This is a genomic window from Citricoccus sp. K5, from assembly GCF_902506195.1.
Taxonomy (GTDB): domain Bacteria; phylum Actinomycetota; class Actinomycetes; order Actinomycetales; family Micrococcaceae; genus Citricoccus.
Genome location: NZ_LR732817.1, coordinates 2,493,425 through 2,948,733 on the forward strand (window position 1 = coordinate 2,493,425; position 455,309 = coordinate 2,948,733).

Sequence of the window (455,309 nt, forward strand, 5' to 3'; positions counted from 1 at the left end):
GGCGATAGCGTTGACCCAAGACCATTCGACCCGAGAGTCCCGCAGGAAGGGCCCGCCATGAACGAGCAGCATCCCGAACACCCCGAGCAGCCTGACGAGCCCCAGCAGCCACGTCAGCCGGGTCAGCCGGACCAGCCGGACCAGCCCCGGGACGATCGCCCCCAGTACGGCATCCGCCTGACGCCGGAACAGCAGGCCGAGCACCACGCCCGGCTGAGTCAGGCCCAGCAGGAACGGCAGGGCCAGCAGGGCCAGCAGGGCCAGCAGGGCCAGCAGGGCCAGCATCCGGCCCCGCCATACGGTCAACCGACGCAGGGCCAGTCCCCCTACGGTCAGCCGCCGCAGGGGCAGAACGCCTACGGCCAAGCTCCCTACGGTCAGTCGCCCTACGGACAGCACCCTCAGGGCTACTCCCCCTACGGGCAGCCGCCGGCCGACCAACCCGGCCCGGGGTACGGCTTCCCGGGTCAGGGCGACCCGCAGCAGCTCGGTCCGATCACCAGGCCGAGCACGATCGACCGGTCCTACTGGCTGATCCTCACGGCCGGCCTCGCGTTCCTGGTCATCGAGCTGCTCTCCCTGTTCTCGCCGAACATGGGGCTGACGCCGGAGATGCTGGACCTCTACCAGGAGCAGATGGATGCGGCCGGCCTGGCGATCGAGATGGAGTCGTTCCTGGCCTCGGTGCGCATCTTCGCCGTGGTCTTCACGGCGCTCCTGGTGGTGCTGTACTGGCTGATCGCCACCGGCATCCGCCGCGGTTCCAACGTGGCCCGGATCTTCGGCACGATCTTCGCCGTCCTCTCCCTGACCTCCGCCTTCGGCCCCGGCCTCATCTATGTGGCCCTGGGCGTCGCCGGAATCGTCTTCGCCTACCTGCGCCCCTCCAGTGAGTACCTCCGCGCCAAGGCGTGGGAGAAGGCCATGCGCCGCTAAGCCCTCCGCGACTCCGGCACCTCCCGATCAACCGCCCCGGCCGGCGCCGCTACTGCCGCAACTCGGCCTGGTGGAAGGCCAGGATCTGCAGTTCGGTGGACAGGTCCACGGCACGCACCGTCACTTCGCGGGGCACCACCAGGTCCACGGGGGCGAAGTTCAGCAGTCCCCGGATACCCGCCGCCACCAGACGGTCGGCCACGGTCTGCGCGACGCCGGCCGGCACCGCCATGATCGCCAGCCTCGCCTCGGACTCGGCGACGCTGCCCTCCAGCTCCTCGAGCGGACGGACCACCACGGAACCGCGCCGTTGCCCGATCAGGCGGGGGTCGGCGTCGAGCACGGCGCACAGGCGCATCCCGCGCTCTCCGAAACCGGCATATCCGGCCAGTGCCGAGCCGAGGTGCCCGGCACCCACCAGGATCACGGGTTGGTCCTCCACGAGGCCCAGGGCGCGGCTGATGGCCTGCTGGAGCGCGGCCACGGGATAGCCGACCCCGCGGCGGCCCAGTTGGCCCAGGCTGGACAGGTCCCGGCGCAGCACCGCCGGACTGACCCCGGTGTGCCGGGCCAGGTCGGTGGAGGACACCCGGACGGTTCCGGCCCGGGCCAGCGTGGCCAGGGCGCGCAGGTAGCCCGGCAACCGGGCCACGGTGGGCCGGGAGAGGCCGGACCCCGGCCCGCGGCGGTGACCGGCACCGTCGCTGCTCATGGCCGGTCCGCGGTCAGCATCCGCTCCAGGCGGACCGGGTCGATCCGCCAGAAGTCCCGCTGCACGCCGTCCACCATCAGGACGGGGATCTCCTCGGCATGCCGCTCGGCCAGATACGGACGCCCCGCGATGTCCACAGCCTGCCAGTCCACACCGAGCCGGCCACAGACCTCCCCCACCACGGCCAGGGCATCCGCGCAGAGGTGACAGCCGTCCTTGACGAGGAGCTCGACGGCGGGAACGGGGCTGGCGGCGGACGAAGGTGCCGGCGGAGGCTGCATGTCAGTCATCGGCTCCATCGTAGGCCCGGCGGAGGTTCAACGGCCCCGAGTGGCTTAAACAGCTCCGGGGCCGTCCTGCCTTGCGGCGGGACGGCCCCGGATGCAGCGAAGCCTCGCGGTGAAGCGCCTACTTCTTGTTGCGGCGCTGGTGACGAGTCTTGCGCAGTTGCTTGCGGTGCTTCTTCTTGGACATCCGCTTGCGGCGCTTCTTGATCACTGAACCCATAGGGAAACCTCTTGTGTGGTTGGTGAATCCGCAACAGACGCCTGTTGAAGATCCGTACATCTTTGGTCAAAAACGTTCCCTAACACCTTACCCTGCACTCGGGTGTGGCAACGAACCGGGAACATCGGCCGGCGTCAGGACCGGCCAGAATGCCGGCACAGGGGCCGGCAGACATCACGTGTGGCACGCGAGGTCAGGCGTGCCGGTCATCCGTCCCGGTGGCCCGGTGGTCCGTGGCGCCGGTCTGCAGGATCTGCTCGACGGCGGACTCGGGCACCCGGTAGGAACGGCCGAAACGCACAGCGGGGAGCTCGCCGGCATGGATCATCCGGTACACGGTCATACGGGACACGCGCATCATCTCGGCCACTTCTGTGACCGTCATGAAGCGCGTGTCGGCGAAGTTACCGGCATCAACCACTTGCGTTCCCCATTTCCACTGCCTTGCTTCGAACTGTCTCGATCTGGCGGCACAGTACATCTGCCGCGCCAGGCGTGGCATTCTCAGACATCATATCGAACACACGGTGCACTTGTGTCACCACAGGCACACCCACAGAGCATACAACGGCGTGTCAGTCGAACCAGGGATCCAGCCCATGATAGGGAAAGATCTCCTTCCGGGTCGCCATGATGGTCTGGTCGACGGGGTCTGAGGGATCGTAGCCGACCTCCCAGGAGCGCCACCAGACATCCACTCCGTCCGACATGGTGTCCGGGATCCCCGCCATCTCCTCACCCGGTCCCAGCCCGGCAGCCCGTGCGGCGTAGTCGCGCCAGGCCTGCGGGATGACCGTACTGGTCCGGAGCGGCTGTCCGGTGGCCGCGGCCACCAGATGCGTCCAGGTCCGCGGGACCACGGAGAAGGGACTGTAGCCGCCGCCCCCGGTGGCCAGCCATCGGTCCCCGGCGAAGTCGCGGGCCCAGTCGGAGGCGTCCAGTGCCAGCTGGCGCTGGCCCTCCACGGACATCCGCAGATTCGTCAGGGGATCCTCCCCGTGGCCGTCGCAACCATGCTGGGTGACCAGTACCTGCGGGTCGAAGGCACGGAGCAGCTGCGGGACCACGGCGTGCGCGGCCCGCAGGTAGCCCGCGTCACCGGTTCCCGGCGGGAGCGCCACATTGACGGCGGTGCCGAGCGCCTCGGGCCCGCCGGAGTCGTTCGCGAAGCCGCTCCCCGGGAACAGGGAGATGCCGGTCTCGTGGATGGAGATGGTCAGCACTCGCGGGTCGTTCCAGAAGATGGACTCGACGCCGTCACCGTGATGGGCGTCCAGATCCACATAGGCGACCCGCTGAGCTCCTCGATCGAGCAGCCGCTGGATGGCCGCGGCGCAGTCGTTGTAGATGCAGAATCCACTGGCCTTGCCACGGCCGGCGTGATGGAGCCCGCCGGCGAAGTTGACGGCGTGCAGGAACTCCCCCGTCCAGATGGCCTCGGCCGCCGCCACGGAGCCGCCCAGGATCCGGGCCGAGGCCTCGTGGATGTGGGGGAACACCGGATTGTCATCAGTGCCCAGCCCCCGTTCCAGGTCCTCGGCCACCTCACCCGTGCTGACGGCACGGACGGCACGGACGTACTCGGGATCGTGCACGGAGGCCAAGACCTCGTCAGAGGCCACCTCGGGCTTGATGAGTCCCACTCCGGGCCGATCGAGCACGCCGAGTGCCTGGGACAGCCGGTGAGTCAGGTCAAGGCGCACCGGCGCCATGGGGTGGGCGGTGCTGAACTTGTAGCCCAGCAGCGCCTCGTCCCAGACCACGGCCGTGGCCGTCGAGGGACGGCCGTCGGGCGCCGGGACGGGTGCGGCCACGGGGGCGGGATTGGACACGGCGCTCGGATCGATACCGGGTACGGTTCCGGACGCGTCGTTCGGTGTGTTGGTCATCACCACACAGACTATGCTTCCGGCGTCACCACCGGCAGGTGATGACGTCATGGACCGGATCTCACACCGGATGGTGGATGATGGGATCGTTCGTGACCAGGGACGGAACAGGCGGAACAGAAGGGACGTGATCACCGGCGCATGACCCGGCACCAGCGCATCCCCCGCCCTCGCTCCCTGCCCCGGCCCCAGACCCGCCGAAGGACCGGAGGCCGCATCCCGACGCCGTCGGGCGGCCGCGCGGCTCGCCCGCCCTCCGCCCTGAGCAGGGCCATGTCCCCCCGGGTCGGGCCCCCTGCCGGTGGTCCGGACCGCTCCGGGCTCCGCGAGGTGCTCGAGCGCCTCCGGCTGTTCGTCTCCACGGTGGCCGGAGCGTCACCGTCACGGGCCGCCCTGCTGGCCTTCGCCGTCGTGATCCTGGTGTTCACCGCCCTGCTGTCCCTGCCGTTCGCCTCGAGGTCGGGGCGCATCACCGCCTTCCACGACGCTCTGTTCGTGGCGACGTCCGCGGTCTCCGTCACGGGGTTGACACCGGTGAACACGGCGGAACACTGGAGCTTCGCCGGACAGCTGGTCATCCTCGTGGCCATGCAGATCGGCGGACTGGGGATCCTCTCCATGGCGGCACTGCTGACGCTGGCCGTGTCCAAGCGGCTGGGCGTGCGGTCCAAGCTGATCACACAGGAGGGCATGACCACCGGCAGGATCGGTGAGGTCGGGGCCCTGCTACGCGTGGTGGTCGGCACCACGTTCTTCTTCGAGGCGGTTCTGGCGGTGGTGCTCGTCCCCCGGTTCATGGTGCACACCGGTTCCTGGGGTGACGGCCTGTGGAACGGGATCTTCTACGCGATCTCCGCCTTCAACAACGCCGGCTTCACCCTCCACACGGACGGGCTCGAATCCTTCATGCACGACCCGTGGATCATCTGGACCCTCATGGCCGGGGTCTTCGCCGGTGCCCTGGGCTTCCCGGTGGTCATGGTGCTGATGCAGCAGCGCTGGCGGTGGTCCCGGTGGAACCTGCACACGAAGCTGACCGTCACCACCACCACCGCCCTGGTGCTCGGCGGAGCCCTGCTGATCGGGATCTTCGAGTGGTCCAACCAGGCCACGCTCGGCCAGTTCGGGGTGGCCGAGCGTCTCCAATACTCGTTGTTCGGCTCGGTGATGTCCCGGTCCGGGGGTTTCTCCGTCTATGACATCAACGAGCAGTCGCCGGAGACCCTGCTGCTGACGGACGCCCTGATGTTCGTGGGGGGCGGTTCGGCGTCCACTGCCGGCGGCATCAAGGTCACCACCCTGGCGGTGATGTTCCTGGCGATCGTGGCCGAGGCCCGCGGTGACCGGGAGGTCACCGCACACGGCCGCACCATCACCCCGGACTCGGTCCGCGTGGCCATCTCCGTCCTCGCCTTGGGCGCCACCCTCATCCTGGTCGGCACCATGGCCCTGGTGGCCATCAGCGACGAGTCCCTGCAGCGCCCCCTGTTCGAAGTGCTCAGCGCATTCGGCACCTGCGGGCTGACCACCGGACTGACGGCTGAGCTGCCGCCGGCAGGTAAGTACGTGCTGACGGTCCTGATGTTCGCCGGCCGTGTTGGTACGATCACCTTCGCGTCCGCGCTGGCCCTGCGTCAGCGCCGCATCCTGTTCCGGTACCCCGAGGAAAGGCCGATCATTGGCTGAGAACCGTCCGGATCCCCATGCCCCGGTGCTGCTGATCGGCCTGGGCCGCTTCGGTTCCGCCGTGGGCGAGCAGCTGGTGAACCAGGGCCGCGAGGTCATGGCGATCGAACGCGACGCAGCCCTGGTGCAGAAGTTCGCGGGCACGCTGACGCACGTGGTCGAGGCGGACGCCACCGACCTGCAGGCGTTGCGCCAGCTCGGCGCCCAGGAGTTCGCCACCGCCGTGGTGGGCGTGGGCACCTCGATCGAGTCCTCCGTGCTCATCACCGTGAACCTGGTGGATCTGGGCGTGGAGCACATCTGGGTCAAGGCCATCACCCCGGCCCACGGCAAGATCCTGCGCCGGATCGGCGCGCACCACGTGATCTTCCCGGAGCACGACGCCGGCGTTCGGGCCGCACATCTGGTGGGCGGGCGCATGCTGGACTTCATCGAATTCGACGACGACTTCGCGATCGTCAAGATGTACCCGCCGGCGGAGGCCGTGGGCTTCACCCTGGCCGAGTCGGACATCCGCGCCAAGTACGGGGTCACGATCGTGGGTGTGAAGACGCCAGGCGAGGACTTCACCTACGCGCAACCGGACACCAAGGTCGGGCCGCGGGACACGCTCATCGTGTCCGGGCACACCGACCTGCTGGAACGCTTCGCCTCCCGGCCCTGAGGGTCAGGACCCGTAGTCGCGGCTCATCTCCTGGCCGCGGGCGGCGGAGGCCTGCATGCCCCGGGCGATCAGGTCGGCGAGCCCGGAGTCCAGGAACGAGTTGACCGCGGCCTCCGTGGTGCCGTTGGGGCTGGTCACCGCCCGGCGCAGCGCCGCCGGGTCCACCTCCGGCTCCGCGAGCATCCGGCCGGCGCCGGCAACGGTGGCCCGGGCCAGGTCCTTCGCCAGGTCCTCGTCCAGGCCCATGCCCGCTCCGCCGGCTGCCATCAGCTCGGCCAGCAGGAAGGCATAGGCGGGCCCGGAACCAGAGACGGCGGCCACGGCGTCGAGCTGGGACTCCTCGACCTGGTATACCGAACCGGAGCCACGGAAGAGACCGGCGGCCAGGTCCACATGGTGCTCGGTCACGGCGGTCCCGCCGGCCAGCCCGACCACGCCCATGCCCACCGTCAGGGGCGTGTTCGGCATGGTCCGCACCACCGGCTGCCCCTCGGGCAGGTTCGCCTCCATCGCCGCCAGCGGGATCCCGGCGGCCACCGACACCACCACGGTGCCGGGGCGCAGGGCGCCGTCGATCTCCCGGCACAGGGCCAGGATGTCCTTCGGCTTGACCCCCAGGACCACGAGGTCCGCCCACGCGGCCGCGGTGCGGTTCGCCTCGGGATCGGACTCGGTGGCGGTCACGGTGATCCCGTAGCGCTCCTGGTTCTCCCGGGCCCGCTCAGCGGAGTGGCCGGTGGCGCGCACCGCGGCGGTGTCCGTTCCGGCCGCGAGCATCCCGGCCAGGATGGCGCCGTTCATGTTCCCGAGTCCGAGCAGGGCGATCTTCATGGAAGGGGGGACCTTTCGACGGTGTCTTGATCTTGATCCGGCCCGGAGGCGGAGCGGGCCGCCCCGGCGGTGAGGTGGTGGCGGGCGAACTCGAGTGAGTAGATCAGCATCTCCTCGCGCTCCCCGGCGTATTTCGTCTTGCGGGTGCCGACCTCCACGCACACGGCGCCGTCCCAGCCGGTTTCCCCGAGGTATTCGATGCACTCGGCCACGGGCTGATCCCCGTCACCGGGGAGCATGTGCTCGTCCTTGCCGTTGGCGGTGCCGTCCGTGAGGTGGACATGGCGCAGCCGGTCGCCGAGGGTGCGGAACGCGTCGAGCGAGTTCTCCTGGGCGATGGCGGCGTGGGAGAAGTCCCAGATGACGTAGTCGTAGTCCTCCGGCACCGGGTCCCAGTGCGGCAGGTACATCTTGGCCTCGCGGCCACCGGCGCGCCAGGGGTACATGTTCTCCACACAGATCAGCACTCCGGTGGCGTCCATGATCTGCCGGATGCCCTCGGCGAAGCCCGAGGCGTAGTTGCCCTGCCACCGGAACGGCGGGTGGGCCACCACCACCTCGGCTCCCACCTCACGGGCGAGGTCCGCGCTCTTGGCCAGCTTGTTCCAGGCCGAACCCCACACCTGCTGGGTGAACAGCAGCGTCGGGGCGTGGATCGAGTGGATCGGCATGCCGTGTTTCTCGGACAGCCGGTTCAGTTTCACGGGGTCCTGGGACCACGCGTTGTGCGTGACCATGACCTCCACCCCGTCATAGCCGAGGTCCTCGGCCATCGCGAACACGTCCTGCGTGCCCAACGGGAACACGGACGACGAGGACAGGGTCACCGGGATCTCAGCCGTTCCAGTCACTGGTCACCCCCACGGAGAAGCCAGGCAGCATCGGGTCCGGGTTGAGGTAGACGTTCCCGACGCCCGGGGTGGTCTCCCGTCCCAGGATGCCCTCTTGGACCAGGGCGTCCAGCCGGCGCATGATGAGTCCCTCGCGCAGGGCCCAGGGGCAGAGCTCCACCTGGGTGACGCCGAACGTGTCCATCGCCGCCTCCGCCACCATGCCGCCGGCGAGCATCTGGGCGGCCCTGATCTCGGATACCCCGGGCAGCCCGGCCCGTTCCTTGGCCGTCATCGCGGCCATCCGGTTGACCCACAGCGTGAGGTCCTCCAGCCGCAGGTGGCGTTTGACGAACGGTCCGGCGGCCAGGGGCGCCGCGCCGGTGATGCGGGCGAGGGAGCGGAACGTCTTCGAGGTGCCGGTCACCAGTACGGGCGCCGTCATCAGCGGGAATCCCTCGGCCGCCTCGGCAATGGTGGCCTTGATGTGTTTGCGCAGCTTCTTGGTGGACTTCGGCGTGGGCGGGTCCGCTGGCAGCCAGTCTCTGGTCAGCCGCCCGGCGCCGAGCGGGATGGACACGGCGTAGCTGGGCAGCTCATCCGTGCCGTAGGCGATCTCGAAGGATCCGCCGCCGATGTCGAAGTTCAGGATCGAGCCGACATCCCAGCCCTGCCAGCGGCGCACCGCGAAATACGTCATCGCGGCCTCCTGATCACCGGAGAGCTCGGTGAGGTGCACCGAGGTCTCCCGGGTGACCCGCTCCAGCACGGCCGCGCCGTTGCCGGATTCCCGGATGGCAGAGGTGCAGAACGCGATCATGTCCTCGGCACCGTTCGCCACGGCGAAGGCGACCGCCTCGCGGATGAAGGTCACCAGCGAATCCTGGCCGGATTCCTTGATGCGTCCGTCCTCGTCCTGGTGGTCGAGCAGGGACAGGGACCGTTTGTGGTCGGCGAACGCCGAGGGACGCGCGCCGGGGTGCGCGTCCACCAGCAACAGGTGGACGGTGTTCGAACCGATGTCCAGCACACCCAGGCGCATGGTGTCTGCCTTCTTCTTCCGCTACTTCTTGCCAGACTTGGCTGCACCGGACGTGGACTTCGAGCGAGCGGCCGGCTTGCGGGCCGGTTTCTTCGCCGGCCCCTTGGCACGCTTGTCCGCCAGCAGCTCGTAGGCCTGCTCGGCCGTCAGCGACTCCGGGTCCATGTCCCGCGGCACGGTGATGTTCGTCTCGCCGTCCGTGACATAGGGACCGAAGCGGCCGTCCTTGACCACCACCTTCTTGCCCGACGTCGGATCCTCGCCGAATTCGGCCAGCGGCGGCTTCGCTGCCCCGCGCCCGCGCTGCTTGGGCTGGGCGTAGATGGCCAGGGCCTCCTCCAACGTAATCGTGAAGATCTGATCCTCGGATTCGAGGGAACGCGAGTCCGTGCCCTTCTTCAGGTACGGACCGAAGCGGCCGTTCTGCACCGTGATGTCCACGCCCTCAGCGTCCTGGCCGAGCACGCGGGGCAGGCTCATCAGCTTCAGTGCGTCCTCGAGGGTGACGGTCTCGATGGACATCGACTTGAACAGGGAGCCGGTGCGCGGCTTCTCCTTGGCCGGTTTCTTCTTCGGCTTGGGCTTGCCGTTCTTGTAGTACTCGGTGGGCTGGGCCTCCATCCAGGCCGCCAGCTCCTCCTCGGTCATCTCGTGGATGACCTCGGTGACGTAGGGGCCGAAGCGGCCGTCCCGGGCCATGATGGTGCGCCCGGTCTCCGGGTCGGTCCCGAGTTCACGCTCGGACGGGCCGGCGGTCGCGAAGAGCTCCTCGGCCTTCTCTGCGGTCAGCTCGTCCGGGGGCAGGTCCTCGGGGACATTGGCGCGTTCCGGATCGGTACCCTCCGGGGAACCCGCCGGGACGTCCTTCTCCAGGTAGGGGCCGAACTTGCCCACCCGCAATGTGATGCCCTCGGCCACCGGGATGGAGTTCACGGCGCGGGCATCGATGTCACCGAGGTTGTCCACCACGGCCTTGAGGCCCTCGGCACTGGACTCGGCCCCGAAGTAGAAGTGCTGCAGCCAGGCCTCACGCTGAAGCTCGCCGGCGGCGATCCGGTCCAGGTCGTCCTCCATGCGGGCGGTGAAGTCGTAGTCGACGTATTTGCCGAAGTGCTCCTCGAGCAGCCGGATCACGCTGAAGGCCGTCCAGGACGGGACCAGGGCGCTGCCGCGCTTGGTGACATACCCACGGTCCATGATCGTGGAGATCGTCGGGGCGAAGGTCGAGGGACGGCCGATCTCCCGTTTCTCCAGCTCGGCCACGATCGAGGCCTCCGTGTACCGCGGCGGCGGGGAGGTCTCATGGCCGGAGGCGATGACGTCCTTCCCGGTGAGGGACTCGCCCGAGGCCACCTCGGGCAGGCGCTTGTCCTTGCCGTCCTTACCGTCGCCGCCGGTGCCGCCAGCGCCACCGGAGGCGCCCTCGGCGGGTTCGGAGCCGGCGTCGCGCCCCTCCTCGTATGCGGCGAGGAAACCGGGGAAGGTGATGACGGTGCCCGAGGCGCTGAATCCGGCGAGCTGGCCGGCCATCTCGCCCGAGGCGGCGGTCTCCAGCGCGGTGCCGGTGAGCCTGATAGTGGCGGTGTAGCCCTTGGCGTCGGCCATCTGGGAGGCGATGGTGCGCTTCCAGATCAGCTCGTAGAGGCGGAACTCGTCCCCCCGAAGGGCACCGGAGACCTGCCCGGGGGTGCGGAAGGAGTCACCGGCGGGGCGGATGGCCTCGTGGGCCTCCTGCGCCGAATCGTTCTTCGCCTTGTAGACCCGTTTGGCCTGCGGGATGGAGTCCGGGCCGTAGAGCTCGGTGGCCTGCCGGCGGGCCGCGGTGATGGCCTCGTCCGAGAGCATCACCGAGTCGGTACGCATATAGGTGATGTAGCCGTTCTCGTACAGCCGCTGCGCCACCTGCATGGTCACTCGCGAGGAGAACCGCAACTTGCGGGAGGCCTCCTGCTGGAGCGTGGAGGTGGTGAACGGGGCGGCCGGCCGGCGCGTGTAGGGCTTGTCCTCGACCGAGTCGACGGTGAAGGTGGCTCCCTGCAGCCCGGCGGCCAGTGCGGTGGCCGTGGACTCGGTGAGGGTGGCGACCTTGCCGGCGGCGGACTTCTTGAGCTGGCCGCGGTCGTCGAAGTCGCGTCCGGTGGCCACGCGCTGGCCGTCCACCGAGTTCAGTCGGGCGGTGAAGGACTCGCCGGCGCCCTTGCCCTCGTCGGCAGTGAAGGTGCCGTCCAGGTCCCAGTACGACGCCGGCACGAACGCCATGCGCTCGCGCTCGCGCTCGACGACGAGGCGAGTGGCGACGGACTGCACGCGGCCGGCGGACAGGCCCTGGCGGACCTTGCGCCACAGCACCGGGGAGATCTCGTAGCCGAAGAGCCTGTCGAGGATGCGCCGGGTCTCCTGGGCGTCCACCAGGTCCGCATCGATCTCGCGGACGTTCTCGAGACCGCGGGCGATGCCCTCCTTGGTGATCTCGGTGAAGGCCATCCGGTACACGGGGACCTTCGGCTTGAGCTCCTGCAGCAGGTGCCACGCGATGGCCTCGCCCTCGCGGTCGGCGTCCGTGGCGAGGTAGAGGGCGGAGGCGTCCTTGAGCAGCCGCTTGAGGTCGGCCACGCGCTTCCGCTTGTCCGGGTAGACCACGTAGTACGGGTCGAAGCCGTTGGTGGTGTCCACGGCGAACTTGCCGTAGGGGCCCTTCTTCATGTCCGCGGGTAGGTCCGACGGCTGCGGAAGATCCCGGATATGACCCGCCGATGCGTCCACCACCCATCCTTCGCCGAGGTACTTGGCGATGGACTTGGACTTGGCGGGGGACTCCACGATGACCAGCTTCGTTCCGTCACCGGAGGAGGTGGTCTTCTTGGACGTCTTCTCAGACACTCGGGCTCCTTTTCGTCGCCGGGCGGGGAACAGGTCCACTGGGCCCGGCTGGCCCAGTGGATGGCCGCCTGTGACTTCCAGGCGGACCGCCCGGTGCCCTACTAATGTAACGGCACCACGCCCTCGGTCCTCGACCGTCGGCGCGCCCCGGGCTCCCGATCAGGCGTGACCGGGGGTTTCCGGGGCCGAGTCTGCCAGAACGGAGACAAGGTAATACACGCGTTCGGCGTCCACCGAGCGCTCGGAGGCGGGATTGAGCTCCTCGAACTCGTCGATCAGCTCGGCGAGGCGGCGCTGGAACTCGGCGCGTTGCTCGGCGTTGACGAACACCATGCCGGTGGACAGCACCGGGGGCCGGCGCCGGCCGGGCTCGGGGACGCCGATGCCCCGTCCGTCCAGGGGCGCGTTGGCGTCCCGAGCGGTGGCCACGGCCTCCTCCGCCGCCTGGCGCAGGAGCTTGTCCTCGGACTCGCGGCGGGCCACCTCCTTCATGATCCGGTCCCGGAAGGTGTTCAGCTGGACGTCGATGAACGCCTGCTTGGACGCCGGGGTGTGGTTCAGGGAGTCGACGAGCAGCGAGTAGCCGGCCGCCTTCCAACGCCGCTCACGGCCGTCCCCCTCCGAGGGGGAGCGCTCCACGAAGCCGTATTTCTCCAGGGCTCGCAGATGGTAGCTCATGGCCGAGGGAGTCAGTCCGCACCGGGACGCCAGTTCGGTCGCGGTCCGGGTGGACTGCGAGGCGTAGAGCTCCTCCAGCGCCTCCAGCCGCGCCTCGTGGGCCAGGGCCCGGATGGCCTGGGGATCGGAGATGACCACCGGCCGTCGGGCGGCCGGCACCGTTCCGCTCCCGGGGGTCGGAGCGGTGTCTAGTTCAGTCATGGACCAAGATTCTAGGCAGTTCTTTCAGATTTAGCGTGTCCTCGTTCACATTCCGGACGGTATCGGTGCGGTAACGGTCAGGAATCCGTCCGTGAGCAACTCGGCCACGGCGGTCACCAGGGCCCGCTCCCCCGCCTCGTCCAGGTCCAGCAGTCCTGCCACCGCACCGGTCAGCTGCCCCACTGCGAACTCGCCGTCCGCGGCGGACAGGAACCCGGCGGTGGCGGTGTCCACGTGCGCCGTCCGCCGGAAACCGCCGCCCTGGCGCGCCAGGATGATCTCCGGGTGGTCGGAGCCGAAGCGCTGGTGGCGTTCCTCGGTGACATCGCCGGGGACCGTGACGTACAGCTCCCGCAGTGCGCTCAGGTCTCCGGTGTCTGCTGTGCCTGCCGTGTCTGCCGTGTCCGCTGTATCTCCGGCGACCAGGTCCCAGCGGTCCACCGCCTCTGCCCAGGCCGGCCCCAACGGCTGCTGCAGCTCGGACTCGAGGACCTCGGTGCGGATCCGGCCGGCCCGCGGTACGGCCGGGCGGCGCAACCACACGTACCCGAACCCGACGGCGGCCACGCCCCGTTCTCCGAAGTCCTCCAGGTAGCGCCGGTACCCCGCCGTGTACCTCGCGGTGTCGAACTGCTCGGAGGAGTCCTGTAACCAGGTCTCGGCGTAGCCGGCCGGGTCCAGGAGGTCACGCTGGATGAACCAGGCATCGACGCCGGAGGGCACCCAGGAGCGCGGGCGCACCTCCCAGCCGGGCAGTTGGGGGCTGGCGGCCCCGGCCACTCGGTCCGGTGCGCCCTCCCTGACGCTGCCCGTGGCGCTGTCCGGGAGTCCGTGGATCTCCCAGTTGCCGAGCATCTGCGCCATGCCGCCGGGCTCGAGGTGCTCCGGCAGAGTGGCGACGAGCTCAGCCAGCAACCGGTCCCCGGAGCGGCCGCCGTCCCGGTACGTGTTGATCCCGTCCTCGACCTCCCCGGTGAACCGGTCCGGCTCCGACCCCGAGCGTGGGGTGATGACGTACGGCGGGTTGGAGACGACCAGGTCGAAGCGGCGGCCGGCCACCGGCTCCAGCAGGTCCCCCTGCAGCAGGGTCACGCGCCCGCCGAGCGTGAGGGGGAAACCGCCGCGGGGACTCTGCGGTTGAGCGTCCCGCTCCTGCGCTTCTGTTAGGTCCAGGCCGAGCGCCTCGGCGTTGAGGGCCAGGTTGAAGGCCGTGAACTCGAGCGCCCGGTGGGAGAGGTCCGTGGCGGTGACGTGGTCGGCGTGGGCCAGCAAGTGCAGGGTCTGGATGCCGCAGCCTGTGCCGAGGTCCAGGGCCCGGGCCACGGGGCGACGGATCACATTGCCCGCCAGGGTCATCGACGCCCGGCCGATGCCGAGCACGTGCCAGGAAGGCAAGGTGGTCCGGGTCTGCAGGGCGGTCTGATCGCTGGCCACCCACACCTCCCCGAGGTCATCGGTCGAGTAGGGCGAGAGGTCTACCACCGGGTGAAAGGCCCCCTCCCGGATCCAGCCCAGGTTGATCTCAGCGGCACCGGCGGCCGTCAGCGTGGGCAGGGCGGCGTCCAGCACGGCGGTCGGCACCGAGTCGCCGAGCATCCAGCAGGAGACGGCGGCGGCGAGCGCGCGCTGGGAGCCGGGCGCGCCGGCGTCGTGCATCACCTGGGCGAGGCGGCGGCGAGCCGGTTCGGCCTGCTCACGCTCCAGCGCTGCGGCGGCCATGGCCCCCAGCAGATCCCCGACGGCGTCCGTGGTGTAGGGCAGGGCGCGCAGATCGGCGGCCAGATCGGCGACGGCGGCGATGGCGGCGGCGGACGAGGGGCCCCGATCCCACCGCGGCGGGTCGATCATCGCGTGGTTGAAGGGCTGCTCGATGCTGGGAGTACTGGCGGCGCTGGGAGTACTGGCGGTACTGGCGGTATTCGGACGCGGATCGGTCATGACTCCATTGTGGTGCGTGGCCGGCACCGCACCCGCATCGCCGCAGACCCGTCTCACGGTGCTGCCGCGAGGAGTCCCTGCCGGAGTTTCTCGACCTGACGGTCGAATGCCTCCACCACGGTGTCCGGGTCCACCAGGATGCCGCTGACCATGACGTGGTGATGGCCCACGGTCTCCACGGCGATGGTCACGCTGGCGTCCCCGAGCAACTCGTCTCCGCGGCTGTGTGCCACCACCCCGTCCCGGCCCCCAGGCAGGGGTGCCACGGTGACAGTGGCCTCGCCCTGGCGCAGTTCGGCACCCTCGCAGTCCCGGCCCACCGCGGTGTAGAGCGGGCCCGGCTCCGGCCCGTCGCCGTCCTCACGGGCGAACAGTGCGGCGGACATGACGGGAGGCAGATAGGCGTCTTCGTAGCCCTCCACCACGCTGACGGCCTCGGCCGCACTGGCGGTGGTCTCGAACGAGGCGGACTGCAGGGCCTGCAGCGCGTCGGCACAGGCGCCCTCAGCCTGGGAGGGGTCGTCGACGACGGTCGCGATCAGGCTCGGGTCGATCTGCTCCCCCGGGCCGCTGGCTCCCTCCAGCCCGTACTCGTCCATCTCCAGGAGCAGCGCCCGGAGCTGCTCTTCGGACTGGGGCGGAGTGTCCGCCGGGTCGGGTGCTCCGCAGCCGGTGAGCAGTAGCCCCGCGAGGACCACCCCGGCAGCCCCGCGTCTCACCGGCACACCGCGCAAATGCGGTCCGGGACGGCCAGAGTGCAGGCATCGCAGACGGTGTCCAGGGTCTGGCAGGACGGATCGGAGCAGTTCCTCAGCTCCGAGGTGGGACCCGCACAGAGGGTGCACTCGCCGATCGTCGCGGACTGGTCAGAGAACTGGACCCGCATGCGTTGGTCGAAGACGGCCAGGGATCCCTCCCACAGGCCGGAGTCGCCATAGGCCTCCCCATACTTCACGATCCCGCCGTCCAGTTGGTAGACCTCCCCGAAGCCGCGGTGGTGCATCAACGCCGTCAGCACCTCACAGCGGACCCCGCCCGTGCAGTAGGTGACCACGGGCTGGTCCTTGAGGTGGTCATAGACGCCCGAGTCCAGTTCGGAGATGAAGTCCCGGGTGGTGACGGTGTCCGGCACCACGGCCCCGGCGAATCGACCGATCTTGGCCTCCACGGCGTTGCGCCCGTCGAAGAACACCACGGGGGTCCCGGCGGACTCCTTCTCCTCCACCAGCCGGTGCAGGTCCTCGGGGGTCAGGTGCACGCCGGTGTCCTGCACGCCGTCCTCGGTCACGACGATCTCGTCCGGGGCGTCGAAGGCCACCAGCTCGGGCCGCACCTTGACAGACAACCGCGGGAAGTCCTCGGCCGAACCGTCGGACCACTTGACCTCCAGCCCGGCGAAGGGGCCGTAGGTCCGGGTGGTCTTGACGTATTGTTTCACCGCCGCCAAAGGTCCACCCACGGTGCCGTTGATCCCGTGCGGGGACACGATGATGCGCCCGGTCAACCCCCATCGCGAGGCCAAGGCATGCTGCCAGAGGCGCACGGCCTCCGGATCGGCCAACGGGGCGAAGCGGTAATACAGGGCGATCTTGGACTGGCTCACCGCATCAAGGGTAGTCCGGGACCTCGCACCCCACGAGGTGCGTCCGGAGACGGCATCGCTGACGGGGACCGCAGCATACCGGCACGTGACGATTTGACCTGGATCTTGATCCGACGGGTGCGGGCAGCCTGCGGCTCGGGCTAGTCTCGTCCCATGACTTCTGCCTTGAATGACGCGCTGGTCAGCACCTGGGTGACCGGTTGGTCCCGCTGCCGGAACTACGACGTGCAACATGACGGCGTGGTCCACGCATCCCTGCGCAGTGGTGTCCAGGCCGGTGACGGACAGGACTGGGAGTACGTCCTGGCCCACCCGGACGAGACCGCGCTCAAGGCGGTGTCCACCGAGGTCCAGAACCACCCCGGAAGGCTGCTGACCGTGGTCGGCCCGCCGCCCACCGTGCCGGCCGGTGTCCCCCTCAAGGCGCTCTCCACCGGAGAGAAGCTCATGGTGGTGAACATGGGAGGCCAGGACGTCGAGGCCCCCATCGTGCCCGAGGAGTTCGAGGCCACCGTGGAGCGCAAGGACCCGGACTGGTTCCTCGTGACCATCACCAGCACGGAGGAGCACCCCCAGGGTGAGGGCGCAGTGGCGGCCCGCGGCCGAGTGGCCGCCGTGGACGGATACGCCGTGTTCGACCGGATCTGGACCTCCCCCGAATTCCGCCGGCAGGGCCTCGGTTCGCTGGTGATGCGCTACCTCGCCTCGCTGGCCCTGGAGCACGACGTCGAGGAAGGCCTCCTCGTGGCCAGCGCTGATGGGCAGGCCCTCTACGGCCACCTCGGCTGGACCGAGCTCGCCGACGTCACCGTCTACGGCGCCCTGGAAGGCGACACCGGGAACCCGTCCCACTCGGACGCCGGCTGAGTGGACCCCCGCGGGGCACACCCCCGGAACGGCACCGGAGACGGGCCTGGAGACGCGCCCGAGCAGCCAGCCGGTGGACCGCGCACGGATGACCCCCGGGACGCCGAGGCCCTGAGCCGGACTCTCGGCCGCCGTTCCATCCCGCCGCAACTGCTCCATGTCCGGCACCTGCCCGAACGGCAGGCCATCACGGTGCCCTGGCCGGCGGGCACTCCGGATGGTCTCATCCACGCCCTCGGTGGCTCCGGGGCCCTGAACCCCTGGAAGCACCAGGCCGAGGCGGCCGGCCTCGCGGCCGCCGGGACCAATGTGGTGTTGGCGACGGGGACGGCGTCGGGCAAGTCCCTCGCCTACCAACTCGCCGCCGGCACCGCCTTGCACGACGATCCCACCGGGACCGTGCTCTACCTGTCCCCCACGAAGGCGCTCGCGGCCGACCAACTCAGCGCCTGGCGCGCCCTGGCCCGGGACGGCGCCACCTGGCTGCGGCCGGCCCCCTATGACGGGGACACGGACATCGCCGACCGCAAGTGGGCTCGCGAACACGCGAATGTGTTGCTGACGAACCCGGACATGCTGCACGTCGGAATCCTGCCGCACCACGAACGCTGGTCCCGGTTCTTCCGGCGGCTGCGCTTCGTGGTGGTGGACGAGGCCCACGTGTACCGGGGGGTCTTCGGCTCCCACGTGGCCGTGCTGCTGCGCCGGCTGGCCCGCGTCTGCGCGCATTATCGGTCTGGACGGCGTGACGGGGCCGAGATCCCGGGCACATCGGGCCCGGTGTTCATCGGGGCCTCGGCCACCAGTGCGGACCCCGCCGGGTCCTTCTCGCGCCTGATCGGGGCGGACGCGGTGGCCGTGACCGAGGACGCCTCCCCACACGGTGCCGTCACGGTCGGCTTCTGGGAACCGGAGCTCACGGACCGGCGCGGCGAGAACGGAGCACCCGTGCGCCGTTCCGCCACGGCCGAGGGCGCCGGGATGATGGCCGACCTGGCCGTCACCGGCACCCGGACGATTGCCTTCATCCGCTCCCGCCGCGGAGCCGAGGCGATGGCCTCCGCCGCCAAACGTGAGCTCGCCGAGGTGGACCCCTCCTTGCCACCCCGAGTGGCGGCCTACCGGGCCGGATACCTGCCCGAGGAGCGCCGCGAGGTGGAGACGGCTCTGCGTACCGGCCGGTTGCTGGGCGTCGCCTCCACGCCGGCGCTGGAGCTCGGCATCGACATCGCCGGACTCGACGCCGTACTGGTGGCCGGCTGGCCGGGCACCCGCGCGTCGTTCTTCCAGCAGGTGGGACGCGCCGGGCGATCGGGGCAGGAATCGGTGGCGCTCTACGTGGCCGGGGATGATCCCCTGGACACCTACGTGGTCCACCATCCGGAGGCCGTCTTCGAACTGGCCGTGGAGGACTCGGTCACGGACCCGACCAACCCGCACATCCTCGCCCCACACCTGTGCGCCGCGGCCGCCGAGTTTCCCCTGGTCCCGGACGGGCTCGGTGACTTCGGGGACCCGGACGAGGTCCGTGGACTGGTGGAACAGCTCGTCGAGGAGGGCTACCTGAGGCGCCGTCCGGCCGGCTGGTTCTGGACGCATCCCGAACATGCCGCCGGGTTGGTGTCCCTGCGGGACGACGGCGGCGGACCGGTGGACATCATCGACACCGAGACCGGCGCCCTGCTGGGCTCCATGGGTTCCCCGCAGACCCACTACCAGGCCCACCCCGGTGCCGTGTACGTCCACCAGGACCGGACATACCTGGTGGAGGACCTCGACGAGGACGCCCACGCCGTCCTGGTCACGCGGGCCTGGCCGGACTTCTTCACGCAGGCCCGTGACATCACCGAGATCGAGATCCTGGACACCGTCCACCGCGTGGACGCGGGAGACCTGCAATGGTGCACGGGACCGGTGAAGGTCACCACCCAGGTGGTGTCCTACCAGCGCAAGGCCCTGGTCTCCGGCGAGGTCCTCGGCGAGGAGCCCCTGGAGTTGCCCGCCCGGGACCTCTTCACCACGGCCGTCTGGTTCCACTGCCCCTCGGAGGTGCTCGTGGCCGCCGGACTGACGATGGACCGGCTGCCCGGGTCCCTGCACGCGGCCGAACACGCGATGATCGGGCTGTTGCCCATCGTGGCCTCGAACGACCGCTGGGACATCGGCGGGGTGTCCATGGCCCTGCACCCGGACACCGGCCAGCCCTCCGTGTTCGTCTACGACGGTCACCCGGGCGGTGCCGGCTTCGCCGAGCGGGGCTTCGCGGAGGCGGCGACCTGGCTGCAGGCCACACTGGACACGGTGCTCTCCTGCAGTTGCTCCTCGGGCTGCCCGTCCTGTGTGCAGTCCCCGAAGTGCGGCAACCGCAACAACCCGCTGGACAAGGACGGGGCCGCAACCCTGCTGACGTTCGTGTTGCAGGGCGTCCGGATCGCCGAGGCACGGTCGCTGCGGGCGGCCGCTCACCGCGGCACCGTTGACGCCGGCGGTCCGGCCCGGGCCACCCCTTCGGAGGGCCACGGCAGCGGCGACTCATAACGGGTGCGCACCAGCACGGTGCCGTCTGAGGCGGCAGCGCACTCGATGACCGTGGCCCCGTGACGATCAGCCGTCTGGGCAGCCAGGGCGCAGGGCTCGGCCAGCGCCAGTCCACGGGCGGCGTCGGCAGCGGCGAGTGCGGCGAGGTCCGCGGCTCCGGAGGCTCGTGCCGCCGCCGTGGCCGCGGTGCCCAACGCCGCGGTGGCCCCCAGCAGCGCCAGGGTCAGGAACACCGTGGCCAACACGGTGACACTGCCGGCGCCCTGATCGCCTGGCCGGCGTGTGCTCGTCCGGTTCATGGTGCGCCCGTGGGAGGCACGGCCCACTGGTCCGGCGCGTGGGCCGTGGCCTCCAGTTCCCACCCGTCCCACCACGCCAGGGGCCCTGGAGGGGCGTGGGCCACGGTCACGGCGACCCAGCCAGTGCTCCTGCCGCTGCTGAGTTCCGTGGCCTCACCGGCCATGCGCCGAGCGGTGGAGAGGACGTCGGCCTCGCTCTCTCCCCGGGCCAGCTCGCGGACCGAGGCCGCTGCGGCTTCCTCCAGCCGGACCTGCTGCAGGGTCGCGGCACCGGCGAGCAGGGCGCCCACCAATACCAGGGCCGCGGCCGGCAGCATGACCGCGTATTCCGCGGTGACCGATCCCCGTTCGGTACCGGTGGCACCGGCGGGCCCGGAGGGGCGCTCGGACCGCAGGGCGTGCTTGGAGCGCAGGGGACGGCCGGAATCGGCAGGAGGGCCGAGAGGGCCAGGAGGGTCAGGATCGGCGGAACGGCCGCGCCCCGTGGATCCGGTCAAGGGTGGATGTTCGGTCAGAGGGCGGCGGTCCATGGCTTCCTCGAGTCTTCGGGTGTCGCCCGGGCAGGACGGGTGCTGTGCGGATGGGTGGCAGGATTCGGCCGTAGCCGGCCATGCCTGATCGGCCGGGATCTGCAACGGGTACCGGGCCCCGCCGGGAGGGGTAGCGGCGGGGCCCGGGGGCCGGTCGAGGGTTCTCAGCCGAAGCTGAGGGCGTTCTTGACGATGTCCAGCAGCAGTCCCTGCACGTCGGTCCCCGCGAGGACGACGGCCAGGACACCGGCAAACCCGACGGCGGCGAGCGTGACGATGCCGTACTCGGCGGTCTGCGCACCGGTCTCATCACCCCAGTCAGGGGTCGAGGCCGGGCGGCCCTGCACGGGGCGGGCGGAGTCGGCGGTAAAGGCGGTGCTGACGGTAGCAGGCCGGCTGACTCCGCTGGCCGTGCGCTGGGCGTGGTGTTCGTGCTGCAGTGTGGCGGTCATGGTGTCTCCTCTGGTGTGATGGCGGCCGGTATGGTCGCCTGTTTCCAGCCTGCGTCGGTGTTCTCCCCCGTGGGGTGCGGAGGCTCGCAGATCTGGATGGCTGGGGCATTTCGGACCGGTGTGGAGGACTGCGCCGGGTTCCCGACGGTGCTCCCGCCTCCCCCAAATGAACTCGCGCATGCAGGCAACAGGGCGGGTGTCAGGGCAGACATCAGGACGGATGTCAGGGCAGCAGGGCCAGGACGAGAGGGACCACACCCAGGCAGAGGAACGAGGGCAACTGGCAGAGCCCCAAGGGCAGGACCAACCGGGTGCCCAGTTCCGCGGCCCGTTGTTCGGCCCGGCGTTTCCGGTGGCGGCGGAGCGTCGATGCCGTGGACCGCAGCAGGGCAGCCGTGGGTGCTCCGGTGAGGTGGGCGAAGCGGAGTTCACCGGCCAGCTCCTGCAGGTCAGGGTCGCTGGCTTCAGGCTCATGGGCCGACCAGGCATCATCCCAGTCGACACCGGTCCGCAGCAGGGCGGCCACCCGCCGGACCGGCGCCGCCCCGGGAACATGGGTGCCCAGCAGGTCGAGACCGGAGACGAGACTCTGCCCCGTCTCCAGCAGTCCCGCCACCAGGTCCATCGCCAAGGCGGCGTCCAGGGTGTCCGGTGCTGCCGAGGCACCGGGCCGGACGGGCGTGCTCGTGGTCATGTGGTCTCCTCCGACCGGCGGATCAGCGCGCGGGTCCAGAGATGGCCGATCACAGCCAGTCCCACCCCGGTGCCGATCACGAGCCAGCCGAGTGGGCCGGCCAGCAACTCGGTGGGCGGCCCCCCGACCAGGGCCGTCATCGCGATCCCGGCGAGGGGCAGGAAGCCCAACAGCTGTGCCGTGGAGCGCGGGCCGGCGGCGGCCGAGTCCCGCGCCTGCTGCGCGTCCTGGCCCTCCTCCAGGGCGTCGGCCAGACGCTCGAGCAGCCCGGCCAGCGGAATCCCGGCGTGGTGGGAGACCGCCAGGCATCCATCCAGCTGGCGCCAGTGACGGCCCTGCCCCGGTGCCTCCACGGCGGCGAACGGCTCGCCGCCGAGCATGATCTCCAGGTCAGCCGCGACGAGAACGTGGTGCAGGCAGCATCCCGCCCGACTGGCGGGCCCCCGTGGCCCGCCTGACCCGTCTGGTCCGCCCGGGCACGGTTCGTAGAGCCCCGAGAGTTCCATCCAGACGCCCTCCGGACGACGGCCGGCCTGCAACAGGGCGGACGCCCGGCGGAGCAAGGCGACAAATTCCTCGGTCTCGCGCTCACGCCGTCGCCGCACCTGCCCCGGGAGCCACCGCAGCCACCGCGACCACCGCCGCCGCCTGCCTCGTCGTTCAGGCCCCGATCGCATGCCGGCCCCTACTCCGCCGCAACCCGGTGTCCCGGTGCATGTCGGCTGCGGACAGACCGTCCAGCACGCCCTGGCCGGGTCCCGCGGTCAAGGCGGTTCCGACCAGGGAGAGCGCCGGGAGGACGCGCAGGGTACCGGTCCGGCTGGTGTCCCGGTCCACGACGGCCAGCTCCACGGGGTGCCGCCCGGCATCGGTCCGTTCCAGGTGGAGGACCGCATCCACCGCACTGGAGGCCTGCAGCGCGAGTGCTTCCGACCCCAGGCCGGCCAATGCGCCCATCGCCTGCAGCCGGGCCGGGACGTCTGAGGCGGAGTTGGCGTGCAGTGTTCCGGCAGCGCCTCGGTGGCCGGTGTTCATGGCGGCCAGGAAGTCCGCGACCTCCGCCCCGCGGCACTCTCCCACGACGAGCCGGTCGGGCCGCATCCGCAGCGCCTGCCGGACGAGTTCGGACAACTCGACGGTGCCGGCGCCCTCGGAGTTGCCGGAACGCGCCTGCAGCGAGACCACATGGCCGTGGCGCGGGCGCAGCTCACGGGTGTCCTCCACGGTGATGATCCGTTCGTCCGCGGGGACCTCCGAGAGCACCGCGGAGAGCAGGGTGGTCTTCCCGGAACCGGTGGCCCCGCTGATGAGCAGGTTGGCGCGGGTGCGCAGCAGTTGCCGCAGTGCGGCCAGCCACTGCGTCCCGTGGGGCCAGCGCCGGGCCAGGTCCTCCAGACGCGGTGGCTCCGGTGCGGCCAACCGGACACTGATCTGGGTTCCGCCCGAGGCCAGCGGCGGCAGGATGGCGTGCACCCGGGCACCGGTGACCTGGGCGTCACCGAACGGCTGACACTCGTCGAGCCGACGGCCGCCCTGGGCCAGCAGGCGGACGGCCAGACGGCGGGCGTCGTCGGCAGGAAGGCACTGGCCCGTGTCCCGGAGACCGTCCAGACCGTCTGTCCAGATAGTTCCGGACCCGTCCACCAGGACGTCCGTGACGCCGGGGCCTCGGGCCGGGGCCGCCAGTGGTCCCAGACCGATGAGATCGTCCGTCAGCGCCGTCATCTGGGTGGACGCCTCCTGCGGGGTGGTCACCGGCAGGTGCCGCCGGACGGCCTCGGCCGCCAGCTCTGGCGGCGCGGTCGCGGGCCGGGCCGGAGCACCACGGTCCTGGTGACGGGCGGGGTCTGCGAGGCGACCGGCGAGCCATCTGCGGGCCCGTTGCCGTCCCGCCGGGGTTCCTGTGGCGGGGCGCCGACCCGCCCCGGGCGGTGGTTCCGGCGACCATCCGCGGCTCATCGCAGGGCCCTTCCGGCCACGGGCCAGCCGGGTTCCACGGTCCCGGCTCCGTCCAGCCGCAGTTCGATCTCCGCGGCCAGCCTTCGGGCGGACCCGCGCTGACTCGACCGATTCCAGGAGGCCAGCGACGTACCGTCCCAATCCTGCGCGTCGACCCGCACAGAGCCGGCGGATTGCCTCGGCAGGGCTGGTCCTCGACGGATGTCCCGGTGCCGTGCTGCGTGCGACGGCCGCTGACGTGGCGTGACCTGCAGCAGCACGTCGGCCGGAAGCTGCCGTCCGGCCGATAGTCCGCGATCGGTGCACACCAGCAGCGCCATTCCCCGTTCCGCCCAGTCGCGCGCCCGGTCCTGGTCCTTGCCGACGTCGACGACCGTCCAGGGGAACGTCTCCACGGCGACCTGGACCCAGTCATCGTCCAACCAGGAGCGGGCCGCGGATTTCGATGAGGTCCAGCCCCACCACCGCACGCCGCCGGCCCCGGGCAGGTGTGAGGCCAGGGCGGGCCCGGGAACCGGCAGGTCCTGGATCCCGTTCCAGCTCACGCAGCGATCCGCAGGTGGGGCCAGGGCGCGCAGCCGGGTACTCAGACTCCCCTGGGGGCCTTGGGCATCCACGAGCAGGCCGCGCCCGGGGCCGCCCAGCAGCAGTGTCAGCGCCCAGGACAGCCCGGGCCAGTGCTCATCCCCATCGGCGCCCGGGCCATCGTGGACCACCACCGCAGCGCGCCCCCGAACGGGTGGCTCAGAATTGGCAGGACGAGTCCGCGCCAGGATCCGGCAGAGCTGCTGAGACCGAGAGGGCAGGCAGAGGGCACCGGGAGGCGCGGAGGTCCCGTCCAGGGTGACGGCCACTATCGGCGGTTCCGGCTGATCCTGTCCGCGGTCCATCCCCGGTTCCGGGTCGGCCGTCTCCCCCGGGGCGAGCCCCCAGAGGATGAGGGCTGGGGGCGCCGGGGCAGCCCGGCGGGCCTGGGCCGCGGCCGACCACTCGCGGCGCGGCACGACGCGCAGTCGGTGTCCGACCGCGGCGGCGCAGGCAGCCACCTCGGTGCACAGCAGTTCGGACAGGAGTGGGGAGCTGCCCACCAGTCCCCGCGGGACCGGCCCATCCCGATCCGGTGGAGCGACGAACAGAATGGTCAACGGTGAGGATGCTCGGACGGACATGCTCCCAGCCTGTCCGCCCGGCCCCCGGCCTGCTGCTCGCGGGCCGGCAACTGTGGAGGACCGGCCCGGCTTCCGCTGCCTGTGGAGGAACCGGCGGCCTACAGGTCAGTGCGGGGCACCGGCATGGACGCGTCCCAATCGGTGATGTCCACGATCCGGCCGTGGTCCCAGTCCTGGGTCCACCCCAGCAGATCGAGGATCCGGTCGATCAGGATGGCCGTGAAGCCCCACACGAGGGTGCCGGAGACCAGGAACGCCGGGCTCCTGAACCGCCGGGTGACGCCCGCCGCTTCCCGGGACAGGGACGTGGTGATGCGATTGGCGGGGTCCACCAGGTCGGCCACGGGGACCCGGAACACCCGGGCTGCCTCCCCCTCGTCCACCACGAAGACGTCGGAGGGCCGGTCCCACCACCCCAGCACGGGGTGCACCCGGAAGTTCGAGACCGTCAGCGGGGCCGGCGGCAGGGTTCCGATGACGCGCACACCGTTCCGGTCCAGGCCCGTCTCCTCCTCGGCCTCCCGCAGGGCGCAATCACTGAAGTCCACGTCCCCGGGGTCCCGGCGGCCTCCCGGGAAGGCGACCTGGCCGGGATGGTGGCGCAGGGCGAAGGACCGCTGGGTGAGCAGCAGGTCCAGGTCCTCCGGCACGGCGGTGCCGTGGAAGTGCGCCGGCTGGCCGTCCAGCGCCCCGAACAGCACCAGCACGGCGGAGTCCGAGGGTTCCTCGGCCGAGGCCGGGGGCACCACGGTGAGGCCGAAGTCCCAGCCCCGGACGTCGTCGGGAATCCGGGACGGGGCCGGGGCAGACGGTCGCCTCGCCGCCAGGTCCGGGTCAAGGGTCCCGTAGCGCTCCACGAGGGACCGTAGGTCCGCGAGCGCCCCGTCGATCTGCATCATGCCCCCAGACCGTAGCCCTCGGCCCGCAGCTCGGCGCGGGTGGAACCGGCGAGCATCTTGGCCAGCAGTTCCTCCCGGCCCGGCGCCAGCTCGTACTTCAGCAACGACGCCGCCGCGTCCGGATTCGTTTCCCCGATCCCGAAGGAGGGGCACCAGCGGGCGACGGGGCAGGCCCCGCAGGCGGGGCGCTTGGCGTGGCAGACGCGGCGACCGTGGAAGACCAGGCGATGGGAGAGCATGGTCCAGTCGCGCGGCTCGAAGAGCTCGGCGACCTCGTACTCGACCTTGACCGGGTCCTGCTGCGCGGTGAATCCGAGCCGCCGGGCCAGGCGCCCGAAGTGGGTGTCCACGGTGAGCCCGGGGACCCCGAAGGCATTGCCCAGGACCACGAAGGCCGTCTTGCGGCCGACCCCGGGCAGTTTCACCAGTTCGTCCACCGTGCCGGGAACGTCCCCGCCGTGGCGTTCGACCAGGGCCCGGGAGAGGCCCTGGATGGCGGTGGCCTTGTTCCGGTAGAAGCCCAGGGGCCGAACGATCTCCTGCAGCTCTCGCTCGTCCGCCAGGGCCATGGCCTCGGCATCAGGGAATCGTGCGAACAGCCCCGGAGTGGTCGCATTGACCCGCACATCCGTGGTCTGGGCCGAGAGCACGGTGGCCACGAGCAGCTCGAAGGCGTTGGTGAAATCGAGTTCGGCGACCGCGTAGGGATAGGCGTCGGCCAGCACCCGGTTGACCTTCCGGGCACGGCGTTTCAGGGCGAGGGTGCTCTCCCCGGCGCTGGCGACGCCGGCCGGCGCGGACTTCCTGCCCGTCACGCGCGCTCGATGTCCGTGAGGTCCTCCAGCACGCCGGTGCGCCCGTCCGTGTTCTGCACGAAGAACTCGTGGCCACGGTCCTCGAGGGCCAGGATCCAGCCGCCGGGCTCGAGCGCGAAGGCCGGGCTGCCGTCCTCGGGGTTCACGGCCGTCCGGCGCGTTCCCACGGCGAACCAGAACGCCTCGTACTCGGCCGGTTCAGTGCCCCTCGGTGCCGGCGGCGCGGATTCCAGCGGATCGATCGGTTCCGTGTGCTGAACGTCGGGTACCGATGACGAAGGAGACTGCTCGACAGGTTCTGACGGTTCAGCAGTTGCCGGTGCTCCGAACGCGGCGGTTGCCGAGGCCGCGGCCTCGTCCGTGGACCGCGGGCGCACGCGCGTCATCCCGAGTTCGTCCTCGATATCGGCCGCAGACCGCTCAGCATCGTCCGAGCCGGGAGCGAGGGATCCAGCAGGCTCCGGCGAGGACCGGTATTCCTCGTGGGCCTCCTGCGAGGCCGCCTGACCGTAGGCCGGGGACTCCCCGAACTCCGCGCCCCGGTCCCCCGCGGTCTCGGTTCCGGCCCACGGACCGCTGGCACCGGCACCACCGGCGGCAGGTGAGGCGGCCGGCGTCGACCACGGGCCCCCGGTACCGGCCCGGAAGGTGCCGTGCTGGGCGGCGGATCCGGCGAAGAGCGGGGCCATGAGGGATCTCATCGGGGAGGTGACCAGCAGGCCGAAGGCGCCGGCCAGACCGATGAGCAGGACGGCGTCCAGGGTGGTGACGAACGTGATGAAGAAGTAGGACAGCGCCAGCCAGGCCGTGACGTGCGCGAACTGTTCGGTGCTGAGTGAGCCGAGGCGGGGGCCGGCGTCGCCGGTGGGCTTCCCCGAGGAGGCCGCTCGGGCCAGGATGAAGCCGGCCGCGGCGAGGGGCATCAGGATCCCGATGCCGAGGAAGAAGAGGTTGGTGCTGCCCCACAGGTTCAGGCCCCACCGCGAGGTACTCAGGGGGACGATGGAACCGGCGAGGACCACGAGGCCCGAGGCGAGGAAGCCGACGTCCCAACTGGACAGCCTCAGCCCCGAGCTGGGACCACCGGCTGGTGCGGTAGCGGGTGAATCCGGTGCGATGGTCATGTGGTTCCTCCTGTGCCACCCGGAACGGGCGACTCCCCAGCGATTGATCCAGACCGGACGGTGCTCGCCGGTTCCCCTATGGATGCTCTCTGCACCATTCAACCAGCCATGCCCGGCCCTGTCCCCCCAGTTTGACGTGCGCGGCTTCACACCGTCGGCCGTGGCGTTAGGCTAAAGACGAAGCCACCTGTGACGCCAGTTACACCCCGGCGTCATCACGGTGGTCCTCGTCGACCGCGCCACCAAGGAGTACGCATGAGCACACCAGCGTCCAACGAATCGGCCCCCTCCTCCGCATCCGCCGACGGCGGCGGCACCATGGACACCCTCTCCCACGAGCACCGCAGCTTCCCGCCCTCGGCGAAGTTCGCCGCACAGGCCGTGGCCGGGGCGGACCGCTATGAGGAGGCCGCAGCGGACCGGCTGGGCTACTGGGCTCATCGGGCGCGTGAGGTGCTGGACTGGGACCAGGACTTCACCGAGGTGCTGGACTGGTCCGATGCCCCCTTCGCGAAGTGGTTCGTCGGCGGCACCACCAACGCCGCCTACAACGCCCTGGACCGCCACGTGGAGGCCGGGTTGGGCGACCGCGTGGCCATCCACTTCGAGGGTGAACCCGGAGACTCCCGTTCCTGGACCTACGCAGAGCTCGCCGCCGAGGTCCGGCGGGCCGCCAACGCCTTCGAGTCGCTCGGGGTCACCAAGGGCGACCGCGTGGCGGTCTACATGCCGATGATCACCGAGACCGTCGTCACCATGCTGGCCTGCGCCCGGATCGGCGCTGTCCATTCCGTGGTCTTCGGCGGCTTCTCCGCCGATGCCCTGCGCTCGCGCATCGACGATGCCGAGGCCAAGCTCGTGGTCACCGCGGACGGCTCCTGGCGGCGCGGAAAGCCCGCCATGCTCAAGCCGGCGGTGGATGCCGCCCTGGCCGAGCCCGGCCATTCCGTGGCCCATGTCCTCGTGGTCCGCCGCAACGAGCAGGACGTGGAGTGGACGGCGGACCGGGACCTGTGGTGGCACGACGTGCTGGGTGAGCAGTCGGACGAGCACGAGCTGGTCTGGCACGACTCCGAGCACCCGCTGTACATCCTCTACACCTCCGGCACCACCGGGAAGCCGAAGGGCATCCTGCACACCACGGGCGGCTACCTGGTGCAGACCGCCGTCACCCACCGGGACACCTTCGATCTCCATCCCGAGACGGACGTGTACTGGTGCACCGCCGACGTCGGCTGGGTCACCGGGCACTCCTACGTCACCTACGCGCCCCTTATCAACGGCGCCACCCAGGTGATCTACGAGGGCACCCCCGACTTCCCGCACACCGGCCGCTGGTGGGAGATCGTGGCCAAGTACGGCATCACCATCATGTACACCGCCCCCACCGCGATCCGCACCTGCATGAAGTGGGGCCGGCAGGTGCCGGACGCCTTCGACCTGTCCTCGATCCGTGTGCTCGGATCCGTCGGCGAGGCCATCAACCCCGAGGCCTGGATGTGGTACCGGGAGGTCATCGGCGGCAACGCCGGCGCCGGGACGAAGAACGACGACGGCTCCATCACCCCGGGTGCCCGCAAGGAGTACCCCGCCCCGATCGTGGACACCTGGTGGCAGACCGAGACCGGTGCCCACATGATCTCGCCCCTGCCCGGTGTCACGGCCACCAAGCCCGGTTCGGCCCAGACCCCCGTCCCGGGGATCACCGTGGACGTGGTGGACGAGGCCGGCCGGTCCTTCGACGGTGCCGGTGCCGGTTTCCTGGTGATCCGGGATCCATGGCCGGCCATGCTGCGCGGCATCTGGGGCGACCCGGAGCGCTTCAAGGAGACCTACTGGTCCCGGTTCGAGGGCATCTACTTCGCCGGGGACGGCGCCCGCCGGGACGAGGACGGGGACGTCTGGGTCACCGGTCGTGTGGATGACGTCATGAACATCTCCGGCCACCGCCTCTCCACCTCGGAGATCGAGTCCGCCCTGGTCTCCCACCCGATCGTGGCGGAGTCCGCCGTGGTCGGCGCCACCGATGCCACCACCGGCCAGGCCGTGGTGGCGTTCGTGATCCTCACCGAGGAATCCCAGGCGGACGGAGCGGTCGATCCGGTCCAGACCGAGGCCGACCTGCGGGCCCACGTGGCCTCCGAGATCGGGGCCATCGCGAAGCCCAAGCACATCCTGGTGGTGCCGGAGCTGCCCAAGACCCGCTCCGGCAAGATCATGCGCCGTCTGCTCAAGGACGTGGCCGAAGGCCGTGATCCGGGCGATGCATCCACCCTGTCCGATCCCACGATCATGCAGCAGATCGCGGAGTCGCTGCGCAAGTAGACACGTAGACAAGTAGAGAACAGTTCCGGACACAGCAATGGTGCCGGGCCACAGTGATGATCACTGTGGCCCGGCACCATTGCTGTAACCAGCCGTCCCGGTCTGCGGCAGATTGTCGCAGACCGCGGACCTGGCTGACCGGACTAACTCCGGTCGACCGCAGCCTCTTCGCCGGAGAGGTGGTCCGGGTTCTTCAGCAGGTGGATGAGCGAAGCGGCCATGCCGCCCCACACCACCACGATCGCGATGATCAGGAACACGATGGCAATCGGGTCCATGTCAGACTCCCTTCTCGGGGTGCTCAGGATGGGACGGGTTGCGTGGTGGAGACGACGGAGTGTCGACGTGACGGCCGTGGCCGGTCGGCGCGCCTCGCGCTCCCGGAACCGCTCCGGCCAACTCCTCTTCCCCCGTGACGGACTCCGGGCCGAGGTTGTCATTCAGCTCGCTGTGCAGTGCCGATCTCTGCGACCAGGGCAGCAGGGCCAGAAGGATCGCCACCACGATCAGGGCGATCGACATGCCCCAGCCGAAGGTATTCACGAACCATGCGGGGAAGTCACCGTAGCCCTCCGTGGCCTTGAGGACCACATCGGACACCCACATGTAGGCGAGCACGATCGGCAGGATCACGGCCACGAGGACCTTGTAGATCCGGCCCACGCGGAACGAGGACACGGCGTTCAGGTGGCTGACCATGCCGTCCAGCCGCCGCAACAGCCACGACACCACGACCACCGCGACGAGCGCCGCGCCGACGATGCCGAAGTTGTTGGCCCAGGCATCCGTCACGTCCAGGACGTTGATGCCGGTGGTGGTGCTGAACAGCAGCAGGGAGACGATCCCGGAGAAGCCGACCACCACGGAGACCGTGGTCCACCGGCTCCAACCGAGCTTGTCCTTCACCGCCGAGACGACGACCTCGAGGATGGACACCAGTGAGGTGAAGCCGGCGAACACCAGTGAGGCGAAGAACAGCACACCGATCAGCACGCCCAGCGGGGCCTCGGAGATGATCGTCGGGAAGGCGATGAACGCCAGGCCGATGCCATTGCTGACCACATCTGCCACCTGCACTCCGTTGGCCTGGGCCATGAAGCCGAGGGCCGAGAAGACGCCGATGCCGCAGAGGATCTCGAAGCTGGAGTTGGTGAAGCCGACCATGAGGCCGGACCCGGTCAGGTTGGTGCGGCGCTTCAGGTAGGAGGCGTAGGTGATCATGATGCCGAATCCCACAGACAGCGAGAAGAAGATCTGACCGTAGGCCGCGATCCACACCTGTGGGTCGGAGAGCACCGACCAGTTCGGGGTGAACAGGGCATTGAGGCCGTCCATCGCGCCCGGCAGCGTCAACGCCACGATGACCAGGGCGATGAACATGATGAAGAGGACCGGGATGCCGATCAGGGACGCCATGGCGATGCCACGTTGGACGCCGGCGCCGAGGACCACGAGCAGGATCACCCAGACCACCAGCATGGGCCAGAAGACCGCGGGGACGAACTCCAGGGTCGGGGCGACTCTCTCCGGGACCTGCAGGTACTCCCCGAAGAAGAACGCCTCCGGGTCGTCTCCCCAGCGCTCCCCGAAGGAGAACCAGGTGTACATGGCGGCATAGGCGATGATGGCCGCGTAGTAGACGCCGATCACGAAGCAGATCAGCACCTGCCACCAGCCGATGGACTCGGCCCACTTGCTCAGGCGCCTGAAGGCCAGGGGCGGCGAGCCCTTGAACCGGTGGCCGATCGCGTAGTCGAAGAACAGCAGCGGGATGCCGGCGGTCAGCAGGGCGACCAGATACGGGACGATGAAGGCGCCGCCGCCGTTCTCGTAGGCGACATAGGGAAAGCGCCAGATGTTGCCGAGGCCCACGGCGGAGCCGATGGCGGCGAAGATGAAGGCCCAGCGGCCGGCGAATTGCTCGCGGCGGCTCAAGTCTCCTGGTTGTAGTGCGGTCTGCGTTGACACGGAGGTCCTCCCGGTCAGTAACCCAGCCCGCTCGGTCCGGCGCCGTTCTGAGGGTGACGCGGCGGCGGGCCGGCGGTGCGGTGCGAAAATGTGATGGCGACCACGTTAGACCAGTCAAGCCGTTCATGCACGATGTGGACCCCGGTAGATACTAGTCAGCCGGAGGTTCCCGGGCACAGTCCGGCTCAGTTCCCCTGGATGCACTGGCCCGTGGACACGGTGTCCACCATCTCCTCGGCCTCCGTCAGGGCCTCTTCGGCTTCTTCGCCGGTGATGGCGTAGCCCACCTCGATGTCCCCGGTGGCGCGGGCGAAGACGATGCCGGCCACGTCACCGTCCGCGGTCAGCAGTGGACCACCGGAGCTGCCCAGCTGGACGTCGGCCTCCAGCTGGTAGATGTCCAGTAGGCCAGGGTCGGCGCCGTAGACGTTGTTGACGGTCACCTCACCGCGGGCCTGGACCAGTGCCGGATCCATCTGGAAGGGCCCGCCCGAGGGGTAGCCCATGATGTAGCCGGCCTCCTGGTCCGCCAATTCGGCACCCACGTCCAGCGCCGGCAGGTCTGCCCCGTCCACGGCGATGACGGCCACGTCCCGTGCCGCGTCGAAGTGCACCACCCGACCGGCGTGCACGGCACCACCCGCGGACTCGACCGAGGGCTCGGTCAGCCCGGACACCACGTGGGCGTTGGTGATCACTCGATCAGGGGCCACAGCGAAGCCGGACCCGGTCTGGTTCTGCCCGCAGACCAGGGCGGTTCCGGAGATGCGCACCACGGAGGCACGCGCCTCCTGCAGCGCCTGTCCCGGTGCGGGGGTGGAAGCCGCGGCCGCCGGGGTCTCCGTGGTCACGGGCTCGGGCAGCACCGGCACCACGTCGGTCCCGGCGACAGCGGCACGCACCCGGGCGACCAGCGACTTGGCCGATTCGGGTGCCGCGTCGTTGATCGTGGTGATGACCCGGGATTCGGAGATCGCCGAGGTCACCGGCGCCATGCCCATGGAGGACGCGGAGAAGGCCACGAGGGAGATCAGCACCGCGGCCACGGCGGTGTTGGCCACGGCACCGCCCAGCCGGTCCACCGTCCGCAGCGCCGGCAGGGCCATGCGGAGACGGATGGCGCGCCCCAGGGCGGCACCGATCCCCTGCCCCAGCAACACCAGGACCAGCGCAGCGGCCACGATGGCGAGGATGCGCCAACCGGGCTCGGTGATCCAGGCGGAGACCAGCGGGATGGAGAAGAACGCGGCGATGGCCCCGGCCGCCAGTCCGACCATGGTCCCGAGGGTCACCAGGAACCCGCGGCGGTAGCCGGCCATCAGGAACACGAACAGGACGACGATCAGGACCCAGTCCAGCAGGGTCAGTCCCAAAAACAAGGAGTCTCTCTTCCTGCGTCCGCCCCCGTATACGCGTAGCCTCCCACTTTACCGTTACCATTGCCGCAGATGGGGCAGAATGGATCACACACACTCCCCGCATGTCGCAGATGTCCGGCATGCCAGTCGACAGTGAGGACGAAGGACACATGGATCTCGAGGTACTGCGCAAGGCCCCGCTGTTCACCAACTTGGATGACGAGGTCTTTTCTGCACTGACCTCCGAGCTGACCGAGGTAGAGCTCTCCCGCGGAGCCTCTGCCTTCCATGAGGGCGACCAGGGCGATCAGCTGTATGTCATCATGTCCGGCAAGATCAAGCTGGGCCGCACCGCCCCGGACGGCCGGGAGAACCTCTTGGCCATCCTCGGCCCGGGTGAGGTCTTCGGCGAGATGGCGCTGTTCAACCCCGCCCCGCGCACGGCCACGGCCACGGCCGTCTCCGCCGCCCGCCTGGCCGGGTTGCGCCATGACAACCTGCGGAAGGTCATCCAGTCCACTCCCGAGGTCTCCATGCAGCTGCTGCGGGCCCTGGCCCAGCGACTGTCCAAGACCAACGAGTCCCTGGCCGACCTGGTCTTCTCGGACGTGCCCGGCCGGGTGGCCAAGGCCCTGCTGGACCTGGCGGACCGCTTCGGCCGCCCGGCCAACGACGGCCTGCTCGTGGCCCACGACCTCACCCAGGAAGAGCTGGCCCAGCTGGTCGGCGCCTCCCGCGAGACCGTCAACAAGGCCCTCGCCGAATTCGTCCAGCGCGGTTGGATCCGCCTGGAGAACCGTGCGGTCGTGGTGCTGGACCTGCAGCGTCTGCGCCAGCGCTCACGCTAGTCACTCCAACCGGACCCGAACTCCGGCTGAAACACTGCTGAACGACTGACCTCGAGGGGCCGCCATCGCGGCCCCTCGAGTCGTTTCTGATGCACAGAGCACCGCAGCTGCACTCCAGCGGCACGCGAGCGGTCCTCCAGCCACGCTCAGGCGCGGGCCCACCGGCCGCCGGGCAGGTCGACGGACAGGCTGAACCCGCCGCCGTCGGCGTCTTCTCCCTCCGCCCCCGGCGCCCCCGGCGCCACTGATTCCTCCAGGCTGCCGTGCAGTTCCGGCGTGAACTCGGGCACGCCGCCGCGGATGGTGAGGTCCATGAGGAACTCCACCGTGGATCCCGCCTCGGCCATCCGCTCGAGCAGCAGTTCCACCGCCGGCACCGTCAGGCGCCCCAACGGTCGGCCCACGGTCTCCTCCTGGCCGATCGCATCGCCCAGCACGGTGCTGTCCCGCCCGGCCACCAGCCACCGGGCCGGCACCCACGCCGACCAGACGCCCTTGCCCTCCATCAGGGAGGTGTCCTGTCCGTGCGGGACGGCCACCGCGAAGTACTGGGTATCGAAGCGGCGGTGGGAGAAGTACGGGCTGTGCCACCGCCCGACGGCGCGCAGCAGGTCCGTGCGCAGACCGAAGCCGCGGCGGTTCACCAGGTCTGGGAGGGAGAGTTCCTGACGGTCGAGCGCCACACGGGACTGCATCCACTCTCCACCGCCGGGATTCGTGACCACGCCGTGGGCGTCCGGCCCGGCCAACAGGATGCCCGTCTCCTCGAACAGTTCACGGATCGCCCCGGTCAGGTGCCGGCGGGCCAGGCGGTGGTCGTCCACCCCAAGCACTCGGGACCACTGGGCCGGGGTCGGGCCGAACCACGGGCAGTCGTCCTCATCAGCGGCGTCGAGGGAGCCGCCCGGGAACGCCACCGAGCCCAGGGGGGTGGGCCCGGGACGGTAGCGCAGCAGGGTCTCCACCCCGTTCAGACCGTCCCGGACCACAGCCACGGAGGAGGCACGACGCGCGGCCCGCGGCCGCCGCTCCCCGTGCACCCACCAGCTGCGAGCGGCCACGTACTGGTCCTCCGGCAATGCGAAGAGCCGGGGCACCAGGGCGCGTTCGGCGCGGCGCACCGGGCCATGGCCGACGGCCAGCCCGGTCCGCGGAGCCGTCCGCGCAGAACTCGGTACAGACGTCGGCGCAGTGGTCGGTATAGAAGTCGGCGCCGAAGGGAACCGGGCCGGTGGCTGGGACGCCGACGACCGTTCCGGCTGTGGCCGGGGCTCGGAGGGTGAGGGGACCATGGTGGGGCGCGGGGCCGGAGCGGTCAGCGGAACCGGACGGTCATCTCGACCTCGACCGGCGAGTCCAGCGGCAGCACGGCCACCCCGACGGCGGAGCGGGCGTGGACGCCTGCGTCACCGAAGACGCGGCCCAGTAGCTCCGAGGCGCCGTTGATGACCTGGGGTTGGGCGGTGAAGGACGGATCGGAGGAGACGAAGCCGACGACCTTGACGACCTGTTCGATGCGGTCGAGGTCCCCGATGACAGACTTGACGGCCGCGAGGGCGTTGACGGCGCAGAGGGCGGCCAGCTCGGCCGCCTCCTCCAGCTCCACCTCGGCGCCGACCTTGCCGGTGGCCGGCAACTGGCCGCCCTGGAACGGCAACTGGCCGGAGGTGTGCACCAGGTTTCCCTCGATGACGGCCGGGACGTAGGCGGCCACGGGGGCGGCGACCGGCGGAAGGGTCAGGCCGAGCTCGGCCAGACGCGCCTCGACGGTCCCGGCCGTGCCGGCGTCGGTGGAGTCCGGCCCGTTCACTGCTTCGGCCGCTTCAGGTAGGCCACGGACCCGCCCTCGGGACCGGTGACGATGGAGACCAATTCCCACCCCTCGGAACCATGCATGTCCAGCACCTGCTTGGGCGTGTGGAGGGGCAGCGGCGTGATGAGGTATTCCCAGGTTGTCATGGAACCAGCCTAGCCGCAGGAATGTCCGTTCCTTCAGGTCCGTCACGGAGGGTGATCCGGCCGGTAGAATCGAACCCATGGCCAATCGCAAGTCCCCCTTCTTCGACACTGCCACCACGCTGGGCAAGATCGTCGCCTTCCTCGGTGTCAGTGCGCTGTGCGGCGTGCTTGCGGCCGGCCTGATGCTGCCGATGGCCGCCGTGGGTGGGGCCACGGCCACCGCCGGCGGGGAGATGCTGGATCAGCTGCCCGCCGAGTTGAAGGAGGAGCCGCTCTCGGTGCCCTCCCGCATCCTGGACAAGGACGGCAACGTGCTGGCCACCTTCTACGCCGAGAACCGCGTCCCGGTGGAACTGGACCAGATCTCCCAGAACATGCAGGACGCCATCATCTCGATCGAGGACGAGCGTTTCTACGAGCACGGCGGCGTGGATGCCCGCGGCCTGACCCGCGCCCTGATCAACAACGCCACCTCTGACTCGACCCAGGGCGCCTCCACCATCACGCAGCAGTACGTGAACAACGTGCTGGTCAACGCGCAGTACCTGAACAACGAGCGCACCACGATCTCCGGCACCAAGACCGTGGCGGACAAGCTGCGCGAGATGAAGCTGGCCGTGGCCGTGGAGAAGGAGATGTCCAAGGATGAGATCCTCGAGGGCTACCTCAACATCGTGCTCTTCTCCGGCCGCGTGTACGGCGTTGAGGCCGCCGCACGCTACTTCTTCAACAAGAGCGCCGCGGAACTGACCGTGCCGGAGTCGGCCATGCTCGCCGGCATGGTGCAGTCCCCCAACGGCTACAACCCGGTCAACAACCCGGAGGGCGCCACCGAGCGCCGCAACACCGTGCTCGGGGCCATGCTCGGCAACGAGGCCATCACCCAGGCGGAGTACGACGAGGCCGTGGCCTCTGACCTCGGCCTGGACGTCACCCCCCTGGCCTCCGGCTGCATGTCCGCCGACTACGGCAACTACTTCTGCGACTACGTCCAGCGCACCGTCCTGACGTCCGAGGCCTTCGGCCCGGACGCCGAATCGCGCCAGCGCCTGCTGGACCGCGGCGGCCTGCAGATCACCACCACCCTGGACTCCAACCTGCAGCAGGAGGCGGAGCGCGCCGCGCGGGAGAACGCCCCGTACACCGAGTTCGGCGAGAACGACGCCGTGGGCGCCTCCCTCGTCACGGTGGAGCCGGGCACGGGCAACGTCCGGGCGATGGCCCAGAACACCACCTACGATCCGGCAGCGGAAGGCGACGCCAACACCACCCTGAACTTCAGCGTGGACCGGCCCATGGGCGGCGGCGCGGGCTTCCAGGCCGGCTCCACGATGAAGCCCTTCACCTTCCTGTCCTGGATCGAGTCCGGCAACTCGATGACGGACACGCTCGACGCCCGGACCAACACCTACCCGAACCGGACCCAGTTCCAGGGCTCCTGCGGCCAGTCCGGGACCATTCCCCTGCTGCTGGACCGCCCGGCCTGGACCGTCCGCAACGCCATCGCTGACATGAACAAGCCGATGCGCGCCGACTACGGGCTGTACTGGTCCATCAACACGGCCACGGTGGCCGCCGCCTACGCACAGGACCTCTGCGGCATCACGGACCTGATGGGCCGCGTGGGCATCCAGAACGCCGGTACCGGCGAGACCATCAACCCGCTGAACCCGTCCTTCGTCCTGGGTTCGGAAGAGGTCTCGCCCCTGATGATGGCCGCCGCCTACGCGACCTTCGCGGACGACGGCAACTACTGTGAGCCCCGCGTCATCTCAGAGGTGACGGACACCCGCGGCAACTCCTATCAGGTGCCCCCGGTGGCCTGCGAGAAGGTCGCGGACACCCAGCACGTCGCGGAGCTGAACAACACGCTCAAGGCCATTGCCTCGGAGCGCATCGCCCAGGACATCACCTTCCCGATCGCCGGCAAGACCGGTACGAACAACTCCTCATCCTCCACCTGGTTCATCGGCACCACCACCGGTTTGACCACGGCCTCCTGGGTCGGCAACTTCCGGGACCTGGATTCGCTGGAGGGCGAAACCATCGGCGGCGTGGAGTACGAGGATGTCTGGGGCTCCATCATCGCCGGACCGATGTGGGCCGACTACATGGGGAACGTGGCCGAGACCTACCCCACGGACGAGTTCACGGCCTATGACGGCCCGGCCTCCGATCCCCGGACCATGGGCTCCCGCGAGGGCGGAGAGACCATCCGGGTGGACGGACGCCCCGGCCCCCAGCCGTACTACGATCCGAACGCCGTCGTCTCGACCGAGGACTGAGGCCGTCATGGGAAAGGCACCGGTGAGGGCCGCGCGCCAGGCCGCCGGCCGGCGTCGGGCACGGTTGATCTCGGCCGCGAAGGCGGCGGCGGTGGCCACCGGTGCCGTGGCCGCCACCGGTGGCGGCATGGTGGCCTGGGGTGCGCTCGTGGAGGCCCGCAACTTCGCGGTGCGCACCGAACAGCTGCGCATCCTGCCGCCGGGCGCGCGCCCGTTCCGGATCCTGCACCTCTCGGACATCCACCTCATCCCGTCCCAGCAGGACAAGCTCGACTGGCTCTCCGGCCTGGCCGACCTGAATCCGGACCTGGTGGTCAACACCGGGGACAACATCGGCGCGGCCGGGTCCGTGGCGCCGCTGCTCCGGGCCCTGGATCCACTGCTGGACGTGCCCGGGGTCTTCGTCCCAGGCTCCAACGACTACTACGCGCCGAAGCCGGCCAATCCGCTGCGCTACTTCGCCGGGCCGTCCCGGCAGGACCCGAACCGGACCGAGCTGCCGTGGGAGGACCTGTTCGACGCCTTCGAGGCCCGCGGCTGGCTCAACCTGTCCAACCAGCATTTCTCCCGGGTACTCCACGGGATCCGCCTGGACTTCGCCGGCACCGACGACCCGCACCTGGGCCTGGACGCGTGGCCCGGCTTTCCCGGGGCGGGCCCCGGACCCGCCCGCTCCCTGCGGATCGGCGTCACCCACGCGCCCTACCGCCGGGTGCTGGATGCCATGACCGACGGCGGCGCTGACGTGATCCTGGCCGGCCACACCCACGGGGGCCAGATCTGCGTGCCCGGGTACGGCGCGCTCGTCACCAATTGCGACCTGCCGACCTGGCAGGCCTCCGGTCTGACCGAGTGGTCCTCGGGCGGAAGGACCGTACCGCTCGAGGTGTCCGCCGGCATCGGCACCTCGCCCAAGGCCCCCGTCCGCTTCGCGTGCCGCCCCGAGGCCGTCGTGCTGGACGTAGTCTCCCCCGCCTGACCCGCGCCGGCGGTCCCGAGCCTTCAAAGGGATCTTTCAGAACGTCCGCCGCGACCGTAGGATGGTGGATCGCCGCATCCCTTGATGCCGGCCATGTGTCCTTGTCTGGAGGGGTTGCCTTGTCCACGCCTGCCCGCACCGATTCACCGCGTGGCAAGCCGGGCCGGGGCCACACGGATGGACACGGCCAGGGTGGTGGCCAGAATGACCATGGCCCGGGCACCCGGGAGCGGTCCATCCTCGAGGCCATCCGCCGCCTCTCCCCCTACCTGGACGGCATCCGCTGGCGCTGGGCCGCCGGGCTCGTCTCGGCCATGCTGGCCGGGCTGGTCGCCCTGTCCATCCCTCAGGTCATCCAGCAACTGGTGAACTCCGTGCTGCATCCCGGCGGGTCCCCGGCGGACGTGTGGGGTGCCGTCTGGCTCATGGCCGGGCTGGGCATCGCCGAGGGACTGCTGATCTTCGGCCGCCGCTTCTTCATCCTGCCGCCCGCCGCCGGGGTGGAGAACCGAGCCCGCGTCGCCCTGTTCACCCGGCTGCAGCGGCTGCCGGTCTCCTTCCACGACTCCTGGCCCTCCGGGCAGCTGCTCTCCCGCTCCGTCGGCGACCTGTCCCTGCTGCGCCGCTGGATCGCCTTCGGCACGGTGATGTTCGTGGTCTCGATCGTCACGATCGTGGTCGGCATCATCCTGCTGCTCAACTCCTCCTGGATCCTCGGGCTGATCTACCTGGCCGGCGCCGTACCGATCATGTGGCGCTCCTTCTACTTCCGCAACGACTTCCGGAGCGCGTCCCGCCTCTCCCAGGACCAGGCCGGTGACCTCGCCACCACCGTGGAGGAGTCCGTCCACGGCATCCGTGTGCTCAAGGCCTTCGGGCGGGGCGGGGAGGCCCTGGAGGGATTCCGCGACCAGGCGGACACCTTGCGCGGCACGGAGGTCCGCAAGGCCACGGTGCTCTCCCAGTTCATCGCCCTGATCGTCGCCCTGCCGGAGACCGTCATCGGCATCTCGCTGGCCACCGGCGTCTACCTCGTCGCCACCGGGGAGCTCACCGTGGGCGCCCTCGCCGGCTTCTTCGCCACGACGGCGGTGCTCGCCGGCCCGGTCGAATCCGTCGGTCAGCTCATGGGCATGTCCCTGTCCGCGAAGACCGCCATCGACCGCCACTTCGAGGTCATGGACACCGCAGTTGATATTGCCGACCCCATCGCGGATCCGGCCGCTGGCTCCGGTCCAAACTCCGGTGCTGGATCTGGATCAGAATCTGGGTCCGGTTCAAGCCTCGCCTTCGAGGGCGTCGGCTTCCGTTATCCGGATGCCACCGCTGAGGCGGAGCCGATCCTGCGGGACGTGACCCTGCACCTCGAGCCCGGCGAGACGATGGCCCTGGTCGGACTGACCGGGTCCGGCAAGTCGACCCTCGTCCAGATGGTCCCCCGGCTCTACGACGCCACCTCCGGGCGCGTGCTCGTGGACGGGGTGGACGTCCGGGACCACGCGCTGCTGGACCTGCGGCGCACGGTGTCCATCGCCTTCGAGGACGCGACCCTGTTCTCCGACTCGATCCGCAACAACGTGCTGCTGGGAGCCCCGGCGGAGATCGCCGGCCCGGACGCTGCCGATCCGCAGGCCGCCCAGGACCTGCTGGAGCTGGCCCTGGACACCGCCCAGGCCCAGTTCGCCTACGCCATGCCGGAGGGCGTGGACACCCAGATCGGCGAGGAGGGGCTGAGCCTGTCCGGCGGGCAGCGCCAGCGCATCGCCCTGGCCCGCGCCATCGCCGCTCAGCCGGCGATCCTCGTCCTGGACGACCCGCTGTCCGCGCTGGACGTCAGCACCGAGGAGGTGGTCACGCAGCGGTTGCGCACCGTCCTGGCCGGGACCACCACCCTGATCGTGGCCCACCGGCCCTCCACCGTGGCCCTCGCCGACCGCGTGGCAGTCCTCCGCGACGGAGCGATCCAGGACGTCGGCACGCACGCCGAGCTGCTGGGCCGGTCGGCGGGATACCGCTTCATCATCTCCAGCTTCGAGGAGGACAAGTCCATTGAGTCCGTCATGGATTCCGGGGTGATCACCGGGATGACGCCGGTGGTGGCCGTGGACGAAGCGTCCGATCGTGGCAGTGGCAGTGGCACTGCCGCTGGCCATGGCCGTGAAGGAGACCGACCATGAGCCGCGCGGACCGGACCCAGCGCCGCGGCCGTCAGGCCGTCAACGCCTCCGCCCCCGGCGAGGCCCAGCGGCCCGACCCGACGCTGCTGGGCACCCAGGGCGAGGAGCGTCTGGACCTCAGCGTCCAGGAACGGAAGTACGTCAGAGCACGATCCTGGGCCCTGCTCAAGGACCTGGCCCGGCCGGTGAAGTGGAAGCTCATCCTGACGGCCTTGCTGGTGGTGATCTCGAATGCCGCCCGCGCGTCGTTCCCGCTGATCATCGCGTGGGGCATCGACTGGGGGCTGCCGCAGGTCGTCTCCACGCTGGAGGCCGGTGGCTCCGCGGCACCGGTGGTGGCCGCCGTCGGGGGCACCTATGTGGGAGCCGCGCTGACCGCGGGGCTGCTGCTGGGCACCTACACGTGGATGACGGCGCGGCTGAGCCAGGCCATGTTGCTGGACCTGCGCGTGTGGGTGTTCCGGCACACGCAACGGCTCAGCCTCGAGTTCCACGAGAAGTACACCTCCGGGCGGGTCATCTCCCGGCAGACCTCGGACCTGGACTCGTTGCGCGAGCTGCTGGACCAGGGCGTGTCCTCCCTCGTGTCCGGCCTGATGTTCATGCTGTTCACGGGCATCTCGATCGTCGTCCTCGACTGGCGTTCGGCGTTGATCCTGCTGGTGGCGTTCATCCCGGTGGCGATCGCGGTGCGCTGGTACCAGGTACGTTCAGAGGCGGTCTACCGGGAGTCGCGCGTGTCCTCCGCCCGGATGATCGTGAACTTCGTGGAGACCATGACCGGCATCCGCGCCGTGCAGGCCTTCCGCAAGGAACGCGCCAATGACCGGACGTACGAGACGCTGGCCGGCAAGTACCGGGACGACATGCTGAAGTCCCTGAACCTCTTCGGCATCCTGCAGCCGACCCTGGTGATCACCGGGAACCTGACCGTGGTGGCCATGCTGCTCTTCGGCGGGTTCCGGGTGCTGGACGGCACCCTGGCCGTGGGTGTGCTCGTGGCACTGCTGCTGGCCGGCAAGCGTGTGTTCCAGCCGATGGAGCAGGTCGCCATGTTCTACTCCTCCTTCCAGTCCGCCTCAGCAGCGCTGGAGAAGGTGTCCGGGCTGCTGGAGGAGGCGCCCACCGTGCGGGAGGCCGAGCAGCCGGTACCCCTGCCTGAGGCCGCCGGACGGATCGATTTCAAGGATGCCGAGTTCGGATATGGGGACGGCCAGGTCATCCTGCCGCGCTTCGACCTGACCATCCCCGCGGGCCAGACGGTGGCCGTCGTCGGCCAGACCGGGGCCGGCAAGTCCACGCTGGTGAAGCTGATCGCCCGGTTCTACGACCTCTCCTCCGGGTCCCTGACGCTGGACAGGGTGGACCTGGACCAGCTCTCCGCGAGCGATCTGCGGCGCAACGTGGTCATGGTGACGCAGGAGGCGTTCCTGTTCTCCGGCTCCGTGGCCGAGAACATCGCCCTGGGCCGGCCGGATGCCTCGGATGCCGAAATCCAGGCCGCGGCGAAGGCCGTGGGAGCCCACGAGTTCATCCTGTCCCTGCCCGAAGGCTACGAGACCGACGTGACCAAGCGCGGCGGACGGCTCTCCGCCGGCCAACGCCAGCTCGTCTCCTTCGCCCGCGCCTTCCTCGCCGACCCGGCCGTGCTCATCCTGGATGAGGCCACGAGTTCGTTGGATCTGCCGAGTGAGCGGCTCGTGCAGCAGGGGCTGACCCGGTTGCTGGGTGACCGCACCGCGCTGATCATCGCGCACCGGCTGTCCACCGTGGAGATCGCCGACCGCGTGCTCGTGGTGCATGACGGGCGGGTCGTGGAGGACGGCTCCCCCGCCGAGCTGATCGAGGCCGGCGGCCGCTTCGCCGAGCTCCATGCGGCCTGGAAGGACTCCCTGGTCGGCTGAGGACTTCCCGGTGCCGGGCCACTAGCCTGAAGGCATGGCCACGTTGACGCTCCACGACCTGCTGTCCCTGGAACACCGGGGGTGGGATGCGCTGTGTTCGGCCCGGGGTGGAACGTTCTACGGGGAGTTGATGACCGACGACGCCGTCATGGTGCTCGTCAACGGCATGGTCCTGGACCGGGACACCGTGGCATCAACTCTGGACCACGCTCCACCGTGGTCCGAGTACCACCTGGATGACCCCCGGCTGGTCCTCACGGGAACAGACGCCGCGGCCCTCGTGTACACGGCCACGGCCTCCCGGCCCGGCGATCCGGAGCCCTTCACCGCCCTGATGTCCAGCCATTACCGGCTGCTCGGTGGCCGCATCCGCATGTCGCTCTACCAGCAGACGACCATCACCCACTAGACCCCTCGCAGCCGGAGGTCGCTCCCGGCCCTCGCACCTGACGTGGTTTCAGAGGATTTCAGGCGGTGAAGGTCTGGCCCGTCAGGGTCTCGTAGGCCTCGATGTAGCGGGCGCGGGTCTTGGCGACGACGTCGGCCGGCAGGGCCGGCGGTGCCTCACCTGAGTGCCGGTCCCAACCGGAGTCCGGGCCGGTCAGCCAGTCGCGGACGAACTGCTTGTCGAAGGAGGGCTGGGCGTGGCCGGGCTCGTACTGGGCGGCATCCCAGAACCGGGAGGAGTCCGGGGTCAGGACCTCGTCCCCCAGCACGATCCGCCCGGTGGCATCCAGTCCGAACTCCACCTTGGTGTCCGCCAGGATGATCCCGCGTTCCCGGGCGATCGACTCGGCCAGGCGGTACACGTCCAGGGTCAGCTCACGCAGCCTCTGGGCGGGGGTGTCCCCGATCAGCCGGGCCATCTGCTCGAACGAGATGTTCTCGTCGTGCTCACCCACGTCAGCCTTGGCGGACGGGGTGAAGATCGCCGGGTCCAGCTTCGAGCCGTCCACCAGTCCCGCCGGCAGCTCGATCCCGGTGACCGTGCCGGACTCCCGGTACTCGGCCAGCCCGGACCCGGTCAGGTAGCCGCGCGCGATGCACTCGACCTCGTACATGTCCAGCCGCTGGCACACCATGGCCCGCCCCGCCACGGCCTCCGGCACGTCCAGGGACACCACGTGGTGCGGCACCTGCAGCTGCTCGAACCACCACAGGGACAGCTGGGTCAGCACCGCGCCCTTGTCCGGGATCTCGGTCTCCAGCACGAAGTCGTAGGCGCTGATCCGGTCCGAGGCGACCACCAGCAGCGTCTCGGATTCCCCCGGCGCGGAGTCGGCCGGCTCATAGAGGTCCCGGACCTTGCCCGAATAGGCGTGCCGCCAGCCCGGCAGCTCCACGGCCTGGGCGTCGAACCCTTGCGAGAATCCGGTCATCAGCGCGTCTTTCCTTCCGGGAGCGTGATCTCGCCGCGCTCGGCCTTGAGCCCGATGTCGGTGCGGTGCTGCGATCCCTCCAGGGAGATCAGGTCCACCCCCGCGTAGGCGCGGGCCCGCGCTGCGGCCAGGTCTTCCCCGAGCCCGACGACGGCCAGCACCCGGCCGCCGGAGGCGACCAGTCCGCCGTCGTGCGCCGTGGAGGTGCCCGCATGCAGGACCGAGACGTTCTCCAGTGCGTCCGCCTCCGCGACGCCAGCCAGCGCCCCGCCCTTGAGGGGGGACTCCGGGTAGCCGGCGGCGGCCACCACCACGTCCACGGCGTAGCCGTCCGACCAGTCCAGCTCCTGCAACCCGGCGAGGCAGCCCGTGGCGGCGTCCATCAGGAAGCGGCCGAACGGGGTCCGCAGCCGGGCCAGCACGGCCTGGGTCTCCGGGTCGCCGAAGCGCACGTTGAACTCGATGACGCGCAGGCCGCGGCTCGTCAGGGCCAGGCCGCAGTACAGCACGCCGGCGAAGGGGGTGCCGCGGTCCGCCATGGTGGCGATGACGGGGCGGGCCACGGCCTCCATGACCTCGTCCACGAAGCCCTCGGGCAGCCAGTCGAGCGGGGTGTAGGCGCCCATGCCGCCGGTGTTCGGGCCGGCGTCACCGTCGCCGATGCGCTTGAAGTCCTGCGCCGGGACCAGGGGGACCGCGTTGGTGCCGTCGGAGATGACGAAGAGGGAGACCTCGGGGCCGTCCAGGAACTCCTCGATGACCACGGTGCCGTTGACGTCGAAGCAGGACCGGGCGTGCTCGAGGGCCTCGGCACGGTCCGAGGTGACCACCACGCCCTTGCCGGCGGCCAGCCCGTCGTCCTTGACCACGTAGGGGGCGCCGAACGCGTCCAAGGCGGCCTCGGCCTCCGCGACCGTGGAGCAGGTGTGGGCGGCGGCGGTGGGGACGCCGGCCTGAGCCATGACGTCCTTCGCGAAGGACTTGGAGGCCTCCAGCTCGGCGGCGGCCTTGGAGGGGCCGAATACGGTGAACCCGGCCTGCCGCAGGGCATCGGAGACGCCGGCCGCCAGCGGGGCCTCGGGTCCCACGACCACCAGGTCCGCGTTGAGCTCGCCGGCCAGGACGGTGACCCCGGTGGCGTCGGTGGCATCCACGGCATGCACCGGGACATCGAGGGCGATGCCAGCGTTGCCCGGGGCCGCATGGACCTCCTGGACATCAGGGTCCAGTTGCAGGGCACGGATGATGGCGTGTTCGCGGCCGCCGGAGCCGAGGACGAGGATCTTCACGGTGCCCAAGCCTAGACCGTCCGGGCCGTCCCGGCGCGCGTGTGTGCGCCCGGTCCAGCCGTACCGGTCCGTACGATGGGTTCCATGACGTCCAACTACCCCGGGCCCGACGACGGCCGGCACCTCCCGGAGCACGGTGCCCGACCCGAGGGACAGGACCCGTCCGGCCAGGAGTACGGGCAGCAGCAGTACGGCCACCCGTACGGCCGCGCGCCCCGCCTCGCCGGCTCTGGCGGTTCCGGGGGTTCGGGCCTCCTGCGCACCATCTACACCTTCGTGATCGTCTGGCTGACCTGCGCCGTGATCATGTGGTTCGGGACCCGGATGCTCGGCTTCGAACGCGGTGACCTGGGCGCTGCCGTGGTCTCCCTGATCGCCTCGCTGGCCGCAGCCGCTGCAGTGACCGTCTGGGCCACCCGCCGCGGCCGCTGAGGCGGCGCCCCGCAGGCCCCCTGGTCCGCCCTTTCTCCGTCAGTTTCCCGGCAGATTCCCGCCAGCTTCCCGCCAGCTTCCCGCCAGGGTTCTCAGCGTTAGCTCATGCGCCCCTCATCTGGGGCTCATGCTCATCGAACACGATGAGCGCATGGCCTTCACGAACAGCATGACCACCGTGCCCGGCGCGTCCGGTACCACGCCCGGCATCTTCGCCCAGCAGGACGCCGCAGAGCTGGTCTACCTGACCCGCAACGGGCAGGTGGAGTCCCGTCACAGTGGCGCCGCCGTGGTCACCGGTCCGGACGGCGGCGTGCTGGCCACAGTGGGTCCGGCCGACGCCGTGGTGTTCGGCCGCTCGGCCCTCAAGCCACTGCAGGCCATCGCCTCCCTGCGCCTCGGTGCCCCGCTGGAGAGCCGCCACATCGCCATCGCCTCGGGCTCCCACCGCGGCTCCTCCCGCCACCGCGCCCTGGTCCGGGAGATCCTGGCCGCTGCAGGCCTGGACAAGACGGCGCTGCAGTGCCCGCGCGCCTGGCCCAAGGACCGCCGCGAGCTGCTGAAGATGGCCGCCCGCACCCGCCGCCCTGACGGCCCCCGCCCGAACCGTTTGGCCTTCAACTGCTCCGGCAAGCACGCCGCCTGGCTGTCCGCCTGCGTGGCCGCCGGCCTGGAGACCGAGAGCTACCTGGAACCGGACCATCCACTGCAGCAGGAGGTGCTCCGGGTGATCGAGGACTACTGCGGCACCGAACCGGTGGAGGTCGGCGTGGACGGCTGCGGCGGCCCGGCCCCACGGTTGGCCCTGGCCGGGCTGGCGCGCGGATTCGGCCGGGTCGCCTCCGCCCCCGAACGGGCTGCCCAGGGACTGCCGATCGACGACCATGCCGTCCAGGTGGCCGTGTCCATGCTCCGCCACCCCTGGGCCGTCCAGGGCAGGAACAGCTCGAACACCCGGATCATGCGTGAACTCGGCGTGCTGGCCAAGTCCGGGGCGGACGGCATCCTGGTGGTGGCGGCCCCGGACGGCACCGCCGTGGCGGTCAAGACCCTGGACGGAGCCTCCCGGGCCAACAACCTCGTGGCACTCAACCTCCTGGCCCGCTTCGCCCCGGACCAGGTGGAGCTGCCGGCGCTGCGGATCGTCCTCGACGCCGTGACACCGACGGTCCTCGGCCGCGGCCAGCCGGTCGGCCGCGCCGAACTCGCGGATCCGGTGCTTGAGGTGCTCACCGCCTGAAGTAGTGACAAGCTAGTGACCATGCCCGCACCGCATCAGCATCCCGACCTGCACGAGTCCCGCCAGCCCACCCGGAGCCCCTCGGCCACCTTCACGGTCGGCGAGGCCGTGGAACTGGTCCACGTGGTCCGCAACGGGTTCGTCGAGTCCCGCACCATCGGTTCGGCCGTGGTGACGGCGCCGGACGGCTCGATGCTCGCCTCCCTCGGCAGCCCGGCTGCGCTGGTCTACCCGCGCTCCACGCTCAAGCCGCTGCAGGCCATCGCGTCCCTGCGGCACGGGGCCCGGATGGTCGAGGAACAGATCGCCCTGGCATGCGGGTCGCACCGCGGGACGGCCCGCCATCGCCAGACGGCCGCCACGGTCCTGTCCTACGCCGGCATGGACGAGTCCTTCCTGCAGTGCCCGCCCGCCTGGCCCGCGGATCCGGCCGGGATCATCGAGATGGCCGGGGACGCCGGCCCCGGCGGCCCCCTCCAGACCCCGCTGGCCTACAACTGCTCCGGCAAGCACGCCGGTTTCCTCTCCGCCGCCAAGCACGGCGGGCACGACGTGAGCACCTACCTGGACCTCGACCACCCCATCCAGCGTGAGGTGGCCGCCGTCCTGGAGGAGTATTGCGGCGAACCGGTGGCCCACTGGGGCGTGGACGGCTGCGGTGCACCCGCCCCCGTGTTGTCCCTCACCGGTCTGGCCCGCGGCATCGGCAGGGTCGCCGCGGCTCCGCACCGCCGCGACTCCGAGGTGCATGCCGCCTCCGTGGCCACGGCCATGCTGGAGCACCCGTGGGCGGTGCACGGCGAGACCAACACGAACACCGTGGTGATCCGCGAGCTCGGCGTGCTCGCCAAGCTCGGCGCGGACGGCGTCATGGTCATGGCCGCGCAGGACGGCACGGCGGTGGCCGTCAAGGCGCTCGACGGCGGCACGCGCGCCGGCAACCTCGTCGCCCTGGTTCTGCTGGCCCAGTTCGCCCCCTCACAGATCGACCTCGAGGCCCTGCCGGGCGTTCTGGACACCGTGGCCCCGAAGATCCTCGGCCGCGGCAAGCCCGTCGGCCGGGTCCAGCTGGCCCGCCCCGTCCTGGACCTGCTGGACTGAACGGCACGGCAACAGTCATGTCCATCAAGCGCCGCATCTCTGACGACGACGGCCGCGCCGCCCTCGAGTCCTGGTCCCGCGCCCGCTCGGCCGGAGCGAACGGGGCGGACGGGGCGGACGGGGCGGAGGGTGCTGCCGCCCTGCCCCGCAGCACCCGGGCCACCGCAGTCCGCTACACCCTGGAGGAGCTCGCCACCCGGGCCCCGGGGAACTCCGTGGAGGTCCGGGTCCCCCCGTTCGGGGTCTGCCAGTGCGTAGAGGGCCCGCGCCACACGCGCGGCACTCCCCCGAACGTCATCGAGATGGATCCGGCGACGTGGCTGGAACTGGCCACGGGGCTCACGGACTGGGAGGCCGCCGTCGGGACGGGGAAGGTACTCGCCTCCGGATCCCGCGCCGACCTGTCCGAATGGATGCCGCTGCGGCGCTGACCGGCTGCGGTTCGGCCGCTGACCACCATGCACCCGGCGTGACGCCTGTCACGGGTGTGTGCCTGGCTCAGCGGGGTGCGATGCGAACGGATGCTGCCTTGGGGCCCTCGCCCTGCATGATGGGGATCGCGAAGGCGTCGGTGGCGTTGCTGTACTTCGCCTCGTAGGCGGTGTCGATGAGGACTTCGTTCTCGGTGTCGGCGTCTTCGAAGGTGACGTCGTAGTAGAGGCCTCCGACGCGGACTCGTCCTGCCTTCTGGCTGATGGCGGCCTGGTACCAGCGCGATGCCTTCCCGTTGGCTGCGCGTACGTAGACGTTCCCATCGATGACCAGGGCCCACGTTTCGGTGGGGGTGCCATATGTGGAGCCGTCTTCACGGTACGGGGAGACATAGAAGGCCTCGTGCGCCTCGATGGCCTTGAGTTGATCGGTGGTCCAAGCAGTCATGGTGTTGTTCCTTCGGTTAGCGGTATAGGAAGGGCACGGCGGTCGTGCCGTTCCCTGTTGGGTGGGTGGGATATGGAACGGCGCAAGGCTCCGGGGAGCCCGCCCCGTGGCCGGTGGGAGTGATGCCCAGCGCTCGGGCTGGCCTTCGGCACCCGACCTGGCCGTGCTTTTCTCGCGGACTGTCCCGTTCGGTTCAGCGGTCGATCGAGGCCATGTTGGCCTCGTCGTGGCGTTCGCCCGCGGCGGGCCGGAGTGAGTCCAACCGCACCAACTGGTCTGTGGTGAGTTCGATGCCGTCGGCAGCGGTGTTCTCCTCGACACGAGAGACCCGGCGTGTGCCGGGGATCGGGGCGATGTCGGTCCCGCGGGTGAGCAACCACGCGAGGGCGGTCTGGGCGGGAGTCGCGCCGATCTCGGCGCCGATGGCCGTCACCTCGTCGACGATCGCGAGGTTGCGGCGGAAATTCTCACCCGTGAACCGGGGGTTGGTCTTGCGCCAGTCGTTGTCAGCGAAGTCCTCGACGGCGCGAATCCGCCCGGTCAGGAGGCCGTGCCCGAGCGGGGAGTAGGGGACGAACCCGATGCCGAGTTCGCGCAGCAGGGGGAGAATCTCGGCCTCCACGTCGCGGGTCCACAGCGAGTACTCGGTTTGCAGGGCGGTGATCGGTTGCACGGCGTGTGCCCGGCGGACGGTTTCCGGGGAGGCCTCGGAGAGCCCGAAATGAAGCACCTTGCCTTCGGCGATCAGGTCCGCGACGGCGTCGGCAGTCTCCTCGATCGGCGTGTTCGGGTCGACCCGGTGCTGGTAGTACAGGTCTATGTGGTCGGTGCCGAGGCGTCTGAGGGAGCCTTCGACGGCGGCCTTAATGTTCGCCGCGCTGCTGTCGAGGACGCCGGGGCCCCCACCGGTATGGGAGACGAGGCCGAACTTCGTGGCGATCCTGACCTGGTCGCGGCGGCCCGTGACGGCCCGACCGACGATCTCCTCGCTGAGGAAGGGTCCGTAGATCTCAGCGGTGTCGATGTGGGTGACCCCGAGTTCGAGCGCGCGGTGGATCGTGCGGGTCGATTCGGTGTGGTCCAGGGCGCCTTCGCTGGTGTACGTGCCGGCCATGGTCATGGCACCGAGTCCGATGCGGGAGACCTCAAGGCCTCCGAGGCGTGCTTCCTTCATGTGGTGCTTCCTGTCGGTGTGATTCTCAGGCCTGGGATGTGGGCATGGCCCACAGTTCGGCGATGGAGGATCGGCGCGGACGAGTCACCATGAAGGCGATGCTCTCGGCGATGTCCGCGGACTGCAGCGGTTCGGGGATCGCATCCGAGGAGGCCAGCTCCTCGCGGATGTTCTCGTTGTTGTGCGAGATCAGCTCGGTGTCGACCGCGCCGGGCTCGAGCACGCCGACGCGGACGTGCTTCTGGGTGACCTCTTGACGCAGGGCCTCGGTGAACCCGTTCACCCCGAACTTGGTCATGTTGTAGACGCCGAAGTTCGCCGAGGCCTCGCGGCCGGCCTGGGAGGAGATATTCACGATGTCGGCCACCTCCCGCGGCCCATCCGTTGCCGCCTTGAGCAGATGCGGCAGGGCCGCGTGCGTCATGTAGAGCAGGCCGTTCTGGTTGATGGCGATCATCCGCTCCCATTCCCCGACGTCCGCGTCCAAGACGGGGCCGAGGAGCATGAGTCCTGCGTTGTTGACCAGAATGTCGAGGTGGCCGAAGCGTTCAACGACCTCGGCGACCGCCCGCTCGGCCTGGGTGCGGTCGGCGATGTCGGCGACGACGGCGTGGGCGGTGCCGCCGGCGGCCTCTATTTCGGCCACAAGCGTGGCGAGGCGGTCCCGGCGACGGGCCACGACGGCCACGAAGGCCCCGTGCTCGGCGAGAGCGCGGGCGGTAGCGTGACCGATGCCACTACTGGCACCGGTCACGATGGCAACGGTTCCTGCGAGTTTCGACGTCAAGTGTTGGCCTTTCTTCGGTGGAATCTCTGGTGAGAAGGGGCCCCGGCCGGTTCATCGCCGGCCGGGGCCCGAGCGCCGGTCAGGCGTGGTCGATGTCCATGGAGGAGGACAGTCCGCGGTGCGCGTCGACCTGGTCCAGGAGCAAACGCGCCTTCTGCTCGACCCCGGCCACCACGTCGGCACCGGCGACGAAGCGCAGCGGCGGGGTCTCGAGCCCGGCGAGGGTGACCAGGGCGGCTCCGAGCTTGGCGGGGTCCCCGCCCTGCTGACCGTTCATGGACTTCCACGCAGTGATGGTCTGTTCCGTGCGCGGGGCGTAGTCCTCGATGGAGAGCTCGGGCCAGATGGAGGACGCGCCCTCGACGAGCAGCTCGGTACGGAAGAATCCGGGCTCGACGATGGTGGTGTGAATCCCGAAGGGATCCAGGTCGTACCGGAGAGACTCCATCCAGCCCTCAAGGGCGAACTTGGAGGCCGCGTAGGCAGCGCAGAACTCCTGGCCGATGATGCCGGCCGCGGAAGTGATGGTGATGACGTGGCCGCTGCGCTGGGCGCGCATGAACGGCAGGATCGCGCGGGAGACGTTCAGCGGGCCGAAGAAGTTGGTCTCCATCTGCCGGCGGAACTGCTCGTCGCTGATCTCCTCGAAATATCCGGCGTAGAAGTTCCCCGCGTTGTTCACCAGGACGTCGATGCTGCCGAAGTGTTCCACGGCCGCCTCGGCAGCGGAGAGCGCGGCGGAGGCGTCGGTGACGTCCAGCGAGAGGGCGAGGAGTTTCTCGTGCTCCCCGAGAGCCTGGGCGACCTTGGCGGCGTCACGTGCGGTGGCGACGACCGAGTGGCCGGCATCGAGGGCGGCCTTGGCCAAGTCGACGCCCATGCCGCGGGCTGCTCCGGTGATGAACCAGACGTTGTTGCTCATGAGGTGGGTACCTTTCCAGTAGCGATGCCGGCCCGTTTCGGCCGGCGACTGCAACCAGTCAACCCGGCTACGCCGGGGGTAGGGAGACCCTGTCTAGAGGGTCACTGAGAGGGCCCCTTTGGGTGGTTTTCGGCGGCGTACATTGTTGGGCATGGACAGCAGTAACGACATCCGCGAATTCCTCATCTCGCGCAGGGCCAAGCTCACGCCGCAGGAAGCCGGCTTGCCTGACTACGGCGGGCGCCGACGTGTGCCTGGACTACGCCGCGAGGAGGTCGCATTGATGGCCGGCATGAGCTCCGAGTACTACAAGCGCCTTGAACGCGGAATCGCGACCGGCGTCTCGGACTCGGTGCTCGACGGGATCAGCCGGGCACTGCAACTGGACGAGGCCGAACGCACACACCTGTACGACCTCGTGCGCGCCGCCAACGAAGGAGCCCGCGCCCGCGCCAAGCGCCCCATGGCCAGGAAGCTGCAGGTACGCCCGAGCCTGCAACAGACCATCGACGCGATGTCAACCGTGCCGGTCTTTGTGCAGAACGGCCGCCTCGACGCCGTCTCGACCAACCGGCTCGGGCGCGCCCTGTTCTCCGAAATGTTCACCGAGGACCACCGCCCCGTCAACGCCGCACGCTTCGTCTTCCTCGATCCACGGGCACAGACGTTCTACCAGGATTGGAAGGCCAATGCCGGCCAGATCGTGGCCCTCCTTCGCGCGGAGGCCGGCCGCTCCCCCTACGACAAGGCCTTGAGCAACCTCGTCGGGGAGCTCTCCACGCAAAACGAACTCTTCCGCAAGCTCTGGGCCTCCCACGACGTCCGGGCACACACCACCGGAATCAAGAACATCCATCACCCCGTCGTGGGAGACCTCGACCTCACCTACGAAGCCATGGACCTAACCCCGCACGGACTCCAGATGCTCATGTACTCCGCCGAACCCGGATCACCCACACACGACGGCCTGCAACTCCTCTCGAACTGGGCCGCCACCGCAGACAGCCCACCCGCCCCCGACCGCCCTCCTCTGGGCGCAGACGCCAAGGACGACCACCTGTGATGTTGGCGAAGCCTGCGTCAGTAGGGGATCGGCTATCGGAACATGAGTATCGCTGCCTTTGCCTCCTCAGCCGCGTCATCGGAGTCCGCGAACAGGACACGTACTGACCCGATCCCACGGTGCACCCTCGGGATACGGTGGGACCACGCATCCTGAGGGGGAACGACCGTGAAGACCGCGAGACACCTGGCCCTGCCCGCCGCCGTCGCCCTGCACACCATGGGCTCCGTCCTGGTCTCGCTCGCGACCTGGGCGGTGATCGCCACCAGCGCGTCACCCGGGGCGCTGAACGGTGGGCTCTGGGTTCTGAGCTACACCCTCGCCGCCGCCGTCGGGCTCTTGGGCATCCTCGGACTGGCCCTGGCCCTCCGTGACCGGCGGGCGGGCCCGGGCGGCCAGGAGGCCCAGACCCTAGCATCCGTGGCCCTGGCCACCGCCCTGATCCTGTTGGCCGTCCGGACTTTCATACCCCTCGGCGTGGTCGACCGCGCGATCGGCTTCGAGGGTTTCAACGCCGTACTACAGACCCTCTCCATGGCCGGACTGCTACTGGCGGCCACCGCCGTGGTGGCCGGCGCCGTGGCCGCGCGCCGTGCCCCGCGGGGGCCCGGCACCGTGGCACGCGTTCTGTCGGCCATCGCCCCGCCGGCAGCGCTGGTGGCCTGGGGAGGGATCCCGCTGCTGGCACCCACCCCCTCGGGGCTCACCATCGCCTCCGCCCTGGGCTCGGTGCTGGCCCTCGTCGGCCTGGGGGCCGCCGTCGTACTCCTGCGCCGTTCCCCGGGCACGGAGCGGGCGCACCACGAAGGTGTCGGCAGAGAAGCCGGCGGAGCACTCGGGCCCGACGACGGCCCGGTCGGCAAGGCCGCCGACGCTGCGGCCGCGATGGAGCGCACCGGCCGGCGGTTCCTGCGCCATCTGGCCACCCCCCTGGGTCTGGCCTGCCTGGCGCTCATCCTGCCGCTGCTGGACGTCGTCCAGTCCGGCCAGGGCGCCTGGCTGCCGCTGGTCTTCGCCGTGGTCCTGGCCATCGCCGCCGTGGCCGGGGCCGTGCTGGACTACCGCGCGCTCGGCGGGACGGAGGTGCCGCGGGCGGGACGCCTGGTCGGCGAGCTGGGCGTTCCAGCCTCGATCCTCGTGATCCCGGTGGCTCTCCTGCTCGGCGGGCTGGCCGGTGGCGGCTGGGCGATGCTCGGCGCCCTGGTCATCGGCTTGATGGTGGCCGCCCTCGTGGCGCTCATCGGCCTGATCGGGGTGCTGTTCTCCGCCGCATCCGGGCGCTACGCCTCCAGAGCGGCACGGTCCTCAGTCATCGCCACCGCCCTGGTGTTCGTGGCGGCCGCGACCTTCATCCCGTTCCAGTCCACCGGAGCAGCCCTGGTCAGCGTGATGGCAACGGCCCTCCTGCTGCTCGTGGCACTGGGGTCCGGGCTGGTCGCCGTACTCTCGTCCCGGCCCACCCTGCGGCTGCCCGAGCGGACGGAGCCGTTGCTCACAGAGACCACCGACGCTGACGTCAACGCCGTCCGCAACCCCTACCTGTAGCCACACCTTCGCAGCCGCGAGCATGCCCGACCCGGGGCGGGGAGAGTCCTTTCCGCCCCGTACCATGGAAGGCATGACTTTTCCCCCCGACGGTTCCGCGGACACCCCCGCGGGCACCCCGGCAGACGAACCCACCACGCCGGGCCTGAGCCGGCCCGAGACGGTCCGGCCCACTCCGGATTCGAGCCGGCTCGGCACGGGCTCCCCGGGGCCGGATACCCTGGACCACCGCACCCTGGTGGTCCGCCGGGCCCCGAAGGTGCAGGTGTTCCTGATCGGGGGCGCCCTGCTCGGCGTCATCGTCGCGCTGCTGGTGACCGCCTTCGGCGAGGCCAACCCCGAGTTCACCTTCGGTTCCACCTTCGGGTACTTCCTGGTGATCTTCGGCATCCTCGGTGTGGGGGTCGGAGCGATCGTCTGGCTGGTGCTGGACCGCCGGTCGAAGAAGCGCACCTATACCGTGACAGCCCAGTCGGTGGAGAGCTACGAGGACGCCGATTACGCCGTCCAGGACCACGACCTGCAGCAGTGGACGGACAAGTGGGAGAATGGGGAGCGTGACCAAGATGCGCGGTGACGGCCTGCTGACACATGACCTCGACCCCCATGAGAAGGGTCCCCAGGACGAATGCGGGGTGTTCGGCGTCTGGGCCCCCGGTGAAGAGGTCTCCAAACTCGCCTACTACGGCCTGTACGCCTTGCAGCACCGGGGACAGGAGTCCGCGGGCATCGCCACCTCGGACGGCAAACGGATCTCCGTGTACAAGGACCTGGGCCTCGTCTCCCAGGTCTTCGACGAGGCGACCCTGAACACCCTGACCGGGCACATCGCCGTCGGGCACTGCCGGTACTCGACCACCGGTGGCAACAACTGGGAGAACGCCCAGCCGACCCTCGGCGCCACCGCGGGCGGCACCGTGGCCCTGGGCCACAACGGCAACCTGGTGAACTCGGCCGAGCTGTACCGGATGGTGCAGGGCCGTTACGGCAAGCAGACCCGGGGCGAGATGGCCCAGGGCAACACCACGGATACCGCCCTCGTCACGGCCCTGCTGCAGGGCGAGGAGGGCTCCACCCTCGAGCAGACGGCCACCGAACTGCTCCCGCTGATCCGCGGCGCCTTCTCCTTCGTCTTCATGAACGAGCACACCCTCTACGCCGCACGGGACCCGCAGGGCGTGCGGCCGCTGGTACTCGGCCGGCTCGAGCGCGGCTGGGTGGTGGCTTCCGAGCAGTCCGCCCTGGCCACGGTGGGCGCCTCGTTCATCCGTGAGGTCGCTCCCGGCGAGCTCATCGCCATCGACGAGGACGGCATCCGCTCCACCCGGTTCGCCGAATCCAAGCCGGCGCACTGCGTCTTCGAGTACGTCTACCTCGCCCGCCCGGACGCCACCATCAGCGGCCGCTCCGTCTACGAGTCGCGCGGGGCCATGGGGCGTGCCCTGGCCCGGGAGAACCCGGTGGAGGCCGATGTCGTCATCCCGGTCCCCGAGTCCGGCACGCCCGCCGCGGTGGGCTACGCCGAGGAATCCGGCATCCCGTTCGGCCAGGGCTTCGTCAAGAACTCCTATGTGGGCCGCACCTTCATCCAGCCCTCGCAGACCCTGCGCCAGCTCGGAATCCGACTCAAGCTCAACGTCCAGCCCGCCGTGGTGTCCGGCAAGCGCGTGGTGGTGGTGGACGATTCGATCGTGCGCGGCAACACCCAGCGCGCGGTGGTCCGGATGCTCAAGGAGGCCGGTGCCGCCGAGGTGCACGTGCGGATCTCCTCGCCGCCCATCAAGTGGCCGTGCTTCTACGGGATCGACTTCGCCTCACGAGCCGAACTGATCGCCAACGGCGCCGGCGTCGCGGAGATCGCCGCCTCGATCGGGGCCGATTCCCTGGAGTACATCTCCGCGGAGGGCATGATCGAGGCCACCGAGCAGCCCCGCCGCTCGCTGTGCACCGCCTGCTTCACCGGCGACTACCCGATCCCGCTGCCCAGCGAGGACGAACGGGGCAAGCACCTGCTGGAGCAGCCGGTCGCCGCCACAGCGTCCGACCCCGTCGCCGATCCGGAGTCAACGGTGAACCCTGACGAGCGTCCCGGCGCCGTCGGCTGCGACCCGGGACCCGACGCGCCCTACGAAGACCTGCTGACCGCAACCGACAGGACCCCGCTGTGACCGCTTCCGAGCACCCCCACGATCCGGCCGGCGCAGTGCCCGGCGCTGCCGATACCGCACCCGGGACCACCTACGCCTCCGCCGGCGTGGACGTGGAGGCCGGTGATCTCGCCGTCGAGTTGATGAAGGACGCGCTGAAGGCCACCCACAACGACTCCGTCATCGGCGGCGTGGGCGGATTCGCGGGACTCTACGACGTCTCGGCGCTGCTGAAGTACTCCAAGCCGCTGTTGGCGACCTCCACGGACGGCGTCGGCACGAAGGTCGCGATCGCGCAGGCGCTGGACAAGCACGACACGATCGGCTTCGACCTGGTCGGCATGGTCGTGGACGACATCGTGGTGGTCGGCGCCGAGCCGCTGTTCATGACCGACTACATCGCCTGCGGCAAGGTGGTTCCCGAGCGCATCGCGGACATCGTCCGCGGCATCGCCCTGGGGTGCCAGGCTGCCGGCACCGCCCTGGTGGGCGGAGAGACCGCCGAGCACCCCGGCCTGCTGGGCGTGGACGAATACGACGTCGCCGGCGCCGCCACCGGTGTGGTCGAGGCCTCCGCCCTGCTCGGCCCCGAACGCGTCCGTGAGGGCGACGTGGTCATCGCCATGGCCTCCTCCGGCATCCACTCCAACGGCTACTCCCTGGTCCGCCGCGTCATCAACGACGCCGGCTGGTCCCTGGACCGTGAGGTCACCGACCTGGGCCGCACGCTCGGCGAGGAGCTGCTGGAACCGACGCGCATCTACACGGCCGACTGCCTCGACGTGATGCGCCACCTCAACGGAGACCCCGTCTCCGGTGCCGCGGGCGCGGTGACCACCGCCTCCGGCGAGCCCGCCCTGCACGGCTTCTCCCACGTCACCGGCGGCGGGCTCGCGGCCAACCTGGCCCGCGTACTCCCCCGCGGCCTGATGGCCACCGTGGATCGCGGGACCTGGTCACTGCCGGCCGTGTTCTCCCTCGTCGGCCAGCTCGGGCGCGTCCCGCTGGAGGACCTGGAGCGCACCCTGAACCTCGGCGTCGGCATGGTCGCCGTGGTGGATCCCGCCGCCGCCGATGAGGCCCTGGCCCGGCTCAACGCCCGCGGCCTGACGTCCTGGGTCGCCGGAACCGTGGGCCGCGTGACGGACGAGGCCCGGAACGCCGGCACCGACTTCATGCAGGGCGCCAAGGGCGTTGACGGCGGAGCGGTCCTGCTGACCGGGGACTACGCCACAGCCTGACGCGCTACGACGGTGCGCGGGAAGGGTCAGAGCAGGGCGTCCAGCCACTCCAGCGCCGGAGCCAGGCGGGTACGCCAGCGGAAGGCGGCCTTCGTGTCGGCGCGCGTGGGGCCGCCGTTGAGGACCGCCACCGGCTTGCCCGCCTTCTCCGCGTCCAGCACGAACTTGAAACCGCTCATGACGGCCAGTGACGTGCCGATCGCCAGGACGGAGCCGGCCCGCTCGAACGCCTGGCGAGCGGCGGCCTTCCGCTCGGCCGGCACGCTCTCACCGAAGTAGACCACGTCCGGCTTCAGCTCCACCGAACCGCACACCAGGCAGCCGACCAGGTGGAACCGGTCCACCCACTCCTGTCCCAGCGTCACATCCCCGTCCGGGTTGACCATCAGCGGGTCCACCTGGACCGCCTCGAGGTAACCGGGATTCGCCTCGACCAGGCGGGCGTCGAAGGACCGGCGGTCCTCCAGGGCCCCGCAGTTCAGGCAGCTGACCCGGTCCAGGTCCCCGTGCAGGGCCACCAGCCCCGGGGTGCCCGCCGCGGCGTGCAGTCCGTCCACGTTCTGGGTCACGACGCCGGCCAGGATCCCGGCGCGCTGCCAGCCCGCCAGGATGTGGTGGGCCGGGTTCGGAAAGGCGGCGTCCATCTGCCGCCAGCCCACGAAGGACCGCGCCCAATAGCGGTGCCGAGCGCCGTCGTCGTGCCGGAACTCCTGGTAGGTCATCGGCCGGTGCCGCCGCAGCGATCCCTGCGGTCCGCGGTAGTCGGGGATGCCGGAGTCCGTGGAGATGCCCGCGCCGGTGATCACCAGCGGCCGGTGCTCCCGCAACAGGGCCAGGATGCCCGCTCGCGCGATGGCGGGATCCTGCGGCGGGGCCGCGTCCTCCACGATGCGCGCGATCGAGCGCAGGGCGGCCCGGTGACCGTTGGCGGCCGGATGGCCCGGGAGCAGGGTGGTGCCCGGAAAACCATCTGTCGTCTCCACCGAATCGGCGGTCTCAGCCGTCGCCGGCGTGCCCCGAGGAGGCTCGGCGGATGGTGGCTCAGTCGACATGGCGACGATCAACCCTGCGTGCGGGGATCGTCATCCTCCTCGGATTCCTTCACATAGTCCGCGTACTTGTCCGCGTAGTCGATGTACTGGTCATCGTCATGGCTGGAACCGCTGTTGCCGGCCAGCTCACGCTCCAGTGCCGACAAATCAGTGGCCGGGGAGAAATACTTCATGTCCCGGGCCTGCTTGGTTGCTTTTGCCTTTTGACGGCCGCGCCCCATGAGCGTGACCCCCTTTGTTGTCCGTCCCCGTGCTGTCAGCCCCTAGGCAGGGCTGGTCCGGAGTATGCACTGATCATGATGGTTCGTGGACACTAGGTTAACATGTTTCAGCACCCCTTGGAGCCGCCTGCCTGCGTGACGGCACCGAAAGGACCATGACCATGGACACACGCCCGGACGGGTCAGGCGACGAGTCAACCCCTGACGCCCCCGAACCCACCGACACAGCAGGGACCCCGGAATCACCGGAGGCCTCTGAGACCGCCGAAGCCGCCGGCTCGGGCGACCGCTACGTCCCCTACCTGCCGCCCCGCCAGCCGGATACGGCCCCGGCGCCACGGCCCCGGCGGCAGCGCGGCTGGTGGATCGCCATCGGCGCCCTGGTGGTGGTGGCCCTGGCCGTATTCGTCCTCTGGCCGCTGTTGAGCTCTGCGCAGAACGGCCCGTCCGGTGAGACCCTCGACCCCGGGCCGACAGTGTCCCGCGACGCCGAACCCGGGCTGGACGGGATCGTGGCCCGCGAGGTGCCCCCCGCCCAGATCGTGCCCGGCGACTGCCTGACGGACTTCGAGTCCGTGGGCGAGCCCTCCACCGTGGTGGAGTGCAACCGCGACCACGAGGCCCAGCTGGTCGGCCGCAAACTCTGGCCCACCGGCCGCGCCTTCCCCGAGGACATGCAGGCGGCCGCCGAGCGGTTCTGCGCCACGATCGAACTGGACAGCGCTGCGAACGCCCAGGTCATCGTCGAGATCTCCCACCCCACCCAGGGCACGTGGGACGAGGGCGACCGCCGCGTGGACTGCCTCGCCGTGGCCCATGACGGCACCTTGGACGCCTCCCTCGTGGCGGAGCCAGTCCTGGAGGACTGGACAGACCACGTGGACGGTTAGCTGACGTCAGTCGGCCTTCCGGGTCACGGAGAGGCGGTCCTGCTCGTCGGCTTCGTCCCCCTCGCCCGTGGCGCGGTCCACCAGGACCGTGTCCCCATCGGCGATGGTGCCGGAGAGCAGGGCCCGGGCGAGCTGATCACCGATCTCGCGTTGCACCAGGCGGCGCAGCGGCCGGGCGCCGTAGGCCGGATCGAATCCGGTCAGGGCCAGCCACTCCCGCGCGGCGTCGGTGACCTCCAGGGACAGCCGGCGTGAGGCCAGGCGGCCGGCGAGCGCGTCGACCTGCAGGTCCACGATCCGGGTGAGGTCCTCGATGGACAGCGGATCGAACATGATGATGTCGTCCAGCCGGTTGAGGAACTCCGGTTTGAAGGAGGAGTTGACCACCCTCATGACCGCGTCCCTCTTGGCCGCGTCATCGAGGCCCTGGTCCACCAGGAACTGCGAGCCCAGATTGGACGTCATGATCAGGATGACGTTGCGGAAGTCCACGGTGCGCCCCTGGCCGTCCGTGAGGCGGCCGTCGTCGAGCACCTGCAGCAGGATGTCGAAGACCTCGGGGTGAGCCTTCTCCACCTCGTCCAGCAGGATCACCGAGTAGGGACGGCGCCGCACGAGTTCGGTCAGCTGGCCGCCCTCCTCATGGCCCACGTACCCCGGAGGGGCACCGACGAGCCGGGACACCGTGTGCTTCTCCGAGTACTCGGACATGTCGATGCGGACCATCGCGTGATCGTCATCGAACAGGAACGCCGCGAGCGACTTCGCCAGCTCGGTCTTGCCCACGCCCGTGGGGCCGAGGAACAGGAACGAGCCCGTGGGGCGGTCCGGGTCCGAGATTCCGGCGCGAGAGCGCCGGACGGCGTCGGACACCGATGACACCGCCTTCCGCTGGCCGATCAACCGCTCACCGAGGTGGTCCTCCATGGACAGCAGCTTGTCCTGCTCGGACTGGAGCATGCGCCCGGCCGGGATGCCGGTCCAGGCCGAGATGACCTCCGCGATGTCGTCCGCGGTGACCTCCTCGGACACCATGGACGGCCCGGTGTGCTGCTGGCCTCCCGACCTGCCGCCGGAGCCGGACTCGGCCTCCACGGCAGCCTGGAGCTGCTTCTCCAGCGCGGGGATCTCCCCGTAGAGGATCCGCGAGGCCCCGGCCAAGTCACCGTCCCGCTGGGCCTTGTCCGCCGCGGAGCGCAACTCGTCCAGCGTCACGCGCAGGTCACCGGCCTGGTTGAGGTTGGCCTTCTCGGACTCCCACTGGGCGTTGAGCGCGGCGAGCTCCTCCTTCTGGTTGGCCATCTCCTCGCGCAGGGCGGCCAGCCGCTCCACGGAGGCCGGGTCGGTCTCGTCCGCGAGCGCGAGCTCCTCCATGGTCAGCCGGTCCACGGAGCGGCGAAGCTGGTCGATCTCCTCGGGAGCGGAGTCGATCTCCATGCGCAGCCGGGACGCGGACTCGTCCACCAGGTCGATGGCCTTGTCCGGCAGCCGGCGGCCGGAGATGTACCGGTCCGAGAGGTTGGCGGCGGCCACGAGGGCGGAGTCGGCGATGGCCACCTTGTGGTGGGCCTCGTAGCGTTCCTTGAGCCCGCGCAGGATGGCGATGGTGTCATCCACGGTGGGCTCGCCCACGTAGACCTGCTGGAACCGGCGTTCCAGGGCCGGGTCCTTCTCGATGTTCTCCCGGTACTCGTCCAGGGTGGTGGCGCCGATCAGGCGCAGCTCGCCGCGGGCCAGCATGGGCTTGAGCATGTTGCCGGCGTCCATGGCGCCCTCGGAGGCTCCGGCACCGACCACGGTGTGGATCTCGTCGATGAAGGTGACGATCTGACCGTCGGAGGCTTTGATCTCCTCCAGCACGGACTTCAGACGCTCCTCGAACTCTCCGCGGTACTTGGCCCCGGCGATCATGGATCCCAGGTCGAGGGAGATCAGGCTCTTGCCGCGCAGGGATTCCGGGACGTCCCCGGCCACCATGCGCTGGGCCAGACCCTCCACCACCGCGGTCTTGCCGACGCCGGGCTCACCGATGAGCACCGGGTTGTTCTTGGTGCGGCGGGAGAGCACCTGCACCACGCGGCGGATCTCCGAATCGCGGCCGATGACCGGGTCGAGCTTGCCGGCGCGGGCGATCTCCGTGAGATCGGTGCCGTACTTCTCCAGGGCCTGGAAGGTGTTCTCCGGGTCCGGCGTGGTCACGCGGCTGTCCCCGCGGACCTCCTTGACGGCGGCGGAGAGCGCCTCGACGCTGGCATCGGCATCGCGCAGCGCGGTGCCGGCCTTGCCGGCGTCCGCGGCGAGGCCGAGCAGGAGGTGCTCGGTCGAGACGTAGTCATCCCCCAGGGCCTCGGCCTGCTGCTGTGCTGCCTGGACCACCAGCAGCGCCTGGCGGGACAGCTGGGCCTGCGCCACGGAGGATCCCGAGCTGGCCGGCAGCTCCTTGATGGCGGTGGAGGCGGCGGTGGAGACCACATCAGGGTCTACGCCGGCGGCCTTGAGGACCGCGACGGCCACGGAACCGCGCTGGTCCATCAGCGCCTTGAGCAGGTGCGCGGGTTCGATCTGCGGATTGCCGAGGGTGGAGGCGTTCATCGCCGCTCCGGACAGCACCTCTTGGCTCTTCGTGGTGAATTTGGCGTCCATGCTGGTCCTTTCTGCCGCCGCTCCTGACACGCGGGGCGTCTGCCGGTGAAACGGGTCTGTGAATCGGGTCGGTACTCAAAGTTGAGTGTACTTAACTCAACCTGGTTCTGATACCCGCTATTCCCCTCTTTCGCCCCGCGTCATGCCTCCCGGCCCATCGCCGGCTCAAGCCGCCTCAGACGGTGTCGCCGGAGTCCTGCAGCACGGCTTCCACGTGGTCCACCTGCGCCTGCAGGATGGCCTCGGCATTCCCTCGAGACACACCGCTGAGCACACCGTAGACGTGGTGATCACCCAGGGAGCGGCCGCCGGCCACCAGCGTCGACTCCCCGCCCTGACCGTCCGAGATCGTGAGGTACGTGGCGTCCAGACCGCCCAGTTGCTCGAAGGTGGCCGTGGCCCCGGCCTGCTCGTCGCTCTCCAGGGTTCCGCACCCTGCAGGCAGTTCGGAGTAGATGTCCATGATCTCCATCGGCTCGGCAGTCTGCGCCACCAGCAGCTGGACGCTCGGCGCTGCCGAACCGGCGCTGTCGACCGCCTCCAGGTCAGCCTCGTAGACGGCGGTGGCCCCTTGGACCGCTTGGGTCTCGAAGGCGTTAATCCCGTCCAGGAGCACCGCGCAGCCGCCCTCGGGGGTGAACCCGGTCAGGTTGAGGTTCATGGTGAACGGGGCTCCGGCCACCAAGGACTCCTCCTTCGAGAGGACGGTCCCCACGGGAAAGTCCTGCTCGGGGAGGGTCAGCGCCCCGAAGCCATCGTCCGCGGCCCCGGCAGCGTCTCCGGCGTCTCCGGTGCCTCCGGTGACGCCAGCGCCGTCGGTCGCCGGCTCGGCTGCCGCATTCTCCGACGACGTGGGCGAGTCGGCGCTGGAGGCGGAGCCGGACGAGGCAGGGGACTCGGAGGCCTTGCCGTCCACATTGATGGAGACGCAACCGGTCAGCACCAGCGCGGATGCCGCCAGCAGCCCGGCGGCCCGCAGGGGCAGGCCGGTATTCACGGTGCGGACGGGGCCTCCGGCAGTAGTCGGCGTGGAGGTTCTCGGTCGGCGTCGGTGCAGGTCAGTGCTCATGTTTTCCCTCGGTGGTGCGATGTGCGGCGATGTCTCCATCTTCCCAACGTGCGCTCCCGGGCCCGGGGCGGCTGCGGACGGCCGTGGCCTGCCGCCCGGGGGTACCCTCTGAAGCATGCCCCGCCGCCTGCTCCGCCGTCCGGCACCGGCCCATACCTACGTGCGGCCGCGGTTGACGCTGTTCCATGTGCTCCGCCGGACCATCATGAAACTCGTGGGCATGCAGGTGTGGGACGTGGCGGGCGGGATGACCTTCTACACGCTGCTGTCCGTGGTCCCCGGAGCGATCGCCATCGTCTCCATCGTCTCCATGCTGGGGCTGGAGGACGAGACCGTGGTGACGGCCGCGGGGCTGGTCAACGAATTGCTGCCCGAGATCAATCCGGACGTCCTTGCCTCCACGCTGCTGTCCCTGACCAACAGCTCCACCGGCGTGCTGGGCCTCGTCCTCGGTCTCATCGGCTCGATCATCGCCGCCTCCAATGCGCTGGCCTCCTTCCACCGGGCCATGCACCGCATCTACGACACCCGGGAGGGTCGGCAGTTCCTGTGGTTCCGCACCGTGATCTTCCTCGAGACCCTGGTGTTGATGGTCGCCCTGATCGTTGTTCTGCTGCTGGTGTTGATCGGCGGGGATCTCTCCACCCGGATCGGAGACCTGCTGGGCCTCACCGCAGCCACGGTGACCCTCTGGAACATCCTGAAGTGGCCGGCCATCCTGACCGTGCTCGTCTTCGTCGTCTCCGTGGCCTACCACCGCGGCGCGAACGTGGTGCAACCCCGCTTCCGGTGGTTGTCCTGGGGCGGGCTGTCCGCCGTGCTCGTCCTGTTCGCCATGACCCTGCTCCTCGGATGGCTGGCCAGCTACGCCGGGGCACTGGATTGGATCCTCGGCACCCTGAGCAGCCTCGGCGTGGCCATGATGGTCACGTGGGTCAGCTTCATCGTGCTGGTGGCCGGCGCCGCATTCGACGCCGAACTTCTCCGCGGTCGCCAGTTGGCCGCCGGCCTACCTGCCTGGGACACCCTGCAGCTGCGGACGCGGCACACCGGCACTCTGGAGTTCCTGGACGAGGACGCTGCCCAAGCCCGCACGACCGCCCACGCCGTGGCCACGTCGGTGCGCACAGGCGAGCCCGTCACCGTGGCCAGGAGCCCGTGGATCGCCGAGGCGGACACGTTCTGGTCCATCGACTCCTCTGACCTGCCCGTCTCCACCGGCAAGCCCTACCAGGCGCCCCCGCAGGAACCTCCTCAGGAGTCCCGGTCGGGCTAGATCCAGCCCTGCTCCCAGGCCATCTGGGAGGCCTCCCGCCGGGTCCCCACGCCGAGCTTGCCCATGGCCGAGGACAGGTAGTTGCGCACCGTGCCCGGCGCCAGGTGCAACCGCTCGGCGATCTGCTGCACGGTGGCCGCATCCCGCCCGGCCCGCAGTACGTCGAGCTCCCGGTCCGTCAGGGGGCTCCGCTCCCCGCCGAGGGCCGTGGCAGCGATGTCCGGGTCCACGTACCGCTTGCCGGCGGACACGTCCCGGATCACCCTGGCCAGCTCCTCGGCCGGAGTGGACTTCGGTACGAAGCCGGACACCTTCTCGCTCAGCGCCCGCCGCAGCACCCCGGGTCGGGCGTGCCGGGTCACGATGATGACCTTCGTGGCCACCTGCCGCAGGATCTGCCCGGCAGCCTCCACGCCGTCCATCTCCGGCATCTCCAGGTCCAGCAGGCAGACGTCCGGCATCAGCTCCCGGGCGGCGGCCACCGCCTGGAGCCCGTTGTCCACGCCGGCCACCACCTCGAAGTCCTCCTCCAGGCCCAGCAGGGTCTCGAGCGCGCCGCGGATCAGCACCTCGTCATCGGCGATCAGCAAGCGGATCATGGGGTCGGCTCCTTCGGATGGACGGTGGAGGATTGAGAGTGGCCCCGGCCCGGCACTGCGGGCAACCGGGCCTCGAGGACGAAGGCGCCGTCGTCGTACCGGCCGGTCACCGATCCCCCGGAGGAGGCGAACCGGCGGTTCAGACCGGACAACCCCGTGCCCGACGCCGGCCCGCCCACCCCGCGTACCCCGGGGCCGTCGGGTGCCCCGGCTCCATCGTTGACGTCGTTGCCGTCGTGACCAGCGGGCGCCTCGACGCCGTCGTTCACCATGGCCAACCGCAGGCCGTCGTCGATGGCCTCCAGGGTGATGGACACCTTCGTGGCAGCGGCGGCATGGCGCAGGATGTTGGTGGCGCCTTCACGGACGGCCAGGCCGAGCAGGGTGCGCACGGCAGGGTCCTCGACCAGGACGCCCCGAATGGTGACAGTGGCACCCGACGCCTCAAGGACGTCCTTGGCATTGGCGATCTCCTCCTCGAGGGAGACCTCGCGCAGGTTGCGCACCAACGAGCGCGTCTCCTCCAGGGCGGTGCGCGCGATCGTCCGGACCTCGTGGATGTTCGCCGCCGCGGCATCGGGTTGTCCCGCACCCATCAGTCGCTCCGCCAGTTCGGCCTTGAGGGCGATCACCTGCAGGTGGTGGCCCTGGATGTCATGCAGATCCGAGGCGAATCGCAGCCGTTCCCTGGCCACCGCCAGTTGAGCGGCGTCCCGGCGGGCTACGTCCAGCTCGACCACGATGTTCCACCACCATGCGGAGAAGAGGAAGACCGCCGGGACGAAGATGATGAAGAAGACGAGCGGGGGCATCTGCTGTGCGGCTGCCTCGCTGGGGACGACCACGCCCGTGATGAGTTGCCCGGCCCACCAGTGCACCGCGATCAGGGCGATCCCGACGGCGATGACCAGCCGGCGGGTCACGCCGTGGACCAGGATGGCCAGGATGTTCGCGGCGATCCACAGGGAGATCCCCCCGGGGAAGGCCCCTCCCGGCAGCCACAGGGTCAGCACCCACGCGAGGCCCGCGGGTGCCAGCAGAAGCACGGTGGCCCACGGGCGCGGCCATCCTGCTCCCATACCGTTCCTGACCAGCCAGCTGCAGATGGACTGGGTCAGCCCTCCGATGGCGACCAGCACGGCGGCAACGACTAACGGCCACCCGGGCCGGCCGCCAGCTTCGAGATGGAAGAACAGCAGCATGGTCGCCGTGATGAAGGCCATGAACACGGCGAACAAGACCATCGAGATGTACGTGTACCACCAGGTGACCTGCACGCCGCGAACGGGCCGGCCGGGCGCCGTCGAGGGCAATTGCCCCGATGGTCGGCTCACGGACGGTTCTGGCTGGCTCACGCTTCCCAGGGTAGGCCGATGACAACTGTCACGGCCGCGCGGTGACTCTCACCCGTGAAGAGGTGACAGCCGGACACTGCCGCTGCCCCGGCCTCCCGACGAGGCTGGAAGCACACCAACCGCAGTACAGCGGACCACCCGCATCTGGGCCGTCACACCGGCCGCGGCACCGAAAGGCACCACCATGGACCTCCTCTCCAACATCCAGTCCTTCACCGAGTCCCTGCCGAGCGCCCTGCGATTCCTCGGAGTCGTGCTCGCCGCCTTCATCCCCTATATCGAGGGCGAGGGCGCCGCCATCGTGGGCATCATCGCCGGCATGGAGCCCTGGGTCGCCATCCCGGTGGCCATCCTCGCCAACGTGGCGATCGTGGTGGTGATCGTCCTGTCCTTCGAGAAGATCCGCGCCGCGATCATCAACCGCCGGATCGCCGCCGGCAAGACCCCGAAGCCGGCCTCGGAGAAGCAGCAGAAGGTCCGCCGCGCGCTGGACAAGTACGGCGTCCCCGGCGTCTCCCTGCTCGGACCCTTCCTGCTGCCGACCCACTTCACCGCCGCCGCGTTGACCTCCTTCGGTATCACCAAGGGCCGGGTCATCACCTGGCAGGCCGTGGCCATCGTCCTCTACTCCACCGTGTTCGGAATGCTGTTCTACGGCGTGCTCTCCGTGGTGGCCTGAGCCGGCGCGGGCTACGGTGACACCATGACCTACTCGCCGGGACCCCACGACCTGACAGCGCTGACCCGCACCACGCTCGAAGCCGCCCTGGACAACCCGCACGGCCGGCACGGTGACCTGCTGCTGCGGGACGGCCACCTACGGCAGTCGATCATCGCCCTGAAGTCCGGGGCGCAACTGGCCGATCACAACGCCCCACCCGCCGCCACGTTGCAGGTGCTGCTCGGCGCGGTGGACGTCACCGCCGGCTCCGGAGCGGATCTGCACCTGGAGCAGGGCCACCTCGTCCAGCTCACGAAGGAACGCCACGGCGTGACGGCCCGGGAGGACAGCGTCTTCCTGCTGACCACCGTGACCGGGGTGGACGAGGGCAGCCACGGGGACTGACCCCCGTGGCGCATGGCACCCACCACCCCGGCAGGCCGCCCGCCGGCCCCTCCCCGCTTCCCGGTAGACTGTCCGTCTCGACGCCTTGCACTGCAGCAGGGCCCCCGCACCGGAAGACCCTTCATGACCCCCTCCCGCACCCGACTCGCCCTGGTGGCTGTCTTGGGAGCCGGCTCGCTGGCCCTGAGCGGATGTGCCGTGCTCGGCCCCCAGCTCGGCGGCTCCGAGGCCGGCGAATCCTCGCCCCTGGTCGACAGCCTCGATCTGGTCAACCCCGGCCAGCTCACCGTCTGTTCCGATATCCCGTACCCGCCCTTCGAGTTCATGCAGGGCAGCGACCTGGTCGGGTATGACATCGACATCGTCCAGCGGATCGCCGACGACCTCGGAGTCCCCCTCTCCGTGGTGGACTCCTCCTTCGAGGCCATCGAGTCCGGGTCCTCGCTGACCGGCTGCGACATCAACGCCTCCTCGATCTCCATCACCGAGGCCCGCCAGCAGATCATGGCGTTCTCCGTCCCCTACCTGGACGACGACCTGGTGCTCGTGGCTGAACAAGGCTCCGGCATCACCGACCTGGAATCGGCCCAGGGCAAGCGCGTGGGTGTCCAGGCCGCCACCACCGGCGAGGCCTTCGCCGAGGAGAACGGATTGGCCCCGATCCAGTTCGAGGACGGTGGCATGCAGATGGAGGCCCTGCGGGCCGGCACCGTGGAGGCCGTGCTCGGCAACCAGTCCGTGGTGCTCTACAACGTCAAGGACGACCCCCAGTACGAGGTGGTCGCGGAGCTGCCCACCGGTGAGCAGCTCGGCGTGGCCGTGGCCCCGGACAAGGCGAAACTGCTGTCCGCCGTGAACGCGTCACTGCAGGGCATGGAAGAGGACGGCACCCTCGACGAGTCCCGCGCGCGCTGGTTCGGCGAGGAAGCAATGGAGGGCGACCAGTGAGCACCGTCAACACCACCGGTCCGGCATCGGACCCCAACCCCTCTCCGGGCAGCAGCCCGGAGAAGCGCCGCACGATGAGCAACCGGCGCCGCCGGCAGCTCTCACTCGGCCTGCAGGCCGGCGTCTTCGTGCTGGCCATCGTGATCCTCGTGGCCGTCATGGACTGGCCGACCCTGGGCCAGTCCGTCTTCAACTTCGCGGAGATCGGCCCCCTCTTCCCGGACATCATCCTGGTGGGCCTGGGCAACACCTTGCTGTACACGGCGTCCTCGTTCGTGGTCGGCTTGCTGGGCGGCACGCTCTTGGCCCTGATGCGGCTCTCCTCGTTCCCGCCGTACCGCTGGCTGGCCACCGCCTACATCGAGTTGTTCCGCGGCCTGCCCGCCCTGCTTGTCTTCATCGCCTTCGGCTACGGCGTGCCCTTCGCCTTCGGCGTCCAGTGGCCCATCCCCCTCGTGGTGATGGTCTCCCTGGGCATGGTCTCCTCGGCCTACATCGCCGAGACCCTGCGCGCCGGCCTGCAGGCCGTGCCGAAGGGTCAGGCGGAGGCCGCCCGTTCACTGGGCATGCCGGCCTGGCGTGCCATGGTCACGATCGTCATCCCCCAGGCCTTCCGCCTGGTGCTGCCACCCCTGACCAACGAGGTCATCCTGCTGACCAAGGACTCCTCCCTCGTCTACGTCCTGGGACTGGCCGCCCACGAGTATGAGCTCACCAAGTTCGGCCGGGACGGCATCACCGCCCTGGACGCCGGCCTCACCCCGGTGCTCGTGGCCGGTGTCATGTACCTGATCATCACCGTTCCCCTGTCCCTGCTGGCGCGGAAGTTCGAATCGCGCACCAACCGCACGCGCGTCTGAGAGGCCACGATGACCGAGACCACCAGCCACGCCAGCGCCATCCGCGCCGGCGGCGTCGCCATCACCGGCCTGCACAAGGCCTACGGCTCCAATGAGGTCCTCAAGGGCATCGACCTGACCGTGGCCCCTGGCGAGGTGGTGTGCCTGATCGGCCCCTCCGGCTCGGGCAAGTCCACCCTGCTGCGCTGCGTGAACCTGCTGGAGACCCCCAACCAGGGCACCGTGGCCGTGTCCGGCTTCGACGCCACCGACCCGGAGGTGGACCTCAATGCCATGCGCCGCCACGTCGGCATGGTGTTCCAGCAGTTCAACCTGTTCCCCCACCTTTCCGTGCTGGAGAACTGCACGGTGGCCCAGGTCAAGGTGCTGCGCCGCGCCAAGGGCGAGGCGGCCGGCGTCGCGCGCGAGAACCTGCGCCGCGTAGGGCTGGACGGCTTCGAGGACCGGTATCCGGACCAGCTCTCCGGCGGTCAGCAGCAGCGCGTGGCCATTGCCCGCGCGCTGTCCATGGACCCGCAACTGATGCTCTTCGACGAGCCGACCTCCGCCCTGGACCCGGAGACCGTGGGCGAGGTGCTCTCCGTGATGCGCGTCCTGGCCGGCGCCGGGATGACCATGCTCGTGGTCACCCACGAGATGGGCTTCGCGCGCGAGGTCGCGGACCGCGTGGTGTTCATGGACGGCGGCGTGGTCGTCGAGGAGGGTCCCGCCGAGCAGGTCATCGGCTCCCCCACCCAGCCGCGTACCCAGGACTTCCTGCGCCGGGTCCTGAACCCGACCGACGTCGAGCTCTAGGCCGTCACCCCGGCCTCCGGGCTGTAGTGCGCCTTCTGGGCGGGGTAGTAGTCAGCGAAGTCCACCGCGTCCACGTCTCCGCCGTCCAGGGCCACGGTGAGCCGGTCCAGGTAGTACTCCCAGCCCGGGCCGATGTCGCCGGCCTCGTCCTTCGACCCGGCCAGCGGCTGGCGGAAGACCAGGTCCGTGTCCGCCCCCGCCGCGGCCCGGTCCAGGGACACCCGGAGCCGCCAGGGGTTGCCATTCGGATCGGCCAGCGTCACCTGCAGGCGCGAGGGCCGTTCGCAGACCTCGATCACGCACTCGCCCGGGTGGTCCGGCGCCTCCACCATGGCCAGCTGGACGCTGCCGCTGGCCGGATCCCCCGTGTAGGTGCCGTACCAACGCAACAGCTCCGGGTCTGCCAGGTAGCTCCAGACGTCCTCGGGCGGGTGCCCGAGGGTGCGCTGGATCTGGATGGTGGGGCCCTCCGGGCCGTCGACGACCGACCCGGTGGGTTCACGGTGTTCTTCGTGGCGTGGCATGCGCCCATTGTGGACCCTCTGGCAGGCTGGGTCCATGCTGCCTGACCCAGACCGGACCCCGGCCACTGCCTCCGCTGACCCTGCCACTGCCTCCCCGTCCCCGTTCTTCCCGGACGGCCGGTCCATGTACGAGAGGATGGTTGCCGGTGATGCCTACCTCGCCGACGACCCACGGCTGGAGGAGCTCTCCACGGCGGCCGCCCTGCTGACGGAGCAGTACAACGCCACCTCCGTCACCGAGACGGCCCTCCGCCGGCGGCTGTTGTCCCGGCTGCTGGGTTCTCTCGGCGAGGAGGTGGTGATCCGCCCGCCGTTCCACGTGGACTACGGGAAGTTCATCAGCATCGGTGACCGCACCTTCGCGAACTTCGGCCTGATGGTGCTGGACGTGGCCCCGGTGCGGATCGGTGCGGACGTGCAGATCGGCACGAACGTCCAGCTCCTCACCCCGACCCACCCGCTGGAGCCGGGCCCGCGCCGGGACAAGTGGGAGGGAGCCGAGCCCATCACCATCGCGGACAACGTGTGGCTCGGCGGCGGCGTGATCGTGGGCCCCGGCGTGACGATCGGCGAGAACACGGTGGTGGGCGCCGGCGCCGTGGTCACCCGGGACCTGCCGGCGAACGTGGTCGCGCTGGGGGTGCCCGCCCGGCCGGTCAAGGACCTTCCCGCAGATCCCGACGGCGGGTGGTCCCGGATGGCGGTCGAGGGCTAGCCGGCCAGTCCCGCGGAGGCCGGGCCGGCCGATCCGGCCTCATAGTCCTGCAACGGCACCTGCCCGGAGGCGTAGGCCGCGGCGATCTGGGCCAGGATGCGCCAGCCCTCCTCGGCGCCGTCACCACGGACGGTGAAGGCCGTCTTGGCCTCGAGCACCCAGCGCAGCACCGAGCCGTAGGCGGTCAGTCCCGGCTCGGGCAACTCCGTGGACAGCACCGTGCGGGTCATGCCCCGGGAGTCGAACGGGCCGCCCGCGTTGAGCTGCAGGTCGATCCGTTCGTCCTCGAAGCCGACCCGCAGCACGTCCGGGGGCTGCGGGCCTGACGAGGGGAACTGCTCGTAGACGTGTGGCGGGCGGCGGAAGACCACGGCGATCTCCTGCCGGGGCGATCCGATGGCCTTGCCCGTCCGCAGCACCACCGGCACGCCGTTCCAGCGCCACGAGTCCACCTCGACGACCACCTGGGCGAAGGTCTCGGTCTCGCGCGCCGGGTCCACACCCTCCTCGTCCACATAGGACGGCATGGCCCGGCCGTCCACGGTGCCGGCGGTGTACCGGCCGCGCACCACGGGCGGCGTCCCCTCTCCCGTCGCGTCCCCGGACCACAACCGGGCCGCCCGCAGGACGTGGGCGGTGTTGGCGGGGATCTCCACGCCGTCGAACCGGGTCGGCGGGTCCATCATCACCAGCGCCATGACCTGCAGCAGGTGGGACTGGATCATGTCCCTCGCCGCCCCGGTGGCCTCGTAGAACCCGGCACGGCCCTCCAGCCCGAGCACCTCGTCGAACACGATCTCGATCCGCTCGATGTGGTCCCGGTTCCACAGCGGTTCCAGGATGCGGTTCGCGAAGCGCAGGCCCACGAAGCCGAGCACGCCGGGCAGGCCGAGGAAGTGGTCCACGCGGAAGATCCGCTCCTCGGGGACGAAGCCGGCCAGCAGGGAGTTGAGGTCCCGAGCGGAGTCCAGGTCGGTGCCGAACGGCTTCTCGAGCACGAGCACGGTGTCCTGCGGCAGCCGCCCCGAGTCATGCACCCGCGAGAGCGCCTCACAGGAGGCCATGGTCACCGAGGGCGGGAGTGCGAAGTACAGGCCGCAAGGGCCCTCCACCTGGTCCAGGAGTGCGGCGAGGTGTTCGGGATCGGTGGCGTCCGCGGTGATCCACCGCGCCGAATCAAGCGTGTTGCGCACCGCCGGCAGGGCCAGCTGATCCTCGCTGAGTTCAGCGGCGAACGCCTCCCGCACCACGGCCGCGAAGTCCTCCCGTTCGTCCAGGCCGGAGCCGACCAGCATGATGCCCCGTTCCGGCACCCCGGCCGCCAGGCAGGTGGCCAGCCCCGGCAACAGCAGGCGCCGGGTCAGATCCCCCGCGGCACCGAAGATGACCAGCGTGCGCAGTTCGCTCATGAGCCCACCGTATCGGCCCGGGCCTATGCCGAGAACGGTTCATTCGGTAGACAGGGGACATGACGGACCAGACACCCTCCGCTCGCCCGCAGTCCCTCCATCCCGCCGGGGCCACCCCGCTTGAGGACTACGCCCTGCTGTCCGATCTGAGCACCGGACCGCTGGTGTCCCGGCGCGGGTCCATCGACTGGCTGTGCCTGCCGCGCTTCGACTCCCCTGCCCTGTTCGCCGCCCTGCTCGGCGGGCCCGACGACGGCCGGTGGAAACTATGGGCCGTGGACGGGGAGGTCGTGGATCGCCGCTACGTGCCGTACACCTTCGTCCTCGAGACCGTCTGGCGCACCTCGACCGGCACCGTGAGGATCACCGACTTCCTGCCGCCGGCCGAGGCACAGGATGACCTGTACCGCCGGGTGGAGTGCCTGACCGGCGAGGTGGTGGTGGAGCACGACCTGCGGATCCGCTTCGACTATGCCCGCTCGCTGCCCTGGTTCCGCCGCACCGAGGGCGCCCAGGGCACCGAGGACACCGAGCCGGCGCTGCTGTGCACGGCCGGGCCGGACGGGGTGCTGGTGACCGGCCCGCTGCTCTACGCCACCACCCGGCCGACCGCGGATGACGAGCGATCCGGGGAGGCAGCCGGCGGCGGCCAGGGCGGGGCCGGCGTCGGGAATCCCGTCAGCGGGGCCACCGAGCACGGGCGCGAGATCGGCGGCGAGGACCGGCCCGCGGGTTCCCCGGACTCCGGCGGCCTCCCGGCCCCCCGGCTGGCCGGCCGGTTCCGGTTGCGCGCCGGCGAGCGGCTGGACTGGGTGTTGACCTGGTTCCCCTCCTGGGAACAGCCTCCGGTCCCGGTGGACCCGGCGGCGGCTCAGCGCCGGACGCAGGCGTTCTGGACCGACTGGGCGTCCCGGCTGGAGGTCGATTCGCCGGAGGAACACCTCGTGGCCCGGTCCCTGTTGGTGCTGCGGGCGCTCACCAACCTGAAGACGGGCGGGATCGTCGCGGCGCCCACCACCTCGCTGCCGGAGGAGTTCGGTGGCTCCCGGAACTGGGACTACCGCTACACCTGGCTGCGGGATGCGGCCCTGACGATCGAGGTCCTCGTCTCCCACGGGTTCACGGAGGGCGCCCTGCACTGGCGGGACTGGCTGCTGCGGGCCGTGGCCGGGGACCCGGAGAAGCTGCGGATCATGTACGGCCTCGCCGGCGAACGGGAGCTGGACGAGAAGGAGTTGGACCACCTGGCCGGGTATGCCGACTCCCGCCCCGTCCGGATCGGCAACGGCGCGGCGGACCAGTACCAGGCCGATGTGGTCGGCGAGGTGATGCTCGCCCTCGCCGAACTCCGGGCCGCCGGCGTCAAAGAGGACGAGTACTCGTGGCGGCTGCAGAAGTCCCTGCTGTCCTTCTGCGTCCGCAACATCGACCGCAAGGACCATGGGATCTGGGAGATGCGCGGGGCACCGCACTTCTTCACCCATGGCCGGGTGATGATGTGGGCGGCGTTCAACGAGGGCATCCGGGCGGTCACCGAGCATGGGCTGGACGGGGACGTGGCGTCCTGGACCCGGCACCGCGACGCCCTGCGTGCGGAGATCCTGGAGCGTGGGTTCAGCACCGAACTGGACTCGTTCACCCAGACCTACGGCGGCAGTGAGGTGGACGCCTCCCTGCTGCAGTTGCCGCACACCGGCTTCCTGGCCGCCGACGATCCGATGATGCTCGGCACCGTGGCCGCCATCGAGCGGGACCTGATGGGCACGCGCGGGCTGGTCCACCGCTACCGCACCGGTTCCGACCTCGATGGCCTGGAAGGGCACGAGTACGCGTTCCTGATCTGCTCGTTCTGGCTGGTGGAGCAGTACGCCTCGTCCGGCCGGCTGGACGACGCCGAAGAGACCATGGCGCTGTTGTGTTCTTGCGCCACGGATCTGGGCCTGCTGGCCGAGGAGTACGACGCCGGCTCCGGCCGCCTGGCGGGCAACTTCCCGCAGGCGTTCTCCCACCTCGCGCTCATCCGGGCCGCCGACGCCATCCAGAAGGCCCGCCGCCACCACGGCTGAGGGCCTGCTGGCCTCTGACGGCCGGGATGCCCTTCGGCCGGGGCCCAACGCACGATGGCCCGCCCCCGGGTCACCGAGGACGGGCCATCATGACGCTCCGCTGACATCAGCGGTGCGAGATCAGATCTTCTTGCGGGCCTGCTGCATCTCCTTGCGGGCGGTGCGCAGCGCCTCGGTCTGCTCCACGCGAGCCTTGTTGATGGCCTCGGCCTTCTCCGCGGCGGCAGCACGGATGGTCTCCGCCTGCTCCTCCTTGGCTGCCTCGATCGCGGAGACCTTGGCCTCCTTGGCAATCTCCAGCTTGTGGGCCCGCTTGGACGCCGCGGCGTTCTTGCGGCCGGTGCGGTTCACGGCACCGTCCACCATCAGGGCGGTGCCGATGCCGAAGAGGAACACGTCCTTGGCCACGGCGGTGCCCTGCTCGGAGGGGCGGATGCCGTCCGACTCGGTCATGAAGTCGGTGTTCTTGTACATCGCCAGCAGGCCGCCGGAGAAGGCGGTCAGGGCGGCACCGGCCAGCCAGCCCGGCACGAACGGCAACAGGCAGGCGGCGCCGATGCCGATCTCGGAGGCGCTGATGAACTGCTTGAACTGCTTCGGGGTCAGGTCCTTGAGGAATGGAAGGCCGTTGGCTCCCAGGTCCCTCATCTGTTCAGCCTGCTCCTCCGTGAGCTTGGTCTTGTTGATGCCCGAGTTCAGGATGAAGGCTCCGGCGGTCAGCCGAAGCGGGAGCTGCGCGATGCTCATGGGTTTTCCTTCCGAAGGTCTTCTCTGGTTCCAAGGTCAGCCTATAGGCACATGGGGCCCTCGGGGAGACCGATCGGTAACCTCGGTCCATCGTGGCCGGGCCAACCCAGATCAACCCGGGCGGACGTGGGCAGCCAGGGGCGATACTGGGGTGATGGATGAGAACGCGAGCCAGAACCTCTGGGCCACCATGGTGGCCAACGATCCCGAGCACTCCCGCCGCTATGCCGAGCGCTGGCGCCGCCTCGCCTCCGAGGGTATGGACCTGGACGGAGAGGCCCGGCTCATCGATGCGATGGCCTCCCGCGGCTCCCGGATCCTCGATGCCGGCTGCGGCACCGGCCGCGTGGGCGGTTACCTGGCGCGGAGCGGCCATCAGGTGACGGGCGTGGACTTGGACGAGCACCTCATCGAGGTCGCGAACGAGGACCATCCCGAGGCCGACTGGTACGTGGTGGATCTCGAGTCACTGGACGCGGAGGCCCTGGCCGCCCTGGGCGAGTCCGAGCCGTTCGACCTCGTCTTCTCCGCCGGCAACGTCTTCGGCTTCCTCTCCCCGGCCTCACGCGGGGACGTAATGCGCCACCTGCGTGGCCTGCTGCGGGACGGCGGCCGTGCGGTGATCGGCTTCGGAGCCGGGCGCGGCTATGACTTCGCCGATTTCGTGGACGACGCCGGCCGGGCCGGCTTCCACTGCCAAGGCCGGTTCTCCTCGTGGCAGCTCGACCCCTTCACCGACGACGCCGACTTCCTCGTCGCGGTCCTCTCCCGCTGATCCCCACTGCGGCCCGACTGCGGACCACTGCGGCCCGGCATTCAGGCGCCGGCTATTCCTCCTCGGCTCCGTAGGCGTCCTTGGCCGCATCCATCAGGCCCTCGATGCTGAACTTCGTCATGCCCATCATGGTGCTCTGCACCCGAGCCGCCGCGTCCTGGTCCTCGCCGGCCAGCAACTCGAACAGCACCTGCGGGACCACCTGCCACCGCACCCCGTAGCGGTCAGTGACCCACCCGCAGGCCACCTCCTGCCCGCCTCCTGCCGTCAGGGCCGTCCAGAAGTGGTCGATCTCCTGCTGGTTCGCACACAGGACCTGGAAGGAGACGGCGTCCGTGTAGGGCACCGGTTCGGTCGAGCCGTTGAGCGACACGAAACGCTGGCCGTCCAGCGTGAAGTCCACCGTCAGCACCTCGCCGCGCTCCAGCACGGTCTCCCCCTGCGGTGCCACGTCGATGTTGCTGCGGTGGACAGCGCCCATGTGGGTGTCCGGACGGTATCCGGCGAAGGCCTCCACATAGAACCGGGCGGCCTCCTCCGCCTGCCCGGTGAACCACAGGCAGGTGACGAGCTGGTGTGCGGTGGCGGTGGTCGGGCGTGGCGCGCTCATACGTCCAGTGTCCGCCTCCCAGCCGAGGCGGGTCCACCGTTCGCCGTCAGCCAGACACCGGCAGACCCAGGCAGATTCGAACGGGCTCAGGCGTAGTTCGGAACGATCGTCCGGCGGATCGCCTGGGCGATGGTCGAGTAGTCCGTCAGCGGGTCCTGGCCCAGGACGGCGGCCCAGTACTGGAGCATGTCCTCCACGTAGCGGTGACCGTGGCCGCCGGGCACGGCCACGGACTGCGGCATGTCCGAGGCCACCTGCCAGAACGTCACCCAGGGCTGCCACTGCAGGCTGCGGGAGACATCCGAGCCGGCCTTTTCCTTGGCCCAGTCGGGCTTGCGCCACAGCAGCTCCGGGCTCCACCACACCACAGGGTCGGAGGCGTGCTGGGCCACCACGATGCGGGGACTGTCCCACGCGCCGTAGGGGACACCGGTGACATCGGTGACCAGGTCTTCCGGCCGCGTCGCGAAACGGACGTGCCGGCCGTCGTCGATCACGGGTGCGATCTCCGGGGTACCCCGCCGGCGGAACGGCACGAGGGACTCCCAGAACTCGGCGAACCGCGGCAGGCCGGACCAGACGGCACCGTCCACGCGGCCGATCATGTCCTCAAGGCTCTCGAAGGCCTTGGTGCCTCCGAGCGCGCCCAGCGATTCTCCGCCGACCAGCAGCTTCGGCCGGCGCTCCGGGGGTCGTTGTTCCAGCTCCTCCTCGATCGCGCCGAGCAGGGTGCTGGCGGCCAGCACGGGTGAGATCCGGTCGGCGACGAAGGCCACGCCGGAGGGCAGGTAGGTGTACTGCATGGACGCCAGTGCGCAATTGCCGCCGGTGAGGAACTCCACGGAGGAGGCGGACCATTCCTGCAGCCAGCCGGTCCCCGTGGTGGTCAGCACCAGGAGCACGTCGCGGTCGAAACCCCCGGTGCGGTGCAGTTCGGCGACGACGGCGGCCGCGGTCTGCTGCAGGTCCCGCCCCTCACGCCACCCGGCATAGGCCCGGATGGGTGTCAGGGCCGGCTTGCCGGTGGCCTCTTCGATGTCCACGGCGCGGGGGCCGTCCGAGACGACGGCCTGCCCCTTGGCGCCCAGGGTGCTCCAGTCCTCGAAGGAGGCGGCGGAGCCGGAGCGTTCGGGTTCCACCGGGGGGACCCGGCCCGGCAGCAGCTTGGCGTTGGTCTCCTGGGCGGTCTTGGACAGCCACTCCAGGAGCCGGCGGTAGACCACCTTGTCCAGCACGAATGCCGTCCCCGTGGCCGTGGCCCCCGCGCCGATGGCGGCGGCGACCGGGGCGGGCATCACCGGCTTGAGCGCCGAGGAGAGGTTGGTGGCGATCGCGTTGATGCCCCGGCCGACCGAGACGAGTCCGGCGGTCAGGGCCAAGCCGCCGACCACGCCCACCACGTGCTCTCGGCTGCGGATGGGGCGGGCTTCCATCAGGCCGGCGATCTCGGTCTGGGCCCTGAGGTTGCGCAGCCAGGACAGCCCGCTGACGCCGAACATGAGCCACGGCAGGATCTCGGTGGCGGGCCGGGCCTTCTCCTCGTCGATCCTGATCTCGATCCCGAGCTGCCGGCCGACGGCCCGGGCCGCTGCCGTCCCGGCGGCGCCGACCACATAGCCGAACGTCTGGGATATCCCGGTGTTCAAAGCCGTCATCCACCACGTGCGCGGAATGAAACTGGGGGACAGTGAGACCCAACTCATGACGTGGGCTCCGACCAGCCCGGCCGCGTCGGGTTTGAAACGCATGCCTCCCATTATGCCCGCCCTCCTCGGCCCGTCGGTTCGGTGTTCGGCCCTGTGGTCCGGGACAATGGTGCGCATGACGCTTTCGATCGCCACCGCATCAGCCGCCGGGTCCGCCACCGGGTCCACGGGCGAGGCCTCCTACGGCTGGCTCGGTGACATCGTCGTCTCGATCATGGAGACCATCGGCCCGATCGGTGTGGCGCTCGCGGTCTTCGCCGAGAACCTCTTCCCGCCGATCCCCTCGGAGCTGATCCTGCCCCTGGCCGGCTTCACCGCGGCCGGCGGTTCCTTCAGCCCGTGGGAGGCCCTGATCTGGGCCACCGTGGGTTCCGTGCTGGGCGCCCTCATGCTCTACGGGCTCGGCGCGTGGCTGGGCCGCCGGCGGCTGTACAGGATCGCCGACTGGCTGCCGCTCGTGGACATCGAGGACGTCGAGAAGACCGAGCGCTGGTTCAACCGCCACGGCTACTGGACCGTGCTGCTGGGCCGCATGGTCCCGATCTTCCGTTCGCTGATCTCCATCCCCGCCGGCATCGAGCGCATGAACCTGTGGCTGTTCACCCTCTTCACGCTGATCGGCTCCGGCATCTGGAACACCATCTTCGTCTGGGCGGGCTTCCAGCTCGGGGACAACTGGCACCTGGTGTCCGACTACGCGGACGTCTTCTCCAACCTCGTGCTGGTCGCCGTGATCGTCTTCATCGCCTGGTGGGTGACCGCCCGCATCCTGCGCAACCGCCGGCGCGCCAAGGACCCGAACTATGTGCCGCCCTCGGCAGACGAGGCCGTGGCCCGCATGGAGGCGCTCCTCGCCGATTCCCAGCACGGCCGCAAGTAGCGCTCCGGCGGGTTACCGGTAGCCGGCCTGGGCGGCCGGGAGGTACTGCGGCAGTGAGCGTGCCTCACCGGAGTCCATGACCTTCTTGCCCAGGGGCAGGAGCGAGACCGGGATCATGCGCAGGTTGGCGATGCCCAACGGGATGCCGATGATCGAGATGAACATGGGGATGGCGGTCAGCACGTGGCCGATGGCGATCCAGACGCCGGCCACGATGAACCAGATGATGTTCCCCAGGCCGGTGAAGACGCCCATGCCCGGCTGCGTGTCCACCACCACGCGGCCGAAGGGCCACAGGGCGTACCCGGCGATCCGGAACGAGGCGATGCCGAAGGGGATGGTGACAATGAGGATGCAGCAGACGAGTCCGGCCAGGAAGTAGCCCACGGCCAGCCACAGGCCGCCGAAGACCAGCCAGATGATGTTGAGGATGAGATTCAGGGGACGATTCATGTGCCCATGCTCCCAGCAGGTCCGGGTCAGCGGCTACTCTGGCGGGAGCCTTGTCAGGAGATTTCATGCAGAACCACCAGTCAGCGGGCCGTTCCCGTCCTCTCCAGCCGTCCAGCCGGGCTGCCCGTCCTCACGGTTCCGCCCGCTTCGGCCGTCCCGCGGCGGTGCTGGGCTTCTCCGCCGTCATGGTGCTGACAGCCACCGGTTGCTTCGGTGACTCCCGCCCCGCCCCACAGGAGACCGCCACCGCCCTGGCCGGCGCGATCTCTGCGGGCGACTACTCCACCGTGTCCCTGACACCGGAGTCCGAGGACGTCCCCGAGCAGCTCACCGAGGCGCTGGCGGACCTGGAGGACGTGGACCGCACGGTCACCGTGGCCTCTGCTGAGGTGGACGGCGAGGACAACGACCGTGCCACCGCCACCCTGACCGTCGACTGGCAGCTCGATGGCGACGATGCTGATGAAGATGCCGAGGCCAGCACCGGCGAGGGCCCCGGTGCCAGCGGCGAAGCCAGCAGCAGTCCCGAAGCCAGCGCAGGCACTGGATCGGAGCGGACCTGGTCCTATGAGACCACCGCCGAGATGCGGTGGGACGAGGAGGCCCAGGAATGGCTCGTGGAGTTGGCCCCGGAGACGGTCGTGCCGCAACTGGCCGAGGGCGGCACCGTCAACCTCACGACCGTCCCCGCCGAGCGTGGCAGCATCCTCGACGCCGCGGGAGAGGAACTCATGATGGAACGGGATGTGGCCATCCTTGGACTGGACAAGTCCCACCTTGAAGCGGATGACCCCGATGCCCTGGCCGATGCCGCCCGCCAGGTGGCCGAGGTCGCCGGCGTGGACGAGGACGCGTTCGTGGCGCAAGCTGAGGCCGCCGGGGAGAAGGCCTTCGTGCAGGCCATCACCGTGCGCAACAACGGGGACACCGAGATCCCGGCAGACCGGTTGCTGGCCATCCCGGGCGGCCGGATCCTCGAGGACACCGCCGTACTGGCTCCCACCCGCGCCTTCGCGCGGGACGTGCTGGGCACCTACGGTGAACCCGACGCCGAGCAGGTCGAGGCCTCCGAGGGCGAGTTGGAGGCCGGAGTCGAGGTCGGCCTGTCCGGCCTGCAGGCCACGTGGGAGGACCACCTGGCCGGCACCCCCGGGGTGCAGATCACCATCGACAACCCGGACCAGCCGGACACCGGTGCGTCCGGGACGGGCAGCTCCAACTCCCCCAGCACTACAGCGGCCGCCTCGCCGACGGCACCGGAAGGGCCGGTCTTCAGCACCGATCCGGCCCCGGGCCAGGACCTGACATCCACGCTGAACCGGCGCGTGCAGGAGGAGGCCGAGGCCGTCGTCGCCGCCTCGGACGTGCCGGCCGGCCTGGTGGCCCTACGGCCCTCGGACGGGCAGGTGCTCGCCGCGGCCTCCAGTCCTGAGGGGTGGCCCGTGGCCGTGTCCGGATCCTACGCACCGGGCTCCACGTTCAAGGTCGTCACCGCCCTGGCCATGCTGCGGTCCGGAATCGCCCCCGGGGACACGGTGCAGTGCCCCGAGACGCTCAATGTGGGCGGCATGGTGGTGGGCAACTATGACGGTTACCCTGATGCGTCCGTGGGCGAGATCCCGTTCTCCGAGGCCTTCGCCGAGTCTTGCAACACCGTCTTCGTGGGCGCTCACGAGGAGGTCAGCGCCGCCGACGAGGCCGAGGCCGCCGAGGCCCTGGGGCTGACTGCCGAGCCGGTGACCGGGCTCGATTCCGCCTTCCTCGGTTCCATCCCGGACGACTCCACCGGAACCGAGCACGCCGCCAATCTCTTCGGCCAGGGCGTCGTGGAGGCCTCGCCGCTGGGCATGGCCACCGTGGCCGCCTCAGTGGCCGCCGGGCACACGGTCCGCCCCCTCTTCGTGACCGATCCGGCCGTGGAGGCGCCCGCTGCCCCGGAGTCAGGGGTCACCGCCGAGGAGGCCGAGCAGCTGCAGGCACTGATGGCCGGGGTGGTGGAGACCGGCACCGCCGAGATGCTGCAGGACGTCCCGGGTGCCCCCGTGCTGGCCAAGACCGGCACGGCCCAGTTCGTCGCCGATGGTGAGGACCTGGCCCACACCTGGCTGGTCGCGGTCCACGGTGACCTGGCGGTGGCCCTGTTCTTCAACGAGGGGCTCGGCGGCGGCCATGACAACGGTCCGGTGGTCCGGGACTTCCTGACCGCCGTGGAGGAGATCATCCCCTCAGAGGGGTGAACCGCTGACCAGCTCCCCCCACTGATCTCCCGGTACCCTTGAAGTCCTCATGACCAGCGAACATCCAGCCCCCGCGCAGCACGCCCACGGGCACAACAATCGACCCGATCCGGAGCTCTACCGCACCGAGCCGGTGTCCTTCGTGCGCCGCGGCGAGCGGTTGAACCCGCGCCGCCAGAAGACGTGGGATCGTTCCCACGGCAAGTTCATCGTGGAGGTGCCCCGGGACCGCGCCACCACGTCCGTGGCCGAGGGCACGGACATCCACTGGGACCAGGTCTTCGGCCGCACCGCCCCGCTCGTGGTGGACATCGGCTCCGGCCTCGGGGAGTCCACGGCCCAGGGGGCGATCGACCACCCGGAGTGGGACTTCATCTCGGTGGAGGTCTACACCCCCGGTCTCGCCGCCCTGCTCGTGCGCGTGGAGGACGAGGGTCTGGAGAACGTCCGCGGTGTCCAGGCGAACGCCCCCGAGGTCCTGGACCGTCTGCTACCAGCCGGCTCGGTGCAGGAGATCTGGGTGTTCTTCCCGGATCCGTGGCACAAGACCCGCCACCACAAGCGCCGCCTCGTCAGCCCCGCCTTCGCCGACCGCGTGGCCCGGGTCCTGGCCCCGGGCGGCGTGCTGCGCCTGGCTACGGACTGGTCCAGTTACGCCGTGCACATGCGCGCGGCCATGGAGGCCCACCCGCAGTTGGCCAACGCCCATCCGGGCCGCGCCACCGGCGAGGACTCACCGTTGACCAGGGTCCGGCTGGAGGGCAGGGAACTGGAGGTCGGGGCACAACCCCTCGCACCCCGCACCGGCTCGGCTCGTGCCGGGGTCAGCGAGGCGAGTACAGGGGCCGGCCTGGAAGACCCCGTGGACCACGAGGGTGGCTGGGCGCCCCGGTTCGAGGGCCGCCCGCTGACCAGTTTCGAGAACAAGGCACTGCGCGCGGGACGGCTCGTGTTCGATCTCACGTACCTCCGTCTCTAGCCGCCTGCCCGCACCGGAGTAGAGCCTTCGGCAGATCGCTCCGAGGCACCGCTCCGGCGCCCCCGCTTTTGCGCCAGAACCATCGGACAGGGATACTGGGAGGCCGAATCATCCACCGGCCTCCCCCAGGGCGCCAGCGAAGCGCCCGGCAGGTCCGGTCTGCGCGTTACCCTGGGCGGGTCACAATCGAAGGGACCCCGGTGCCCGACACCACCCCCTCCTCTGCCACACCCGGTCTGCCGAAGAGTCCGCTGGAGACGTCCGGCGCCGTCGGGATGTACCCGCACGACATCCACCCCGGCCTGGTGCCAGGCATCGGCGTGGACGAGCAGCGCAACCGCTTCGGCCTGGACAAGGTCGTCTTCGGTGTCACGGGACTGCTGATCGTCGCGTTCGTGGCGTGGGGCGTGATGGCGCCGGAGTCCGTGTCCGAGGTCTCCACGGCGGCCTTCGGCTGGTCCATGACCAATGCCGGCTGGCTGCTGAACATCACCGCGATCGTATCCCTCGGCGCCATGCTCTACATCGGCTTCAGCCGTTTCGGCAAGATCCGGTTGGGCCGTGATGACGAGGAACCCGAGTTCTCGCGGTTCTCGTGGGTGGCCATGATGTTCGGCGCGGGGATCGGCGTCGGGATCTTCTTCTTCGGCCCGTCCGAGCCCCTGTCCCACTACCTCGCGCCTCCGCCGGACACCGTGGCCGCCGGCACGGACTCCGCCCTACACCAGGCCATGGCACAGTCGCACTTCCACTGGGGCCTGCACGCCTGGGCCATGTACGCCCTGGTGGGCGGCGCCATCGCCTACGCCTCCTACCGCCGCGGCCGCGTGCCGCTGATCAGCTCGGTGTTCCGCACCCTGTTCGGCGCCCGCCACACAGACGGCCTCGCGGGCAAGGTGGTGGACATCTTCGCCATCATCGCCACCCTGTTCGGCACCGCGGCCACACTCGGCCTGGCCGCCATCCAGATCGGCGAGGGCGTCCAGATCGTCGCCGGCGCCGGCGCGCTGGGCAACAACGGGCTCATCATCATCATCGGGATCCTGACGATGGCCTTCATCGTCAGCGCCGTGTCCGGCGTGGCCCGTGGCATCCGCTACCTGTCCAACATCAACATCCTGATGACCCTGGGCCTGATCCTGTTCGTGTTCATCGCCGGGCCCACCCTGTTCCTACTGAACCTGCTGCCCTCCGGGGTGATGGAGTACGCGGACGAGATGTTCTCCATGATGGGCAAGTCGCTGTCCTGGGGCGCGGACACCGTGGAGTTCCAGTCCTTCTGGACGGCGTTCTACTGGGCCTGGTGGATCGCCTGGACCCCGTTCGTGGGTGTGTTCATCGCCCGCATCTCCCGCGGGCGCACCCTGCGCGAGTTCGTGGTGGTGGTGATGGGCGTGCCGACCTCCATCCTGGTGTTTGCCTTCACCGTCTTCGGCGGGGCCGCCATCTGGATGAACCGCAACGGGGTGGAGGGGATGGACGGCGAGGCCTCCGCGGAGTCGCTGCTGTTCTCCCTGTTCGCCCAGTTGCCGCTGGCCCAGATCACCCCGGTCGTCGTGATCGTGGTGCTGGCCATCTTCTTCATCACCTCGGCGGACTCGGCGTCCGTGGTGATGGGCACCATGTCCTCCCGCGGCAATCCGGAGCCCAACAAGCTCGTGGTCATCTTCTGGGGCCTGTGCATGATGGGCATCGCCGTGGTCATGCTGCTGGCCGGCGGCGAGACCGTGCTGACAGCGCTGCAGAACCTGACCATCCTGATCGCCCTGCCGTTCTCCGTCATCCTGTTGCTGATGGTCGTGGCGTTCCTGCGGGACCTGTCCACGGACCCCGAGGCCATCCGCCGCGACTACGCCAAGACGGCCATCAACAATGCCGTGCGCCGCGGCATCGAGGAGCACGGCGACGACTTCGAGCTCTCCGTGCGCGAGGCCCCCGAGGGCCGCGGCGCCGGTGCCGACTTCGACTCCACCTCAGATCAGGTCACCGAGTGGTACCAGCGCACCGACGAGGAGGGTCAGCCGGTCGACTACGACTATGAGACCGGCACCTACGCCGACGGCTGGACGCCGGAAGGCACCGAGCACCTCGCCACCACGGCCAGCACCACCGCTGACGCCAGCGCTGACGAGGTATCCAGCCAGGACCAGGCCCCGGACCCCGGTGCCCAGGGCCGCCGGCCGGGCCAGGGAACGTCCACCAGCTGACACCGGCACTGCCCTGCCCTGACTGCCACTGAGACAGTCAGCCAGTGCGAAGCGCCCCGTTCTCCGCCGGCTACCGGCGGAGAACGGGGCGTTCTTGTCTTCCGGTAGCACCCGGACGAGTCGAGACTCAGTCGAGGGGCAGACCCGCCGTCGCACGGGCGATGCGGTACAGCGACGTGGTTCCCACGTCCCGGTAGCCGAAGCCGCGGTGAAGCGGACCGGAATCAGGCCGATGCCGCGATGTGTTGTGCCCGATCACGCCGGCGAGACCACGCGAGTCATCTGCCCCGACCTGGAGCGGCGTGAACCGGGTCCAGGGTGGCCTCCGCGAGAGCAGCCGCCCTAGCCGGGACAGGTAATCGGTCTCCGCCAGGGCGAGGTAGATGTGCTCGGCCGTCAGCCCCAGCTTCCCCGGGTCCCCCGCCAGATCACGGGGCAGGCCCACCACGCCGGACACCACCAGCGCGTCCAGCCTGCGCGGCGGCTCGCGGCGCTGCAGGATCTGCAGGGCCCGCGCGGCCACCACGCTCCCGTAGGAATGGGCTTCCACGGCAGTGTGCGGGAGCGCCGACGACCCGGTCTCAACGGCGGGGGCGGAGCCCGAAGCGAGCCGCTCGCGGTAGTCGAACCAGCCGTCCAGGTGACGTGCCAGCCGGGCGCCGCCGCGCAGGGCGGACTGTCCGGACAGCACGCCCCAGGGGCCGGGCGGGTGATAGCCGAGCCAGGCCACCACGCACGGCCGTGGTGCCCCTGCCTCCCGCTGGGCGGCCCACAATTGGCCGGCCTCCCGGACGGCCCCCCACATGGCGGTGTGCACGAAGATCCCCATGCCGGAGACCTGCCAGGTCAGATGGCTGGCGGTGGACGGCTCCCCCACGGCGATGGCGGCGGCGGCCGGTCGCAGGGTGGTGCCGAGGTCATAGGCCAGCAGATGCCGCTCGGGGTAGGAGCGGTCCATGGAGCCCGGTTTCAGGGCGTGCACCAGACCGTCCAGGGCGGATCTCTGGCGCGGGCCCAGGCTCTGGCGGCGGCGCATGTCCGCCCGGAGGCGGGCCCGAGTGGCATCCCGCTCGGCGGCGTCCCAGATGTCCCGGCGAGCAACCGGCGCGACCTGTTTGTCAGGCGTGTGCGGCTTGTCAGGCGTGACCGGCCCGTCAGGCGCGACCGGCTCAGCAGGCTCCGCCGGTTGCTCCGGCCTCAGCCCTGGCGTTTCCATATCCGCACCGTGGACGTCGTGCCAGGACGCGGTTCCGATCCCTCGGCGGGGTAGTCCCGGTTCCCGGCGGTGATCCCAGAGGCGGGGCCGGAGCCGGCGGTGATCTCGAAGATGCCGGGAGCGGCGGACAGAGCCGCGGCCGGACGGCGCCATCGGGCGGCCCGGCGGGCGCGCTCGATGGTGGCCGCCGTCTCCTTGTCCCGGGCTCGGGAGGCGTGCCGCGATCCCTCCGAGCCGGCGTCGAAGGTACTGGTCACGTCCCCGGTGGCTCCGGCGGTGAACACGCGGGGGTAGCGGGCGTAGGCGTGGAACGCCTGGATCTGCCCGGCGAGCTCCGCCACGGTGTTCTGCAACTGCTCGACCTCGCCCTGCAACTCCACGATCCGGCGGATGCCCTCCAGGGAGACGCCGTCCCGGCTGAGCTGCTGGATGGTGCGGAGGCGGTCCACGTCCTGACGCGAATAGCGGCGCTGCCGGCCACCCTGGCGCCGCGGGACCACCAGTCCGATCCGGTCATACTGGCGCAGGGTCTGCGGATGCATGTCCGCCAGCTCGGCTGCCACCGAGATGACGTAGATCGGCTCCTCCCAGAACGTGGTCACAGCCGGGCCTTGTCCGCCAGCCCCGTCCTCGGATGGTGTCCCGTGGTCGCGGCGGCGAAGGCCTCCACGGCGGCACGGGCGTCATCGGACAGAGCGGTGGGCACCTCGACCTGGAGCTCGACCAGGAGGTCTCCGGCCGGCGTCGAGCCCTTGGCGGACTTCACGCCGCGGCCCTTGACGCGCAGCACGCGCCCAGAGGATGAGCCGGCGGGAACCTTGACCTTCACGGAGCCGTCCAGCGTAGGCACCTCGATCGTGGCGCCGAGGGCAGCCTCGTTGAAGGAGATGGGCACCTGAACGCGCAGGTTGTTCCCGTCGCGGTGGAAGAACGGGTGGTCCTTCACGCTGACAGTGACGATCAGGTCACCGGCGCCAGCGGCCCCGGGCGAGCCCTTGCCACGCGAGCGGACCTTCTGGCCGTCCTTGATGCCGGCGGGAATCCGGACGTCGATGACCTCGCCGTCCGCCGCACGCAGGGAGATGGTGGTGCCACGCATGGCGCCGGCGAAGGAGATGCTCGTACTGGCGGTGCGATCCGCGCCCTTGGTCGGAGGGCCGCCGAAGCCACCGAACAGATCGGCGAACTCAGGCGGGATGTCCCCGGTGGTCGGCCCGGAACGTCCGCGGCCGGCGCCGGGGTTGAACAGTCCGCCGAACATATCCTCGAAACCGCCGCCGGCAGGGCCGCCCGCGCCGGAACCGGGCGCGGAGAACCGCGCCCCGGACCCCATCGCCCGGATCGCGTCATACTGCTGACGCTCCTCCGGGTCGGAGAGCACGGAGTTGGCCTCCGTGACCTCCTTGAACTTCTTCTCGGCGGCATCGTCACCGGGATTCTGGTCCGGATGGTACTTGCGGGCCAGCTTCCGGTAGGCCTTCTTGATGTCCGCTTCCGAGGCGTCCTTGGAGACACCGAGGACGGCGTAGAAGTCCTTGTCCACCCAATCCTGTGAGGCCATGGTGCCTCCTTTCCTGTCTGACGGAGGTCTGGTCAGCCTTCGCCGGCGGAGACCATCACCTGGGCCGCGCGCAGGACGCGCTCACCGCGGAGGTAGCCGTTGCGGAAGACCTGGACGACGTGCTCCTCCGGGATCTCCTGGCTCGGCTGACGCAGCATGGCCTCATGGCGGGTCGGATCGAACGGCTGGCCGACCAGGGATTCCTGGTCCTGCCGCTCCAGCCCGAAGCCGGTGAGCACCGTGCTGAACTTGGTGGCGATCGCGGCGAACGGGCCCTCGGTGAGGTCCCCCGCGGCGCGCGCCGCGTCCAGGTCGTCCAGCACGGGCAGCAGGGCCGTCAGGACGGACTGGATGGCGTTGTCCTTGGACACGTCCCGGTCCCGGTCCACGCGGCGCTTGTAGTTCACGAACTCGGCCTGGACGCGCAACAGGTCGTTGCGCAGCTCCTCCTCGCGGGCCGTCGCGCCGGCCAGCTCCGGGTCCTGGGCGCCGGTGACACCTTCGTCCGAGGCGTCAGCGACGCTGTTGAGGATCTGCTCGGCCTGGGAGAGCGCGTCTCCGTCCGCATCCGCCGCACCGGAGCCGGCGTCCTGGTCAGTGTTGGTTCGTTCTTCAGCGGCGTCGGCGGGCTGGCCCGCCGGTTCGCGGACCTTCCCGGTCATCGGGTCGATCCGGCGCTTGTCCTGGAAGCTCACCGGCTCCTCGCGCTCGCGGTCTTCTTCATTACCGTGGTTCGGCATGGTCTGGGTCCTTTCCTCCGGTAGCCCCGGGGCCGGCCGGCCCTGCCCTGACGGTGCAGGGACAGGGGCCGACCGGCCCGGGTCCGGTGGCCCGCCGTCGGACGACGGGCCGGTATCAGCTAGGGATCAACGACGTTGGACGGGCCTTACTTGGACTCGCCGTCCTTCGGCTCCTCCTCGTCCACGACCTCGGCGTCGACGATGTCCTCGTCCTCGCCGGCCGTGCCGGAGTCGGCACCGGAGGCACCCTCGGCCCCGGCAGCGCCGGCTTCTGAGGCCTGGGAGGCGTACAGAGCCTCACCGATCTTGGTCTGGGACGCCTGCAGCTTCTCGTAGGCGGCCTTCACCTCATCGTCGCTCTCTCCACCGGCCGGCTTCTCCAGGGCGGCCTTGAGGGCGTCGACGTCGGCCTGGACCTCGGTCTTGATGTCCTCGGGCAGCTTGTCCCCGTTGTCCGCGAGCAGCTTGTCCACGGAGTACGCGGTCTGCTCGGCCTGGTTGCGGCGGTCGGCGGCCTCGCGGCGCTCCTTGTCCTCCGCGGCGTGGGCCTCGGCGTCCTTCACCATGCGGTCGATGTCGTCATCGGACAGCGAGGTGCCGCCGGTGATGGTCATGGACTGCTCGGTGCCGGTGCCCTTGTCCTTCGCGGAGACGTGGACGATGCCGTTGGCGTCGATGTCGAAGGTGACCTCGACCTGCGGCATGCCACGCGGGGCCGGGGCGATCCCGGTCAGCTCGAAGGTGCCCAGCGGCTTGTTGTCCCGGGTGAACTCGCGCTCGCCCTGGAAGACCTGGATGGACACGGAGGGCTGGTTGTCCTCGGCGGTCGTGAAGGTCTCCGACCGCTTGGTCGGGATCGCGGTGTTGCGCTCGATGAGCTTGGTCATCACGCCACCCTTGGTCTCGATGCCCAGAGACAGCGGGGTGACGTCGATCAGCAGCACGTCCTTGCGCTCACCGGCGAGCACACCGGCCTGCAGGGCAGCGCCCACGGCCACGACCTCGTCCGGGTTGACGCCCTTGTTCGGCTCCTGACCGCCGGTCATCTCGGTGACGAGCTCCGCCACGGCCGGCATACGGGTGGAACCGCCGACGAGGACCACGTGGTCGATGTCCTTGACGGACACGCCGGCTTCCTTGATGACGTCCTCGAACGGCTTGCGGGTGCGCTCGAGCAGGTCCTTGGTCAGGTCCTGGAACTTGGCACGGGACAGGTGCTCGTCCAGGTGCACCGGCCCGTCCGCGGTCACGGACAGGTACTGCAGCGAGATGTTGGTGGAAGTGGCGGAGGACAGTTCCTTCTTGGCCTGCTCCGCCGCTTCCTTCAGACGCTGCAGGGCGATCTTGTCCTTGGACAGGTCGGCACCCTTGGACTTGGCCTGGGTCAGCAGCCAGTCGACGACCCGCTGATCCCAGTCGTCGCCGCCGAGGCGGTTGTCACCGGAGGTGGAGCGGACCTGGATGGTGGAGAAGTCATCCTCATCCTTGCCCACCTCGAGCAGGGAGACATCGAAGGTGCCGCCGCCGAGGTCGAAGACCAGGATGAGCTCATCCTCCTTGCCCTTCTCCAGGCCGTAGGCCAGCGCGGCAGCCGTCGGCTCGTTGATGATGCGGGAGACCTTGAGTCCGGCGATCTCGCCGGCCTCCTTGGTGGCCTGACGCTCAGCGTCGTTGAAGTAGGCCGGCACGGTGATGACCGCGTCGGTGACCTTCTCGCCCAGGTAGTCCTCGGCGTCGTGCTTGAGCTTCATCAGGGTGCGCGCGGAGATCTCCTGCGCGGTGTACTTCTTGCCATCCATCTCGGTGCTCCAGTCAGTGCCCATGTGGCGCTTGACGGAGGCGAGGGTGCGCTCGGGGTTGTTCACGGCCTGGCGCTTGGCGATCTCACCGACGAGGACCTCGCCGGACTTCGAGAAGGCGACGACGGACGGGGTGGTCCGGGAGCCTTCGGCATTGGCGATGACGACGGGGTCGCCACCCTCCAGGACGGAGACGACAGAGTTGGTGGTGCCGAGGTCGATTCCCACTGCACGGGACATGGGCGGTTCCTTTCCTTGACGGACGATTCGAGGGCTGCAAGAGCCGGACGCCGCATGGTGCCGGACTGACGGCCGGGGCCTGCGGGCTTCCCCGCCATCCAGTCACCTGAGCGTTCAAGACTCAAGGTTTCATGCCCAGGAGGTCTCTGTCAATCTGCCTTGAGTCACCCTGACTCAACTTTGCCTTCGATGTGGACAACCACAGGTTTCCGGCTTTCATTCCCGGCGGGCCCACGGAGGCCCTTCGCCCACACCCGGCGGTGGCATTTGAGGAGCGTCACGGCTGACCCCGGGCCTGTTTTGAGTAAGTCACATTAACGAAGGTGAGGCTTCGTTGCCTTGCGGGCAAGTTAACGGGGTGTTTGAGTGAGGGCATCGACACAGCGGCGCAATGCAGTACCGACAGTCGGCGCCGCACGAAAGGAGTCACGATGGCAGCGAAAAACAGCAAGGCCAAGGACGCCCAGGCCAAGTACACCGTGCCCGGTCTGGAGATCGAGGACGGGCACCGCGTCGCCGAAATCCTCCAGATGCGTCTCCATGCCCTCAACGACCTTCAGCTGACGCTCAAGCACGCCCATTGGAACGTGGTCGGTCCGAACTTCATCGGCGTCCACGAGATGCTCGACCCCCAGATCGACGAGGTCCGCGCCGCCGTCGACGTCATCGCCGAGCGCATCGCCACGCTCGGGGTATCCCCCGGGGGCACCCCTGGCGCGCTGGTGGCTGAGCGGACCTGGGATGACTACTCCCTGGGCCGGGCGGACACCATTGAGCACATCGCCGCGCTGGACCAGGTCTACGACGGCGTGATCGCCGACCACCGCAACGCCATCGACGAGACCGGCAAGCTGGACCCGATCACCGAGGACATCCTCATCGGACAGACCGGGGACCTGGAGCAGTTCCAGTGGTTCCTGCGCTCCTTCCTCACCAACGCCGCCGGCGAGCTGAGCACGGCGGGCGCCACCACGGAGAAGAGTGCGGCCAAGCAGGGTGCTGCCAAGAAGTCCTGATCACCGCGTGGCACAGAGACCGCGTGGGACATAGCAGGGCCCCGTCATCATGATGACGGGGCCCTGCTGTTTCACCTGGTCCTGGCCAGCTTGGAGGGCCACCAGACCTTCGGCCCGATGTCATACGTGAGCGCCGGAACCACGAGTGAGCGGACCAGGAAGGTGTCCAGCAGGACGCCGAAGGCCACGATGAACGCCAGTTGCACCATGAACATCAGCGGGATGACCACGAGCGCTGCGAAGGTGGCCGCCAGCACGACCCCGGCCGAGGTGATGACGCCACCGGTCACCGTCAGGGCCTTGAGCACCCCGGCCCGGGTGCCGAGGGAGAACGCCTCCTCCCGGGCCCTGGTCATGAGGAAGATCGTGTAGTCCACGCCGAGCGCCACGAGGAACACGAAACCGTAGAGCGGCACGGTGGGATCTGCTCCCGAGAAGCCCAGCACGTGGTTGAACACCAGCGCCGAGACGCCGATGGCGGTACCGAAGCTGAGCACGGTGGCCAGCACCAGCAGGACCGGCGCGATGACGGAGCGCAACAGCACCATGAGGATGACCAGCACCACGATCAGCACGAGCGGGATGATGGTCCGCACGTCGGCCTGCGCCGTGGTGTTGGTGTCCAGGTTGGTGGCGGTGGTCCCGCCCACCAGGATTCCCGGGTCCACGGCGTGCAGGCCCTCCCGGAGCGCGACGACGGTCTGCTCGGCCTCCATGGAGTCCGCGGCATCCGCGAGGGTCGCCTGCAGGTAGACGCGGCCGTCGACCTCGAGCGGCTCGGCCGGCGGACCGCCCTGTCCGGCCCCCTCCGGGGCGCCTGCGGTTTCGCCTGCAGGTCCTGCCGGGCCGCCGCCTTCGGCGGTGAGGTAGGCGGAGGCGACGCCGTCCGTGGTCTGGACGTCCTCGAGGACCTCGTCCGCACGGTCTGCGGGGGCGATGATCGTGGCCGGGGCACCGGTGCCGGCGTCGAAGTGGTCTTCGAGCACCACCTGCCCGGCCTTGCCGTCACTCTCGCCCAGCAGGACTTCGGTCTGCGGGACGCCACTGGCCTGGAGCTGGGTGATGCCCGCCGCTCCGACCAGCAGCACCGCGGCGGTGACCATCCACACGGCGCGGGGACGGCGGGCCACCAGGGCGCCGATCCTGGTCCACACCCCGTGGTTGGACTCCAGTCCGCGGATCGGCGTGCCGGCGGCATCGACGGGCTGGCGGAATCGGGCGTCCTTGCGGGACACGGTGCCCGGCCGGGGAATTGAGGGCCAGAAGGCCGCACGTCCCACGAGGTAGAGCACCGCCGGCAGGAAGGACAGTGATGCCGCCCAGGCCAGGACGATGCCCGAGGCCGCGATCGGGCCGAGGGACCGGTTCGAGTTGAGGTCCGAGAAGAGCAGGCACAACAGGGCAATCGCCACCGTGGCCGCCGAGGCGGTGATGGGCTCGAAGGAACCCTTCCAGGCGTTCCGCACCGCCGTGGCCACCTTCGTCCGGACGCGCAGCTCCTCCCGGTAGCGGGCCACCATCAGCAGGGAGTAGTCCGTGGCGGCGCCGATCACGAGGATCGAGAGAATCCCCTGCGACTGGCCGTTCAAAGCGATCCACCCCTCAGCGGCCATCCAGTAGATCGCGAGGATGGCCACGCACAGGGCCGCCACGGAGTTGAACAGCACCAGCAGGGGCAGCAGTACGGAGCGGTAGACCAGCACCAGGATCACGAACACCACGCTGAGGGCCACGGCCAGCAGGATCCCGTCAATGCCGGCGAACGCACCAGCCAGGTCGGCAGCAAGTCCGGCGGGCCCGGCCACGTGGATCTCGGCTCCGTCCAGACCCCCATTGCCGGCACCGGTCAGGTCCGCCTGGGAGTTGGCGGCCACGGCCCGCAAGTCCTCGACCACCGCATCCGACTCGGCCGACTCCGTGTTGACCAGGGCGATGTACTGCACGGCCTCCCGATCCTCCGAGGGCACCGGGCCGATGACCTGGTCCACGCCCTCCACCGCGCCGAGTTCCTCACCGAATCCGGCCAGCGCCTGCATCTCACCGGCAGACTCGGCACCTTCGGCGAGCGCCTGCCCGTCCGGCAGCCCGAGGACCACGAGGGCGGGGATCTGCTCACTGTCCGTGAACCGGGAGACCCATTCCCCGGCCTGCGTGGATTCGGCGGAGGCCGGCAGGAACGTGGACTGGTCATTGGAGGAGACCTCCCCGAGCTTGCCGAAGGTCGGTCCACCCAGGCCGGTGCCGGCCAACCAGGCCAGGACCAGGACGGACGCGGCCACCACCCGGATCCACACCGTGCCCCAGGGACGCTTCTTCTCCTGACCCGAACGGCGGTCCGGCCGGTTCTCTGGCCGGGTCTCGGCGCGGTGATCAGGCCGACGATCTGACTGGAGGTCTGACTGATGGCCCGGCTGGATGTCGGCGGCTTCGGGCTCGGCCCGATGTCGGGGGTTCTCTGGCATGGGCACTACGCTACCTCATTCACTCGATGATCGAGATACCTGCTCTCGAGTTATCTCCTGGTCACTGCCGCTCAGTAGACTGGAGCGTCAGACACCGGCGGAAGGAGGGCCCATGTCGCAGTCCGGCCAGGAGTCCGCCGAGCTCTTTCAGTTGATCCATGCCTTGCGCCGGTATGCCGAGGTGGCGGACCGGACCGTCGATGCCGCCGGCCACCGCAGCGGCCTGCACCGCACCGACCTGCGCGCCCTGACCATCCTCATGCAACGGCAGGCGGCCGGCCTGAACACCAGCCCCACCGATCTCGGGCGGATGCTGAGCCTCACCTCGGCCTCCACCACGGCCCTCGTGGACCGCCTGGTCGCCAACGGCCACGCCCAGCGCACCCCCTCCACCACGGACCGGCGCCGGGTCAGCATCTCCCACACGGACACCGCCGCCGTGGACGGCCGGAAGATCTTCATGCCGATGGCCCGCACCATGACCGACCGCCTGTCCGGATTCACACCGGAGCAGATGCAGACCGCCATCGAAGTCCTGGCGGCGGCCACCGAGGCCCTCGACTCCTTCGAGGCCCAGGCGGCCCCTCCACCTCCCCACGTCCAGTCATGACATCCACCGCTGGTTCCGAACCCCGCACGGAGGCCGCGGGAGGACGCCTGCGAGCTCCCCTCCTGCTGGCGATCGATGGCCGCTCCGGCGCAGGCAAGACCTCCCTCGCCGTGGAGACGGCAGCCGTGTTGCGGCCCCACCTGGAGGTGGCCGTCTTCCACCTGGACTCCATCTATCCCGGTTGGGACGGCCTCGCCGACTCCCTGGACACCTACGTCCACGAGGTCGTCGCCCCGCTAGCCCAGGGCCGCACCGCGCAGTGGACCTGGTGGGACTGGACAGCCGATGCGCCGGGACGCGCGGATGTCACTCCGCCGGCCGACGTCGTGATCCTCGAAGGCGTGGGGGCGGGGAACCGGAACGCCCGTCCGCACCTGGATGCCGTGGCCTGGGTGGCCATGGATGACGGCGAGCGCCAGCGGCGCGCGCTGCGGCGTGACGGCGAGACCTTCGCCGCACACTGGGAGCGGTGGGCCGCGCAGGAGGACGCCTACCTGGCCGGGGACGAGGTGGCGGAGGCGGCCTGGCTGACCCTCAACGGCCACGGACCCACGCCGCGGGCCGCGGCCGACCTGGTGGAGGGCCTGCGCTCCCTGCCCGGCTGGGAGGCAGCGCTCGCCCTCGTGCCGGCGCCCGGCCCGCCCCAGTGGGAACGCCGCACCCTGGCCACCGCCGCCGAGCCGAGGGCGCTCTTCGCCGCCATGGGCGGCCCGGACGCCGCGACCGCCCTGCTGCTGGAGAGTTCGGACCGGGACGTGACGCCCGCACCGGAGCGCAGCCGGCACTCCCTCATCGGCCTGGCCACCGATTCCTCGACCGTCGCGACCCACACGAGCGGCGTCACCACCGTCTCCTCCGGCCTGCTCACCCTGCGGCGCCCCGGTGCGTTCTTCCCGTGGCTGGCCACCGTCTGGCCTGGCGGCCCCAGCACCGGGCACCCCGCGGCAGGGCACGACGCCGGCCCGGCAGGCCTGGGAGCGCCCGGCACCCCCGGCCGTGCGGGTGGTGTAGGCCATCCGGGCGACTCCGGTCCTGCGGACAGTCCTTTCCAGCCCGGCTGGATGGGCTGGATCGGCTACGGCATCAAGCGCGAGGCCGGTTCCCCGGACGGGGCGGCAACGCTGGCCGCGGCCGCCGACGAGGCGGCGCCGGCCGTACCCGAGGCACTGCTGTTCCACCCGGAGCGGGGCGCCAGCGTGGACCACATGGCCGGCACCACCACCCTCTTCTGGTCTGCCGACGATCCGGGCGGGCCCGAGTGGGCGGACCGGGTGACGGATGGATTGCGCGAGGGGCTGTCGCAGGGGCTCCCGGACGGGCTGTCGGCTGAGCGTTCGGAGGGGGAGCCGGCCGACCGCGCGGAGGGCCGGGCCGCCGCAGCACCCGCCACTCCCCCGGTCTTCACCGTGCGGGACACCCGTGAGGAATACCTCACCAAGATCCGGGCGGCCCAGCAGCAGATCCACGAGGGGAACACCTACGAGGTCTGCCTGACCACGGCCCTGGAGTCCACGGTGGACGCCTTCGACGGCTGGTCCACCTACCGGCGGCTCGCCGAGGCGAACCGGGCCCCGTTCACCCTGTACCTGCGCGCCCAGGTGGCCAGGGCCGGCGTCGGGCGCGGAGCCGAGACGGGCAGCGGGACTCAGACCGGGGGCGGGCCGGTACAGATCCTCTCCACCAGCCCCGAGCGGTTCCTCTCGGTCTCCTCGAGTGCGGCGGGAGGCTGGCTGGTGACGGAGCCGATCAAGGGAACGCGCCCGCGCGGGGCCACGCCGGACAAGGACCGCGCGCTGGCCGAGGAGCTGGCCTCCTCCCCCAAGGACCGGGCCGAGAACATCATGATCACGGACCTGGCCCGTAACGACCTCTCGCGGTTCGCCCGGCCGGGGACACTGGCGACCACGCGGGTGTGCGCGATCGAGTCGTACCCGACGGTGCACCAGATGGTCTCCACGGTGACCGCCCAGCTGCAGCCCGGAGTGCCGCGGGCCGATGCGCTCGCCGCGGCCTTCCCGCCCGGGTCGATGACGGGCGCCCCGAAGATCTCCACCATGGACATCCTCGAGGACCTCGAGGCGGGGCCGCGCGGGGTGTACTCCGGGGTGGCCGGCTATCTCTCCGCCGATGGCGCGGCCGACCTGAACGTACTGATCCGCACGCTGGTCGCGGTGCCGGCGCCGTCTGCAGCGGGGGAACCGGTGGAGTCGGCAGGGCCGGCGTCGGCCGTGCGGGACACCGGGCGCACGCACCTCTCGCTTGGCGTGGGCGGGGCGATCACCTCGGACTCCGTACCGGAGGAGGAATGGGACGAGGTGCGCACCAAGGCCCACGGCGTGCTCCGGGTGCTCGGCTCGGCCTTCCCGGACGCCTGACCGGGACGGGTCACTGCAGGGCGGAGGTCAGGCGGAACACGTTGTCCACCCAACGCTGGGCCCGCGGCCGGGCCTGCCATTCCGCCAGGGTCAGCTCCTCGGACACGGCCCGGTAGTCCTCGATCACGGGTTGCAGCGCCTCCACCGTCTCGGAGCCCACGGTCAGCACCGAGACCTCCATGTTCAGGGAGAAGGAGCGCATGTCCATGTTGGAGGAGCCGAAGACCGCCACGTCGTTGTCCACGGTGAACAGCTTGGCGTGCAGCACATTGGGGTCCGGATAGCGGAAGATCCGGATGCCGGCCTTCAACAGGGCGTCGTAGTAGGACTGCTGGGCGTGGTGGACCATGAACTGGTCCGCCTTGCGGCAGACGAACAGCTCCACGTCCACCCCGCGCTGGGCCGCGGTGGTCAGGGCGTAGAGCATCGAGTCGTCCGGCACCAGGTACGGCGAGACCACCACGAGGCGATCCCGGGCGGAGTAGAACAGATGGTTGAACACGCGCAGGTTGTTCTCATTGGAGAATCCGGGGCCGGAGGGGATGACCTGGGCGATGCTGCCGTCGTCCACCTCCAGCTCAGCCGGGTCGGGTTCGCGGAATCGACCTTCGAGCTCGTCTCCGGTCTCGGCGAACCAGTCGGTCACGAACACCACGTCGAGTGAGGCGACCACGGGGCCGGTGATGCGGCTCATCAGGTCCACCCATTCCCGGCCTATGGCATGGGACGAGGCCCGCTTGTAGCCGGGCTCCACGAGGTTCTGCGAGCCGGTGTAGCCCACCAGCCCGTCCACGATGAGGATCTTGCGGTGATTGCGCAGGTCCGGGCGTTGGTACTTGCCACGCCAGGGCAGCACGGGCATCGCCAGCTGGTATTCGAGCCCCGCCGCATCCAACCGGCGCCGCAGCTGCCGGTAGCCCTTGACCCGCATCGAGCCGATGTGGTCGAAGAGGATCCGCACCGTCACGCCCCGGGCATGGGCCCGCTCCAGGGCCTCGAGCACCACGGAGGCGTACCCCTGCCGGTCCTTCGGGTCGTCCGCGAGGATGTAGAAGATCAGGTGGACGTAGTCCTGGGCCCGGTCGATGTCCGCGGCCATCCTCTGCATGGACGCCCGGTAGTCGGTGAGGTACTCGAACTCGTTGCCGTCCAGCATCGGGAAGCTCGTCAGGTTCCGGGTCAACCGCGCCGCCGACACCACATACCGCGGTGCCATGCCGGCGTCATTGGGCAGCTGCAGGTGGGCGGTGGCCTGGCCGAGCGCCTCGTTGACCGCCTTCTGGCGGGATCGGCGCTGGCCCCCGAGCCGGAAGGAGCCCAACAGCAGGAACAGGATGAGGCCGGGCAGTGGCAGGAAGAAGATGATGAGCAGCCACGCCATCGCCACCGCGGGGCGGCGGCCACCCGGGACGATGCCGAGCAGCAGGATGCGGATGCCGACGTCGACGATCCAGAAGATGACTGTCAGCCAGTCGGGGAAGATGCCGAACTCGGCGGTGGGCCAGAGCATCACCCCAGCCTACGGTGAGTCAGGTCTCCCAGCCGGGACCACGAGGTCCAACAGCTGGTCGATCCACTCGGTGGTCAGGGGCCGGGAGAACATCAGGCGCAGCAGCAGACTCGCTCCCACCGTCTCGGCGAGGAACTGCGGCGGCGCGGCCAGTACCCCCGGATGATTCCGGTCGTGCTCCTGGAACCGGGCGTCCAGCCCGGCCATGATCGGCTGCACCAAGGCCGAGTGCATGGCGGCGGAGGTCTCCCCGGCGGAGGTCAGGGCGGACATGATCGTCTGGATGAGGCGGGAGACCTCCGGCTCCTCGATCTCGGATTTGAGCGCCGCGAGCCAGGCGCCCAGGTCGCCGCGCAGATCACCGGTGTCCTGGGGCACCCCGAGGGGCATCTCCAGGAAACCCTCGGCCAGGGCCTCGACGACCACGCCGGCCTTGGAGCCCCACCAGCGGTAGATGGTCTGCTTGCCGACTCCCGCCGCGGCGGCGATCCCCTCGACCGTGAGTTCCTGGAAACCGCAGCCGACCATCAGGTCCGCCGCCGCTTCCAGCACGGCTACGCGCGACTTCTCGCTGCGCGGCCGGCCCCGGTGCTCCACCGGCTTCTCCGCCCCGACGCTCAATGACGTCCTCCTGCTCTGGTGACCTGTCCGCCAAACTGATGTGTTCGCCAGCCTATGACCTGCCGTTCGTGGCCCATCTCACATCGGTCATTTCGATACGAGACGTTGCGTCTATTATAGTCGTTGCCGGACGTGTTGGGTGGCGGCAGGCCGCCGCATGACCCGCCCGCCGATTCTCCTGGCCGCCCTTTCTTCTCCTCAAGGAGTGACGCCTCATGGCTGAACTGCTCTACCGACTCGGCTTCGGGTCGTCCAAGCGCCCGTGGACCGTGATCAGCAGCTGGCTGGTGGTACTGGCGCTGGCCGTGGGCGGCTTCCTCGCCTTCGGCGGAACCCTGACCTCCTCCATCACCATTCCGGGCACCCCCACCAGCCAGGTCACCGACCGGCTGACCGAGGAATTCCCCGAGGCGGCCAACGGCGCCGGGTCCGTGGTGTTCCGCACCGCGGACGGCTCCGAGTTCACGGCGGAGCAGGAACAGCAGATCACCGATCTGATGGCCGAGGTCGGGGACACCGAGGGCGTCGACTCCACCCTGGACCCCTTCACCACCGAACAGCAGAAGGCGGACGGCCAGCGGGACCTGGAGGACGGCCGCGCCGAACTCGAGGCCGGCAGTCAGCAGCTTGAGGACGGCCAGTCCCAACTGGATGACGCCGTGGCCCAGCTGGACGCGGCTCAGACCGAACTGGACTCCGGGCAGGAACAGCTCGATGCCGGCCAGGCCCAGTTGGACGAGGCACGCGCCCAGGCCGAGGCGGCCGGCGCCCCGGCCGCGACGATGGCCCAGCTCCAGCAGCAGCAGGCCGCCCTGGACGCCCAGCAGGAGGAGCTGGATGCCGCCCGCGCCCAGCTCGACGAGGGCCGCGGTGAGATCGAGACGAACCAGGCCACTCTGGACGAGTCCGCCCAGGAACTGGCGGACGGCGAGACCGAGCTGGCCCAGGGTGAGCAGATGCTGGCCCTGACACAGGACTACCGGACCGTGTCCGAGGACGGCACGGCCGCCGTCGGGACCGTGTCCTTCACCCTCCCGGCCATGGAGGTTGAGCAGGCCATCAAGGACGAGGTGGTCTCCGCCCTGACCGAGGCTGACATCGCCGGCGTCGAGGTGCTGCCCGCGAACGACCTCTCCCAGGCCATCCCGCAGATCGCCGGACCGGCCGAGGTCATCGGGCTGGTGATCGCCGGCATCGTGCTGTTCATCATGCTCGGCACCCTCGTGGCCGCCGGCCTGCCGATCCTGACCGCCCTCATCGGCGTGGCCATCGGCGCCGCCGGCACACTGGCGTTCTCCGGGATGATCGACATGCTGTCCGTGACGCCGGTGCTGGGCCTGATGCTCGGCCTGGCCGTGGGCATCGACTACGCCCTGTTCATCATCAACCGCCACCGGCGCCAGCTCAAGGACGGCGTCCCGCTGCACGAGTCCATCGGCCTGGCCACGGGCACCTCCGGCAACGCCGTGGTGTTCGCCGGCCTGACCGTGGTCATCGCCCTGGCCGCCCTGAACGTCACCGGCATCCCGTTCCTGGGCCTGATGGGCACCGTGGGTGCCGTCTGCGTGGCCCTCGCCGTGCTGATCGCCATCAGCATGATGCCGGCCCTGCTGGGCCTGGCGAAGTACCGGGTGCTGTCCAAGAAGGAGCGGGCTGCCGCGGACGCCACAGTGGCGGCAGCCACCAGAACGGCCAGCACCGGCAAGCACACCGCCGATGCGGAGCACGCCTCCTCCACCGGCCGGGCACCCCGGCCGATGTCCACGGTGCGCGCGGTGCTCACCGCCGTCGGGTCCGTGGTGCTGCTGGCCGTCATCGCCATCCCGTTCTTCTCCATGCGCCTGGGCCTGCCGGATGGCGCCTCGGAGCCGCCGGAGTCGGCCAGCTACCAGGCCTACGAGACCCTGGGCGAGAAGTTCGGCGAAGGCCGCAACGGTCCCCTCGTGGTGACCGCGGACCTGCCGGAGGGTCTGACGGACACCGAGATCGTGGACGAGCAGCTGGCCGTCGCCGAGCAGCTCCAGGGCATCGAGAGCGTGACCTCCGTGGTCCCGGCCGCCGTGTCCGAGGACAACGGCATGGCGATGTTCCAGGTCATCCCGGAGGGCGGCCCGAACGCGGTCACCACCGAGGAACTGGTGCACACGCTGCGAGCCACGGAGCCGGAGTCAGAGTCCACCAACCTGGCCGTGGCCGGCACCACCAGCGGATTCGTGGACGTGGCGGAGAAGCTCGCCGACGCGCTGCCGCTGTACCTGGGCGTCGTCGTCGGGCTGTCCCTGATCATCATGATCGTGGTGTTCCGCTCGCTGCTGGTGCCGCTGATCGCCACCGGCGGGTTCATCCTCTCCGCCTTCGCCGCGATGGGTGGCGTGGTGGCCATCTACCAGTGGGGCTGGCTGGCCTCGGTCTTCCAGGTCCATAACCCGGCCCCGATCCTGGCCTTCCTGCCGACGATCATGGTGGGCGTGCTGTTCGGCCTGGCGATGGACTATCAGCTGTTCATCTCCACCGGCATGCGAGAGGCCTACGCCCACGGCTCCTCGGCCCGCGTGGCGGTCCAGCAGGGGCTGAAGGCCGGCCGCTCCGTGGTGATCGCCGCGGCCATCATCATGATCAGCGTGTTCGGCGGCTTCGTGTTCTCCGAATCCGCCATGATCCGCCCGATCGGCTTCGGCCTGGCGTTCGGCGTGCTCGTGGACGCCTTCGTGGTCCGGCTGCTGCTGATCCCGGCCCTGATGCACCTGTTCGGCGACGCCGCCTGGTGGCTGCCGAAGTGGCTGGACCGGATCCTGCCGAACGTGGACGTCGAGGGTGCCTCGCTGGAGCGCAGCCACGGCTACTCGGATCCGGAGCTGGCTGGCGCTGACGGAGCCGGCGGCGGCAACGGCGGAGGGCCCCACGGCGACGGTGGGGACGGCGGGGGCCGCGACGACGACCCCGCACTGACCCGGGTCTGACACCGCATCACCACCGCAGGAGGGCGGGGCGCATCCGTGATGCGCCCCGCCCTCCTGCGTAGGCTGTGGCCTATGACAGAGTCGCCCCAGCCAGCTGCACCGTTCGTCCCGGGTCCCGGGGAATCCGTGGTCGTCTATCTCGAGCCCGACGCCGGCCCGGCCGGTTCCACGGGCAGCTCCGGTTCCGCTGCCCCTGCTGATTCCGCGACCGCAGCCCCCTCCGGCGTGAGCCTGCGCGTGGACGATCCGCGCCGACCGGCCATCCTGGTGACGGACCAGGGCCTGACCCGGGGGGACGGGGTGTTCGAGACCATGACCGCCGTGGCGGCCGAGGGTTCCGGCTCGAGCCCGGGCTCGGGAGCACCTTTGCGGGTCCGCAAGGAGGACTCCCACCTAGCTCGGCTGGCCACCTCGGCCGAGGCACTGGAGATGACCCTCCCGCCGGCAGACGACTGGCGGCGGGCCGCCGCGGCCGGGCTGGAGGCGTTCGCCGCCGGCAACCCGGGCATGAACGCCGTGGTGAAGCTGGTGGCCACCCGAGGTCCCGAGGGCGCGCCCGGCGGAGGGCACTACGTCAGGGGCGGGGCCGGCGTCGAGCGTCTGACCGGGACGTATTGGGTGCTGGTCTCCCCCGTGTCCCCGGGACTGGCCGCAGCCCGTGAGCGCGGCCTGAAGGTGCTGCTGCTGGACCGCGGCATGGACTCCGGGGTGGCGGAGCGCGCGCCGTGGCTGCTGATGGGCACCAAGTCGCTGAGCTATGCCGTGAACATGGCCGCCCTGCGTTACGCCATGTCCCACGGGGCGGACGATGTCATCTTCACGTCATCGGACGGCCAGGTGCTGGAGGGGCCGACCTCGACCGTGCTGATGGCCCGACGGGTCCCGCAGCAGGACGGCAGCACCGGGATTGAGCTGGTCACGCCCCTGCGCAGCTCCGGGATCCTGCCCGGCACCTCCCAGGGCACCATCTTTGCCGCCGCCCAGGCCGCCGGCTGGCAGCTGGGCTATGGACCGCTGGAGCCTTCGGACCTGGTGGATGCCGATGGGGTCTGGCTGGTGTCCTCCGTGCGTCTGGTCGCCCCCGTGACCCACCTGGACGGCGAGGAGATCCCGCAGGACGCCGAGCTCACCGAGCTGCTGAACGGCTTTCTGGCCGAGGACCGGGAACCCGGCGAGCACGGGCCGAACGGGCGCAGCGATCACGCTTAGGCTTCATGCCGAGAAGCCCTTCCGAGGGGACCCGGTGTTTGGGTGGGCTGTGATGATGACAAGGCTCAGGGTCCTCTGTCAGGGTCATGGTGTGACCGTTGCCTATTCTTCTCGGCTGACTTGTCGGCTGACTTGTCGAGGTCAGCTCGGACTCTCTCGAGGACGGCGCGCTGTGCTGAGGTGAGGTAGTTCGTGGTGTGTTGCTGAAAAGTCTGCTCAGGCGGCTCCGAAAAATCCGGAAAATCTTCTGTCAGTGCCGCAAGTTCATCGATGACAGGCAGGAACAGGTCGGTGAGCTGATGGGAGAGCTTTACGATCTCGTCAGAGGTGCTCTCACCGTCAAGGCTCGCCCACGCCGTCATTGCGGCCGCCACAGACGAGGCTCGGTGCGGGTGGCTGAGCAGTTCATAGATCACTCGCAGATAATCTTGTCCTTCTGCGCCAATGAGGTGCAGCAGGAGCAGAGTGTGGTCTCGGTCGGTCGCTGCCGCGCTGTCGGGCAGACCAGATTGTCGCAAGACGCTGTGGAACGGGGCGATTTCCGGAGGAAGGTCGGGCAAGGCCTCATATCGTCTGAGGTGAGACAACAGTTCGCGCTGCCGAGTTAGGTGCTTGATCTGTGCCGCGTATTCCACGTCCAGGGCGTCCAACATTGTGCCTGGTGGCGGCTCATTGCCATCGAGCATGGTCGCGATCTGAGGCAGCGAGAAGCCGAGGGTGACCAGGCGTCGGATCCGCAGGACCTTGACCAGCGCGTGAGTGTCGTAGTCGCGGTAACCATTGCTGGACCGCGCCGACTCCTCCAGGAGGCCGATCTGGTGATAGTGACGCAGCGTACGCACGGTGATGCCGGCGCGGTCAGCAAGATCGCGGCTACGCATCATGCATCGCCTCCAGCTCTTTGGCAGTGGGGACCGGTTGATCCAGGTTACGCATCGACCGGGCGCACAACGCCACCAGGAGACCAACAGACCACAGGGTAGCGAGCACCACCAGTGCAGTATGGAGTCCCAGGACTTCTGTCATGGCACCGGCCAGAAAGATGCCCAGGGGCGAGGCTGCTGTGACGAACGTGTTCTGGGTGCCTAGCACTCGGCCGCGTTTGTCCTCCGGTATGCGCTCGATGGAAAGCACCCCGACCAGGGCCCCGAAGAGACCAACCGAGAGTCCAAGGACGAACGCGCCGAGGAACAGTATCCACACGGACATCAACGACGCCACGATGGCAAGGCCGAGCATGCTGCCCAGAGAACCCGTGACAAACCAACCGCGGCGTGATCCTCGAGTTCCAGCGACAGCGTAGATCCCTCCACCGACCAGCGATCCGGCGGCGATGGCACTCAGGACCAATCCGAGGAGGCCTGGGCGGTCAATCTCGGTGAAGTAGAGCGGCAGGATGATGCCTTGGAGCCCGCCGATGGCGATGACCGCAAATGTGGTCAGGATGGTGGTGACCAGAACGAACTGGTTGTGAATCATCTCGGTCCACCCTTCTCGCAACTGACCCCAAACTCGGCGTACCGGGGCCCCGCTGACGGGGGCGGTGCCTTCGAGTGTTCCTACATGGTGCGGAATCAACAGGGTCAGCAACGCAGCGGCCAGGGAGGTGCCAGCCGTGACCCAGAGGGCAGCGGTGCCGCCCAAGGCAGTGAGCATGAATCCTGCGGCGGCAGGACCGACGAGCACGGCCACCGCACCGAGTGCCTCCCGGGTGCCGGTGATTCGTTCAGCGGAGACCCTGCCGTGCCGGATGATGGCGGGGAGCAGAGCTTCGCGTGCGGTGATTCCGGGGACGTCTCCGATGGCGCCGATGATTCCGAAGAGGATGAACCAGCCAACAGAGAGCCCTGTGATCATGTCGACGATGGGCAGGGCCGCCATCGCGAGAGCGGAGACGAGGTCCGTGAGCACTGATGAGGTCCGTCGATTGATCCTGTCGATCACGACGCCCATGAAGATCCCGGCCAGGACGGCGGGCACGATGGTAGCTGCCGCTACGGTGCCCGCTGCTAACGCGCTGCCGGTGGTTTGGAGCACCAGCAGAGGCAGCACGATGGCCGCGATCGAGTTCCCCAAAGCCGAAAGGGTGTAAGAAGCCAGGTACGTTGCGGGAAGAAGTCTCATGGGATGAGCTAAAACTACGACGTCGCGTCGCAGTCAACTGGGTCGGACACACGCGGAGGACTCGCGTCGTCATCCCTGAGCTCCTCCAGGCTCAATCCAACCCGCCGGTGGCCTTCACCTTCAAAACCTGCCCTGGTGCGTCGTGCTTTCAGCCCGGCTGATTCCTCATGGGGAGTGTCCGAGAACAGGAGCCGCGTCCATTCCGGGTGAGGTCGGCGGGGGCTTCGTCATGTCGCCGACGACGCGTGCGGAGGCCCCGGACTGCTCTCCCCCAGCTCTTGTTCCAGCCAGCTCCACAGACGGAGCTCGCGCCCGAGGTCATAGGACTCGGAAGACGATGCCGCGATCTTTTCTCGGTGGACGTAGCTGCCACTCGTGGCGACAGTGGCCCCGAGAGCGACATCGGCGAGTTTTTGCCCCGCGGGCATCGGAGTGTCCACGAGGGGCGTCAAAGCCAGTACTGGAATCACCCTCCTCATGAGAAAGGGGAAGGCCCCGCCAGTTTCACGAGCAAGACCGGTGCCCACCACGAGACTGGGGTTATAGGCCACGATGTCGATTCCCTCAGGCAGTCGACGGGACCATTCGTGAACCAGGTGCACACCACCAAGTTTGCTGGTGACGTATGCACGGCGGCCGGACCGCACTTTTTCTGGAGAGTCGAATGCTCCGGGCCGAGAGAGGATCTCAGGGTCGGACCATCGAGGAGGTGGCATAGTCCCTGCGGTGTGCCGAAGATCCCCGAAATGGGCATCACTGACCGTGACCACTACGCGACTGGGCGATGTCAAATGCGGGTGGAGTTGACGGAGCAGTTGATGGGTCGACATGACGTTCACAGCGAAGGTCCTCTCGTAGCCGTCAACAGTGGATTCCAACGCGCTAGAGAGGTGGACGCCGGCGTTGAAGATGAGTCCACTCAGCGGCGGTAAAGCCCCCGAATTCAAGTGATCCTCCACCTGCGCAATTGCTGCTGTGACGCTAGCCATGCTGGCTAGGTCAATGTCGATGGTCGAGACGTGAGGCGAAATCTCTCGCAGGCTCGGCATGACTTCACCGGCGGACGCGCTTCGGCCCAGGATCACGAGGTGGGTCCCTGGGGCCCTCCGGAGGATCTCCCGTGCTGCTTCACGGCCAATGCCTCGCGTCGCGCCGGTCAGAATTATCGTTCGGACGGCAATATTCATCGGGTGTTCCTCAAGAGTCGGTGGCGCTGATCCATCGCGAAGCGGCTGGCAACTTCATCGTGAAGCAGTTGGAGAGATTGAGGAACGCCCCTCTGAGACTGGTACCGGCAGGACCACGCAGCCTTGGTGGGATGCTCCTCGCCAAGGCAGAATGTATCCATGGCACACAACGCTCGCCCAAATCTGGGAGAGTTCCTCCGGCACCGAAGAGCGCTGATGAAGCCCCCAGGTCAGCAAGAACGGTCGCGGCTCTCTGCTCGTCGAGTGCCAGGGCTTCGCCGGCATGAACTGTCCGATATCGCAGGAATATCCAGTGAGTACTACACCCGCCTCGAACAGGGGCGCGCGCTTCGCCCCTCACGCGAGATCCTCAGTGCGTTGGGAGCAGCCCTGCAGCTCTCCACCATTGAGGCAGAGCATTTGTTCCGACTTGCCGGTGAGCTGCCGCCGGAGCCACTTGCGCCGTCCACAACGATCAGCCCTGGGGTCCGGCAGTTGCTTGCCAGCCTGGAGGGCTCCACGCCGGTGACGGTCCACGACGGTCGGCTGGACATGCTGTCGATCAACGCCACTGCCACAGAACTGTTCGCACCACTCTTCGATGACGGCCCCTACGGCCGAAATATTGTCCACCAGGCTTTCACCGCGAAAGGGCTCTCCACGGTACTTGGGTGTACAGGCGCTAGACAGCTACGCCTGCTGGCCGCCGCGGAGTTCCGCCGCGCTCTGAGTCGGTACCCCGAGGATGAACGCCTTCAGGGCTTACTCAACGAGTTGCTGGGGCGGGGGTCAGAATTCGCCGACATCTGGGCGCTTGGCGAGGTAGGGACGCGGAGAACGGCGATGAAGAATGTTCACCATCCCACCAAGGGGGCTCTGTCCTTCGAGAGTCAGATGCTCCACGACCCAGAACGTGATCACTGGGTCATGCTCTTCGCTCCGGTTCGCTCTTGATGGAGGTCATCCGTGTCCATGAGTGCAGAGATCCAAGGGGTGCGTTCGAACGCGGAGCCCGGCTGGAGCAGGAAACGCCTGCCCACGGCCAGGACAAGGCGTGGTTCAGGGCGCTTCTGACGGCACCAGGAGAGTCCAGGATCTTAGGAGCAGTCCCACACAGCGCGCCGTGTCACGCCCACACGAGGTTGAAGGCCCCGGTGGCCACGGACAGGCCTACGGCGAGCGCGGACAGCCCGAGGCCTCCCAGAACCACCCAGGCGTCCACCGCGCCGAACCGGGACTGCCGCGCCCAGGTGCGGTCGCCGGTTCCGAAGCCCCGGGCCTCCATCGTGATGGCAAGCTTGGTGGCCCGGCGGATGGCCTGCACCATGAGCCCGAAGACCTGACCGAGCCAGGAGCCCAGCCGGCGGAGTGGATTGCCTCCCGTTCCGACGCCGCGGGCCCGCCGGGCCTGGCCGAGGGTCCGCCATTCCTCCGTCAGCACGCCCAGCAGCCGGAAGGCCGCGAGGGATCCGAGGACGAAGCGGGCGGGCAGCCGCAGCCGCTGGGACAGGGCGTCGGCCAGGTCCGTGGGGTCGGTGGTGATGAAGACCATCACGCCGGGCAGCGCCACCGCGAGGATGCGCAGCCCGGTGGCCAGCCCGGCCAGGACTGAGCCCTCGGAGATGCTCACCGGCCCCGCCTCGAACAGCAGGGGTCCGGAGTCCTCGCCGACCAGGGCGGTGCCCCACGCGGACACCAGCGCGGCCGCCACCAGCACCCAGGCCCGGCGGAAGAACGCGCCGACCCGGATCCCGGACCACGGCAAGAGGGCCACGGCGGCCACCAGCACGATCCCGGAGGACACCCAGTCCATCGTCGCCACCAGCACCGCCGTCACCGGCAGCAGTGCCGCGAGCTTGGCCAGCGGGTTGGCACGCTCGAAAACCGAGCCGGCCGCCGGGCGGGACGGAGCGGAGAGGGCGGCGACGGGCACCGTCACGCGGCCACCTCCAGCTCGATCGTCCGGGCGTCGAGCGCCGCGGCGAAGTCGGCGTCGTGGGTCACGGCCAGCACCGAGCGGCCCTCGGCCACCAATCCGCGCAGCAAGCCCGTGAGCACGGCCCACGTGTTGGCGTCCTGGCCGAAGGTCGGCTCGTCGAGGAACACCACCTCGGGCCCGGCCGCCAGTACCGTGGCCACGGACAGCCGCCTCTTCTCCCCGCCGGAGAGCGTGAACGGGTTGACCTCTGCCAGCGATTCCAGGTTCAGCGCTGCCAACAGCCCGTCCGCCCGTTGGGCTGCCTCCACGTCGGTGAACAGCCGCCGCCCGCTCTCGGGGTCGCGGGCATGGCGGGGCCCGAACAGCAATTCTTCCCGCACGGTGGTGGCGACGAACTGGTGCTCGGGCTCCTGGAAGACGGTGCCGATCCGGCTGACCAGGTCAGCGGCTTTCCACCGGTGCGGGTCGTCCGGCAGGTGGCCGGCCCGCTCCCCCTTGAGCGCGGCGCCCGCCGTCAGCGTGCCAGCGTGGGAGGGGATCAGGCCGGCCAGGGTCAGCAGCAGCGTGGACTTCCCGCTGCCGTTGGCCCCGGTCACGACGACGGCTTCGCCGGCCCCCAGCTCCAGGTCCAGGTCCGCCTGGACCGGCGTCGGGGTGGGGCCGAAGCGCCGACGCCATCCCGGTGTCACCGGCTCCTTCGAGACGGCCAGACCGCGCGCGGTCAACAGCGCACCGGGGGGTGCCGGCGTCGGGCGGGTCTCCGTCACTGTCGGAACGCGGCCGGGCACCCAGACGCCCGCCGCGGCCAGCTCGTCCCGGACGCGGCCCGGGGCCAGGAGTTCGCCCGGGGAACCGTCGTGACTGATGCCGCCGCCGGGTTCCAGGACGAGCATGCGGTCCACGTGGTCGGCCCAGATCGCCAACCGGTGCTCGACCACGAGCAGAGTCGCCCCAGTCCGCTCGACGACGGCGAGCACGGCGTCGCGGACCTCCAGCACCCCGGCCGGATCCAGGTTGGCGGTCGGCTCGTCCAACAGGATCAACGGCGGGCGCATCGCCAGGATCCCGGCCAGGGCGAGGCGTTGTTTCTGCCCGCCGGAGAGTCGCGAGGTGTCCCGGGCCAGGGAGATCCCCTGATCCTCGCCCAGCCCCACGGCGTCCAGGGCGTCCCGGACACGGTCCCAGATCTGGTCCCTGGGCACCTGCAGGTTCTCGGCGCCGAACGCGGCATCATCGCCGACGCGGGACAGGATCACCTGGGTCTCGGGGTCCTGCTGGACCAGACCGGCGTGGCCGCGCAGCTGGCGGGACACGGTGCCGTCCACCCGCAGGGATCCGGTCTCCTCGGACTCGTCGGCGGGGTCCAGCACCCCGGCGAGGGCGTAGAGCAGGGTGGACTTGCCGGCACCGGAGGGCCCGGCCAGCAGGACCTTCTGCCCCGCCGGCACCTCTAGGTCCAGATCCGCGACGGCGGGCACCGGCCGGCCGGCGTGGCGCCAGCCCCAGCCCGCCGCGGTGATGCGTGCTCCCGGCACCGCTCAGGCCACCGGCTCCTGGTGGGCACGGCGGGAGGCCAGGGCGGACAGGGCGCCCGTGGCCGCGAGCCCGCGCGTGGCCAGCCAGGACAGCAGGCCGGCGATCACCACCCCGGACACGCCCACCAGTCCCACGTAGATCAGCTTCCAATCCAGGGTGTACTCGGGGAACCAGTTGAAGATGAACGCGTCATTGATGCCGCCGAAGAGGCCCGTGAGCAGGCCGGCGAGCAGGGCTACCGGCAGGGTGAAGCGGCGGTAGAGGAAGGCCAGCAGGATCAGTTCGGCGCCGAGGCCCTGGATCACGCCGGAGGCGAGCACGGTCAGGCCGAACTGGGAGCCGAGCAACGCGGAGACGGTCGCTGCGACCAGTTCGGTGAACAGCGCGGCACCGGGCCTGCGGATGATGAGCCCGCCGAGCACGGCCGGGAAGAGCCACATCCCGGCCACCAGGGCGGAGGACGGCGGGAAGGCCGCGAAGGCGGGGCTCAGTCCGGCATAGGCCAGGTTCCAGGCCCAGAAGATGACGCCGGAGGCCACCGCGATGACGGCGGCCACGACGATGTCCACCACCCGCCAGGAGCGCCGGTTCGGGGCGTTGCGGGACGCCCGCCCGGCGCCGGTGGTGGTGGTTCCGGTGCCTGTGGACGGCGCGTGGCCGGCGTCGGGCTCGGGGGTGGTGCCGGGGTGGTGCGGGGTGTTGCCGGTCTTCATGGAGACCATGTGGTGTTCCTCCTCAGGGATACAAGGAGGGGGACGGAACGGAACGGTACGCCACGGACACCCGCACGCGGATGCTGCCGGACGGTTCCTGACGTTCCATCAGAGAACTCGACTTCCTTCGCCGGTGCTAGCCGGAGCAGGTTCGAGGGTCTGCGCTGAGCGCACTCTCAGCACCCGAAGGTGCTCCCCTGTCGTTCACAGTGTCCGTCCATCATAGTCCACCCGGGGCGCGTCCGGCCCGGTGACCCGTTAGGCTGACCCTGAACGCGCAATGACCACCGTCAACGTCCTGGAGGAACCCGTGAACACCCTCGTGGAAAAGCTCATCGCCACCGGAATCACCATCGGCGGTGGCATCATCGGCACCAAGGTCGTGGAGTTCGCCTGGAGGAAGATCACCGGCCATGACGCTCCGAAGGACCTGGACGACACCGAGGCCAACATGTGGAGCGCCATCACCTTCGCCACCATCTCCGCGGGCATCTCCGCGATCATCCGCGTCTCGTCCAAGCGCGGCGCGAATTCCGCCGTGAAGGCCATCCAGTCCCGCTCGAAGTCCAAGGCCGGGACCGCCGAGGTCTGAGGTCCGACGCCGGCCGGACTCGGACCGGTTCAGCTCACCGGCGGCGACGGTCGCGCCAAGCGAGAGACGCCCGGACTCAGCCGGCCCAGCGGGGCGGGTTCAGTCGCGGCCCTGCTGGTCCGTCGGGTCGTCCTTCGGGACGGTCCGCTGGTCGTGGGCCGTGGCGGCCGGCTTGCCCGCGTCGTCCTGACGGGCGACCACGTCCGCGAGTTCGTCCACGTAGTGGAATTCCGGCTTGAGGTGCTTGGTGCGGTAGCCCGCCCGGCCCACGAGGTGGGCGGAGACCGGCGCGGTGAGCATCTGCAGCACCCACGCCAGCACCAGTATCGGCACCCACACCCACGCCCGCCAGGCGAAGGCCAGGGCCATCAGCATTAGCAGCAGCCCGAGCACCTGGGGCTTCGTGCCGGCGTGCATGCGGGAGAGCTGGTCCGGGAACCGGAACAGGCCGATCCCGGCCACGGTGGACATCAGGGCACCGAGGACCAACAGCACGGCGGCGATGCCGTCGGAGATCTGGATCCAGTCCAGGTCAGGCACGTTCACTGGGCTCCTTCCTGGCCTCGGCCACGAACCGGGACAGCGTCACCGATCCCACGAATCCGATCACGGAGGCCACCACCACGAACACGATGTTGTCCGTGTGGTGGTTGACGGCCATCTCCACGCACAGCGCGGACGAGATGACGATCAACAGCACGTCCGTGGCGATGGCCCGATCCAGGATCGAGGGCCCGCGGACGATCCGGTAGATCGCCGCCAGGGCACCCACGCCCAGCAGGATCAGGCAGATGATCCCTGCCCCTTCCAGCATCGTCATCCGAGCCTCCTCCCCGCCGTGGCGTCGGCGCGACGCGCCTCGTCCTCCCGCACCAGGGCCAGGTCCGCCTTGGTGCCGATGGCCCGGATGATCGCGGCCTCGGTGCTCAGGGCCTCGGCCCGGAAGCCCTCGACCGCCTCCGCATTGTCCACGTTCAGGCAGTGCAGGTACAGGGTCGAGCTGGGCCGGTCCACGTCGATGACCAGGGAGCCGGGCACCAAGGCTAACGCATGGCCCGTGAGCGTGACGATCAGGTCATCGTGGCTGCGCAGCGGGACCGCCACCACGGAGTTGACGATCTTGGGCCCCTGCGTGATAGCGTCCCAGGCCACCGAGATGGAGGCGGTCACCACGTGCCAGAGGAACCGGAACGTGAAGACCAGGGCATACCAGAGGTTGAAGCGGTCCGAGAAGTTCACCCGTGGCAGCCGGTAGAAGCTCAACGTCAGCATCGAGAACACGACGCCGGCCAGTAGCACCCCCGGCGAGAAGTCCTCCCAGAGGGCGCCCCACGTGAGGGTCAGCCCCAGGAGGATCGGCCATTGGCTCCAGAAGGAGCGGCCACCGTCCTGGTCGTCCGGGCCGGTGCTCATGGCTGCCCCCCTTCCGTGCTGTCGCCGACATCATGCCCCTCGGAATCCCCGGGGATGGAATCCAGCACGCCCGGTCCGCTGTTGTCCTGGTCCGGGACATGGATGCCCCGTTCCTCCAGTCCACCCAGGTCCCGCTCCGCCTGGGCGGCGGCCTCCGGGCCGAGGACGGCCTCGATATAGGGCGTGCGCAGGAGCATGTCCGTGGCGGCCCGGTCAGAGAACGCGTAGAGCGGTCCGGCGAACACGGTGAAGGCCAGGCCGAAGGCCACGAGCCCGATCGTCGGATAGACCATGCCGCGGGCCGGTCCCTTGGCGATCTTGGTCGGGGTCTTGATCTGGGTCTTGGTCTGGGTCTTAGTCAGGACCTTGGTACCGGCGTGCGTTGCGGTCTTGGTCTGCGTCTCGACCGCGACAGCCCTGGCGCTCCGGCCGGCGCGCCGGGCCTCCGTCTCCTCCAACGCCAGGACCAGTTTGGCCGGCGGGTGCTCGACGTCCTCCACCCGGCGCCAGAACGAGCGGGTCCACACGCGGACCATCACCAGCAGCGTCAACAGCGAGGTCACCACCGAGGCGGCCACAAGCGCCCACGCCATGCCGTGATCCGCGCCCACGCCTGCCTGGATCAGTCCGATCTTGGCGAGGAAGCCGGAGAACGGCGGGATGCCGCCCAGGTTCATGGCCGGGATGAAGAACAGGATCGCGATCAGCGGTGAGATCTTCGCCATCCCGCCGAGACGGTCGATGTTGGCGGACCCGGCCCGCTGCTCGATCAGTCCGGTGACGAGGAACAGACCGGTCTGCACCGTGATGTGGTGCACCACGTAGAACACCGTGGCCCCCAGCCCGAGCACACTGGCCATGGCCACGCCGAAGATCATGAAGCCGATGTGGGAGACGAGCGTGAAGGACAGGACACGCTTGATGTCGTTCTGAGCGAGGGCGCCGAGGATGCCGACGATCATCGTCAGCAGGGCCACCCAGAGCAGCAGCGAGTTCACCCGGTCTCCCGGGAACAGCAGCGTTTCGGTCCGGATGATCGCGTAGACGCCGACCTTGGTGAGCAAGCCCGCGAACACGGCGGTCACGGGGGCAGGGGCCGTCGGGTAGGAGTCGGGCAGCCAGAAGGACAGCGGGAACACGGCGGCCTTGATGCCGAAGCCGACGAGCAGCATCACGTGCAGCACCATCTGGACGTCCGGATCCAGTTCCGCGATCTTGACGGCCACGTCGGCCATGTTGATGGTGCCCGTGGCGCCGTAGATCATGGCGATGGCGATCAGGAAGAGCACCGAGGAGATCACCGAGACCACCACGTAGGTCACACCCGCTCGGATACGCGGTCCGGTGCCTCCCAGGGTCAGCAGCACATATGAAGCTGTCAAGAGGATCTCGAACCCGACGTAGAGGTTGAAGAGGTCACCGGCGAGGAAGGCGTTGGACACGCCCGCCACCAGGATCAGGAACGTGGGGTGGAAGATCGAGACCGGACCGCCCTGGTCCTGGTCCGTGATGCCCTGCGCGGAGGCGTAGATCAGCACCGCTAGCACGATCGCCGAGGACACCACCAGCATCAGGGCCGAGAACCGGTCCACCACCATCGTGATGCCCCACGGGGCCTCCCAGCCGCCGAGGAAGACGGCCACGGCACCCGTGTCCCACGTGGCGGCCAGCAGGAGGCACTCGAGGAGCAGTGTCAGGGTGATGGTGGTGACGGTGGTGGCGATCTGCGCCTTGGGGCGGCGGACCAACACGAAGGCCAGGGCTGCGCCGAGGATCGGCAGCAGGACCGCGAGGGGTGCGAGGGAGACGATGTCCAGGTCCATCACTCACCGTCCTTCGGTTCGCGGCCCCGTGGTCGGGACCGGGGGCTGCCGGAGCGTTCGTCTTCATCCGGGAGGTGGTCGTCGTGGCCGAGCGATCCGACGGGGTGTTCGCCCTCCTCCGGTTCGTGCCGCGATGGGCGGCCGCCACCCGGCCGGTGCCGGTTGGCGTCCGTCTTCACCTTCACCGTGCCGTCGGCACGGTGGCGGACCGCCAGGGCACCAGTGGAGGGGTTGATGGCCGTGGCGTGCTCGTAGTCCGCGTTCGGGTCCTCGTTCTCCTCGAGGAACTCCGACGGCTCCTCCAGCAGCTCCGCATCCTCCTCCGCGTCGAAGGAGGACTGCTCGGCGACCTTGACGTCCTCGGCGTCCACCAGGACCTCGTCCCGCCGGCCCAGCTTCCAGGACCGGTAGATCATGCCGAGCATGAAGGCCGTAATGGCGAAAGAGATGACGATCGAGGTCAGGGTCATGGCCTGGGGCAACGGATCCGTGTAGGCGCTGGGGTCCACGCCGTCCTCCACGAGCGGGGCCTGGCCGGGGGCACCGGCCATGGTGAGGATCAGCAGGTTCGTGGCGTTGGTGATCAGGATCATGCCCAGCAGCACGCGGGTCAGGGTCCGCTCCAGCAGCAGGTAGATGCTCACGGCGTACATCACGCCCATGACCAGCAGCAGCACAATATTCACGCTCATGGCGTCACCGTCCCGGTTCCCGTGGTCCCCGCAGCACCGGTGGACCCGGTGGTGGACGTGGTGGTCGTGCCAGCCGGTGAGCCGGAGGCGGAGGTCGAGGCGGTGTCGGAGGTGGCTGCTGCGAGGCCGGCACGGGCCTCACGGCGACGCTTCTCAGCCTCCACGAGGGCCGTGGTCTCTACCTCGTGGCGGCGGTCCACCTCCGAGCCGAGGGAACGTAGGACGTCGATGACCAGGCCGACCACCACGAGATAGACACCGATGTCGAAGATCGTGGCCGTGACGAACTTGACATGCCCCAGCACCGGCAGGGTGAAGTCGATGATGGCCGATTGGAAAACCTGGCCGCCGAAGAACAGCGGAACCATGCCGGTGACGGCAGCCAGGGCGAGCCCCGAGCCCAGCAGGACACCGGCGGGGATGGGCATCGCCTGTTCGAGCTCGTAGCGGCCGCCGGCCAGGTAGCGGATGGTCAGGGCGAGGCCGGCGATCAGTCCGCCGGCGAACCCGCCGCCCGGCGTGTTGTGGCCGGCCAGCAGGAGATAGATGGAAAGCAGGATGATCACGTGGAACACGAGCCGGGTGACCACCTCGAAGATAATGGAACGTCGCTCCGGGGCCACGGTGCGCCCGGCAACGAGCCACTGGTCCTCGTCCACGATGGCGAACTTGCGCAGGGCGGCCAACTGCCGGGACTCAGCGGGTCCCTTGGGGCTGTAGCGGCCCACCGAGCCGGAGGCCACCTTGTCCAGGTCGCCGGTGCGGCGGTCCCGGTGCTGGATGAAGACCAGCGAGGCCACCCCGGTGGCGGCCGCGGCCAGCACGGTGAGCTCGCCGAAGGTGTCCCAGGCGCGGATGTCCACGAGCAGCACGTTGACGATGTTGGCTCCGCCGCCATCCTCATAGGCCAGTTGCGGCATCTCCAGGGAGATGGGGTCGGCGGTCCGGGAGGCCATGACGGTGATCGCCACCCAGATCATGACCAGGCCGAACAGGATGCCGAGCACTGCGTGGGCCCAGCGGATATTGGTGCGGTCCCGCGTGTACCAGCCGGCGGGCAGCACGCGCAGGCCGAGCACCATGGCCACCAGGACGATGGACTCCACCAGCAGCTGCGTCAGGGCCAGGTCCGGGGCACCCTGCAGAGCGAAGATGGCTGCCAGCCCGTAGCCGCACACGGAGACGAGCAGCACCGCCATGAACCGCTTTCGGGCCCGGATCGCGGCGATGGCGCCGGTGATGATGGCCGCCCCGACGAGGATCTGGGCGACGGAATCGCCCCACGTCCACTTCGCGGAACTGAAGATGGACACGGCCATGCCCGCGCCGCCGTCGTGCTCGTGGGGGAACAGCAGCGCCAGCAGGGGTGCGATGAAGGCGACCGCCAGGATGATGAAGAGGTAGAAGCTCAGGGAACCGCGCTGGGTGCGGCCGGTGACCCAGACGGCCACGTCATCCAGTCCCCGCAGCGTGGCGCGGTAGAGGCGCTGCGCGTCCACCCAGGACGGCACGGCCTCCTGGAAGCGGGCCACGCCGTCCTTGACGGCGTAGAGGGCAAGGCCGAGCAGGACGATGCCCACGGAGATGGCCAGGATCGGCGTGAAGCCGTGCCACAGGGCCAGGTAGGCGGGCTCGGCACCGGGTTCGAGTGCCGCCATCGATCCGCCGAAGGCCACCGGGAGGGCGTCCATGACGGTGGGGATGAAGGCGCCGACCACGCACGCCAGGGCCAGCAGTGCGGACGGGCCGAGGGCGCCGAACGTGACGGGGCCGTGGAAGCGCGTGTCCGTGACGGTCTTCAGCTCACCGTCCGTGCGGAGCTTCTTGGTGGCGAACGCACCCCACACGAAGCGGGCCGAGTAGGCCACCGTCAGGACTGAGCCGAGCGCGACGACCACGAGCGGTGTCCAGGCCCAGACGTCGGCCCAGAGTCCGCCGCCGGAACCGGCCTCGGCCCAGTGCAGGAGTGCCTCGAGGACGGACTCCTTGGCGACGAAGCCGAAGAGCGGCGGGATGCCGGCCATGGAGGCGGCGCAGATGACGGCGGTGGCGGTCAGCCAGGGGTGGTTCCGGCCGATCCCGGAGAGCTTGGCGAGATCACGTGTGCCTGCCTCGTGGTCGATGATGCCGACGACCATGAACAAGGGCGCCTTGAACAGGGCGTGGGCCACCAGCATGGCCAGGCCTGCCATGGCGGCGTCCTGGTTGCCGAGCCCGTTGGCGACCATGAGGAAGCCGAGCTGGGACACGGTTCCGTAGGCCAGGACCAGCTTGATGTCCGTCTGGCGCAGGGCCCGCCAGCCGCCGACGATCATGGTCCAGAGACCGACGCCCAGCACGAGCGCCTGCCACCAGCCGGACTCCGCGAACGCCGGGGCGAGGCGGGCGACGAGGTAGACGCCGGCCTTGACCATGGCGGCGGCGTGGAGGTAGGCGGAGACCGGGGTCGGGGCGGCCATGGCTGCCGGGAGCCAGAAGTGGAAGGGAGCCTGCGCGGACTTGGAGAGGGCACCCACGAGGACGAGCACGATGGCCCACTCCATGAATGCGCCGCCGTAGGGACCGGCCATCAGGTCCTGACCGCGGGCCACGATCTCGGAGAGGCGGTAGGTGCCGGCGGCCTGACCGAGCATCACCAGTCCGACCAGCATCGCCAGACCGCCGAAGGTGGTGACGATCAGGGCCTGGATAGCGGACCGGCGCGCGAAGATGCGGTGGGCGGAGTAGCCGATCAGCAGGAACGAGAGGACGGAGGTCAGTTCCCAGAACGTGTAGAGCACCATCAGGTCGTCCGTGGTGACCAGTCCGAACATGGCGCCGGCGAAAGCGATCAGCTGGGCGCCGAAGGCCGCATTGCGCGGCTCGTTGACCGTGAAGTACCGGGCACAGTACGCGAGCACGAGAGCGCCGACGCCAAGGACGATCAACCCCATGAACGCGGCGAGGGCGTCCATCCGGAAGGACAGATTGATACCGAGGTCGGGGATCCACTCGTAGGTCTGGACGAGTCCGCCGGGAGCGGCGGCGGGCGGGGAGGCCCCCGAGTTGACGGCCTCCTGAGCCTCGAGGACGGCGGGCAACTGGAACAGGAGCCAGACGAAACCTGCGGCCGGGACGGCGGCGAGGATGTAGAACCCGTTGCGATCCGCGACCCGGAAGACCAAGGGTGCCACGAGTGCCATTGCAAAGAGAGCAATGAGCACAGTCAGCACGGGGCGGCCTCCATCTTCGGGTGGGGGGTCGGATACATCCTACCGGGCGCACGGCGACGGAATTTCCTGATTATTCTCATGGCGTCAAGGGAATACCGACGGTTTGCCCAGTGTTTACGCAGGGATCAAAAGGTGTCCTCGGTCTTCGGATCCCGCACCCTGACCAGCAGGGCCATGCCGGCGATCAGCACCAGCAGGATGGCAGGGACCATATACCGCGAGTCGCCGGTCAGGGCGATCCCCACGGAGATCAGGGCCGGGGTCAGGAAGGACACCGCCCGTCCGGTGGTGGCATAGAGGCCGTAGATCTCCCCCGCCCGCGCTTCGGAGGTCAGCCTGCCGAGGAAGGACCGGGACGAGGACTGGACGGGGCCTACAAAGAAGCACAGGAGCAATCCGAAGATCCAGAAGGCCGTGGTCCCGTTGAGGAAGAAGATGACCCCGGCGGCGACGATCAGCCCGACCAGCGACCCCATGATGACGCGCTTCGGCCCGATCCGGTCATCGATCCAGCCCCCGGCGAAGGAGCCGGCGGCGGCGACCACGTTGGCGGCGATGCCGAAGATGAGGATGTCGGCCGGATCCACGCAGTAGACCGTGGTGCCGAGGATGGCACCATAGGCGAAGACCGCGCTGACGCCGTCACGGAAGACGGCCGAGGACGCCAGGAACCAGAAGGTGTTGCGCTGATGCCGCCACAATCCCACGATGGTCCGCCAGAGACGGCGGTAGGACTCGAGCAGGCTGACCTTCTCTTCCTCGCCGGAGCCCCGGTGTTCAGGGGTGCTGAAGAACAGCGGCAGGGCGAAGGCAACGAACCACAGGGCTGAGAAGAGGGCCACCACACGGATGTTCATCGCGTCGTCATTGGTCACCCCGAGCCAGTGCGTGTCCCCCGAGATGAAGCCCACGTAGAGGATGAGCAGCAGGAAGATCCCGCCCACATAACCCGCACCCCAGCCGATGCCGGAGACCTTGCCGATGGTCTTCGGGGTGGCCACCTGCAGCAGCATGGCGTTGTAGTTCACCCCGGCGAACTCGAAGGCCACATTGGCGGCGGCGATCAGGACCACACCGAGCAACAGGTACGCCTCGTCCGGGCGGACGAAGAAGCACAGGGCCGTGAGCAGGATGACCACACCGGTGTTGATGCCCAGCCACAGCTTGCGCCGGCCGCCCCGGTCCGAGCGCTGGCCCATCACGGGAGCGGTGAGTGCCACCACGATTCCGCCGATCGCGTTGGCCGCGGTGAGCCACTGCGTGCCCCGGTCATCCGGCCCGAATGAATCCGAGGCCAGATAGGTGGCGAACACGAACGTCACCATCACCGCGTTGAAGGAGGCGGAGCCCCAGTCCCACAGCGCCCACGCGGTGACGTGTCTCCGGTTCAGGGGGCGGTCGATCGGACCGGCGTCCGCCATGGCCGTGGGCGACGCCGGCGCGTTGGGTGTGCTCATGCGGGCATGCTACTTGGCTGCCGGGTCCGGACCGTGAACGGCCGGCGACGACGCGACGGCATTCCCTCCGCGTGGCCCGACCGCAGTTGTCCACAGGTTGTCCGGCCCGGGCCCGCAAGACCCTCCACCGGACCACGATGGCTTCATGGTCCATCGACGCGCACTGCCGGAACCGCTGCAGCACACGCCCTTCACCCGCGCTGAGGCACGTCGCCATGGCGTCAGCAGGAAGCGTCTCGAGGCACGGGACATCGTTCGCCTCGGACAGGACGATCCATCTGACGTGGTGTGGTGGGACTGGCGCGGCCCAGCGCAAGGGCATCACGGGCCATCGCTCACCGGTGCCAGAAGAGGATCGGGTGCGGTTCCGGCGGCTGCCACTGACCAGCCCGGCGAGAACCTGGGTGGACATGGCCAGTCTCCTGGACCTCACCGACCTCATCATCCTGGGGGATCCCAGCGACCGCTTGGCCCCAACGGCAGACCTGGGTTACCGAGATCAGAAGATTGCCATCCAGTACGACGGAAGACACCATCGCACGGCATCACAGCAGGCCTCCGATGCCTACCGAGACGCGTGGTTCCAGGAACGCGGATGGCTCGTGATCCGCCTGACGTCGCTCGCCCTCGGCCAGGGTTTCAGTCGCTTGATCCAAGTGGTTCGCCGCCGGTTCGAGGCTCATGGCAACTCAGCCACGGCGTAGGGCACCGCTTGATCATCAGTTGCTGGATTCGACCCCCGTCACCGGGTCAAACACCGGGCACGGATTCAGCATCTGATCCGTAGAGCTGGCAAGGCGACCCCGTCAACGTTCGATGACGGTCCGGTGGAAGTTCTGGTGCGAGCGGGACGCCGTGGGGCCGCGCTGTCCCTGGTAGCGGTTCAGGTAGGGGCCGGAGCCGTAGGAGTGCTCGGCCGGCGAGGACAGCCGGAAGAAGCAGAGCTGGCCGATCTTCGAGCCGGGCCACAGCTTGATCGGCAGGGTCGCCATATTGGACAGCTCGAGCGTCACATGCCCGGAGAAGCCGGGGTCGATGAAGCCGGCGGTCGAGTGCGTCAGCAGGCCCAGGCGGCCCAGCGAGCTCTTGCCCTCCAGGCGCGCGGCGACGTCATCCGGCAGGGTGACCTGCTCATAGGTGGAACCCAGCACGAACTCCCCCGGGTGCAGGATGAACGGTTCCTCGGGATCCACCTCGACCAGCCGGGTCAGTTCTTCCTGCGGTTCGGCCGGGTCGATGTGCGCGTACTTGTGGTTGTCGAAGAGCCGGAAGAACCGGTCAAGGCGGACGTCCACGCTGGAGGGCTGGACCATGTCAAGCACCAAGGGGTCCAGCTGGATGCGTCCGGCGCCGAGTTCGGCCCTGATATCGCGATCTGAGAGAAGCACGTACCCAAGGTAGCGCAGGGCCCACCAAGGTACAGAAGCAGTGCAGAGGCGGACACCGCCTGGACTCCGTGTCCGGCAGTGACCTGCGGGGGAATCCGTGTAAGCTGGACTGCGCGTGACAGGCCGACCAGGCTGTGTCCTGCGGGCGTAGCTCAATGGTAGAGCGCTTGCTTCCCAAGCAAGATACGCGGGTTCGATTCCCGTCGCCCGCTCTCTTTCTGCCCGGGGTGCGCCCGATCCGGCCGGATCCAGCCTCAGGAGCGGAACCGCAGAGGAAGGGGATGCCGGTGCTGGAGGTCATCTCCGGATTCACGGTCGTCTGGGTGATCATCCTGGTCGGCTACGTCACCGGCCGTTCGAAGGTCCTCGGTGACCATGGTCAGCCGGTCCTGTCACGTCTCGCCTTCTTCGTGGCCAGCCCCGCACTGCTCTTCGACACGCTCTCCACCGCTGACGTGCAGTCCGTGCTGGGCCCGCAGCTGCTGGTCGCAGGCATCTCCGCCTTCGCCGCCGCTGGCCTCTACCTCCTGCTGGCACGGTTCATCCTGCCGAAGCGTGACGGCTCGGAGACCGTCATCGGCGCCCTGAGCGCCTCGATGGTCAACTCCGCCAACCTCGGCATCCCCATCGCCGCCTATGTCCTCGGCGATGCCGCCCTCGCCGCCCCGGTGCTGATCTTCCAGCTCGCCATCTACACCCCCATCTACGTGGCGTCGCTGGACTCGACCACCCTGGCCGAGGCCCGCCGCCGCGCGGATGCGGAAGGCCCATCAGGGCACGACGCCGGCCGCTCGCCCGGTCCGAAGCGGCCGCCCAACCGGTGGGTCGCCTTCTGGCGGCAGGTCGGCCACATCGCGGTGAATCCGATGATCATCGGATCGGTGCTCGGACTGGTCTTCTCAGCAACCGGGTGGGTCCTGCCGGAGCCGATCGCCGAATCCATCAGTTTGATCGCCGGGGCGTCCATCCCGGCCATGCTGGTGGCGTTCGGCATGTCCCTGGTAGGTTCCAAGCCCTTCGAGAAGGCTGCCGGCCGCCGGCCGGACGTGGCACTGGCCTCCGCCATCAAGCTGCTGATCCATCCGCTGCTCGCGTGGGTCGTGGCCGGGCCGCTGTTCGGGATGGAGGGCAACGAGCTGCTGATCGCGGTCGTCCTGGGCTCCCTGCCCACGGCGCAGAACGTGTTCGTCTCGGCCTCCCGCTATGAGACCGGCATGGTGGCCTCGAAGGACACGATCCTCATCACCACCATCGTGGCGATCCCGGCCATGATCGCCGTCGCACTGATCTTCGCCTGAGCGCTGCCCGCCACAGCCGAACGAGCCAGGACGCCACGAACGCCACGACGTACGCCGGGTCTCCGCAGGCCACCAGCACCAGGATCACCACGAGGGCGCGTAGCGCTGCGACGAGTACAGGCGGCCCATCCTAGGATGGCAGTCATGCCAAAGGTCAGAGACGCCACCGGGACCGACGGTCGGCCGGCGCAGGACGGACCCGGAGGACGAGACGCCGCCGCAGCGGGGAACCGCCGCAGGCGAACACTGGGCCCGGCCTGGGCCTGGTGGGGCGGAGGCGCCGCGTTGTCGCTGGTGGCCGGGGGCATCGCGATCACCACGGTGAACACCACGGTCTACTCCCCCGAATCCCAGGTCGAGGACTACCTGGCAGCGCTGACAGCAGGCGAGGGCGGGACCGCTGTGGCCCTGGCCTCCGGCGACGGTTCCGCTGGTTCGCCAGCCGAACTGGCGCCCGGCACAGCCACAGACCTGCTGCAGGGCGAACCGTTGATCTCCGGCATGGCGGCCCTCGGAGACCTCACCGTCTCCCGCGGTGAGGACACGCCGGACGGCCGGTCAACAGAGGTCCTGGTCGGTTACACCGTGGACGGCGAGGAGCACAGCACCACCTTCACGGTGGAGAGGACCGGCCGCGACTGGCTCTTCTTCGACCGGTGGCGGATGGCGGAGGTTCCCGTGCAGTCGGTCCAGGTGGTGCCGACTCCGTTGCCGCCCGAAGCCGCGTCCGGTCCGCTGACCGCCTCAGTGAACGGCGTCCAGGCGCCCCTGGTGGCCGAGCAGGAGGAGACGCCCGGACGGACCTTCGCGGTACTGCCCCCGATGGTGGTGGAGGCCAGCTTCGAGAGCGCCTACCTGCAGGCCGAGCCAGCCCGGCTGGTCGTGGACCACACCGCAGCCGGGGGCACAGACGCTGAGGCCAGCACCACCGACCCGTCGGCAGATTCCCTCACGCTGGACCTGGCGCTGCAGTACACGGACGCCGTCTCCGCCGAGGTCAACGAGCAGCTGGACCGCTTCCTCTCCGGATGCACGGAGCAGAAGGTCCTCAACCCCGCGGGCTGCCCCATGGGTTATGACACGGTGAATCGGATTCCGCCGGAGTCGATCACCTGGTCCATGGCCGGCGACCCCCAGGCCAGCGTGCACGAGCTGCCTGCCCAGGGCGACGATCCCACGGCGGTGGCACCAGTGGAGGCAGAGGCCATCCTGTCCCTGAGCGAGATCGACCTGGTGACCGGGGAACAGCACACGGTCGAGCACCGCGAACCGTTCACGCTGGAAGCCGACCTCACCGTCACCCCGGACTCGGTGCGCTACACGCCGAACGTTCCCTGAGGCCGTCGGGCACACCGACGGGACAGCACCTCTTCCCCGGGACTTTCGCCGCCGCTACGGTGGTCGCACCAGATGCGCATGACGGAACGGTGTTCATGATGCGCAACGTCTGGCGAGGCGGTCCGGCCGTCGCCGCGGCAGCCTCCCCGCCGCCCACAGCGCCCAGAGGATGACCCCCATGCAGAACACCCACCCCAACGTCCCCTCGATCGATCAACGTGACCGCACCGTCCCGATCAATCTCCGGCAGTCCGGTCCGACCCCGGTCCAGATGCTGATCGACACCCGCGTCCGCAAATCGCCCTATTGGCACCTGTCCATGGAGGCCGGCTGCTGGCGGGCCTCGGTCTACAACCGCATGTACCACCCGCGCGGCTACGTCCGGCCGGAGGAGGGCGGGATGATGGCCGAGTACGACTCGCTCGTGAACCACGTGACGATGTGGAACGTGGCAGTGGAGCGGCAGATCCGGGTCCAGGGCCCCGGTGCCGAGGACTTCGTGAACTTCGTCATCACCCGTGACGCCACCAAGATCCCCGTCATGCATGCCCGCTACGTCATCCTCTGCAACGAGGACGGCGGGATCCTCAACGATCCGGTCCTGCTGCGCGTGGCCCAGGACGAGTTCTGGTTCAGCCTTTCGGACTCTGACCTGATGTTCTGGCTTCAGGGCGTCAACGTCGGCCGCCGGTTCGAGGTGGACATCCGCGAGATCGACGTCTCGCCGGTGCAGATCCAGGGCCCGAAGTCGGTGGACCTGATGGCGGACCTGTTCGGCCCGGCCGTGGCCGAGCTGCCGTCCTACGGCCTGCTGGCCGGTGATGTGGGCGGCTGCCCCGTCATCGTCTCCCAGACCGGCTTCAGCGGGGAGAAGGGCTACGAGATCTACCTGACGGACTCCACGCTGCACGCAGAGACCCTGTGGAACACGGTCCTGGAGGCCGGCAGGCCCCACCAGCTGGCCGTCGTCGCCCCGGCGCACCACCGCCGGATCGCGGCCGGGATCCTGTCCTGGGGCCAGGACATGGACCAGGAGACCCTGCCCTTCCAGGCCAACCTCGGCTATCAGGTCCCCCGGCAGAAGTCCGCGGACTACATCGGCAAGGCTGCCCTGGAGGAGGCTCGGCGCCAGCTCGAAGCCGGCACCCCGCCCTACACCCACCAGCTGGTGGGCCTGCGGCTGGGTGGCAAGCCCATCGAGGACTATGCGCCGGACTTCTGGCTCATCAGCCCCACGCACGACGGCGGCGCGGGCGAGCCGGTCGGCTACGTCACCTCCCCCTGGTTCTCACCAGAGCTCGGCCAGAACATCGCCATGGGCTACGTGCCGGTGGACTTCACCGGGATGGGGACCCAGCTGTGGGTCCAGCTGCCGGACGAGTACTCCGATGTCCCGGGCAGCCCCGTGGCCGCCGAGGTGGTCGAGGTCCCCTTCCGGCCCTCCGTCAACCCGAACCAGCGCGAGATCCTCCGCCAGCGGGGGTTGGATGCCGCCGTTTGAGGATGAGGGCGGTGTCCGGCCCGGGCCGTACACCGCCAATGCCGCCGTCAACGGTGGTGTCGCCTCCGGGGTGCAGTCAGTGGACCGGGCCGCCACCGTCCTGCAGATCCTCGCCCGGGAAGGCCGGGCCGGGGTCAGCGAGATCGCCGCGGAGATGGGGATCCACAAGTCCACGGTGTCCCGCCTGCTCGGCGCCCTGGTGTCACGGGAACTGGTGCAGCAGGACCATGACCGCGGCAAGTACCAGCTGGGGTTCGGCGTCCTGCGCCTGGCCGCCGCCATCCCGGGGCGGTTGAACCTGGTGCAGGAGGCCGGCCCCCTGCTGCAGGATCTCGCCACCGCGGTGAAGGAGACCGTGAACCTGGCCGTGCTCCGCTCGGGCTACGCCGTCAACGTGGACCAGGCCCTCGGCCCGTCCACGCTGGCCACCCAGGACTGGATCGGCAGCCTGACGCCATTGCATGCCACAGCCTCAGGCAAGGTGCTGCTGGCGGCCCTGTCCACGGAGGACCGCCGGCAACTGCTGCAGGGGACCCGCCTGCCGCGGTTCACCGCCCGGACGATCACGTCACGGGCCCGGCTCGAGGAGGAGTTGCTGCAGGCGGCGCACGCCGGGCACGCCGTGACCCGGGAGGAGTACGAGATCGGGCTGTCCTCGGTGGCCGTCCCGGTCCACGACCACCGGGGCGCGGTGATCGCGAGCATCAGCGTGTCCGGCCCGGCCTTCCGTTTCTCCCCCGACGGCGATTCCTCGGTGCTGGAGGCCCTGCACCGGACCGGCCTGGCCGCCAGCCGGCGGATGGGGTATTCGGCCGGCTGACCCGGCCTCACCCGCGGAGCCGGGCCCCCTCCGGGTCCACCAGCGGCTCGGCGGTCTCGAGGCCGCCGACCGGGTTGAACGCTGATTCCCCGGTACGGGGGTGGATCAGCGAGGCGAGATTGGACTGTGTGTAGGCGGCCAACCGGGTCATGGCCCGGGAGGGGTTGGTCTGGAAGACGAGACCGGGGGGGACTTCGAGAGTGTGTTCATGTTCCGCATCCCTCAACGGCGTTCACGTCCTGCAACCGTGGACCCCGGTGAGGGATGCGTCAAGGAATCCCGGCACCCCCGAACTACCGGAGGTCGAGAATCAGTGGGCGCCGCGGTCGGACAGCGACTTGCCCCAGGCCTCGATGGCTTCCCAGTTGCGGAAGTCACCGTACTGGCCCTTGACCAGCTTGATGCTCAGCTTGTCCAGGAAGCCGAGCTTCTCCTCCGTCAGGGCGCCGCGCAGGTAGGCGGTGTCCCGGGGCCCGTAGGAATCGATGGTGGCCTGCAGCCGCGGGTTGATCGAGGGCGCGGCGCCGGAGGCGAGGATGAACAGGGACTTGTCCGCCAGCTCGGCGCGGTGGGTGTCCAGGAACGCCTTGCCGGTCTTGTCCAGTGCATCACGGTAGATCGGCAGGGCCACCACCACGGCGTCGACCGTCGCGAGCCACTTCGGGGCGTCCTTCGGGTGCTCCACCACGGTGGTCACGCCCTTGTTCACGCGCAGGACCTTGGCGATCCGTTCGGCGATCTCTCGGGTGGAACCGTGCTGTGAGGAGGCTACAACCAGGGTGGTCATGGGACATCTGCCGCCTTCGGGTGTCGGGTGCGGTGCTGGCGCTTGTCAGTGTATCCCGCGCAGGTCCAGGTCCAGACGGGTCTCCGGCAATGTCGCCGCCTCGGTCGCGGCTTCGGTCACACCGGTTCCGGAGTGCACGGTCACCGGGATGCCCCAGTCCTGCTGGTAGAGGTGGCAGGCGGCGTGGTCCGGGATCGGCTGGCCCTTCTCGCCGTCGCAGGAGGCGGCGCGTGCGGTGATGTGCAGGACCCCCTCGGCCACGTCCGGGTTGATCCGCAGGGTGCGGTGCAGTCCGGTGGAGGTGCCGTCGCCACCCAGGAGCAGGTTCTCCGGGGAGGACGAGATCTTCAGCTGCGTGGGGTCGCCCCAGCGGTCGTCCAGTTTCTGCCCGGTCGGTGCCTTGAACGCCACGGCCAGCTCCACGTCCCCGGCGGCGATGGCGGTCCGGGGACGCTGGGTCTGCAGCGCGCCCTCGTCCACCTGCAGGTACTCGTCCGGCACGGACAGCCGCACCAGGTGGTGGGCGTTGGTCTCCACCACCACGATCGAGGCGGGGTTCCCGTCGGCGTCCGGTTCGACCAGGATGTCCGAGGGCTCCTTCAGGCCGCGGGCCACGGTGGACACCTCGGCCTCGGTGGCGCGGCCATCAGCGGCCACCCCGGCCGGGGCATACCGGCGGATGGCCCCGTTGTAGGTGTCCGCTACCAGCACGGACCCATCCGGCAGTGCGGCCACGCCCAGCGGGTGCTGGAAGCGTGCCTGCTCGGCGGCCCCGTCCCGGAAGCCGAAATCGAACAGGCCGGTCCCGACGGCGGAGCTCACCTGGCGCTCCCGAGCTTCCGCGCCGATGGCCGGGGTGATCGAGCGCAGGGCGGAGGACTCGGAGTCCGCCAGCCACAGGGTGCCGTCGGCCGACTCGGCCAGCCCGGAGGTCTGGGCGAACCAGGCCACGTCCGGGGCTCCGTCCTCCAGGCCCTCCAGTCCGGTCCCGGCGTAGACGGCGAGCTCCGCTGTGCGGGGGTCGAAGCTGAAGATCTGGTGGGTGCCGGCCATGGCCACGATGAGGGTGTCCTCGGCGGTGGACCAGAGAACGTCCCACGGGCTGGACAGGGAGGTCTGCAGCGGGTCGGTGCCGAACGGCTCGAGGGAGACCGTCTCCTCCGGGTTCTCCGGGTCCGCGGCCACGCGCGCCCGCTCCGGGTCGATCAGCCGCTGGACGCCATTGCCGGCCAGCGTCCGGACGGAACCGTCCGCCAGGCTCACCCCCCGCAGACGGTGGTTGACGGTGTCCGCCACCACCACGTCATAACCCACCGCGGTGGCGACGCCCTCGGGCAGCAGCGCCAGCCCCTGGGGCTCGTTGAAGCGCACGGTCTCCGGGCCGCCGTCGTCGGTCCCCTTGGACCCGGCGCCCTCGGCGACCGCACCGCCGATGGTGCGCACCACCGTGGTGAGGTCCCCGGCCAGCTCCACGAGACGGTGGTGGCCGGTGTCCGCCACCAGGAAGGTGCCGGGCTGCGAGCCTCGGGCTCCCAGGGCGATGGCCTTGCCGGGGAACTTCAGGTCACGGGCCACCGGTTCTGGCGGGACGTAGGGGCCGTTGCCACGGTGCAGTGTGCCCTTGGCCTCGTGCTCGGCCACCAGCTCGTCGACGAGCGAGGTCAGTCCGGCCACGTGACCCTCACCGGAGAGGTGCGCGGCGATATAGCCCTCGGGGTCCACCACCACCAGGGTCGGCCAGGCGCGGGCCGAGTAGGCCTGCCACGTGGTGAGGGTCGGATCGTCCAGCACGGGATGCTGGACGTCGTAGCGTTCCACGGCGGCGGCGAGCGCGTCCGGGTCCGCCTCGTGGTCGAACTTGGGCGAGTGCACACCTACGGTCACGAGCACGTCATGGAACTCCGCCTCCAGGGGCCGCAGTTCGTCGAGTACGTGCAGGCAGTTGACACAGCAGAAGGACCAGAAGTCCAGGATGACGATCTTGCCGCGCAGCGACTCCAGGTCCAGCGCCGTGCCGCCGGTGTTCAGCCAGTTGCGGCCGACGAGCTCCGAGGCGCGGACGCGGGACGTGGCCCGCAGCCCGGCGGCACCGGACGCGGCATCTTCGGGGGCTGCTGTGGTGACCGGCTGGTCGGCTGGAGTGCTCATGAAATCCATTCTCGTCTGCGGGCGTCGGGCGATGCCACTTGGTGGCGTCATACAAGGACAACGACGCCGGGCGCCGTCACCATTCCCCGGCCCGTTGCGCGTCCATCTAATGAATGCATCAATGCATGCAAGATGTACGCTGAGTTCGTGACCGAACGCATCCTGCTCCCCTGGCACGACCCCTTGCCCCGCTCTGTGGCCCTCCGCATGGCCGCCTTGACCGCCCAACGCATCGTGGAGGGCCGGCACGAGCCCGGCGAGTTGCTCACGGAAGCCCACTTGGCCGAGGCTGCCGGCGCCAGCCGGACGCCGGCCCGGGAAGCCATGCTGCACCTGCAGTCGTGGGGACTGGTGCGGCTCGCCCCGAAGAAGGGCGGCATCGTCACGGCAGTATCGGGAGGCGAGCGTCGCGATCTGCTGGACCTCCGCGCCATGTGGGAGGTCCGCAGCGTTGAGCTGCTCGCACCGTCTGCCTCCGCGCGCTCCGAACTGGTGGCCGCCTTGCGAGCCAGCCTGGATGACCAGCGGACCGCCCTCGACGCCGGTGACGTCCTGCTCTTCGCCGAGGCGGACTTCGGTTTCCACCTGCGGATCATCGAGTCCGGCGGCAACCGTGTGGTCGCCGAGCTGGCGGCCGCCCTGGGGCCGCGTTTCGCTCGGCTGACCTACCAGGCCGCCAGCGGGGATCTCGATGCCGCCCGCCGATACCACGGCGAACACGAGGACCTGCTCCGACCCATCGAGGCCGGTGATCCCACCGCCTTCGAAGCAGCCGTGCGCCGCCACATCCGCGCCGCCCACTTCCCGGAGGCCCACCGGTGAGCCGGGCGCCCTACGCCGTGACGGAACCCCGCCACCGGGCTCCATGGCTCCGGGTGGCACCGGCGGTGTTCCTGCTGGCCTGGGGAGGCAACCACTTCACGCCCCTGCTGCACCTCTACGAGGAGCTCGGCAACTACTCGCCGTGGCAGGCGAATCTCCTGCTGGGCATGTATGTCTTCGGCCTGGTCCCAGGGCTGCTCGTGGCCGCCGCCCTGTCCGACCGGCACGGCCGGCGCCGCGTGATGCTGGCCGGGGTGGCCGCCGGCACCGCTGGCAGCGTCCTCCTGGGCCTGGGGCTCCACTCGATGACCCTGCTGTGCCTCGGCCGGGCCCTCGCCGGCATCGGCGTGGGCGTGGCCATGTCCGTCGGCGCCTCCTGGATCAAGGAACTGTCCGCACCGCCGCATGACGCCCAGGCCCCGGACGGAGCGGGGTCGCGCCGTCCCTCACTCACCCTGACGCTGGGATTCGCGCTCGGGGCGGGCGTCACCGGTTCATTGGCGCAATGGGCCCCGGCCCCGGCACAACTGCCCTATGCCGTCCACCTGGCACTCATGGCCGGATCCGTTCTCCCGCTGCTGTCGGCACCGGAGACGGTCGGCCGCCGGCAGCAGGCCACCCGGCCGTGGTGGCAGGACCTTCGCGTTCCCTCGGTCGGTCACCACCGGTTCACCCGGCTCGTCCTGCCGGCGGCGCCCTGGGTCTTCGCGGCCGCGGGGGTGGCCTATGCGATCATGCCGGCCATGGTGGGGCCCGGCCTCGGCGACTGGGCGATTCTGTATGCCACGGTGATGACCGTCCTCACGCTCGGTTCCGGCGCCGCCGTCCAGCCCTTCGTGGCCCGCATCGACCGGCGCACTCGCGGCCGCGCCCTGTCCCTCGGGCTCGCCCTCATGGTCCTGGGGATGGTGCTGGCCGTGGTGGCAGGGCTGCTCCGCGACCCGGTCTTCGCCCTGGCCGTGGCCGTGGTGCTCGGCGTGGCCTACGGCACCACCGTGGTCGCCGGGCTGGCCCACGTCCAGGCCATCGCCACGCCGCAAGACCTCGCCGGCCTGACCGGCATCTTCTACGCCCTGGCCTATTCGGGTTTCCTGCTGCCGACCCTGTTGGCCGCGTTGCTGCCGGTTTCTCCCTACCCCGTGTCCCTGGCCGCGGTGGCGGTCCTCTGCATCGCCTGCCTGGCGCTCGTGTCCACGGGGCCGTGGCACGTGGACAGGCGGTCCGCCCCGGAGCCGTCCGGCACGTAGCCCGCCGCGCTACTCCTCGTGACCCTGGTCCCGGCTCATCTGGCCGTCGGCAGGCGGCGTCTCCCCCGGCGGCACGCTTCCACCGCGGTCCAGACCGGTGACGTTCTCCTCCTCCGGGTCCGGGTTCGCGGACTCTGCCTGCTCCTCGGAGTATGTGTCCGCGTCCTCCTCTGCCGGCTTCCCCGGCTGGTTGGCAGCACCGCTCACGCCTTGCTGGGGCTGGTAGGTCCCCCGCTCATCGAGCTCGTTGGTCTCCGTGTCCCGAAAGCTGTCATCGGGTTGTGGCTGGGTCTCGCTCACGGTGTGCTCCTTCGGATTGCTGGTGAGTCGCTGCCTGCGGCCATCCTGGCAGCACCCCCGGCCCGACGTGAACCCCTGTGCACCCCTGTGCACCCCGCCTGAACCCCGCTGAACCCGTGTGAACCTCCGTGAGGTTCAGAGCGCCCCCTCGGCGGCGGCCAGGATCTGCTCGGCGATGGCGGTGAACTCCTCGCCTGCCACCTCCGAGTCGCCGATAAAGGAGACCATGACCACGTGCCCGGCCGTCTGTCCGATCAGCACGTGGGCCGTGGTCTCCGCGCCCCCGCCTGCCGGGGTGCGGGTCCACACCAGGCCGGAATCCACTCCTTCTCCCTCCGATGCGGAGGTCCGGGCGGTGAAGTCGAACGTGGACTGCTGGAGGTTGGAGTCCGTGACGGTCATCGTCAGCTCAGGACAGTCCGCCACGAGCCGCTCGACGTTGGCCAGGTGGTCCTCCACCACGCCGGCGTCCTCGAGGGAGGCGACCTCCACGGTGCCCGTCCCGGCGAACGTCTCAGAACCGAAGTCCAGGCGGGAGGCGTCCGCCCCGGGCATCAGGATGGGCGACCAGTCCACCGCCGTCAGGGGGGACTTGCAGCTGGCCGGCTCCACCGTGGTGCCGGAGGAGTTCGTCTGCCGCAATCGCGCGTCCTCGCGCGTGGCGGCGATCTCGGTGTCCGTGGCGGAGACCTGGTTGGTGAAGCCGAAGCTGGCGGCCCGCTCGGCGGCGGCCCCCACCGCGGCCTGGTCGGCCCGCGCGTCGGCGGCCTCGGTCTCCGAAGGGTCGGTGGAAGCCGTGCCCGACGTCGGCGACCCACCGTCCGCGCCAGCCCCGCCTTCCGCTCCATCTCCGTTCTGGGCGTCGGCACCAGCGGTGGGCATGGCGCTACCGGACGGATTCTCCGAGGTGATCCCGTGCGGGTTGGCGGGGACGCCGGCGTCGTTCCCCTCCTGGTCACTGACACCGCCCGAACAACCGGCGAGGACGAGCATCCCGGCCAGGCCCAGGGCGGCTATCCGAGCACCCGGGCGGTGCAGCCGGCGGGAGCCGAGGATGGGCCGGATGACCGGGGTCTGGCGGGGGGAACGCGTGGTCATCGGCGGGGCTCCTCGTTGTCGGCAAGTTCTTGGTACATGCGGTTCCAGGCCTTGAGTTCGGCCTCGTCGTTGAGGTCGGCCTTGCGGTCCAGCCGCTTGGTCTCCTTGGCGTCCGTGCGAGACCACATCACGGCCACCGCCACGGCCATGAGCACCGTGGGCACCTCGCCGATCCCCCACATCACGGCGCCGCCGATCTGCTGGTCGGCGATGGCGGAGGGCCCCCAGTCGCGTCCCGTGGAACCGAACCATGAGGCCTGGAGGAGGGATTCGGAGGAGGTCATGGCCACGCCGATGAACGCGTGGAACGCCATGGTGGCCAGCAGGATCACCAAGCGGAGCGGGTAGAGCGCCTTGCGCGGCAACGGATCGATCCCGATCATCACCGAGGCGAAGATGTAACCGGTCAGCAGGAAGTGCACGTTCATGAACTCGTGCCCGAGGTGCTCCTGGAGCGAGAAGCCGAAGAACGGCGTGTAGTAGAACACCAGGATCGAACCGGCGAAGTTCACGGCGGCCACCACCGGGTTGGTGATGAACCGGCCGAAGGGCGAGTGCACGATCCACAGGATCCACTCGCGAGGACCGCGGGTGCCGTCCGTGCGGCTGGGCAGGGAGCGCAGGGCCAGGGTGACGGGGGCACCGAGCACCAGGAACATCGGCGAGATCATGGTCAGCGTCATGTGGGCCACCATGTGGGCACTGAACAGCACCTGGCCGTAGATCGCCGGGGAGCCGGAGGTCACCCAGAACAGGATGGTCAGGCCGGCCACGAAGGAGATCGTGCGCAGTACGGGCCAGCGGTCACCGCGGCGGTGCAGCCGGATGGTGGCGCGTACGTACCAGAGCACCAGGAACGCGATGATGGCGACCCACAGCCAGTCGAAGCGCCACTGCGTGAACCAGGTCTGGAAGGTCAGTTCCGGGGGCAGGTCGTAGCCCGTGAGGATGCGGGCCGGAGAGGCATCCGGGGCGATCTCCTCGGGGACAGGCGGAGAAGTGCGGGAGAGGACGGTGGCGAGTCCCATGATCGCCGCCATGATGGCCGCCTCCACCGCGATCAGCTGCCAGAGCAGGCGCTTGGCGGCCGGCGGCGGGGCGGTGGTGCCGGTGGCCAGCCGCGGGATGACCCACAGCCGGTGCATCAGGCCGATCAGGCCGAGCAGCACGGAGCCCACGAGCTTGGCCAGCACCAGCACGCCATAGGGACTGGCGAGCTGCTCCAGCGTGTTCATGCGGATGGCGGCGTTGACCACTCCGGACAGGACCACGGTGGCCAGTCCCAACCCGGCCAGGAGCGAGTAGCGGCTGACCACGGTGTAGATCAGCGGTTCAGGGCCCTGCCGGTGGGCGGAGGGCTTGCCGCTGGCGCCGTCCGGACCGTGCAGCTTCGGGGAGACCAGGGCCAGGACGATCAGCCCGCCGATCCAGACGACCACCCCGAGCAGGTGCAGACCGATCGAGTTGACGGCCCCGTTGTGGTCATCCCCGGAGGCCGAGTGGCCGATCAGGGCCAGGGGCACGATGCCGACCAGGCCGAGCAGGGCGGTCCAGGCCAGGCCGACCGTGGAGCGGACGGCCAGGGTCAGCGAGGTGATGACGGCGGCCAGGACCGTCACCACGGTCCAAGCCTGGCCCACCGAGATGTCCTGCAGGTAGCCGACGAGGCCGGAGGTGAACGACGCGCTGGGGTCCAGCGGCATGCCGGCGAGGTCCGAGTAGGACAACACGAGAACGGCGAGGGCGGACAGCGTCCAGACCACGGAGGCCGCGGTGGCCACCTGCATCAGCCGGGTGAAGGCCGGATGTTCGCCGCCCTGCCCACTGTGGGCGCGCTGGCCCCGGGTGGGCGGCATGATGGCACAGGCGAAGATCAGCGCGCCGACCGCGGTGGGCATGGCCAGGTTGTTGACCATCTCGGCCACCGGCAGTCCCCAACGGGTCAGGGCCCCGGGGTCGGAGAGCTGGTCCACGGCCAGGATGCCCGTCCAGGCGGCGGCCAGCACCAGGCTGACCGCGCCGACGACTCCGGCCACGGGCCATAGCCACACCGGTGCGGAGGTGCCCCGCTCAACGGTTGGGGAAGATTTCACAGTATCCATTCTCTCGCAGGTGGTTCCTGCCGGTGGGGGCCCGGGGCGGAGGTGCCCCGGGCCCCCCGGTGCGGTGCCGTGACAGATCAGCGGTCGCTGGCCCCCGAGTCGTTCGATCCTCCGTCAGGACCGTTGGTACCGTCCTCGCCATCGATACCGTCGGTTCCGTCGGTGCCGTTGCCGGTACCGCCTTGACGGCCCGCGGAGCCGGTGCCGATGGCCCTGGCCTTGCGGAACACCATCAGCATGGCGACCACGACGACGAGGACGCCACCGATGGCCGCAGGCCAGACCCAGCCCGCAACGGGGCCGGAGGGTGCCTGGCTGTCCTCGGCGGTGGCCTCGCCGGACGCCGGGTCGGTGGCCGCGGTGCCGGGTTCGGCGGTGGCCGCCGTGGTCGCCGTGGCTGCCGTGGTCGCGGAACCCGTAGCATCCGCGCCGGTGCCGGTGCCGGCATCACCCGGCGTGGTCTCTGATGAGGCCGGTGCGTCCGGGTTCGGCACCCCGCAGTCCTCCGGGGCGGCCGCTTCGGGGGCGGAGGGGTCCTCGAGGGTGAACTCGTACCCCTTCTCCTCGGAGTGGCCGTCTGAATACACGACGCGGTAGTCCACCGTGTATTCGCCGTTGGGCAGGCCCTCGCACAGGGCAGCGGTGAGGCTCGGGCCAGTGACCTGGGCTTCTCCGTCCTGCCACTGGTGGCCGTCCTCGTCCGTGACCGTCACGAGGTTCTGGATGCCCTGGCCAGTGGTCAGGTTCCCGGAGAATTCCAGGCCGATCTCGGCCGGGGCCTCGAGGACGGCGGTGCCGGCCTCCGGGGTGGCGGACAGCAGCTGGTCATGCGCTGCCGCCGGGGTGGCCGTGGCCAAGGCGAGCAGCGCGGCGGCCGAGAGGGCCGCCGTGCCGGCGCCGATGCCGCGGGCGCGCCAGGTACGCAGGGGTCGTGCAGGGGTGGTGGTTCTGTGAGTGCTCATGGTGTCCTTCACAGCCCGGGCCGGGCACGGCACCGGGCAGGGGTCTGCCGGATGGAGGGTGGAGCTTCCCCGGCCGGCGGATCAGTGGGCGATCAGGCGGCCAGGGCGAACTCCGGCGGACCGCGCAGCCGTTGTGTCGCCAGCAGCACCTCATCAGGCCGACGCGACCCCCGGACTGCGCGGACGGCCACCCGGCGGACGGGGACGGTCGGGACCCACCGAGCCAGCCGGGCGCCTGGGGACCGCAGGACGAGCCCGACGGCGAGTTCCGCCATCCGCGCCGCGAGCAGTTCCCCGCGGCGCAGGACCAGCACGGTCCCGACGGCGGCCAGCACGTGGGCGAGCACCATCCCCGCGGAGGGCGTGCTGAGGGCATCGTCGGCGGCAGCAGGGCTCGAGAGACCGGCCAGGGAGCCAGAGCCGAGATGGCCGGCATGGGTTGCCGAGCCGAGATGGCCTGCAGCCGATCTCAGCTCGCCGAGGGCACCGGCGTCGGCGGGCACGGCGGCGATGGAGTAGAGCCAATGGAAGAGCAGTTGGCTGGCACTCACCCCGGAGGCCAGGCGCCACCAGGACAGCCGGCGCCCGGCCAGGGCCGTACAGAGGGGGCCGGCCAGCGCGAGGGTGAGGATCCAGACGATCGGTGCCGGCCCGGCGTCGTGCAGGTGGTCTGCGACGTGGCCGTGTGCGGGCAGATCAGCCGAGCGTGAGGCGACGGACGCAAGGGTGTGCGATCCTGCGGCCCAGAGGGTGGCGACGACGGCGGCCGCCCAGCCGCGCAGCAACCGGGCGGGGCCACGCACGGGGGCGGGGTTGGGCACAGGGTAGCGAGCAGGGTGTGTGGCCACCGTGCACCTCCCTGGCGTCGAGCGCTTGGACCGACCTCTATGCTACGCGGATTCTACTGGGTGTAGAAAACCGCGAGGCCGGGATGCAGGCCGGCCACGCGGGGTCGAGGGGTTAACCGACGAAGGCGCCCCACTGTGTGGAGCGCCTTCGTCGATGGCCGGTCGCGGGACCCGTGAGGGCCACGTCCGCGGCCGTACTGGATCACTTGCCGGTGGCTGCAGCCTTCAGCTTGGAGCCAGCGGAGATCTTGACCGAGTGGCCGGCCGGGATCTGGATGGTCTCGCCGGTCTGCGGGTTGCGGCCGGTGCGGGCAGCGCGGTCGGTGCGCTCGACGGCGAGCCAGCCGGGGATGGTGACCTTCTCGCCCTTGGAGACCTGGGCGGAGAAGATCTCGAAGACGGCATCCAGCACGCCGTTCACGGCGGCCTGGGAGTTGCCGGTCTTCTCGGCGGCGGCGGCGACAAGTTCACTGCGGTTCATAGCCATGTGTCCTCCTGGACTTCGATGGTGGTTTCCGTTGGCCCGAACCGGTCAGATCCGGGCACGTGCTTCGAAAGCTACCACCCGGAAGCGCGGAAACACGCCATGGAAGCCTGCAAACACGCGGATTCTGGGGGAATTCCCACAAATTTCCGCCTCCAGGGCCCCTCCCGGCGGCAAAGGACCCTCTCCGCAGAGGAGAGGGCCCTTCGTCTTGTGGGGCATGACCAGCGCGGCTCGGAGCCTCCGGGGGTGGTCCCTGCTGGTCAGGAGGCGCGGTTCTGCAAAGCGAGGGCGAAAACGGCCGAAGGGGTGGCAGACCTCACGGTCTGCCACCCCTTCGGATGGTGTGTTTGGCGCCGGAAGGCACCGTCACCGGGCCAGAGGCCGGCGGGCTGTCACCGGATCGACGTCACCAGGACGACTTGGTGATGCCCGGCAGCTCGCCACGGTGGGCCATGTCGCGGAAGCGGACACGGGAGATGCCGAACTTCTGGAAGGTACCGCGCGGGCGGCCGTCGATGGCATCGCGGTTGCGGACACGCACCGGGGAGGCGTTGCGGGGAAGCTTCTGCAGGCCCACGCGGGCGGCCTCGCGCGCGTCATCGGAAGCGTTCGGGTCGACCAGGGTCTTCTTCAGCTCCAGGCGCTTCTCGGCATAGCGGGCAACGATGACCTTACGCTGCTCATTCTTGGCAATCATGGATTTCTTGGCCATGCCTCAGCGCTCCTCTCGAAATTCGACGTGCTGGCGTGCAACCGGATCGTACTTCTTGAGCACGATGCGGTCCGGGGTGTTGCGGCGGTTCTTGCGGGTCACATAGGTGTACCCGGTGCCGGCGGTGGACTTCAGCTTGATGATGGGACGTACGTCCTTGTCCTTGGCCATGTCAGAGCTTCACTCCCTTGGCGAGCAGATCGGCGATGACGGCGTCGATACCGCGCACGTCAATGGTCTTGATGCCCTTGGCGGACAGGGTCAGCGTCACGTTGCGGCGCAGGGACGGAACCCAGTAGGTCTTCTTCTGGATGTTCGGGTCGAACCGGCGCTTGGTGCGACGGTGCGAGTGGGAAATGCTGTGGCCGAAACCTGGCCCAGCCCCGGTTACCTGGCAGTTTGCTGCCATGATCACTCCTCGTTGCAAGTAGTAGTAAAAGAACGGGCGGAACCCGTTGTGAAGCATCCGGACGAACCGGGCGCTCCACGAGTCCCGCCACCAGTTGTGACACCGCGCTCTTACTGCGACTTTCCGAAGGGGTAACCAGGCTGGGTGAGATCCAACCGAAGTGCCCTATATCGCGGGGGAAGACGGTGAGTCCCCAGCGGCGCCGGTGAAGGCTGGCCGGGGATCCGGTTACGGGAAGCACGTTGTTTTCCGATGTCCTGGCGACCCCTGCGGAACACGGGCACACCACAACTCAACGCGGCTTAACGCCGTTCCATCTTAGGGCACAGTCCCGCATCGTTCAAACCGGCCAACAAAAAAACAACTGACGCCGGTCAGCCGGGCAGGCGCTGGTCAGCCGCATCGAGGCAGTCAGGCGGGTCGAGACCGGTCAGGCGGGCCGGGGCTTGTCATTCACCAGCGCCGGATCCCGGAAGACCCAGTGCTCCGGGTCCAGATGCGCGAGGATCTTGGAGCCGATCCGGCCCAGGTCCGCCAGGTCGCGGTCATCCAGGCTGTCCAGCAACCGCGCGCGCACGCTGGCCACGTGGTGGGGGGCCAGGCGGACGATCTCGGCCATCCCCTCGTCCGTGATGACGGCCATCGTGACGCGCGCATCCTCGCTCGAGGGGCTGCGCCGCATCAGGCCACGGCCTTCAAGCTTGCGGGCCACATGGGACAACCGTGACAGGGAGGAGTTCGTGCGGGCGGCCAGCTCACTCATCGGCAACGCCTCGCCGCTCTCCGAGAGCATGGCCAGCACCTGGTACTCGAAGAAGCTGACAGTGCCCTCCACCTGCAGGTCTGCCTCCAGGGTCGGCATGAGCTGCATGTGGGTGGCCACGAGGGTGAGCCAGGCCCGGCGTTCCGCGGCGGACAGCCAACGGACGCCGTCGAGGCCGGTCTCTGCGGAGGACTCCGTGTCCCGGGCCGCCTGAACAGAATCTCTCACGGGGTCCATGATGCCATGGTGCCATTCCGCGGGCCGAGCCCTGCGCGCATCACGCCACGTGAACCGGGCATCTGTACGAACTGGTCCGCACTGGTCCGCCCTGGTCCGCACGTGGTCGCATTGGCCCGCGCACGCCCGCCGCCGCGGTGGATCAGGCATGCTGGTGGACAGGAGTGTCCCCTGACACATCAGGATTGCCACACCATGTGCCACACCACGATGCCCGCCGGCCCGTACCAGGAGAGTCGATGACCATTCAGCCCGTGTCCCCTGACCCGACCATCAGCGAAGACCTGCTGGCCGCCGGCCGCAAGGCCTACGACCTCGACCGCGAGCATGTGTTCCACTCGTGGAGCGCCCAGCGGTCCATCACGCCCATGACGATCGTCAAGACCGAGGGCCCCTATGTCTGGGACGGGCAGGGCCACCGTCTCATCGACTTCTCCTGCCAGCTGATCAACACGAACATCGGCCACTCCCACCCGAAGGTCGTGGCCGCCATCCAGGAGCAGGCCGCGGACATCGCCACCATCAACCCTGCCCACGTCAACGCCGCCCGGTCCGAGGCGGCCCGGCTCGTGGCGGACCTGACACCCGGGGACCTGAACCACGTGTTCTTCACGAACGCAGGAGCGGACGCCGTGGAGCACGCCGTGCGGATGGCCCGGGTCCACACGGGCCGGCCCAAGGTACTGTCCGCCTACCGCGCGTACCACGGAGGCACGGACCTGGCCTTCGCCCTGACCGCCGACCCCCGGCGGAATCCCGTCGACAAGGCGACGGCCGGCGTCGCCCATTTCATGCCCGCCTATCCGTACCGCAGTTATTTCCATGCGACCACCGAGCAGGAGGAGTCCGAGCGCGCACTGGCGCATCTGGAGCAGACCATCCTGCTCGAGGGGCCGCAGTCGATCGCGGCGGTGATCCTTGAGTCCGTCCCCGGCACGGCTGGGATCTACGTGCCGCCGGCAGGATATCTGCAGGGGGTGCGGGAGCTGACCCGCAAGTACGGCATCCTGTTCATCGCGGACGAGGTCATGGTGGGCTTCGGCCGCACCGGCGAATGGTTCGCGGTCAACCACTGGGGTGTGGAGCCGGACCTGCTGGCCTTCGCCAAGGGCGTGAACTCCGGCTACGTGCCACTCGGCGGGGTCGCCCTCTCGGACGCGGTCTACGAGACCTTCGCCGAGACGCCCTACCCGGGCGGGCTGACGTACTCCGGCCACCCGTTGGCGTGTGCCGCGGCCGTGGCCACGTTGAACGCGATGCAGGACGAGGGCATGGTGGCCAACGTGGCCCGGCTGGGCGAGGAGATCATCGGGCCGCGCCTGCGGGAGATCCTCGAAGCGCACCCCTCCGTGGGAGATGTCCGTGGCCTGGGCGCCTTCTGGGCCGTGGAGCTGGTGAAGAACCGTGAGACCAAGGAGCCCATGGCCGCCTATGGCGGTTCCTCCCCCGAGATGAACGAGCTCGTGGCCGAGTGCAAGAGGCTGGGGCTCCTGCCGTTCCAGAACATGAACCGCATCCACGTGGCCCCGCCCCTGAACGCCCCGGACGAGGTGGTGCGCCACGGACTGGACATCCTGGACCAGGCCCTGGCGGTCACCGACCGGTACGTCACCGGCTGAGCACGCGAGGTTCCCGGCTCAGTCATCAGTTCGGGATTCTGGAGGCGTCCCGGGGCGCAGCAGCGGCGGGAGCACCCCCATCAGCACCGCGATCACGAGGGCGGTGGCACCGGTGATCCACCAGGCCACGTCCGTGGCCACCAGGACGTGGGCGATGAACGCCACGCAGCCGGCCAGCAGCAGCCCCATCCCGGCCAGGCAGATCCGCACCACGCGGTCTCCGAGCGCCACGGTGCGGTCCTTGACGAGCCGGCCGAAGAAGCGTCGGTGGATCACCACGGGCAGCAGCATCAGGACGGTCAACAGCACCGCCGTCACCAGCAGCGCCAGGTACCACCCCTGGAGATGGCTGGCCACCTCGGCGAACCGGGCCTGGAACGGCAACGTCATCAGGAACGCCGTGACGATCTGCGTCCCGGTCTGCATCACCCGCAGCTCCTGGAGCAGGTCGCTCCAGTTGCGGTCCAGCTTCTCCGCCGGCGTCTCATGCCGGAGGGCCGCCTCCGGGGATGCGCCCTCACCGGCCGGCGCCGGGGAGTGCCGCTCGCCGGCCGGCTCGGGGCCGTGCGCCGCGCGGCTCACGGGATCTCCCAGCGCACCTCGTCAGGGGACTTGTCCTCACGCCAGCCCCGCCACGAGGCCTGACGGACCCGGCCGGAACGGGTCCGTCCAGCCAGGGACACCTCGCCCACCAGTGATGGAGTGACCCACCAGGCATCGGAACGGTCCTCGGCGGGCACGTCCGGCACCGGCGGGGTCTTGCGGTGCAGGCGCCGCAACCGGGATTCGGCATCCGCCAGCTGGGCCGCCGAGAATCCGGTGCCCACCCGCCCCGCGTACCGCAGGTCACCCGCCTCGTCCGGCACGGCCACCAGCAGGGAGCCGATCCCGCCCGAGCGGCCACCCTTGCCCTCCCGGGCCCCGATGACCACGACCTCCTGGTGCTGTTGCAGCTTCAGCTTGATCCACGCGGAGCCGCGCCGCCCCGGCAGATACACGGAGTCCGTCCTCTTGGCGACCACGCCCTCGAGCCCGAGATCGCGGCTGGCCTGCTGGGCGCGGGCAAGGGTCCCGCGGTATCCCGGGGGCACGGACACCACGTCCCCGTTCCCGACGCCGGCCTCCAGCACCTCTCGACGCTCACCATAGGGGGTGCGCAGGAGGGAGCGGATCTGCCGCCCCGAGGCGCCCGGCGGCCCGAGCTGGAGGATGTCGAACACCAGATACCGCAACTCGATCCCCTCCGAATCGGCGGCGGACCGGTCGGTATGACCAGTCGGGGCGGTCCGGCCGGATCTGCCCCCACGCCGCGTTCCCCGGCTGGTGCGGCCGCTCACCTCCTGGAGCAGTCCGAAGTCCGGCCGGCCCTGGCCGTCCAGGGCCACGAGCTCCCCGTCGAGCACCGCCCCGCCACACTCCTCCGCCGGTCCAGTGAGCAGCTCGGTGAGTTCCCGCAGGGAGGGATAGTCGGCCGTCAGGTCCTTGCCGTTGCGGCTGGCCAGGACGACCTGCTCCGGCGTCACCCCGGCCAGGAGGCGGTAGCCGTCCCACTTCATCTCGTAGGACCAGTCCTCATCCGCGGTGAGGTCGGCGGGCTGACCGGAGGTGGCCAGCATCGGAGAAGGCAGGTCTGCCACCGTGAACGCGGAGTCCTCCGAACCCTTCGCGGCACGTTTCGCGGTGGGTTTCTCGGCACGTTTCCCGGTGGGTTCAGCGGTGGTCTTCGAATCGGGTTGTGCGGTGTCCGCCTCCGGCTGGTCCTGCATGAGGTGGAGCAGCCAGTTGTCCTCCCCACCCATGCCGGGGGCGTTGATCAGGGCGTAGCGCCGCGGCACCCCGCCGAGGCCGCCGTCCGGCCGCCCGGACAGCACGGCGATGACCTCCTTGCCCTCACGCCACTTCTCGATCTCGATGGTCCCGGCGTCCCAGATGGTGACCTCCCCGGCGCCATACTCGCCCTTCGCGATGGTGCCCTCGAAGGTGCCGTATTCCAGGGGGTGGTCCTCGGTCTGGACGGCCAGTCGGTTGGTCTCGGTGTCCAGGGGTGGCCCCTTGGGCACCGCCCAGGACACGAGCACTCCGGAGTGCTCGAGCCGGAAGTCCCAGTGCAGGCGCCGGGCGTGGTGTTCCTGGATGACGAAGGTCGGCCGATCGCCCTCACCGGGCTGCCGTTCCACGGGCGCCTCCGCCGGCACTGGTTCGGCCGTCTTGTTCGCATCCCGCATGGACCGGTACTTCGCGAGGCGGTCGTTCGCGGCGCCGGTGCCCGGACCCTTGCTGCGGCCGCGTGCACCCGGCGAGCGGCCGGCGTCGCCCTCGTCCGGACCGCCGGAGCTGCCTGGGCCGTCCGGCACCCAGCCGAGGGGCGCCAGCGGGTCTTGGCCGTCGGCGACCCGCTCCAGCACCTCGCCCAGCTCCAGATGCTTCAGGTCCGGGTCCTCCAGTTCCGCCCAGGTGCGCGGCGCGGCCACCGAGGGACGGTCCCGTCCACGCAGCGAGTAGGGAGCCACCGTGGTCTTGGACCCGTTGTTCTGGCTCCAGTCCACGAACACCTTGCCGGCGCGGCTGGCCTTGCGCATGCTGGAGATGACCTCGCCCGGATGATCTGCCTCCAGCGCCTTGGCCAGCTCGTGGGCCACGGCGCTGATGTCGTCCGCATTGTGCTGGCCGTCCAGCGCGGCGTAGAGGTGGATGCCCTTGGACCCCGAGGTCACGGGGAAGGACTCCATGCCCATGTCCGCCAGGATGTCCCGGCACCAGCGCGCCACCTCGGCACAGTCTGCCAACCCCACTCCCTCCCCTGGATCCAGATCCAGCACCAGGCGGTCCGGGTTGCGTGGCTGCCCGTTCCGCCCGAAACGCCACTGGGGCGTGTGCAGCTCCAGGGCCGCGACCTGGGCGAACCACGCCAGCACGGCCGGATCATTGGCCAGCGGATAGGTGTTGGTGTGGTCGGAGTGCGCGATCCTGCCGGTCGGGATCCAGGACGGCGCCGAGTCCTCGAGGTCCTTGCGGAAGAACACCTGTCCGGGCTTCTCCGCCGTACCCACGCCGTCCACCCACCGCTTGCGCGTGAGGGGGCGCTGGGCCACCTGCGGTATGAGCACGTCCGCCACCGCGAGGAAGTACTGCATGACCTCGGCCTTGGTGGTGCCGGTGGCCGGGTAGAGCACCTTGTCGAGGCTGGAGACGGAGAGTTGGTGGTCCCCGACGGTGTAGGTCTGCCGCGCGGAACGTGCCATGCCACCCCTCCCCCTGCCTGCCGGCAAGGGCCTATGCTGACGCCCATGAGAGCCATCTGGTCTGGATCTATCACCTTCGGCCTGGTGAACGTCCCTGTCAAGGCGTACTCGGCGGCGAAGAAGCATGACATCAGCTTCCACCAGGTCCACGACGCCGACGGCGGCCGGATCCGGTACCAGCGCCGCTGCGAGGTGTGCGGGAAGAAGATCGACTATGAGCACATCGACAAGGCCTACGAGGACGGCGAGCAGACCGTGGTCCTCACCGAAGAGGACTTCGCCTCGCTGCCGGAAGCGCAGAACGACGAGATCGAGGTGGTGCAGTTCGTCCCCTCGGACCAGATCGACCCCATCATGTTCGGCAAGAGCTACTTCTTGGAACCTCAGGGCAAGTCCCCGAAGTCCTACCTGTTGCTGCGGCAGGCACTGGGGGACACCGACCGCACCGCCGTGGTGACGTTCGCGCTGCGCCAGAAGACCCGGCTGGGCGCATTGCGTGTCCAGGACGACGTCCTGGTGCTCCAGGCCATGTACTGGGCGGACGAGGTCCGGGAGGTCGATTTTCCCGCGACCCGGTCCCGGGCCAAGATCGGCGCCAAGGAGAAGAAGCTGGCAGCGGCTCTGGTGGACCAGTTCGCCTCGGATTTCACGCCCGGGGAGTTCGAGGACACCTATCAGGTGGAGTTGCACAAGCTCGTCGACGCCAAACTCGAGCAGGGCGAGTCCCTGGACACCGCCGCCACGTTCGGCGACGTCACGGAGGAGTCTGAGGGCGAGGATGCCGAGGTCATCGACCTGATGCAGGCCTTGAAGGCCTCCCTGGACAAGAAGCGGGGTGGTCACAGGACCGGTGCCAAGAAGTCTGGCTCGTCCGGTGGGTCCGATGCCTCCGGCAAGTCTGGCCAGAAGCCGGCCAAGCCGGCCAAGCCGGCCAAGTCCGCCAAGTCAGCGAAGTCCGGCAAGAAGCCGGCCACGTCGGCGAAGTCCAGCGCGACGTCCGGAGAGAAGTCCGGTTCCCGCCGCCGCAAGAGCGCCTGAGATGGCCCGGCTGCGGAGGTCGACGCCGGGCACCGGGGGCTACACCCGGCACCGGGCGGGCACGGGGTTCAGCTACCGGGGCGCCAACGGACGCCGCATCACCAACGCCACCACCCTCGAACGTCTCCGTGGCCTGGTCGTCCCGCCCGCGTGGACGGACGTCTGGATCGCCGCGGACGCCCAGGCACATATCCAGGCCACGGGCGTGGACGACGCCGGCCGGACCCAGTACATCTACCATCCCCAGTGGCGTGCGCGGCGGGACGCCGAGAAGTACGAGCGCGCCCTGTCCTTCGCCGAGGCTCTGCCCGCGCTTCGCCGCCAGGTGAGCCGGGATCTGCGCCCCGCCGGCACGGCCGGAACCACCGCGAGAGGGAGGGCGAACGGGGACGCGGCGGGCCGGCGTCGGACACTGGCCGCCGCCGTGCGACTGATGGACCGGGCGGCCCTGCGGATCGGCGGCTCCGAGCACACGGGGCAGTTGGAGGCCTTCGGGGCGACCACCCTGCAGCGCCGGCATGTGGACGTCCATGCCCCGCACGTGCACCTGGTGTTCCGCGGCAAATCCGGCAGCGAGTGGGACGTGACGGTGAAGGACCCGGACCTGGCGGACTTCTTCGGCGGCATCCCGGCCACCCCGCGCACCGCACCGGCGGTGGCGTACCCGATCATGTCCGGCCGGCGCCGGGAGTGGAAGGGCGTGACGGCAGCGGATGTGAACGACTATCTCACCGACCTGGCGGGGTTGGAGTTCACCGCGAAGGACTTCCGGACCTGGCAGGGAACGGTGGCGGCGGCGCGGTCCCTGGCCCGCTCGCACCGTGCTGGAGTCACGTCCCCGGAGGCCGTGAAGATCGCCGTGCAGGCCGCGGCGGACCTGCTCCACAACACGCCCACCGTGGCCCGGGAGTCATACGTGGACCCCCGGGTGGTGGACCTGTTCGAGCGGGGACGGGTGATGGACCTGGACCGTCAGCCGGACCGTGCGCTGCTGCACCTGCTCACCGGAACGGACCAGCCGGATCGGAACTAGTGGTTGCGCAGCTTCTCGATCAGTTCCTCCTTGCGGAGATCGGAGTAGCCGGAGAGGTCCAGCTCCTTGGCCCGGTCCTTCAACTCCTCGACGGTCCAGTCCTCATAGGAACCGGACTCGCCGCCGCGCTCACCCACCTCGGAGCGGCTGTCTCGGGCGGCGGCATTCGAGATCCGGGCCGCCTTCTCCTTGCTGGCCCCGTCCTCGCGGAGGGCTTCGTACATCTCCTCGTCCTTGATCTGCGGGGCGTCGGATTCGTTGGATGCATTCTTCTTGGCCATGCGGCCAGTCTGTTCCCGCGGAGCGGTCCGTTTCAACAGCCGCCCCACGCTGACCCGCCCGATTCTCCTCCCGGGGGCCCCTCCGGTCGTCGGTGATCCACGGATCGCCCGCCGGTGATTCTCGCTGATTGTTGAACAATGCATTGTCATGATTGTTGAACAACCTGTAGTGTTCCCACAGATTCGATCGGTGACCCGCATCACGCGCCCCTGGAAGGACCCCATGAAGGAACCCATGCAGGACCCTGCCCTCGCGAACGCCCCGACCGCTCGGAAACGGCGTCCGAGGAACGCCCAGCGCACGGCCCTGCTCGGTGCCATGTTCCTCATGGCGACCAGCGCCATCGGTCCGGGCTTCATCACCCAGACCACCACGTTCACCGTCCAGCTCGGCGCCGCCTTCGCGTTCGCCATCCTGATCTCGATCCTCGTGGACATCGCCGTCCAGCTCAACGTCTGGCGCATCATCGGCATCTCCGGACTGCGTGCCCAGGAACTCGGCAACAAGGTCTTGCCGGGCATCGGCTGGGTGCTCGCGGCCCTGGTCTTCGCCGGCGGCCTGGTCTTCAACATCGGCAACATCGCCGGTACCGGCCTCGGGGCCAATGCCATGCTCGGCTTGGACCCGAAGATCGGCGGCCTGGTCTCCGCGGTGGTCGCCATCTTGATCTTCCTGTCCAAGCGGGCCGGCATGGCCCTGGACCGGATCGTCGTGATGCTCGGTGCCGTGATGATCCTGCTCATGCTCTACGTGGCCGTCGTCGCCGCGCCACCCGTCGGAGAGGCCCTGAAGAACACGGTCCTGCCGGAGACCGTGGACATCCTGGTCATCACCACCCTGGTGGGCGGCACCGTGGGCGGCTACATCACCTACGCCGGTGCCCACCGCATGATCGATTCGGGCATCCGCGGCCCGGGGGCCGTGAAGGAGATCACCCGCACCTCCATCCTCGGCATCGTCGTCACCGGTGTCATGCGCGTGCTGCTGTTCCTGGCGATCCTCGGCGTGGTGGCCGGCGGCGTGGCCCTGACCAGTGACAACCAGGCGGCCGAGGCCTTCCAGCACGCTGCCGGCGAGATCGGGCTGCGGATGTTCGGTGTGATCCTGTGGGCCGCCTCGGTCACCTCGGTGATCGGCGCGTCCTACACCTCGGTCTCCTTCATCACCAGGTCGGACGGCAACCCCCGCCGCCGCAACCTGCTCACCGTGGCCTTCATCGCCGTCTGCGCCGTGATCTACGCCTTCCTGGGCCAGGCACCCCAGACCCTGCTCGTCTTCGCGGGGGCGTTCAACGGTCTGATCCTGCCCATCGGCTTCGCCGTGCTGCTGTGGGTCGCCCTGCGCCGGCGGGACCTGCTGGGCGGCTACAAGTACCCCGTGTGGCTCATCGTCATCGGGGTGATGGCCTGGCTGGTGACCGTGTTCCTGGCCGTCTACTCCTTCGCCCCCGCCATCGACCTGCTGACCGGAGCCTGAACCGTATGAGCGAGAACCTGTCCACCCTCTCCCCCGCCGAGGCCCGGGCGCGCTTCCGCGCCGGGCTGGTGCGGCCGACGTCGGGCATCTCCGCCGGGTATGCCCAGGCCAACCTGATCATCGTTCCGGCGTCCCACGCCTTCGACCTGCTGCTGTTCGCCCAACGCAACCCCAAGCCCATGCCCCTGCTCGGCGTGCTCGACGCCGGCCAGGTCACCTCGGACCTGCTGACCGGCGGCGACATCCGCACGGACGTTCCGCGGTACGTGGTCTACGAGGACGGGGTCCCGGTGGCCGAGCCGACCGAGATCACCGACTGGTGGCGGGACGACCTCGTGACGTTCATCGTCGGCTGCTCCTTCACCTTCGAGGCGGCACTGGTGGCCGGCGGGGTGCCCGTGGCCCACCAGCAGCAGGGGGTGAACGTGCCGATGTACCGCACCTCGACCCGCTGCACCCCGGCCGGGAACCTGGCCGGACCGCTGGTCGTCTCGATGCGGCCGGTCCCCGCGTCCCAGGTGGCTGACGCCGTCCGGATCACCTCCCGCTACCCCGCGGTCCATGGGGCGCCCGTACACGTGGGGTCACCGCACGAACTCGGGATCACGGACCTGTCCCGCCCGGACTTCGGAGACCCGGTGGAGATCCCGGCCGAGCACATCCCGGTCTTCTGGGCCTGCGGCGTGACCCCGCAGGCGGCCGTCATGGAGTCGCGGCCCCCGCTGGCGATCGGTCACGCGCCCGGCCACATGCTCATCACCGACGCGCGGGACTCCGACTACCTGGTGCCCTGACCCGGGCCCTCAGAGCCCCCGGCGGTCCAGGTGGTCCAACAGTTCCGCCTCGGCGGTGTCCAGATACGTCCGCAGGGCGACGGCGGCCTCCTCGCGGCGGCCATCCCGCAGCATCCGAACCAGGTCACGGTTGTGCTCGGCGTACCCGGAGTGGAAATCGGGGGCATCGGACATCCGGTAGAACACCAGCCGCATCCGGGCCAGCGTCCGGTCCATGACCGTGGACAGGGTCGGCGAGCCGGCCATCGCCACGATCACCCCGTGCAGCTGCTGGTTCGCGTCCGCCATGCCGGGGACGTCATCGGCCGCGAGGGCGGCGAGCGCGCGCCCGACGATCTCGTCCAGCTCGGCCAGCGCAGGTGCGGTCAGGTCCCCCCAGAGCAGGGCGGCCGGCTCGATCATGCGGCGGATCCGATAAATCTCCCGGATGTCCTCCGCATCCGGCTTGGCGACGAAGACCCCCCGATTGGGCAGCCGTTCGACGATCAGTTCGTCGGCCAACGTCCCGAAGGCCTCGCGCAGGGTGTTCCGGGAGACGGCCAGGTCGGCGGCGAGCCCCTGCTCCGCCAGCTTCGCCCCGGGCAACAACTCACCGCGGGAGATCCTGGCTCGCAGGACCTGCGCCGCCCACGCCCCCGTGTGCGCGTGCGCGGCACGCGCCGTGTGTGCTGGGGTTGAGGCTGGCACTGAGGGCTCAGTCAAGGCGACCCAGCTCCTGTCCCCGTTCCACCGGGTCGCCCGGGCCGAGTCCGGCGCGGGAGAAGACACCGGCCGACGGCGCCGGCACGGCGGTCTCCATCTTCATCGCCTCCAGCACCACCAGGTCTTCCCCGGGGCTCACCTCGGCCCCGTCGTCCACGAGCCACGTCACCACGGTGCCATTCATCGGGGCGGGGACGACGCCGGCCCGCTCCCCTGACGAGGCGCGTCCCGGTCCACCGTCCGTCCCGGCGGTGTCCCCGCTGCCTCCGCTGTTACCGCTGTTGCCGCCGCTGCGCAGGGCACGCACCAGTTCGGCGGGCAGGCCGAGACTGACGGCCCTGCCGTCCACGGTGACGGTCATCCCGGTGCGTTCGGCCCCGGGTGTGGCGGCGGCCAGGTAGGGAGAGGCCTCCAGGTCGGCGGCGAAGTCCGACTCGATCCAGGTCGTGTGGACGCCGAGACCGTCTTGCGACGTGAAGTCAGGGTGGTCCAGGACGGCCTGGTGGAACGGGACCACGGTCGGCAGGCCGCGGATGGCCAGTTCGTCCAAGGCGGTCCGTGCCCGCCGGAGGGCCTGCTGGCGGTCCTCCCCCCAGACGATGAGCTTGGCCAGCAGCGAGTCGTACTCGGCCGGAACGGTGGATCCCGAGCGCACACCGGTGTCCACGCGGATCCCTGCGCCGGTGGGAGCCTCGAAGGCCTCGACCGTTCCCGGGGAGGGCAGGAAGCCCAGGGCCGGGTCCTCGGCGTTGAGCCGGAACTCGAGGGCATGTCCGCGCGGGGCCGGATCCTCGCTCAGGGAGAGCCGCTCCCCCGCGGCGATCCGGAACTGCTCACGGACCAGGTCCACTCCGGTGGTCTCCTCGGTGACGGGGTGCTCGACCTGCAGACGGGTGTTGACCTCGAGGAAGGAGATCAGCCCGTCCGGGGCGACCAGGTACTCGACCGTGCCGGCGCCGGTGTAGCCGGCCTCGCGGCAGATGGCCTTCGCCGAGGCATGGATGCGGTCGAGCTGCGCTGACGTCAGGAACGGGGCGGGGGCCTCCTCCACGAGCTTCTGGTTCCGGCGTTGCAGGGAGCAGTCCCGGGTGCCGACCACCACCACGGTGCCGTGGGTATCCGCCAGCACCTGTGCCTCCACGTGCCGCGGTTTCTCCAGGAACCGTTCCACGAAGCACTCACCACGGCCGAAGGCCGCCACGGCCTCCCGCACGGCGGAGTCGAAGGCGGACTCCACGTCCTCCATCCGGTGCACGATCTTCATGCCGCGGCCGCCACCGCCGAAGGCGGCCTTGATGGCCACGGGCAGGCCGTGCTCCTCGGCGAAGGCCCGCACCTGGGCGGCGTCCTCCGCCGGTCCATCGGTTCCCGGGACCAGGGGCGCCCCGGCGTTGACGGCGATCCTCCGGGCGGAGACCTTGTCCCCGAGGGCACGGATCGCTGCCGGGGATGGGCCGATCCAGGTCAGTCCGGCCTCGATCACGGCCTCGGCGAAGTCCGCGTTCTCGGACAGGAAGCCGTAGCCCGGGTGCACGGCATCGGCCCTGGAGCGCCGGGCGATCTCCAACAGCCTGCCGATGTCCAGGTAGGTCTCTGCGGCGGAGGTGCCGTCCAGTGCGTAGGCCTCGTCCGCGCGGTGCACGTGCATCGCGTCCGCATCCGGATCCGAGTACACGGCCACGGACGCGAGTCCGGCATCCGTGCAGGCGCGGGCCACGCGCACGGCGATCTCCCCGCGGTTGGCGATCAGGACCTTGGTCAGGGTTCGGTGGGGGCTCATGGATCGGTCCTCTCGGGGACGGTCTCGGAGAAGATGGTCGCGGACGGGGTGGTCTCAGGCGGAGTGGTCGCGGACGGGGTGGTCGCGGAAAGGGTGGTCAGCACGAAGCGGACACGCGCCCCGGGGGGCAGCTGCGCGGCCAGGGTCAGGTCCTCCGGGACCACGACCCCGACCACGGGATAGCCGCCGGTGACGGGATGATCGGCCAGGAACAGCACGGGCAGTCCGGACGGCGGCACCTGCAGTGCGCCGGCCACGGCTCCCTCACTGGCCAATTCACCCTCCTGGATCCGCTCCAGGGGCTTGTCGGCCTCCGGTGTCCTGCCCGGGGACACTGCGAGCCGTACGCCGATGCGGTTGGACTGGTCGGTCACGTGCCAGTCCTGGCCGGCCAGCCGGTCCAGCCCGGCCGGGCCGAACCAGTCGTCGCGGGGTCCGGGAACCACACGCAACTCGGTCGTCGCCCCGGACCGCGGCATGCGGCGCAACGGCGGTTCATCGCTCCCGACGGCGGCATACCCAGCTCTCGCGCCCACCGGAACCTCGGTGCCGGCGACCAGGGGTGCGGGCCCGAGTCCGGACATGGTGTCCGTCGAGCGACTGCCCAGCACCACGTTGGCCTCCAGTCCTCCGCGCACAGCCACGTAGGTGCGCAGACCGGCCGTGGGCTCACCGATCTCAAGGACCTCCCCGTCATAGAGGGCGAAGGGTGTCCGACGGGCCACGACCCGGTCGGCCGGCAGTCCTCCGGCGACGGCCGTGATGACCGCTGGAGCTTCGGCGCCGGCGAGCGCCAGGACCTGGTGTCCGCGTGCGCGCAGCCGCAGTCCGCCGAGCAGCGTCTCGATCACGGCCGCCCCCGGTGCGTTGCCCACGATCCGGTTGGCCTGCCGGGCCGAGCCCGCGTCTGCGGCACCGGCGGCGGAGACCCCGAGGTCGCCCTGCCCCGGTCGGCCCAGGTCCTGGATGAGCGACTGCAGTCCGGGGTGTTCGATGACCACCGCGGGACCGGTGCCGGTTGCCGCGGTGCCGGCCGGCGTCGTACCAGGGTCCGTGTTTCCTCCCGCACTGATGCGCGCCTGGTCGCGGACGGCACGGTAGCGGACGCGGTCCCCCGGGGCCACCAGCGCGGGCGCGGACCGGTTCAGGTCCCACAGGGTGGCGTTGGTGCGGCCGATCAACTGCCAGCCGCCCGGTGAGGACCGGGGGTAGACGGCGGAGAAGCGTCCGGCCAGGGCGACCGAACCGGCCGGGACCGTGGTGCGGGGGCTGTCGCGGCGGGGGATGTCCAGGGTGCGGCCATCCCCCGGGTGGTCCGCCGAGTTGTCCGCTGGGTTGTCCGCTGGGTTGTCCGCTGGCACCAGGTAGGTGAAGCCGGGGGCGAAGCCACCGAAAGCCCCGATCCAGGCGGTCTCGGTGTGCCAGCGGATGAGCCCGTCCCGGCCCAGACCGGTCAGTTCGCCGACCTCGTCCAGGTCCTCGCCGTCGTAGACGACCTCGATCTCCACCAGACCTCCCGCCTGGACGTGACCCTCCACAGGCCCCCACGCGCGCAGGACCTCCGCGGCGGACTGGGCTGCCCCGCGATGAGTGAAGGACAGCGCCAGGGTCTCGGCGGCGGCCAGCGCCTCGACCTGCCCTGGCAGCGGTTCGGAGGTGAGGCGGGCGTGCATCGCCACGACGTCGGCCAGGGACCGGCACTCGAGGAGGAAGGCCCGGGTGCCGGACCATCGGATGCCGCGCGGGCTGGTTCCCGGCTCCGCGAGGTGGCCACCGGGTGCGGTGCCGCTCACGCGAAGGAGCCGATCCGCACCCCGGCCCCCTCGAGACCGGCCCGGACGGCAGCCGCCATCGCCACTGCCCCGGGGGTGTCACTGTGGACGCAGATGCTGGCCGCCTCCACCCGGATCTCGGTGCCGTCCACCGCCGTCAGCGTTCCCTCGGTGGCGAGCCGGACCATGCGCTCGGCGACCAGCTCCTCGTCATGGAGGACGGCGCCGGGCTCACGGCGGGAGACCAGGGTTCCCTCCGGGGTGTAGGCGCGGTCGGCGAAGGCCTCCGTCACCACGCGCATCCCCTCGGCCGAGGCGATCTCGGCGGCCACCGCCCCGGGCAGCAGGAGGAGCGGCAGCTCGGGATCGTAGGCCTTGACGGCATCCACCACGGCCCGGGCATGCACGCTGTGGTGGACGATCGTGTTGTAGAGGGCGCCATGCGGCTTGACGTACCGGACAGCGGTCCCGGCCGCATGGGCCATCGCCTCCAGGGCGCCGATCTGGTACAGGACGTCGTCGGCCAGTTCAGTGGGCGAGCAGTCCAGGAACCGGCGGCCGAAGCCGGCCAGATCCCGGTACGCCACGTGCGCCCCGACCGTGATCCCCGCCGCCGCGGCGTCCCGGCAGGTCTGCGCGATGACCGACGGGTCGCCGCCGTGGAAGCCGCAGGCGACGTTCGCGGAGGACACCGAGCGGAAGATCGCGGCGTCGTCGCCCAGGGTGTACGAGCCGAAGGACTCGCCGACGTCACTGTTCAGGTCCATCTGTGCGGTGCTGCCCTGTGCGTTCACGGTGGTGACCTCCGTCTCTCTTCTTGGTCACCCCAGCATGCCCCACCGACACCGATTGTTCAACAATCTTCCGTGGGAGGTGTGGAGCCGTCCGGGTCGAGCGATCAGTTGCGGGGTTCCACCCCAGTGGCCCGAGCCCGGACCGGGTCGGAATCCCGCAACTGATCACCAGGGGCGTCAGGAATGCGGCACGACGACGGCGCGGCCGGAGATCTTCCCGTCCACCAGGGCCTGGTAGGCCTCGAGGGCCCGGTCCATGGGGTACGTCGTGTACATCGGCTTCACCTGCCCGGCCTTGAACAGGTCGACCACCTCGTACAGCTCCTCGATGGTTCCCCAGTAGGTGCTGGTCAGCTCCACCTCATAGGGGGCCGTGAAGAAGGACCAGTCATAGGACCCTCCGGCGATCCCGACAATCGTGCAGCGGCCCTGACGTGCCGTGGAGCCCATGGCGGTCTTCACGGTCGGCCCGACGCCTACGAAATCGAATGCGGCATCCACGCCCTTCCCGCCGGTGACCTCACGGATGCGCTCGATCTGGCCCTCACCGCCCGCCACGGTGACTGCCCCCAGCTTCTCCGCCTCGGCCATGGCCTCCGGCTTCATGTCCGTGGCGATGATGGTGGCACCTGTGAGGGCCTTGAGGATCTGCACACCGAGCAGGCCGAGGCCCCCCAATCCGATGACCAGGGCGTACTTGCCGCCACCGTTGAGGTGCGGCAGAGCCAGCTTGATCGCGTGGTAAGGGGTCAGCGCGGCGTCGGAGAGGGAGGCCGCCGCGACCGGATCGGCGTCACCCAGTGGAACCAGGTTGCGGGCCGGCACGCGCACATACTCAGCCATCCCGCCGTCACGCCCGAGCCCCACCCCCATGTAAGGCATGGTGGCGGCGTTCTCGCAGTAGGTGTCCTGGCCACGCGAGCAGGCCCGGCAGTGCTGGCACCCGATGGGCCCGTAGACGAGGTAGGCATCCCCCTTGTTCAGGCCTTCCACACCGGGGCCGAGTTCCTCGATCCAGCCGGAGTTCTCATGACCCAGGGTGAAGGCCGGGGGAACGGCCCCCGGGGCCCCCTCGGTGAAGTCCTGGAAGATCGCGACGTCGGAGTGACAGGCTCCCGCTCCGGCCACCTTGAGCAGGACCTCGCCGGGGCCGGGAACCGGCTTCTCGACGTCCTTGAGCTCGGGGAAGGTCTGGTAGTTCTCAAACACGACGGCACGCACGGGTCCTCCTGAAAAGCGGGCTTGGCATGGTCCGGTGACCACTCTGCGAGTCCTACACGCCGTCCACAGCACGGCGCAAGGGCTCTTCTCACCACGCGATACCAGCCGTGGAGACCGTGCCCGTCAGAGCCAGGGGGCGCGGACCCGGCCCTCGCGCCGCAGGTCCGCCACCGTGGCCGCCCCCATGAGCATCATCGCCACCCGGGTCTCCTCGGCGAGCAGCTCGACGGCCCGTTCCACGCCCTGCCGCCCACCGGCCATGAGGCCATACAGGTAGGCGCGGCCGATGAGGGTGAAGTCTGCCCCCAACGCCAGCGCCGCCACGATGTCCGATCCGGTGAGGATGCCGGAGTCCAGGATGATCTCCACGTCCGGGCCGGCCTCGGCGCGCACCTCGGCCAGGGCCTTGAGGGACACGGGAGCCCGGTCCAGCTGACGGCCGCCGTGGTTGGAGACCACGAGCCCATCGGCTCCGGCATCCAGCGAGCGCCGGGTGTCCTCCGCGGTCAGCACGCCCTTGACGAACAGCCGGCCGGGCCACACGCTGCGGATCCACTCCAGGTCCTGGATGGACAGGGTGGGGTCGAACATGCTGCTGATGATGGTCGGCAGGTCTTCCGCCGAGGAGCTGAGCGAGGCGAAGGACAGCGGGTCGGTGGTCAGGAAGTTGAACCACCACTCGGGCCGGTGGCTGGCATCCAGCACCGTCTTGAGGCTCAGCCGGGGTGGGATGGTCATGCCGTTGCGCACGTCCCGCAGCCGGTTCCCCGCCACCGGGGTGTCCACCGTGACCAGCAGCGTTCCGAAACCGGCCGACGTAGCGCGTTCGATCAGGTCCAGCGACCGCTGCCGATCCTTCCAGAGGTACAGCTGGAACCACCGGGTGCCCGGGGTCCCGTGCAGTTGGGTCCCCACGGCGTCGCTCACCTCGGCGACCTGCTCCAGTGAGCGGGTACCCATGGTGGAGAGGGTGAAGGGGATCCCCGCGGCAGCCGCCGCGGCCGCCCCGCCGTCCTCACCCTCAGCGTGCATGAACCGGGTGAAGCCCGTCGGGGCGATGCCGAAGGGCAGCGCCGAGGTGCCGCCGGCGATCGGCGTGCTCAGGTCAGCGGCGGCGGTGCCGTGCAGGATCCGTGGCAGCAGCTCCGTGGCCGCGAAGGCCTCCCGCGTGCGCCGGGCCGTCAGCTCCTGGCCGGCGGCACCGTCCACGTAGTCGAAGGCGGGGCGTGGGGTGCGCCGCTGCGCGATGGTCCGCAGATCGTCGATGTCCGCGGCGCTGGCCAGCCGGGCGGCCCGGCGGTCCAGGCTGGGGCGGCCGAACTGCATCAAGGGCCGCAACTCGGAGATCCGGGGGAACTGCCGTCTCATCGGGTCCTTCCGCTCAGGCTGGGCATTCAGGCCGGGTAGAGGGGATTGTGGCCGGCATCCACTCGTTCGGACTCGCGCACCGGGTCCGGCGCGGTCCCCGCTCCGAACGGCGAGCCGCCGAGCTCCTCGCGTCCGTGCTCGGTGAGCCAGCCGCTCAGGTCCGGGCCCTGCGGCACGATCCCGGTCGGGTTGATGTCCCGGTGAACCTGGTAGTAATGGCTCTTGATCTGCGTGAAGTCGATCGTGTCCCCGAAGCCGGGCGTCTGGAACAGGTCCCGGGCGTATCCCCACAGCGCGGGCATCTCGTCCAGCTTGTTGCGGTTGCACTTGAAGTGCCCGTGGTAGACAGGGTCGAAACGGGCGAGTGTGGTGAAGAGCCGCACGTCGGCCTCCGTGATGGTGTCCCCCATGAGGTATCGCCGGTCCGTGAGGCGCTCCTCGAGCCAGTCCAGGGCGGTCCAGAGACGGTCATAGGCGGAGTCGTAGGCCTCCTGGGAGCCGGCGAAGCCGCAGCGGTACACGCCGTTGTTGACCTCGGTGAAGATACGCGTGACCACTTCCCGCATCTCCGGCAGCTTCTCCTTCGGAAGCAGGTCCGGTGCGCCCTCACGGTGGTACATCTTCCACTGGGTGGAGAAGTCGAGGGTCATCTGCGGGTAGTCGTTGGTCACCACGGCGCCGGTGGGGATGTCCACGATCGCTGGGACGGTGATGCCACGCGGGTAGCCGGGGAAGCGCTGGAAGTAGTTCTCCTGGAGGCGTTCGGTGCCCAGGACGGGGTCCTTGCCGCCCGGATCCAGGTCGAAGGTCCAGGACCGCTCGTCATGGGTGGGGCCCGGGGTGCCGAGGGAGAGGACGTCCTCCAGCCCCAGGAGCCGGCGAACGATGATGGCGCGGTTGGCCCAGGGGCAGGCCCGGGCGGCCACCAGGCGGTAGCGGCCGGGCTCCACCGGCCAGGCCTCAGCGCCTTCGGTGAGGCCGCCCTGCGCGCGGCCGATCTTGTCTCCGGCGACCCGCGGCGCAGCCAGCGCGGCAGCCGGGTCAGCGACGATCCGGTCCTGGATGTAATTGGTGTCCCGGGTGAATTCCTGCCCGGCCATCACGTAACTGCCCTGTCGGTTCTCGTTCTGGTCCATACACTGAGCCTATGGCCTCCACCGCACCCGCCCCAGAGCCACAGCCGGAACAGCCGCCGGTCCCTTCATCCACATCGCAGGCTGACTCGCACCTGACCGCCTCCGTACTGGCGGACAACCCCTCGGGCATGACGCTGGAGGGCACCAACACCTATCTGATCGGAGACCCTGAGGCCGAGACCGTGGTCGTGGTGGACCCGGGTCCGGTGGAGGGTGCCGAGCAGCACCTGGAGGCCGTGCTCGAGGCCGCACGGGGCCGCCGGATCGAGTTGATCCTCGTGACCCATCACCATGGAGACCACACCGGCGCCGTGGACCTCTTCGCCGCGCGGACCGGGGCTCCAGTCCGCGGCGGCTCCCCCGACTGGTCGCGCGGCGGGGAACCCCTGGTTCCGGGCGAGCGGATCCCGGCGGCCGGCGTCGTGATCACCGCCTGGCACACGCCCGGCCACACCTCGGATTCCTTCTCCTTCGCCCTGCCCGACGACGGCGCGGCCGGCTCGGTGCTGACGGGGGACACGGTGCTGGGCCGGGGGACGACCGTGATCGATCACCCGGATGGCACGCTCGCGGACTACCTTCGTTCGCTGGAGACCCTGATCGCCCTCGGCGACGCCACGGTGCTGCCGGCCCACGGCCCCGTCCTGCCGTCCATGGCGCAGGTCGGGGCGATCTACCGCAACCACCGTCAGCAACGCCTGGATCAGGCCCGCCAGGCGCTGGCGGGCCTGGAGGAGGGGCAGCGGAACACCTCCTCGATCGACGAGCTCGCCCGACTGCTCTCCCACACCGTGTACCCGGACATCGACGAACGCGTGCGACCCGCCGCCGTCAAGTCCCTGTCCGCCCAGCTGGCCTACCTGGAGAACGAGTCTGACCAGGGCTGACGTCGCCTGCTGCCGAGAGTGTCCAGACTGTGATCTCCCGCGCCGCCGATCTGCCGCCATTCGGGGAGTACGCGCGAATATCATGGGACGCGGAGACCCCACCTCCACCACCCCCACCTCCCGAGTACTTTTCGGCAGTCGGACGACAGTCATGAAGCAAGGCGGACCACGTGGCAGAACAAATCGATGAACGCGCACTCCAGCAGGACGAACTCGTCCCGCCCGGGACCTCGTCCCGGGGCACCGGACAGACGATCCTGATCACCGGAGCCACCGCCGGGCTGGGTGCGGAATTCGCCCGGCAACTCGCCGGGCAGGGCCACCACCTTGTGATCACGTCCCGCAACCCCCTCCAGCTGGTAGCCAAGGCCCAGGGCCTCGAGGCCCAGTACGGCATCAGCGTGGAGACCCTCACCACGGACCTGTCCACCGCCGAGGGTGTTGACGTGGTGGCCGCCCGGTTGCGCCAGCGAGAACAGCCCATCACCATGCTCGTGAACAATGCCGGTTCAGGCCTGGCCACCGAGTTCCACGAGAGTGAGTCGGAGGACGAACTGGCGATGCTCAAGCTGCTCGTCGAGGCACCGATGCTGCTCTCCCACGCCGCCATCCAGGCGTTCCTGGCCCGCGGCGGCGGCCGGATCATCAACGTGTCCTCCGTGGCCGGATTCATCCCCGAGGGCAGCTACGGCGCCGCGAAGGCCTGGTCCATCAGTTTCAGCCGCTGGGCCAATACCCGGTACAAGCCTGACGGGGTCACCATCACAGCCCTGTGCCCGGGGCCGGTGCGGACCGAGTTCCACACCCGGGCCGGGATCGACACCTCCAAGAAGCCCAAGTGGGCGTGGATGGATGCCGAGGACGTGGTCCGCGAGGGCCTGACCGCTGCCGCCGAGGGCCGGAGTGTATGCATCCCCTCCCGCCGGTATCGTTCCCTCATGGCCGCCGCCCGGTTCAGCCCGGATGCCGTGGTGGAACGGTTCAGCCGGATCGAGCCCAAGGCCAGATAGCCCCTGACGACGAGAGGAGTACCGACCGTGACCATCCTCGTCGGTTACACGGCCAGCAAGGAATCGAAGGCGGCGCTCGAAGAGGCCATCCGCATCGCCCGGTCCACCCATGAGGGCCTGCTCGTGGTCAACGCGGGACCCGGCGGAGAGCACAAGCACGACTCCATGGTCACCGAGGACCAGCAGCTGGAATTGCAGACCCTCCTGGACTCCACCGGCCTGTCCGCCGAATTCCGCCAATACGCCCGTGGCCGCTCGACGGTGGACGAGATCAAGGACGTGGCGGACGAGGTCCAGCCCTCCGTCGTGGTGATCGGCCTCAAGCGCCGTGGCACCTTCGGTCGATTCGTCATGGGCTCCGTCTCGGACGGGCTGCTCAAGGAACTCGACCAGCCCGTGCTATGCGTCAAGGAGAATCCCGCCAAACCCTCCGGCGTGGTCCGCGATGCGCCCTCCCAGGACATCGCCGCCGCCCCGGAGCCGCGGGCCCTCGCGGAGGCCCCGGACATCACCGATGCCCCGGACGGCACTGCCACCGCCAGGACGGACACCGGCCCGCGCCGTTAGCCACTCGGGCCGGCACGTCACGCCCCCGGCTGCAGAACCTCGGGCTCTCGGGCCGACACCATGGTCAGCGGCGAGGGATTGCCGCGGGTGGCGGTCAGGGTGAAGCTCGCAGTGCCCGGCAGATACCTGTCATCCGAGGCCTCGACCGGTGCGCCCGTGCGGGTGAAGGCCCGGCGGCGCACCCGGAGCAGCGGCGTCCCCACCGGGACCTGCAGCAGGTCTGCGTCATCCGGGTCAGCACCGATGGCGTCGATGGTGCGGGTGGCATGGTGGATGTCCACCCCGGATTCGATCAGCCGCTGGTAGATGGACCCGGAGTCCGTGTCGAAAGACAGGACATGCTGCCCCACGTCGAGGGGGTAATTGAGGCGCTCGACCATGGCCGGTGCCCCGTCCAGGAGACGCAGCCGGAACACCGAGACCACCGGCGCGCCGGCGTCCAGGTCCAGCGAGGCGGCCAGAGCGGGCCACGCCGGGCCTCGGGTGACGGTCTGCGTGGCCTGCCCCGGCTCGAAGCCCGATTGACGGCACCACTCGGAGTAGGAGATCACCCCGTCGAAGGATTGGGTGGGAACATCGTCCAGAACTGTCGACCTCCGTCCTCGGCCTGAGGTGATCAGCCCCTCGGTGCGCAGGGTGGCCATGGCCTGGCGGACCGGCCCGCGGGAGGAGGTGAACCGTTCGCAGAGCTCGGATTCCGAGGGCAGCGGGTCGCCCGGGACGAACTCCTTGCGGTGGATGGCGCTCCGGAGATACGCGGCGATCTCCTCATGTTGCTGACGTGCGGCAGTAGTCATCGTCGCCTCGGGCTCCCCTCGAGCTCAGCAGGGCCAGGCGATGATGCCGGCGGCCCCGGGTGCGGTGGTCACGTGGGTTCCCCGAGTGGCGTTGTCCCGCCGTCCAGGAAGCTGTCCCACGAATGAAGCCTATCTATACATCATCGAGACGGGCCATAGGGCGATCATAGACGGATCGTCGAGCGATCCCCGGCAGGGTCGAAATGAGACTCAGACCAGGGCTTTCTCGGGAATGTCCATCCGGTGAACAGTCGTCAAACTTGTCTATATATGGCCTTTTCGGCACCGCCGCGTCCCTACGATCATTTGTATGGACAACTCTTCCGACCTCCTCGTGATCGGCTCCGGAATCATCGGGCTCGCCACGGCATACCGCGCCCACCGACAGGGCCGGACCGTCCGTGTGATCGACAGCAACGACCGCCCCGTCGGCGCCTCCATCCAGAACTTCGGCCATGCCTGCTTCACCGGCCAGGGCGACGTTATCCAGCCCGTCGCCGAGCGAGCGCGGTCCGGCTGGCTCGAGGCCGCACGCGAGGTCGGGTTCTGGGCCGCTGAATCCGGCACCCACGTCCCGGCCATGACGGAGCTCGAGCATCAGGTGCTCCGCGAGTTCGCCGAGCACCGCGGCCCGGAGCAGGTCCGTCTCCTCGCGCGTGACGACGTGGCCGGACGCATCGGACACCCTGGCCTTCCCGCGATCGGGGGCGCCCACCTCCCCCTGGACCTGCGGGTGAATCCTCGCGAGGCGGCTCCTGCCTTGGCCCGCTGGCTGTCCGCCCGGGGGGTCGACTTCGTCTGGGGCACCCGGGTCACCGCCCTCTCGGACGGGAGCGTGCAGACCAGCCGCGGCGACTTCACGGCCCGGCAGGTCGTGGCGTGCCCCGGAGACCAACTCGGGCAGCTCTTCCCCGAGACGGCAGCACGCCATGGAGTACGGGTGTGTACCCTCGTCATGTCCCTCATCGAGCGGCCCACGGCCGTTCCGGCGGACCTGGCGTTGCTCACGGGCACCTCGCTGGCCCGGTACGACGGCTTCGGCGCCATGCCCTCGATCGGGGCGCTGCGCCGTGAACTCGCCGAGCGGGAGCCCGAACTCGTGGGGTGCATTGCCAACCTCATGGTCACCGGCATCCCGGACGGCCTCCTCATCGGGGACAGCCACGCCTATGCGCACAGCCCGGAGCCCTTCATCGACGAGGACCTGGGCCGACTTCTCCTCGACCGCGCCAGCGCGATCCTGGGCATCGGGACGCCGGTGGTCCGGCAGCGGTGGCTCGGACGGTATGCCGACAGCGCCTCGACCAACCTCATCCTGGAGCGCCCCGACGATCGCACCACGGTTGCCGTGGTGACGTCCGGCATCGGCATGACCCTCTCCTTCGGCATTGCCGACCTCGTTCTCTCCGGCGAGTCCGTCCTCGGGTACTGACCGTCCCCTCCCCCTGATTTCCGACCCCGAAAGGCACCCCGTGAAGAACGTCCGCCGCACCTCCCCCACCCTCCGCACCGCCGTGATCGCCGCGACGGCGGCAGCCGCCATTCCCGTTCTCGCCGCCTGTGGCTCATCAGGGTCCGCCGACACCCTGACCTTCGCCGCCATCCCGGCCGAATCCTCCGCCTCGCTGGAGAGCGACTACTCCAACATCGCCCAACTGATCGAACAGGAGACCGGGATCAACGTCGAGTTCCAGAACGCCTCCGACTACGCGGCCGTCATCGAGGGCCAGCGCGCGGGCCAGATCGACATCGCCTCCTATGGCCCCTTCTCCTACGTGATCGCCAAGGATTCCGGCGTGAACCTCGACCCTGTCGCCGCCCCCACCAGTGACCAGGACCAGGCACCGGCCTACACCTCGCTGGCCTACGTGGCCGCGGACTCAGACATCCAGGATCTGGCGGACCTGCAGGGCAAGAAGGTCTGCTTCGTGGACGTCGCCTCCACCTCGGGGTATCTGGTGCCCATGAAGGGGCTGCTGGACGAGGGCATCGACCTCGACGCAGATCTCGAAGCCGTCCTGGCCGGCGGACACGACGCCTCCCTGCTGTCCTTGGACTCCGGTGCCTGCGACGCCGCCTTCGCCCACGACACCATGCTGAACACGCTGGTCACCTCCGGTCAGATCGAGGAGGGCGCCGTGCGCCCCGTGTGGGAGTCGGAGCCGATCATCGAGGATCCGATCGCCCTGAACCTGGACACGATCGAACCCGACGTGGCCGAGCAGATCACCACCGCCCTCCGCGAGAAGGGCAACAAGCCCGCACTGGTGGAGGCCGGCATCTGCACCTCGGAAGAGGAGTGCGAGCTGCCAGAGGAGATCGGGTACGGCTACCTGCCCGTCGATGATTCCGATTTCGAACCCATTCGCGAGATCTGCGCCGCCACCGACGCAGACGCCTGCCACAGCATCAACTGACAGGACCCAGACCATGTCTGCCCAGAACACCACCCTGGACCGCCCCGCCCGCCATCTCGACTCGGCCCCGAGCACCGCCGTCCGCCTGCGGGACGTCACCAAGGACTTCGGCGGCGGAGTGCTCGGTCTCGACGGTGTCTCCCTCGAGTTCAACACCGGCGCCATCACCGCATTGCTGGGCCTGTCCGGTTCCGGCAAGTCCACCCTGCTCCGGCATCTCAATGGACTGCAGCGGCCTTCCGCCGGCACCGTCTCCGTCCTCGGCCAGGATGTGGCCTCCCTGCGCGGTGACTCCCTGCGGTCGCTCCGCCGGGAGGTCGGGGTGATCTTCCAGCACTTCAACCTCATCGGGCCCATGTCCGTGCTGGAGAACGTGTGCACCGGGCGTCTGGGGTCCCTGAAGGGCCCCCGGCTGTCCCTGATGATGTACCCCAAGGCGGTGCGTCAGGAGGCCCTGGACAAGCTGGATCGTGTGGGCCTGGCCGATCGCGCCTTCCAGCGTGCCGACACCTTGTCCGGCGGGCAGCAACAACGCGTGGCCATCGCCCGGGCACTGATGCAGCACCCCCGGATCCTCCTCGCCGACGAGCCGGTGGCCTCGCTGGATCCGGTTTCGGCCCGCGAGGTCATGTCCCTGCTCCAGGAGATCTCGGCCGAGAACCGCCTGACGGTCATCACCTCACTGCACCAGGTCCAGCTCGCCATCGATTTCGCCGAGCGCATCGTCGGGCTGCGCAGCGGCAGGGTCGTGCTGGATCAGTCCACCGACGGGTTGGACGCCGCCGAGGCCTCGAAGATCTACACCAGCGTGTCCGGCGTCGGGCCGAACGGCCTGGGCAGTTCAAGCAGTCCGGGCGGTCAGGACGGTCAGGACGACGGCGACCCCAGGCACGCGCACGGAGGCCACGCATGAACACGGTGACCGCCCCGGCGCCTCCCGCAGACCTTTCCCGCCGGCCCGCACCGAAGCCGAGGAACATTGCCCCCGCCGTGGTCCTGATAGCCCTGCTGGCAGCCGGGGTCTGGTCGGTGGACGCGGTGGGCATCAACGTCCAGGCCATCGCCAGCTCCCTGGACAATGCCGTGGCCTTCACTCAACGGATGTTCCCGCTGGACTTTCCTCCGCTGCCGGAGACCGTGGGGATGGTCCTGGAGACCCTCGCCATCGTGTTCCTGGCGACCTTTCTCTCCGTCGTCCTGTCCGTTCCGTTGGCCCTGGCCGCGGCCCGGGCCACTGCCATGGGACGCCTCTCCCAGGGGGCCGCGCGCACGCTGATCGTCCTGGCCCGGGCCGTCCCGGACCTGGTGTTGGCGATCGTGTTCCTGCGCCTGTTCGGCCTGGGCGCCACCGCAGGAATCCTCGCCATGGGCATCCATTCGGTGGGCATGGTCGCCAAGTTGTACGCGGACGCCATCGAGGAGCTCGACGACGGCCCGCGGGAATCGATCGAAGCTGCCGGCGGGCATCGGCGCCAGCAGATCGCCGCAGCCATCCCGCAGGTGCTCCTGCCGCAGATGGTGGCCACGGCCTTGCACCGGTTCGACATCAACCTGCGAACCTCCGTGCTGCTCGGCTACGTCGGCGTGGGCGGCATCGGCCTCGCCATCGCGGATGCGCTGCGGACCCTGGACTACCAGCGCGGCATGGCGCTGGCCTTGCTCGTGCTCGGCCTGTGCATCGCCATCGAACTGCTCTCCGGTGCCATCCGGGCCGCGATCATGAAACGATCCGGTGGCGCGGTGCGTGGGGGGACCTGGACTGACAAACTCTTCGCCGCCGGTGTCACCGGTGCTGACCGTGCGGCCGGCGCGGGTCCCACGGTGCGGCTGACTCCCCCGTGGACGGCCGCACGCGCCCAGCGGTTCCTCTCCAGTGCCCTCATCCTCGTTCTGTTGGCCGCCTCGCTCTGGCGAGTCGACAACTCACCGGAGGCCCTGTGGCAGGGACTGCTGTCCCTGCCCGAGACCCTCGGCCTGTTCCTGCCACCCTCCGCCGGTGGCACGTGGGACAGCGTGATGGAGCAGTTGCTGCTCACCGTCCAGATCGCGTTGGCCTCCACTCTGATCGGTGCGGTGCTGGCCGTGCCGATCGGCATCCTGGCCGCCAACAACGTGGTCGCCAACCGGGCCGTCAGGACCTTCTTCCGCGTCCTGATCGTGGTGGTGAGGGGCATCCCGGAGCTGATCCTGGCCATCATCTTCGTGGTCATCTCCGGGCTGGGCGGAGTGGCTGGCACCCTGGCCCTGGCCGTGGGTGCGGTGGGTCTGCTCTCCAAGCTCGTGGCCGACTCCCTGGAGGAGACCGATACCGAGGTCCAGGACGCCATGCGCACCGCCGGCGCCTCGGAGGCGCAGGTCTTCTTCGCTGCGACGCTCCGGCAGGCCGCTCCCGCGTTCATCGCCCACACGATGTACCTGCTGGACTCCAATATCCGCGCCGCCACCCTCCTCGGTGTCGTCGGCGCCGGCGGCATCGGCTTCCTGCTCCTGAATGCCTCCCGCGTGAACCAGTTCGACGTGGTGACCCTGATCCTGATCCTCATGGTCGTCGTGGTCCTGGCGGTCGAGGCCCTGTCCATGTGGCTGCGCCGGGCCGTCCGCTGATGCCCGCTGCAGGCACCCGATTCCACCCCCACCAGAAAGTGAGAACACCATGATTGAACTCGCCATCTTCGATATGGCCGGCACCACCGTCAATGACCGAGACGAGGTCTATCGCGTCCTGCGCGCATCCACCGAGCGATTCGGTGCGCAGTTCTCGGATGAGGAATTCCAGCAGTGGATGGGCACCGAGAAACGCTGGGCCATCACGAACCTGTTGCAGATCGGCGGGGTGGAGGCCGACGAGGCGCTCATCGAGGAGGCCTGGACCTGGTTCCGCACGGAACTGCGCCGGACCTACACCGAGCACCCCCCGGTGCCGCTGGCCGGCGTCGAACAGGCCTTGCGAGACCTCAAGGCGCGCGGCGTCAGGATCGGCCTGACCACCGGCTTCTCCCGCGAGATCACCGATCTGATCCTGGACGCGATCGGCTGGAGCGGGTCCGATCTCATCGATCTCTCCGTCGCCGGTGACGAGGTCCCGGCCGGCCGCCCCGAGCCGTTCCTGATCCAGGCCGTGATGGAACGCCTCGAGGTGTCCGAGGCAGCGGCCGTGATCAGCGCCGGCGACACCGCCGCGGACGTGGAATCAGCCCGACGCGCGGGCGTCACCTCCGTCGGCGTGCTCACCGGGCACCTGTCGCGCGCCGACTTCGAAGCGCTGGAAGCCGACCTCATCCTCGCCTCCGTGGCGGATCTGCCCGCGCATGTCGTGATGTCCGGAGCCTCCCGGTGAGGGAGACGGCCACGGCCGTCCTCTGGCGCGGCGGCGCGGAATTCCAGTCCGTCCAGGTGCCCCTGCCCCAACCTGGACCCGGCGAGACCCTGGTGCGGCTCACGGCTGCCACCGTCTGCGGCTCGGACCGGCACACCGTCAGCGGACGCCGCTCCTCGGCCTGCCCCTCCGTGCTGGGGCACGAGGGCGTGGGAGTGGTCCTGTCCACTCGAGGCGGTCACACCGTTCAGGGCCTACCCCTCCATGAGGGTGACCGTGTGGTCTTCGGCGTCACGAGTTCCTGCGGGCAGTGCGCCCCGTGCCTCCGTGGCCTCACGGCCAAGTGCACCACCGTGCAGAAGGCCGGTCATGAGCCGTTCGAGGGCGAGTGGCCCTTGTCCGGGACCTATTCCAGCCACATCCTCCTGCGCAGCGGCCAGGCCGTGGCCCAGGCACCCGCGGTCCTCCAGGACGGAGTGGCTGCGACCGCGGGGTGCGCGGTAGCCACCGTGATGGCCGTCCTCGAGCGTGCTGGTGAGTTGCGCGGCCGCCGGGTCCTGGTCAACGGAGTCGGCATGCTGGGTCTGGTGGCTGTCGCAGCGGCCCTCGACCGCGGTGCCTCCGAGGTCATGGCCGTGGACCCGAACGCGGACCGCCGCCGGCTGGCCGAGGGACTCGGTGCCGCGACCCGGCCTCCCGGGCGCGGGTCTGAGCCCGGGAGTCGAGGCACCGTGGACGTGTCCCTCGAGCTCTCGGGGGCGCGTGCCGGCATCCAGACCTGCATCGAGGCCTTGGGCATCGGCGGCACCGCCGTACTCGCCGGAAGTGTTGCCCCCGTGGACGCCGTCGAGGTGGATCCTGAATGGATGGTGCGTGGGTGGCGCACCATCACCGGAGTCCACAACTACGAGCCACGGCACCTGCAGGAGGCGGTCGACTTTCTGGGAACGGCGGGGCGAGCGCTGCCGTGGGATCACATCCTGGACGGGCCCATTGCCGCAGACCAGCTGGCCGCGGAGTTCCGCAGGACTGACGTGCAGCGGCTGCGCACCGTGGTAGCCCTATAGCCGCGGAGTCTCATGGTCACGTTCCACAGCCTCGGCGTCAGTCGTCTCGGGATCCACGCCCTCGGAGTCAGCGGCCTCGGCGGCCTTCTCCTTCCGTTCGGCGAAGGCCGCCTCGCCCGGGCCGGCGAACTCGCGGTTGCGTTCCACCGCGGTGATGGATCCGGTGAACACCGTGGAGTCGTCGCTGGACCGGGTCAGGGGCGTGGAGCCCGTGACGGCTGCGGTGGTCCCGGTGGTCGGCTGTTGACCCGTGACGGGATTGACCTGCGGTAGGGGGCTGGTGGGGGTCCGCGGTGGAAGCGCGGCAGCACCGGACGCCACGCCACCGGACGCGCCGCCGTCGTGATCCTGTCCCGCCGGCACCCCCGTGCCGGGCGCGGCTGCACCGGGGCTGACTGCGCCGGTCTCGGCGCCGAGGGGCGCCAGGGAAGGCGCCTGCACCGGCGTCTCGGCGAAGCGCTGCGCGTAGATCGCCTCGGGGTGCTCGCTGCGCAGGAAGTTGACGAGGTCCTCCCGCACGAGGCAACGCAGGTCCCACAGATCACCGGCGTTGCGGGCGGAGACCGCCACCCAGAGCTTCACCGTGCCTCCCAATGCCTCACTCACCTGGATGGTGCTGTCCTTGCCGTCCCAGAGCTCGGTGGAGGCGAGCAAGGCCTTGAGGCGTTCGCGGGTGGCGTCTACCGGAACCCGCCAGTCCACGTCGATCTCCACGGTCCCGGACAAGGCAGACCCGGTGCGGGTCCAGTTCTCGAACGGGGTGGTGGTGAAGTGGCTGGAGGGGTAGATCACGCGGCGCCCGTCCCAGATCTTGACCACCACGTAGGAGAGGGTGATGTCCTCGATGGTGCCGTAGACCCCGTCCGCGGTGACCACGTCTCCCACGCGGATCGCATCGGTGAATGCCAGCTGGATGCCGGCGAACACGTTGGTCAGGGTGGACTGCACGGCGAGGCCGGCCACCACGGAGATCACGCCGGCCGAGGCCAGCAGGCCGGCGCCCACCGCGCGGACCTGGGGAATGGTCAGCAGGACGATGGACACGGCGATGACGATGACGGCGGCCTGGATCACGCGCCGCAGCAGCACGGTCTGGGTGCGGATCTTGCGGTCACGGCGGTCGTCCACCCCTTCAGAGGCGTACTTGCCGAGCAACCGCTCTTCGACGACCCGCACGACGCGCAGCGCCAACCAGGCGAGGGAGCCGATGATGCCGGCCATCAGCAGGAAGCTCACGCCGTTGAACCAGGCATAGGCGGAGGCGGTCAGTCCGAGGGCGATCCGCACCGCCAGCAGCACCGCCGCGACCGCCACCGGTACCCGGCACCGGGCGACCTGGTTGCGCAGCTGTGGCTTGCGGCGCAGCAGGGCGTTGACCAGCAGCCAGGCGACCACCAGCACGGCCAGCGCGAACGCCACGGAGATCGCCACCGTGGAGAGCATCCCCCAGAACGGTCCGAGCGAGTCGACGGCGCCTTCGGCCCCCTCGCGGACGCTGTCCTGCATGTTCTCCGGGGACCCGCTCGGTTCCGCCGTCGGCTCGGAGTCCAGTCCCGCCCCGGACGCGAGGACGGTGGTGGTGGGCGGAGCGGTGAACAGATCGGTGAAGAAGGACAAACTCGGCATGGCCCCAGTCTGTCATCTGGTTCTCGGACGTTCCTGAACGGGGGGAGAATGGACGCTGGACCACCGGAACCAGCCGATCCCTCGGAATCACAGGAGCCATCCCATGCTTGCCACCACGGACCTGCGCGGCCGCACCTACGATCCCGCCACGGTGCTCCCACGCGCCGAGGTCGATGTGGCCGCCGCCGTGCCAAAGGTGATGCCGATCCTGGACCGGGTGCGTACCGAGGGGGCTCGCGCCGTGCTGGATCTCGGCGAGCAGTTCGATGGGATCCGGCCGCCGTCTTTGGCCGTGCCGGCCGAGAAGCTCGCCGAGGCGCTCGAGTCGCTGGACCCGGAGGTCCGCTCCGCCCTCGAGGAGGCCATCGACCGCGCCCGCAAGGTGCACGCCGCCCAGGTCCCCGCGGGGTCGGAGGTGGAGCTCGGGGAGGGGGCCGTCGTCGAGAACCGCTGGGTCCCGGTGAACCGCGTGGGCCTCTACGTTCCGGGCGGCCGTGCCGTCTACCCCTCCTCCGTGGTGATGAACGTGGTCCCGGCCCAGGCCGCCGGCGTCACCTCGCTCGCGGTCGCCTCCCCGCCGCAGAAGGACTTCGGCGGCCTGCCGCACCCCGTCATCCTCGCGGCCTGCGCCCTGCTCGGCGTGGACGAGGTCTACGCCGCGGGCGGCGCCCAGGCGGTGGCCATGTTCGCCTACGGGGTGGCGGACGACGACGGCGCCCGAGTGTGTGCCCCCGTGGACATGGTCACGGGGCCGGGCAACATCTACGTGGCAGCCGCCAAGCGCGCCCTGCTCGGCACCATCGGCATCGATGCGGAGGCCGGACCGACCGAGATCGCCGTACTGGCCGACGGCACCGCCGACGCCCGGTGGGTGGCCGCCGACCTCATCAGCCAGGCCGAGCACGATCCCATGGCCGGCTCCGTGCTCATCACCACCTCGCCCGAGCTGGCCCGGGATGTGGCGGCCGAGATTGAGAGTCAGGTGCCGGGAAGTCTCCACGAGGAGCAGATCCGCCAGGCCCTGGGCGGCCCGCAGTCGGGGATCCTGCTCGTGGGGACCCTGGACGAGGCGCTGGCCGTGGCCGACGCCTACGCGGCCGAGCACCTCGAGGTCCACACCGTGAACCCCCTGCAGACGGCCCGCCGGGTGTCCAACGCCGGCGCCGTGTTCGTGGGCCCGCATTCGCCCGTGCCGCTGGGGGACTATTCCGCCGGATCCAACCACGTGCTGCCCACCGGTGGCTCCGCCCGCTACTCCTCCGGGCTGAACACGGTGAGCTTCCTGCGCCTGCAGCAGCTCATCCGCTACACGGAGACGGGGCTGAAGGAACTGGACACCAAGATCTCCTCCCTGTCCACGGCGGAGGGGTTGCCGGCCCACGGCGAGGCTGTCTCCCTGCGATTCCGCTGACCCGCTGCCTGATCCTCAGCGGCTGCTTCGCCCCATTGGCATGCCGGGGCGAAGGTCACGGGGGTTCACAGTCCGAGAAACCCTTTGACCGCTCCGGAAGTCCGTCGTTAGTGTGGACCCAGAATCATGAGTTCCCGCTGTTACAGCCCTGGCTTGCGGGACGGCAACCCTCTTCACGCAGTAGTGGGGTGCTCCAGGTGAGGATTCGGCCTACCGGATGCCCCGGCAGGCAAGTACCGCGTTTCTGCTGGTGCCGATCGGGACGTTCCCGTGGCGTGCCGCCGTGCAGATTCGCCTTCGGACGGAGGACCCACCATGACCGCCCTGGCTACCCACGACCTGCAGCAGGCCCCCGGCCTCGACACTGACCTCAACCGAGATCTGTCCACGCCGACTCTTCGCTCGGCCTTCTCCCACTTCCCCTCCGGCGTGGCGGCGCTCGCCGGTGTCGCCAACGGTTCGAAGGAGGGACTCGTGGCCTCGTCCTTCACCGTCGGGGTCTCCCTCGAGCCGGCGCTGGTCTCCTTCGCCGTACAGAACACCTCCCGCACCTGGCCCCGGCTGAAGCAGGCCGAGCGGATCGGGATCTCCATCCTCGGCGAGGACCACACCGACGTCTGCCGTCAGCTCGCGTCCAAGGAGGGGGACCGATTCGCCGGCCTGGACATCCGGTCCACGGACGAGGGCGCGATCTTCCTGGACGGCGCCGCCCTGTGGCTGGACACCACCGTCTACTCCGAGCTGCCCGCCGGTGACCACACCATGGTCCTGCTCGAGGTGCACGGCGTGCACGATCACTCCGCAGAGCACGAGCCGATCGTGTTCCACCGCTCGGCCTTCCGCAATCTGCGCACCGCCGAGGGAAACCAGTAGCCTCACGTCCTTCCTCCCAGCGCCCCTCGGGGGCAGGCGTCCGGTCCGGAGGTAGGATGTCCGGCATGCCTTCCGCCACCCCGTCCGCGCGGCGTCCAGGTTCGGCCGCAGGCGCGGGCACCGCGGCGGCCGGCTCGGTCCGCTTGGATGCCTGGCTCTGGGGCGTGCGCATGTACAAGACCCGTTCGGCCGCCACCACGGCGTGCCGGGCCGGCCACGTCCGCCTCAACGGGCAGCCGGCCAAGGCCGCCCAACCGGTCAAGCCGGGCGACACCATCCGGTTGCGGCTGCCCGGACGCGAGCGGATCCTCGAGGTCACCGGCCTGGTGGCCAAGCGGGTCGGCGCTCCGGAGGCTGTCCGGCACTACCTCGACCACTCCCCGGAACCCGTGCCCCGGGAACTGCTGGCCGTGCCCCGCCGAGACCGGGGTGCAGGCCGGCCCACCAAGCGAGACCGGCGCCAGCTGGACCGGCTCCGCGGCCGTGCCGCTCCTGAGTCTGACGCAGAGCCCGATCTCGATCTCAGCATCGATCGCGGCCTCGATCGCCAGTGAGCTGCTGGACCGATGATGGGCTCAGATGAACACCGGGAAAAGAATGCCCACAGTGGAAATTGAGGGCTTCAGTTCCGCGGTTTCTCCCGTATTATGTGACACAGAAGTAGTAGTAGCAGTAAGTCCGTCACCACTGCGGACCGGTTGGCCCTCGGGCCGTTCGGGGCGTTGTAGGAAGCGGTTTCGCACACGCCGCTTCGCCCCCGTCGGAAGACCGACGGGTTTACAACCTCAGGAAAGGGCCCATCATGGCTACCGGTACCGTCAAGTGGTTCAACGCAGAGAAGGGCTACGGCTTCATCTCTCCGGACGACCAGTCCGCTGACATCTTCGTTCACTTCTCCGCCATCGAGGGCAATGGCTTCCGCGAACTGCAGGAAGACCAGAAGGTCGAGTTCGAGTCCCAGCAGGGCCCCAAGGGCATGCAGGCTGCTGCAGTCCGCCCGCTCTGATCGAGCTCGCCTGAACCCTTCAGGCTCCAGAACGGCCACTCTCCCCTCGGGGACGGTGGCCGTTCTGCTGTGACCAACGCGCCATGTCAGCGCACCACTGAAACGGAATCCGGTCTAGGGTACAACCATGAAATTTCGTTACCTGGGCCACAGCGGGCTCAAGATCTCAGAGATCATCTACGGCAACTGGCTCACCCACGGCTCCCAGGTGGAGAACGAGACGGCCCATGCCTGCGTGAAGGAGGCCCTGGCACAGGGCATCACCAGTTTCGACACGGCGGACACCTATGCGAACACCAAGGCGGAGAGCGTCCTGGGTGAGGCCCTGAAGAACGAACGCCGGGAGTCCCTCGAGGTGTTCACCAAGGTCTACTGGCCCACCGGTCCCAAGGGCCACAATGACACCGGCCTCTCCCGCAAGCACATCATGGAGTCCATCAACGGATCCCTTCAGCGTCTGGACATGGACTACGTGGACCTCTACCAGGCCCACCGCTTCGACGTGGAGACCCCGCTGGAGGAGACGATGCAGGCATTCGCAGACATCGTCCGCGCCGGCAAGGCCCTCTATATCGGCGTCTCCGAATGGCCGGCGGACAAGATCCGGGAGGCCCACGCCATGGCCGCCCAGCTCGGGTTCCAGCTCATCTCCAGCCAGCCCCAGTACTCCATGCTGTGGCGCGTCATCGAATCCGAGGTCATCCCAGCCTGTGAGGACCTCGGACTGTCCCAGATCGTCTGGTCCCCCATGGCCGGCGGCATCCTCACCGGCAAGTACCTGCCCGGACAGCAGGCTCCGGAAGGATCCCGAGGTGCGGATGAGAAGGGCGGAGCGCGTTCGATGGCCAGCAAGATGACGGACGAGGTCCTCACTGCCGTCCAGAAGCTGCGCCCCATCGCGGACGGGCTCGGCGCCACCATGGGTCAGCTGGCCATCGCCTGGGTCCTGTCCAACCCCAACGTGGCCGGCGCCCTGGTCGGAGCCTCCCGCCCCGAGCAGATCGCCGAGAACGTCAAGGCACTGGACCTCACCTTGGATGAGGCGACGATCGGTGCCATCGACGCGGCCATCGGCCATGTCGTCACGGATGACCCCTTACTCGTGTCCGTCCCGGAGGGCCGCGCCGCCTGACCCCTCCATGACGCTCATCACTCCCCTGCCTGTGACGCTTCCGTGATGTGGACATCCGGATAGATCACGGTATGATCACAGTTAGCCGGTGTTGCCCGTTCTGCTCGACGGGGCGGGCAACACGGGGTCAAGTCCCAACCGACGGGGGGCGGAGCATGACCACCAAGGCAGGATGTTCTCCTGGCCACGCCTCCCAGAGCCGAGCTTTCCCGCTCCTGGGACGCTCCGTGGCCACCACAGCCGGCACCCTCATGTTGCTGACCGGACTGGTCGGAACCGCCCAGGCCACCCCGATGCCCTCGCCCAGCGATCCCATGGGCCCCACGCAGTCGGCGACCCCGGCCCCCTCGCCGCCAGAGACCTCTTCCTCACCCTCCCCCGAGGGCAATCAGCCTCCGGAGATCGACTGTCCCGGCCTCCTCACCCAGGCTGGAGACACCGAGTCCGTGCGAATCTATGTCCTCGACCCGGACGGGGACACCGTCACTCTGAGCGCGGGGACGTCCTGGCTCGGCGGCGAGGCCACTGTTGAGGGACACGTGGTGACGTACACGGCACCCGCAGATGCCCAGGGGGGTGACGGCCTCACCGTCACCGCGGACGATGGACGTGGCGGTACCTCCGAGTGCGAGATCTCGATCTCGGTGCAGTCCGGGCCGAGCCCCACGCCGACCCCCACCCCCACTCCGACGCCCACCCCGACGAGTCCGAGCCCCACACCGAGTCCCACGAGTTCCGCTCCGGAACCTGGCCCCGAGCCGACCAGCGGGTCGGGCACCCCGACCCAGGCTCCGACGTCGGCCCCCACCGCCGGACCGACCAGGAATCCGACCACACCAGGCGGCTCGAGCCCGACCACCGGTGGGTCCACCGAAGTCCCCAGCAACGGAGACGGCGGCAACGGCACCAGCCCGAGCGGCCCAGCTCCTGGAGATGCGGGCAACGGCTCGGGTGGGGACGGCTCGGGCGGCAGCGGTGGTCCGGACGGTCAGACACCGGACAGCACCGAATCACCTTCCGCACCGGCGGCCGAGACTCCGAGCGCGCAGAAGCTCAGCAACATCATCAGGGACACCGCCATCGCCTGCCCGGTCCGGGCCGTGGCGGATGCCGAGAAGCTCATCGCGGGCATCTCCGCCGGCATGACGTCACGTCCCGGCGGCGGGAACTTCCCCGGCGGGGGCGGAGGCACCGGCAGTGCTGCTGACGGCACTGACGCCGCCGAGGGCACCGGCAGCGCGGAGCCCGTGGCGGCCGCCGACCGGACCGCACAGACCGGGTCCACCCTGTGGCTGTTCGCTGGAGTGGGCTCCATGATGATCGCCCTGATCGCCCTGGCCCTGGCGGCCCTGCCCCGCGGCGGCCGACGGCACTAGACTGACCGGACGATGCGGCCGTTCGGACGGATTGTCCGCCGGAGGGCCGCCCGAGATTCAGGAGGTTCGAGTTGGCCCGCTACGAAGACGATCTGGAACAGCAATTCATCGAAGAGCCCGAGAACGACCTGGAGCAGCCGGCTGACGGCCGCGATGGGACCACGGATCACGGTTCCTCCGATGACCCGGATTCATTGGATGCGATCGACCCGTTGCGCCGGGACACCTTCCTGCTGGACGGGGACGAGGACTACAACGGCGTCCCGGACTACCAGGAGGGCAGTTCGGATGATTCCGGCGGCGCTGCCGACCCGGATGAGGACTCCGAGTGGGCCGGCCGGGACGAGGATGAGGACGAGGAAGGCCCAGTCGTCCCGGCCTAGAACCGGTCAACCTCTGCTCGCGTTCAGGTCCTGCTAACGCTTCCGGCCGGAGACCAGTCGCTCCGTGCCGGAAGCGGCCAGGATCAGGCAGGCGCACCAGATGCCACCGGCAGGCCCGAGGGGCGCGGCAGCCAAGCCTGCCACCACCGGCATCGCCACCTGCCCCACCCGGTTGCCGACTAGCCGGAACGCCAGGGCGGGCCCACGCCAGGTCGTGGGCACCGCCTGCGTCACCAAGGACATGGTCAGTGGCTGCCCGATGCCGAGAGCGAAGCCACCGACGGCCATGAGCACCACCGCCAGCCAGATGGCGTGCCACCCTTCCAGGGCCGGCGGCACGAATCCCAGGGCCACGGCGGAAGCCAACAGGGAGACGAGCACGAGGTGGTGCCGCTCCCACCGGCCGGACATCCAGGGCAATACGATCCTGGACAGGAACGAGGCTCCCCCGCGGACGGCCAGCAGGATGCCCACCCAGAACGGTGAGACGCCGGCCGCTTCACCGACCAGCGGCATGAATGCCGTGAGGATGTCCAGCATCGCCAGCAGTGCCAGGGACGCCATCATGTGCGAGGGGATCCCGGGGACCCGCCAGATGGCCAGCATCGTGGGCTTACCCGGCACCGCCGTGCCCTCGTCACCCGCACCCACGGAGGTCTCGGTGTGCGACGCCGGCCCCGCCGGCCCGCTGTTCTTGTCCCCCAAGCCATGGGCCCGGTCCCCCGGCTCCTCCGTGGGCTCCGCGGGCAGTCGCCGGGAGCGGCGGCCGCCGTCAGCACGCATGAGGTACATCACCGGCACGGCAAGTAGGGAGCAGACCGCACCGAGCCATAACGCCCCATCGATGCGGCCGGCGAACTCCGTGCTGTGCGTGGCCTCGCTGAGCGTGGCGTTGCCGAGGATCAGCCCGGAGATCAACGGTCCGGACATCTGTCCCACGGAGAAGGCTGCGGTGAACCACCCGAACGCCGCGTCCATGTTCTCCGGGGCGGAACGCCGGCCGATCACGGTCTGGCCCGCAATGGTGAACAGCAGATGGCCCATGCCGAGCACGGCCGAGGACACCATCAGCACGGCGACGTTGGAACCGAAGGCCAGGCCAACACCGCCCAGTCCCAGCACCAGCGCCCCCAGGGCGATCATGCCGCGCAGGGTGGGCAGCCGGCTGCTGAGCCGTCCCAGGGACATCGCGAACACCAACGGGAGGATGGCATACGCAGCGGTGGCCAGGCCGACCGTCGTCTCCCCGGCTCCCAAGGCCAACAGCTTGTAGCTCGTGACGGGCCGCAACAGGTTCAGGGCGGTCTGCGTGAGGACGGCTGCGGCGATCATGACCCAGAGCCAGGTCAGGTTTCCGCGGTTTGCCATGATCTCCAGAGTAGTCCTCGCACGCCCCCGCCTCCGTCCTGCGCTCCTGCGCTCCCGTCTCTCCACGCCGTTCTCGACTGCCGGCTGGGGCCCGCGGACTAGAATCGCCACGGCCCTGCCGTCGCCGGGACCTTCACCCCGTTCTCTCCGCAGCCCAGAAAGCCGGTCCCTTCGTGCCCTCTGAATCCAGCACCCCGCAGCCTCCGCAGCGGCTGTGGAGCCGGAACTTCATCCTCACCTTCACGACCAACCTGTTCCTGTCCCTGGTGTTCTACCTGCTGGTGACGGCCATGGCGCTCTACGCGGTGAACGAGTTCCAAGCCTCCGAGGTCATGTCCGGATTGGCCGTCAGCGCGTTCGTGCTGGGCGCCGTGGTGGCGCGGTTGTTCTCCGGCCAGGCCATGGAGTTCATCGGACGCAAGCGACTCCTGATCTGCGCCCTGGCCCTCTTCCTGGTTGCATCAGCCCTGTACCTTGCGGCCGACAGCCTCGGCCTGCTGGTCGCCGTCCGGCTCGTCCACGGCCTGGGGTTCGGGGCGGCGAGCACGGTGCTGGCCACCGCGGTCCAGGGCATGATCCCGCCCCACCGACGCGGCGAGGGCACCGGCTGGTTCGGCACGTCCATGAACTTCGGCGCCGCCATCGGTCCGATGCTGGCCTTCCAGCTGACCGATCGCTTCGGCTTCGACTCCCTGTTCATCGTGTGCACCGGTTTCGCCGTCATCGGCCTGCTGGCAGGCTTCCTCGTGCAGCTGCCGGCCGTCCAGCGCCACGGCAACGGATCCCGCCACCGGTTCTCCCTGCGCAGTCTGATCTCCGTGCCGGTCCTGCCCGTCGCCTTGGTCATGCTCATGGCCGGCCTGGCCTACTCCGGCATCCTGGCCTTCCTCAACGGTTACGCCCAGGAACAGGGCATCGGTCCTACCGTCACAAGCCTCTTCTTCGTGGTCTACGCGGCGGTGCTGCTGGCGTCCCGGTTCATCGTGGGTCCGGCCCAGGACCGGTACGGGGACAATGCCGTGGTCTTCCCGCTGCTGGTGCTCTTCGTGGCCGGACTGGCCGTGCTGGCCCTCTGGCCGACCACTGTCGGCATCCTGCTCTCGGCGGGCCTGTGTGCCCTCGGCTTCGGCTCCACGCTCACGTCCCTGCAGACCGTGGCGGCCACTTTGGTGCCGCCCTTCCAGATCGGCGTGGCCACCTCCACCTTCTTCCTCCTCTTGGACGTCGGTACCGGTTTGGGCCCTGTGCTGCTGGGGGCCCTGTTGCCGGCCACGGGGTTCTCCGGGATGTACCTGCTGTTGTCCGGCTTCGTCGCGTTGGCCCTGGTCGCCTACTGGTTCGCCCACGGACGCCGGGCCGGTGAGCGGGCCGGCTAGCGGACCTGCTCCGGGGTGTTGACGGCCCGGACGCGTCGGTGCATGTGCCGGCTCAACCCCGGCGGGTGGTGCGGACCATGGCCACGGCCAGACCCAGCAGGACCGCATAGGCGACGCCGACCAGCACCCAGCCGAGGACGAATCCGCCGGTCAACTCCACGATCGCGCCCATCCCCACGGGACCGACGGCGAAGCCCGCGTACATGCCCATGGTGGTGGTGCCGCTGGCCGCGCCGATCCGGGCGGCATCCACGGCCTGCATGGTCCCCGCATTGACGACCACATTGGTGCCCAGCACGGTCAATCCGTGCAGGACGACCCCGGCCCAGAACAGGGCGGGCAGGTCCCAGAGTGATGAGGTGGCCATGCAGGCCATGCCGAGTAGGGCGCCGGAGGAGATCAGCAGCAGCAGGGTGCCCGGCCGGCGCCCGGCACCCAGGGCACGGCCCCAGTAGATGCGGCTGGCCACTCCCACCACTCCGGAGAGTCCGGCCGCGAGGCCGCCGATGAGCAGGCTGTAGCCGTGGTCCCGCACGGCGAAGAGTGGCAGGTAGACGTTGGTGGCCTGGGTGCCCATGCCCGAGAAGAAGGCGACGGCGGTGAACAGCCAGACCTGGACCGGCAGGGAGGCCGTCGAGCCAGGACGCCGACGCCGGAACCGGTCCGCGAGGACCCTGCGGACGGCCGACCAGTCCGTGGGGTCCTCCGGAGGGATGTGGCGCAGCGACCACCACAGCAGCACCAGCACCCCCACGGCAGCGGCCAGCGCTGCACCGGACCAACCGGCCCAGAGGGCCGCGGCCGGGAAGAGCAGGCCGGCCACCAGCTGGCTGGCCTGGACCCCGGACTGCTTGACGCCGATCCAGCCGGACCTCTTGACGGCGGGCACGGACGAGTAGATGACGCGGTTGGTGGTCGGGTTGGCGATCACCTGCGCCGGCCCGACGAGGACGCAGGCCACGATCAGGGTCCAGTACTGAGGGCCGAGGGCCGAGACCAGCAGCGCCAGCACGGTGCCGCCGTAGTTGAAGACCAGTTGGCTGCGGATGCTCAGGACGTCGGCGAGCCGCCCGATCACCATGGAGGAGACGGCGGCGCTGACGAACAGCACCGTCACGAGGAGGCCGAACTGGCCGGCCGAGACACCGAGTTCCTGGATCAACAGGTCCGAGGTCGCCGAGAGCCCGTAGTTGAGCAGCGGGCCCACGCCCATGGCGATGAGCAGCACGGTCAGCAGCGCCGCGCCGGCCTTCGGCACCTCGGGTTGTGGTGCCGGCGTTGCCTGACTCAATCCATTCCTCGATTCCCCAATGCCTTAGAAAACGCCTCGGCAGCCTGCTGGAGCTGGTCGATGAGGACCGACAGCCCTGCATCCGGCAGCCGCTCTGTGGGGGCCACGACGGCCAAGCCGGCCACGGTGCGGCCGGTGACGTCCCTCAGTGGCACCGCGACGGCGGAGATCCCCTCTGTGCTCTCGCCGCGGGACACCGCGTAGCCGGCCTGTCGGATTCTAGCCAGCATCCCCGTCAGGTCCGGCACAGTGTCCACGGTGTGGTCCGTCAGCTTTTTCAGACCACCACCGAACATTCCGGCGACGTCGGCCGGGGCCAGATCTGCCAGCATCACCCGGCCTCCGGCCGTGCCGTACGCCGGCATCCGGGCGCCGATGCGAGGAGAAGCACGGAGAACGTGGGCGGACTCGATACCGTCGACGAACTCGACCTCGGAGCGGACCAGTACGGACAGGGAGACCGACTCCCCCGTGGCCGCGGCCAGGGACTCCATGGGGCGGTGCGCAGCCCGCCGGATCTCCCGGTTCTCCATCCCGCCACCGGCCAGGGAGAGCAGGGCGGCACCCGGCCGGTAGACGCGGCTGTAGGGATCCTGGACCACATAGTCCCGCGAGGCCAGCGTGCCTAGGAGGCGGTGTGCGCTGGACGGGGCGATGCCGAGGTCCTCGGCGATCTCCCGCACGCGGACGCCCCCCTCCGCCATGACGCGGTCCACCACTGTCAGTGCGTGGACCACGGACCTGATCTCCGTCATGGCATCCTCCTCGTCCGACCCCGCGGACTCACTTGTTCCGTAGAACAGAACAATAACTTCAATCGTTCCGCCTGATGCTCTCGCATCCTACGCTTCTGGGAACACCGGAGTCACCATTCACCGCATCCGGGACAGCCACACCAGCACGAGCAAGGAGCCCCGATGAGAACCACCGCGAGGACATGGACGAGCACCCGGCGCCGCAGCCGCTGGCTGGCACCACTGCTGGCAGCACCCTTGCTGTTGACCGCCTGCGGCGATGGCGGCATCTCAAACCAGGAATCCGGCGCTGGAACAGGGTCGCCCGCCGAGGGCACCGCTACCGGAACCGGCGGGGCGGAGGGCACCACGGAGGTCCGGGTGGCGGACACCGCCGGCATGCCCTCAGCCTTCCTCCAGTACGGGGTGAACGAGGGCTACTTCGAGGCGGAGGGCCTGGACGTCACGGTGGACGTCAGCATCGGCGGTGCCGCAGCCGTGCCGGCCGTGGTCAACGGAGAGACCCAGTTCGCCGGCTCGAACACCGTCAGCGCCATCCTGGCCGCCAGTAAGGGCCTTCCCATCACCATCGTTGCCGCTGGCACCCGCACCATGGAGGATCCCGAGGACGATTTCGCCCGCATCATGGCCTCCACGTCCAGCGGGGTCGAGGAGGTCGAAGACCTGGAAGGCGCCACCATTGCAGTCAACACACTGGAGAACATCAACGACGTGGTCATCATGACGCTGATGGAGGACGCGGGCGCCGACCGCACCCAGGTCAAGTTCGCCGAGATGGGCTTCTCGGACATGCTCCCGGCCCTGGCCAACGGACAGGTCGACGCAGCCCTGCTGATCGAGCCGTTCGTCACCATGGCCGTGGACCAGGGTGCCACGGAGGTCGCCAGCCCCTACGCCGAGTCCCGCCCGAACATGATGGTGGGCACCTACATGACCTCGGAGGAGTACGCCGCCGAGAATCCGGAGACGGTGGAGGCGTTCCAACGGGGCATCAGCGCCACCGGACAGGCCATCGCCGAGGATCCCGCTGCCTTCCGCGAGGCGCTGCCCGAAGTCACCACGATCGAGCCCGACCTCGCCGGCCAGATCCACCTGCCCGCCTGGGACGCCTCGGTGGACCTGGAGACCCTGCAGTTCCTCAACGAGCGCATGGTCCGGTACGGACTGATCGACGAGGAGATCAGCGTTGAGGACATCGTCACCGCGCCCACCGACTGAGCCGTCCCATCCACCCCACTCGAGAGACCCGAGGACACCCCCACATGACCAGTGACAAGACCACCAGCCCAGCGCCCCGCCCCTACCGGCGCATCGCCACGGAGGAGGCCTGGGCCCCGCCGGAGATGTTCGATATGTTCCGCGGAATCCTCGGCGACCACCCGGAGGACGACCCGGGTTTCATGAGCCTGATGGGCTACTACGTCCTCAACGACGGAGAACGTCCTCGATTCATCCGCGAGCGCATGGCGGACACCGAGGGGGTGCGCCTGCAGGAGATGGACGCGGCCGGCGTCGACCATCAGATCCTGTCCCTGACCGCCCCGGGCACCAATCCGCTACCGGCGGTGCAGGCGACCGAGCTGGCGCGGCTGGCCAATGACCAGCTCGGCGAGATCGTACGGAAGCGGCCGGACCGCTTCTCCGGGCTGGCCGCCGTGCCCTTCACCGCGCCCGACGCCGGCGCCGCGGAGCTCGAGCGTGCCGTCACGCAGCTGGGCCTGAAGGGCGCCATCCTGAACTCCCACGTGCGGGACCGCTACACGGACACGGACGAGTTCCTGCCCTTCTATGAGGCGGCGGAGGCGCTCGGGGTGCCGGTCTACCTGCACCCCAACGCCCCCTCCGCCAGCCTGTTCAAGCCGCTGCATGACCGCGGCCTGGACGGCTCGATGTACGGGTTCGGGGTGGAGACCGGCCTGCATCTGATGCGACTGGTGGTCTCCGGGGTGTTCGAACGCTTCCCGAACCTGACGATGGTGGTCGGCCACCTCGGTGAGGCCGTCCCGTTCTGGCTGAACCGCATCGACTACATGTACGGCAAGCAGGTGGCCACGGGCCGCTACCCGCACGTGAAGCCGTTGCCGATGAAGCCCTCCGAGTACATCCGCCGCAACGTCTGGATCACCACCAGCGGCATGCCCTGGCAGGACGAGATCATGTTCGTGCGGCAGATGATGGGCGCCGACCGCGTGATGTACGCGATGGACTACCCGTACCAGTACGAGCCATCCGAGGTGGACCTGCAGGACAACCTGCCGGTCTCAGCGGAGGAGAAGTTCGAGTTCTTCGAGGGCATCGCCACCCGGGTGTTCAACCTGGAGCTCTGACCCCAGGTTCTGGGTCAGGAGGCGAGTTTCGAGCGCAGGGCGGCGAGCGCCGCCGTCGCGCCGGTCCAGAGGGTGGGCTGCGGCACGGGGACGAAGCGGGGCGAGTGGTTGACCGGCATGGTGCCGGACTCCACGGTGGCCGCGTCGAAGCCGCCGAAGAACCAGAACACGGAGGGTACGCCGAGCGCCCCGGGCAGGGTGCCGAAGTCCTCGGAGCCCATTCGGGGTTCGCCGTCCAGCACGTTCTCGGCACCCAGGGCGCCGCGCAGCACCTCGGCGAGCGCCGCCGTCGCGTCCGGGTCGTTGAGGTTCCGCGGGAATCGGTACAGCTCCTCGATCTCCGGCTCGGGGGCGCCGGAGGCGGCCGCCTCCGCGGAGATGATGCGGCGGATCGCGGCCAGGACGCTCTCGCGGACATCGTCCTCCATGGTGCGCACGTTCAGCGTGAACTCGGCGGTGGCCGGGATGATGTTCTCCTTCAGGCCGGCGTGGAAGGTGCCCACGGTCACGACGGCGGCCTGGCGGGGCCCGATCTCCCGCGAGACGATGCCCTGCAGCCGGGTGACGATGTGCGCGCCGAGCACGATGGGGTCGATGGAGTCCTGGGGCTGGGAGCCGTGGGACTGCTCGCCGCGCAGCGTCACCTTCCAGGAGTCCGCGTAGGCCATGGCCGGCCCGGAGACCACCTCGACCGTCCCGGCCAGGCCGGGCATGACGTGCTGACCGTAGATGATCTCGGGCTGCGGGGCCTTCTCCCACAGGCCGTCCTCCACCATGGCCTGCGCCCCGGCGGCGGTCTCCTCCCCGGGCTGGAAGAGGAGCACCAGGGTGCCGGACCAGCTGTCCCGGTCCCCGGCCAGGACCTCTGCGGCCGTCATCAGGGCGGCCACGTGGGTGTCATGGCCGCAGCCGTGCATCACCGGCACCTCGGTGCCGTCGGCCAGGGCGCCACGGGCGGTGCTGCGGTAGTCGACCGTGGAGTCCTCCTGGATCGGCAATCCGTCCGTGTCCGCCCGGAACCCGACGACGGGCCCCTCACCATTGCGCAGCACGCCCACCACGCCGGTGCCGCCGCAGCGGAAGTGCTCGATGCCCAGCGTGTCCAGGTGCGCTTCGATGAACGCCGCCGTGGCGTGCTCCTGCATGGACAGCTCCGGGTTGGCGTGCAGGTGCCGGTAGAAGGCGAACATGCGCTCCCGCAGCTCGGCGGGGATCTCCGGATACTCGGTGATGTCGGTCATGGGTGAATCTCTCCTTCGGTGGTGGCGGACTCGAACGGCTCGCGTTTGCGCACGTACCAGCCGATCACGAGGGTGACGATCACGGAAATCGCCGTGGCGGCCATGCCCAGGGCGGGCACCAGGGGAACCAGGGGAACCAGGACGAACTGCACCAGGGCGGCCACGACCGCGGCCACCGCGGTGGCGCGGACCTGCTTCAGGGAGACGATGGCCTGGATGATGACCGCGCCCAGCACGGCGGGCAGGACGTACACCCGGACCACGTCCGTGACGGATTCCGGGATCACGCTGATGAGCCAGGTTCCGAGGATCCCCACGAAGACGAGCAGGGAGAGCAGGTGCACGAAGGCCGCACCGCAGATGGCCATGACGGCGGCGAGCCCGCCGCGGTGCGTGCCCGGCTTGGCGCCGATCCGCGCCTGGGCGATGAGGGCGGAGGGCAGCAGCTTGTTGGAGATGTTGCCGATCATGAACGCCTGGTACATCGAGGCCGGGCCCAGGATCGGGAAATAGGTGATCGGCTCGATGATCCAGATGACGAAGAAGGTGCCGGCGACGGCGGCGAAGGCCGTGAAGAGGGCGGTGGCGGTCACGCCGAGGTCGGCGAAGAAGACCAGGTAGAGCGGGCCGGCCAGCGAGAAGACCAGCCCGGCCAGCATGGTCAGCCGGCCCCACCGCGAGGTGGTGGCGTCGAATTCGGCCATGCTGCCCGGCGACGCGGCGGTTGTGGAGGTGGCGGCGGTGGCACTGGATGTGGTGGCGGATGGTGCGGTCATCGGGACTCCTGGCGATGGAGGGAGGTCAAGGGGTGTGCGGGGCGGCCGGGCTCAGGCGACGGGCTCAAGCGACGGGCGCGAGCCCGGCGGACTGGGCGAGGTAGGCGGCGGCGAGGCCGAGCAGGATGGCGATGCCGAGTCCCCACTCGCGCAGCCACCGCATCCCCGGCAGGCGAGCGAGCAGCAGGCATGCCCCCATCACGAGCGCTGAGGCGGCCAGGGTGATCACGTGCACGGAGCTCTTGGGCACCTCGGCGAAACCGAGAGACAGGAAGGCACCGAGCAGGGCGGCCGCCGGGACCACGGTCATGAGGGCCGGGTTGACCTTGGCCATGCGGTGTTCGCCCTTCTTCAGCAGGGGCGTGAGGATCAGGGTGGAGAGCATCCACATGGCCCCGCCCAGGCTCATGGCGAAGAACATGATGGCGAACGCCTGCTGGTCATAGGAGGGACCGCCCAGCTCTGCGCCGACCGTCCCGGCGGCGATGCTGGCCGCGGCCGTCTCATACTGCACCGATCCGATCAGGCCGATGCGGACCAGGGTGGCCGGGGTGCCGAACAGGGCGAGCAGGGCGACGGCGACGAGGACCACAGCCAGCGAGGGGCCGATCGCCGCAATGGCCCCGGTCCGGAACGTGGTCTTCAGCTCCTGTTGGCTCAGGCCGGCGGCCGGCGCAGCCTTGCGGGCGGCCATCATGTAGATCACCGATTGGACGGCGATGACCAGGAAGACGCCGAGCGCACAGATCCAGAGGACGGGCATGTTGGCCAGCGCCAACACGCCGTTCGGATCCGAGCTCGGGTCGGCGGCCGGGCCAGCGGCCGCGCTTGCTGCTGAGATCATGGCGGTCCTTCGATTCGTGAGTTCGGTTCCAGGTCGGTACCCGGAAACAGATTGATGCAGTTGGTCGCTACCATTGTGGTGTGCGCTACATCACTTCACGGACAATCGCAGGAAATTCACACTCTCCAGGCGCTTTGGTCAGATCATGAACAATGACCCCCGACTCCTGGATGAAGGCGATCTCCAACTGGTCCATGCCCTCCAGATCGGACCACGCTTGCCCTGGACGGCCTTGGGCGAGATCCTCGACCAGCATCCGACCTCGCTGGCCGCCCGGTGGCGCCGGCTCGAGCGCAGCGGCTCCGCTTGGATCACCGCCCATCCTCTGGGGCACCCGGACCAAATGGCCCTGTCCTTCCATGATGTCCGGTGCCAACCCGGCCACCGGCGGCACGTCGCCGAGGCCATCGGCAGGATTCCGGAGGTGTTCTCGGTGGAGGAATGTCACCGGGACCGGGACTTCATGCTGACCGTCATCTCCCCCGATCCAACCCAGCTCACGGAGATCGTCTATCCGCAGCTCGAGGACATTCCCCACCTGTCCGGCTACGAGTCCACCTTCTGCACCCGCCTGCACCGCACCGCGGCCAACTGGGAACTCGATGCCCTGAATTCCGCTCAGCGGCGCGCACTCCGTGCGGCCGCCGGTCCGCCGCCGGCACCCGAGGCGCACCCGGGGCCCCCGCCGCCGTCCTTCGGCCCCATACTGCGCGTCCTCGGCCGCGATGGCCGGGCCTCCGCGGCACAGGTCGCCGAGGCCACCGGCCTGCACCCGGCCACGGCACGACGCCGGCTCCAGCGGGTGCTGGACTCGGGCACCTTGAGCTTTCGCTGCGACGTGTCCCACCGGGCCACGGGCTATCCCGTGATGTGCCAATGGTTCGCCCGCCTCCCGGCCGCCGACCACGATGCGGCAGCCGCCGAACTGGCAGGGCTCGGCGCCCTGCGCCTGTGCGCCTCGACGACGGGCCGCTCCAACTTCATGTTCATGATGTGGCACCGATCGCCCACGGACATCATGGCCCTGGAGCGGCGGGCGTCAGAGAGGCTGCCCCGCCTGGAGATCCGCGAGACCGTCATCATCTCGAACATCCCCAAACGTGCCGGGTGGCACCTGGACACCGACGGTCGGCGCCAGGAGGACTTCGTCGAGGTGGGCCACTGGGATTGATGTAACCGGTCAGCAGACCGTCCAGAGATCGATGATGACCTGGCTGGGTTCGCGGCGGCCGGAGCCGATGACCACGGTGGACTCCAGCCAGGACCAGGTCTCGCCGGCCACCTCGAAGCGGGGCGCGCAGCGGAAGTAGATCCGTTCGGCGGGCACCCGTTCACCGCGGGCCAGGGCGGAGATGTCCTCGGCCGAGCCCGTGCGGTAGGCGGCGTTCATGACGTAGAGCCGGTCGCCGTCGTCGGTCTCGATGACGTACCGGGCATCCAGGTCCGAGGCCGTGTCCGAGTGGATGAGCTGGAAGTCCGCCCCGCCGGGCAGGATGCGACCGTTCAGTCCGGGCCCGGTGACAGTGCCGCCGGTGATCGGGATGACGCGGCGCAGCCCCCGGTGGGTCCGCCCGACCTCCACGGGCTCGGCCACGTCCACCGCCACGGTGGCAAGGAACTCGAGTCGGGGTGGGGTAGGGCCGGTTGCACCGTCGGGGTGTCCGGAGATGGAGACAGAGGCCGGCGCCGCGGAGGCGGGGGTGGAGATCTGGGACATGAGCACCACGCTAGGGCCGGCTCCCCGCGGACGCCATGCACATCCTCCGTGCAACCGATGCACAGCGAATTCCGTTGAGATCACCAACGATCAGGGGCACCATGAGGTGTTATGGATCACAGCACCGTTTCCCAGCCCCGCGCCTCGGGTGGCCCTTCTCCGGACCCCACAGCCGTCTCATCGCCCGGTCCCCATACGGCCACTACCGCCGGCGCCTCGCCGCGCGCCGGCCGGCCCCGTGACCTCGTCGCCGTCAACATCGGCAATGCCCTGGAGTGGTTCGACTGGAACATCTACGCGATCTTCGCACCGTTCTTTGCTGCCCAGTTCTTCCGCGCCGAGGACCCGGTCTCCAGCCTGCTGTCCACGCTGGCCGTCTTCGCGGTCGGTTTCCTCATGCGTCCGGTGGGCGGGTGGCTGTTTGGCCGGCTGGCGGATGACAAGGGGAGGAAGTTCAGTCTGACCCTGGCCATCTTGCTGGCCTCCTTCGGTTCCCTGCTGATCGCCGTCGCCCCGACCTTTGACGCGATCGGCGTGTGGGCCGGCGTCGTCCTCTTGGTGGCCCGCCTCATCCAGGGCCTGTCGCATGGCGGGGAGACCGGCAGCGCGTTCACCTATCTGGCGGAGATCGCCCCGCAGGACAAGCGCGGCTTCTGGGCCTCTACCCCGTGGCTCGGCGTGGGGGTGGGCACCATGCTCGCCACCGGCGTCGGCGTGCTGCTGACCGCACTGCTCTCCGAGGCACAGATGGCCGAGTTCGGCTGGCGCATCCCCTTCGCCGTCGCCGCCGTCCTTGGGGTCTACGCCCTCTACATCCGCAAGACCATGAACGAGTCCGAGGTGCACACCGAGCGCAAGGAGCGTGACGAGCGCGAGGGTGTGGACTCCCAGTCCCTGCGCGAGGTCTTCTCTGAGCTGGGCCGCGAGTGGAAGCCGCTGCTGCAGATCGTCGGCCTGACGATCTCTGGCGTTGTGGCCTTCTACACCTGGTTCATCTTCGCCCCCGGCTACGCCTCCCGCGAGTTCGGCATGGACCCGAACGCCTCCCTGGTGGCCGGGTTGTGCGGACAGGCCGTGTTCCTGGTGGCCATCCCCGTGATGGGCAGACTCTCCGACCGCTTCGGGCGCAAGCCGGTGCTGATGGTCTTCGCCGCCGGCTTCGCACTCGTGGCCTTTCCCCTGGAGTGGATGCTCGGCTCGAGCCCGTTCATGCTCTTCCTGGCCATGGCCGCGGGCTCCCTGCTGCTCGCCGCGAACTGCGCCCCGCTCGGCGCCGTCTTCGCCGAACTGGTCCCGACGAAGCTGCGGGCCACGCTGATCGGCGTCGGTTATGCCACCTCCGGAGCGATCTTCGGCGGCACGGCGCCCTACCTGAACACCTGGCTGTCCAGCATCGGGATGCACGGGTTGTTCGTGGGCTACATGATCCTGCTCTGCCTGGTTAGCGTGGTGGTCATCATCAAGATGCCGGAGACCGCCCGCCGCGACCTCCGCTGAATCCGCCGGCACCGGTCCGGCAGGAAGACAGGGACGGGTGCGACTGACACTGCGCCAACTCGAACATTTCTGCGCTGTGGCCCGGACCGGCAGCATCAGCGCTGCGGCCGCCCAACTGAGGGTGTCCAGGACCTCCGTCACGGAGGCCTTGGACACCCTCGAGCGCATCTCCGGCACCGTGCTGTGCCGCCGCAGCAAGGCCGAGGGCGTAGTGCTCACCGCCTCCGGAGAGGACTTCTTCATCCGGGCGCGCTCGGTGCTGGACCAGGCCTTTGACCTCGAGGTGCCCGACGGCGACCGGCAACTCGGCGGGACCCTCGCCATCGGCTGTTTCCGGTCCCTCGCCCCGACTGTCCTGCCCGCGCTCTGGTCCGAGTTCGCCTCCCGGCACCCCGGCGTCACCGTCTCCGTGACCACCGGGAACCGGGCCGAACTCGTGGAACAGCTCTCCCTCGGCATCCTGGATGTGGTTCTGGCGTACAACCTCCATGCCCTGCCCGGATTGAGCTCCGCGCGCCTCTACGACACGACGATGTACGCACTGTTGCCGGCCGATCACCGCTTCGCCGAACAGGGACGGGCGCCCCTGGCCGAACTGGCGGCGGAGCCCCTGCTGCTCATGGACGCCTCCCCCAGTTCAGACGACATCCTCTCGTATTTCGCCCACCACGGCGCGGCCCCGAACGTGCGGATGAAGTCCCCGGACTTCGAGCTCATCCGGTCCCTGGTGGCCCGCGGGCTGGGCTATTCGATCTTCATCCAGCGGCCCCGGCAGGATGTCTCCTACGAGGGCCTGCCCGTGGCCTGCGTTCCCCTGGACCCCGTGCCCCACCTGGAACGGGCGTCCATTGCCTGGTCGGAACGGAGGAGGCTGCCCGCGCCGGGCCGGAGCTTCGTGGACCTGGCCATCGCCCTGGGTCCGCAGGTCTCACCGGCGCCGTGAAGGCGGTCGCCGTCAGGACCCCAGCCGGCCCTCCGGCCGGGGCTCGTTGCTGACCACGGGCGTGGAGCCAGTGTCCGAACTGGATCGCCGCGGCCGGGCGCCGTCGAGGTCCTTCTCCTCGGCGTTCCGCTCGGGCGGGCGGCCTTCGGAACGCGGTTCGCCCTCACCCTCGCTCTGTCCCTCGCCGGTGCGGTCGCCGGCCGAGTCCGAGCCCGAGCCGGCGGTCGCGCCTGTCACCCGATTCTCCGCAGGACCCCCGCCACGCCCTGCACTCACGGCGGCATGGGCACCTGCGGAACCGGCCGGCGTCGGGACCGGCTGTTGCGCTTCACCAGTGCGCAGGGAGGCGCGCAGGTCCCCGAGGGACATCGCGGAGGTCTGCACGTCCAGTTCGTCACGCCACTGCGGATCCGGCTCGGTCAGGTAGCCGACGGGAGCGTGCTCGCCGAAGTGGTCCGCGTCCGCCTCACGCCAGTCGGCGGCCCAGCCTCGCGGCGGCTCGTTGAGCAATTCGTCCTCCCGCAGCCAGTGGTAGATCGAGGCGTAGGAGCGGGTGTTGAGGTGGTCCACCCGGCGGCGCAGCATGCGGGTGTTCAACTGAGACGGATGGTTCAGGCCCATGGACGCCATGATCTGCACGGCCTCACGGACGGTGAGCTTCTGGTAGTTGTGCACGCGCTTGGACTTGTCCTCCACGTCCAGCGCCCGGGTGAGCCGTGGGTCCTGCGTGGCCACACCCACGGGGCAGTGGTTCGTGTGGCACTTCTGGGCCTGGATGCAGCCGGTGGCCATCATCATGGCGCGGGCGGACATGGTGAAGTCGGCCCCCTGGATCAGTCGTTTGACGATGTCCGATCCGGTAGCGACCTTGCCCGCGGCGCCCAGCTTGATCATGTGCCGCAGGCCTGTGCCGACCAGGGCGTTGTGCACCAGCATGAGGCCCTCGGTCAGCGGAGTGCCGACGTGGTCGGAGTACTCCAGCGGAGCCGCACCGGTGCCACCCTCGGAACCGTCCACGATGATGTAGTCGGGGGCGGTCCGCTCCTCCCAGATGGCCTTGCACATGGCCAGCACGTCCGTGCGGGAACCGACGCAGAACTTGATGCCGATCGGTTTCCCATCGGAAAGTTGGCGCAGGTGGCCGATGAACCGGACCATCTCCCGGGGTGTGGTGAAGGCCGAATGGGAGGCCGGGGAGATGCAGTCGACGCCGACCGGCACCTCGCGCGCCTCCGCGATCTCCGGGGTGACCTTGGGGCCGGGCAGCACCCCGCCGAGCCCGGGCTTGGCCCCCTGGGAGAGTTTGATGGTGATGCCCTTGACCTCCGGCAGGGCGGCCTTCTCCGCGAAGCTCTCCGGGTTGAACCGGCCGTCCTCGGTGCGGCAGCCGAAGTAGCCCGAGCCGATCTCCCAGAACAGGTCCGCCCCGTTGCCGCGGTGGTACTTCGTCAGCCCGCCCTCGCCGGTCTCGTGGATGAACCCGCCCAGGGCGGCCCCCTTGTTCATGGCCACCACCGCGTTCTTGGACAGCGAGCCGAAGGACATGGAGGAGATGTTCATCAGGGACAGGTCATAGGGCTGGCGGCAGTCAGGCCCGCCGATCCGCACGGTGGGGATCCTCTCCGGCGGCGCCACGGGGGCCGTGGAATGCAGGAGGAATTCGTAGCCGATCCGCCCCGTATCCCGCTCCGTGCCGAAGGCCTTGTGGTCATCCGCGCCCTTGGACCGCGAGTACACAATCGAGCGGGTGTCCCGGTCGAAGGGCTTGCCGTCGAAGTTCCGCTCGATGAAGTACTGCTGGATCTCCGGACGGATCGACTCCAGCAGGTACCGCATGTGCCCGATCACCGGGAAGTTCCGCAGGATCGCATGCCGCTTCTGGGTCACGTCCCAGATGGCCAGCCCCACGAGCAGCAGTGCGACCAGGCCGAGGAAGATCCACGCCCAGAACCCGACCAGGTAGGCGATGACCAGGATGAGGACGAGCGTGGTGAGCCCGCCGATGATGAGGAGGCGGTTGTTCATGCCTCCCATCCTGCACCCACGTGACGCAGAACGCACGACGGCGGCGCGCAGCCTCCTGCGTCAGGTCACCAGAGGTGCGGGGCCGGCTTCCGGGAGCCGGGCAGGGCGACGTTGGTGCGCCACTCGTGCAGCCACTCGGGCAACTCGAGCTCGGGCGGCTTCGGCTGACCGAGTTCCTCGGCGACCGCCGTCAGGATCTCCTCGTTGGACACCGGGCCATCCGCACCAAGGAGCCGGGTGGCCACATGGGCCCTGACGTAGACCTCGCCGTCCACCACGAAGCGCTGCTCGAACCAGATGGACTTGTCATCCAGGCCGGCGATCCGGGTCTCCAAGGTGTAGCGCTGCCACAGGTTCACCGACTTCCGGAAGGCGATCTGCTCGGCCTGCACCACCGGCGACCACTTCTTCCTCCGCATCAGGTCCCAGACACCGGCACGGACCATCAGGTCGAAGCGGCCCAGGTCCATGAGGGAGAAGTACATCCCGTTGTTGACGTGCACCGCGATGTCCACGTCGGTCGGCAGGGCCCTCAGCGGCAGCGAGGAGCCATCCCAGATGCTCAGCTTGGAGCGGCGCCGCGAGGTGATGAGCAACAGCAGGGTACGGAAGATCAGGTGCATGTGCACCATGCTGTCACGAGAAGTTACTCATGGGTAGCGCGCGACTCAAGACCCAGGACCCCGGGCCAGGCGCCGAGACACCTCACGAGCGGCGCCGACCACGAGGGGGCCCACGGCCATCCGGCGCTCCTCCGTCAGGCGACTGGTCGGACCAGACACGGAGAGGGCTCCCACCGGCCGTCCATCGGCGCCCACCAGGGGTGCGCCGACTGAGGAGATATCTCCCACCAGCCCTCCGTTGTTGAGGGAGTAACCCCGAGTACGCACCTCTCGCACGGCACCGCCGATGACCTCGGGGTCGGTCAGCGTTCGCTCGGTCTTCCGCTCCAGCACTCCTCGGAGCAGCCCCTCGACCTCCACATCCGGCAGGGCCGACAGGTAGGCAAGCCCGGAGGCCGAGGCATGGAACGGCAACTGTGTTCCCAGGGCGAAAAAGGCACGCAGCTCATGCGGTGAATCGAGCCGCTCAATGAGCACCAGGTGGTCCAGCTGCACGGCGGTGAGGTGCACCGTCTCCGTGGTCTCCAATTGCAGCCGGTTCATGCTGTCCAGGGCGATTTCCCGAAGAGAGGTATCCATGGAGACCTGCCGCCCCAGCCACGCGAATTGCTGGGACAGGTTCCAAGCCAAGGACGGCTCCGGCTCCTGCCGAACCCACCCCCTGGCCTCCAGGGTCTTGAGCAGCCTCAGGGCCGTGGCCTTGGACAACTCGAGGCGACGAGCCATCTCAGAGAGGCCCAGCGCGCCATCCTCCGCCAGGATTTCGACGATCGACAAGGCCGTGTCCACACTTCGGGTGGTCATGGCGACCCCTTTCAATCCTCCGGGGCCTTCTGCTGCCCCGGGCACGCGTCATCGGCCCCGCCAGCGCCGGTCACCCTTGACCGACCATCTGATGTGACCTAGGTTACTTGGACGAGCAAATGAACCGATGGTTCATCTAGTGAACCATAAACGAGGGGTTGATGGTGGGACTACAGATCCTGGCAATCGTGATCTTCGTGGCAGTCTTCACACTGGCCACCCTGCGCAAGGTCCATTTGGGGGTCATCATGCTCGCGGCTGCAGCCGGCGTCGGCATCTGGCTCGCAGACATGGAGATGGATGACATCATCGGAGGGTTCCCCGTCTCCCTCCTCATCCTCCTCGCCGGCGTGACCTATTTCTTCGCCATTGCCCAGCAGAACGGCACTGTTGACCGCATCATCAACGTGGTGATCACCCGGATCGGCGATCGGGCCATGCTGTTGCCCTTCGCCATGTTCGGGCTGACCACGGGCATCGCAGCCATGGGCGCCCCCTTGGCCGGGCTGGTGATGATGCCCATCGCCATGCCGCTGGCCAAGAAGTACGGAATCAACCGGACCCTGATGGGGATCGCCGTCGGCAGCGGCATCAGCGGTGGCGGCTTCGCCCCCACCAGCCTCTTCGGCATCGTCACCTATGGGACCGCCCACTCGGTCGGCATCGATCTGAACCCGCTACTGCTGTTCGTCATCGCCCTGGCCTTCAACGTGGTGCTCTTACTGACGGCGTTCATCCTCTTCGGCGGGCTGAAGTTGCTGAAGTCCCCCGAACGCTTCGATCGGGACACCACCCCACGTCCGGGCTTCGCCACGAAGGATCCGTTGCCCTCACACCCCTTCGAGCGAGAGGGCTACACCACCCGCTCCCGGGCGGTGGCCACCACCGTCCTGGAGCGTGCCTCCGAGGCTCCACCTGCCTCCACCCCGATGACACTCGCTCAGAAGTGCACTGTGGTCTGCATGGCCGGCCTCGTCCTGTCCGTGGTGGCCGTCGCCATGGTCGGCCTCGACCCGGACATCGGCATCCTCTGCTTCGTCTTCGCCACGGTGATGACCCTCGTGGACCCGTCCACCGGGCGGGCCGCCGTCGCCAAGATCGACTGGTCCACCATCCTCATGGTGGGCGGCATCATCACCTACGTGGGGGTGCTGCAGACCATGGGCGCCGTGGACATGCTCGGCGAGGCCGCCAGCAGTGTGGGCACGCCGCTGCTCGCCGCCTTCATCATCTGCCTGATCGGCGGCCTGGTATCCGCCTTCGCCTCCACCACTGGCATGCTGGCTGCGCTCGTGCCCCTGGCCATCCCCCTGGTCTCCGGCGGCGACATCGCCGGCTGGGCTGTGATCGCCGCCCTGGGGGTCTGCTCCTCGATCGTGGACGTCTCTCCATTCTCGACCGTGGGGGCCACCGCCGTGGCCACCGTGGACGAGGACGAGCGTCCACGTGTCACCGCGAACCTGACCCGCTGGGGCCTGTCCATGGTGGTCGTGGGACCGCTTGCCATGGTCGGCGCCCTGGTGCTGCCCACCATGCTCTGACCGGAGTAGTGCCCCCGTCCGCCCCCACCCTCGCTCGGATGCCCGCAAGAAATCTCCATCGAGGGCCGCACCGCTGGCCCCTCCGGGCCCGGACCGCTTTGAAAGGACCACCATGTCACCGCTTCCCGAACCGCAGGCCCTGCCCATCTCGAAAGCCCACGACCAGGACACCCCGGCTCCCCTTCCGCTCGACGGCGTCACCGTCGTCGATCTGAGCCGGGCCCTGGCCGGACCGTATTGCACTGCCTTGTTGGCAGATCTCGGAGCCCGCGTGGTGAAGGTGGAGTCCGGCACCGGGGACCCGTCCCGTCAGTGGCCACCGTTCGACGGCGAGGACAGTCTGTACTTCGACTCGACTAATCGCAACAAGGAGTCGATCTGGATCGACCTCTACTCCAAGGACGGCAAGGAGGTGTTCCGGACCCTGCTCAGTTCCGCCGACGTCCTGGTGGAGAACTTCAAACTGGGCACCCTGGGGAAGATGGGCTACAGCACGGAGGACCTCCACAACCTCAACCCGGACTTGGTCCATGTCAGCGTCAACGCTTACGGACAGAAGGGTCCCCTACGGGACCTGCCCGGGCTCGACCAGGTCATTCAGGGCATCACCGGCATCACCTCGGTGACCGGTCCGGCCGATGGGGACGGCTACCGGGTGGGACTGCCCATCGTGGACATCGCCTCGGGCATGGTGGCCGCCTTCACCGCCGTATCACTGCTCTTCGGACGGGAACGCGGCAATCCCACCCGCACCGGGGCCACCTCCCTCTACGAGACCGCCGTGGCCATGTCCGTCTTCCAGGGCCAGAAGGCCCTGAGCACGGGGACAACACCCCACCGCCAGGGCAACAGCCACCCCAGCATCACCCCGTACGGCTCCTACCCCACGGCCACCGTTCCGATCGTTCTGGCCGTCTCCACCCAGCGGCACTGGACCGACTTCTGCACACTGATCGGCCGCACCGACCTGCTTGAGGACCCTCGCTTCGTCAACGGCCAAGAGCGGACGGAACATCGGGACGCGCTGGACCGGGAGATCGCCGCCTCTCTGCGGTCCCACCCGGCCGAGAAGTGGATCGAGGACATCCGCGGCCTCGGTATCCCGGCCGGCCCGATCCGCGACTATGGGCAGGTCATGGAGGACGAGCACACCCGGGCCCTCGACATGATCCAGCGCACCCGCCGTCCGGACGGACGCGAGCTGGAGGTCCTCCGCGGGCCCGTCAGCCTGGACGGCCGCCCGACGCCCGTCCGTTCCGCCCCGCCGGGACTCTCGGCAGATGCCCGGAGCATCCTCGCCGGCCTGGGGATTCCCGAGGCCGACACCGACCGCCTCGTGGCGGCTGGCGTCGTCAAGGCTCAGCCCGCTTCATCACCACAGGCCGCCCCCGCTGACGCCGCGCTCAAGGAGGTGGTCTCCCGATGAGCACCGACCAGGGCCAGATCCGCGTGGAGGTGCGCGACGGCGTCGGGAACGTGGTGCTGGACCGTCCCAGCCACCGCAACGCGCTGAGCCGGCACATGTGCCGGTCGCTCGTGGAGGCGCTGGCCGTGCTGGACGCCGACCCGGACGTGGGCGTGGTGGCGATCTCGGGAACCGGCGGCGATTTCTGCGCCGGGGCCGGGCTGGACACCTTCGATGAGGTCCTGTTCGACGGTGCTCCCCCGCTGGCCGACGCCAGGCCCACGGCGTCGATTCCGGAGCCGCCAGAGGCAGAGAAGGCTCCAGATGCCGCAACCGTAGGCGTGCCAGACACAGGTGTCGACCGGCTCAGCGAGGCAGACGCGGCCATCCGTGCGGTGCGCAAGCCGACCGTGTCCCTCGTGGAAGGGATCTGCATGGGCGGTGGATGGCAGATAGCCGCCGCTGCCGATCTACTCATCGCCTCCACCACCGCCCGGATTGCCATCACTCCGTCCAAACTGGGCATCATCTACCCGCGCTCGGGACTGGAACGGCTGGTGGACCGGGTGGGCTTGGACCGGGCCAAATACCTGCTGGTGACCGCCGCCGAAGTGACCCCGCGCCAGGCCGCGGAGTGGGGGCTGATCACCTTGCTGATCCCGGCGGAGGACTTCGCCGAGCAGTCCGCCACGACGGTACGGACCATCCAGTCGAGATCCCTGTTCTCCACGGTGACCCAGAAGCGCCTGCTCGACAGCTACGCCCATCGGGTCGCGACGCCCTGCGGCGAGAGCAAAGAGGATGAAGTCGATGCCTACGAGGCGGACTGGAACCGCTCTTGGGCCGAATTCCGGTCCGGAGAGGATCTTGCCGAAGGGCGCCGGGCCTTCGCTGCCAAGGAGCAACCCGTGTTCACCTGGCGCCTGGGCCGAGGCCAGCCGGCCCGCATGTAGCGGATCGGGTCATGGACGTGCACGCCCGGGCCCGCGTTGGCAGGCCCGGGTCGATGCGAGGGCAAGCCCGAGACGATCTCGGCCCCGGGCAGCACAGGTGAAGCGCGTGTTCTCAGGCGAAGGCGCTGAACCCGGTGAGGTCGCGGCCGATCAGCAGTGCCTGCACGGATTCTGTGCCCTCGTACGTGTGGATTGCCTCGATGTCCGCCTGGTGGCGGATGACCCCGTTCTCCAGCAGGATGCCGTTACCGCCGAGCATGTCCCGGGCCTCGGAGGCGATCAGGCGTGCGGTACGCGTGTTGTGGTACTTCGCCAGGGACGCCTGGGTGGGCCGCAGGGTGCCCTCGGACTCGAGGTGGGCCAGGTTCACGCAGTACATCTGCATGGCCACGAGGTGGGAGAGCAGCCGGGTCAGCTTCTCCTGGACCATCTGGTGCTGGGCCAGCTTCTTGCCGAACTGCACCCGCTGCTGCGAGTAGGCCAGCGCGGACTCGAAGCAGGCCGTGGCATGGCCGAGCGCGGACCACGCCACGCCGGCGCGGGTGGCATAGAGGACCCTGGAGGTGTCCTTGAACGAGTGCGCACCGGGCAGCAGGGCCTCCGCGGGCAGTTCCACGTCGTCCAGGTGGATCAGGGCCTGGTCGATGGCGCGCAGGGCGCCCTTGCCGGCGATGACCTCGGCCCTGTAGCCGGGGGTCTCCTGCGGGACGAGGAAACAGCGGACCGCTCCGTGGTCCTCCTCGCCTTCGGAGTCCACGCGTGCCCAGACGAAGGTCACACCGCCCGATGCCCCGTTGCCGATCCATTTCTTGGCCCCGCGCAGCACCCAGCCGGCTGCGGTGCGGGTGGCCCGGGTGGCCAGTCCCGAGGAGTCTGAACCGTGGTCCGGCTCGGTCAGCGCGAAGGATCCGAGCACCTCCCCCGCGGCGATGCGCTTCACGTACCGCTCCTGCTGCTCCTGGCTGCCGAAGTACACGAGGGTGCGCAGCGCGAGCCCACCCTGGACCGCCAGCACGGTGCCCAGGGAGCCGTCCACGCGGGAAAGCTCCATGTTGACCAGACCCGTAGCCAGCGGGGAGAACTGCTCCAGGTCCGGGTGGGTCAGTCCGTCGTTGAACAGCTGGTGGCGCCCGAGGCTGGTGGCCGCCTCGATGGGGTATTCGTGGCGGTCCCAGCCCATGGCCATCTGATCGGCGACGGCGGTGGCAGCCTTGCGCGTCCGCTCCCAGATCTCTCGGTCAGCGGCGGGGATGGCCCGGAAGGCGCCGTAGTAGTCGATGTCCAGTGGGCTCGTGACGTCAAAGGCGGGTTCAGTGGCGCCTGGAAACGGCGATCCGGCGGCGCCAGACGCACGCTCGGAGCGGGCAGGGTTCTCAATCATCCCCTCAGCATAGGTGGAACTGCGTATCAGATCTAGTGAAACTCAATACCGAACAGTGCCGGGCAGTGCCAGCGAGGAGGGCGGCCCGCCTGCGAACGAATCGATGAGCAACTTGCCGCCGAAGGCACCCAGGACCACGCCGGTGATGCGGTCGATCACCGCCATCCCCCGCGTGTTGGCCAGCCACCGGCGGGCGTAGCCACCGCCGAGGATCAGGACCGCGAACCACGCCAGGGACAGCGCGCAGTGCACCCCGGCCAGCCCCGCACCCATGAGCAGCGGGGAGACCCCGGGCGGGAGGAACTGCGGGATCGTGGCGATGCAGAAGACCCCCACCTTGGGATTGAGCAGGTTGGTACCGGCCCCCACCATCCATCCCTGCCACGGTGAGGCTGCTGCCGGGGGCGCCGCCGCGGTGCCCTCGATCGGATCATCGTCACGTCGGAAGGATTTCCAAAGCATCGAGGCGCCCAGCCAGATCATGTACCCGGCACCGGCGACGGTCAGCACCCGGTATGCCACCTCGGACGCCGTCAGCAGCGCCGAGATCCCCACGGCGGCCGCGATCCCCCAGACCATGGCCCCGGTGGCCACACCCGCAGCAGTCGCCCAGGCATAGGGACGGGTCCGGGTCAGGGAGGACCGCAGCACCAGGGCCGTGTCCAGGCCTGGGACCAGCGTCAGGAGGCCGGCCACCACGGCGAAGGCCAGCACGGCATCGAGGATCGTCATCAGCCCAGATTACGGTGAGTTCGACTCCAGCGCCTCGCGGACCCGGCGCAGCACCTCGCCCGAGGGCATCGTCGTGGGAAAGCTCGCGACCACCACCTGGCCGGGTGCGAGGGCGGGGTCAGGAACCCGACCGGAGCCGTCGGCGAGGTCCGCGCCCGTTGCCGGGCCGGCGTCGTCCGCGGGGTGCGGCACACGTCCCGGGCCGGCCCCCGTCTCTGCATCCGCCGGGGAACCGACCCCGAAACGCAGCCGAACCAAGGCCAGCGCCCGGTCCAGCGCCTCCGCATAGCGCGCCGTGAGCTCGGCGGCCGCTTCCCTGTCACCGTGGCCACCACTGCCCCCGTCGCCACCGTTGCGGACGGCCTGGCGCAGGAAGTGGTTGTGGGTGGCCGTGACGAGGGCAGCGAACCCGATGGCGTCCACGGGCTCGAGGCCGGGCACGGTCCGGCGCAGATGCCCGGAGAAGAGCTGCTCGTAGCGGCGTTCCGTGACGATCTCGCGGTCACGCAGGGCCTGCACCCCGCCGACCACGGCGTAGCGGCGTCGCGCCAGCTCCAGGTCCTCGGACAGATGCGCGAAGACACGCTCCGAGGCGGCGCACACGGTGGTCCAGGGATCACTCGGCTGCTCGTCCATCCACGCGGCGAGTTCCTCGATCAGCGGCGGGTGGTCCGCGAAGACCGCGTCCTCCTTGCCGCCGACCTGACGGAAGTACGTGGAACGGGACAGCCCGGCGGCACGCGCCAGGTCGTCCACGCTGGTGGCCTCGAAGCCCCGCTCGCTGAAAAGCTCCACGGCGGCCTCGACCACCAGGGATCGGACCTCGACGGAGCGGGACTGCGCAGGTTCCAGAGTCATGCGCCCGACTCTATCCAGCCCCGCCCCACCCTCCCATCTGGAGGTCGAATTCGCACCGTTCTCGCCCATCACCGGCGTCTGTCAACCTGTTTGGAGCCAGTTCCGGTGTTGTTCGGGTTCTGGTCCCGGGTGATTGATGCCTGACCAGGCCGGTGGCATCGCGGTAGTCGGCACCCGATGTCGGTATCGGGCAGGGTGGGCCAGGTAGTAGGCCTGCTGAACGGTGTGGCGCCGGCGGTGGGCTTGGATCCAGGTCCCGTCGTGGAGTTGGTCCGGGGTGAACAGAGCGATTCCGCCANTCGACCCATGCGGTAGATCCAGGTACTCCAACACGAAGCCACGCCTTTCAACTGCCGTGAAACCCACCATCACTGCCTCCCTCGGCGCCACCCCAGTGGTGGCTCACACCGAGGTTGACAGAGAGGGTGCCCACGAGTATTCGGGCCACTTTCGACCTGCAGTTGAAGGGGTCAGACGGTCTGGACCGCGAGTTCCTCGTCCAGGCGGGGCAGGCGCGGGAACCAGGCGTCGGCGCCGGGCTTGCCGACGTTGACCACCATGAAGGCATTCCAGGTGGTCCCGGCGTTGAAGTCGGCGTCCACGCCGGCGAAGTCCCAGCCGGTCATCGGTCCGGCGGCCAGTCCCTGCGCCCGGACGGCGAGCATGAAGTAACCGGCCGCCAGCCAGGCGTTCTGGCGGGCGATCAGCGCGCGGGCGTCCGCGTCCGTGAACAACTCCTTGCGCTCGGGTGCGTGTGGGAAGAACACCGGAAAGTTCTCGTGCCAGTCAGCGTCCCAGGACAGCACGGCCACAGCCGGCGCGGCCTCGGTCTTGGGCGCATTGCCGCCGCCGTGGGTCATGAGCCGGGCCCGCTGCTCCGCCGACTGGACCCAGGTGATGCGCAGCGACTGCAGGTTCATCATGGTCGGGCCCATCTTGGTGAGCTCGTAGATGGCCCGCAGGGTCTCCGCGGAGACCGGCTCGTCCGAGAAGGTGTTGGCCGTGCGGGCGTCATGGAACAGCTGGTCCAGCGCCTTCGGGTCCACGGGCTCCATCGGGGTGGCCTCGGTGTTCAGCACGGTCTCGGTCACGGTCTCTCTCCTTCGGGTCGACGGCGGCGCCGCACCTTCGTCGGAAGGGGCACCAGGAGTGCATAACCGTGGGGCTCGCAGGCGGTATTCCCCGGAAGTGGGCGCTGTGGCCTACGACTCAGCCTCCGGCAGCGACCAGGCCTCCAGCTCCGTGCGCTCGCCCTCCGTCAGAGCCCGCGAGGAGCCCGAACCGTCCAACCAGACCAGGATGGAGTCCACCGTGAAGACCGGGCGGCCGTCCTGGATTCCCTGTTGGCGCAGCGTGTAGGACTTGGTACCGATCCTCACCACGGACACCTGCAGGGTGATGGCGGGGGCGTACCGGGTCTCGGCGTGGTAGTCGATCTCCTGGCGGGCCACCACGATGCTGCCGCCCTCGCCGCTGCCCTGGCGCTGGGACGCCAGAAAGGAGTGGAACCGGATCCGTGCCTCCTCGGCCAGGGTCACGATCTTGGCGTTGTTGACGTGGCCCTGCGCGTCCTGGTCGGACCAGCGCAGGTCCATCTCGATCTCATATGGCGTGGACACTCTCACTCCTGTCACGCAGGTCTCCTGTGGTGGAACTCCTGCCCGCCGCGGCCTGCGCCGCCTCGACCTTCTCGGCCGGCCCGGCCACGAAGACCAGCTCCGTGTTGCGCAGGTGGGACACCTTCCCGACCTTCTCCCCCGTGGGCGAATGGATGCCGATGCTCGCCCCGACGTACCGCTTCGAGTCGAAGCCCAGCACGGCCACCGCCTCGTGTCCCGCCTCTTGCAGGGACTGCTCCATGGCATCCGCCGTGATCCACGATTCGTCGTTGTAGGACACGATGACCAGCTCGGACCGGATCCGGGTGAGCACATCCGCGAGCGCCGCCGGCATGGTCCTCTTGGAGTTGAAGACGCTACGGGTGTCCTCGTCCCGCACGTCCACCCGCTTGCAGGCCACCCCGTAGTGCTCCGGCTCGTCCCAACGGACCAAGGTCTCCCAGACATGGTAGTTCGCGTAGTAGCGGTGCTGGTTGTACGGCGGGTCCACGTAGTAGAGGTCGGCCTGCGGCAGGGTGTCCACCGTGTCCATGACGTCCCCGACCACCACGGCACCCGGCCCGTCCAGCAACGCTGGCACCCGCAGCTCCAGGTCCCGCCCCGAGCGCCGGGCCCAGGACTTCAGGTAGGCCATCTGGATGCCCGTGGTGGAATCCACGCGATCAGCGGCTTCGAGCAGGGAGGTCAGCAGGATCGGGTACCAGTGGGTCCCCGCGTAGTCGTCCTCGATGCGCTCGCGGATCGCGTCGATCCGCATGCCGTTCTGGGGTTGGAAGTAGCGTGCCTGCTCGCAGAACGTCGCCGTGACATAGCCGCGGGCCGGCGTCGTGCCCTGAAGGTCCGCCAGGATGGCGGTCAGCTCGGTCCGGTCGATGTCCCGCGCGTCGGTGGCGATGTAGCAGCCGGCGAGCACGCCGGTGTAGGTGGCGCGATCCGAGGCCGTGGTGCGGATGCCCCGGCGCTTGAATTCCTGGGCCACGCGGGTGGTGCCGGAGAAGAGGTCGACGGCGGTGCGGGCACCGGCCGCTGACGCCATAGCACCCAGCACGGGCACCAACAACCGCTTGGAGCCCAGGTACTTGATCATGCATCGAACCTAACCGACCGGTGACCTGCGGCGGGGTAGGCAGGGCCCGCCGGTGCTTTCAGATCCGCCGCAGACAGGACAGGATGGCAGGCAGGAGAACCAGAACGGTGCAGCCGGCTCGTCGAATGGTGGCACCATGGGCCCCGAGTCGAGGTTCAGCGCACCCGCGCAGACGCAGAGGAGAGGACATCCCGTGCCCATCAAGGATCCGATAGACGCAACGATCGACGCGGCCGACTCTCCGGAGCCGGACCACGGCACCAAGCCCGATGATCCTCCCAAGCTCAAGGGAGCCAGCTGGAAGTACGCCTTCAAACGGGCCCTGAAGGAGTTCGGGACCGACGGCGGCACCGACTTGGCCGCCATGCTCACCTACTACATGGTCCTCTCCCTGGCCCCGGCATTGCTGGCGATCTTCTCGATCATCACCCTGGTCCTGGCCAACAACGCCGAGACGGTGACCTCGCTCGTCGACGACCTCGTCCAGCAGTACGTTCCCTCCGACTACCAGGCGCTCGTGGTCAACCTGGTCGAGACGATGATGAACTCCGCCACCGGCGGCGTGATCGCGTTGGTGATCGGTATCGCGACCGCCCTGTGGTCCGCCTCGGCCTATGTCAAGGCCTTCTCCCGCTGCCTGAACACCGTCTACGGCGTGGAGGAGGGCCGGGGCCTGGTCAAGCAGCTCGGCACCATGCTGCTGACCACCCTCAGCCTGCTGCTCGGGGTGGTGCTCATCTTGGTCTCGCTGGCCTTGAGCCAGACCCTGGTGACCGGGGTGCTGGGCCCCATCGCGGAACCGCTCGGCCTCAATGACATCCTGACGTTCCTGACGGAGACGTTCCTGCCGATCTGGGCCTGGGTCAAGTGGCCCGTCATCCTGGCGCTCGTGATCACCATGATCGCCCTGCTGTACTACCTCGCGCCCAACGTGAAGCAGCCCAAGTTCACCTGGATCGGCATCGGCTCGATCGTCGCGCTCGTCGGCATCGCCATCGCCGGCGTGGCCCTGTCCATCTACCTGACGCAGTTCGCCGGCTACAGCTCCTACGGGGCCATCGGCACCGTGATGGCTCTGCTCTTCGTGCTCTGGATCTTCAACATCGTGCTGCTGCTCGGCGCGGAGGTGGATGCGGAGGTGGAACGCGCACGGCAGCTGCAGGCCGGCATCCGGGCCGAGGAGATGATCCAGCTCCCGCCGCGGGACACCGTCAAGGTGGAGAAGATGAAGAAGGCCCGGGACCAGCTCGAGGCCGACGGGCGCGTGCTGCGCCTGACCTACGGCGCCGAAGGCAGCGATGGCCGCGTGGAGCACACCCGCCAGGACTGACTCTTCCACCTCCCGCTATGCGGGTCATGTCAAACCGTTGACATGACCCGCACAGTTGCGTTCTCAGCAGGGTTTCCACGCCTGGCCGCCCGGGGCATAGCAACGGGGTCCCGTATAGCCCGGGAAGTCAGCATCCGTTCCATAACCACTGTTCGACGGCGGCTGGCGGCGCGGTGTCTCCGGCTGCCTCTCGTTCGAATGGTTGCGCTCTGCCTGGCGAGCGTTCTCCCGTTCGCGGGCCCTGTCAGCCTGCCGCTCAGCTTCCGCCTCCTGCCGCTCCGCTTCTGCGGCACGGTCCTGCTCCGCTTGACGGGCTTCTTCGGCGGCTCGTTCCTCTGCGGCCTTCTGCTCCGCAACTGCTCGTTCCTCGGCGGCCTTCTTTTCCGCGGCGGCCTTTTCGGCAGCCAGTTTCTCCTGGGCAGCCTTCTCTGCCGCCACTCGGGCCTCCTCCGCCAGTTCCGCTTCCTTGGCCAGCAGCTCCTGTTGATAGGCGACCGCAGCCGGCAATGCCACGTCGCTCCTCTTTCTCAACTCCGGGGCCAGTCCGCCATAGGCCCTGGAGAGGACCACGTGCCCACCCGACTCGACCAGATCCAAAGCCGCTCCCAAGGCCTCACCGGCGGCGATCACCGGAGCAGCCGCTGCGAGCGCTGCGGCCACGCCGGCTGCGTCTGCGGGGATGGCGGCCGGCAGATCCTCCAAGGGCGGAAGTGCCTCGGCCAGGGCCGGGACGGTGCACTCAACGGCCGCATCGTGAAGACCCTTGCCGGCCTCCTCCGCCCGTTCCTGCGCCTCGAGAACCTCCGGGTAGAAGCGATCGTTCGGCTCATATAGGACGGCCACCCCCAGGCCGGCTTCTGCCACATCGGCGTTGATCAGCGAATCGTCCTTGTAGACACCGGCCAAGGTCCGGTCATATCGGTCCGTGCGTTCGACGTCATAGACGAGCTCGATCTGCTCACCTGGGGCCAGCAATTCCTCCAGGAACGCCGTGGCTTCCGGACCTAGGCACTGAACGGGCTTCTCCGGGTGCTTGGTCTCCGGCGTATCCACATTCAACAGCCGGACACGTTGAATCTCTCCGTTGACGTCCGCGTCGATGGTGTCACCGTCGATCACCCGGACCACGGTCGCCCGGTCGCGGTCGTCCGAACCACCGGATTGCGCCACCGCGACGCCGGTGGCGCCTGCCGCCACGGCCACCACGGCCACCACGGCCACTCCGGTGACCACTTTGGCGGTCACTGATGACCTTGCCCACAAACCAGCCATGACCATCGAGTCCTCTGTGCGTGCCCCTCCGCATGATGACCACAGCAGCATAGGCGAGCGGCAGGGGACCGCGGCCCCGGCCACTGGAGATGACGGGCTCCGCGGACCTCGACGCTGACCCGGCACCTTGCCAAGGAATCCTGTGGAAGATGCCGGGCCGACGTCGTTCCCCCGTCCTGGTGGGGGCAGAATGGTGTCATGGCCACCACCCCGGAACAGCCCGCCACCCCCGCCGCCACTACCGCGCCCGCTGCACCCGCCGCACCCCAGAAGACCACCGCGCAGAAGCTCTTCATCAAGCCCACCGACACCCTGCACCTGGCCGGCGGGCACCAGGGCCTGCACGCGCTCCTGGATCCCCTGCCCGAGGGCGTGAGGCTGACGGACGAGATCACGGAGGCCACCGCCGTCGTACTCTTCGCCCAGGACCAGCGATCCCTGGACGGAGTGCTGGACGATTGGCTGGAACCCGCGCTCGGGGCCCGGGTGCTGTGGATCGGCTATCCGAAGGGCGGCCGATCGGACATCAACCGGGACACCATCTGGAAGGACATCGAGGCCCGTGGGCACACGCTGAACGCCAACATCCCGCTGTCCGGGGAGTGGTCCTCCGTGCGGGTGAGAACCGCCTCGTAGACTGGGGGTAGCAGGCCGGTCTGAATTGACCGGAGCACCACACATCAACACTGAGGGACAGCACCCATGCGCCGAATGTCCGATCCCGCCTACGTCTCCGAAAGCCAAGACCGCCTCCACGGCGAGAACATCGAACCGATCACCCAGCTCTGCGATTCCCTGGAGGCCACGGACAAGGGTCCCATCCCGTACGTGGACCCCGCCCTTGACATTGACGAGGCCCGCATCCTGGTCCTCACCTCCGCCCCGGGGCCCGGCACCGCGTCCGGCTTCCTCTCCCACGAGAACGACGACGACGCCTCCGAGCGTCTGCTGCGTGTCTTCTCCTCGGCGGGCTTGGACCCGAAGTACACCATCCCCTGGCTGGTCCACCCCTGGACCCAGGAGGACTACGCCCTGAACCTCACGAAGGAGCGGATCGCCACAGGCGTGAAGCCCTTCAACCGCTTCCTCAAGCGCGTCCCCCGCGTGGTGGCCATCATCGCCCACGGTGGCGAGTCCCAGAAGCTCATCAAGGCGTTCTCCTCGACCATCGGCGGCTCCGTGCTCTCAGCCAAAGCCATCAAGGTCTTCAACGCGCCCGCGCTGCACACCCAGAGCGCCAATCGGAAATTCACTCCGGAGGAACTCGAGGACCAGATGGTCGAGACCTACGGTCAGGCCATGCGCCTGTGCGGCATCCGGCCGCTCGTGAGCGGCAGCTGACCTCAGCGGTCGGTGCGGTACCTCGACAGCTTCTCGCCGTCGATCTCCGCGCCGACGCCCGGCACGTCCCGCACGGAGATGCGTCCGTCAGCGATGGCGATGGGTTCGGCCAGCAGGTCGTCGGACATGTCCAGGAAGTTGGAGAGCTCCCCGGCCCGGCGGGAGGTGGCCTCGTGAGCCGCGCCGAAAGTCACGGTGGCGAGTGAGCCGACCTGGGTGTCGATCTGGTTGCCCATGGTCACGTCCACGCCCAGCCCGGTGCACAGCCCCAGGATCTCGGTGGCCTCCGTGAACCCGGACCGGGCGGTCTTGATGCAGATCGCGTTGCAGCCGCCCGAGAGCAGCTCACGGGAGGCATCTCCGGCCGTGGGGACGGACTCGTCCCCCACCACGGGGATCGGCGACTTCTCGACCAGGCGGCGGCGGCTCATGGCCTCCTTGGCGTCACACGGCTCCTCCAACAGGGTCAGGCCCAGACCGTCCGTCTGCTGCAGCACCTGCATGGCCTCATTGGCGCTCCAGCCGCGATTGGCGTCCAGGTAGAGCTCCACGTCCGGCCCCAGGCCCTCGCGGAGCACGTGGCAGGCCTCCACGTCCAGGGACAGCGGGCGGCGGCCGACCTTCAGCTTGAAGGTGGTGATGCCGTACTCCTCGCCGAAGCGCAGTGCCTCGTCCAGCAGCTCCTGGGCCGGCTTGAAGCCGAGCATGTGGGAGACCCGCATCGAGCCGGTCCACCCACCCAACAGCTGGTGCACTGGCCGCCCCAGCGTCCTGCCGGCCAGGTCCCACAGGGCGATGTCCACGGTGCCCTTGGCGACCTGGTTGTTGATGGTCCGGCGCATCACGGCGTGGACCTTCTCCCGGTCGAAGGGATCCAGCCCGATGATCTGCGGGGCGAAGACCTCCTCGACGATGTTCTTGATGGACACCTGCGTCTCACCGTAGGTGTAGGGCCGCGGCGGGGCATCGGCCACCCCGGTGATCCCCTCATCGGTGTGGATCCGCACCAGCACGTGGTCCGCCGTCTCCACGGCACCGGAGGCGAACTTCAACGGGTGGGTGTACGGGATGGCGTAGGGGATGGCTTCGATGCCGGTGATCTTCATGGACGCTCCTGCTGGTCAGGGGACGGAGGATGGACGAGGCCGGGCTGGCCGTGGCGCACGTCAGACACGGCACGATGGGCGAGCGCCCGGAAGGGCGGGATGAGTCCGGAGCGGCTGCCGTGCTTCCAGGCGATGGCGAGGCCGACCTCGGGTGCACTCTCGAGTTCGCGGTAGGCGATGGGGGACGCCGCAGCCCGCCGGGCGCCGTCGGGCACCAGGGCCAGGCCCATGCCCGCACCCACGAAGGCCAGCAGGGTCGAGGTCTCCGTGGCCTCCTGCACGACGCGCGGGCGGAAGCCCGCCTGCCGGCAGGCCTCGGAAGTGATGGTGGCGACGGCGGACCCCTGCGGGTAACTCACGAAGTCCTCCCCCGCGAGCTCGGCCAACGGCACGGGGCCGCCGGCGGTGGCCAACCGGTGCTGGGCCGGGAGGGCGACCACGAGGCTGTCACCCTCGAGGGCGTCGAGCAGCAGTTCCGAGGACTGCACCGGCGGGCGCAGGACGGCGACATCGAGCCGGTTCTCCAGCAGCCCCTGTTCGATCTGCGGGGTGAGCATCTCCCCCATCACGTGCAGCCGGACCCCAGGCAGCTCGCGCCGGGCCAGCTGCACCACGGCCGGCATGACCCGGTAGGTGGCCGAGCCGACGAAGCCGACGCGCAGGACGCCCGCGGCGCCGGCACCAACCTCGCGGACGTCCTTGGCCAGAGCCTCGACATCGGCCAGGATCTGCCGGGCCCGCTCCAGCATGAGCTGCCCGGCATCAGTGAGGTCCACCCGTCGCGTGGTGCGCTCGAAGAGCTTGGTGCCCAGAGTGGTCTCCAGCTGCTTGATCTGCTGTGAGAGCGGTGGTTGAGCCATGTGCAGCCGCTCGGCCGCCCGCCCGAAATGCCGTTCCTCGGCCACGGCCACGAAATAACGCATCTGGCGCAGGTCCACTACGCCACCCCCTCTCCGATGCCATCCTGGGCCGGGCCGGCCCGCTCTGCGCCACGCTCGGTGAGCGCGGCATGGTCGATCCAGCGTAGGGATGGCATGACTCACAAGTGAAAGACCAGTTCGGACCATATTAGAACCCGGGCCATATCAATACAGGCCGAATGTGTACTTCTGTCCTGTCATTGATCCGCGTACGGTGTGACAGATCACAGATTCAGACGGTTCTCGAGAAGAACCGCTTGACCCCGCTCAACCCGCTCCATCCCCAAGGACCACCCGAGATGACCCAGACCTCTTCCGACGCCCGCGCGGCCACCACACCGGAACAACCCGAACCCCAGTCAGACGCGCTCGACTCCGGCGGCAAGCGCAATTGGTGGTTGCTGGCCCTGGGACCGGCAGCCGGCCTGCTGCTGGCTCTGGTGCTGCCGGCATCGTTGTCCTTCGAGGGCCGCGCCGTGGCCGGCTGCGCCCTGTGGATGGCTGTCTGGTGGATGACCGAGGCCGCGCCCATCCCGGTGACGTCCCTCCTGCCGCTCGTGCTGTTCCCGCTGTTCGGGATGGCACCCATGAAGGACGTGGCCGCACCGTACGCCGATTCGGTCGTCTTCCTCGTGATGGGCGGCGTGATCCTGGGGCTCGCCACGGAACGGTCCAACCTGCACCTGCGCGTGGCACTGCTGACCATCCGGATGGTCGGCACCAAGCCCGCGCAGATCGTGTTCGGCCTGATGGCGGCCTCGGCCTTCATCTCCGCCTGGGTGTCCAATACCGCCACCGCCGTCATCATGGTGCCGATCGCCGTCTCGATCCTGCAGCTGGTGCGCCGCGTCGACCCGGAGGCCGGCGGCAAGCGGTTCGCCGCGTCCATGCTCCTCGGTGTCGCCTACGGCGTGACGATCGGTTCCACCGCCACCCTGATCGGCCAGCCGCCGATGGCGCTCATGAAGGGTTACCTCATGGAGTCCCACGGCTTCGACCTGCAGTTCGGTCACTGGATGCTGGTCGGGGTGCCCTGGGCCATCGTCATGCTCGTGATCGCCTGGCTGGTGCTGACCAAGTTCGTGTTCCGTGCCGAGGTCTCCGAGATCCCGGGCGGCAAGCAGATGATCAAGGACGAACTGGCCAAGCTCGGCCGGCTGACCACCCCGGAACGCCGTGTGGGCGTCATCTTCCTGCTGGCAATCTTCTTCTGGGTCTTCGTCCCCTTCATCGCGGACATCCCCGCCGTGGCTTCAGCCCTGCCGTTCCTGGGCACCATCTCGGACACCCAGGTCGCCATGGCCGCCGCCATCGCCTGCTTCCTCGTACCCGCCGAGAAGCGCTCCGTGGACCCGAACGGCACCGCCCTGCTCCGCTGGTCCGCAGCCAAGGAGATCCCGTGGGGGCTGTTGCTGCTCTTCGGAGGCGGGCTGTCCCTCTCCGCGATGTTCACGGCCACCGGCTTCTCGGAGTGGCTGGGCGGCCAGGTGGGCGCCCTCAGTGGAGTCCCGACGTGGCTGGTCCTGCTGATCGTGATCGTGGTGGCGCTGGCCTTGACCGAGCTCACCTCGAACACCGCCACGGCCGCGGCGTTCTTCCCGATCTTCGGCGCCGTGGCCGTGGGCCTGGGCATGGATCCGCTGTTCATGACCATCGCCGTGACCCTGGCAGTCTGCTCGGCCTACATGCTGCCGGTGGCCACGCCGTCCAACGCAGTGGCGTTCGGCTCGGGCGAGGTCACGATCAAGCAGATGGTGCGCGCCGGTGTCTGGCTCAACCTGGTCTCGCTGGCGCTGATCATGCTCGTGATGTACACGCTGGTCCCGTTGGTTTTCCCCGGCGGCATGTGACCTGAAGGCCCGCGACCCGACCGCGGCGCGCTGGGAGGTGAGACGATCGCTCAGCCCAGCGCCGCCGTCGGGGCCTCGGTCTCGAGCCGCTGGCAGTCCAGCGGTCCGGGTGCGGTGTTGACCCCGTCCGCCGATACGAGGCCCTCGTACTGGGTGCCCATGATGACGTCCACCGTGGCCTCCTCGCGGGCGTCTGGGAGGTAGACCGAACCCTCGATGTTCCGCTGGACCGCCAGGGATGTGTCCCGTCCCTCTGGTCCGGAGATGATGACGGCCACCATGTTCGAGGTGGTGAACCCCTTGTTGCCGACTCCGCCGATCACGAACTCACGCTCTTCGAGCGCGTTGGCCACGTCCCCGGCCAGCCCGCCGAGGTTAGTGCCATTGAAGACCGTCACCGTGGACGCGGTCGAGTAGTCGAATTCCCCCGCCGGGCACAGGAGCGGCTCCTCCGGCGGAGCCGCCTCCCATCCCGGGATGCTCCAGGACCCCTGCAGCACCTGGTACGCCGTGACGGTCACCCCGGAGACGATGAGCGCGACGATCAGCAGCACGATCGCGTGCCGCCGGTGACGCCGGCGGCGGTCCCGCTGCAGGACCTTCGGGTCCACCACCCCGAAATACCGGCCGAGATCGTGCTCCGTGAAGATCCGCCGGCCGTCCGGCTCGCGACGCGGGTCCACGTTCGGAGGCAACTGAGGGTGGGACACGGGACCCCCTTCGGTGCGCGTGGACAGTAATCAGCACCACATTAGGCGACGGGTCACGGTCTGACATCCGATTCGCCCCCTAATCTGGTGGCATGCGCACTGTGCCACCCCTCGGACTGCTCCTGGACGTCGACGGCCCCATCGCCTCGCCCGAGACCCGCCGCGTGCCGGACGGCATCGTCTCGGCACTGGTCACGCTGGCGGACCGCGGCATCCCCGTGGTCTTCAACACCGGCCGGTCCGCCGACTTCGTGCTGCAGCACGTGGCCACCCCACTCCTCGCTGCCGGCCTGCCCCGCGATGCCCGGTTCCACGCGGTGTGCGAGAAGGGCGCCGTCCACTTCTCCTTCGCCTCTCTGACCGACCTTGCCGCTCCGGCCTCCGGAAGCGCACGGAACGGCGAGACCGGCGAGTATGGTCAGGACCGCACTGGCGATGACCCCGACGCCGGCCTGCCCCGGGCCACGCGCGGCCACGGAGTGCCCGCGTGGATGGAGGTCGATGCCGGCATGAGGCTCCCAGTGGACCTGGAGTCCCGCTTGGTCCGGCTGGTGGGCGACTACACGGACACCATGTTCTACGACGACACCAAGCTGGCCATGTTCTCGGCCGAGATGAACGTGGGTGAGTCCCCGGAGCGCTACCGGGCAGGTCAGCGTGACTTCGAGGATCGCGTGGCCGGCCTCCTCGCCGAGGATCGGGCCGCCGACGCGTTCCAGCTGGACTCGACCATCATCTCCTCGGACGTCGAGCATGCCTCCAGTGGCAAGGACCGGGGCGCGGAGCGCTCCTGGACTCTGATCGCTGCCGACGGGGAACTGCCGATGCGCTGGTTCACCTGCGGGGATTCCCGCACGGACTACGCCATGGCTGACTGGCTGCAGGCGCGCGGGGCGCCGGTGGTACATGTGGATGTCCGGCACGAGGACGGCATCCCGGAGACCCCGTACCCGGTGATGACCAGTGAAGACCTGGCCGCTCAGGGCTTCGGGACGGCCGAAGGCCGGCATGAGGAAGCCGGGCAGGCCTTCCTGGAGTGGGTATTAAAGACCACTGGCGCGCCGAACGCCACCATGTGACGAAATGCCGTCACCCGGGGTAGCGCAAGGCAACGTAGAAGCGTGGGCGCCGGCCGGCGTCGTTGACTGGTTCCATGACTTCTGCGCTCTCTGACGACTCCACCACCACCGGTGCACCGTTGGACATCCCGGTCCTGGACCTGTCCACCATGCGGGCCGCCGACGGCTCGTTCGCCCCGGACTTCCTGGACCGGTTGCGCCATGCCGCCCACCACGTGGGCTTCTTCCAGATCGTCAACTACGGCGCCGCCGCCGGCCAGGTGGACGACCTGTTCCGCGTCACCGCCGAATTCTTCGCTCGGCCGGACGAGCAGAAGCTGGCCCTGCACAACCAGAATTCCCCGCACTACCGCGGCTATTCCTCGGTGGGCTCCGAGCGCACCCAGGGACGCCCGGATTCGCGCGAGCAGATCGACTTCTCCCCGGACCGAGCCCCGGTTCCGGCCGAGCAGATCAAGCCCGGCGAGGAGTACTGGCACCTGCAGGGCCCCAACCAGTGGCCGGCGGACATGCCTGAACTCGAGCGGGCCGCCATGGACTGGACCAGTCTCATGGATCGCGTCGGCGAGGACCTGTTGAAGGCCCTGTGCGTTTCCATCGGCTTGGACGAGAACCACTTCGCTGAGCCGTTCGCCGGCGACCGCGCGTGGATGGGCAAGCTGGCCCACTACGTCGGCGGCGTGAAGGAGGCCGGTACCCAGGGCGTCGGCCTGCATGCCGACTACGGCTTCATCACCCTGTTGCTGCAGGACCTGGTGGGAGGCCTTGAGGTGCGCCCCTACGGGCAGGACGAGTGGTTGCCTGTCGAGCCGATCCACGGCGCCCTGGTCGTCAACCTCGGCGAGATGCTCGAGGTGGCGACCAACGGTTACCTCATGGCCACCATCCACCGGGCCGTCGCCCCGGACGAAGGCGTGGACCGCTATTCCGTGCCGTTCTTCTACTCCCCACGCCTGGACGCGGTGATCGAGCCCGTGGAGCTGCCGGCCGAGCTGGCCGCCGAGGCCCGCGGCGTCTCCGACGATCCGGACAACCCCATGCTGGCCTCGTTCGGCTCCAACATGCTCAAGGGCTTCGTCCGCGCGCATCCGAAGGTCACCAAGAAATTCCACCCCGAGCTGGCCGCGAAGTAGGGCCCGTTATTCCGGTGCCGCCGCGCGCCGGACGACGTCTGCAAGCCGCTCCCAGGCCGCCTCGGTCGGATCGATGAGGGCGTAGGAGGTCGGCCAGAAACCATCAGCCTCGTCGAGCGCCGCCTTCGAACTGACACCGAAGGTCGAATAGCGGTCCTTGTCCATCTGCCCGCTGCGGAAGAAGACCACGACCTTCCCGTCCCGGTTGTACCCGGGCTGACCGTAGTAAAGCTTGGGCGCCAAGTCAGGGGCGACCGTGGCGACGATCAAGTGCAGCCGTTCCGCCATCTCCCGGTCCCCTTCGGGCATCTGCGCGATCTTCGCGAGAAGGTCCGCTTCGTCGGCAGCCGCCTTCTTCGCCCCCTTGGCCCGCTTGGCGTCGGCCTTCAGTTCGGCAGCACGCTCCTTCATCGCGGCCCGCTCCTGCGCGGAGAATCCTCCTGGGGTGTCACCCTTGGTCGTCATCGTCGCTTCTCCTCGGTCTCACCTGGTTGGTGCCGACCACACTAACGGCGGTGCCGCCCGGCGCGCTTCTCCATTCCTGACTGGTTCGCCGTGCAAACCAGCGCGCGCTTGAGATCCTCAAGACATGAGAAACGGGAGCCCGGCCGATGGCCGGACTCCCGTTCAACTGTCACCGATGACTCGACTCAGGACAAATGTGGAGCCTAGGGGAATCGAACCCCTGACCTCTTCATTGCGAACGAAACGCTCTACCAACTGAGCTAAGGCCCCGCGAATCCCGACGCATCGCCGGAAGGCGCTCAGCCATCATACTCCGTCACTGCCCACCCTTCGAATTCTCAGACACCCCCGCGCTTTCACGCCCTCCCGCGACCAGCCCAGAGCCGGCCCGCGACCGCCTGTGAAGACGCTGGAAAATCCTTTCTGACAAGGCGTTTTACTCCAAGATCAGCCACTCGAACTGGTATTGCGGTTGCAAACATGAGAGACTTCAGCGGTTGGCTTCATCGCCAACGCCGGTGTGAGAGAGCCCAGCAGGGTGCATGGAAACGACATGCAGACCCGCTGAAATGGCTCCCGCCGGAGGCGGCCAGAAGGGCCGCCGCGAGACCCGAATGGGCCATCGCACGCGGCCCGAGGGGGCCGTCGGTAGCCGGAGACGGCTACGTACCACGGTCCGCGGGGGCCGAGTACCAGTCCCCGGGCCGCTGTCATTGTCGCCGAGATGAAAGGACCGGGATGCCACCCGCTCAGGAGATCAACCAACTAGGAATCATGGCAGTGGTGTTACTGCTGGTGCTCTTCTACGGCGGAACCATGTGGATGTCCGTGGGCATCAGCCGGAAGAAGGAGAACGCCGACGGCTACATGACAGCCGGTAACAACATCGGATTCGGCATCTCGGCGGCATCGATGACCGCCACCTGGATCTGGGCCTCGTCCATGTACGCGTCCGCCACCGCGGGCTACACGTACGGCATCTCCGGCCCCATCCACTACGGGCTCTGGGGAGCCCTGATGATCCTCTTCATCTACCCCTTCGGCAAGCGCATCCGCAAGGTTGCCCCGAAGGCCCATACCTTGGCCGAGGTCATGTACGCACGCCACGGACGGTCCTCCCAGTTGATGCTGGCCGGATCCAACGTCCTGGGGTCACTGATCTCGTTGACCTCCAACTTCATCGCCGGCGGCGCCCTGATCTCGATGCTGTCCCCGCTGAGCTTCGGTGCGGGCATCGTGATCGTGGCCGCGGGAGTGCTGATGTATACCCTGTGGTCCGGCTTCCGAGCCTCCGTGCTGACCGACTTCGCCCAGGTGATGTTCATGCTCGGCGCGGCCGTCATCATCATCCCCGTGATCTTCTTCGTGGCCGGCGGACCGGGCATGTTCGAGGCCGGCGTGGCCGCCGGCAACGTCACCCCTCAGCAGGAGAACTTCTTCTCCTCCGAGGCCTTCATGAACCAGGGTGCCCCGTACATCGCGGCCGTCCTCGCCTATGCCATCGGCAACCAGACCATCGCGCAGCGCCTGTTCGCCGTGCGGGAGGATCTCATCAAGCCGACCTTCGTGACCGCCACCATCGGCTACGGCGGCGCCGTGATCGGCGTCGGCATGCTCGGTGTCATGGCCCTCTACCTGGGCATCGAACCCATGAACGGGGACGTCAACAACCTCATCCCGCAGATGGCCGGCACCTACCTCGGCCCGATCCTGTTGGGCCTGGCGTTCATCATGATCATCGGCGCCCTGTCCTCCACCGCCGACTCGGACCTGGCCGCCCTATCCTCCATCGTCATGGCGGACATCTACGGCCAGTCGGTCGGCAAGAAGAAGGCCAACCCGAAGACCATGCTGTTGGTCGGCCGCATCAGCATGATCGTGGCCACGGGCGCAGGGTTGTATTTCGCCACGGCGCAGTTCAACATCCTCGATCTGCTGGTGTTCGTCGGTGCCCTGTGGGGCTGCCTGGTGTTCCCGGTCATCGCCTCGTTCTACTGGCCGAAGGTCACCAACGCGGCCTTCTCCGTCTCGGTGCTCGCCGCCCTCGTGGCGTTCCTGCCGGTGCGCTTCGAGTGGATCCCGTTCACCGGCGCCCTCGGCTTCAGCGTCGAGCTGTTGGCCACAGTCGGCATCGGCGTGGTGCTGGGCATCATGTCCTTCGGGTTCTTCGGCCTGAAGCCGGCGATCTGGGTCGGCGGGATCGCCACCGTGGCAGCCGCGCCCTTCACATTCGCCGGGATCTTCACCGACGGTCTCCGCGACTACACCGTGCTCTCCGCCTCGCTGGTCGCCTACGCGGTGTCCTTCCTGGTCTGCTACCTGATGTCGGTCCGATCCAAGCAGGACTTCGACTTCGACGTCATCAAGGACATCACCGGCGACTTCGACCCGGAGACCCCGCAGACAGCCGAGCAGATCGTGGCGGCAGCCGCTGCCGTTAAGGCCTCAGAGGCCTCCGGCGGATCCACCTCGGCCGACTCCCAGCGCGACTGACCGTCCGCGACGAACCAGAAAGGAACCACCATGACAACAGTTCTGCTGACTGTGTACATCCTGATGTGGCCCGTGATCGTGGCCTTCGTCCTGTTCTTCATCGCCCGCGGATTCTTCCGCGACGTCTCGGAGTCCAAGAAGGCGGGCCGCCCGATCATCTGATCGGCTTCATCCCCACCAACGACGGCGGCGCGTCACCTTCAGAAGGTGACGCGCCGGCGTCGTTGTTCGGCCCCTTTGCTTCGCCGTCCATCCCACGCAGGACATCGACGCCCCTAGGATGACTTCCAACCCGCACCAGGAAGATTCAGGGAGACATGACCACACGTTCACGCCGAACACCCCGCAACCCACCCCCTGAGGTGGCGCCCCGCACCCCGGCGGAACCGTCCTCCTGGCGGGATTACCGGCACGATCTCCTGCCACCCCTTCTGAGCAGCGCGCTGAAGAGCTTCACGGGACACGGTTACCACGGCACGACGATCCGTCAGCTGGCGGAAGGAGCCGGATTGTCCGTGCCCGGGCTTTACCACCACTACCCGTCGAAGCATGCCCTGCTGGTGGCCATCATGTCGCACGCCATGAACGACCTGTGGGACCGCAGCAACGCCGCTATCGCAGAGGCCGGCGATTCCGTCGCCCTGCAGTTCCACCATCTGGTTGAATGCCTTGTCCTGTTCCACGCCAGCAGACGGGACCTGGCCTTCATCGCCTTCAGCGAGATCCGCAGCCTGAATCCGGACGCCCGCGAACATCACATCGCCGCCCGCGACCGGCAGCAACGCCTCTTGGACGCGATCGTCGACCGCGGAGTCCGAGACGGGGTCTTCACCTCAGAGGATCCGCATCTACTGAGCACCGCAGTGATCACCATGTGCACCGGCGTGTCCCAGTGGTTCCAGCCCGAGGGAGCCCAAAGCCCTGCGCAACTGGCGGAGAAGTACTGCTTGATTGCCGGCCGCGCCGCCGGCACTACGACCACCTCCGTCGAGCCACTGCGGTCGCACCAGCCGTAACCAAGCCGGGCCGCCACGCTGTTGACACATTTCATGAGCTAGATCACACTGGCTGGTACCGAGCGATCGATCGGTCGGCATGGGAACCGAACGCCGATGACCAGAAATGAGCCAAGCATGGAAACCACGGCAACCCACCGTTGGGCCGGCCTCTACCCCCAGGGGGTCGGTGCCACCCACGTGGTCACCGCAGCATCCCTCGCTGAAGCGTGGCGCCTCCGGGTCGCGTCCAATCCGGGCAGCAAGGCCATTGCCTACTTCGATGGCGAACTGACGGCGCGCGAGGTCGATGAGCTCTCCGATGCCTTGGCCGTCGCCCTGGCCGACCGGGGCGTCTCCCACGGGGACCGCATCGGAATCCAGCTGCAGAACATCCCGCAGTACGCTCTCGCGCTGGTGGCCCTGTGGAAGCTCGGTGCCATCGGCGTGCTCCTCAATCCGATGTACCAGGGCCGAGAACTGCGGCACCTCATCGACGACTCCGGTGCCCGAGGCCTGATCGTCGACGATCTCCTCTACGCCGGCACGGCCGACACCGCCCAGGAGAGCTCCGTGGAGTGGATCATCTCCACCTCCGGGCGAGCCTTCCAGACACGCAATGATCCACGTGTCTTCTCCCCGGGCGAGCGGGGCAGGACCTCCCCGGACGGGGACCTGGTCATGCTTCTGGAGCAGTTCTCGGGCCAGGCCCCGGCACCCCTGGAACTCAGCCAAGATGATGTCGCGCTGCTGACCTACACGTCCGGAACCACCGGCCCGCCCAAGGGCGCGATGAACACCCACGGCAACATCCTGAACGTCGCCGAGACCACGGCCTCCTGGATGGGGCTGGCCCCCGAAGACGCAGTGCTGGCCGTGGCACCCCTGTTCCACATCACCGGCGCCGTGATCGACGCAGTCACGCCGCTACTGCACGACACCACCTTGGTGCTGGTCAACCGGACCCAGCCCGAGGTGGTGGTGGATGCCTTCAAGGAGCACGGCGTCACGTGCACCACCGGCTCGATCACGGTCTTCAACGCCATCGAGCGGGTTGACGTGGCCACTGCGGCGCATTTCTCCTCCACCAAGAACTTGTATTCGGGTGGCGCCCCGATCCCCCCGTCCACCGTGGAGAAGTTCGAGCGGCGCTTCGGGCAGTACATCCACAACATCTTCGGGATGACCGAAACCACCTCCGCCGTCATCGCGGTCCCCCCTGGGACCAGGGCTCCCGTGGACCCGTCCAGTGGAAGCCTGTCCATCGGCTTGCCGATGCCGAACATCGAGGCTCGAATTATCGACCCGGACGGCAAGCCGCTCCTGGCCGGCGAGCAGGGCGAACTTGAACTCTCCGGCCCGCAGATCGTGCCGGGCTACTGGAACAACCCGGAGGCCACGGAACACGCCATGCCGGGCGGTCGATTGCGCACCGGCGACGTGTCCATCATGGACGAGGACGGTTGGGTGTACATCGTTGACCGCCTGAAGGACCAGATCAACGTCTCCGGTTACAAGGTCTGGCCCCGCGAGGTCGAGGACATCCTCTACGAACACCCGGCCGTGTTCGAGGCCGCCGTGGTCGGCGCGCCGGACGAGTACAGGGGCGAGACGGTGGTCGCCTACGTCACCGTCCGTGGCGGGACTGAAGTGACGGAGCAGGAGATCATCGACTTCGCCAAGTCGCGCCTGGCCGCCTACAAGTACCCGCGCAACGTCCACATCATCGACGACCTCCCCAAGACCCAGACGGGGAAGATCCGCCGCCGCGCCCTGCGTGACGGCCTGAAGGAAGGCCACCAGTGACCCACGTCAACGATCTGCAAGGAAAGACGGCCATCGTCACCGGGGCGAGCCGCGGCATCGGCCTGGGCATCGTCCAGGAGCTGGTGGCCCGCGGCGCGAAGGTCTGCCTCACGGCCCGGACGCCGGAGCCCCTCGACGAGGCCGTCCGATCCCTCCCTGAGGGCTCAGCGATCTCCGTGGCCGGCAAATCTCATAATCCCGAGCACCGGCAGCAGGTCCTGGATACGGTGGCCCGGGAGTTCGGTGGCCTGGACATCCTGGTCAACAATGCCGGCATCAACCCGGTGTACGGGCCCCTCGCCGAGCTGGACCTGGATGCGGCCCGGAAGGTCTTCGAGGTCAATGTCTTCGGGACCCTGGCGTGGGTCCAGGCGGTGCTGAGGCATCCGGAGTTGGCGTTCCGGGAGCGTGGCGGACGGATTGTGAACCTGTCCTCCGTGACCGGTGAGACGCCCTCCACCGGCATCGGTCTCTATGGCATCAGCAAGGCGGCCGTGTCCCATCTGACCCGAACGCTCGCGGTCGAGCTGGGACCGGAGATCCGTGTGAACGCGGTGGCCCCGGCCGTGGTCAAGACCGATTTCGCCAAGGCCCTCTACGAGGGCAAGGAGGACGAGGTCGCCAGCCAGTACCCACTGGGCCGTCTCGGCACTCCACAGGACATCGCACAGGCCGTGGGCTATCTGGTGTCCGACGAGTCCTCCTGGGTCACCGCCCAGGTGATCAACCTCGACGGCGGCCTGATCACCGCCGGCGGCACGGCCTGACCCCGTCCCGGACCGACGCCACACCCGCCCGACTCCCACAGCCCCCGGCTCCCGGCCCCCAGCCGGAGCGCCGCACCAGGACCGAAGGACTTTCACCATGACCCCAGAAGCCACCATCACCCGGCAAAACCAACAGACCGTCGAACAGCTCCGTCTCAAGGTCCGCGCCTTCATCCATGAGCACGTGATCCCGGCTGAACCGCGCCCCGGTGAGGAGCTCGACCGCGCCACCCTGCGGCGCCTGCAGGAGGCTGCCAAGGCCGCCGGAGTGTTCGCGCCACATGTCGGCGTCGAGTTCGGCGGGCAGGGCCTGTCGATCGAGCACTGGTCACCGGTGTTCCAGGAGGCCGGCTACTCCCCCATCGGCCCATCCGTCCTGAACTGCATGGCCCCGGATGAGGGCAACATGCACATGCTGGAGCTGATCGCCACCACGGAGCAGAAGGAACGGTTCCTCGTCCCACTCGCCCAGGGGCGGACCCGATCCTGCTTCGGCATGACGGAACCGCACCCTGGCGCCGGGTCAGATCCCGCCGCCCTCATGGCCACCGCACGCCGCGAGAGTGGCCAGTGGATCCTCAACGGCCACAAGCGGTTCTCCTCGGGGGCACACGGCGCCGGCTTCTGCATCTTCATGGCCGAGGCCGAGGCCACTGACTCCACCGCATCAGGCGCCACCATGTTCCTCGTGGACATGGACCATCCAGGGGTGCGGATCGGCGAGTCCATCCACACCATCGACAGGGCCATCGTCGGCGGCCATCCGCATCTCTACTTCGAGGATGTCAGGGTCACGGACGATGCCGTACTCGGCGAGGTCGGCCGCGGCAATGAGTACGCGCAGGTGCGGTTGGGGCCGGCCCGGCTGACCCACTGCATGCGCTGGCTCGGGCTGGCGCGCCGGTCCCTGGACATCGCCCTGGACCGGGCGGAGCGCCGCGAGCTCTTCGGTGCCGAGCTCTATACGCTCGGCCTGGCCCAGGAACTCATCGCCCAGTGCGAGATCGACATCGAGACGTCGGACGCCATCATCACCAAGACAGCCCTTCTTCTGGAGGAGGACTTCAAGAAGGGGTCCAATATGTCCTCCATCGCCAAGGTGTACTGCTCGGAGGCCGTCAACAGGGTCATCGACCGGTGCATCCAGATCTGTGGCGGAGACGGCGTGTCCGACGGCCTGCCCTTGGCCCAGTACCTCAACGAGGTCCGGCCCTTCCGGATCTATGACGGCTCCACCGAGACCCACAAGTTCGCCATCTCCCGCCGCGCCTCCTCCCGGCGACGCAAGGACGTCCAGGCCGGCGCCCGTTATCAAGGCGACGCCGTCATCCGGCAGGCACAGGCCGGGGGTGGGCACTGATGACCACCGTGACCCAGTCCCGTCCCGACGGCCTGGAGGTCGTGGCGACCGCAGCAGAAGCCCAACGGATGTCAACACCACCGTTGCTGGTGGTGGACGTTGTGACCGAGTTCCTCGATCAGCAGGCCCTCGGCACCGGCCCTCTGTCCTGGGAACGCATCGGTGACGGCCAGTCCAACATCACCTACCGGCTCCGCCGCGGGGCGGAGACGTTCGTGCTGCGCCGCGGCCCGCGGCCGCCATTGCCCAAGTCCACCCATGACATGGTCCGAGAGGCCCGCATCCAGCGGCTGCTCGGCGAACAGGGCGTCCCGGTGCCGACCATCCTGGCCATCTGCGAGGACGAATCGCTGCTCGGCGTCCCCTTCTACATCATGTCGTTTCTGCAGGGCATGGTCATCACCGACTCAGTCCCTCCTGTCCTGGATGCGCCGGTGCAGCGGGGGGAGACCAGCCGCTCTGTGGTGGACACGCTGAGCCAGTTGCACTCCGTGGATGTCACCACGGGCGAGCTGTCCGGATTGGGGCGGCCCGAGGGATACCTGAAGCGTCAGGTCCAGCGGTTCGCCGCCCTCTGGGATGTCAACACCACCCGCCAGTTGCCCCAGGTGCACCGAATCGCCGCCTGGCTGGAAGCCAACCTTCCGGAAACCCAGAAATCCTCCCTGGTCCACGGCGACTACCGCATGGGAAACCTCATGTTCGCCGACGAAGCCCCGGCCACCGTGATCGGCATCCTCGACTGGGAGATGTCCACCCTCGGCGACCCCCTGGCGGACCTCGGTTACCTGACAGCCACGTACACCGAAGCCGGTGATGTGCCCACGGTCATGGAACTCACCCCGGTCACCGCGGAACCCGGCTTCCTGACGAGGAAGCAGATCGTGACGAGGTACGCCGACCACAGCGGCCTCGATGTCTCCGCCCTGCCCTGGTACGAGACCCTCGCACTGTGGAAGTCCTCGATCTTCTGTGAGGCGATCTACACCCGTTGGCTCAAGGGCGAGCGCCCCCATGACACGACCTTCGGGCCCTCCCTCGAAGCCGGCATCCCGGCGCTACTGGACCGGGCCGAGTCCTTCATGGGCCGGCTCTAACCGCAACCGGCACCATCCGTTCCCCGCCCCTCCCAACCCTCCTGATTTCTCCCGACTCATCGGACTCGAAGGAGCCCACCATGACCTCACCACGCCAGACGTCTCCGGTCCTGACGCCGGCCGACACGGCAGTTCCCCGACAGTCGTCCGGTTCGAAGGTGCGCTCCATGTGGGCCAGCACCGTCGGCAACGTACTTGAGTGGTACGAATGGAGTGCCTACGCGGTCTTCGCCCCCTTCATCGCCGCCGTGATGTTCAATCCGGACAACCCCGTCTCGGCCCTGTTGTCCACGCTGGCAGTGTTCGCCGTCGGGTTCCTGATGCGTCCTTTGGGAGGCATCATCTTCGGCCGCATCGCGGACAAGAGAGGCCGCAAGTTCGTCCTGATCACCACCATGCTGGTCATGGCCGGCGGCAGCCTGGTCATCGGCCTGATGCCGACCTACGAGAGCCTCGGTGTATGGGCTTCGGTCATCCTCCTGCTGGCCCGCATGGCCCAGGGCTTTGCCCACGGCGGCGAATCGGCTACGGCCAACACCTATGTGGCGGAGATCGCCCCCCACCATCGCCGCGGTCAGTGGGGCAGCATCGTGTTCGTGGCGATCTTCGCCGGTTCGGTGCTCGCCTACACCGTTGGCGGCACCATCACCGCCACGCTGAGCGAGACCGCCGTCGGCGAATGGGGCTGGCGCATCCCGTTCATCCTCGGCGCCTTCCTAGCTCTGGCCGCCCTCTACCTCCGTAAGGGCATGGAGGAAAGCGACGTCTACCACGAGGTCAAGGAAGCCGCGGAGGCCGCCCAGGCCAGCGATGTCCCCGTCGCCCCGCTGCCGCGCAAGCAGGTCACCCGCGCCATCATCCTCATGGTCGCCATGACCTCCGGCATCACGGCCGCGCACTACACATGGACGTCGTACGCCTCGACCTACGCCATCACCCAGCAGGGCATGTCCGCCAACAGCGCCTACTGGGTGACCGTCGTCGCCCAACTCCTGGCTCTGGGGTCCCTACCGTTGTGGGGGCGCCTCTCGGACAAGGTCGGCCGCCGCCCCGTGCTGCTGTGCTTCGCCGGACTGATGGTCCTGCTCCAGTTCCCGCTGATGACCATGATCAACGCCGAGCCATGGACCTTGTTGGTCGCATCGACCGTCGCCTTGGTCGTGGTGGCCATGTCCGGCGCCCTGCTCTCCGCGGTACTGTCCGAGAACTTCCCCACGAGGATTCGAACCCAGGGCATCGGCTTCGCCTACTCCGTGTCTGTGGCCGTCTTCGGCGGCACCGCTCCGTACCTCAACGCCCAACTCATCGAGTGGGGCGTGGGTTGGATGTCCAACCTCTACATCATGGTGCTGTGCGTGGCCACCGCCATCGCCGTCTATATGCTCAAGGAGACCAAGGGCATCGACCTCAAGGATGCCTGACCGGCAAGGCGCAGAACAGCCCTCAATCACGACGGCGGCGCGTCACCTTCACAAGGTGACGCGCCGCCGTCGTTGTTCTGGCGCCTCAGCGGTTGAGGAAGTGCACCAGGGTGCCGATGGCGAAGGATGAGGCGGCCAGCGAGGCGCAGCCGAACTCCACGAGGATGCCGAGTCCCATGGACTTCAGCGCCTCCCAGGAGGAGCGCGCGGCGGCCCTGAGATCCCGCCGCCGGGCGAACTCCGCCGTCAGCAGGCCCACGGCGAAGCCGACGAAAAGCCCGATCACGGGGATGACGAACATGCCCACGATCGCGCACACCACGCCCACCAGGACGGGGCCGTTGGGGATCTGTTCGCGTTTCATCTTCCGGCCGGTCAGTACTGCTGACGCGCTCAGGCCGGCGATGGCCAGACCCGAACCGATGATCGCGGCGGTCCAGGCGGCGGGCGAGCCGAGGATCCAGGCCCAGCCGATGAGCGTGAGGACGGTCAGGATGGAGCCGGGCAGGATCGGGATGATGGTGCCGAGCACGGCTACGATCAACAGCAGCCCGGCGATGACGGTGGTGATGATCTCGTAGTCCACATGCCCAGTATGGTGCCGGAATCGCCCCTCCCCGAAACGGGCCCAGCAGGCTAACGTCGAATCATGCTGATCGGCGTCCCCACTGAAATCAAGAACAACGAGTTCCGCGTCGGCCTCACCCCCGTCGGCGTCACGGAGCTCGTCCACCACCAGCACGAGGTCATGGTCCAGTCCGGGGCCGGGCTCGGCTCGGGCACCCCGGACGAGGACTACCGGCAGGCCGGAGCCCGCATCGTGTCCACGGCCGAGGAGATCTGGGACCAGGCCGACCTGGTGCTCAAGGTCAAAGAGCCGGTGGGGCCGGAATGGCAGCTGATGCGCCGGGGGCAGACGCTGTTCACCTACCTGCATCTGGCCGCCGATCCGAAACTCACCCACGCCGTACTCGAGTCCGGTACCACCGCGATCGCCTACGAGACCGTCACCCGCGGCCCCGCCCTGCCGCTGCTGGCCCCCATGAGCCAGGTCGCCGGACGCCTAGCTCCCCTGGCCGGCGCCTACCACCTGACCCAGGCCCAGGGCGGCTCCGGCATCCTGATGAGCGGCGTGCCCGGAACCCGGCGGGCCCGCGTGGCGGTGATCGGGGCCGGCGTCGCCGGAGAGGCCGCCGCCGTGGTCGCCGCCGGCATGGGCGCCGACGTGACGGTGCTGGACATCAACCTCAACCGCCTCACCGAACTGGACACCGCGCACCAGGGGCGGTTGCACACGCTGGCCTCCTCGAAGATGCACATCGCCGAGACAGTGGCGGATGCCGACCTGGTGATCGGCTCGGTGCTCATCCCCGGTGCGGCCGCCCCCAAGCTGGTCACCGCGGACATGGTGGCGTCCATGCGCCCCGGCTCGGTGCTCGTGGACATCGCGATCGACCAGGGCGGCTGCTTCGAGAACTCCCGGCCCACCACCCACCAGGAGCCGACCTTCCGGGTGGGTGAGCAGATCTACTACTGCGTGGCCAACATCCCCGGGGCCGTTCCCCAGACCTCGACGGCGGCGCTCACCAACGCCACGCTGCCCTACATCCTGCGGATCGCCGACCACGGCTGGCGTGAGGCCCTCGCCGCGGACGAGGGGCTGCTGTCCGGGCTGAACGCCCACGAGGGCGTCCTCACCCACCCGGGGGTCACCGACGCCGTGGCCGGGCCGCTGGGGCTGGACCCGCAGCTGGACTACCGGCCGGCGTCGGACGTGGTGTCCGCCTGAACCTGGGCCGCCTGGCGGGCCCTGCGATCGTCACGCGAGGCGCGCAACCGAGCGAGGCCACCCGTACGCCAGAGGATCAGCACCACGACGCCGGCCAGCACCAGGACCAGCGCAAGCAGCGCCACCGGGCTGGCCAGGGCCGTGGTGATGACCGCCCAGACGACGGCCATGCCGATGGTCCCGTAGATGATGCCCCAGATCAGGGATCCGAGCAGGGCGGCGGGGATGAACCGGCGCCAACGCATGCGGGTCACGCCGGCCGTGGCGATGACAGCGGTCTGGATGCCCACGGTCAGGAAGCAGAAGGGGATGGCCCAGGGACCCCAGCGGTCGATGAACCGCATGGCGCGCAGGTAGACCGGGCCGGACATGTAGCGGCGCAGGGCGGTGTGCTCGGCCCCGGCGGCGATCCCCCGGCCGAGGGCGTAGGTGGCGGTGGAGCGGCACAGGGCGCCGCCCCAGAACAGAAGGATGGCCCAGACCAGCGGCAGAGAGGCGATCCAGTCCATCATGGGGCAAGTCTAGGCGCCAGCCTCGTCTAGGCTCAGGGGTATGAGTCAGACGCGAACCGCCCGACGCCCGCTCCTTGCCACTGCGGCCCTGACCGCCGTGCTGTCCCTCTGCCTGACCGCCTGCGGACCGGGCGGCGGCGAGGCCTCCGAGAGTCCCACCGCCACCCCGAGTGACACTGCCAGCGCCAGCGCCAGCGCGTCGGCCACGGCGTCGATGCCGGCAACGGAGTCAGCGTCGCCGAGCGATACTGCCACCCGTTCCCCCTCGGCCAGTTCGACCCCGTCCGGTTCCCCCTCCGCTGCACCGTCCGGCTCTGCGTCCGCCTCGGAGACCCCCCAGGGTGCCACGGAGGCCACCGTGTACTGGGTGGCGATGGACAACCTCGAGGGCATCGAGTTCCCGGGGTGTGGAGACAGCAGCCTGATGGAGTCCACCGCCCCGGTCTCGGGCGCCGGAGCCGTGGGTGACCCGTCCTTCGTGGAAGCCGGCCTCCAGGTGCTGCTGGACCAGACCGAGTACGAGGTCGGCTCCGGGCTGAGCAACTCGCTCTACCAGTCCGAGCTCGAGGTCACGGAGGTCTCCATCTCCGGCGACACCGTGACCGTGGACCTGACCGGCACCCCGGTCTCCTCCGGCACCTGCGACGATCCGCGCATCATCGCCCAGCTGGAGAACACCGCCCTGGCCAATGCCGGCGTCTACACCGCCGAGATCCTCCTCGACGGCACCCCGATCCAGGAGGCCATGAGCCAGAAGGGCTCCTGACCGCGGGACGGGACTGTGGGGATGGCTCCGGTCAGCGGATCACGCGCTCCAGGAAGTAGCGGTGGAAGGACCAGTCCCCAGTGACCTCCGGGTGGAAGCTCGTGGCGAGCAGACGGCCCTGCCGGACGGCCACGGGGACCTCCCCGGCCGGGTGCTCCGGATTCTCTGAGCGCGACGCCGGCACACTCGCCAGCACCTGCACGTCCGGTCCCGCGCGCAGCACCGCGGGGGCCCTGATGAAGACGGCGTGCACAGGGTCACCGGAGACCTCCGGCACCTCGAGGGCGGTCTCAAAGGACTCCACCTGCCCGCCGAAGGCATTGCGCTGCACGGTGATGTCCAGACCGCCGAAGCTCTGCTGCCCCACGATCGGGTTGGCGATCTCCTCGGCCAGCATGATCATCCCGGCGCACGTGCCGTAGACGGGCAGGCCCTCCCCGATCGCCTGCCCGATGGCCGGGGCCACGCCGAGCAGCCGGGAGAGCTTGTCCATCACGGAGGACTCCCCGCCGGGGATGACCAGGCCGTCCAGCCCGGCCAGGTCCGTGGCTGAACGCACCGGGCGGACGCGCGCGCCGAGCGCGGTCAGCACCCGCACGTGTTCGGCCACATCCCCCTGGAGGGCGAAGACGCCGACGAGGCTCCCTGCGTTGTGCCCACCGCTCACCGGTGCATCGTCCGGCCCAGGGCCCGGACCCGCACCGTCAGGCGAGTGGTCACCAACCGCGGTCGGCGAGGCGGTGCGGGGCGGGCAGGTCGCCGACGTTGATGCCGACCATCGCCTCGCCGAGACCGCGGGAGGCCTCGGCGACCGCGCCGGCGTCGTTGTACTGGGCCGTGGCGCGCACGATCGCGGCGGCACGGGCCGCGGGGTTGCCGGACTTGAAGATGCCCGAGCCCACGAAGACGCCGTCCGCGCCGAGCTGCATCATCAGCGCGGCATCGGCGGGCGTGGCCACCCCACCGGCGGTGAAGAGCACCACGGGCAGCGCGCCTTCGCGGGCCACCTCGGCCACGAGTTCGTAGGGTGCCTGAAGCTCCTTGGCGGCCACGTACAGCTCGTCCTTGCTCAGTGCGGACAGCTTCGCGATCTCACCGCGGATGGTGCGGATGTGCTTGACGGCCTCGGAGACATCCCCGGTGCCGGCCTCGCCCTTGGAACGGATCATGGCCGCGCCCTCGGTGATGCGGCGCAGGGCCTCACCGAGGTTGGTGGCGCCGCAGACGAAGGGGACGGTGAAGTCCCACTTGTCGATGTGGTTGATGTAGTCCGCCGGGGAGAGGACCTCGGACTCGTCGATGTAGTCGACCTTGAGCGCCTCCAGGACCTGGGCCTCCACGAAGTGGCCGATGCGGGCCTTGGCCATGACCGGGATGGAGACGGCCTCGACGATCCCGTCGATCAGGTCTGGATCGGACATGCGGGCCACGCCGCCCTGGGCGCGGATATCCGCGGGGACGCGTTCGAGGGCCATGACGGCCACGGCGCCGGCGTCCTCAGCGATCTTGGCCTGCTCGGCTGTGACCACGTCCATGATCACGCCGCCCTTGAGCATGTCCGCCAGTCCGCGCTTCACGCGGGCGGTGCCGGTGCGGGGCGAGCCCTGTCCGGAATCGGCGATGGAGCCCGGCGCCGGGGTGGAGGCGTCTGAGGTGTAGGAACCGATGGAGGACTCGGTGGGCTCAGTGGATTCAGGGGTGTTGTTCATGGTGTTCCTTTGCGGGTGCGGCTGGCCGGGGTGGAGGGGATCACACCGGTGCTCTCGGGAGAGAATCTACCTGCCCCAGGACCGGGTGCGGCGTGTTCGATGTTCGCCGGTGACGAAGCGTGACGCCCGGCTGGAGGTCTCAGGCGTTCCAGAGCCCGTAGGAATCGGCCAGGTCGGCGATTTTCTGTGCGCGGGCCAGGCGGGGCAGATAGGAGCCATCGCCCACGGAGGCCCCGGCCTGGTGGGCCTGCAGCATGTCCACGGCCCAGGAGACCTCGTCCTCGGACGGGGACAGGGCCAGGTTGATGGATTCGACCTGCTCGCGGTTGAGGCACAGGCGCCCGGTCATGCCCATGGACTGGGTGGTGCGGGAGGACTCGACCACCGTGGCGTTGTTGTCCGCCGCGCCGGGAGGTCCGTCGATCGCGCCGGGCAGCTTGCCCACGCGGGAGGCGATGACCAGCCGCGAGCGCGCATAGGCCATGGCCATCGGGTCGTCCGAGATGCCGGTGTCCTTGCGGAAGTCATTGGTGCCGAAGGCCAGGCGGAACGTCCCCGGGGCCTTGGCCACGGCGGTCGCGTTGTCCAGCCCGACGGCCGTCTCGATCAGGGCGATCACGGGGGTCCCGGCACGCAGGCGCATGGCGGTCAGCGTGACCTGCTCGGGCTCCTCGGCCAGGGCCAGCATGACGCCGCGCAGCCCCTCGGCGCCGGACAGGGCATCCAGGTCCTGCTGCCAGTCATCGGTGTCGATCCCGTTGATCCTGACCCACGCGGACATGCCGCCGTTGAGTGCCTCCACCACGTTGGCGCGCGCGGCATCCTTCTTGTCGGCCGGGACGGCCGCCTCCATGTCGAACAGCACCGAGTCCGCCTCGGAGGCGAGCCCAGGGGCGAAATCCTCCGGCTTCGCCGCGTTCACCAGCAGCCAGGAACGGCTCAACTTGGCGGGCAGGGCGGCGGCACGACGGTTACGCAAGGGCATGGATCCCAGCCTACCCGCGCACCGGACGCCCCGGGTAAGCCTGGCTAGGGTTGGGCTCATGGCCGAAGAGATCCCCATCCTCACCCGCAGCTCGACCTTCGGACCGCTCGACGAGGACGAGCGGAAGATCCTGACCGGCATCCCCGGACTTCGCGGCACCCCCGGCCTCGCGGCGGCCGGCTCCCCTGCGCCCGCCGGAGAGCCGAGCACGACGCCGGACGCCACGGTGGTGCTGGACGGCACCACGGTGCGGCTCGGGCCGGCGGCCACCGCGGCGGTGCTCGAGCTGCTCGGCCGGCTCGCCTCGGGCGCCGCGGTGACCGTGTCCGAGCAGGACCGGTGGCTGAACACCTCACAGGCGGCACGGCTGGCCGGGATCTCCAACACCTATCTGCGCCAACTGGCGGACCGCGGTGAGATCCCGGTGACGTACCGGGGGACGCACCGGCGGATCCACCCCGATGACGTCCTCGCGTGGGTGCGGCAACGTGGCAGCGGCGAGGCGGGGACGGCGGAGTACGATAGTCAGGATTCCCCGCCGTAGCCCTGCCGTTCAGGAGATCCATGACCTCGCGACGCCGACCGGACCACACGTCCGGCCACCCGGCCCTGCGCCGGACCGCCGCGGGACTGACCGCCGCTCTGGCCGCCGTCGTGCTCGCCGGGTGCTCGTTCTTCCCCTCCTCCAACGAGACACCGACCGACCAGGACGGCACGGCTCTCCCCGAGGCGAACGCGAACGGCTATGCGGAACTGCCGCTGTACTTCGTGGCCCTGAGCGGAGACTTCCCCCCGGCGACCACGGGCCGGGACGTCGCCTGCCAGGACCTGCTGGTCCGCGCCTCGTCCGTGCCCGTCAAGACGGAGGACCGGGTGGGTACCGCGGTCGGCTTCCTGATCGACGACGAGCAGTACAGCCACGGTGACCCGGCCATCACCAACTCCCTGGACCCGTCCGAGGACGGCCTGCAGTACTCCTCCAGCCGCGTGGAGGGCGACACCGTGACGGTGGAGCTGACCGGGGACGTGGTGACCCGAAGCCAGTGCGAGTCGTTCCGCATCCGGGCGCAGCTCAACCGCACTGCCGCAACGGCGGCCGGTGTGGAGAACGCGGAGGTCTTGGTGGACGGCGTCCGGATCGAGGAGATCCTCGGCCTGCCCGAGCTGGAGTTGGGTGAGGAGTTCACCACTCCGGCGGACGAGCCGGCGCCCGGCGAGGGCGCGGACAGCGGGGAGGGAGCCGCGCCCGAGGACGGAACCGGCGAGACCGACGAGATGGACGAGATCGGCGATCCCAACCAACTCAATGGCACTCAGGGCTGATCTGGACTGATCTGAGCCGTTGCGGGGTTGATCCTGAGCTGGCCCAGCACGGCTCGAGTCCCGCTCCGGCCTGCCGCCATCCCTTCCGCCGCGACTCGACCCGTTGTTAGCATCGGCCCCATGGCCGACCCTTCAGCATTCCTTTCAGACCGTGCGCGCGGCGTGAAGCAGTCGGCGGTGCGTGATGTCTTCGACCTCGCCATGACCCCCGGAGTCGTCTCCCTGGCCGGGGGCAACCCCTGGCTGGACGACCTGCCCTTGGCCGACCTCGGCACCATCGCCGAGGAACTCGTCGCCCGGCAGGGCCATCTCAGCCTGCAGTACGGCGCGGGCCAGGGCACCCCGGAATTGCGTGACGCGGTCTGTTCGGTGATGGCCGCTGACGGGATCGCGGGCGCGGATCCGGAGCACGTGGTCATCACGCCGGGCTCCCAGGCCGCGATCGACACCGCGGCGCGCATGCTCGGGAACCCGGGGGACGTCGTCGTGGTGGAGGACCCCACGTTCGTGGGCGCCCTGAACACCTTCAACACGTGGGAACTGGACGCCGTATCCACCCCCACCGATGAGGAGGGTCTGATCCCCGCTCTGCTGCGCACCACCCTGCAGCAGCTGCGCGCCGCCGGACGCCGGGTCGCCTTCCTCTACACGATCCCCTCCTACGCGAACCCCTCTGGGGCGCTCATGCCGGCCGAGCGGCGAGAGGAGGTCGCCCGGATCTGCCGCGAGGAGGGCGTCCTCATCGTGGAGGACAACGCCTACGGTCAGCTCGGCTTCGAGGACGGCCCGGTGGCCCCGATCGCCGCGGCCCACCGCGACCAGGTCATCTACCTCGGCACCGTCTCCAAGATCTTCTCCCCCGGCGTGCGCATCGGCTGGGCGCTGGTGCCGCCGGCGCTGCTGCGCGAGTTCTACCTCTCGGCAGAGTCGGCCTTCGTCTGCCCGCCGGTGTTCAGCCAGATGCTCTCCACGGCGTTCCTCACCCGGTTCGACTGGCAGGCCCACGTGGCCCGCTGCACTGCCGAGTACGCCCTCCGCTGTGACGCCCTGGTGGACGAGATGGAACAGTCCCTGGATCCGCGCGTGACCTGGACCCGGCCGGCTGGCGGCTTCTTCGTCTGGTCGCGGATGCCGGACGGGCTGGACACGCTGCCCCTGATGCACGCGGCGGCGGAGGCCGGAGTCGTGTTCGTCCCGGGCGGAGCCTTCACGCCCGACGCCGGCCCCCACCCCCACTTCCGGCTCGCCTTCTCCTTCGTGGCACCGGAGACGCTGCGCGAGGGCGTCCGGCGGCTGGCTCCGGTGCTCAACGGGGCGTTGCCCGGCACCCCGTGATCGACACGCCTGGGGCGCACCGTGACTCCTCTTCCGTTGTGACACCCGGCGTCACCTGGTGCTCTGCAGCCCTATGGACATAGGTATATGACTCGCGGACCGTTACAGTGGTGCGGATCACCGCTTCGTCTGGGGCAGCAGCCCGGGGCAGCAGACCACAGCCGGGCGTCCGGTAGGAAGGATGACCACATGTCCCTGCGCAATGCGCTGCTGGCCCTGCTCACCGTGGAGCCCATGACCGGCTATGACCTGGCCAAGCGCTTCGGCTCCTCCGTGGGCAACGTGTGGCACGCCCCCGATTCGCAGATCTACCCGGAACTGCGCCGGATGCTGCAGGACGGGCTGCTGGAGTCCGAGGAGGTCCCCTGGGGCCGCAAGGGACGGAAGATCGAGTACACCATCACCGAGCAGGGCCGAGTGGCCTTCGGCGAGTGGATGGACTCAGACCTGCAGTGGACCCGGGACCGAGACCCCATGCACCTGCGGGCCGCCTACTTCGAATACGCCACCCCGGACCGCGCCCGCGACCAGTTGATGGCCTACCGGGAGCACATCCTGCAGCTCCGCGGTCAGTGGCAGCAGCAGATCGACGAGGTCATCGCCGGCACCTCGGAGACCCTCAACCGCCGGCTCGAGACCGTCCCCGCCTCCCAGCACCGCCGCACGACCGCCTTCAAGAGGTTCACCTACGAGGGCCTCGTGGACCGGGCGGACGCGGAGATCGCTTGGGCCGAGCGGGGGCTGAAGCTCCTGGACGAGTTGGACGACCTCGATGCGCAGGACGAGCTGGGCGCCTTGAGCACCCAGGACGCCTAACCTCAGCCGTTGTCCCGGTACCGGGTCCGCGCGTACTCCTGATAGGGGGCCGGGGCCACGGTGGCGCGGATCCTCACCTGCCGATGGCCCTGATCCACCTGGGGCTTGCGGGAGACCGGGTCCTCGCCCCAGACGACCTCGACCTCCTCGCCGTCCTCGATGGTCGCGTCCAGGGTGGCCAGGGACATGTACAGCTGAGGGAAGGCCACGTAGCCGGCGTCCGTGGAGATGCCCACCTGTTGCGATCCTCGCACCACCTCGTCCATCTGATAGAAGCCGTACCGTGCCTTCGGGAAGTCCAGGTACTTGGCCGGGGTTCCCTCCTCGAGCTGGGATTTCACGACGCCGGCCACGTCATCCGCGTTCCACAGCAGCGTGACCTTGCGCCGGGTCTGGTTCTCGGCATGCCGCTCCAGGGCCTCGCGGCCATGGAAGTCATGGTCGAACCGCACCGAGCGGCCCAGCCCGTAGTCATAGGGCGTGGCGTAGTAGTCCTCCACGTTCTCGGAGTAGAGAGAGCCACCGATCGACCCGGCCCGGGCCGCAGGTAGCCACTGCCGGTATTCGGCGAAGTCGTCACCGAAGATCGCGGGGAACGGCGTGGGGATCCAGCCGGACTCCAGGGGCGAGCTGGAATAGGCCTTGGCCCCCACCAGGCGAAGACCGAACTCCTGGCCGGCCTCCACCAAGGCCGCGTGGACGGCCTCATGGTCCGCCCAGGGCCCGTAGAACTCGAATCCGGGCTGGCCGGCCATCCCGTGGCGCAGGGCCTTCACCGTGCGACCGGCGATCTGCACCTCGGCGATGTGGAAGAACTTCACCTCCGGCACGGGGCCACGGAACACCTTCTCCATGACCCGGTCCGCCTCCGGACCCTGGAGTTCGTAGCGGTAGAGGGTGGGCGGACCGGAGCGCATGTTCGAGTTCGGGTCCAGCCGGTGGTGCACGTCCCGGCCGGCTGCCTGCGCCTTCTCCACGGTGAACCGCACCCAGTCGATGAGGATGTGGTGCCCCACGAGCACCAGGCCCTCGTGCCCCTCGGAGTGGTAGAACAGGATGCCGTCCCCGATCAGGTAACCGTCCTGGTTGACGGAGATCAGCTGCTTGGCCACCCCCGGCCGGAAGGTGGCGAACGTGTTCGGGGAGATGGACGCCAGCAGCGGCAGGAGATCAGCTCCGCCCAGGAACAGCTGGGTCATGTGGTGGGACTGGTCCATCAGCGCCACGGTGGTACGCCAGGCCCGCTGTTCGTCGCGCCAATTGGTGAACTCCGGGGTGATGGGGAACGTGATGGACGGCCAGTCCTGGTTGCGCAGGAACTCGACGGGGCTCCCAGTCCTCTCAATGGCCTGGGCGAGTGATTCGGTGGCTTCGGTCTGTGACATCGTGATGATCCTCCCGATCGGGACGGGCCTCGATCCCCCCGGACAGTCGTCAGGGGGGTCCACGAGGCCGATGCGTCCAACCTAGACACGACGGCCGGTCAGCGAAACCGGTGTTCCCCTTGAAAGGAAAAGCATCCCCGGGGCTGGTCGGATGATGTCACAGTGATGGCCATCACACCGCCCACCCGGACGGGGTGACGTCATCCCCGACCGCTCACCGCCTAGGAGCCACCCATGGCCATGACTCGCCGCATCACCCGCACCGCGCTCACCACCATGACCACCCTCGCTGCCGCAGGACTGTTGCTGACGGGCTGTTCCGGCGGCAGCCCGAGCGGGACTGACTCCTCGGCTCCCGCCGAGAATGCCGCTGCCGGCACCGAGGAACTGACGCCGGTGACCGTCGGCCTGCTGCCCATCGCAACCTCGGCCGCCGTCCCCCTGGGCATCGACGAGGGGATCTTCGAGAAACATGGACTCGACGTGACCATCCAGCAGGGCCAGGGCGGCGCGGCCCTCCTGCCGGCCGTCTCCAGCGGCACGGTCGAGTTCGCCGTCGGGAACCCGCAATCCATCCTGCTGGCCAACAGCCAGGGTCTGGACATCAAGATCATCGCCGGCTACTCGACCAGCTACGAGAACGTCGACGACCCAGAGGACCAGGCCCCCAGCGGAGTCATCGCGCTCGAGGAGTCCGGCATCTCCTCCTGGGCGGACCTCGAAGGCAAGCGCGTGGCCGTCAACACGCTGAACACACAGGGCCACCTGACCATCATGCAGTCCGTGGAGGCGGACGGCGGCGATCCCGAGCAGGTGGAATTCACGGAGATCGGGTTCCCGGACCAGTTGGCCCAGCTCGAGCAGGGAAACATCGACGCCGCCTGGATCCCGGAGCCGTTCCTCAGCCAGGGCCGCGCCCAGGAGGGCATCCAGTTCATCGGCGACTCACTGCGCGCCATCGACGGGCTGTACTCGATGGTGACCTTCACGAACGGCGACTACGCCGAGGCGAACCCGGAGGTGGTGGCGGCCTTCCGGGACGCCACCACGGAATCCACCGAGCTGGCCATGGCGGACGAGGACGCCTTCCGGGAGGCCATCGTCGACTACACCGGCATGGACGCCGCGGTGGTGGACTCGCTCAATCTGGAGTACCTCTCCGGAGAGCTCGACCGCACCATCCTCGAGGACCTCAGCGCCACCGCCCACAAGTTCGGCTTCCTGGACTCCGAGCCAGACCTAGACCAGACCATCCTGGACTGAACCCAGGGAACCGCGGGCACCACCCGGAGGCGGCCCCGAGCCGGCAGGTTGCCGGCTCGGGGCCGCGGACGGTCAGCCGAACTGCCGTCGCAGATCCGGCTTGCGGATCTTGCCGGAGGCAGTGCGGGGCATCTCCTCGGTGAACACCACGGACTTGGGGATCTTGTAGCGGGCCAGCTTGCCGTTGAGATGCCCGATGACCTGCTCCTCGGTCAGCTCGTGCCCCCCACGGACCACGATCACGGCCTTGGGCACCTCACCCCATTTCTCGTCCGGGACGCCGATCACGGCCACCGCCGCCACCGCCTCCAGCTGGGAGATCTCCTGCTCCACCTGGGCCGGATAGATGTTCTCGCCGCCGGAGATGATCATGTCCTTGAGGCGGTCGGAGATGAACACGAACCCCTCCTCATCCCGGTAGCCCATGTCCCCAGTCTTCAGCCAGCTGCCGTCCTCGGCCTCCACGAAGGAATCCCTGGTGGCGTCCTCACGGTTCCAATAGGCCTTGATGACGTTGGGACCCTGGACCTGGATCTCGCCGACCTCGCCGGGAGCGCAGACCTGGCCCATCGGGTCCACGATCCGCACGAAGGTGTGGAACTGCTGCAGCCCGGAGGAACCCTGCTTGGGCCGGGAGTACCGGGCCGGCAGGGTGGTGGCCCCCGGGGACGTCTCGGTCATCCCGTAGCCGTTGGTGAAGGACAGCCCCTTCTTCTCGTAGGCCTCCAGCACGCGCAGCGGCACGGCGGAACCGCCACAGGTCAGGTTGCGCAGCGAGGAGATGTCCGCCGACTCCCAGTCCGGATGCTCGGCCAGCAGTTGGTAGGTGGTCGGCACCCCGGAGATGAAGGTGGCCCGGTACTTCTCGATCAGCTCGAGGACGCGGCCGGGCTCGAACCGCGGCTCCAGGACCAGGGTGCCGCCCTTGAGCAGGGTCGGCAGCGCGCCCATGCCCAGCGAGGCCACGTGGAACATCGGCGCGATCATCAGGGACACCGAGTCGGACATGATGTCCATGTCCGTGATGACGTTGAAGCTGTTCCACGTCAGGTTCCCGTGGGTGAGCATGGCACCCTTGGGCTTGCCGGTGGTGCCGGAGGTGTAGAGGATGATCGCCAGGTCGTCGAGACCCACGGCCACGTCCGCTCGGACGGGTTCACCGCCGGCCAGCAGCTGCTCGTAGTCGACCGCCTCCAGGTCCCCGTCCCGGCGCTCGGCCCGCACCGGGGTGCCGTCCTGCACCAGGGCCAGGAGCCCGACGCCGGTCCCCCGGCTTCCCGCGACCGCCAGCGGCTCCATGGTCGCCGAGGCCAGGAGCACGGTGGAGCCCGAGTCGTTGAGAGCGAAGGTGATCTCCGGAGGCGCCAGGCGGGTGTTGAGGGGCACGAACACCGCACCGAGAGAGCCGACGGCGAACAGCGCCTCAAGGAACGAGGGGTAGTTCTCGCCGAGGTAGGCCACGCGATCACCCTGCCGCACGCCGCGCTGCGAGAGAGCATCCGCCAGCCGGTCGATGCGGACGGCCCAGTCGTCATACGTCAGCTCGCCAGCGGCGCTGATGACGGCGACGTTCCCGGCGGACTTGATGCGACGGCGGTGGATCCAGTCTCCGATTCCACGGTTGATCATGCGTTCCTACTCCTCGCGGCGGTATGGCGTGCGGCTGTTGTGCGGCGGACCACACTCACCCTCATTGTGCGCCATTCCATTGAGTATTTCAACGATTGTGGAGAACATTCGTACGACTGGACCCCAGGAAACGACGCCGGCCCCACCCCGAGGACTGGGCGGGGCCGGCGTCGCACAACAGCATGAACGGCTCGAGGGGCGCCGGACTACTGGACGATCAGGTCCTCGGTCGCCGGGATGGCGTCGATCAGGCCCGAATCCAGGGACAGCTCGGCGATCTTCTCGAGGGAGGCGATGTCATGCTCCTGCGGGAAACTCGGCATCGTGAGCTCGTCGATCACGTCCTGCTCGAGCGAGGTGTAGCTCGGCAGCACGGCCTTGGCCAGGTCCGGATTGTCCGTGGCGAACTGCTGGGACTCCTTCATCGCGGCGGTGAACGCGTCCACCAGCTCCGGGTCCTGCTCGATCTTCTGGTCCGTGGTGAAGTAGGCGGCGATCGAGAGGTCCGGCACGGGCTCGGCGTACTGGCCGTAGACGCGCTGGGCGCCGGCGGCCTCGGCCAGGGTCACGAACGGCTCCACTGCGCCGATGGCGTCCACGTTGCCGGCCTCCAGCTGGGCGACCATGTCCGGGAAGGCCATCTCGACATACTCGATGGACTCCGGGTCCCCGCCCTCCTGCTTCATGCCCTCGGAGATCACGGAATCGTTGATGTTGTTCAGGGTGTTCACGGCGATCCGCTTGCCCTCGAGATCGGCCAGGGAAGTCGCGTCGGAGTCCGCCGGGACCATGACGTGGGCGAAGTCGTCCTCACCGTCACCGGTGGTCTGCGGGCCGGTGGCCACGATCTTCAGCGGCAGGCCGGCGTCGCGCCCGATGATCAGGGAGGTGACGTTGGAGAAGCCGAAGTCCATCTGCCCCGACTGGACGGCCGGCACGATCGCGGCACCGCCCTGGGCCAGGGTCAGGGTGACGTCGAGGCCATGCTCCTCGAAGATGCCCTCCTCCACGCCCAGGTAGATCGGGGCGACATCGACGATCGGGATGACGCCGACCTCGATGGGGGTCAGCTCGCCAGCCGCGGCCGGTTCGGATCCCTCTGCGGGGGCGGTGGTGGTGCCGTCCCCGGTCGGTGACCCCGAACCGCAGGCGGTCAGGGCCAGTAGGGCGGCAGCGCTGACGGCAGCCACGCGAAGTTTCCTCATCATGATGGTGCTCCTGGAAGGCAATGTGCGAGATGGCACCGGCCGGGGGTGGACGGATGCCTGTAATGTGAGACACAGCCTAGTCAGCCGTGATCCCGGCAGACAAGAGATTTTCATGATTTTGTCAACAATATTGTTTGTCACCCAGATCGCGGCGCGTCAGGAGGCTCGACGATGAACGGAACCGAGACCGAACTGGCCCCTCCCCAGGTGTTCCGCAGCCTCGCCGTGCGCCGCCTGCTGAGCCTGCACGGCCAGCTCTGGACCGAGCACGTCTCCACGGAGAACACGAGCATCCAGTTCGGTCTCCTGCTCTGCCTCGCCCGATCGGAGTCCGGCCTCAGCCAGACCGAGATCGCCGCCCAGCTCGCCGTGGACAAGGCCTCCCTGACCGAGCTCGTCAGCCGCATGGCCTCACGTGGACTGGTCAGCGTTCACCGGGACGTCCGGGACGGCCGCCGCCGCGTGGCCACCCTGACAGATGCAGGGCATGAACTGCTTCAGGAGCTGTACGGGCCGGCCCTGGAGGTCAACCGCCGGCTCTTCACGCCGCTGACCGAGACCGAGTGCGAGCAGTTGATGGGCTTGCTGGAGAGGGTCCTCGCCGAGCACCCTGCCTGAGGCGGACCAGGTCAAACCTCACAGCACAGCACAGCGCCCCGGACCACACGGTCCGGGGCGCTGTGCTGTGAACGTGAGGGGCCGGCGTCGGGCCCGCCACAGGCGTTACTGGATGAACAGCTTCGCGGGGTCCGGAGCCTCACCGATGAAGCCGTACTTCACGGCCAGCTCGGCCGTCTTGTTGAGCTGATCGGTGCGGATCTCGCCGCTGAGCTCTTCCATCTTGAGATTCTGGGCAACCTCTTCCGGCAGGTCGATGAACTCCGGCAGCAGGGCACGGGTGCCCTCCGGGTCCTCCTCAGAGGCGGCCAGCGCCTCGGTCATCGCGGCCGCGAAGTCCGCCACGACCTCCGGGTTCTCCTCGGCGTAGGCCCCCGAGGTGAAGGTCACCATGGTGGGCATGCCGGGGATGGCGTCCTGGAAGGAGTAGCCGACGAGTGCGTTGGCCTCATCGGCGAGCACACTGGTCAGGAACGGCTCCGGCACCCAGATGGCGTCCACATTGCCCTGCTCCAACTGGGCCGGCATGTCCGGGAACGGCATCTCGTTGAACTCGAGGGCCTCCGGGTCTGCCCCGGCCTCCTCGGCGTCGTTCATGATGGTCAGGTCCCCCAGGGTCCGCAGGGCGTTGACGGAGGTGACCTTGCCCTCGAGGTCCGCATAGTCCTCGATGCCGCTGTCCGCCCGCGTCACCACCCCGGCGATGTCATCGCCCTCGGCCAGCGAGTTGGAGTACCCGGCGGCGATGCGCATGTCCAGGCCTTGATCCACAGCGGTCATCACGGACAGCGGGTTGCCCACGCCGAACGTGATCTGCTGGTTGGAGACGGCTGGCAGCATGGCGGCACCGGCATTCTGGGTCGAGAGCTCGACCTCGAAGCCGTGCTCCTCGAAGATGCCGTTCTCAATGCCGTACTGGACGCCCACCGAGGGGGCGATCGGCAGCACGCCGACAGTCACCGGGGTGAGCTCTCCGGAGGCGGCGCCCCCCTCGGAGGCGCCGGCCGACGTTGAGCCGCCACCCTCACCGGTCGGCGAGCCCGAACCACAGCCGGTGAGGGCCAGGCCCGCCACGGCGGCGGTGGCCATGAGGGATGCGAACTTCTTGTTCATGGATTTCTCCTGGGTTCGTGCCCGGCGGGGGTGCCGGGCTGCGAGAGCCTGAGTGCGGGTGCCTCAGGCGTAGAAGCGGGACAGGAATGTCGCGACGACCGCGGGGCGCTCCTGGCCTTCGATCTCGATCGTGCCGTCAGCCACCAGGTGCAGGCCGTTGCCCTTGACCTCGGAGACCTCCTTGACGGTGATCTGCATGCGGATGCGGGATCCGACCTTCACCGGGGAGGTGAAGCGGACCTTGTCGAGCCCGTAGTTGACCTTGGTCTTGACGCCGGAGACGTCGAACAGCTCGGACCAGAACGGGATGATCAGGGACAGGGTGAGGAAGCCGTGGGCGATCGGGGCACCGAAGGGGCCGTCCTTGGCCCGCTCGGGATCGGTGTGGATCCACTGGTGGTCATCGGTGGCATCTGCGAAGGTGTCGATCATCTGCTGGGTGACCTCGCGCCACTCGGTGACACCCAGGTCCGTCCCGGCGAGGTTCTTGACCTCGTCGAAGGGGACGACGGTCTTGGCGGTGGTGGTTTCGCTCATGGTGTTCTTCTCCTTTGAACTGTGTTCTACATCACAATAGTTGGAAAATGCAATGGTCTCGGCCGATCAGTGATGAATTCGTGACCGTGTACTCGGGATGGACGGGCTAGACGAAGGCGCCGACGCCGGTGATGGCGCGCCCGACGATCAGGGCGTTGACCTCATGGGTGCCCTCGTAGGAGTAGACAGCCTCCGCATCCGCGTGGAAACGAGCGACGTCGGTGTCCAGGGTGATGCCGTTGCCGCCGCAGACCTCGCGGGCCAGCGCCACCGTCTCCCGCAGCCGCAGGGCGGTGAACATCTTGGCCAGTGCCGAGTTCTCGTCCTTGTAGGTGCCGGCAGCCTGCTGTTCGGTCAGCTGCACCACCATGCCCAGCGAGGCAGTGAGGTTGCCGAGCATCGTCGCCAGCTTCTCCTGGATCAGCTGGAACCCGGCGATCGGCCGGCCGAACTGCTCCCGCGAGCGGACGTAGCGCAGGGCGGCCTCGAAGGCACCGGCCTGGGCGCCGGTGGCCATCCAGGCGACATCCGAGCGCATGCTGCGCAGGCACCGGCTGACGTCCTTGAAGGAGTTGATCCCCTGAAGCCGGTCCACCTCCTCCACCCGCACGTCCGTGTAGGTGATGTGCGCGTTCTGCATGATGCGCAGGCTGGCCTTGTTCCGGATCAGCTCCAGCGTCACGCCCTCGGCCTCACGCGGGACGAGGAAGCACTTGACCTCACCGTCCGCCTCGTCCCGGGCGAAGGTGGCCATCACGTCCGACTCGAAGGCCCCGCCGATCCAGCGCTTGGCTCCGTTGATCAGCCAGGACCCGTCCTGCTGGCGCCGCGCCGAGGTGGCCAGCCCGCCGGCCACATCCGAGCCGTGGTCCGGCTCGGTGAGGGCGAAGACACCGGTCAGGGAGTAGTCCACGATCTTCGGATCCAGCTGCGCCACCTGCTCCGCGGAGCCACCCAGCCGCACCGCGGTGCGGAACAGCCCGGCCTGCGCGTTGAAGTAGGTGCAGACGTTCAGGTCGGTCCGCGCGAGTTCGAAGTTCCGGAAGCCCGTGAGGATGTCCCGGATGGGCTCGCCGGCAGTCTTCAGTGCCGGCGGGTCCATCAGCTTCAGGTCACGCAGGGGCTGGCGGATCTCGTCCGGGAACGTCGCCGCATCCCAGTGCTCATTGAGGTACGGCTTGACCTGCTCGTCGAGGACGGTGACCAGTTCCGACAGCACGGACCGCTCGGCCTCGGTGAGGCGCTCGGCGAAGCCATATAGGTCAGACGGGGTCACAGTCCCGGTCACGGGTTCACGCATCCTGGGCCCCGGCGGTGGAGGCGGAGCCTGCGGTGGAGCCCAGGCCGAGCAGCCGAACGGCGTTGTCCTTGAGGATCAGCGGCCGGACCTCGTCCTTCAGGGGCAGGTCCGCGAAGGCCCGCATCCACTTCTCCGCCGTGATGAGCGGGAAGTCGGTACCGAACAGCACCTTGCGGGACAGCACGTTGTTGGACTGGCGTACGAGCGACTCCGGGAAGTACTTCGGCGACCAGCCCGAGAGGTCGATGTACACGTTCGCCTTGTGGGTGGCGATCGAGTTCGCCTCGTCCTGCCACGGCACCGAGGGGTGGGCCATGATGATCGGCAGGTTCGGGTGGTCCGCCGCCACCTCGTCCAGCAACAGCGGATTCGAGAACTTGAGCTTGATGCCGCGGCCTCCCGGCAGCCCGGCACCCATGCCGTTCTGGCCGGTGTGGAAGATGCACGGCAGCCCGATCTGCTCGAGCTCGGACCACAGGGGGCGGAACTGCTCGTCCGAGGGGTCGAAGCCCTGGACGGAGGGGTGGAACTTGAAGCCGCGCACCCCCAGCACATCGGCCTGGCGGCGGGCCTCGATCAGCGCCGCAGGACCCTTCCGGGGGTCCACGGAGCCGAACGGGATCAGCACGTCGTTGTTCCGGGCGCAGCCGGCCACCAGGTCGTCGATGGAGTTCGGCGCGTGGTCCATCTGGGTGCTGGCATCCACGGTGAAGACCACCGCAGCCATCTTCTGTTCGCGGTAGATCTCACCGATCCGGTCGATCGAGGGGGTGCGCTCCTCGGCCTTGAAGTACTTCGAGGAGGCTTCCATGACGTCCTCCGGCATGGACACGTGCCCGCAGTCGTCCACTTCCAGGTGCACGTGCATGTCGATGGCGGTCACCGCCTCGACGTCCACCCGGCACTCGAAGCGGATGGGATTCCCGCCACTCCCGGTGTTCTCGGCGTTGGCGCTCATGCCGGCGTTCACTTCGCGGTCTCGGGCTGCAGCTCGGCCGGCAGCTCCGGCATCTTCTCACCCACGGACTGCAAGTTGGACTCGAGGAGCGCCTTGCCCTCGGCGAGCATGGTCCCGTAGTCCCAACCGCCATCGTGGAACTCGGTGGCCACGGGCTCCGGGTGGGACCAGACCTGCAGTCGGTCGCCGCCGACGCCGATGGCCTGGCCGGTGATTCCGGCGGCCTCCTCCGAGGACAGGAAGGCGATGACGCCGGCCACGTCCTGGGCCGGCCCGAAGCCGAGCTCCTTGCGGAAGAACTCCGGCATGGCCTCGCCGCGCTCGTCCGCCTCGACGGCCGCCTTGAAGAACGGGATGGTCTTGGTCATGGCGGTGGCGGCCACCGGGATGACGGCGTTGACGGAGACGCCGGCCTTCTTCATCTCCATCGCCCAGGTGCGGACCATGCCCACGATCCCGGCCTTGGCGGCGGCGTAGTTGGTCTGTCCGAAGTTGCCGCGCTGGCCGGTCGGGGAGCCGATCGTGACGATGCGGCCGGCGACGCCGTTCTCCTTGAAGTAGGCGTAGGCGGAGCGGACACACGTGAAGGTGCCCTTGACGTGCACGTTGATGACCAGGTCGAAGTCCTCGTCAGTCATCTTCAGCAGGGACTTGTCCCGCAGGATGCCGGCGTTGGTGACCAGGATGTCCAGGCCTCCGAAGGTGTCCACGGCGGTCTTGACCAGCAGGTCGGCAGTCTCGGAGGAGCCGACGGGGGCCACCACAGCTGCAGCCTTGCCTCCGGCCTCGGTGATCGAGGCGACGGCGGAGTCGGCGATCTCCTGGTTCACGTCATTGATGATGACCGACGCGCCCTGGCGAGCCAGTTCCTGCGCGTAGGCGAGGCCGAGGCCCGCTCCGGATCCGGTGACGATGGCTACCTTGCCGTTCAGGGACATGGGTTCTCCTTGCGTGATGGGGGTTCAGATCGGAGGATCGGAACGATGCTCGGGTACTACGGTGCAAACGCCCCTAGGCGCTTCTGGAGTCCATGACATCCCATACCGTTGAGAAAGTCAATGATGTACATTCACTAGCAGCACTCTGGATCCGGCCGCCACAGGGGTTGCGCCGCTACACTTGAACAAATCAACGATGTGACGAACGGTTGCGAGAAACGCATGTCTACTTCCACTGACAAGGCCCCCCACGGCTCTGCCGCTACGGCTAGCGCCGCCGCCGCAACCTCCGCCCCCACCGCGTCCACGCCAGAGGTCAGCGGTGGCGCTGGCGACACGGCTGGCGAAGTGACGGACGGGATCGAGCGATTCCTGGGCTCCAACGTGGCCGAGCAGATCCACTTCCTGACTTCGCGCGCCCGCGGCCGCGGCATCAGCCACGCCAATCACCAGCTGGAGGGACTGGACCTGAAGGTCCGCCAATTCTCGGTGCTCTCCCTGGCCGCCAGTGGGCAGAACCCGTCTCAGCGTGAGATGGGAGAGTTCCTGGCCTTGGACCCCAGCCAGATCGTCGCCCTCGTGGACAACCTCGAGCAGCGCGGCGCCGTCCTGCGGGAGACCGACCCTCGGGACCGGCGCTCCAAGATCATCGTCGCCACGGATGCCGGCCGCGACCTCCACGCCCGGGCCCTGCAGATCCTGGAGGACTCGGAGGACTACACCCTCTCCACCCTGTCCCCGCGCGAGCGCAAGCAGCTGCGCTCCCTGTTGCTCAAGATCGCCTTCTAGTACCGCACCCGCCTCTCACGACGTCGGCCACGCACCCTGGGTTCACAGCCCCCGCGCGAGGCCGGCGTCGTTTTGGCGCGCCCGACACGGCTATTGATCCACAGGCGTGAACAACTCAATGGTTGACTTTCTCAATTGAAATGTGTTTCATATACGTATCGTGTTGCAGGTCACAGCAGGGCCGGGACACCGTCCAGCACGAACCGCACTTCCCCCGTCCAGACTGGAGCACCCCCATGTCCACCGACACCACCACGGCCGCCGCGCCGGACCTGGAGTCGCTCGACCCGGCCACCAAGCGCCGAGAGTCCCGCCGCGTCATCCTCTCGAGCTATCTCGGCTCGACGATCGAGTTCTACGACTTCCTGCTCTACGCCTCCGCCTCGGCGCTGGTGTTCCCCACGGTCTTCTTCACCGGCCTGGATCCGTTGGCCGGCGCCATCGCCTCCTACGGCACCTTCGCCGCCGGCTACCTCGCCCGTCCTCTCGGCGGGGCGATCTTCGGCCACTTCGGGGACAAGCTCGGCCGCAAGAAGATGCTGGTGCTGTCCATGCTCATCATGGGCGTGGCCTCCACCCTGATCGGCCTGGTGCCCGGTGCCGCGACGATCGGCGGCTGGGGCGCGGTCATGCTCGTCTTCCTGCGCGTCTGCCAGGGCATCGCGGTCGGCGGTGAGTGGGGCGGAGCCGCCCTGATGGCCCTGGAGCACTCCGAGGGCGGCAAGCGCGGCTTCGCAGCCTCCTTCACCAACGCCGGCGCCCCCACCGGCGCCGCCCTGGGCACCTTCGTCCTCGGCACGTTCTCCGCCGTCCTCCCGCAGGAGGAGTTCCTGTCCTGGGGCTGGCGGGTGCCGTTCCTGCTGTCCTTCGCCCTGCTGATCGTCGGCATGGTCATCCGCGCCAAGATCAGCGAGTCCCCGATCTTCGAGGCCGCCGCCGCCCAGGCCGAGGCCTCCGGCGAGAAGCGGAGGCTGCCGATCTGGGAGGTCCTGCGCCGGCCCAAGGCCCTGCTCCTGACCATGTTCGCCGGCGCCAGCGGGTTCGGGCTGCAGGTGCTGCTGTCCACCTTCGCCGTCCAGTACTCCACGGATGCCGGAACCGAGCGCTCCTCGGTGCTCTACGCCTTCGCCCTGGCCTCGATCTTCTCGATCTTCTTCGTGGTCTGGTTCGGGCACCTCTCCGACCGCTTCGGCCGCCGCCCGGTCATGATCGCCGGACTGTTCCTGTTCGTCGGGTTCCTGTTCCCGCTGTTCGGCATGCTCACCTCCACGAACTGGTTGGTGCTGCTGCTGGCCTTCACCATCGCCCTGGGCCTGCACGGCATGATCTACGGCCCGCTGGCCGCCTTCATCGCCGAGCAGTTCGGCACCGGATCGCGCTACACCGGCGCCTCCCTGGGTTACCAGCTGGCGACCCTGCTCGGTGCCGGCTTCACCCCCACCATCCTGGCCACCCTGTACGCGGGCCCCGGCGGCGGCACCTCGATCGTGCCGGTGGCCGTGTTCCTGGGCGCCATGGCCGTGGTCTCCATCATCGCCCTGGTGCTGACCCGCGAGTCCAAGGACCACGACCTCACCACCCACGAGCACTGACCCCGTTTCGAGGACAGAGAAGAACAGAACGACGCCGGCTGCGCACCCAGGGTGCGCAGCCGGCGTCGTTCTGTGGGCTGGGCCTGAAGTCGGCCCTCTGGCCGGCGATCGGAGTCGAACCGAGCGATCAGGTCCGGGTCAGGCGGTCGGGGTTTCCTCACCCCGGACGTCCCCCGGTGCCGGGACCTCGGGCGTGCCGGCGCCGCGGACCGCCTTCTCGACGTCCGTCTCCTCCGGGGTCGAGAGGTAGCGCTCGAGGGAGTCATCCAGTTCCTGCAGCCACGTGGTGTGGTGCTCGGCGGCCAGGGAACCGGTCATCACAGAGCGGTAGGGCTTGTCCCGGTAGGTCAGGATGTTCTTCTTCTTGTCGTCCTTCCAGGCCAGGAAGATCCGCACCACCTCGTCCAGGTCGAACATCGGGTAGTCGGTGGCCTCGATCAGGTCCCGGATGTACTCGGCCTGGAAGCGCACGGCATCGGCGTCGCCACCGACCCCCTGGAAACGCTGGTGCCAGTCCTGCAGGTGCTCGGCGCGCTCCGCGGCGGTGGGCAGCTCGGCACGGCCCATGATGAGGTCACGGACATACCAGGCCTGCGCGTCGAACATGTTGAAGGTGAACCACTGGTCCTGGGCGCCCAGGTAGTAGACCTTCGGGTTCCCCTGCCACACCACTCCCCGGTACAGCCCCGCCGGGTAGATGTTGTTGCCGGACTGCAGGGCGAGGTCCGAGGGCAGGAACGGGTACTTGTGCAGGTAGCCCGTGCACAGGATCACCGCGTCGAACTCGCGGGTCTCGCCGTTGGAGAAGTGCGCCGTGCTTCCCTCGAATCGCTCGAGGAGCGGCAGCTCCTCCATACCCTCCGGCCAGTCGTAGCCCATGGGGCCGGACCGGTAGGACATGGTCACCGAGCGGGCACCCATCTTGAACGCCTGCACGCCGATGTCCTCGGCCGAGTAGGACGCACCGATCAGCAGCACGCGCTGGTCCGCCAGCTTCTCTGCGCCGCGGAAGTCATGCGCGTGGTGCAGGGTGCCGGGGAACGTCTCGATGCCCTGGAACTCCGGGACATGCGGGAAGGAGAAGTGCCCGGTGGCCACGATGACGCGGTCGAACTCGGAGGATGTGGTCCGGTGGTTCTTCAGGTCCTCCACGGTGACGGTGAAGATGTCCCGGTCCTCATGGTGCTCGACCCAGCGGACCGCCGTGGAGAACCGGACCTTGTCCTTGACGTTCGTCGTCCGGACCCGGCCGTCGATGTAGTCCCACAAGACCTCACGCGGCGGGTAGGAGGAGATCGGGCGGCCGAAGTGCTCGTCAAAGGTGTACTCGGCGAACTCGAGCGCCTCCTTCGGGCCGTTCGACCACAGGTTGCGGTACATCGAGGAGTGCACGGGCTCGCCGTACTGGTCGATGCCCGAACGCCAGTCATAGTTCCACTGACCGCCCCAGTCATCCTGCTTCTCGTAGGCGACGACCTCCGGGATCTCCTCCCCCGCCCGTTCGGCGGACTCGAAGGCCCGCAGTGCGGCGATGCCGCTCGGTCCAGCTCCAATGATCGCGATGCGCTGTCTAGCCACAGCTTCCCTTCCGGCCGGCGACGGCCTTGCTCATTCCTCGACGGGAGCCGGCGGAAGCGTCGAACACGGGCGCCACATCGGCGCGCCTCGGCCTCAACACCGGATCCTCACATCCACCCCGAGCAGCGTCCGCACCGACGTTCCGCGCCGGCCTTCACTGACCCACCACCCAGGGTGCGGCGCCCAGGCTGGGCGCACTCAAGGTGCTTACTTTAGCAAACAGGCCTGGACCACAGCACGACGCCGGCCACGCACCTTGGGTGCGTGGCCGGCGTCGTGCAGGGGGGGCCGGTGATGTCCCGGCGGGGTCAGGACGAGGGCGTCAGGGGTGGCGGGTCAGGCCCCGACCGTCTCGAAGGTGACCTCGGGGTGCGCCTCGCGGAGCTCCTCGAGGGTGATGCCGTGGAGCTCGCGGACCTTGACCACACCGGAGGAATCCAGCAGCAGCACGGCCTTGTCCGAGTAGATGCGGGACACGCAGCCCACCCCGGTCAGGGGGAAGGTGCACTCGGGCAGCAGCTTGACGTCGCCCTTCTTGGTGAAGAGGTCCATCATCACGTAGGTGTCCTTGGCGCCGATCGCCAGGTCCATGGCGCCGCCCACGGCCGGGATGGCACCGGGCTTGCCGGTGGACCAGTTGGCCAGGTCACCCCGGGCGGAGACCTGGTAGGCGCCCAGCACGCAGACGTCCAGATGGCCGCCGCGCATCATGGCGAAGGAGTCGGCGTGGTGGAAATAGCTCGCCCCCGGCAGCTCGGTCACGGGGATCTTGCCGGCATTGATCAGGTCACCGTCGATCTGGTCCCCGGTGGCCTGCGGGCCGAAGCCGAGCATGCCGTTCTCGGTGTGCAGCGTGACCTTCTTCTCCGGGGAGAGGTAGTTGGACACGGTGGTCGGCTGGCCGATGCCGAGGTTCACGAACGAACCCGGCTGGATGTCCTCGGCGATGACCTGGGCCAGCTCGTCCTGGGTCAACGGGGCGTCGGTGCGGCGGATCTCGCTCATCTCGCTCATCCTCACTTCTCGGCGGCCAGCTCGGCCGCGGTCTTGGTGGCCAGGCAGGGCTTGGGCTGGCCGGCGGCGAGGGCTTCGCGCTCCTCGCGCTCCTTCACGCCGGACTCGGTCGGGATCCCGACGACGGTGTCCACGTAGATGCCCGGGGTCACCACGTGCTCCGGGTTCAGCGACTCCTCGAGGACCTCGTCCACCTGCACGATCGTGTGGGCGGCGGCGGTGGCCATGACCGGTCCGAAGTTGCGGGCGGTCTTGCGGTACACGAGGTTGCCGGAGGGGTCCGCCGCGTAGGCCTTGATCAGGGCGAAGTCGCCGCGGATCGGGGACTCCAGCACGTAGTGCCTGCCGTCGATCTCGCGGACCTCCTTGCCCTCGGCCAGCTGGGTTCCGTAGCCGGTGGGGCTGAAGAAGCCGCCGATGCCGGCCCCGGCGGCCCGCATGCGCTCGGCCAGGTTGCCCTGCGGGACGAGCTCGAGCTCGATCTCTCCGGCACGGTACGCCTCGTCGAAGTGCCAGGAATCGGACTGGCGCGGGAAGGAGCAGATGATCTTGGCGACCCGCCGTTCCTTGATCAGCAGGGCCAGGCCGGCGTCGGCCTGACCGGCGTTGTTGTTCACCACGGTCAGGCCGGTGGCACCGGAATCCATCAGGGCGTCGATCAGCTCCATCGGCTGGCCGGCATTGCCGAATCCACCGATCAGCACCGTGGCGCCGTCGGTGATCCGGGAGACGGCCTGGGCGGCCGAGTCCACGAACTCAAGCATCGTTCCTCCTTGTAGCGGGGATGAGAGGGGTGTGGTCTTCAGTCGACTTGGGGTGGGTGTTGGGCTCCCAGACCCACCCCAAGTCGACTGAAGACGTGAGGGGGTGAGGTCAGCGGGCGTTGACGTTCTCGAGGACCACGGCGAGGCCCTGGCCCACACCGATGCACAGCGCGGCGACGCCCCAGCGGTCGCCGGAGGCCTCGAGGCGGCGGGCCAGGGTGCCGAGCACGCGGGCGCCGGAGGCTCCGAGCGGGTGGCCGATGGCGATGGCCCCGCCCCACGTGTTGACGATGTCCAGGTCCACGCCCCAGGCGTCCGTGCAGGCCAGCGACTGGGCGGCGAAGGCCTCGTTGAGCTCCACCGCTGCGATGTCCTCCCACGTGATGCCGGCTCGCTCGATCGCCTGGTTGACGGCGTCCACCGGGGCGTAGCCGAAGTACTGCGGCTCGTTGGCGGCGGCGGCGCGGCCGGCGATGCGGGCGAGCGGCTGCAGGCCGAGGATGTCCGAGGCCTTCTCCGAACCGAGCCAGGCCGCGGAGGCACCGTCGTTCATCGGGGAGGCGTTGCCGGCGGTGACCATGCCGTTCTCCTTGCGGAACACGGTGCGCAGGCCGGACAGGGACTCGGCGGTGGAGTCGGGCCGGATGGTCTCGTCCCGGGTCAGGTCCACGTCCGGGACCTGCACGGTCAGGTTGCCATACTTGCCCTCGTCCCAGGCCTTCGCGGCCAGCTGGTGCGAGTTCGCCGCGAACTCGTCCATGCGCTCACGGGTGATGCCGTACTTCTCCCGCAGCTGCTCGGTGGCCTCGCCGAGGGAGACGGTCCATTCCTTCGGCATGTTCTTGTTGATCAGGCGCCAGCCGAGAGTGGTGTTGGCCAGCTCGAGGTTGTGCATGGGGAAGGGGCGCTCGGTCTTGGGCAGCACCCAGGGAGCGCGGGACATGGACTCGACGCCGCCGATGAGCATGACGTCGGCCTCGCCCACGTTGATCTGGCGGGAGGCGATGATGGCGGCGTCCAGCGAGGAGCCGCACAGGCGGTTCACGGTGGTGCCGGGAATCGAGGTGGGCAGGCCGGCCAGCAGGGTGGCCATGCGGGCGACGTTGCGGTTCTCCTCGCCGGCGCCGTTGGCGTTGCCGAAGACGACCTCATCGATCTGCTCGGCCCCGGACGCGCCTGCGGCGGCCAGCTTCGGGGCGCGCTTGACGGACTCGGCCACCACGAGGGCGGCGAGGTCGTCCGGGCGGGTCTTGGCCAGCGCCCCGCCGACCTTGCCGAAGGGGGTGCGGACGGCATCGTAGAGGTAGGCGTCCTGGAATTGGGTGCTCATGCGGGGTCCTTTCAGAGGTCCTTGCCGGCGGCCAGGTCCTCGTCCACTTGGGCGAAGACCTCCTGGGCCAGCTTGAAGGCGATGTTGGCGGCGGGAACGGAGGAGTAGATGGCGGTCTGGAGCAAGATCTCCTTGATCTCGTCCCGGCTCAGGCCGTTGCGCAGGGCCGCGCGGAGGTGCATGGCGGCCTCCTCCCAGTATCCCCCCGAGACCATCGCGGAGATGGTGACGGCCGAGCGCATCCGGCGGTCCAGGCCGGGGCGGGTCCAGATGGTGCCCCAGGCGTAGCGCGTGATGAGGTTCTGGAAGTCCTCGGTGGTCTCGTCCTTGTTGGCCTCGGCCCGGTCCACGTGGGCGGTGCCGAGGACCTCGCGGCGCACGGCCATGCCGGCGTCGTAGACCTCCTGGGAGGTGCGGTCCATCTGGTGTCCCACCGGCTGACCGGTCTGGTTCTCACTCATGCGGTGAAGGCCTCCTTGAGGATGGTTGCGGTCTCGGCGGGCTTCTCGATCGGCGCCTGGTGAGCCACGTTCTCCAGTACATGGGCCTGACCGGAGGCGACGCCGGCCGCGATCGCCTCGCCGTCCGCCGGCGGGCAGACGCCGTCCTCGGCCCCGTGGAGGGCCACGATCGGGACGGTGATCTCCCCGAGGCGCTCGCGCACGTCGAAGCCGCCGAGGGCCTCGCAGAGCCGGGCATAGGAGAAGCGGTCGGCCTCCTGCAGGGTGTGCAGCAGTCGGGTGGTGCGCTCGGCGTGCTGCTCGATGAACCCCTGGGCGAACCACTTCTCGGCGGAGCCGGCCACCATGGACGGGGTGCCGGCGGCCTCCACGAAGGTGGCGCGCTCCTGCCAGGCCTCGGTCTGGCCGATCTTCGCGGCCGAGCAGATCACGGCGATGCCGTCGAACAGGTCACCGTGGTCCAGGCCGAGCTGCAGGGCGACCGCACCGTTGATGGAGACGCCGGCGTAGTAGACCTTGGCCCCGGCCGGGATGGTCCCGGCCGCGTGCTGGGCCTTCACCAGGTCGGCCACGGCGTTGGCCAGGTCCGCCATGGCGATCGGCTCGTTGTGGGCCGGGGACTGGCCGTGGCCGGGCAGGTCCCAGCCGATGACCTGGAAGCGGTCCGCCAACTCGTTGGCGGCCTCCGCCCAGAGGGCCTGGACGCCGGTGCCCAGGCCGGCCCCCACGAACAGGACGTCCTTGTCCGGGGTGGCCTCGCCCTCGCCGGCGAGGCGGATGGCGGTGATCTCTGGTGTGCTCACGTGGTGCTCCATTCTGCGAAATTGCGGTACTCGGCGACGAGGCGGTCCACCAGGGTGGTGGCCTCGCCGGTGTAGTTGGCCGGGTCCAGCAGGCCGTCCAGCTCGGCGTCCGAGACGGTGTCCGGCAGGGCGGCGCGCAGCAGGCTCCGGAAGTCGTTCCCCTGCTGCTGGCCATCCTGCTGGCCGTGCTGTGATTCCAGACTGCGGTCCACGATCTCCTGCAACCGCTCTTTGCCCGAACGGGACGTGCCCGAACCGGATTGGCCGGAGCCGGCCCTGCCGCCACTCTCCGGGCCGCTCTCCTCGAGGAGCGGGGCGAGCTCGACCATGAGCCGCTCGGAGACCAGCAGGGGGCCCACGCGATTCAGGTTCTCGGCCATGCGGTCCGTGTTGACGCGCAGGCCGGAGACGAGTTCCGCCGTCCGGGCGGCGGCTCCCCCGGCGGTGCGCATCAGCTGGCGCAGGGCAGGCCACTCGGCGTGCCAGGCCCCGTCCGGGCGTTCCTCGTTGGCGGCGCCGGCGGCGGTGAGGACCTGCGCGAGCGTGCCGGGGGCGCCGAGTGCGCCGGCGTGGATCATCACGGACAGCACGGGGTTCTGCTTGTGCGGCATCGCGGAGGACCCGCCGCGGCCCGCGACCAGCGGCTCACCGAGTTCACCGTTCTCGATCCGGGCGGAGATCAGCACGTCATTGGCGATCTTCCCGCAGGCCGCCACCACATCGGCCAGCGCTGCGGCCAGCCCGGTGATGGGCATGCGGTTGGTCTGCCACGGTCCAGCGGGAGCCTTCAGGCCGAGTCGCTGAGCCAGCTCCTCGACGAGGGTGAAGGCATCGGTGCCGGCGTCCAGTGTCCCGGCGGCGCGGGCTGTGGCCACGCGGCCGGACAGGGCGGCCATGGTGCCCGCGGCGCCGCCCCACTGGATCGGCAGTTCCGCGGTGGCGGCCTCGAGCCGGCGGCCGGCCTGGGCCAGTCCGGACATCCAGCCGGCGGCGCGCAGGCCGAAGGTGGAGGGCAGGGAGTGCTGCGCCAGCGAGCGGGCCACCATGGGGGTCGCCCGGTGCTCCGTGGCCATCGCGGCCAGGGATCCGACGGCGGCGCGGAGGTCCGCCAGGACCGTCCCGGCGACCTGGGCGGCCATCCTCATCATGGCGGTGTCCATGATGTCCTGGCTGGTCGCACCCACGTGGATGGCGGAGGAGACCCCGGGCTCGGTGGGGGCGGCCTGCGCGGCCCGGGCCCGCATGGCCTTGAGCGCCGGGATCAGGACGTTTCCGCCGTTCTGGCCGGCGTGGGCGAGCCCGATCAGGTCGTAGTCGGCGAGGTGGCGCGGGTCGGCGGCCTCGGCGGCGGCCTCGGCCTGGCCGGCGGTGACCATCCCGTGCTGGGCGAGGACCGCGGTCCACGCGGCCTCGACCTGCAGCAGGTGGAGCAGGTAGTTCGCGTCCGAGGACTGGACCACCGCGGTGGTTCCGGAGGACAGCGGGTCCAGCAGGCCGGCGTCGGCCTCCGCGGCCAGCGCCGTCAGTCCCGGCGCTCCGGACAACCCGTCCGAACCGATTGAACCGATTGAACCGATTGAACCGATTGAACCGTCAGATCCGGCTGCACCGGACGCGGTGGCCTGGTGTTCTGACGGCGACGCGGGCGTGGACATCGGGGGAGCTCTCCTGGGGTGGTGGGGTTGTTTCTAGGCTATCCGCACCGATGGCCCGGCGGGCCTTTGCGTCCGTTCTCGTCACGGAGGCGCGGGTCCCGCCGGGCCATCAGGCGGCGGCGTGCCGGGTGGTGCCGGCACTCATCCTTCGGAACCGGATCAGTCGTGCACCGGGTACTCGATGCCGGGAAACTGCAGGAAGACGGTCTCCTTCTCGCCCTGCAGGTGGATGTCGAACCGCAGGGTGCCATCGGCCTCACGCTCGGCGATCAGCGTCTGGCGGCGGTCCGCCTCCACGGAGGAGAGCAGCGCGTCCTTCTCGAGGGCGGCGGTGTCCTCCGGCAGGTAGATCCGGGTGTGCAGCTTGTTCATCAGGCCGCGGGCGAAGACCACCACGTGGATGAACGGTGCCTTGCCCTCTTCCGTGGGCCCCGGGTTGACGGTGGAGAACGTGTAGGTGCCCACGTTGTCCGCGGTGGCCCGTCCCCAGCCGGTGAAGGTCCAGCCGTCGCGGACCAGGGAGCCGGTCTCCTGGGGGATCTGCCCGTTCTCGTCGGCCTGCCAGATCTCGATCATGGCGTCCGGGATCGGGTCCCCGGCGCCGTCATAGACGGTGCCGGTCAGGCGCACGGCCTTCGGGCTGGCCGGGTTCACCAGGTGCTGGCCGTCCCGGAAGGGGATGTGGACGTTCTCGTACCCGGAGGCGTAGCCGAAGAACGGGCCGATGGTCTGGCCCGGGGTAGCCACCAGCTTCTCGCTCCCGTCGCGTGCCGCGGCCAACTGGTTCTGATCAATGCGCATCGGTGTCGCCCTCCATCCAGGTACGGTTGCTGCCGGTCAGGACGATGTCCCAGTAGTAGCCGGTGTTCCACTCGTGCGTGGAGACGTTGTGGTCGTACGTAGCGACCAGGCGGTCGCGGGCCTTCTGGTCCGTGATCGACTGGTAGATCGGGTCCAGGCTGAACAGCGGATCGCCCGGGAAGTACATCTGGGTGATCATGCGCTGGGTGAAGTCCGTGCCGAACAGCGAGAAGTGGATGTGCGCCGGACGCCACGCGTTGTGGTGGTTCTTCCACGGGTACGGCGCCGGCTTGATGGTGGTGAACTCGTAGAAGCCCTTGTCATCGGTGATGGTGCGGCCCACACCGGTGAAGTTGGGGTCCAGCGGCGCCGGGTGCTGATCGCGCTTGTGCACGTAGCGGCCGGAGGCGTTCGCCTGCCAGATCTCCACCAGCTGGTTGCGCACCGGGCGGCCGTCGCCGTCCAGCACGCGGCCACGGACCACCATGCGTTCGCCCAGCGGCTCGCCGTTGCCCTGGACGGTCAGGTCGGACTCCAGGGTGTGGACGTCCCGGTGGCCGAAGGCCGGGGACCACAGCTCGATGGTCTCCGGGTCGGTGTGGTGCATGTCCTTGGTGGGGTGGCGCAGCAGGGAGCTGCGGTACGGCGGGAAGTTCACGCGCGGCTGGGTCTCCCCGGACGCCGAGTCGTGGATGTCCTTGATCTCGGCGCTGATGGTCTCCTGGGAGTCCTGCGTCGCGGCGGGGTCGAGCACGTGGCTGTTGTCAAAGGTCTCATCGTCCTCGACGACGGGACCGGTGTTCTCGGTGATGTCATTGCTCACGGGCTGCTCCTTTCTACGGTTCTGGTTCTGCAGTGGGCGGATTGGTGGACGGTGGTGCGGTGAGGAGCCCGGGCCCGACGTCGGCCGGTCCCCTCCAGCGCCGGCCCGCGGGCCGGCGTCGGGCACCGGTCAGGCGTGCGGCCAGCCGGTGTACGACTCGGCCAGGTACTGCTGGCCGTAGCGCGAGGAGGTGACGGTCTCGAGCTCACCGAGGGCGCGCTTGGTCTCGAACGGGTGGGCGTCCTTGCGGGTGTGGAGCATGGACGTCATCCAGTAGGAGAAGTTCTGGGCCTTCCAGACGCGTTTCAGGGCGGTCTCGGAGTAACCGTCCAGCAGCTCGCGGGAGCCGGTGGCGTAGAACGAGTCCAGAGCCTCGAACAGCACCTTGATGTCCGCGAACGCCAGGTTCAGGCCCTTGGCCCCGGTCGGCGGGACGGTATGCGCGGCGTCCCCGGCCAGGAACATGTTGCCGTGGCTCATGGGCTCGCGGACGAAGGAGCGGAAGCCGAGCACCGTCTTGTCGAAGATCGGGCCGGTCTTGAGCTGGAAGCCGTCCGGGCCGTCCACGCGCTTCTGCAATTCCGACCAGATCCGGTCGTCCGACCAGTCCTCGGTCCTCTCCGCCGGATCGCACTGGAAGTACATCCGCTGGACGTTCGCGGAGCGCTGGGAGATCAGGGCGAAGCCGTGCGGGGAGTTCGCGTAGATCAGTTCCGGCGAGGACTTCGGGGCCTCGGTCAGGATGCCGAACCAGGCGAAGGGGTACTCGATCTTGAAGTCCTGGTGTCCCTGTTCCTGGCCCACGGCGCGGCGGCAGAAGGAGCGGGAGCCGTCAGCGCCCACGAGGACGTCGCAGTGGACCTCGTGGACGGCATCCGGGTCGGCACCGGCAGAGACGTCCTTGTAGCGGATCTTCGGGGTGTCCGACTTCAGGTCCGCCACCTCGATGACCGCGGATTCGTAGCGGATGTCACCGCCGTCCCGCTTCCGGGCCGCGGCCAGGTCGATGAACACCTCGTTCTGAGCGTACAGGGTGACCGTGGCGTCCACGAGGTCCGGGAAGTTCAGCGGGTGGGACTCCCCGTTGAAGCGCAGGTCGATGCCCTCGTGCTCGTCACCGTGGGTCAGCACGCGGCCGTCCACGCCGGACTCCGTCAGCATCTTCACCGCCTGCTGTTCCAGGATTCCCGCGCGGTGGGTGTTCTTGATGGTCTCCTGGTCCCGCAGTTCGATGACCACATTGTCGATGCCCTGCTTCGCCAGCAGGTGGGAGAGCAGGAGCCCGGCGGGGCCGCCTCCGACGATGCCCACCTTCGTCCGGGTGAGCTGTGGTGTATCTGCCCTATCGGCGCTGCCTGCGCTGGCTGCCATTCCAACTCCTTCGTTGTGCGGGGATCCGCGGCCGGGCCGGGGACTCATCCTGCGGGACGTCGTCAAGGCCGCGGGCTGCGGGGCCGGGCCTTCTGCCACCAGTGTGATGGAGCGTACAGACGATTGGCGGATCAATTCTCACTGAGTGAGAAGGATGACCGCGATGCAGGTCACTCCCCGGTGCCCGGCAGCGCCACGGGCGGGTGCTGAGGGAACACCGTGTCCGACGCCGGCATGGCCGCCTGGGGGCCCAACGCGCGGCTGATGCCGCGAGCCGCGGCGAGCAGCATCGGAGCCAGGCCGGGACGGAATTCCGAGGAGCGGGGCACCACCACACCGAGTGCCGCCACGGCATGGCCCTCTGGCGAGAGGACCGGCACGGCGACGCCGGTGGATTCCGAGTCGATCTGCCCGTCCACTGAGGCCCAGCCCTGGCGGCGGGTCTCCGCCAGTTGCAGGCGCAGTTCGGGCTCGGTGGGGTTGACCACCCCGCGGGCGTTGCCGGGGCCGGCGTCGTGCCCCGGACCACCCACCGGGGCGCCGAGTTCCGCGGCGTGGTCGGCGAGGAAGGATTCCGTGACGTGGCGCCGGGCGAAAGCCATCAGCACGAGCCCGAGCGAGGTGGTGAACGTGGGCATGCGGCCGGCGATGGTGGCCTGGTTGGGCACGGCTCCGCGCGCGGAGAGCCGCTCGAGGACCAACACGCCGTGGGCGTCCAGCACCGCGATCTGCGTGTGTTGTCGCAGCACGGCCTGGACGTCGTCCATGTACGGCATGGCGGCCTGGCGCAAGGAGGTCCCGGGCGAGGAGCGCGAGGCCAGTTCCCACAGTTTCATCCCGGGCCGGACGTCACCGTCCGAGCGTTCCAGCAGTCCGGCCGAGGTGAGCCGGTCCACCCAGCGGTAGGCGGTGGGCAGGGGGATGGCCGCGCGTCGGGCGAGGGCGGCAATCGAGAGTGTGGATCGCTCGGCGTCAAAGGCGCCGAGGATCCGGATCAACCGGTCCAGGGTGCTGTCCCCTTCCGACCGCCTGCTTCCGGGGCTCTCCGTCATGGTGTGAGCCTACCGAGGTCGGCGTCCGCCCTGCGCTCCACGGGCCAGCGTCGCGTCGTCCGCGCGGGCACCGTCCACGCCGTCGGCCATGACGTCCGATGGCCGCGTCGCAGGCCGGGTGCGCGTCGGGCCGGGGCCCGGTACCGGACCGTCGGCGTGGCGGCACCAGCGTTCACGTTCGCCGTCCGACAGGTCCTCCCAGGCCGGCGCCGGCGGCTGGCCCAGTCCAGGCAACAGCGCCATCCGCCGCTCATAGAGCGCACGGCCGGCCTGCTCCCGGACTCCGAAATCAATGGTCACATCCCGATTTTAGCCCCTGCGGCCGGCTTTCCGCTCAGGACCGTCAGGACTTTCGACTTCGGTACCAGCGCTGCCCAGCGGATGAGGCCGTGGTGGTCATCCATTCCAGCGGACCCTGGGACCGCTCCGTGACATTGCGCCAGAGCACCACGAACAGCAGAGCCAGGCCCACCTGCAGCCAGAACGAGATGTACGGGGTCTCCTGCAGCAGTCCTGTCGCCAGGAAGATCAGGTGGGTCACGTAGAGAGTGAGCGTCATGGATCCGACCAGGGCCAGCGGCCGGAGCCACTGCCCGATCCGCTGACCCAGCCAGAGCATGGCCCCCAGGCAGGCCAGGGCCCAGCCGAGGGTGTTGAGGACCTCCACGGGGGTCTCCGAGTACGGTGACAGCATCAGCAGCCACCAGCCCGAGTTGATGTCCGGGGTGGTGAACTCCAGCCCCCAGGTCAGTGACCGCACCAGCTCGTCCTCCGTCAGCCCGGGCGTGGTCGCAAGGACCCGGTCGAACCCGCCGAGGACCTCGATGGACAACCACGAGACCAGCCAGGTGGCCAGTGACATGGTCAGGCCCACCACCATCAGCCTGAGGTGGGTGTCCCGCAGGGTCAGGTTGAACCGTCCGACGGCGAGGCCGGCGAAGAGGAAGGCGGACCACGCCAGGACGGGGTAGGTGCCGGTGACCAGGAGTGCGGCGATCGTGCCGTCCGGCTGGGCGACGATGGACCCGAGCGATGGGTCGTAACCGTCCAGGTTCGGCATGGCGTTGCCGACGAGGTGGATGAACAACGTCCCCGCCAGCGCGAACACACCGGCCACGGTGGCGATCATCGGCGCGGGCGCTCCGAGCAGCGGTATGGCCATGAGGAACATGACACCGTAGTAGGTCAGGATGATGCCGGCCGGCGGGTCGAGGATCGCCAGCATCAGCCCGATGACGATGAGCACCACGGCCCGGATGGCGATGCCGACCCGCTTGGCCGCCAGGGCCTCGCCGGTCACCGGCTTGTTGCCACCGGTCATCAGCGCCAGGGAGACGCCAGCCAGGAACGTGAACAAGGCCGCCGAGATGCCGGAGCCGATCTCCCAGATCAGGGTGGTCTCCCCGGCCTCGGTGCTCTCGGGCAGGACGTGGATGGCGATCATGCCGATCAGTGCGAGCCCGCGGGCTGCATCGAGGCCGACGATCCGCCTCGACCGGCGTGGCGCGGCAGTCACGGCCCCGTCCTGGGTGCCGATTCGATCCGCTGGTCCGTCCGTCGAGGTCACCGGCCGACCTGTCCGACCGTGGCCTCTGCGGGAAGCCATCCGGTGGGCACCCGGGCGGGATCCGCCGGCGCGCCCATCTCGGTGACGGTTCCGGCCAGGACGTGGCGCAGCTCGCGCCGCTGTTCCTCGGTCAGATCCACCAGTGGCAGGCGCACTGGTCCGCCCGGCAGCCCCAGGTCACCCAGGGCGGCCTTGGCCGACGCGGCACCGGGGGCCCAGAACATCCCGCGGAAGATCGGCATGAGGTGGCGGTGCAGCGCCAGGGCCTCCGCGTTCCGGCCGTGGACGTGATGCTGCAACAGCTGGGTGAGCTGGTCACCCACCACGTGGCCGACCACCGACACGAAACCAGTGGCCCCCACGGACAGCCAAGGCAGGTTCAGCGCATCGTCACCCGAGTAGTACGCCAGGTGTGTCTGCCCCATGACCTCGGTGGCCCCCTCGAGGTCGCCCTTGGCCTCCTTGACGGCCAGGATGCGTGGGTGCCGTGCGGCGGCCAGGACCGTCTCGGTCTCGATCGCGATGCCGGTGCGCTTGGGGATGTCGTAGATCATCACCGGGAGCTTGGTGGCATCGGCCACGGCCAGCAGGTGCCTCAGCAGTCCGGTCTGACCGGGGCAGGAGTAATAGGGCGCCACGACGAGCAGTCCGTCAGCCCCTGCCGAGGCCGCCTCCTTGGCCAGCTTGATGCTGTGGGCCGTACTCCCGGCCCCGACGCCGGCGATCACTTTGCCACCGTGGGCCGCGGCACCCTGCTTGGCGGCGCGGATGGCCCGGGACTTCTCCCGGTCGGTGGTGGAGATGGACTCACCGGTGGTGCCGTTGACCACCACGGAATCGTTCCAGCCATCGCGGGTCAGCCAGGCAGCCAGCCGTTCCGTGCCCCGTTCGTCCAGCCGGCCGGCGTGGTCGAACGGCGTCACCATGGCGGTGATGACCCGGCCGAACGCGGCGGAGGCCGCGTTCGGGGCGTTGGCGGTGGTCGAGTCGGTGTCTAACCTGTCGGGAACCATGCTCATCGTGCTTGCCCTTCAGTCGTGGTGGTGCGGTTGATCGGATCGGTGCGCAGGGAGCCGGACGGGACGGGGTCCGACGGGGCGGGAGCGGCCACGGAAGGGCCGGCTGACGCGGTCCACTTCCGGTCCCAGCGGCTGATGGGATTGCCGGCCCAGCGCCCGTGGGCCGGGACGGTCTCCTGGGCCATGACCAACGAGCCGGGACCCACGGTCGCGCCGTCTTCGACGACGCTGCCGGGCAGCAGCACGCTGTTCGGGCCCAGGGTGGAGCGATCCTCCATCCGGACGGGGTCAATCCGCATGATGCGGTCGTGGAACAGGTGGGTCTGGAGCACAGTGCCCCGATTGATGCTGACCCCGTGGCCGATCTCGATGACGTCGAACTCCGGCAGCCACCAGGTCTCGCACCACACGCGGCGGCCGACCTTCGCTCCCATGAGCCGCAGCCAGATGTTGAGCATCGGTGTGCCCAGGCTCATCCGGACCAGCCCGGGCACCGCCAGGGACTCGGAGAACACGTCCGCGAGCTCGTTCCGCCAGATGAAGCTGGTCCACAGGGCGTGCCGCCCGGGCTTGAACCGCCCGACCAAGGCCCACTTGGCGACCAGGGCGATGGCGCAGGCCACGGTGCTGCTGGCGAGCATCACCAGCCCTGACAGTGCCACCGCGGCCCAGAATCCGCCGTTGTCCAGGATCTCGGAGATGACCCAGACGGCGGCCAGGGCCAGCCAGGCCGCGATCATGAATGGCAGGAGGCGGAAGGCCTCCACGGCCGCACGGGCGGCGACGAGCTTCGTGGGAGGGTCATAGGTCAATCCGGAGTCAGCGCCGTCGACCGGCCGGGGCAGCTCGACGGCTGGGCGGCCGAAGAAGTTGGATGCCTCCGGCATGTCCCGCGGAGCCGAGGAGAGCACGGCCACGAGGGAGCGGTCCGGCACGTTGCGGTCCGGCCCGACGACGGCCGAGTTGCCGACGAAGGACCGGCTCCCCACGGAGGACGGGCCCACGTGCATCCACCCCCGGCGAACCCGTGCGGAGGTGCCCATCGAGTGATCGGCCATGAAGGACCTGTCACCCAGGACGGTCAGGTGCGGGATCGACTCCAGCGTCGAGATCTCCACGTGGCGTCCCACCCGGGCACCGAGGAGTCGGAACCACAGCGGGGTCAGGACGCTGGCATAGATCGGATAGACCGCGATGAGGGTCTTGGCCAGCAACAGGTTGCTGAGCCACACCGCCCAGCCGGCGGCCGAATGCAACGGGTGCATTCCGGGAACGATCAGCCGGGACAGCAATCGGACCGTCCCCGCGACCAGGGACAGGAAGGTCAGCACCGTGATCACAGCGAACACGGGCACCAGCGCGGCCAGGGCCCACAGCACGTCAGAGAGCAGTGTCAGCTGCTGGAGCTGAACGGTCCACATCACCACGAGGGATCCCGGCACCACCGACACCATCGGCAGCAGGCCCATGCCGAACAGGGACACCGGAAAGAGCAGCTGGATCCCACGGCGCCCGTGATGGGGCCGCGCGGCCACCGGCCACTCGTCACCGGCCTGGCCGATGTACTCCATCTGCGAGCCGGCCCAGCGTTCACCAGCCGGGATCAGGCCGGAGACCACGGTCCCGGGATCGACCTCGGCGTTCTCCCCCAGGCACGCGCCGTCCATGAGCACGGATCGGGTGCCCACGCGGGCCCCCGTGCCGATCTCCAGCGCGCCGACGTGAAGGTGATCGCCGTCCAGCCAATGCCCTCCCAGGTCGGCCTCGTACTCGATCGACGCGCAGGCGCCGACGCTCATCAGGCCGGTGACCGGCGGCATGGCATCCAGGTGGACGTCCCGGCCGATCCGGTTGCCGAGCAGACGGGCATAGGTGATGCCCCAGGAGGTCCCCATGATCGGTTCCAGCTTGCCGAAGGTCACGATCCGTTCGGCGGTCCAGATCCTCAGGTGGACCGCCCCGCCCCGCGGATAGGTCCCGGGCGCGATCCCGGCGGTCAGCAGCCGCGATGCCGCCGCCGCGAACACGATCCGTGAGGGCAGGCTGAACAGCACGGCCCATGCGGTGATCAGGATCCACACCGGCGGATTGGGCACCCACAGGGTCGGGAAGGGTGCCACGTTGTACAGGACCCAGCACACGATGCCGATGCCGGTCAGGTACCGCAGACCGGTGATCCCGTAGAGACCCAGGATGACGGGAAGCTGGACCAGCCCCGTCCACCACGGGGTGGGTTCGAGCTCGCGCTCCTCGTCCTCGCCGGACTCCAGGCCTTCCAGGTGCGCAGCAAGCGCTCCCAGGGTGGGGTGGGCGTAGATGTCCGCGATGGACACGTCCGGGTACTGGCCGCGCAGCTTCCCGACGAGATGGGCCGCCGCCAGGCTGGCTCCACCCGAGGCGAAGAAGTCGCTGTCCCCATCCAGTGGAAGAGGGCCGAGCAGCTCAGCCCACAGGTCGGCGATCCAGCCCTCGGTCCCGCTCAGCTGGTGCCCCGAACCGTCGGCCTGCTGCACCGGCCAGGGCAGGGCCTTGCGGTCCACCTTGCCGGAGGTCTTCAGTGGCAACTCGTCCATGACGGCCAGCGCCGGCACCAATTGGGCCGGAAGCTGCTCGGCCAAACGGCGCCGCAGTGCGGCCAGGTCCAGGGTGGTTCCCGGCTCAGGCAACAGGTATCCGGCCAGGACCTTGTTCCCGCTCGGGGTGGACTGCACGGCGGCGGCGCCGGCGGCCACGCCGGGCAGGCGGCTCAGGGTGTCATCGATCTCACCGAGTTCGATGCGGCGGCCGCCGAGCTTGATCTGGTCGTCCACGCGACCGGCGAAGAGCAGCCCGTCGGGTTCGGCGACCACGAGGTCGCCGCTGCGGTAGGCGCGCTCCCAACCCAGAGCCGGCATGGGGGCGTACTTCTCGGCGTCCTTGTCTGCGTCCAGATATCGTCCCAGCCCGACGCCGCCGATGATGAGCTCACCGGTCTCGCCCCACCGGACCGGATTGCCCTCGGAGTCGACGACGGCCAGCTCCCACCCCCGCAGCGGCAGCCCGATTGACACCGGGCTGTCCGCGTCCAGCGCGGCGCCGCAGGCGATGACGGTTGCCTCGGTCGGGCCGTAGGTGTTCCACAGTTCCCGCCCCGGGCCGGCCAGCCGCGTCACGAGTTCACCCGGCAGGGCCTCACCGCCGAAGATCAGCAGGCGGATGTTGTCCAGAGCCTCCTGCGGCCACATGGCCGCCAGGGTGGGCACAGTGGAGACAGCGGTGATGCGCCGTTCGACCAGCCAGGGGCCGAGGTCCTCACCGGAACGGACGAGTGAGCGTGGCGCCGGCACCAGGCAGGCACCGCTGCGCCAGGCCAGCCACATCTCCTCACATGAGGCGTCGAACGCCACCGACAGTCCGGCCAGTACCCGGTCTCCCCGCGTCAGCGGCTCGCCCTCGAGGAACATCTGCGCCTCGGCGTCAGCCCAGGCCGCAGCGGACCGGTGGGTGATGGCCACGCCCTTGGGCTTGCCCGTGGAGCCCGACGTGAAGATGATCCACGCGTCGTCCTCCGGATGCGGCTCGGGAGCCCCGCCCACCGTGGCCACGCCCGGCCGGGCCGAAATCGTCAGGCCCTCGGTCACGACGGCGCACACCCTGGCCTCGGCCCAGACCGTGCCGGCTCGCTCGTCCGGCTCGTCCGCGTCGACGGGCACGTAGGCGGCACCGGCCGTGAGTGCCCCGAGGATCGCCACGTAGAGGTCGATACTGCCGGAGGGCACACGGATTCCCACGCGGTCTCCCGCGCCGATGTCCATGGACCACAGGCGCCGGGCCATCTCGTCCACCCGTTCACCGAACTCGGCGTAGCTGAGGGCAGTGGTGCCGTCGTCCACGGCCTGGGCCCCCGGGTAACTGGCGATGGTCTCCCGCAGGATGTCCACGAGGGTCCGGGGCGCGGCGGCCGGCCCACCGGAGTAGCAGGCCAGGTCGTCCGTGAGGGACGGATCCTGCGCATGGCCGTGCTCGGTTTCGGCCGTCAGGACGGCGTTGCCGCGTCCCGCACCCGAGGTCTTCGTGGTCCGTTCATCGTTCGCCGTGGCATTTCGGTGGTCCTGCGGCAATTTTCCCCCATGAATCGGTACGGGGTGATTCCTCATCCCCGGTCTCTTCGGCCTGTCGCGGGACCGCTCGACGGTCCGGAGGCATGCAGACCCGTGCCCCGCATGTCCCTACCCACCGGCCGGTAACAGGAGCGTTACGGGATAGCAGCCGGTGGGCACGACGTGCCCTCTAAGACCGTATGCATACGGCCTACTGGTTCTTCACCTGTCCGGTACCTGATCTCCACGTGGACTCTCGTGATCTACTGACGGGTAACCCTCGGACCGATGAGTCGGTTTGCCCAGCGCGCGCCGGATGTCCCCTGTCAGAGGGGAATGTGAACGGTCAAGGGTGGCGACGGCGTCGCGAGGGCGCGAAGGACGCGTTTGTCCTCGAGACGGGGTCGACGCGGCCGAGCCGGCCGCGGGATGATATCGGGACGGTGTCGAGGCGACAGAGCCGGCCGCGGGGCGGCGTCGGTGCGGCGTCCGGTGGCATCGGCGCGGCCCATAATGGAGGGATGAAGGGCCTCCTGCGCCGGAACCGGCGCACCACATCGGTCACGGCGCCGACCGCCGTCGTGATGATCGCCGTGGCGATTGCCGCGACCGTGGCCGGTTGCATGGTGGCGCCCCCGCCGGGCGGTGGACCGTCTGATGGCCCCACGGCGCCGGCATCGAAGGAGCCGTTGGAGCCGACGCCGGCCACCTCGGGACCGTGCCGACGCCTCTCGGACGGGGAGGTCCGGTTCGACACCGGGGACGCCCAACGCGTGGTGTTCGCCCTCGGACAGCAGCGCGAGACCACCGAGGCGACCCTGACGAGCTGCCATCGAGTGCAGGGCGGATATGCGGAGGAATGGGTCCGGCCGGCCAGGATCGGCTCCGGTGGGTTCGGCCCCGTGGACACGACCAAGGTCAATACCCTGCAGACTCCGACGGGCTCCTACACGATGACCGAGGGGTTCGGACGCGCGGACCCGGGAACGGACCTGGAATACCACGAGCTGTCGCCCGACAGCCACTGGGGCGGCCGGCCGGGTCCGCACTTCAACCAGTACTTCGAGGGCGAGGGTCAGTGGCCGGACGAGGGTTTGTGGGAGTTGATGGAAGAAGGGCTCTATGAGCAGGCCGTCGTGGTCAACTTCAACCGGCCCCCAGACACCGAGGCGAGGCCCGGCCTCTCGTTCGCGATCTTCCTGCACGCTGGCATGGAGGAATCGTGGGGTTGCGTGTCCACGGATACGGACACCGTCGTGCAGGTCCTCCGCAACGCCGTGCCCGGCGACCAGTTCGTCCTGGGTGCCGAAGAAGATGTCTTCACCAGCGGCAGCGACGCCGACTGACAGCCCGGCCGACGGCGCGGCCGGTGCCCGGATCGACCGACCACGCAGTGCGCCCCGGCAGCCGCAGCACCGTCATGCGTTGCGGCCACCGGGGCGCACTGTCCCTGATGGTGTGGTCGGCGTAGCCCTACCGGGCGATGGCGTCCTCGGGGCGGAAGCCCTTCTTGGCGAGCTGGATCTGTTCGTAGACGTGGTGGCGGAGTTCGGAGAAGCGCTGGGAGGAGCGGGTCTCGAGCTGGTCGCGCTCATCCGGCAGGTCGATCAGGACATCTTCCTGGATCACGGTGGGTGAGGAGGACAGGATGATGACGCGTTCGCCGAGGTAGACGGACTCATCGATGTCATGGGTGACGAACAGGATGGAGACGCCGAGCTTCTTCCAGACGCTGCGGACGAGGTCCTCCAGGTCGGCGCGGGTCTGGGCGTCCACGGCGGCGAAGGGCTCGTCCATGAGCAGCACCTGGGGCTGATAGGCCACGGCGCGGGCGATGGCCACGCGCTGCTGCATGCCACCGGAGAGCTGCCAGGGGTAGGACTTGGGCACGTGGGCCAGGCCGACGGCCTCGAGGGCGTTGTCCACGAGCTCGTCCCGCTTGGCCTTGTCCATCCCGGCGTTCTTCAGGGGCAGTTCGACGTTGTCCCGCACTCGCATCCAGGGGAACAGGGAGCGGCCGTACTCCTGGAAGACCACGGCCATGGACTTCGGCGGGCCGGTGACCTTCTTGCCGTGCAGGGTGACCTCCCCGGCGCTGGGGGCCAGCAGCCCCGCGATGCACTTGAGCAGGGTGGTCTTTCCCGAGCCGGAGGGCCCGACCAGGCAGGCCAGCTGGCCCTGGGGCAGGTCGAAGGTCAGGTTCCGGACGGCCTCGATGTCGCCGCCGTCGGTGTGGTACACCTTCTTCATGTTCCGCACGGAGAGCATGGCCTCGCCGTCCGGCATGGTCTTGCCGACGGTGATCAGTCCGTCCGGGGTCTCGGCCACGCCGCCCTGGGAGACGACGGTGCCCGTGGTGGCTGTGGCAGCTGCGGAGAAGGTCTGGTCAGAAGTCATGGTGGCTTCCTTTTCGGTGTGAGACTCGGGGGATGAATCAGCGTGGACTGAATCGGGGCTGACGGGTTCGGTGGGCTCAGGCTGCATTCTCGATCTCCCTGAGGCCGTGGTACCAGCGCAGCACGTTGCGCTCGATCAGCTGGAAGATGAAGGACATGATCACGCCGATGATGCCCAGCAGCACGATGCCGGACCACATCTCCGGGATCGCGAAGGAGCGCTGGAACTGCACGATCGTGAAGCCCAGCCCGGAGGAGGCGGCGAACATCTCGGAGATGACCATCAGGATCAGTGCGATGGACAGTGACTGGCGGATGCCGGCCATGATCTGCGGCATGGCTGACGGGAGAATGAGGTAGCGGACCCGGTTGAAGCCCTTGATTCCGTAGGTGTGCGTGGTGTCCGCCAGGACCTCGTCCATGGACCGCACACCCTCGATGGTGTTCAGCAGGATCGGCCAGACCGCCCCGGAGATGATCACCGCGATCTTCATGTCGTCACCGATGCCGATCAGCAGCATCAGCACGGGGATCAGCACGGTCGGCGGGATGGCCCGGAAGAATTCCAGGGTGGGCTCGGTCAACGCCCGCAGCCACCGGACAGAACCGATCAGCAGGCCGCCGACGATGCCGATGACGATCGAGCCGGCGATGCCGATCAGCAGGCGGGTCAGCGAGGGGATCACGTCCGTGGTGATCCGGTCCCCGGTCCAGGTGGCGAAGAAGGTCTCCACCAGCAGTGCCGGGGTGGGCACGAAGAAGTTCTTCTCCCCCACCGCGGTGGAGATGTACCAGATCAGCACCAGCAGCACGGGCAGGGCTGCGATGAAGAACAGGCCCTTCAGCGCCCCGGTGGCGCGCTTGGAGGCAGGGCGGGGCCGCTGGGACCCCGAAGGGCCCTTCGGGGAGACGGCCCGGTTGGCCTGGGCGGCCCCGGTGGGGCTGTCCGGCAGGTTGGTGTGCGTGGCGAGGGGGATTTCGGCGCTCATGTGGCGACCTCCGTTCGGACCGAGGAGTGCCAGGACAGCACCTTGCGCTCGATCATGCGCATGACCAGGTTGATGAGGACGCCGAGCAGGCCGGTCGCCAAGATGAGGGCGTACATCGCCACGTAGGAGCCACCGGACTGGGCCTTGGCGATCTCGGCACCCAGGCCCGGGTTGCCGATGATCAGCTGGGCGGTGATCGCCAGGATCAGGGCCACGGCCGAGGCCAGGCGCACTCCGGTCATCAGGTACGGCAACGCCGTGGGGAAGATGACGTAGCGCAGCCGCGCCAGCGGACCGAGTCCGTAGGACCGGGCCGTGTTCATGGCCACGTTGTCCACGTCCGCCACCCCGTACAGGACCTGGATCAGCACCTGCCAGAAGGAGGCATACACGATCAGCAGCAGGGCCGACTCGATCTCCACGCCGAACAGCAGCACCGCCAGCGGGATCAACGCCACGGACGGCACGGGGCGCATGAACTCGATAGTCGAGTTCGTGAATCGACGCAGGAACGTGGACGAGCCGATCAGGAAGCCCAGCACGGTCGCCGCGATGCACGCGATCAGCATGCCCAGCAGCCACTGCCACATCGTGTCCCCGACGGCCTGCCAGAACGCGGTCAGACCGAAGTTGCGGAACAGGTCCGCGATGGCCTCCGAGGCCGGGGGCAGGAAGGTCGGGTTGACGATCCCGGTGCGCGGCAGCACCTCCCAGATCACCAGGAAGCCCAGCAGGCCCACCAGCCCCAGGGACTTGGTGCCCCAGTTGCGGCGCGGCTTGCGCGTGGCCCGGGATGGACCGGACGACGTCGGCCGACCGGTCACCCCGGACTGCGCCACCGAGGTGCGTGGCGCGGCCGGATCCGGCCGCGTGGGGATGTCGAGGCCGGCCACGGTGGCCGCATCGGTGTGCCGCCGGATATCTCCGCGGCGGCGGTCGGAACCATTGGAGGCCTCGAGACGGTGCAACCGCTCGATCTCCGATTCACGGTGGGTGTCTCCGGACCCGCCCGGGCCATGATGGCCCGGCGCGCCGGTGGACGGGGTTGGTTCAGTCATCGATCGAGGTGCTCCGCTCGCGACAGGGGGTGGTCGTTGGGGACGGCTATGCTGACATTTTCGTCAACAATATTGTGACCCGTCCCACAGGCTGTGACCAGACTAGACACGAGTGTGACTTAGTTCAACACTTCAACAATATTGACTTTCAAGTGAATTTCCGCCCGAGAGAAGCCGACTCTCCCGGCGGACCGCTGGAACCCAGGAGGCGCACATGCTCGATCTGAACCTCATCCGGGTCTTCGTCGCGGTCATGGAGGAGGGCACCCTGACCGCTGCCGCGGCACGCCTGAACCTCACCCAGCCGTCCGTCACGCACTCCGTCAACCGCCTCCGCCGCGCCACGGGCGATGAACTGTTCGCCCGCTCCGGCCGCGGAGTGGTGCCGACCCGGGCGGCCCGCCAGCTCTACGCGGAGGTGGCCACCATGCCCGCCGCGGCCGACGCCGCCGTGGCCAGCCTCGCGGACTTCGAACCCACCCACGCCGCCGCCACCTTCCGGATCGCCGTCACCGACCTCGGCCAGCTGGTCTTCCTGCCCCGCCTGGTCCCCGCCCTCGCCGCAACGGCGCCCGGTTGCAGCCTGGACGTGGTCCAACTGGACACCAGCACCGCCGCGGACCTGCTGGCGGCAGGGGACCTCGATCTGGCGATCGCGTCCGCCCGCCCCCGCGGTGAGGTCCACGCCCTGCCTCTGCGCCGTGACCGCTACGTCTGCATCGCCCGCCGCGGCCGCCTCGGACCGGGCCGCCCGACGGCCGAGGACATCTCCCGCGCCGCCCGGGTGGTCATCCGCGGATCCACCGGCCACACGCTCATCGAGGACCGCATGCCACCGCCCGCCGGCGGATCCGTGGCCGTCTCCAGCTTCTCCGCCATCCCCGCCCTGGTGGCCGGCACTGACCTGATCGCCTTCGTGCCGGAGATCCTCCTCGCGGAATGGTTCCACGCCTGGGACATCGAGCAATGGCCCCTGCCCTACGAGGACACCGACGTGACCGTGCACGCCTATGCGGCACCCCGGCCACCGACCTCGGCCACAGCCTGGTTCGTCCCCTGGGCCGTCGAGCAGCTCCAGGACCTCGGCACCACGAGCGCATCCAGGGCCCAGAACCCATAGAACCCGTCTATGCCTGACACGCAGAACGATCATTGGACCGCGTGTGATCCGCGTCATACGGTGCCTCTATGACCCCTCCATCGTTGACACCGTCACAGATCCCGCCGATCGCCCGGCGCCGTAGCCAGCCCCTCGCGCACCGCGGCCGCCTCCGGTCGCTCGCGGCCGGCGTCGGGATCCTCACCCTTACCCTGGGATTGGCCGCCTGCGGTTCCGGCTCGCCGTCCGGCGGCGAGGAGGCGACGTCGGCCGGCACGGAGGCCGGAAGCGGCTCGGAGGACCTGACCCCCATCCGGGTGGGAGCCATCCCCATCGGCGATGTCGCCCCGATCCACGTGGGCGTGAAGGAGGGATTCTTCGAGGAGGAGGGCCTGGACGTCGAGGTGGTGAACACCTCCGGCGGCGCCATCGCCGTGCCCGGCGTGGTGGCCGGTGACTATGACTTCGCCTTCGGCAACACCGTCTCCCTCATGGTGGCCCGGGATCAGGGCCTGCCGCTGCAGTACGTCGCCAACGGGACCACCACCACGGGCGAGGAGGGCAAGGACTTCGCCGCCGTCATCGCCCTGGAGGACTCCGAGCTGGAGACGACCGCAGACCTGCAGGGCCAGACCGCCTCCTCGAACAACCTGATGAACATCGGCGACACCTCCATCCGTCTCGCCGTGGACAACGCTGGCGGTGACGGCGCGGATATGGACTTCATCGAACTGGCCTTCGGCGATGCCGCGGCCGCCGTGCAGAACGGCCAGGTGGAGGCGGCCCTCGTCCTGGAGCCCTACCTGACCCAGTCCCTCGACGCCGGCCTGAAGGCGGTGTCCTGGCCCTACGCCGAGGCCCATCCGGACCTGGACATCGGTGGCTACTTCACCACGGAGGAGGTCATCGAGCAGCGGCCGGAGGACGTCGAGGCGTTCACCCGCGCCATGCGCAAGTCCATGGAGTACAGCCAGGAGAACCCGGACGTGGTCCGCGAGGTGATCGGCGAGTACACCGAGACGGACCCGGAGATCCTCGAGCGCATCACCCTGCCGCGGTTCAAGGCCGACTTCTCCCGCGAGGCCATGACCGCCCTCGGCGAGGCCGCCGTGAAGTACGGCGTCATCGATGAGGCCCCGGACCCGGACGCCCTGCTGCCGGAGGGAACCGAATGACCACCACAGCGCTACAGCCTGAGACCACCGCGAAAGGACCCCAGCCAGCCATGAAGGTCAGTGAGGCCGTCGGCCGCGTCATCGCCCGCATGGGCGCCGCCCACGTGTTCGGCGTGGTGGGCTCCGGCAACTTCCGGGCCACCAACGCGCTCCTCGCCCCCAGCGAGCAGCGTCCGGATGGCGTGCCGTTCACGGCGGCGCGGCATGAGATGGGCGCCGCCTGCATGGCGGACGCCTATTCCCGCTCCACGGGCCGGCTCTCCGTGGTGACCGTCCACCAGGGCTGCGGACTGTCCAACGCCCTCACCGGTATCGGCGAGGCCGCCAAGTCCCGCACCCCCGTGCTGGTCATCTCCGGGGACACCCCGGGCGGGCAGTACGGCTCCAACTTCTACATCGACCAGGACAAGGTGGTCGAGGGCATGGGCGCGGTGCCCGAGCGGCTGCACTCCCCCGCCTCCGCCGTGGCGGACACCATCCGCGCCGTCACGCGGGCTGTCAACGACCGGCGCACCGTGGTGCTGTCCATGCCCCTGGACGTCCAGGAGGGCACCATCCCGGAGGGCCAGCGAGCCCTGGTGGAATCGGTGGCCCCGCCCGTACCGCCCACACCGGCCGGTGCCTCGCCGGAGGCGGTCGAGCGGATCGCCGAGCTGCTGGCCGGCGCCGAGCGTCCGGTGATCGTGGGCGGTCGGGGTGCCGCGGCCGGCGTCGGGCCCATCCGGGACCTGGCCGAGCGTGCCGGTGCGCTACTGACCACCTCGGCGGTGGGGCGCGGGCTGTTCCACGAGGATCCGTGGCACCTGGACGTGATGGGCGGCTTCTCCACGGACGGCGCGGCCGAGCTGGTGCGCGAGGCGGACCTGCTGTTGGTCTTCGGCGCGGCCCTGAACCGGTGGACCACCCGGGACGGCACCCACCTGCGCGGCAAGACCGTCATCCAGGTGGATGACACCCCGGCCGCGTTCGGCCTCCACTACCCGGTGGATCTGGAGGTGTTGGGCGACGCCGGCCTGACCGCCGCCGCCGTCGACCTCGCCCTGGCGGCGCGGCTGGGTTCCGAGGCATCGCGCACCGGATACCGCACGGAGGCGGTCCGGGCGCGGGTCGAGTCCTCGTTGAATTGGCGGGACCAGCCCTTCGAGGACGTCTCCGAACCCGTGGTCGAGGGCGAGCCGGACAGCGGGCGGATCGATCCGCGGCTGCTGACCAACCGGCTGGATGAGATGGTCCCGATGGAGCGCGTGGTGGTCCCGGACGGCGGCAACTTCAACGCCTATCCGGCCATGCACTTCCGGGTGCCGGACAACACGGGGTACTGCGTGCCGCTGGCGTTCCAGTCGATCGGCCTGGCCCTGTCCAGCGCCATCGGATCCCAGTTGGCCTCCCCGGACCGGATCGCCATTGCCGGCGTGGGTGACGGCGGGCTGCTGATGTCCCTCGTGGAATTGGAGACCGCCGTGCGGCTGCGGATGCCGCTGATGGTGGTGGTCTACAACGACGCCGCCTACGGAGCCGAGGTGCACCACTTCGTCCACGAGACCGACCGCCTGGACACGGTGCAGTTCCCGCCGACGGACATCGCGGCCATCGCCGCCGGCTTCGGCTGCGCGTCGGTGACCGTGCGGCAGGGATCCGACCTGGGGGCCGTGCAGGAGTGGCTCGACGGGCCGCGGGACCGGCCGATCCTCATCGACGCGAAGATCGCCGACTTTCCCTCGTGGGTGCTGGCGCACAGCTTCGCGGCCGGCGAGTAGAGAATCCCGAGTAACGAGAAACGAGAAACCATGAATACCCGAATTGCCCGGTCCTCTCTCCTGACCCGCCGACGTCTCCTGGCCGTCGGCACCGCCACCGTCGTGGTCGGCGCCGCGTCCGCCTGCGGGCAGGGTGACCCCTCCGGGGGCGGTGACACCGCTGGCGGCCCCGATGCGGATGGCGGGACGGCCGGCGGCTCTGGCGATCTGCGCGCCGTGACGGTCGGGGCAATCCCGATCGTCGACGTCGCGCCCCTGCACCTGGCGAAGGAGCAGGGCTTCTTCGAGGAGGCCGGGCTGGACGTGACCATCGAGAACACCTCGGGCGGGGCCATCTCCTTCCCGGGGGTCTCCTCCGGCCAGTTCGACTTCGCCTTCGGCAACGTGGTGTCCATGATGGTGGCCCGGTCACAGGGCATCGGACTGAAGTTCTTCTGCTCCGGCAGCACCACCACGGGAGAACCCGGCGAGGACAACGTGGCACTCATCGCGGCCCCGGGCTCCGGATTCGAGAGCATCCGCGATCTGGCGGGCAAGACGCTGTCCTCGAACCAACTGGCGAACATCGGGGACACCGCGTGCCGTCAGGTCATGGACAAGGCCGGCGGAGACGGCGGGTCCCTGGAGTTCATGGAGATGGCCTTCCCGGACGTGCAGGCGGCGCTGGAGAACGGACAGCTCGACGCCGGGGTGGTGGTGGAGCCCTTCGTCACCCCTGCCCTGGAAGCCGGCATGGTGGCCGTCTCCTGGCCGTATGCGGAGGCCAACCCCGAGCTCGACACCGGTGGGTACTTCGCCAGCGAGGAGACCCTCGAGAACAATCCTGACCTGGTGCGGTCCTTCCGGGAGGCGCTGGTCCGCGGCTTGGAGTATGCCCAGCAGAACCCGGACGAGGTCCGCCGGATCACCGGCACCTACACCCAGACCCCACCGGAGGTGCTGGAGAAGATGAAACTGCCACGGTTCCGGCCCGAGTTCAACCTGGAGGCCCAGGAGGAGCTGGCCGAGACCGCCCGCACCTACGGGACGGTCACCGGGGAGCTGTCCGTGCCGGACATGTTCGCCGAACTCTGAGGCGCGCCCTGCCCTCCGTTTTCAGTCGATTTGGGGTGGGTGGTGGGCTTAAACACCCACCCCAAGTCAACTGAAAGTGCAGGTGGTGCCGGCGCTACTCCAGCAGGAGGGCCGGCTCCTCCATGATCGCGGCGACGTCCGCCATGAACCGGGCGGACAGGTCCCCATCCACCACGCGGTGGTCGAAGGAGCCGCCCAGGGTGGTGATCCACCGCGGGATGACCTCCCCGGAGACCACCCAGGGCTTCTGTCGGACGGTCCCGAAGGCCACGATGGCCACTTCGCCACGGTTGATGATCGGCGTGCCCGTGTCGATGCCCAGGGCGCCGATGTTCGTGATCGAGATCGTCCCGTCAGCCATCTCGGCCGGCTGCGTCTTGCCGTCCCGGGCCCGCCTGGCCAGGGTCCCGAGGGCCTCGGCCAGGTCGCGGAGGGACAGCTCGTTGGCGTTCTTGACGTTCGGCACCAGCAGCCCCCGAGGGGTCGCGGCGGCGATCCCGAGGTTCATGTAGTGCTTGACGAGGATCTCCTCGTCCGTCCACGAGGCGTTGACGTGCGGGTTGCGCGCGGCGGCCCAGATGACGGCCTTCGCGAGGATCAGCAGCGGGGTGACCTTGACGCCCTCGAACTCACGGGAGGCCTTGAGGCGCTTGACGAACTCCATCGTCCGCGAGGCGTCCACGTCCACGAAGATCGAGACATGCGGGGCGTCCCGGTAGGACTCGGAGACGGCGGCGGCCGTCGCCTTGCGCACCCCCTTGACGCGGATCCGCTCGGTGCGCCGCGCGTTGTCACCGGTGTCCGGCATCCAGAACGAGCCGGAGGTGTCGATGTTCGTCTCCCGCTCGGCCAGGTAGTCCTCCACGTCCGTCCGCGTGACCTCGCCGAACTGTCCCGTGGCCCGCACCTTGGTCAGGTCCACGCCCAATTCCTTGGCGATCCGCCGCACCGGCGGCTTGGCCAGCACGCGCTCGAACAGTCCCGCCACGTCAGTCTGGCGTTCGCGTCCCGCTGCCACCAGGTTCCCGACGGCGGCCGGCAGCCTCAGCCCGCGCGTCGCCGGGGCGCTGGCGCCTCCTGGGACTGCCGGAGCTGAGCGCTGGGCGGCGGCGTCCTCACTGGCCGCTGGAGGCACTGCAGGCGCTGCAGGCACGGCTGGGTCAGCTGGATCAGCTGGGCCCGTCGGAGCGGTGAGTCCCGAGGTGTCTCGGACGGGCTCCTCGCGCAGCCTCGGGCTCCAGGACGGCGCCACCGCGGCCTGCCCGGACGGCTTCCGCGGGCGGCGCGTGGCCGCATCCGCCTTCGGCCCGGAGCCGGTCAGCGCGGCACCGGCTCCGCCGGCCGCGCCGCCCTCGGCCGCGTTTACACGGGCCGCGCCACCAGAGGCCGCAGCACCGCGAGCGGACGGCCCGGCGGGATCGCCGCCGTCGGTCGGAACGGGGGCCTCTTCGCCGACTCCGTCCTCGGCAGTGTCACCGGATGCTGCCTCTGCTTCGGCCGTCATCGTGTATCCGGTCTCCGCGGTCGCCGGGGCCGAGCCCTCGGGGGAACCGTCCGGGGAGGCTGCCGTGGTGATGCCGATGATCGGGGTGCCGACCTCGATGGTCTCCCCGGCCGGGGCCATGAGCTCGGCGACGGTGCCGGCGTAGGGACTGGGCAGCTCGACCAGGGACTTGGCGGTCTCGATCTCGCAGAGGACGTCGTTGACGGCCACCGTGTCCCCCACGGCCACGCGCCACTCCGTGATCTCTGCTTCGGTCAGGCCTTCGCCGACGTCCGGCAGGGTGAAGATCTCCATGGGTGCCTCCCGGCAATCAGTAGGCGTTCAGTACGCGAAGGTGCGGTCAACGGCGTCGAGGATGCGGTCCAGGTCCGGCAGGTACTGCTCCTCCACCCGGGACGGCGGGTAGGGCAGGTGGAAACCGCCGATGCGGATGATCGGGGACTCGAGGTGCAGGAAGGACCGCTCGGTCAGGCGGGCGGCGATCTCCCCGCCGAGTCCGCCGAAGGTGGGCGCCTCGTGGGCGATCACCATGCGGCCGGTCTTCTCGAGGGAGGCCTGCAGGGTGTCGAAGTCGATCGGGGACAGCGAGCGCAGGTCCACGACCTCGATCGAGCGCCCGTCCTCTGCGGCGGCGTTCGCGGCCGCCAGTGCCACCGGGACCAGGGGGCCATAGGCGGCGATCGTCGCATCGGTGCCGGTGCGGACCACCTGGGCCTGGAAGGCGCCGAGCCCACCGTGACCCTCCGCGGCCAGGTCCACCTGGCCCTTGAGCCAGTAGCGGCGCTTGGGCTCAAAGATGATGACGGGGTCCTGCGACTGGATGCCCTGGCGTGTCATCCAGTAGGCGTCCTGGGCGTTGGACGGGGTGATGATCCGCAGGCCGGGGGTGTGGGCGAACAGCGCCTCGGGCGATTCCGAGTGGTGCTCGATCGAGCCGATGCCGCCGCCGTAGGGAATGCGGATGGTCACCGGCACGGTGGCGGTGCCACGGGTGCGGGCACGCAGTTTGGCCAGCTGGGTGGTGATCTGGTTGAAGCCCGGGAACACGAAGCCGTCGAACTGGATCTCGGCGACGGGCCTGTAGCCGCGCAGGGCCAGGCCGATGGACGTGCCGATGATGCCGGATTCGGCCAGCGGTGAATCGACCACGCGCTCGGCGCCGTAAGTGGCCTTCAGCCCCTCGGTCACGCGGTAGACACCGCCCAGGGAGCCGATGTCCTCGCCCATGAGCAGGGTCTTCGGGTCGGCGGCGAGTTCATCCGCCAGGGCCCGGTTGATGGCCTTGGCGATGGTCAGCGTCTCGACGGCGTCCGCCCCGACCGCAGGCTGGCTGGGCTGCTCGGCTGACGGCGCTGCGGCCCGGCCTCCTGGCAGGGTGGTGCTCTCGGCGCTCATGCCCGACTTTCCTCATCGGCTGTGTCTGCTGACTCTGTCTCGTCCGCTGCGTCTGCGAAACCGGCCTGCCACGCACGGTGCCAGGCCTTCTCCTCGGCCACGAGCGGATGCGGTTCCGCATACACCGTGTCGAACACGGCCTCCAGCGGCGCGATGGCATCCCCGGTCATGGCCAGCACGGCCTTGCGGCTCTCGGCGGCCAGCCGCTCCCCCTCGGCGGCGACATCGGCGAAGAACCCGTCCGGGTCGGCGCCAGCGGCGCCGGTGGCGCGTAGGTACTTCTCCAGGCGGGCCATCGGGTCGACGCCGGCCCAGGCCGCCTCCTCCTCCCGCGTCCGGTACTTCGTGGGGTCATCGGCGGTGGTGTGCGCTCCGACCCGGAAGGTGTGGGCCTCCACCAGGACGGGACCGGCTCCGGTGCGGGCCTGTTCGGCGGCCCACGCGGTCACCGCGTACATGGCCAACGGGTCGTTGCCGTCCACGGTGACGCCCTCGAAGCCGTAGCCCGCGGCGCGCTGGGCGAGCGGGACGCGGGTCTGGGTGGAGGCGGGCACCGAGATGGCCCACTGGTTGTTCTGGCAGAAGAACACCACGGGCAGGTTGAAGCTGGCGGCGAAGACCATGGACTCGTGGACATCGCCCTCGGAGGAGGCGCCGTCCCCGAAGCACGCCAGGGCGATCTGGCCCTTGCGCCGCAGGCGATCGGCGTCCCATCCGGCCTGGTCCCGCTGGATGCCCCACGCGTAGCCGGTGGCGTGCAGGGTCTGAGCGGCGAGCACCAGCGTGTAGGGCTGGAGGCGGTGGTCCTCGGCGGTCCAGCCGGCATGCGCGGCCCCGCGGAACAACTCGAACAGTTGACCCGGGGTGACGCCGCGGCCCAGGGCGAAGAGGTGCTCGCGGTAGGTCGGGAAGATCCAGTCGGAATCGTGCAGCGCGGTCAGGGCGCCGGCCTGGGCACCCTCCTGGCCGATGGCGGGGACCCACAGGGCGAGTTGGCCCTGCCGCTGGAGGGAGGTGCCCTCGGAGTCCACCCGGCGCTCGGTGGCCATGAGCCGGTACATCCGCTGCAGGGCCGCCTCGTCGAGGCCGGCGAGGTAAGGCGTGAACCGGGTGTCCTGGTGCAGGGTGCCGTCGGCGTCCAGCAGGCGGACGGCACCGTCAGGCAACTCGGTCGCCGTGGTCGGCGGCTGCGGTTCGTTCACGTGGAACTCCTTCTCCCCCGGCACGTCCGGCGCCGGTCCGGGGTCAAGCCTAGTCGCGCCGGGCCCTACTCGCGCGTTGAACGACGCCGGGCCAGCGCCTTGAGCCTCCTCCGCCGCTCCCGCGGTACGCGCCCGGAGGGTGGGGGCTGGGAGGTTAGGCGGCCGGCGTCGGACCTTCGGGGAAGTCCGCGCAGAGCTGGAGGAAGCGCGTGTTGGCCTCCTCCTCGCCGATGGTGACCCGGACGCCCTCGGTGCCGAAGCCGCGCACGGCCAGCGCCTGACGGCCGGCCGCCGCGAGGAACTCGGGCGTGCGGTCCCCCAGGGGCAACCAGACGAGGTTGCCCTGGGAGTCGGGGACGTCCCAGCCGAGATCGGCCAGGCCGGTCAGCACGCGCTCACGCTCTGAGACGACCTTCGCCACGCGCTCGTTGACCTCCTCGATGTGATCGAGGGAGGCGATGGCGGCCTGTTCGGCCACCGAGGACACGGCGAAGGGTGTGGCCAGCACGCGCAGGTACTGGGTGACGTGCGGGTGGGAGACGGAGTACCCGACCCGCAGGTTGGCCAGCCCATGGGCCTTGGAGAACGTCCGCAGCACCGCCACGTTCGGGTGCCGGCGGTAGACCTCCAGGGCGTCGACGGCGTCCGGCTGGGTGATGAACTCGGTGTAGGCCTCGTCGAGCACCACCAGCACGTCCTGTGGGACCTGCGCCAGGAACGCCTCGACCTCGGCGCCGGTGAGCGCGGGTCCCGTGGGGTTGTTCGGGGTGCAGACGATGATGACGCGGGTGCGCTCGGTGATGGCCGCGGCCATGGCGTCCAGGTCGTGGCGGAAATCGGCGGTCAGCGGGACCTGGATGTCCCTGGCCCCGGCCGACCGCACGACGATCGGGTAGGCCTCGAACGAACGCCACGCGTAGATGACCTCATCCTGGGTGCCGTCCGGGTGGGTGCCGGCGTAAGTGGTGATGATCTGCGTCAGCGCGCCGAGGGAGCCGGCCCCGGTGACGATGTCCTGCGGGGAGATCTGGAGGTGCTCGCCGAGGCGCTCGCGCAGGGCGGTGGACAGCGGGTCCGGGTAGCGGCAGATGTCCGTGAACCGCTCCATGACCGCACGGACCGCGGGCACCGGGCCGTAGGGGTTCTCGTTGGAGGACAGCTTGTAGGGCGTGAGCCCCTCCACCAGGGCGGCCGGCTTACCCGCCGCATAGGCCGGGAGCTGGCTGAGGACCGGGCGCGGGCGAATGGGCTGCGGTTCGTTCATGGCTCACCAGCCTACGGCGCGTCTCCCTGATCGGTAGTCGGCGCGGCCGAAAAGGCGTTGCTGACCGCGCCGATCCCCGCAGGTGTGCATCAGAGTTGCCGGCTGCGGTACAGCCGCACCGACATGACCGTCCCGACCGTGATGCCGATGGCTCCGAGCAGGAAGCCGCCGCCGACCACGAATCCGAGCGGTATGCCGGCCGTTGCATCGACCACCGGATCGAGCAGGCCCGTCGCCTGGGCCACCCACGCGAGGCCGGCGACGACGAGCACGGGCCCGTAGCTCATCAGCCGACCGCGCGAGTAGCCGATGCGGAAGAAGACGGGCAACTGCAGTGCGATGGACAGGCCGACGAAGGCGAAGGCGGCTGCATGGGCGATCAGGAGTATCTCAGGAGCGAACTGATCTCCGCGGGCCATCGCCATGGCGACGGTGACGGCAGTCGCCAGCGCGGCCGCCACCAGGTAGTAGACGACGAGCGAGAGGGCGCGCCCGATGACGACCGAGCGCCGCGCGAGCGGCAGCACGCCGTAGAGGATGTCGAGGCGCCCGCGCTCGTCGCCGAGGAACGGTGTCGAGACCATCAGCGAGCTGACGGCGGAGGCTGCGACGACGGCCATCCCGGGGACGGGAAGGATCATGCCCACCACCAGGACGAAGAGCAGCGTCAGGAGCGTCTGCTTGCGGGGAAACCAGGTCATCAGGTCGAAGCGCGTGAACGTGGCGATCATGCCGGGACCTCCTCATGGTCGGCGGCCAGGTGGATGATGATGTCGTCGATACTCGCGGCATCGATCACCGCCTCGGGCCCGAATGCGGCGGAGTCTGCCATGCGGATCAGGGCGAACCACTGCTCGCCCGAGCGCTGCAGGCCGAGAACAGGGCCTGTCGGTGCCGCCCCCGAGCCGCGGACCATCGCAAACTCCTCGACTGCCTCCGGCAACGCGCCACGGTGGGCGATCCGCCCGCCGACGAGGACGACGAGTTCATCGGCGAGGTCGGTCAGGTCGGTGGTGATGTGGGTCGAGAACAGCACGGCGCGCTGCGGATCCAGCATGAACTCGCGGATGATGGCGCCGATCTCGCGGCGCGATGCCGGGTCGAGACCGCTGGACGGCTCGTCGAGGATCAGCAGCTCGGGGGCCGGCGCCAGCGCCGTGGCGAGGGAGAGCTTGACCCCTTGCCCGCGCGAGAGCTCGCCCACACGCTGCCCCGGTGGCACGGAGAGCCGGTCGAGCAGCTCATCGAATCGGTGTTGATCCCATCCTGGGTAGAAGGGCGCGAGGCGCCGGCCGAGGGAGTTCACCCGCCACTCCGGCGCAGCTGTCGGATGGTCGAGCACGATGCCCGTCCGGGAGAGGGCCTCGGGTGAACCGGCAGGGCGTCCGACGATCTCTACCGTGCCGGAGTCGGGGAGGACGAGGCCGAGCAGGGACCGGATGGTGGTGGTCTTCCCGGCGCCGTTGGGGCCGACGAGACCGACCACGCTGCCGCGGGGGACGGTGAACGAGATGCCGTGGATTTCGAACGCCGGTCGTCGTACGCGCAGGTTGTCGATCCGTGCCAGGTGGTCAGTCATCGTTCCTCCAGGTCTCGTCGAGGCGGTGGTGGATATCGGTCTTGCTCAGTCGGGCGTGGCGGGCGGCGATGCGCAACTCCCGGAGCACGTCATCGACGCGCTCCTGCAGAGCCGCCCTCGCGATCCCCGGCTCGACCTCGAGTACAACGAACCCGCGCCCATGCTCACTCTTCACGAGCCCTTCAGCGGCGAGGTCGTTGTAGGCGCGGGTGACGGTGATGATGCTCACCCGTAGATCGGCCGCGAGCTGTCGCAGCGAGGGCAGGGCCTGTCCGGCCTGGACCTCTCCGGAGAGGATCGACGACCGGACTTGGCCCTTGATCTGTTCGTAGATGGGTGTGCTCGAACTGGTGGACACCACGACCCGCATGTGCGCTCCTACTGTTTACTAACACCACAACAGTAGAACAGCTGGGGGCCTCCTGCCAAGGGGTCTTCGCCCATCCCGGGCCGGCGGCCTGCCCTATTTCTCCGACGTCAAGCATCAGACGTGGGACGATGGCCCCATGGTGAAGTTCCTCCTCCGCGTCATTGTCAACGGCCTGGCCCTCTGGGTGGCCACCCTGATCCTGCCCGGCATGGAGGTCATCCCCTCCGACACCGTCGGCGACACGGGCGACACCACCCTGAACACGGTGATCGCCTACCTCGTCATCGGGCTGGTGTTCGGCGCCGTCAACGCGGTGGTCAAGCCGATCATCTCCCTGCTCGCCCTCCCGCTGACCTGCCTGACGCTGGGCCTGTTCACGGTGATCATCAATGCCGGCATGCTCATGCTGACGGTGTGGCTGACCTCCTACCTGCCGATGCAGGTCACGGTGGACGCCTTCTGGTGGACGGCGGTCTTCGCGGCCATCATCGTCTCAGTGGTCTCCATGCTGGCCAACGGGGTCTTCGGGCTCAACCGCTCCTCCTCTCGGGACTGAGACGCGTGGTACCGGTGCCGTGGGAGATCAACGGTTCCGCACACTATGCAGCAGCCCGGGCCGGATTCCCGTAGGCCGCCGGTCCGGCCGTTTATCGAGCGGGCTGCGGGGGTTGCCGGGGCGGGTCCGCTCCAGCTGCACGCTCCGCGTCACCCCGCCGCCTGCTGCCAGAGCGGCGATGTGCTCGAGTGCCGGAGCCTGCCGCGCCACGTCCGGGTTTCGGTCCAGCAAGGCCGCGTGGAATGCGTAGTTCTCGAAGGCATGGCCGGACATCATGTCCTTCCCCTCGGGATACAGGGACTCGTCGTAGCCGCTCACGGTGATGGTGGCACGGTTCGCAGCTTGCGGATTGGCCCGTCCGTCCGCAGCCGCGGGAAGATCCTCATCATGCTCCAGGTGTGCCGCCTCCACGCTGGCCGGGACGCTGATCTCGCCGGTCGGTGAGCCAATCGTGAACAGGCCCTGCACGTCATAGTTCTCCGCGATCCGGGCGTCCGCGGCGATCCGGGCCGCGTGGAGGCCGCCCTGGCTGTATCCGGTCAACACGAGTGCATCGTCCCGTCCCGCCCCCGCCGCCCGAAGGGCCTCGTCCACGGCGGCGGAGACGTGCTGGGAGTCCAGGGCCAACGCCTCGGCGTTCCCGCCCATGTCCCACGGGTTGGTGGACCAGCCGTTCGCGTCGTGGAAGTCCCCGGTCTGGGTTCCCGGGAGGGAGACGAGCCACACCGCCTCGGAGGCGCCCGGACCCTCCGGGGTGAACTTTGTGATCTGGATGGACCCAGGAGCGGCCTGGCGGGCCAGATTCAGGTGGGACATCACGTTGGAGATGGGCCCCTCGCCCTCCGCCGTCCAGGTCTCCTCCCACTGCTCGGCCGGTGGCAGCCTGTCCTTGACGCGCACCGGCCCGATCTGCACCAGACCGGTGGCCCTCCCCAGCGACGTGGCCAGGGGGTACAGCTGCTCTGGCCCGGACAGTGCGCCTGTGGCACCCTCATCCCGGGCCGCCCTCCCGGCAACATCCGACGCCACGCGGAAACCCACGCCGAGTCCCAGGGACAGTGTTCCGAGCAGTCCCGCGATGACCTCGGGAGCCGCCTGGATGGCCAGTTCCGTGATCGGCTGCGGGATCGGCTCGTTGGAGAGGGCGAGCACCCCAGCGGAGACGAAGGCGGCATGGCCGGCCAACTCGATGACGGCGCGCTGGGCGGCGGCCTCCGCGTTCCGGTAGGCCTCGGCCGAGGACCGCACACCGAGGTACAGCACATCGGCCTCGGCACTGATGGACAACAGCCCGGAAGACAGTGTTGCGGTGCGTGCCGCCAAGGCCCGGCCCGCTCCGGTCTGCGCCGCTGCCAAGGCCAGGAGGGAGCCCGCCCCGGCAGCCCGCACCGACAGGGCCGCCGCCTCGTCCGTGGCCGCGGCCAGCAGGAGGCTGCCCCGTTCCAGATCGTCTAAGTTGGCGTGGATGCTGGTCGGCCCACCGTGGACGGAGTACGACACCGGCGCCTCGCCACGTCCGCCCTCCATCCGGCCCGGAAAGCCGTCCAGCAGTCCGGGGCGGCCGACGCCGGCGGGCACGGTTGCGGTCAGGGTGCCGGGCGCAGCCGCGGCCACCGGTCCGGCCACCTCAGCACATCCCCAGGGTCGCGGCGCTGCCCACCGTGGCCTTGACGGTGTTGATGCTGGCCCGCAACTGGCCGATCCGCACGTGCAGCTCGTCGATCGCAACGCGGGCCACCACCGCGGATTCCTCCGCCAGTTCGGCCAGGTCCGCCGCCCGCCCACGCAGACGGTCGCTCCGGTCCAGGAACGCCGCCCCGGCCGGCGAGCGCCAGTCCAGGGCCGAGAGGCTGTGGACCGACTCGGCCACCCCTCGGGTGCCCGTCCCGACCAGCCGCAACTCCTCGACCACCTGGTACAGCTGGGCCACCGCCGCCTCCAGGAGACGGAGCTGCTGCTCGTCACCGAAGACGAGGTCCAGGGCCGTTCCGACCGCCGGACACAACACGTCCGGATCGATGACCGGAAGTGGCAGGGTCCCACCCGCCAGCCCTTGGACCACCGGCGTTCCACCGTGGGGTACTGTCATGCCCGTCCTCCCGCCCTGCACTGCCCCGGTTTCCGCCGGCACAGCCCCGTCTTCCCTACTGCCCTCGACGCTAGGCAGTCCCGTCGGGCTCCACGTGGTTGTCAGGGGCTATTGGGGACAAGCCCAGAGCAATCGACCCGCTGTGGAGGACCCCACCGCGGCGCCGGACACGACCGCGGGAGGTGACCGGCCGTCGTCGGGCACGGCATCCATTCCGCCGCTCCTGCCAGACTGTCCCCATGAGCACCCAGCGCACCGAGTTCGATCCAGCCACCCTCGGCGACCGCGAGACGACCCTGCTGGTGAAGTCGATCCTCATCCCGCGGCCCATCGCCTGGGTGGGGACGGTGGACGCGCACGGAACCGCCAACCTGGCCCCGCACTCGTTCTTCACGATGGTCTCCGAGGAGCCGCCGATCGTGATGTTCTCCTCGACCTCACGCAAGGACTCCCTCAACAATGCCGAGGCCACCGGCGAGTTCACGGTCTCGCTCGTCTCCCGGCCGCAGTTCGAGGCGGCCAACCAGACCTCGGCGCGCTATGCCCCGGAGGTGAGCGAGTTCGAGGCCGCCGGGATCGAGGCCGAGCCCTCGGCCGTCGTCGTGCCCCCGCGGGTGGCCGGTTCGCCCGCGGTCATGGAGTGCGTGCTGGAGAGCATCATCCCGGTGGGCGGGAACTTCATGGTGCTCGGCCGCGTGGTGCACGTGGCGGTGGACACGGACACGCTCGACACGGATGCACGCGGCCGCACCCTGCCGCTCGCCCAGAAGCTGGACCCGTTGACCCGCCTGGGCCGGAATGAGTGGGGCACCCTGGGCGAGGTGCTGGCGATCGACCGACCGCAGGGCGCGTAGCCCAGCGGAGCTCTGGCCCGGGTGCTAGCTTGACGTCGTGGCCTCGTCGATTTCCCCCTCCGCTCCATCAGCCCCCGAATCCCCTGAATCCCCCGCTCCGAGCACGCTATCGGCCTCCGCGCCCGGCGACTCTGAGGACATGACCGGGGCTGCCTCGTCAGCAGCGCCGAATGGCCTGCCGGGCCACCGGACGGGTTTCGACCGGGACCGCTACCTGGACCTGCAGTCAAGCCACATCGGGGAGCGCCGCCAGCAGATCGGCGGCAAGCTGTACCTGGAGATGGGCGGGAAGCTCTTCGACGACCACCACGCCTCCCGCGTCATGCCGGGCTTCACACCTGACAACAAGATCGCCATGCTCGAGCGGATCAAGGACGAGCTCGAGATCCTCGTCTGCCTCAACGCCAAGGATCTGGAACGCCAGAAGGTCCGGGCCGACCTGGGGATCCCCTATGAGGAGGATGTCCTCCGGCTGATCGACGTGTTCCGCGAGCGCGGCTTCCTGGTGCAGCACGTGGTGCTGACCCAATTGGAGGACTCGAACCAGGTGGCGCAGGCCTTCAGTGAGCGCCTCGAGCGGCTGGGGCTGACGGTCGCCCGGCATCGCGTGATCCCGGGCTACCCGCAGGACACCAGGCGGATCGTCTCCGAGGAGGGCTTCGGAAGGAACGACTACTCCGAGACCACCCGGGATGTCGTGGTGGTCACCGCTCCCGGGCCGGGCTCCGGCAAGCTCGCCACGTGCCTCTCGCAGGTGTATCACGATCATGCCCGGGGCATCTCGTCCGGTTATGCCAAGTTCGAGACGTTCCCGATCTGGAACCTGCCCCTGGACCATCCGGTGAACCTCGCCTACGAGGCCGCCACCGCGGACCTGGATGACATCAACCTGATCGATCCGTTCCACCTGTCCGCCTATGGCGAGCAGGTCACCAGCTACAACCGGGACGTGGAGGTCTTCCCGCTCCTGAAGGCCCTGTTGGAGAAGCTCACCGGCTCCTCCCCGTACGCCTCCCCCACGGACATGGGCGTGAACCTGGCCGGCAGCTGCATCGTGGACGACGAGGTGTGCCGCGAGGCCTCCCGCCAGGAGATCGTGCGCCGCTACTACAAGGCCCTGGTGGATGAACGCCGCAATGACCGCGAGGCGGACATCTCCGAGCGCGTGGCCATGGTGATGTCCCGGGCGGGCTGCGGCACCGAGGACCGCGCCGTCGTCGCACCCGCCCTGGCGATCGAGGATGCCACCGACGCTCCCGGCTCCGCCATCGAGCTAGCTGACGGGACCATCGTCACCGGCAAGACCTCTGACCTGTTGGGCTGTTCGGCGGCCATGCTGCTGAACGCGCTGAAGCACCTCGCCGGGGTCGAGGACAGCGTCCACCTGCTCTCACCCGCCGCGATCGAGCCGATCCAGACCCTCAAGACCGACCACCTGGGCTCGAGGAACCCGCGACTGCACACGGATGAGGTGCTGATCGCCCTCTCCGTCTCTGCCGCCTCGGATCCGAACGCGCGGGCGGCGCTGGCCCAGCTGCGCAACCTGACCGGTTGCGACGTCCACACCACCACCATCCTGGGCACCGTGGACGAGGACATCTTCCGCAACCTCGGCATGCTGGTCACCTCGGAGCCCCGGTTCCAGCGCAAGGCGCTGTACCGCAAGAGGTAACCGCAGGGAACCCGCATCAATTGCCGGATTTCACCCCGGTGCAGTCGGCCGGCACCGGGGCGGAATCCGGCACCTGATGTCTCCTCCGTGTACAGAACCCGGCGCACATGCCAGGGATGGAAGAATGACAGCCATGCCTGAGTCCTCCGCCCCGCACCAGCCCGCCTCGCCCGCCGCCTCCCCCAACACCGAGGGCACGACGCCGGCCCGCCAGTCCCTGGCCGACGCCGGCATCCCGCTGGGCCCGCTGGACGGCCGGTACCGCTCGGCCGTCGCCCCGCTGACCGAGCACCTCTCCGAGGCGGCCCTGAACCGCAACCGCCTGCACGTGGAGGTGGAGTGGTTCATCCACCTCGCTCGCCACCAGGTGTTGCCCGGGCTCACGCCGCTGTCCGAGGCACAGGAGGCGGGCCTCCGCCGGATCGTCACCGACTTCGACCAGGACGGTGTGGCCGAGCTGGCGGCCATCGAGAAGGAGACGGTCCACGACGTCAAGGCGGTGGAGTACTACATCGGCCGCCGGCTGCCGGAGCTGCAGCTGGAACACCTCACCCCGCTGGTGCACTTCGCCTGCACCTCCGAGGACATCAACAACCTGTCCTACGCCGTGGGCGTGCGGGACGCGATCGGCGAGGTGTGGCTGCCGGCTGCACGGGCCGCCGTCGGAACCCTCCGCGAGATGGCCGAGACCGCCGCCGCCGCGCCGATGCTCTCCCGCACCCACGGGCAGCCGGCCACGCCCACCACCCTGGGCAAGGAGATGGCGGTGTTCGTGCACCGCCTGGACCGCCAGCTGAAGCGCATCGAACAGCAGGAGTACCTGGGCAAGATCAACGGCGCCACCGGCACGTACGCCGCGCACCTGTCCGCCGTCCCGGACGCCAACTGGCCGGAGGTGGCCCGCACCTTCGTCGAGCACCTCGGCCTGACCTGGAACCCGCTGACCACGCAGATCGAGTCGCACGACTGGCAGGCCGAGCTGTACGCGGACATCGCGCGATTCAACCGGATCCTGCACGGGTTCTGCGTGGACGTGTGGAGCTACATCTCCATCGGCTACTTCGCGCAGATCCCGGTGGCCGGGGCCACGGGATCCTCGACCATGCCGCACAAGGTCAACCCGATCCGCTTCGAGAACGCCGAGTCCAACCTCGAGTTGTCCAACGCCCTGCTGGACTCCCTCGGTTCCACCCTCGTGGAGTCCCGCTGGCAGCGCGACCTGACCGACTCCACGTCCCAGCGCAACATCGGCAATGCCCTGGGCCACTCGGTGCTCGCCCTGTCCAACGTCACCAAGGGCATGGCGCAGCTCAAGGTCGCCGACGCCGTGCTCGCCGAGGACCTGGACCACAACTGGGAGGTCCTCGGCGAGGCCGTGCAGACGGTGATGCGCGCCCAGGCAATCGCGGGGGTGGCCGGCATGGACAACCCCTACGAGCGGCTCAAGGAGCTCACCCGCGGTCACCGCGTGGACGGGGAGCGCATGCGCGAGTTCGTGCAAGGCCTGGGCCTGGAGCCCGACGCCGAGGCTCGCCTCATCGCGCTCGCCCCCGACTCCTACATCGGCCTGGCCGAGGAGTTGGCCCGCGGGATCTGACCGGACGCCGGCACGGACCCGGCCATCTCCGGGCGAACCAGGTCCTTGGGTGCCAGCGGTCCGGTCTCAGGCCCCTCTCCGGTAGGGGGCCAGTCGATACCTGTGGGTGATGTGGCCGGTGAAGCCGCGTCCATACCTTCACAGGGTGAACCTCATCAACGACCTCACCCTGATCAACGACCCGTCACGGCTGCCCCGGCGGCTCGGGCACACCGCCGAGGCACCCCTGCCGGCCGGTCGCGATACCGGAATCGACCTGGTGCGGGCGTTCTGCGTGGTTGTGGTGGTGCTGTTGCATGCGCTGATGGCTGGTGTCACGGTGGGCGGGGCCGGCCCTGAGTTCGTCAACACTGCTGAGGGGGCGGCGTGGTTCACACCCCTGACCTGGGTGGTACAAGTCATGCCCCTGTTCTTCGTGGTCGGTGGATTCGCCGGTTCGATCGCCTACCGCCGCCTCCGGCACCGGGGCGGCACGCCCGTGGACTTCCTCGCGGGGCGCGTGCACCGGCTCCTCCTGCCGGCAGTGTTCTCGATCGGCGCGGCCGGGGTGGGCCTGGCGATGCTCGCAGCCGGGGGCGTCCCCGCCGACCTGGTGCTGACAGCGGGATTCCGGTATGGCCAACCGCTCTGGTTCCTTGCGGTCTTCTTGGTCTGCCAAGCGCTGTTGCCCGCCCTGGTCGCCGCCCACGACCGCGCCCCGCTCGGCAGCATCCTCGGGCTCACCGCAGCCGCAGTGGCCGTCGAGGTGCTGCGCACAACCACCGGCCTGGAGGTCATCGGGATCCTCAATCTCGCCTTCGTCTGGCTCACCCTGCAGCAACTGGGATTCTTCCTGGCCGACGGTCGCCTGGACGCCCTGGGCCGCCGCACCGTGGTCATCACCGGCTTGGGCGCCGTCACGCTGCTGGCCGGATTCTTCATCACCGGGATCTTCTCGCCGGACCTCATCGAGAACCTGAATCCGCCGACGCCGGCCCTCCTCCTGGTCGGCGTGGCGCAGACCGCCCTGCTCTCACTCGTCCGCCCCACACTGACGCGCCTCAGCACTCGCCCCCGCATCGCCGCGGTCACGGGCTTCGTCACGCCGCGCACCATGACCATCTACCTCTGGCACATGCCCGTGCTGCTGACCATGGCCGGCGCCACGGCACTGCTGGCCATGGACACGGGCGTGGTGCTGCCCGAACCTTCCAGCGCCGCCTGGTGGCTCACCCGCCCGCTGTGGCTGGGCATCGCCGCCGTTCTCACCACCGCGGCTGCGTGGGCCCTGGCAGCAGGCGAGCAACGCCGGATGCCGCCGCCTACGGCCTCGGGTGTCCGCGCGGCGCAAGCTGTGCTGGCCGGACTCGCGGCCGTGGTCCTCCTGCTGGTGGCCGGCACCACGGTGCTGTCCGCCACGGCCGCGGTCTGCCTGCTCGTGGTGGCCCTCCGCCGGATCCGTCGATAGTACGGGGTTCGTGGATGCGCCTATCCTGAGGGTCCACGGGGTCTCCGGCGTCCTACATGCCGGACCCCTCTCCACGGTCACCGACGGTCCGAGTGACAGCACCCTGCCCGCGGCACATCAGAGACGTCAAAGGAGGGACGGACATGATCGAGGCCCCCGAGGCGCCGGCCTATCTCGAGACGCTGCTGCTGGTCCTGGACCTGTGGGGCGTATTCTTCTTCGCCGTCTCCGGCTGCCTGCTGGCCGCCCGACGACAGTTCGACATCATCGGCTCGGTGTTCCTGGCCTTCCTGGCCGGGCTCGGCGGCGGCGTGGTGCGGGACCTCATCATCGACGACGGGGTCCCCAACGCCTTCGCCAACCCGCTGTACCTGATCCCGCCCGCCGTGGCCGCGGCGCTCGTGTACTTCCGGCTCATCACCCAGGGCCGCCTGCGCCGCACGCTGCTCGTCTTCGATGCGGCCGGCCTGGCGCTGTTCTGCGTCACCGGCACCCGCACGGCCCTGAGTGCGGGGATCGAGCCGATCATGGCCATCCTGCTGGGAGTGGCCACCGGTGTGGTCGGCGGCCTACTGAGGGACGTGGTGGCCAACGAGGTTCCCGAGATCTTCAACCGCCACGGGCTCTACGCTGTGCCCGCGCTCCTCGGCGCCGGCCTGAGTTCGCTGCTGTGGACGCTAGATGTCTTCAATTGGCTGACGGCCGCCCTGGTGATGATGGCCGTGTTCGCGTTCCGTCTGATCTCATTGCGCCGCCGGTGGATGGCCCCCAACGCCGCACGCAGCACCGAGCCTTGAACCGGCGCGCGCGGCGCTGACCGAACCTTCTCAACCACCACCCCTATACCTATGGAGATAGTTATATTAGGCTCGGTTGCGTCAGCGTGACCGGGACCACAGCGGAACCGGTCACGCGGCACCAAGCCAGCCCGGCCGACGTCGGGCCCGTCCTCCCGGAGCAACCGGACCGCACGGGCCACGGCCCCCGAACATCCGAAGGATCCGCATGAGCTCCCCGAACCCCACCCCCACCGCCTCCGGCCGCCCCTCCGTCATCACCGATCCGTCCCTGGAGATGACCGGCAAGGACAAGGACATCGATGCGCTGCGCGAGGCCGCCCCGCTGATCCCGGCCGGCACCCGCATCAACGTGACGTTCCTGGGCAACGAGGACCTCGGCATGCGCGTCAAGGCCTCCTCCGCCGCCAAGGAGCTGGGCTACGTCCCGGTTCCGCACATCTCGGCCCGCCGCCTGACCTCCGAGGCCGAGCTGGTGGAGTTCCTCACCGCGCTGCGGGACCAGGTCGGCGCCACCCATGCCTTCGCCGTCGGCGGCGACCCCTCGGAGCCAATGGGCCCCTACGGCGCCTCGGTGGACCTGATCACCTCCGGCCTGCTCAAGGAGTACGGCTTCACGGACATCTCGATCGCGGGTTACCCGGAGGGTCACCCGGACATCTCCGACGCCCAGCTCTGGGACGCCCTTGAGAGCAAGTACGCCTCCCTGCAGGAGCAGGGCCTCAACGGCACCATCCTCACCCAGTTCGGCTTCGACGTGGACCCGGTGTTCGCCTGGATCAAGGAGGTCCGCCGCCGCGGCATCGACCTGCCGATCCGCATCGGCGTCCCCGGCCCGGCCGGCATCAAGCGCCTGCTGACCTACGCCTCCCGCTTCGGCGTCGCCACCTCCGCGGGCATCGCCAAGAAGTACGGCTTCTCCATCACCAACCTGCTCGGCACCGCCGGCCCGGACAAGATGATCGGGGACCTCGACGCTGGCCTGACCCCGGCCGAGGGTGACGTCAAGCTGCACTTCTACACCTTCGGCGGAACGAAGACGACCGCCGAGTGGATCAAGGACTACCAGGCCAAGCACTGACACCGAATCAGTCTTGTGCGGGCAGAGATCACGAGTGATCCCTGCCCGCACGGCGACGGCGGGGCACCTCCGGACGGATCAGTCGGGGTGATGCAGGCTCGGGCGGTAGACGAGCTCCTGGATGCGGCCGTCCAAGGTCCGCGCCTCAAGCAGCTCGAGGTCGAGATCGCCAGCCCCGGCGAACACCGGCGCCGTCCCCGACTCGGCCGTCAGCACGGGGTAGACGGTGACCTGCAGCCGATCCACCAGACCGGCGGCCAGCAGCGTCCAATTCAGGGACAAGCTGCCGTGCGAACGCAGCGGCACCTCGGACTCCTCCTTGAGCCGGGCGACCGCCGCCGCCCCGTCCTCGGGCACGAGGGTGGCCTGGGGCCAGTCCAGCGGCTCGGTCAAGGTCGAGGAGATGACGTACGCGGGGCAGTTGACCATGCGCGTGACCCAGGCGTCACGGACATCGCCCTGCGGGCCGGCGGCCGAAAGCATCCCGACGAACTCCCGGAACGTCGTGGCGCCGAAGACCATCCGCTGTTCCGGACCGAACGAGGCGAGCCGGTGCTCCAGCAACTCGGGGCCCTGCTTCCCCCAGTATCCACCCCAGTCCCCGGGCGGGCCGTAGGAGCCGTAGCCGTCCAGGCTGGCGAAGATGTCCCACGTGTAGGTGGCGGTCATGTTGGTCTCCTGCGCAGTGCGGGTGGGTTCAAGATTCCGCCGGCGGACCGCCCTGGCACAAGGGACCGCGGACGGCAAGTTGCTCCTAGAGTGGCCCTATGCGCGCCGCCTTCCCTTCCTCCGCCCGGCTGGCCCTGATCACGACGGCGGCGCTCACCCTCCTGTTGGCCGTCACCGGATGCGGCGGGCCTGGGGACAATGAGGAGGTGGTTGGCACCTCCACGCCGACGCCGGCGATCAGCGCCTCGGCGACGAGCATCTTCCAGCTCTCCCCCGGCCAGTGCTTCGACCGCCCCGCTGCCGAGGGGCTGTATGAGGTGGCGGTGGTGCCGTGCGAGGTGTCCCACGATCTGGAGATGTACGCGCTGTTCCAGTTGGACGAGCCGTCCTGGCCGGGCGGTGACCGGGTGCACGAACTGGCCGATGCCGGGTGCCGGGAGCAGTTCGCGGTCTTCACCGGCTCGCAGGCTGCGGACTCCGATCTCGGCTACACCATGTACACCCCGTCCGAGGGGTCCTGGTCCGAGGGTGACCGCCAGGTGCAGTGCGCCCTGCAGCTCAACAGCGGCGGCCGGATGATCGGATCTCAGATGGCCGGCCCGGCTGCCGGTTAGGGACACGGCGGCCGCCGGTTTGACGCAGCGCCCGCGCGGCCGGTCAAGGGTAGGTAGGGCCCGTGCGCCTCAGCCTGCCGCACCGTCCAAATACCATCGATATCTCAACCGCAGGGCGCGCTCGGTACTGCCCGCCACGGCTCCGACCCCGAGGGTGATCGTGAGCCACAGCGGCAGATGCACCGGCGAGACGAAGGCCCCGATGCTCTCGGCCACGGGCGGAATGGCGGTCAGTTGCTCAGCCAGCTCCAGCAGGACCAGGACAACCCCGATGCCGATCAGGATCAGGGAGATCACGCCGATCCAGCGGCTCCACTCCGGATGCGAACTATCGAAGCGCGCGCGGCGTCCCTCGGCGGAACGGGGATCCGGGACCAACTGGCGGGCGGTTCCGTCCTCGGTGACATAGTGGCAACGCTTGAGCCCGAAGGCGCTCGTGGCCACCTCGATGACTCCACCGGGCACGGGGAACACGGCGGGTGTCTTGGACTGGGCCTGGAGCCGGCCGTCGAGGTAGAGGCGGGCCATGACCTCGCCGGTCTTCGCATCCCCGAGATAGCCGACGCTCACGGCACAGTCCACCGGCCGGCCGTCCTCGCCGGTGATCCGCAGGTGCATGAGGCCGCGGCTCAGTAATTGCCACCAGCGAAAGCGCTGCAGGGGACGCCCGTCGCCCGGTTTCACGCGCTTGGTCAGGCGATCCCTCCGCCAGTCCTGGAACATGCCTTGCCCTCCTCCGGTGCCGGGCCGGCGTCGTGACGATGACGATCCCGCGTCCCCTGCACCACGTTTGTAGCACAGCGTGTTAGTCCTGCGCTGAAACCGTAACACAGCGTGTTGGATGAGTGCGAGAATAGGCCGATGGCATCGAAGAACGCAGCAGACATCGGCACCCGCGGGAGGATCATCATCGCGGCCGCGGAAATGGTCTCCGAGGACCCGCGTGCCCGGCTGAGCGTGCGCGCCGTGGCCGCGCGGGCCGGCATCAGCACCGGCTCGCTCCGCTACCACTTCCCTACCCAGCGTGAACTCCAGGTCACGGTCATGCAGACCATCTACCAGGTGGTGGCGCCGGACGACCAGATCAAGGATCGCTCGCAACCGGCCCGGGACCGCCTGGTCGGATGCTTGCGGAACATCCTGGCACCAGCCGGCGTCGGGCAGGAGGCCCGGGATGGCTGGGCCACCGTCTTCCGCACGTTCATCGCTCCGGAGCCGACCGACGAATCCGATGCGGCCTACCAGGCCCTCTGGCGGGAGGCGCAGCGCCGCGTCGAGTACTGGCTCTCCGTCCTGACCGAGGAGGGCGTCCTCCCGGCCGGCGACCACTCGGACCACGCCCGCTTCCTCATGACGGTGGTGAATGGGCTCTCGATCGAGCGCGCCCTGCCGGCGGACGCCTCCCGCCTGGCCCAGGAGACCGCCACGCTGTACCTGGCTGTGGACGGGGTGCTCACCTCACCCCGATCCACCACGACCACCGACGGCGAGTCAGCGTCCTGAGGGACTCACGGACGCCCTCCCGGTGACGGCAGTCCCTCCAGAGGCCGAGCCGCAGGTGGACCGACGCCGCATTCCCGGTGGATCTCTTCACCCAGGTCCACCAGCGCCAGATCCGTATCCTGCGGGCCGACCAGACACAACCCGACTGGCCCCTCGTCCGTCTCCAGAGCCGGCACGGACAGGGCCGGCCGCGCCAGGATGCCGGCCACGCAGGTCATAGTCAGGGTGGCGGTGCGCACCCTCTGGATCATGGCGTCCGGCGCCTCCACGGGCGGTGCCGCTGACGCAGCCGATGGAAGCAGGAGGACACGCCCTCCCAGCACCTCCTCCCACCGTGCACGTGCCGCGTGCAGGATGCGCCGGGCGGCCGCCTGCTGCTCCGCATCGACCCGTTGGGCATCCGCGAATCGGTCAGCGACGTCTCCCGTGACCAGTCCCGGGTGTTCGGTGATCCACCGGCCGTGGCTCTCCCATGCCTCCGCGGCCTGGACCAGCCGGAAGGCGTCGTAGTACGAGCCTGGGAAGGCTTCGGACGCCGCGCCGCCCTCGAGGGAGATGACCGTCACGGAGCGGTCGAGTCGGGACACGGCCAGGTCGAAGGCCGCGACCACGGCGTCCTCAGCTTGCTCCACCAGATCCCGATCGATCACCAGTTCGGCCGCAGCGGCCCCGAGGGACCGTCTCCCCCGGCCGGGCAGGGAGACGGCAGCGGCATCACGCAAGGTGGCGCCGTCTCGCGTCAGCCATCCGACGGTGTCGAAGCTCGGGGCCAGTGGCAAGGTGCCTGCCATGGGCACAGCGCCATGCGTGGTGCGCAATCCCCACAGCCCCTGGTAGGAGGCCGGAACCCTGATCGATCCCGCTGTATCGCTGGCCAATCCGATGTCGGCTTGACCCAGCGCCACGGCAGTGGCCGGGCCGCTGGAGGATCCTCCGGAGATGGCCCCCCTGCGCGCCGGGTTTGGTGGGGTGCCGTAGTGGGCGTTACGGCCGGCGATGGAATAGGCGAACTGGTCCGTCTGGGCAATACCGAGCACAGACGCGCCATGGTCCAGCAGGGAGGCGACGGCGGCGGCATGCTTGCGCTCGATGCCGGCCGTCTCGAGATACCCCGGCACCCCGGCACCGATCCGGTACCCCGCCACCGCGAACAGGTCCTTGACGGCCACGGTCCGTCCGTCCAGGGGGCCCTCGGAGAGTGGCGCCGCCAACGGCGTCCCGAGGTCCCTCCACACCGACCTGTCGATGGCCGCCACCGGGCCGGTGACATGGGCGGCCGTGATCTGCCAGCCGCGTTCAGCGTCCCGGGTCCACAACTGGGTCTGCACTCCACGTCCACCGGATGCGGTGATGCTCTCGCCCACCGTCAGCCAACAGTCGTCCGAGATCCGCCTCGTCTGCACACCCACCATCCGGCGGGACTCAGTTCCCCCTCGCCCGCGGCGGAACTGCCTGATCCGATCCGCGCCCACCATCAGCCCCGCACTGTCGGCACGAAGGGTGGTCTCGTCGTCCGCGAAGAGAACGTCCAGGGATTCGAGGTCATCGGCCATGAGCGCCTCCTCGTACTGCCAGAAGCGGTCCACCAGTGCCATGGGCGCCGCCGCCAGTTCGTCGCCGGTCATCGAGGCCTCCTGTTCTGGGGAAAGTCACTGCGTCGAATCCGGGCATGGACGCCCTTGACCACGTCCACCACCTGGGACACGTTGAAGTCTGTGGCCGCCGAGAGATAGGCATAGGCGAGATGTGGCTCCATGCCGTAGCGGGCTTGGAGGAGGGTGATGGCCGAGCGGACGCAGTCACGAACGGCTGCGTCCAGGTCCTCATCGAGCCCCGTGGGGACGAGGAATTCAGTGGTCTCGGCAAGGGGATTCACCAACGCTCCGAACTGTTCCACCGCCTTCCCCTGGTCGACCACGTCGAAACGGACCGTGACCCGCAGTGATGCCTCCATGGCGGTCAGTGCGACCTCGCCGTCCCCCTGGGCGAAGTGCGGGTCGCCCAGGTAGGCCAGGGCGCCGGAGACCTGGACCGGCAGATGGAGTGTGGATCCGGCCGTGAGCAGGTTGATGTCCAGGTTCCCCCCGTGCCGGCCCGGAGGGACCGAGTGGGGACGGACGCCTCCCCGCACCGCCACACCCATCGTGCCCAGGAATGGGTGCAGGGGAAACCGGGCCTGTTGGGCGGTGTGCGAACCCAGTGGAATGGCGCCGAATGCCCTGCCCGTCTCATCGGCCACAGCTTCGGCGAAGACAGAGACGGAATCCTGGCCTAGGGGGTACTCCCCGGCGAGGGCGCCACGTCCATGCCGGCTGGAGATGACGCCATAGGGAACCCGAAGCAGGGTCTCCAGCACGGTGATGGACAGCAGGTCCCCGGGTTCAGCACCGCGAACGCAGATCGGTCCTGTGACCACATGGGGCCCGTCCGCACCGGGGTCACGGGATCTGTCCGTGCCGGCCAGGGCGATGCCGTCCGTGAGCACGAGATCGGGGTCAACACCGTGACCGGCGAAGAACCGCACGGGGTCACGGCCCTGATCCTCCAGGACTCCCTCATGGCTGATCGTGTCCACCGTCACCTCCGTACCCGGATCCACAGTCAACACCGGCTTGTCGAACTCACAGGGCAGCCGTCCCCAGAGGACGTTGCCGGCCGTGGCGGGCAGGTACTCCCGCGCCGTGATCGGCCCGGAGCCGGGCTGGAGCGCCCGTGCGGGGATCGCCACCCCGTCCGGACGAGGAGAGGTGTGCATGAGGGTCATCGGATTCCTTCCGGGACGGGCAGGGCGAGGGTTTCCGCAGTCTGGGCGGCCTCCCCCTCGGGGAACTCGGCCGACGCCGTGGCGGCACCGGCTCCGGTCATCGACGCCGGGCCGTCCCCCGGCCGGGGAATCAGGCGGAGGGCGGCGACCCAGACCACGGTGATGGTCACCACGAGGGACAGGCCGATCCCGGCGGCGAGGTGCAGGAGGGTCAGTCCGGCACCGACGAGTGCCCCGAGTCCGATCATCCCGATGGCGGTCACCCGCCGGAACCACAGCTGACCGTCCTGCCGGCCCAGCCGGGAATCGGCGGCGAGCCCCGTCAGAGTGGAGGTCACCACCACCGTGGACAGGTCCTTGACCCCGACGTGCCGGGCCGCGGCGGCCTGGAGTCCCATCGCCATCGCCAGGACACCGGTGATGGCGGTGATCAGTCCGGTCCCCGGCCCCTGAACCGCCAGCAGGCTCCCGGCACAGGCCGCCAGGAGGACCGCTGTGGTTCCGAGAATCCAGCAGACCGGCGCGCTCCATCCCGTGGCGGCCCGGCGGAGCACACGCCCTCCGACCACCGCCCCCAGGACGAATCCTGTCAGGGCGACCCCGAGGCCCAGTGTGGGCTGGGTGGTCTGTGACACCAGGGACATGCCGATCAACACCACGTTGCCGGTCATGTTGCCCGTGAAGACCCCGTCGAGCCCGATGATCCCGACGGCGTCCACGATGCCCGTGGAGAAGGTGAGGGCCAGCAACAACGCCAATCCCAGCCGTCCGTCCGCCGGTGGCGTGCTCGTTCGTGCGGCCGGGCTCATGCCACGGTCGTCTCGTGCACCAAGGCGGAGATGTCCCGCTCCAGCTGGTTGAACGCGGCTCCGGTGACGTCCCGTTCCGGACCGAGCCGGATCGGGACGATGTCCCGGATGTGACCCGGACTGCCATGGGCGAGGCCACCGGCCATGACGACCACCCGGTCGGCAAGGTAGACCGCCTCCTGGATGCTGTGGGTGATGAACAGGATCGTGGTGCCCACGCGCTGGCGGATCCCGACGAGCTCGTTCTGCAGTTGCTCGCGAGTCAAGGCGTCCAGGGCGCCGAAGGGTTCATCCATGAGGAGCACCCGGGGCCGATTCGCCAGGACGCGGGCGATGGCCACACGTTGCTGCATGCCTCCGGAGAGCTGATGCGGGTAGGAGGAGCCCATCCGGCCCAGGCCCACCAGGTCAAGGTATTCCGCCGTCCGCTGGCGGATCTCCGTTCTGGGCAGGCGCCGCTGCTTGAGGCCGAAGGCCACGTTCTCGGCCACAGTGAGCCACGGGAACAGCCCATAGTCCTGGAAGACCACGGCATGCTCCGGACTGGGCGCGGTGACGGGAACCTGGTCCACGTGAATGGATCCCTCGGTGATGTCCTCGAATCCGGCAACCATCCGCAGGACTGTGCTCTTGCCACAGCCACTGGCACCCACGATGGCGATCAGTTCACCGGGCTCGACCGTCAGATCCACCCCGCGCATGGCGTAGTGCTGGTGGTCGTAGCTCTTGCCGAGGCCACTGATCTCGATGGCCCCACGCCGGGCCCCTCCCCCGGATGCAGGTTCCGAGGAGGGTCCGGCGGACGCCGCGGTGCTGGACTGAACAGTCAGGGTGGTGGTCATCTCAGGAACCTGCCTTGGAGTCTTGGAGGATGGGACGGCCCCGGAACACTGCCTTCACGGCGAGGACCAGGGCCCGGTCGGTGAGGAAGCCGAGCAGGCCGATGATTACCATGCCGGCGACGATGAGGTCCGTCTTGGCCACCACACGGGCTTCCGAGATCATGGCTCCCAGGCCCACGGTGATTCCGGTCATCTCACCGACCACCAGCAGTGCCCACGCCAGGCCCATGGCCACCCTCAGGCCGGAGACGATCCCCGGCATGGCGGCCGGCAGCACGACCTTGTAGAGGCGCTGCCATGACGGAGCGCCGAGCATGGCAGCGGCCTCGTTCAACCGTTCGGGCACCTGCATGACGGCCGTGACGGTGTTCATCAGGATGGGGAAGAAGGCGGCGAGGAAGACCAGGAAGATCGCCGAGCGGTCTCCGATCCCGATCATCAGCAGCGTCAGCGGCGCCCAGGCCGTCACGGGGATGGGCCTCACTACATTGATGGTCGGCTCCAGGAGCGCGGTCAGGAGACGGGACCGTCCCATGAGCAGGCCGAGGGGGATGGCGACGGCGGCCGCCAGGGCGAATCCGGAGATCGCCCGCACCAGGCTGGCCCAGGCGTTGGCCCAGAGTTGCCCGGAGAAGGGGTCGTTGATGATCCCGCCCACGGCGAGATCCCCCAGGCGCACGGCGACATCGGCTGGTCGGGGCAACTGCTCGAGTCGGATATCGAACGGCAGGACCCATCCTGCCTCGACGCCCAGGGTCCAGAGCCCCAGGACGACCAGGGGCACCGGCCAGGAGAGCAGCAGGCCGGGACGCCGCCTGGCGCGCCTCGCTCCGGGCCGCCGCCCGGGCAGGCTGCTGACCTGCGCGCCGAGTTCGGTCGGCGGGGCCGGGTCCTGAGTGCCGGGTCTGGGCGTGGTGGCCACGTCTGTCGTCATGTCTGTTCTCCCTAGGGGTCGGTCGAGAGTTGTTGTTGGCCAGGCGTGCCGGTGCCGGCTACTCGCCGGAGACGAACTCCGTGGTCAGCACGTCATCGATGGCCGGGGCTTCGTCGATGGCCCCCAGGGAGACCATCTGCTCCCCGAGAGCTTCGACCTGGCTGACGTAGTCGGTGCTGAGGTCAGAGCGCAGCCAGATGTTCTGTGCGGCCTGCTCGAGGACGGCCTGGTCGAAGGAGAACTGCTCCTGCACGCCGGCGATCCAGGCGTCCTCGTCCTCCCGGAGCGCCTCGGTGGCCTGCGCATGGATGTCCACCACTGTCTGCACCAGTTCCGGATCCTCGTCCACCAGGGACCCGGACGCGGCCAAGCCAATGTTGACCATCCCGATCTCGGTCTCGTAGATGGATGCGACCCGGGCGGCACCGTCCAGCAGAGAGATCGAGGCGTTCACCTCAGCTCCGGCGTAGGCATCGATATCGCCGCGGGCGAGGGCGTCGGACATGTCCGCGTAGCCCAGGGAGACCAGTTCGACCTCCGAGTCGGGATCGATCCCGGCCGCTTCCAGTGTCAGCCGCAAGGCGATCTCCTGCGAGGACCCGGGGACGTGGGCGATCCTCGCCCCCTTCAGGTCCTCCACCGAGGCCATCCCGGCAACGCCGATCAGTCCGCTGCCGCCATCGGCACCGCTGGCCACCAGCGTGACATCCTGCCCCTGGGACACCCCCGAAATCACGGTGGGGACACCCATGAGGGCGAAGTCGACGTCCCCCGTGGCCAGGGCATTGAGTTCGTCCGTGGAGTTGGCCATGGGCACCACCTCGAAGGTGATGCCCTCCGCGTCTCCGAATTCCTCATAGAGATAAGCGGCGTAGAGGTGCGGCTGGCGCTGCGTGGCCACGGTGACCACGGTGGAACCGTCCTCTGCGGCAGCGGCGTCTGAGGTCGGCTCGCCGGTGCATGCGGTCAGGGTCAGGGCCGCAATCGCGGTGATTCCGGTGGCGGCGAGGAGGCGGTGATGGAGCACGGTGGTTGTCCTATCTGAGGGGGTGGAGGGGAATCGTCAGCGGACCGGAGGCAGCCGGCCGGCACCCGCGGACTGGTAGTCGCGGGCGAGTTGGAAGGCGGCGAACGTCTCGGCGGCTCGCTTCACGGCGGCCTGGCGAGACTGTTCGATGTGGGCACGCAGTTCCTGCATGGCCCCGGCATGGACCCCGTCCAGCACGGAGTCCAGGATGCGGAGGTGCTGCTGTGCGGCCTCGTCCGTGCGTTCTGCCGTGAGGTAGCCGAAGACGCGAATGCCGCGGATCCTGTCGCAGACCGTCTGCAGTGACTCGGCCAGGACGGGTTCTCCCGCGTTGCGCAACAACGTCAGGTGGAATCTCTCGTCGAGCGCGGCCAGCCGGACGGCATCGGGATGGTGGCCGGCCCGCAATGCGGACCATTCTTCACGCAGGGACAGCAGTTCGGTGGTGTCCCGGTTACCCGTCAGTCCCTCGATGCTGCGCGAGAGTCCGCGCATCTCCAGGGTCATGCGTAGTTCGTAGAGCCCTTCAACGGTCCTGAGGTCCGGCATGGAGAGGGACAGGCCGTCACTCCGCCGCTCGAGGACCTGTTCGGCCGTCAGTCGGGTCACGGCCTCACGGACGGGTGTCCTGGAGACACCGAAGCGTTGGCTCAGACCGTTCTCCGTCAGCTTCTCCCACGGGGCGATCAGGCCGGATCGGATGTCCTCCCGGAGGTGAAGGTAGACATTGGAACCCGAGGTCACCCCACGAAACGGGGTATCCACCGGTGTATACACGCTGCCATCCATGGTCGTATCCATGCGATTCACCCTAGAAATCCCAGGTTTCGCAGAATCGAGGCAGTCGTTTCGTCGCCGTGTCGGTTTTGTCAGCGGTGTTGCCGTGCCGTGTCCGGAAGCTCACCTTCGCGCTGGGACCGGTGGCCGGCAGTGAGAACCGGCGACTGCCGCGGCGGTCCGCACCACGGTCCGCCGGCCGTCAGGCACGCCAAAAACGGCGGCGTCCCACCTGTGAGAGGTGGGACGCCGCCGTTGTTCTGAGGGCTCTGCGGGCGGTCCCCACCGGTGGGGACCGCCCGCAGAGCGGGGATATGGCCGTTCAGGCTGGGAGCATCAGCCCTGGTAGCCGGTGCGCCAGCCGCCCTGGTAGGACTCGCGGGCCACGGCGGAGAACGGAACCGGGGAGACCGTGGCGGAGACCTCGGTCTGGACGTGCGGTTCGACGGTGGTCTTCTTGGTGCCGCCGTCCGGCTCGCCCCAGATGACCTTCAACTCGGCGCCCTCGGGGACGTCCGCGTTGATGGTGGCCAAGGAGAGGGCGCGCTTCTCGTTGGCGGAGTAGCCGGTGAACATGGACACGCCGACCACGTTGCCGTCAGCGTCCACCACGGCGTCGTAGTTCGAGGAGCCGTAGTTGGCCAGCGGCAGGTCGAAGTACTTGAAGGGGGTGCCCTCCGTGTCATACAGCGAGGACTGGATGCGCTTGATGTCCTCCGGATCCCAGGCCAGGGTGACCTTCTTGCGCTGGGCGGCCGGGTCGATCTCCTCGAGGGCCTCGCGGCCGATGAAGTCGTGGTCGAACTTCACGAAGTTGCCGTAGCCCAGCTCCCACGGGTTGAGGTAGTAGTCCTCGATGTTGTCGGAGACGTAGGAACCGGCCACGGCGTTGTTGGCCTCGTAGGAATCGGCGCCCAGCCACTGGCGGTATTCGGCCATCATGCCGTCGCCGGTGTAGATCGCCGGCAGCGGAGACGGGATCCAGCCGGACTCCAGGGTGTTGGAGGGGTACGCACGCGAACCGACCGCGAGCATGCCGAACTCGGCACCTGCCTCCAGGATGACGTCGCGGATGCGGTCGTAGTCGGCGTAGGGGCCCCAGATCTCCAGGCCCGGAGCGCCGGACATGCCGTGGCGCAGGGTCCGGACCTGAGTGCCGTCGATGTTCATCCAGGACATGTTGAAGAAGCCCAGCTGCTCCAGCGAGCCGCCGTGCAGCTTCTCGATGATCTCCCAGGCACGCGGGCCCTGGATCTGGAAGCGGTAGTACTCGCGGTGCACCGGCTTGCCCATGGGGCGGGACGGGGAGCGGCGATCCTCGACGATCTCGAGGTTCTTGTAGTCACCGCGCTGGGCCTGGAAGAGCATCCAGTTGGTGACGGGGGCGCGGCCCACGTACACGTACTCCTCCTCTTCCTGGCGGAACAGGATGCCGTCACCGATGACGTGGCCGGCCGGGGTGGTGGGCACGTACTGCTTGGCCTTGTTCACGGGGAACTTGGCCACGGAGTTGATGGCGGTGTCCGAGATCAGCTTGATGGCGTCCGGGCCGCGCAGGATCAGGTTGTCCATGTGGTGCGACTGATCGAACAGCACGGCGGACTCACGCCAGGCGCGCTGCTCCGAGCGCCAGTTGGAGAACTCCGGGGCTACGACGGGATAGATGTAGGCGCCGATCTGGGAATTGCGCAGGTGGTCAACCACGTTGCCGGACGCGTCCAGCACGTCCTGCAGGGACTTGGTGTTTGCAACGGTTTCGGTCATCGAAACGGTCCTTTCTGGGGTTACTGCCGGGGCGACCGCGCGGACGGGGGTGATCCGCACCACACGAGGTTCACTCCAGACAATATACCTATGACGATAGGTATGTCGAGACCCTTCTTCCGACGCGATCAATGCGCTCGGGCTACGCTCGGAGCATGAGCGAAGAACCGACCGACCGCACCGCCGCCCTGCCCACGATCGGCCTGGACGGCCCGATCGACCCGGCCACGGACGGTGTCAGCTTCCACACCCGCAAGTGGGTCAAGCCCGAGGACCTCAACGCCAACGGCACCCTCTTCGGCGGCTCGCTCCTGCGCTGGATCGACGAGCAGGCCGCGATCTACGCCATCATCCAGCTCGGCAACCACCGCAGCGTGACGAAGCTGATCTCCGAGATCAACTTCGTCTCCTCGGCCGAGCAGGGGGACATGATCGAGATGGGCCTGAAGGCCACGCACTTCGGCCGCACCTCCCTGACCATGCGCGCCGAGGTCCGCAACATGATCACCCGCCAGGTCATCCTCACCATCGAGAAGATCGTCTTCGTCTCCCTCGGCCCGGACGGCAAGCCCGTCCCGCACGGCTACACGGACATCACCTACCACCGGGACCGCCTGCCGGTGCAGAACCGCAGCTGATGCCGCACAGGACACCGACGCCCGGCGCCGGCCGCGGCCTGCGTAGCATGGCTCATCGGGCGGATCATCAGGAATCGCAAGCGACTTGATATCCTCATGAGGGTGACTGAGATTGAACGAGACCCGCGGGGCGCCCCGGCCACCGAGCGGCTGAACTACACGGCCTACCGGCTGAGCCGGGCCCTGGACCGGTTCACCGAGAACCTGGCCCTGGCTCACGGGGTCACGCTGTCACAGTTCCTGATCCTCCAGGTCCTGGGCGAGGGCTTGCCCCTCTCCAACGCCCAGCTGGGACGGCGCACCTTCGTCAGCGCGCAAGCCGCCCACCTCGTGGCGAACGAGTTGATCGACCTCGGCCTCGTGGAACGCGGCAACCACCCAACGAACAGGCGGGTGCGCCTGGTCAGGCTGACCGAGAGAGGCTGGGACCTGGTGCAACGCTGTGGGCAGGAGCTGCAACGCCACGAGCGCCGGCTCACCGCTGCCATGGGCGAGGACCTCGGCAACTCGATCGTCGACGTCCTGGACCACGCGGCCCGCGAGCTCGCCGGTGGATACTTCGGGGATGACGAGGCCGAGGCGGATGCCATCTCCCGCCGGCAGATCACCAGCCGTCCCCGGCATGTCCCCTCACGTCTGGCCGCGAACCGCCTGCGTTCCGCCGGCCGGGAGGCCCAGGCCGGACCCGCGGACTAGCCGCGTTCCGAGGGTGCCGTCCGGACCAGCACCAGCACCGTGCAGGCCAGTGCGCTCGCGGCGGCCACCGCCAGGGACACCCGCCCGGAACTGGCATCGATCAACCAGCCCATGAACACTGCGCCGAACGGCACCATCCCATAGCTGCCGAGGGTCATCCAGGACATCATGCGCCCGATGAACCGGGGGTCCACGGACTCCTGCGCCGCGGCGTTGACGATCCCCTGGTAATAGCCCACGCCCAGCCCCAGCAGCGGGGCGGCGCACAGAAAGAGCCCCAGGGTGGGGGCTGCCGCGTTCAGGGCCAGCACCACCCCGAACACCGCTGTCGCCGGAACCATCGCCCGGACGGAGACCTTGCGTTGCCGGGCCGCCAGGATCCCTCCCAGCACGGCACCCACGGCATTGAGCGTGTGCACTGCGCCAACAGCACTGGCGTCCCCGCCGTAACTCAGGTCCACTGTGGAGGTCAGCACCAGCCCGAAGTTCATGGCCAGCAGGGACACCACCACGTTCACCACCAGCAGGGTGTTCACGTCCCTGCCGCGCCGGAACGGGACCCGGCCGCGCGGGCGGGCGCCGCCGTCGTGCTGCTCCCGCTGGTGCAGCTCCGCCGGGCGGATCATCCACCGGGAGCAGAAGACCACCAGGTACGCGCCGGAGTTGATGAGGATGCACAGGGCCGCGCCGAGTCCCTGGAAGGCCAGGCCCGCGAGCGCCGGCCCGACGGAGCGGGCGGCCGCCAGGGCGATCGTGCTGATCGAGGCAGCACTGGACAGGCTCCCCGGGCCCACGAGTTCGAAGATGATCGCCTGCGCCGCGACGCGTTCGAAGGCCTGGACGGATCCGAGCACGCCGACCAGCCCGTAGACCAGCCATAAGTTCGGGTCCTCGGTCACCACCAGCGCCAGGGCGGCGGTGACCACGGCAGAGAGCAGCGAGGTCACCAGCAGCACGGTCCGCGCGGCCACCCGGTCCACCAGCCGGCCAGCGGCCAGCCCCAGCACGAAGATGGGCAGGAACTGCGCGATCGTGATGCCGCTCAGGGCCTGGGCACTGCCCGTGGCGTTGAGGACGACCAGCTGCAGCGCCAGGTTCTGGAACCAGACTCCCGTGTTGGAGATGACCTGGCCGATGAAGTACAGCGAGAAGTTCCGCTGCCGGAACGGTCCGGCCGGTCCCGAGCCCTCGTCCGCGCCGGGTTCATCCGGTTCAGACACGGTGCCGGATGAACTCGGCTATCCGCTCGGGGATCCGGGCGGCCGAGCTCGACCGCTGGTCCGCGTTGTTGGCCCGGATCTCCAGCACAGGAATCCCCTCGGCTTCCAGTGCCTCGGTGATGAATCCGCTGCCCGGAGTGTCGTCAGCCACCAGGTGCACTACTCCGTCCACCCCGTGTGTCAGGGCCTCCTTGACGTACCACTGGGAAGACCACGGCGGGACGTAGAGCTGGTCGGTGATGCCCACGAATCTGGCGGCCAGTGCGCGCACGGGGTCATCGCCGTACCGAAGGTATCCGTCCGCGGCGATCGCCAGGTACATGGACCACACGAACACCGCCCCGAATTCCTCCTGGAACCGGGTGTACAGGCCGAGGTCTGACCACAGCCCCCGGCCAACCCACATCAGCCGCTTCCGCTCCCCCGGGCACACGGCTACCCCCTGGTCCACGCGCTCGGCAGTCTCCTCGTAGAGACTCCGCGCTGCATCCACCGCCCACTGGGTGCCGCGCTGCCACTGCGGCGCCATCACGGCGGGCATGGTGTCATTGACGAGCACCGGGGTGGGCCGGGTGGTGGCGATCAGATTCCGGGTGCGCCGGTTCCACTCGGCCTGCTCGTTGCCCAGGGCCATGATCTCCGCCAGGCGATCGTGGTCCAGGGTCCGCCCGGTCCGCTCCTCGAGCCAGGCGATCAGGTCCTGGATCTCGCCCTGGAGCAGGTCCAGCCGCTCCGTGCCGAAGGCCTGCTCCCACTGATGCGGCACCAGCTCCCACCACCGGTCCGGCACCGGATCCGCCCCGGTGCGGGACAGCAGGAAGGTCTCGGTGCCCGGGCGATTGCCCCACTGCTCGAAGATCTTGGCCGTGACGTCCCCACTGCGTTCGGCCACCGCGAAGCGAGGGGCCGGCAACCCACCCCACGGCCGGTCCTCGTCCGGCAGGTCCTGCTCCCCTAGTGGCATGGCGTCGTACTGCAGGCTGAAGTCCGGCAGCCCGCCCGCGGCCAGCCGCTCCATGGAAGCCGGTCCGGCCTGCTTCGCCGCGATGATCGAGGACCACCACTGCGTGACCACGTAGGGGATGTCCAGGGCGCGGAAGACCTCGTGCGGGGCGTCGGCGTTGACGAGCGCGATCGGCTCACCGGCGGCCGCGAGGCGGCGCACCGTCTGAAACCACTCCTTCTGGTGGCGGGTGGCGGCCACGGCCGAGCGGAGCCGCTGCCCCGCGGGGACCTGTGGTGTTCGCGGCTGGGCCGGCGTTCGCGGCTGGGTCACGGCACGTCCTTCCTGTTCACGGATTCGCTCAGAGTGCGGATGATCCCGGCGGTGGCGTTCTGGACGCCGTCCGCGCCCACCCGGAGTTGCTCGACCAGCCAGAGGTTGCGGCCGGCCAGGGCTGGGCGGTGGTCCGCCAGGTCCCAGACTGGGCCGTCGTCCAGGTCTCGCACCAGCGCCACCACCCCTGCGGCACCGCAGCGTTCCGACTCCGTGACTAGGTGGCTGGTCCGTTCGGTGGACAGGGACCGGGCCGCGGCCGGGGGCCGGGCTGCGTGCCGCTCGGCCAGGAGATCGCAGGCCTCCTCGATGGTGGCGGCGGTGACGGCGTCACCGATCCAGGCGGCATCACCGGCATCGTGGTCCTCGCCCACCACGACGGCCCCGACCGCCTCGAGCTCCGCGTATACGGTGGCGTCCGGATGCGAGCTGCCGGTCAGGTACACCGGCATTCCCGCGCAGGCTGGCTCGGCGGACTCGTCCCGCTCCACCGGCTCGGCGGCACTCCGGACCAGGTCCGCGATCCGCTCCAGAGCGTCCTCCGGAGACAGCTGGGCCGCAGCCCGATAGGCGGCCAACGCCGTGGTCCCGGAGAGGGCATGATCCCGACGCCGGCCCCGCAGCGCCTCGAGCACCTCGCCCAGGGCCGCTTCGCGCGCCGCGGCATCGGCCAACGACGTCGCGTCGGCCTGGTGGCCGGTGACCCCGGAGGTGAAGGCCGCTAACCTCTCGTACTGGTGGGACACGAAGCGCCGCCGGTGGTCGCCGCCGCCGCGGGGTGCATCCAGGAAGTGGACCGGGAATGGCACCCGGCCGCGCTCGGCCAGAATGCGCAGGACGTAGTAGACGCGCAGGTCCGCCATCGAGTCGTTGCAGACCACCAGTCCGGCCAGCTCGTCATGGGCGCCGGCGAGGATCTCGTCGAGGATCCGGGCCGCCACGGCATCGGTGGCCCCGAGCAGCTCGGTGGCCTCCTGGGAGACCGCGCCGGTCCATGAGCCGAGGATCCGCACCGGCACGGCCCCACAGGCCAGGACGATCTGCCGCGGTAGATCCGCGCCGACCACGCCGACCCTCGGCTCCGGCCCGAGCCCCGCGCCGGCAGGTGACGCTGTCCCAGGTACCGCCGCCGTCGCGCTGGCGCTCACAGCACTCCCGCGGCGCGCAGACCCTCGATCCGGCCGGCGTCGTAGCCGATGGCGCCCAAGACCGCGTCGGTGTGCTCGCCCAAGTGGGGTGCCGGCACGTCCAGAGTGGTCTGACTGGCGGAGAAGACCACGGGCAGCCCGGAGCCGTAGAGCCCCTCGAAGTGCCCGAACTTCGGGTGGACGAGCGGGACCACTTCGCCGCGCTGGACCACCTGCGGGTCCCGGACGGCCTCGGCGGTCGAGCGCACCGGGGCGGCCGGTGCACCCTCACGGGTCAGGGCCTGCAGCACCTCGTCCAGCGGCTTCTCGGCTGCCCAGCCGGCGATCAGTCCGTGCAAGCGGTCCGCGTTGGCCACGCGGGCGTCCCGGGTGGCGAAGTCCTCGACGTCCAACAGGTCCGGACGGTCGATGGCGCGGAGCACCCCGGAGGCGAACTGGTCCGTGGGTGCGCAAATGGCGAAATAGCCGTCTTCGGCACGGAACGTCCCGAACGGGGCCAGCCGGGGAACATAGGCCCCGGTCCGCAGCGGGAAGCCCACCGATTCCAGGGCGTCGAAGGGCTCGCAAGCCACCATGGAGGTCAGCGCCCCCAGCATCGAGACGTCCACGTGCTGGCCCTCGCCGGTTTGCTCGGCCTGCAGCGCGGCAGCCAGGGTGCCGATCACCGCGAAGAGCGGCGCGGACAGGTCCCCGATCGGCAGCCCGAAGCGCACCGGGGGCTGGCCCGGTTCTCCGGCGGTCATCATGACGCCGCTGAGGGCCTGGACGATCGTGTCCATGGCCTTGCGGTCCCCGTTGCCCGGGCCGGCACCGAAGCCGCTGATCGACGTGTAGACCAGCTTCTCGTTCAAGTGCCGCACGGAGGCGTAGTCGATCCCGAGACGCTTGGTCACCCCGGCACTGTAGTTCTCCACCAGGATGTCCGCCTCGCCGATGAGGTCGAAGAGCACCTGACGGCTCTCGGGGTGTTTCAGGTTCAGGGTGATCGACTCCTTGCCCCGGCCGCGCAGCATCATCGAGACGGACATGTCATCATCCGAGGTCCGGCGCAGGCTCAGTCCGTCCTCGGTGACATAGGGAGAGTTGTTACGGGAGGAGTCCCCACCCCGGGCGGGGTTCTCCACCTTGATCACGCGGGCGCCGAGGCCGGCCAGCAGCAGGGTCGCGTAGGGCCCTGCCAGGGCGGTGGTCAGGTCGATGACGGTCTTGCCCTTGAGCGGTGCGGTCACGGTGTTCATCGGGGATGGTCCTCCAGTTGTACGGTCAGTCGGTCTCCGCTCCAGGCCAGGACGGTGTCCAGGCCGGCTTCGCGGGTGATCTGTTGCAGATAGCCGCCCACGGCCTCGCCACCGCCTGTGCGAGTCACCGGGACCGGCCGGGCGTCGTCGTCGATCCAGCAGGGGACGACCTCCGCGCCGACCCGGCCCTCCGCCTCCAGGGTGATGACGGCGATCGCCGTGTTCCGGCTCTCCGGGTGGAAGGGGTACTCGGGCATGCCCGGATCCGGCTCGAACCCGAATAGCCGGGTCCGCTCCCGGGCCCAGGCCATCCGCTCGGGCGAGTCTCCGGGCTGGCCGCCCAAGGCGTGCGTCACCGTGGCAAGATTGCCCAGCCCGTGGAAGATGGGCCGGCCCCGGTAGGCCTCGATCCCTTTGAGGATGTGGGCGTGGTGGGCGATCACGGCCACCGCCCCGGCGTCGATCGCGGCATGGGCGATCTCGTACTGGTACTGCGCGATGTCCACGGGTTGGTGGACCAGCCCCTGGTGCAGGGCGACAATCACGTCTGTCCCCTCGCCGACCTGGGCGGCCACCCGGTCGGAGAAGGCCGCCAGGGACCGGGGTTCGGCGAACGTGTAGGTCCGCGGCGGGCCGCCGGGATTGGCACCCCGCGGCTCATAGTGCGTGACGACCTCGATCCAGGCGCAACCGGCCTTGCCGCTCCCGGCCCAGGACTCCCGGGGGCCCACGCAATTCACGCTGAGCACCGCGATCCGACGGTCCTGGTGCCCGACGACGGCCGGTTGCCAGGCCTCCTCCAGGTCACCGCCGGCGCCGGTGGTCACCATGCCCCGGTCACGGCAGTGCCGCCGGGTGTCCTCGATCCCCTCGCCACCGAAGTCGTAGACGTGGTTACCGGCCAGGGTGAGGACGTCGAAGCCCGCACCGGCCACCGCGTCCAGCGCGGACGGCGGCGCCGGCAGGGCGGGCACGTCCGAGGACATCGTGGCGGTGGCCTCGGTGTGCGGCACCTCGAGTTGGCCGATGACCACATCGGCCTCCGCCAGGACCGGGGCGACGGCGGCGAGGAGCGAGGTGGCGTCCTCCCGTTCCAGGACGAGGTCCCCGGTGGCCATGATGGTGGTGGTCAGTGCCATGCCCGTCGTCATCCCTGCCGCTCGTCGTTGGCCCGCATCGAGCGGGCCAGGAAGGAGCGCAGTCGGTCCGTCTTCGGGGCGCGGAAGAACTCGTCCGCGGGGCGATCCTCGATGACCCGGCCCTCGGCCATGAACACGCAGCGGTCCGCGACCTCGCGGGCGAACTCCATCTCGTGGGTGACCACAACCATGGTCCGGCCGGTGGCGGCCAGGGCCTTCATGGTCTGCAGCACCTCGTCGATGAGCTCCGGGTCCAGGGCGCTGGTCGGCTCGTCGAACAGCAGCACCCGCGGCTCCACGGCCACCGCCCGGGCGATGGCCACGCGCTGCTGCTGGCCGCCCGAGAGCTGCCGCGGGTACGCGTCCTCCTTGTCCGAGAGGCCCACCTTGGCCAGCAGGTCCCGCGCCGCGGCCTTGGCCTGGGCTGACGGGACCCCGTGGACCGCGATGGGGGCCTCGGTGACATTGCGCAGCACGGTCCAGTGCGGGAACAGGTTGAACTGCTGGAACACCATGCTCATCCGGCGGCGCTGGGCGCGGACCCCGGCATCGGTCAGCGGACGCAGACTGCGGCCCTGTTCGAAGCCGAGCAGTTCTCCGTCCAGGTACATGGCTCCGCCATCGATCGTCTCAAGCTGGTCGAGGCACCGCACCAGGGTGGACTTGCCGGAGCCCGAGGGCCCGAGGATGGCCACCACCTCGCCCTCGTTGACGGTCAGGTCGATGCCGTCCAGGGCCACGAGGTCCCCGAAGTGCTTGCGCAGGCTGACGACCTCGAGGACGGGCCCGGCCTTCCGGCCTCCCGCCGCGGCCGCTGTGCCCGTTGCGCCCGCTGTTCGCGCAGCCCCGGGCGTGGAGGCGGTCTGGGTCTCGTTCATCACTGGTTCTCCTGGTTCCGGATCTCCGCAGCGGCACCGGGCCGGCCGGCGTCGGGCACGGGGGTTGCGGTGGCCTTGGGCGCCGTACGCGTGGCCCCGCGGCTGTAGTAGTCCTCGACCTTGCGTTGGAAGAAGGTCAGGATGGTCACGGCCACGAGATACCAGATCACGGCCACGATCAGCATGGGCACCACGTCATAGGTGCGGTTGTAGATGACTTGCACGGCGTGCAGCAGGTCCCCCATGGCGATGACGCTGACCAGCGAGGTGCCCTTGAGGGTGGCGATGACCTGGGAGCCGGTCGGCGGGATGATGACCCGCATGGCCTGCGGCAGCACGATCCGGGTGAAGGAGTGCCACCTGCTGAAGCCCATGGCCGCCGAGGCGTCATGCTGGCCCTGGTCCACCGAGAGGATGCCCGCCCGGATGATCTCCGCCATGTAGGCGGCCTCGTGCAGGGACAGGCCGATGATGGCCGCCGTCAACGGCGTGATGATGTCGTTCGTGGACCAGCTGAAGAACTCGGGCCCGAACGGCACCCCCACGGAGATCCGAGGGAGCAGGTAGGCGAGGTTGAACCAGAAGATCAGCTGGACCAGGGGCGGGACCCCGCGGAAGAAGCCCACGAAGGCCATGCAGGCCACGCGCACGGGCCAGTAGTCGCTGAGCTGGCCGGCGGCCAGGACGGTGCCCAACGCTGTGCCGAGCACCATGGCCACCACCATCAGCAGGACACTGGTCACCAGGCCGAGGAGCACGCTGGGGTTGAAGAGGTACTCCGCGACGATGGGCCATTCGAACCGCTCGTTGGTGACGAGAAAGGATCCGATGCCCACGGCCACGAGGACCAGCACCACGGTGCCCAGGACGCGCAGCGGCCTGACCCGGGGGCGGGCCTGGGCCACGTCCACGGCGTCGGTGCGCACGGCGGGGGCGGACGGTGTGGAGGCTGTGGATGGTGCGGAGGGGGACATAGGGGTCTCCGATAGGGTCATTCGCCGGACTCTTGCTCGGACTCTTGCTCGGACTCTTGCTCGGACTTTTGCTCGGTCATGGGGTTCAGGGTCGGAGCCTCCACCGTGACGTCGTCCAGCTCCCACTCGGACATGATCCGGTCATACTCACCGTTCTCGAAGATGCCCTCGAAAGCGGCCAGCATGGCCGGCGCGAGCTCGTTGTCCTTGGGGAGGAACATGGCGAGCTGGTCCACGCCGGCGCCCTGCTCGTCCGTCTGCACGAGGAAGTCGAAGGTGCCCTCGTCCTGGCTCTGGATGTCGAGGGCCGCAGTCTGGGTGGTGCCCGCGTAGTCCGCGCGGTCCGACTGGACGGCCAGGATGGTGGAGTTGGTGTCCTCCAGGCCGATGAACTCCGGGGCTTCGAGGCCCTCACCCTCGCACCACTCGGTGTAGCGCTCCAACTGGCTCTCGGTGACCGAGCCCGTGACGCCGGCGACCCGGGCGCCGCAGAGGTCCTCCGACTCGCCCAGCTCGTCCTGGCGTTCGCTGAGGTAGAGGTAGGAGGTCCGGGTGGTCATCCAGACCACGGCGTCGAAGTCCTCCTCCCGCTCGGCGGTGGTGCGGACCGGCCCGTTGAAGGCGTCGTAGCGGCCGGACAGCATGCCGGTCAGCATGGCATCCAGTCCCGATGAGGTCTGGATGGTGAACGGAACGCCCAGCTGCTCGGAGAGGGCCTCCTGGATGTCCGGGTCGATGCCGGTGATCTCGCCGCCCTCCTGCAGGGTGCGGTACGGCGGGTGGGTGTCACCGGCGATGGTGATGCCCCCGGCGGACTTGATGTCCTCCGGCAGCAGGTCGTACGCCGGGGCCTCGGTGTTGACCCCACCGGCGGCGGTGGACGCGGAATCCTCGCCGGAGGATTCGACGCCGGCGTCCGACGAGGAACAGGAGGCGAGGGCCAGCACGGTCAGACCAGCGAGGGCTGCAGTGCCGAGACGGCTGTACTTCATGGCGATCTCCCAAGTAAGTGAGGTGCATCACGGGTGGAATGTGTGACGAGAATATCATGTCGCTTGATATTCGTCAGCCCCAAGGGAGCAGAGTTGCGCGGCCGCCAGCCCGGGTCTCCCCTGAAGGCGGGATAGTTCAACGATGCGCATCCTCAACCAATTGACCGGGCGGAGATGAACCCGTGCGCCGCGGCGCCGGGAGACCGATGATGGAAGCAGTCGAAAGGAGACGTCATGAGCGACCCGAAGGCTGGCCCCGGGACCAGCACCACCCCGTCCACCGCCACCGCCGAGGCCACCAGCACCCACGCGGAGGTGGCCGACCAGCTCATGGCGGAGGCCACGAAGGCCCAGGCCCGGCATGAGCACGATGACGCCCGCGCGGACGACTGGGGACGGGCCTCGTTCCCCGCGTCAGATCCGCCGCAGAACTACTGAGCCACCGGGGCCCGACGTCGGCCGCTACAGCCCCAGCGCGGCGATCCCGCCCAGCGAGATCCCGAGGATGACCACCGTGGAGAGCAACCCGAGCTGCACCGGCCGATAGCCGACCCGCATCAGGCTCTTCAGGTGCACCCCGAGGCCCAGGGCGAACATCGCCGCCGAGAGCAGCAGTGTCTGCAGGACCTGGCCCACGCCCAGGACCGGCTCGGGCAGCACGCCCGTGGTCCGCAGGAGCATGGCCGCCACGAAGCCGAGGACGAAGAGCGGCACGATCGGCGGACGCTTGACGGCCCGGCTCGTCGCTTCGGCCTCACCAGCCGTGACCGCCCGGCGCTGCTGCCGCCGTTGGTGGATCGACACCCCGGCCGCCATCGGCGCCAGCATCAGCACGCGGGCCAGCTTCACGGTCACGGCGATGGCGAGCGTGCCACCGCCCACCGCCCCACCGGCGGCCACCACCTGCGCGACCTCATGAGTGGAGGCCCCGATCCAGATCCCGAGCGTTCCCTCCGGCAGGCCCAGCAGTCCGCCGAGGAACGGCACCAGCGGGATCATGATGGTGCCGAACAGCACCACGAGGGCGATGGCGGTGGCGACCTCCTCCTCCTTGGCCTTGGCCACCCCGTCCATGCCGGCCACCGCTGCCGCGCCACAGATGGAGAACCCGGAGGCGATCAGCAACCGCTGGGCCGGCGAGATCCCCAGGCGGGCGCCGATCCACAGTGTCCCGAAGAACGTCACGGCCACGGACGCCACCACCACGGCCAGCACGCCGAAGCCCAGGTCCAGGACCGAGGTCAGAGACACCTGCAGCCCGAGCAGCACGATCCCCGTTCGCAGCAGCTTTTTGGCCGAGATCGCCACGCCCGGAGCCAGCACCGCCGGCACCGGGGCCAGGTTTCGCCACAGGGCTCCGGCCAGGATCGCCACGAGCAGGGGGCTGATGCCTGGCAGCAGTTGCGCCAACCCCCAGGCGAGCCCCGCCCCGGCGAAGCAGACGGCGAGGCCGGGCAGGGCCGGCGTCGGGAACCGGCGGAAGCCCCGCCGTGCCTTCTGCCGCGCCGCGGGGGTTGGTCCACGCTCGTTGCTGACCTCGGGAGTCGGCATGGGCGCTGCGGGGCGGGTTCCGGTGCTGTCAGGAAAGGGCATCCTTTGACGATTCCAGCACCGGCGGACCTGCAGTAGCCCCCGCCTGACCAACACGGCCATATGATACTGATATGCCCACCGCAGCAGAGGATGACCCTCAACAGAGCCACTTGCCTGGTCCGCAGCATGCCCAACAGCATGCCCCGTCACATCCTCCGTCCCACGCCCCGCACATCGACTCGTGGCTGAACCTGACCATGCTGCGACTGCTGGTGGGCGTCGCCGATCACGGGAGCCTGAGTTCCTCGGCGCGGGCGGCGGGGATCGCACAGTCCAATGCCTCCCGTTCCCTGAGGACGCTCGAGCGGCGGCTGGGCTACACGCTGCTGCGCCGGTCCACCCGCGGCTCGACGTTGACCCAGGAGGGCGTGCTGACGGTGGAGTGGGCGCGCGAGGTGCTGGATAGCGTGGACCGGCTGTCCGCGGGGGCTGACGCCCTGGCGCACCGGGGGCAGGAGGAGTTGGCGATCGGGGCGAGCATGACCATCGCCGAACACCTGCTCCCCGGCTGGATCGGCGCGTTCCGGGCACGGCGGCCGGGCGTGGCGACCCAGCTGCGGGTGATGAACTCGGCCCACGTCATCGAAGCGGTGACCGCCGGAACAGTGGCGCTCGGCTTCGTGGAGACCCCCGACCTGCCGGCGGACCTGCGCGCGGTCACGGTGTTCACGGACCAGCTGGTCGTCGTCGCCGGACCGGGACACCCCTGGGCCCGCCGCACCGAGCCGTTGGACCCGGACGAACTGGCCACCACGGCCCTGGTGGAGCGAGAGGAGGGGTCAGGAACCCGCGCCTTCCTCGACCGCCTCGTGGACGACCACCGCTTCGCCCCGCTCGTGGAGCTCAACAGCAATTCGGCGATCTGCCAGGCCGTCGTGGAGGGCATCGGCCCCGCCGTCCTGTCCCGTCTGGCCGTGGAGGGCTACCTGCGCTCCGGCCAGCTCACCGAGATCCCCACGCGCGGGCCACGGCTCGATCGCATCCTCCAGGCCGTCTGGCGGGGCCGGCTGCCCGACGGCGGCACGGCTGCCGAGTTCCTCGAGGTCGCCCTGGGTGGTGGCCGGGGAAGATGAATGCCTGCTACCCACCGCTGCGGCTTTAGCCCTGTCGTTGACCTACCCCTCGCAAGATTCCCGGTGATCCTGACTATTCCCGGTCATGATCACCGGGAATAGCCAGGATCGGCGGGAAAGCTGCCCCGGGTCCATGGCGTCCGGCGGTGCTCCTCCGTACCGTGAGTGGGGAAGAGCAACCGGTATCGAACGAAGGAGAACGCATGCGCGCAGTGATCGTGGCAGCCAAAGGCGCCGAGGCAGAGGTCAAAGAGGTGATGGAGGACCAGCTGCTGGTCGGCGTCGGCGAATCCGGCACCGTGGAGCTGGACGTGCTCTACTCCAGCTACAACTACAAGGACGGCATGGCCATCGACGGCGGCGGCCGGGGCATCCTGCAGAGCTTCCCGATCATCCCGGGGATTGACATCGTCGGGACGGTGACCCGCTCCGAGGACCCGGACTGGTCAGCCGGAGACACGGTGGTGCTCAACGGGGACGGCATCGGCGAGTCCCTCCACGGCGGCTTCGCCACCCGAGCCCGGGTCCGGCCGGACGCCCTCGTGAAGCTGCCCGAGTCGCTGAGCCCGGAACGCGCCGCGGCCATCGGCACCGCAGGTTTCACCGCGATGATCTCCGTGCTGCATCTGGAGGACGCGGGGGTGACCACGGAGTCCGGTGACGTGCTGGTGACCGGCGCCGCAGGCGGGGTCGGCTCGGTGGCGGTCTCCCTGCTGGCCGGCAGGGACTACCGCGTGGTGGCCTCCACCGGACGCGTCGAGGAGGAAGGCGACTACCTCCGCAGCCTCGGCGCCGCCGACCTGATCGACCGCCACGAACTCTCCGACGAGCTGGGCAAGCCCTTGCAGTCCGAGCGGTGGGCGGGGGCCATCGACGTGGCCGGCAGCACCACCCTGGCCAACGTCCTCGCGCAGACACGGTACGGCGGCACGGTCTCGGCGTGCGGCCTCGCCCAGGGAATGGACCTCCCGACCTCCGTCGCGCCCTTCATCCTGCGCGGCGTCACGCTCACCGGCGCGAACTCTGTCAATGCCCCGCGAGAACTGCGGCAACGGGCCTGGAACGCGCTGGCTGCGGAGCTGGATTTGGAGAAACTGGATGAGATGACCACGACGATCGGCCTGGAGGACACCATCCCTTACGCGGAGCGGATCCTGGCCGGACGCACGCGCGGGCGCACCGTCGTCGACGTCAACCGCTAGGCCGGACCACGGCGGCGCTGGGCAAGGTTCAGCACCGTCACCGGAGGTCCCGGAAGAACGCCTTGATCTCCTGCGCCAAGGCCTCGGGCTGCTCGAGTGCGGCAAAATGCCCGCCACGGTCCATCTGCGTCCAGCGGCGGATATCCGTGAAGTGCCGGGCGGCCAGGCTGCGCGGCGGCACCCGGATCTCGGCGGGGAAGGCCGCATAGCCGGTGGGCACGTCCACGGTGGCACCGCCGGAGAAGGGCCCGATGCCCTGGACCTGCGCGCGGTACGGCCAGAACGAGGAGGCGACGGCCCCCGTGAACCAGTACAGGGCGATGTCCGCCAGCATCCGGTCCCGGTCCACGGCTTCGAACACGTCACCGCCGTGGTCCGTCCAACCGTGGAACTTCTCCCCGATCCACGCCGCCAACCCGGCCGGGCTGTCCATCAGGGCGGCCGCGAGAGTCTGCGGCTTGGTGCCCTGGATCTGGGTGTAGGCCCCCTCCCGCCGGCGCCACTCAGCCTGCTGTTCCAGGTAGCGCCGTTCCTCCTCCGTGGCTCCCTCGGCGGGAGCGGCGCCGGGCAGTCCGATCAGGAAGTTCAGGTGGATTCCCGTGAGTCGCTGCGGGTGGCGGACGGCGAGGCTGGTGGCGATGTGCGCGCCCCAGTCCCCGCCCTGGGCGGCGAACGTGCGGTAGCCGAGGACGTCCGTCATCAGTTCGGCGAAGAGATCGGCCATCTCCGGCACGTCGAGCCGGGGCTGTCCGGGCCGGAAGGACAGCCCGTAGCCCGGCAGGGAGGGCGCCACCACGGTGAACGCATCGGCCGGGTCTCCCCCGAAGCTGGCGGGATCGGTGAGCCGCGGGATGAGGTCGAGGAACTCGAACACCGAGCCGGGCCAGCCGTGGCTGAGCAGCAGGGGCATCGGCGCCGGTCCCCGGCCGGGGACGTGGAGGAAGTGCAGCGGGATCCCGCCCACCTCGCTGCGGAACTGCGGGAAGGAGTTCAGCTCGGCCTCCTGGGCCCGCCAGTCGAACCCGTCCCGCCAGTAGCCGACCAGCTCGGCCAACCAGTCGACGTCGGCCCCGTGGGCCCACGCAGCGTCCGGCGCCTGGTCGGGCAACCGGGTGTTGGCCAACCGTCGATTCAGGTCCTCGAGGTCGGATGCGGGGATGTGCAGTTCGAAGGGCACAGGCTGGCGAGGGTCGACCGTTGTCATGGCCCCATTGTGGCGCACGGCACGTCGGAGTCCCTACGATGGGCCGATGGCACCCACCCACCACACCATCGACTACGTCGAGCTCGCCGCCCCGGACCTGGAGCGGGCCAAGGCCTTCTACGGCGAGGCCTTCGGCTGGGCCTTCAACGACTACGGCCCTGATTACGCGGGCATCCAGGCGGCAGAGGGCGATGGTGAGGTCGGCGGCTTGAACCCCCACGCGGTCGCCGGTTCCGGGATGCCGCTGGTCATCCTCTACTCGGACGATCTCGACGCGACCGTGGAGGCGGTGCGCTCGGCCGGAGGGCAGATCACCCAGGAACCCTACGCGTTCCCCGGCGGCCGGCGGTTCCACTTCACCGATCCCGGCGGCAACGAACTGGCGACCTGGTCCACGTCCTGACGCAGCCGGCTCTGTAGCATTCACGAGTGCCACCTTCAGATCCGCGGACCAGCGCCGCCAGCCGCTCGCAGGACGCTCCTGACGCCCATCTCCCGGATGCTTCCGCCCCAGCCGTGAACCCGGCCGTGAACCCGCGGCTCCTCGTCGCGGTGCTCGCGGCCACCGGCATCGTGGTCTCCCTGGCGCAGACGCTCGTAGTGCCGATCCTGGGTGAGCTGCCCGTCATCTTCGGCACGGACGTTGCCACCGCCTCCTGGGTGATCACCGTGACCCTGCTCGTGGGCGCCGTGAGCACGCCCGTGATGGGCCGGCTGGCGGACCTGTACGGCAAGAAGCGGATGATGCTGGTGGCGGTCACCCCCTTCATCCTCGGTTCCATCGTCTGCGCCCTCGCCACCGACGTGGTGATCATGATCCTCGGCCGCGGCCTCCAGGGCCTGGGCACCGGCATGATCCCGCTGGGCATCTCCCTGATCCACGACGTACTGTCCAGCGAGAAGGCCGGCTCCGCGATCGCCCTGATGAGTTCCTCCATGGGCATCGGTGGCGCCCTCGGCATCCCGGTGGCTGCGGCCATCGCCCAGTTCGCCAGTTGGCGCGTGCTCTTCTGGGCGACGGCGGCCATCGCCGTGGCCACGGCCGTCGCCATCATCCTGATCGTCCCGGCCCTCCGCCCGGCGGCCCGTCCCGTGCTTGCCGACGGCCCCAGCCCGGCAGGCACGGTCAGCAAGCCCGCCGGCTTCGACGTGGTCGGTGCGATCGGCCTGGCCATCGGGTTGACGGCCCTGCTGCTGGGCATCTCCAAGGGTGCCGAATGGGGGTGGGGCAGCGTCCTGACGTTGGGCAGCGTGGGGGTGGCCGTCGTCGTGCTCGTGGCCTGGGGCGCCTACGAATGGCGCCGGCCGGGGCCGCTGGTGGACCTGCGCACCACGCTGCGGCCCGTGGTCTTGCTGACGAACCTCGCCTCGGTGCTGTTCGGCTTCAGCATGTACGCGATGAACCTGATCGTTCCGCAGGTGATGCAGCTGCCCGTGGACCTCGGGTACGGGCTGGGCCAGACGATGATCCAGATGGGCCTGTGGATGGCACCCATGGGGCTGGGCATGATGGCGGTCTCCGGGCTCGGTGCGCGGATCAGTTACCGCAGGGGTCCGAAGCGCACTCTCACACTGGCCGGCGTGATCATCGCCGGGGGCTACGGGGCCACCGCCCTCATCCTCGCGACCCTCGGCAGCCGTACCCCGGGGCCCGCCGACGGCACGACGATCCTGTGGACGCTGGTGCTGCTGTGCGGCGCCGGGGCCCTGGTCGGCTGTGGCATCGGCTTCGCGTACGGCGCCATGCCCGCCCTGATCATGGGCGCCGTGCCGGCCACGGAGAAGGCCTCGGCGAACGGGCTCAACGCGCTGATGCGCTCGCTGGGCACCAGCATCTCCGCCGCCGTCATCGGTGCCCTGCTCGGGGCCATGACCCAGGAGGTGGGCGGCATCCCGGTACCCAGCCAGACCGGGTTCCTGGTGGCCCTGCTGTGTGGTGCCGGTGCAGCGTTGGTGGCGGCCGGCGTCGCGGTGATGATCCCGGCGAAGGGGCGGGCGAAGGGCCGGACCTGAGGGCCGGCGCGGCGGCAACCTTCCGCCTGGCGGTGTGATCCTTGACACACTCATTGCCCTGGATCCAGGATATGGCCACAGTCCGTCGGTGCTCCCCTCGCCCTGGTGCTCCATCCTCGCTGCTCTCGATGGGTTCCACGGCGGGCGAATCGCGGGTCCTCCCGCACGGCACCGCCGGAAGCCATCACTCGGGGAGGAACCATCATGTCCAGATTCAGGGAAGGTGCGCGGCGACTGGCCTGCACCGTGGCGGCGGTATCCATGGTGGCGGTGAGCCTCTCGGCTCCAGCCCAGGCCACTGGACCACTGGACCCGACAGACGTGGGATCGGGCGGCACTGAGCACTGCTCCACCCTCGCCGGACTGGAGATCGACGCCGAACAGATCGGAGTGCCCACCTCCGGCGCCGTCGTCAACACCGCCGAACACGTCTCGGACGAGACGGACGGGTCCTACTGCAAGGTGATCGGCAAGACCCTGCCGGTCGATCCCGAAGCCCCCGGCGTGACCTTCCAGGTGAACCTCCCGGACGGCTGGAACGGGAAGTCCCTGCAGTTCGGTGGAGGCGCCTTCAACGGCACCCTCGTCACCGGGACCGGACACCACAACCTGCAGCCGCAGGACCTCGAGACCCCGCTGGCTCAGGGCTACACGACCCTCGGCTCGGACGGCGGCCATGAGTCGGAGGCCGGATTCGACGCCGAGTTCGCCCTCAACGAGGAATCGCTGAAGGACTACGGCCTGTACTCCATCAAGAAGGCCCATGACGTCTCCGAGATCCTCATGGGCACGTATTACGGCCAGGAGTCCGAGTACGCCTATTTCATCGGCGGCTCCCAGGGTGGGCACGAGGCCCTGGACGCCGCAGCCCGGTACCCGGACGACTACGAGGGCGTGGTGGCCAACTACCCGGCCTACAACGTCATGATGCTTCACCTGTCCTCCCTGAACGCCGGCCGGGCCATGTACGCCGAGGGCGGCGAGGCCTGGCTCAGCCCGGAGGACACGAAACTGCTGACGGACACCGTCTACGAGGTGTGTGACACGGCGGAACTCGATGGCGCCGTGGACGGCATCATCTCCAACGTGGCGGGCTGCAACGAGGTACTCACCATCGACGCGGTCGAGCAGCTGCTGGGCTGTGAGGCGGGTGCCCCCGAGGAGGACGCCTGCCTGACGCCGGAGCAGCTCGCGGCCATCGACACGGTCCACTCCAGCTACGTCCCCGGCGTCGAGATCGCCGGCCAGACCGAGGCCAGGCGTTGGCCGATCCTGGAGGGCGCGCTCTGGCAGGCCTCGAACTTCGGGGCCGAGCCGCAGCCGTCCAATCCCCTGTCCGGCAGCGAGGGCCTGCTCTACAGCGTCGGCGCCACCAACGTGAAGTACCTGATCACCCAGGACCCGGACTACGACGCCATGGAGTTCGACCCCACGCAGTGGGAGGAGCGGATCCAGGAGCTTGCGGCCATCACGGACGTCTCCGATGTGAGCCTGGAGCCCTTCTTCGACCGCGGCGGCAAGCTGATCATGACGCACGGCACGGCGGACGACTTCATCAGCCCGCACAACTCGGACGCCTACTGGGAGCAGCAGACCGAGATCTTCGGCGAGGAGCTCGCGGACAGCGCCCGGTACTACAAGGTCCCGGGGCTCGGCCATGGCTTCGGTCCGTTCAACGCCACGTGGGACGGGCTGGGCGTGATCACCGGCTGGGTGGAGGACGGAACGGCACCCGGCACCCTGACCGCCGAGGACGCCAATGAGGGCACGGACCGGACCCGGCCGATGTGCCAGTACCCGGCCTGGCCCGAGTACCAGGGCGCCGTCTCCGAGGACTCGGCCGGCTCCTTCGAGTGCGTGATCACGGAGACGGTGGCCGACTTCACCGACAACGAGCCGGACTCCTCGTACTACGTACCGGTGCGGTGGCTGCAGCTGGCGGGGATCACCCAGGGTTATGCCGACGGCTCCTTCGGCAAGTACCGGGACATCAGCCGCGGCGAGTCCGTGGCCTTCCTGCAGCGGCACCTCGCTCCGGATGCCGAGCCGGGCGACTCCACGTTCACGGATGTGCCCGCCGGCTCCACCTTCTACACTCCGATCAGCTGGGCCGCCGGCGAGGAGATCACCCTCGGCTATGCCGACGGGCAGTTCAGGCCCGGCCAATCCGTGACCCGCGGCGAGTTCGCCTCCTTCCTCTACCGTGCCGTGGACCCGGCACACCAGGGCCCGGAGGAGAGCGAGTTCACGGACGTGGACACCACCGACACCCACTACGAGGCCGTCACGTGGATGGCGTCCGAGGGCATCTCGCAGGGCTACCGTGACGGCTCCTACAAGCCGCACCAGCACATCACCCGGGCCGAGACCGCCACCCTGCTCTACCGGTACGAGTACCTGGTGGCCGACCGAGGGTGACACTCGCCTCCTGCCCAGCCACAGGGATGTTCACTGTGGCTGGGCAGGATCGCGGTGGCGCGGATGAGTCTGTGCCGCAGCGTCATGCAGCTACACGTTTCGCCCGGAAAGCGCAGTCAGGGGTGCCACAGGCCGGTGAACTATCCTGTGTGTCGGCGTATGACGGCAGGAGCGCGCACAAAACTACGCTTTAACCGGTCACCACCCCCTTGACAACAGGAGCACCACCTATGACTCACAACCGCACCCGCGCACTCTCCCTCTCCGCCCTGGCACTGGCCGGCGCCCTGGCCCTGTCCGCCTGCGGCGGCGGTGGCAGCGAGGACGCCGAACTGGGCTCCGAGGAGAATCCGGTCCAGCTCGGCGTGGTGGGCGCCTCCGAACCGTACTGGACCACGTTCGAGGAGGCCGTGGAGGCCGAGGGCATCGCGTTGGAGATCGTGGACTTCACGGAATACCCGCAGGTGAACCCGGCCACCGCCGAGGGCGAGCTGGACATCAACCAGTTCCAGCACATCCAGTACCTCGCGGACTACAACGTCGCGTCGGGGGATGACATCCAGCCGATCGGCGCCACCGCCATCTACCCCATGGGCCTGTACTCCGAGAAGTACGACTCGGTGGACCAGATCCAGGAGGGCGAGACGGTGATCGTCCCCAATGACACCGTGAACCAGGCCCGCGGCCTGCTCGTGCTGCAGTCGGCCGGGCTGATCACGCTCCAGGACGGCGGCAACGCCTCCTCCACCCCGGAGGACATCATCGAGGAGGAGTCCAAGGTCGAGGTCTCCGCGCTGGACGCCGCCGTGACCGTGACCTCCCTGCCGGACGTCGCCGCCGCCATCGTCAACAACGACTTCATGGGTGACGCTGGTCTGACTCCCGAGGACGCCATCGCCCAGGACGACCCCGAGGACCCGGCGGCCCTGCCCTACGTCAACATCTTCGCCACGAAGTCCGAGGACAAGGACAACGAGGTGCTGAACCAGCTGGTGGAGATCTACCAGACCAACCAGGACGTTCTGGACGGCGCCCAGGAGTCGGCCGGCGGCTCCGCGGTGTTCCTGCAGACCCCGGCGGCGGAGCTGCAGGAGTCGCTCACGAGCACTGAGGAAGCTCTCCGCAACGCAGGCTGATCCCCGGCAACCGGGCCCGACGCCGGCCGGCACCTTCCGCTGGGAGGCGCCGGCCGGCGTCGGGCGTGGTGGGCACATCCGTGCCCAGGTCAAAAGGTGCCCGAACCGAAGGAATTGCAGGACAATCACCCCATGCCCCACATCGCCCTGAAGGACGTCACCAAGGAGTATCCCGCGCCGCAGCGCGGTCACGCCCCGACCGTGGCGGTGGACCGTGTCAGCCTCGAGATCGAGAAAGGTGATGTCTTCGGCATCATCGGCTATTCGGGCGCGGGGAAGTCGACCCTCGTGCGCCTGATCAACGCCCTCGAGCCAGCCACCGCCGGCTCGATCGAGATCGACGGGACGGACATCACCCGGCTCTCCGCGGCTCGGCAGCGCCAGATGCGCACCGGCATCGGGATGATCTTCCAGCGCTTCAACCTGCTCAGCTCCCGCTCGGTGCGCCGCAACGTGGAGTACCCGCTCGAGGTCGCCGGGATGGGCAAGGCCGAGCGAAGGAGGAAGGCGCTCGAGCTGCTCGACTTCGTGGGGCTCGCGGACAAGGCCAGTGCCTTCCCGGAGCAGCTCTCCGGCGGTCAGCAGCAGCGCGTCGGCATCGCCCGGGCCCTGGCCGCGGACCCGCCCATCCTGCTCGCGGACGAGGCGACCTCCGCCCTGGACCCCGAGACCACGGACGAGGTCCTGGACCTGCTGGCCAAGGTCAACCGGGAGCTCGGCGTGACGATCGTGGTCATCACCCACGAGATGGACGTGATCGCCCGGATCGCCACCAAGGTCGCCGTGATGGACCGCGGCCAGGTGGTGGAGGCCGGTGAGACCTACTCCGTCTTCACCAACCCGCAGACCGCCACATCCAGGCGCTTCGTGCGCACCGTGGTGCGGAACCTGCCCACCGGCGACGAGCTCACCGAGCTGCGCGCCCAGCACGAGGGGCGGTTCTTCACCATCTCGTTCACGGACGAGGGGGCCACCGAGGCCCGCGTCTTCGGGGCACTGGCGCGCGCCGGCGTCGACTTCAACCTGGTGTACGGCGGCGTGGACTCCATCCAGGGCCGCGTCTACGGGCTGCTGACGATCGCCGTGCGCGGGGAGGCCGCGGCGGTGGACGAGGCGATCTCCTCCATCGGATCCGGAGTCACCGTCGAGGAGGTGCACGCATGACCATCATCGATCAGATCACCGAGCTGATGCCGACGCTGCTGGAGCAGACCGGCATCATGCTGTGGATCGTCGCCCTCGCCCTCGTCTTCGGCGGGATCTGCGGCCTCATCCTGGGACTGCTGCTGTATGTGACCCGCAAGGGCGGGATCATGCAGCAAACGGCCGTCTTCTGGGTCATCAACATCCTGGTCAACACGTTCCGCCCCGTGCCGTTCATCATCTTCATCGCAGCCATCCAGCCGTTGGCGCGGCAGGTGGTGGGCACCGGCATCGGCTCCGACGCCGTGGTGTTCGGCATCTCGATCGCGGCCAGCTTCTTCATCGCCCGGCTCGTGGAGCAGAACCTGATGGCCGTGGATCCCGGCGTGATCGAGGCGGCCCGTGCCATGGGTGCCAGCCCCTGGCGCATCGTCCGCACCGTGATCCTGCCGGAGGCCCTGGGCCCGCTCGTGCTGGGCTACACCTTCGCCATCGTCGCCCTGATCGACATGTCCGCCGTGGCCGGCATCATCGGCGGTGAGGGCCTGGGCAACTACGCCGTCTCCTACGGCTACCGCCAGTTCGACCCCGTGGTCACGTGGACCGCGCTGTTCATCATCGTGATCGTGGTCCAGGTCATCCAGGCCCTGGGCAATATCCTGGCCCGCAAGATCCTGCGGCGGTAGACCGACCGTCCACTCTCAGCCATCCTGCCGAGCCACAGTGTTGATCACTGTGGCTCGGCTCGTTAACGGTGGCCGGTGACATCGTGGCGGCATCAACTTTACAGGTGTAAAGTTTTCTCCCGTCAGCCACTGAAGCAGGAGTCATCGATGAGCGAGCAGTCGTCAACGGATCATCGCGAACAGCACCAGGATCAGCCGTCGGTCCCGCCAGGACGGTCACTGGCCCCCTTGGTGGACGCCGTCACGGCGATGCTGGACGAGGGCTCCCAGCGCGGTGCCGACCCCGCCGCCCTCAACGTGGCGGACATCGCCCGCCGCGCCGGCGTCAGCCGCCCCACGTTCTACAAGTACTTCCGGGACGTCCCCGCCTTGGTCCGTGCGGCCGCGCTGCAGCGGATGGAGGCCACGTTCGAACGCGTGCCCGCGGTGGAGATCGGGGACACCTGGACCATCTTCGCCCGGGACACCTTCCAGACCCTGCTCACCGACCTGGCCGAGCGCCGCCGCTTCTACCTCTCGGCCATCGCCCTGAACCCCACGGACGTGGCCAGCGACTTCGTCCGCTACATCTCCCACCGGCTCCTGGCGCACTCCCCCCTCGGCCCGATCATCCACCGCCGCAAAGGCCCGGACACCGCCGCCGAGCGCGCGGAGTTCCTCGCCGCCGGCACGGTCTGGCTGGTGCAGCAATGGCTGGCCTCCTCCACCGACCCGCTCGGCGAGGTCCCAGAGATGGTCGAGCGCCTCTCCGCCCTGCTCCTGTCCAGCTCAGGCGCCACGGAGCAGGAGATCGCCACGGTCCGCTCGGCCTCACCGGCTCCCATCACCTTCTCCACACACCCCGGCACGACGCCGGCCGGCTCCTCCCCGGAAGGGATCGCCTGATGGCGCAGCACCAGAACCACAAGCCCACCTTCCGGCTGCGGAACAGCACCACGCCGTGGCCGAGTCCCGGCGCGCACCACTCTGCCGCCGAGGACCTCCAGCCCACGAAGGCCGGGACGTCAGCGCTCCGGAAGTACGGTCCCATGGCCTGGTTCGGCGTGATCCTGCTGGCCCTGGCCATCATCCCGTCCCTGTACTCAGGACTGCTCACCGGCTCCAACATGGACCCGACGGGTCACCTCGATGCGGTGCCGGCCGCCGTCGTGAACCTGGACGAGCCGGCTGAATCCCAGGGCGAGACCATCCACCTGGGCGAGGACCTGACCGAGGAACTGGTGCACCCGGCCGAGGACGCGGACAACCTGGACTGGCAGCCCATGGATGAGTCCGAGGCACAGACCGCCCTGGAGTCCGGGGACGTGCTGGCCGTGCTGACCATCCCGGGGCAGTTCTCCGCGCACGCGGCCGGGCTGTCCACGGGCGAGGCGGCGGACGCGGAGCAGTCCACCCTGCGTATGCAGACCAATGACGGCGCGAACATCATCATGGGCACCATCGCGAAGACCATCGGCGAGACCGCGTCCAGCACGGTGGCCCAGGGCATCGGCGAGGAGTACGTGAAGAACGTCCTGCTGGGTTTCACCGAGGTGCATGACGGCATGCAGGAGGCCGCCGACGGCGCCGGGCAGGTGGCCGAAGGTGCGCATGATGCCGAGAGCGGCGCCGGAGACCTGGTGGTCGGGATCGACCAGCTGGCGGACGGCTCCGTCACCCTGGACAGCGGGGCCCAGCAGCTCGCCGAGGGAGCGGCCGCCGCCAACGCGGGCAGTCAGGACCTCGCCCAGGGCGCCTCCTCGGCGAACGACGGCGCGCAGCAGCTCAGCTCGGGGCTGGACCAGATGCGGTCCCAGACCGAGTCCCTGCCCAGCCAGACCCAGGCCCTGGCGGACGGGGCCGGGAAGGTGGCGGCCGGCGTCGGGCAATTGGACCAGGGGGTCACCGCCCTCGAGGACACCGCGGGCACCCTCTCGGGCGGAGCCGGGCAGTTCGCCTCGGGAGTGGACGAGGCCGTGGCCGGCGCGCAGCAGCTGCGGGACAGCGCGGGCGCGGTGGTGACCGGCGTGCAGCAGGTGCAGGGCGATGCGGGCACAGTGGAGGAGCGGATCGCGAACCTGCAGGCCGCCTACGATTCGATGACCGACGAGCAGCGCCAGGCCGCCCTCACCGAGCTGGCCGACGGCGCGGGGCAGGTCACGGCCGGCGCCGAACAGGCCGCGGCCGGGGCGTCCACGGTGAACGAGGGGCTCGGCGGGATCGTCGGGGACACCTCCTCCGGCACGGGGCTGACCGGCCTGCAGGACCGCGTGGACGAGATCGCCTCTGCGGCGTCCACGGCCACCACCACGGTCTCCGAGGTGGCGGACAATATCCACACGCTCTCGGACGGCGCCGACCAGGTGGCCGCGGGAGCGCAGACCCTGGCGGACAGCTCCGGCGCGTTGACGGACGGGATCTCCACGGCCGCCACCGGAGCGCAGACGCTGGCCGACGGCACCTCGCAGCTGAGCGACGGCGCTGGCCAGCTGGCCTCGCAGATGCCGGCACTGGCCTCCGGTGCGCAGGAACTGGCCGCGGGCAGTTCCGAGCTGTCCTCCGGACTCGCCACCGCCGATGACGGTTCACGCGAGCTTGCCTCCGGGTTGGGGGAATTGTCCGATGGCTCCGGCCAGCTGTTCACATCCCTGCGGGACGGCACGGCGGACGTACCGAGCTACACGGATCAGGACGCCTCGAGCATCGGCTCCGTGGCCGCCCTGCCGGTGAGCGCGGACATGGAACGCACCAACGAGGTCCCCTCCTACGGCTACGGACTGGCCCCGTACTTCATGGCCCTGGCCCTGTGGGTGGGCGCCCTGGGGTACTTCCTGATGCGCCCGGCCGTCCGCGAGACCATGATCGCCGAGCGCAAACCCCTGTGGCGCGTGATGCTGCGCTCGGCCGCGTTGCCCGCGCTGATGGGCGTGGTGCAGTCCCTGCTGATGGTCTCGGTGATCGTGTTCGGCCTGGACCTGACCCCTGCCAACGCCTGGGGCCTGGCCGGCTTCGCCGCGCTGACCTCGGTGACCTTCATGGCCATCAACCAGGCATTGATCGCACTGCTGGGACCACCCGGGCGCTTCTTCGCCCTGATGCTGATCGTGCTGCAGCTCTCGGCCGCCGGCGGCACCTATCCCGTCCAGACCGCGCCCGCGTTCTTCCAGGCGATCCACCCCTGGCTGCCGATGACCTACGCGGTGGAGTCCTTCCGGTCGTTGATCGCCGGCGGGACGATCGGCGTGGGCCAGGGAATCACGGTGATGCTGATCTGGATGGGTGTCGCGGTGGTGATGCTGGCGGTGGCCGTGGCGCTCAAGGGCGTCAAGGCGCGTCAGGCCACCTCCGCCTCGGGTCGGCCCGAGGGGCAGGCTGCGGTGGCCACGGCCTGACCCGCCTCAGCGGCGCCCCACCAGGTCCGCCGGCGAGTCCACGGGCAGTCCCAGGTGCCCGCGCAGGGTGCTGGACGCGTACTCGTGCCGGAAGACCCCTCGCCTGCGCAACTCCGGCACCACGTGGTCCACGAAGATCTCCGCCCCGGAGGGGAAGGTGTCCGGCATGATGTTGAAGCCGTCCCCCGCCCCCGCCAGGAACCACTCCGTCAGCGTCGCCGCGATCTGCTCCGGTGTGCCGACGGCCAGCCGGTGACCGCTGCGGATCCTCCGGGTGAGCTGCCGGGGTGTCAGGTCCTCCTTCCGGGCGAGGTTGAGCTGCGCCTCGAGGAATCCGTGGCTGGTGCGCACGGAGTCGCTGGGTTCCGGGAACTGCTCCCAGGGCAGGGGCCGGTCCAGGTCGAGTTCCCGGGCGTCGATCCCGAGACGCCCGGCGATCAACCCGAGCTCCTGGTCCAGAGACAGGTGGGAGTCGAGCTCATCGGCCTTCCGGTGTGCCTCCTCCTCCGTGGAGCCGATCACGGTGGAGAGCCCCGGCATGATCTTCAGGGTCTCGGGGTCCCGGCCGAAGCCCGCGGCACGCCGCTTCATCTCCCGGGAGAAGGCGATGCCGTCCTCAAGGGTCGTCTGGGTGGTGAAGATGGCGTCGGCGTGCTTCGCACCGAGGTTCTTACCGCCTTCGGACGAGCCGGCCTGGACGATCACCGGCCGGCCCTGTGGGGTGAGCGGGAGCGTTCCGGCCCCCTCCACGGAGAAGAACTCCCCCCGGTGCTCCACGGAGTGCACCAGGGCCCGGGTGCCGTCCGCCCGCTCCACGGCGTCCGGCTCCCAGCTTCCCCAGAGCCGGGTCACCACCTCCACGAACTCGTCGGCGCGGCGGTACCGGTCAGAGTGGAACGCGGCACCGTCCTGGCCGAAGTTCCGGGCCGCGGCATCGCCGGCGGTGGTGACGGCGTTCCAGGCCGCCCGGCCGCCACTGACGTGGTCCAGCGAGGAGATCCTGCGGGCCAGGTTGTAGGGGTGGTTGTAGGAGGTGGAGGCGGTGGCGATGACCCCGATCCGCTCGGTGGCGGCCGCCACGGCCGTCAGCAGGACGATGGGATCCAGTTTCCCCGTGGGTTGGGCGGGGTCCCCCTGGAAGGCGGGGCCGTCCGCCAGGAAGACGGCGTCCAGGGTGCCCCGCTCGGAGATCTTCGCGATGTGGGTGAAGTATTCGACATCCGTGGTGGCGGTGGCGGGCACCTCCCCGTACTGACGGGCGGCCGCGTGGCCACCCAGACCCAGGATGTTCATGCCGATGCTCATCTGCCGTGATTGCCGTGATTGCCGGGTCATCGGGTGGCCTCCCGGGTGGGGCGCGGCACGGCGTCGATGAGCGCCCGCGTGGAGGGCTGAGTGGATTCCTCGAAGACCTCCCGCACCGGGCCGGACTCCACGAGCGCACCGCGCTCGAGCACCGTGACGGTGTCCGCCACCTGCCGGATCAGGCTCAGATCGTGGGAGATCAACAGGAACGTCAGGCCGTACTGATCCCGGACATCGAAGAGCAGGTCCACGATCTGCGCCTGCACCGTCACGTCCAGGGCGGACGTCGGCTCGTCCAGCACCAGGACCGAGGGCGAGAGCACGAGGGCTCGCGCGATGGCCACCCGCTGGCGTTGGCCGCCGGACAGCTGGCTGGCCTTGCGCCGCCAGAGGTCGCGGCCGAGGCCCACGCGATCCAGCATCCTCTGGGCCTGTTCCAGCGCCTCCCGGCGTCCGAGTCCGCGGATCCGCAGCGGCTCGGCCACGAGCCGTTCCACCGGGATCCGTGGGTTCAGGGCCGAGAGCGGATTCTGGTAGACGAGTTGCAGCCGTTCCGGAGAGGTGTTCACCACCCCGGGCGTCCGCCCCAGCCGCTCGCCGAACACCTCGACCTCGCCGCCGTCGAACCCGGTCAGGCCGGCGACGATGCGGGCGATGGTGGTCTTGCCCGACCCCGACTCGCCGACGAGCGCGTGGATCTCCCCGGCCTCCACCTCGAACCCCACGTGATCCACGGCGCGGACGCCGGGCACGAAGGACTTGGACAGGCCGCGGACGCTGATCCCCCACGCTGCGGGCTCACGTCCGGCGGGGGTGCCTCTCCGCCCCTCCGCCGCCTCGGCGAGCCGGTCAGCGTACTTGTCCGGGTTGAGGGCGGGCACGTCGGAGAACAGTTGCCGCGTGTACTCGTGGACGGGACGGTGCAGCACCTCGTCCACCGGCCCCTGCTCCACCACGCGGCCGTGCCGCAGCACCACCACGCGGTCCGCCCGCTCTGCTGCCAGGGACAGGTCGTGGGTCACGAGGATCAGCGTCAGCGAGAACTCGCGCTGCAGTGAGGTGAGCAGGTCCAGGATCCTCTTCTGCACGGTCACGTCCAGGGCGGAGGTCGGCTCATCCGCGATCAGGACCTCGGGCCGGCCAGCGAGGGCGCTGGCGATCAGCACGCGCTGGAGTTGACCGCCGGACAGCTCGTGTGGATAGGAGCGGTAGCGGTGCGCGGCGTCGAGGATGCCCACGTGATCCAGCAGCTCCAGGGCCGCCTGCGCCGCCTCGGTGGAGCCCACGCCACGGGCCTGTGCCACCGACTCCGCGATCTGCTGGCCCACCGGCATCAGGGGGTCAAGGGAGCCCAGGGGGTCCTGGGGGACGTAGCCGAGGACGGTTCCCCGCAGTGGCCGCCACTGCCGGTCCGTCAGGGAGGTCACGTCCCGGCCGCCCAGCGTGAGCTGCCCGGCCTCGATCCGTCCGTTGTCCGGCAGCAGCCCGGCCAGTGCGGAGACCACGGAGCTCTTGCCGGAGCCGGATTCGCCCACCAGGGCGACGGTCTCCCCGCGGGGAACCGTGAAGGACACGTCCTGCACGCCGGTGGTGCGCCCCTGGGGTGAGCTGTAGGTCAGGTGCAGGCCGTGGACCTCTGCGGCGAACGGCCCGGCGGCCGCGGCCTCGTCAGGGCCGATCGCCGCGGATCGGGGCAGGGTGGTGGTGAGCGTCATCAGGAGAATTCCTTTCTGAGCCGCGCCGCGAGGCGCTGCAGGTGGGACAGCGAGAGGACGGTCAGGACGATGGCGAGTCCGGGACCGATCAGGAGCCAGGGGGCGGACATCAGGTACTGCCGCCCCTCGGAGACGAGCAGGCCCCATTCCGGTTGCGGTGGCACCGCGCCGAAGCCGAGGAAGCTCAGGGCGGAGATCCAGATGATGGCCCCGCCGAACTGCAGGGGGATCAGCGTCAGGACGGGGCCCAGGGAGTTCGGCAGGATGTGGTGGACGAGCGTGCGCGTCCGGCCCGAACCCTGGTGCTGAGCGGCCTCCACGAATGCCGAGTTCCGGACGCGCAGGACCTCCGAGCGGGTGATGCGGGCGAAGTTCGCGATCGAGGAGATCCCCACGGCGATGGCCGCGTTGATGGCCCCGAAGCCGAGGGCCACGATGACCACCATGGACAGCAGCAGCCCCGGGACGGACAGCAGCACATCCACGATCCGGCTGACCAGGGCATCCACCCAGCCGCCGAGATACCCGGCGAGGAGGCCGAGGACGATCCCCCCGGCCAGCCCCACGGTGACGGCCACCGCCGAGGCCGAGAACGTGGTGGTGGTCCCGAAGACCAGCCGGGAGGCCAGGTCCCGGCCGAGATAGTCCGTGCCGAGCAGGTGCGCGGCGCCCGGTGCCTCGAGGATCTGCCCCGCCCCAGCCTCCAGGGGGTCGTAGGACGTCAGGAGCGTGGGTGCGGCCACGGCGATCAGCAGTCCCAGGACGAAGAGCCCGGACAACCAGTCCGCGGGCCGCAGCGCACGCAGCACCGCCCGGACACGCTGGCGGCCGGTCTGCCCCGGGGCCAGCCGGGAGTCGCCGTCCGGCTTCGGGGGGCGGCCGTCCCGGGGCGTGAGGACGCCGGCGGTCGGCAGGGAGGTGGTCATGACGTTCCTTTCGGGAGGCTCGCGTTCAGGGCACCGGGACGCCGCGCCGGACGCCGGGCCACCCGGGACTCCGTGATCACGATGCGGGGGTCGATCAGGGGGTAGATGAGGTCGGCGATCAGGTTGACCACCGAGTACAGCGCGGCCACGAACAGCACCACGGCCAGGACCACGGGCGAGTCCTGCGAACGCACGGCCTGCTCCGTCACCAGGCCGAGCCCGGCCCGGTTGAAGACGGACTCCACGATCACGGATCCGGCGATGAGGTCCGCGATCGTCAGGGCCAGCAGGGTCAGCGCCGGGATGGAGCCGTTGCGCAGCAGGTGCCGGCCGATGATCCGCGAGCGTGACAGGCCCTTGGCCTGGAGCACCTTGACGAACGGCTGGTCGTTCGCCTCGCTGAGGCCCTGGATCAGCACCTGCGTCACGGCGGGGCTCACGGCGATGCCGAGGGTCAATGCCGGCAGGATCAACCCCGTGGGGCCGTCGGTGTCCAGGGCGGAGACCCAGCCGAGCTGGTAGGAGAACACCTGCAGCAGGAACAGCCCCACCAGGAAGCTGGGCGTGGACAGTGCCAACGAGGGGTAGACGTTGAGGGCGGCCCGCACTGCCGCCGAACGGCTGAACACGGCGAACACGGCCACCAGCGTGGCAATGAGCACGGCAATCCCGAAGGCCACGAGGGCCAGCAGCAGGGTGGAGCCGATGCCCTGGGCGAAGAGATCTCCCACGGCCCGGCCGGTGCCCAGCGAATAGCCGAGGTCCCCCTGGAACAGCCGTCCGAGGGTGATGAAGAACTGCTCCACGGAGGACTGGTCCAGGTTGTAGTACTCGATGATGACCTGGGCTTGTTCCGGTGGAACCGGGTTCTGCGGGTTCTCCAGGCGGTTGCGGACCGGGTCCCCCGGCAGCGCGAAGAGCACCCAGTAGGTCAGCAGGTACACCAGGGCCACCACCAGCAGCGCGTGTCCCGCGCGCCCGGCCACGTACCGTCTCATGCCGTGCCCGACGCGCGGTCGCCAGGCTCGGGGCGAGGCGGCGGTTCCCGAGGCATCGGCCTCGTCCTCCGGGGAGACGGTGCTTCCCGGTGCGGCGGGGTGCTCCCGGACCCCGGCCGTCACTTCTCCTCCGTCCAGGCGCCGTAGAACAGCGGGCGGGCCTCGGCGCTGAAGCCGAAGTCGTGGACGGTGGGCTGCACCGCGAAGATCTGGGAGTCCTTGATCAGCGGCACGCTGTAGGCCTCATCGATCACGTGGTCCTGGAGATCACCGAGGATCTCCTCGCGTTCGGCGGGGTCCGTCTCCGTGGCCTGGGCCTCGAAGAGCTCCTCCAGCTTCGCGTCCCCGGAGGGCAGGGCGAATCCGTTGGTCCCCTCCGGGTCCCAGGAGGTCCTCAGGGTGGCCCACGGGGCCGGGTAGGGCCACCCGGAGCGAGTGGCCGCCACGTCCTCCGCGGCGTAGGCGGCCGAGACCTGCGAGTAGTCGGCGTCCCGCAGTTCGAGGTTGATGCCCAGCTCCTTCAGCTGGGCCTGGACCAACTGGTACAGCGGGCGGGCGGTGCTGTCATAGACGTCGATCACCGTGATCAGGTGCAGCTGCTCGCCGTCCTTGACCCGGTACCCCTCGGCATCACGTTCCGTGTAGCCGGCCTCGTCCAGCAGCTGGTTGGCGTGGTCCGGATCGTACTGCAGGGTCTCGCTCGCATCCTGGAACCCGAAGGCGTCCTCGGTGACGATGCTCTGCGCCACGTCCCAGTTCTCCGTGTAGAGGTCCTCGACGATGCGCTCCCGGTCGATCCCGTCCCGGATCGCCTGCCGGACCCGGACGTCCTGCAGGGCGGGGATCTGCTGCTTCAGGATCCACTGGTTGGTGGCCCCCAGCCCCTGGGCGGAGATGATCTGGGCCCCCTGCTCCGCAAGCTGGGTCTCGTCACTGGGCTGGATGTAGCGGATGGCGTCCGCCTGCCCGGAGCGGAAGGTGCCGATGCGCACGGTGTCATCCGTGACGGCGCGGACCACCACCCGGTCCAGGTAGGCCTCCCCCTCGTGGCCGACGCCCTCGGGCGCCCAGTCGTAGCCCTCACGCTTGGCGAAAACGATCTCCTCGCCGTACTTCTCGCTCTCCACCACGAAGGGGCCGCTGCCGATGAGCCCGGTGATCTGCTGCTGCTCCTCCAGTGAGGCCTCGATGGTGGCATCGGCCACGAGGGAGGCGGACCAGCCCGAGAGGACGTCGAGGAACTCGGCGTACGGGTGCTCCAGGGCCACCGTCACGGTGTCCCCCTCCGATTCCACGGACTCGACCGCGGGGAACTGGTTGTTCGGCTGGATGCCCTTGGCCTCGTCCCCGTCGGCCTGCCACTGGAGGTTGCGTTGCACGCTCGCCGCGTCCAACGGCGTCCCGTCCGAGTAGGTCACCCCCGGGCGGATGGTGAACTCGTAGGTCAGGCCGTCCTCGGAGACGTCCCAGGACTCGGCGATGTACGGGAGCAGTTCCCCGGTCTCCGGGTCCTTCCAGACGAGCCGGTCGGTGACGTTCTCCACGTAGGCACTGTCCTGCCACGTCCCGGCGCCCTGGAGCTGGGTGGAGCGGGAGGCCTCGGCGTCGAGGTACGTCAGGGTGCCCCCCTCCTTCTCCACGGGTCCGGTGGAGGCCGTCTGACCGGCCGGGCTGCAGGCGGCGAGGGCCAGGGCCAGGGGCGCCGCGGCCAGCCACAGCGTGGTCCGGCGGGATGTTCTGGCGGGATGGTTCTGGGTGGTCATGACTGGTTCTCCCCGGTGATGGTGGGTTGGCGTGCTTCGATGAGGTGCCGTGTCGAATGGGTGATGAACGGCCCGTGGGTCTGGATGTGGTCATGCAGGTCCTTCAGCCGACATCGGTGGTGCGCCACGGTGAATCCGGGCACCCACCAGATGACCTTGCGCAGCAGGTAGACCACGGCGGCCACGTCATGGATCTCGATCCTCAGCCGAGCCCTGCGGAGGTCGACGACCTCCAGTCCTGCCGCCCGCGCGTCGTCCGCCTCCGCCTCCGGGTCCCGCACGTGGCGGGCGCCCGGCTGGGGGCCGAGGAAGAACTCGATGAGTTCGAACGCGCTGGCCGGGCCCACGTGCTGGGCGAGGTACGTGCCCCCGGGCTTCAGGACCCGGGCGATCTCCTCCCACCAGAGGCTCGCGGGGTGCCGGCTGGAGACCAGGTCGAACGCGGCGTCGGCGAAGGGCAACGGCGGTTCGTCCTGGTCGGACACCACCACCACGCCACGGGGGTGCAGCCGTGCGCTGGCCCGCGCGAGGTTCGGCGCCCAGGACTCCGTGGCCACGGCGGTCGGCGGGAACACCTCAGCCTGGGCCAGGACCTCCCCGCCGCCGGTCTGGATGTCCAGGGAGGCGGAGGCATCCCGGAGCCGGCGGGCCAGGTGGCCGGCGTACCCCCACGGGGGGCGTTCCTCGGTGGCCCGGCCCTCCAGCCAGGAGAAGTCCCACCCGGTCACGTCCGCGGATTGACCGGCCTCGAGCAGTTCCTCAAAGGTGGCGGCCATGGTCAGCGTCACCCCGACCGGCATTGCCTGCTGGCCCGGCTTGGCCCTCTGGGGCCTCCTGGGCGTCCTGGGCCTCCTGGACGGCCGGGCCTCCCGCCGGTCCCTTGCCGCCCCACAGCGCGAACTCGCCGGTCAGCAGGTACTCGCCGACCGCCCGGGCCCGGTACTTCGCGGGGTTGTGGCTGGCGATGGTGCGGGCGTTGCGCCAGTGCCGGTCCAGGCTCCGGCTGGTGCTCGTGGCCGAGGCCCCGCCCACCTCGAAGATCTCGGTGGTGGCCCGCTGCACCAGCTCGAGGACCACCAGCTGCGCCTGGAACACCTCACGGGCCAACTGGCCGGACTCCTCCGCCAGGGACGCCACTGCCTCCGGAGTCCCTTCCCGGGCACCGTCAGCAGCCTTCCGCGCATACGCGTCCAGCGCCGCCACCTGCCCCAGCGCGATCAACCGGGCGGCATGGGCCTTGGCGGCAACCTCCCCGACCACGGTCTGGACCACATCCTCCTCCCGGGGAGCCAGCTCGCCCCGGTGGGCAAAGGTCCGCCGGCGGGGGCGGACATAGTCCACCGCATCCTCCACCGCCGACTGGGCCACTCCTGCCGCCACCAGGAGCAGGATCACCTGGAAGAGCCCGACCCCGAACCCGGCATGCGGATCCTCCGGCTCGAAGGCGCGGATGTCCTGTGGGTCCACCGGGACCTCGGCGAGCGTGAGGCCACCGCTGGCGGTCAGCTGCTGGCCGAAGCCGTCCCAGTCGTCGGCCACCCGCACCCCGTGGTGGGAGGCGTCCACCAGCACCGAATGCCGGGTCTCCCCTCGGACGGCGGACAGGGAGATCCAGTCCGCGTAGATGCTGCCGGTGGTGTAGTACTTCGTCCCCGTGACGGTCCACCGCCCGCCGCGCTCCTCCAGCCGGGTGGTGATCTCCGTCAGCTCGTTGCGCTCCGAGGCGGCATTGCCGATCAACGCCCCCGCACCGATCCGGCGCAACCACTGATCGCGGTGGCCCCCGGGGGGCCGCAGCAAGAGCCGCTCCAGGAAGGCGATGTGCCCGCGCAACAGGTGGGCGACATTCGAATCCGCCGCGGCCAGGTCCACCAGCAGCGCGGCGAACTCGCTCAATCCCACTCCCCTGCCCCCGAACTCGAGGGGAACACGCAACGCGGTGAAGCCCGTCTGCTTGAGCTCCTCCACCACCAGGAAAGGAAGCTCCCGTGACCGCTCGCGCTCCACGGCGCCTTGTCGAACGCGGCGGAACAGGGGGGCGAACTCGGCGCGGAGCGCTTCGGTGCTCACATGGGCCGGCGTCGGGGTAGGTGAAACAGTGGTCATGGGCGCCCTCTCGGATGGCCTCGCCGGGCAGCGATCATCCTTCAGATGTCTTCAGCCGGCTGTACTTGCCGGTCACCGCTGCGGGCCGGCCGAATCATCACCTGGTGCACCCCACTACAGCGAGAGGGTTGCAGTCCGGCCAGCCAGGGCTTCGCACCGGAACTCGTGATTCTGGGAACGAGGCTATGAGCTCAGCGCCTGGTCCGCATCACCGGTTTAATGCGGCGACTTCTGCGGCCCGGCGGGTGCTCCGACCCCGCGGAGCAACGTCCCGGAGCGTCATGAGAGGGCAACATGTCTCCTCATGAAGCGACAGGGACGCGGACAGAAGACTAGTCATCTCAAACGCAATGTCTACGGCCGAACGACTACCAGTTGATGAGTGCCAGAGTTCTATCGTGTCCGGGGCGAGGCTCAACCTGGCGGCGTCCTTCATCACACCTCACCGGAAGCCATCGCATGTCCCACTTGGCCTACTGCCCAACCTGTCAGAACCCGTATAGCAAAGGTGCCCCGTACTGCTCATCATGCGGCAACTCACGGTATTCCGCCCCCGCGGTAGACCAGAGCAACAACGCTGGGGGCACGAACATGCACGCGGGCCGGGACATCCACCTCGGAGATACAGAGCGATGGGATACGCGGACCAAAGCTGTCATGGACCGTGACGCCAAGCGGCCGGTCTGGCCTGCCGACCGGATCTCCGCCATCTCCGGAATCATGACCATCGCGTCCTTCCTCGGTATCGGGTGGCTGCCTGATCTGACTGCTCCCCTCGCGCTCTTCGCCATGGCGCTCGGGATCGTCACGCTTCTGGCCTTCGCTGCCGGTAATGACCTCAGGACCTATGGAACACACGTCCTGCCTCTGAGATGGGGCACCCTCGAACGCGCCCAGGACGGATCGACCTGGCTAACCGATCCTGTAGCTGCATGTCCGTGGTGCCCAAAGGACCGCCCTGGGGTCATGCACGTCGAGCGCTCACCCAGTGGCCCTCAGTGGGTTTGCGCCAACTCTCCGAACCACCATGACGGCTTCGACGGCACCCAGTTGCCGACCCTTCCAACCGACAAAAGCGAAGTTTCGTAGCACTTCGCCCCGCTGCCCGCCCTCTCTTGATTCCGACTTTCCGCCGACAGACCACCCAACAACTTCAACAGATAGACGCTTGGTTTGTTTCACTCTGGAAGATACAATCAAAGCATGAGCACGAGAATCGCGCTTCGCCAGCTTGCCGACCTGTCGTCATCCCAATGGGGGATGTTTACAACGGCCCAGGCAGCAGCACAGGACGTCTCTCGGCTTGACCTTGCACGCCTCGCAGGCTCCGGTGACATAATTCGGTTGGCTAACGGCGTCTACCGAAATGCCGGCTCACCGAGTGACGAGTACGAAGATCTACGTGTCGCGTGGCTCAGCACCGATCCTCGCCGTCTCGCAGAGGTTCGCCTCGGCGATCAACTGCCGAGCGTGGTTGCCTCTGGCGCCTCGGCTGCATGGCTCCACCACATCGGAGACCTGCCTGCAGATCGACACGAGTTCACCGTTCCGACACGGAGGCAATCCCAACGTCCTGAAATCCGGTATCGAATGCGGCAACTGCATGAGGCGGAAGTGACCGTCGTTCATGGGCTGCCCGCCACCACACCCGAACGCACGATCGCCGATCTGGTGGACGCACGCACGGACCTCACATTGGTCGCCGACATTCTGTCAGAAGCAATCCTCAAGGAGACGTTCAATCTCGACCGGCTGGCGGAGGCCCTCGCTCCCCTCGCAGCACGGAACGGGTTCGACCAGGATGACGGGAAAGCACTTCGGAGACATCTTCTCGAACTAGCTGAAATGGATCTTCCATCACTGGCTCACCAGATCGCCTCCGAACGGGACCTCTCGGAGGCGATTCTCCAGGTGGTCACTGCATCCCCGGCACCGAACCATGCTGCCGCCCGCTTTGATTCGCGGATCGTCAGACTCAGCCGTGCAGCTGTCGCCTCGGCCCAGCGCTCGACGGACCGGAAAAACGGTGAAGGACATGAGTGAGCCTGTGCCCTATGGAAGCGCTACGGCAGTCGAGGCGGCAATCCGCGAGGCAGCTCGGCGGGCCTCGATCCATAACCGCTCCACCCCCATTTCAGCGCACATCCGGCAAGAGCACTTTCGGCGATTCCTGAGCAGGGTTTTCTCAGAAGGAGAACAATCCGAATGGCTCCTCAAAGGCGGTACTGGAATGCTGGCCCGCGTTCCAGCCGCGCGGGCGACGAAAGACGTGGACCTCTACCGCTCTGGATTCAGTCTGAACGAGGCTCTGGTTGACCTTCGCCGCCTCGCGAGCGTGGATCTCGGCGACCACTTTCACTTCGTCTACGCTGGCCACACTGCCACCCTCGGTGGCGGAGACCAGCCGTACACTGATGGATTCAGAGTAGTCTTCGATGCCTACGTCGGCGCGCAGAAACGATCCCAAGTCAAAGTCGACCTCGTCGTAGGTACTGGACTGACGACACAGCCTACGCTGCAAGCACCAGCCAACGGGCTCCCACTTCCCCGTCTCGTGAGCCACGACTATCGTCTTTACCCGGTCGTCGATCAGATCGCCGACAAGGTCTGCGCCACCATGATGATGTACTCAGGCAGGCCATCGAGCCGCGAGAAGGACCTCATCGACCTCGTCGTCCTAGCCGTGACCCAACCAGTGAACGGATCCGAACTAGGCCGGGCCATCCGGTTCGAAACGCGCCGCAGGCGGCTTGATACGATTCGCACCTTCAACATTCCAACCGCGTGGGGCTCCTCATACGCCGCGATGGCCAAGGAGATTCCACTCTGCAGTGACTTCCGCACCATAGATCAAGCCACAAAACTGGCGTCCGCGTTCTTAGATCCGGTTCTGACCCGGCCCGTTACTTCCATCCAGTGGTCGCCACAAGAACGACAATGGGTACCGGCGCCGAGAACATCAGGTTGAAGGCCATGCCTTCGCACGCCGCGATAGCCGCCGCAGCGGTTCCACGGTGCCCAGGCCTGGAGAACCTCGCACTTTGAGGGCAGTTAGAACCAGCTCCGACTGCGCCTCGGATCCTCGGACCCCGGCCACATCAACCCGGCCGGAGTCCTCCCGGCTGGTCAGGTACCACCGGGACTTGCCCCAGCCGTCATGACGCTCGTGCGCCTCGACGGCAGCACGCACCTGGTTCAGGACGATCTGACTGGCGCGTTTGTAGGCGATTGCCGCATGCGCAGCGATGGTGCGTGGAAGAGGCCGATGCCTGAGGGCTTGGGTCTCAAGGCCGCCAAGAGACGGCGGGCCGCGAGCTGACGCCTACGCCTTTTCGGGCCAGCGATAATGGGCGCATGCCTTCCGCTGACGAGCTCTTGGGGCCAATTGCCGCCACTGCTCTCACTCGCTCCATCCAAGACCTCATGCCCGGAGCCGAGCTGCACGAGCTGCCACGTGCCGCCGATTCGCTCACCGGCCTCGCCCTCCGCGAGCGCGCGGACCTCCTGCGGGACGCTCTTCTCGCCGACCTCCCGGGCGACTACCAGTCACTCGCCCACGTCATCCGTCAGGCGAGGGACAGCAGCTCCGACTTCTCCGGCTGGCTCGTCTGGCCGGTTACCGGTGCGGTCGCCGCCCGGGCCGTCCAGGAGGACACCGACGCGGCGTTCACGGATGCCATGGCGCTCCTGGCAGAACTCACGGGCCGGCTCACCTCTGAGTTCGCCCTCCGCACTCTCCTGCGTCACGACCTCCCCCGGGGGCTGGAGGTCATCACGGGGTGGACGGATTCCGCGGATGAACACATCAGACGCCTGGCCAGTGAGGGCACTCGCCCCTACCTACCGTGGGCGGTGCGCGTCCCGGGAATCACTGCCCATCCCGGCGTGACCGTGCACCTCCTGGAGGCCCTGTACCGGGATCCCAGCGAGTACGTTCGGCGTTCGGTGGCCAACCACCTCAACGACCTCAGCCGAGACGATCCGAGCCTCGTGGTCGAGACGGCCCAGAGGTGGCTGGACGCGCCCGGCCCGGCCACTCCGGCGCTCGTGCGCCACGGCCTGCGCACCCTCCTCAAGAAGGGCCACCCCGGGGCCCTCGCCCTTCTCGGGTTCATGCCTGCATCAGTAGAAGTGGACGGGCTGCACCTCGCCGAGACGCAGGTGCCCTGGGGCGGGGAGGTCCGCTTCACCGCGGCGCTGCGCAACAGCGGCCCGGAGCCCGCCCGCCTCGCCATCGACTACGTGATGCACCACCGCAAGGCCAACGGCACCCTCAGTACCAAGGTCTTCAAGCTCACCACCCGGGACCTGCCCGCCGGAGACGAGATAGTCATCAACCGGACGCACTCCTTCCGGTCGATCACCACCCGCCGTTACTACCCCGGTGGTCATGCGGTCGCGCTTCAGGTCAACGGGATCGCCACCGCACCGGTGCAGTTCGAACTACTGGCCGCAGACGACACTCCCGGTTCCTGACCCTGCCCGCACCTGGACCACCACCTCGCCCGCTCCAGCATCTCCGCTCACTATTATGGGGAGCATGCCGCGGCGGGTGGACGACTTTCGGGGGCTCACGCAGAAGAGCCGATTGCGGCTGCTGCACGCCGTGCAGCGCATCCCGGGCCGGCTCCTGCAGGAGCTCGCCGAGGAGACCGGGTTGCCCCTGAACACCGCCCGCGATCACCTGCGGGTCCTGGAGGACGAGGGGCTCATCGCCAGGGCTCCCGTCGAGACCGGCCGGCGGGGCCGGCCACCCAACGGGTACTCCCCCGTACGCCACACCGAGCACAGCCCCGTGGCGGAGCGGCGCGCCCGAACGGCTCAGGAACGGGGCGATACCCTCCGTGGCTTGGACCCGGAGCTCGACCATCGTGACGCCCTCGGAGACGAGGCGGTCCATCAGCTCGACGCCCTCTACGAGCACCTCGAGGACGCCGGCCTGGAGCCCGAGGTGAACGAACGTGATCTCACGATCGGGCTGCTGCCCTGCCTCTACGAGGAGATGATCGACGCGGATCGGCCGGCGGTCTGCTCCGTGCACGCCCGGCTCGTGCGGGACCAGCTCGAACAGGTCCCCGGTCCGCTGGAGCTGCGCCGCCTGCATCCGTTCGTCGGTCCAGAGCGCTGTGTGCTCGTGCTCGGACGCCAAGGGGAGGCGGCGCCGTCGTCGCGCTCCGGCGGGATCGAGGCTGATCGCGACGATGCTGACCTGGAGCAGGCGGCCGCGCGGGCGCTGCGGGGCTTGCCCGGCCGCGGGCGAGTGCCGGACCGCGGAGCCCACAGCCCCGAGTAGTCACACCGTCCGGGACTCACCCAACACCGCACCCGCCAGCGTGAGGGTCACGCGGGCTGTTGCGCCCACAAGTCGGGTCCAAACACCTCGTAATGGATGTTCTCGCTTGGCACGCCCTGATCAATCAGGGAGCGCCGGGCCCTCTGCATGAACGGCAGCGGTCCGCACATGAACACCTGTGCGCTTTCGGGGAGCTCGACGTCGGAGAGGTCCATGAACCCGGACTTCGCCGGATACAGGGTCGGCGCTGTCTCCGCGTCGTTGCGGTACCAGTTCTGGGCCCGTGCGTCCGGCATCGCAAGCACCTGCCGGCGCAGTCCGCTGTACAGGGCGTGGTGCGCATGGGACTTGTCGGCGTGGAAGAGCCGCACGGTGCGCCACGGCTGCCGGCGGGAGAGATCCTCCACAATCGCCGCCACCGGAGTGATGCCGATTCCCGCGGAGACCAGCACCAGGGGGGCGTCGCTCTCATCGAGCACCACGTCGCCGGAGGGTTGCGACACGTCGAGGAGCGCCCCCGGCTGCGCGTGCTCGTGCAGCCACCCCGAGACCTGACCGTCCGGGGCGCCCTCCACACCGTGCACGCGCTTGATCGTCACGCGCAGCGAGTCACCTCGCGGTCCCGAGGAGATCGTGTATTGCCGCGGCTGGCGCAGCCCGCCCGGCAGGTCGACGGCGATGGCCACATACTGTCCCGTCCGGTGCGCGGGAATTTGTCCCTCCACCGGGGACAGCAGCAGCGAGAAGACCTCCTCGGACTCCTCGAAACGCTCCACCACGCGGTACTGGCGCCACGGGTTTTGCGGGTCAGTGCCACCCGTGGCGTAGAGCTTGCCCTCCTCGGCGATCAGGGCTGTGGCGAAGAGCCAGTAGACCTCGTCCCAGGCCGCCCCCACCGCGGGCGTGATCGCATCGCCGAGCACCTTTTTCACCGCACCGAGCAGGTAGCGGCCGACGATGGTGTATTCGGGCGCACTGATTCCGAGAGAGACGTGCTTGTGGGCGATGCGCCGCATCACGGGCATGAAGTCCGGTGCCCCGGGATCCAGCAGGTGCACCGCGAACGCCACGACCGAGGCCGCCAGCGCCTTCGGCTGCTCTCCGATGGCCTGGTTCGCCTGGTTGAACACGTTGAGCAGCTCGGGGTGGGCGGCGAACATGTCCGGATAGAAGACTTTGCTGATCTCTTCGGCATGCTCGGCGACGACGCCCGCCGTCTGGGCCACGACGGCTTGGGAATCTGGGGACAGTCTCACGGGAGCCTCTTCTTCTGGGTCGATGCGGAACTGGGGGACCCCCCGATGGTTGCGCACCGTCCGACCCGGGCGCTCGCGGTTTCACCGTGTTTATTCGGGGACCGCGTCACCGCAGCAGATCTGCAGAGCGGCCGGCCGGATGGTGATCCGGGCCGCGAGGATCGAACCGAAGCTGTCACCGTCGAGCTGCACGCCGTGCGGGACCTCGAAGCGGACCGTGAAGTCCCAGCCCTGGGCATAGGCCAACCCCTGCATGTCGGGTGCCAGCTGCAGCATGCCTCGTCCGAACCGGGAGCGGTGGGCCACGCCCTGCACGGCCAGGCGCGTGCCGATCCGCGCCCAATCGAATCGGGCCTTCGGGCGCAGCATGACGACGTCCAGCAACCCGTCGTCGGGCTGGGCGGCCGGAAGCAGGAGCATGCTGCCCGTGAGCGTTCCACAGTTTCCCACGATGATCGTGTGCGCCCGGGCTGAGCGCACCCTCCCGCCGTCGACCCGGTACCGCAGGTGAATCGATCGGTTGGCCAGGAGCGACTGCGCGATGGGACTGACATAGGCCAGCCAGCCGAGGTGCCGCTTGGCCAGCGCACTGGTGTTCTGAGCCATCTGGGCATCGAGACCGATGCCGGCCATGACCAAAAACACCTGGCTACTCCGGTTCCCGGCGGTGTCCTCCAGCTCGGCCATCCCCACGTCGATCGGACGGGTCGTGCTGCCGAACGCGGCACTCACCGAGGCGTTGATGTCCCCCAGGGGCAGGCCCAGGTTGCGGGCCAGGAGATTGCCAGTCCCCGCCGGCACCAGGGCCAGCGCCGTTCCGCTGCCCTGGATGACTTCCGCGACAGCCCGTACTGTCCCGTCTCCACCAGCGACGATGACCACCGTGGGCTCCGCTGCCAAGGCTTCTTGCGCCGCTCCCCGGCCGGAGTCCTCCCGGCCGGTCGGATACCACCGGGACTGGTTCCAGCCGAGACGACGCTCCTGCTCCTCGACGGCGGCACGCACCTGGTCCAGCGCGATCCTACTGGCCGGGTTGTAGACGATCGCCGCATGCGCCGCGGTGGCCACGGGTGGTTGCATGGGAGAAGCCTAACCCTGAGCCGTCAGGCCTCGACTTCCTTTCGCGACGCCCGCGCCAGCCGTTCGACAAGCTCGTCCGGAATGGGTTTGCGCGGCGAGAAGGTGATGCCGGTCTTGGTCGCTTTGAGGCCCGCGGCCGCGATGTCATCGGCATGTGCGGAGATGGCGCCCGGCAGCACATACAGCCCGCACTGCTTGCTGAACGCCGCATAACTCGCAACGACAGTGCCACCGATGCTGAAGCCCGGCATGTTGTACGCCACCATCTCCTCCGCCTCAGGCAGGGTGCGGGCCAGGATCGAGCGCAACCGTTGCAGTTCTGGCCGGAAGGGCTCGGCTGCCGCGGCAATGTAGGCGTCGTGGTCGTCGATCGTCGTCATGGCTGTGATTCGCTTCCAATTCCGGTAACTCTGAAGATTCTCGTTCCCTGACCCGAATACTCATTCATTGTCCGGGAAGCCGGGCCTGGAGTGCTACTCGGCGATCTCCGCCACGGCAGGACGCCGGCTCTGCACCCGGTATCTGCTGGGACGGACACCGTACTCGCGGGTGAAGGCGGCGCTCAGGGCGAAGGCACTCGAGTAGCCGACCTGCCGGGCGATGGACTCCATGGTGTCCTCACGTTCCTGCAGGAGGTCCGCGGCCAGACACAGGCGCCAACCAGCCAGGTAGGAGATCGGCGGTTCGCCCATCACCTCGGCAAAGCGGCGGGCGAACGTGGCTCGTGAGACCTGTGCGCGGCGCGCCAGTGCCTCGACGGTCCACGGCCGCGCCGGATCGGCGTGGAGGGCTCCGAGCGCGGGGCCGACGACGGGGTCCCCTGCCGCCCCGTACCAGGCAGGGACGGCCGTGTCCGGGAGCGCGAACCAGTCCCGCAGCGCCCCGATCAGCACGAGGTCCAGGAGCCGATCGAGCACGGCCTGCTGTCCGGGCTCCCGGTTCTCGAGTTCGGACTCGAGCAGGCCCAACGCCCGTGAGCGTTGCTGGGCACGGGGGACCACCAGCACGGGCGGCAGCGCATCGAGGAGCCGCCCGGCGATCCTTCCCGAGGTCGGGAAGGACCCGGCGAGCAGGACGTGCTCCGTCTCCAAGGGTGCCGCGTCCGTCACTCTCCCGAGCCCGACGTCCGCATCGGAGAGGCGCTCACCGGTCTCCTGGAGGCAGGCGCCCTCAGCGGTCAGGACACACGTGGTGGGGATCCATCCGGTGGGGTCACTAGTCAGGAGCGTAGGCCCCGGACCGGTGAGGATCGCGAGGTCGCGGGTGCCCAGGCGGAGTGGATCGTCCCCGTCTCGCCTGATCCAGGCCTCGCCTCGGAGCATCGCCACCACGGTGATCGAGGCGCCGCCCTCCTGGCGGATCGCCCAGGGTGGGGAGAGCAGGTTCTGATCGATCAACGCCCCCGAGGAGCGGATGTTGTCGAGCACTTCAGTGAGTGTGTCCACCCCGTCAGGCTAGACGATGACGCATTGATTCCGGAGTTTCGAGCATTCTCCGTCTGATCGATGTGCGGTGGACTGGATACCACCCACACAGAAGGAGAGGCACCATGCCCGTCGATCATCCGCCCGTTCCGGGATCCGCCCTCTGGGTCCTCGCCCACCCCCGCCAGGCGTCGCTGAACGGCCACCTGTACCGCGCCGGCGTCGAGGCCTTGTCCCGGGACCATGATGTCACCACCTCGGATCTCTACTCCTTGGGGTTCGACCCCGTCTTCGGCCGAGCCGACCTGGGTGAGCCGGCGGATCGTCCGGGGAACCTGGCCGAACTCGCCGGTCAGGCCTACTCCCGCGGCGAGCTTCCGGCACCGGTCCGGGCCGAACACGCGAAGCTCGCCGCCGCGGAATTGCTCGTCCTCCAGTTCCCGCTGTGGTGGTACGGCCCGCCGGCCATCCTCAAGGGCTGGCTGGACCGCGTGCTGACGGACAGCTTCGCCTATGACAACGAGCTGGACCCGGACCTACACCTCCCCCGCCGCTACGGGGATGGCGGACTCACCCGGCGCAAGGCCCTGATCATCGTCACCGCCGGGGAGGACGAGCGCACCATCGGCCCCCGCGGCCTCAGCGGCGATCTCGACTCCCTGTTGTTCCCCCTGACCCATGGGGCGCTCTGGTACGTCGGCATCGACACCCTCGACCTGCACGTGGTCCATGACGCCGACTCCCTTGGCCCGGCTGACGTCGAGCGGGAGCGCGAGCGGCTCCTCGGGCGGCTCCAGGGGATCGACAGCGAACCGACCCGCCCCTACCGGCGCCTGCGCGACGGGGACTACCCCTCGGACCTGCGCGCCCTGCACCCGGACCTGCTTCCCGGGCGCATGGACCTTGCCATCCATCGCCGCGAAGCCCGGGCAGGCATGGGAACCGAGGGCAATTCCGCCGGGGCCGTCGCATCGCCCATCACGTCCCGGGCCTAGACCATGGCGCATCACGGCCTCGAGATTATGCACTGGCATCCCACGAACCTGAACAGGGTGAGATTCCAAGACAGAGTGGAGCGTTCAGCCAAACATCTCAGTTGGCCTGTCGGCCTGATTCCCACTGACCGCTGCGAGATCCTGCCGCGGAGTTTCCCCGCGATCATGAGTTTTCGCCGTGATCATCACTGGGAAGTCTCACGATCACCAGGAATTGTGGGAAGCGGAAGGGGCAAAGCGTCAACGCCCGCCAGCACCTGGCGCACCACCTCACCCGGATCCGGCGCCTCCATCAGCGCCCGCACCATCACGACGCCGGCCACGCCGGTCCCGGCCAGCGCCGCGGCATCCGCGGGGGTGACGTCCCCGATCGCCACGATCGGCAGGGCCGTGGCCGCCACCAGGGGTCCGTAACCGGACACCCCCAGCGGCTCACGCCCGGAGTCCTTCGTCGGCGTCAGCCGGAAGGGCCCGGCGCCGATGTAGTCCAGCACCTCACGTTGTGCCTCGGCGGCGCGGACCAACTCTAGGGTCCCCGTCGTCAGCCCGATGATCGCCTCCGGCCCCAGCAGCTCCCGTGCCGCGGCCACGGGCAGATCGTCCTGGCCCAGGTGCACGCCATGCACCGCCGCGCCCCGCGACCGAGCAACCCAAGCGACATCCGGCCGGTCGTCCACCAGCACCCGGGTGGCCGGCCGGGCGGCATGCACCGCCTCGGCCACGGCGAGGGTCAGCTCCAGCAGTTCGGCGGCGGAGGCCTCCTTGGCGCGCACCTGCACGACGCCGGCCCCGGCGCCCGCCGCGGCCGCCGCCACGTCAACGGTGCGCCGTCCGGTCCCCGAGGTCACGAGGTAGCAGCGCAGGTCCAGCGGCTCCCGCCGCACCGCCTCACCGTTCACGAGAACACCCCGTTCTCCACAGCCTGACCCACGGCATCCAGCGCATCGAGCAGCTCCACCCGGAAACTCCCCGGCCCGGAGGCCCGCTCCGCGGCGAGTTCCCCGGCCACATTCATCCACACCGTGGCGGCCAGTGCGGCCTCGAAGCCGTCCTCGGCCACCACCGAGCACGCCGCGGTCAGTGTCCCGAGCAGGCACCCCGTGCCGGTGACCCGGGTGAGCTGGGAGGTGCCGCGCGCCACCAGGGTTCGACGGCCGGCGTCGAGCACCAGGTCTATTTCACCGGAGACGGCGACCGCTCCCCCGGTCCTCCGCACCACGTCACGGGCCGCCTCTTCGGCGGCTGCCGGCGCCGAGACCGAATCCGCCCCACGGCCCCCGGCACCAAAACCCACCAAGGCCAGCACCTCGGAGGCATTGCCGCGCACCACCTCCGGATCAGAATCCAGCAGCTTCCGCGCCAGCGGCGTGCGCACGGGAGCGAGGCCGATGGCGGTGGGGTCGAGCACCCAGGGCCGCCCGTCCCGCACGGCGACCTCGACCGCCGCGGGAATCCCGTCCATCGCGTCGGTGCTCAGGGTCCCGAGGTTGACCGCGATCGCATCGGCCACGGTGGTCACCACGGGGGCCTCGGCCAGGGTCTCGGTCATCATGGGGCGGGCGCCGGCGGCGAGCAGCCCGTCGGCCACGATCCCCATGGACACGGTCGCGGTGATGCAGTGCACCAGCGGCTGGCGCTCCCGCACCGCACGGATCACGGGCGCGACGGCGGCCAGGTCCGGATCGCGCGCGAGGTCCGGTCCCAGCCGGCTCGCCCCGCTCACCGGCCGCCTCCCGTCCCGACAACGCCTGCGGCGACCTCGTCGAGGTCCCCGTCCAGGTCCCGGGGTGCCAGCTTCGGCCCGAGCGCCGCGCCGAGCACGAGCAGCACCCCGCCCAGGACCACGAGCGCCATCACGGAGCCATCCCGTCCGAACCCGGCCTCGAGCGCAGGCAGGTAGAAGGGATAGAGCGCCGGGATGATGAGGGACAGGCTGTACCCGGAGCCGTAGCCGGTGGAGCGGATCTCGGTGGGGAACCGCTCGGAGAGGTACGCCGAGACGGGGCCGTAGGCGGAGACGGTGATGACCTGCAGCACGGCGGCGCACGCGGCCGCGGTGGCGAGGGTCGGCGAATGCACCGCCAGCCACCACACCACCGGGCCGGCGATGGCGGCGGCCAGTCCCCACAGCACGAAGACCCGACGCCGGCCCACGCGGGTGGACAGGTGCCCGGCCAGGGCCATCACCACGGCCTGCGCCACGGAGGCGATGCCCATGACCACGGGGACCGCGGTGGGATCCAGCGCGGAATCGGTGGCCAGCCGGTCGGTCAGCAGCAGCACGGTGGTGTTGGTCAGCAGCCACAGCCCGGTCATCAGCACGAAGACCTGCCAGAAGGCCCGCGCCCACCGGCCGGCGAGCAGCTGGCGCAGCCCCGGCCGACCGGCCGGCTTCGCCTGTCCCGCGGGCACCGTCTCCCCCGCCTGGTCCGCACGCTCGGCCTGTTCAGCCTCTTCCGCCCGCTGCTTGCTGAGGTGGAACACCGGGGCGTCGGTGACCTGCCGGGAGTAGTAGACCAGCATCCCCACGGAGAGCAGCGCGCCGAGCACGAACAGCAGCCGCCAGCCCCAGGCGGCGTAGGCGTCGGGCCCGATCAGCGCGAGCAGCCCGGCCACGGAGAACGCGATGGTGGCCTGCGCCCACGGGGCCATGGACAGAATGAGCCCGCTCATCAGCCCACGGCGGCGCGGGGCGGACCACTCCATGGCCAGCGGGATGGCCGCCGAGTACTCCCCCGCTACGAAGATCCCGCACAAGAAGCGCAGGGCCAGGATCAGCCCGATGGTCCCGGCGCCGAGGATCTCGTGCGTGGGGGTGGCGGCGATGACCAGGGCGCACAGGGCGGTCCCGGCGATCGCGATCCGCGTGGTGCGGGTGCGCCCGAGCCGGTCGGCGATGCGCCCGAACACCACCCCGCCGATCGGCCGCCCCAACATCATCGCGATGACGATCAGCGCCCCGGTGGACACGGCGGCGGCCGGCCCGGCGAGCACGAGCATCGCCGGGGCCAGGGCGGTCAGCGGCAGGAATACGTGGATATTGTCGATCCAGTTGCCCACCACGCCGGCCCGCAGGGCGGCCTTGCCCTCCGGGGGCAGGTGAACGACGGCGGCCGGGGCCGTGGCAGCGGCCGTCACCGGGCGCTCCCGGACAGTGCGGCGGTGGTGTTGCCAGGGCTGGCGCTTCCGGTGCTGCGGGTGGCGCCGGTTGCGGTTCCGGCAACGGCAGCGGCCTCGCCGGGTTCGATCCGTAGGGCCTGGTCGAAGAACTCCAGCTCGTGCCGGCAGGCGGTCAGGTAGGCCCGGGCCGCGGAGGCACGCACGGCCGGGGAGGCCGCGGCCATCTCGGCCTCCAGCTGGGCGAGGGCCTGCTCGGTGGCGGTGACGAAGCCGGGGTCCCGGTAGGTGTCCAGCCAGGCGGCGTAGGGGTGGCCCGCGGGGACGGCGGGCAGGGCGGCGCCGACCTGCGCGTAGAGCCAGAAGCAGGGCAGCACGGCGGCCACACCCACGGTCCGGTCCTCACCGAAGGCGGTGGCCAGCAGGAAGTTCGTGTAGGCACTGGTGACCGGACTCGACGCTGGCGTCAGGGCCGATTCACTGTTGCGGCCGAGCCAGCCGCGGTGCAGCTCGGCCTCTTCGGCCAGGGCTCCGGTGGCTGCCTGGGACCAGTAGACCTGGGCGGCGGGGTCGGTGCTGCGGGCGGAGAGTGCGGCCAGGGCTCGGGCGTAGCCGTTGAGGTACAGCGCGTCCTGGGCCAGGTAGAACGCGAAGGCGTGCTGCGGCAGGGACCCGTCCACCAGGGCGCGGACGAAGTCGGAGTCGGTGATGGCTTCGGTGGTCTCCGCGCCGGCGGCCCAGAGTGCGGCGGTCCACGGGCCGGAGGGTGCGACGGCTGGCGCGGGGTCGACGTCGTCGTTCTTGGTGCCAGCCCGCGGGGCACCCAGGTCTGCGGGTGCCTCGAGGAGGTGGGGGACGGCGTCGGGCGTCAGCCAGGGGGCGGACGATGCGGCCGCCTGCAGCCGGCGGGAGTGGTGGCCGTGGTCCACGGGGCCGTGGCCGGAGCCGACGCGCAGGGCGGCGCCGTGGGTGATGGACTCGTGGAGCCAGTCGGTGGCCCAGGCCAGGGCGGCGGCGGGGGTGTCCCCGAGGCCGAGGCGGGTGGCCAGGGCTGAGGACAGGGAGCAGCCGGTGCCGTGCGTGCTGGTGGTGTCCACGCGGGTGGAGGGCACGGCGATGCGGGTGCCGTCCGGGCCGAGCCAGGTGTTGGTGACGGTCAGGGTGTCCAGGTGCCCGGTCTTCACGACGACGGCCACGCCCGTCTCCGCGGACCAGCGGGCGGCTTGCTCCAGCGCCTCGTCCTCCGTGGTGGCGCGGGGCGAGCCGGCGAGCACGGCGAGCTCGTCGATGTTGGGGGTGACCACGGTGGCGCGGCGGCAGAAGGCGACCATGGCCTGCTCGGCCTCGGGCTGCAGCAGGCGGTCCCCGCTGGTGGCGATCATGACCGGGTCGACGACGAGGATCGGGGGTTGGACGTCGTCCAGCCAGGCGGTGACCGTTGCGATGATGTCCGCGGTGCCGAGCATGCCGGTCTTGACTGCGTCGAGGGTGACGTCGTCGCTGACGGCGCGCAGTTGGGCGGCGAGGAACTCGGCGGGCGGGACGTGTAGGTCCCGCACGCCGTGGGTGTTCTGGGCGACCAGGGCGGTCACGACGCTCATGCCGTAGCCGCCGGCCGCGGTGATGGACTTCAGGTCTGCGGCGGTGCCCGCTCCCCCGGTCGGATCGGTGCCGGCGATGGAGAGCACGCGGGGAACTGGGGATTTCTGGGTGTGGCAAGAAGAAGTCACGTGGACATCCCTTCGCTAGTTCGAACTAGATCAGGTTCCACGGGTTTGATCTCAGCGCCGGTCGGCGCACCCCGTGTCCGCGCCCCAGTATAGACAGGTCCAATTCGGCCCACCCACGGCGGCCATTCTGATACCCAAGCTGCCTGGTGTCCCAAAATCACGAGGTTCGTTTTTACCTTCGGGGTTACATTGGGCCCATCCAGCGGCTGGCCACATCGAAGCTTGAATCGCACCCCAGATCCCGATACAAGACCGCGCGGGGAGTCGGCCACCCATCAAGATCACCATTTGCCATTGGTGATCTTGATTTAGGCAGCTTCGATGGGTTTGAAGCACACAAGGACATTGCCTGCGGGTATCACATTCTCGGCCGTCAGCCGACACTTGCTCGACCACCTGACCTACTCGCAGCTCGACAAGTACGTGTTAGCACGGTCCGTACTCTGCAAGTGGATGGCAGTCTTGAAGCACACGTTGAACCAATATGCAGGTGTAGTTACAGCTAACCTTAGGATCATGAACCAACAGGATGGGAACAGCGAAGACACGGGCCCTTCGGGAGAACGAACCGTTCGAGAGCTCTCACCTGACGAATTTCTTAGTGAACGTCTAATCCGCCTTCTCGAGCTGATGGCCAATAGGCAATCGGAAATCCTTCGCTTGGCATCCTTCATGGATGATCGAGAGACTGAGGTCGACAATGCCGCTCGTCGTGCAAGGGAGCAGATCCAGGATCGACTCGGTAGCTCCATTAACGACGACGGAGTTGATGAGCTGGTAGAAGTCTTCGAATCCTTCAATACCCCAGACCCCACTAGTGATCTCAGCAATGAAGAGCGCGAGGAAGCCTTCATTAAGGCGCTCATCGACATGGAATCCAAGCTGCCGGATGGCCACATGTCAACATATCTAGACAGCGTCATACGCGCCCTACGAACGCCGCCTTCGTCGCACTTCTTACGGTCCTCCCTATTGGTGAGCCTTGTTGGAGAACTGGAAATGGTAGTGAACCAAATCGCCCGCGCAGCAGTAGAACGACAACCGAACACCTTGAAAGGTGGAGATCGGCAGCTTACATGGGCAGAAATCTCTCAGTTTGAATCGATTGACGAAATTAGAGACTCTTTCGTTGATAAGATTATTGACGAAATTTTTCGCGGCTCACTTTCTGACTGGATGGATTTTTTCGCGAAGAAGTTCAAACTTCCTCGAATACTTCGTGCAGAAACATTTGAAGCGCTAGAGGTAGTTCAACGCAGGCATTGCATCGTACATAACGCCGGCCTAGTCTCCGCGGCATATCTCTCCAAGCTCGAAAAGTTCGATGTTACAAAAGCAATTGACGACCCATTAGTTGTTGATACGAAGTATCTTCAGAATGCGGCAGACACATTATTCTCTATCGCATTTAGTTTAGTCTGGTCGATTGGCACAAAGTTATGCGCAAGTGAAGACGTAAAACATGACTTTTTTAGTCATCTTGCCGACCGCACTTATCACCTTCTTCAAGATCGTAGGTACGACCTCTTGAAGCAACTCGGGAAAGACGCACCTATTGACAAACTTAAAGACACAACATCTCTCATATTCAAAGTGAATGTCTGGCTATCTTACAAGTACAGCAATGACTTCGACGTTGTCCGTGAGGAAGTCGTGAAGTTCGACACGTCCGCCAGAAGCCGCGACTTCCAACTGGCCAAAGCGGCCCTACTTGACGACGTAGAGGATGCCAAGATGATCGCGGATTCGATGCTCCGGGACGGCGTTCTTAGCCGCGCCCACTACGTGACCTGGCCACTACTATCCAAGGTGCGCGAATTTGATCGATTAGAGCAAAGTGACGGGGATCTTGACGGAACTGCGGCTGACGCTATTGTAGATACAGTAGGCGCGGACACACCCGTAGCCGAAGTTCCAAGGGAGGACACTGAGAATGAGCACCCCTAACCTTTAAGAAGCATTAGCAGTCCGGGCGACGTGTAGCCCGGTGGCTGACAAATGGAACTGACGGGCCTCCGCAAGATTGTGGGGGTCCGTCAGCATTGAGCCACCCAATAGCTAAGGGTCCTTGATTATTCTCGTCCGTGCACTCGATTCACTTCGTCTGCTGCAGGGCCGTTCAAATGTCGACGGGTCCTCCTCGAACTGTCACGTGTTCGGAGCTTTCGTCACCTTGCTTGGGTAACGCTGGTAGATGAGTGTTGCTCTACCAATTCACCTAATGGCTAGCCTCAGGCGATTGCCCGGGCGTCTTGATAGACATCCACTGGCATGCCCCGATGCAGGTCCCACGTAATCTGCATCGGACGTTCACCTTTCCAAGAGTCAATATCCGCAGTTCCGAGGCAGACAAATGGCATCGTTCCTATCTCGTTGGCGGGTGCCTCGCGAACAAACAGCATCGTGCTCGTGCCATTCGTCAGTTTGGTGGCGTAGCGACGGCCCGTGGCTGACGATGCCCGGGTGTTGTTCTGGCTTTCCCAGTGGAACTGATCGCGGCTAATGGCGTAGTCGCGGTACATCGTGGTGGGCGAGAAGTCGCGCTCTGACTTCTTCAGATTGATGAGCAACGCATCAGTCGCGAACTCCTCGGACCAGGCAACGCCGGAAACGTGAACCGCGTCGGGTGACTTATCGAACGTCCTGATGCCAAGGGCGGGCAGAATCTCTTCACGACGGTAGTGCGCATGGGTCAAGAGTGGAGTGGAACGGCCCAGCGCCGTTTCACTTGGATTCGTCCGAGTGACCGAAAGCGTGTGCTCGAAGATCTCCTCAACTTCATCCACGAACGCCCTCTGGGCGCGGACCCATAGGAAGGCTTCGTCAATGGAGCTGAACCGCCCCTTCTGATAGATCGCCGTGAAGTAGAGCATCTCCGCGAACTGGCGCTCCCGGGCAGTCAGAGATGCGATTTCTACATCGTCACGCATCAATCGCAGATAGGTGTCAGCTCGTTCCCGGTCGTCGACATGAAGAAGCGCAGATGCCCGCAAGACCTGCTTTAACTCCACCTTCGGCAAATCGACTCGCGGCTCTGCCCGATCCGCCTTCATCTTCAGTGTCGCCCACGATCGACCGTTGGCACCGGAGCGGTAGATATCCGACAGGCCTCGACCAGCATCCTCCAGATACTGGTCGAGCCGGTACTCCCACAGTGATCGATCACCAGCGTGCTCACGGATGTCCTGCGCAAGCTGGTTCGCCGTCATGGCGATCTGGCCTTTGACGTTGTTGATGACGACGTCCTTGGCCACGGCATCCAGGACGATTTGGGAGCCGGCAGGAAGGAACGGAAAGTCGTTGCCGATGTCGTCGATCAAGCGCTTCCGTCCGGAGCCAGTGAGGGCGCGGAGCTTCTGATCGAACCTAAACTCCTTGCGCTGCATACCGATGAAGTCCAGAACAGTCAGCACATCCTTGCCGAAAGACCTCCGGAGTCCACGTCCGAGCTGCTGAAGGAAGATGGTCGCGCTCTGGGTGGGACGGAGGAACAGCACAGTGTTCACCTGTGGAATGTCCAAGCCCTCATTGAAGACATCGACGGTAAAGATGCACTTGATGTCTCCACGACGCAGGCCTTCCAGCGCCGCGCGGCGTTCTCCACCCGGCGTCTCGCCAGTGACCACGGCTGAGGAGATATTCGCGAGGTTGAAGCGATCTGCCATGTACTGGGCATGGCGTACCGACACACAGAAACCCAGAGCCTTGATGTCATCCACCGAGGACGACTTATCCACCAGTTGCCGAACGATCAGCCTCGCGCGTGCCTCGTTGCCCGTGTAGAGGTTCTCGAGCTCTGACGCGTCGTACTTCCCGGCCTTCCACGAGACTTCGGAGACGTCAACCTCGTCGGCCACTCCGAAGTAGTGGAACGGGACCAGGATGTCGGTGTCCAGTGCATCCCACAACCGCAGTTCTGAGGCGATTCGATTGCCAAATAGTTCTTTAACGTTGAACCCATTTGAACGCTCCGGTGTCGCGGTCAACCCGAGCAGTTCCAATGGCTTGACGTGGTCCAGAATCCGTCGGTATGTCACGGCGTCGGCATGGTGGAACTCGTCGATAACGACGACATCGAAGTGCTCGGCGCTGATGCGGTCGAGACCCCTCGACGACAACGACTGGACGCTGGCGAAGACGTGGTTCCAGCGCACCGGGCGCTGGCCGTCAACGAACAATTCCCCGAAGGATCCTTCACCCAGGATGTTCCGATAGGTGCGCATCGCTTGCTCGAGGATTTCCTTTCGGTGCGCCACGAAGAGCAGCCGCAGATCTTTCTTGTGCTCCGTGACGAGGTTTCGGTAATCGAGTCCCGCCACTACCGTCTTGCCAGTGCCCGTCGCTGCTACCACGAGGTTCCGATGCCGGTCATGTACCGACCGCTCGGCCTGGAGGTCCTCCAGGATGAGGGCCTGGTGCGGGTACGGACGGACCTCGAGGCCTGACAGGTCGACGGCTTTGCCTTCACTGCTGAATGAACCGTTGCTGATCTCCCGGTCCAGCCGTTCGGCATCCGTGTCCGGGTCATAGGACTCAAAGGCGGAATCCTGCCAGTAACTCTCGAACGTGGCCTCGAACTTCTTCATCAGCTCTGGGGTGGCCACTGACGACAGCCGGACGTTCCATTCCAATCCGTCGAGCAGTGCGGACTTCGACAGGTTCGAAGAACCCACATAGGCCGTACTGAATCCGCTCTCGCGGTGGAACATCCACGCCTTCGCATGGAGCCGGGTCGACCTGGTTTCATAGCTGATGTGGACCTCGCCGCCGAAGTCCCGCACGATCCGATCGAGCGCGCGCCGTTCCGTGGCGCCCACATAAGTGGTGGTGATGACCCGGAAGGGCACCTGACGTAGCTTCAGTTCGGCAAGCTGTTCCTCGAGGATCCTCAAGCCATGCCATTTGACGAAGGCACAGAGCAGATCCACCCGATCGGCGGTGTCGAGCTCTGCCCGCAGTTCTGCACCAAAACTCGGTTCATGCGAGGAGTTGGTCAGAAGGGCGGCCGCAGACAGCGGTGATTCGGGCCGGTGGAACGGTGCGGTCGACGGTTCATCGGGTGCCCGGACTTCCGTGAGAGCGGCAAGATTTCCTTCAGCACGGGGAGCAGACTGTTGGTAGTCCTCGCCGAGTACCGCGATGAGTTTCCGCGCCAGATCGACTCGTTCAGCAGCGCTCTTCTTCGACTCCAGGGCATGTCGGATAACGCCCGACAGATGGGTGACCAAGTGATGTGGTTCCTCCCCATCCTCCACATCGGCCGTTTCGTACGTGATGGCCTCGGAACGGGACAGCCGGCGATCCAGCTCTTCGGTCAGCAGGGATTCATAGATCCCCACAGGAATATCCGAAGGCAAGCCGTTTCTGACCGGATCCACTGGAACGACCTTTCCCCTGCGCAATGTCGAGTATCGGGATGTCGGAACACGTGATATCCCGGATTCTCGAACCGTAACAGGAGCAACGGACGGGATGAGTTACTGCGCCACGTAGCCGCCGTCCCCGGACCACACGACCCCAGTGACGAAGCTGGCGGCATCGGAGGCCAGGAAACAGATGACCTCGGCGACCTCCTCGGGGGCGCCGAGACGGCCGATGGGCTGACGGGCGGTCATCTGGGAGCGCACGGACTCGTCCAGGCCGGCAGTCAGCGGGGTCTCCACGTAGCCCGGGGCCACCGCATTGACGCGGATCCCTGTCTGCGCATAGCCCAACCCGACGGAGCGGACCAGGTTGGCGACCCCGGCCTTCGCGGCCGAATACGGTGCGGAGTTCGCCTGGCCGACCAGCCCAAGGATCGAGGAGACCGCGACGACAGCACCGCTCCCCCGCCGATCCTCGGCAGCTGCCATGTGCCGCAGCGCGTGCTTCATGGACAACGCCACCCCGGTCAGGTCGATGTCCAGCACGGTGCGCCAGTGGTCCACGTCGAGCTCGTGCAAAGGCCCCTTGCGCTCGGCGATTCCCGCATTGGCCACCAGCACGTCCACACTCCCGGACCCACCGGAGCCACCAACTGAGCCGCCGAACTCCGCAGCGGCATCCATCAGCGCTGCCATGGAGTCCTCGTCGGTCACATCGCACCGCACGGACAAGGCCCGGCCGCCAGCAGCCTCGATCTCAGAGACCACCTCCGCGGCCCGCGGATCCACGTCCCCGATCACCACGGCGGCCCCACGGGCGGCCAGCATCCGCGCGGTCGCGGCGCCGATGCCGCCGGCCGCACCGGTCACCACCGCCGTACGCCCCGCGAAGGGCGAGGGGTCCACACCCAGCCCCGCGTCCGAGGTGCTCTGGGAACCCAGCCGGGGGCCGGCGTCGGGCGTCTGTTCAGAAGACGTCCCGGCGCCGGCCCCCAGGGAATCAGCCAGACTCAAACCTGGACCTCCATGGCCCGCTCCAGGGCATCAGCAGAACCGGACTCTGCAGCGAGCTCGGAAATGTCCCGGCCCATCCGGTAGCCGAACACCAACGCCGGGCCGATGTGGGACCCATACCCGGGGTAACCGCCGCCGAACACCGAGACAGCGGCAGCACCCACGGAGTACAGGCCCGGGATGCGCTTGCCGTCCTCGCGGATCACCGCGTGGCGGGAGTCCACATCGATCCCGGCGAAGGACCCGAGGTCTCCCATCCGCACCTTGGCGGCGTAGAACGGGGCGTTGTCGATGGTCGCCAGGTTCGGGTTGGGCTTGTGGTCCATGTCCCCGCGGAAGTGGTTGTACGCGGTGGAGCCCCTGCCGAACTCGGTGTCCTCGCCGGCCTCGGCGTCCCGGTTGAACGTCGCCAGGGTGGCCTTCAGTCCGTCGGCGTCCACGCCGATCTTCCCGGCCAGTTCCTCCACGGTCTCACCCTTGACCAGGTAGTCCGCCGCGTAGAACAGCTGACGCGGGATCGGCGTGGGCTTGGCGAAGCCGATGCCGTACTTGCGCATCAGCTTCTCATCGCCCACGATCCACGCGAACACCTCACGCTCGCCGGACATGTGGTCCAGCATCTGCCGGCCGAAGTCGTGGTAGCTCAGCGCCTCGTTGCCGAAGCGCTTGCCGTGCTGGTCCACCGTGATCATGCCGGGCAGGCCGATCTGGCGCAGGTGCGGGAAGAGCCGCTGGGCGCGCGTGACCAGGTCCTTGAACACCGTCACCGGGGCCCAGGAGCCCGGAGAGGAGACGTCCGCGTTGATCCCGCCCGCCCACGGCCATCGCCATTCGGGCCGAGGAGCCGTCGTGGCCCTGGGTCGGGGTGAAGTGCTCCCCGCCGTTCGCATCGTGCGGGAAGTACTGCTTCCGCAGCTCCGCATCCCCGGAGAACCCGCCGCCGGCCAGCACCACACCGAGCCGTGCCTGCACGGTGCCGGCCCGCTTCCCGGACAGGACCGCACCGGTGACGGCGCCGTCGTCGTTGGTCACCAGCTCCTGAACCGGAGTGGAAGTCCACACCCGCACCCCGGCGTCCAGCGCGGAGGCGACCATGCGGGTCATCAGCGCCGAGCCGTTGGTGCGCTTGAGCGGCTGGCCGAACAGGGCGGTGTCCACCCAGGTGCGCAGCAGCTTCGAGGCGGTGTAGGTGAAGGCCTTCACCGACTGGTTGGCCTTGAGGATGGTGGCCATGTCCGGGCCCACCTGCGGCATGTACCCGAACACGGTGTAGGAGCTCAGGTACGGCTGCAGCTCCTTGCGCCGGGACCCGAGCATCCGGATGTCCGCATCCGAGGGCAGGATCGCGCGCCCACCGAGCTTCGCCCCGGGCAGGTCCATCTGGTAGTCCGGGGCCTTCTCCGGGTAGGAGAACACCACGGAGGTGTTGTCCTCGAAGAAGTCGATGGCCTCCGGCACGGTGTCCAGGAACCCGGCCACGCCCTCTTCGTTGTAGTAGTCGCCGGACAGCGCCTTCAGGTAGGTCTCGGCCTCGGCCCGGGTGTCCCCCGTGGCCGCGGTGCCCTGCGGGTTGCCCGGCACCCAGGACCAGCCCGCGGACAGGGCCGTGGTCCCGCCGAAGTGCTCGGACTTCTCCGCCACGATCACGTTCAGCCCGTCATGGGCGGCCCGCAGGGCGGTGGCCATCCCGGCGGCGCCGGAGCCGACCACCAGGACGTCGCACTTGTGGACGGTTTCAGTTCGCTCTGCGGCGGGGGTGTTCTCAGTCATGTGTTCTCCAGAGGTCGGAGAGGCGTTCGAGGTCGTCGCCATGGTCAGATCCGGCCGGTGCCCTTGAGGTAGGGCTCGCCGAGCTCGGCGATGGGGGTGTGGGCGGTCTCCCGGGAGGAGAAGCAGGCCACGGCGGCGATCAGGGCCACCACGCAGCCGAAGATGGCCACGGGGACCCAGCCGAACGTGCCGGCGCCGAGCAGCATGCCGCCGATCATCGGGCCGAAGCCGGCCACCATCAGGCCCAACTGGTTGCCCATGGCCATGCCGGTGTAGCGGACCGGGGCGGCGAACAGCTCGCCGAAGAAGGAGGTCCACACGCCGTTGAAGCCGGAGTACAGCACGGTCATGAACAGGAACGAGGCGGCGAACACCAGCCAGATGTTGCCGGTCCCCAGGGCCAGGAAGTACACGAAGATGCTCACGGAACAGCCGATCATGGCGGTCAGCATCAGCTGTTTGCGGCCGATCCGGTCCGAGAGCTTGCCGGCGAACGGCATGAACACCATGGACAGGCCCACGGCCACCGCGTTGACGGTGAGGATGTCCGTGCGCTCGAAGCCGCCGTGGTCCACGGCATAGGACAGCCCGAACACGGTGAAGATCGTCTGCATCACGGAGAACGCGGACATCAGCAGCACGCGGAACACGTCCCCGCCCTGGTACTTCAGCACCTCACCGGCGGGCAGCTTCTTGACCTCGCCGGCCTCGGCCACCTCCTCCTCGAAGACGGGGTCTCGTCCAGCTTGGTCCGCACGTAGAAGGCGATGGCCAGCACAAAGATGGACAGCAGGAACGGGATCCGCCAGCCCCAGCTCATCAGGTCCTCCTCCGGCAGGGCCGCGATGGGGATGAACACCACCGTGGAGAGCACCATGCCGGCCGCGTAGCCCATCATCACGAAGGAGGTGAAGAAGCCGCGGCGGCCCTCAGGGGAGTGCTCGATCGTCAGCGAGGACGCCCCCGCAGACTCGGCGCCGGCGGAGAAGCCCTGCGCCAAGCGGGCCACCACGAGCAGCACGGTGGTCCAGATGCCGATCGAGTCGAAGGTCGGCAGCACGCCGATCGCCAGCGAGGCCAGGCCCATGATCATCAGGGTCACCAGCAGCACGTTCTTGCAGCCCAGCCGGTCCCCGAAGTGGCCCATCACCAGGCCGCCGAGAGGACGGGCGATGTAGGCCACGCCGAACGTGGCGAAGGAGGCGATGGCCGCGATGGCCGGGTCGCCGCCCGGGAAGAACAGCTGCGGGAACACCAGCGCCGCGGCGGTGCCGTAGATGAAGAAGTCGTAGTACTCCATGGTGGAGCCCAGGAAGGAGGCCAGGGCAGGTGATCAACTACAACCAAGCTGCACCGCGAAATCGACTAACCCGGTCCCTCCTCTTCTGACGCGACAGGACTCCGAGTCGACTTGTAGAGGTGTTCCCAGAGGATGTCATGAGTCTTCGTAGGCAACCGCTCCGGCCATGTCGCGGCCGGCGATATACCCGAAGGTCAGGGCCGGCCCCAGATTGATGCCGCCCGCAGGATAGTGTCCTCCCATGACTGAGTTGTGGTCGTTCCCTGCTACATACAGTCCGGGGATGATGTTCCCCTCGTCATCTAGAACTCGCGCACGCCCGTCCGCTTCCAAGCCGGCGAAGGTTCCGAAGCTGCCCGGTAGCACCTTGACTGCGTAGAATGGGCCTTTCTCAATGGGTCCAAGGGATGGGTTGGGACCAACCTGCGGATCGCCTCCGTATCGGTTGAACTCAGTCTCGCCTCGGCTGAAGTCCGGGTCGATGCCCAAGCGGGCGTGTTCGTTGAACCGTCTCACGGTTTGGGTCAGTCCAGCTGGGTCGATCCCGCACTGCTCGGCGAGCTCTTCCAAGGTACGGCCCCGCTTCAGGTATCCCGAGCGCAGGTATGGAAGCAGGGGAACCGGCCAGGGCTTGGCCATGCCCAAGGGATACTTGCGAACGAACCGGGAGTCGGCAATTTGCCAGGACTCGACCGGTTCATCCTCCGGCGTAGTTTCTATCAGGGCGGAAACGTAGTCGTAGTAGCCGTTGGCCTCGTTGACGAAACGCTTGCCGTCCGCACGCACGCCGATGGAACCAGGCTTAGCTCGGTCCATGATGTGGGGGAAGACACCCGTGCGACCGTTGCGGTACGGCACCAGGGAAACAGGGCACCACGCTGCAGGCGACTTCACCTCCGTGTTGAACCGGGCCCCGACGGATTGACCCAACGAGATGCCGTCGCCATCGGCCTCGGCCGGTGCCAAAGTCCAGTGCTCGAGACCAGTGGGCGCCTTGGGAAACAGTTGCTTGCGTCGCTGGATGTCTCGCGGGAATCCACCCGTGGCCAACACCACTCCGCGGGCTGCATGGATGCGCGTTTCGCCTCCGGGTGCTTCGAGAACAGCGCCAGACACTCGTCCATCCTCATCAGTCAATAGGCGGGTCGCCCGGGTGGAGACGCGGATGTCGACTCCCAGCTCGTCGGCAGACATCAAGAGTCGACCGACGAGCGCAGTTCCGTTGACCAGCTGCATATTTCTGCGGTGGGCCACCAAGTCCCACAGATGAGGGGTAAAGCGCCGCGCGGCATGGATTAGGCCGGCGATGCTGCCCTGTGATGCGGCAAGGAACTTGGTGAGATCGGGGCCAGCCATGATGCCCATGCCGAGGAACGAAGTCTCATAGAGCTGGTGGCGCATCTTCGCTCGGACCCAGGAATGAATCTCACGTGCGTTGATGGGCTTGGGACCCACCGAGCGATGGCCGACGCCGGCACCCGGCGTCTTGCCGTAGACGTCCTTGATCTTGGCGCCGGGAGTGAACTGCAGGCTGGTCTTCTGGTCGAAGAATCCCACCATGTGTGGCACGGCCTCGAGGAAGGCCTCCACTTTCTCCTCGTGGTAGTTCGTCCCGAGACTGTGGTGGAGGTAGGTGCGGAAGAGGCTGGGGTCTTCCGTGACGCCGTCTGCGTGAGCGAGGGGGTTTCCGGGAGTCCACGCCCAGCCTCCGGACCAGGCCGTGGCACCGCCACAAACGGAAGCTCGTTCCGCCACGATGACTTTCAACCCGTGGTATGCCGCGGTCACGGCGGCTGAAAGTCCACCAGCGCCGGAGCCAACGACGAGGACATCACAGGTCAAAGTCTCGGTGGCGGCGGTCTGTGATGGTTCGGATGCAACGCTCTTCATGCAGGACTGGCCCTCTTCGGTGTGTTTATTCTTGGTACTGGGAGATGTCGGGGACGAACCGAGTGCATGAACGCCGGGGCTTTGCCGTCCGTTGTTCATGCACTCGGCCATGACTCAATGCAGTTAGTTGTTGTGAGGTCTTGGGTGGGCTCAGCGATGTTCCTGGCTGGCCCATTTGTAAGACCACAGGCCGGAGACCAAGGCCACGAGGCATAGTGCGGCAAGCAGCGCTGCGGCGGCCATCCAGCTGCCAGTACTGGCCAGCAAGGCCGTGGCGATCAATGGGATGAAGCCACCAACGGCACCGGCCAGTGCGTAGGCGAATCCGGCACCGCTGTACCGGATGCGCACATCGAACATGTCGGTGAACCAGGACTGCTGGACGCAGGTCGAGATGTTGTGCCCAAGGTTGATGAGGGCCATGAAGCCCAGAATCATCGGCAACAATTCGCCGCTGTTGAGCGCCATGAAGAATGGTGCTGCTGACAGGGCGGCCAGCAAGGGTCCGACAACGTAGAACCACTTCCGGCCGAACCTGTCTGCGAGGCTTCCCCATAGGCCCAAGAACGGGATGGCCAGAATCATGGCGACCATAGAAGCTGTCAAGACCGTCGACGTCGGGGTGTCGGTGAAGTTCTCCACATACGCCAGGGAGAAAGTGAAGCCCATGTAGAACGTGCTCTGATCCACCATGCGCATGCCGATCACGGCCAGGATCTTCTTCGGGCTGGTGCGGATAGCCTCCGCTAGGGGTGCGCGAGTTTCTTCATGATCACTTTTGGCCTCAGTGAACTCTGTCGACTCAGGCACTCCGGCGCGGATCCACAGGCCGACGAGAGCGAAGAGGATACTGATCACGAATGGGATTCGCCAGCCCCAGTCGAGGAACTGCTCTTCAGTGGTCAACGCAGTCATGAGAGAGAACGCCGCTGTGCCGAGGAGTAGTCCTACGAACGATCCGATCTGCACTCCGGTGGCGAAAAAGTTCCGCTTGTTTGCGGGCGCACTTTCCACTGCCATGAGGGCGGCGCCTCCCCATTCTCCGCCGACCGCAATACCCTGGATTGCCCGGAGTGCCACGAGCAGGATCGGAGCGCCGATCCCGATGGCGGCGTAGGTGGGGAGCAAGCCGATGGCAGTGCTGGCGATCCCCATCATGATGACGGTGATGAACAGCATGGTGCGGCGCCCGTATTTGTCCCCGAAGTGGCCGAAAATGGCCCCGCCCAGAGGCCGGAACACGAAACCAACGGCGAACGAGCCCATAGAAGCCAGAAGTCCGACAACCTCGTTGCCCGAAGGGAAGAACAGGGGGCCGAACACCACGGCCGCTGCCGTGCCGTAGAGGAAGAAGTCGTACCAATCAACGATGGCGCCGACGGTGCTGGCGAGAGCCGCACGGCGGCCAGATTTAGCATCGCTAGCGACTGGGCGTGGATTCGAGCCGACGCCATCGGGAATTACGGTGCCCGAAGCTGGTGAAGTTGACATTGCGGTTCACCGCAACCTTTCTATTGTTCGCTGCGTTTGGCCGGAGACGGGAGGAGTGATTCAATGACTACGTAGTCATTGGGTGGTGCACATCATATGGACGTGCTTCACCGGACGTCAAATGCCTTTCGAACAGGATGAGAACGATGAACAGGAATCTGGGGCTGGCACACTTGTCAGCGCTACATCTGAGCCCACCCGAACTGATCGACGCCGCAGCCGCTGCGGGTTTCACCTCTGTCGGGATACGCGTGCATCCGGCAACGCAGAATGAACGCCCGTACCCCGTGAGTGCCGGCTCTCCCATGTCGAAGAAGACCCTTGGGCGCATGGAAGCCACCGGGCTGACCGTGCGCGACGTCGAAGCGTTCACTCTTGATGGCATCAGAAGCAAAGAACAGTGGATACCGGCGTTGGAATCCGGAGCTGCGCTGGAGGCCGAGATTCTCAACGTGATCTGTGGCGATCCCGATTCAGGCCGACTCAAGGACGCGTTGTCAGCGCTGGTCGAGGATGCCAAGGCGTACAAGATTCGCCCATCGGTTGAACCGATTTCGTATCAAGCACTCGACTCCGTCACCGCGGCGGGAGCGTTGGTCGAGCAGACCGGGTGCGGAATCATGCTTGATGTCCTGCATTTTGTCCGCGCAGGCGGACGCGTTGCAGAGTTGAGAGACCTGCCGCCAAACGCGGTTGCCGTCATCCAGTTGTGTGATGGCCCGGCTTCGACTCCGAGCCTCCCGACACCGGATCTCATGCCGCTTGGGCAGGACGTGAACGGGTCGGCGAGGCAGATCGAATCACGGGCAAAGAGGCTGGCTCCGGGTCGCGGGGATTTCCCTCTGACGGAGATCTTGCGGGCCCTTCCGGACGCCCCCATCAGCGTCGAGGTTCCTGATGTCTGGTCTGCCGACGCGGAAGGCACTGACGTCCATCTACGCCGAATCTACACCGCGGCCGAAAGCCTGCTCGATTCTCTCCACATGACCGAAACGGAGCCCACATCATGAGTGAACCATCCTCAGCCACCATCCCGAACACGGCGGCACGAGACTCGCAGCAGACTCGCATCGCCAATGACCAGATCTACTGGCCGGACCGATTTCAAGGCCAGGTATTCCTCGTGACCGGCGCGGCAGGCGGACTCGGCTCGAATGCCGCAGATCGGCTCGCGCGGGAAGGCGCTCATGTCGTCTGTACAGATGTCACTGCTTCCGGCCAAGGCGACGGCGGCAGTCCAGCGGATTGCGTGGCGCTGGATGTCACGCACCGACCGGATTGGGACCGCATTGTCAAGGCTGTGCTCGACCGGTACGGCCGGCTCGACGGCGCGCTCTTCGCCCACGGAATCCAGGGGCCCGAAGTAGCGGTGACGGAAATGCCCTCGGATGGCTGGGCCAAAACCCTGGGCGTCAACCTCGATGGTTGTCTGCATGGTTTGGCGAGCGTCCTTCCGGTGCTTACCGGCCGGGGATACGGACGGGTGGCCATCCTCTCCTCCATTTCAGCGCGGGAAGGGAACCCGTACCAGGCCGCCTATTCGGCGTCCAAGGCCGGGCTCGTGGCATTGGTCAAGACGGCCGCGAAGGAAGTTGCCCCGATGGGAGTGACCGTGAATTCCATCGCCCCGTCCATGATGAAGACCAGGCTCCTCCAGGACCTCAGCCCAGAACGTAACGCCCAGCTGTTGGCGAAGGTGCCGATGGGACGGATCGGGCTGCCCGAGGAGTTCTCTGCCCTAGCTGCATGGTTGCTCTCCCAGGAAGCGAGCTACATGACTGGTCAGACTCTGGACCTCAGTGGAGGCCGCAACACCGCCTGAGGCGGCGGAGCAGTCGTCCCCCGTACTTCCAGCCGGACAGGATGTATGGCCTTGCTGGGCTGGTTCGGAAGGCCGCCGTCGATCCTTCGAATCAAACGATCGACTGCGTCTTTCGCCATGTCCGCAATCGGCTGGTGGACGGTTGTCAGATTGATGAAGCTCCAGCGGGCGGGCGGAGAATCGTCCACCCCGACGATCGACAAGTCATCCGGAACCCGTAGGCCCAATTGGGACGCTGCGTCCAAGGCGGCTAGTGCGAAGACGTCATTGACGCAGAACAATGCGGTCGGCCGGCCCTCTTGGTCCAACAATCGCCGGGCGACCCGAACGCCGTCTTCATGCGTCAAGCGAATACGCTGGAGCCAATCCTGCCGTACTGGGATATTCAAGCGCCCCATCGCTTCTCTGGCGCCATCCTCTCGGTCACGTCCGTTGGAGCGGTCCCGGAGGGTGGAGATCACCCCGATCTCCGTATGCCCCAAATCCTGCAAGTGGGAGATCGCCTGCTCTCCTGCACTGATGTCGTCGGCGAGAACCGCTTCGACATCTACGCTGACGTCGTCACGGCTGAGCAAGACGACCGGGGTCTGTCGATCGAGAACTCTGCTGAGCGCCGTGGACTTGTCCCGAGCAGACAAGAGGATCATGCCGTCCACAGTGGTTTTGCCCAACGTATCGACCGCTTGAGGGTCTGGAGAAGCGTCCGGATCTCGGATCAGGATCATCCGGTATCCATGCTGGAGCAGTCGGCTCTGCAGCGATTCCATGATGATCGGGTAAACGGCACTAGCAAGGTCAGCCACCACGATGCCTACGGCGTGCGTTCGTCGAGTGACCATCATGCGGGCCGCTTCGTTCGGGACGTAACCTAGTTCGCGAGCCGCAGACAATACTCGCTCCTTGGTCGCCAGGGCGACTGCTGGGTCGCCGCGCAAGGCACGCGAAACAGTCGACTGGGACAGACCCACAAGTTGAGCCACGTCTACGCTGGTCACCATTGGATCATCTTAAGAGATCGGGGGAAAACGCAGGTACCGCCACTGAATAGGGGGTCCAGGCTGGCTTTGTAGGCGGCCAGCTCTCTCTGCTGGGCCCGACTGAGGATCCGGGAGTCCAACAGGCGGTGGTACGGGGTTTTCGGAGTGTCGTAGACGCGCTTGCAGCGCCCGGAGGGGTCGGAGGGGTCGGAAGACCAGCCGATCGGCTTCTTCGTGGGCATGTAGAAGTTCAGCCGGTCATTGACCGACGGCCAGAGCTCGTTCAGGACCGTCAGTTCGGTCGGGGTGTCATATCGGTCAGGTTCACCGATCGGACGAACTCGCCCTTCAGGCACGGCCCGCAGTGGGCGGCGGTGTCAGCCTCAAAGAAGCCGGGCTCAGCTTCGACCTCGTCACCGGCCTTGCGGATCGTGATCGAGTTCCGTAGCAGGGCCCTGGCTACCACCGTCCACTCAGGACCCGGCGTGGCCTCTCCTGGCGTGCTCATGCCGGCCGTGCGCGGCCACATACCAGACCGCCGCCACCAGCACGAACCCGGCCAGCACCAGATACATCACCCCGAAACCGGCCGCGGTGACGAGCCCGCCCAGGGCGACGGGCCCCAGCCCCAGGCCGACGTCCGCGAACAGCAGCAGCGTGGAGACGCCCGAGCCATACTGGTGCGGCTCGACCCGGGACACCGCGATGGCCTGCGCCGCCGGCATGAGGGTCCCGTACCCCAGGCCCGTCAGCGCACCGGCCACCACCACGTGCCAGTCCCGACTGGAGACCGCCAACAGCACGAGCGCCAGCGCGAAGAACACCAGCCCGAAGGCCACCACGGGGTTGTCCCCCCGGCGATCCTGGAGCGTGCCGAGGGTCAGGCGCATGAGCAGCATCGCGACCGCGTAGGCCACGAAGAACAGCCCGGCCCCGGTGGCGAGGTCGCGCTGTTCCGCCAGCGCGTTGAGGAAGGTCATGACGCCGCCGTAGCAGAGGCCGATGACCACCATGAAGATCCCGATCGGCACCACGGCCGGGTGCACGATGGCCGACCACGAGATCCGCGGTTGCAAAGCGGCCTGTGCTTCGGGGCCGGACTCGGGGCTGGACTCGGGGCTGGACGTGGGACTGTCCGCGGGGCTGGCCGCGGGGCTCTTGAGGAAGAGCGCAAGGACCAGACCGACCACGGTCGAGCCGAACGCCACGGCGAACAGCACCGCGTAGTCGAATCCGCCGGCCACCCACAGGCCCATGGCCGGGCCGACCGCCGTGGCCAGGGTGGTGCCCAGAGCCAGGTAGCCGGTCCCCTCGCCGCGGCGGGTGGGCGGAATGGCGGCCTGCGCCAGGGCCATGACCGCTGTGCTGGCGAAGGCGTAGGTGAACCCATGCAGGATGCGCACGCCGATCAGCAGGGCCAGGGATCCGGCGGCGAAGTACAGCGCGCAGGAGACCGCCGCCAGCACGAGGGCGACGAGCATGGTGCGCCGGCGTCCGAACCGGTCCACCACGTAGCCGGTGGACAGCCGCGCGACGGTGGCCCCGATGACGAAGGCGCTGGAAGCCAGCCCACCGGCGGCGTCCGAGGCCGCGAACTCGCGGACGGCGTAGAGCGCCAACGTGGTGACGAGGAAGTAGAACGTCAGGAACTGGGAGAAGTTGACGAGCCACGCCAGGGTGAAGGTTCGGGTCAGCAGTCGGTGGTTTTGCATCATGCACATCGTACTCCTGTTTTGTATGATGCAAATGTCGGGGCAGGGCTCCTCACCCGTCGCCCCACCGTCCCGACCGTTACCTCCCCTCCCGCACCCCGCCTGTCACAGCCCACCGACGCGGCGCGACCGCCGCACCCGCAGACCCCGAAGGAGCCGCCACCATGGCCCGCAGCACCCACGACGAGCTGGCCTACGAGCAGATGCTGCTGACCCGGGCCGCACTGCAGGGAACACCGGCGAAGAACCGTGAGTGGGTGCTGGACCGCAGCGCCGCGGTCCTGATCGCCCGGCTTGAGGCCTCGGGGCCGCTGTCCGTGGGCGAGCTGGCCGAGGCCTTCGGCCTGGACGTCTCCACGGTGCACCGCCAGGTGGCCGCCGCGCTGAGGACCGGGCTGGTGGAGAGGATTCCGGACCCCGACGGCGGCCCCGCGCGCAAGCACCGCCCCACCGCCGAGGGCTCCCGCCGCTTCGGCGAAGAGATGGCCGCACGTGCAGCGTCCTTCCGCACCGTGACCGCGGATTGGACTCCGGAGGAGGTCGACACGTTCGTGGCCCTGATGCGCAGCTTCAACGAGGGCATCGAAGCCCTGCGGGGCCAGCCCTGGCCCCGCTCCTGACCACCCCACTCCTACGATGACGCGGCGGTCCACGGTGGCGCGGCGGTCAGAGACCCACGGTCAGGCGCGGGTGCGGGGCTCACTGCGGCGCTGCATGGCGCGGGCCGCGGGCTCGTGGCCCAGCCGGCGCGTGATGGCACGGGCCGCGAACTGCAGCTGCGGGATGGAGACGGCCAGGTGCTCCTCGCCCCGGGGCACGATCAGGGAGAGCGTGGCCACGGCGTGCTGGTCCTCCACGAAGATCGGCACGGAGATCCCACTGGACTCCGGCACGATGATCCCGGCCATGGAGACGTAGCCATTGCGCCGGATGTCCGCGAGGATGCCGCGCAACTGTTCCGGCTCGGTCACCGTGTCTGGGGTGAGCTTGTCCAGCCGCCGGTGCAGGAACCGCTCCTGCTCCTCCTCCGGCGCATAAGCCATGAACACGAGTCCGGCGGAGCAGCCGTGGACGGGCAGGCGGCCGGCGATCCGGGTGATGTTGATCGTGGCATCGTCCGCGGCCAGTCGCTCCAGGTACAGCACGTCCGTGCCCTCCAGCACGCCGAGCGAGACGTGGTTGCCGGTGTGGTTGAGTAGGTCCTCCATGGGCGGCAGGGCTGCCTCCCGCAAGGAGGAGGCTCGCGAGCCGCGGGAGGCCATCTCCCACATCCGGTGCCCGTGGCGCAGCCGGCCGGAGCCGTCCCGGACGAGCAGCCCCTCGACCTCCAGCTCGGCCACCAGCCGGTGCACCGTGGAGACCGGCAGCCCGACGATCCGCGCGAGCTCCCGCAGATGCAGGGCTGGCGCCTCGTCCCCGAAGGCGGAGAGGATGCGCACCACGCGGTGGATGACGGATTCGCCGGAGGGCGAGTTGGCCACGGAATGCCTTTCGACGCAGAGGTGACTCCGATCATACCGATCAACGGAACACCCCCACGCTCCCCCAGCCCGCCCGTTCCTAGGGTGAGCCCATGACTGAGACCGCCGACTCCCCCACCCGCCCGGCCGAAACCGTCCCGGAGAACGCCGAGCACGACGCCGGCTCCGGCCGCGCCGCCGGCAAGGTCGCCTTGATCTCGGGTGCCGCGCAAGGCATGGGCGCCTCCCATGCCCGCGCACTGGCCGCCGCCGGGGCGTGCGTCGTGATCGGCGACCTGCAGGAGGAGACCGGCTCCGCCCTGGCCGAGGAGATCAACGCGGCCGCCGGCCGGCGGGCCGCCGCCTTCACCCCGCTCAACGTGACGCGACTGGAGGACTGGACGGCCGCCGTCGGGCACTGCGTCCGGGAGTTCGGGAAGCTGGACGTGCTGGTCAATAACGCGGGCATCTACACGCCCGGGACCGTGGAGGACGCCTCCGTGGAGGACTGGTCCAGGACCATCGAGATCGACCTGACCGGGACGTTCCTCGGCATGAAAGCCGCGGTGCCCGAGCTGAGGAAGCAGCGGACCTCCTCGATCATCAATGTCTCCTCGATCGCCGGGCTGGTCGGTTTCAAGAACCGCGCCGCCTACTCCGCCGCGAAATGGGGCGTGCAGGGGCTGACGAAGACCTCCGCCCTTGACTTCGGCGCGGACGGCATCCGGGTGAACTCCATCCACCCCGGCTCCGTGGAGACGCCTCTGACCGCCGGCCTGCAGCGCGGCTACGGCCAGGTCCCCGCCGGCCGCGCCGCCCAGGTCGAGGAGATCAGCGCGCTCGTGCTCTACCTGGCCTCGGACGAGTCCCGGTTCGTCTCCGGCTCCTCCATCGCGATCGACGGCGGTGAGACCGCGGGCAACAACCTGCGGCAGGATTCCTGACCTGGTGAGCCGCGTCCGTACCGGCACATTCCTCAGGCGATGAGCCCGAAGATGAACTCCTCTGCATGCCGGATGGCCTTGCTGAACGCTTGGTTGCGCAGCGTCACCCGCTCCCGGTCCCTCCCATCTTCTGGTTCGATGTACTGGGTCGGGCCGGGATGCAGAACCCAGATGTCGCCCTGCGGTGGCAGATAGAACACCCCGAACGAGCGATGCTCGGAGTCATCCGCCCACATCGGCACCACCGCCACGGCCGCGCCCGTATCCACGTTGATCCATTGGGCGCGAGGCAATGGTGGCTCCGTCGCCTCGGGATCGAGAAAGGGGGCGGCACCTTTGCCCCACCGCTCCTCGAACCTCTCATAGAAGGCCGGGACCAGCGAGTGGTTATAGGGTCGCCACGAGCTCATTCCAGTCACCTCGCTCATGGTCTCTGTGCGCGAAGCACACCTCCCCCAGACCGAAGGCACAGGGGCCGGGGCCCCGGACGGTCTCCGGGGCCCCTGGTCCCCGTCCCTAGGCGCCGGACTCCACGAGCTGCTTCGGCTCGCCCGCCGCCTCCACCTGGATCCGCCGCGGCTTCGCATGCTCCGCCACAGGTATGCGAACGGTGAGAACCCCCGCCTCGTAGCCAGCAGTGATGGCTCCGGTATCGAGTTGCTCACCGAGGATGACCTGGCGGCTGAACACACCGCGTGGTTGCTCCGAGGCCAGCATCTCGGCGCCTTCGGGGGCCCGTGGGGCTCGCTCGGCCCGGACAGTCAGGGCGTTGCCCTCGATCCCGAGATCGATGGAGTCCGCGTCCACCCCGGGCAGGTCGAACGCGATGGCGAACTGGTCACCCTCCCGCCAGGCTTCCAACGGCATGGCCGCGGGCCTGGAGCGGGTGCCCAGCACCTGCTCGGCGAGACGGTCAAGGTCGCGGAACGGATCGGTACGCATCAGCATGATGACTCACTCCCAACAGATGATCGATGTATTCAGTGGTCCCAGCCTTGAGGATCTCAACTGGCTGGTACATATTTATATAACTCACGGACACAAGGTGTGCAAGGGTAGATTCCCGGACGAGTGGAAAGGTTTCCCGCTTTGAGCAAGGACAACCAGGGTGTGTACAGCATTTCGGTCACCGCCAGGATGGTGGGGATGGAGCAGCACAACCTGCGCCAGTACGAGAGCCGTGGCCTGCTGGAGCCAGAGCGGACCCCCGGAGGCACCCGCCTTTACAGTGACCGGGATGTGGCCGCGCTTCGGCGCATCGGAGAGCTACTGGCCGATGGCCTCAACCTGGCCGGAGTCCGGCTGGTGCTGCAGCTCGAGGCCCGGAACCGGCAGCTGACGCATCAGGTGAGGCGCCTCCAAGACCGGGCCTAGTCACCGCCGCCCGGCCCTGGAGCACACCCCCGTCCACTCTTAATCCACCCTCACCGTGAACGTGTACTCACTCGACGTCCGGCCGTCCGGTGCCACCACTCCCACGGTGAAGCGCGTCTTGTGCCGGACTGGCACCCTGACCGGCCGGGAGTGCCGCACCTGGGACCCGTTGACCGTCAGGGAGCGGACGTTGCTGGACATCGCGGTCGGCAGCACGGACACCGAGCGGGTGCCGCGGGGCACCACGATCTCGTAGTCGAACACCCAGGGGTTGAACTTGTCCGTCAGCTTGTTCTCCACCCCGTTCGAGGGCGGCGCCCAGTGCACGTCGGTGCCCACCAGCCGGCCGCCGTCGATCTCGAGGTGACTCAGGACCGAATAGCGCAGATGCCCACCCTCGGCGTTGTAGTCCACCGTCACCCCGGAGGGGTAGGCGTCCGTCGGCGAGCTCAGGTAGTCCCGCGGCTGGTCCAGGCCGGCGCCGATGGAGTTGCCCACGGCGATCCAGTTCGGGTCCCGCCACATGTCCCCCACCTTGGACATCCGGGAGTTGCGCACCGGCCCGGTGGGGTTGCCGCTGATGCCGCCCCGGATGGAGGGCTCGATGGCGGCGTCGGCGTCGTCGATCATGTTCTGGAAGCACTCGATGAAGTTGTCGATGCACTCCATGCCCACGGCCACGTCCTGGTGGGCGTTCGTCACCTCGACCACGCGGCCGCTGCGGCTGCGTTTCTGGTAATCCGCCACCAGCTGGCGCTGCAGGGACAGGAAGAGGTCCGCGCGGATGGAGTTGAACTGCGTGGTGTCCGCCGTGTATGGGCGGTTGCAGCCGTAGTGATCGGAGCAATAGACCCAGCCGGTCTGGTTGATGAGCGCCGTGATCAGCCCGTTGGTGTGGCCGGGGGCATGGAACAAGCTGACCTGAACGTTGCCCAGATCGATCTCGAAGCCGTCCTCCACGGCGACGGCGGCCTGGCCGGCCAGGCGGTGATCCTCGCGCCGGGCGGCGCTCAGGGCGGCCTTCTCCCGGTCGGTGCAGTAGAGGGTGACCCCGGCGGAGGTGAAGTTGTGGATCTGTTCGGCATGGTCCGGATGGTTGTGGCCGAGGACCAGGTCGTAGGGCCGGGAGGCGATGGTGTCGATGAAGGCCTTGAGGTCGGCCTTCTCCGCGCTGTACTCACCCGCGTCGAAGACGATGCCCCTCCGGGAGCCCTCGATGTAGTAGACGTTGGCCTGGTAGTACTCGGAGGGATTGTTGATCTTCCAGATGGCCGGCTGGGAACGCCCGGCGCGCTTGACCTGCTGGGCCCGGAACTCCCCCTGCAGCGGGCGGACGATGTTCCAGGTGAACTCGCGGATGGCACTGGGGTTCATTCCGTCCTTCACGGCCACGGCCTTGAGGCGGTACTCCTTGGAGTCCGTGGTGGAGGACAGCGGGTTCACGAACTGCAGGACGCCGTTCTGGCGCAGATCGAACGTCGGAGAATCGGTACTCGGGTCCACCGGCTCGCTGCCGTCATCCGTGTAGGTGTAGTGGATCGTGGCACCGTCGGTGGGCGTGGTGATGTCGATGTAGCGCCGCGGCGCGGTCGTCCCCGGCTTGCACATGACCTGCGGCGGCGAGACGAGTTCCCGCGTCAGCCGATCGAAGATGGTCCGGGCCTCCTTCGGCGAGAGCGGGGACCGCGGGGAGAGCCTCGAGCGGGATTCGCCCGTCAGGAAGCCGGCAGCCAGCATCGCGTTGACGCTACCGCGCAGGGACGGGTCCACCGCGTTGGCGTCGGAGAATCGGCTCAGGGCGTTCTGGTCCGACGCGGGCAGGTGGAAGGCCTTGGCTAGCATGTCCGCGGCATCCTGGCGGGTGATCGGCTTGCTCGGGTTGAAGGTCCGCTTGGCGTTGGACACCACCCCCTCTTCGAGCGCGGTCTCGATCTGATAGGAGTGCTCGGTCTTGCCCAGCTTCACATCGTTAAAGGTCGGCTGGGGCAGCTTGTAGGGGTCGATGTACATCGACGAGTGCACCCAGTCGAAGTGGTTGGAGATCAGGGAGATGAACTCCCCGCGGGTGAGGTGCTGGGAGCCGCGGTGGGCAGCGGCCGGTTCGGCCGACGCCGCGGTGATCCCCACCGTAGCCGCCGCGGCCACGGCGAGGACGCCGAATTGCCGGCGGGACACCCGGGACTGCGTGAGCTCGTCCACCGTCGGCCGGGCGGAATCCTGTGTGCAGGAGCACATCTGGTCCATGTTTGATCTCTTTCCTCGGGGTGCGCATAACGGGATGGCGGTGATGAATGATTGAACCCTAGGGTGACGCTCCTGGACTGACGAGAAGTTTCAATGAGTTTCATGAGGAGGCCACGGTGTCTGAGCCGGTCCGGGTGACGATCTACGATGTGGCCCGGGAGAGCGGCGTCTCCCCTGCCACCGTCAGCCGGGCCCTGAGCCAACCGCAGAAGGTCCACCCGCACACCCTCGCCCTCGTGCTGGCCGTCGTGGACCGCCTCGGTTACCGCCGCAACGCGTTCGCCCGATCGGCCGGCTCCCCGCGTACCGGAACCATCGCCATGGTGGTCCCGGACATCACCAACCCCTACTACTCGGAGGCCATCCACGGGGCCGAGCGGAGGGCCCAAGCCGCGGACATCGGGCTGGTGCTCGCCAACACCGGCGAGGACCCTGCCCGGGAACGAGCCGTCCTGGAGCGCCTCATCGGCCGGGTGGACGGATTCGTCCTCACCTCGAGCCGACTGTCCGACGCGGAGGTCACCGCACTGTCTGACCGGGCCAGCGTCGTGCTGCTGAACCGGCATGTGGAAGGCATCTCGTGCTCCCTCGTGGACCAGGACCAGGGATCGCAGCGCATCATCACCCACTTGGCGGCCCTGGGCCACACCCGGATGGCCTATGCCGGCGGACCCTCCAGCAGCTGGGTCCGCCACCAGCGGTGGAACGCCCTGTCCGGCTCCGCTCAGTCGCACGAGCTGGAGATCCGCCAGCTCGGCCCCTTCCGACCCTCACTGGAGGATGGGCCCGCAGCAGCCGAAGAGGTCCTGCGCGCCGGTGCCACCGCCGTCGTCGCCCACAACGACCTCCTCGCGATCGGGATCATCCGGCACGTCCAGGGCAACGGCCTCGCCGTCCCCGCCGACCTCAGCGTGGTGGGGTACGACGACATGTTCGTGTCGCGGTTCTGCACGCCCCCGTTGACCACGCTCGGGGGCCAATACGAGTCCGCCGCCCACCACGGCGTCGAGATGCTGGTCGAGGGCCGGCGCAACCAGCTCGTCGTGCTGCCCTCCAGCCTGGCCATCCGCGAGTCCACCGGCCCCGCCCCCGGTGCCACACCTTGCACCTCCTCGTCCCTTCGTCCATAGTGATGGTGGCTGCGTGACCCTCGTCACATACTCCCCCGTCACGCGGTGCCTCGGCCCCGACCTCCGGAGGAATCATGCCGTCCACGCCTCGCACCTCGAATGTCCCCCGCCGCACCCTTCTGGGCGCCGGCGGCATCGCCGCCCTGAGCGCCCCGATCCTTGGCGCGGGCTCCGCGAGCGCCACCACTGCCGCCAAGGCCGCGACCAGCCCCGTGCTGGCCACGGCCGCGAACGTGCCGGACACCGGCATGCACCTGGTCACCCTCGGAACCGCTGCCGGACCGGCAATCCGCGGGACCCGGCACGGGATCGCGAGCGCCGTCGTCGTCGATGGGCTGCACTACCTGGTGGACTTCGGACTGGGGATGCCGCGGCAGGCCGCCGAGTCGGGCCTGACCGGCAACAAGCTGCGTCAGGCGTTCGTCACGCACCTGCACTCGGACCACATCTCCGAGCTGAGCGCCTACATGCTCTACAACTGGGACACCCCGGTACAGGGCGTCACCTCCCGGGTGGGGATCATAGGCCCCGGCCGCACCCGCCTGCCCAGGGGCATCCGGCCGGTGGTCTCCCCGCCGCAGACCGGCATGAAGGACGTCATCCAGAACCTGATGCGCGCCAACGCCTATGACATCAACATCCGCACCACGGACGAGGCCCGGATCCCGCTCGATGAGCTCTTCGAGGGCGTGGACATCGAGCTGCCCCGGCGCCCGCGGGCGGATCCGGACCGCAATCCCGTCCCGGACATGAAGCCGTTTACCATCTACGAGGACGACCGCGTGCGGGTGAAGGCCACCCTGGTGGAGCATCTGCCGGTCTTCCCGTCCTTCGGGTTCCGCTTCGAGACCGAGTACGGCGTGATCACCTTCTCCGGGGACACCGCCGAAACCCCCAACATGGTCCGCCTCAGCCAGGACGCCGACCTCCTGGTCCACGAGGTCGTCAACATGGACTACTACCGGGACCAGGACTTCGCCGAGGAGTTCCTGCACCACCTGGAGTCCAGCCACACCACGCCCGAGGGGATCGGACGCATCGCCTCCGAGGCCGGGGCGAAGAAAGTCGTGGTCAGCCACATGGCCGGGGTCTTCTCCGACGCCGACCTGGCCGGCATCGCCGAGTTCTACGACGGGCCCTACACCCTGGCCGCCGACCGGCAGCTCTTCAGCGTCTGACCCCGCGTCCGACGGAGGCCGGCGCGGATAGACTGCCCGAATGTCCGCGCCTCCCCCATCCCAGCGCATCCCCGGCCGAACCCTGCTCGTGGGCTGCGGCGCCCTCGGCACCCGGCTCGGGGAGCGGCTGACCGCGGACGGCGGGGAGGTGTTCGCCCTGCGCCGCACTACGGCCGGGCTCCCCGCCGCCTTCACCGCCCTGCCGGTGGACCTGCAGGCACCCGTGCGCACAGCACTGCCGGCCGTGGACGCCATGGTCATCACCCTGCCTCCCGGCGGCCCGGTGTCCGCACCTATGGCCAGCCCGGCGCCCGGCTCGGAGCCCGCCCAGAATCCCGGGCACGACGACGGCTACCTCACCTCGCTGCGGAACCTCGCCGCCGCGCTGCCGCGGGTCCCGCCCCGCGTGGTCCTGGTGTCCTCCACTCGGGTGCTCGGCGGCCACACCCACGGCCGCCCCCTCGCCGAACTGGACGCGCCCGCCCCGGTGGGCCAGCGCGCCACCACCCTGCTCGAGGGTGAGCGGCTGGCCACGGAACTCTTCGACGCCGTCATCCTCCGCCCGGCCGGGATCTACGGGCCGGGACGCGAGATGCTGCTGCGCAAGGCCCTGGAGGGCGCCCCGGTCCAGTACGCCCGCCGCACGAACCGCATCCACGAGGACGACCTGGTCCGCACCCTGCACGCCCTGCTCATCACGGAGGATCCGCCCCGCCTGCTGCACGCGGTGGACCAGGCACCGGCACCGCTCGGCGAGGTCATCACCTACATCGCCCACCGACTCGGGGTCCCGCCACCACCGGCCATCGAGCCAGCAGAGGCGACCGGCACTGTCCTGGACGGCGCGCGGCTCCTGGATTTCCTGGGCAGCCTGGAGCACCCCACGTTCCAGTCCGGCTACGGCCAGCTCATCGACGCCCGAAACAGGACGGGATCCCCGGAGCAGTCTTAGGGCAGGTGGTGACCCGCTGCCTGCCCTCGCTGTCAGCCGTAGTGGTATCGGCAGGCCGCGATGCGCGTTTCGTCGTCTGCACATTTATAGACGAGCCGGTGCTCATCCGTGATGCGTCGTGACCAATACCCGGCGAAGTTGTGTTTGAGGGCCTCTGGCTTGCCGATCCCCTCGTTGCCGTTCCGCTGGATGTCTTTGATCAGAAGATTGATCCTCTTCAGGACGTGGCGATCCTGCGCTTGCCACCACAGGTAGTCCTCCCAGGCATTCTCGCTCCAGATCAGCAACACGTCGTCAATCCTCGATGAGGTCACGTGCCGTTCCGTGGCCGGACTCCAGGGCTTCCATAGAATCCAGCAGACGGCGGGCATTGGACGGCGAGCGCATGAGGTATGCCGTTTCCCGCAGGGACTCGTAGTCCTCCAGCGAAACGATCACCACGGACTCATGACCCGAACGGGTCACGATCACTTCTTCGCGGTCGTTCACGACGCCGTCAAGGACTTCTGCGTACCGCGCCCGCGACTCTGTATAGCTGATGGTTTTCATGGCTCCTCCTGTACGGATTACTGTACAGTCAATTTCTTCGTCACATCCCCGCAGGTCAGGGGACGTGGTGGCCGGCCGCCTGGAGCAGGCCGTACCACTCGCCCCGGGTGAGCGGGAGGTCGGAACCGGCCACCGCCTCGGCGATCCGCTGCGGATTGGTGGTCCCGAGCACCACCTGCATGTTGGCCGGGTGACGGGTGATCCAGGACGTGGCGATCGCCGTCGGGGTGACGCCGTAGTGCGTGGCCAGCCGGTCCAGTTCCGCGTTGAGCTCCGGGTGGTCCTCGGAGCCGAAGAACACGCCACCCTGGGCGCCCCTCTGGAAGGGTGACCAGGCCTGGACAGTGATGCCGTGGAGGCGGCAGTAGTCCAGGATCCCCCCGCCGTCACGGGTCAGCGAGTCCTCCTGGCCGGCCATGTTCGAGGCCAGGCCCTGGGCCACGATCGTCGAGTGTGTGAGGGAGAGCTGGACCTGGTTGACGAGCAACGGCTGGCGAACGGCCCTCTGGAGCAGGTCGATCTGGCGGGGCGTGTGGTTGGAGACCCCGAAGGACCGCACCTTCCCGGCGGACTCGAGCTCGTCGAAGGCGCGGGCCACCTCCTCCGGCTCCACGAGGGCGTCCGGGCGGTGCAGGAGCAACACGTCGATGTACTCGGTGCGCAGCGCCCGCAGCGACTCCTCGGCGGAGGTCATGATGTGCTCGTAGGAGGAGTCAAAGTGCCAGTCCCGGTCTACAATCCCGGCCTTGGTCTGCAGCGTGACCTGCTCCCGCTCCGCGTTGCTGAGGCTCAGTGCCTCGGCGAAGACGCGTTCGCAGTGGTGGTAGCCGCCGGGGTGGTTGAAGCCGTAGAGGTCAGCGTGGTCGAAGAAGTCGACGCCGGCCTCCCGCGCCGCGCTGTAGAGCGCCCGGACCTGCTCGGGCGACTTGTCCGCGATCCGCATCATGCCGGCGATGATGTTGGGCACGGTGGTCTCGGTGCTGCCGAGGGGCACGGTCTTCATGGGGCTCCTTGCCGGTGGTGGTCTCGGTCGGTCAGCCATGGCCGACGTCGTCGTCCCCCCATGATGCCCGGCCGTGGCACTCCATGGCAGGGCTCACCCTGGCCTGAGGGCTCCATCACAGGGGTACCACGAGGGACTCCCAGCCGCCCTCGCCGGGTGGTTCACTGATGCGGTGACCGTGGCGGGCAATCCCTGCGGCGGCCACCTCCATCCGTACAGACCATGCAAAGGACCTTGATGACCGCTGTTCCCGCTTACATCGCCGCCAACGCCACCGACCCGATGACCCTCGGGACCGTCGAGCGGCGCCCGGTCGGCCCCCATGACGTGCGGATCGACATCCGCTGGTCCGGCATCTGCCACTCGGACATCCACACCGTCCGAGGTGACTGGGGCCCGCAGCCCTATCCGCTGACCGTCGGCCATGAGATCGCCGGGATCGTGGCGGAGGTCGGCTCTGAGGTGACCACCCATCAGGTGGGCGACCGAGCCGGCGTCGGCTGTCTGGTGAACTCCTGCGGCGACTGCACCAACTGCGCCAATGGGGATGAGCAGTACTGCCTCAACGGCTCCGTGGGCACCTACGGCGCCACGGACCGGGACGGCACCATCACCCAGGGTGGCTACGCCACGGAAATCGTGGTGGACGCAGACTTCGTGCTGCGCATCCCCGAGTCCCTTCCCTTCGAGGCCTCGGCCCCGCTGCTGTGCGCCGGCATCACCACCTACTCCCCGCTCAAGCATTGGGGTGCCGGGCCGGGCAAGCGCGTGGGGGTGGTCGGCTTCGGCGGGCTCGGGCACATGGCCGTGAAGATCGCCCACGCCATGGGCGCCGAGGTCACCGTGCTCTCCCAGTCCTTGCGCAAGCAGGAGGACGGCGAGCGCCTGGGCGCGGACCACTACTACGCCACGAGTGACCCGGAGACCTTCACTGCGCTGTCCCAGAGCCTGGACCTGATCATCAACACGGTCAGCGCCCCGGTGGACGTGGACGCCTTCCTGGGCCTGCTGGCCGTCAACGGCGCCCTGGTGAACGTGGGCGCCCCGGCCGAGCCGATGAGCTTGAACGTGGGCTCCCTGCTGGGCGGACGCCGCACCTACGCCGGCTCCATGATCGGCGGGATCGCCGAGACCCAGGAGATGCTGGACTTCTGCGCCGAGCACGGCATCGCCGCCGAGGTCGAGGTCATCGGCGCCGAGCAGATCAACGAGGCCTGGGAGCGGGTGCTGGCCTCAGACGTGCGCTACCGCTTCGTGATCGACGCCTCCACGTTCACGGCCTGACCCGGCTCCGCCGCTGCGTGCCCACACGGACGCAGCGGCGGGTCACCTCGGTCATCTCCGGCGGACGTCAGCCTCCTCTGGGCTTGCCGCCAGTGACGCCAACAGTTGCAGCCGCTCTGCGGACGCCGAGCCCGGCTCGGCGGTGTAGACCACCATGGCCAACCCTTCCTCGGCGGTGATCGCCAACTCCTCGTAGGCCAGCACCAGCTCGCCGACCTGCGGGTGGTTGAAGCGCTTGATACCGGCGCCGTGGGTCCGCACATCGTGGGCGGCCCACAGCGTCCGGAAGGTCTCGCTCTGCGTGGACAGCTCCCCCACCAGGTCCTGAATGCCCCGGTTCTGGGGGTCCCGGCCGGCCTCGGCCCGCATGCTGCCCACGCACATGTGCGCAAACCGGTCCCACTCCGGGTAGAAGTCCCGGGAGGCCGGGTCCAGGAACTGGAACCGGGCCAGGTTGGGTGTGCGGCCGCCGTCGCCGATCACCGGCGAGTAGAACGCGCGCCCGAGGCGGTTGACGGCCACCAGGTCCTGGACCGGGTTCCGCACGAAGGCCACCGCGCCCTGCATGGACTCCAGCGTCCATTGCAGGCTCTCCCGTGGCTGACGTGGAGCGGAGGCGGGCCGGCGGTGACGCCCGGACGTCGGGATGCCGTCGGCGGCCCGGGCCAGGTCGAACAGGTGGGCCCGCTCTGTCTCGTTGAGCATCAGGGCGCGGCTCAGGGAATCCAGGACCGACGCCGACGCCCCGGCGATCGCGCCGCGCTCCAGCTTCGTGTAGTACTCCACGCTGACCCCCGCCAGGGTGGCGACCTCATGGCGCCGCAGCCCCGGCACCCGGCGGTTCCCGCCCGCCGGCAGCCCGGCCCGCTCCGGGGTGATCTTGGCGCGGCGGGACATGAGGAACTCGCGTACCTCGGCTCGATTGTCCATGACGTCAGCGTAGCCAGATCCGGGGACGGCGACGGAGTCCACAGCGGTACCCCTCTCGGCAGGGACTCCCCCGCCCCCGGTGACGGGTGGTTGTCTGGAGCCAGACAAGGAGCCCCACCCTTTTCGTTTTCAGTCGAGTTTGGGTGGGTGTTTGGCCCACATACCCACGCAAACTCGACTGAAAACCAAGCTGTTGACCGACAAGGAGAAGCGATGGAACTCGAGGACCTGCTCGACGCCCTGAACGCCGGCGAGACCATCACGGGCGATTCGCCCCTGCACGCGGTCATGCACCGCACCAGCCAGGAGGCGCTGCGCATCACCGGGGAGCTGAACGGCGGTTACCACGAGCCGGCCCGGGTCCGGGAGCTGCTGTCCGAGCTCTTCGGCCGGCCGGTCCCGGACACGGTGATGCTGTTCCCGCCGTTCCGGACCGACTTCGGCAAGAACACCGTCCTCGGCGAACGGGTCTTCCTCAACTCCGGCTGCGCCTTCCAGGACCAGGGCGGCATCACGATCGGCGAGGGCTGCCAGATCGGGCACAACACGGTCATCGCGACCCTGAACCACGCCCTCGATCCGGTGCACCGCCTGGACATGCTCCCGGCGCCCGTGGTGATCGGGAACAACGTGTGGGTCGGATCCAATGCGACGCTCCTGCCGGGCGTGACCATCGGGGACAACGCCGTGGTGGCCGCGGCCGCCGTGGTGACCAAGGACGTGCCGGCAGACTCGGTAGTCGTGGGCTCGCCGGCCCGGGTGGTGCGCAGCCTGTAGCCTCGGTGGGAACTGGCCCCCCACCCCGTCAAGTCAGCCGGGCAGGTCCTCCTGCATGACCGCCACCAGCGCACGGATGCCCTGGGTGAGGGCCTCGAGGTCCGTCAGTGCCAGGCGGTCCAGGGGGAAGTGCGTCAGTTCGGGCCGGGCCGCCAGCAGGCGCTGGATGGTGTCCCGGCCGGCGTCGGTGACCGTCACCCGGCGCACCCGCTGGTCACTGGGGTCCAGGGTCCGCCCGATCATTCCCTGCGCCTCCAGTCGGTCGACGATTCCGGACATAGTGGCCAGCGAGACCCTCATGGCGGAGGACAGGCCCCGGATAGTACTCCCAGCGGGCTCGGCTACGAGGAGGGTGAGCACCTTGAGCTGCTGCATCGTCAGCCGCAGGGACATCATGGGCTCGATCACGGCCGGGACATAGGACCGCTCCAGCTCGTTCTGCAGGCTCAGCAGCTCGCCGCGCAGGTGCTCGCGCTGTTCGGTCTCGTCTGGATCCACAGCCCCGAGCTTAGCCCGCAGCCAGCGTCTACCAGAGGCCTCTACCCGGAATCGCCGAATTGCATAGCCCTGCACTAAGCTTTGCCTGACCCTACGTTTCGATCGTTCCGCGTCCGGTGCGGTCCAACCCGCTTGCCAACCCCCATCGGTGGTGCCCGTGTTCCGTCTTGCCCGCTTCAGTCTGGCCAATCGCCTGCTGATCGCCCTCCTGACCCTGTTCATCGCAGCCTTCGGCCTGTACTCGATGACCCAGCTCAAGCAGGAACTGATCCCCGCGATCGAGCTGCCCCAGACGACCGTGGTCACCGCCGTGCCCGGCGCTAGCCCCGAGGTACTGGACGAGCAGGTCAGCGAGCCGATCTCCCGGGCCGTGGGCGATCTGGATGGGGTGGAGCAGGTGGTGGCCACCTCGTCGGCGAACATGTCCATGGTCTCGATCGCCTATGAGTACGGCACGGATGCCGATGAGTTCAACGCCTCCGTCGAGGCGGCCACAGACACGGTGACCCTGCCCAACGACGCCGAGGCGAACCTCATGTCCGGCGGCACGGACCAGGTGCCGGTCATCTTCATGACCGCCTCCTCCTCCGAGCTGGATGAGGCCGAGATCTCGGCCGCCCTGCAGGACACTGTCAAGCCGCGGCTCGAGGCCATCGAGGGGGTCCGCTCCGCAGCCGTCTCCGGCGGTGCCGTACAGCGGGTGGAGATCACCCCGAACCAGACCGCGATGGCCCAGCACGGGTTGAGTCAGCAGGCCATCACCCAGGCCCTGCAGGACAACGGCACCACCCTGCCGCTGGGCACCGTCAACCAGGACGGCGCCTCGCTGCCGGTCGACGGCGGCACGGCCCTGGGCTCGCTGGAGGATCTGGAGACACTGCCGTTGGCCAGTCAGACCGAGCCGGGCACCGTCGTGCACATCGGCGACGTGGCCGAGCTGGAGCTCGCCACCCAGGAGCCCACCTCCATCACCCGGATGAACGGCGACCCGGCACTGTCGGTGTCCATCACCGCGAGCCAGGGGGCCGACGTCGTGGGCGTGTCCCATGCGGTCGAGGACGCCCTGACCGAGCTGGCCGCGGAGGTGCCCGGGCTGAAGCTGACCGTGGTCTTCGACCAGGCACCGTTCATCGAGCAGTCCATCGAGGGGCTAGCGGTCGAGGGCCTGCTCGGCCTGCTGTTCGCCGTCATCGTGATCCTCGTCTTCCTGCTCTCCGTGCGCTCCACGCTCGTGACCGCCCTCTCGATCCCTCTCTCCGTGCTCGTCACCTTCATCGGCCTGAACCTCGGCGGGCACTCGCTGAACATGCTGACCCTCGGTGCCATGACGATCGCGATCGGCCGCGTGGTGGACGACTCGATCGTGGTGATCGAGAACATCAAGCGACACCTGGCCTACGGCGAGCCGAAGGTCCACGCGATCCTCACCGCGGTGCGAGAGGTGGCCGGCGCCATCACCGCCTCCACCCTGACCACCGTTGCGGTCTTCCTGCCGATCGCGCTGGTCGGGGGCATGGTCGGCGAACTGTTCGCCCCCTTCGCCCTGACCGTGGCGATCGCCATGCTCTCCTCGCTGCTGGTCGCGCTGACCATCGTGCCGGTGCTGTCCTACTGGTTCCTCCGGGCACCGAAGGACGTCAAAGTCCAGGAGGCGGTCCGTGCCGAGGCTGAGGAGAAGGAACACCGCAGCTGGCTGCAGCGCGGCTACAAGCCCGTGCTGCGCGGCACCCAGAAGCACCCCGTCATCACCGTGGTGGCGTCGGCGCTGCTCCTCGTGCTGACCGTGTCCCTCATCCCGCTGCTGAAGGTCGATTTCCTCGGCAACACCGGCCAGAACATGGTCATGGCCACCCAGACCTTCGACTCGGGCACGGACCTGCAGACGGTGTCCGAGGGCGCCGAGGCGGTCGAGGATGCCCTGGCCGATGTCGAGGGCGTTCAGGACATCATGCTCATGGCCGGCTCCTCCGGCGGTGGCGAGGGTGACTTCTCGGCCCTGCTCGGCGGGGGCGGCGGTTCGGCCACCTTCATCGTCAACACCGATCCCGACGCCGACCAGTCGGCCCTGCAGGAGGAGATCCGGTCCCGCCTGGCGGGCCTGGACGGCCCCGGCGATGTCAGCCTGATGGACCCGGCCTCCATGGGCGGGTTCGGCGGCTCCGTGGACGTGGAGGTCCACTCCCAGGACGAGGCCGCTCTGGCCGAGGCCGCACAAGCCGTCCAGACCGCCCTCGAGGGGACCCCGCACACGGCTGAACTCAGCAGTGACCTGGCCGCGGAGCAGCCGACCGTCCAGGTGGCCGTGGACCGCACCGCCGCCCTGGAGCAGGGGCTGACCGAGATGCAGGTCCTCGGCATGGTGGCCGGGACGCTGTCCCCGCAGAGCATCGGCTCGGTGACCCTGGACGGTGACGACTTCGACATCTACATCGAGGGCACCGACGCACCGGAGACCATCGCGGAACTGGAGGACATGGCCGTCCCCACTGCGGCCGGCATGACCACGCTGTCCGAGTTGGCCAGCGTGGAGGAGGTGACCGTTCCCGAATCGGTCACGCGTCAGGACGGCGAGCTGGTGGCCACCGTCTCCGTCACGCCCACCGAGGGAGAGCTCGGGGCCGTGATCACGGAGGTCCAGGAGCGCGTGGACGCGCTCGACCTGCCGGAGGGCACCCAGGCGAGCATGGGCGGGATCGCCCAGACGCAGCAGGAGTCCTTCGAGCAGCTGGGCCTGGCCATGGTGGTGGCCGTGGTCATCGTGTTCATGCTGCTGGTGATCACCTTCCGGTCCATGATGCAGCCGCTGATCCTGCTGGTCTCCATCCCGTTCGCCGCCACCGGGGCCATCGGCCTGCTGCTGGCCACCGGCAAGCCCCTGGGCATCTCCGCCCTGATCGGCATGCTGATGCTCATCGGCATCGTGGTCACGAACGCCATTGTGCTGATCGACCTGATCAACCAGTACCGGGTTCAGGGCCAGAGCCTGCAGGACGCCATCTTCAACGGGGCCCGCCAGCGGTTGCGCCCCATCCTCATGACGGCGCTGGCCACGATCTTCGCCCTGATTCCCATGGCCATCGGCATCACCGGTTCGAGCGGATTCATCAGTCAGGACCTGGCCATCGTGGTGATCGGCGGGCTCATCTCCTCGACGCTGCTCACCCTGATCCTGGTGCCGGTGCTCTACCAGCTCTTCGAACAGGGCAAGGAGCGCCGCCGTGCGGCCCGCGGCGAGGCCGTCGTCGGGGATGCCGTGGACCAGGAGCTGGCGACGGCGCCGGGGGCCTCTGCGGCACCGGAAGCCGGGCCCACGGGTCGGCATCGGGACCCGAACGCCTAATAGTGCGACCGACGCTACGATGACGGAGCCCTCCGGCGGGTCTGGGTGGCCTGGCCCGCCGGCACCGGGAACGGCAGGCTCCGTTTGACGCAGCCGCACTCGAGCAACCAGGACGGCCGACCGCTGGTCTGCTGGCCCCTCATTGGCGCCTATCCCCGCAATACCGAGATGGCGGCGCGCACGGTATCCGCCAGCGCCCTCATCCAGGATGGCCTGGCCGCGCTTCGCAACCACTGGTCTTTGTCAGCAACAACGTAATCCCATCAGTAATGGTGGGAGGAAGAAACCCGCGGAGGGGCCCGAACTTGTCCCTTGTCTCGTCCGGTCCCCTCCGCGCTCAGGCCAGGTGGCCTCGCTGCTCCGCTCACACAGAGGCCAGATCACCGGCTCCGTGTGGCCGATGGTCTCGAACGCACCTCGTGGCAGCCTGACCGGCCCGCCTACTCCCAGAAGGCGATGGTTCGGACTTCGACGCTTTCACGCTTGTGGTCCACCGAGACGGTCCCGTCCTTGAACGCCGAGTGCATCACCCTCCACGGTCCGGTCGTGTCCGTGTCATTCAACTTGAAGAAGATCACTTCGTCCCTGTTCATATTCGGGAAGTACCACCAGCGATGGTCCGCGCTGTAGTAGAACGCCGACCCGGCGGCAGCTGTCCGCCCTCCCGTGATCGTGTCCAGGTCCGCGTAGGGATCCTCGGGCAGTTCATCCACGAAGACCATATGGGTGTCGATGCCCTCGGCATCGTCGAGGCTGGTGTACTGGGCGACTGCCAACGGCCAATCCTGCGGCGCTGGGCTGAAGGTTCGCCAGAAACTCGTCACGAGTGCTCTTTTGTACCCGGGACCGTCCGGAAAGTTCTCCCGATATGCGTCATCGAAGCGTCGTCGAGCATCGGTCGCTGACATGTCGACATGGACATCGTTCCCCGGGGGCTGCGACTGAACCTCGCCCGGCTTCTCGGACCGTCGAACCACGTACCCCATGGCGACGACCTGGTCGGCGCCGGTGATGCGCTGCACCTCCCCGCGTACCTCATCGAGATACACCTCATCGAGTTCGTTCCTGTCCGTGAAGTCCTTGACGGAGCTGCGGTGGTCCAGAAGCATGAACCCCTCGGTATCCAGGTTGAAGTGATCTCTCACGGGCCGGCCGTCATGAATGTTGATCTCGCGGGGTTCATAGGTGCCGGTCTTCAGTACCTCCCCTTTGCCCACGAAGCGCCGATTGACGGTCGTTTCGGTACTCAGGTAGTTGACTTCGCCACGGATCTTTGAGACCTGTTCCGACAGCTCGCCGATTGATGCAGTCATTATCTTGTCCTTTCACGTGCCTTCTATGGGTGTTGTTGTTCCAGACCACTTGCTCATGATTTTGCAAACCATGGAGATACCGGCATTCGGGGCACCGGACACCGCGATCAGCAGGTTCTCTACCGAGGACGCCTCCAGAACTCGCTGGAAGCCAGGTCTGCCATCCGTTCCGGAGGGTCCCCGAGCCCGGCTGGACGTGACTTCGTCCTTTCCTGAGCGCGCAAGCAGATGACCAGAGCGACCCGAGTGCTCGAAGAGCCACTCACGGACCTCCTGACGCGTCATCCCGGCCGCATGGAGCATCCTGGCGTGCTCCGGGTTGAGAACCACTGCGATTGCAGAGGTGCCGAAGACCCACGATCCTGTTCTGGACATCGTGTCCGCGAGGTCGTGGAGCACATGTTCCACCTTGTTGGAATGGCGATTGTCCACGAACTCCACGGACCTGACGAAGGTCGCCGTGACGGTGCTCGACCCAGATGGCGCCCCGAGTTCGTTCGACATCGGCTCCCAGGGGCTTTCCTCTTCGTTCTCACCGAGGCATATCGACCAGCGGCCCGGGGTCCCCTGGGTGGACTGTTCAAAGACCTGAGGCCGGACACCCAAGGCGTTGCGGACCATGAGCCCGAGAGATCGGGCGATGGTGGCGTTGGCCCGGAATCCCGGTCCGAACGCACCCCCTTGGCTGTTGATGCCCAGTTGCTGGCGGATCGGACCGTTGACGATAAGTAGAGGGGCTGGGCCGGCTGTGCTCTGAAAAGCGCCCCGGGTGGCCACATGATCCTTCATCAACGAGTCCCACGCCGCCAGAACGACGGGAAAATACTCGGGGCGGCAGCCGGCCATGAGAGCGTTAATGGCCGCAAGTTCGACGTTGACCTCACGATCAAGACGCTCAAGCCGGCCAATGACCTCACCAGGGTCCCGATTGGTGGTGGCCAGGAAAGCGTCTACTCCCTCCCGCGTCGCCGGAACCAGCGGCAACCCGTCAGACCAGTCCTGATCGTAGAGATACTCGATAACCGTCGGCATCGCCCTGGGATCCCGTAATTGAGACGTCAGCGATTCCGTCAGTCCACCGGTGGGCGTCGTCGTCATGGTGTGCGTCCCTGGTCGGTGAGCATGGACAACACCTGCGGGAGCAGCTGCGCCGCTCGAACGTTAACCTCACTGCGTTCAAGGATCGCCACAGGATGCCGCGTGGTGAGGTACTCGTAGTCCGCCATTCCCTGGACTCCTGCCATTGCACTCGCCGTGACCCTGTATGCGTCACTACAGATGACGGCCGCCGGAATGCCTTCCCTTTCGAACTCGATTCCGTCGGCCACGGCCGAGGCACTGCACGCACCACAGTCCCCGATACCGATGATCATCACGTCACAGGACGAGACGAACGACGTCAGCATCTCCTCGGGCATGGGTTGGCCGAAGTCATGCTTGGTAGCCCTCACCAGGTCTTGTACCCCATACCTAGCGAGCAAGGCGTCCCCGAGTTGGTCGAGGAGGTAGGCAGCATGATGTTTGGTGTTCTCCAGGAGGCCCACTGTCAATCCGTCAAGGGAGCGAGGTCGGCTCGCCACGGCTGGCGCTGGCGTGCCGGTGGGTCCAGCGCCGGCGGCAATCCCTGTCGGGTCGAGAATCTCGCCGTAGGCCTCATCGATATCATTCGGACTGGAGTCATACGTCGATGTCATGCCCTCACCGTCCATGCATCCGCCAGTCTGACGGCGCCCCCGACCCAGTCCTGGTTGAGGTCCTGGTCTTCTCGTTCTGAAGCCCAAGGGCTACGCGAATAGTAGGGGGAACCGATGAAGGTCGCTTCGATGGCGGCAATTTCGCCGCTCTTGACCTTGAACATCTCCAGGAAACTCCACGTATGCGGCTCTTGGAACGGAGATTCCCTGAAACTGCCGTCCGTGAGTTCGTAGGACAGGAGCAGACCCTTATGGTCGATGAACCCTCTGGCCAGGCAGATTCCACGGACCTCATCGACCATGATCCATTCGCGGCGGACTCGTTCGTTGAAGCGCCACCGCCCCAAGAGAAAATCCTTGGCTGCCCCCTGAGGTGCAGCTTGGTATCCGTTCTCGATGCGGAAGCAGTTCTCAGCAAAGCTGGTGTACAGAGTGCCGTCATTGCGGGAAAGTGTTTGAAAGTACCCGTCCCCGACGTTCAAAACTTCGGCTCGGCAGCCCTCCGTGCCCTGCGGCAGCGGGTCGGAGATCCCTTCCTGGTGGGTGAGTTCTTCCACCTTGCCGAAGGGAGTCGGCGGGCCACTGACGCCCCGCTTCGTAGACAACATGTGCTCGATCTCTGTGATCCGCCCCTTCACGACCTTGATGCGGATGGTGAGGAATCCAGGGGTGCCGTTCATTAGGATGGCCGTGAAAGCGGCTACATTGCCTGTCGCCGGGTCAGAGAATGTCATTGCCGGCCCTACTTCGTCCGTCACTGCATCCCAGCTTGCCTCCGGAAACGGAAGCTCCACATTGTTCTCCGTGAAACGGACGTCGGGAGTGACTGGCAGTGACCCGGCATCCCGCGCAAGGTAAGCCCGGCGATAACTCGCCATCAGAGACTCCAGGAATGCTTGGTCGTGTCGGTCCGCTTCGGCCATTACTGCCGGTGGCGTGATGATCTTCATTTCGGGTCCTTTCCCAACGACAACAAGAACGTTTCAAGCGCACAGCCGAGAGAGCTGTCTTCCGTGCCCACGTGGAGCACTTCGCTGAAGTGGTTGTGCCTGGGCAGAAACACCATGTGCGGTAGCCGTTCCTGCGACAGCAGTTGTAAGTGCGCCAGGTTCAGGAACTGTCGGTGTTGTTCCGGCGGATCCAATTCGCTGACGACGATCATCAAGGGGGTCTCCAGACCCGCCAGGTCAGCATGCGGCGACATCTCGGCCAGCAGCGTCCCTGCCCCGTAGTAGGTGCTGAGTACGGAATCACCCTCGAGGCCGCGGAAGTCGTACACTCCGGAGAGCAGGACAACGCCCGATACGGGCGGTTCCTGTGACGCTCGCTCAGCCACCCATTGGGCTACGTGCGTAGCCCCCGCGGAAGCGCCGACGAGCACGATGTTTTCGCAGTCGATGTTCAGGTCTGCGGCGCTCTCCCGTATCCAGCGAATCGCCTGGTCAAGGTCCTCGATCCCGGAGGGGTGGGTTGATTCGGGAGCCAGACGGTAGTTCAAAGTGATGCCGACAAAATGATGTTGAACTGCCCACACGCCGATGTTGCTGTAGAAGGGGCTGCCCGGCACATGTTTGTCACCGGCGACGAAGTTGCCACCATGAACGAAGACCATGACCCCTCGCGACTCCCCTGCGGAGACCAGCGGCTCAAATACGTCCAACCTGTTCCTCGGATGGGCGCCGTAGACCACATCCCGTGTCACTTTCACTCCGGGGTGTTCGTCCAATTTGTGGCGGGGTGCGTATATCGCATTGCTGAACTTGGCATTCTTCGGGTTGATCGCCGTTCCCAGTTCTCGGATTCTCTCCGCTGTTGTGAGATCCATCATCGATGCTGCATCCTTTGCTTTCGCGTCAAATAGCTGTACTTGCCGTACGGCCGGACGGACCCATTCCTGTGGCCAAGGTTTTCACTGTCGAGCCTTTCTTGACGGACAGATCTGCCGTGGTTTCAGTGCTAAGAACGGTAGTAGAGCGACCAAAATATAACAAGCTTCTTTTCATTAATCACCCAAGCGATCCCTTCTCCTGCAACCTACTTAGCTGTTGACGGATCACCATCGGGTCGAGACACCTAAAGAACGTTGATACTGTAAATGGAACAGCACACGACGGAGAGTAGAACCAACCCATGACCGACGAATTCGAGCCGACGGCACAGCAGGACTCCACCCATCGACGTCCACTTCTGGGACTACTCCTCAATGCCGAGCGGGGGATCCGCTCCTATATGGACGACATCCTCCCGGCCCACTCGTTGTCGACACCGGAATACACGGCACTCGTCATCCTGAGGAACTATGGACCCATGGCCTCCTCAGAACTGGCACGCCATACCTTCGTCACGCCTCAGGCCATGGGGCAGATCATCAGCAGCATCGAGGCCCGAAATCTGGTTATCAGGCACCAGGACCCCAACCACGGGAGAAAACTCATCGCCGACCTCACTCCCGAGGGAGCGGACCTCGTGGACGCTTGCGTCGACCACCTGCAAGTCGTTGAGGAACGATTTCTGGGGAGCCTCAAGCATCGAGAACGGGAGTACTTTCTGGATCTCCTCTCGGAATGCGTTGACAACTTGAATAGTCATCGCAGTGGAACCGCCCACCGATCGCGGCACCTTGCGGACGGGATCGACTGACGACGCTGCGCTCTATGCGGCGTGACACCTGTACCCTCTGCGTCAGTGCCTGATCTGATTCAGGATGCGGCTGCGTGCTTGGGTGAAACGCGAATCTGCCTTGGTCTCGATCTGGTCCCTCTGCTGACCGAACGGTATCTCCACGAGATCCACCACCGATGCAGGCCGTCCTGAGAGCACGACCACTCGGTCTGCCAGATACACGGCTTCATCGATGTCGTGAGTCACCACGACGATGCTGATTCCCAGTCGGTTCCTCAGGTTCAGAACCAGGTCTTCGAGGTCGAAGCGGGTCTGGGCATCGACTGAGGCGAAGGGCTCATCCATCAGGAGGATCTCGGACTGGTAGGCCAGAGCGCGGGCGATGGCGGCGCGCTGTTGCATGCCGCCCGACAGCTGCCATGGATACTTCCGACCGATGTCCCCCAGCCCGACTGCGGCCAGACACTGTTCGGCGAGGGCCATCCGTTCGGCTTTGTTCACCCCTTGACCCTCCAGTGGGAACGCAACATTCTCCTTGGTCCTCATCCACGGCAGGAGTGATCGGCTGTAGTCTTGGAAGACGACTCCCACTTCACGGAGGGGCTCCGCCATCTCGTGCTCTCCGAGTAGGACCCTGCCCGAGGTCGGCGGCAGAAGACCGGCGAGACACCTCAAGAGTGTCGTCTTGCCGGCCCCGGACGGTCCCACGATGCACACCACTTCGCCCGGTTCCACGCTGACATCAAGATTGTGGAGAACCTCTACGGCCGCATCACCCTCACCGTAGGATTTACTCAGCCCTTGCACCGAGAGTGTGTGTTCCGCGCTCCTCGAGGCCAATTGGTCAAGGTTCATGGAGGGAGACGTCATTTTCGTGCCTTTCGACGAGTCTGGTTCACGCGTGATTTCCCGCCCGCCAGGGCGGCTGATTCGTAGTACCAACCGAGTACTGACCGCTCGACGACGACGAAGACCGTACTGAGCACATACCCCAGGACTCCCACCACCAAGGTGCCTGCCCACGCCGTCGAGACATCGAAGACAGAACCGGCCATGTGGATGGAGTGCCCCAAACCCTGCAGTGAACTGTAGATTTCGCTGACCACCATGACGACGACCCCGACTGCCAACGAGACGCGGATGCCAGCCACTATCTGGGGAGTCGCTGCCGGCAGGATGACTTTTCGAAGCCGAAGCAGACGAGGGATGCGATAGGCCTTCGCCATCGAGAGCACTTCCGGTGGTATCGACCGCACTCCGTCGATGGTATTGAGCAGGACCGGCCACAGACAGGCGAACGCAATCATGTAGATCTTCGGCGCCTGCCCGATTCCTAGAGCGCCGATGACAATGGGGATGAGCGCTGACTGGGGAACCGAACGCGCGAATTGGAGAAGCGGATCCAGCACGAGCCTCAGATTCTCGACCTGCCCGATCACCAGCCCGAGGAGAACCGCGATCACCGAACCCAAGGCCAGGCCGGCCACGATGTTCGTAAGACTGAACACCAGGTCAGTCCACAGCGAGCCCTCGGTGAACCCTGTCGCCAATGACTGCCAGATGGTGGACAGCGGAGGGAAGTACAGTGATTCGCTTCCCTCGGACAAGAACCACCACGCCACCGCCAGGACGACGACGAGCCACAGCGCCTCGCCGACCCTCATGCCACGTTTTCCGACCTCAAACGCCAAAGTCCTCATGCCGCAGCCTCCACTGATTGCCGATTCCAGGCCAGAAGCTTTCCTTCAACCGACCACAACACCTTGTTCACCAGAAAGCCCACAATTCCCGCGTAGATGACGTATGAAAGAGCCAGAGCCGGGGCGCCGTCGGTCTGAGCCCTGGAGATCTCCCCACCGATGCCAGGTGTGACACTGAGAACTTCAACGCCGAGGGCGATCAGGATCGATGCCGATGAGGCGATCCTGATACCGGTGACGGCGAAGGGTGCCGCGTTCGGCAGGGTGACTTTGATGAAGCGCAATCTCAGTGGAATGCGGTAGGCACTGACCGTATCCGCGATCACCGGCTCGACCCGCTTGGCACCGTCAATCGTCTGCAGCAGGATGGGCCAGACGACACCGAGGAAGACCACCACGATCTCCATTTGTGCCGTTGCCCCGAGGATGAGCACCATCACCGGCAGTAGTGCTATCACCGGGAATGCCCTCCCCAGATCCACGAGAAATTGGGTTGATCTATTGAGCGCGGGGCTGGTCCCGAGCACCATCCCGAGAGGGATGCCGACGATGATGGCCAGCAGGAGTCCGATCAGCGCATTGGAGACGGTGAATCCCAAGGCGAACCAGAACTCCGACTCGGTGATGAGTGTGACGAAGCGGACAGCGACCTCCCACACCGGTGGGAGTAACTCCCGGCTGAAGGCTCCGCTGATGTAGATCAGAGTCCAGACCAACAGGGTGGCCAGGACCGTGACGATCTGCCACATGGTCAGATGCCGTCGACTCAGACGCTTCGGGGCCGTGGCTCTCTTTCCCTCCCCGGAGGGGCGGCTGCTAGTGGACGGACGGAGATTCTCGATGACTGTCATGGTGTCGGATCACCCCTCGACCAGGGGTGCACCGCTCCACACGACGTCGTCGAACGTCGGCTCGGAGTCAATGAAGCCGTACTTCACGAGACCGTCGATCGTCGACTGCATGCCCTCTCGGTGAATACGCCATTCCAGGTTCTGGGCCGGTGCGTTCCTTAAATACTCGGGGTCTTGGTCGGTTCGCTCGATCTGCTGGTCCACCACTGCGTCATGGTTGTCCATGGCAAAGGTTGTGGCTTCTTCCATCGCCGACTGGAAATTCTTCACGGTCTCTTCGTTCGCGTCGATGTACTCAGTCGTGGTGAACCACAGGGCGCTCGCGCCCCCGTCCATGAACTCATTTGCCGGAGCACCCAGAGGCCGAAATCCCATGTCCAGCCCCGCCGGATAGAAACTGCCGATGCTGTAGACCGCATCCACCTGGCCCTTGGCCAGGGCGTCGTTCAAGCCAGGGAGTGGCACCTGAACGAAGTTGACTTTGTCCGGGTCTCCGCCTTCCGACTCCACTCCCAACAGTGTGCCGAGGTTGGTGGTCTCCTGCAGACCCTGCAGGCCGACGGTCTTGCCCTCGAGGTCCTTGTAGCTGTTGATGTCGCTGTCTTCCTTGACCAGGAGTCCCGACGTAACAATGGAGGAGTCAGCATTCATCGAACCCGCAATGGCTTTCACGGGGATCCCCTGGGCCACGGCTGCGATATGGGACACGCCGCCGGTATGCGCGATATCCACTTCACCCGAGACCAACTGCGGAATCGCCTGAGCTGCAGTCCCGCCTTCGACGATATTGATGTCGAGACCATGCTTCTCAAAGATCCCTTGGTCCATGGCGATGTAGACCGGCTCATAGGCGACAGGAGCGACCAACAGGTCGATCGCGGTCAGCTCCTCAGACCCCCCAACCGAGGAGGCGCCCCCTTCGGAGGCAACCGACCCGGCAGCTGGACCATTGGCGCTACACCCCACGAGAGCCAAGCCCAGAGCCCCGGTGGCAGCTGTGACTATCATGATCTGGCGAGAGAATCGTTCTGACATGATGACAACTTTCGTTAGAGAGACGATGCGAATGGGCGACGAGATAATCGCCTGAAACGGCTCACATCCCCGGATCGAAGTGCGCCGGAGGCGTGCGACAACCATAGAAATGTGACGCTTATCACGTCAAGTGGCTTTCAATTATTTCTGAGCGAGTCGAGAAGATGACGTTTAGGCAACAGTGGTTACGAGAACAGGACGCTGACGGTCTTGAGCTCGCAAAACGCATCCAGTCCGATCTGCCCGCCTTCACGCCCTAGACCGCTCTGCTTCGCGCCCCCAAAAGGAATCGAGGCGCCGACGAGTGGATGGCGATTGACCCACGCACCGCCAGTCCTGAGCCGGCCTGCCAACCTCAACCCCTCTTGAACGTCAGCGGTCCAGATGGATCCACCCAGTCCGAACTCAGTCGCATTGGCACGTTCCATCACCTCGTCCAGATTTCGATACGACATGATGGGCAGCACGGGGCCGAATTGCTCTTCGTCGACCAGCCGGACACCATGGTCTACCCCTGTGATGATGGTGGGAGGTATAAAGAAGCCTTCCTTATCGAGCGCTTTCCCACCGGTGACAGCACGTCCGCCATTCTGGAGGGCGTCTTCCATGAGCGAGCAGACCCTGTCGAACTGTGGCTTGGTGGTCAACGGACCCATGGTGACTCCGTCCTCCCAAGGGGTGCCGGCCTTGGCCGCCAGCGCAAGGGCAGCCATGCCCTCGACCACGTCGTCGAAGATGGATTCATGGACATAGAGGCGCTTGATCGCGGCACAGATCTGACCACTCAGCGCGAATGCGCCTCGGTACAGTTTGGGGATCGCTGTCTCCAGGTCGGCATCGGAGAGGACCACAGCGGCATCGTTCCCGCCCAACTCCAGGAGCATCCTCTTGAGTGTCGGAGCGCCAGCAGCCATGATGTCCCGGCCAGCGTCCACGCTGCCGGTGAAGGCAACCATGTTGACATCTGGATGTGCCGTCATGGCCTTCCCGAGGACATCCCCTCCCGCCAGGATGTTCACCGTGCCGGCCGGAACCAGATCCCGGAGGAGCGCCCCCACGAGAAGGCTGGTCAGCGGGGTAAAGGGCGAGGACTTCGCGATGACAGTGTTGCCCGTGGCTATCGACGCTGCGATCTTGTTGATCAGCATCAAGATCGGCCCATTCCACGGGACAATGGCGGCCACCACCCCCACGGGCTCTCTGATCACCTGCGTGAGCTCTGCATCCGAGTCCTCGAGGGTATCGACCCGAAGGGACTGCCGCGCGTACCAGCGGGCATGTTCAGCGGCGCCTCGGATCTCACCCACACCGATGTGCAGTGGCTTGCCGGTTTCGGCGGAGTTGACGGTGCCCAAATCGTCAGCATGTTCGTCCAGACGGTCAGCGATATTCGCCAGGGCAGAGCGTCGTGCCTCGGAGTCAGCAGCCCAGGACTGCTGACTTCGTCGGGCCGATCGCACAGCCTTCTCCAACAGCTCGGCCTCGGCCGCCGGACATCGGGCCAGCACTCTTCCGTTCCACGGCGCGATGACGTCGAATCGTTGTCCGTCGGAAACGACTTCACCATCGATGAGGTGGCCCAGGCCCACGAGATGCCTCTCGATGTCCACCTCGACCTGCGGTCGCGTGGTCGTGTCTAGTTGAGTGTCCACAAGTATTCTCCTGTGTTGTAGTTCGCTGCAATTTGCTCATGTGCGGAATGGTGATGGATAGGTCCCCGTCAGAAGACGGGTTCCCCCAGGGTCGGCACCCGCCCCAATTCCTCGGAGGAGACCCAGAGCCCGTGAAACGTGGGGCGGACATTCATGGGGATGTGGACGGTGGCCACCGGACCGTCGCTGAAATGAGCCGTATCGATGATCACCAGCTCCGTATGCGCCCGGGGCAGGCGGTTCACCAGTGCCACCAGGAAGCCGTCGCCTTCCGGCGCCTCATCAGAGCGCGGGATGAACACGGGCTCCTGAACATTGGAATCGTCCCCGATATACCAACGCTCCGACTCGCCGGTCAGATGGTCGATGTGGACCAGGGTGTTGAACCACACCCCTACGGCGATCTCCGGGTTCACCGGATACAGCGGGTCCCTGGCCGCCATGAATCCGTGACGATACTTCTGGGTCGCGAAGCGTTGGTCGATCTCCGGCATGTCAACGGTGAGCCCATCGAGCAGCGGCCGTTGCACGAAGTCGCTTCCTGGCCTGTCCAGGTCACAAGTCCATCGGGTGAGCTTGAACGCCACCTCGTCAGGGGTGAACATCTTGCCGTTGAGATCAGGGAATGGCGCCCTGTCACTGACGCACAAGTCAATGTGCACCAGGTTGCCTTCGGTCCAGGAGTTCATGGTGTGGAAGGAGAACAATGACGGACCCTCGAAGTAAACCATCTCATCGATAGGCCGATTGCGCGCGACGACTCCGAGATGCGTGGTCTTACCGGGGTCCCAGGCCCATCTCGGGCCGCCTTCCATCACGCGATTGCGGTCCGTCGTCAACGGCATCACCGGAAGAATATTGTGCTGCTGCGTCACGGCCCAGTCGTGGATCGCACTCTGGTAAGGCGGGATGAACCACTGCTCATCCGTGAGTCGGCCCTTCGAATCCGCCACGGCCACGGAGATGTCGTCGCTGAGCTCACCGCCGGCTGAATAGCCGAAGAAGACCCACTCGCCGGTTACCGGGTCGATCTTTGGATGCGCCGTCATGGTCTTGCTCAGAAGGCGTCCACCGAAGTTGTGTTTGCCGATCGTCTGCAACGTCAGTGGATCCAGCTGGTGTGCCAGTCCGTCCTCTTTGATCGCGAAGAGTTTATTGGCGTGCCAGATCATGGACGTGTTCGCCGTCGTGCGATCCATCCCGGCGACCGAGGGACTATCTGTCCATGGATTCCGATAAGCACCGAAGAGAGCTCGGCCGGCCGCCCGTTCGGCCTGGAACTTGTCCGTTCGCACATAGCGCGACCGCATGGAAGCCCGACCCTCCGAGAGGACGTACATGGACACCATGCCATCGCCGTTGATGTAGATGTCATCACCGAGCAGCGGAGGGAACGCCGGGTCGGGCCCGCACCGATAGAGCACCCCGGATACCTGTGGAGGTATTCGACCGTCTACCTGCAAGTTATGAATGTCTGCTTCAATTCGGTTTGGCTTGTTGATCCCCACGAATGACTTGGTATCAGGGAAAGACAATGATTCTGCAATTTGTGGATCGATGGTCGAGGTCATCTTGATTCTCATCTCTTCTCTAGCGTCGAATGAGAGCGGCGGTGTGATCTGTTGCCACAGCTCGGTCCAAGAGGCGAGACGCGAGCAATTCCGCCATGGCAATGATGGTGAGGTTGATGTTGGCGCTGGGTACCGTCGGCATGACGGAGGCATCCAGAACCCGAAGGCCGTCGAGGCCTTTGACGCGGCAATCCGGCGTCACCACCGCCTCAGCATCATGGGCTCCTCCCATACGGACGGTTGAGCTCATGTGCATGACGTCTTTCACCGTGCCCAGGATCTCGTCATCCGTCTCCGGCAGGCGTGGTTCCGCCGTCGCGATACGGGCGAATGCCTGATCGCACAGCAGTTCGTCCGCGCGCCGAACGGCGTCCTTCATCCGGATCAGATCCCGCGGATCCGACAAGAGATTCATCTCAAAATGGGGTTCGGCGAACGGATCCGCGGAGTGAAGACGGTAGGTGCCGCGGCTATGGACCTGATTGAGCTGGATTCCCAGCCCAGCTGTCGGCAAGCCGAACCAGTAATTGTGGTTACTTGCCATGAGCATCATGTCGTTGGGCCGCGCCTCGGGCATCTCCGATGAGTAGCGCACCACCACGTTCGTCGGGCGGTTTCCCACCGACACCTGCGAGGCTGGCTCCACTGGCAGCTCCACGAAGATCACCGCATGGTCCTGGTGCCCCTCGCCCACCGGCAGGACTTCCACTGGTGCCACGCCGATGGACTTCAACCCGGCCTCAGTCCCGATTCCGGACCTCATGAGGATTCCGGGGGAATGCACGGCTCCCGCGGAGATGATGATCTCGCCGTCTCCCGCAGAGGCACGGATCTCCTCCCCGGAGGCCAAGATCACTCCGACCGCGCGGCCCGCCTCAATGATGAGGCGGTCAACATGGGCGTTGCCCTTGATGCGAAGGTTCGACCTGCCTCGTGCAGGTTCCAGATAGGCATCATTGGTCGAGACGCGTCGGCCGTCACGGATGTTCATGGCGAAGGCCGCCACGCCCGTCCCGTCCGGTGAGTTGTGGTCCTCGTCCCACCCGTAGCCGGAATTCAGTGCAGCATCGCGAAGGGCAATGTCGGTACCACCCCAGCCACGCTCCGGCTCCCGATAGATCGGCGTCGGCCCGCTAGACCCGTGAAAGGCAGCATCCGGAAAATCGTGGTCCGACTCCAGGGCGATGAATGCAGGGAGCAGATCCTCATAGGACCAGCCCGATGCCCCCATCCTTTCCCATTCAGCAAAGTCTGACGGGACCCCGCGAATGGCACAGAGGCCGTTGACCGTGGAGCTGCCACCCAGCCCGCGCCCCCGCCGATAGGGGAAGACCTCCTGCATCGAGTGTCGCCGGGCCTTGGCGCCAGCCCAGAAGAAGTCAGGATTCGTTTCCTCCCTGCCGGGCCGGAGCTCGAGCCCTCGGCCAAGGTTTCGATCGTGAAACTGCAGGGGCGTCTCCGCTGAACGGTAGTCCAGTCCAGCCTCGAGCAGGAGGACGTTGACCGAAGGGTCCTCAGATAGTCGACCCGCCAGGGTCGCGCCCGCAGACCCGGCTCCCACAATGATGTAATCCCAGTTGTCCATGCGATGTCCCGCGTCCTTCTCGCTCCGCAAAGCGACGAATCCATGTTCGCGCCGGTTGGCGGTGGCCGAGCTTTCGGCCTGCCACGAGTGTAATGAGCATCACATCCAATATCAAGGCCCTTTTTATGTGCGCAGCCGAAGCATGTTCGGAATCCAGGCAATTCCGCGGCGATAAAAGCCAACCTCTAGACCTCACCGCAGAACTGAGCGTTCTCACACTAAAGCCACTTTTCATTTTTTATCGAGGCTAGCGATCGCGGACGCCCGCATGAACTCTCTTGAATAGGTTTTCTGTGAACGAACTTTGGCGCTTCTAAAGACGTTTCATGAGGTTCGCGACTCCACGGACTCGTTGAAGACAGCTTCTTCCGCATCGATGGTCACCGTTCGTCGATTCATCCGCGTCGACTTCGGACACGGCCTCGAGGTTGCGATCGACCTCCAAGATCGGGCCGGACGGCAGGACGTCGACGTGACGCCTCAATCCGGGACGGCCCAGCTTCAGCTGTGCTGAAACGCCACGATCCGTTCGATAGATTCCGCCACCACGTCTTACCCGGCGGCGAAGGACAGCCGCACATACTGCTCCCCGTGCGCGGTGTCGACATCGGCGCCCGGCGTCAGCGCCACACGGGCCCGCTCCAGCAGGGCCTCGCAATAGGCGGTCGAGGTGCCGCACCGCGCGAGCATGGCCTCCCCCGGCTTCGCCCAGAAATAGAAGGCGCCGTCCGCGGGCGCGGCATCGGTCCAGCCCAGCCGGCCCTGGTTCTCCAGCACCAGGGCGCGGGCCCGGGCGAACCCGGCGACCTGGACGTCGCACTCCACGTAGGACTGCTCCGTGAAGGCCTCCACCGCCGCGTACTGCACGGCCGCCGGCGGACAATGGGGCACCGAACCGGAGAGCACCCGATCGCCGGCCCGGTCACCGCGCGCTTCCGCCACACAGCCGGCGCCAACCGCGCCGGAGGCACCGGAGGATGCCAGCACTCTAGGCGTACCCCGGTAACCCTGGGCCCCCCACCGTCGCAGGTTTCTCATGCACTGCCCGACATGTCGTGGTGGGATCCCACCGTGAAATGTCGATCGGACCATGAGGAGTGCCCCGGCGCGAACGCACGGGGTCAGTCCGTCAGGTACCCATTGGGGTTGAGCACGAACTTCGTCGCCGCACCGGCGTCGAACTCGGCATAGCCACGCGGGGCGTCCTCGAGCGAGATCGCCTTCGCGTTGACGGCCTTCGCGATCGGAGCCTTGTCGTGCAGAATCGCCATCATCAGCTGGCGATTGTACTTCATCACCGGGCACTGCCCCGTGGCGAAGGACAGGGACTTGGCCCAGCCCGTGCCCAGCGAGAAGGACAACGAGCCCTTCCGAGCGGCCTCGTCCACGGCTCCCGGGTCCCCCGTGACGTAGAGGCCCGGGATGCCGAGGGATCCGCCGGCGGTGGTGATGTCCATGAGGGAGTTCAGGACCGTCGCCGGAGCCTCGTGGCCGGCGTCCTTGCCGTGGCCGCGGGCCTCGAAGCCGACGGCGTCGATGCCGCTGTCCACCTCGGGGACACCGAGGATCTGTTCGATCTGGTCCTGGAGCGCGCCCTCGCCGACATTGACGGTCTCGCAGCCGAAGCTGCGCGCCTGCGCCAGGCGGTCCTCGTTCAGGTCCCCCACGATCACGACGGCGGCCCCGAGCAGCTGCGCGCCCATGGCCGCGGCCAGGCCGACGGGTCCCGCACCGGCGACGTAGACGGTGGAACCGACTCCCACCCCGGCGGTGACGGCGCCGTGGAAGCCGGTGGGGAAGATGTCGGAGAGCATCGTGAGGTCCATGATCTTCTCCAGTGCCTGGTCCCGGTCCGGGAACTTCAGCAGGTTCCAGTCGGCATAGGGGACGAGGACGTACTCGGCCTGTCCGCCCACCCAGCCACCCATGTCCACGTAGCCGTAGGCGCTGCCCGGACGGTCCGGGTTCACGTTCAGGCAGATGCCGGTCTTGCGCTCCTTGCAGTTGCGGCACCGGCCGCAGGAGATGTTGAACGGAACGGAGACGATGTCGCCGACCGCGATGAACTCGACGTCGGGGCCGACCTCCACCACTTCACCGGTGATCTCGTGACCCAGCACCAGGTTGGCCGGGGCCGTGGTCCGGCCGCGCACCATGTGCTGGTCCGAGCCGCAGATGTTGGTGGCGACGGTCTTCAGGATGACCCCGTGGGGGACCTTGCGTCCCACGTTGGCGGGGTTCACCCCCGGCCCGTCCTTCAGCTCGAAGGTGGGATACTCGGTGTCGATGACCTCGACGACGCCCGGTTCCTTGTAGGCGACGGCACGATTTCCTGGCATTGCGGTTCCTCTTTCCTGTGGGTGTTCCAACGGTGCGGACTCAGCCGCGCAACCGCTTCATCTCCGGGTCGTACAGCGGATCGTCCACCACGGTGGCCGCGATCCGGCGCCCGAGGTACTCGATCTCCACCGCGTCCCCGGTCTCCACCCGGTTCGGCAGCCACGCGTAGGCGATCGGCTGGCGCACGGTGTATCCGTACGCCGCACTGGTGACGTAGCCCGATGCCTCGCCGCCCACGTACACCGGCTCCTTGCCGAGGACCACCGAGACCCCGTCGTCGACCGTCAGGCAGCGCAGTCGCGTGGTCGCCGCCGCGGCCCGCTCCGCCAGCACGCCCTTGCCGACGAAGTCGTCCGTCTTCGAGGCCTTCACGGCGAAACCGAGCCCGGCCTGGACCGGCTCGTGCTCGCTGGTCATGTCCGTGCCGAAGGACCGGAAGCCCTTCTCCAGGCGCATCGAGTTGAATGCCTCGCGGCCCGCGGCGATGATCCCGTGCTCCCGGCCCGCCTCCCAGAGCACATCCCAGAGCCGGTGCCCGACGTCGGCCGAGGCATAGAGCTCCCAGCCGAACTCACCCACGTAGGACAGGCGCATGGCGGTCACCGGGATGCCACCGATCGAGATCTCCTTGGCGCGGAAGTACTTCAGCCCGTCCCGGCTCAGATCGTCGCGGCTGACCTTCTCCATGACGGCGGCGGCGAGCGGGCCCCAGAGGCCGATGCAGCAGGTGCCGGGGGTGATGTCCCGGACGGTGACCCACTGGGCGGGGTCCTCCTCGCTCTGGTGGCGGGCCTTGCGGGAGAGGTAGGCCAGGTCCACGGTGGAGTTCACACCGGCCTGGTATGACTGCTCGGACAGGCGCGCGACCGTGATGTCGCTGGTGATGCCGCCGGCCTCGTCAAGGAGCAGCGTATAGCTGACGGCGCCGGGTGCCCGCAGCATGCTCGACGTCGTCAGGCCGTGCAGCAGGGGGCCGGCACCCGGCCCCGTGATCTCCAGGCGTTTGAGCTGGGTCATGTCGAACAGGGCCACGGCGGTCCGGGTCTTCCAGACCTCGGCGGCGGCGATCGGGGAGTGGAACCGGTCAGACCAGGCGTCACGCTCCGGAGCGGCCCACTCGGCGGGCATCTCCTCCAGCAGGGCGGCGTTCGCCTCGAACCAGTGGGGGCGCTCCCAGCCGGTGCCCTCCAGGAAGAACGCGCCGAGGGCCTTCTGCTGCTCGTGGAAGGGGCTGACGCGCACGTTGCGCGGGGACAGCCGGGGCTCCAGGGGGTGGCGCACGTCGTAGATCTCGACGAAGTTCTGCTGCGAGGTCTCAGAGACGTACTCGGGTGTGGTCTGCACGTCTTCGAACCGGTTCAGGTCGCAGTCGGACAGGTCGATGCTCGACTGCCCGGTCGCGATCAGTTCGGCGACGGCCCGGGCGATGCCCGGACCGTGGGTGACCCACACGGCCTCGGCCGCGAAGAAGCCGTCCACGTGGCGGGACTCGCCCACGAGCGAGCCGCCGTCCGGTGTGAAGGAGAAGATGCCGTTGAACCCGCGCTTGATCTCGGTGGTCCTCAATTCCGGGAGCAGCTCCTGACTGGCCTCCCACTCCGCGGCGAAGTCCTCCGGGGTGAAGGGCAGGGATGACGGCATGCGCTCGCCCGTGATGTCCTCCGGCCGGTAGGCCGGCAGGGTGTCAAGATCGACCGGCAGGGGGCGGTGAGCGTAGGAGCCGATGCCGATGGTGTCACCCCACTCGCGGTAGTACAGGTCACGGTCCTGGTACCGCAGGATCGGGCGGCTGGCGCCGTTCGGCAGCTCGTTGACGCCGGCCAGGGACGGGACCGGAGTGGACCACGCGAATTGGTGGGCCAGCGGCAGCAGCGGGATCTCGGTGCCAACCATCCTGCCGATGTTCGGGCCCCAGAAGCCGGCGCAGGAGACGACGACGTCGGCCGGGAAGCGCTCCTCGCCCGCCACGACCGCCGTGACCCGGCCCCCGGACTGCTCGATGTCGGTGACGGTGGTCCGGTCGCGGAACTCGACTCCGGCAGCCTGGGCGCGCCCGATGACCAGCTGGGTTCCCTTGGCGGCCAGGGCCAGGCCGTCGCCCGGGGTGAGGAGCCCGCCGAGCGGCAGGTCCGGATTGAGCAGGGGGAAGAGCCGGAGGCACTCGTCGGCGTCGACGACGTGCGCCTCCACTCCGTATGAACGGTTCCAGCCCGCGCGGCGGTGGAGGTCCTGCAGGCGCTCTTCCGTGGTGGCGATCTCGAGGCCGCCCACGGGCAGGAAGGAGCCGCGGCCGTCGGGGCCGGTGAGCGAGGTGAGCTTCTCGATCGTGTACTGCGCGAACGCCGTCATCGACTTCGATCCGTTGGAGGAGAAGACGAGGCCCGGCGCGTGCGAGGTCGAGCCGCCGGGAATCCCCAGCGGTCCCTGCTCGAGGACGAGGGTGTTGGTGTGTCCGAGTTGGGCGAGCTCGTCCGCGAGGTTCGCGCCGACGATGCCGGCTCCGATGATGACGACCCGGGGAGAGGGCGTAGGACTCATTGATCACTCCTTGCTGTGCTGATTCAGGGTGGTTAGGCGTCGACGACCAGGTCGGTCTGCGCCGTCGAACAGCACGGCAGAAATTTGCCGGCCTCAATCTCGCGGGCCCGGATGCCGCCCTGGTGATTCATGTCCACCTCACCGCTGACCTTGACGACCTTGCAGGAGCCGCACATGCCCTCCCGGCAGTTCGCCCCGATGCGCACGCCGGCCTCCCGGGCGGCGTCCAGGACGTTCGCCTGCGGGTCGATGCGCACGTTCAGGCGGGTGCGCAGGAACGACATCGTCAGGCTGCCTTCCCCGACCACCTCGAAGGTGGCCGGGTCAGCCGGCCCGGTCGCCTCCGGTGCGGCCGGGCTCGACGTGACCGGCCTCGAGGAGGCCGCTGCGCCGCCGTCGTCCACGGGGATGTTCAGTTCCGCGATCCGGTAGAGGTCCAGTGCACCCGTGGGCGGATCGACGACGTCGGCCGGGACCTCCCCGGCCGCCTCTCGTGCGGCGTCCTGGGCGGCAGCCTGTGCGGCCGCCATCCCCTCGGCGATACCGCCGGCGAGGGCCACCTCCTCCCGATACTCGAGCACGGTCTCACGGGTACCGGAGAAGGACTCGATGAAGATGGACGTCTCGTCCACGCCCACTCTGGTCAGCAGGTCCGCGGCGACGTCAATGTACCCCTCCGGACCGCAGGCGAACACCTTGCGCCCGTTGGCGTCGGGGACCACGGTCTCGATCATCTCCGCGGTGAGCCGCCCGACCATGCCCTCCCAGGTGCCAGGGACGCTGCGGTCGCCCAGCGAGTAATACACGGTGATCCGCGAGTCGACCGCGGCCAGATGCTCGAGCTCGTGGGAGAACGCGAAGGTCCCCGGCGCGGCCCCGTGATACAGCATGATCACGTCGGCATTGGCCGGGAGGGAGTGGATCGTCCGGATCATCGACATCAGCGGGGTGACACCAGACCCGGCGGCCAGGAACAGGTACCGGGCGCGGCGGTCGTAGTCGGGCAGGTGGAACGCCCCCACGGGGCCGAGCACCTCCAGCACGGCCCCGGGCCGGATGTTCTCGTGAATCCACGGCGAGACCGTGCCGCCCTCCTCGTGCTTGACGGTGATGGCGAAGGTCCACGGTTCCGTCGGGGCGCTGGAGAGGGAATAGCTGCGGTTGACCGGCTCGGCCTCCGGACCGTTCACGGGGAAGGCAATGTTGAGGTACTGCCCGGAGCGGAAGGCGAGCGGTGCGCCGTCGGTCCGGCGCATGACCACGGTGAGCATGCCCCCGGCCTCGGGGATGGTCTGGACGCACTCGGCGAGGAACTCCTGCGGGTACCAGGGGGCCAGCGCCGTGGCCGCCGCCGCGAAGGGCAGGTCGGCGGAGGCCTGGACCACCCTGTTCCACGGCATCTCCAGGCCGCGGAGGCGCCGGACCTCCGGGATCGTGGTGAGGGTGGTGCTGACGGTCATGCCACGTGCTCACGCATGCGCTGGGTGTACCAGTTGATGAACGCCTCCACCTGGTACTCGCTCCTCATGTACGGTCCGGGCTCGTAGGCCGGACTGTACGCCCCCTGCTGGCACATCTCCACGAAATTCTTGTCCTGCAGGTTCGTCTGCTTCCACGTGTGGGTGAGCGCGTCGAGGTCGTAGTCCACGCCCTCGACGGCGTCGTCGGCCACGAGCCAGGTGGTGCGCACCAACGTCTGGTGCTCGTTGATCGGGAACGCGGCGAACGTGATCACGTGGTCGGAGAGCAGGTGGAACCAGGAGTTCGGCTGCAGGTGCATGGAGCAGCGGCCCAGCCGGAAGTCCCGCAGGTCACCCAGCAGCTTCTTGGACAGGCGGCGGCCGGTGGCGGAGAAGGACTCCCCCGCTCCGTCGAGCGGCTCGCGGGAGATGCGGATGCCGGTGACGCGGGTGTCGAGTTCCTCGACCACCTCGAAGGGCAGACCGTAGCGGGTGCAGCGTCCTCTCAGGGCGTCCTCGGCCTCGATGTTGCGGTTCCAGACGTCCTCCAGGTGGGGCGGGACGATCCCCTCGGAGAGGCCCCAGGTCGGGAAGAGGGAGCAGGCCAGCTCCGGGTGGCCGTCGCAGTGGTAGCACTCCCGGTTGTTCTCCATCACGAGTTTCCAGTTGCCCTCCTCGATGATGTCCTGTTGGTAGGCCACCCGGGCGCTGGCGATCTCATGCGGGGCCAGGTACGGCTCGAAGATCCCGCCGACCTCGTCGAAGTCGGCGGGGGGCTCGTCCGCCAGGCAGACGAACACCAACCCGGCGACCACCCGCCCGTGCGCCTTCTTCAGCGCGAAGCACGCCTTGTCGAAGGACGTCTCGCCCGGGGAGGAGGCGTGGATCAGGTCCCCGTCGGCCGAGTAGGTCCACGAGTGGTAGCCGCACACCAGGTTGCCGGTGCTGCCCGTCTTCTCCGGGAGGACCCGGGCACCGCGGTGGCGGCACACGTTGTGCAGGACGTTCACGCCCTCGTCGGTGCGGAGGACGATCAGGGAGTACGGACCGTAGTCCACAGTGACGTAGTCACCCGGCTCGGGGATCTCGGCGAGGCTGGCAGCGAAGAGCCAGTGCCGGCCGAAGATGCCCTGCATGTCCGCGGCGAAGATCTCAGGATCGGTGTAGAACGGCGCCTCCAACGAGTAGCCGGTGCGGCGTTCGTTGAGCAGGAGGCGCAACTGGGCCGTCTGCTCCGCGGTGGGGGCGAGGCGGCCGCGGGTAACGCTGGAGTTCACGGCAAGGGTCACGGTACTGGTTCCTCGAGTCTGCGGGGATCGGGGTGGTGCTGCGGGCCGAGCGGGTTGCATCCGTTACGGTGCTGTGATCAGTGACACATCGATCGTAACGACCTGAACCCTGCAATAAAAAGCACGGAAAAGTGGCAGGAACCGTGCAATATTGGTGCATGATCGATCGACGCCTCCTCACCCTCCGGACGTTCGCCTCCTGTGGCAGCATCGCGGCGACGGCGGAGCTCACCGGTTACTCCCCGTCTGCCGTCTCGGCACAGCTGCGCGAACTTCAGCAGTCACTCGGCATGCGCCTGCTGCTGAAGGAGGGCCGCGGGCTACACCTCACGGCCACCGGGCGCTACCTCGTCGAGCAGACGGACGGTCTGGTTGAAGAGTGCGACCGCATCACCTCCACCATGGCGTCCGTCGCCGGAGCCACGCCCATCGAGTTCGGCCTGGGCGGCTTCTCGACCGCGGCCTCCAGTCTGCTCGTCCCGCTCGCGGCGGAGCTGCAGGCCACACAGCCTAAGGTCACCGTGCGGGTGGTCGAGGCGAGCCCGTCGCGGTGCCTGGACCTCCTCCTCGCGGAGCGGATCGATCTCGCCGTCGTCGTGGCCACCGAGGCCGAGGCCGACGTCGGCGCCGATGCAAGGGTCGAGGAGACGCCGCTGCTCGACGATCCGCTGGACGTCATGCTGCCGCTGAAGCACCGCTTGGCCGCAAGATCCTCCGTCTCGTTGCACGAACTCGTGGGGGAGGTCTGGATCACGGACGCGCCGGGTACCGCCTACCGCGCGTTGTTCTCCGCTGCATTCACCGCGGCCGGCGTGAACCCGAAGGTCCAGCACGAGGTGACCGAGTGGGAGACGACGACGGCTCTCGTCGGGGCCGGGATGGGCCTCGGCCTGGTGCCGCGCCTGGCGAGCCTGGCGGGGGCCGAGAATGTGCGGCGCGTGCCCATCTCAGGTCCGGCGCGGCCGACGCGGCGGATCCTCGCCGCAGTACGCCGGGGCACGGCGACCGCTCCCATCATCGCTGCCTCCCTGGCCCACCTGAAGGATGCCGCCCGGCGCCTGCTCTCGGAGCGCCTGGCGGAGAATCCCTAACCCCGAGTCCCCGATTCCCCAGGCCGGCTACTCCGCACCCGGCGAGGAGTCCTGCTGGAACGCCACGATCCGCTCGATCGCCTCCGCCACGTCCCGCTCGCCGGCCGCGAAGGACAGCCGCACGTACTCCTCGCCGTGCGCCGTGTCGAAGTCCGTGCCCGGCGTCAGCGCCACGTGCGCCCGCTCCAGCAGTGCCTCACAGTAGGCCGTGGAGGTGCCGTACCGCGCCAGCATCGCTTCCCCTGGCTTCGCCCAGAAATAGAAGGCGCCGTTCGCGGGCGCGGCATCGGTCCAGCCCAGCCGGCCCTGGTTCTCCAGCACCAGGGCGCGGGCCCGGGCGAACCCGGCGACCTGGACGTCGCACTCCACGTAGGACTGCTCCGTGAAGGCCTCCACCGCCGCGTACTGCGCGGCCGCCGGCGGGCACAGGGACACCGAGCCGGAGAGCCCGCTGACCGCCGGCGCCAGGTCCTCCGGCATCAGCATCCACCCGATCCGCCAGCCCGGCATCCCCCAGTACTTGGAGAAGGAGCTGATCACCAGGGCCTCCGCCGAATACTCCCCCGCACAGACCCCGCGCACGACGCCGGCCGCGTCACCTCCCGCGGCACCGTCACCTGCGGTGCTGGAAGACCCGTACGTCACCCCGTGGTAGATCTCGTCCGAGACCAGCCGCACCCCGCGACCGGAGCACCACCGCGCCAGCGCGGCCATCTCCTGCCGGGTGGCCATGGTCCCGGTCGGATTGTTCGGGGAGGCGAGGATCAATCCGGCCAGCGGACCGTGCACGGCCTCCGCCTCCTCGAGGAGCGCGGGGGTGGGCTGGAAGCGCACGGCCGGGCCGGCGTCGAGCTCCACCACCTGGCAGCCGAGCGCGGCGAGGATGTTGCGGTAGGCGGCATAGCCGGGGCGGGCCATGGCCACGCGGTCCCCCGGGTTGAAGGCGGCGAGGAAGCCGAGCATGAACGCGCCGGAGGAGCCGGTGGTCACGGCCACCCGCGCGGGGTCCACGTCCAGGCCGTACCAGCGCCCGTAGTGCGCCGCGATGGCCTGCCGCAGCGGGGCGATGCCCAGCGTCGGCGTGTAGTTCAGCGCCCGCCCGGAGGCGTGCACCTCCGCCGCCCGCGCGTTGACCGCGGTGGGCGCCCCGCCGCCGGGTTCCCCGGCGCACAGGCTCACGACGTCGGCTCCAGCGGCCCGCAGTTCGGCGACCCTCCCGAGGATGGTCATCACCTGGAAGTCCGGGACCTGCGAGCGCGAGGAGGGGCCGAGGGGGCGGGCGGTGGAAGCGGCAGGGGCGGGGCGCTCGTCGGTCATGACCCGAGCCTAGCGATGGGTCAGTCCCTGTCCTCCTCGGTCTCCGGGATGCCTTGGACGTTGTAGACGCCGAACCCGAGCACGCCCGCCACGACCGCGGCCACGATGGCCGGGCGCAGCAGATAGTCCGAGGCGCCCTCGATCCACCCTGCCTGAGCGGTGACCAGGCCGGCGATCTGCGTCAGAACCAGAAGGAAGGCCAGGCCGAGGAACAGGGTCATGGCCACGGTGTACAGGCCGGTGAAGGCCTTGTTGAGTGTCTTGCGCACGGAGTGCTCCTAACTGATGGGGACGGGGACGATGCCCAAGGCGATGAGGATTCCCAGGGCCGTGATCGGCAGGACGTAGTAGATCACCAGGGGGATGAAGGTGCTCTCCGGTTTGGCGCCGGTGATGCCGCTGGCCACGAAGATGGAGCCGGAGGCCGGGGGTGAGGCACCCTCGGTGGAGGCGAAGACCAGCATGGCGATGACCGCCAGGAGGGGGTCCACCCCCGCTCCGACGAGGGTGACGAGGGAGACCTGGCCGACGGCCGAGAGCGTGGCCGTCGAGGACAGCGGCCCGGCCACGAGGACCACCAGGGCACCCACGAGGCTCACGAGGAGCCAGACAGGGATGTCCAGTCCGCTGACGATGCTGTCCACGTCCTCGGCCAGGCCGAGGCGGTCGAGGACCTCGCTGGCGGAGATCGCGAAGTACAGCAGCACCCCGATGGTGAAGAAGTGCGGCACGCTGTCCCGCATCAGCTCCCACCAGCCCCGCAGCGTCCGGGGCAGCTCTCGCCAGCCCACGATGGCGCTGATCGCGATGATCAGGACGGGGATCCAGACGATCAAGGAGATGGAGTCGAGCGATTCCCCGTACCCGCCCGAGGCGAGGAGCGCGTCGGCCAGGGGGCCGACGGTCACCAGGATCGGCACGAGGGCGCCCAGGAAGATCAGCGTGGAGGGCCAGCCGGTTCGGAGTGCGCTGCGCAGGGTGACGTGGTCCTCGGCGACCTCCGGCCGCACGCCGTCCCGGTGGACGAACCAGAAGGTCAGGATGACCCGCCACACCACCTGGTACAGGCCCGCCACCAGCAGTGCCAGGTAGACCTGGCTGGTGGTCACCATGGAACCGGCGAAGCCGATCATGATGATCATCGACGCACTCGGCGGCAGGGCCGCGCCCAGTCCGGCGTTCCCGGCGATCACGGTGGCCGCCCGGGACCGCTTCCAGCCGGATTTGACCATCCAGGGGCCGGTGATCGAGCCCGAGGCGGCAGCGTTGCCGGTGTTCGAGCCCCCGGCGAGCGCCCCCATGACCCCGGACGCCGCAACGTCCACGAAGGCGGGACCTCCGCGGACTCGTCCGAGTGCGGAGGACAGGATCTTCACGAGTTTGCCGATGACCCCGACGCGTTCGACGAAGTACGTCATGAACACGAATCCGGCCGCGGCGTAGAGGACTTCCGACTCGGTGGCCTCCACCATGGACTCCACGGCGACGGCCGGTGCATCCATGCCCGCGAACGGCAGGGTCGCCAGGAAACCGAGAATCATTGCCTCGCCCATGTTGCGCTTGACCAGCACGTTCCAGATGACGATGACCGAGATGAAGACAGCGAGGGCGATCAGTGCGGTCGGCATCAGGAACCAGCCTTCCCACGGCGGCGGAGAATCTCGTCCCGGCGGCGTTCCTCGTCGGCCAGGACGGCCTGGCCGCGGCGCAGGACGGATTCGACTTCAGCGGAGGGGACCACGATCACGCCGTCGGAGTCGGCGACCACGTAGTCACCGGGCTGGCACACGACTCCACCGATGGACACGGGTACCTCGGTTCGGCCGGGGCCGTCCTTGTAGGGGCCGGCGGGTGAAATTCCGGCAGCCCAGACCGGGAAGCCGATCTCCGCCAGCTCCCGGGCGTCGCGGACTGCGCCGTCCGTGATGAAGGCACGGATTCCTTTCGAGACCGCGCGCTCGGCGATGAGCTCGCCCATCAAAGCTCGTTCGGCGTGGCCGCCGGCGGCCACCACGAGGATGTCCCCCGCCCGGGCTGCGTCCAGCGCGCGGTGCACGGCCGCGTTGTCCCCCGGCCGGGTCCAGACGGTCAATGCCCGTCCGGCCACGGCTGGCGCCTCCCAGACGGGCTTGATCCGGGAGGTCATCAGGCCCAGCCGGTCGCCGGCGTCGCCCAGGGCCGCGGTGGGAATGGCCGCGAGCCGTTCCACCAGGTCCCCGTCTGAGGTACGGGCGGCGCGCAGGTGGTATTCGCGGGCACCGCTGGTCACCGGCCAATCGGACGCTGGCCCGTCCAGCCCCGTGAGGCTGTCCGCGAGTTCTCGGCCCCGGCGGGCGGCGTGGAGCATGGTCCCCGATCGTAGACGGTCACGACCGGCGTCACCGTCAGCCAGGGCCACGGCGATCTGTTCGCCCATCCAGTCAGACTCGCCGGCGCGGTCCGCCGCGTCCATCGACTCGCTGACCAACGCGCCCAGGCCTTTCATGAAGACGCTGCGCAACAGTTTCCGGCTGGAGGCCGCACCGAGGTCCGTCCCCACCGTCTCCGGATTGCCGCCCAGCTCCACCAGTCGCCGGCGGGCCTCCTCGGCGGCCGGGCCGGCCAGCAGCACCTGGACCCGTTCCCCGAACCGCCGCACCGAGCCGATGACCGCCCCGTCGACGACCTCCGCGCCAGGCTCTCCGGTCCCGGACAGGGCGTCCCGCACCTGCTCCTTGAGCCGGGGGGAACCGGAGTTCAGGTCGATGTACACGGCGTCCCGTCCCAGGTGCGGCGCCGCCTCCTGCGCCGCGGCGACCGCGTGCGCCGCCGTCGTCAGACTCAGCACCACTTCCGCCCCGTCGACGGCCTGGGCAATCGACGGTCGGCGGTGCACCGAGGGGTTCACCGCCACCTCCGCCGGGTCATACCCCGAGACCTCGTGACCCGTGCGGGCGAACCCCTCGGCGAAGGTCCTCCCCGCCTCACCCAAACCCAACACCGCTACTCGCACGATGACATCTCCTATCGTTAGTGGCATATTTACTCTCACTCTGCGAGAGTCCTTGTGCATCTTAGTGTTACATATCACTGTGATGTCAAGCACGAATCATTGAATGAGAGTTGGAGGCCATGGGCGAGATTTCTTGCCACAATGGGAGGCCAGAGGTCCGTACGGTGAGGAGCAGGGCATGGCGGAGAGCAACAACCGGGGGCGCACGGTAGAACGGTCGCTGGACATCGTGGACTACGTCAGCACGGTGCGCAGCCCGGTGAAGCTGAGTCAGATCGCCCGGCAGACCGGCCTGCACCTGGCCACCACCCAGCGGCTGGCCGCCACTCTGGTGCACCGCGGCTACCTCCGGGTGCAGGACGCCGGGTACACCGTGGGCCCCTCCGTGCTCTCGCTGGCGCGGGCCTTCACGCTCCAGGATCGCCTCAGCGTGGTCTCCTTCCCGGTCCTCCAGGGCCTCACCGACGCCACGGGGCTCACCTCCTCGCTCTACGTGCGCACCGGGGACACCCGGGTGCTGACCTGCCGGGTGGATGCGCCCCACCCGATGAGGTACCAGCTCCCGATCGGCCAGCGCCTCGAACTCACCCGCGGCGGAGGCAAGGTGCTGCTCGCCTATCAGTCCGCCGAGGACGGCCAGGCAGTGGAGGATGAGGCCGAGACGACACTCGCGGACGGTCGGATCCAGACCTCCGAGGACCTGGCCGGCGAACTGGCCACCGTCAGGTCACTGGGATACCACTTGAGCATCTCCGAGCGGCACCACGGGACCGTGAGCCTCACGGCTCCCATTTGGTCCCCGGACGGGGTCCTGTGCGGCGTCGTCAACATCGTGGCCCATGACGACACGCTCACCGGAGACCAGGTCATGGAGCTACGGCCCCACCTGATGTCAGCGGCCCGCAACATCGGCGAACAGATGTAGCCCTGACGGCTCCTGCCCCGGGTCAATCGCCTCGCAGCCCGAGCAGGGCACCCTGGACCCATGACACGGCACCCGCGGCACGGTGGCTGCGGGCTGGCGCACCTGGCTGTAATTACTGATCGGCGGGGCCGCGGCGCCGGGACTGATCGGCCTCGCCGCGGTCCACCTGGTCCTCAGCGCCGCCCCCAGCGCGGTCACGCTGTTCCTGATGGGCCCGTCAGTACTGGCCGGTCATCCCAGCCGGGAGGTGCCGAGTGTTGGAGGCTGGGAGCTGGCACCTGGGCATCACGCCCCTATGAATCAGCCGGCGGCCGGTGCCGTGAGCCCGTTGACCATGGCGTCGATCCGCTGCGGGGACATGGCGTGGTGGATGGCCAGCATGCTGGCGCCGAGGACGCCGGCGTCCAGCCCGGAGCCCGACTGGACGATCTGCAGGTGCTGCGTGGCCAGCGGGACGGTCCGGGAGTACACCGCCTCGCGGATGCCCGCGATGAAGTGCTCGCCGGTCAGGGTCATGGAGCCGCCGACCACGATCACGGACGGATTGATGAGGCTGATGCAGGCGGACAGGACCTCGCCGACGTCCCGCCCCGCCTGCCGGACCGCATGGACCGCCTCGGTGTGACCGGTTTGAACCAGACGCACCACGTCCTCGCCCGTATGGGCGTCCAGACCCTGCGCGCGCAGTTGTGTGGCCACCGCCGGGCCGGAGGCCACGGCTTCCAGGCAGTCCAGGTTGCCGCAGTGACAGGGAACACCGCCGCCACGGTGCACGCGGATGTGGCCGATGTCCCCGGCCACGCCGTCCGCACCTCGCTGGAGCCGGCCGCTGGCGACGATGCCGGCGCCGATGCCCGTGGCCACCTTCACGAACATCAGGTCGTCCACCTGCGGCCAGGCGACGTTGCGCTCGCCGAGGGCCATGATGTTGACGTCATTGTCCACCAGGACCGGCACGTGGAAGTGGTCCTGCAGGAATCCGGGGACATCGAAACCGTTCCAGCCGGGCATGATCGGTGGATTGATGGGCCGGCCGGTGCGGTGTTCCACGGGGCCGGGGACGCCGACGCCGATCGCCAGCAGGTCGCCCGTGGTGCGCTCCGACTCCCCGAGGAGTCCGGTGGCGAGTTCGACAACGGCCTGCAGCACTACTTCAGGGCCTTGCGCCACCGCGATGGTGCGGGTGGTCTCCCGGAGGCGGTGGCCGGCGAGGTCCGTCACGGCCAGCCGCAGGTGGGACGCGCCGATGTCCACGCCGAGAACCACCTTGCTGCCTGCCTGCAGGGCGATGCGTGAGGACGGGCGGCCGCCGGTGGGGACCGCCTCGTCGACGTAGCCGACCAGGCCCAGCTCCATCAGCGCCTCGATGCGGAGGGTCACCGTGGACCGGGACAGTCCCATGCGCTCCGCCAGCTCGGTCCTCGTGCGGGGGTGTCCGTCCCGCAGGATCTGGAACAATTCGCTGGCGCCCGATCCGCCCGATCCGTCCAGCCCATCGAACCTGCTTATGTCGTTCATCGACTCATTACAGCATACGTCTCGACGCAACGATTCACTGGTCCTCCCTTCGCGCGGATCACCCTAGACCTTGAGCGGCTTGGCCGTGGCCCGGCGCTCATTGCGGGCGGCGAAGCGTTGCTGCAGGAGGACGGCCACCACGATGATGAGGCCCTTCGCCAGCGCCTGGACGGACGTATCCATGTTGTTCTGCGTGAACACGTTGGTCAGGGTGCTGAAGATCAGCACGCCGAGCACGGTGCCCATGATGGTGCCGCGACCGCCGATGAGCAGGGTGCCGCCCACCACCACGGCGGCGATCGCGTCCAGCTCGTAGAGCAGGCCGTGTGTGGAGGTGCCGGCCGTCGTGCGGCCCATCATCATGAGCCCGGCAATGCCGGCCGCGAGCCCGGCCAGGACATAGAGGTAGACGAGGTGGCGCTTGACCTTGACGCCGGCCAGGCGTGATGCCTCGAGATTGCCGCCGATCGCGACGGTGCGGCGGCCGAACGTGGTGCGGTTGAGCAGGAACCAACCGGCCGCGGCCACGAGGGCGAAGATCCAGACCAGCACGGGGACGCCCAGGAAATCGGCGCGCATGAAGTCCAGGAAGTCCCCGTTGTTCACGATCAGCGTCCTGCGCCCGGAGATGAGCTCGGCGAGTCCACGCGCGGCCACCAGCATGGCGAGGGTGGCGATGAAGGCCACCACGTTTCCGTAGGCGATGATCACGCCGTTCACGAGTCCGGCAATCCCGCCCACGAGGAGCGCCACGAGCACCATCACCAGCCACGTGGACTGCGTGGCGGCCAGCTGGACGCTGGCCAGGCTGGCCACCACCGTGGTCAGGCCCATGACCGAGCCGACGGAGAGGTCGATGCCGCCGGCCGTGATCACGAAGGTGATGCCGATGCTGATCACGCCGATGATCGAGGCATGGCGCAGGATGGTGAGGATGTTCTCGACCGCCAGGAACCTCTCTCCGCTGGTGATGAGGCCGATGGCGACGAGCGCGGCCAGGGCGATGACCAGCCCCAGGCTGCGGGCACCGGAGCCGTGGAGGAGGTTCCGTCCGGGGGTCCTGCTGCCGGGGGCGCCGTGACTGGAGGCCGGGGCCGGACGCCGATCGGCCACGGGTGTCTTCTGCTCGCTCACGCGGCACTTCCCTTCATGACGAGGTCGAGCACTCCGTGCTCGTCGATTTCGTTGGCGTCGGACTCCGCGAGGACGCGACCGTCGTCGATGACGAGCACGCGGTCGGCCAGACCGAGGACTTCCTCGATCTCACTGGAGATGACGATGATGGCGGTGCCGGCTGCGGCGAGCCGCCGGATGAGCGTATAGATCTCCGCACGGGCGCCCACGTCCACGCCACGGGTCGGCTCATCCAGCAGGAGCACCGGGGTTCCGTGCACCAGCCACCGGGCCAGGAGGATCTTCTGCTGGTTGCCGCCGGAGAGCGTCCGTGCCGGGCGGTCGGGATCGGCTGGGCGCAGCTCCAGGGCGTCGATCTGCTCCCGCGCCGCCTGGCGTTCGGCCGACTCGTCGAGCAGGCCCGCCCGTGCGAAGCGTCCGAAGGTGGAGAGGGTCACGTTCCGGTAGAGCGGCTCGTCCAGGATGAGCCCCTGGCTCTTGCGCTCCTCGGGGGACAGGCCGATGCCGGCGTCCACGGCCGCGCTGACCGAGCCGGGCGTGAGCCTCCGGCCGTTCACGCTGACGCGTCCGGCGGTCGCCTTCCGGGCGCCGTAGATGGTCTCGATGATCTCCGAGCGCTGTGAGCCGACCAGTCCGGCGAGTCCGAGGATCTCGCCGGCGCGGACCATGAAGCTGACCGGCTCGAAGTGACCCTGCAGCTCCAGGCCGTCCACCTCGAGCGCCACGGGGGCATCGGCCGCGACGGGCTTCCGCGGCGGGAACACGTTCGCGACCTCGCGGCCGGTCATGAGCCTGATCAGCTCCGCCTTCGGGGTCTCGGTGACATGGAGGCCGTTCGCGGTGCTGCGGCCGTCCTTGATGACGGAGATGCGGTCCCCGATCTGGCGGATCTCCTCCAGGCGGTGCGAGATGTAGACGACGGCGATGCCTTGGGCCGTGAGCTCGCGGATCACCCGGAACAGGTTCTGGACCTCGCCGGAGTCCAGGATGGCACTGGGCTCATCCATGATGATCAGCTTGGTGTCCCGCGAGAGCGCGCGGGCCATGCTGACGATCTGCTGGTTCGCGGCGGAGAGCGAGCCGACCTCCCGCGACGGGGAGAGGCCGCCATGGCCCAGCCGCTGCAGGAGGGACCGCGCGGCCGCGTTGGTCCTCTTCACGTGCAACACGCCCCCGGTCGACCGCTCGTGGCCCAGGAAGATGTTCTCCGCGATGGTCAGCCCGCCGACCACGTCGAGCTCCTGGTACATCGTGGCGATGCCGAGGTCCAGCGCTGTGGCGGGGCTCTCGAGCTCGACGGCACGGCCCTCCCAGAGGATCTCGCCCTCATCCGGTCGATGTACGCCGGAGAGCGTCTTGATGAGGGTGGACTTGCCGGCCCCGTTCTGGCCCATGACGCAGTGGACCTCTCCGGCACGCACGTCGAGGTCGACTCCCTTGAGCGCCTGGACGGCGGCGAAGCGCTTGGAGAGTCCGCGCACCTCCAGCAGCGGCGACGCCTGATCATGTTCCGACATGTGACGAAGCTAACACATTACGTCGATCATCGGTACAAGGGCGTCGATTTCTCCCATGGTTCTGTTATTGTGACTCACATCACGTCGATGAGCCGTCTCTTGGAAGCAGGCTCCCCCGACGCACACGCACCCACTCATCGAGGAGAGAGACATGCTCGCAGTTCGTATCGGACGGTCAATGCTCGTCACCACCGGCGCCATATTGGCGGTCGGTGCACTCGTCACCGGCTGCTCATCCGGATCAGCCGGTGACAGCACCCAGCCCACCAATGCCTCGGTGGAGGGCAACACCGAGGAGGGCGAGACCGTGGTCGTAGGCTTCTCGGGCCCCGCGGCGGACCACGGCTGGCTCGGAGCCATCAACGCCGCCGCCACCGCCGAGGCCGAGCAGTACGGTGACATCGATTTCCGCGTGGCCGAGGGCACCAACGACGCCAACCTGCAGATCAGCCAGGTCGAGCAGTTCATCAACGACGGCGTGGATGCCATCGTCCTGCTCCCCACCGACGGTGCCGCCCTCACGGCCGTCGCCACCAAGGCCATGGAGGCCGGGATCCCCGTGGTCAACGTGGACCGCGAGTTCTCCAGCCCGGCAGCGGCCCGCACGACGATCCTCGGAGACAACTACGGCATGGGCCAGAGCGCCGGCAACTACATCTGCGAGCAGATGAGTGACACACCGGATGCCGTCGTCGCGGAGGTCGCCGGTATCGACTCCCTGCCGCTGACCCAGGACCGCAGCCAGGGCTTCGCCGACGCCCTGGAGTCCTGCGGCCTCGACGTGGACAACCGAGTCGCCGCCGACTTCACGGTCCAGGGAGGCGAGGCCGCCACGTCCCAGCTGCTAGCGGCCGCCCCGGAGATCGATGCCCTCTGGAACCATGACGATGACCAGGGCATCGGCGTGCTGTCCGCCATCGACAATGCCGGCCGTGACGAGTTCATCATGGTCGGCGGCGGCGGTTCCGCCAATGCCATGCGGGAGATCCAGTCCGGTGAAAGCGTCCTCCAGGCCACGGTGATCTACCCGTCCACCCAGGCCGCCGACGGCGTCCGGCTGGCGCGACTGATCGCCCAGGACAAGGCCATGAGCGACCTGGTGGAGGTCGAGGTCCCCAAGCGGATCGTCCTGAACGCCCCGGTGGTCACCAGCGAGAACGTCGAGGAGTACCTCCCCACCGCGTTCGAGTCCTAGAGCCATCCGTTGCGGGGCGTGGCGTTCCCCGGTGGAACACCCCGCCCCGCATGCGGCCATCAACGAGCCGTCATCCATCCGTCATCCATCTCCCATCGAGCCGATGCCCCCGCAGGAGAAACCATGCCCCATCCCGCACCGCCCCTGAGGATCGCCCTGATCGGGCACGGCTTCATGGGAGCCGCCCATTCGCAGGGGTGGCGGGTGGCGCCCCGGTTCTTCGATCTGTCCGCCCGTCCGGAGATGACGTTGCTGGTGGGCCGCCACGCCGCCGGCGTCGAGGCCGCTGCCGCCCGGTGGGGGTGGGCGGAGACCTCCACGGATTGGCGGTCGGCCGTCAAGCGGGAGGACATCGACGTGGTGGACATCGTGACCCCCGGCGGCTCCCACGCCGAGATAGCCATCGCCGCCCTGGAAGCCGGCAAGCACGTGTTGTGCGAGAAGCCACTCGCGAACACCCTTGAGGAGGCCGCGGCGATGGCCGAGGCCGCGGAGCAGACCGGGGCGAACGTCTTCGCCATGGTCGGATTCACCTACCGCCGGGTGCCGGCCGCGGCCTTCGCCCGTGACCTCGTCCGCTCGGGTGCGATCGGCGAGGTCCGCCAGGTCCGTGCCGCCTACCTGCAGGACTGGTTGTACGACGCCGACGCGCCCCTGACGTGGCGGCTCCAGAAGGAGCATGCCGGCTCCGGCGCGCTTGGTGACCTGGGTGCCCATGCCGTCGACCTGTCTCAGTTCATCACGGGGCAGAAGGTGGCCGGCGTGAGCGGCATCCTGAACACGTTCGTCGGGGAACGGCCACTCCCGGACTCGGCGTCAGAGCGCGGCCGGGTGTCCGTGGACGACGCCGCGCTGTTCACCGCGCGATTCGACGGCGGCGCCATCGGCTCCTTCGAGGCCACCCGCATGGCCACCGGACGCAAGAACTCCCTGCGCATCGAGGTCTCCGGGTCCCTCGGCGCGATCGCGTTCGACCTGGAGAACTACAACTCGTTGGGCTTCTACGACGCGACCGCCCCGGGCACCCGCCAGGGCTTCACCGACATCATGGTCACCGAGCCCGAGCACCCCTACATGTCCGCTTGGTGGCCCACCGGCCACGCGCTCGGCTACGAGCACGGCTTCGTGCACCAGGCCCGGGACTTCACCGAGGCCATCACCGAAGGCCGGCAGCCCGAGCCCTCCTTCGCCGATGGATACCAGGTGCAGCGCGTCCTGGACGGCGTCCAGCGCAGCGCGGAGCACGGCAGCGCCTGGACCGCGACCGGCTAGCAGCGGCGCCGCAGCACCGAGCCGCACCGCAGAACCCCACCGCAGAACACCGCACCGAAGGAGCAACCGGATGGCACGCAACTACACCCTGTTCACCGGCCAATGGGTCGACCTGCCCCTCGAAGACGTCGCCCGCCTCGCGGCCGGCTGGGGCTACGACGGACTGGAGATCGCGGTTTCCGGCGGACACCTCGATGCCTGGCGCTGGGAGGATGACGACTACATCGCTGACCGCCTGGGCATCCTGGAGCGATATGGACTGAGGGTCTGGGCCATCTCGAATCACCTGACGGGTCAGGCGGTCTGCGACGATCCGATCGACTTCCGCCACCAGGCGATCGTCGGCGACCGGGTATGGGGGGACGGCGATCCGGAGGGCGTCCGCCAGCGGGCGGCCGAGGAGCTCAAGAACACCGCACGGCTGGCCCGGCGGCTGGGAGTGGACACCGTCGTCGGATTCACAGGGTCCTCGATCTGGCAGTACGTGACCCTGTTCCCGCCCGTGCCGGGGGAGGTCATCGAGGCAGGCTACCGGGACTTCGCCGACCGGTGGAACCCCATCCTGGATGTCTTCGACGAGTGCGGGGTGCGCTTCGCCCATGAGGTGCATCCGACCGAGATCGCCTACGACTACTGGTCGACGGTCAAGACGCTGGAAGCCGTGGGTCACCGTGAGGCGTTCGGCTTGAACTGGGATCCGAGCCACATGATGTGGCAGGGGATCGATCCGGTGGCGTTCATCTCCGACTTCGCCGACCGGATCTACCACGTGGACTGCAAGGACACGCGGATGCGGATGGGTGGAGGACGCAATGGCGTGCTCGGCTCACATCTGCCGTGGGGTGACCCGCGGCGCGGCTGGGACTTCGTCTCGGTGGGACGAGGTGATGTGCCGTGGGAGGATGCGTTCCGCGCGCTGGCATCGATCGGCTACGACGGCCCCATCTCGATCGAATGGGAGGACGCCGGGATGGACCGGCTGCACGGAGCACCGGAGGCCCTCGCAGTGCTGAGGAAGCTGGACTTCCCGGCACCGTCCGCGTCCTTCGACGCGGCGTTCGAGCAACGCCGACCGTCCGGCTCCTGACCCGGATCCCCCAGATCACGACCGCGCTACCCGTCGAGACACGCCGAAAGAATCGACAGGTGGCGCGGCCGTGATCCCTGGTTGGGAGTCAGCCGATCCGCAGTACCGGTTTGATGGTCTCGCCGGACTTGGAGTCGGCGAAGGCCTGGTCCACCTGGTCGAAGTCGTAGTACCGGACCAGCTCGTCGAACGGGAACCGGCCCTGCTGGTACAGCGCGATCAGGGCGGGGATCAGGTCCTGCGAGGTCCCGGAGCCGCCCAGGGTGCCGACCACGTGCTTGCCCCACAGGGTCCGCTGGTGATCCAGGCTGAACCGGGCCTCGGCCGGCGCCCCGCCGATCAGGATCAGCGTGCCGAGCATCCCGACCGCCTCGGCGGCCTCCTCGATCACCGCCACCACCCCGGTGCAGTCCACGGCATAGTCCGCGGGACCGCCGCAGATTTCCAGAATCCGCTCCAGTGCATTCTCCCGCCCCGAGTTGATGATGTGGGTGGCGCCGTACCGGGTGGCCAAGTCCAGGCGGGACTCGTGCAGGTCGATGGCGATGATCGTGGTGGCCGGGGTGTTGCGGGCCGCCATGATCGCCGCGAGTCCCACCGCCCCCGCGCCGTAGATGACCACGGACTCCCCGGCGGCGGGACGGGCGGTGTTCAGGATGGCACCCGCACCGGTGGTGATGCCGCAGGCGAGCACGCCCACCAACTCCAGTGGGACCTCCGGATCCACGGTCACGAGGGCATTCGCGTTGGCCAGTGCATAGGTCGCGAAGGAGGACTGGCCGAAGAAGTGCCCGGACAGCGTGGATCCATCCACACGGGAATACGCGGAGGTTCCGGCTTGCGGCCCGATGAACCGCTGTCCGCTGGCCACCGCCGGACCGAGCAGGTCGCAGTAGCGGTGTTCGCCACGGCGGCAGTTCCGGCACTGGCCGCAGTAGGGCCAGCCCATGATGACGTGGTCCCCCACCGCCACCGAGTCCACGCCTTCGCCGACGGCCTCCACCACCCCCGAGCCCTCATGGCCGAGCACGCCGGGCAACGGCAGGGGCATGTCCCCTGCCTGGGTGATGGCGTCCGTGTGGCACACCCCGGAGGCCACCACCCGCACCAGGACCTCACCGGGGCCCGGCTGCTCGAGTTCGAGCTCCTCCCGGACGAAGGGGGCGTTCTTCTCTTCGACAACCAGTGCTTCGATCTTCACGGCGGAGTCTCCTGATCAACCTGTTTTGGCGGCCGTCTTCTCCGCAGCTACGCGGAACCGTGTGGCACCCCGGAAAGACCGCCCTGGGTTCATTTGTCAGGGTATCGAGGGGGCTGGTGCCGGACCAGTCGCTCTCGCCACGTGGAACGACCGTACTGTTCGGGCAACGTCACTCCTTCAGGCAGCAGGGCACCCCTGTGCGGCTGAGGCCCCTCAGAGGACAGCCAGCCCCTGCTCGACGAGGATGCTGGCCCCGATCAGGGTCATCAGGATCCCGGCGACCTTGACCACGGCGGCGCTGATGCGGGGCCGCGAGCGGAGGATCCGCTTCGCCAGCAGGGCCACCACGAGGTAGATGACCGCGCAGTTGGCCACGTGCAGGCTGCCCAGGGTGAACATCTGGGCTGTCGAGGACCAGGCACCGCCCCCTGACGTGAACTGGGGCAGGAGCGCGAGCAGCAACAGCAGCCCCTTCGGGTTGATCCCGCTGGTCCCGGCGCCCCGGAGGAACTGGGATAGCGGGCCGGTCCCCAGTGGCTCGGCGCTGGCGGAGGGCGGCTCGGTCCGTGCGGCCAGAGTGGTGATCCCGAGGTGGAGCAGGTACACCGATCCGGCCAGGGTCAGCACGGTCAGGGCCGCGGGGTACTGAGTCACGAGGGCACCGGCACCCACGGCCACCAGGGTCACCACGAGGGCGTAACCGGTGACCATGCCGGCCACGGCGGGCACCACGGACCGAGCGCGCAGGCCGGCGGAGATCGCATACGCCCAGTCGGCCCCCGGCGTCAGCGCGAGCAGCACCGCCACGAGCCAGAACTGTGCCATCAATGCCGCATCCATACTGCCCTCCCCTTCTCCTGGCTGTAGATCGTACGGAGAATCGGGCGAGATGTGCTTCGAATTCCCTCGCGAAATCACCTCTAGGGTGGAATACTTTCCGGCATGGACGCGATCAACCGGGAGATCCTCTCCCTCCTGCAGGAGGACGGGCGCATGAGCGCCACCGTGCTGGCCCAGAAAGTCGGCCTCAGCCTCTCCGCCTGCCACCGCCGGCTCAAGGACCTCGAGCAGTCACGGGCGATCGAGCGCTACCGAGCCGTGGTCTCCCCGGAGGCCATCGGGCTGCACTTCGAGGCCATCGTCTTCGTCACCATGGGGCGTACCGACGTCGAGACCGTCGGCGCGTTCGAGGCCGCCGCGCGGGAGATCCCGGAGATCGTCGAGGCACAGCGGCTTTTCGGCGAGCCGGACTACCTCCTGCGCATCCTTACCCCAGACCTGGCCGCCTACCAGCAGCTCTACGACACCGCCCTCGGCAGCCTGCCCGGCGTCCAGCGCCTGGGCTCCACCATGGTCATGAAGAGAATCCGCAGCGGGGAGACACTCCCGATCCCGTAGCACTAGGCCATGATCAGGACGGGCTGATACCCGTCCGGGCGTTTCCGGTAGATCCGGGCCGGACGGCCCAGTCCGTTGCCACCCGGCGGCACGGCCCGCTCCTCGAGTGCCTCGAGGAGCGGCTCCATGGTCCGCCGGAAGGTGTCCTTCTGATGGACGGTTCCCGCCACGGCATCATGGGCCTGACGAAGCTGGGTCATGGTGAATTGGGAGTCCAGGAGGTTCCACGGGTCCGGGGCCTGGCCGTACTCCCAGCGCACCATCTTCACGGCCCACGCGATGATCTCGTCATGACTGAAGGGCAGGCCGTGGACCTCGGAGACCGGCCGCAGCTGGCCATGGCCGTGCTCCAGCCCCAGTGTCAGCTCGGACAACGGCAGCACGTCCAGGTGGGTGACGGTGAGGACCCAGCCGCGTTCGTCCCGCCCGGGATCGTCGAAGACATGGAGCTGTCTCGGGGAGCGGCCCTGGATGTGCATCCGCGTGTCCAGGCACCGCAGCACCGCGTCACCCAGCCGCTCGCGTTCGCGCAGCATGGTGCCCGGCAGCATCCACTCCCCCGCATGGCTTCCCTGGTCCCGCTTCCGCAGGATCACGTTCAGTTCACCGTCGGCCACGGTCAGGAGCACGACGTCGGCCGCCACGGACGGGCGGGGATAGGCCAGCAGGTCATCGCGTTCCGGGGACATGCCTCCCAATCTATCCAGCCCGCGGGCGGGGCCCACGTCAGGCGAAGAGGGCGGCAGCGTCACGGACGAACTCCTCGCCCGTGCGGAAGGTGGTGTCCCAGATCTTCAGCGCATCGGCCACCGATTCCTGCATGACGGCACGGCTGAACCCCTCCACGCCGAACCTCCCCGCATAGCCCAGGGCCTGGACCTCCTTCAGGATCCGGGACAGGTCCAGGGAACCCGTGGAAAGCAGTCCGCGGGAGGACTGCCCGAACTCCAGGTACCCGAGGTGCGGCAGGGCGTGGGCCACCGACCCGAGCAGGTCCTTCTCCTCGATGGCCATATGGAAGGTGTCCAGGTGGATCTTCAGGTTCCTCGAACCGGAGAGCTCCACGAACCGCACGGCCTGGGCCGCCGTGTTCAGCACGGAGGTCTCGTACCGGTTGACCACCTCGAAGGTCATCAGGATCCCGGCGGCGGCGGCCTCATCAGCCACGTCACCCACCAGTTGCGCCGTGTGGGCGAGCGCTCCCTCCGCCGGCCGGGCGGTGGTGTCACCGTGGACGCCGTAGGGCACCCCGTTGAGCTGGTCCCCGCCCATCCGCATCGTCATGTTCACGAACCGGCGAAGCTGGTCGAAACCACGCCGGCGCACGGTCGGCTCGTCGGACATGACGTTCGCCTCCGGGGACTGGACGGCCATCGTGATGGGGACCAGGCCGGCGTCGTGAATCCGCTGTCCGAGCGCCTCGATGCCCCGGCTGGACGGGTCCAGCGGGCCGAGCACCACGCGCCGGTATCCAGCGTCCTGCAGGACCGGAAGGGAGCGAGTGAACTCTTCGCTGAAGGGGTCCGTGGTGAAGGCCGCACTCTGGCAGGCCAGGTCCACCCGCAGCCGGGTGGCCTGGCGGGCCTCCGCGGCTACCGAGGTGTCCGCGGCCGGATTCGTCAGCGGCATAGCCATCTCAGAACTCCGGGAGCTCGAAGCGGTGCTTGAACACCGAGTAGCCGTCATCCACGTTCACCACGGTGCCGTTCATGGCGTTGGACTCCTCGGAGAACAGGAAGGCCACCACGTTCGCGATCTCCTCCGGCTCGGTCATGACGTTGCGCAGCTGCTCGGAGGCGAAGAGGTCCCGCAGGTGCTGGGGGAACTGCTGGATGATCGCGGTGTTCGCGCGCCCCGGGGTGATCGCCAGCACGCGCGTTCCGTGTTCGGCCAGTTCGTAGGCGGCCGAGCGGGTGAAGGAGATGACGGCGGCCTTGGCGGCACTGTAGGTGAAGGACAATTCAGCAGCCTGCTCGCCGTAGATGGAGGACGTGTTGACGATGACCCCGCCGCCGCCCTGCTTCACGAACTGCCGGGCCGCGGCCAGGATGCCGTAGTACACGCCGTCCTGGTCGATCCGGATCATCGGGTGGTAGTCCCGCTCGGGGTCATGGTCCAGCAGCGGCTTGCCGCCGGCGATCCCCGCGTTGTTGAAGATGCCGTCCAGGCGTCCGAAGGCGTCCACGGCGGACTGCACGGCCTGCTCGACGGCGGCGAAGTCCGAGACGTCGACGGCCACGGCGTGCGCTGTGCCTCCGGCCGCCGCCACCTCGTCGGCCACCGCCTTGGCGCCATCGAGGTTCAGGTCTGCCACGACCACCTTGGCGCCCTTCTCGGCGCAGCGGCGCACGGTGGCGCGGCCGATGCCGCTCGCTCCGCCGGTGATGAGCAGGACTTTGTCCGTCAGGGTGGTCATGGATACTCCTTGGGTCGAAGGGGAAATCGGTCAGAACATGCCGTGGGAGAGGGCCAGCGCCCCACCGTCCACGGCCAGGACAGCGCCGGTGACGAACGAGTTGCCCGGTGCCACGAGGAAGAGCATCGGGGCCTGGATCTCCGCCATGGTTCCCATCCGGGCCAGCGGGATGGTCTCCTCCCACATCCGTTCACCGGCCTCGTCCAGCACGGCGTCCCCGCCGATCCGGGTGCCCTTGAAGGGGCCGGGGGCGATGACGTTGACGCGGATCCCGCGGGGTGCGAGTTCCAGGGCGGCCTGCCGGGCAAGGTTGATGATCCCGGCCTTGGTGGCGCCGTAGGCGTAGGAGACCATCGGGTCGGTGCGCAGCCCGGCGGTGGAGGAGGTCACCAGGATCCGGCCGTGGTCCGGCAGGACGCGGGCGGCGGCGCGGACCGTCTCGAAGGTGCCGTTGAGGTTGGTGGCCACCACGTCCCGCCACTCCTCGTCCGTGTACCGGCCGATGGCCCCGCCCTCCGTGCGGTAGCTGCCGCCACCAGCGATACCGGCATTGGCCACCACCACCGTCGGGCGGCCCACCTCCGCCACGATCCGCTCCAGCACCTCGTCGACGGCGCCCGGCGCGGCCAGGTCGGCAGCGTAGGCGTGGGTCGTGCCCCCGGTGGCGGCGATCGCGTCCCTGACCTCGTCCAGCCGGCGCTGGTCCCGGCCGAGGACAACGACGGTCGCGCCGGCGTCGGCGTAGATCTCGGCCGCGGCGCGGCCGATGCCGCTCGAGGCCCCGGTGACCACGACGATGTCGTCGCGCATCGAGAACAGATCGAGGAGCCGGTCGGTTCCGTGGGCGGGTCGGGCATGTTCAGTGGTGGACGTCATGGATACGGGCCTCTCTCATCGTTCTCCGGGGGTGGGGGCGTGGCCGGCCGGCGGCGGTGTAACTGCCGCCGGGTCAGACACGCCCCCGGGGTCACATGGACGGGGTGAAGTCGGCCGCATTGTTGCGGTCGATCAGCTCGCCCTCGACCTCGACGAAGTTCTCCTCGGGCAGGGTGCCATCAGCCCGGTAGGCCTCGATGTCCTCGACCACGACGTCGACGACGGAGAACCAGTCCTGGTGGACGGAGGCGTAGAACGGACCGTCCTTCTTGATCTCCTCGACGGCCACGCCGAGCGCGTCCACGCCGGTGACGTAGATGTCATCCCGGCCGGCTTCGTTGATGGCCTGGGCGGCGCCCAGTGCGGCGTGGTCCCAGCCGACCCAGACCCCGTCCAAGCCTTCCGGGTTGGCCTGCAGGAAGTCGGTGACGAACTTCAGTGCCTCCTCCTGGGAGGTGCCCGGGTTCAACGCCTGCTTCATCTCACCGCCGGCGATGTTGGCCCCTGCCTCCTCGAGCATGTCGTAGGCCAGGTTGCTGCGCGTCATGATGCCGATGTGGGGATCATGGCCGATCACCATGACGTCCTTGCCCTCGAGGCCGCCCATGGCTTCCTCGAGCGCGCCCACGGTGAGTGAAGCGAGCTGGTCCTGGTCGAAGGTGACGTCCTCCACGAAGTCCTCGTTGGGTTCCACCCCGCCATCGATGGAGAAGATGGGGATATCCGCGGACTCGGCGGCGTTGACGAGCGGGGCGATCTGGCGTGGATCGGGGAAGCCCGCCAGGATGACGTCTGCCCCCTGGGTGATGGCGGACTGCATGTCCGAGTTGATCTTGTCGTAGTCAAAGTCGGAGGTGTAGAGGGTGACGTCCCAGCCCTTGGCCTTGCCCTCCTCCACGAACTTGTCCAGGGTCAGTTTGCCGCCAGGCGTCGCGTAGCCGGCGGTGAAGGCGGCGACCTTGAAGGTGCCGTCATCGCCGGAGCCTCCGGAGGTTCCACCTGCTTCGGCGCCGGTGCCAGGGCCGGAGCAGCCGGTCAGGCCGAGCATGGCGGCCGCAGCGAGGCCGGTGATGATCTTCAGTCGAGTGCGCATGGGTTTCTCCCGAGGTAGGGCACACCGTGGTGTGGGGATAGAGGGGTGACAGGGGGTGATGGAGATGACTACTGACGGGCGTCACGCCCGGCGTGATTTGAAGGATGAGAGCAGCACGGCGGCGACGATGATGATGCCGGTCAGCACCTGTTGCACGTAGGTGTTGACGCCCACGATGTTCAGGCCGTTCTGCAGGACGCCGATGATGCCGACGCCTACGAGGGTCCCGCCAAGGTTGGCCTGGCCGGAGTTGGAGAGCGTCATGCCCAGGAAGACCGCTGCCACGGCCAGCATCATGTAGTCGTTGGCGCTGGTGGCACTGGCGCTGGACAGCCGACTGACCAGGACGATTCCACCCATCCCTGAAACCAGGCCGGCCAGGGCGAAGGCCCAGAACACGTTGCCGCGCACGCTGACGCCGGATAACCGGGCGACGTCCGCATTGCCGCCGACGGCGTACCAGCGGCGACCGACCGTGGTGTACTTCAGCACGATCCAGATGATCAAGGCGACGACCAGGGCGATGACCACGGGCATGGGCAGGCCGGCGATGCGGGATTGGCCGACCCAGTAGAAGACCTCCGGCATGCCGTACAGGGTGGTACCGTCCGTGACGATGAAGGCGAGACCGCCGACGGTGGTCAGGGTGGCCAGGGTGGCCACGATGGCCGAGATGTTCAGGAAGGCCACCAGGAAGCCGTTGATCATGCCCACTCCCAGGCCGACCAGCAGCCCCAGGATGATGGCGACGGGGACCGGGAGGCCGGACAGCATGAAGGCCGAGGCGCTGGCTCCGGAGAGGGTGGCCGTGGTGCCGACAGAGAGGTCGAAATGCCCGGTGACCATGACGATTGTCTGGGCTCCCGCGATGATGGTCAGGATGGCGACCTGCGCCAGGATGTTTGTCAGGTTCCCCAGGCTGAGGAATCCACCGGGGCTCATGATGCCGAAGATGACGATCAGCCCCACGAGGGCGATGATGGTGCCGCTCTGGAGCACCATCTGAGAGAGGGACTTGCGCTCTTCACGGGGCTCGTCGGGCCGGTCTTGGGGCAACGGCGCTGCCGAGACGGTTTCGGTGGTTGCCATGTCAGGCATTCCTTCCGTAGCAGTAGGAGAGCAGGAGTTCCTCGTCGGCACCCTCGGCGGGCACCTGCCCGGAGATCCGTCCCTCGTGCATGATGAGGATCCGATCGGAGAGACCGATCAGTTCTGGGAGTTCGGAACTCACGGCGATGATCGTGGTCCCCTGGGCAGCGAGCTCGCGGATGAGCCGGTAGATCTCGGCCTTGGTGCCGACGTCGATTCCCCGGGTGGGTTCGTCGAGTAGCAGCACGTGCGGCTCCCGGGCCAGCATCTTGGCCAGGACGACCTTCTGCTGGTTGCCGCCCGAGAGCAAGCCGACGTGCTGACGTGGGCCGCGCGCCTTGATGCGCAGGTTCTCCATACTCCGGCGCGCCAATTCGGTCACGCGGCGGGCTGACACCCATCCGCCGGTGCTGACCTTCTCCAGATTGGCCAGGGCGATGTTGTCCTGGATCGAGGCGTTCAGGGAGACGCCTTGACTGCGGCGCTCCTCGGGAACCAGCACCATGCCGGCATTCAGGACCGCGCCGACATCGCCCTTCGCGGGCAGTTCCCGCCCCGCCACCGTGATGGTGCCTCCGGTGAACTTCTGGGCACCGGCCAGCAGACGCAGGAGTTCGCTGCGACCGGACCCTGCCAGGCCCCCGATACCGAGGACCTCACCGGCATGCGCCGTGAACGAGACGTCTTGGACCCGGCGGCCGGTCAGTGACTCGACCGACACCACGGCGCGGTCCGTCGCGGTTCCCCGGTCCGGGAACAGTTCCCCCGGGTCGCGGCCGACCATGGTGGAGATGACACCCTCGATCGTGATGTCCGCGACGTCCCGGGTGGAGATGGTCGATCCGTTGCGCATGATGGTCACGCGGTCGCACAGCTCGAACACCTCCTCCAGACGGTGTGAGACGTAGACAATCCCGACCCCCTCGTCGCGCAGGCTGCGCAGCACCGCGAAGAGGTCCTTGATCTCGGTATCCGTCAGGGAGGCGGTGGGTTCATCAAGGATGAGAACGCGAGCGTCGGCGGCCAGAGCACGCGCCACGGCCACCATCGTCTGCTGCACCGGCGAGAGCTGTCCCGCCAGCCGACGGACGGGGATGCGCTGGTTGAGACGATCCAGGTGCCGGCGGGCCTCACGGTTGGCCTCCGGCCACCGCACCAGGCCCGCGGTGTTCGGGGTGCGCTCACCGAGCAGGATGTTCTCGGCCACACTGATCGTCGGCACGATGGACAGTTCCTGGTACAGGGCCACCACGCCGGCCTGATGGGCGTCCTTCACCCCGGTGAACTGCACGGGCTCGCCATCCGAGGCGATCGAGCCGGCATCCGGCCGGTAGACCCCCGTCAGGATCTTGATTAACGTTGACTTGCCGGCACCGTTCTCCCCCAGCAGGGCGTGGATCTCCCCCGGCCGAACGTCGAGCCGGGCGTCCGTCAGCGCGGCCACACCGTCGAAATGCTTGGAGATGGATGTGGCCTGCAGCGCCAGGCGTGCGGCCGGCGGCGCGACCGGCTCTGCGGTGGAGGCACTCATCGGCGTTCTGCCCTCTCGGTGCCGTCGTCCGTCAGGTCGTTGCAGCGGATGACCACCTTCGGATGCTCGCCGCTCACATGCATGTCGAAGGCCTCGGACGCGTTCTCCAGGTCGAAGACCGACTGCAGGAAGGGTTCCAGGTCCAATTCGGCGAGGACGCGCACGGCGCGCGGGAACGTGTACGGGGAGACGAAGACCCCGGTCAGGGTCAGCTCCTTGCGGTACAGGTAGTCGGAGAGGTTCAGCGGCAGCTCGTAGTCCTCCGGATACATGGCCCCGTAGACCACGGTGCCGCCCGGAGCCGCGATGTCCAGCAGTCCGGCCACCGCGTGCCGGGAGCCGGAGGCATCGATCACGACGTCGAATCCCTCCCCCGCGGTGATCTCGCGTGTCCGCTCCTCCAGGGACTCGCCATTGGGGTCGATCACGTGGAGCGCTCCGAAACGCCGGGCGAGTTCGCGGCGCTCCGCGATCGGCTCGATGAGCGTGAGGGAGGTGGCCCCGTACCGTGCCATGAGCTGCAGGGTGAGCTGGCCGATGGGGCCGCCACCGCAGATCGCCACCCGGTCGCCAGCCCGGACACGGGTCTTGTCCGCGATCCGCACGGCCACGGAGGTGGGCTCCAGCAGGCAGCCCTTCAGTAGCGAGACCTCCTCGGGAAGCTTGTAGACCTGGGATTCGTGCCAGACCACGGACCGGGCCATGCCGGGACGGTTGTAGTCGCCCAGGTGTTCGCAGAACTGTTGACGCCCGTCCTGGCAGGGCGGGCAAGCCCCGCAGAAGCGGACGAAGTTCCCGGAGACGCGGTCCCCCACCTGCAGGTCGGTGCGGCGGACCTGCGGCCCCAGTTCGGCCACGACGCCGGAGATCTCGTGTCCCAGCCCGATCGGCACGTCCGTGCCGAAGAATCCCTCGGCCAGGTGCGGGTCGGAACCACAGATCGCGGCATAGGCGACCGTGATGCGCACGTCCTGAGGCCCGACGGTGTCCGCCGGGAAAGTGACGACGCCGATGCTGCCCCGCTGGCCGGCGTCGGGGGCCCGAAGACTGCCGATCTTGGTGACCGCGACGGTCTCCACGCCGCTCGAGGTCCGTTCCGGGGCGGCGCTGACGGTGGTGGTGGTGCTGGTGCTGGTCATGCGATGCTCCGCTCGCCGGTGCGTTGGGTCGGTCGGCCCTCGGTCACCGCGAGGGCCGCGTCCACGGTGGCCTGCAGCCCGTAACCGTGCTTGTCCCGGAGCTCCGTATCCTCACCGAAGCCCGCGAAGACCTGGGGGATGCCGAGCCGCCGGAAGCCCTCGAGCCGCAAGCCCCGATCCGCGATGACGTCCGAGACCTGCGAGGCCAGCCCGCCATAGGCCAGGTGGTCCTCGACCACCACGAAGCGACCGGTCTCCTCGGCGCAGCGCTGGATGAGGTCGGCGTCAACCGGCTTGAGCGTGAACATGTCCACCACGCGGGCGTCGATGCCGTGCTCGGCGGCCAGGACCTCCGCGGCCTCGAGAGCCTGGGACACCGTCTCGCCGTGCGCGAAGAGGGTGAGGTCGGTGCCCTCGCGGGCGGTGATGCCTTTGCCGATCTCCACGGTGACGGAGCCGGGCTCGTAGATCACCTTGTCCTTCTTGCCCACAGCCAGGCGGATGTAGAGCGGACCCGTCATGGACATGGACTGGCGAAGGACCTCTCCGACCATCAGCGGATCACCAATGGAGGTGACTGTCATGTTCACCAGAGAGGTCATCAGGCCCAGGTCCTCGACGGCGTAGTGGGTGGAGCCGCCGTTGCCGACGAGCCCGCCGTGCGTGCCGACGATCTTCACCGGCAGGTTCGGGTAGCAGATGTCCGAGCGGACCTGCTCGAGCGCACGCATGCTCAGGAACGGCAGCATGCCGGAGACCACCGGGATGTTGCCCTCATTGGCCAGGCCGGCCGCGATGCCCACGCAGGCCTGCTCGGACAGCCCCACGTCCACGAACCGGTCCGGGAAGGTGTCGCGGAACTCCACCAGGGTGGCCCCGATGTCCGGAGTCAGCACCCACAGGTTGTCATGGGTCTCGCCGAGTTCCTTCAGCGTCTGGCCGATCACGGTCCGGGAGGAGAGCAACTCCCCGAAGGTGAACGAGGTGGTCGGCTCGGGATCGCCGGGGATGCCCGCCGTAGCCGCGGAACTCTCTGCAGAGCCCGTGTTGGTGGGGACACTACTCGCGGTGTTGGTGGCCATGGTCATGCCGCCTTTCGTCCATCGGCCAGCGCGGCGAGGGCACGCTGGAGGTCCTTGTCATTGAGGGATCCGGCGTGCCAGGCGAGATTGGCCTCCATGAAGTCCACGCCCTTGCCCTTGACCGTGTCGCAGACGATCACCGTGGGGGTGTCCGAATCCGGGTCCGGCAGGGAGTCGAAGGCTGCCACGAGGGCGCCCATGTCATGGCCGTCCACCTCGATCACGTTCCAGCCGAAGGCCCGCCACTTGTCCGGATACGGCTCGAGCTTCACGCGCTCCTCGGAGAAGCTCGTCATCAGCTGGCGGTTGCGGTCGATGAACGCCACCAGGTTGCCCAGGTTGTTGCTGTTCGCAGCCAAGGCGGCTTCCCAGACCGAGCCCTCGCCGGTCTCGCCATCCCCCATCAGGGTGAAGACACGGTGGCTCATGCCGTTGCGCCGGGCATGCAGGGCCATACCGGTGGCCAGCGGGAGCCCGTGGCCCAGGGAGCCGGTAGACACCTCCACACCGGGCAGTTGCACCTTGCACGGATGCATGCCGTAGGCGGAGTCCAGCCGGCCATAGGTACGCACGATGTCGTCGTAGTCGAAGAAGCCACGGATGGCCATCGTGATGTACATGCAGACCGCCGCGTGGCCCTTGCTGAGGACGAACCTGTCCCGCTCGGGATTGTGCAGATCCTGTGGATCCACGTGCATCCCATACTGGAACAACAACGTCAAAATATCAGCACAAGAAAGGTCGCCACCTATGTGCACTGAACCGTCATACTCTCCGCAGAGAAGGAGTAACTTTTCCCTCAGCTCATACGAAAGGTCTTCCAACTCGGAAACGTTGGTCTCCGGTCTCGTGATCGTTGCGGCCATGTGTTCCCCCAGGGAAATCGCGTTGCCCCAGCCACTTTGCTGAGATGTGATCTATGTCTCCCCGAGACCTTAGGCGCAGCAAGGGCCCCACGTAAAGGGGTATTTCACGCAAATTTGCTCTAAGTCAGTCACTGGCTCTCTGACCTGCGGTTTTCTCGGAAGATTCCTCGATGGGGATTCCGGGTCTGCGAAATCCATCCGGCCAGGCCACCCCATCCTTGACGCACCGCGCCCCCTTTGATTCACTATCCTTGAAGTGATGTGGCTCACGTGGTCGCGCCCGCGTCCCCGAGGCCCACCGTCTCATCGCGGAATCGGTTTTCACCGCTCATGTTTTAGGCATTCCATTTCAGAACGGCCGCATTCATCATCCCTGAAAGAGGCATCATGACTGACACCACCACTTCCCGCTCGCCGGGAAACACAGATCACCAGGACCTTCCCACCACGCCGTTGTACTACGGGGGCCGTGAGCACCAGAGCGAGGCGACACTGACCGTGGTCAATCCGGCCAAGCCCTCCGAGGTCGTCGGCCAGGCCGCGGCCGCCACCCGGGACCAGGCCCTGGCCGCCGTGGCCGCCGCCAAGGACGCCTTCCCGGCGTGGGCCGCCCTGTCCCCCACCGAACGCGCCGAGGCCCTGACCACGGCCGCGGCCGCCATCATGGAGGGCTCCGAACGGGAGGCCGCCATCCTCTCCTCGGAGAACGGCAAGGTCGTCGGGGAATCGACCTTCGACCTGATGGGCCTGGTCCAGCGCTTCGAGCTGGCGATCGGCCTCGCCGAGGAGGTGGACGCCGTCGAGACCCTTCCGGGGCCACCCACCGAAGTGCGCATCTCACACCAGCCGATGGGCGTGGTGACGATCATCGTGCCGTTCAACTGGCCCATCGCCATCCTCGGCGCCTCCCTGCCCTACGCCCTGATGGCCGGGAACACCGTGGTGGTCAAGCCGCCGCCCTCCTGCCCGCTGGCCACCACCCGCGCCGTGCAGCGCGTGGCGGAGCGGCTACCCGCCGGCGTGCTCAACGTGGTGACCGGCGCGGACGCCGAGATCGGCGAGGCCTTGGTCTCCAACGAGGACGTGGCCAAGGTCTGCTTCACCGGCTCCGTCGGCGGCGGCAAGAAGATCATGTCCATGGCCGCGCAGACGCTGACCAACGTCACCCTGGAACTCGGGGGCAATGACGGCGTGCTGATCCTCGAGGACGCCGAGTTCACCGAGCAGGGGATGGACCTGCTGTTCATGGGCATCTTCGGCACCACCGGCCAGGTCTGCATGAACGCCAAGCGCATCTACGTGCACTCCTCCAAGAGGGACGAGCTGGTGGCGGAGCTGACCCGGCGGCTGGAGGGCACCACGCTTGGCCCGGCCACGGACGCAGCCACCACCATGGGGCCCTTCCACCAGAGGGCCCAGCTCGAGTACGTGCAGGCCCTGGTCCAGGAGGCCAAGGACTCCGGTGCGGACGTCCGCGAGTTCGGCGAGCTACCCGGCGGCGAATGGGCCGAGGGGAACTTCATGCGTCCCTCACTGGTGCTGGACCCGGACCCGGCCCTGCGCGTGGTCACCGAGGAGCAGTTCGGCCCGACCATCCCGATCATCACCTTCGAGGACCTCGAGGACGGCATCCGGATGGTGAACGACACGCAGTACGGGTTGTGCAACTCCGTGTGGACCTCGGACGAGCAGACCGCCATCGAGATCGGCTCCCGGTTGCAGGCCGGCTATGTCTTCCACAACACCCACGGCCCCGCCCTGCTGGACCAGCGCGCCCCCTTCGGCGGCATCAAGCAGTCCGGCATCGGCCGCGAGATGGGCACCATCGGCCTGCGCAACTTCCAGGAGCCCCACGCCCTGGGCCTGCTGAAGGCCGGCCCCTCGTCCGGTGAGGCGGACAGCACGCCCGTCGGCTGATCGCTTCGCCCCAGGAGCCCCGCGACCCGGTCGAGGCCGCGGGGCTCCTTTGTGCTGCGGCTCACACGCTTGCTAGGGTCGGCGAGTCGCAGCATCCCTAGGCCATTCGACTCCGCACGATGAATGACGCCTCCAGCTCTTGCGGAAGGTCGCACCATGATTGCCGTCCACACACTCATCGCCATCCTGGTGATCGTGGTCCTCATCATCCGGCTCAAGGTGGATCCGGTCATCAGCCTCGTCCTCGGCTGCCTCTACCTGGGGATCGCCACCGGAGTGGGCCTGGCCGGCACCGTCGAGGCGATCACCACGGGATTCGGTGAGATCATGGTCGAGGTCGGGTTGCTCATCGGCTTCGGCGTGCTCATCGGCTCCCAATTGCATGCCAGTGGCGCCTTCACTCGCCTCGTGACGGTCCTCGTGCGGACGGTGGGCGCGGATCGATTGCCGTACTCGATGGCGGCCTTGCTGTCCGTGGTGATGCCGTCCATCTACGTGGATGTCCAGGTGGTCCTCGCGGCCCCGGTTGCCCGATCCGCTGCACCGAAGATCGGCAAGCACGGTCTGCCCCTGCTGGCCGCGGCGCTCGGCACGGGGATCTTCTCGGGTTACGTGTTCGTCGTCCCCGGTCTGGCTGCCCTCTCCATCACCGGGTTGATGGATATCCCGCTGGGCGACTGGCTCCTCTACGGCCTCGTCCTCGGGCCGGTCACGGCCCTCCTCACCACGCTCGTGATGCGCCTCATCCTGCGGACGAACTACTGGAAGCCCTCCTCCGACGAGGGCGCGACCCCCGTTTCGGAGCTTGAGGAGGCCCGCCTCCAGAAGGCCCAGGCGGACTCAGCCGGCCACGCAGGAACCACCGGTGGCGGGGGATCAACCGGTGGCGGTGGAACGACCGGTTCTGCCAGCACGGCGCCGGCGCGTGAACTACCCCTGATCGTGCTGTTCCTGCCGATCATCGTGCCGCTGGTCCTCATCGCTTTCGGGGCCTTCGCAGGCCTTTTCGAGTTCACCAACCCGGTCATCGAGTTCTTCGGGGACGCCAATATCGCCCTGTTCATCGGCCTGCTCGGGGCCTACCTGATTTCCCGGATCACGAACGGCAATGGCCGCACGCAGGATGCGCTGCAGTCGGGTTTTCACACCACGGGTGAGATCCTGCTCATCACGGGCGTGGGCGGCTCGCTGGGTGCCGTGATCGGCGCCTCGGGACTCGACCAGCTCCTAGCGGGCCTGTTCACGGCGAATGAGAGCATGCCGACCGTCCTCATCATCGTGCTGGCGTGGTTCGTCGCGGCGCTGCTGCACCTGGCCATCGGCTCGGTCTCCGTCGCAGCCATCGCGGCGGCCGGCATCATCGCCCCGGTGCTCGGCGCAGTGGACGTGAGCCCCATTGCGATGGGCCTGGCCATCGCCTCCGGCGCAATGTTCGCGCTCCAGGTGAACAGCAATTTCTTCTGGATGTTCAACTCGCTGCTCGGCCTCACCACCAAGGGATCCCTCAAGACGCTCACCATGTCGACGTCCATCTCCTCGGTCATCTCCCTGCCGATCGTGGTGATCCTCGCGCTGGTACTTCCCGCCTAGCCGACGCGGTGGCGGCGCACGTGCTGGGTGCCGGCTAGACCGCCGCGGACCGGGTCCGCTCCTTGTAGGCCGCCCGGAGGGAGAATCCTTCGGACAGGGCCTCCTCGCGGGTGATCTCGAGGCCCGCGGCGAGGATCTTCCGGGCCGAGAGGTGGTCGCTGGGCATGTTCACGGACTCGACGGCTGCCAGGATCCCGTCGCGGAAGCAGAACACGGAGAACTTCGGGCTGGCAGGATCCGGGTCCCCCACCACCACGGTCTCGTCGTCCGCCCGCACGATGTTGGCCATCTGCAGCCGGAACGGCCCCTGGGTGGACCAGAACCACGGCAGCTCCGCATACGGGACGTCGACGCCGAGGATCACGCCGGCCACGTGCCGGGCGTGATCGGTGGCGTTCTGCACGGACTCCAGGCGGAACGGCCCGCCGGCGTGCACGCAGGGAAACGCGGCACAGTCCCCGATCGCGTAGATGTCCGGGTCAGCGGTGCGCAGGTTCGCGTCCACCACGATCCCGTTGGCAGTCTCGAGACCGGCCTCGGCGGCCAGCTGGTCGTTCGGCTGGACCCCGACGCCGGCCACCACCAGGTCTGCCGGGTACCGGTCCCCGGTGGTCGAGACCGCGAAGGAGACCCGGCCGTCGTCGCCGGCCTCGAAGGACGCGATGCCCTCGTTCAGCCGCAGGTCGATACCCAGATCCCGGTGGGCGCCGGCGAACCAGTCGCCCAGCAGCGGGGTGAGCGCGCGGCCCATCGGGCGGGGCGCGAACTCCAGGACGGTGACGTGGCAGCCGCGGGCGAGCGCCGCCGTCGCGAATTCCAGGCCGATGAACCCGGCGCCGACCACGACCACGTTCTGCGCGGTGTCCAGCGCGGCGCCGAGCTGTTCGGCGTCCTCCAGGGTGCGCAGTCCGTGGATGCCCGGTAGGTCGATGCCCGGGGTCGGCAGTTCGCGGTTGCGGGCACCGGTGGCCAACACCAGCGACGAGTAGCCCAGGGTGGTGCCGTCGGCGAGGGTGACGGTTTGGGACTGCCGGTCCATGCTGGTGGCGGCGGTGCCGGTGAGCAGGGTGATGGCGTGGTCCGCGAAGAACGCCGCACCGCGCAGTGGCAGGGGCGCGGCCGAGGTGCCGCCTGAACCGTCAGTACCGTCCGTGGGACGGGCCTTCAGGTAGTCCTTGGACAGCGGCGGCCGCTGATAGGGCAGGCCGGGCTCCTCGGCCACGATGGTGACCTCGCCGGTGAAGCCCTCGGAGCGCAGGGACGCGGCGGCCTGCAGTCCGGCCTGGCCGCCGCCGATGATGACGACGCCGCGGGCGTCCTGATCTGCCGCTGCGGACACGTTTTGGCTCTGGCTCTGATGCTGGCTCGCGCTCATGGTTCAGACCTGCTCTTCCGGGATGTCGACCTCGATGGCCTCCGGGCCGCTGCCGCCGACCTCGATCTGGCAGCCCAGGCGGCTGCGGCGCTCATCTCGCTCGGAGGCGGTGACCTCGAGCATCTCCTCCTCGTCGTCGCCGATCTCCGGCAGGGCGTCCAGGTACTCCTCGCGGACGTACACGTGGCAGGTGGCGCACATGGCCTGGCCGCCACATTCCCCGACGATGCCCGGGACGCTGTTCTTCAGCGCCGCCTGCATGATGCGGTCGGGCTTCTCGAGCTCGATGACCTGGGTGTCGCCGTCGGGCTGGTGATACGTGATGGTGGGCATGGTGGGCTCCTGGGAGATCGGCCCGGCAGCTGTGCCGGGGTCTGAGGGTGGCGTGACCTCCAGAATGTGCTGGACACCACATCGGCGCAAAGTGGAAGATTAGGGGTAGTTCATCGCTATTACCGATAAAGGAGCCGCATGGCCCTGCCCTTCACCCTGCGCCAGTTGGAGATCTTCGATGCCGTGGTGCGTACCGGCTCCCTCTCCGCCGCAGCCCGTGACCTGCACACGGCCCAGTCCTCGGTGTCCTCCGCGATCGACGAGCTCGAGAAGCAGGTCGGCCAGCGGCTCCTCGTCCGCCGCAAAGCCCAGGGCGCCTGGCCCACCGCCGCGGGCCGCCAGTTACACCGCGAGGCGGGGATCGTGCTCCACACCGCCCAGGAAGCCGGCCGGATCCTGCAGGAGCGGGACGGTCAGCTGCGCGGCCCGTTGACCATTGGCGTCTACCAGACCCTGGCCCCCTACGTGCTGCCCCTGCTCCTGGGGGACTTCGCCACGGAGCACCCCCTGGTGGAGCTGTCCTTCGTGGAGGTCCAGCATGCCGAGCTGATGGCCGGCCTGACCTCCGGTGCCATCGATGTGGGGTTCACCTACCTCCATGAGGTCCCGGCCGAGGTGGACCACCAGCCCATCCTCGAGCGGCCGCCCTACGTCCTGATGCCGGCTGACCACCCGTTGGCGGACCGGCCCTCCGTGACGCTGCCCGATCTGACCGGGGAGAAGATCATCCTGCTCGGCGATGCCCCCAGCAAGGCCAACACGCTCCGGGACCTGGACACCACGGAGGACGACGAGCGCATCGCCTGGGTCACCTCATCCCTGCCGCTGACCCGCGCCCTCGTGGGCAAGGGCCTGGGAGTGGCCATCCTGGTGCAACCGGACGCCTCTCCGTGGACCGTGGACGGTCACCCGGTGGTCGAGGTTCCCCTGCACGTCGAGGACGGGAACGTCTTCGTCCACATCGCCTGGCTCAAACCCCAGGCCCGACGCCGGCCCCCGCGCCGCATCACCGAGATGGTCACCTTCGCCGAGGCGAACTTCGCGCCCCACATCGCCCGCATCGACGAGGATCGGCGCCTGCGAAAGGCCTCGGACATTGCTTGAGGTAGTGACTCATGGCACACTGAGTTGCAATTGCAACGATCGGCTTCTGGGCCGGTGAAGGAGAGACCATGACCACCGTGGCCAGCGGCACGCCCATTCTCGACGTGGACCCCTTCTCCGTCCCCTCGCTGCGGGACCCCCACCCCGTCGAGGACGCGATCCGTGAGGCCGGCCCGATCGTCTGGCTCGAGTCCCACGGCATCTGGGCCACCGGGCGGGCGGACCTGGTCCAGGAGATCTTCCTGGACCAGGAGACCTTCATCTCCTCGCACGGCACCGGCCTGACGAACACCGCACTGGAGGCGAACTGGCGCAAGCCGAGCGTGATCCTGGAACAGGACCAGCCACAGCACACCGCCACGCGCAAGCTCATGAGCTCCGCGCTCTCCCTCAAGGTCGTCAAGCAGCTCAAGGAGGACTTCCAGGCCGAGGCCTTCGCCGTGGTGGACGAGGTCTGCGCGCGGGGCGAGTTCGATGCCGTGACAGACCTCGCCGAGGCCTACCCGCTGCGGGTGCTGCCGGACGCCGTTGGACTGGCCCCCGAGGGGCGGCAGTACCTGCTGAAGTACGCCAACCTGAACTTCCAGGCCATGGGTCCTCGAGACGATGCACTCTACGAGGAGGCGGTGATCCAGGCGGCCGAGGCCACAGAATACGTGGAATGGCAGATGCGGCGCGAGAACCTGGATGAGACCAAGCTCGCCGGGAAGTTCTTCACCGCGGCGGACGAGGGAGCCATCACGGAGGAGACGGCCGGACTGCTGGTGCGGACCTTCCTCTCCGCCGGGCTGGACACCACCATGCTGGGGATCGGCAACGCCCTGCTGGCCCTGTCCCGCACCCCGGATGCATGGTCTGCCCTCCGCGGGGACCCCTCTCTGGCCCGCACGGTCTTCGAGGAGACGCTGCGGTGCCATGCCCCGAGTCCTTACATCGGCCGGACCGTGGGCACGCGCACCGAACTCGGCGGCGTGGTGCTGGAACCAGAGCAGAAGATCATCACCTGTCTCTCCGCCGCCAACCGGGACCCGCGCCGCTGGACCGACCCGGAGGCCTTTGACATCACCCGCGACGTCCGCGGCCACGCGGCCTTCGGCTACGGCATCCACGCCTGTGTGGGCCAGATGATGGCCCGCATGGAGGCCGAATGCCTGTTGACGGCCTTCGCCACCCGCGTGGACTCACTCGAGGTCACAGCCGAACCCGTGCGCAAACTCAACCACTGGCTGCGCGGCTACACCTCGATGCCGATGCGGGTGACGCTGAAGTAGCCCCGCCCCGCCGATCGGGAGTCTGCAGTGCGCGTCAGTCGCAGACTGCCGCCCGGGCCGCCGCGTCCAGCCACAGGTAGACGGCCCAGGCACCCGGGTCCAGGTGCCCCTTGACGCGGTCCCCCGCGTAGCTGGAGCGGCCCCGGCGCGGGGCCATGTCCGCCGTGGCCTCGGCGCCGGCCCGGGCCGCGTCGGCGGCCGCGCGCAGGGCCACCGGCAGCGGTTCGGACCCGGCACCGGCAAAGGCCTCAGCCGCCGGAGCGAGGGCATCCAGCATGGTGCGGTCCCCCGGGGAGGCCCCGCCCAGATCCTGGATCCCACGCTGACCGGCAGCCAGCGCCCTGGCCCAGTCAGCGGATGCCGGTTGCTCGATGCCGGCCAGCGCCGCGGAGGCCTTCAGCAGGAAGACCGCGTACAGCGGCCCCGAGGTGCCACCGATGCTCTTACGGGCCACCGCGGAGACCCGCCTCAGCAGCAGGTCCGGACGGCACGGCAGGCTGGCCTGCTCCTGGAGCACCGCCCTGGCGCCGCGGTCCAGACTGTGGCCGAGGTCGCCGTCGCCCACCTGCTGGTCCATGGCCGTGAGCTCAGGTTCCGCGTCCCGCAACGCCTGCAACACGTCTTCCAGCACCCTCCACCCCGGGCCGGCGAGCGCCGGGCCCTCCAGGCCGAACGCCTCGGCCGGCGGCACCGCCAGGAAGGGCTCAGTGTTCACCCGGCCGGACAGGGCCGGCCACGCCGACGTCTGGACCGGTGCATCCAGTAGCTCCACCAGCCGGTCATCCACGGCCAGCAGGGACAAGGACACGCCTTCCATCTCCATGGCCGTCAAGAAGGTGCCGGACCAGGCCCGGACCACGTCGAGGCCACGCTCACGCAACCAGGTCAGGGCGGCGTCGGCCACCAGGGAGATCTCCATCGCCGAGCTGCCACCCAGGTTGTTGACCAGCAGGGCGACCCGGCCGGCGTCGGGAATCCGACCGACCGCCAGGCAGGCCGACAGCAACCGGTCCACGGCCTCGGTGGCCGTGAGCAGGGCAGAGCGTTCCACCCCCTGCTCTCCATGGATCCCCAGGCCCCACTCGACCTCGTCCTCCCCGAGCTCGAAGCTCGGACTGCCGGCGGCCGGCACCGTGCACGAGCCGAGGGCCACGCCCATGGTGGCAAGGGCATCCGCCGCGGACTGGGCCACCCGGGCCGCAGCATCAAGGTCCTGGCCGGCGGCAGCCGCGGCCCCGGCGATCTTGTGGACCAGGACCGTGCCGGCGATTCCGCGATGCCCTGCGTGGTCGCTGGAACCGGCGAGGGCGACATCGTCCGCCACCACGACCATCCGCACGTCGATGCCGTCCGCGCGGGCCAGCTCCGCGGCCAATCCGAAGTTCAGCCGGTCACCGGTGTAACTCTTCACGATCAGCAGCACCCCGGCCCCGGAGTCCACCGCACGGATGCCGGCCAGGATGTCGTCCACCGAGGGGGACGTGAAGACCTCACCCGAGACCGCACCGGTCAGCATCCCGGCTCCCACGAATCCCGCATGCGCCGGCTCGTGGCCGGCACCACCACCGGAGAGGACGGCCACCCGGCCACGCTCGGAAGCCCGGGCCTCCACCACCGTGCGGGAGCCCTCCAGCAACCGAAGGCCCGGATTCATCCGCACCAGTCCGGTCAGGGATTCGACCACGACGTCGCGCGGATTGTTGATGAGCTTCTTCATGCTGTCCTTCGTCTCTGAGATGGTCACTACTGGTGGTTTGATGGGCCACATGACGTCCGCCGCCGAACCGATCCGCACCCGACTCAAGCACACGATCGACCGGGAGACCTTCCCCCCGGCCTACCTGTCCCTCGTGGACAACGCCCATGTGTGGGGCGGGTCGCGGATCTACAACGAGCGGTTCGGAGTCACCTCGCCGGACTTCGCCATCCTGTCCACACTGTCCAACCGCCCGGGATGCCAGGCCGTGGACATCTCGGAGCAGGTGGCCCTGGACAAGTCGGTGGTCAGCCGCCGGCTCCAGCGACTGCGGGACAAGGGCCTCATCTGCTGGGAGCAGGATGGTGCCCGCCGCCGGTTGTTCCTGACTCCCCAGGGCGCCCAGGTGCACGATGCGGTGCTCCCCGTGGCCCTGGAGCGCGCCGAACTGATGGTGGATGGCTTCTCGAACGAGGAACGGGCCCAGTTGCAGTCCTTCCTGCGTCGGATGTACGAGAACATTCCTCTGATGAATACCCCGCCTTCGCTCGAAGAATCCTGAAGCACTACGCCACCGATTTTTGGTACTTGTCGAATCGTATGTGAGATGCGACACTCGTTGCAATTGCAACTCGGAACGTGACTCTCCCGGTCATGCTCCACCGGACCCCCTCCGGATCACCCAAGGCAGGTACCCATGAACAGACTTCGCGCCACCCTCGCCACCGCGGCCGCCACCATGCTGTTGCTGACCGGTTGCGGCAGTGGCACCACCTCCGGTGCCGCCTCCTCGGAGGCGCCCGCAAAGGGCGCTGACTCCACCGCGAACTCCGATTCCTCCGGCACCGCGGCCGACGGCGAACTGAAGACCGTACGGGTGGCCGCCGTGCCCGTGGTGGACGTGGCGGCCATCTACCTCGGCGAGGAGAAGGGCTTCTTCGCCGAGAAGGGCATGACGATCGACATCCAGTTCACCACCGGAAGCTCGATCTCCATCCCGGCCCTGCTGCAGGACCAGTACGACATGGTCTACACCGGCAGTGTCAACGCCTTCCAGGCCCGCGAGAAGGGGCTTCCGGTGATCGCCGTGGCCGAGGGCGGCCGCACCACCGGCGAGCCCGGCGCTGACCACGGTGGCATCGTGGTGCCGGAGGATTCGGAGATCCAGGATGCCGGTGACCTTGAGGGCAAGTCCGTGGCCGTCAATGCGGTCAAGGGGCTCCACGAGGCAGCCATCCGCCAGTCCGTGAAGAAGGCTGGCGGAGACCCTGACCAGGTGAATTTCCTCGAGCTGGCCCTCCCGGACATGCAGCCAGCCCTGGAGCGTGGCTCCGTGGACGCCATCTCCACCTCGGAGCCGTTCCTCGGCAACGCCAAGGAGGCCGGACATCGCCTGATCGCGGACCCCTACATCGATGTGGATCCGGAGTTCGTGACGGCCGTCTACCTGACCTCGGAGCAGAAGTGGTCCCAGGACCCGGAGTTCGTCAAGGACTTTGTGGAGGTCGTCAAGAAGTCTCAGGAGTACGCCACGGAGCACCCGGATGAGTTCCGGACCGAGCTGTCCAACTTCACCGAGATCGATCCGGAGACTGCCGAGACGATGATCCTCACGAAGTTCGGCTGGGGCTTCCCCGAGCAGGCCATGCTGCGCGGTTCAGAGGCATCCCAGGAGGCCGGCATCATCGAGGATGCCGAGGCCGGGCTCGATGGACTCGTGGTGGACGTGCTGCAGTAGGGATCAGGCAGCAGTCAACCGCAGCGGCAGGCTCTCCCAGCCGCGCAGGGTGTTGTTCAGCTGCAGTTCCGGCTCACCGACCACCTCGATCATGGCGACCCTGCGGGCCAGCGCGCCGAGAAGACATTCGCCCTCGAGCCGGGCCATGATCTGGCCGACGCAGGAGTGGATGCCGAAACCGAAGCCCACGTGGCCGGAGGCCTGGCGGCTGATGTCAAAGGTGTCCGGATCCTCCCAGTGGCGCGGGTCCCGGTTCGCGGCAGCCAGGAACATCAGGATCTTGGACCCCTCGGGCAGCTGCACACCGGACACCTCGGTGTCCTCGTTCACCGTGCGGAAGAAGGTCTGGACGGGAGCCATATAGCGGACGGTCTCGTCGAAGGCCGCCCGGGCCTTGGACGGATCCTGGCGCAACGCGGCCCACTGCTCCGGATGCTCGGCCAGCTCGCGCAGCGCGGCCCCGATGCCATGCACCGTGGTGTCCACGCCGGCGGTCAGGAAGGAGCGCAGCAACCGTGCGGCCTCGTCCTCGTCCAGCCCCGCCTCGGCAGCCTTCTCATGCAGGGTCGCGCCGAACCGACCGGGCTTCGGGGTGCCCACCACGCACTGCTCGACGATCCACGGAGCCGCCTGGCCTCCGGTCTCCATGGCCCGGTCGTAGAGGTGGTTCTGAGGGCCGAAGGCGTTGAACGCCATGTTGCCGTAGGGCAGCAGGTTCTCCCGCCCGGTCTCGGACAGGCCGATGAAGTCCGGGAAGACGGACAGCGGGTAGGCGGCGGCCAGCTCGGCCACCCCGTCGATCTCCACCGTGGAGCCCTCGGCGAAGAGCTCGTCTACCATCCGGTTGGCGGTGTCCTGGAACTCCTCTCGAATCTGGCGCATGGTCTTGGGGTTGAACACCGAGGTCGCGACCTTGCGGGCCTGCGTGTGCTGGGGCGGGTCCGCCTCCAACAACAGCGACGGCGGCCGCCAGGGCTTCTCATTCTGGTAGTCCGAGAGCCCCACACCGCGCCCGGACACGAAGATCTCGTGGTTCTGCAGCACGTGGACCACCTCGTCGTACCGGGCCACCGCATAGACGCCATAACGGGGCAGCCAGGCGACGGGCCCGGCCTCCCGCAGGGTCTCATGCAAGGGGTAGGGATCGGTCAGCGTCTCGTCCGAGAATGGGTCGAGGTCGACCACCGGGACGCCGGCAGGTGAGGGAGGGACGTCGAGGGGCGGGACAGGTCGCTCCCCGTGGGGATTCGCCGGGGCCTGGATGGCGGTGGTGTCAGTCATGAGGGCTTCTCCTGTCAATCGGTGTAGGCCGTGCCCTGGACGTCCAGGGCCTCGTCGATCAGGTCGTATTCGAGCATCAGGTCGGCGCCCTGCTGGAGCTTCTCGAGGTCCAGCTCGGCGGAGAACACGGGCAGCTCGATCTCCTGCACCACCTCGGCGGTGACCGTGGTGAACTCCGGCACCAGGGCGCTGAAGGCCTCGCGGTTGCCGTCGAGATCCTCCATGGATGAGGACAGGGCCGAGCGCAGACCGTCGATGACCTCGGGATGGGAGTCGGCGTACTCCCGGGTGGTGATCCATCCGGCCACGGGCATCTCCTCGGCCGGACCCGCGAACAGGTTGCCGATCTTCACCAGCCCCTCCTTCTCGGAGACAGCCTGGAACGGCTCGACCTGCCAGACGGCATCCACGTTGCCGTTCTGCACGGCGGCGGCCATGTCCGGGTACGGCATCTCCATCACCTCGACGTCGGCCGGTGAGAGCCCGGCCTCCTCGAGTTGGGCGTAGAGGGCCACCGTGCCGATGTTCTGCAGGTTGTTGACGGCAAAGCTCTTGCCCTTCAGGTCGGCGATCTCCTCGATCCCCGAGTCCGGGTCCACGTAGATTCCGTGATCGTCGGCGCCGACGTCGTTGCCGGCGATCAGGACGATGGGCAGCCCTTGCTGGGCGGCCAACAGAGCCGAGGTGTAGTTGGCGTAGGTGATGTCCACATTGCCGGAGGCCAGGGCCGGAATGGCCGCCGCGCCACCCTGCGTCTGGGTCAGCTCGGCATCGATGCCGGCGTCCTCGAGGTACCCCTGCTCGTCGGCATTGACGAGGGTGGAGGTGTGCACGAGCGGGAAGTAGCCGATGTTGACGGCCTCCAACGCATCTGAGCCCTCGCCGGCGGCGGCGGACGATTTGGCGGTGTCCGCTTCGGCGCTGCTGGGTGAGCCGGAACCACAGGCGGTCAGGGTCAGAGCGGCAACAGACAGGACGCCGGCGGCCAGCAGGCTGCGGCGTCGGGCGGCCAGGAGTCTTTGTGTGGGCATCGTGGTCTCCTTGGTGGACGGGGGTGTCTTCGACTATGAGTCATGTCACACTGTTTTCATCGGAGTCATCCCTTTGAAAGGAAACGCATGGCCAGAACGTCCGCGGGTCGGTCTTCGTTGAGCCGTGCAGTGGACCTGCTGGATGCCTTCGACTCCAACTCGGTGTTTCTCACCGCCACCGAGATCGCCCAACGCACCGGCAGCCCGGTGTCCACCACTCACCGGCTGCTGGGAGAGTTGACCTCACTCGGCCTGCTCGAACGCGCCCCGGACCGGACCTACCGGCTCGGGGCGCGGATCTGGGAATGGTCTGCGCGCTCCCCCGGTGCCGCCGGTCTGCGAGCCGCGGCCCTGCCCCACCTGCAGAAGGTTCACCATGCCGTCCGGCAGCATGCCCAGATCGGGATCCTCTCGGGCCGCGACGTCCTGTTCATCGAACGCCTGTCCGCGCCGGACGCCGTCGTGAATTATTCGGTGATCGGCCAGCGGCTGCCCGCACTGGCCTCCTCCTCCGGCCTCGTGCAACTCGCGTGGCTGCCGGACCGGGAACAGGAGGCCGCCCTGGCCGCCGGACTGAAGCAGTTCACCTCGATGACCGTGACGGACCCGGCCCAGATCCGCCGCCGCCTCGCCGAGATCCGCCGCACCGGTCACGTGGTCAACGACGGCTTCCTGCACACCGCTGCACGCGGTATCGCGGTCCCGCTGCGCGGGCATCAGGATGACCTGCTGGGCGCACTCTCTGTCATCGTCCCCAACGACGCCGCCCCCGCCCTGCCGTACGTCACCCTGCTGCAGACCGCCGCCGCGGCGATCACCCGGGACTACGCGACCCTGACCAGTGGGCGCCGGGCCTGAGTCCGACCTGATCCGGCCTTGATCCTGCCCTGAACCAGAACCGGCCTGGCCCCGGACATGGCGCCGATGTCCACCGTTCTTAGCGTGGTGTTCACCGGGCGCTCTCCTGCGCGTTGACGGCGACCGCTGAACTGTCCAGGTCACGGTGGGGGGAACCCCGCCGCTCATCACTCGCGCCTGGCTCTCGCACGGACAGGCGCTCCAGGCCTGAACATCGGAGCCCCCAACATGCAGCGCAAGCTACCCGCGGCCGCCCTGGCCGGACTCATGACCATCGGCTTCCTGGCCACCCCGGCCACAGCCACCACCACCGCAGAGCCGGCCGGCCCACCCGCCCAGCCCGGCGCTGAGTGCAGCGCGGCGGACTTCCGGGACAACGAACCGGGCAACCACTACTACGACTTCATCCGGTGGATGCAGTGCTCCGACCTGGCCGAGGGCTTCGCCGACAACTCCTTCGGAACCTTCACCGACATCACCCGCGGTGAATCCCTGTCCCTGGTGCACCGGTACCTGCAGCCGAAGGTCGAGCCCACCGCCACCTTCCCCGACGTCCCGGAGACCAACGCCCACTTCGACGCCATCTCCTGGGGCGTGGCCGAGGAGATCACCACCGGCTATGTGGACGGCGAGTTCAAACCCGACCGGAACGTGACCCGCGGAGAGTTCGCCTCCTTCCTCTACCGCGCCCTCGACCCCGAGGTCGAGAACCCGCACCTGAGCTTCACCGACGTCCCGAAGACCAATGCCCACCACGACTCCATCACCTGGATGGCTTCCGAAGGCCTCAGCGTGGGCTACCAGGACAACTCCTTCCGCCCCAGCCAACCCATCACCCGTGGCGAAGTCGCCGCCCTGATGTTCCGCTACAACGAGTCCCAGCTCGCTACGGAGGAACCCGAGATGCCCGCCGGCGAGCCGGTCCTGCTGACCGATCCGTTCCTGCAGGTTCCCGAGGTCGGCCAGACCAACGTCGCCTGGTTCACCGAGCTCGAGGGCAGCCAGCACTGGGTCATCACCGGTGACGTCTACGGGCTGACCGCTGAGGACCTGATGCCCACCGTGGACAAGGCCAGCAACGCCCGCAACGGCGTGTTCCAGTCCGAGGCGAACAACACACAGTTCACCGTCACCAAGGCCGAGTCCATGCAGATGTCCCGCACTGCTGAGGACGCCGATTCGGTGCTGTCCGACGCCCCGGCCGAAGAGGACGGCATCGTCTCCCGGGACATCTTCCGCCACGAGGCCACCGTGACCGGGCTGGAGGACGCCGGCGAGGTCGACTACCGCGTTGTCTCCATCCTGGACGGCGAGCCGGTCCTCTCGGACACGTTCTCCCTCGAGGACGCGAAGACCGCCGAGGAGGACGCCAACATCCTGTTGACCTCGGACCACCAGGCCAAGAACAACACCCCGGCCAACCTCGAGTGGGCCGAGACGGTCATCGGTGACATCGACGCCGTCTTCATGGCCGGCGACCTGGCCAACGTCCCGGACCGCGCCTCCGAGTGGTTCGACTCGGAGAACGGCCTGGCCTTCTTCCGCGGGCTGCAGGGCAACGCCGGCTTCGAGGCCCCGAACGGCGAGACGTACGACGGCGGCGAGATCCTGCAGTATGCCCCGCTCTACACGGCCATCGGTAACCACGAGGTCCAGGGCCGGGTCGACGGCATGAACTCCCTGGACGAGTCCTTCAACTCCCCGGTGCCGCGCGAGGTGGCCGAGGCTGAGTACGAGAAGGTCGCAGTAGAGGTCAACCCGGACGGCCACGCCGAGGTCAAGGAGCAGTGGATCGAGGACAACTCCTTCTCCACCACCACCTACGAGGAGCTCTTCACGCTGCCCGAGTCCGAGTCCGGCGGCGAGACGTACTACGCCACCACCGTGGGCAACACCCGCTTGATCTCGCTCTACTCCACGCGCATCTGGCGCTCCGGCACCGCCGAGTCCGATCCGGCGGCGCGTCAGGCCGCCTCGCGCTTCCAGGAGGCCGCGGACACGCTGGACGACCCGATGTCCCAGGGCCACGGCTCATTCATCTTCGAGACCCTGGCCGTGGACTCGGACCAGTACCGCTGGCTGCAGGACGAGCTGGCCTCGGACGCCACCACCGAGGCCGAGAACGTGGTCGTCATGATGCACGAGGGCCCGCAGGGCCTGGGTGACAACGTGACCCCCGCCTTCGCCGAACCGACGAAGATCGAGGAGAAGGACGCCGAGGGCAACGTCACCGGTATCCGCTACGAGTACGAGGCGGAGAACAACAAGCTCCTCACCGACCTCACTCCGCTGATCGACGCCGAGGGCACCTCCGTGGACCTGGTGTTCAACGGCCACTCCCACCTGTGGAACCGCTTCGAGTCCGAGAACGGCGTGAACTACCTGGAGACCTCCAACGTGGGCAACTCCTACGGCGCCTACCACGAGCTCTCCGGCGACTCCCGCCCGGTGCCGGGTGCCCCGTGGAACGCGGACAACTACGTGGAGCAGGGCAGCCCGGGCGGCCTCGAGCCGATCGTTCCGTCCGAGCGTCCGTTCGCATCCCTGGTGGACCCGGACCAGGACGCCCCGTACGTGGCCTCCAATGACTACAGCATCTTCACCAACCTGGACGCCCAGGCCGGCTCGGTGACCTCGTTCATCCTGGACACCAATAACCCGGACGCGCAGCCGGAAGTCCTGGACGTGTTCATGCTCGACTGATCCACCATCACGAGAGCGCTACCTGTCGAGACACGCCGGTGTCACCGACAAGTAGCGCTCTCGTGTTTTAAGGGATGCGGGGGTGGCGTGGCGTACCTTGGCCTCTTGTGAGTCCCCCTGTGAACCCCCAGATGCCCGACGGCGGCGCAACCGAACGCGTGCCCGTCTCCATCGCCCTGGCCTCCTTCACCTCCAGCGTGG

The 455,309-nt window shown here is 68.6% G+C and carries 414 protein-coding genes, 2 tRNA genes and 4 riboswitches (1 of these 420 cut by a window edge); of the genes, 165 read left to right on the top strand and 251 right to left on the bottom strand.

From position 1 onward, the window contains the following. The first annotated feature begins 57 nt into the window (after positions 1-57). A complete protein-coding gene (locus tag BOSE125_RS11150; protein ID WP_159552556.1) occupies positions 58-936 on the top strand; it encodes a hypothetical protein in 879 nt (292 codons plus the stop codon). Positions 937-985: 49 nt separating this feature from the next. On the opposite strand, the gene BOSE125_RS11155 is transcribed toward BOSE125_RS11150, so the two are convergent. The 5 genes from BOSE125_RS11155 to BOSE125_RS11175 all read right to left on the bottom strand — a co-directional run bounded on the left by BOSE125_RS11155 (position 986) and on the right by BOSE125_RS11175 (position 4,044). Beyond that, on the bottom strand, positions 986-1,648 hold the full coding sequence (locus tag BOSE125_RS11155; RefSeq protein WP_159552558.1) for a redox-sensing transcriptional repressor Rex: 663 nt from the start codon (positions 1,646-1,648) through the stop codon (positions 986-988). Further along, positions 1,645-1,929, bottom strand: a complete 285-nt coding sequence (locus BOSE125_RS11160; protein ID WP_159555077.1) for a glutaredoxin family protein — start codon at positions 1,927-1,929, stop codon at positions 1,645-1,647. The genes BOSE125_RS11155 and BOSE125_RS11160 overlap by 4 nt, the downstream gene beginning before the upstream one ends. A 127-nt stretch (positions 1,930-2,056) precedes the next feature. Next, a complete protein-coding gene (locus BOSE125_RS11165) occupies positions 2,057-2,155 on the bottom strand; it encodes a 30S ribosomal protein bS22 (protein WP_009882927.1) in 99 nt (32 codons plus the stop codon). A gap of 193 nt (positions 2,156-2,348) precedes the next feature. After that, positions 2,349-2,540 (bottom strand): helix-turn-helix domain-containing protein, encoded by a 192-nt coding sequence (locus tag BOSE125_RS11170; RefSeq protein ID WP_236557928.1) that lies wholly within the window; start codon positions 2,538-2,540, stop codon positions 2,349-2,351. A gap of 190 nt (positions 2,541-2,730) precedes the next feature. Further along, complete coding sequence (locus BOSE125_RS11175; RefSeq protein ID WP_159552560.1) at positions 2,731-4,044, bottom strand: acetoin utilization protein AcuC; 1,314 nt, start codon at positions 4,042-4,044, stop codon at positions 2,731-2,733. 273 nt (positions 4,045-4,317) lie between these two features. Between BOSE125_RS11175 and BOSE125_RS11180 the strand changes: the two genes are divergently transcribed. Then, entirely contained in the window at positions 4,318-5,730 is a 1,413-nt protein-coding gene (locus tag BOSE125_RS11180) for a TrkH family potassium uptake protein (protein ID WP_371300778.1), read from the top strand. After that, entirely contained in the window at positions 5,723-6,394 is a 672-nt protein-coding gene (locus BOSE125_RS11185; protein ID WP_159552564.1) for a TrkA family potassium uptake protein, read from the top strand. The genes BOSE125_RS11180 and BOSE125_RS11185 overlap by 8 nt, the downstream gene beginning before the upstream one ends. Before the next feature lie 3 nt (positions 6,395-6,397). Here BOSE125_RS11185 and proC read toward each other — a convergent pair whose 3' ends face one another. The 8 genes from proC to BOSE125_RS11225 form a co-directional block, all read right to left on the bottom strand. Beyond that, positions 6,398-7,225 carry a pyrroline-5-carboxylate reductase gene (gene proC, locus BOSE125_RS11190; RefSeq protein ID WP_159552566.1) on the bottom strand — a complete coding sequence of 276 codons (828 nt, stop codon included), beginning with the start codon at positions 7,223-7,225 and terminating at the stop codon, positions 6,398-6,400. Then, positions 7,222-8,076 carry a sugar phosphate isomerase/epimerase gene (locus BOSE125_RS11195; RefSeq protein WP_159552568.1) on the bottom strand — a complete coding sequence of 285 codons (855 nt, stop codon included), beginning with the start codon at positions 8,074-8,076 and terminating at the stop codon, positions 7,222-7,224. Before BOSE125_RS11195 ends, proC begins: the two co-directional genes overlap by 4 nt. After that, positions 8,060-9,097 carry a Ppx/GppA family phosphatase gene (locus tag BOSE125_RS11200; protein ID WP_159552570.1) on the bottom strand — a complete coding sequence of 346 codons (1,038 nt, stop codon included), beginning with the start codon at positions 9,095-9,097 and terminating at the stop codon, positions 8,060-8,062. Before BOSE125_RS11200 ends, BOSE125_RS11195 begins: the two co-directional genes overlap by 17 nt. A 21-nt stretch (positions 9,098-9,118) precedes the next feature. Then, a complete protein-coding gene (topA, locus tag BOSE125_RS11205; protein WP_159552572.1) occupies positions 9,119-11,977 on the bottom strand; it encodes a type I DNA topoisomerase in 2,859 nt (952 codons plus the stop codon). 159 nt (positions 11,978-12,136) lie between these two features. Then, positions 12,137-12,856 carry a helix-turn-helix transcriptional regulator gene (locus tag BOSE125_RS11210; RefSeq protein ID WP_159552574.1) on the bottom strand — a complete coding sequence of 240 codons (720 nt, stop codon included), beginning with the start codon at positions 12,854-12,856 and terminating at the stop codon, positions 12,137-12,139. A gap of 45 nt (positions 12,857-12,901) precedes the next feature. After that, positions 12,902-14,794, bottom strand: a complete 1,893-nt coding sequence (locus BOSE125_RS11215) for a methyltransferase (protein WP_236557929.1) — start codon at positions 14,792-14,794, stop codon at positions 12,902-12,904. 53 nt (positions 14,795-14,847) lie between these two features. Continuing rightward, entirely contained in the window at positions 14,848-15,513 is a 666-nt protein-coding gene (locus tag BOSE125_RS11220) for a hypothetical protein (protein ID WP_159552576.1), read from the bottom strand. Next, a complete protein-coding gene (locus BOSE125_RS11225) occupies positions 15,510-16,397 on the bottom strand; it encodes a rhodanese-related sulfurtransferase (protein ID WP_159552578.1) in 888 nt (295 codons plus the stop codon). Before BOSE125_RS11225 ends, BOSE125_RS11220 begins: the two co-directional genes overlap by 4 nt. A gap of 153 nt (positions 16,398-16,550) precedes the next feature. On the opposite strand from BOSE125_RS11225, the gene BOSE125_RS11230 reads away from it, so the two are divergent. Both BOSE125_RS11230 and BOSE125_RS11235 read left to right on the top strand, forming a co-directional pair. Then, positions 16,551-17,264 carry a GNAT family N-acetyltransferase gene (locus BOSE125_RS11230; RefSeq protein WP_159552580.1) on the top strand — a complete coding sequence of 238 codons (714 nt, stop codon included), beginning with the start codon at positions 16,551-16,553 and terminating at the stop codon, positions 17,262-17,264. Beyond that, positions 17,265-19,802: a DEAD/DEAH box helicase gene (locus BOSE125_RS11235; RefSeq protein WP_371300594.1), complete on the top strand. Its 2,538-nt coding sequence runs from the start codon at positions 17,265-17,267 to the stop codon at positions 19,800-19,802. It begins immediately after the preceding gene. Here BOSE125_RS11235 and BOSE125_RS11240 read toward each other — a convergent pair. The 10 genes from BOSE125_RS11240 to BOSE125_RS11285 form a co-directional block, all read right to left on the bottom strand. Then, positions 19,727-20,101, bottom strand: a complete 375-nt coding sequence (locus BOSE125_RS11240; RefSeq protein WP_159552582.1) for an Rv3654c family TadE-like protein — start codon at positions 20,099-20,101, stop codon at positions 19,727-19,729. The two genes, BOSE125_RS11235 and BOSE125_RS11240, sit on opposite strands and share 76 nt — an antisense overlap. After that, positions 20,098-20,631, bottom strand: a complete 534-nt coding sequence (locus BOSE125_RS11245) for a TadE family protein (RefSeq protein ID WP_236557930.1) — start codon at positions 20,629-20,631, stop codon at positions 20,098-20,100. The genes BOSE125_RS11240 and BOSE125_RS11245 overlap by 4 nt, the downstream gene beginning before the upstream one ends. Before the next feature lie 164 nt (positions 20,632-20,795). Further along, positions 20,796-21,083: a DUF4244 domain-containing protein gene (locus BOSE125_RS11250; RefSeq protein ID WP_159552584.1), complete on the bottom strand. Its 288-nt coding sequence runs from the start codon at positions 21,081-21,083 to the stop codon at positions 20,796-20,798. A 223-nt stretch (positions 21,084-21,306) separates the two neighbouring features. Next, positions 21,307-21,777: a type II secretion system F family protein gene (locus tag BOSE125_RS11255; protein ID WP_159552586.1), complete on the bottom strand. Its 471-nt coding sequence runs from the start codon at positions 21,775-21,777 to the stop codon at positions 21,307-21,309. Continuing rightward, a complete protein-coding gene (locus tag BOSE125_RS11260) occupies positions 21,774-22,340 on the bottom strand; it encodes a type II secretion system F family protein (protein ID WP_159552588.1) in 567 nt (188 codons plus the stop codon). Before BOSE125_RS11260 ends, BOSE125_RS11255 begins: the two co-directional genes overlap by 4 nt. Positions 22,341-22,437: 97 nt before the next feature. Next, entirely contained in the window at positions 22,438-23,736 is a 1,299-nt protein-coding gene (locus tag BOSE125_RS11265) for a TadA family conjugal transfer-associated ATPase (RefSeq protein ID WP_159552590.1), read from the bottom strand. Beyond that, on the bottom strand, positions 23,733-24,905 hold the full coding sequence (locus BOSE125_RS11270; RefSeq protein ID WP_159552592.1) for a hypothetical protein: 1,173 nt from the start codon (positions 24,903-24,905) through the stop codon (positions 23,733-23,735). The genes BOSE125_RS11265 and BOSE125_RS11270 overlap by 4 nt, the downstream gene beginning before the upstream one ends. 98 nt (positions 24,906-25,003) lie before the next feature. Then, on the bottom strand, positions 25,004-25,804 hold the full coding sequence (locus BOSE125_RS11275) for a CoA pyrophosphatase (RefSeq protein ID WP_159552594.1): 801 nt from the start codon (positions 25,802-25,804) through the stop codon (positions 25,004-25,006). Continuing rightward, positions 25,801-26,619, bottom strand: coding sequence for an endonuclease III (nth, locus tag BOSE125_RS11280; protein WP_159552596.1), 819 nt, complete (start codon positions 26,617-26,619; stop codon positions 25,801-25,803). The genes BOSE125_RS11275 and nth overlap by 4 nt, the downstream gene beginning before the upstream one ends. After that, on the bottom strand, positions 26,616-27,743 hold the full coding sequence (locus tag BOSE125_RS11285; protein ID WP_159552598.1) for a hypothetical protein: 1,128 nt from the start codon (positions 27,741-27,743) through the stop codon (positions 26,616-26,618). The genes nth and BOSE125_RS11285 overlap by 4 nt, the downstream gene beginning before the upstream one ends. A gap of 255 nt (positions 27,744-27,998) precedes the next feature. Between BOSE125_RS11285 and acs the strand changes: the two genes are divergently transcribed. Then, positions 27,999-30,068, top strand: a complete 2,070-nt coding sequence (gene acs, locus BOSE125_RS11290) for an acetate--CoA ligase (RefSeq protein ID WP_159552600.1) — start codon at positions 27,999-28,001, stop codon at positions 30,066-30,068. Between the two features lie 143 nt (positions 30,069-30,211). Here acs and BOSE125_RS11295 read toward each other — a convergent pair whose 3' ends face one another. From BOSE125_RS11295 to BOSE125_RS11305, 3 genes are all read right to left on the bottom strand, one after another. Beyond that, positions 30,212-30,346: a methionine/alanine import family NSS transporter small subunit gene (locus BOSE125_RS11295; protein WP_159552602.1), complete on the bottom strand. Its 135-nt coding sequence runs from the start codon at positions 30,344-30,346 to the stop codon at positions 30,212-30,214. Position 30,347: 1 nt separating this feature from the next. Then, complete coding sequence (locus tag BOSE125_RS11300; RefSeq protein WP_236557937.1) at positions 30,348-32,003, bottom strand: sodium-dependent transporter; 1,656 nt, start codon at positions 32,001-32,003, stop codon at positions 30,348-30,350. A gap of 218 nt (positions 32,004-32,221) precedes the next feature. Then, entirely contained in the window at positions 32,222-33,415 is a 1,194-nt protein-coding gene (locus BOSE125_RS11305) for a MarP family serine protease (RefSeq protein ID WP_159552606.1), read from the bottom strand. 149 nt (positions 33,416-33,564) lie between these two features. Between BOSE125_RS11305 and BOSE125_RS11310 the strand changes: the two genes are divergently transcribed. Next, positions 33,565-34,242 carry a Crp/Fnr family transcriptional regulator gene (locus BOSE125_RS11310; protein WP_115933361.1) on the top strand — a complete coding sequence of 226 codons (678 nt, stop codon included), beginning with the start codon at positions 33,565-33,567 and terminating at the stop codon, positions 34,240-34,242. Positions 34,243-34,388: 146 nt separating this feature from the next. Here BOSE125_RS11310 and BOSE125_RS11315 read toward each other — a convergent pair whose 3' ends face one another. The 3 genes from BOSE125_RS11315 to BOSE125_RS11325 all read right to left on the bottom strand — a co-directional run bounded on the left by BOSE125_RS11315 (position 34,389) and on the right by BOSE125_RS11325 (position 36,201). Further along, the gene (locus BOSE125_RS11315; protein ID WP_201301189.1) at positions 34,389-35,363 is read right to left on the bottom strand and encodes an NUDIX hydrolase; all 975 of its coding nucleotides are present in this window, start codon (positions 35,361-35,363) and stop codon (positions 34,389-34,391) included. A gap of 194 nt (positions 35,364-35,557) precedes the next feature. Beyond that, a complete protein-coding gene (locus BOSE125_RS11320; RefSeq protein ID WP_159552608.1) occupies positions 35,558-36,052 on the bottom strand; it encodes a RidA family protein in 495 nt (164 codons plus the stop codon). Further along, positions 36,049-36,201, bottom strand: a complete 153-nt coding sequence (locus BOSE125_RS11325; protein ID WP_188805902.1) for a hypothetical protein — start codon at positions 36,199-36,201, stop codon at positions 36,049-36,051. The genes BOSE125_RS11320 and BOSE125_RS11325 overlap by 4 nt, the downstream gene beginning before the upstream one ends. Positions 36,202-36,278: 77 nt before the next feature. On the opposite strand from BOSE125_RS11325, the gene BOSE125_RS11330 reads away from it, so the two are divergent. The 5 genes from BOSE125_RS11330 (at position 36,279) to BOSE125_RS11350 (ending at position 43,955) form a co-directional block, all read left to right on the top strand. Continuing rightward, positions 36,279-38,486, top strand: coding sequence for a transglycosylase domain-containing protein (locus BOSE125_RS11330; protein ID WP_159552610.1), 2,208 nt, complete (start codon positions 36,279-36,281; stop codon positions 38,484-38,486). 7 nt (positions 38,487-38,493) lie between these two features. Further along, the gene (locus BOSE125_RS11335) at positions 38,494-39,465 is read left to right on the top strand and encodes a metallophosphoesterase (protein WP_159552612.1); all 972 of its coding nucleotides are present in this window, start codon (positions 38,494-38,496) and stop codon (positions 39,463-39,465) included. A 236-nt stretch (positions 39,466-39,701) separates the two neighbouring features. After that, complete coding sequence (locus BOSE125_RS11340) at positions 39,702-41,642, top strand: ABC transporter ATP-binding protein (RefSeq protein ID WP_159555087.1); 1,941 nt, start codon at positions 39,702-39,704, stop codon at positions 41,640-41,642. Beyond that, positions 41,639-43,546, top strand: coding sequence for an ABC transporter ATP-binding protein (locus BOSE125_RS11345; RefSeq protein ID WP_159552614.1), 1,908 nt, complete (start codon positions 41,639-41,641; stop codon positions 43,544-43,546). Before BOSE125_RS11340 ends, BOSE125_RS11345 begins: the two co-directional genes overlap by 4 nt. 34 nt (positions 43,547-43,580) lie before the next feature. Next, positions 43,581-43,955, top strand: coding sequence for a nuclear transport factor 2 family protein (locus BOSE125_RS11350; protein WP_159552616.1), 375 nt, complete (start codon positions 43,581-43,583; stop codon positions 43,953-43,955). Between the two features lie 58 nt (positions 43,956-44,013). Here the strand turns inward: BOSE125_RS11350 and BOSE125_RS11355 are convergent, their stop codons facing one another. Together BOSE125_RS11355 and purD are read right to left on the bottom strand one after the other, a co-directional pair. Continuing rightward, a complete protein-coding gene (locus tag BOSE125_RS11355) occupies positions 44,014-44,925 on the bottom strand; it encodes a phosphoribosylaminoimidazolesuccinocarboxamide synthase (protein ID WP_159552618.1) in 912 nt (303 codons plus the stop codon). Further along, a complete protein-coding gene (purD, locus tag BOSE125_RS11360) occupies positions 44,925-46,214 on the bottom strand; it encodes a phosphoribosylamine--glycine ligase (protein WP_159552620.1) in 1,290 nt (429 codons plus the stop codon). Before purD ends, BOSE125_RS11355 begins: the two co-directional genes overlap by 1 nt. 84 nt (positions 46,215-46,298) lie before the next feature. On the opposite strand from purD, the gene BOSE125_RS11365 reads away from it, so the two are divergent. From BOSE125_RS11365 to BOSE125_RS11380, 4 genes are all read left to right on the top strand, one after another. Next, on the top strand, positions 46,299-46,646 hold the full coding sequence (locus BOSE125_RS11365) for a hypothetical protein (protein ID WP_147301212.1): 348 nt from the start codon (positions 46,299-46,301) through the stop codon (positions 46,644-46,646). A 127-nt stretch (positions 46,647-46,773) separates the two neighbouring features. Then, positions 46,774-47,886, top strand: coding sequence for an asparaginase (locus tag BOSE125_RS11370; protein WP_236557938.1), 1,113 nt, complete (start codon positions 46,774-46,776; stop codon positions 47,884-47,886). A gap of 21 nt (positions 47,887-47,907) precedes the next feature. After that, complete coding sequence (locus tag BOSE125_RS11375) at positions 47,908-48,987, top strand: asparaginase (protein ID WP_159552622.1); 1,080 nt, start codon at positions 47,908-47,910, stop codon at positions 48,985-48,987. Between the two features lie 17 nt (positions 48,988-49,004). After that, a complete protein-coding gene (locus tag BOSE125_RS11380; RefSeq protein ID WP_159552624.1) occupies positions 49,005-49,418 on the top strand; it encodes a sterol carrier family protein in 414 nt (137 codons plus the stop codon). Positions 49,419-49,485: 67 nt separating this feature from the next. Here the strand turns inward: BOSE125_RS11380 and BOSE125_RS11385 are convergent, their stop codons facing one another. The 4 genes from BOSE125_RS11385 to BOSE125_RS11400 all read right to left on the bottom strand — a co-directional run bounded on the left by BOSE125_RS11385 (position 49,486) and on the right by BOSE125_RS11400 (position 52,749). Beyond that, complete coding sequence (locus BOSE125_RS11385; protein WP_159552626.1) at positions 49,486-49,866, bottom strand: DUF2255 family protein; 381 nt, start codon at positions 49,864-49,866, stop codon at positions 49,486-49,488. 193 nt (positions 49,867-50,059) lie between these two features. Beyond that, a complete protein-coding gene (locus BOSE125_RS11390) occupies positions 50,060-51,040 on the bottom strand; it encodes an aldo/keto reductase (RefSeq protein WP_159552628.1) in 981 nt (326 codons plus the stop codon). 25 nt (positions 51,041-51,065) lie between these two features. After that, complete coding sequence (locus BOSE125_RS11395) at positions 51,066-51,827, bottom strand: SDR family NAD(P)-dependent oxidoreductase (protein ID WP_159552630.1); 762 nt, start codon at positions 51,825-51,827, stop codon at positions 51,066-51,068. Between the two features lie 79 nt (positions 51,828-51,906). Next, positions 51,907-52,749 (bottom strand): SDR family NAD(P)-dependent oxidoreductase, encoded by an 843-nt coding sequence (locus BOSE125_RS11400; protein ID WP_159552632.1) that lies wholly within the window; start codon positions 52,747-52,749, stop codon positions 51,907-51,909. A gap of 151 nt (positions 52,750-52,900) precedes the next feature. On the opposite strand from BOSE125_RS11400, the gene BOSE125_RS11405 reads away from it, so the two are divergent. The 5 genes from BOSE125_RS11405 (at position 52,901) to purM (ending at position 58,745) form a co-directional block, all read left to right on the top strand. Then, positions 52,901-53,812, top strand: a complete 912-nt coding sequence (locus tag BOSE125_RS11405) for a helix-turn-helix transcriptional regulator (protein WP_159552634.1) — start codon at positions 52,901-52,903, stop codon at positions 53,810-53,812. A gap of 168 nt (positions 53,813-53,980) precedes the next feature. Then, positions 53,981-55,357, top strand: coding sequence for a hypothetical protein (locus BOSE125_RS11410; protein WP_159552636.1), 1,377 nt, complete (start codon positions 53,981-53,983; stop codon positions 55,355-55,357). A gap of 73 nt (positions 55,358-55,430) precedes the next feature. Further along, positions 55,431-55,934, top strand: a complete 504-nt coding sequence (locus tag BOSE125_RS11415) for a DMT family transporter (protein ID WP_159552638.1) — start codon at positions 55,431-55,433, stop codon at positions 55,932-55,934. Continuing rightward, positions 55,924-57,525: an amidophosphoribosyltransferase gene (gene purF / locus BOSE125_RS11420; RefSeq protein WP_159555091.1), complete on the top strand. Its 1,602-nt coding sequence runs from the start codon at positions 55,924-55,926 to the stop codon at positions 57,523-57,525. The genes BOSE125_RS11415 and purF overlap by 11 nt, the downstream gene beginning before the upstream one ends. A 35-nt stretch (positions 57,526-57,560) precedes the next feature. Further along, complete coding sequence (gene purM, locus BOSE125_RS11425) at positions 57,561-58,745, top strand: phosphoribosylformylglycinamidine cyclo-ligase (RefSeq protein ID WP_159555093.1); 1,185 nt, start codon at positions 57,561-57,563, stop codon at positions 58,743-58,745. A 26-nt stretch (positions 58,746-58,771) separates the two neighbouring features. Here the strand turns inward: purM and BOSE125_RS11430 are convergent, their stop codons facing one another. Together BOSE125_RS11430 and BOSE125_RS11435 are read right to left on the bottom strand one after the other, a co-directional pair. After that, positions 58,772-59,797 carry a Sir2 family NAD-dependent protein deacetylase gene (locus BOSE125_RS11430; protein ID WP_159552640.1) on the bottom strand — a complete coding sequence of 342 codons (1,026 nt, stop codon included), beginning with the start codon at positions 59,795-59,797 and terminating at the stop codon, positions 58,772-58,774. An 8-nt stretch (positions 59,798-59,805) separates the two neighbouring features. Then, positions 59,806-60,018, bottom strand: coding sequence for a DUF3073 domain-containing protein (locus BOSE125_RS11435; RefSeq protein ID WP_115932047.1), 213 nt, complete (start codon positions 60,016-60,018; stop codon positions 59,806-59,808). Between the two features lie 161 nt (positions 60,019-60,179). On the opposite strand from BOSE125_RS11435, the gene BOSE125_RS11440 reads away from it, so the two are divergent. Beyond that, a complete protein-coding gene (locus BOSE125_RS11440) occupies positions 60,180-60,908 on the top strand; it encodes a hypothetical protein (protein ID WP_159552642.1) in 729 nt (242 codons plus the stop codon). A 6-nt stretch (positions 60,909-60,914) separates the two neighbouring features. Here the strand turns inward: BOSE125_RS11440 and clpB are convergent, their stop codons facing one another. After that, positions 60,915-63,551 (bottom strand): ATP-dependent chaperone ClpB, encoded by a 2,637-nt coding sequence (gene clpB, locus BOSE125_RS11445; protein ID WP_159552644.1) that lies wholly within the window; start codon positions 63,549-63,551, stop codon positions 60,915-60,917. Positions 63,552-63,726: 175 nt separating this feature from the next. Continuing rightward, positions 63,727-64,620 (bottom strand): hypothetical protein, encoded by an 894-nt coding sequence (locus BOSE125_RS11450; RefSeq protein ID WP_159552646.1) that lies wholly within the window; start codon positions 64,618-64,620, stop codon positions 63,727-63,729. Positions 64,621-64,735: 115 nt separating this feature from the next. Between BOSE125_RS11450 and BOSE125_RS11455 the strand changes: the two genes are divergently transcribed. Next, positions 64,736-65,896, top strand: a complete 1,161-nt coding sequence (locus BOSE125_RS11455) for a YihY/virulence factor BrkB family protein (protein WP_159552648.1) — start codon at positions 64,736-64,738, stop codon at positions 65,894-65,896. Here BOSE125_RS11455 and BOSE125_RS11460 read toward each other — a convergent pair. Beyond that, positions 65,893-66,495 carry a DNA-binding response regulator gene (locus BOSE125_RS11460; RefSeq protein ID WP_159552650.1) on the bottom strand — a complete coding sequence of 201 codons (603 nt, stop codon included), beginning with the start codon at positions 66,493-66,495 and terminating at the stop codon, positions 65,893-65,895. The genes BOSE125_RS11455 and BOSE125_RS11460 overlap by 4 nt on opposite strands. After that, positions 66,492-67,850 carry a histidine kinase gene (locus BOSE125_RS11465; RefSeq protein WP_159552652.1) on the bottom strand — a complete coding sequence of 453 codons (1,359 nt, stop codon included), beginning with the start codon at positions 67,848-67,850 and terminating at the stop codon, positions 66,492-66,494. Before BOSE125_RS11465 ends, BOSE125_RS11460 begins: the two co-directional genes overlap by 4 nt. 184 nt (positions 67,851-68,034) lie before the next feature. On the opposite strand from BOSE125_RS11465, the gene BOSE125_RS11470 reads away from it, so the two are divergent. The 5 genes from BOSE125_RS11470 (at position 68,035) to BOSE125_RS11490 (ending at position 71,519) form a co-directional block, all read left to right on the top strand. Further along, a complete protein-coding gene (locus BOSE125_RS11470; RefSeq protein WP_159552654.1) occupies positions 68,035-68,529 on the top strand; it encodes a small multi-drug export protein in 495 nt (164 codons plus the stop codon). A gap of 24 nt (positions 68,530-68,553) precedes the next feature. After that, complete coding sequence (locus BOSE125_RS11475) at positions 68,554-68,916, top strand: cupin (protein WP_159552656.1); 363 nt, start codon at positions 68,554-68,556, stop codon at positions 68,914-68,916. A gap of 123 nt (positions 68,917-69,039) precedes the next feature. After that, complete coding sequence (locus BOSE125_RS11480) at positions 69,040-69,864, top strand: ABC transporter substrate-binding protein (protein WP_159552658.1); 825 nt, start codon at positions 69,040-69,042, stop codon at positions 69,862-69,864. Between the two features lie 74 nt (positions 69,865-69,938). Continuing rightward, complete coding sequence (locus BOSE125_RS11485; RefSeq protein WP_115933370.1) at positions 69,939-70,724, top strand: amino acid ABC transporter permease; 786 nt, start codon at positions 69,939-69,941, stop codon at positions 70,722-70,724. Between the two features lie 9 nt (positions 70,725-70,733). Beyond that, positions 70,734-71,519 carry an amino acid ABC transporter ATP-binding protein gene (locus tag BOSE125_RS11490; RefSeq protein WP_159552660.1) on the top strand — a complete coding sequence of 262 codons (786 nt, stop codon included), beginning with the start codon at positions 70,734-70,736 and terminating at the stop codon, positions 71,517-71,519. Here the strand turns inward: BOSE125_RS11490 and BOSE125_RS11495 are convergent. Beyond that, positions 71,516-72,043 (bottom strand): SRPBCC domain-containing protein, encoded by a 528-nt coding sequence (locus BOSE125_RS11495; RefSeq protein ID WP_159552662.1) that lies wholly within the window; start codon positions 72,041-72,043, stop codon positions 71,516-71,518. The two genes, BOSE125_RS11490 and BOSE125_RS11495, sit on opposite strands and share 4 nt — an antisense overlap. Positions 72,044-72,167: 124 nt before the next feature. Between BOSE125_RS11495 and BOSE125_RS11500 the strand changes: the two genes are divergently transcribed. Further along, positions 72,168-72,758: a sugar O-acetyltransferase gene (locus BOSE125_RS11500; RefSeq protein WP_159555095.1), complete on the top strand. Its 591-nt coding sequence runs from the start codon at positions 72,168-72,170 to the stop codon at positions 72,756-72,758. Here BOSE125_RS11500 and BOSE125_RS11505 read toward each other — a convergent pair. Further along, positions 72,755-74,167 (bottom strand): glucose-6-phosphate dehydrogenase, encoded by a 1,413-nt coding sequence (locus tag BOSE125_RS11505; protein WP_159552664.1) that lies wholly within the window; start codon positions 74,165-74,167, stop codon positions 72,755-72,757. The genes BOSE125_RS11500 and BOSE125_RS11505 overlap by 4 nt on opposite strands. A gap of 59 nt (positions 74,168-74,226) precedes the next feature. On the opposite strand from BOSE125_RS11505, the gene BOSE125_RS11510 reads away from it, so the two are divergent. Beyond that, positions 74,227-76,233: a glycoside hydrolase family 15 protein gene (locus BOSE125_RS11510; RefSeq protein ID WP_159552666.1), complete on the top strand. Its 2,007-nt coding sequence runs from the start codon at positions 74,227-74,229 to the stop codon at positions 76,231-76,233. Positions 76,234-76,353: 120 nt separating this feature from the next. On the opposite strand, the gene BOSE125_RS11515 is transcribed toward BOSE125_RS11510, so the two are convergent. Beyond that, a complete protein-coding gene (locus tag BOSE125_RS11515) occupies positions 76,354-76,980 on the bottom strand; it encodes a hypothetical protein (RefSeq protein ID WP_159552668.1) in 627 nt (208 codons plus the stop codon). A 154-nt stretch (positions 76,981-77,134) separates the two neighbouring features. On the opposite strand from BOSE125_RS11515, the gene BOSE125_RS11520 reads away from it, so the two are divergent. Further along, positions 77,135-77,755, top strand: coding sequence for a bifunctional 2-polyprenyl-6-hydroxyphenol methylase/3-demethylubiquinol 3-O-methyltransferase UbiG (locus BOSE125_RS11520; protein WP_159552670.1), 621 nt, complete (start codon positions 77,135-77,137; stop codon positions 77,753-77,755). Between the two features lie 52 nt (positions 77,756-77,807). Here BOSE125_RS11520 and BOSE125_RS11525 read toward each other — a convergent pair whose 3' ends face one another. Together BOSE125_RS11525 and BOSE125_RS11530 are read right to left on the bottom strand one after the other, a co-directional pair. After that, positions 77,808-78,365 (bottom strand): VOC family protein, encoded by a 558-nt coding sequence (locus BOSE125_RS11525; RefSeq protein WP_159552672.1) that lies wholly within the window; start codon positions 78,363-78,365, stop codon positions 77,808-77,810. A gap of 86 nt (positions 78,366-78,451) precedes the next feature. Further along, entirely contained in the window at positions 78,452-80,113 is a 1,662-nt protein-coding gene (locus BOSE125_RS11530; protein ID WP_159552674.1) for an alpha/beta-hydrolase family protein, read from the bottom strand. 73 nt (positions 80,114-80,186) lie between these two features. On the opposite strand from BOSE125_RS11530, the gene BOSE125_RS11535 reads away from it, so the two are divergent. Beyond that, positions 80,187-80,951 carry a DedA family protein gene (locus tag BOSE125_RS11535; protein ID WP_159552676.1) on the top strand — a complete coding sequence of 255 codons (765 nt, stop codon included), beginning with the start codon at positions 80,187-80,189 and terminating at the stop codon, positions 80,949-80,951. 12 nt (positions 80,952-80,963) lie between these two features. On the opposite strand, the gene BOSE125_RS11540 is transcribed toward BOSE125_RS11535, so the two are convergent. Further along, positions 80,964-81,404: a YccF domain-containing protein gene (locus BOSE125_RS11540; RefSeq protein ID WP_159552678.1), complete on the bottom strand. Its 441-nt coding sequence runs from the start codon at positions 81,402-81,404 to the stop codon at positions 80,964-80,966. A gap of 65 nt (positions 81,405-81,469) precedes the next feature. On the opposite strand from BOSE125_RS11540, the gene BOSE125_RS11545 reads away from it, so the two are divergent. The 3 genes from BOSE125_RS11545 to BOSE125_RS11555 all read left to right on the top strand — a co-directional run bounded on the left by BOSE125_RS11545 (position 81,470) and on the right by BOSE125_RS11555 (position 86,827). Continuing rightward, positions 81,470-83,641: a penicillin-binding transpeptidase domain-containing protein gene (locus BOSE125_RS11545; RefSeq protein ID WP_159552680.1), complete on the top strand. Its 2,172-nt coding sequence runs from the start codon at positions 81,470-81,472 to the stop codon at positions 83,639-83,641. Between the two features lie 49 nt (positions 83,642-83,690). Then, positions 83,691-84,620, top strand: coding sequence for a tRNA (guanosine(46)-N7)-methyltransferase TrmB (gene trmB / locus BOSE125_RS11550; RefSeq protein WP_159552682.1), 930 nt, complete (start codon positions 83,691-83,693; stop codon positions 84,618-84,620). 200 nt (positions 84,621-84,820) lie between these two features. After that, positions 84,821-86,827: a BCCT family transporter gene (locus BOSE125_RS11555; protein ID WP_236557941.1), complete on the top strand. Its 2,007-nt coding sequence runs from the start codon at positions 84,821-84,823 to the stop codon at positions 86,825-86,827. 127 nt (positions 86,828-86,954) lie between these two features. On the opposite strand, the gene BOSE125_RS11560 is transcribed toward BOSE125_RS11555, so the two are convergent. The 5 genes from BOSE125_RS11560 to dnaK all read right to left on the bottom strand — a co-directional run bounded on the left by BOSE125_RS11560 (position 86,955) and on the right by dnaK (position 92,383). Next, positions 86,955-88,043: an alpha/beta hydrolase gene (locus BOSE125_RS11560; protein WP_236557942.1), complete on the bottom strand. Its 1,089-nt coding sequence runs from the start codon at positions 88,041-88,043 to the stop codon at positions 86,955-86,957. Then, positions 88,025-88,645 carry a heat shock protein transcriptional repressor HspR gene (locus tag BOSE125_RS18255; protein WP_371300595.1) on the bottom strand — a complete coding sequence of 207 codons (621 nt, stop codon included), beginning with the start codon at positions 88,643-88,645 and terminating at the stop codon, positions 88,025-88,027. Before BOSE125_RS18255 ends, BOSE125_RS11560 begins: the two co-directional genes overlap by 19 nt. Beyond that, entirely contained in the window at positions 88,642-89,604 is a 963-nt protein-coding gene (locus BOSE125_RS11570; RefSeq protein ID WP_159552684.1) for a DnaJ C-terminal domain-containing protein, read from the bottom strand. The genes BOSE125_RS18255 and BOSE125_RS11570 overlap by 4 nt, the downstream gene beginning before the upstream one ends. Positions 89,605-89,636: 32 nt before the next feature. Next, on the bottom strand, positions 89,637-90,344 hold the full coding sequence (locus tag BOSE125_RS11575; protein ID WP_159552686.1) for a nucleotide exchange factor GrpE: 708 nt from the start codon (positions 90,342-90,344) through the stop codon (positions 89,637-89,639). Positions 90,345-90,490: 146 nt separating this feature from the next. After that, entirely contained in the window at positions 90,491-92,383 is a 1,893-nt protein-coding gene (dnaK, locus tag BOSE125_RS11580; protein WP_159552688.1) for a molecular chaperone DnaK, read from the bottom strand. 431 nt (positions 92,384-92,814) lie between these two features. Between dnaK and BOSE125_RS11585 the strand changes: the two genes are divergently transcribed. After that, on the top strand, positions 92,815-93,399 hold the full coding sequence (locus tag BOSE125_RS11585) for a Dps family protein (RefSeq protein ID WP_159552690.1): 585 nt from the start codon (positions 92,815-92,817) through the stop codon (positions 93,397-93,399). Positions 93,400-93,470: 71 nt separating this feature from the next. Here the strand turns inward: BOSE125_RS11585 and BOSE125_RS11590 are convergent, their stop codons facing one another. Continuing rightward, positions 93,471-95,861 carry an MMPL family transporter gene (locus BOSE125_RS11590; RefSeq protein WP_159552692.1) on the bottom strand — a complete coding sequence of 797 codons (2,391 nt, stop codon included), beginning with the start codon at positions 95,859-95,861 and terminating at the stop codon, positions 93,471-93,473. Positions 95,862-95,973: 112 nt separating this feature from the next. Here BOSE125_RS11590 and BOSE125_RS11595 point away from each other — a divergent pair, with 112 nt between their 5' ends. Both BOSE125_RS11595 and BOSE125_RS11600 read left to right on the top strand, forming a co-directional pair. After that, on the top strand, positions 95,974-96,471 hold the full coding sequence (locus BOSE125_RS11595; RefSeq protein WP_159552694.1) for a MarR family winged helix-turn-helix transcriptional regulator: 498 nt from the start codon (positions 95,974-95,976) through the stop codon (positions 96,469-96,471). Further along, complete coding sequence (locus BOSE125_RS11600; protein ID WP_159552696.1) at positions 96,468-98,846, top strand: chorismate-binding protein; 2,379 nt, start codon at positions 96,468-96,470, stop codon at positions 98,844-98,846. Before BOSE125_RS11595 ends, BOSE125_RS11600 begins: the two co-directional genes overlap by 4 nt. Positions 98,847-98,856: 10 nt before the next feature. On the opposite strand, the gene cls is transcribed toward BOSE125_RS11600, so the two are convergent. Together cls and BOSE125_RS11610 are read right to left on the bottom strand one after the other, a co-directional pair. Then, positions 98,857-100,356: a cardiolipin synthase gene (gene cls, locus BOSE125_RS11605; protein WP_159552698.1), complete on the bottom strand. Its 1,500-nt coding sequence runs from the start codon at positions 100,354-100,356 to the stop codon at positions 98,857-98,859. Between the two features lie 9 nt (positions 100,357-100,365). Continuing rightward, complete coding sequence (locus BOSE125_RS11610) at positions 100,366-100,977, bottom strand: TetR/AcrR family transcriptional regulator (RefSeq protein ID WP_159552700.1); 612 nt, start codon at positions 100,975-100,977, stop codon at positions 100,366-100,368. A gap of 215 nt (positions 100,978-101,192) precedes the next feature. On the opposite strand from BOSE125_RS11610, the gene BOSE125_RS11615 reads away from it, so the two are divergent. Both BOSE125_RS11615 and BOSE125_RS11620 read left to right on the top strand, forming a co-directional pair. After that, positions 101,193-103,937, top strand: coding sequence for an MMPL family transporter (locus BOSE125_RS11615; RefSeq protein ID WP_159552702.1), 2,745 nt, complete (start codon positions 101,193-101,195; stop codon positions 103,935-103,937). A gap of 72 nt (positions 103,938-104,009) precedes the next feature. After that, a complete protein-coding gene (locus BOSE125_RS11620; protein WP_159552704.1) occupies positions 104,010-105,146 on the top strand; it encodes an aminotransferase class IV in 1,137 nt (378 codons plus the stop codon). A gap of 65 nt (positions 105,147-105,211) precedes the next feature. Here BOSE125_RS11620 and BOSE125_RS11625 read toward each other — a convergent pair whose 3' ends face one another. The 3 genes from BOSE125_RS11625 to BOSE125_RS11635 all read right to left on the bottom strand — a co-directional run bounded on the left by BOSE125_RS11625 (position 105,212) and on the right by BOSE125_RS11635 (position 108,457). Next, the gene (locus BOSE125_RS11625) at positions 105,212-106,030 is read right to left on the bottom strand and encodes a MerR family transcriptional regulator (RefSeq protein WP_159552706.1); all 819 of its coding nucleotides are present in this window, start codon (positions 106,028-106,030) and stop codon (positions 105,212-105,214) included. Continuing rightward, positions 106,020-107,270, bottom strand: coding sequence for an MFS transporter (locus BOSE125_RS11630; protein WP_159552708.1), 1,251 nt, complete (start codon positions 107,268-107,270; stop codon positions 106,020-106,022). Before BOSE125_RS11630 ends, BOSE125_RS11625 begins: the two co-directional genes overlap by 11 nt. A 227-nt stretch (positions 107,271-107,497) precedes the next feature. Then, on the bottom strand, positions 107,498-108,457 hold the full coding sequence (locus BOSE125_RS11635) for an SDR family NAD(P)-dependent oxidoreductase (protein WP_159552710.1): 960 nt from the start codon (positions 108,455-108,457) through the stop codon (positions 107,498-107,500). A gap of 159 nt (positions 108,458-108,616) precedes the next feature. On the opposite strand from BOSE125_RS11635, the gene BOSE125_RS11640 reads away from it, so the two are divergent. Next, positions 108,617-109,411, top strand: a complete 795-nt coding sequence (locus BOSE125_RS11640; RefSeq protein ID WP_159552712.1) for a helix-turn-helix domain-containing protein — start codon at positions 108,617-108,619, stop codon at positions 109,409-109,411. A gap of 172 nt (positions 109,412-109,583) precedes the next feature. Here BOSE125_RS11640 and BOSE125_RS11645 read toward each other — a convergent pair whose 3' ends face one another. The 3 genes from BOSE125_RS11645 to BOSE125_RS11655 are packed head-to-tail and all read right to left on the bottom strand — an operon-like array spanning position 109,584 to position 112,654. Further along, positions 109,584-110,390 (bottom strand): energy-coupling factor transporter transmembrane protein EcfT, encoded by an 807-nt coding sequence (locus tag BOSE125_RS11645; protein WP_159555103.1) that lies wholly within the window; start codon positions 110,388-110,390, stop codon positions 109,584-109,586. Between the two features lie 2 nt (positions 110,391-110,392). Beyond that, positions 110,393-111,931: an ABC transporter ATP-binding protein gene (locus tag BOSE125_RS11650; protein ID WP_159552714.1), complete on the bottom strand. Its 1,539-nt coding sequence runs from the start codon at positions 111,929-111,931 to the stop codon at positions 110,393-110,395. A gap of 3 nt (positions 111,932-111,934) precedes the next feature. After that, positions 111,935-112,654, bottom strand: coding sequence for an ECF transporter S component (locus BOSE125_RS11655; RefSeq protein WP_236557946.1), 720 nt, complete (start codon positions 112,652-112,654; stop codon positions 111,935-111,937). 96 nt (positions 112,655-112,750) lie between these two features. Continuing rightward, positions 112,751-112,854: riboswitch (TPP riboswitch) on the bottom strand. Between the two features lie 71 nt (positions 112,855-112,925). On the opposite strand from BOSE125_RS11655, the gene BOSE125_RS11660 reads away from it, so the two are divergent. Next, on the top strand, positions 112,926-113,237 hold the full coding sequence (locus BOSE125_RS11660; RefSeq protein ID WP_236557947.1) for a DUF4235 domain-containing protein: 312 nt from the start codon (positions 112,926-112,928) through the stop codon (positions 113,235-113,237). 99 nt (positions 113,238-113,336) lie between these two features. On the opposite strand, the gene mnhG is transcribed toward BOSE125_RS11660, so the two are convergent. From mnhG to BOSE125_RS11695, 7 genes are all read right to left on the bottom strand, one after another. Next, positions 113,337-113,708 (bottom strand): monovalent cation/H(+) antiporter subunit G, encoded by a 372-nt coding sequence (mnhG, locus tag BOSE125_RS11665; protein ID WP_236558183.1) that lies wholly within the window; start codon positions 113,706-113,708, stop codon positions 113,337-113,339. A 61-nt stretch (positions 113,709-113,769) separates the two neighbouring features. Further along, complete coding sequence (locus tag BOSE125_RS11670; protein ID WP_201301190.1) at positions 113,770-114,057, bottom strand: monovalent cation/H+ antiporter complex subunit F; 288 nt, start codon at positions 114,055-114,057, stop codon at positions 113,770-113,772. Further along, complete coding sequence (locus BOSE125_RS11675) at positions 114,054-114,650, bottom strand: Na+/H+ antiporter subunit E (RefSeq protein ID WP_159552716.1); 597 nt, start codon at positions 114,648-114,650, stop codon at positions 114,054-114,056. Before BOSE125_RS11675 ends, BOSE125_RS11670 begins: the two co-directional genes overlap by 4 nt. Further along, complete coding sequence (locus tag BOSE125_RS11680) at positions 114,647-116,473, bottom strand: Na+/H+ antiporter subunit D (protein WP_159552718.1); 1,827 nt, start codon at positions 116,471-116,473, stop codon at positions 114,647-114,649. The genes BOSE125_RS11675 and BOSE125_RS11680 overlap by 4 nt, the downstream gene beginning before the upstream one ends. Then, positions 116,473-117,165, bottom strand: coding sequence for a Na(+)/H(+) antiporter subunit C (locus BOSE125_RS11685; protein WP_159552720.1), 693 nt, complete (start codon positions 117,163-117,165; stop codon positions 116,473-116,475). Before BOSE125_RS11685 ends, BOSE125_RS11680 begins: the two co-directional genes overlap by 1 nt. Next, positions 117,162-120,377 carry a Na+/H+ antiporter subunit A gene (locus BOSE125_RS11690; RefSeq protein ID WP_159552722.1) on the bottom strand — a complete coding sequence of 1,072 codons (3,216 nt, stop codon included), beginning with the start codon at positions 120,375-120,377 and terminating at the stop codon, positions 117,162-117,164. Before BOSE125_RS11690 ends, BOSE125_RS11685 begins: the two co-directional genes overlap by 4 nt. A 125-nt stretch (positions 120,378-120,502) precedes the next feature. Beyond that, the gene (locus tag BOSE125_RS11695) at positions 120,503-121,834 is read right to left on the bottom strand and encodes an MFS transporter (RefSeq protein ID WP_201301191.1); all 1,332 of its coding nucleotides are present in this window, start codon (positions 121,832-121,834) and stop codon (positions 120,503-120,505) included. A gap of 410 nt (positions 121,835-122,244) precedes the next feature. Between BOSE125_RS11695 and BOSE125_RS11700 the strand changes: the two genes are divergently transcribed. Continuing rightward, positions 122,245-122,538, top strand: a complete 294-nt coding sequence (locus tag BOSE125_RS11700; protein ID WP_159552724.1) for a DUF559 domain-containing protein — start codon at positions 122,245-122,247, stop codon at positions 122,536-122,538. Between the two features lie 102 nt (positions 122,539-122,640). Here the strand turns inward: BOSE125_RS11700 and dcd are convergent, their stop codons facing one another. Continuing rightward, positions 122,641-123,222: a dCTP deaminase gene (gene dcd, locus BOSE125_RS11705; RefSeq protein ID WP_159552726.1), complete on the bottom strand. Its 582-nt coding sequence runs from the start codon at positions 123,220-123,222 to the stop codon at positions 122,641-122,643. A gap of 141 nt (positions 123,223-123,363) precedes the next feature. Between dcd and BOSE125_RS11710 the strand changes: the two genes are divergently transcribed. The 5 genes from BOSE125_RS11710 (at position 123,364) to BOSE125_RS11730 (ending at position 128,179) form a co-directional block, all read left to right on the top strand. Then, positions 123,364-123,434 (top strand) — tRNA-Gly (locus BOSE125_RS11710). A gap of 75 nt (positions 123,435-123,509) precedes the next feature. Further along, the gene (locus BOSE125_RS11715) at positions 123,510-124,520 is read left to right on the top strand and encodes an AEC family transporter (RefSeq protein ID WP_159555115.1); all 1,011 of its coding nucleotides are present in this window, start codon (positions 123,510-123,512) and stop codon (positions 124,518-124,520) included. A gap of 144 nt (positions 124,521-124,664) precedes the next feature. Next, on the top strand, positions 124,665-125,858 hold the full coding sequence (locus tag BOSE125_RS11720) for a hypothetical protein (RefSeq protein WP_159552728.1): 1,194 nt from the start codon (positions 124,665-124,667) through the stop codon (positions 125,856-125,858). A gap of 178 nt (positions 125,859-126,036) precedes the next feature. Continuing rightward, complete coding sequence (locus BOSE125_RS11725) at positions 126,037-127,359, top strand: glycine cleavage T C-terminal barrel domain-containing protein (protein WP_159552730.1); 1,323 nt, start codon at positions 126,037-126,039, stop codon at positions 127,357-127,359. After that, positions 127,346-128,179, top strand: a complete 834-nt coding sequence (locus BOSE125_RS11730; RefSeq protein WP_159552732.1) for an IclR family transcriptional regulator — start codon at positions 127,346-127,348, stop codon at positions 128,177-128,179. The genes BOSE125_RS11725 and BOSE125_RS11730 overlap by 14 nt, the downstream gene beginning before the upstream one ends. Positions 128,180-128,186: 7 nt before the next feature. Here the strand turns inward: BOSE125_RS11730 and BOSE125_RS11735 are convergent, their stop codons facing one another. The 3 genes from BOSE125_RS11735 to BOSE125_RS11745 form a co-directional block, all read right to left on the bottom strand. Beyond that, positions 128,187-128,330, bottom strand: a complete 144-nt coding sequence (locus BOSE125_RS11735) for a hypothetical protein (RefSeq protein WP_201301192.1) — start codon at positions 128,328-128,330, stop codon at positions 128,187-128,189. 159 nt (positions 128,331-128,489) lie between these two features. Continuing rightward, positions 128,490-128,966 (bottom strand): flavodoxin domain-containing protein, encoded by a 477-nt coding sequence (locus BOSE125_RS11740; RefSeq protein ID WP_159552736.1) that lies wholly within the window; start codon positions 128,964-128,966, stop codon positions 128,490-128,492. Between the two features lie 45 nt (positions 128,967-129,011). Then, on the bottom strand, positions 129,012-131,114 hold the full coding sequence (locus BOSE125_RS11745; protein WP_159552738.1) for an NHL domain-containing thioredoxin family protein: 2,103 nt from the start codon (positions 131,112-131,114) through the stop codon (positions 129,012-129,014). A 147-nt stretch (positions 131,115-131,261) separates the two neighbouring features. Between BOSE125_RS11745 and BOSE125_RS11750 the strand changes: the two genes are divergently transcribed. After that, complete coding sequence (locus BOSE125_RS11750) at positions 131,262-131,936, top strand: GntR family transcriptional regulator (protein WP_159552740.1); 675 nt, start codon at positions 131,262-131,264, stop codon at positions 131,934-131,936. Next, on the top strand, positions 131,933-133,183 hold the full coding sequence (locus BOSE125_RS11755; protein WP_236557949.1) for an MFS transporter: 1,251 nt from the start codon (positions 131,933-131,935) through the stop codon (positions 133,181-133,183). Before BOSE125_RS11750 ends, BOSE125_RS11755 begins: the two co-directional genes overlap by 4 nt. Before the next feature lie 9 nt (positions 133,184-133,192). Here BOSE125_RS11755 and BOSE125_RS11760 read toward each other — a convergent pair whose 3' ends face one another. The 10 genes from BOSE125_RS11760 to BOSE125_RS11805 form a co-directional block, all read right to left on the bottom strand. Beyond that, entirely contained in the window at positions 133,193-133,390 is a 198-nt protein-coding gene (locus BOSE125_RS11760; RefSeq protein WP_236558184.1) for a DUF6480 family protein, read from the bottom strand. A gap of 228 nt (positions 133,391-133,618) precedes the next feature. After that, positions 133,619-134,581: a hypothetical protein gene (locus BOSE125_RS11765; RefSeq protein ID WP_159552744.1), complete on the bottom strand. Its 963-nt coding sequence runs from the start codon at positions 134,579-134,581 to the stop codon at positions 133,619-133,621. Next, positions 134,578-136,683, bottom strand: a complete 2,106-nt coding sequence (locus BOSE125_RS11770; protein WP_159552745.1) for a cytochrome c oxidase assembly protein — start codon at positions 136,681-136,683, stop codon at positions 134,578-134,580. The genes BOSE125_RS11765 and BOSE125_RS11770 overlap by 4 nt, the downstream gene beginning before the upstream one ends. Positions 136,684-136,760: 77 nt before the next feature. Next, on the bottom strand, positions 136,761-137,645 hold the full coding sequence (locus BOSE125_RS11775) for a copper resistance CopC family protein (RefSeq protein ID WP_159552747.1): 885 nt from the start codon (positions 137,643-137,645) through the stop codon (positions 136,761-136,763). Between the two features lie 92 nt (positions 137,646-137,737). Further along, on the bottom strand, positions 137,738-138,493 hold the full coding sequence (locus BOSE125_RS11780; protein ID WP_159552749.1) for a hypothetical protein: 756 nt from the start codon (positions 138,491-138,493) through the stop codon (positions 137,738-137,740). A gap of 202 nt (positions 138,494-138,695) precedes the next feature. After that, positions 138,696-138,980, bottom strand: a complete 285-nt coding sequence (locus tag BOSE125_RS11785; RefSeq protein ID WP_115932098.1) for an HU family DNA-binding protein — start codon at positions 138,978-138,980, stop codon at positions 138,696-138,698. A gap of 406 nt (positions 138,981-139,386) precedes the next feature. Beyond that, positions 139,387-139,692 (bottom strand): 30S ribosomal protein S14, encoded by a 306-nt coding sequence (gene rpsN, locus BOSE125_RS11790; RefSeq protein ID WP_159552751.1) that lies wholly within the window; start codon positions 139,690-139,692, stop codon positions 139,387-139,389. A 3-nt stretch (positions 139,693-139,695) separates the two neighbouring features. Beyond that, positions 139,696-139,863 carry a 50S ribosomal protein L33 gene (gene rpmG / locus BOSE125_RS11795; RefSeq protein WP_159552753.1) on the bottom strand — a complete coding sequence of 56 codons (168 nt, stop codon included), beginning with the start codon at positions 139,861-139,863 and terminating at the stop codon, positions 139,696-139,698. Position 139,864: 1 nt separating this feature from the next. Continuing rightward, positions 139,865-140,101 (bottom strand): 50S ribosomal protein L28, encoded by a 237-nt coding sequence (rpmB, locus tag BOSE125_RS11800; RefSeq protein WP_115932101.1) that lies wholly within the window; start codon positions 140,099-140,101, stop codon positions 139,865-139,867. A gap of 430 nt (positions 140,102-140,531) precedes the next feature. Beyond that, positions 140,532-141,020: a MarR family winged helix-turn-helix transcriptional regulator gene (locus BOSE125_RS11805; RefSeq protein WP_371300782.1), complete on the bottom strand. Its 489-nt coding sequence runs from the start codon at positions 141,018-141,020 to the stop codon at positions 140,532-140,534. Positions 141,021-141,340: 320 nt separating this feature from the next. Between BOSE125_RS11805 and BOSE125_RS11810 the strand changes: the two genes are divergently transcribed. Further along, positions 141,341-142,720 carry an aspartate aminotransferase family protein gene (locus tag BOSE125_RS11810; protein WP_159552757.1) on the top strand — a complete coding sequence of 460 codons (1,380 nt, stop codon included), beginning with the start codon at positions 141,341-141,343 and terminating at the stop codon, positions 142,718-142,720. Between the two features lie 18 nt (positions 142,721-142,738). Here the strand turns inward: BOSE125_RS11810 and BOSE125_RS11815 are convergent, their stop codons facing one another. Together BOSE125_RS11815 and BOSE125_RS11820 are read right to left on the bottom strand one after the other, a co-directional pair. Continuing rightward, the gene (locus tag BOSE125_RS11815; protein WP_159552759.1) at positions 142,739-143,302 is read right to left on the bottom strand and encodes a DUF6328 family protein; all 564 of its coding nucleotides are present in this window, start codon (positions 143,300-143,302) and stop codon (positions 142,739-142,741) included. Further along, on the bottom strand, positions 143,299-145,962 hold the full coding sequence (locus BOSE125_RS11820; RefSeq protein WP_159552761.1) for an ATP-dependent DNA ligase: 2,664 nt from the start codon (positions 145,960-145,962) through the stop codon (positions 143,299-143,301). The genes BOSE125_RS11815 and BOSE125_RS11820 overlap by 4 nt, the downstream gene beginning before the upstream one ends. A 45-nt stretch (positions 145,963-146,007) precedes the next feature. Here BOSE125_RS11820 and BOSE125_RS11825 point away from each other — a divergent pair, with 45 nt between their 5' ends. Beyond that, positions 146,008-147,000, top strand: a complete 993-nt coding sequence (locus tag BOSE125_RS11825) for a Ku protein (protein WP_159552763.1) — start codon at positions 146,008-146,010, stop codon at positions 146,998-147,000. A 1-nt stretch (position 147,001) separates the two neighbouring features. Then, the gene (locus tag BOSE125_RS11830; RefSeq protein WP_159552765.1) at positions 147,002-148,033 is read left to right on the top strand and encodes a DNA topoisomerase IB; all 1,032 of its coding nucleotides are present in this window, start codon (positions 147,002-147,004) and stop codon (positions 148,031-148,033) included. Here the strand turns inward: BOSE125_RS11830 and BOSE125_RS11835 are convergent. Then, on the bottom strand, positions 148,030-148,314 hold the full coding sequence (locus BOSE125_RS11835; protein ID WP_159552767.1) for a Rho termination factor N-terminal domain-containing protein: 285 nt from the start codon (positions 148,312-148,314) through the stop codon (positions 148,030-148,032). The two genes, BOSE125_RS11830 and BOSE125_RS11835, sit on opposite strands and share 4 nt — an antisense overlap. 235 nt (positions 148,315-148,549) lie before the next feature. On the opposite strand from BOSE125_RS11835, the gene BOSE125_RS11840 reads away from it, so the two are divergent. Together BOSE125_RS11840 and BOSE125_RS11845 are read left to right on the top strand one after the other, a co-directional pair. Further along, positions 148,550-149,791: an NRAMP family divalent metal transporter gene (locus BOSE125_RS11840; protein ID WP_236558185.1), complete on the top strand. Its 1,242-nt coding sequence runs from the start codon at positions 148,550-148,552 to the stop codon at positions 149,789-149,791. A gap of 5 nt (positions 149,792-149,796) precedes the next feature. Beyond that, positions 149,797-150,585 carry a putative hydro-lyase gene (locus BOSE125_RS11845; protein ID WP_159552771.1) on the top strand — a complete coding sequence of 263 codons (789 nt, stop codon included), beginning with the start codon at positions 149,797-149,799 and terminating at the stop codon, positions 150,583-150,585. Positions 150,586-150,594: 9 nt separating this feature from the next. Here the strand turns inward: BOSE125_RS11845 and BOSE125_RS11850 are convergent, their stop codons facing one another. From BOSE125_RS11850 to BOSE125_RS11880, 7 genes are all read right to left on the bottom strand, one after another. Then, positions 150,595-151,287 carry a GntR family transcriptional regulator gene (locus BOSE125_RS11850; protein ID WP_159552773.1) on the bottom strand — a complete coding sequence of 231 codons (693 nt, stop codon included), beginning with the start codon at positions 151,285-151,287 and terminating at the stop codon, positions 150,595-150,597. After that, positions 151,280-153,067, bottom strand: a complete 1,788-nt coding sequence (locus BOSE125_RS11855; protein ID WP_159552775.1) for a biotin carboxylase N-terminal domain-containing protein — start codon at positions 153,065-153,067, stop codon at positions 151,280-151,282. Before BOSE125_RS11855 ends, BOSE125_RS11850 begins: the two co-directional genes overlap by 8 nt. Continuing rightward, entirely contained in the window at positions 153,064-154,860 is a 1,797-nt protein-coding gene (locus tag BOSE125_RS11860) for a carboxyltransferase domain-containing protein (RefSeq protein WP_159552777.1), read from the bottom strand. Before BOSE125_RS11860 ends, BOSE125_RS11855 begins: the two co-directional genes overlap by 4 nt. Beyond that, the gene (locus BOSE125_RS11865; protein WP_159555119.1) at positions 154,857-155,606 is read right to left on the bottom strand and encodes a LamB/YcsF family protein; all 750 of its coding nucleotides are present in this window, start codon (positions 155,604-155,606) and stop codon (positions 154,857-154,859) included. Before BOSE125_RS11865 ends, BOSE125_RS11860 begins: the two co-directional genes overlap by 4 nt. A gap of 204 nt (positions 155,607-155,810) precedes the next feature. Continuing rightward, the gene (locus BOSE125_RS11870) at positions 155,811-156,854 is read right to left on the bottom strand and encodes an alcohol dehydrogenase catalytic domain-containing protein (RefSeq protein ID WP_159552779.1); all 1,044 of its coding nucleotides are present in this window, start codon (positions 156,852-156,854) and stop codon (positions 155,811-155,813) included. Positions 156,855-156,977: 123 nt separating this feature from the next. After that, positions 156,978-158,222 carry an alpha-hydroxy acid oxidase gene (locus BOSE125_RS11875; RefSeq protein ID WP_159552781.1) on the bottom strand — a complete coding sequence of 415 codons (1,245 nt, stop codon included), beginning with the start codon at positions 158,220-158,222 and terminating at the stop codon, positions 156,978-156,980. Between the two features lie 26 nt (positions 158,223-158,248). Further along, positions 158,249-159,358 (bottom strand): glutathione S-transferase family protein, encoded by a 1,110-nt coding sequence (locus BOSE125_RS11880; protein WP_159552783.1) that lies wholly within the window; start codon positions 159,356-159,358, stop codon positions 158,249-158,251. A gap of 11 nt (positions 159,359-159,369) precedes the next feature. Between BOSE125_RS11880 and BOSE125_RS11885 the strand changes: the two genes are divergently transcribed. The 3 genes from BOSE125_RS11885 (at position 159,370) to BOSE125_RS11895 (ending at position 161,822) form a co-directional block, all read left to right on the top strand. After that, entirely contained in the window at positions 159,370-160,245 is an 876-nt protein-coding gene (locus tag BOSE125_RS11885; protein ID WP_159552785.1) for an MBL fold metallo-hydrolase, read from the top strand. Positions 160,246-160,415: 170 nt separating this feature from the next. Continuing rightward, entirely contained in the window at positions 160,416-161,255 is an 840-nt protein-coding gene (locus BOSE125_RS11890) for an SDR family oxidoreductase (protein WP_159552787.1), read from the top strand. Between the two features lie 27 nt (positions 161,256-161,282). Further along, positions 161,283-161,822 (top strand): universal stress protein, encoded by a 540-nt coding sequence (locus BOSE125_RS11895; protein ID WP_159552789.1) that lies wholly within the window; start codon positions 161,283-161,285, stop codon positions 161,820-161,822. A 17-nt stretch (positions 161,823-161,839) separates the two neighbouring features. Here BOSE125_RS11895 and BOSE125_RS11900 read toward each other — a convergent pair whose 3' ends face one another. Continuing rightward, a complete protein-coding gene (locus BOSE125_RS11900) occupies positions 161,840-162,619 on the bottom strand; it encodes a GntR family transcriptional regulator (RefSeq protein ID WP_159552791.1) in 780 nt (259 codons plus the stop codon). A gap of 310 nt (positions 162,620-162,929) precedes the next feature. Here BOSE125_RS11900 and BOSE125_RS11905 point away from each other — a divergent pair, with 310 nt between their 5' ends. The 6 genes from BOSE125_RS11905 to BOSE125_RS11930 are packed head-to-tail and all read left to right on the top strand — an operon-like array spanning position 162,930 to position 169,419. Next, positions 162,930-164,051: a TIGR03364 family FAD-dependent oxidoreductase gene (locus tag BOSE125_RS11905; protein ID WP_159552793.1), complete on the top strand. Its 1,122-nt coding sequence runs from the start codon at positions 162,930-162,932 to the stop codon at positions 164,049-164,051. Positions 164,052-164,091: 40 nt separating this feature from the next. Further along, the gene (locus BOSE125_RS11910) at positions 164,092-165,036 is read left to right on the top strand and encodes a phosphate/phosphite/phosphonate ABC transporter substrate-binding protein (protein WP_159552795.1); all 945 of its coding nucleotides are present in this window, start codon (positions 164,092-164,094) and stop codon (positions 165,034-165,036) included. Between the two features lie 13 nt (positions 165,037-165,049). Continuing rightward, complete coding sequence (gene phnC, locus BOSE125_RS11915) at positions 165,050-165,949, top strand: phosphonate ABC transporter ATP-binding protein (protein WP_159552797.1); 900 nt, start codon at positions 165,050-165,052, stop codon at positions 165,947-165,949. Further along, positions 165,946-167,640: a phosphonate ABC transporter, permease protein PhnE gene (phnE, locus tag BOSE125_RS11920; protein ID WP_159552799.1), complete on the top strand. Its 1,695-nt coding sequence runs from the start codon at positions 165,946-165,948 to the stop codon at positions 167,638-167,640. Before phnC ends, phnE begins: the two co-directional genes overlap by 4 nt. A gap of 49 nt (positions 167,641-167,689) precedes the next feature. Next, entirely contained in the window at positions 167,690-168,373 is a 684-nt protein-coding gene (locus BOSE125_RS11925) for an HAD-IA family hydrolase (protein ID WP_159552801.1), read from the top strand. After that, entirely contained in the window at positions 168,370-169,419 is a 1,050-nt protein-coding gene (locus BOSE125_RS11930; RefSeq protein ID WP_159552803.1) for a zinc-binding dehydrogenase, read from the top strand. The genes BOSE125_RS11925 and BOSE125_RS11930 overlap by 4 nt, the downstream gene beginning before the upstream one ends. On the opposite strand, the gene BOSE125_RS11935 is transcribed toward BOSE125_RS11930, so the two are convergent. Further along, positions 169,414-171,045, bottom strand: a complete 1,632-nt coding sequence (locus BOSE125_RS11935) for a mechanosensitive ion channel family protein (RefSeq protein ID WP_159552805.1) — start codon at positions 171,043-171,045, stop codon at positions 169,414-169,416. The genes BOSE125_RS11930 and BOSE125_RS11935 overlap by 6 nt on opposite strands. A gap of 103 nt (positions 171,046-171,148) precedes the next feature. On the opposite strand from BOSE125_RS11935, the gene hisD reads away from it, so the two are divergent. From hisD to BOSE125_RS11970, 7 genes are all read left to right on the top strand, one after another. Continuing rightward, positions 171,149-172,456 (top strand): histidinol dehydrogenase, encoded by a 1,308-nt coding sequence (gene hisD / locus BOSE125_RS11940; protein WP_159552807.1) that lies wholly within the window; start codon positions 171,149-171,151, stop codon positions 172,454-172,456. A gap of 122 nt (positions 172,457-172,578) precedes the next feature. Next, positions 172,579-172,698, top strand: a riboswitch (SAM riboswitch). A gap of 73 nt (positions 172,699-172,771) precedes the next feature. Further along, entirely contained in the window at positions 172,772-173,329 is a 558-nt protein-coding gene (locus tag BOSE125_RS11945; RefSeq protein ID WP_159552809.1) for a flavin reductase family protein, read from the top strand. A 65-nt stretch (positions 173,330-173,394) separates the two neighbouring features. Then, positions 173,395-173,883, top strand: a complete 489-nt coding sequence (locus BOSE125_RS11950; RefSeq protein WP_256375978.1) for an RNA-binding S4 domain-containing protein — start codon at positions 173,395-173,397, stop codon at positions 173,881-173,883. 248 nt (positions 173,884-174,131) lie between these two features. Continuing rightward, positions 174,132-174,335, top strand: coding sequence for a cold-shock protein (locus BOSE125_RS11955; protein ID WP_115932123.1), 204 nt, complete (start codon positions 174,132-174,134; stop codon positions 174,333-174,335). 127 nt (positions 174,336-174,462) lie between these two features. Further along, entirely contained in the window at positions 174,463-175,467 is a 1,005-nt protein-coding gene (locus BOSE125_RS11960; RefSeq protein ID WP_159552811.1) for an aldo/keto reductase family protein, read from the top strand. A 227-nt stretch (positions 175,468-175,694) separates the two neighbouring features. After that, positions 175,695-176,843 (top strand): Ig-like domain-containing protein, encoded by a 1,149-nt coding sequence (locus BOSE125_RS11965; RefSeq protein WP_159552813.1) that lies wholly within the window; start codon positions 175,695-175,697, stop codon positions 176,841-176,843. 71 nt (positions 176,844-176,914) lie between these two features. Next, the gene (locus BOSE125_RS11970) at positions 176,915-177,226 is read left to right on the top strand and encodes a hypothetical protein (protein ID WP_159552815.1); all 312 of its coding nucleotides are present in this window, start codon (positions 176,915-176,917) and stop codon (positions 177,224-177,226) included. Between the two features lie 33 nt (positions 177,227-177,259). Here BOSE125_RS11970 and BOSE125_RS11975 read toward each other — a convergent pair whose 3' ends face one another. Next, complete coding sequence (locus BOSE125_RS11975; RefSeq protein WP_159552817.1) at positions 177,260-178,594, bottom strand: MFS transporter; 1,335 nt, start codon at positions 178,592-178,594, stop codon at positions 177,260-177,262. Between the two features lie 173 nt (positions 178,595-178,767). On the opposite strand from BOSE125_RS11975, the gene BOSE125_RS11980 reads away from it, so the two are divergent. Beyond that, the gene (locus BOSE125_RS11980; protein ID WP_236557955.1) at positions 178,768-179,970 is read left to right on the top strand and encodes an MFS transporter; all 1,203 of its coding nucleotides are present in this window, start codon (positions 178,768-178,770) and stop codon (positions 179,968-179,970) included. A gap of 52 nt (positions 179,971-180,022) precedes the next feature. Here BOSE125_RS11980 and BOSE125_RS11985 read toward each other — a convergent pair whose 3' ends face one another. Together BOSE125_RS11985 and BOSE125_RS11990 are read right to left on the bottom strand one after the other, a co-directional pair. After that, positions 180,023-181,261, bottom strand: coding sequence for an MFS transporter (locus tag BOSE125_RS11985; RefSeq protein ID WP_236557956.1), 1,239 nt, complete (start codon positions 181,259-181,261; stop codon positions 180,023-180,025). Beyond that, the gene (locus BOSE125_RS11990; RefSeq protein ID WP_159552819.1) at positions 181,258-182,016 is read right to left on the bottom strand and encodes an IclR family transcriptional regulator; all 759 of its coding nucleotides are present in this window, start codon (positions 182,014-182,016) and stop codon (positions 181,258-181,260) included. Before BOSE125_RS11990 ends, BOSE125_RS11985 begins: the two co-directional genes overlap by 4 nt. A 162-nt stretch (positions 182,017-182,178) precedes the next feature. Between BOSE125_RS11990 and BOSE125_RS11995 the strand changes: the two genes are divergently transcribed. Further along, complete coding sequence (locus BOSE125_RS11995; RefSeq protein WP_159552821.1) at positions 182,179-183,234, top strand: ABC transporter substrate-binding protein; 1,056 nt, start codon at positions 182,179-182,181, stop codon at positions 183,232-183,234. A gap of 44 nt (positions 183,235-183,278) precedes the next feature. Then, complete coding sequence (locus BOSE125_RS12000; RefSeq protein ID WP_159552823.1) at positions 183,279-184,343, top strand: amidohydrolase family protein; 1,065 nt, start codon at positions 183,279-183,281, stop codon at positions 184,341-184,343. Between the two features lie 14 nt (positions 184,344-184,357). Here BOSE125_RS12000 and BOSE125_RS12005 read toward each other — a convergent pair whose 3' ends face one another. The 3 genes from BOSE125_RS12005 to BOSE125_RS12015 all read right to left on the bottom strand — a co-directional run bounded on the left by BOSE125_RS12005 (position 184,358) and on the right by BOSE125_RS12015 (position 187,204). After that, positions 184,358-185,584, bottom strand: a complete 1,227-nt coding sequence (locus tag BOSE125_RS12005) for an amidohydrolase (RefSeq protein ID WP_159552825.1) — start codon at positions 185,582-185,584, stop codon at positions 184,358-184,360. Next, the gene (locus tag BOSE125_RS12010) at positions 185,581-186,360 is read right to left on the bottom strand and encodes a hypothetical protein (RefSeq protein ID WP_236557958.1); all 780 of its coding nucleotides are present in this window, start codon (positions 186,358-186,360) and stop codon (positions 185,581-185,583) included. The genes BOSE125_RS12005 and BOSE125_RS12010 overlap by 4 nt, the downstream gene beginning before the upstream one ends. A 64-nt stretch (positions 186,361-186,424) precedes the next feature. Next, on the bottom strand, positions 186,425-187,204 hold the full coding sequence (locus BOSE125_RS12015; RefSeq protein ID WP_159552827.1) for a DUF5058 family protein: 780 nt from the start codon (positions 187,202-187,204) through the stop codon (positions 186,425-186,427). A gap of 145 nt (positions 187,205-187,349) precedes the next feature. Here BOSE125_RS12015 and BOSE125_RS12020 point away from each other — a divergent pair, with 145 nt between their 5' ends. Then, complete coding sequence (locus BOSE125_RS12020; protein WP_159552829.1) at positions 187,350-188,375, top strand: Lrp/AsnC family transcriptional regulator; 1,026 nt, start codon at positions 187,350-187,352, stop codon at positions 188,373-188,375. Positions 188,376-188,384: 9 nt separating this feature from the next. Here the strand turns inward: BOSE125_RS12020 and BOSE125_RS12025 are convergent, their stop codons facing one another. After that, positions 188,385-188,921, bottom strand: coding sequence for a DUF3237 domain-containing protein (locus BOSE125_RS12025; protein ID WP_159552831.1), 537 nt, complete (start codon positions 188,919-188,921; stop codon positions 188,385-188,387). Positions 188,922-189,032: 111 nt separating this feature from the next. Here BOSE125_RS12025 and BOSE125_RS12030 point away from each other — a divergent pair, with 111 nt between their 5' ends. Together BOSE125_RS12030 and BOSE125_RS12035 are read left to right on the top strand one after the other, a co-directional pair. Next, entirely contained in the window at positions 189,033-190,418 is a 1,386-nt protein-coding gene (locus BOSE125_RS12030; RefSeq protein WP_159552833.1) for an MFS transporter, read from the top strand. Between the two features lie 37 nt (positions 190,419-190,455). Next, positions 190,456-191,361, top strand: a complete 906-nt coding sequence (locus BOSE125_RS12035; RefSeq protein ID WP_159552835.1) for a LysR substrate-binding domain-containing protein — start codon at positions 190,456-190,458, stop codon at positions 191,359-191,361. Between the two features lie 12 nt (positions 191,362-191,373). Here the strand turns inward: BOSE125_RS12035 and BOSE125_RS12040 are convergent, their stop codons facing one another. The 3 genes from BOSE125_RS12040 to BOSE125_RS12050 form a co-directional block, all read right to left on the bottom strand. Further along, a complete protein-coding gene (locus BOSE125_RS12040) occupies positions 191,374-193,386 on the bottom strand; it encodes an FMN-binding glutamate synthase family protein (RefSeq protein ID WP_159552837.1) in 2,013 nt (670 codons plus the stop codon). A gap of 65 nt (positions 193,387-193,451) precedes the next feature. Continuing rightward, positions 193,452-194,009 (bottom strand): thioesterase family protein, encoded by a 558-nt coding sequence (locus tag BOSE125_RS12045; protein ID WP_159552839.1) that lies wholly within the window; start codon positions 194,007-194,009, stop codon positions 193,452-193,454. A gap of 45 nt (positions 194,010-194,054) precedes the next feature. Then, on the bottom strand, positions 194,055-194,813 hold the full coding sequence (locus BOSE125_RS12050) for an IclR family transcriptional regulator (protein WP_159552841.1): 759 nt from the start codon (positions 194,811-194,813) through the stop codon (positions 194,055-194,057). Positions 194,814-194,974: 161 nt separating this feature from the next. Between BOSE125_RS12050 and BOSE125_RS12055 the strand changes: the two genes are divergently transcribed. From BOSE125_RS12055 to BOSE125_RS12065, 3 genes are all read left to right on the top strand, one after another. Then, a complete protein-coding gene (locus tag BOSE125_RS12055; RefSeq protein WP_159552843.1) occupies positions 194,975-196,354 on the top strand; it encodes an SLC13 family permease in 1,380 nt (459 codons plus the stop codon). Positions 196,355-196,466: 112 nt separating this feature from the next. Next, complete coding sequence (locus tag BOSE125_RS12060) at positions 196,467-197,780, top strand: CaiB/BaiF CoA-transferase family protein (RefSeq protein WP_159552845.1); 1,314 nt, start codon at positions 196,467-196,469, stop codon at positions 197,778-197,780. Beyond that, entirely contained in the window at positions 197,777-198,712 is a 936-nt protein-coding gene (locus BOSE125_RS12065; RefSeq protein WP_159552847.1) for an enoyl-CoA hydratase/isomerase family protein, read from the top strand. Before BOSE125_RS12060 ends, BOSE125_RS12065 begins: the two co-directional genes overlap by 4 nt. Before the next feature lie 112 nt (positions 198,713-198,824). Here BOSE125_RS12065 and BOSE125_RS12070 read toward each other — a convergent pair whose 3' ends face one another. From BOSE125_RS12070 to BOSE125_RS12095, 6 genes are all read right to left on the bottom strand, one after another. Then, positions 198,825-200,093 (bottom strand): acyl-CoA dehydrogenase family protein, encoded by a 1,269-nt coding sequence (locus BOSE125_RS12070; protein ID WP_159552849.1) that lies wholly within the window; start codon positions 200,091-200,093, stop codon positions 198,825-198,827. A 42-nt stretch (positions 200,094-200,135) separates the two neighbouring features. Continuing rightward, entirely contained in the window at positions 200,136-200,825 is a 690-nt protein-coding gene (locus BOSE125_RS12075) for a LysE family translocator (protein ID WP_159552851.1), read from the bottom strand. Between the two features lie 9 nt (positions 200,826-200,834). Further along, entirely contained in the window at positions 200,835-201,683 is an 849-nt protein-coding gene (locus tag BOSE125_RS12080) for a TetR/AcrR family transcriptional regulator (RefSeq protein ID WP_201301193.1), read from the bottom strand. A 470-nt stretch (positions 201,684-202,153) separates the two neighbouring features. Beyond that, the gene (locus BOSE125_RS12085) at positions 202,154-202,774 is read right to left on the bottom strand and encodes a malonic semialdehyde reductase (RefSeq protein ID WP_371300596.1); all 621 of its coding nucleotides are present in this window, start codon (positions 202,772-202,774) and stop codon (positions 202,154-202,156) included. Positions 202,775-202,885: 111 nt separating this feature from the next. After that, positions 202,886-203,302, bottom strand: coding sequence for a thioesterase family protein (locus BOSE125_RS12090; RefSeq protein ID WP_159552853.1), 417 nt, complete (start codon positions 203,300-203,302; stop codon positions 202,886-202,888). Next, positions 203,286-204,389 (bottom strand): DNA adenine methylase, encoded by a 1,104-nt coding sequence (locus tag BOSE125_RS12095; protein WP_159552855.1) that lies wholly within the window; start codon positions 204,387-204,389, stop codon positions 203,286-203,288. The genes BOSE125_RS12090 and BOSE125_RS12095 overlap by 17 nt, the downstream gene beginning before the upstream one ends. Before the next feature lie 193 nt (positions 204,390-204,582). Between BOSE125_RS12095 and BOSE125_RS12100 the strand changes: the two genes are divergently transcribed. Further along, entirely contained in the window at positions 204,583-205,719 is a 1,137-nt protein-coding gene (locus BOSE125_RS12100) for a YihY/virulence factor BrkB family protein (RefSeq protein WP_236557962.1), read from the top strand. Positions 205,720-205,782: 63 nt separating this feature from the next. Here BOSE125_RS12100 and BOSE125_RS12105 read toward each other — a convergent pair whose 3' ends face one another. After that, positions 205,783-206,964 carry a thermonuclease family protein gene (locus BOSE125_RS12105; RefSeq protein ID WP_159552857.1) on the bottom strand — a complete coding sequence of 394 codons (1,182 nt, stop codon included), beginning with the start codon at positions 206,962-206,964 and terminating at the stop codon, positions 205,783-205,785. Between the two features lie 225 nt (positions 206,965-207,189). Between BOSE125_RS12105 and BOSE125_RS12110 the strand changes: the two genes are divergently transcribed. Together BOSE125_RS12110 and BOSE125_RS12115 are read left to right on the top strand one after the other, a co-directional pair. Continuing rightward, complete coding sequence (locus BOSE125_RS12110) at positions 207,190-207,627, top strand: DUF3052 domain-containing protein (RefSeq protein ID WP_159552859.1); 438 nt, start codon at positions 207,190-207,192, stop codon at positions 207,625-207,627. 66 nt (positions 207,628-207,693) lie between these two features. Beyond that, positions 207,694-208,332 carry a hypothetical protein gene (locus BOSE125_RS12115; protein ID WP_159552861.1) on the top strand — a complete coding sequence of 213 codons (639 nt, stop codon included), beginning with the start codon at positions 207,694-207,696 and terminating at the stop codon, positions 208,330-208,332. Positions 208,333-208,334: 2 nt separating this feature from the next. On the opposite strand, the gene BOSE125_RS12120 is transcribed toward BOSE125_RS12115, so the two are convergent. Further along, positions 208,335-209,438 carry an enolase C-terminal domain-like protein gene (locus BOSE125_RS12120; protein ID WP_159552863.1) on the bottom strand — a complete coding sequence of 368 codons (1,104 nt, stop codon included), beginning with the start codon at positions 209,436-209,438 and terminating at the stop codon, positions 208,335-208,337. Next, complete coding sequence (locus BOSE125_RS12125; protein WP_159552865.1) at positions 209,435-210,376, bottom strand: LysR substrate-binding domain-containing protein; 942 nt, start codon at positions 210,374-210,376, stop codon at positions 209,435-209,437. Before BOSE125_RS12125 ends, BOSE125_RS12120 begins: the two co-directional genes overlap by 4 nt. Before the next feature lie 281 nt (positions 210,377-210,657). Between BOSE125_RS12125 and BOSE125_RS12130 the strand changes: the two genes are divergently transcribed. Beyond that, entirely contained in the window at positions 210,658-212,208 is a 1,551-nt protein-coding gene (locus BOSE125_RS12130) for a DASS family sodium-coupled anion symporter (RefSeq protein WP_201301195.1), read from the top strand. A gap of 50 nt (positions 212,209-212,258) precedes the next feature. Here BOSE125_RS12130 and BOSE125_RS12135 read toward each other — a convergent pair whose 3' ends face one another. Beyond that, entirely contained in the window at positions 212,259-212,891 is a 633-nt protein-coding gene (locus BOSE125_RS12135; protein WP_159552867.1) for a LytR C-terminal domain-containing protein, read from the bottom strand. Between the two features lie 119 nt (positions 212,892-213,010). Here BOSE125_RS12135 and BOSE125_RS12140 point away from each other — a divergent pair, with 119 nt between their 5' ends. Together BOSE125_RS12140 and BOSE125_RS12145 are read left to right on the top strand one after the other, a co-directional pair. Next, a complete protein-coding gene (locus tag BOSE125_RS12140) occupies positions 213,011-213,997 on the top strand; it encodes a haloacid dehalogenase (protein ID WP_159552869.1) in 987 nt (328 codons plus the stop codon). A 74-nt stretch (positions 213,998-214,071) separates the two neighbouring features. Then, on the top strand, positions 214,072-215,130 hold the full coding sequence (locus tag BOSE125_RS12145) for an isopenicillin N synthase family oxygenase (RefSeq protein ID WP_159552871.1): 1,059 nt from the start codon (positions 214,072-214,074) through the stop codon (positions 215,128-215,130). A 6-nt stretch (positions 215,131-215,136) separates the two neighbouring features. On the opposite strand, the gene BOSE125_RS12150 is transcribed toward BOSE125_RS12145, so the two are convergent. Continuing rightward, entirely contained in the window at positions 215,137-215,595 is a 459-nt protein-coding gene (locus BOSE125_RS12150; RefSeq protein ID WP_159552873.1) for a DUF1801 domain-containing protein, read from the bottom strand. Between the two features lie 197 nt (positions 215,596-215,792). Then, a tRNA-Ala gene (locus BOSE125_RS12155) sits at positions 215,793-215,865 on the bottom strand. A 468-nt stretch (positions 215,866-216,333) separates the two neighbouring features. Here BOSE125_RS12155 and BOSE125_RS12160 point away from each other — a divergent pair. The 8 genes from BOSE125_RS12160 to BOSE125_RS12190 all read left to right on the top strand — a co-directional run bounded on the left by BOSE125_RS12160 (position 216,334) and on the right by BOSE125_RS12190 (position 225,534). Continuing rightward, the gene (locus BOSE125_RS12160) at positions 216,334-218,088 is read left to right on the top strand and encodes a sodium:solute symporter family protein (RefSeq protein ID WP_159552875.1); all 1,755 of its coding nucleotides are present in this window, start codon (positions 216,334-216,336) and stop codon (positions 218,086-218,088) included. A 30-nt stretch (positions 218,089-218,118) separates the two neighbouring features. Next, entirely contained in the window at positions 218,119-218,250 is a 132-nt protein-coding gene (locus tag BOSE125_RS17985; protein WP_236557966.1) for a putative transporter small subunit, read from the top strand. 155 nt (positions 218,251-218,405) lie between these two features. Continuing rightward, complete coding sequence (locus BOSE125_RS12165; RefSeq protein ID WP_159552877.1) at positions 218,406-219,104, top strand: TetR/AcrR family transcriptional regulator; 699 nt, start codon at positions 218,406-218,408, stop codon at positions 219,102-219,104. Positions 219,105-219,221: 117 nt separating this feature from the next. Then, positions 219,222-220,889, top strand: coding sequence for a class I adenylate-forming enzyme family protein (locus BOSE125_RS12170; RefSeq protein WP_159552879.1), 1,668 nt, complete (start codon positions 219,222-219,224; stop codon positions 220,887-220,889). Beyond that, positions 220,886-221,656, top strand: coding sequence for an SDR family oxidoreductase (locus tag BOSE125_RS12175; RefSeq protein WP_159552881.1), 771 nt, complete (start codon positions 220,886-220,888; stop codon positions 221,654-221,656). The genes BOSE125_RS12170 and BOSE125_RS12175 overlap by 4 nt, the downstream gene beginning before the upstream one ends. Positions 221,657-221,753: 97 nt before the next feature. Continuing rightward, entirely contained in the window at positions 221,754-223,016 is a 1,263-nt protein-coding gene (locus BOSE125_RS12180) for an acyl-CoA dehydrogenase family protein (protein ID WP_159552883.1), read from the top strand. Next, positions 223,016-224,113, top strand: a complete 1,098-nt coding sequence (locus BOSE125_RS12185) for a phosphotransferase family protein (protein ID WP_159552885.1) — start codon at positions 223,016-223,018, stop codon at positions 224,111-224,113. Before BOSE125_RS12180 ends, BOSE125_RS12185 begins: the two co-directional genes overlap by 1 nt. Positions 224,114-224,193: 80 nt before the next feature. Further along, positions 224,194-225,534 carry an MFS transporter gene (locus tag BOSE125_RS12190; RefSeq protein WP_159552887.1) on the top strand — a complete coding sequence of 447 codons (1,341 nt, stop codon included), beginning with the start codon at positions 224,194-224,196 and terminating at the stop codon, positions 225,532-225,534. 85 nt (positions 225,535-225,619) lie between these two features. Here BOSE125_RS12190 and BOSE125_RS12195 read toward each other — a convergent pair whose 3' ends face one another. Continuing rightward, positions 225,620-226,120, bottom strand: a complete 501-nt coding sequence (locus BOSE125_RS12195; RefSeq protein WP_159552889.1) for a DUF456 domain-containing protein — start codon at positions 226,118-226,120, stop codon at positions 225,620-225,622. 63 nt (positions 226,121-226,183) lie between these two features. Between BOSE125_RS12195 and ald the strand changes: the two genes are divergently transcribed. After that, a complete protein-coding gene (gene ald / locus BOSE125_RS12200; protein WP_159552891.1) occupies positions 226,184-227,323 on the top strand; it encodes an alanine dehydrogenase in 1,140 nt (379 codons plus the stop codon). On the opposite strand, the gene BOSE125_RS12205 is transcribed toward ald, so the two are convergent. After that, entirely contained in the window at positions 227,290-227,835 is a 546-nt protein-coding gene (locus tag BOSE125_RS12205) for a DedA family protein (protein WP_159552893.1), read from the bottom strand. The genes ald and BOSE125_RS12205 overlap by 34 nt on opposite strands. A gap of 40 nt (positions 227,836-227,875) precedes the next feature. Between BOSE125_RS12205 and BOSE125_RS12210 the strand changes: the two genes are divergently transcribed. Further along, a complete protein-coding gene (locus BOSE125_RS12210; RefSeq protein ID WP_159552895.1) occupies positions 227,876-228,601 on the top strand; it encodes a GerMN domain-containing protein in 726 nt (241 codons plus the stop codon). A gap of 31 nt (positions 228,602-228,632) precedes the next feature. On the opposite strand, the gene pdxT is transcribed toward BOSE125_RS12210, so the two are convergent. The 3 genes from pdxT to BOSE125_RS12225 form a co-directional block, all read right to left on the bottom strand. After that, on the bottom strand, positions 228,633-229,268 hold the full coding sequence (gene pdxT, locus BOSE125_RS12215) for a pyridoxal 5'-phosphate synthase glutaminase subunit PdxT (RefSeq protein WP_159552897.1): 636 nt from the start codon (positions 229,266-229,268) through the stop codon (positions 228,633-228,635). A gap of 49 nt (positions 229,269-229,317) precedes the next feature. After that, the gene (pdxS, locus tag BOSE125_RS12220; protein ID WP_256375979.1) at positions 229,318-230,310 is read right to left on the bottom strand and encodes a pyridoxal 5'-phosphate synthase lyase subunit PdxS; all 993 of its coding nucleotides are present in this window, start codon (positions 230,308-230,310) and stop codon (positions 229,318-229,320) included. A 139-nt stretch (positions 230,311-230,449) separates the two neighbouring features. Beyond that, complete coding sequence (locus tag BOSE125_RS12225; protein ID WP_159552899.1) at positions 230,450-231,295, bottom strand: CoA ester lyase; 846 nt, start codon at positions 231,293-231,295, stop codon at positions 230,450-230,452. Positions 231,296-231,353: 58 nt separating this feature from the next. Between BOSE125_RS12225 and BOSE125_RS12230 the strand changes: the two genes are divergently transcribed. From BOSE125_RS12230 to BOSE125_RS12245, 4 genes are all read left to right on the top strand, one after another. Next, entirely contained in the window at positions 231,354-231,839 is a 486-nt protein-coding gene (locus BOSE125_RS12230) for a helix-turn-helix domain-containing protein (protein ID WP_159552901.1), read from the top strand. A 20-nt stretch (positions 231,840-231,859) separates the two neighbouring features. Then, on the top strand, positions 231,860-232,618 hold the full coding sequence (locus tag BOSE125_RS12235; RefSeq protein WP_159552903.1) for a hypothetical protein: 759 nt from the start codon (positions 231,860-231,862) through the stop codon (positions 232,616-232,618). 120 nt (positions 232,619-232,738) lie between these two features. After that, positions 232,739-233,953 carry a PLP-dependent aminotransferase family protein gene (locus tag BOSE125_RS12240; RefSeq protein ID WP_159552905.1) on the top strand — a complete coding sequence of 405 codons (1,215 nt, stop codon included), beginning with the start codon at positions 232,739-232,741 and terminating at the stop codon, positions 233,951-233,953. 189 nt (positions 233,954-234,142) lie between these two features. After that, positions 234,143-234,769 carry a PadR family transcriptional regulator gene (locus tag BOSE125_RS12245; RefSeq protein WP_159552907.1) on the top strand — a complete coding sequence of 209 codons (627 nt, stop codon included), beginning with the start codon at positions 234,143-234,145 and terminating at the stop codon, positions 234,767-234,769. 2 nt (positions 234,770-234,771) lie between these two features. Here the strand turns inward: BOSE125_RS12245 and BOSE125_RS12250 are convergent, their stop codons facing one another. After that, complete coding sequence (locus BOSE125_RS12250; protein ID WP_236557968.1) at positions 234,772-236,154, bottom strand: aminomethyl transferase family protein; 1,383 nt, start codon at positions 236,152-236,154, stop codon at positions 234,772-234,774. Positions 236,155-236,388: 234 nt separating this feature from the next. Here BOSE125_RS12250 and BOSE125_RS12255 point away from each other — a divergent pair, with 234 nt between their 5' ends. Beyond that, positions 236,389-237,417: an ABC transporter substrate-binding protein gene (locus tag BOSE125_RS12255; RefSeq protein WP_159552909.1), complete on the top strand. Its 1,029-nt coding sequence runs from the start codon at positions 236,389-236,391 to the stop codon at positions 237,415-237,417. 72 nt (positions 237,418-237,489) lie between these two features. Here the strand turns inward: BOSE125_RS12255 and BOSE125_RS12260 are convergent, their stop codons facing one another. Both BOSE125_RS12260 and BOSE125_RS12265 read right to left on the bottom strand, forming a co-directional pair. Beyond that, positions 237,490-239,046: a long-chain fatty acid--CoA ligase gene (locus tag BOSE125_RS12260; RefSeq protein WP_159552911.1), complete on the bottom strand. Its 1,557-nt coding sequence runs from the start codon at positions 239,044-239,046 to the stop codon at positions 237,490-237,492. Positions 239,047-239,252: 206 nt separating this feature from the next. Beyond that, a complete protein-coding gene (locus tag BOSE125_RS12265; protein ID WP_159552913.1) occupies positions 239,253-240,254 on the bottom strand; it encodes an ABC transporter substrate-binding protein in 1,002 nt (333 codons plus the stop codon). 171 nt (positions 240,255-240,425) lie between these two features. Here BOSE125_RS12265 and BOSE125_RS12270 point away from each other — a divergent pair, with 171 nt between their 5' ends. Further along, positions 240,426-240,872 carry a MarR family winged helix-turn-helix transcriptional regulator gene (locus BOSE125_RS12270; protein WP_159552916.1) on the top strand — a complete coding sequence of 149 codons (447 nt, stop codon included), beginning with the start codon at positions 240,426-240,428 and terminating at the stop codon, positions 240,870-240,872. A gap of 105 nt (positions 240,873-240,977) precedes the next feature. On the opposite strand, the gene BOSE125_RS12275 is transcribed toward BOSE125_RS12270, so the two are convergent. From BOSE125_RS12275 to BOSE125_RS12295, 5 genes are all read right to left on the bottom strand, one after another. Next, positions 240,978-241,985, bottom strand: coding sequence for an ABC transporter substrate-binding protein (locus tag BOSE125_RS12275; RefSeq protein WP_159552918.1), 1,008 nt, complete (start codon positions 241,983-241,985; stop codon positions 240,978-240,980). A 63-nt stretch (positions 241,986-242,048) separates the two neighbouring features. After that, complete coding sequence (locus tag BOSE125_RS12280; protein ID WP_159552920.1) at positions 242,049-242,522, bottom strand: MaoC family dehydratase; 474 nt, start codon at positions 242,520-242,522, stop codon at positions 242,049-242,051. 106 nt (positions 242,523-242,628) lie between these two features. After that, positions 242,629-243,822 (bottom strand): acyl-CoA dehydrogenase family protein, encoded by a 1,194-nt coding sequence (locus BOSE125_RS12285; protein WP_159552922.1) that lies wholly within the window; start codon positions 243,820-243,822, stop codon positions 242,629-242,631. Further along, a complete protein-coding gene (locus tag BOSE125_RS12290) occupies positions 243,815-244,690 on the bottom strand; it encodes an amidohydrolase family protein (RefSeq protein ID WP_371300784.1) in 876 nt (291 codons plus the stop codon). Before BOSE125_RS12290 ends, BOSE125_RS12285 begins: the two co-directional genes overlap by 8 nt. A 98-nt stretch (positions 244,691-244,788) precedes the next feature. After that, positions 244,789-245,718: an SDR family NAD(P)-dependent oxidoreductase gene (locus BOSE125_RS12295; RefSeq protein ID WP_159552926.1), complete on the bottom strand. Its 930-nt coding sequence runs from the start codon at positions 245,716-245,718 to the stop codon at positions 244,789-244,791. Between the two features lie 222 nt (positions 245,719-245,940). On the opposite strand from BOSE125_RS12295, the gene BOSE125_RS12300 reads away from it, so the two are divergent. Together BOSE125_RS12300 and BOSE125_RS12305 are read left to right on the top strand one after the other, a co-directional pair. Beyond that, entirely contained in the window at positions 245,941-246,507 is a 567-nt protein-coding gene (locus tag BOSE125_RS12300; RefSeq protein ID WP_159552928.1) for a MarR family winged helix-turn-helix transcriptional regulator, read from the top strand. Positions 246,508-246,743: 236 nt separating this feature from the next. After that, positions 246,744-248,099, top strand: a complete 1,356-nt coding sequence (locus tag BOSE125_RS12305; RefSeq protein ID WP_159552930.1) for an MFS transporter — start codon at positions 246,744-246,746, stop codon at positions 248,097-248,099. 138 nt (positions 248,100-248,237) lie between these two features. Here BOSE125_RS12305 and BOSE125_RS12310 read toward each other — a convergent pair whose 3' ends face one another. The 15 genes from BOSE125_RS12310 to BOSE125_RS12380 all read right to left on the bottom strand — a co-directional run bounded on the left by BOSE125_RS12310 (position 248,238) and on the right by BOSE125_RS12380 (position 266,437). Next, entirely contained in the window at positions 248,238-249,677 is a 1,440-nt protein-coding gene (locus BOSE125_RS12310) for an NAD(P)-binding domain-containing protein (RefSeq protein ID WP_159552932.1), read from the bottom strand. Positions 249,678-250,013: 336 nt separating this feature from the next. Then, the gene (locus BOSE125_RS12315) at positions 250,014-250,691 is read right to left on the bottom strand and encodes a 3-oxoacid CoA-transferase subunit B (protein WP_159552934.1); all 678 of its coding nucleotides are present in this window, start codon (positions 250,689-250,691) and stop codon (positions 250,014-250,016) included. Positions 250,692-250,693: 2 nt separating this feature from the next. Further along, a complete protein-coding gene (locus BOSE125_RS12320; RefSeq protein ID WP_159552936.1) occupies positions 250,694-251,455 on the bottom strand; it encodes a 3-oxoacid CoA-transferase subunit A in 762 nt (253 codons plus the stop codon). Positions 251,456-251,564: 109 nt separating this feature from the next. Next, positions 251,565-252,785, bottom strand: coding sequence for a thiolase family protein (locus BOSE125_RS12325; protein ID WP_159552938.1), 1,221 nt, complete (start codon positions 252,783-252,785; stop codon positions 251,565-251,567). An 11-nt stretch (positions 252,786-252,796) separates the two neighbouring features. Further along, the gene (gene pcaC, locus BOSE125_RS12330) at positions 252,797-253,246 is read right to left on the bottom strand and encodes a 4-carboxymuconolactone decarboxylase (protein ID WP_159552940.1); all 450 of its coding nucleotides are present in this window, start codon (positions 253,244-253,246) and stop codon (positions 252,797-252,799) included. Continuing rightward, complete coding sequence (locus BOSE125_RS12335; protein ID WP_159552942.1) at positions 253,243-254,049, bottom strand: alpha/beta fold hydrolase; 807 nt, start codon at positions 254,047-254,049, stop codon at positions 253,243-253,245. The genes pcaC and BOSE125_RS12335 overlap by 4 nt, the downstream gene beginning before the upstream one ends. Beyond that, entirely contained in the window at positions 254,046-255,704 is a 1,659-nt protein-coding gene (locus BOSE125_RS12340) for a lyase family protein (protein WP_159552944.1), read from the bottom strand. Before BOSE125_RS12340 ends, BOSE125_RS12335 begins: the two co-directional genes overlap by 4 nt. A gap of 159 nt (positions 255,705-255,863) precedes the next feature. After that, on the bottom strand, positions 255,864-256,505 hold the full coding sequence (gene pcaG / locus BOSE125_RS12345; RefSeq protein ID WP_159552946.1) for a protocatechuate 3,4-dioxygenase subunit alpha: 642 nt from the start codon (positions 256,503-256,505) through the stop codon (positions 255,864-255,866). Continuing rightward, complete coding sequence (gene pcaH, locus BOSE125_RS12350; RefSeq protein WP_371300786.1) at positions 256,495-257,316, bottom strand: protocatechuate 3,4-dioxygenase subunit beta; 822 nt, start codon at positions 257,314-257,316, stop codon at positions 256,495-256,497. Before pcaH ends, pcaG begins: the two co-directional genes overlap by 11 nt. Positions 257,317-257,457: 141 nt before the next feature. Further along, on the bottom strand, positions 257,458-258,699 hold the full coding sequence (locus BOSE125_RS12355; protein ID WP_159552948.1) for a 4-hydroxybenzoate 3-monooxygenase: 1,242 nt from the start codon (positions 258,697-258,699) through the stop codon (positions 257,458-257,460). A gap of 170 nt (positions 258,700-258,869) precedes the next feature. Further along, entirely contained in the window at positions 258,870-259,751 is an 882-nt protein-coding gene (locus tag BOSE125_RS12360; RefSeq protein WP_159552950.1) for an IclR family transcriptional regulator, read from the bottom strand. A gap of 9 nt (positions 259,752-259,760) precedes the next feature. Continuing rightward, positions 259,761-260,051: a hypothetical protein gene (locus tag BOSE125_RS12365; protein WP_159552952.1), complete on the bottom strand. Its 291-nt coding sequence runs from the start codon at positions 260,049-260,051 to the stop codon at positions 259,761-259,763. Positions 260,052-260,094: 43 nt separating this feature from the next. Next, on the bottom strand, positions 260,095-261,267 hold the full coding sequence (locus BOSE125_RS12370; RefSeq protein ID WP_159552954.1) for a heparan-alpha-glucosaminide N-acetyltransferase domain-containing protein: 1,173 nt from the start codon (positions 261,265-261,267) through the stop codon (positions 260,095-260,097). Between the two features lie 47 nt (positions 261,268-261,314). After that, the gene (dapA, locus tag BOSE125_RS12375) at positions 261,315-262,337 is read right to left on the bottom strand and encodes a 4-hydroxy-tetrahydrodipicolinate synthase (protein ID WP_236557971.1); all 1,023 of its coding nucleotides are present in this window, start codon (positions 262,335-262,337) and stop codon (positions 261,315-261,317) included. Further along, the gene (locus BOSE125_RS12380) at positions 262,334-266,437 is read right to left on the bottom strand and encodes a Pls/PosA family non-ribosomal peptide synthetase (protein ID WP_236557973.1); all 4,104 of its coding nucleotides are present in this window, start codon (positions 266,435-266,437) and stop codon (positions 262,334-262,336) included. Before BOSE125_RS12380 ends, dapA begins: the two co-directional genes overlap by 4 nt. A gap of 500 nt (positions 266,438-266,937) precedes the next feature. Between BOSE125_RS12380 and BOSE125_RS12385 the strand changes: the two genes are divergently transcribed. Continuing rightward, positions 266,938-267,762 (top strand): hypothetical protein, encoded by an 825-nt coding sequence (locus BOSE125_RS12385; protein ID WP_159552958.1) that lies wholly within the window; start codon positions 266,938-266,940, stop codon positions 267,760-267,762. Positions 267,763-267,889: 127 nt separating this feature from the next. On the opposite strand, the gene BOSE125_RS12390 is transcribed toward BOSE125_RS12385, so the two are convergent. The 3 genes from BOSE125_RS12390 to BOSE125_RS12400 all read right to left on the bottom strand — a co-directional run bounded on the left by BOSE125_RS12390 (position 267,890) and on the right by BOSE125_RS12400 (position 270,550). Then, complete coding sequence (locus tag BOSE125_RS12390; protein WP_115933491.1) at positions 267,890-268,684, bottom strand: ABC transporter ATP-binding protein; 795 nt, start codon at positions 268,682-268,684, stop codon at positions 267,890-267,892. Between the two features lie 205 nt (positions 268,685-268,889). Continuing rightward, entirely contained in the window at positions 268,890-269,801 is a 912-nt protein-coding gene (locus BOSE125_RS12395; protein ID WP_159552960.1) for an ABC transporter permease, read from the bottom strand. Next, positions 269,798-270,550, bottom strand: coding sequence for an ABC transporter permease (locus tag BOSE125_RS12400; protein WP_371300788.1), 753 nt, complete (start codon positions 270,548-270,550; stop codon positions 269,798-269,800). Before BOSE125_RS12400 ends, BOSE125_RS12395 begins: the two co-directional genes overlap by 4 nt. Before the next feature lie 523 nt (positions 270,551-271,073). Between BOSE125_RS12400 and BOSE125_RS12405 the strand changes: the two genes are divergently transcribed. The 4 genes from BOSE125_RS12405 to BOSE125_RS12420 all read left to right on the top strand — a co-directional run bounded on the left by BOSE125_RS12405 (position 271,074) and on the right by BOSE125_RS12420 (position 275,964). Continuing rightward, complete coding sequence (locus BOSE125_RS12405) at positions 271,074-271,979, top strand: LysR family transcriptional regulator (protein ID WP_159552964.1); 906 nt, start codon at positions 271,074-271,076, stop codon at positions 271,977-271,979. 68 nt (positions 271,980-272,047) lie between these two features. After that, a complete protein-coding gene (locus BOSE125_RS12410) occupies positions 272,048-273,133 on the top strand; it encodes an ABC transporter substrate-binding protein (RefSeq protein WP_159552966.1) in 1,086 nt (361 codons plus the stop codon). 50 nt (positions 273,134-273,183) lie between these two features. Then, positions 273,184-274,890, top strand: a complete 1,707-nt coding sequence (locus tag BOSE125_RS12415) for a thiamine pyrophosphate-binding protein (RefSeq protein ID WP_159552968.1) — start codon at positions 273,184-273,186, stop codon at positions 274,888-274,890. A 30-nt stretch (positions 274,891-274,920) separates the two neighbouring features. Beyond that, positions 274,921-275,964, top strand: a complete 1,044-nt coding sequence (locus tag BOSE125_RS12420; RefSeq protein WP_159552970.1) for an ABC transporter substrate-binding protein — start codon at positions 274,921-274,923, stop codon at positions 275,962-275,964. Positions 275,965-276,058: 94 nt separating this feature from the next. Here the strand turns inward: BOSE125_RS12420 and BOSE125_RS12425 are convergent, their stop codons facing one another. The 7 genes from BOSE125_RS12425 to BOSE125_RS12455 all read right to left on the bottom strand — a co-directional run bounded on the left by BOSE125_RS12425 (position 276,059) and on the right by BOSE125_RS12455 (position 283,278). After that, positions 276,059-277,762: a dihydrolipoamide acetyltransferase family protein gene (locus tag BOSE125_RS12425; RefSeq protein ID WP_159552972.1), complete on the bottom strand. Its 1,704-nt coding sequence runs from the start codon at positions 277,760-277,762 to the stop codon at positions 276,059-276,061. 27 nt (positions 277,763-277,789) lie between these two features. Then, the gene (locus tag BOSE125_RS12430; RefSeq protein ID WP_159552974.1) at positions 277,790-278,863 is read right to left on the bottom strand and encodes an alpha-ketoacid dehydrogenase subunit beta; all 1,074 of its coding nucleotides are present in this window, start codon (positions 278,861-278,863) and stop codon (positions 277,790-277,792) included. Next, entirely contained in the window at positions 278,860-280,065 is a 1,206-nt protein-coding gene (locus BOSE125_RS12435; protein ID WP_159552976.1) for a thiamine pyrophosphate-dependent enzyme, read from the bottom strand. Before BOSE125_RS12435 ends, BOSE125_RS12430 begins: the two co-directional genes overlap by 4 nt. A gap of 154 nt (positions 280,066-280,219) precedes the next feature. Beyond that, a complete protein-coding gene (locus BOSE125_RS12440; protein ID WP_159552978.1) occupies positions 280,220-281,329 on the bottom strand; it encodes a histidinol-phosphate transaminase in 1,110 nt (369 codons plus the stop codon). Positions 281,330-281,418: 89 nt separating this feature from the next. Continuing rightward, a complete protein-coding gene (locus BOSE125_RS12445; RefSeq protein ID WP_159552980.1) occupies positions 281,419-282,060 on the bottom strand; it encodes an ABC-2 transporter permease in 642 nt (213 codons plus the stop codon). After that, positions 282,057-282,908, bottom strand: coding sequence for an ABC transporter ATP-binding protein (locus tag BOSE125_RS12450; protein WP_159552982.1), 852 nt, complete (start codon positions 282,906-282,908; stop codon positions 282,057-282,059). The genes BOSE125_RS12445 and BOSE125_RS12450 overlap by 4 nt, the downstream gene beginning before the upstream one ends. After that, entirely contained in the window at positions 282,901-283,278 is a 378-nt protein-coding gene (locus BOSE125_RS12455) for a GntR family transcriptional regulator (RefSeq protein WP_159552984.1), read from the bottom strand. The genes BOSE125_RS12450 and BOSE125_RS12455 overlap by 8 nt, the downstream gene beginning before the upstream one ends. Before the next feature lie 136 nt (positions 283,279-283,414). Here BOSE125_RS12455 and BOSE125_RS12460 point away from each other — a divergent pair, with 136 nt between their 5' ends. Beyond that, positions 283,415-283,834, top strand: coding sequence for a phage holin family protein (locus tag BOSE125_RS12460; protein WP_159552986.1), 420 nt, complete (start codon positions 283,415-283,417; stop codon positions 283,832-283,834). A 27-nt stretch (positions 283,835-283,861) separates the two neighbouring features. On the opposite strand, the gene BOSE125_RS12465 is transcribed toward BOSE125_RS12460, so the two are convergent. Both BOSE125_RS12465 and BOSE125_RS12470 read right to left on the bottom strand, forming a co-directional pair. Continuing rightward, the gene (locus tag BOSE125_RS12465; protein ID WP_159552988.1) at positions 283,862-285,460 is read right to left on the bottom strand and encodes a hypothetical protein; all 1,599 of its coding nucleotides are present in this window, start codon (positions 285,458-285,460) and stop codon (positions 283,862-283,864) included. Position 285,461: 1 nt separating this feature from the next. Beyond that, positions 285,462-285,923 carry a hypothetical protein gene (locus BOSE125_RS12470; RefSeq protein WP_159552990.1) on the bottom strand — a complete coding sequence of 154 codons (462 nt, stop codon included), beginning with the start codon at positions 285,921-285,923 and terminating at the stop codon, positions 285,462-285,464. A 239-nt stretch (positions 285,924-286,162) separates the two neighbouring features. Between BOSE125_RS12470 and BOSE125_RS12475 the strand changes: the two genes are divergently transcribed. The 6 genes from BOSE125_RS12475 to BOSE125_RS12500 all read left to right on the top strand — a co-directional run bounded on the left by BOSE125_RS12475 (position 286,163) and on the right by BOSE125_RS12500 (position 293,371). Continuing rightward, a complete protein-coding gene (locus tag BOSE125_RS12475) occupies positions 286,163-286,777 on the top strand; it encodes a flavin reductase family protein (protein ID WP_159552992.1) in 615 nt (204 codons plus the stop codon). 139 nt (positions 286,778-286,916) lie between these two features. Continuing rightward, positions 286,917-288,449, top strand: coding sequence for a DUF1846 domain-containing protein (locus tag BOSE125_RS12480; protein WP_159552993.1), 1,533 nt, complete (start codon positions 286,917-286,919; stop codon positions 288,447-288,449). Positions 288,450-288,582: 133 nt separating this feature from the next. Then, the gene (gene purB, locus BOSE125_RS12485; RefSeq protein ID WP_159552995.1) at positions 288,583-290,046 is read left to right on the top strand and encodes an adenylosuccinate lyase; all 1,464 of its coding nucleotides are present in this window, start codon (positions 288,583-288,585) and stop codon (positions 290,044-290,046) included. Between the two features lie 145 nt (positions 290,047-290,191). Further along, positions 290,192-291,493 (top strand): acyltransferase, encoded by a 1,302-nt coding sequence (locus BOSE125_RS12490; protein ID WP_236557975.1) that lies wholly within the window; start codon positions 290,192-290,194, stop codon positions 291,491-291,493. Between the two features lie 143 nt (positions 291,494-291,636). Beyond that, the gene (locus tag BOSE125_RS12495) at positions 291,637-292,290 is read left to right on the top strand and encodes a trimeric intracellular cation channel family protein (protein ID WP_159552997.1); all 654 of its coding nucleotides are present in this window, start codon (positions 291,637-291,639) and stop codon (positions 292,288-292,290) included. Positions 292,291-292,498: 208 nt separating this feature from the next. Beyond that, a complete protein-coding gene (locus BOSE125_RS12500; RefSeq protein WP_159552999.1) occupies positions 292,499-293,371 on the top strand; it encodes a methylenetetrahydrofolate reductase in 873 nt (290 codons plus the stop codon). 78 nt (positions 293,372-293,449) lie between these two features. Here BOSE125_RS12500 and BOSE125_RS12505 read toward each other — a convergent pair whose 3' ends face one another. After that, positions 293,450-294,040, bottom strand: coding sequence for a dihydrofolate reductase family protein (locus BOSE125_RS12505; protein WP_159553001.1), 591 nt, complete (start codon positions 294,038-294,040; stop codon positions 293,450-293,452). A 98-nt stretch (positions 294,041-294,138) separates the two neighbouring features. Between BOSE125_RS12505 and BOSE125_RS12510 the strand changes: the two genes are divergently transcribed. Further along, on the top strand, positions 294,139-294,654 hold the full coding sequence (locus BOSE125_RS12510; RefSeq protein ID WP_159553003.1) for a septum formation family protein: 516 nt from the start codon (positions 294,139-294,141) through the stop codon (positions 294,652-294,654). A 69-nt stretch (positions 294,655-294,723) separates the two neighbouring features. Here BOSE125_RS12510 and BOSE125_RS12515 read toward each other — a convergent pair whose 3' ends face one another. Continuing rightward, positions 294,724-295,377, bottom strand: coding sequence for a hypothetical protein (locus tag BOSE125_RS12515; protein ID WP_159553005.1), 654 nt, complete (start codon positions 295,375-295,377; stop codon positions 294,724-294,726). Between the two features lie 138 nt (positions 295,378-295,515). Between BOSE125_RS12515 and BOSE125_RS12520 the strand changes: the two genes are divergently transcribed. Beyond that, a complete protein-coding gene (locus BOSE125_RS12520; protein WP_159553007.1) occupies positions 295,516-296,157 on the top strand; it encodes a TetR/AcrR family transcriptional regulator in 642 nt (213 codons plus the stop codon). Positions 296,158-296,162: 5 nt separating this feature from the next. On the opposite strand, the gene BOSE125_RS12525 is transcribed toward BOSE125_RS12520, so the two are convergent. The 8 genes from BOSE125_RS12525 to BOSE125_RS12560 form a co-directional block, all read right to left on the bottom strand. Further along, entirely contained in the window at positions 296,163-297,782 is a 1,620-nt protein-coding gene (locus BOSE125_RS12525; RefSeq protein ID WP_159553009.1) for an AtzH-like domain-containing protein, read from the bottom strand. Beyond that, positions 297,779-298,921, bottom strand: a complete 1,143-nt coding sequence (locus tag BOSE125_RS12530) for an acetamidase/formamidase family protein (RefSeq protein ID WP_236557978.1) — start codon at positions 298,919-298,921, stop codon at positions 297,779-297,781. The genes BOSE125_RS12525 and BOSE125_RS12530 overlap by 4 nt, the downstream gene beginning before the upstream one ends. Then, positions 298,918-299,730 (bottom strand): YoaK family protein, encoded by an 813-nt coding sequence (locus BOSE125_RS12535; RefSeq protein WP_159553011.1) that lies wholly within the window; start codon positions 299,728-299,730, stop codon positions 298,918-298,920. Before BOSE125_RS12535 ends, BOSE125_RS12530 begins: the two co-directional genes overlap by 4 nt. Beyond that, positions 299,727-300,572, bottom strand: a complete 846-nt coding sequence (locus BOSE125_RS12540; RefSeq protein WP_159553013.1) for an ABC transporter ATP-binding protein — start codon at positions 300,570-300,572, stop codon at positions 299,727-299,729. Before BOSE125_RS12540 ends, BOSE125_RS12535 begins: the two co-directional genes overlap by 4 nt. A gap of 1 nt (position 300,573) precedes the next feature. After that, positions 300,574-301,506: an ABC transporter permease gene (locus BOSE125_RS12545; RefSeq protein ID WP_159553015.1), complete on the bottom strand. Its 933-nt coding sequence runs from the start codon at positions 301,504-301,506 to the stop codon at positions 300,574-300,576. A gap of 58 nt (positions 301,507-301,564) precedes the next feature. Beyond that, on the bottom strand, positions 301,565-302,533 hold the full coding sequence (locus tag BOSE125_RS12550) for an ABC transporter substrate-binding protein (RefSeq protein ID WP_159553017.1): 969 nt from the start codon (positions 302,531-302,533) through the stop codon (positions 301,565-301,567). Between the two features lie 36 nt (positions 302,534-302,569). After that, the gene (locus BOSE125_RS12555; RefSeq protein WP_159553019.1) at positions 302,570-303,334 is read right to left on the bottom strand and encodes a GntR family transcriptional regulator; all 765 of its coding nucleotides are present in this window, start codon (positions 303,332-303,334) and stop codon (positions 302,570-302,572) included. Between the two features lie 312 nt (positions 303,335-303,646). Continuing rightward, on the bottom strand, positions 303,647-305,074 hold the full coding sequence (locus BOSE125_RS12560) for an aminomethyl transferase family protein (protein ID WP_159553021.1): 1,428 nt from the start codon (positions 305,072-305,074) through the stop codon (positions 303,647-303,649). A 155-nt stretch (positions 305,075-305,229) separates the two neighbouring features. On the opposite strand from BOSE125_RS12560, the gene BOSE125_RS12565 reads away from it, so the two are divergent. Next, entirely contained in the window at positions 305,230-305,712 is a 483-nt protein-coding gene (locus BOSE125_RS12565) for an acyl-CoA thioesterase (protein ID WP_159553023.1), read from the top strand. A 102-nt stretch (positions 305,713-305,814) separates the two neighbouring features. Beyond that, a complete protein-coding gene (locus tag BOSE125_RS12570; protein ID WP_159553025.1) occupies positions 305,815-306,408 on the top strand; it encodes a MarR family winged helix-turn-helix transcriptional regulator in 594 nt (197 codons plus the stop codon). Here the strand turns inward: BOSE125_RS12570 and BOSE125_RS12575 are convergent. The 8 genes from BOSE125_RS12575 to BOSE125_RS12610 are packed head-to-tail and all read right to left on the bottom strand — an operon-like array spanning position 306,405 to position 315,273. Beyond that, positions 306,405-307,628, bottom strand: a complete 1,224-nt coding sequence (locus BOSE125_RS12575; protein WP_159553027.1) for an MFS transporter — start codon at positions 307,626-307,628, stop codon at positions 306,405-306,407. The genes BOSE125_RS12570 and BOSE125_RS12575 overlap by 4 nt on opposite strands. Continuing rightward, entirely contained in the window at positions 307,621-308,904 is a 1,284-nt protein-coding gene (locus tag BOSE125_RS12580; protein ID WP_159553029.1) for a 2-hydroxyacyl-CoA dehydratase family protein, read from the bottom strand. Before BOSE125_RS12580 ends, BOSE125_RS12575 begins: the two co-directional genes overlap by 8 nt. Next, positions 308,901-310,052, bottom strand: a complete 1,152-nt coding sequence (locus BOSE125_RS12585) for a 2-hydroxyacyl-CoA dehydratase family protein (RefSeq protein WP_159553031.1) — start codon at positions 310,050-310,052, stop codon at positions 308,901-308,903. Before BOSE125_RS12585 ends, BOSE125_RS12580 begins: the two co-directional genes overlap by 4 nt. After that, a complete protein-coding gene (locus BOSE125_RS12590; protein WP_159553033.1) occupies positions 310,049-311,290 on the bottom strand; it encodes a CaiB/BaiF CoA-transferase family protein in 1,242 nt (413 codons plus the stop codon). The genes BOSE125_RS12585 and BOSE125_RS12590 overlap by 4 nt, the downstream gene beginning before the upstream one ends. Continuing rightward, complete coding sequence (locus tag BOSE125_RS12595) at positions 311,287-312,429, bottom strand: CapA family protein (RefSeq protein WP_159553035.1); 1,143 nt, start codon at positions 312,427-312,429, stop codon at positions 311,287-311,289. The genes BOSE125_RS12590 and BOSE125_RS12595 overlap by 4 nt, the downstream gene beginning before the upstream one ends. Before the next feature lie 8 nt (positions 312,430-312,437). Further along, the gene (locus tag BOSE125_RS12600) at positions 312,438-313,307 is read right to left on the bottom strand and encodes an amino acid ABC transporter ATP-binding protein (RefSeq protein ID WP_159553037.1); all 870 of its coding nucleotides are present in this window, start codon (positions 313,305-313,307) and stop codon (positions 312,438-312,440) included. Continuing rightward, positions 313,307-314,281, bottom strand: a complete 975-nt coding sequence (locus BOSE125_RS12605) for an amino acid ABC transporter permease (RefSeq protein ID WP_201301198.1) — start codon at positions 314,279-314,281, stop codon at positions 313,307-313,309. Before BOSE125_RS12605 ends, BOSE125_RS12600 begins: the two co-directional genes overlap by 1 nt. 17 nt (positions 314,282-314,298) lie before the next feature. Further along, entirely contained in the window at positions 314,299-315,273 is a 975-nt protein-coding gene (locus tag BOSE125_RS12610; protein WP_159553041.1) for a transporter substrate-binding domain-containing protein, read from the bottom strand. Positions 315,274-315,507: 234 nt separating this feature from the next. On the opposite strand from BOSE125_RS12610, the gene BOSE125_RS12615 reads away from it, so the two are divergent. Continuing rightward, positions 315,508-315,711, top strand: a complete 204-nt coding sequence (locus BOSE125_RS12615) for a hypothetical protein (protein WP_159553043.1) — start codon at positions 315,508-315,510, stop codon at positions 315,709-315,711. Positions 315,712-315,735: 24 nt separating this feature from the next. Here the strand turns inward: BOSE125_RS12615 and BOSE125_RS12620 are convergent, their stop codons facing one another. Continuing rightward, positions 315,736-316,866: a YeiH family protein gene (locus tag BOSE125_RS12620; protein WP_236557980.1), complete on the bottom strand. Its 1,131-nt coding sequence runs from the start codon at positions 316,864-316,866 to the stop codon at positions 315,736-315,738. A 71-nt stretch (positions 316,867-316,937) separates the two neighbouring features. Between BOSE125_RS12620 and BOSE125_RS12625 the strand changes: the two genes are divergently transcribed. Both BOSE125_RS12625 and BOSE125_RS12630 read left to right on the top strand, forming a co-directional pair. Beyond that, positions 316,938-317,939, top strand: coding sequence for a LysR family transcriptional regulator (locus tag BOSE125_RS12625; protein WP_159553045.1), 1,002 nt, complete (start codon positions 316,938-316,940; stop codon positions 317,937-317,939). Between the two features lie 203 nt (positions 317,940-318,142). Next, a complete protein-coding gene (locus tag BOSE125_RS12630) occupies positions 318,143-319,141 on the top strand; it encodes an MDR family oxidoreductase (RefSeq protein ID WP_159553047.1) in 999 nt (332 codons plus the stop codon). Between the two features lie 37 nt (positions 319,142-319,178). On the opposite strand, the gene BOSE125_RS12635 is transcribed toward BOSE125_RS12630, so the two are convergent. Further along, on the bottom strand, positions 319,179-320,345 hold the full coding sequence (locus tag BOSE125_RS12635; RefSeq protein WP_159553049.1) for an epoxide hydrolase family protein: 1,167 nt from the start codon (positions 320,343-320,345) through the stop codon (positions 319,179-319,181). A 46-nt stretch (positions 320,346-320,391) separates the two neighbouring features. Between BOSE125_RS12635 and BOSE125_RS12640 the strand changes: the two genes are divergently transcribed. From BOSE125_RS12640 to BOSE125_RS12675, 8 genes are all read left to right on the top strand, one after another. After that, a complete protein-coding gene (locus BOSE125_RS12640) occupies positions 320,392-320,748 on the top strand; it encodes a VOC family protein (protein WP_159553051.1) in 357 nt (118 codons plus the stop codon). A 26-nt stretch (positions 320,749-320,774) separates the two neighbouring features. Then, a complete protein-coding gene (locus BOSE125_RS12645) occupies positions 320,775-322,358 on the top strand; it encodes an MFS transporter (protein WP_236557982.1) in 1,584 nt (527 codons plus the stop codon). A gap of 204 nt (positions 322,359-322,562) precedes the next feature. Continuing rightward, entirely contained in the window at positions 322,563-324,776 is a 2,214-nt protein-coding gene (locus tag BOSE125_RS12650; protein ID WP_159553053.1) for a tannase/feruloyl esterase family alpha/beta hydrolase, read from the top strand. A 230-nt stretch (positions 324,777-325,006) separates the two neighbouring features. After that, the gene (locus tag BOSE125_RS12655) at positions 325,007-325,912 is read left to right on the top strand and encodes a MetQ/NlpA family ABC transporter substrate-binding protein (RefSeq protein WP_159553055.1); all 906 of its coding nucleotides are present in this window, start codon (positions 325,007-325,009) and stop codon (positions 325,910-325,912) included. Between the two features lie 132 nt (positions 325,913-326,044). Further along, a complete protein-coding gene (locus BOSE125_RS12660; protein WP_159553057.1) occupies positions 326,045-327,076 on the top strand; it encodes a methionine ABC transporter ATP-binding protein in 1,032 nt (343 codons plus the stop codon). Between the two features lie 5 nt (positions 327,077-327,081). Further along, complete coding sequence (locus BOSE125_RS12665) at positions 327,082-327,741, top strand: methionine ABC transporter permease (RefSeq protein WP_371300790.1); 660 nt, start codon at positions 327,082-327,084, stop codon at positions 327,739-327,741. A gap of 147 nt (positions 327,742-327,888) precedes the next feature. Beyond that, entirely contained in the window at positions 327,889-328,626 is a 738-nt protein-coding gene (locus BOSE125_RS12670; protein ID WP_159553061.1) for a TetR/AcrR family transcriptional regulator, read from the top strand. Further along, complete coding sequence (locus BOSE125_RS12675; protein WP_159553063.1) at positions 328,626-331,112, top strand: YhgE/Pip domain-containing protein; 2,487 nt, start codon at positions 328,626-328,628, stop codon at positions 331,110-331,112. The genes BOSE125_RS12670 and BOSE125_RS12675 overlap by 1 nt, the downstream gene beginning before the upstream one ends. A gap of 6 nt (positions 331,113-331,118) precedes the next feature. Here the strand turns inward: BOSE125_RS12675 and BOSE125_RS12680 are convergent, their stop codons facing one another. From BOSE125_RS12680 to BOSE125_RS12710, 7 genes are read right to left on the bottom strand one after another with little or no spacing between them, the layout of a single operon-like run. Next, complete coding sequence (locus tag BOSE125_RS12680; protein WP_159553065.1) at positions 331,119-332,447, bottom strand: LLM class flavin-dependent oxidoreductase; 1,329 nt, start codon at positions 332,445-332,447, stop codon at positions 331,119-331,121. Continuing rightward, positions 332,444-334,132: an ABC transporter ATP-binding protein gene (locus tag BOSE125_RS12685; protein WP_159553068.1), complete on the bottom strand. Its 1,689-nt coding sequence runs from the start codon at positions 334,130-334,132 to the stop codon at positions 332,444-332,446. Before BOSE125_RS12685 ends, BOSE125_RS12680 begins: the two co-directional genes overlap by 4 nt. Continuing rightward, entirely contained in the window at positions 334,132-335,058 is a 927-nt protein-coding gene (locus BOSE125_RS12690) for an ABC transporter permease (RefSeq protein WP_159553070.1), read from the bottom strand. The genes BOSE125_RS12685 and BOSE125_RS12690 overlap by 1 nt, the downstream gene beginning before the upstream one ends. Beyond that, on the bottom strand, positions 335,055-336,179 hold the full coding sequence (locus tag BOSE125_RS12695; protein WP_201301199.1) for an ABC transporter permease: 1,125 nt from the start codon (positions 336,177-336,179) through the stop codon (positions 335,055-335,057). Before BOSE125_RS12695 ends, BOSE125_RS12690 begins: the two co-directional genes overlap by 4 nt. Then, complete coding sequence (locus tag BOSE125_RS12700; protein WP_159553072.1) at positions 336,176-337,819, bottom strand: ABC transporter substrate-binding protein; 1,644 nt, start codon at positions 337,817-337,819, stop codon at positions 336,176-336,178. The genes BOSE125_RS12695 and BOSE125_RS12700 overlap by 4 nt, the downstream gene beginning before the upstream one ends. Then, positions 337,816-338,595: a class I SAM-dependent methyltransferase gene (locus BOSE125_RS12705; RefSeq protein WP_159553074.1), complete on the bottom strand. Its 780-nt coding sequence runs from the start codon at positions 338,593-338,595 to the stop codon at positions 337,816-337,818. Before BOSE125_RS12705 ends, BOSE125_RS12700 begins: the two co-directional genes overlap by 4 nt. Continuing rightward, entirely contained in the window at positions 338,579-339,925 is a 1,347-nt protein-coding gene (locus tag BOSE125_RS12710; protein ID WP_159553076.1) for an acyl-CoA dehydrogenase family protein, read from the bottom strand. Before BOSE125_RS12710 ends, BOSE125_RS12705 begins: the two co-directional genes overlap by 17 nt. A 56-nt stretch (positions 339,926-339,981) precedes the next feature. Beyond that, positions 339,982-340,096: riboswitch (SAM riboswitch) on the bottom strand. A 486-nt stretch (positions 340,097-340,582) separates the two neighbouring features. On the opposite strand from BOSE125_RS12710, the gene BOSE125_RS12715 reads away from it, so the two are divergent. The 5 genes from BOSE125_RS12715 to BOSE125_RS12735 all read left to right on the top strand — a co-directional run bounded on the left by BOSE125_RS12715 (position 340,583) and on the right by BOSE125_RS12735 (position 345,218). Beyond that, positions 340,583-341,014 (top strand): hypothetical protein, encoded by a 432-nt coding sequence (locus BOSE125_RS12715; protein WP_159553078.1) that lies wholly within the window; start codon positions 340,583-340,585, stop codon positions 341,012-341,014. Positions 341,015-341,128: 114 nt separating this feature from the next. Further along, positions 341,129-341,968: a type IV toxin-antitoxin system AbiEi family antitoxin domain-containing protein gene (locus BOSE125_RS12720; protein ID WP_159553080.1), complete on the top strand. Its 840-nt coding sequence runs from the start codon at positions 341,129-341,131 to the stop codon at positions 341,966-341,968. Then, positions 341,961-342,893 carry a nucleotidyl transferase AbiEii/AbiGii toxin family protein gene (locus BOSE125_RS12725; protein ID WP_159553082.1) on the top strand — a complete coding sequence of 311 codons (933 nt, stop codon included), beginning with the start codon at positions 341,961-341,963 and terminating at the stop codon, positions 342,891-342,893. Before BOSE125_RS12720 ends, BOSE125_RS12725 begins: the two co-directional genes overlap by 8 nt. A gap of 386 nt (positions 342,894-343,279) precedes the next feature. Continuing rightward, positions 343,280-344,401 carry a DNA alkylation repair protein gene (locus BOSE125_RS12730; protein WP_159553084.1) on the top strand — a complete coding sequence of 374 codons (1,122 nt, stop codon included), beginning with the start codon at positions 343,280-343,282 and terminating at the stop codon, positions 344,399-344,401. A gap of 64 nt (positions 344,402-344,465) precedes the next feature. After that, positions 344,466-345,218 carry a helix-turn-helix domain-containing protein gene (locus BOSE125_RS12735; protein WP_159553086.1) on the top strand — a complete coding sequence of 251 codons (753 nt, stop codon included), beginning with the start codon at positions 344,466-344,468 and terminating at the stop codon, positions 345,216-345,218. 47 nt (positions 345,219-345,265) lie between these two features. Here the strand turns inward: BOSE125_RS12735 and BOSE125_RS12740 are convergent, their stop codons facing one another. The 4 genes from BOSE125_RS12740 to BOSE125_RS12755 all read right to left on the bottom strand — a co-directional run bounded on the left by BOSE125_RS12740 (position 345,266) and on the right by BOSE125_RS12755 (position 348,999). After that, positions 345,266-346,474, bottom strand: coding sequence for a globin domain-containing protein (locus BOSE125_RS12740; RefSeq protein WP_159553088.1), 1,209 nt, complete (start codon positions 346,472-346,474; stop codon positions 345,266-345,268). 90 nt (positions 346,475-346,564) lie between these two features. Further along, positions 346,565-347,554 carry a diacylglycerol kinase family protein gene (locus BOSE125_RS12745; protein ID WP_159553090.1) on the bottom strand — a complete coding sequence of 330 codons (990 nt, stop codon included), beginning with the start codon at positions 347,552-347,554 and terminating at the stop codon, positions 346,565-346,567. Between the two features lie 23 nt (positions 347,555-347,577). Further along, complete coding sequence (locus tag BOSE125_RS12750) at positions 347,578-347,934, bottom strand: iron chaperone (protein WP_159553092.1); 357 nt, start codon at positions 347,932-347,934, stop codon at positions 347,578-347,580. Positions 347,935-348,027: 93 nt separating this feature from the next. Beyond that, positions 348,028-348,999 (bottom strand): AraC family transcriptional regulator, encoded by a 972-nt coding sequence (locus tag BOSE125_RS12755; protein WP_159553094.1) that lies wholly within the window; start codon positions 348,997-348,999, stop codon positions 348,028-348,030. A 104-nt stretch (positions 349,000-349,103) separates the two neighbouring features. Between BOSE125_RS12755 and BOSE125_RS12760 the strand changes: the two genes are divergently transcribed. Continuing rightward, positions 349,104-349,973 (top strand): NAD(P)H-dependent oxidoreductase, encoded by an 870-nt coding sequence (locus BOSE125_RS12760; RefSeq protein ID WP_159553096.1) that lies wholly within the window; start codon positions 349,104-349,106, stop codon positions 349,971-349,973. Positions 349,974-350,158: 185 nt separating this feature from the next. Here the strand turns inward: BOSE125_RS12760 and BOSE125_RS12765 are convergent, their stop codons facing one another. Genes BOSE125_RS12765 through BOSE125_RS12780 form a run of 4 tightly spaced genes read right to left on the bottom strand, consistent with a single transcriptional unit; the run spans position 350,159 to position 354,778 of the window. After that, positions 350,159-350,872: a thiamine phosphate synthase gene (locus BOSE125_RS12765; RefSeq protein ID WP_236557984.1), complete on the bottom strand. Its 714-nt coding sequence runs from the start codon at positions 350,870-350,872 to the stop codon at positions 350,159-350,161. Further along, a complete protein-coding gene (gene thiM / locus BOSE125_RS12770; RefSeq protein WP_201301200.1) occupies positions 350,869-351,696 on the bottom strand; it encodes a hydroxyethylthiazole kinase in 828 nt (275 codons plus the stop codon). The genes BOSE125_RS12765 and thiM overlap by 4 nt, the downstream gene beginning before the upstream one ends. Further along, the gene (locus BOSE125_RS12775) at positions 351,693-353,111 is read right to left on the bottom strand and encodes an MFS transporter (RefSeq protein ID WP_201301201.1); all 1,419 of its coding nucleotides are present in this window, start codon (positions 353,109-353,111) and stop codon (positions 351,693-351,695) included. The genes thiM and BOSE125_RS12775 overlap by 4 nt, the downstream gene beginning before the upstream one ends. Beyond that, positions 353,108-354,778, bottom strand: a complete 1,671-nt coding sequence (locus tag BOSE125_RS12780; RefSeq protein ID WP_236557986.1) for a bifunctional hydroxymethylpyrimidine kinase/phosphomethylpyrimidine kinase — start codon at positions 354,776-354,778, stop codon at positions 353,108-353,110. Before BOSE125_RS12780 ends, BOSE125_RS12775 begins: the two co-directional genes overlap by 4 nt. A 32-nt stretch (positions 354,779-354,810) precedes the next feature. Continuing rightward, positions 354,811-354,904: riboswitch (TPP riboswitch) on the bottom strand. Between the two features lie 432 nt (positions 354,905-355,336). On the opposite strand from BOSE125_RS12780, the gene BOSE125_RS12785 reads away from it, so the two are divergent. Then, entirely contained in the window at positions 355,337-356,767 is a 1,431-nt protein-coding gene (locus BOSE125_RS12785; protein WP_159553100.1) for a hypothetical protein, read from the top strand. A gap of 284 nt (positions 356,768-357,051) precedes the next feature. Here BOSE125_RS12785 and BOSE125_RS12790 read toward each other — a convergent pair whose 3' ends face one another. The 8 genes from BOSE125_RS12790 to BOSE125_RS12820 form a co-directional block, all read right to left on the bottom strand. After that, positions 357,052-360,159: a DEAD/DEAH box helicase gene (locus tag BOSE125_RS12790; RefSeq protein ID WP_236557988.1), complete on the bottom strand. Its 3,108-nt coding sequence runs from the start codon at positions 360,157-360,159 to the stop codon at positions 357,052-357,054. A gap of 138 nt (positions 360,160-360,297) precedes the next feature. Beyond that, entirely contained in the window at positions 360,298-361,197 is a 900-nt protein-coding gene (locus BOSE125_RS12795) for an SDR family NAD(P)-dependent oxidoreductase (RefSeq protein WP_201301202.1), read from the bottom strand. Further along, positions 361,194-361,889, bottom strand: a complete 696-nt coding sequence (locus BOSE125_RS18120) for an FAD-binding protein (RefSeq protein WP_201301203.1) — start codon at positions 361,887-361,889, stop codon at positions 361,194-361,196. Before BOSE125_RS18120 ends, BOSE125_RS12795 begins: the two co-directional genes overlap by 4 nt. After that, entirely contained in the window at positions 361,789-362,967 is a 1,179-nt protein-coding gene (locus BOSE125_RS18125) for an FAD-dependent oxidoreductase (protein ID WP_201301204.1), read from the bottom strand. The genes BOSE125_RS18120 and BOSE125_RS18125 overlap by 101 nt, the downstream gene beginning before the upstream one ends. Positions 362,968-363,011: 44 nt before the next feature. After that, positions 363,012-363,683: an MFS transporter gene (locus tag BOSE125_RS17995; protein WP_236557989.1), complete on the bottom strand. Its 672-nt coding sequence runs from the start codon at positions 363,681-363,683 to the stop codon at positions 363,012-363,014. After that, on the bottom strand, positions 363,635-364,267 hold the full coding sequence (locus BOSE125_RS18000) for an MFS transporter (protein WP_236557992.1): 633 nt from the start codon (positions 364,265-364,267) through the stop codon (positions 363,635-363,637). Before BOSE125_RS18000 ends, BOSE125_RS17995 begins: the two co-directional genes overlap by 49 nt. A gap of 135 nt (positions 364,268-364,402) precedes the next feature. Beyond that, positions 364,403-366,268 carry an FAD-dependent oxidoreductase gene (locus BOSE125_RS12815; protein ID WP_236557994.1) on the bottom strand — a complete coding sequence of 622 codons (1,866 nt, stop codon included), beginning with the start codon at positions 366,266-366,268 and terminating at the stop codon, positions 364,403-364,405. Between the two features lie 39 nt (positions 366,269-366,307). Further along, positions 366,308-367,648 carry an MFS transporter gene (locus BOSE125_RS12820; protein WP_159553102.1) on the bottom strand — a complete coding sequence of 447 codons (1,341 nt, stop codon included), beginning with the start codon at positions 367,646-367,648 and terminating at the stop codon, positions 366,308-366,310. A gap of 146 nt (positions 367,649-367,794) precedes the next feature. Here BOSE125_RS12820 and BOSE125_RS12825 point away from each other — a divergent pair, with 146 nt between their 5' ends. Further along, on the top strand, positions 367,795-368,658 hold the full coding sequence (locus tag BOSE125_RS12825) for a sugar phosphate isomerase/epimerase (protein ID WP_159553104.1): 864 nt from the start codon (positions 367,795-367,797) through the stop codon (positions 368,656-368,658). Positions 368,659-368,771: 113 nt separating this feature from the next. Then, positions 368,772-369,470, top strand: a complete 699-nt coding sequence (locus BOSE125_RS12830; protein ID WP_159553106.1) for an SDR family NAD(P)-dependent oxidoreductase — start codon at positions 368,772-368,774, stop codon at positions 369,468-369,470. On the opposite strand, the gene BOSE125_RS12835 is transcribed toward BOSE125_RS12830, so the two are convergent. Next, positions 369,431-370,468: a LacI family DNA-binding transcriptional regulator gene (locus tag BOSE125_RS12835; RefSeq protein WP_159553108.1), complete on the bottom strand. Its 1,038-nt coding sequence runs from the start codon at positions 370,466-370,468 to the stop codon at positions 369,431-369,433. The two genes, BOSE125_RS12830 and BOSE125_RS12835, sit on opposite strands and share 40 nt — an antisense overlap. Before the next feature lie 452 nt (positions 370,469-370,920). Beyond that, positions 370,921-372,162, bottom strand: coding sequence for an MFS transporter (locus tag BOSE125_RS12840; RefSeq protein WP_236557996.1), 1,242 nt, complete (start codon positions 372,160-372,162; stop codon positions 370,921-370,923). A 161-nt stretch (positions 372,163-372,323) separates the two neighbouring features. On the opposite strand from BOSE125_RS12840, the gene BOSE125_RS12845 reads away from it, so the two are divergent. After that, entirely contained in the window at positions 372,324-372,779 is a 456-nt protein-coding gene (locus tag BOSE125_RS12845; protein WP_159553112.1) for a MarR family winged helix-turn-helix transcriptional regulator, read from the top strand. A gap of 60 nt (positions 372,780-372,839) precedes the next feature. On the opposite strand, the gene BOSE125_RS12850 is transcribed toward BOSE125_RS12845, so the two are convergent. Further along, positions 372,840-373,640, bottom strand: coding sequence for an IclR family transcriptional regulator (locus BOSE125_RS12850; protein WP_159553114.1), 801 nt, complete (start codon positions 373,638-373,640; stop codon positions 372,840-372,842). Positions 373,641-373,732: 92 nt separating this feature from the next. Here BOSE125_RS12850 and BOSE125_RS12855 point away from each other — a divergent pair, with 92 nt between their 5' ends. Further along, positions 373,733-374,563, top strand: coding sequence for an SDR family oxidoreductase (locus BOSE125_RS12855; protein ID WP_159553116.1), 831 nt, complete (start codon positions 373,733-373,735; stop codon positions 374,561-374,563). A 32-nt stretch (positions 374,564-374,595) separates the two neighbouring features. Here the strand turns inward: BOSE125_RS12855 and BOSE125_RS12860 are convergent, their stop codons facing one another. Both BOSE125_RS12860 and BOSE125_RS12865 read right to left on the bottom strand, forming a co-directional pair. After that, a complete protein-coding gene (locus tag BOSE125_RS12860) occupies positions 374,596-374,973 on the bottom strand; it encodes a hypothetical protein (protein ID WP_159555165.1) in 378 nt (125 codons plus the stop codon). 106 nt (positions 374,974-375,079) lie between these two features. Beyond that, complete coding sequence (locus BOSE125_RS12865; protein ID WP_159553118.1) at positions 375,080-375,511, bottom strand: Hsp20/alpha crystallin family protein; 432 nt, start codon at positions 375,509-375,511, stop codon at positions 375,080-375,082. Positions 375,512-375,652: 141 nt separating this feature from the next. Between BOSE125_RS12865 and BOSE125_RS12870 the strand changes: the two genes are divergently transcribed. After that, positions 375,653-375,937 (top strand): MerR family transcriptional regulator, encoded by a 285-nt coding sequence (locus tag BOSE125_RS12870; RefSeq protein ID WP_236557998.1) that lies wholly within the window; start codon positions 375,653-375,655, stop codon positions 375,935-375,937. A 39-nt stretch (positions 375,938-375,976) separates the two neighbouring features. Here BOSE125_RS12870 and BOSE125_RS12875 read toward each other — a convergent pair whose 3' ends face one another. After that, complete coding sequence (locus BOSE125_RS12875; RefSeq protein WP_159553120.1) at positions 375,977-378,181, bottom strand: cadherin-like beta sandwich domain-containing protein; 2,205 nt, start codon at positions 378,179-378,181, stop codon at positions 375,977-375,979. Between the two features lie 116 nt (positions 378,182-378,297). Here BOSE125_RS12875 and BOSE125_RS12880 point away from each other — a divergent pair, with 116 nt between their 5' ends. From BOSE125_RS12880 to BOSE125_RS12890, 3 genes are all read left to right on the top strand, one after another. Next, a complete protein-coding gene (locus BOSE125_RS12880) occupies positions 378,298-379,311 on the top strand; it encodes a LacI family DNA-binding transcriptional regulator (RefSeq protein ID WP_159553122.1) in 1,014 nt (337 codons plus the stop codon). Positions 379,312-379,385: 74 nt separating this feature from the next. Next, complete coding sequence (locus BOSE125_RS12885) at positions 379,386-380,489, top strand: MBL fold metallo-hydrolase (protein ID WP_236558000.1); 1,104 nt, start codon at positions 379,386-379,388, stop codon at positions 380,487-380,489. Positions 380,490-380,529: 40 nt separating this feature from the next. Then, a complete protein-coding gene (locus BOSE125_RS12890) occupies positions 380,530-381,441 on the top strand; it encodes a sugar nucleotide-binding protein (protein WP_159553124.1) in 912 nt (303 codons plus the stop codon). Between the two features lie 32 nt (positions 381,442-381,473). On the opposite strand, the gene BOSE125_RS12895 is transcribed toward BOSE125_RS12890, so the two are convergent. Genes BOSE125_RS12895 through BOSE125_RS12905 form a run of 3 tightly spaced genes read right to left on the bottom strand, consistent with a single transcriptional unit; the run spans position 381,474 to position 382,993 of the window. Beyond that, a complete protein-coding gene (locus BOSE125_RS12895; RefSeq protein ID WP_115932651.1) occupies positions 381,474-381,731 on the bottom strand; it encodes a Txe/YoeB family addiction module toxin in 258 nt (85 codons plus the stop codon). Between the two features lie 4 nt (positions 381,732-381,735). Further along, positions 381,736-381,990 carry a type II toxin-antitoxin system Phd/YefM family antitoxin gene (locus BOSE125_RS12900; protein WP_115932650.1) on the bottom strand — a complete coding sequence of 85 codons (255 nt, stop codon included), beginning with the start codon at positions 381,988-381,990 and terminating at the stop codon, positions 381,736-381,738. A gap of 55 nt (positions 381,991-382,045) precedes the next feature. Then, positions 382,046-382,993 carry an aldo/keto reductase family oxidoreductase gene (locus tag BOSE125_RS12905; RefSeq protein WP_159553126.1) on the bottom strand — a complete coding sequence of 316 codons (948 nt, stop codon included), beginning with the start codon at positions 382,991-382,993 and terminating at the stop codon, positions 382,046-382,048. Between the two features lie 237 nt (positions 382,994-383,230). On the opposite strand from BOSE125_RS12905, the gene BOSE125_RS12910 reads away from it, so the two are divergent. Further along, the gene (locus tag BOSE125_RS12910; protein WP_159553128.1) at positions 383,231-384,277 is read left to right on the top strand and encodes an NAD(P)-dependent alcohol dehydrogenase; all 1,047 of its coding nucleotides are present in this window, start codon (positions 383,231-383,233) and stop codon (positions 384,275-384,277) included. Between the two features lie 51 nt (positions 384,278-384,328). On the opposite strand, the gene BOSE125_RS12915 is transcribed toward BOSE125_RS12910, so the two are convergent. Then, a complete protein-coding gene (locus BOSE125_RS12915) occupies positions 384,329-385,207 on the bottom strand; it encodes a helix-turn-helix transcriptional regulator (protein WP_159553130.1) in 879 nt (292 codons plus the stop codon). A gap of 213 nt (positions 385,208-385,420) precedes the next feature. Here BOSE125_RS12915 and BOSE125_RS12920 point away from each other — a divergent pair, with 213 nt between their 5' ends. Next, on the top strand, positions 385,421-385,984 hold the full coding sequence (locus BOSE125_RS12920) for a DapH/DapD/GlmU-related protein (protein WP_159553132.1): 564 nt from the start codon (positions 385,421-385,423) through the stop codon (positions 385,982-385,984). Positions 385,985-386,017: 33 nt separating this feature from the next. Here BOSE125_RS12920 and BOSE125_RS12925 read toward each other — a convergent pair whose 3' ends face one another. Then, positions 386,018-386,482 (bottom strand): MarR family winged helix-turn-helix transcriptional regulator, encoded by a 465-nt coding sequence (locus BOSE125_RS12925; RefSeq protein WP_159553134.1) that lies wholly within the window; start codon positions 386,480-386,482, stop codon positions 386,018-386,020. A 157-nt stretch (positions 386,483-386,639) separates the two neighbouring features. Between BOSE125_RS12925 and BOSE125_RS12930 the strand changes: the two genes are divergently transcribed. Continuing rightward, on the top strand, positions 386,640-389,822 hold the full coding sequence (locus BOSE125_RS12930; RefSeq protein WP_159553136.1) for an efflux RND transporter permease subunit: 3,183 nt from the start codon (positions 386,640-386,642) through the stop codon (positions 389,820-389,822). 440 nt (positions 389,823-390,262) lie between these two features. Here the strand turns inward: BOSE125_RS12930 and BOSE125_RS12935 are convergent, their stop codons facing one another. Genes BOSE125_RS12935 through BOSE125_RS12955 form a run of 5 tightly spaced genes read right to left on the bottom strand, consistent with a single transcriptional unit; the run spans position 390,263 to position 394,657 of the window. Continuing rightward, positions 390,263-391,135, bottom strand: coding sequence for a CmcJ/NvfI family oxidoreductase (locus tag BOSE125_RS12935; protein ID WP_159553138.1), 873 nt, complete (start codon positions 391,133-391,135; stop codon positions 390,263-390,265). A 12-nt stretch (positions 391,136-391,147) separates the two neighbouring features. Further along, positions 391,148-392,233, bottom strand: coding sequence for a hypothetical protein (locus BOSE125_RS12940; protein WP_201301205.1), 1,086 nt, complete (start codon positions 392,231-392,233; stop codon positions 391,148-391,150). Further along, complete coding sequence (locus BOSE125_RS12945) at positions 392,230-392,844, bottom strand: UGSC family (seleno)protein (protein WP_159553139.1); 615 nt, start codon at positions 392,842-392,844, stop codon at positions 392,230-392,232. The genes BOSE125_RS12940 and BOSE125_RS12945 overlap by 4 nt, the downstream gene beginning before the upstream one ends. Next, positions 392,826-393,779 (bottom strand): hypothetical protein, encoded by a 954-nt coding sequence (locus BOSE125_RS12950; RefSeq protein ID WP_159553141.1) that lies wholly within the window; start codon positions 393,777-393,779, stop codon positions 392,826-392,828. The genes BOSE125_RS12945 and BOSE125_RS12950 overlap by 19 nt, the downstream gene beginning before the upstream one ends. Continuing rightward, positions 393,776-394,657 carry an alpha/beta hydrolase gene (locus BOSE125_RS12955; RefSeq protein WP_159553143.1) on the bottom strand — a complete coding sequence of 294 codons (882 nt, stop codon included), beginning with the start codon at positions 394,655-394,657 and terminating at the stop codon, positions 393,776-393,778. The genes BOSE125_RS12950 and BOSE125_RS12955 overlap by 4 nt, the downstream gene beginning before the upstream one ends. Positions 394,658-394,959: 302 nt before the next feature. Between BOSE125_RS12955 and BOSE125_RS12960 the strand changes: the two genes are divergently transcribed. Further along, positions 394,960-395,469: a MarR family winged helix-turn-helix transcriptional regulator gene (locus BOSE125_RS12960; RefSeq protein ID WP_159553145.1), complete on the top strand. Its 510-nt coding sequence runs from the start codon at positions 394,960-394,962 to the stop codon at positions 395,467-395,469. A gap of 42 nt (positions 395,470-395,511) precedes the next feature. On the opposite strand, the gene BOSE125_RS12965 is transcribed toward BOSE125_RS12960, so the two are convergent. The 12 genes from BOSE125_RS12965 to BOSE125_RS13020 all read right to left on the bottom strand — a co-directional run bounded on the left by BOSE125_RS12965 (position 395,512) and on the right by BOSE125_RS13020 (position 411,472). Continuing rightward, complete coding sequence (locus tag BOSE125_RS12965; RefSeq protein ID WP_159553147.1) at positions 395,512-396,306, bottom strand: ABC transporter ATP-binding protein; 795 nt, start codon at positions 396,304-396,306, stop codon at positions 395,512-395,514. Positions 396,307-396,317: 11 nt separating this feature from the next. Next, on the bottom strand, positions 396,318-397,151 hold the full coding sequence (locus BOSE125_RS12970) for an ABC transporter permease (protein WP_159553149.1): 834 nt from the start codon (positions 397,149-397,151) through the stop codon (positions 396,318-396,320). After that, positions 397,148-397,810, bottom strand: coding sequence for an ABC transporter permease (locus BOSE125_RS12975; protein ID WP_159553151.1), 663 nt, complete (start codon positions 397,808-397,810; stop codon positions 397,148-397,150). The genes BOSE125_RS12970 and BOSE125_RS12975 overlap by 4 nt, the downstream gene beginning before the upstream one ends. Positions 397,811-398,011: 201 nt before the next feature. Next, positions 398,012-399,037: an ABC transporter substrate-binding protein gene (locus tag BOSE125_RS12980; protein WP_159553153.1), complete on the bottom strand. Its 1,026-nt coding sequence runs from the start codon at positions 399,035-399,037 to the stop codon at positions 398,012-398,014. A gap of 185 nt (positions 399,038-399,222) precedes the next feature. Beyond that, positions 399,223-400,647 (bottom strand): aldehyde dehydrogenase family protein, encoded by a 1,425-nt coding sequence (locus tag BOSE125_RS12985; RefSeq protein WP_159553155.1) that lies wholly within the window; start codon positions 400,645-400,647, stop codon positions 399,223-399,225. Positions 400,648-400,757: 110 nt separating this feature from the next. Continuing rightward, positions 400,758-402,260, bottom strand: coding sequence for a carotenoid oxygenase family protein (locus BOSE125_RS12990; RefSeq protein ID WP_159553157.1), 1,503 nt, complete (start codon positions 402,258-402,260; stop codon positions 400,758-400,760). Positions 402,261-402,279: 19 nt separating this feature from the next. After that, complete coding sequence (locus BOSE125_RS12995; RefSeq protein WP_159553159.1) at positions 402,280-403,845, bottom strand: GMC family oxidoreductase; 1,566 nt, start codon at positions 403,843-403,845, stop codon at positions 402,280-402,282. Between the two features lie 552 nt (positions 403,846-404,397). Then, a complete protein-coding gene (locus tag BOSE125_RS13000) occupies positions 404,398-404,832 on the bottom strand; it encodes a hypothetical protein (protein WP_201301206.1) in 435 nt (144 codons plus the stop codon). Positions 404,833-404,966: 134 nt separating this feature from the next. Further along, the gene (gene fdhA / locus BOSE125_RS13005) at positions 404,967-406,184 is read right to left on the bottom strand and encodes a formaldehyde dehydrogenase, glutathione-independent (RefSeq protein WP_159553161.1); all 1,218 of its coding nucleotides are present in this window, start codon (positions 406,182-406,184) and stop codon (positions 404,967-404,969) included. Between the two features lie 40 nt (positions 406,185-406,224). Then, entirely contained in the window at positions 406,225-408,723 is a 2,499-nt protein-coding gene (locus tag BOSE125_RS13010; RefSeq protein WP_159553163.1) for an FAD-dependent oxidoreductase, read from the bottom strand. A gap of 32 nt (positions 408,724-408,755) precedes the next feature. Beyond that, positions 408,756-410,183 carry a flavin reductase family protein gene (locus tag BOSE125_RS13015; RefSeq protein WP_159553165.1) on the bottom strand — a complete coding sequence of 476 codons (1,428 nt, stop codon included), beginning with the start codon at positions 410,181-410,183 and terminating at the stop codon, positions 408,756-408,758. Next, a complete protein-coding gene (locus BOSE125_RS13020; RefSeq protein ID WP_159553167.1) occupies positions 410,180-411,472 on the bottom strand; it encodes an SRPBCC family protein in 1,293 nt (430 codons plus the stop codon). Before BOSE125_RS13020 ends, BOSE125_RS13015 begins: the two co-directional genes overlap by 4 nt. Before the next feature lie 158 nt (positions 411,473-411,630). Here BOSE125_RS13020 and BOSE125_RS13025 point away from each other — a divergent pair, with 158 nt between their 5' ends. Then, complete coding sequence (locus BOSE125_RS13025) at positions 411,631-412,563, top strand: LysR family transcriptional regulator (RefSeq protein WP_159553169.1); 933 nt, start codon at positions 411,631-411,633, stop codon at positions 412,561-412,563. Between the two features lie 27 nt (positions 412,564-412,590). On the opposite strand, the gene BOSE125_RS13030 is transcribed toward BOSE125_RS13025, so the two are convergent. The 4 genes from BOSE125_RS13030 to BOSE125_RS18260 are packed head-to-tail and all read right to left on the bottom strand — an operon-like array spanning position 412,591 to position 416,872. Beyond that, on the bottom strand, positions 412,591-413,880 hold the full coding sequence (locus tag BOSE125_RS13030) for an aminotransferase class I/II-fold pyridoxal phosphate-dependent enzyme (RefSeq protein WP_159553171.1): 1,290 nt from the start codon (positions 413,878-413,880) through the stop codon (positions 412,591-412,593). 20 nt (positions 413,881-413,900) lie between these two features. Further along, positions 413,901-414,149: a hypothetical protein gene (locus BOSE125_RS13035; protein WP_159553173.1), complete on the bottom strand. Its 249-nt coding sequence runs from the start codon at positions 414,147-414,149 to the stop codon at positions 413,901-413,903. 9 nt (positions 414,150-414,158) lie between these two features. After that, positions 414,159-415,508, bottom strand: coding sequence for a TRAP transporter large permease subunit (locus BOSE125_RS13040; RefSeq protein WP_159553175.1), 1,350 nt, complete (start codon positions 415,506-415,508; stop codon positions 414,159-414,161). Next, the gene (locus BOSE125_RS18260) at positions 415,508-416,872 is read right to left on the bottom strand and encodes an NAD(P)-binding domain-containing protein (protein ID WP_371300597.1); all 1,365 of its coding nucleotides are present in this window, start codon (positions 416,870-416,872) and stop codon (positions 415,508-415,510) included. The genes BOSE125_RS13040 and BOSE125_RS18260 overlap by 1 nt, the downstream gene beginning before the upstream one ends. A gap of 178 nt (positions 416,873-417,050) precedes the next feature. Between BOSE125_RS18260 and BOSE125_RS13050 the strand changes: the two genes are divergently transcribed. Beyond that, entirely contained in the window at positions 417,051-417,797 is a 747-nt protein-coding gene (locus tag BOSE125_RS13050; protein WP_159553177.1) for an IclR family transcriptional regulator, read from the top strand. A gap of 300 nt (positions 417,798-418,097) precedes the next feature. Here BOSE125_RS13050 and BOSE125_RS13055 read toward each other — a convergent pair whose 3' ends face one another. The 3 genes from BOSE125_RS13055 to BOSE125_RS13065 form a co-directional block, all read right to left on the bottom strand. Further along, complete coding sequence (locus tag BOSE125_RS13055; RefSeq protein ID WP_159553179.1) at positions 418,098-419,315, bottom strand: ROK family transcriptional regulator; 1,218 nt, start codon at positions 419,313-419,315, stop codon at positions 418,098-418,100. Positions 419,316-419,378: 63 nt separating this feature from the next. Further along, positions 419,379-420,449 (bottom strand): ABC transporter permease, encoded by a 1,071-nt coding sequence (locus BOSE125_RS13060; protein ID WP_159553181.1) that lies wholly within the window; start codon positions 420,447-420,449, stop codon positions 419,379-419,381. Then, on the bottom strand, positions 420,446-421,966 hold the full coding sequence (locus BOSE125_RS13065; protein ID WP_159553183.1) for a sugar ABC transporter ATP-binding protein: 1,521 nt from the start codon (positions 421,964-421,966) through the stop codon (positions 420,446-420,448). Before BOSE125_RS13065 ends, BOSE125_RS13060 begins: the two co-directional genes overlap by 4 nt. Positions 421,967-422,117: 151 nt before the next feature. Between BOSE125_RS13065 and BOSE125_RS13070 the strand changes: the two genes are divergently transcribed. The 3 genes from BOSE125_RS13070 (at position 422,118) to BOSE125_RS13080 (ending at position 425,520) form a co-directional block, all read left to right on the top strand. Continuing rightward, entirely contained in the window at positions 422,118-423,161 is a 1,044-nt protein-coding gene (locus BOSE125_RS13070; protein ID WP_159553185.1) for a substrate-binding domain-containing protein, read from the top strand. A 123-nt stretch (positions 423,162-423,284) separates the two neighbouring features. Further along, positions 423,285-424,433: a Gfo/Idh/MocA family protein gene (locus tag BOSE125_RS13075; protein WP_201301208.1), complete on the top strand. Its 1,149-nt coding sequence runs from the start codon at positions 423,285-423,287 to the stop codon at positions 424,431-424,433. Positions 424,434-424,503: 70 nt separating this feature from the next. Next, positions 424,504-425,520 carry a sugar phosphate isomerase/epimerase gene (locus BOSE125_RS13080; RefSeq protein WP_159553187.1) on the top strand — a complete coding sequence of 339 codons (1,017 nt, stop codon included), beginning with the start codon at positions 424,504-424,506 and terminating at the stop codon, positions 425,518-425,520. 88 nt (positions 425,521-425,608) lie between these two features. Here the strand turns inward: BOSE125_RS13080 and BOSE125_RS13085 are convergent, their stop codons facing one another. Together BOSE125_RS13085 and BOSE125_RS13090 are read right to left on the bottom strand one after the other, a co-directional pair. Next, complete coding sequence (locus tag BOSE125_RS13085) at positions 425,609-426,721, bottom strand: NAD(P)-dependent alcohol dehydrogenase (RefSeq protein WP_159553189.1); 1,113 nt, start codon at positions 426,719-426,721, stop codon at positions 425,609-425,611. Positions 426,722-426,934: 213 nt separating this feature from the next. After that, on the bottom strand, positions 426,935-427,546 hold the full coding sequence (locus tag BOSE125_RS13090; RefSeq protein WP_236558002.1) for a LysE family translocator: 612 nt from the start codon (positions 427,544-427,546) through the stop codon (positions 426,935-426,937). A 117-nt stretch (positions 427,547-427,663) separates the two neighbouring features. Between BOSE125_RS13090 and BOSE125_RS13095 the strand changes: the two genes are divergently transcribed. Continuing rightward, positions 427,664-428,119, top strand: a complete 456-nt coding sequence (locus BOSE125_RS13095) for an Lrp/AsnC family transcriptional regulator (RefSeq protein WP_159553193.1) — start codon at positions 427,664-427,666, stop codon at positions 428,117-428,119. Positions 428,120-428,121: 2 nt separating this feature from the next. On the opposite strand, the gene BOSE125_RS13100 is transcribed toward BOSE125_RS13095, so the two are convergent. The 10 genes from BOSE125_RS13100 to BOSE125_RS13145 all read right to left on the bottom strand — a co-directional run bounded on the left by BOSE125_RS13100 (position 428,122) and on the right by BOSE125_RS13145 (position 438,211). Beyond that, entirely contained in the window at positions 428,122-428,808 is a 687-nt protein-coding gene (locus BOSE125_RS13100) for an NrtR DNA-binding winged helix domain-containing protein (RefSeq protein WP_159553195.1), read from the bottom strand. Positions 428,809-428,845: 37 nt separating this feature from the next. Then, positions 428,846-429,754 carry a sugar phosphate isomerase/epimerase gene (locus BOSE125_RS13105; protein WP_159553197.1) on the bottom strand — a complete coding sequence of 303 codons (909 nt, stop codon included), beginning with the start codon at positions 429,752-429,754 and terminating at the stop codon, positions 428,846-428,848. Between the two features lies 1 nt (position 429,755). Further along, on the bottom strand, positions 429,756-430,535 hold the full coding sequence (locus tag BOSE125_RS13110) for an SDR family NAD(P)-dependent oxidoreductase (RefSeq protein ID WP_159553199.1): 780 nt from the start codon (positions 430,533-430,535) through the stop codon (positions 429,756-429,758). Between the two features lie 30 nt (positions 430,536-430,565). After that, positions 430,566-431,411, bottom strand: a complete 846-nt coding sequence (locus BOSE125_RS13115) for an SDR family NAD(P)-dependent oxidoreductase (RefSeq protein ID WP_159553201.1) — start codon at positions 431,409-431,411, stop codon at positions 430,566-430,568. Between the two features lie 91 nt (positions 431,412-431,502). After that, a complete protein-coding gene (locus tag BOSE125_RS13120) occupies positions 431,503-432,504 on the bottom strand; it encodes a sugar ABC transporter substrate-binding protein (protein ID WP_159553203.1) in 1,002 nt (333 codons plus the stop codon). An 81-nt stretch (positions 432,505-432,585) separates the two neighbouring features. Next, a complete protein-coding gene (locus tag BOSE125_RS13125) occupies positions 432,586-433,593 on the bottom strand; it encodes an ABC transporter permease (RefSeq protein WP_236558003.1) in 1,008 nt (335 codons plus the stop codon). A 1-nt stretch (position 433,594) separates the two neighbouring features. Beyond that, the gene (locus BOSE125_RS13130) at positions 433,595-435,124 is read right to left on the bottom strand and encodes a sugar ABC transporter ATP-binding protein (protein ID WP_159553207.1); all 1,530 of its coding nucleotides are present in this window, start codon (positions 435,122-435,124) and stop codon (positions 433,595-433,597) included. Next, complete coding sequence (locus BOSE125_RS13135; protein ID WP_201301209.1) at positions 435,121-436,263, bottom strand: zinc-binding dehydrogenase; 1,143 nt, start codon at positions 436,261-436,263, stop codon at positions 435,121-435,123. The genes BOSE125_RS13130 and BOSE125_RS13135 overlap by 4 nt, the downstream gene beginning before the upstream one ends. Beyond that, on the bottom strand, positions 436,260-437,345 hold the full coding sequence (locus tag BOSE125_RS13140; RefSeq protein WP_159553209.1) for a transketolase family protein: 1,086 nt from the start codon (positions 437,343-437,345) through the stop codon (positions 436,260-436,262). The genes BOSE125_RS13135 and BOSE125_RS13140 overlap by 4 nt, the downstream gene beginning before the upstream one ends. Positions 437,346-437,347: 2 nt before the next feature. After that, positions 437,348-438,211 carry a transketolase gene (locus tag BOSE125_RS13145; protein ID WP_236558005.1) on the bottom strand — a complete coding sequence of 288 codons (864 nt, stop codon included), beginning with the start codon at positions 438,209-438,211 and terminating at the stop codon, positions 437,348-437,350. A 387-nt stretch (positions 438,212-438,598) separates the two neighbouring features. On the opposite strand from BOSE125_RS13145, the gene BOSE125_RS13150 reads away from it, so the two are divergent. After that, positions 438,599-440,128: an aldehyde dehydrogenase family protein gene (locus BOSE125_RS13150; protein WP_159553213.1), complete on the top strand. Its 1,530-nt coding sequence runs from the start codon at positions 438,599-438,601 to the stop codon at positions 440,126-440,128. 156 nt (positions 440,129-440,284) lie between these two features. Continuing rightward, a complete protein-coding gene (locus BOSE125_RS13155; RefSeq protein WP_159553215.1) occupies positions 440,285-441,718 on the top strand; it encodes a GntP family permease in 1,434 nt (477 codons plus the stop codon). A gap of 34 nt (positions 441,719-441,752) precedes the next feature. On the opposite strand, the gene BOSE125_RS13160 is transcribed toward BOSE125_RS13155, so the two are convergent. Both BOSE125_RS13160 and BOSE125_RS13165 read right to left on the bottom strand, forming a co-directional pair. Beyond that, on the bottom strand, positions 441,753-443,093 hold the full coding sequence (locus tag BOSE125_RS13160; RefSeq protein ID WP_159553217.1) for an NAD(P)/FAD-dependent oxidoreductase: 1,341 nt from the start codon (positions 443,091-443,093) through the stop codon (positions 441,753-441,755). A gap of 3 nt (positions 443,094-443,096) precedes the next feature. Then, entirely contained in the window at positions 443,097-443,426 is a 330-nt protein-coding gene (locus BOSE125_RS13165; protein WP_159553219.1) for a 2Fe-2S iron-sulfur cluster-binding protein, read from the bottom strand. Between the two features lie 138 nt (positions 443,427-443,564). Between BOSE125_RS13165 and BOSE125_RS13170 the strand changes: the two genes are divergently transcribed. Continuing rightward, on the top strand, positions 443,565-444,530 hold the full coding sequence (locus BOSE125_RS13170) for a LysR family transcriptional regulator (protein WP_159553221.1): 966 nt from the start codon (positions 443,565-443,567) through the stop codon (positions 444,528-444,530). Positions 444,531-444,598: 68 nt separating this feature from the next. Then, the gene (locus BOSE125_RS13175) at positions 444,599-445,801 is read left to right on the top strand and encodes a cytochrome P450 (protein WP_159553223.1); all 1,203 of its coding nucleotides are present in this window, start codon (positions 444,599-444,601) and stop codon (positions 445,799-445,801) included. A gap of 34 nt (positions 445,802-445,835) precedes the next feature. Here BOSE125_RS13175 and BOSE125_RS13180 read toward each other — a convergent pair whose 3' ends face one another. Beyond that, entirely contained in the window at positions 445,836-447,518 is a 1,683-nt protein-coding gene (locus BOSE125_RS13180; RefSeq protein WP_159553225.1) for a dihydroxyacetone kinase family protein, read from the bottom strand. Between BOSE125_RS13180 and BOSE125_RS13185 the strand changes: the two genes are divergently transcribed. Both BOSE125_RS13185 and BOSE125_RS13190 read left to right on the top strand, forming a co-directional pair. Then, complete coding sequence (locus BOSE125_RS13185) at positions 447,505-448,059, top strand: MarR family winged helix-turn-helix transcriptional regulator (RefSeq protein WP_159553227.1); 555 nt, start codon at positions 447,505-447,507, stop codon at positions 448,057-448,059. The two genes, BOSE125_RS13180 and BOSE125_RS13185, sit on opposite strands and share 14 nt — an antisense overlap. A gap of 135 nt (positions 448,060-448,194) precedes the next feature. Beyond that, entirely contained in the window at positions 448,195-449,235 is a 1,041-nt protein-coding gene (locus tag BOSE125_RS13190) for an ABC transporter substrate-binding protein (RefSeq protein ID WP_159553229.1), read from the top strand. Positions 449,236-449,238: 3 nt separating this feature from the next. Here the strand turns inward: BOSE125_RS13190 and BOSE125_RS13195 are convergent, their stop codons facing one another. Together BOSE125_RS13195 and BOSE125_RS13200 are read right to left on the bottom strand one after the other, a co-directional pair. Continuing rightward, positions 449,239-450,516, bottom strand: coding sequence for a cytochrome P450 (locus tag BOSE125_RS13195; RefSeq protein WP_159553231.1), 1,278 nt, complete (start codon positions 450,514-450,516; stop codon positions 449,239-449,241). Between the two features lie 14 nt (positions 450,517-450,530). Next, on the bottom strand, positions 450,531-451,547 hold the full coding sequence (locus BOSE125_RS13200) for an ABC transporter substrate-binding protein (RefSeq protein WP_159553233.1): 1,017 nt from the start codon (positions 451,545-451,547) through the stop codon (positions 450,531-450,533). An 87-nt stretch (positions 451,548-451,634) separates the two neighbouring features. Between BOSE125_RS13200 and BOSE125_RS13205 the strand changes: the two genes are divergently transcribed. From BOSE125_RS13205 to BOSE125_RS13215, 3 genes are all read left to right on the top strand, one after another. Beyond that, positions 451,635-452,405: an IclR family transcriptional regulator gene (locus BOSE125_RS13205; protein WP_159553235.1), complete on the top strand. Its 771-nt coding sequence runs from the start codon at positions 451,635-451,637 to the stop codon at positions 452,403-452,405. Between the two features lie 228 nt (positions 452,406-452,633). After that, complete coding sequence (locus BOSE125_RS13210; protein WP_159553237.1) at positions 452,634-455,108, top strand: S-layer homology domain-containing protein; 2,475 nt, start codon at positions 452,634-452,636, stop codon at positions 455,106-455,108. Positions 455,109-455,227: 119 nt separating this feature from the next. After that, positions 455,228-455,309, top strand: the 5' portion of a protein-coding gene (locus BOSE125_RS13215; RefSeq protein ID WP_236558007.1) for an MFS transporter. The gene runs 1,100 nt beyond the window's last position; 82 of the gene's 1,182 nt are visible here — the first part of the coding sequence; the start codon lies at positions 455,228-455,230; its stop codon lies beyond the right edge, outside the window.

Excerpts from the sequence above, each read along its gene's own strand:
- BOSE125_RS12980 (WP_159553153.1), bottom strand. The coding sequence starts at position 399,037 with ATGTCAGAACGATTCTCTCGCCAGATCATGATAGTCACAGCTGCCACC.
- BOSE125_RS12630 (WP_159553047.1), top strand. The coding sequence starts at position 318,143 with ATGCGCGCAGTGATCGTGGCAGCCAAAGGCGCCGAGGCAGAGGTCAAA.
- BOSE125_RS11875 (WP_159552781.1), bottom strand. The coding sequence starts at position 158,222 with ATGAGACGGCAGTTCCCCCGGATCTCCGAGTTGCGGCCCTTGATGCAG.
- BOSE125_RS12000 (WP_159552823.1), top strand. The coding sequence starts at position 183,279 with ATGACCAGTGACAAGACCACCAGCCCAGCGCCCCGCCCCTACCGGCGC.
- BOSE125_RS12015 (WP_159552827.1), bottom strand. The coding sequence starts at position 187,204 with ATGATCTCAGCAGCAAGCGCGGCCGCTGGCCCGGCCGCCGACCCGAGC.
- BOSE125_RS12120 (WP_159552863.1), bottom strand. The coding sequence starts at position 209,438 with ATGAAGATCACCGGCATCGAAGCCATCCCCTACGCCATCCCGTACACC.
- BOSE125_RS12505 (WP_159553001.1), bottom strand. The coding sequence starts at position 294,040 with ATGACCGCCACCTACACGTGGGACATCTTCGCCAGCCTGGACGGCTAC.
- BOSE125_RS12450 (WP_159552982.1), bottom strand. The coding sequence starts at position 282,908 with ATGACTGACCACCTGGCACGGATCGACAACCTGCGCGTACGACGACCG.
- BOSE125_RS11525 (WP_159552672.1), bottom strand. The coding sequence starts at position 78,365 with ATGAGCGCGCCACGCCCGACCACCGCCACCGCACACCAGCTCGTCACC.
- BOSE125_RS11655 (WP_236557946.1), bottom strand. The coding sequence starts at position 112,654 with ATGGTCTCCATGAAGACCGGCAACACCCCGCACCACCCCGGCACCACC.
- BOSE125_RS12260 (WP_159552911.1), bottom strand. The coding sequence starts at position 239,046 with ATGATCAACCGTGGAATCGGAGACTGGATCCACCGCCGTCGCATCAAG.
- BOSE125_RS13210 (WP_159553237.1), top strand. The coding sequence starts at position 452,634 with ATGCAGCGCAAGCTACCCGCGGCCGCCCTGGCCGGACTCATGACCATC.
- BOSE125_RS11515 (WP_159552668.1), bottom strand. The coding sequence starts at position 76,980 with ATGAGCATCGCGCAGCTCCCGCTTCGGCTGACCGCCGGAGCCTTCATC.
- BOSE125_RS11560 (WP_236557942.1), bottom strand. The coding sequence starts at position 88,043 with ATGGAAACGCCAGGGCTGAGGCCGGAGCAACCGGCGGAGCCTGCTGAG.
- BOSE125_RS11615 (WP_159552702.1), top strand. The coding sequence starts at position 101,193 with ATGGCTGAACTGCTCTACCGACTCGGCTTCGGGTCGTCCAAGCGCCCG.
- BOSE125_RS11440 (WP_159552642.1), top strand. The coding sequence starts at position 60,180 with ATGGACACACGCCCGGACGGGTCAGGCGACGAGTCAACCCCTGACGCC.
- BOSE125_RS11840 (WP_236558185.1), top strand. The coding sequence starts at position 148,550 with ATGCAGGACCCTGCCCTCGCGAACGCCCCGACCGCTCGGAAACGGCGT.
- BOSE125_RS11500 (WP_159555095.1), top strand. The coding sequence starts at position 72,168 with ATGTACGAGAGGATGGTTGCCGGTGATGCCTACCTCGCCGACGACCCA.
- BOSE125_RS13200 (WP_159553233.1), bottom strand. The coding sequence starts at position 451,547 with ATGCCCACACAAAGACTCCTGGCCGCCCGACGCCGCAGCCTGCTGGCC.
- BOSE125_RS12095 (WP_159552855.1), bottom strand. The coding sequence starts at position 204,389 with ATGATCAAGTACCTGGGCTCCAAGCGGTTGTTGGTGCCCGTGCTGGGT.
- BOSE125_RS13195 (WP_159553231.1), bottom strand. The coding sequence starts at position 450,516 with ATGACTGACACCACCGCCATCCAGGCCCCGGCGAATCCCCACGGGGAG.
- BOSE125_RS11295 (WP_159552602.1), bottom strand. The coding sequence starts at position 30,346 with ATGGACCCGATTGCCATCGTGTTCCTGATCATCGCGATCGTGGTGGTG.
- BOSE125_RS12820 (WP_159553102.1), bottom strand. The coding sequence starts at position 367,648 with ATGTCAACTTCACCAGCTTCGGGCACCGTAATTCCCGATGGCGTCGGC.
- BOSE125_RS11310 (WP_115933361.1), top strand. The coding sequence starts at position 33,565 with ATGGATCTCGAGGTACTGCGCAAGGCCCCGCTGTTCACCAACTTGGAT.
- BOSE125_RS12540 (WP_159553013.1), bottom strand. The coding sequence starts at position 300,572 with ATGACCACCACCCTGACTGTTCAGTCCAGCACCGCGGCGTCCGCCGGA.
- BOSE125_RS11490 (WP_159552660.1), top strand. The coding sequence starts at position 70,734 with ATGACCGAGACCACCAGCCACGCCAGCGCCATCCGCGCCGGCGGCGTC.
- BOSE125_RS12080 (WP_201301193.1), bottom strand. The coding sequence starts at position 201,683 with ATGACTCTGGAACCTGCGCAGTCCCGCTCCGTCGAGGTCCGATCCCTG.
- BOSE125_RS12920 (WP_159553132.1), top strand. The coding sequence starts at position 385,421 with ATGGAACTCGAGGACCTGCTCGACGCCCTGAACGCCGGCGAGACCATC.
- BOSE125_RS11240 (WP_159552582.1), bottom strand. The coding sequence starts at position 20,101 with ATGAACCGGACGAGCACACGCCGGCCAGGCGATCAGGGCGCCGGCAGT.
- BOSE125_RS13090 (WP_236558002.1), bottom strand. The coding sequence starts at position 427,546 with ATGGCACAGTTCTGGCTCGTGGCGGTGCTGCTCGCGCTGACGCCGGGG.
- BOSE125_RS12545 (WP_159553015.1), bottom strand. The coding sequence starts at position 301,506 with ATGACGACAGACGTGGCCACCACGCCCAGACCCGGCACTCAGGACCCG.
- BOSE125_RS11700 (WP_159552724.1), top strand. The coding sequence starts at position 122,245 with ATGGCCAGTCTCCTGGACCTCACCGACCTCATCATCCTGGGGGATCCC.
- BOSE125_RS12990 (WP_159553157.1), bottom strand. The coding sequence starts at position 402,260 with ATGACCTCGACCATCGATCCACAAATTGCAGAATCATTGTCTTTCCCT.
- BOSE125_RS11730 (WP_159552732.1), top strand. The coding sequence starts at position 127,346 with ATGCCGCCGTTTGAGGATGAGGGCGGTGTCCGGCCCGGGCCGTACACC.
- BOSE125_RS12885 (WP_236558000.1), top strand. The coding sequence starts at position 379,386 with ATGCCGTCCACGCCTCGCACCTCGAATGTCCCCCGCCGCACCCTTCTG.
- cls (WP_159552698.1), bottom strand. The coding sequence starts at position 100,356 with ATGCTCTGGCCCACCGCCGAGTTCGGCATCTTCCCCGACTGGCTGACA.
- BOSE125_RS18000 (WP_236557992.1), bottom strand. The coding sequence starts at position 364,267 with ATGGAGTACTACGACTTCTTCATCTACGGCACCGCCGCGGCGCTGGTG.
- BOSE125_RS11625 (WP_159552706.1), bottom strand. The coding sequence starts at position 106,030 with ATGATGCGTAGCCGCGATCTTGCTGACCGCGCCGGCATCACCGTGCGT.
- BOSE125_RS11230 (WP_159552580.1), top strand. The coding sequence starts at position 16,551 with ATGACTTCTGCCTTGAATGACGCGCTGGTCAGCACCTGGGTGACCGGT.
- BOSE125_RS12460 (WP_159552986.1), top strand. The coding sequence starts at position 283,415 with ATGGTGAAGTTCCTCCTCCGCGTCATTGTCAACGGCCTGGCCCTCTGG.
- rpmB (WP_115932101.1), bottom strand. The coding sequence starts at position 140,101 with ATGGCAGCAAACTGCCAGGTAACCGGGGCTGGGCCAGGTTTCGGCCAC.
- pcaG (WP_159552946.1), bottom strand. The coding sequence starts at position 256,505 with ATGCGCATTGATCAGAACCAGTTGGCCGCGGCACGCGACGGGAGCGAG.
- BOSE125_RS12265 (WP_159552913.1), bottom strand. The coding sequence starts at position 240,254 with ATGATGAGGAAACTTCGCGTGGCTGCCGTCAGCGCTGCCGCCCTACTG.
- BOSE125_RS11475 (WP_159552656.1), top strand. The coding sequence starts at position 68,554 with ATGACCTACTCGCCGGGACCCCACGACCTGACAGCGCTGACCCGCACC.
- BOSE125_RS12835 (WP_159553108.1), bottom strand. The coding sequence starts at position 370,468 with ATGGTGACCAGCGTAGACGTGGCTCAACTTGTGGGTCTGTCCCAGTCG.
- BOSE125_RS12535 (WP_159553011.1), bottom strand. The coding sequence starts at position 299,730 with ATGAGCCCGGCCGCACGAACGAGCACGCCACCGGCGGACGGACGGCTG.
- dnaK (WP_159552688.1), bottom strand. The coding sequence starts at position 92,383 with ATGTCCCGTGCAGTGGGAATCGACCTCGGCACCACCAACTCTGTCGTC.
- BOSE125_RS12650 (WP_159553053.1), top strand. The coding sequence starts at position 322,563 with ATGTCCAGATTCAGGGAAGGTGCGCGGCGACTGGCCTGCACCGTGGCG.
- BOSE125_RS11455 (WP_159552648.1), top strand. The coding sequence starts at position 64,736 with ATGCCCCGCCGCCTGCTCCGCCGTCCGGCACCGGCCCATACCTACGTG.
- BOSE125_RS11935 (WP_159552805.1), bottom strand. The coding sequence starts at position 171,045 with ATGCCGAGTTTGTCCTTCTTCACCGATCTGTTCACCGCTCCGCCCACC.
- BOSE125_RS12130 (WP_201301195.1), top strand. The coding sequence starts at position 210,658 with ATGACCCAGACCTCTTCCGACGCCCGCGCGGCCACCACACCGGAACAA.
- BOSE125_RS12470 (WP_159552990.1), bottom strand. The coding sequence starts at position 285,923 with ATGACAGTACCCCACGGTGGAACGCCGGTGGTCCAAGGGCTGGCGGGT.
- BOSE125_RS13180 (WP_159553225.1), bottom strand. The coding sequence starts at position 447,518 with ATGAAGAAGCTCATCAACAATCCGCGCGACGTCGTGGTCGAATCCCTG.
- BOSE125_RS13115 (WP_159553201.1), bottom strand. The coding sequence starts at position 431,411 with ATGACGTCCACCACTGAACATGCCCGACCCGCCCACGGAACCGACCGG.
- BOSE125_RS12785 (WP_159553100.1), top strand. The coding sequence starts at position 355,337 with ATGAACCAACAGGATGGGAACAGCGAAGACACGGGCCCTTCGGGAGAA.
- BOSE125_RS12110 (WP_159552859.1), top strand. The coding sequence starts at position 207,190 with ATGGCCACCACCCCGGAACAGCCCGCCACCCCCGCCGCCACTACCGCG.
- BOSE125_RS11245 (WP_236557930.1), bottom strand. The coding sequence starts at position 20,631 with ATGGACCGCCGCCCTCTGACCGAACATCCACCCTTGACCGGATCCACG.
- BOSE125_RS11485 (WP_115933370.1), top strand. The coding sequence starts at position 69,939 with ATGAGCAACCGGCGCCGCCGGCAGCTCTCACTCGGCCTGCAGGCCGGC.
- acs (WP_159552600.1), top strand. The coding sequence starts at position 27,999 with ATGAGCACACCAGCGTCCAACGAATCGGCCCCCTCCTCCGCATCCGCC.
- BOSE125_RS12415 (WP_159552968.1), top strand. The coding sequence starts at position 273,184 with ATGAAGGTCAGTGAGGCCGTCGGCCGCGTCATCGCCCGCATGGGCGCC.
- BOSE125_RS11325 (WP_188805902.1), bottom strand. The coding sequence starts at position 36,201 with ATGACAACCTGGGAATACCTCATCACGCCGCTGCCCCTCCACACGCCC.
- BOSE125_RS11400 (WP_159552632.1), bottom strand. The coding sequence starts at position 52,749 with ATGAGCAACAACGTCTGGTTCATCACCGGAGCAGCCCGCGGCATGGGC.
- BOSE125_RS13125 (WP_236558003.1), bottom strand. The coding sequence starts at position 433,593 with ATGGCAACCACCGAAACCGTCTCGGCAGCGCCGTTGCCCCAAGACCGG.
- phnE (WP_159552799.1), top strand. The coding sequence starts at position 165,946 with ATGAACACGGTGACCGCCCCGGCGCCTCCCGCAGACCTTTCCCGCCGG.
- BOSE125_RS11390 (WP_159552628.1), bottom strand. The coding sequence starts at position 51,040 with ATGAAGGAAGCACGCCTCGGAGGCCTTGAGGTCTCCCGCATCGGACTC.
- BOSE125_RS11180 (WP_371300778.1), top strand. The coding sequence starts at position 4,318 with ATGTCCCCCCGGGTCGGGCCCCCTGCCGGTGGTCCGGACCGCTCCGGG.
- BOSE125_RS12705 (WP_159553074.1), bottom strand. The coding sequence starts at position 338,595 with ATGGCCGCCACCTTTGAGGAACTGCTCGAGGCCGGTCAATCCGCGGAC.
- BOSE125_RS11825 (WP_159552763.1), top strand. The coding sequence starts at position 146,008 with ATGAGAGCCATCTGGTCTGGATCTATCACCTTCGGCCTGGTGAACGTC.
- BOSE125_RS12815 (WP_236557994.1), bottom strand. The coding sequence starts at position 366,268 with ATGGCCGAGTGCATGAACAACGGACGGCAAAGCCCCGGCGTTCATGCA.
- BOSE125_RS12670 (WP_159553061.1), top strand. The coding sequence starts at position 327,889 with ATGAGCGAGCAGTCGTCAACGGATCATCGCGAACAGCACCAGGATCAG.
- BOSE125_RS11585 (WP_159552690.1), top strand. The coding sequence starts at position 92,815 with ATGGCAGCGAAAAACAGCAAGGCCAAGGACGCCCAGGCCAAGTACACC.
- BOSE125_RS11200 (WP_159552570.1), bottom strand. The coding sequence starts at position 9,097 with ATGCGCCTGGGTGTGCTGGACATCGGTTCGAACACCGTCCACCTGTTG.
- BOSE125_RS12065 (WP_159552847.1), top strand. The coding sequence starts at position 197,777 with ATGAGCACCGACCAGGGCCAGATCCGCGTGGAGGTGCGCGACGGCGTC.
- BOSE125_RS11990 (WP_159552819.1), bottom strand. The coding sequence starts at position 182,016 with ATGACGGAGATCAGGTCCGTGGTCCACGCACTGACAGTGGTGGACCGC.
- BOSE125_RS11385 (WP_159552626.1), bottom strand. The coding sequence starts at position 49,866 with ATGACTGCTTGGACCACCGATCAACTCAAGGCCATCGAGGCGCACGAG.
- BOSE125_RS11370 (WP_236557938.1), top strand. The coding sequence starts at position 46,774 with ATGCTCATCGAACACGATGAGCGCATGGCCTTCACGAACAGCATGACC.
- BOSE125_RS12440 (WP_159552978.1), bottom strand. The coding sequence starts at position 281,329 with ATGAACGAACCGCAGCCCATTCGCCCGCGCCCGGTCCTCAGCCAGCTC.
- BOSE125_RS11670 (WP_201301190.1), bottom strand. The coding sequence starts at position 114,057 with ATGACGATGCTGGAAGGGGCAGGGATCATCTGCCTGATCCTGCTGGGC.
- BOSE125_RS11540 (WP_159552678.1), bottom strand. The coding sequence starts at position 81,404 with ATGAATCGTCCCCTGAATCTCATCCTCAACATCATCTGGCTGGTCTTC.
- BOSE125_RS11880 (WP_159552783.1), bottom strand. The coding sequence starts at position 159,358 with ATGGACCAGAACGAGAACCGACAGGGCAGTTACGTGATGGCCGGGCAG.
- BOSE125_RS12940 (WP_201301205.1), bottom strand. The coding sequence starts at position 392,233 with ATGACGACGACGCCCACCGGTGGACTGACGGAATCGCTGACGTCTCAA.
- BOSE125_RS12915 (WP_159553130.1), bottom strand. The coding sequence starts at position 385,207 with ATGGACAATCGAGCCGAGGTACGCGAGTTCCTCATGTCCCGCCGCGCC.
- BOSE125_RS11285 (WP_159552598.1), bottom strand. The coding sequence starts at position 27,743 with ATGACCATCGCACCGGATTCACCCGCTACCGCACCAGCCGGTGGTCCC.
- BOSE125_RS13070 (WP_159553185.1), top strand. The coding sequence starts at position 422,118 with ATGCTCGCAGTTCGTATCGGACGGTCAATGCTCGTCACCACCGGCGCC.
- BOSE125_RS12150 (WP_159552873.1), bottom strand. The coding sequence starts at position 215,595 with ATGACGACCAAGGGTGACACCCCAGGAGGATTCTCCGCGCAGGAGCGG.
- BOSE125_RS12715 (WP_159553078.1), top strand. The coding sequence starts at position 340,583 with ATGGACCGTGACGCCAAGCGGCCGGTCTGGCCTGCCGACCGGATCTCC.
- BOSE125_RS12845 (WP_159553112.1), top strand. The coding sequence starts at position 372,324 with ATGGCCCGCAGCACCCACGACGAGCTGGCCTACGAGCAGATGCTGCTG.
- BOSE125_RS12735 (WP_159553086.1), top strand. The coding sequence starts at position 344,466 with ATGCCGCGGCGGGTGGACGACTTTCGGGGGCTCACGCAGAAGAGCCGA.
- BOSE125_RS12295 (WP_159552926.1), bottom strand. The coding sequence starts at position 245,718 with ATGTCCCTGAACGGCAAGGTAGCCATCGTCACCGGATCCGGAGCGGGC.
- BOSE125_RS11155 (WP_159552558.1), bottom strand. The coding sequence starts at position 1,648 with ATGAGCAGCGACGGTGCCGGTCACCGCCGCGGGCCGGGGTCCGGCCTC.
- BOSE125_RS12560 (WP_159553021.1), bottom strand. The coding sequence starts at position 305,074 with ATGACCGAAACCGTTGCAAACACCAAGTCCCTGCAGGACGTGCTGGAC.
- BOSE125_RS13140 (WP_159553209.1), bottom strand. The coding sequence starts at position 437,345 with ATGGCCACCAACACCGCGAGTAGTGTCCCCACCAACACGGGCTCTGCA.
- BOSE125_RS12635 (WP_159553049.1), bottom strand. The coding sequence starts at position 320,345 with ATGACAACGGTCGACCCTCGCCAGCCTGTGCCCTTCGAACTGCACATC.
- BOSE125_RS12160 (WP_159552875.1), top strand. The coding sequence starts at position 216,334 with ATGCCACCCGCTCAGGAGATCAACCAACTAGGAATCATGGCAGTGGTG.
- BOSE125_RS12255 (WP_159552909.1), top strand. The coding sequence starts at position 236,389 with ATGGCCATGACTCGCCGCATCACCCGCACCGCGCTCACCACCATGACC.
- BOSE125_RS11695 (WP_201301191.1), bottom strand. The coding sequence starts at position 121,834 with ATGAGCACACCCAACGCGCCGGCGTCGCCCACGGCCATGGCGGACGCC.
- BOSE125_RS12290 (WP_371300784.1), bottom strand. The coding sequence starts at position 244,690 with ATGCACGTGCACCTGGAAGTGGACGACTGCGGGCACGTGTCCATGCCG.
- BOSE125_RS12890 (WP_159553124.1), top strand. The coding sequence starts at position 380,530 with ATGTCCGCGCCTCCCCCATCCCAGCGCATCCCCGGCCGAACCCTGCTC.
- BOSE125_RS13010 (WP_159553163.1), bottom strand. The coding sequence starts at position 408,723 with ATGAGTCCTACGCCCTCTCCCCGGGTCGTCATCATCGGAGCCGGCATC.
- proC (WP_159552566.1), bottom strand. The coding sequence starts at position 7,225 with ATGAAGATCGCCCTGCTCGGACTCGGGAACATGAACGGCGCCATCCTG.
- BOSE125_RS12515 (WP_159553005.1), bottom strand. The coding sequence starts at position 295,377 with ATGTTCCAGGACTGGCGGAGGGATCGCCTGACCAAGCGCGTGAAACCG.
- BOSE125_RS12725 (WP_159553082.1), top strand. The coding sequence starts at position 341,961 with ATGAGTGAGCCTGTGCCCTATGGAAGCGCTACGGCAGTCGAGGCGGCA.
- BOSE125_RS12230 (WP_159552901.1), top strand. The coding sequence starts at position 231,354 with ATGGCCGAAGAGATCCCCATCCTCACCCGCAGCTCGACCTTCGGACCG.
- BOSE125_RS12625 (WP_159553045.1), top strand. The coding sequence starts at position 316,938 with ATGCCCACCGCAGCAGAGGATGACCCTCAACAGAGCCACTTGCCTGGT.
- BOSE125_RS12445 (WP_159552980.1), bottom strand. The coding sequence starts at position 282,060 with ATGATCGCCACGTTCACGCGCTTCGACCTGATGACCTGGTTTCCCCGC.
- BOSE125_RS11770 (WP_159552745.1), bottom strand. The coding sequence starts at position 136,683 with ATGGATACTGTGAAATCTTCCCCAACCGTTGAGCGGGGCACCTCCGCA.
- BOSE125_RS13055 (WP_159553179.1), bottom strand. The coding sequence starts at position 419,315 with ATGAACGACATAAGCAGGTTCGATGGGCTGGACGGATCGGGCGGATCG.
- BOSE125_RS12145 (WP_159552871.1), top strand. The coding sequence starts at position 214,072 with ATGACTTCTGCGCTCTCTGACGACTCCACCACCACCGGTGCACCGTTG.
- BOSE125_RS12875 (WP_159553120.1), bottom strand. The coding sequence starts at position 378,181 with ATGGACCAGATGTGCTCCTGCACACAGGATTCCGCCCGGCCGACGGTG.
- BOSE125_RS11620 (WP_159552704.1), top strand. The coding sequence starts at position 104,010 with ATGACAGAGTCGCCCCAGCCAGCTGCACCGTTCGTCCCGGGTCCCGGG.
- BOSE125_RS12225 (WP_159552899.1), bottom strand. The coding sequence starts at position 231,295 with ATGCCCTTGCGTAACCGTCGTGCCGCCGCCCTGCCCGCCAAGTTGAGC.
- BOSE125_RS13095 (WP_159553193.1), top strand. The coding sequence starts at position 427,664 with ATGGACGCGATCAACCGGGAGATCCTCTCCCTCCTGCAGGAGGACGGG.
- BOSE125_RS11165 (WP_009882927.1), bottom strand. The coding sequence starts at position 2,155 with ATGGGTTCAGTGATCAAGAAGCGCCGCAAGCGGATGTCCAAGAAGAAG.
- BOSE125_RS13150 (WP_159553213.1), top strand. The coding sequence starts at position 438,599 with ATGACTGACACCACCACTTCCCGCTCGCCGGGAAACACAGATCACCAG.
- BOSE125_RS11660 (WP_236557947.1), top strand. The coding sequence starts at position 112,926 with ATGACCACCGTCAACGTCCTGGAGGAACCCGTGAACACCCTCGTGGAA.
- BOSE125_RS12280 (WP_159552920.1), bottom strand. The coding sequence starts at position 242,522 with ATGAGCGAAACCACCACCGCCAAGACCGTCGTCCCCTTCGACGAGGTC.
- BOSE125_RS12170 (WP_159552879.1), top strand. The coding sequence starts at position 219,222 with ATGGAAACCACGGCAACCCACCGTTGGGCCGGCCTCTACCCCCAGGGG.
- BOSE125_RS12855 (WP_159553116.1), top strand. The coding sequence starts at position 373,733 with ATGACTGAGACCGCCGACTCCCCCACCCGCCCGGCCGAAACCGTCCCG.
- hisD (WP_159552807.1), top strand. The coding sequence starts at position 171,149 with ATGCTTGCCACCACGGACCTGCGCGGCCGCACCTACGATCCCGCCACG.
- BOSE125_RS12965 (WP_159553147.1), bottom strand. The coding sequence starts at position 396,306 with ATGAACCTTGACCAATTGGCCTCGAGGAGCGCGGAACACACACTCTCG.
- BOSE125_RS11810 (WP_159552757.1), top strand. The coding sequence starts at position 141,341 with ATGACCATTCAGCCCGTGTCCCCTGACCCGACCATCAGCGAAGACCTG.
- BOSE125_RS13145 (WP_236558005.1), bottom strand. The coding sequence starts at position 438,211 with ATGGCCGCAACGATCACGAGACCGGAGACCAACGTTTCCGAGTTGGAA.
- BOSE125_RS13025 (WP_159553169.1), top strand. The coding sequence starts at position 411,631 with ATGATCGATCGACGCCTCCTCACCCTCCGGACGTTCGCCTCCTGTGGC.
- BOSE125_RS17985 (WP_236557966.1), top strand. The coding sequence starts at position 218,119 with ATGACAACAGTTCTGCTGACTGTGTACATCCTGATGTGGCCCGTGATC.
- BOSE125_RS11845 (WP_159552771.1), top strand. The coding sequence starts at position 149,797 with ATGAGCGAGAACCTGTCCACCCTCTCCCCCGCCGAGGCCCGGGCGCGC.
- BOSE125_RS13205 (WP_159553235.1), top strand. The coding sequence starts at position 451,635 with ATGGCCAGAACGTCCGCGGGTCGGTCTTCGTTGAGCCGTGCAGTGGAC.
- BOSE125_RS12140 (WP_159552869.1), top strand. The coding sequence starts at position 213,011 with ATGCGCACTGTGCCACCCCTCGGACTGCTCCTGGACGTCGACGGCCCC.
- BOSE125_RS11535 (WP_159552676.1), top strand. The coding sequence starts at position 80,187 with ATGACGCTTTCGATCGCCACCGCATCAGCCGCCGGGTCCGCCACCGGG.
- BOSE125_RS11510 (WP_159552666.1), top strand. The coding sequence starts at position 74,227 with ATGACGGACCAGACACCCTCCGCTCGCCCGCAGTCCCTCCATCCCGCC.
- BOSE125_RS11210 (WP_159552574.1), bottom strand. The coding sequence starts at position 12,856 with ATGACTGAACTAGACACCGCTCCGACCCCCGGGAGCGGAACGGTGCCG.
- BOSE125_RS11830 (WP_159552765.1), top strand. The coding sequence starts at position 147,002 with ATGGCCCGGCTGCGGAGGTCGACGCCGGGCACCGGGGGCTACACCCGG.
- rpmG (WP_159552753.1), bottom strand. The coding sequence starts at position 139,863 with ATGGCCAAGGACAAGGACGTACGTCCCATCATCAAGCTGAAGTCCACC.
- BOSE125_RS12495 (WP_159552997.1), top strand. The coding sequence starts at position 291,637 with ATGATCGAGGCCCCCGAGGCGCCGGCCTATCTCGAGACGCTGCTGCTG.
- BOSE125_RS12600 (WP_159553037.1), bottom strand. The coding sequence starts at position 313,307 with ATGAACGAGACCCAGACCGCCTCCACGCCCGGGGCTGCGCGAACAGCG.
- BOSE125_RS12420 (WP_159552970.1), top strand. The coding sequence starts at position 274,921 with ATGAATACCCGAATTGCCCGGTCCTCTCTCCTGACCCGCCGACGTCTC.
- BOSE125_RS12745 (WP_159553090.1), bottom strand. The coding sequence starts at position 347,554 with ATGCAACCACCCGTGGCCACCGCGGCGCATGCGGCGATCGTCTACAAC.
- BOSE125_RS11355 (WP_159552618.1), bottom strand. The coding sequence starts at position 44,925 with ATGACCGGATTCTCGCAAGGGTTCGACGCCCAGGCCGTGGAGCTGCCG.
- BOSE125_RS13030 (WP_159553171.1), bottom strand. The coding sequence starts at position 413,880 with ATGACCGACGAGCGCCCCGCCCCTGCCGCTTCCACCGCCCGCCCCCTC.
- BOSE125_RS12425 (WP_159552972.1), bottom strand. The coding sequence starts at position 277,762 with ATGGAGATCTTCACCCTGCCGGACGTCGGCGAAGGCCTGACCGAAGCA.
- BOSE125_RS11160 (WP_159555077.1), bottom strand. The coding sequence starts at position 1,929 with ATGCAGCCTCCGCCGGCACCTTCGTCCGCCGCCAGCCCCGTTCCCGCC.
- BOSE125_RS11765 (WP_159552744.1), bottom strand. The coding sequence starts at position 134,581 with ATGACCACGCGTTCCCCCCGCCAGACCCCGGTCATCCGGCCCATCCTC.
- BOSE125_RS13160 (WP_159553217.1), bottom strand. The coding sequence starts at position 443,093 with ATGAGCGCGAGCCAGCATCAGAGCCAGAGCCAAAACGTGTCCGCAGCG.
- BOSE125_RS12355 (WP_159552948.1), bottom strand. The coding sequence starts at position 258,699 with ATGGCAGCCAGCGCAGGCAGCGCCGATAGGGCAGATACACCACAGCTC.
- BOSE125_RS11505 (WP_159552664.1), bottom strand. The coding sequence starts at position 74,167 with ATGAGCGAACTGCGCACGCTGGTCATCTTCGGTGCCGCGGGGGATCTG.
- BOSE125_RS12245 (WP_159552907.1), top strand. The coding sequence starts at position 234,143 with ATGTCCCTGCGCAATGCGCTGCTGGCCCTGCTCACCGTGGAGCCCATG.
- BOSE125_RS12685 (WP_159553068.1), bottom strand. The coding sequence starts at position 334,132 with ATGACGCTCACCACCACCCTGCCCCGATCCGCGGCGATCGGCCCTGAC.
- BOSE125_RS12190 (WP_159552887.1), top strand. The coding sequence starts at position 224,194 with ATGACCTCACCACGCCAGACGTCTCCGGTCCTGACGCCGGCCGACACG.
- BOSE125_RS11995 (WP_159552821.1), top strand. The coding sequence starts at position 182,179 with ATGAGAACCACCGCGAGGACATGGACGAGCACCCGGCGCCGCAGCCGC.
- BOSE125_RS13135 (WP_201301209.1), bottom strand. The coding sequence starts at position 436,263 with ATGACCAGCACCAGCACCACCACCACCGTCAGCGCCGCCCCGGAACGG.
- BOSE125_RS11925 (WP_159552801.1), top strand. The coding sequence starts at position 167,690 with ATGATTGAACTCGCCATCTTCGATATGGCCGGCACCACCGTCAATGAC.
- mnhG (WP_236558183.1), bottom strand. The coding sequence starts at position 113,708 with ATGTCCACCGTGGCCGGGATCGGCCTGTTCCGGTTCCCGGACCAGCTC.
- BOSE125_RS11480 (WP_159552658.1), top strand. The coding sequence starts at position 69,040 with ATGACCCCCTCCCGCACCCGACTCGCCCTGGTGGCTGTCTTGGGAGCC.
- BOSE125_RS11470 (WP_159552654.1), top strand. The coding sequence starts at position 68,035 with ATGGACCTCCTCTCCAACATCCAGTCCTTCACCGAGTCCCTGCCGAGC.
- clpB (WP_159552644.1), bottom strand. The coding sequence starts at position 63,551 with ATGGACGCCAAATTCACCACGAAGAGCCAAGAGGTGCTGTCCGGAGCG.
- BOSE125_RS13050 (WP_159553177.1), top strand. The coding sequence starts at position 417,051 with ATGGCGGAGAGCAACAACCGGGGGCGCACGGTAGAACGGTCGCTGGAC.
- BOSE125_RS12655 (WP_159553055.1), top strand. The coding sequence starts at position 325,007 with ATGACTCACAACCGCACCCGCGCACTCTCCCTCTCCGCCCTGGCACTG.
- BOSE125_RS12070 (WP_159552849.1), bottom strand. The coding sequence starts at position 200,093 with ATGATTGAGAACCCTGCCCGCTCCGAGCGTGCGTCTGGCGCCGCCGGA.
- BOSE125_RS12005 (WP_159552825.1), bottom strand. The coding sequence starts at position 185,584 with ATGACCGACATCACCGAGTATCCGGAGATCCCCGCCGAGCTGCGGGAG.
- BOSE125_RS13165 (WP_159553219.1), bottom strand. The coding sequence starts at position 443,426 with ATGCCCACCATCACGTATCACCAGCCCGACGGCGACACCCAGGTCATC.
- BOSE125_RS12510 (WP_159553003.1), top strand. The coding sequence starts at position 294,139 with ATGCGCGCCGCCTTCCCTTCCTCCGCCCGGCTGGCCCTGATCACGACG.
- rpsN (WP_159552751.1), bottom strand. The coding sequence starts at position 139,692 with ATGGCCAAGAAATCCATGATTGCCAAGAATGAGCAGCGTAAGGTCATC.
- BOSE125_RS11680 (WP_159552718.1), bottom strand. The coding sequence starts at position 116,473 with ATGGACCTGGACATCGTCTCCCTCGCACCCCTCGCGGTCCTGCTGCCG.
- BOSE125_RS12950 (WP_159553141.1), bottom strand. The coding sequence starts at position 393,779 with ATGAAGATCATCACGCCACCGGCAGTAATGGCCGAAGCGGACCGACAC.
- BOSE125_RS11175 (WP_159552560.1), bottom strand. The coding sequence starts at position 4,044 with ATGACCAACACACCGAACGACGCGTCCGGAACCGTACCCGGTATCGAT.
- BOSE125_RS11900 (WP_159552791.1), bottom strand. The coding sequence starts at position 162,619 with ATGACTACTGCCGCACGTCAGCAACATGAGGAGATCGCCGCGTATCTC.
- ald (WP_159552891.1), top strand. The coding sequence starts at position 226,184 with ATGCTGATCGGCGTCCCCACTGAAATCAAGAACAACGAGTTCCGCGTC.
- BOSE125_RS11170 (WP_236557928.1), bottom strand. The coding sequence starts at position 2,540 with ATGACGGTCACAGAAGTGGCCGAGATGATGCGCGTGTCCCGTATGACC.
- BOSE125_RS11590 (WP_159552692.1), bottom strand. The coding sequence starts at position 95,861 with ATGCCAGAGAACCCCCGACATCGGGCCGAGCCCGAAGCCGCCGACATC.
- BOSE125_RS11345 (WP_159552614.1), top strand. The coding sequence starts at position 41,639 with ATGAGCCGCGCGGACCGGACCCAGCGCCGCGGCCGTCAGGCCGTCAAC.
- BOSE125_RS11630 (WP_159552708.1), bottom strand. The coding sequence starts at position 107,270 with ATGAGACTTCTTCCCGCAACGTACCTGGCTTCTTACACCCTTTCGGCT.
- BOSE125_RS11430 (WP_159552640.1), bottom strand. The coding sequence starts at position 59,797 with ATGTCGACTGAGCCACCATCCGCCGAGCCTCCTCGGGGCACGCCGGCG.
- BOSE125_RS11720 (WP_159552728.1), top strand. The coding sequence starts at position 124,665 with ATGCCAAAGGTCAGAGACGCCACCGGGACCGACGGTCGGCCGGCGCAG.
- BOSE125_RS12060 (WP_159552845.1), top strand. The coding sequence starts at position 196,467 with ATGTCACCGCTTCCCGAACCGCAGGCCCTGCCCATCTCGAAAGCCCAC.
- BOSE125_RS11855 (WP_159552775.1), bottom strand. The coding sequence starts at position 153,067 with ATGAGCCCCCACCGAACCCTGACCAAGGTCCTGATCGCCAACCGCGGG.
- BOSE125_RS12720 (WP_159553080.1), top strand. The coding sequence starts at position 341,129 with ATGAGCACGAGAATCGCGCTTCGCCAGCTTGCCGACCTGTCGTCATCC.
- BOSE125_RS12050 (WP_159552841.1), bottom strand. The coding sequence starts at position 194,813 with ATGACCACCCGAAGTGTGGACACGGCCTTGTCGATCGTCGAAATCCTG.
- BOSE125_RS12500 (WP_159552999.1), top strand. The coding sequence starts at position 292,499 with ATGAGCTCCCCGAACCCCACCCCCACCGCCTCCGGCCGCCCCTCCGTC.
- BOSE125_RS13130 (WP_159553207.1), bottom strand. The coding sequence starts at position 435,124 with ATGAGTGCCTCCACCGCAGAGCCGGTCGCGCCGCCGGCCGCACGCCTG.
- BOSE125_RS11335 (WP_159552612.1), top strand. The coding sequence starts at position 38,494 with ATGGGAAAGGCACCGGTGAGGGCCGCGCGCCAGGCCGCCGGCCGGCGT.
- BOSE125_RS13190 (WP_159553229.1), top strand. The coding sequence starts at position 448,195 with ATGAACAGACTTCGCGCCACCCTCGCCACCGCGGCCGCCACCATGCTG.
- BOSE125_RS13175 (WP_159553223.1), top strand. The coding sequence starts at position 444,599 with ATGACCACCGTGGCCAGCGGCACGCCCATTCTCGACGTGGACCCCTTC.
- BOSE125_RS12595 (WP_159553035.1), bottom strand. The coding sequence starts at position 312,429 with ATGGCACTGACCACCACCATCATGGCCACCGGGGACCTCGTCCTGGAA.
- BOSE125_RS12045 (WP_159552839.1), bottom strand. The coding sequence starts at position 194,009 with ATGCACCTGATCTTCCGTACCCTGCTGTTGCTCATCACCTCGCGGCGC.
- BOSE125_RS13185 (WP_159553227.1), top strand. The coding sequence starts at position 447,505 with ATGAGCTTCTTCATGCTGTCCTTCGTCTCTGAGATGGTCACTACTGGT.
- BOSE125_RS12945 (WP_159553139.1), bottom strand. The coding sequence starts at position 392,844 with ATGGACGGTGAGGGCATGACATCGACGTATGACTCCAGTCCGAATGAT.
- BOSE125_RS11675 (WP_159552716.1), bottom strand. The coding sequence starts at position 114,650 with ATGAGCACCGGCCCGGACGACCAGGACGGTGGCCGCTCCTTCTGGAGC.
- BOSE125_RS11955 (WP_115932123.1), top strand. The coding sequence starts at position 174,132 with ATGGCTACCGGTACCGTCAAGTGGTTCAACGCAGAGAAGGGCTACGGC.
- BOSE125_RS12285 (WP_159552922.1), bottom strand. The coding sequence starts at position 243,822 with ATGCGTGAACCCGTGACCGGGACTGTGACCCCGTCTGACCTATATGGC.
- BOSE125_RS13155 (WP_159553215.1), top strand. The coding sequence starts at position 440,285 with ATGATTGCCGTCCACACACTCATCGCCATCCTGGTGATCGTGGTCCTC.
- BOSE125_RS11375 (WP_159552622.1), top strand. The coding sequence starts at position 47,908 with ATGCCCGCACCGCATCAGCATCCCGACCTGCACGAGTCCCGCCAGCCC.
- BOSE125_RS12270 (WP_159552916.1), top strand. The coding sequence starts at position 240,426 with ATGAACGGAACCGAGACCGAACTGGCCCCTCCCCAGGTGTTCCGCAGC.
- BOSE125_RS11415 (WP_159552638.1), top strand. The coding sequence starts at position 55,431 with ATGACTTTTCCCCCCGACGGTTCCGCGGACACCCCCGCGGGCACCCCG.
- BOSE125_RS11835 (WP_159552767.1), bottom strand. The coding sequence starts at position 148,314 with ATGGCCAAGAAGAATGCATCCAACGAATCCGACGCCCCGCAGATCAAG.
- BOSE125_RS12055 (WP_159552843.1), top strand. The coding sequence starts at position 194,975 with ATGGTGGGACTACAGATCCTGGCAATCGTGATCTTCGTGGCAGTCTTC.
- BOSE125_RS12825 (WP_159553104.1), top strand. The coding sequence starts at position 367,795 with ATGAACAGGAATCTGGGGCTGGCACACTTGTCAGCGCTACATCTGAGC.
- BOSE125_RS12640 (WP_159553051.1), top strand. The coding sequence starts at position 320,392 with ATGGCACCCACCCACCACACCATCGACTACGTCGAGCTCGCCGCCCCG.
- BOSE125_RS11265 (WP_159552590.1), bottom strand. The coding sequence starts at position 23,736 with ATGAGCCGCGGATGGTCGCCGGAACCACCGCCCGGGGCGGGTCGGCGC.
- BOSE125_RS11255 (WP_159552586.1), bottom strand. The coding sequence starts at position 21,777 with ATGACCACGAGCACGCCCGTCCGGCCCGGTGCCTCGGCAGCACCGGAC.
- BOSE125_RS11865 (WP_159555119.1), bottom strand. The coding sequence starts at position 155,606 with ATGGACCTGAACAGTGACGTCGGCGAGTCCTTCGGCTCGTACACCCTG.
- BOSE125_RS12455 (WP_159552984.1), bottom strand. The coding sequence starts at position 283,278 with ATGCGGGTCGTGGTGTCCACCAGTTCGAGCACACCCATCTACGAACAG.
- BOSE125_RS12760 (WP_159553096.1), top strand. The coding sequence starts at position 349,104 with ATGCCCGTCGATCATCCGCCCGTTCCGGGATCCGCCCTCTGGGTCCTC.
- purB (WP_159552995.1), top strand. The coding sequence starts at position 288,583 with ATGCCTGAGTCCTCCGCCCCGCACCAGCCCGCCTCGCCCGCCGCCTCC.
- phnC (WP_159552797.1), top strand. The coding sequence starts at position 165,050 with ATGTCTGCCCAGAACACCACCCTGGACCGCCCCGCCCGCCATCTCGAC.
- BOSE125_RS12325 (WP_159552938.1), bottom strand. The coding sequence starts at position 252,785 with ATGAGCACCCAATTCCAGGACGCCTACCTCTACGATGCCGTCCGCACC.
- BOSE125_RS12430 (WP_159552974.1), bottom strand. The coding sequence starts at position 278,863 with ATGAGCGCCGAGAGCACCACCCTGCCAGGAGGCCGGGCCGCAGCGCCG.
- BOSE125_RS13015 (WP_159553165.1), bottom strand. The coding sequence starts at position 410,183 with ATGACCGTCAGCACCACCCTCACCACGATCCCGGAGGTCCGGCGCCTC.
- BOSE125_RS12995 (WP_159553159.1), bottom strand. The coding sequence starts at position 403,845 with ATGGACAACTGGGATTACATCATTGTGGGAGCCGGGTCTGCGGGCGCG.
- BOSE125_RS11270 (WP_159552592.1), bottom strand. The coding sequence starts at position 24,905 with ATGTCCGTCCGAGCATCCTCACCGTTGACCATTCTGTTCGTCGCTCCA.
- BOSE125_RS11275 (WP_159552594.1), bottom strand. The coding sequence starts at position 25,804 with ATGATGCAGATCGACGGGGCGCTCGCGGACCTACGGTCCCTCGTGGAG.
- BOSE125_RS12360 (WP_159552950.1), bottom strand. The coding sequence starts at position 259,751 with ATGACGGAGAGCCCCGGAAGCAGGCGGTCGGAAGGGGACAGCACCCTG.
- BOSE125_RS12480 (WP_159552993.1), top strand. The coding sequence starts at position 286,917 with ATGACCGGGGCTGCCTCGTCAGCAGCGCCGAATGGCCTGCCGGGCCAC.
- BOSE125_RS12960 (WP_159553145.1), top strand. The coding sequence starts at position 394,960 with ATGACCGACGAATTCGAGCCGACGGCACAGCAGGACTCCACCCATCGA.
- BOSE125_RS11735 (WP_201301192.1), bottom strand. The coding sequence starts at position 128,330 with ATGACCCGGTTGGCCGCCTACACACAGTCCAATCTCGCCTCGCTGATC.
- BOSE125_RS11945 (WP_159552809.1), top strand. The coding sequence starts at position 172,772 with ATGACCGCCCTGGCTACCCACGACCTGCAGCAGGCCCCCGGCCTCGAC.
- BOSE125_RS11725 (WP_159552730.1), top strand. The coding sequence starts at position 126,037 with ATGCAGAACACCCACCCCAACGTCCCCTCGATCGATCAACGTGACCGC.
- BOSE125_RS12590 (WP_159553033.1), bottom strand. The coding sequence starts at position 311,290 with ATGAACACCGTGACCGCACCGCTCAAGGGCAAGACCGTCATCGACCTG.
- BOSE125_RS12520 (WP_159553007.1), top strand. The coding sequence starts at position 295,516 with ATGGCATCGAAGAACGCAGCAGACATCGGCACCCGCGGGAGGATCATC.
- BOSE125_RS11950 (WP_256375978.1), top strand. The coding sequence starts at position 173,395 with ATGCCTTCCGCCACCCCGTCCGCGCGGCGTCCAGGTTCGGCCGCAGGC.
- purF (WP_159555091.1), top strand. The coding sequence starts at position 55,924 with ATGCGCGGTGACGGCCTGCTGACACATGACCTCGACCCCCATGAGAAG.
- BOSE125_RS12865 (WP_159553118.1), bottom strand. The coding sequence starts at position 375,511 with ATGCTGATGCGTACCGATCCGTTCCGCGACCTTGACCGTCTCGCCGAG.
- BOSE125_RS11530 (WP_159552674.1), bottom strand. The coding sequence starts at position 80,113 with ATGCGTTTCAAACCCGACGCGGCCGGGCTGGTCGGAGCCCACGTCATG.
- BOSE125_RS12525 (WP_159553009.1), bottom strand. The coding sequence starts at position 297,782 with ATGACCGGCGACGAACTGGCGGCGGCGCCCATGGCACTGGTGGACCGC.
- trmB (WP_159552682.1), top strand. The coding sequence starts at position 83,691 with ATGACCAGCGAACATCCAGCCCCCGCGCAGCACGCCCACGGGCACAAC.
- BOSE125_RS12690 (WP_159553070.1), bottom strand. The coding sequence starts at position 335,058 with ATGACCACCTCCCTGCCGACCGCCGGCGTCCTCACGCCCCGGGACGGC.
- BOSE125_RS11520 (WP_159552670.1), top strand. The coding sequence starts at position 77,135 with ATGGATGAGAACGCGAGCCAGAACCTCTGGGCCACCATGGTGGCCAAC.
- BOSE125_RS12660 (WP_159553057.1), top strand. The coding sequence starts at position 326,045 with ATGCCCCACATCGCCCTGAAGGACGTCACCAAGGAGTATCCCGCGCCG.
- BOSE125_RS11450 (WP_159552646.1), bottom strand. The coding sequence starts at position 64,620 with ATGAGCACTGACCTGCACCGACGCCGACCGAGAACCTCCACGCCGACT.
- BOSE125_RS11150 (WP_159552556.1), top strand. The coding sequence starts at position 58 with ATGAACGAGCAGCATCCCGAACACCCCGAGCAGCCTGACGAGCCCCAG.
- BOSE125_RS12390 (WP_115933491.1), bottom strand. The coding sequence starts at position 268,684 with ATGCTCTCCGTGCGGAACATGAAGAAGGTGTACCACACCGACGGCGGC.
- BOSE125_RS18120 (WP_201301203.1), bottom strand. The coding sequence starts at position 361,889 with ATGATCACGGTGGACCAGCACGGCAAGCGCTTCGGCAACGAGGCGCTG.
- BOSE125_RS12240 (WP_159552905.1), top strand. The coding sequence starts at position 232,739 with ATGGCCGACCCTTCAGCATTCCTTTCAGACCGTGCGCGCGGCGTGAAG.
- BOSE125_RS13065 (WP_159553183.1), bottom strand. The coding sequence starts at position 421,966 with ATGTCGGAACATGATCAGGCGTCGCCGCTGCTGGAGGTGCGCGGACTC.
- BOSE125_RS12620 (WP_236557980.1), bottom strand. The coding sequence starts at position 316,866 with ATGCCCTTTCCTGACAGCACCGGAACCCGCCCCGCAGCGCCCATGCCG.
- BOSE125_RS12555 (WP_159553019.1), bottom strand. The coding sequence starts at position 303,334 with ATGGATACGACCATGGATGGCAGCGTGTATACACCGGTGGATACCCCG.
- BOSE125_RS12205 (WP_159552893.1), bottom strand. The coding sequence starts at position 227,835 with ATGATGGACTGGATCGCCTCTCTGCCGCTGGTCTGGGCCATCCTTCTG.
- BOSE125_RS12300 (WP_159552928.1), top strand. The coding sequence starts at position 245,941 with ATGTCTACTTCCACTGACAAGGCCCCCCACGGCTCTGCCGCTACGGCT.
- pdxS (WP_256375979.1), bottom strand. The coding sequence starts at position 230,310 with ATGAACAACACCCCTGAATCCACTGAGCCCACCGAGTCCTCCATCGGT.
- BOSE125_RS12710 (WP_159553076.1), bottom strand. The coding sequence starts at position 339,925 with ATGACCACTGTTTCACCTACCCCGACGCCGGCCCATGTGAGCACCGAA.
- BOSE125_RS12020 (WP_159552829.1), top strand. The coding sequence starts at position 187,350 with ATGAACAATGACCCCCGACTCCTGGATGAAGGCGATCTCCAACTGGTC.
- BOSE125_RS12185 (WP_159552885.1), top strand. The coding sequence starts at position 223,016 with ATGACCACCGTGACCCAGTCCCGTCCCGACGGCCTGGAGGTCGTGGCG.
- BOSE125_RS12935 (WP_159553138.1), bottom strand. The coding sequence starts at position 391,135 with ATGACTGCATCAATCGGCGAGCTGTCGGAACAGGTCTCAAAGATCCGT.
- BOSE125_RS11975 (WP_159552817.1), bottom strand. The coding sequence starts at position 178,594 with ATGGCAAACCGCGGAAACCTGACCTGGCTCTGGGTCATGATCGCCGCA.
- BOSE125_RS12610 (WP_159553041.1), bottom strand. The coding sequence starts at position 315,273 with ATGAAGTACAGCCGTCTCGGCACTGCAGCCCTCGCTGGTCTGACCGTG.
- BOSE125_RS12970 (WP_159553149.1), bottom strand. The coding sequence starts at position 397,151 with ATGAGGACTTTGGCGTTTGAGGTCGGAAAACGTGGCATGAGGGTCGGC.
- BOSE125_RS12210 (WP_159552895.1), top strand. The coding sequence starts at position 227,876 with ATGAGTCAGACGCGAACCGCCCGACGCCCGCTCCTTGCCACTGCGGCC.
- BOSE125_RS12385 (WP_159552958.1), top strand. The coding sequence starts at position 266,938 with ATGAAGGGCCTCCTGCGCCGGAACCGGCGCACCACATCGGTCACGGCG.
- BOSE125_RS12340 (WP_159552944.1), bottom strand. The coding sequence starts at position 255,704 with ATGTCCACGCCCGCGTCGCCGTCAGAACACCAGGCCACCGCGTCCGGT.
- BOSE125_RS12395 (WP_159552960.1), bottom strand. The coding sequence starts at position 269,801 with ATGAGCGCCGAAATCCCCCTCGCCACGCACACCAACCTGCCGGACAGC.
- BOSE125_RS12605 (WP_201301198.1), bottom strand. The coding sequence starts at position 314,281 with ATGTCCCCCTCCGCACCATCCACAGCCTCCACACCGTCCGCCCCCGCC.
- BOSE125_RS11635 (WP_159552710.1), bottom strand. The coding sequence starts at position 108,457 with ATGAATATTGCCGTCCGAACGATAATTCTGACCGGCGCGACGCGAGGC.
- BOSE125_RS12025 (WP_159552831.1), bottom strand. The coding sequence starts at position 188,921 with ATGTCCCAGATCTCCACCCCCGCCTCCGCGGCGCCGGCCTCTGTCTCC.
- BOSE125_RS11405 (WP_159552634.1), top strand. The coding sequence starts at position 52,901 with ATGGACAGCAGTAACGACATCCGCGAATTCCTCATCTCGCGCAGGGCC.
- BOSE125_RS12680 (WP_159553065.1), bottom strand. The coding sequence starts at position 332,447 with ATGACCCGGCAATCACGGCAATCACGGCAGATGAGCATCGGCATGAAC.
- BOSE125_RS12700 (WP_159553072.1), bottom strand. The coding sequence starts at position 337,819 with ATGACCACCCAGAACCATCCCGCCAGAACATCCCGCCGGACCACGCTG.
- fdhA (WP_159553161.1), bottom strand. The coding sequence starts at position 406,184 with ATGCCAGGAAATCGTGCCGTCGCCTACAAGGAACCGGGCGTCGTCGAG.
- BOSE125_RS12180 (WP_159552883.1), top strand. The coding sequence starts at position 221,754 with ATGACCCCAGAAGCCACCATCACCCGGCAAAACCAACAGACCGTCGAA.
- BOSE125_RS11785 (WP_115932098.1), bottom strand. The coding sequence starts at position 138,980 with ATGGCTATGAACCGCAGTGAACTTGTCGCCGCCGCCGCCGAGAAGACC.
- pcaC (WP_159552940.1), bottom strand. The coding sequence starts at position 253,246 with ATGAGTGAGAACCAGACCGGTCAGCCGGTGGGACACCAGATGGACCGC.
- BOSE125_RS11820 (WP_159552761.1), bottom strand. The coding sequence starts at position 145,962 with ATGGCACGTTCCGCGCGGCAGACCTACACCGTCGGGGACCACCAACTC.
- BOSE125_RS12615 (WP_159553043.1), top strand. The coding sequence starts at position 315,508 with ATGAGCGACCCGAAGGCTGGCCCCGGGACCAGCACCACCCCGTCCACC.
- BOSE125_RS12405 (WP_159552964.1), top strand. The coding sequence starts at position 271,074 with ATGCTCGATCTGAACCTCATCCGGGTCTTCGTCGCGGTCATGGAGGAG.
- BOSE125_RS13170 (WP_159553221.1), top strand. The coding sequence starts at position 443,565 with ATGGCCCTGCCCTTCACCCTGCGCCAGTTGGAGATCTTCGATGCCGTG.
- BOSE125_RS11745 (WP_159552738.1), bottom strand. The coding sequence starts at position 131,114 with ATGAGCACTCCAGCCGACCAGCCGGTCACCACAGCAGCCCCCGAAGAT.
- BOSE125_RS12165 (WP_159552877.1), top strand. The coding sequence starts at position 218,406 with ATGACCACACGTTCACGCCGAACACCCCGCAACCCACCCCCTGAGGTG.
- BOSE125_RS12030 (WP_159552833.1), top strand. The coding sequence starts at position 189,033 with ATGGATCACAGCACCGTTTCCCAGCCCCGCGCCTCGGGTGGCCCTTCT.
- BOSE125_RS11570 (WP_159552684.1), bottom strand. The coding sequence starts at position 89,604 with ATGGCCTCACAGGATTGGGTGGACAAGGACTTCTACGCCGTCCTCGGT.
- BOSE125_RS11640 (WP_159552712.1), top strand. The coding sequence starts at position 108,617 with ATGGCACACAACGCTCGCCCAAATCTGGGAGAGTTCCTCCGGCACCGA.
- BOSE125_RS11575 (WP_159552686.1), bottom strand. The coding sequence starts at position 90,344 with ATGCCGAACCACGGTAATGAAGAAGACCGCGAGCGCGAGGAGCCGGTG.
- BOSE125_RS12235 (WP_159552903.1), top strand. The coding sequence starts at position 231,860 with ATGACCTCGCGACGCCGACCGGACCACACGTCCGGCCACCCGGCCCTG.
- BOSE125_RS12475 (WP_159552992.1), top strand. The coding sequence starts at position 286,163 with ATGAGCACCCAGCGCACCGAGTTCGATCCAGCCACCCTCGGCGACCGC.
- BOSE125_RS11960 (WP_159552811.1), top strand. The coding sequence starts at position 174,463 with ATGAAATTTCGTTACCTGGGCCACAGCGGGCTCAAGATCTCAGAGATC.
- BOSE125_RS12840 (WP_236557996.1), bottom strand. The coding sequence starts at position 372,162 with ATGATGCAAAACCACCGACTGCTGACCCGAACCTTCACCCTGGCGTGG.
- BOSE125_RS12275 (WP_159552918.1), bottom strand. The coding sequence starts at position 241,985 with ATGAACAAGAAGTTCGCATCCCTCATGGCCACCGCCGCCGTGGCGGGC.
- BOSE125_RS12115 (WP_159552861.1), top strand. The coding sequence starts at position 207,694 with ATGCGCCGAATGTCCGATCCCGCCTACGTCTCCGAAAGCCAAGACCGC.
- BOSE125_RS12565 (WP_159553023.1), top strand. The coding sequence starts at position 305,230 with ATGAGCGAAGAACCGACCGACCGCACCGCCGCCCTGCCCACGATCGGC.
- BOSE125_RS12955 (WP_159553143.1), bottom strand. The coding sequence starts at position 394,657 with ATGATGGATCTCACAACAGCGGAGAGAATCCGAGAACTGGGAACGGCG.
- BOSE125_RS11595 (WP_159552694.1), top strand. The coding sequence starts at position 95,974 with ATGTCGCAGTCCGGCCAGGAGTCCGCCGAGCTCTTTCAGTTGATCCAT.
- BOSE125_RS13100 (WP_159553195.1), bottom strand. The coding sequence starts at position 428,808 with ATGTCCCCGGAACGCGATGACCTGCTGGCCTATCCCCGCCCGTCCGTG.
- BOSE125_RS11885 (WP_159552785.1), top strand. The coding sequence starts at position 159,370 with ATGGCCTCCACCGCACCCGCCCCAGAGCCACAGCCGGAACAGCCGCCG.
- BOSE125_RS11330 (WP_159552610.1), top strand. The coding sequence starts at position 36,279 with ATGGCCAATCGCAAGTCCCCCTTCTTCGACACTGCCACCACGCTGGGC.
- BOSE125_RS12900 (WP_115932650.1), bottom strand. The coding sequence starts at position 381,990 with ATGAAAACCATCAGCTATACAGAGTCGCGGGCGCGGTACGCAGAAGTC.
- BOSE125_RS11740 (WP_159552736.1), bottom strand. The coding sequence starts at position 128,966 with ATGACCACCCTGGTTGTAGCCTCCTCACAGCACGGTTCCACCCGAGAG.
- BOSE125_RS18125 (WP_201301204.1), bottom strand. The coding sequence starts at position 362,967 with ATGACTGAGAACACCCCCGCCGCAGAGCGAACTGAAACCGTCCACAAG.
- BOSE125_RS11600 (WP_159552696.1), top strand. The coding sequence starts at position 96,468 with ATGACATCCACCGCTGGTTCCGAACCCCGCACGGAGGCCGCGGGAGGA.
- BOSE125_RS13080 (WP_159553187.1), top strand. The coding sequence starts at position 424,504 with ATGGCACGCAACTACACCCTGTTCACCGGCCAATGGGTCGACCTGCCC.
- BOSE125_RS11250 (WP_159552584.1), bottom strand. The coding sequence starts at position 21,083 with ATGACCGCCACACTGCAGCACGAACACCACGCCCAGCGCACGGCCAGC.
- BOSE125_RS12305 (WP_159552930.1), top strand. The coding sequence starts at position 246,744 with ATGTCCACCGACACCACCACGGCCGCCGCGCCGGACCTGGAGTCGCTC.
- BOSE125_RS12730 (WP_159553084.1), top strand. The coding sequence starts at position 343,280 with ATGCCTTCCGCTGACGAGCTCTTGGGGCCAATTGCCGCCACTGCTCTC.
- BOSE125_RS11215 (WP_236557929.1), bottom strand. The coding sequence starts at position 14,794 with ATGACCGATCCGCGTCCGAATACCGCCAGTACCGCCAGTACTCCCAGC.
- BOSE125_RS13120 (WP_159553203.1), bottom strand. The coding sequence starts at position 432,504 with ATGCGCACTCGACTGAAGATCATCACCGGCCTCGCTGCGGCCGCCATG.
- BOSE125_RS12250 (WP_236557968.1), bottom strand. The coding sequence starts at position 236,154 with ATGTCACAGACCGAAGCCACCGAATCACTCGCCCAGGCCATTGAGAGG.
- BOSE125_RS12530 (WP_236557978.1), bottom strand. The coding sequence starts at position 298,921 with ATGACCCTCATGCACACCTCTCCTCGTCCGGACGGGGTGGCGATCCCC.
- BOSE125_RS12750 (WP_159553092.1), bottom strand. The coding sequence starts at position 347,934 with ATGACGACGATCGACGACCACGACGCCTACATTGCCGCGGCAGCCGAG.
- BOSE125_RS11905 (WP_159552793.1), top strand. The coding sequence starts at position 162,930 with ATGGACAACTCTTCCGACCTCCTCGTGATCGGCTCCGGAATCATCGGG.
- BOSE125_RS11365 (WP_147301212.1), top strand. The coding sequence starts at position 46,299 with ATGACGTCCAACTACCCCGGGCCCGACGACGGCCGGCACCTCCCGGAG.
- BOSE125_RS11685 (WP_159552720.1), bottom strand. The coding sequence starts at position 117,165 with ATGAGCGTGAATATTGTGCTGCTGCTGGTCATGGGCGTGATGTACGCC.
- BOSE125_RS12320 (WP_159552936.1), bottom strand. The coding sequence starts at position 251,455 with ATGCTTGAGTTCGTGGACTCGGCCGCCCAGGCCGTCTCCCGGATCACC.
- BOSE125_RS12040 (WP_159552837.1), bottom strand. The coding sequence starts at position 193,386 with ATGAACAACCGCCTCCTCATCATCGGCGGGCTCACCACGCTCGTCCTC.
- BOSE125_RS11495 (WP_159552662.1), bottom strand. The coding sequence starts at position 72,043 with ATGCCACGCCACGAAGAACACCGTGAACCCACCGGGTCGGTCGTCGAC.
- BOSE125_RS12410 (WP_159552966.1), top strand. The coding sequence starts at position 272,048 with ATGACCCCTCCATCGTTGACACCGTCACAGATCCCGCCGATCGCCCGG.
- BOSE125_RS11545 (WP_159552680.1), top strand. The coding sequence starts at position 81,470 with ATGCAGAACCACCAGTCAGCGGGCCGTTCCCGTCCTCTCCAGCCGTCC.
- BOSE125_RS11460 (WP_159552650.1), bottom strand. The coding sequence starts at position 66,495 with ATGATCCGCTTGCTGATCGCCGATGACGAGGTGCTGATCCGCGGCGCG.
- BOSE125_RS11435 (WP_115932047.1), bottom strand. The coding sequence starts at position 60,018 with ATGGGGCGCGGCCGTCAAAAGGCAAAAGCAACCAAGCAGGCCCGGGAC.
- BOSE125_RS12315 (WP_159552934.1), bottom strand. The coding sequence starts at position 250,691 with ATGAGCGAGATGAGCGAGATCCGCCGCACCGACGCCCCGTTGACCCAG.
- BOSE125_RS12010 (WP_236557958.1), bottom strand. The coding sequence starts at position 186,360 with ATGACCGCACCATCCGCCACCACATCCAGTGCCACCGCCGCCACCTCC.
- BOSE125_RS12860 (WP_159555165.1), bottom strand. The coding sequence starts at position 374,973 with ATGAGCTCGTGGCGACCCTATAACCACTCGCTGGTCCCGGCCTTCTAT.
- BOSE125_RS12905 (WP_159553126.1), bottom strand. The coding sequence starts at position 382,993 with ATGAAGACCGTGCCCCTCGGCAGCACCGAGACCACCGTGCCCAACATC.
- BOSE125_RS12675 (WP_159553063.1), top strand. The coding sequence starts at position 328,626 with ATGGCGCAGCACCAGAACCACAAGCCCACCTTCCGGCTGCGGAACAGC.
- BOSE125_RS13075 (WP_201301208.1), top strand. The coding sequence starts at position 423,285 with ATGCCCCATCCCGCACCGCCCCTGAGGATCGCCCTGATCGGGCACGGC.
- BOSE125_RS13110 (WP_159553199.1), bottom strand. The coding sequence starts at position 430,535 with ATGACCACCCTGACGGACAAAGTCCTGCTCATCACCGGCGGAGCGAGC.
- BOSE125_RS11775 (WP_159552747.1), bottom strand. The coding sequence starts at position 137,645 with ATGAGCACTCACAGAACCACCACCCCTGCACGACCCCTGCGTACCTGG.
- BOSE125_RS12075 (WP_159552851.1), bottom strand. The coding sequence starts at position 200,825 with ATGACGATCCTCGATGCCGTGCTGGCCTTCGCCGTGGTGGCCGGCCTC.
- BOSE125_RS11380 (WP_159552624.1), top strand. The coding sequence starts at position 49,005 with ATGTCCATCAAGCGCCGCATCTCTGACGACGACGGCCGCGCCGCCCTC.
- BOSE125_RS13105 (WP_159553197.1), bottom strand. The coding sequence starts at position 429,754 with ATGGCTATGCCGCTGACGAATCCGGCCGCGGACACCTCGGTAGCCGCG.
- BOSE125_RS11350 (WP_159552616.1), top strand. The coding sequence starts at position 43,581 with ATGGCCACGTTGACGCTCCACGACCTGCTGTCCCTGGAACACCGGGGG.
- BOSE125_RS13040 (WP_159553175.1), bottom strand. The coding sequence starts at position 415,508 with ATGCCGACCGCACTGATCGCCCTCGCTGTCTTCATCTCGGTCATCGTC.
- BOSE125_RS12910 (WP_159553128.1), top strand. The coding sequence starts at position 383,231 with ATGACCGCTGTTCCCGCTTACATCGCCGCCAACGCCACCGACCCGATG.
- dapA (WP_236557971.1), bottom strand. The coding sequence starts at position 262,337 with ATGAGCATGGTTCCCGACAGGTTAGACACCGACTCGACCACCGCCAAC.